Consider the following 456,902-nt stretch of genomic DNA (forward strand, 5'->3'; position numbering starts at 1 on the left):
CCTCAGGGTGCTGCCCGATACTGCCCAAGCGAGGCAAGTGTTCAGACAGCTGGATAGCAAGGCTCGCCAATACCAGCAACATGTGCGCCTCAATCGTGCTTATGAAGGTCTTTATCTGCGCTCGATCGCCAATCCCGAGTCGGACACCCTGGCCCTGCACTCGCTGAAAAATCTGCCTGGCTGGCCGAAAGGTCTGAGGATCGAAATACACGACGGTTCGCCTGGAGCTCAAGTGCTGGATCGTATCGGTCCGCTGGATACACCTGATTGCCGGGTCGTGATCAAGTCGGGCGCACACTACCTATCCAATGACGCTGCAACGACAAATTTTTACGAGGCGGTGGTCGAAGTTCTTTCCACGGATGAGCGTTCGGCGTTGGGGCTGATATCCGGTGACCCGGCCAATGAGTTGAAACTTAAAATCGCCGACCGGACGTTATCCCGCTCAGAGCTGGTCGTCGGGCTGGCCAGAATGGACTCCAGGTTGCCCTTCGATCCGCAGGGATTAAGAGGGGGTGGTTTTCCGGACACCCATCAAGATGGAGCCTTTACGCACGAGGTGAAGAGGTTGCAAATCCGGGAGATCTATCCCGAGCTTTCCAATGAGCACGCCGATGCGATGTTGCAACAACTGGGTAACGGCCTTGAGGCTCATATCGACCGATCAAAGCAGTTGCTGCAGCAGCTGTGTACGGAGCTGGACACCTGGATCGATGAAGTGGGGCTGGATATAGACGACATGGATGTCCCCTTCCTGGAACCAGGTACCCCGCAGGCTCAGGGATTTACATTTGAGCAACTTGCGCTACGTAACGTCCAGATACTTGAGGACACGATCAAGTATGAACGCGACACCAGAGGCGAGTTGGCTGATGAACTGATTGCCATTTGGCAAAAACGGGCGCCACAGCACGATAGCCATTACTCAGGGGATCATGTGGGCGGCTTCACCATGAACATGAGCCACGAAGACTACCATCGATTGCCGATGCTGAATGTCCGGTTCAATGACGTGGTGGGGCTCAATCTCAATAACGTCCATTTATTCGAAAGGCAGACTCTGAATGGCTTTCTGGATTGCTTCCCGAACCTGCGTACCTTGAACCTGCAAGACACAGACTTGCGAGTGCCTAACTTGGCCGGGGAGCTGGAGAGTGTACTGCCGGCAACAATCCCCCAGTTGCAGCACCTCACTACTTTGAATTTGCGCTCCACACGATTGACGTTGCGCGAACAAACGGCAGGGCAACTGAGTCAGCTGGTTAATCTGCAATCACTGGATATGAGCGATAACCCGTTGGGCGTGCCCCCTGTAGTGCTGGGAATGAACCAATTGCGATCACTGAGACTGAACGATACGGGCATCACCACTTGCCCGGTCGGGATAATGGATCAGCCTTACCTGACGGCCCTGGATTTGAGTAATAATCAGATTCGTCGTGTCCCGCAGGCAGTCCTGAATCAGGCCATCGCCAGAGACCGCGTACTGCTGAGGGGCAACCCGTTGACCGATGAGGACACCTTGCAACGGCTGATCAGGCATCGGGAACAAACGGGCATCAACTTGTGGCTGAACAGTCCGGGTGTTAGCTATTCAGATCCGGCTGTGTGGTTGCGCGACATTGCAGCAGATCAGCAAGAAGCCCGGCTGCAGATATGGCATCGATTAGCGCTTAAACGTTCCGGTTTGCGGTTTTTGGGGACCATCAATGCACTAACCCTTACCCCGGATTTCCTGGTCGGTTATCTGGACCTTCAGGCGCGGGTATGGCAACTCTTGAATGCTGCGGATGCATCGGTTGAGCTGTGGGAGCGCTTGGTACAGGTAGTTCCCCGGGCATTGGCGTCAGCTGACAACCCGTTTGTCGTGTTCACGGCAATGGAAGACCGCGCAAGCCTTTACGCCAACTGGGTGGCGGTGGGGCAACCGTTTCCGGTGGGAGAGAATCAACCGCTATAGAAGCGAGCTTGCTCGCGAAGGGGTGTCAGCCACATCAGTGCCGACTGACACACCATCGCGAGCAAGCTCGCTCCTACACAAAAACGGCGATTTTAGCGACGACGGAACAGCGGCAGCGGTTCGTCGGTGGCGGCCTGGTAGGTCACCGAGAAGTCCTTGAGACCTTCCAGGGCTTCGTACGGGTCTTTGTCGGCGCGGATCGCAAATGCATCGAACCCGCAGCGGTGCAGGTAGAACAGTTGGTCGCGCAAAATATCGCCAATCGCCCGCAGTTCGCCTTTGAAACCATAACGGTCACGCAGCAGACGGGCATTGGAGTAGTTGCGGCCATCGGTGAAAGCCGGGAAGTTCAAGGCGATGACCTGGAAATTCGCCACGTCTTCACCGATCTCTTCGGCTTCTTCGTCAGCATCCAGCCACACGCCCAGACCGCCATCGCGGGCCAGGAGCATGCGGCTGTGTTCGCGCCACAGCTGCAGCGGGACGATGTAATCGTCGCAATTGGTGATTTCGTCGATGTTGAAGTCCTTGGGCAACAGGTGCCAGGTTTCGTCGACGACTTCGTTGTTCTTAATGATTCGCTGCATAGACGCGCTCCTTGAAGAGGTCGATGCCAATACGCTGATAGGTGTCGATGAAACGCTCGTCTTCGGTACGTTGTTCAATGTACACGTTGATCAGCTTTTCGATCACGTCAGGCATGGCTTCCTGGGCAAAGGACGGGCCGAGGATCTTGCCCAGGCTGGCGTCGCGACTGGCGCTGCCGCCTAGGGAAACCTGATAGAACTCTTCACCTTTCTTGTCCACCCCCAAAATGCCGATGTGACCGACGTGGTGGTGACCACAGGCGTTCATGCAACCGGAAATGTTCAGGTCCAGTTCGCCGATGTCGAACAGGTAGTCCAGGTCATCGAAACGGCGCTGGATCGATTCGGCGATCGGGATCGACTTGGCGTTGGCCAGGGAGCAGAAGTCGCCACCCGGGCAGCAGATGATGTCGGTCAGCAGGCCGATGTTCGGTGTGGCAAAACCTTTCTCGCGCAACTCGCCCCACAGGGTGAACAGCTTGTCCTGTTCGATGTCGGCCAGGATGATGTTCTGTTCGTGGGAGGTGCGCATTTGACCGAAGCTGTAGCGATCGGCCAGGTCGGCGACGGCGTCGAGCTGCTTGTCGGTGATGTCGCCCGGCGCAACGCCGGTCGGCTTCAGGGACAGGGTCACGGCCACATAGCCTGGCTTCTTGTGCGCCAGGGTGTTGCGGCTGCGCCAGCGGGCGAAACCCGGATGTGCTTTGTCGAGCTCGGCCAGTTGGGCGCTCTGGTTGTCCAGGGCCTTGTAGTCCGGATCGACGAAGTGTTTGGCGACGCGATGCAGTTCGGCTTCGGTCAATGTGGTCTGGCCACCGCGCAGGTGCTCCATTTCCGCATCGACTTTTTGCGCAAAGACTTCAGGCGTCAGCGCTTTTACCAGGATCTTGATACGTGCCTTGTATTTGTTGTCGCGACGGCCATAGCGGTTGTAAACACGCAGGATGGCGTCGAGGTAGCTCAACAGGTCTTGCCATGGCAGGAATTCATTGATGAACGCGCCCACCACCGGTGTACGGCCCAGACCACCACCGACCAGGACACGGAAACCCAGTTCGCCAGCGGCGTTGTGCACCGGCTCAAGGCCGATGTCGTGGACTTCGATGGCAGCGCGGTCGGCGGTCGAACCGTTGACGGCGATCTTGAATTTACGCGGCAGATAGGCGAATTCCGGGTGGAACGTGGTCCACTGACGGACGATCTCGCACCATGGACGCGGGTCGATCAACTCGTCTGCAGCGACACCGGCGAACTGGTCGGTGGTGACGTTGCGCAGGCAGTTGCCGCTGGTCTGGATCGCGTGCATCTGCACGGTGGCCAGTTCAGCCAGGATGTCTGGAATGTCTTCCACGGCCGGCCAGTTGAACTGCACGTTCTGCCGGGTGCTGATGTGGGCATAGCCCTTATCGTAGTCACGGGCAATTTTGGCCATCATTCGCATCTGGCGCGAAGTCAGTTGGCCGTAAGGCACCGCAACACGCAACATCGGCGCGAAACGCTGGATATAAAGCCCGTTCTGCAGGCGCAGGGGGCGGAATTCTTCTTCGCTCAGCTCGCCTGCCAGATAGCGTCGGGTCTGATCACGGAACTGCTTGACGCGGTCCTCGATGATCCGCTGATCGTACTCGTCGTATACGTACATATAAGTCCTGTTCTCAGGCTTGGGTCGCTCGGATACAGCGGCGTTTATTTGCTTGCTGGTTGTCCGATGAAACCTCTGCAATTCTGCGCGCACGGCCGCGCACTCCCTACGGAGCCGGGGCAAGATACCAGTTTGCAGTTATGCGCAAAAGTGATGTTTGAATATATGCAAAGAACCAAATCGCCTAACGAGAATAGTTGTCAGCTAACCCACATTTGTCGTGCGGGCAATCATCGTCTTAACTCTGGTCGAGTCTTTATGCAATCACCGATAAAACCGACAAGAGGCGATGCAATGAGCAACCCAACCAAAGCAAGGAAAAGCGATAGTACGGTCGATGCTTGGGCGATTCTGTTCCTGATCATTCTGGTCGTCAGCACGGCAATATTTTGGGTCAGTCATCAATAACCGACATGTCCGGGTCTCGTTCCGACGATGGTCGGACAAAAACCGTAATAAACGCCGTTTTTCGGGCGTTCGCTGGCTATAATGCGCGGCGAATTTCCGGGGGCTCGGACGACTAATGTTGAAGTTTCTGTGTGGCGTATTGCTGGCGCTGGGTATGGTCGTGGGACCTTGCGCTCAGGCGGCGTCGGTGCTGTTCCTCAACCCGGGAAACACCAAAGAAGCTTTCTGGGTCAGTTACTCGCAATTCATGCAGGCGGCGGCCAAGGACCTCGGCATGGATTTGCGCATCGAGTATTCCGACCGCGACTCCGAGATCGCCATCAAGCAGGCGCGCGAAGCCCTGAAGGGGCCAAAACGGCCTGACTATCTGGTGTTCGTCAACGAGCAGTACATCGCTCCCGAGATCCTGCGCCTGGCCCAGGGCAGCGGAGTGAAGCTGTTTATCGTCAACAACGCCCTGACCCCGGATCAGATGCGACTACTTGGCGCCCGGCCCGACAAATACCCCGATTGGGTGGGTAGCCTTGTGCCCAACGACGAGGAGGGCGGCTACCTGATGCTCAAGGAACTGATCCGCTTGCACCCTCCCGTTGCGCCTGGTCAGTACATTGACCTGCTGGCGTTTTCCGGGCTGAAAATCACGCCTTCTGCGCAGTTGCGTGAAAAGGGTATGCGCCGGGCATTGGCCGAGCACCCTGAAGTGCGCCTGCGCCAGTTGGTATACGGCGGCTGGACCCGGGAACGGGCGTATGAACAGGCCAAGGTGTTGTTCAAACGCTATCCGCAGGCGTCACTGATCTGGTCAGCCAATGACGAAATGGCCTTCGGTGTGATGCGGGCCTTTGAAGAGTCGGGGGGCAAACCGGGCAAGGATGCGTTGTTCGGTACCATCAACAGCTCGCCGGCAGCGTTGAACGCGTTGCTGGACGACCGTTTGAGCGTGTTGTTGGGTGGGCACTTCAGCCTGGGTGGCTGGGCGCTGGTGCAGTTGCATGACTACGACGACGGCGTCGACATCAGCCAGTACGGCGGTCGCGACCGACAGATTGCGCTATTGCAGCTGATTGACCGGGCACAAGCCAGGCGACTGCTGGCGATGGGCGCCGCACAGGATTTCGGTGTGGATTTTCACAAGCTCTCGGCCAAGGGACGACCGACTTCGTATCGTTACCCGTTCAGCCTGCAAACCCTGATGCACTAAACCTTTGCCAGATGCACCACCAGCTGCACGATGCCGTAGAGCGTCAAGGCGAACACCACCGTGAACAGAATTCCCAGCATCACGAAATGACTCGGCTTGCCATGGGTGAAGTCCCGCGCACGGTTCTTCCCGCTCTGCACCCCGAACGCCGCAGCCAAGACGCTGTGCAGCATCTGCCAGAAGGTTGGCGGTTTGTTGTCGACTGGATCGTCCATAAATCCCTCGTCACGAATGTGTGAGAGGTAAGCATAGACAATCCACGGCGTGCCTCTCTGGGGGGAGGAAAAAACTGTAGGAGCGAGGCTTGCCCGCGAAGAAGGCACCACGGTCTCACAGGGAGACCGTGTCATCGTTCTTCGCGGGCAAGCCTGTTGTGGCTCAATGATTTTGGACCATGATGTAGGAGTATCGACCTAAGGAAGCATCATGGGATATCGGGTTGTTAACGCCGAGGAAAAAGCAGAAGCCATTCGCTTGGTTGTCGAGATGAAATGCTCCATACCTCAAGCCTGTGAGCTTACGGGAGTGGGCCCCACAGCTTTACGCCGGTGGGTTCTGCACTGGCGCCGGGAACATGCGGGGCTCATGCAGCTCCCCCGGCCCCAGGATCAGGATCTGATCGAGTCATTGCAGGCAAAGTTGGCGCTGCTCGAGGCCGAGAACCAAGTGTTAAAAAAGCAATTGCCCTCTCATCTGAAGGTTCTGTTCAGTCGAACCAAGTGATTGATGGCGTTAGAGGGGCAATGTCGATTCGACGTATGTGCTCGGTCTTGGGCTTACCTCGCAGTAGCTTTTACGCGAAACGTAAGCCTACGCCGCCTCGTGTTATCGACAAGAATCTTGAGCTGAAAATTCGGGAGCTGCATAAGGAACATCGTGCAGCGCTGGGTGCTCGCGGCTTATCCAAGGAGCTGAGAAAAGATGGTGTTTCTATCGGGCGTTATCGAATGCGCTCCTTGATAAGCGCCCTTGGGCTTACCAGGCGCCGGCCCCGTTATGTCCACTATCGGCGCTCCACTAAACCTGAAGTGACGGCACCGAACATACTTGATCGTCGGTTCAACCCGATTCAGCCGAACACACTCTGGGCAGGCGACATCACCTACATCAAGGTGAAAGAAAGTTGGCTGTATCTGGCAGTAGTGATGGATCTTTTTTCACGCAGAATCGTGGGATGGGCTTGCTCACGAACGGCCGACACGGATCTGTCTATTAAAGCACTGGAGCTGGCAGTTGCGCTGCGTCGCCCAATGCCCCAGCTGTTATTCCACTCAGATCAAGGGTGCCAATACACCTCTAATCGATTTACGACATGCCTGGAGGAAAAACGGATCGTCCATAGTGTGAGTCGGCGGGGTAATTGCTGGGACAATGCTGTAGTTGAGCGTTATTTCAGAACGTTGAAGCATGACTGGATGCCCGAAAACGGGTATCAAAACCATTTCGAGGCGGAGAAGGACGTGATGGATTTTATATCCCATTACAACCATCGCCGTTGTCACACCGCTTCGAATAATCTGCCGCCTGCTTTGTTTGAGCAGCAGGCGGCCTAAAAACTCCTACAGAATGGTCCAAAAAAACTGGACCGCTACAGCCTCGCTCCTACAGGGGCGCGTTATTGCTGATCGCCAGGCTTAGTTGTCATAACCCAGATTCGGCGCCAGCCAACGCTCGGTCACACTCAACTCCTGGCCTTTGCGTGACGTGTAGCTCTGCACCTGGTCCTTGTCGATCTTGCCCACGGCGAAGTATTGCGCCTGCGGGTGAGCGAAGTACCAGCCACTGACCGCCGCTGCCGGGAACATTGCGTAGTGCTCGGTGAGGAACACGCCGCTGCGGCCGGCACGCATTTCGGCGGCCTCGGGGTCGAGCAGGGCAAACAGCGCGGCCTTCTCGGTGTGATCCGGGCACGCCGGGTAACCGGGGGCAGGGCGGATGCCGCTGTACTGCTCCTTTATCAGTGCCTCGTTGTCGAGCGTTTCATCCTTGGCGTAGCCCCAGTGCTCTTTACGCACCTGCTGGTGCAGCCACTCGGCGCACGCCTCGGCCAAACGGTCGGCCAGGGCCTTGACCATGATCGAGTTGTAGTCGTCGCCAGCGTCCTGATAGGCCTTGGCGACTTCTTCGGCGCCGATGCCGGCGGTGGTGATGAAGCCGCCTACGTAGTCGGTGAGTTCGCTGTCCTTCGGTGCAACGAAGTCGGCCAGGGAGAAGTTCGGCTTGCCGTCGGTCTTGATGATCTGCTGACGCAGGTGATGCAACTTGGCCAATGGCTTGCCGTCATCGCCGTAGAGTTCGATGTCATCGTCGCGCACCTGATTGGCCGGCCAGAAACCGAACACCGCGCGGGCGCTGATCAGCTTCTCGTCGATCAACTTGGCGAGCATTTCCTGGGCATCGGCGTACAACGCGGTGGCGGCTTCACCGACCACTTCGTCCTGGAGGATGCGCGGGAACTTGCCGGCCAGGTCCCAGGAGATGAAGAACGGCGTCCAGTCGATGTACTCGGCCAACACCTTCAGGTCGATATTATCCAGCACTCTGGAGCCGGTGAACGTCGGCTTGACCGGCGTGTAGGTGCTCCAGTCGAACTGCGGCTTTTTCGCAATCGACGCGGCGTAGCTCAGGCGTTCGGTACGGGCACTGCGGTTGGCGGTGCGCTCGCGGACGTCGACGTATTCCTCGCGGGTTTTCTCGACGAAACCTGCCTTAAGTTCCTTGGACAGCAACTGCGTAGCTACGCCAACCGCGCGGGAGGCGTCGGTGACGTAAACCACGGCATCGTTGCTGTACTTGGGTTCGATCTTCACCGCCGTGTGCGCCTTGGAGGTGGTAGCGCCACCGATCATCAGCGGCAGATGGAAATCCTGGCGCTGCATCTCGCGAGCCACGTGGACCATTTCATCCAGCGACGGGGTGATCAGGCCGGACAGGCCAATGATGTCGCACTTCTGTTCCTTGGCAACCTGGAGGATTTTCTCCGCCGGCACCATTACGCCGAGGTCGACGATGTCATAACCGTTACAGCCCAGTACCACGCCGACGATGTTCTTGCCAATGTCGTGCACGTCGCCTTTTACCGTGGCCATCAGGATCTTGCCCTTGGCCTGCGGCTTGTCGCCTTTTTCCAGCTCGATGAAAGGAATCAGGTGGGCTACGGCCTGTTTCATCACGCGAGCGGACTTCACCACTTGCGGCAGGAACATTTTGCCGGCACCGAACAGGTCGCCGACGATGTTCATGCCGGACATCAATGGCCCTTCGATCACTTCGATCGGACGGGCGAAGGACTGACGGGACTCTTCGGTGTCTTCGACGATGTGTGTGGTGATCCCTTGACCAGCGCGTGCTCCAGACGCTTGTTGACATCCCAGTTGCGCCATTCTTCGGTCTCGGCTTCCTTGACGCTGCCGTCGCCCTTGTACTTGTCGGCGATGGCAAGGAGGGCGTCGGTGCCTTCCGGGGTACGGTTGAGGATCACGTCTTCAACAGCGTCGCGCAGCTCTTGCGGAATTTGGTCGTAGATTTCCAGCTGACCGGCGTTGACGATGCCCATGCTCAGGCCGTTGCGGATTGCATACAGCAGGAACACCGAGTGAATCGCCTCGCGCACCGGGTTGTTGCCACGGAACGAGAACGACACGTTGGACACGCCACCCGACGTCAGAGCATAGGGCAGTTCATCGCGGATGTAGGCGCAGGCATTGATGAAGTCCACAGCGTAGTTGTTGTGTTCTTCAATGCCGGTGGCCACAGCAAAGATGTTCGGGTCGAAGATGATGTCTTCCGGCGGGAAGCCGACTTCGTTGACCAGAATGTCGTAGGAGCGTTTGCAGATTTCTTTCTTGCGCGCTTCGGTGTCGGCCTGGCCGGATTCGTCGAAGGCCATCACCACCACTGCGGCGCCATAGCGCTTGCACAGTTTGGCGTGATGAATGAACTGCTCGACGCCTTCTTTCATGCTGATCGAGTTGACGATGCCCTTGCCCTGAATGCACTTGAGGCCGGCTTCGATCACTTCCCATTTCGAGGAGTCGATCATGATCGGCACGCGAGAGATATCCGGTTCGCCGGCAATCAGATTGAGAAAGGTCACCATGGCCTTCTTCGAATCGAGCATCCCTTCGTCCATGTTGATGTCGATCACTTGGGCGCCGGCCTCGACCTGCTGCAGGGCGACTTCCAGGGCTTCGGTGTAGTTGTCTTCACGGATCAGGCGGGCGAATTTGGCTGAACCGGTGATGTTGGTGCGCTCGCCGACGTTGACGAACAGCGAGTTGCGATCAATGGTGAACGGCTCCAGGCCCGAGAGACGGCAGGCCTTGGGGATTTCCGGAATTTCCCGTGGCGCATAACCGGCCACGGCTTTGGCGATGGCTTCAATGTGGCCCGGAGTGGTGCCGCAGCAGCCGCCGACGATATTGAGGAAGCCGCTTTGAGCGAATTCTTCGATGACCTTGGCGGTTTCCGATGGCAGTTCGTCGTACTCGCCGAATTCGTTCGGCAGACCGGCGTTCGGGTGCGCCGAAACGTGGGTACTGGCCTTGTTCGACAGTTCTTCCAGGTACGGGCGCAATTCACTGGCGCCGAGGGCGCAGTTCAGGCCGACCGAGATCGGCTTGGCGTGGGCCACGGAATTCCAGAACGCTTCGGTGGTCTGGCCGGAAAGGGTACGACCCGAGGCGTCGGTGATGGTGCCGGAAATCATGATCGGCAGTTCGATGCCCAATTCTTCGAACACCCCTTGCACGGCGAAGATCGCGGCTTTGGCGTTCAGAGTGTCGAAAATGGTTTCGATCAGGATCAGGTCGGCGCCGCCTTCGATCAGGCCTTTGGTGGCTTCGGTGTAGTTTTCCACCAGTTCATCGAAGGTCACGTTGCGGTAGCCGGGGTTGTTCACGTCCGGCGACAGCGAGCAGGTACGGCTGGTAGGGCCAAGCACGCCGGCGACGAAACGCGGCTTGCCCGGGTTCTCGAGGGTTTTCGCATCGGCAACTTTGCGCGCCAGGCGAGCGCCCTCTACGTTCAGTTCGTAGGCCAGTTCTTCCATGCCGTAATCGGCCATGGAGATCCGGGTGGCGTTGAAGGTGTTGGTTTCCAGAATGTCGGCGCCAGCATCCAGGTAGGCTTTCTCGATGCCACCGATCACGTCCGGGCGCGTCAACACCAACAGGTCGTTGTTGCCTTTTACATCGCTCGGCCAGTCGGCGAAGCGTTTGCCGCGGTAATCCTGTTCCTCAAGCTTATAGCTCTGGATCATCGTGCCCATGCCGCCATCGAGAATCAGAATGCGCTCCTTGAGGGCGTGCTTGAGAGCTTGAAGGCGTACGCTGCGATCGGACATTTGGACTACTCGGTAAGGCCATGACGAAGGGCCGAGATAATAGCAAACCTGTGCGCTTTTGGAGCATGTCCGGGTTTTGCATGAATATCGCTCATGTTGGTGTAGCCGCCTGACCAGGGGCCTGCTACGACTCCGCCTGTCAGCTCAACCTGGGCAGTGGCGAAGGCGCGGCACGCGGCGCGAGCAAGACCTCGGTCTACGACGGTGATCTTAGCCAGGCCGCTGTACCAACCCGGTTGTTTTATGACGCCACGGCAAACGTGCCTGGCAGCAAAAGGGCTTCTATTTGGTACTCGACGCCCAGTGCAGTCAGGCTACCTCATGTAGGAGCGAAGCTTGCTCGCGAAGGTGTGTCAGGCGACGTGAATGTAGCTGACACACCTTCGCGAGCAAGCATCGCTCCTACAGAGGGGCGATTGTCGAATCTTTTCCCGACAAAAATACTAGGACTTTGTCCGGCGCGATGATTGGCGTAAACTGCGCCCAAGCCTGCGAGGAGTTTCCATGACCGCTATTACCATCACCGACGCCGCCCACGATTATCTGGCTGATCTGCTCTCCAAGCAGAACACCCGGGCATTGGCATCCGCGTCTTTATTACCCAGCCCGGCACCCAGTACGCCGAAACCTGTATTGCATACTGCAAACCGGGCGAAGAAAAACCCGAAGACACTGCGCTGGGGCTCAAAAGCTTCACCGCTTATATCGATCATTTCAGCGAAGCCTTCCTGGATGATGCGGTCGTCGACTACGCCACCGACCGCATGGGCGGCCAGCTGACCATCAAGGCGCCAAACGCCAAAGTACCGATGGTCAACGCCGACAGTCCGGTCAACGAGCGCATCAACTACTACCTGCAAACCGAGATCAACCCGGGGCTGGCCAGCCACGGCGGTCAGGTCAGCCTGATCGATGTGGTCGAGGACGGCATTGCTGTTCTGCAGTTCGGCGGCGGTTGCCAGGGCTGCGGCCAGGCAGACGTCACCTTGAAGGAAGGCATCGAGCGCACCTTGCTCGAGCGCATCCCCGAGCTCAAGGGTGTCCGTGACGTCACTGACCACACGCAGAAAGAAAACGCCTATTACTAAGGCGTTCGCTGCGAACATAAAAAACGGCGCCCCGTGAGCGCCGTTTTTTTATGCATGAAATTCACTGGCCCCTTCGCGAGCAAGCCCGCTCCCACATTTGAACGCGTTCTCATGTTGAATGCGGTCGAATGTGGGAGCGGGCTTGCTCGCGAAGAGGGCCTATGGGCGATACAAATGCGCATGCCCTGCGCGATACAGCGACGACTCGCTGAAATGATCACTCCCCAACACACGCCCCACCAGTATCAGCGCCGTACGCCGAAACCCTTTGGCCGCAACCTTCCCGGCAATATCCTCAAGCGTTCCCACAACCCAATCCTGATCCGGCCATGTCGCACGATGAATCACCGCAATCGGGCAATCCGCGCCGTAATGCGGCAGCAGTTCGGCAAGGATTTTCTCCAAGTGGCTGACCCCCAAATGGATCGCCATGGTCGCCCCGTGCTGCGCCAGGCTGCCCAGTTCTTCCCCGGCCGGCATGGCGGTTTTATCGGCATAGCGGGTCAGGATCACGCTTTGTGAAACGTCCGGCAACGTCAGTTCCGCGCCCAGAAGTGCAGCGCAGGCGGCGGTGGCGGTCACGCCGGGGATGATTTCAAACGCAATGTCGAGTTCACGCAGGTGGCGTATCTGTTCGCCGATGGCGCCATACAGGCTCGGATCGCCGGAGTGCACGCGAGCCACGTCCTGACCATTGGCATGGGCGGTCTTGATCAGCGCGATAATCTGTTCCAGGTGCAGTTCGGCGCTGTTGACCACCTGTTCGGCGCTGTGGCCTTCCAGTATCGCGGCGGGCACCAGCGAACCGGCATAAATGATTACAGGACAGCTACGAATCAGTCGCTGGCCCTTGACGGTGATCAATTCGGGATCGCCGGGACCGGCACCAATGAAGTAGACGGTCATCGTCGGTTCCTATGGGGAAAAGGAGTCAGGCAAGGCTTCAGATGAAGGCTGCTCATGATCGAATGCGGGGATTATCGGGGATTTCAAGCAGCGCTGGCCAACGCCAAAGTCGCTTGGGCATATTTTTGTCGCCGAATCAGCAGTTTCGCCGGTGCCTTGGCCAATTCTTCGGCCAAGGCCAGGGCGGCACTTTCTGCCACGCCGTAGCAGCCGGTGCGTTCGAACGCGATCTGCGAATGGTGGCTGAGCTGCGCTTGATAAGTAGCCAGCTGCTGGCTGCTGTAATACATCATCTTTAGACCAAGCTGCTCGGCCAATTCGATCAGGGCAGGTTCGTCGCGCTTCAAATCGATGCTGGCCAGGGCCTTGATCTGATGAAGTTCGATCTGATGAGCCTGTAACGCTTGGTCGAGCAGGGCTCGCAACGTGCTGACGGGCAGCCGCGCTGGCAGCCCAGGCCGACCACCAGGGTCGGCGCTGTGCTGGCATCAGTCATGCGTGGTATTGGCCATCGCTTTTGCGGCGGAACAGCCAGGCGCTGATCAGGCCCAGGGCCAGCCAGAACGCGACGTTGGTCAGCTGCGAAGCGATTTTGAACTGAGCTTCCAATGCCTCGGGAGCGAGCATCGAATGCACTTCCGGTTGCGGTGCGCCAATCACATGAGGCACGGCAAGGATCGCCACGCCAAGAACCTTCATCAGCCAGTGGCGACTGAACACAATCAGCGCGATACCGACAGCAGTAGAGGCTGCGGTGCCGATCCACCAGAGCTGCCGTTGCGCCAGATCGGCAGCAGCGGTGCCCGGCAACTCGGGCGGCAGACCGAGGGTCGGTGCCAGTACGAAGGTCGCGTAACCGGCCAGACCCCAGAGCAGGCCCTGGGAAGTCTTGGTCGGCGCGCGCAGGGTGTAGAGACCGGCGAGCATCAGGGCGAAGCCCACGGCCACCACCAGATTGCCGCCAGTGGTCGACAGCACGCGCTGCCAGCCGTCTTCCGGCTCCCAGGCTTGCGCATCGTGGGTGTGAGCGGCGACGCCAGCGGCATGCTCATGAACTTCAACGGCCGCAGGTTCGGCTTTTTCGTAGGTCTCGGCTTGCAAAATCAGTGGGGCGACCCAGAAGCTTGCAAGAGAGTCAACAGCAGGGCGGCCAGCAACCCGGTGAAACCTGCGGTTTGCGCAATACGCTTGATCATGTCGACAGGTCTCAATGGCACGGGAACGCGGAGCTGTGACGGGTGTCGTGAGCGGCGTTGTGCACCGCTTCGATATGCGAGAAACCGGCGAAGTACACAAGGCTGGCGCCGAGGATCGACGCGCAAACGGCGGCGGTGATGCGTTGGGCAAGGGTGGAAGTCGTGCTGGAGGCTGTATGGCTGGTGCTGCTGATGATCGACATGGCGTTTCCCTCTGTTCTGTCAGCGGGGGAATCAAAAGCGCATGCAAGATCCTGCGCACGACCGGGCACGCAAAGATTCGAACAGCGCCCGCCCACCGCGGGTTTGTCATTGAGTGATGTTTTGCTCACTTGGTGTTGCGGGCCGGTCTCCGGGCTCACGAGGGGCGCTGGCTTTCGCCTGCGCCAGCAAGCATCACCTTCCCATGCCGTATGGCACAGTGGATTTGACACTTCGCTCGCTTACCGTTGCGGGGGCAGCACCGGACTGACATGGCTTTAGAGTAAAGCACATGATTCACCGGTTTCCCGTTTCACCCTGTGAAGGGCACCCGTAACAAGATGCGTAGGAGAGCATGGGTGGGGGTTGGGCGTCAATTGGCAGGGGTTCTCAACTCCAGACCGAGGTGATTTCTTCGCGGGCAAGCCTCGCTCCTACAGCGAAGGCGTCCTGTCGGCGGCCACAAGACATTGACCCGCCCCAATACGATGCGTAGCCTTGCGCTTTCGAGGTTCTTCGGCGTTTGTCGAAGCTAAGAAGGGAACGCGGTCGATGCCGCGGCTGCCCCCGCAACTGTGAACGGTGATGTTCGCTGCCACGCCACTGCACGCTCATGTCCTGAGCCCGCGGGAAGGCGCAGCAAACGCCAGTCAAGTGATTGGCACACCGTCAGCCAGGAGACCTGCCTCGATACAGATTCTCACTACAACCGGGCGGGGTGATCCGGTGGCGAACGCTTCCGGCGCGTATGCGCGTTGCCGGTTCTCGTCCCGTATGCCCGCCACCTTGCCAAAGGGCATCCGATGAAAACACTGGCCAAACTCCCCGTCACCATCGTTACCGGCTTCCTCGGCTCGGGCAAAACCACCTTGCTGCGGCACATGCTCGACAACGCCCAGGGCCGCCGCATCGCGGTGATCGTCAACGAGTTCGGCGAGCTGGGCATCGACGGTGAAATCCTCAAACAATGTTCCATCGGATGCACCGAAGAAGAAGCCAACGGTCGCGTCTATGAACTGGCCAATGGTTGCCTGTGCTGCACCGTTCAGGAAGAGTTCTTCCCGGTGATGCGCGAACTGGTCGCCCGTCGCGGCGATCTTGACCACATCCTCATCGAAACTTCGGGCCTGGCCCTGCCCAAGCCGTTGGTGCAAGCCTTCCAGTGGCCGGAAATTCGTAGTGCCTGCACCGTTGATGCGGTCATCACCGTGGTCGATAGCCCGGCCGTCGCCGCCGGCACTTTCGCCGCGTTCCCGGACAAGGTCGACGCCATGCGCAAACTCGACCCGAACCTGGACCACGAATCGCCGCTGCACGAATTGTTCGCCGACCAACTGGCGAGCGCCGACCTGGTGATCCTCAACAAGGCCGACCTGATCAACCCTGAAGACCTGGCCCGTGTGCGCCTGGAAGTCGCCGAAGAATTGCCGCCCGCAGTCAAAGTCATCGAAGCCAGCAACGGTCGTGTACCGTTGGACGTGCTGATCGGCCTGGGTGCCGGTTCCGAAGAACACATCGATGGTCGTCACAGCCATCACGATCACCACCACGAAGGTGACGATCATGATGACCATGACCACGACGCCTTCGATTCCATTTCCATCGAGCTGCCGCAAGCTGACGAAAGCCTGCTGCTGGACGCGCTGACCCAACTGGTGGTCAAGCACGGCATCCTGCGCGTAAAAGGCTTCGCCGCGATCCCGAACAAGCCGATGCGCCTGCTGATCCAGGGCGTGGGCACGCGTTTCGACAAGCACTTCGACCGCCAGTGGGGCGCCGATGAAGCGCGCACCACGCGTCTGGTGTTGATCGGCCAGGAGCTGGACGCCACTGCCCTCGAAGCGCAATTGCGCGCCGCGCTCAGCGTGTAAGCCATGCACCTGCTCAGGACCCAGCCCGGCGGTTTCGTGTCGGATGACAACATTGCCGACCTTGGCCAAACCCCCGCCGAGCTGGTGATCCTGTGCAGCGGCGACTCCAGCCTGGCGCTGCTCGCTGAAGCGGCTCAGCAGCTGCCTGACGACTACCCGAGCGTGCGCCTGGCCAATCCGATGCAGGTGCAGAATCACGCTTCGGTCGACCTGTACGTCGACGAAGTGCTACGCCACGCCAAGGTCATTCTGATTTCGCTGCACGGTGGCATCGCCTATTGGCGCTACGGCGTCGAGCGCCTGGTCGAGCTGTCGCAGCGCGGGGTGCAACTGATCCTGGTGCCGGGGACGACCGTCCGGACCCGGAACTCAGCGACCTGAGCACCGTCCCCCGGAAGACCGCGACCGGCTCTGGCACTTTCTACGTCAGGGTGGCATGGCCAATGCGCTGGACCTGTTTCGCTGTCTGGCCAATCGCTGGCTGGGTCGCGACTACAGTTGGGCTGAGCCACAAACGCTGCCGCGCACGGCGATCTATCACCCGAAAAATAGCCCCGCGACACTGAATGACTGGCAAGCCGAATGGCAGCCCGATCAACCGGTAGCGGCGGTGCTGTTTTACCGCTCGCATTTGCAGGCGGCGAACACTGGTTTCATTGATGTTTTCTGCCAGCGTTTGCAGGCAGCGGGGTTGAACCCGTTGCCGATTGCGCTGGCCAGTTTGAAAGAGCCCGGCTGCCTCTCGGTGGTCGAGGACTGGCTGGATGAAGTCGAAGCTTCGGTGATTCTCAATACCACTGGGTTCGCGCAATCCAGTCCCGAAGCGCCGCATTTGCGGCCGTTTCGCCGCAATATCCCGGTGATTCAGGCGATTTGCGCCCAAGACAACGAACCGGGTTGGCGCGCCAGCGAGCAGGGCCTCGGGCCCGTGACCTGGCGATGCACATCGCACTGCCGGAACTGGACGGGCGGATCATCAGCCGGCCGATCAGCTTCAAGGATCTGGCCTGGCGTAGCGAGCGCAGTCAGTCCGATGTGGTCTGCTACCGACCACAACCCGAGCGCATGGATTTTGTCGCCGAACTGGCGCGGCGCTGGATCGATCTGGCGCGCCTGCCCAACGCTGAAAAACGCGTTGCCTTGATTCTCGCCAACTACCCGACCCGTGATGGTCGCATCGGCAACGGCGTGGGCCTCGACACCCCGGCGGCTGCGTTGAACATCCTGCGTGCGCTTCATCAAGAAGGTTATCCGCTGCCGGCTGAGTTACCAGATACCGGCACTGCACTGATCCAGCAGTTGCTCGGCGGCGTCAGCAACGATCTTGACACCCTCGACCAACGTCCATGCCAGCAAAGCCTGGCAATGAACGATTACCTGACGATGTTCAACGCACTGCCCGAAGCCAACCGCACGGCTGTACTGGAACGTTGGGGCACGCCTGACAGCGACCCGATGTGCCGAGGCGGGCGGATGATGATCGCCGGTTTGCGTTTCGGCCTGACCTTCGTCGGCATTCAACCGGCGCGGGGCTATCAGGTCGATCCGAGCGCGGTCTATCACGACCCGGACCTGGTGCCGCCCCACGCCTATCTCGCGTTTTACTTCTGGTTGCGCAACACCTACGGTGCCCACGGCGTGATCCACGTCGGCAAGCACGGCAACCTCGAGTGGCTGCCGGGCAAAGGCGTCGGCTTGTCGGAGAATTGCTGGCCGGACGCACTGCTCGGGCCGTTGCCGAACATCTACCCGTTCATCGTCAACGATCCGGGCGAGGGCGCCCAGGCCAAACGCCGTACTCAGGCGGTGATCATCGACCACTTGATGCCGCCGCTGACCCGTGCCGAAACCTACGGTCCTCTGCGCAACCTCGAACTGTTGGCCGACGAGTACTACGAAGCGCAACTGCTCGATCCGCGTCGCGCCCGGGAATTGCAGCGCGACATCCTGCAATTGGTGCGTGACACGCACATCGACCGCGAACTGCAACTGGACGAAAAACTCGACAGCGACGCCGATGCGGCGATCTGGCTGCCACGTCTGGACACGTATCTGTGTGACTTGAAAGAGTCGCAAATCCGCGACGGCCTGCATGTGTTCGGCGAGTCACCGGTCGGGCGCTTGCGCATCGATACCTTGCTCGCGCTGTTGCGCATTCCTCGTGGTGACGGGCGTGGGGCGCAGTCGAGTCTGTTGCGGGCGTTGGCCAGGGCGTTCGAACTGGGATTTGATCCACTGGACTGTGCATTGGCCGAGCCCTGGACCGGACCTCGGCCGGACGCATTGCAAGCGATCAGCGATGAACTCTGGCGCACCACAGGCGATACCCGCGAACGTCTCGAGCTGTTCGCCACACAACTGATCTCGCAGGCATTGATTGACCCATCCCAAACCAAACCTGATCCTGTAGGAGCCGGCTTGCTGGCGATGGTGTGTCAGTTGCATTGCTGTCGACTGACACTCCATCGCCAGCAAGCCGGCTCCTACAGGGGAGCGGTTGGTCTGAGGTGCAGGCCATCATCGACAACCTGCGCGAAGTAATCGCGCCAAGGCTCGACGCCTGCGGCCCGGCAGAAATGCGCGGTCTGCTCGATGCCCTCGGCGGTCGTTTTGTCCCGGCCGGCCCCAGCGGCGCCCCAAGTCGCGGACGCCTGGACGTGCTGCCGACCGGGCGCAATTTCTATTCGGTGGACGTGCGCAACCTGCCAACCACCACGGCATGGCGCATCGGTTTCCAGTCGGCCAACCTTATTCTTGAGCGCCACCTGCAAGACCACGGCGACCATTTGCGTCAGCTCGGGCTGTCGGTGTGGGGCACGGCGACCATGCGCACCGGCGGGGATGACATCGCCCAGGCCATGGCGTTGATGGGCGTGCGCCCCGTGTGGGCCACGGGCAGTCAACGGGTCGATGACTTTGAAATTCTGCCGCTGAGCCTGCTGGACCGTCCGCGGGTGGACGTCACGTTACGGGTGTCAGGCTTCTTCCGCGATGCCTTCGCCAATCTGATCCGCCTGTTCGACGCCGCTGTACAGGCAGTCGCTGCGCTGGATGAGCCGGACGATCTCAACCCGCTGGCGGCCAAGGTGCGCGCCGAACGTGAAGCGTTGCTGCGATCGGGGCTCGATGAAGACGCCGCGCGGCGTCAGGCCGGTTGGCGCATTTTCGGCGCCAAACCCGGCGCCTATGGTGCGGGTGTGCAGGGCGCCATCGACGGTCACCTGTGGCAGAGCCGCGAAGATCTGGCCGAGGTTTATCTGAACTGGGGCGGTTACGCCTATGGCGGTTCCGACGAAGGCACCGTCGCCCGTGATCAGTTCGCCCAGCGTCTGAGCCAGGTTCAAGCCGTGCTGCAAAACCAGGACAACCGTGAGCACGACCTGCTCGATTCCAATGACTATTACCAGTTCCAGGGCGGTATGCTGGCCGCCGTCGAAAGCCTCAGTGGCGAAGTGGCAGCCAGTTATCACGGCGATCACAGTCAGCCGGACCTACCGAAAATCCGCACGCTGAAGGAAGAACTGAATCGGGTGATCCGCTCCCGGGCGGCCAATCCGAAGTGGCTCGAAGGCGTCAAACGTCACGGCTATAAAGGTGCGTTCGAAATGGCGGCGACGGTCGACAACCTGTTCGCCTTCGACGCCACCACGCAGTTGATCGACGATCACCAGTACGCGTTGCTGGCCGATGCCTATCTGCTCGACCCAGGCACCCGGGACTTCGTGCGCGAGCACAACCCCCATGCGTTACGCGACATGACCGAGCGCATGCTCGAAGCGCAGCAGCGGGGGATGTGGAAGGAGCCTGGCGAGTATCGCGAGGCGCTGGAAAACCTGTTGCTGGATATAGAAGAAGATACGTAGGCTGGCTCGTTCCCATGCTCTGCGTGGGAATGCCTCAAGGGACGCTCCGCGTTCCGGCCACACCGCCAAGGTAGCGGCTGATATCGAAGGGACGCAGAGCGTCCCGGGCTGCATTCCCACGCAGAGCGTGGAACGATCAATCACAGACACCACCGACCATGACTGAGTAATGAAGATGACCGACACTCCCCATTTCCCCCTCTCCGCCGTGGTCGGCGCCGACGATTTGAAACTCGCGCTGTACTTGACCGCCATTGACCCCAAAATCGGCGGCGTGCTGATCGAAGGACCGCGCGGCATGGCTAAGTCGACCCTGGCCCGAGGCCTGGCAGACCTGCTCGCCAGCGGTCAGTTCGTCACGTTGCCTTTGGGGGCTACCGAAGAACGACTGGTCGGCACCCTCGACCTGGACGCCGCCCTGAGCGAAGGTCGCGCCCAATTTTCCCCCGGCGTGCTGGCCAAGGCTGACGGCGGTGTGCTCTACGTCGATGAAGTCAATCTGCTGCCCGATCACCTGGTCGATCTGCTGCTGGACGTCGCCGCCAGCGGTACCAATCTGGTCGAGCGCGATGGCATTTCCCATCGGCATTCGGCGAAGTTCGTGCTGATCGGAACCATGAACCCGGAAGAGGGCGAGTTGCGTCCGCAACTGCTTGACCGCTTTGGTTTGAACGTCGCGCTCAGCGGTCATACCGCACCCGCCGAGCGCGGGCAGATTATCCGTCGCCGCCTGGATTTCGACAGTGATCCACACGGCTTTTGCACCGAGTGGGAGAGTCAGCAGCAAGCATTGCGCGCGCGTTGCCAAAAGGCACGCAGCGCACTGACGAACATTCCTCTGGATGATGAAGCACTGGCGCAGATCACCGAGCGCTGCTTTGCCGCCGGCGTCGATGGCTTGCGCGCGGATCTGGTCTGGTTGCGCGCGGCTCGCGCCCATGCCGCCTGGCGAGGCGCGGATGCCATTGCCGAGGAAGATATCGACGTGGTCGCAGAGTTTGCCTTGCGACATCGTCGTCGCGAGCAGCCGCCACTGGCGCCACAACAAGGCCAGGCGCCCTCGGTTCAGCATTCCAATCCGAGCGAAGGTCAGGGCCAGTGGGGTGAATTGCCCGCCCAAGCGCTACCGACCGGCACCCGACGTGAAGTGCCGAGCTGGCCAAAAAAGCCCTAGGCATTCGCCCTCGATCTGACGCGGGGGCGAATGCCAGACCTCGCGCCGGACGGCTGGACAACGGCAAGCAGGGCAAACGTCACGCGGTCCGCAACGGATCGATCAATTGGCCTGGCACGTTGCTTAACGGCCGGCCGCGTCGACGCGAAGAACTGTTGTTCCACTTGGGCACCCGTTCGCCCCGTGAGCTGTGGCTGGTAATTGTCGATGCCTCGGCGTCGACCCGTCGCCATCAAGCCTTGAGTGATGCCAAGGGTTTGCTCGCGCAACTGTTCGACGATGCTTACCGTCAACGTGCACGCCTGGCCCTGTTGACCGCCAGCGGTGCCGTGCCGAAGTGGCAGGTGCAAGGATTGAAAGCGTCGAGCGGGTTACGCAACTGGCTCGATGGGCTCGGCGCGGGCGGCGGCACGCCGTTGCTGGCGGCGCTGGGTGAGGCGGGGCAGTGGCTGACTGCACGTCGAAAGCGCTTTCCTGCGGAGCAGCAACGGTTGCTGGTGGTGACCGATGGCCGGTTGAGGGAGTGGTCAGCGTTGCCCGTACTCGAATGTCCGGGGTTGGTTGTAGACATTGAGCGCGGCCCGATTCGTCTTGGGCGCAGCAAAGTTTTGGCTGCGCAGTTGCAGACTGAGTATCGGCATATCGATGAGCTGTTTCCCGGTTAAATTTTCCGTTGCCCTTGCTGGCGCCTTCGCGGGCAAGCCCGCTCCCACAGTGTCATGTGTAGACCACGATATTGAGTACACCCTACATCCCTGTGGGAACGGGCTTGCCCGCGAAAGCGAACTAACAGCTACCAACAATTTTGAGTTACTTACCCATGGGTGATGATGTCATTCAAGCACTAGGGCTGGTGACGGTTGTTGCAGGCCTGTTCGCGCAAGGGACAGGAAGCGGATTGCGCATCAGCGTGCCCACCACCAGCGCAGCCAGCAAGCCTGCCAGTCCCGCGACCCACAGCAACAGACTGAAACCTGCGACAAAGGACTGCCGGGCCAGTGGTTCGACAATCGCCCGTGCCGACTCAGGCAGCAGCCCCATCGCCGCACTCATGTCCCCAGCCACGACCCGCGAAGTGATGCCCTGAGTCTGATCGAGCCATGCGGCGCCGTGGGTCGACAGGTCAGTGTGCAGCTGCTGTTCGGTGTGGCCGGCGAGCAAGGCGCCGTACACACCGATGGCCAGCATCACCGCGCTGAAACGCATGGTAGTGCTCATGCCCGAAGCCATACCGGTACGCTCCCTGGGCACGCAAGCCATGATGTTTTTCTGCGTGTCGCCATTGAGCAATCCGGCGCCGGCACCGGTCACTGCAATCGCCAGGGCGAAGGGCAGATAACCGCCACTGTTGACCGCCCAGGCACTTAGCAGGTTTCCGCTGCCCACCAGTGTCAGTCCGATCGCCATCATGTTCGCCGGGGTCACGCGTCCCGTCAGCCGTGCGCCGATGCGCGGGAAGATCAACATGGTCACGGCAAACGGCAGCATGCCCAACCCGGCAGAAATCGCGGTAAAGCCCAGGCCGTTCTGCAAGTAAAACGGCAGCATTGTCATCATCACCTGGGCGCACGCTGCGTAGGAGAACATGCCGAGCAGGGCGCCGATGAAGCGTGGGTGACGGAACAGTTGCAGGTCGATCATCGGCCGCTGTTGCAGGCGCTCGATCACCACGAACAGCCCCAGCAACAGTGCACCGCCCAGCAGGCGCGCGTAGGTAACGGGATTGTTCCAGCCGATCCGGTTGGCTTCGATCAAGCCCCAGATCAGGCACAACAGGCTGGCGCTGAAAGCGAGGCTGCCCCAGGGATCAAGGCGCGCAGCCTGGGCGTCGCGCGATTCCGGCACTGCACGCCAGACCATGAACATCAGGAACAGACCGACCGGCAGGTTGAGGTAGAAAATCCAGCGCCAACCTACAAATTCGGTGATCAGCCCGCCCAGGGTTGGCGCCGCCGTCATGGCCACGCCCATGCAACCACCCCAGAACGCCCAGGCCTTGGCGCGTTCTACTTCATCGTGAAAGGTGTGGCCGATGGAGGCCAGTGCGGAGGTCAACAGCAGCGCGGCACCAACGCCCTTGATCGCCCGAGCGATATCGAGAAACAGTGCGTTCGGCGCAGCGCCGCAACCCAGCGAGGCCAGGATGAAAATACCCAGCCCCCACATCAGGATTTTCTGCCGGCCAAAGCGGTCGGCCAGGCTTCCGGCAGGCAGCAGCAACGCAGCGAAGGCCAGCATATAGGCACTGACTACCCATTCGATGTCGGCGAAGTTGGCCCCAAGATCGCGGGCGATGCTGGGCAAGGTAACGGCGACGATGTTGGTATCGAGCACGATCAGCGAACATACCGCAGAGGCAGTGAGCAGGGTCTGGCGTGGACTCACCTTGGGTTTGACGGGCATGACAGGCGTTCTCTACTGTGAGGTTGCGTGCAGCTTATCGCTGGCTGACGGTCCCGTTGTTAGGCGCGCACCATCACTTTATTACCTTTGAGCTAACGCCCCGATGGACATTCGCCACTTCCGCTATTTTCTTGCTGTCGCCCGGCATCGCAATTTCACCCGTGCCGCCGAGCAATTGGGTATTGCGCCACCGACATTGACCCGGCAAATCCAGGACATGGAAGCGGAACTGGGCGCGCGCCTGTTTCTGCGCCAGGCGCGGGACGTGAGCCTGACGGAAGCCGGGGCGGCGCTGGTGATCGAGGCCGACGCCACGGTGCGCCAGTTCGAATCGGCCCAGCGCAATGCGCAACGCGCCGGTCGCGGCGATATCGGCCACATCGAACTGGGTTACGTTGCCTCGGCCGTTTATTCCGGGCTGCTGCAAAAACAGGTGCAGGGGTTTGCCGGCGAATACCCGGATATCAGCCTCAACGTGCGGGAAAGCCCAATGGCCAGCCTGCCGAGCATGATCCTCGAGGGGCGCTTCGATCTGGGTTATATCCGCTGCCCCCTGGCCTTGCCCGAAGGCATCGAGGCTGTGCGTCTGATCGATGAAGGCTTTGTCCTGGCGCTGCAGGTGGATTCATGGCTGAACCGTTTGCCAGTGATCACCTCGGTGCATCTGCACAACGAAAACTTCATTCTTCCCGAACAGGTGGTCGGCACTTTGCAAGTCGCCAGTCAGGGTGATTTCGTACCGAAGCTGGGGGCTCAGCCGGGCGGTTTGGTGGCGGTGATTGCCCTGGTATCGCTCGGGCAGGGGTGGCGGTGGTGCCGGAGTCGGTGGTGGGGCATGTGAGTTTGCCGAATGTGGTGTATCGGCAGGTCAAGGATTGCAATGTGTCTTCGTGGTTGGCGCTGGTTCATCGGCGGTTTGAGAAGTCACCGGCGGTGAACAAATACATCGAGCGTGTGAAAAAAAGCTAGAAGCATCCTCCTACAGGGGAATGCATTCCAAGTGTAGGAGTGAGCCTGCTCGCGATGAGGACCTGAAGAACAACCAGATTTTGGACCTGTTACAGATCTTGAAATGATTTCCGGCTGTAGGAATAGTCACTACCACCTGTACGATCCAAGTCCTTTTTTCCTTTCAGGACCTGCATGAACACCCTCACGGAGCCCCCCAGTTATCCTTTCCCCTCGCGCCAACGCGCGGTCTTGATGTACGCGAAACACCCGGTCTTTTGGCTTCCGATACCCCATGACATTGCAGTTTCACGGCCTCTGCGCCGCGCCTTGCCGTGCCCGGCATTCTGAATTCACTGAAGAGATCGAGACGTTTTTATGGAATGGTTAGCCGACCCCACCGCGTGGCTGGGCTTGTTGACGTTGATTGTGCTGGAACTGGTGCTGGGCATCGACAACCTGGTGTTTATCGCCATCCTCGCGGACAAGCTGCCGCCGGAGCAGCGTGACCGTGCGCGAATCATCGGTTTGTCCCTTGCGTTGTTGATGCGCCTTGGCCTGCTGGCGAGTATTTCCTGGCTGGTGACCCTGACCCAACCGCTGTTCGAGGTGTTCGACAAGAGCTTTTCCGGGCGTGATCTGATCATGCTGTTCGGCGGTGTGTTCCTGTTGTTCAAGGCCACCATGGAGTTGCACGAACGGCTTGAAGGGCATGTTGGTGAACGTTCATCCAATACGGCCTACGCGCTGTTCTGGCCCATCGTGGCGCAGATCGTGGTGCTCGATGCGGTGTTCTCCCTCGACGCGGTGATTACCGCCGTGGGCATGGTCGATGAGTTGGCGGTGATGATGATCGCGGTGATCATTTCCATCGGCCTGATGATCGTTGCCAGCAAACCGCTGACCCGATTCGTCAACGCGCACCCTACGGTGATCATGCTGTGTCTGGGCTTCTTGATGATGATCGGCTTTGCGCTGACCGCCGAAGGCCTGGGTTTCCACATTCCGAAGGGCTATCTGTATGCGGCCATCGGTTTCTCGATCCTGATCGAAGTGTTCAACCAGATCGCCCGGGCACGGCGCAAACGCTCGATGCAAGGCCTGCGACCGATGCGCGAGCGTACTGCCCATGCGGTGATGCGCTTGCTCGGCGGGCGCAAACTGGCGGTGGAAGAGGTCGGTGAAGAGATTGCCGACATGCTCGACAACGGCGAAGCGCCGAACGAAGAACTGTTCGATCGTCGTGAACGGGTGATGATCAGCGGCGTGCTGCAACTGGCCGAGCGGCCGATCCGCAGCTTGATGACCGTGCGCGCCGACGTCGATCACATCGACCTGGCTGAAGACGCCGAGGCGATTCGTACGCGGTTGATGCATTCGTCCTACTCGCGTCTGCCGCTGATCCGCGACGGCGCGGTGGATGAACCGTTGGGTTTCGTACACAAGAAGGAGTTGCTTAAGGAATTCCTCGCCGGCAACCAGCCCGATCTTGCCCATCTGGCGCGCCAGACCATCAACCTGCTGGAAAGCTATTCGATCCTCAACGCCCTGGAGCAGATGCGCAAGGCCTCGACGCATATCGCGTTTGTGGTCAATGAATTCGGCGATTTCGTCGGCGTGTTGACGATGACCGACATCCTCGAATCGATTGCCGGCGAGCTGCCCGACGCCAGCGAAATCGAAGGTCCGGACGTGGTCGAGGATAAGGGCGGGTTCGTGGTCAGCGGCGCATTGAACCTGGCGCGGGTGCGTCAGCGCACCGGGTTTGCCGCAGAACCGACTGACGACTATCAAACCCTGGCCGGGTTGGTGGTGAGCCTGCTGGATCGGCTGCCGATGATCGGCGACAGTCATGAATGGGATGGCTGGCGGGTAACGGTGATGTCGGTTGAAGAGCGACGGGTGACGCGGGTGTTCCTGGCGCGAATCGGCGGGTAATTCTTCGCCGAGGCTGATGACCCCATCGCGAGCAGGCTCACTCCCACATTGGAATGCATTTCCCTGTGGGAGCGAGCTCGCTCGCGATGACGGCTTGAAGAACTGATGCCATGTTTCGCCTTAGAAACCAGCCTTGGATCCGCTGTTCCAACATGAATTTTCCTACAGAAATTCGGACAGAACTCACCCGATTGCAGGACATACCCGATAGAAAACACGGAAATTGAGAAGCGAGAGAACTGATACCGCTTGCACGTCTAAAAAGTTCTTGGTCACGACTCCCATGTCAAAAGCGATAATGTCAGATGCGCTTCAGAGTGCTATTTTTAGCACCTCTAAAAGCACTCTAAGGAACAACTTCATGCCACATATCGTGCTTTCGCATGTTGTAGCGAGTATCTCGGAACTTAAAAAAAACCCGATGGGTACAGTTGCTGCGGGTCGAGGGTTGTCCGTTGCGATCCTCAATCGCAACGAGCCCGCGTTCTATTGCGTCCCGGCCAAAGAATATGAAGCGATGATGAGCCGACTGGAAGATTTAGAGTTGCTTGCCCTTTGTAAAGAACGAGAAAACGACCCGACCATAAAGGTTTCGATTGATGACCTATGAGTTGGAGTTTTCTGAAAAGGCCTGGAAGGAATGGGGGAAGCTTGGAGTAAATCCAAGAGAGCAATTCAAAAAGAAACTTCAGGAGCGACTTGTCAATCCACATGTACCGGGAGACCGGCTCAGCGGGCTCGGCAATGCGTACAAGATCAAGTTGCGCAGTGCGGGATATCGATTGGTTTATCGAGTAGTGGATGAGGTGCTGGTCGTGACTGTCATAGCCGTTGGAAAAAGAGAGCGGGGTGATGTTTATAAAGACGCAGGCGCTCGCTAAGTCTTCGTAATGTGACATGTACGTTTGCGGAACACGTACGCCCCATTTGTGAACCAGATACCCGCCATCCGTAGCCAAAGGTAGCGCTTCAAAAGCGTGCCCGTCGTAACACTCTTCGCGCATTTACACGCATCCATCTGATTCAAAACACTTTTCAATCCCCCCTACATTCCCTCCACATCCTGTGGCACACTTTCTGCTGTCTGTTCCGTTGTTACATACTAAGATCCGGTATAGCGGAATAAACATCATCCTGGAGTGCTTGCCATGCATCGCCGACCATCCTTGTTCAAAGCGTGTTTTTTTCTGTTCGCAGCCTCTGCTGCTGTCATGGGTATGGCCCAGGCGGCGGACAGTAAGCTCGATAGCGTTCTGGCCCGCGGTAAACTGATTGTGGGCACCGGCAGCACCAATGCGCCGTGGCACTTCCAGGGCGCTGATGGCAAGTTGCAGGGCTTTGATATCGATATCGGGCACATGATTGCCAAGGGCCTGTTCAACGATCCGGACAAGGTCGAGTACGTGGTTCAGTCGTCCGATGCGCGGATTCCAAACCTGCTGACCGACAAGGTCGACATCAGTTGCCAGTTCATTACCGTGACCGCCAGTCGTGCCCAGCAAGTGGCGTTCACGTTGCCCTACTACCGCGAGGGTGTCGGCCTGCTGTTGCCAACGAACAGCAAGTACAAGGAAATCGATGACATGCAGGCTGCCGGCGACAAGGTTACGGTGGCCGTTCTGCAAAACGTGTATGCCGAAGAACTGGTGCACCAGGCACTCCCCAAAGCCAAGGTTGACCAGTACGACAGCGTTGATTTGATGTATCAGGCGGTGAACTCCGGTCGCGCCGACGCGGCGGCCACCGACCAGTCTTCGGTGAAATACCTGATGGTGCAGAACGCTGGCCGCTACCGTAGCCCGGCCTACGCCTGGAGCCCGCAAACCTACGCCTGCGCAGTCAAGCGCGGCGATCAGGACTGGCTGAACTTCGTCAACACCACCCTGCATGAAGCCATGACCGGCGTTGAGTTCCCGACTTACGCGGCGTCGTTCAAAAAGTGGTTTGGTGTCGATCTGCCGTCGCCCGCGATTGGCTTCCCTGTCGAATTCAAATGATCCCGTGAGAGTGGGGCGGTTATGAATCGCCCACTCAAGGTACTGCCGACCATGAACTATCAGTTGAACTTTGCCGCCGTGTGGCGCGATTTCGACACCTTGCTGGCGGGGCTCGGTCTGGGCCTCGAACTTGCGCTGGTGTCGATCGCCATCGGCTGCGTGATCGGCCTGCTGATGGCGTTTGCTTTGTTGTCGAAGCACCGCGCATTGCGGGTGCTGGCATCGGTGTATGTCACGGTGATCCGTAACACGCCGATTCTGGTGTTGATTCTGTTGATCTACTTTGCTTTGCCGAGCTTAGGGATCCGACTGGACAAGATTCCCTCGTTCATCATCACGCTGTCGCTGTATGCCGGGGCCTATCTGACCGAAGTGTTTCGCGGGGGGCTGCTGAGCATTCCCAAGGGGCAACGTGAGGCCGGTTTGGCGATTGGTTTGGGCGAGTGGCAGGTCAAGGCCTACGTCACCGTGCCGGTGATGCTGCGCAATGTACTGCCGGCCTTGTCGAACAACTTCATCTCGCTGTTCAAGGACACTTCCCTGGCGGCGGCGATCGCCGTACCGGAGCTGACCTATTACGCGCGCAAGATCAATGTCGAGAGCTACCGGGTGATTGAAACCTGGCTGGTGACCACAGCGCTCTATGTTGCGGCCTGTTACCTCATTGCCATGATGCTGCGATACCTCGAGCAGCGTCTGGCGATCCGTCGATAGGAGGCCCCATGTACGAATCCCCCAGTTGGTTGCATGAGTTGTGGGTGGCGCGGGAAGTATTGTGGCAAGGCTTTCTGACCAGTGTTCAGGCCTCGGCCCTGGCGATTCTGTTCGGCACGGTGCTTGGCGTTTTCGCCGGACTGGTGCTGACCTACGGCAAGTTCTGGATGCGCGCGCCGTTTCGTTTTTACGTCGATGTGATTCGCGGCACGCCGGTGTTTGTGCTGGTGCTGGCGTGCTTCTACATGGCGCCGGCGCTGGGCTGGCAGATCAGCGCGTTCCAGGCCGGTGCCTTGGGGCTGACGCTGTTTTGCGGCTCCCACGTTGCCGAGATCGTGCGTGGTGCCTTGCAGGCACTCCCGCGCGGGCAGATGGAAGCGGGCAAGGCCATCGGCCTGACGTTTTACCAGTCCTTGGGCTATGTGCTGTTGCCTCAGGCAATGCGGCAAATTTGCCGACCTGGGTCAACTCGTCCACCGAGATCGTCAAGGCTTCGACGCTGTTGTCGGTGATCGGCGTGGCCGAGCTGCTGCTCAGCACTCAGCAGATCATCGCGCGGACCTTCATGACCCTGGAGTTTTACCTGTTCGCCGGTTTTCTGTTCTTTGTCATCAACTACGGCATCGAATTACTCGGCCGGCACATTGAAAAGCGGGTGGCCTTGCCATGACTCAGTCTCAAATCAATCCACAAAACGGCCAACCCCTGCTGGACATTCGCGGCCTGCACAAACGTTACGACCAGCTCGAAGTGCTCAAGGGTGTCGACCTGAGCATGCAGCGCGGCAACGTCGTGACGCTGATCGGTTCCAGCGGTTCGGGCAAGACCACGCTGCTGCGCTGCGTGAACATGCTTGAAGAGTTTCAGGGCGGGCAGATCCTGCTCGATGGCGAATCCATCGGTTACGACGAGGTCAACGGCAAACGCGTGCGTCACGGGGAAAAAGTCATCGCCCGCCATCGCGCCATGACCGGCATGGCGTTCCAGCAGTTCAACCTGTTCCCGCACCTAACCGCGTTGCAGAACGTCACCCTGGGTTTGCTCAAGGTGAAAAAGCTGCACAAGGATGAGGCGGTGGCCCTGGCAGAAAAATGGTTGGAGCGAGTCGGTCTGCTGGAGCGTCGCGATCACTACCCTGGCCAGTTGTCCGGCGGCCAGCAGCAGCGCGTGGCGATTGCCCGGGCTATTGCGATGAACCCGAGCCTGATGCTGTTCGACGAAGTCACTTCGGCACTGGACCCGGAGCTGGTTAGCGAAGTGCTCAATGTGATCAAGGGCCTGGCTGACGACGGCATGACCATGCTGCTGGTGACCCACGAAATGCGCTTTGCCTTCGAAGTCTCGGACAAGATCGTTTTCATGAATCAGGGCGCATCGAAGAGCAGGGCCACCCAAGGAGCTGTTCGAGCGTCCGCAATCGCCACGACTGGCGGAGTTTCTCAAAAGCACACGTTTTTGATCCTTTAATTTTCATCAGGAGAAATACCCATGAGCATTACTCGTTACGGCACCGGCAGCACCGCCGCTGGCGGCCAACCGCGTCCTTTCGCCCGCGCCGTTGAAGCCGATGGCTGGCTGCACGTCTCCGGCCAGGTGCCGGCGGTGGATGGCGAGATCATTGTGGGCGGTATCGTCGAGCAGACTCACCAGACCATGAAGAATCTGATCGCGATTCTAGAAGAGGCCGGCTATGGCCTCGAAGATGTGGTGCGTGCTGGCGTGTGGCTGGACGATCCGCGGGATTTCTCGAGTTTCAACAAGGTCTTTTCCGAGTACTTCAAACCCGAACACGCCCCGGCGCGGGCCTGCGTGCAGGCGAACATGATGGTCGACTGCAAGGTCGAGATCGACTGCATCGCGTACAAGAAAAAGGCCTGAGATTTGCGGTGAATTCTTCGCGGGCAAGCCTCGCTCCTACAGGATCCCACCGTCTGTGGGAGCGGGCTTGCCCGCGAAGGCGGCCTAACGGTCACCGCAGCACTCTGGGTAAACTCCCCGGCGAATTGAATGGGAACCACTGACATGACCGAAGACACCATCAAGCGCCGGGCCCGCGGTCTGGACCGGGCGTTCGATATCCTCGATTTCCTCAAGGAGATCGGCCAGCCCCTGCGCCCGAACGATATCGCCAGCGGCATCGGCAGCCCCAAATCCACGGTTTATGAACTGGTGGCTTCGCTGCTGGAACGACGGATTCTGGAACCGGTCGGCAAGGACGGCCACGTGTACCTCGGTCGTCAGCTGTACTTTCTCGGCCAGGCGCATTTGCGTCATTTCGACCTGACGCGCGAGGCCGATCACGCCTTGCAGGAGATCGTCAGCCAGACCCATGAAACCGCGCAAATGTGTCTGCTCAACGGGCGCAAATACACCGTAGCGCTGATGAAAGAGGGCGAGCGGCACTTTCGCATTTCCTCGGACATCGGCGAGAACGCGCCGATCCCCTGGACCGCGTCCGGGCGCCTGTTGCTGTCGCACCTGAGCGATCAGGCAATCATCGACCTGATCGACCACGACGACTTTATCCTGCCCAGCGGCGAACGCCTGCCACTGGAGCAGTTCCTGAAGGAAATCCGTCAGGCCGGCATCGACGGCTTTTTCTCGTTCGATAGCGTTGCCGACACCTTTACCCATTGCTTCGCTGCCCCGGTCAAAGACCCGAACGGTGTGGCCATTTGCACCCTATGCATTGTCGCCCCGCGCGCGGATGCCAAGACTCATTACAACGACTACCGCCGTGTACTGATCGACAGTGCGAACAGCCTGGCCCGTCGCATCAACGAATAACAGCGGCTGCCTGCAGCCGCGTATGTGAGGAGTTCGACCATGTCTTCTGCCCCCAATACTGCCGCCGTGGAAAAGGGCTTTGCCCACACCGGTGCCAATCTGGTTCGCGACGTCAGCCTGCCGGCACTGGTTCTCCATCGTCAGGCGCTGGAGCACAACATTCGCTGGATGCAGGACTTCGTCAGCAACAGCGGCGCGCAACTGGCGCCCCACGGCAAAACCAGCATGACCCCGGCACTGTTCCGTCGGCAACTGGACGCCGGTGCCTGGGGCATTACCCTGGCCAGCGCCACGCAAACCCGCGCGGCCTATGCCCACGGTGTGCGCCGGGTGCTGATGGCCAACCAACTGGTCGGCACGCCGAACATGGCATTGATCGCCGACCTGCTGGCTGACTCGACGTTCGACTTCTATTGCATGGTCGATCACCCGGACAACGTGGCGGATCTGGGAGCCTACTTCGCCTCACGCGGCGTGCGCTTGAACGTGATGATCGAATACGGTGTGGTCGGTGGTCGCTGCGGTTGCCGCAGCGAACAGGAAGTCCTTGATTTGGCCAACGCCATCGCCGCGCAACCGGCACTGGCCCTGACCGGCATCGAGGGCTATGAAGGGGTGATCCACGGTGATCACGCCGTCAGCGGTATTCGCGCGTTCGCAGGTTCGCTGGTTCGCCTGGCGGTGCAGTTGCAGAACAGCGGCGCGTTCGCCATCGCGAAACCGATCATCACCGCTTCCGGCTCGGCCTGGTATGACTTGATCGCCGAGGAGTTCGAGGCGCAGAACGCCGCCGGGCGTTTCCTCAGCGTGCTGCGTCCTGGCAGTTATGTTGCCCACGACCATGGCATCTACAAAGAAGCGCAATGCTGCGTACTCGACCGTCGCAGCGATCTGAATGAAGGGTTGCGTCCGGCACTGGAAGTCTGGGCTCACGTACAGTCGTTGCCCGAGCCAGGCTTCGCGGTGATCGCCCTGGGTAAACGCGACGTAGCCTACGACGCCGGCTTGCCAGTGCCGTTGCTGCGTTACAAGGCTGGGGTGGTGCCGGCCAAGGGTGATGATGTCAGTGCCTGCAAGGTAACGGCGGTGATGGACCAGCATGCGTTCATGACCGTGGCGCCTGGGGTTGAATTGCGCGTGGGCGATATCATTTCTTTCGGCACATCGCACCCGTGCCTGACGTTCGACAAGTGGCGTACGGGGTGTCTGGTGGATGAGCAGTTGAACGTCATCGAGAACATGGAAACCTGTTTCTAAGGTTCAAGACCGTAGCGCGGCCTTCGCGGGCAAGCCTCGCTCCTACAGGTTTTGTGTCGTGCCGGACACGCGCATACGACGATGAACCTGTAGGAGCGAGGCTCGCCCGCGAAGGCGTCCGCACAGACAACAAAGAAACACCAGAGACCACAGCATGAACACCATCAACACCTTGGGCCCCAACACCCCACGCATCGCCCTGATCGGCGAATGCATGATCGAGTTGCAGCATCGCGCCGACGGCAGTCTGCAACAGAGCTTCGGCGGCGACACCTTGAACACCGCGGTCTACCTGTCCCGTGAACTGGGCGCTGCCGGCACCGTGGATTACGTCACCGCCCTGGGCGATGACATTTTCAGCGATGCCATGTGCCAGAGCTGGGCCGCCGAGAACATCGGCCTGGACATGGTCCAGCGCTTGCCCGGTCGTTTGCCGGGGCTGTATTGCATTCAGACCGACGCCGCCGGCGAACGACGATTTCTCTACTGGCGCAACGAAGCCGCGGTGCGCGACTGCTTCACCACCCCGGCTGCCGCGCCGATCCTGGCTGCGCTGCCGGATTACGACGTGCTGTATTTCAGCGGCATCACCCTGGCGGTGCTGGGCGTGCAAGGTCGGGAAAAATTGCTGGAAACCCTGATCGAGGCACGGCAGCGCGATGCGCGGATTGTCTTCGACAACAACTACCGGCCACGTCTGTGGGGCTCAGTCGAGGACGCGCGGGCCGCCTATCGCAGCGTGCTGCCCTATGTCGACCTGGCGCTTTTGACCGTCGATGACGAACAGGCATTGTTCCATTTTTCCGATTGCGCAGCGGTGTTTGCCGCTTACGAGCAGATCGGCACGCCTGAAGTGGTGCTCAAGCGCGGCGCCGAGGCCTGTCTGATTCGTTGTGACGGCGAGTCATTCGAAGTGCCGGCGCAGAAGGTCGAGCGGGTGGTGGACACCACGGCGGCGGGGGATTCGTTCAGCGCGGCTTATCTGGCCAGTCGGCTCAAGGGTGGCAGCCCGGTGGAGGCTGCCGAGGCGGGGCATCGGTTGGCGAGTCGGGTGATTCAGGTGCCCGGAGCACTGATTCCCAAAGCTTGAAGTGCAGTCCCTGTAGGAATGCGTGATCAATCCCGGTAGAACACCTGCACCAGGTGATACCCGAACTTGCTCTTGATCGGACCGTGCACCACCCGCAACGGTTTTTTGAAAATCACTGCATCGATCACCCCGACCATCTGCCCCGGCCGCACTTCACCCAGATCGCCGCCACGCTTGCCGGACGGGCAGGTGGAGTACTTCTTGGCCAGCACGTCGAAGGCTTCACCCTTGGCGATGCGTTGTTTGAGCTGCTCGGCTTCTTCCGAGGTTTTCACCAGAATATGGCGGGCTTGAGCTTTCATCGGTAAATACCTTGCAACGGTGGTGGCTATGTAAGTGAGAAAGGGGCGCGCGATTATGCCCTAACTCACTCGGGTTGGCCGATCATCGTACGAATCTTGTTGGCCAACAGATCAATGGAGAACGGCTTGGCCACCATGTCCATGCCTTCTTCAAGGAAGCCCTGGCGTTCGGCGGCCATTTGCGCGTAACCGGTCATGAACAGCACTTTGAGCTGCGGACGGTGCTGACGGGCGATCTCTGCCAACTGTCGGCCATTCATCCCCGGCAGGCCGACATCGGTGACCAGCAGATCGACCCGCAGATCGGATTCGAGCAAGGGCAGGGCGGTTTTCGCGTCTTGCGCTTCGTGGGCTTTGTAACCAAGCTCCTTGAGCAGGTCCATCACCAGCATGCGCACCGCCGGATCGTCCTCCACCAGCACCACGGTTTCCCCGGCATTCGCCGGCGGTGCCTCGCCGATGACCGGCGACAGCACATCTTCCGGCTCCGCCGCGAGCAGACGCGGTAAATATAGGCGCACGCTGGTGCCCTGGCCGGGCATGCTGAACAGGCTCACGTGACCGCCCGACTGCTGGGCAAAACCGTAAATCATCGACAGCCCCAGCCCCGTGCCCTGGCCGATGGGTTTGGTGGTGAAGAACGGATCAAACGCTTGGGCCAGTACCTTCGGCGTCATGCCGGTGCCGTTGTCGCTGACGGCGATCATCAGGTAATCCCCGGCCTTGACCGGTTCCAGAATGTTGACGTCGCTGCTGTCCAGATACACGTTGGCGGTTTCGATGCGCAATTCACCGCCATCGGGCATTGCATCCCGGGCGTTGATCACCAGGTTGAGCAGGGCGTTCTCCAGTTGGCTGACATCCGTGCTGACCGGCCAGATGTCTTCGGCCAGTTGCAGTGTGAGCTCGATGTGGTCGCCCTTGGTGCGGCTGAACAGGTCTTCCAGCGAATGAATCATATCGTTGGCATTGAGCGGCTTGCGGTCCAGAGACTGACGTCTTGAGAAAGCCAGCAAACGATGGGTCAAAGCGGCAGCGCGGTTAGCTGAAGAGACCGCCGCTTCGGTGAAGCGGGCGATTTCCGCCGTGCGGCCGTCGGCGATGTAGCGTTGCATCAGGTCGAGGCTGCCGATGATGCCGGTAAGCATGTTGTTGAAGTCATGGGCGATGCCGCCGGTGAGCTGACCGACTGCTTCCATTTTCTGCGCGTGACGCAAGGCATCTTCGGCGCGTTCGCGTTCGAACATCTCGTTTTGCAGGCGCTGGTTGGTCTCGGCCAATTGTTGGGTGCGGGCGGCGACCCGCTCTTCGAGGGTTTCGTTGAGGTTACGCAGGGCTTCTTCGGTTTTTTTGCGCTCGGTTTCGTCGATCACAAAAATATAGAAACCGTTCACCGCGCCGTCTGCACCGTGGCGCGGCAGGTAGTTCATCAGGGCCTGGCGGATGCTGCCGTCACGGTGCGGGGTGCTGATGCTGAAACTGCAGGGCCTGCCGGACAGTGCCTCGCAGATGTACTCGGCACGCAATGCGTACGCCTCATCGCCCAATACTTCGCGAATAGTCCTGCCGTAGAGTTCCTGGGGCGTCAGGCCATACCAATCCAGATAAGCGGAATTGTTCAGGCGAAAGCGTTCCTCGCGGTCGACGTAGCTGATCAGGATCGGCATGGCGTTGATGATTAGCTGCAACTCGGTCTGGCTCTGGCGCAGGGCCTGCTCGGTATTTTTGCGTTCGGTCAGATCCAGGGCGGCGCCAAGGAATCGGATCGGCCGGCCATGGTGGTCCTTGTAGCAACGCCCGCGGGCAAACACCCAGCGCAGCTGACCGTCGGCTTGCAGCAGGCGATATTCCTCGGCGTATTCGGCACCTTGGGTGATGCACTGCTTGATGCTACGGGCGATCAAGGCGCGGTCTTCCGGGTGGACGCCGTGCAGGTATTCGCTGATCGGTAATTGGCTGGCCATGGCCGGATCGATGCCATGCAATTGAGCGAAATGAGCATCGGCGATGAAACGGTCTTCGCCGATATCCCAATCCCAGGTGCCCACCGTGTCTGTGGCAGCGAGAGCCAGTTGCAGTCGTTCTTCTGTGTCCTGTTGCGCTTTGAGGCTAGCGGCCGAGCGTTGTTCCAGTTCCAGGGCGATGCGTCGGCGTTCGTTGGTTTCGATGGCAGTGACCAAAATTCCGGCGACTTCGGCTTTTTCGTCGCGGATGGGGCTGTAGGTCAGGTCGAGCCAGAAGTCGGAATCCTTGCCGTCGCGCTGCAGGGTGAAGCGTTGTTCGCTGTAACTGCGCACCTGGCCTTGTAGGACGGCGCTGTAAATCGGGTCGGTAAAGTCTTTGAGTTCTGGCCATGTCTGGTGTGTCGGCTGTCCGAAAGCGTGTGGATGCTTGCTCCCGGCCAGCAGGGCGAAGCCGTCGTTGTAGATCTGTGCCAGCTGCGGCCCCCAGAGCAACAGCATCGGCATCGGTGAATGGATCACGATGTCCACGGCGGTCCGCAGGCTCTGCGGCCATGTACTGGCCTCACCCAGCGGGCTGCTCGCCCAGTCCAGTCGGGCAATCAAGGCCTGGGCATCGCTGCCGGTTGGTGATGCGTTCATCAAGGTGTCCTGCAATTCAAGTCGGTGTGGCGGTGTCTACTATGCTTGCTGAGCTTTCACTGCTCTGACCCGGTGCGGGTCATTTTCTGTCAATTGAATGCTTCGCGGGTGCTTTTTGCCATGGAAATCGATGCGTTGTTCAAACGCCTGGCCAGCCAGGATGGCTCTGACCTTTATCTGTCCACCGGAGCGCCGCCGCGATGACTTAACTTTCGCCTGAGACAACGCCTTCGCCAGCAAGCTGGCTCCTACAGAGGGAGAGGTGTTTCAGGTCTTGAGTTCGGGGCGGTTGCGAAACTGCTCCAGCGCCTCGGGGTTGGCCAGTGCATCGGTGTTTTTCACCCTCTGCCCATGCACCACGTTACGCACCGCCAACTCGACGATTTTGCCGCTGATGGTCCGGGGAATATCCGTCACCGCGACAATCTTCGCCGGCACATGGCGCGGCGTGGTGTTGGCGCGAATGACTTGACGGATCTGCTGCTGCAGCGCTTCATCCAGCACCACGCCCTCGAGCAAGCGTACGAACAGCACCACTCGCACGTCGTCCTGCCATTGCTGACCGATGGCCACGCAGTCGAGCACCTGCGGGACTTTTTCCACCTGGCGGTAGATTTCCGCCGTGCCGATGCGCACGCCACCGGGATTGAGCACAGCATCGGAGCGCCCGTGGATCATCATCGCGCCATGGGGTAGTTGTTCGGCGTAATCACCCTGGGCCCAGACACCCGGATACTGACTGAAATACGAAGCACGCAGCTTTTCCCCATCGGGGTCCTGCCACAGGCCGATAGGCATCGCCGGGAAATGCCGGGTGCACACCAACTCGCCTTTTTCGCCAATCACCGGCTGACCCTCGTCGTTCCACACCTCGACGGCCATGCCCAGGCTTTTGCCCTGCATTTCGCCACGGCGCACCGGTTGCAAGGGATTGCCGTTGGCAAAGCACGAGACGATATCGGTGCCACCCGACATCGATGCCAGGCACACATCGGCCTTGAGGTCGCGGTAGACGTAGTCGTAACTTTGCGGCGACAGCGCAGAACCGGTGCAGAGCAGGGTTTTCAGGCTGCTCAGGTCGTGGCTTTGCCTTGGCTTTATGCCACTGGTTTGCAGCGTCGCGAGGTATTTGGGGCTGGTGCCGAAAACGCTGATGCACTCGTCGTCGATCAGATCAATCAAGCGTTCGGGGTCGGGCTGGAACGGCGATCCATCGTATAGCACCACGGCGCTGCCTACTGCCAGGGCCGAGACCAGCCAGTTCCACATCATCCATCCGCAGGTGGTGTAGTAGAACAAGCGCTCGCCGGGGCCGAGATCGCAATGCAGGCCATGTTCCTTGACGTGTTGCAGCAGCACGCCTCCAGTGCTGTGGAGGATGCATTTGGGCACGCCAGTGGTGCCGCTGGAATAGAGGATGTACAGCGGATGGGCGAAGGGCACGGCGACGAAGTCCGGCTCACCGCCGGGAAAGTAGAAATCGTCCCAGAGCGTGACATTGGCCTGAGTGCGGTAATTTTCGATGCGCGCTTGGGGTCGTGCGTAAGGCACGATGACCAACTGCTGCAGCGTGGGCAGACGTTCGAGGATTTCGTTGACTTTGACCGTCTGGTCGATCTCCTTGCCGGCGTAGCGGTAGCCGGCGCAGGTGATCAGCACTTTCGGCTCGATCTGGCCGAAACGGTCGATCACCCCTTGTGTGCCGAAATCCGGCGAAGAGCAGGACCAGATCGCCCCGAGGCTGGTGGTGGCGAGCATGGCCACCAGGGTTTGCCAGGTGTTCGGCATGCACGCGGCAACCCGATCGCCGAGGCCGACCCCCGCCGCGATCAAACCGTTTTGGAAACCGGCGACATGTTCCGCCAGTTCGGCCCAGGTCAAGTGTTCGCGCTGACCGTTTTCACCCACGGCCACCACCGCAATGGCATCGTCGCGACGACGCAGCAAGTGTTCGGCGAAGTTCAGGGTCGCACCGGGAAACCACTGGGCGCTGGGCATTTGCGCGCCTTCCAACAGCACCGCGTCGGGTTGCTGATGGAAGCGGATATCGAAGAAGTCGACAATCGCCTGCCAGAAATCCTGGCGTTGGTCGATGGACCATTGGTGCAGGGCAGGGTAGTCATCGATCTTCAGGTGGTATCGCTGATTGATGGCGCGCCGAAAGGCCTCCATGCGGGTTTTGCTGATGCGTTCGGCGCTGGGTTGCCACAAAACGTCTGACATAAGTGTCCCCTTATCAGATCGTTCCCACGCTCTGCGTGGGAATGCAGCCCGGGACGCTCTGCGTCCCATTGGAACGCGGAGCGTCCCTTGAGGCATTCCCACGCAGAGCGTGGGAACGATCAGTGTGTGCTGGTAGTGGCTTACTGCGCCAACCACCCACCATCAATATTCCACGCTGCGCCCCGCACCTGGCTGCCGGCCTCGCTGCACAGGAACAGCACCAGCTCACCCAGTTGCGGCGGCGTCACGAATTCCAGCGACGGTTGTTTCTCGGCCAGCAGATCATGCTGTGCCTGCTGCGGATCAATGCCGGTCGCAGCGCGATCATCGATCTGCTTCTGCACCAGCGGGGTCAGCACCCAACCCGGGCAAATCGCGTTGCAGGTGACATTGCTGGTGGCGGTTTCCAGGGCGACGACTTTGGTCAGCCCGATCACGCCATGTTTGGCCGCCACATAAGCGGCCTTGCCTGTCGAACCGACGAGGCCATGCACCGAGGCGATGTTGATCACCCGGCCCCAGCCTTTGGCACGCATGCCCGGCAGGCTCAGACGGGTGCTGTGAAACACCGATGACAGGTTGATGGCGATGATCGAATCCCAGCGTTCCACCGGGAACTCGTCCACCGGCGCCACATGCTGAATGCCGGCGTTGTTGACCAGAATGTCAACGCCGCCGAATTCACGTTCGGCGTAGGCAATCATGTCGGCGATCTGCGCCGGATCGCTGACGTCGGCCGGGTGATGGCCGACCTTGCCGCCGAATTGCTTCACTTCGGCGATCACCTTGGACGCATCACCGAAGCCGTTGAGGATCAGATTGGCGCCAGCCTTGGCCAGGCTGAGGGCTATGCCTAAGCCAATGCCGCTGGTGGAGCCGGTGACCAGTGCGGTCTTGCCCGAAAGAGTCGTCATGAATACCTCACACAATGCCAGTGGCGTAGAAAGTACCGATCACCACAAAAACCGCCAGGGTTTTGATCAGCGTAATACAGAAAATGTCTTTGTAGGCCTCGCGATGGGTCAGGCCGGTAACCGCCAGCAAGGTAATCACCGCGCCGTTGTGCGGCAGGGTGTCCATACCGCCACTGGCCATCGCGGCCACGCGGTGCAGCACTTCCAGCGGGATGTTGGCGGCATGGGCGGCATTGATGAACTGCTGGGACATCGCCGCCAGCGCGATACTCATACCGCCCGATGCGGAACCGGTGATGCCGGCCAGCAGGGTCACGGTAATCGCTTCATTGACCAGTGGATTGGGAATGCTCTTGAGCCAGTCGGCCAGCACCAGGAAGCCGGGCAGGGACGCGATGACCGCACCGAAACCGTATTCCGAGGCTGTGTTCATCGCTGCAAGCAGCGCACCGCTGACTGCGCTTCGACTGCCTTCGGCGAGTCTGCCGCGAATCGCCTGGAAGCCGAACGCCAGCACCATGATGATGCCCACCAACAAGGCTGCCTGGACCGCCCAAATCGCGGTCAGTTTGGCGATGTCGGTGGTGACTGGCGTGGCCATGCCCGGCAGCGCAAGGCTATGGGTCTTGCCGTACCACTGAGGAATCCACTGTGTGAACAGCAGGTTCATGATGCCCACGGCCAGCAACGGCGACAGCGCGATCCATGGGTTGGGCAGCTTGATATCGGCGGCGGTTTCCGGCTCGTTGCGCAGGTCGATGCCATAGCCTTCACCGGTGCGCTGAGCCTTGTTGCGCTGGCGCTGGAGAAACAGCATCCCGGCGCAGAACACGAAGATCGCGCCGATCACACCCAGCCAGGGCGCCGCCCAGGCAGTCGTGTTGAAGAAGGTGCTGGGGATGATGTTCTGGATCTGCGGGGTGCCGGGCAAAGCGTCCATGGTGAACGAGAATGCGCCGAGGGCAATGGTCGCGGGGATCAGGCGCTTGGGAATATTGCTCTGGCGGAACATTTCGGCGGCAAACGGATAGACCGCGAACACCACCACGAACAGCGAGACGCCACCGTAAGTCAGCAGGGCGCAGACCAGCACGATCACCAGCATCGCCTGGCGGGTGCCAAGCAAGCGAATGGCCGCGGCGACGATGGAGCGCGAGAAGCCCGACAACTCGATGAGCTTGCCGAACACCGCACCGAGCAGGAACACCGGGAAATACAGTTTGATGAAGCCGACCATTTTCTCCATGAACACGCCGGTGAAGGCAGGCGCAACGGCGGAAGGGTCAGTCAGCAGGACAGCGCCGAGGGCGGCAATCGGGGCAAAAAGGATAACGCTATAGCCACGGTAAGCAGCCAGCATCAGCAGCGCGAGGGCTGCCAAGGCAATGATCACACTCATGGTGTGTCTCCTGGGATTGTTATTTTTGTATGTGAATCTTTGTAGGAGATTTCTTTAGCGAGTTTCGTGCCAGTTGGTTAAGTTATTGAAATATAAGGATATATTTATGGTTGTCGAACCGGGTTCGATGGCTGTGTCTCTGTTTTGAGACTTCTATTGGTTGGACCGGCCCTTTCGCGGACAAGCCCACTCCCACAGTTTCATCGATTGGTCGGGAAGAATGCGGTCACTGTGGGAGCGGGCTTGCCCGCGAAGAGGCCTGTTCTACCAATGGAGATTTATGTCTCTTTATGGAGACTCGGCGATCCCGAGTGCCGCCATCTTCTTGTACAGCGTCGACCGTCCCATCCCCAACCGCGCGGCCGCTTCTATTACCTTGCCCTCGCAAAGCGCCAGGGCGGTTTCAATCAATTGCCGGTCAAAGCGCTCTCGCGCCGCACTGAAAGTCTCATGTCCCACAGGTTCGACGGCTAACGGATTCACACGCTCAACCGGAGTAAACGTCCCGATTGCAGCGCGAATATCCGCTGCCGAAAGCCGCAGGTCATCACTGAGCAACGCTGCCCGTTCCAATACATTGCGCAGTTCGCGAATGTTCCCCGGCCAGGCGTGTTGGCCCAGAAGCGCCAATGCTTCGCTGTTCAGTTCGTGTTGGCTGCGTAGCTCTTCAAGGATCGCTTCACTGAGGGCGGGCAGGTCGTCCAGGCGGTCGCGCAGCGGTGGAACGTGGATCGGCAGCACGTTGAGGCGGTAATACAGATCGGCGCGAAACTCGCCGCGCTTGATCGCGGCTTCCAGGTCGGTCGAGGTCGCGGCAATCACGCGTACATCGCTCTGGATCACGTCGTTGGAGCCGACCGGTTCGAATTCCTTTTCCTGCAGCACCCGCAGCAATTTGCTTTGCAGCGGCAGCGGCATATCGCCGATTTCATCGAGGAATAAAGTGCCGCCCTGGGCGATCTGCAACTTGCCGGCGCGGCCCTTGCGATCGGCCCCGGTAAAGGCGCCGGGCGCGGTGCCGAAGAATTCGGCTTCCAATAGCGATTCGGGGATCGCCGCGCTGTTGATGCTGACAAACGCCTTGTGCGCGCGCGGCGAAGCATTGTGGATCGCCTGCGCCAGCAATTCCTTGCCGGTGCCGGTTTCGCCGAGCAGCAACACCGGCGAGTCCGTGCTGGCACTGCGGCGCGCGCGGCGTTTAACTTCCAGGCTGGCGGCGCTGGTGCCGATGAAGTGGGCGAAGTTGTATTTGGTCTGCCGCGCCCGCAGCAACGAACGCGTGGAAGCAAGCTCTTCCTGCATGCTCATGTAGCGCTTGAGCATCGGCGACAGGCTGTGTAATTCGTCGAACAGGGCAAAACCGATGGCACCGATCACCAAGCCTGCGTCGTCATGAATCGGCAGGCGCATGACCACCAGCGGTTCCTTGGGGTGTCCTGCATGTCGAGCAGAATCGGCCGGCCGGTGCGCACCACTTCACGCAACAGACTGCCAGGGATGACGCTTTCACAGGCCTTGCCGATGGCCCCCTCGGCCGATTGCAGACCAAAACGCCGGGCGTAGCGCTCGTTTATCCAGACGATGTTGGCATCGCGGTCGACGATCACCGTGCCTTCACTCGACTGTTCGATGATCTCGAACAATGAACGGATCGCCAGGAGGCGAACGCGCTGGTAGTCCTTTAGGCTTTCGGTGGTGTTCATGGAGTATAGATCCTGATTGTGTGTTGCCTGTGGCGGCCCCTTCGCGGGCAAGCCTCGCTCCTACAAAGTTTATGGTTGGCGCCGAATTTGGTTCAACTCAAAACCTGTAGGAGCGAGGCTTGCCCGCGAAGGCCGCGATAGGGTCCAACGACGGGCGCAGGATTATGCCTGCCCTAAATGCGCCGCCGCCAACAGCTCTTTGGTGTATGGATGCTGCGGTGAATCGAACACGTCGTGGCTGGCCCCGCTTTCTACCACCTTACCGTCCTTGACCACGATCATATCGTGGGCCAGGGCGCGCACCACCGACAGGTCATGGCTGATAAACAGATAGGTCAGGCCATGTTTTCCTGAAGCTGACGCAGCAGCGCGACCACTTGTTTTTGCACGGTGCGGTCCAGCGCCGAGGTCGGTTCGTCCAGCAGGATCAACGCCGGTTTCAATACCAGCGCCCGGGCGATGGCGATGCGTTGGCGCTGGCCGCCGGAAAACTCGTGGGGATAGCGATGGCGGCTTTGTGGGTCGAGGCCGACTTCCTGCAATGCCCGAATCACCTCGGCGTTGCATTCTTCCTCGCTCAACTGGCTATGCACCTCCAGGCCTTCGCTGATGATCTGCGCCACGGACATCCGCGGGCTGAGGCTGCCAAACGGATCCTGGAACACCACCTGCATTTTCTTGCGCCACGGTTGCAACTGCTTCTGCGTCAGGCGTTCCAGCGCCTCGCCCTGAAAGCGGATGCCACCCTCGGAATCGAGCAGGCGCAGGATCGCCTGGCCGAGCGTGGATTTACCGGAACCGGATTCGCCGACGATGCCCAACGTCTTGCCCCGCTGCACATTCAGGCTGATGCCGTCGACGGCCTTCAAATAAGTCTTGCGCTGAAACAGTCCGCCACTGACGGCAAACTGTACCCGCAGATTGTCCACTTCAAGCACGTTTTCTCGCTCGTCACGGGGCAGCGCCTCACCTTCCGGTTCGGCGTTCAACAGTACGCAGCTATACGGGTGTTTCGGTTCGGTAAACAGGGTCTCGCAGGTGGCCTGTTCGACAATTTCGCCGGCCTTCATCACGCAGACACGCTGGGCAATGCTGCGCACCAGGTTGAGGTCGTGGCTGATCAGCAGCAGCGACATGCCGAGTCGCTGTTGCAACGATTTGAGCAGCAGCAGAATCTTGCGCTGCACGGTGACGTCCAGTGCAGTAGTGGGCTCGTCGGCGATCAGCAGTTCCGGCTCGCACGCCAGGGCCATGGCGATCATCACCCGTTGGCGCTGGCCACCGGATAATTGATGAGGATAGGCCTTGAGGCGTTCCTTGGGTTTCTGGATGCCTACCAGGTGCAGCAGCTCAAGGATCCGCGCCTGTGCCGCTTTGCCCGCCATGCCTTTGTGCACCAGCAGGGTTTCACCGATCTGCTTTTCGATGGTGTGCAATGGATTGAGGGACGTCATCGGCTCCTGGAAAATCATCGCGATGCGGTTACCCCGCAATTGACGCATTCGCTTGGCGTCGGCGCCGACAAGTTCCTGTCCCCGATAACGGACGCTGCCGGTCGTTTCGCTCTCACTCTCGGGCAGCAGTTGCAGGATCGAGTGGGCGGTCACGGATTTGCCCGAACCCGACTCGCCGACCAGCGCCAGGCATTCGCCGGGGCGGATGTCCAGACACAGATTGCGCACCACGGTCTGGCCACTGAAGGCCACGCTGAGGTCACGGATTTCGATCAGGTTAATACTCATGGCAACAGTCCGCGTCGTACTTGGTTTTCAAGATCTAGGATCAAAAGCGTCGCGCAATGCTTCGCCGATAAACACCAGTAAAGAAAGAATCAGCGCCAGGGTGAAAAACGCCGTCAGCCCCAGCCATGGCGCTTGCAGGTTCTGCTTGCCCTGGCCGATCAGCTCGCCCAGGGAAGCGCTGCCGGCAGGCATACCGAAACCGAGGAAGTCCAGCGCCGTCAGGGTCGAAATGGCCCCGGTCAGAATGAACGGCAGGTAACTCAAGGTCGCGTTCATGGCGTTGGGCAGAATGTGCCGCACGATCACTTTGCGATCGGTCAGGCCCAGTGCCCGGGCGGCCTTGACGTATTCCAGATTGCGTCCGCGCAGGAACTCGGCGCGCACCACGTCCACCAGCGCCAACCAGGAAAACAGCGCCATGATCCCCAGCAACCACCAGAAATTCGGCTCGACAAACCCCGACAGGATGATCAGTAAATAAAGAACCGGCAGCCCGGACCAGACCTCCAGCAGCCGCTGTCCGATCAAGTCGATCCAACCACCGTAATAGCCTTGCAGGGCCCCGGCGGCAATGCCGATCAGCGCGCTGACGAAAGTCAGCATCAATGCAAACAGAATCGATACGCGCGCGCCGAAAATAACCCGGGCCAACACGTCCCGCGCCTGGTCGTCGGTGCCTAGCCAGTTCACGTACGACGGCGGGCTGGGTGCGGGTTTGTTCAGGTCGTAGTTCGGCGTGTCGTCGCTGAAGGGGATTGGCGGGAACAGCAGCCAGCCACCGTCCTTCTTGATCAGTTGCTGCACATAGTCGCTGCGGTAATCGGCCTGGAACGGCAACTGCCCGCCGAACTCCTGCTCGGTATGGCGCTTGAGGGCAGGGAAGTACCACTGGCCTTGATAGCTGACAATCAGCGGCTTGTCGTTGGCGATCAGCTCGCCACCCAGAGTCAGCAGGAACAGGCCGACAAACAACCACAGCGACCACCAGCCTCGGCGGTTTTTCTTGAAACGTTCGAAACGACGACGACCCAGCGGAGAAAGCTTGAACATCAGGCATTCCTCGCGGCGAAGTCGATGCGGGGGTCAACCAGGGTGTAGCAAAGATCGCCCACCAGTTTTATCAGGAGGCCGAACAGGGTAAAGATGAACAGCGAGCCGAACACTACCGGATAGTCCCGTGAAACCGCCGCCTCGTAGCTCATGCGGCCCAGGCCATCGAGGGAAAAGATCACTTCGATCAGCAAGGAGCCTGCAAAAAATACGCTGATGAATGCCTGGGGAATCCCCGACACCACCAGCAACATGGCATTGCGAAACACGTGGCCATACAGCACCCGTCGTTCACTCAGGCCTTTGGCGCGGGCGGTGACCACGTACTGTCGGGTGATTTCGTTGAGGAACGAGTTCTTGGTCAGAATCGTCAGGGTTGCAAAGCCACCGATGACCAGCGCCGTGACCGGCAGCACCAGGTGCCAGAAGTAATCGGCGACTTTGCCCAGGGTCGACAGCGACTCGAAATTATCCGAAACCAGTCCGCGAACCGGAAACCAGTTCAGCGAAGTGCCGCCAGCGAACACCACGATCAGGAACATCGCGAAGAGAAACGCCGGCATCGCGTAGCCGATGATGATTGCGGTGCTGCTCCAGATATCGAATTGGCTGCCGTGATGCACGGCTTTGCGGATGCCCAGCGGGATCGACACCAGGTAGGTAATCAGCGTTGCCCAGAGTCCGAGGGAAATGGTCACCGGCATTTTTTGCAGGATCAGGTCGGTGACGGTGGCGCCACGGAAGAAGCTCTTGCCGAAGTCCAGACGCGCATAACTGGTGAGCATCAGCCAGAGCCGCTCATGGGCCGGTTTGTCGAAACCGTACTGTTTTTCGATGTCCTTGATCAGCTGCGGGTCGAGGCCGCGGCTGGCTCGGGAGGTACCGCTCATGGTCTCGCCTGGTCCGCCGCCGACACTGGCTCCGCCTATGCCTTGCAAGTGGGCGATAGCCTGTTCCACCGGGCCACCGGGTGCCGCCTGGACGATGACGAAGTTGACCAGAAGAATGATCACCAGCGTCGGAATGATCAGCAGCAAGCGCCGCAGTATGTATGCCCACATCAATGCGGCCCTCCGGGTTTGCCACGGCGAATGCGCTCAGCGGTCATTTCCTGATTGGTCAGCGGCGTGGTGCTCACCTCCCACCAGCTCTCGATGGCTTCGTCATTGCTGGCCTGCACGTTCGGAATGCCGAAGCGGTTCCACCACACGGTGGACGTTCCCGGCGGGTAATAATTGGGGATCCAGTAGTAGTTCCATTGCAGCACCCGATCCAGCGCATGGGCGTAACGCAACATGTCGGCCTTGGTGCTGGCGCGTACCAGTCCATTGATCAGGGTGTCCACCGCCGGGTTCTTCAGGACCATATAGTTGTTGGCGCCGGGGTCATTAGCCGAGGCCGAGCCGAAATAGTTCAACAGTTCGCCCCCGGAGAAGTGGTGACGGGATAGCCGGTGACGATCATGTCGTAGTCGCGGCTCATCAGGCGGTTGACGTATTGAGACGCATCGATGCGACGAATGTTCATGTCGATGCCGATCTGTTTGAGGGTGCGTTTGTACGGCAGCAGCAAGCGGTCCATGCCGTTCTGGCTGACCAGGAAAGTGAAGCTCAGCGGCTCGCCGTCGGCGTTGACCAGTTGATCGTCGTCGGGTTTCCAGCCTGCCTGTTCGAGCAAGTCCAAGGCTTGCAACTGTTTGTCGCGAATCAGGCCACTGCCATCGGTTTTCGGTGCCTCGAACACTTTGGTGAAGACTTCGTCGGGGATCTGCCCGCGCAACGGTTCGAGTATCGCCAGTTCGCCGGAGTCCGGCAGTTGCCGGGCGGCGAGTTCGGTGTTGGAAAAGAAGCTCTGCTGGCGGATGTACAGGTTGCGCATCATCTGCCGATTGCTCCATTCGAAATCCCAGAGCATGACCAGCGCTTGACGCACCCGGCGATCCTGAAATATCGGATTTTGCAGATTGAATACAAAGCCCTGACTTGGTTGCGGGGCTTCTGTTGCCAGGTGAGCCTTTTGCAGGCGACCGTCGCTCAGGGCCGGGCTTTCATAGCCGATGGAGTAACCGGTGGCGGAGAACTCGCGGTTGTAGTCGTAGGCGCCTCCGCGCAGGACCTGCCGCGCGACGTCGGTATCGCCGAAGTACTCGATGCTGAAATGATCGAAATTATAGAGGCCGCGGCTCACCGGAAGATCCTTGCCCCACCAGTCGGCGTTTCGCTCAAAAGTAATGCTGCGCCCGGAGTCGACCTTGCTCACCTTGTACGGCCCGCTGCCCAGCGGCGCTTCGTAACCACCGCCACCGGCGAAATCGCGGGTCTTCCACCAGTGCTCGGGAAACACCGGCAGGGTGGCGATGTCCAGCGGCAGGGTGCGGTTTTCATTGTTCTTGAAGTCGAAACGCACGGTTAGTGGCGACTCCACTTCGACGCCTTTGACGTCAGCAAATTGTGTGCGATAACGCAGGCTACCCTGGGTCATCAACAGATCGAAGGTGTAGCGCACGTCTTCGGCGGTGATGGGTTTGCCGTCGGCGAAACACGCCTTGGGGTTGAGGTAGAAGCGCAGGGACAGACCGTCATCGGAGCGCTCGATCTTCTGCGCCACCAGGCCATAGACGGTGTAAGGCTCGTCCAGCGAGCGCTGGGCCAGGGGTGAGTAGAGCATGCCGTCGATCTGCGTGACGCCAATGCCCTTGTCGATATACGGCAAAACATGGTCGAAGAGACCGATTTCGACCGCGGAGCGACGCATAGTGCCGCCCTTGGGCGCCTGCGGATTGGAGTAGGCAAAGTGACTGAAGTCGGCAGGGTACTTGGCCGGTTCGCCATATACAGTCAACGCATGTTGCGGTGCAGCATTCACACCGGCGGCGACCAACAAAAGGGCCACGGCAGTGAATAACACAGTAGGGAAAGCCAGTCGCATTGTCAGCCTTAGAGCCGGGTGGTCGTTAACGACAATTTGTACGCTAGCGGCGCGTCCCTCGCCAGCCGAATTACGTGTCTGAAACACGACGGCCCGCCAAAAGGCGGGCCGTTGTGGAGCAAACCGGGCGTCGATCAGTCCTGACGACTGGTCACTTCCAGCAGATGGTAGCCGAACTGGGTCTTGACCGGACCTTGCACGACGTTGATCGGTGCACTGAAGACCACGGTGTCGAATTCCTTGACCATCTGGCCAGGACCGAACGAACCCAGATCACCGCCCTGGCGGCTGGAAGGGCAAGTAGAGTTGGCTTTGGCGATTTCGGCGAAGTCTGCGCCAGCCTCGATTTGGGCCTTGAGTTCGCTGCACTTGGTTTCGCTGGCAACGAGGATGTGGCGAGCAGTGGCTTTAGCCATGGGAAGATACTCCTTTAAACATTCGGTAAAGTGGGGAGCCTACCGGATTCAGTGAGCTATTTCTCCTGTAGGAGCGAGCTTGCTCGCGAAAAATGTTTGGACAACGCGGGTATTCAGACAAGACGCGTTATCGTTGACGTCCATCGTCGGAACGCCGCCCGGAGCAAGCTCGGCTCCTGCAAGTGACCGGCGTTGATTATAGACCGGCTTTTTTCAAGCGTTCGGCATGCTGCACGTACAGGTCAATCGGGTCGATGATTTTCGCAGGTGGAACACCTGACTGGCGCAGGGTGCACAGATGGTCGAGGGGATAGTCGGAACGGATGATGGTGCCAAGATGGGAGCTGTAGCGGCCGACCATGCCATCGTTCTGCTCGACTTCGCTGATGAAATATCGTGAAAAGGCCTTTAAGAATCCCCGCGACGGATCAGGCGAATTGTAGCCTTCGTCCGTAAGGTTTTTCGGCAGGATTCCGCTCCAGGAGTAATAGCGGACACCGTTGACCTGTTCGCAGCCATTGCCTCCCCAGGTTTTCGGCAGCCCTTGTGGGTACTTGTCGTTGAATGCGCGTACACCCTCTGTCGTAAGCGCATTTACTGCAGCGACCGCATCTTGTGGCAGGTTTGAGTTGCCGCTGAGTAACGACAAAAATCTGCAAAGAGGGTCGCCACCGTATCGGCGATGTGCTCCGGCAGCTGTCCAGGTGTGAGGGCCTTGCGCAGGAAGTCGGCCAGCTCCGATCCATGGTTAGGTCCACTGACGGACGTCACCGATGCCGCCGACTGCGGCGCTACTGCTGCTGCGTAACGTGCCGCCAGTGCACCTTGGCTGTGGCCGATCAGGTTGACTTTGCTCGCGCCGGTGCCTTGCCGAACCCGTTCTACCTGCGCCAGCAGTTGCTCGCCTCGTGCTTCGTTGCTGTGGGTGGCCGACAGGTGTGGCACGAATACTCGCGCACCAGCGTTTCTCAGGGCCTGTTTAATGTCATGGAAGAGTTCGAAGGTGCCGATCCGGTCGAAGCCGAAGAGCCCGTGAACCAGCAGGATTGGATAATGAGTGTCTGCATTCCGTTGCATGTGTTTGTCCTATTTCAGCGGTCAGGGAGGTGCCTTGCGCCTCACTCTAGAACACTCTGACGTTGGCAAGATGTATGAAAAAGGCGCGGTTATCTGGCGAAAGCGGTATAGAGAAACGGCGAAAATTCAGCTGTGGATGAGATTCCACTCTGAATGTTTCGTCATTTTTCGGCGAGTATCGAACGCTTTCAATCACGCTCTGCGCGAAGGCGTTCCGCCCCCTGACGCAACAGTTGTTCCGTCCCGCTCCAGCCCAGGCAACCATCGGTGACCGACACACCGTACTTCAGCGTCGGACTCAACGGCTGGCACCCTTCGAACAAATGACTTTCGATCATCATGCCGATCAGCGAGCTATCTCCCTGTAAGCGTTGTTCAAGCACGTCGTTGAACACCGCTGGCTGGCGCAGCGGATCTTTACCACTGTTGGCATGGCTGCAGTCGACCATGATCCGGGCCGGGATCTTCAGTCGGGTCAAGTCGCTGTGTACCTGGGCAACGCTGGCACGATCATAGTTCGGCCCGTTATGACCGCCGCGCAATACAAGATGAGTGTCTGCATTCCCCGGTGTTTGAATGATTGCGGGGTGGCCCTGGCTATCCACGCCGAAGTGGCGATGCGGATGGGCGGCCGAACGCATGGCGTCACTGGCCACCGCGACACCGCCGTCGGTGCCGTTTTTGAAACCGACCGGCATGCTTAGGCCGCTGGCCATCTCACGGTGGATTTGCGACTCAGTGGTGCGGGCGCCAATGGCTACCCAGCTGAGCAGGTCATCGAAGTAACCGGCGGCCATGGGTTGCAGCAGTTCGGTCGCCACCGGCAAACCCAGCAGGAGCATTTCGCGCATCAGTTCGCGCGAAAGGGTCAGGCCACCAGACATGTCATCGCTACCATCCAGGTGCGGATCGTAGGCCAGGCCTTTCCAGCCGACCGTGGTGCGGGTTTTTCGACGTAGGCGCGCATCACCAGCAGCATCTTGTCGCTGACTTCGGTGGCCAGGCGAGCCAGATTACCAGCGTATTCGAGCGCCGATTGAGGGTCGTGAATAGAGCAGGGACCGACAATGACCAGTAGACGGGAGTCTTCACCGTTGAGGATCGCGCGAACCGCTTGGCGGTGGGCCGCGACTTGCTGGGTCAAAGCGTTGGTGAGCGGTAATTGCAGTTTGAGCTGCAACGAGCTGGGCAGACGCAGGGTCAGCGCTTCATTGGCAGGGCTCAGGGTGGACAGTGGCAGAGCAGAGACGGACGAGTTCATATTCGGGTTTCCTGGGCTGGCGACGGGTTTGTTCCCGCGCGCTCGGCCCTACTGGGGTGTTCGACAATTGGCCAAATTGGCTGCGTGTGTATGCTTGCCACCTGTGGGTGACCGATCGGAGGCGGCAGGCTGTCCCGAGCGGAGGGTGGTAAATCGCCAGGCGGTAAAACTGTCGTAACGGTAATAAGTGGCGTAGTTCATTTTCTTGATCCTCTAAATGTCTGGTGTTGCTAAAAATGTTAAGGGTACTTTTTTGTCGAAGCCCAAAAACAAAACCCCCGGTCGGGAGGCCGACCGGGGGTTGAGAATTCTCTGGTGGCGACCCGTTTAAAGTGGGCGCCGTGTGGGTATCAGGCGCGCCAGTGGCTAAACCAATACCCAAAATAAAAGCTGACCGGAGCACAAACGTCGTTCGCCCGGGCAGCCGCAACCGAGCGCAAGGCGCTGGCGGTACGAAGCTGTGAGAGGGCGTTGAACATGGTTTGTCTCCGATGGATGCGCCGAGCTTACTAGAGCCCGGTACGAGGATTCAATCAGAAAATGCTATCGGGCCCGGACGGCGTTTTCTATCGCTTGAGTGACTCGCAGCTTGTGACCACACTTCGTGCTCCTGAAAAGACCAAGTCGTGGAGGCTTGATGGAATTTGAATGGCGTGCGGCAACTGACCGCGATCTCGATTTTGCCCGCGAACTGACCTGCGGCAACATGCTGCGCTATTACATTGAGCACGATCTGCTGTGGCAGGACCAGGCCTTTGATGTGGCTTGGGCAGGGCGCGAGAATCGCATGATCATGCGCGGCGAGAATCAGGTGGGGTACGTCAGCCTGAGTCGAGACGCCAGGGCGCTGTACATCCGTGAGATACAGGTCGCCGAAACATTTCGCAGGCAGGGTGCCGGTTCCTGGGCGATTGATCAGATATTTGCCATGGCATGTGTGGAGCGGCGCCCGGCATTGCGTTTGACAGTTTTGAAAACAACCCGGCGCGGGCGTTGTATGAAAGAAAGGGACTACAGGTGGTGGGGGCGGACGAGTGTTTTCTGAGGATGCAGCGCGACGCCCGGGACGCTGATCGCTGAAACACGTTTGCCACAGGGCTTTCAAGATAACTGGAAACTTTTTATATGGCGCTTTCCGCTAGGTCTGCCAGTTGCTTTTTTGCTAAGGTGTCGGCAACTCAATAAGACCATATCGCGAGGTGTCTGCTTGATTAGGGTGCTAGTGGTCGATGACCATGATCTCGTTCGTACAGGCATTACACGAATGCTGGCTGACATCGATGGCCTTCAAGTGGTCGGCCAGGCTGAGTCGGGGGAAGAGTCCCTGCTCAAGGCGCGTGAGCTGAAACCCGATGTGGTGTTGATGGACGTCAAGATGCCCGGGATCGGTGGTCTTGAGGCCACTCGTAAATTGTTGCGCAGTCATCCGGATATCAAAGTCGTCGCGGTGACTGTGTGTGAGGAAGATCCGTTTCCTACACGGTTGTTGCAGGCCGGCGCTGCGGGATACCTGACCAAGGGCGCGGGTTTGCCGGAAATGGTCCAGGCCATCCGCCTGGTGTTCGCCGGGCAGCGTTACATCAGTCCGCAAATTGCCCAGCAACTGGCGATCAAATCATTCCAGCCGACCAATGATTCGCCTTTCGACGCTTTGTCCGAGCGGGAGATCCAGATTGCGTTGATGATTGTCGGTTGCCAGAAGGTCCAGATCATTTCCGACAAGCTGTGTTTGTCGCCAAAAACCGTGAATACCTACCGTTACCGCATTTTCGAAAAGCTTTCGATCAGCAGTGATGTCGAGTTGACGCTGCTGGCGGTTCGTCACGGCATGGTTGATGCCAGCCTCTGAAAATGACTGAAACCTTTGATCCAAGTGCCTTTCTGTCGACCGTCAGTGGGCGCCCCGGTGTGTATCGCATGTTCGACAGCGAGGCACGCCTGCTGTATGTCGGCAAGGCCAAGAATCTCAAGAATCGCCTGTCGAGTTATTTCCGAAAAACCGGCCTGGCACCCAGACTGCCGCGCTGGTTGCGCGAATCGCTCAGGTCGAAACGACCATCACGGCCAACGAAACCGAGGCTTTACTGCTTGAGCAGACGCTGATCAAGGAGTGGCGCCCGCCGTACAACATCCTGCTGCGCGACGACAAATCCTACCCTTATGTTTTTCTATCCGATGGCCAGTTTCCGCGCTTGAGCATCCATCGCGGTGCGAAAAAGGCCAAGGGCAAGTATTTCGGTCCTTATCCCAGCGCCGGTGCGATTCGCGAAAGCCTGAGCTTGCTGCAAAAGACGTTTTTCGTTCGCCAATGTGAAGACAGCTACTACAAGAACCGAACGCGTCCTTGCCTCCAGTATCAGATCAAGCGCTGCAAAGCGCCTTGTGTCGGTCTGGTCGAGCCCGAGGTGTATGCCGAGGACGTACGGCACTCGGTGATGTTTCTCGAAGGCCGCAGCAATGCGCTGACCGACGAATTGTCGGCCGCCATGGAAGAGGCCGCGATCAACCTGGAGTTCGAGCGTGCCGCCGAGTTGCGGGACCAGATCTCGCTGCTGCGGCGGGTTCAGGATCAGCAGAGCATGGAAGGCGGACCGGGGATGTCGATGTGATTGCAGCGTTCGTCAACCCGGGTGGTGCTTGCGTGCACTTGATCAGCGTGCGCGGTGGGCGAGTACTGGGAAGCAAGAACTTTTTTCCGCAAGTGGGTATTGAAGAGGACGTTTCCGAGGTCATGGCGGCGTTTCTTGGTCAGTACTTCATCAGCAGTCCTGAGCGCGACTTGCCAAGCGAACTGATCGTCAACGTGGTTCACGATGACTTCCCGACGCTGATCGCCGCCATCGACGAGCTGCGTGGTCGCGAACTGACCATCAGTCACCGGGTGCGCGGCACGCGAGCACGCTGGCAGCAACTGGCGGTCACCAACGCCGAGCAGGCATTGGGCGCGCGCTTGGCGAATCGTCAGCACATTACGGCACGCTTCGATGCGCTGGCCGAAGTGCTGAAGCTGGACGAGCCGCCACAGCGCCTCGAGTGCTACGACATCAGTCACTCCAGCGGTGAAGCGACCGTGGCGTCTTGTGTGGTGTTTGGCCCCGAAGGTCCGATCAAGTCCGACTATCGTCGCTACAATATTGAAGGCGTTACGCCCGGGGATGACTACGCTGCGATGCATCAGGCCCTGACCCGGCGTTTTAGCAAATTGAAGGACGGGGAGGGCAAGCTGCCGGATATTCTGCTGGTGGACGGCGGCAAGGGGCAGCTGTCCATGGCCCGCGACGTGCTCAACGAGCTGGCAGTGCCGGATCTGATCCTCCTCGGCGTGGCCAAGGGGGCGACGCGCAAGGCTGGTTTCGAAACTCTATACCTCAATGATGCCGCCCATGAATTCACGCTGCGCGGTGATTCCCCTGCGCTGCATTTGATCCAGCAGATTCGTGACGAAGCTCACCGCTTTGCCATTACCGGGCACCGTGCTCGTCGCGGAAAAACCCGTCGCACGTCTACGCTTGAGGGCGTTGCCGGTGTCGGGCCGACACGTCGTCGCGATTTGCTGAAACATTTTGGTGGATTGCAGGAGCTGTCTCGTGCCAGCATCGAAGAGATCGCCAAAGCACCCGGGATCAGTAAAAAGCTCGCAGAGTTGATTTATGCAAATCTGCACAGCGAGTAGAATGCCACCTCACCTCGTAGCCAGTTGTGCCGATGAATATCCCTAATCTGATTACCGTTCTACGCGTCCTGCTCATACCGATCTTCATTTTGCTGTTTTACCTGCCTTACCAGTGGAGCTACCTGGCGTCAGCCTCGGTGTTCGCATTTGCCGCTGCCACGGACTGGCTGGACGGGTATCTCGCCCGCCGTCTTGAACAAAGCACGCCATTCGGGGCTTTCCTCGATCCCGTAGCGGACAAGTTGATGGTTGCCGTCGCACTGGTTCTGCTGGTGCAGGAGCATGGCAACCTGTGGCTCACGTTGCCGGCTGCTGTCATCATCGGTCGTGAGATCGTTGTCTCCGCCCTTCGCGAATGGATGGCCGAACTCGGCGCCCGCGCTCACGTGGCCGTGTCTAACCTTGGCAAATGGAAAACCGCCGCGCAGATGCTGGCGCTGGTGATCTTGCTGGCCAATCCGTCGGACTTCAGCTTCTGGGTCCTGCTCGGTTATACCTTACTGATGGTGTCCGCCGGCCTGACTTTGTGGTCCATGGTCCAATACTTGCGGGCTGCCTGGCCGCATCTGAAGACCGACGTCGAAAAGAAATAAAACTTTTTTGAATCAAGGGGTTGACGGGGCTTCTGGATTCTATAGAATGCGCCACACCAAGACGCGGGAATAGCTCAGTTGGTAGAGCACGACCTTGCCAAGGTCGGGGTCGCGAGTTCGAGTCTCGTTTCCCGCTCCAAGTTTGTACGCATTTGATGTCGCGCTACTGACAGCAAATGTTTTGAGGCCGAGTAGCAAAATGGTTATGCAGCGGATTGCAAATCCGCCTACGCCGGTTCGATTCCGACCTCGGCCTCCACTATAAACAACCCCGTAGATCGATGGTCTACGGGTTTTTTATTGGCTTCAGGAAAATGAAATTTTCCGCAATTTTCTTAATCTTGACGATCACTGTAGAAACGCTTCGTAGGTCCATGATTTATGAAGTTTTTTTATTTTAGGGTTCTGCAAGATTTAGTCCGGAAAATCGCACTCGTAACCTTGCTTCACCGGGGCTGGATGTATATATTTGCCCCCTCTGATTCACCGCGCTACCGCCCGAATGGCGAAACTGGTAGACGCATGGGACTTAAAATCCCCCGCTCGTAAGGGCGTGCCGGTTCGATTCCGGCTTCGGGCACCATCTAAAATCAAGGGTTTTGCGGGCGAAAGCTAATGCAAACCCTTGTTTGTTTCTGGTCCACTATTTAGGAGTTGGATGACCGTCCAGCTCATCGAGTTGTCTACCCCAAGCAATCAGGAGCGGCGACGTGGTTGTTTGAGCTCTGTCACTCAATGTTAAGGACTGATCTGTGCCGAACTCAGTAGTTATTAAGAGAAAGGTATTGTTCGGCGACTGTGATCCGGAGGGGATTGTCTATACACCCAGGTTTTCGTACTTCGTTGTTGAGGCCGTTCATGATGCACTTACAGTTTGGCTGTCCGGTCCCGGATTAAGAACCCTGCTTGGATTTAATTTACTGCCTCCGGCAAGGGCCTTCTCGCTAGAGTTTCTTCATCCGGTCACTTGGGATGACGAACTCTCCATGAAGGTAAGTGTTTCCAGTGTTGGGCTTCACTCGTTCACATTTCTAGTCGAGGGAAATGTAGCGCCAGATGTTATGGCATTTACTTCTAGCCTTACACACGTTTGCATCTCACCGGTTACCAGGGAAGTTATAGAGGTTCCTGAGCAACTGAGGGCGTTACTCCAGTCTTGAGCGTTGTAGTTGCTCGGACGAGACAAAGCGGGCTTGGCGACGAAATCTTACGCTCTACCTCAGCCAGCCAAGGATCATTGGCTGGCTGAGGTAGATGCGCTTCATGCGGCCACCTGCTGCCGGATACGATGGGGCAGTGTCGGCGCCCGAAGTCTTCGAGGAACACTGTGATCGGATTAAGCCGCGGGGCGCCGGTGATAACCCGCTTCGTCACTGTCGAGCGCTCAACCTTCAGCGGCTCAGCGATTATGTTTTCTGTGGGTATGTGGCGTCCTATGCCGGTCATGCCCGGGCGATGGAGGGTGATGTGTTTGGTGGTCACGACCACACGATTGTTTTGCACGCCTGCCGCAACAAGGCCCTCCTGAGCTGGTGGTGGACTGCATGCATCAAGCGATGCGGTGTATTCCTCGTAGAGCTTTCCCGCGCCAAAGGCGGATGTGTGATGCAGCCTGGTTGAGTAGGCAAGAACCGCGTTTTCCTGCCTGTTGTTCCGCCCAAGCGGATGGTCGTTCTTGTCACGCTCACTTGTCATAAAATGTGAATGCGCTCGACCTTCTTGCCGTAAGCGAAGACGCGATCTACTTGCCGGGTGATGTCTGCAATCACCGCGTCTCGCGGATGCGGCATTAGCTCGGCGAACATCTCGCGCCTCCCTTCCGCCTATCGGACTTTTCCTCGAGTTGGATGGCGAATTCCATCGCTTCTCGGTAGTTGAAACGGAAGGCCCAAGTCTTGCCTGTGTATCGTTCGACGACCTGGTAGATGCCGAGCTTCTTGGTCACCACCTGGAAGCGAACACCGCGGCGCGACTTTAGTCGATCAGTACGCCAGAAAAAATCGATGCGTGCTGCATTGGAGCAGGCGAGCAGGGCGTCGAGTTCATCTAGGCGCTGCAGAAAGGATGAATGCATGTTTGATCCTCGAAGTGTGGAGCATGTATTGGTAAGTGCTCTTAGCGTTAGCTGCTTGCCTGTGGATGCAGAGGTGAGTTCTGACGAATAAAGGTAGTCGTAAAAAAGCCACATCGAAACCTGACTTTCGATTCGTTGCTAACGCCTCCATACGTGACTGGATGCGACAGCAGGGTGGTGGCAATTTGGGAGAGTCGGATTAAGGAGAGTTCAGATGGGTATCAATGATTGCTGCCAAGTGTCCATGCACCTCTTCTTGTCCGGTGGGAGCGAGGCCGACAGGCCGTAATCGCTAAAATCCCACATAGCCGCAGTCCGCAAGGGCCCGGATGACTGTTTCAAAGTCTTGAGGTTATGGGCGCCGCACTGGCGCACGTCTTCAAATTGCTGTGCATGGGGAAATCGATCGGAAAGCACAGCCCGGTTGACCGGGTTGAGTTCAACGTGCCAGGCGCTTCAGGCTTCGGATGCCATTCAAAATCAAGGATTTGCAAGCGAAAGCTAATGCAAAGTCTTGTTCATTTCAGAGTTGCAATTACTTCTGGCGCGCTCGTCATTCACATGCAGTGGTGACTGCCTTTTCGGCCCGCTGGATTTCCTGCTTTACGTCAGTGGTTATCCGCTGCTCCTTGAACTGTTGTCCAAGGAAGGGCTGATCGCCTCGTGACTTCACTTCTGCATCCGTTGCGGCAACCTGTGCCTCGACCGTGGCGGAATGCTTCGTAATGACTGCCTCCACTTCTTCTTTGGTTTGAGCGGTATCCAGAGCGTGGATGAGTTTGCCCACCTCGGCCTTTTCCGCTTCGGCGTATCCTTCGACTGACAAGCCGGCGGCCATGGCTCGCGCCTGGATTTCCACGGTCTTCAGATGTTCCTGAGCAACCTTGCACAGCTCTTCCTGTCGCCGATTCTTACTGGCCTCCCAAGTGTTTAGCCCGTAAGCCAAGGCACCTGCAAATGCCACGATGACCGTAGCGCCAATCAATCTGCCTTTCACGGTTACGTACTCTTGAAAGAGAAGGGAAGAGGAGTGATCGTTCGATTCTGTCTGAGAGTGGAAAGACTAGCTCAGTATGCGGGGGAAGGGTTACTCAGTGGATCGCAGGTATGCAAAAGCCCCCAATGGGAAGCAGACGATAGGGGTCGTGAAAGAGCAGGTCGCGGCCTCAGTAATGCTCAGCCTTCGGAGTCATTACTTTCTTGTTTATCGCCCTCATCACTGGAGTTCGAGGACTCCGCTTCTTTTTTCAGGGTTTGCGAATCAGCACCGGAATTTGAACCGGATGCTTCCTCGCCTTTTTTGTTGGCCTTGTCCTCCTCGGAGTCCGCGCCATGAGCCTGGTTGATCCCGGGAATAGCGCCAGGTAGAAGTGGGGATCCCTGCTGTTTCGTATCGGCGGCAAATGCATACAGCAAGGAACTCGATAACAGGGCTACAACCGTGAGAGCGGCCATTTTTCTGTTCATCATTTGATTCATCCGTGCGAAGAAATGTACTGCTTTGGAAGAACAGCGAAGGAAAAGGTGCCGAGCGTCTGACGAAATGGCTTACTTGCAGGCTTTTCTAAAACAAAAGCAACCGCGAGGCGGCCTGACAGCCGACCTGGTCGCGGGCCTGACTGCGATCCTATTGTAGGAGCGAGCCTGCTCGCGAAAAACCGCCAGACAACGCGATCATCCAGACAGGGCGCGTTATCGTTGATGTCCATCGCGAGCAAGCATCGCTCCTACAAGGTCAACGCATTCGCTTGAAATCAGGTCGGCTGTCAGGCCGCCTCGCTTTGTTTTTGATCCAGGCGCCCCGTTAAACGATGATGCCTGCGTTAAGGCATGCCGAGCCAGCCCACAACCTAAAGTGAACAGCATTACGGCATTGGACCGGGCTTTTTAGCATGAGTAGTTTCTACTTTGACCGATTCAACCGTCATTGCCCGGTTGAGCCTTTCGCCGATCACTGCCCGTAGGGTTGCCGCTGTTTATCAGTCTCCTTTCCAGCAAAATATTTTGCAGCGCCTGGCGGTCTGACGGGGTCAGCTGATGCTCTCGCTCCTTGAGTTCGAGCAGGATCGGGCTGGACCACTGGCGATAGGTTTGTTCGGCACTACGAATGGATGACATCTCTTCCTCCCTGATCAGGCTCCTGCCAAAAAAAGGTGCCGCAGTTCGATACGCAGGAGACCCTAGTCGAGGAAGTAGATTGTCGCCAATGCAGCACGTCGGCGCTGAAGTCTCTTCGCCCCAGACGCCCGTCGCAGCCGTGCGCCGGACATAGTCGGAAAAGTCTCGCACTGGCCGTCCCAGAGCACGCTGCACGCCATCGATAACCGGTGTGTTTCGACCGTCGAGAACAGTGGTGGGTCGAGGATGAGCCAGGGCTTCAAGCCGCTTATTCGGACGTGCATGAACACAACGACTGTATAAACCAGGTCCGATTTTCTGCGTGGGCAACATCCGGCGACCGAATCGACATCGACTCAGCCGCCGATGCGGTCGTTTAAACGAAAGGTTGGCCGGTAAAACCACGGGGCAGTCTTTGCGTGCCGGGCAGGGCAGACAGGCGCTCCGTCCAGGCCTGGCGCCAGTCAGTAACGGTATGGGTGACTCTGGCGTTGCGTACGGCGCGCCGTGCAGCGTTGCGTTGGACTTTGCGCGCATCTTGGTAGGCGTCGGTATTTCGGCAACTTCTGCATTTGACCCGGTTGAGTTCAAGGGTTGAGGTAAGGTTGTTGCCTTTGTGCCCGCAGGCCAAGTGCCCGCTGACTTTGAAGTGAGTGACCATCGTACGTCTCCTTGTGACGTGTGATTGTTTGACCTCACACGCGTGGTGACGTTCGTTGCCTGTCTTGGCAAAAAAAATCCCAGCGCTTGGCTGGGTTGAGTGGAAACGTGAAATTCTCGGGCAGGCATACCCACGGTGACGAGGATGTCGCCGCTCAAGCCTGCGCTTTCAGACCATCTATTTGCATCAGCTGTCCGGATCGACTCATCTGAACCTTGGCAGCGGCCGATCGACAGGTTTCAGCGCCGACAAGGTGTTGCGGATCAGTGGCGTATCCTTCTCGATGTCGTTCAGGCGATCGCGGATTCTGAGGGCGGTCGGATGTCCGCCTTGATGATCGACCCAATCGGCGATTTCCTTGCACGCCGCAGCCAGGCGAACCTGACGGGAATCAAGCAGGGTGAGCAGGGTGGTGATGGACTCTTTTTCGGACATGGGAAACACCTCCGTTTCCGTTGAAGATACCTGTCAGGGCAGATGTAGGAGCGAGCTCGCTCGCGATGGTCGTTAACGATTACGCGTGTCGACTGACGGTACGCGGCGCTCTTTAGTCCATCGCGAGCGAGCTCGCTCTTACAGTGATGAGTTCTTTCCAGTATACACCCGTAAAAAGCACGTCATGGCTCATCAGCCTTGACGGGCCGTCACTTGTGACCTGGCATTCAGCTGCCGGCATATGCGTTTGGCGTCTACTTCAAGTTCGTAGCCGTCACCGATGAAGCCGTTGGTTCGGGTGTCGTTTATGCGGTACCAGAAGGCGGCATCAGGGGGTGGGTGACCGGCTTCTCCGGCCCGTCGGCCATGAATGACGATCTTGTTGCAACGCTTCACGACGAAAATGTCTTCCATGGCTTCACCGCAGCTGATTCGTGTACAGATCAACTATAGAAGTCATTTGTAATCGTGCAAAAAATAGACAGGTCAATTCGTCGGCTCAGACGCCAGTTTCTCCAGCAACATCGCCAGGGCCACTTCTTCGGCACGTAATCCTTTGCGAATCCTGGGTCTGGGCAATTGGGCCAGTGCGCCCAGATGAAATCCCTCGAGTACTCCAGGATGGATATAGCACTTGCGGCAAACTGCGGGCGTATTACCCAGCTGTCTTGCGACATTTTTCACCGTCTCCACCACTTGCCGTTTCGCCTCCGATTCCGGTTGCCACTGTAATTCGCGCAGCACAGCCAGTGCCAGGGCGCTGCCGGCCCAGGTGCGGTAATCCTTGGCAGTAAAATCAGCGCCGGTCAGTGTTTGCAGGTAAGCGTTGATGTCGGCGGACGTGATCGTGTGTCGTTCCCCGTTCTCGTCGAGGTATTGAAAGAGGTTTTGCCCGGGTATCTCCTGGCAACGTTTGACGATTCGCGCCAGTCGCCGATCCTTCACGGTGATTTGATGTTCTACGCCACTTTTGCCACGAAACTGGAACTGGATCGCGCTGCCGTTAATCTCCACATGACGGTCGCGCAAGGTGGTCAGGCCGTAAGAACGATTGTCCCGAGCATACTGGGTGTTGCCAATACGGATGAGCGTGGCATCGAGCAAGGTGATGACCGTGGCCATGACCTTTTCGCGGCTGAAACCCGGCGCTGCCAATATCGCTTCCAGTTGTTTGCGCAATTTCGGCAAAGCCAGGCCGAAATCCCGCAAGCGCGAGTATTTGTCGCTGTCGCGCACTTCGCGCCAGCGCGGGTGATAGCGGTATTGTTTGCGACCGCGCGCGTCCCGGCCGGTGGCTTGCAGATGCCCGCGCGGGTCGGTGCAGATCCACACATCGGTGTAGGCCGGTGGCACCGCTAGTGCGTTGATGCGTTGAATTTCGGCAGGATCATTGATGCGTTGGCCGAGCGGGTCGAAGTAGCAGAACTTGCCTCGCAGTTTTTTGCGGGCAATTCCAGGCAGCGTGTCATCGACGTAATGCAGGTCGGGCGGCAGTGCATCGGGCATGGCGATTGTCCTGGGCGAGGAAATCCGGGGTCGTTACAGCCATTGACCCCACGCCGCCGCGGTCGTGCCAGCGAAGTTATGCCAACACGGCCACGGCTTTGATTTGCGCCCAGAACTGCTGGCCGGGATGCACGTTCAACTGGTCGCGGGAGAAACGCGTAATGCGCGCCAGAAGAGGCGTGCCCGCCGCGTCCAGACGCACCAGCACATGAGCGGCGTTGTCAGCCCCCATTTCACTGACCACGGTGACTGGCAGGCGATTGAGAATGCTGCTGTGTTCGGCGTTGTGCAGGCTCAGGCTGACATCCCGCGCTTGCACTTTGCAGCGCAATGCCTGGCCCGGCGTCATTGGCTTGTGCGTCACACGAATGTTCAGGGCCGTGTCGGGCAGTTGCAGGGTCAGCAACTGGTAATCGCTGTCATAGCGACTCACGCGGCCTTCGATCACCACACCGGCGTCATCGCCCAGCGCCAGCGGCAAGTCGAGGCGCGCGAGGGTCTGGCCGATGGGGCCGCTGGCCAGCGCCTTGCCATTGCTGAGCAGGACGATATGGTCGGCCAGCCGCGCCACTTCATCCTGCGAGTGGCTGACGTACAACACCGGGATATCCAGTTCATCGTGCAACCGTTGCAGGTAAGGCAGGATTTCGCTTTTGCGCTGGGAGTCCAGTGCGGCCAGCGGCTCATCCATCAGCAACAGTTTCGGGCTGGTGAGCAGGGCACGGGCGATGCCGATGCGCTGCCGCTCGCCGCCCGACAGGTTCTGCGGATGGCGATCGAGCAGATGGCCGATTCCTAGCAGCTCGGTCGCGTGGGCCATGTCGACCCGGCGCTGGTGTTTCGGGATTCGTTTCAGGCCGAATTCCAGGTTGGCCAGCACCGACAGATGTGGAAACAGACTGGCTTCCTGAAAAACGTAACCCAGGGCGCGTTTGTGCGGCGCCACGAAAATTTTCCTGTCGCTGTCCTGCCAGACTTCGTCGTTGACCTGGATAAAGCCCTGATCGGCCCGCTCCAGGCCCGCGATGCAACGCAGGCAGGTGGTCTTGCCCGAACCGGAGTGACCGTAAAGCGCAGTGACACCACGGCCGGGCAAATGTAAATCAACATCCAGGGCAAACCCCGAATAACTCAACTTCAGACGCGATTGAATCATTGATCAGCTCCAGCCCGGTTTGGTTTTTCGGCTGGAGTAAAGCGCCAGCAGTACCGCAAAGGAGAACACCAGCATCGCCCCGGCCAGCCAATGGGCCTGGGCGTATTCCATGGCTTCGACGTGATCGTAGATCTGCACCGAGACTACGCGGGTCTTGCCGGGAATGTTGCCGCCGATCATCAGTACCATACCGAACTCACCGACGGTATGGGCGAAGCCGAGGATGGCCGCAGTGATGAAACCGGATTTGGCCAGGGGCAGAGTCACGCTGAAGAAGGTGTCCCAGGGATTGGCGCGCAAGGTCGCGGCCACTTCCAGCGGGCGAGTGCCAATGGCGGAAAAAGCATTTTGCAGCGGCTGAACCACGAACGGCATCGAGTACAACACCGAACCGATGACCAACCCGGCAAAACTGAAAGTGAGGGTGCCAAGCCCCAGTGACTGGGTGAAGTGGCCGACAAACCCGTTAGGACCGAGTGCCAGCAACAGATAAAAACCGATCACCGTGGGTGGCAGCACCAGGGGCAGGGCGACGATCGCCCCGACCGGGCCGCGCACCCAGGATTGGGTGCGCGAGAGCCATAACGCCAGCGGAGTGCCGATCACCAACAGGATCACGGTCGTCAGGGACGCCAGTTTCAGGGTCAGCCAAATGGCGGAAAAATCGGCACTCGTTAGCGTCATTTAGAGTTGGTAACCGTAGGACTTGATGACAGCGGCGGCTTTCGGGCCCTTGAGGTAGTCAACCAGCGCCTTGGCGGCTGGATTGTCCTTGCCCTTGTTGAGAATGACCGCATCCTGTTTGATCGGGTCATGCAGGTTTGCCGGAACGATCCAGGCCGAACCGCTGGTGACTTTGCCGTCTTTGTAGATCTGCGACAAGGCAACGAAGCCCAATTCGGCATTGCCGGTGGACACGAACTGGTAGGCCTGGGTGATGTTCTGGCCTTCAACGATCTTGTCCTTGACCTTGTCGGTCAGGCCTTGCCTGGCCAGTACTTGGGTCGCCGCCTGACCATAAGGCGCGGCTTTCGGGTTGGCGATGGACAGATGCTGATACTGGTTATCGCTCAGCACTTTGCCCTTGGCGTCGACATAGCCCTCTTTGGCCGACCACAGCGCCAGAGTGCCGATGGCGTAGGTAAAGCGCGAGCCCTTGACCGTGTCGCCTTCTTTTTCCAGTTTTTCCGGGGTGGTGTCGTCCGCCGAGAGGAACACTTCGAATGGCGCGCCATTTTTGATCTGAGTGTAGAACTGACCGGTCGCACCGAACGAAGTCACCAGTTTGTGGCCGGTGTCTTTTTCGAAATCGGCCGCGATCGCCTGAATCGGCGCGGTGAAGTTGGCAGCGACCGCCACCTGGACTTCGTCCGCCTGGGCAGAGCCAAAGGCGAACACAGCGATCAGAGTCGCAAGGCTTGTAGGGGCAAAACGTGAGGCACGAATGGGCATGAAACGGCTCCGTTAAAGGCAAATGTTACAAGGGGGTGAATCGCTATGTATTTAAATATATAGCGAAATGCCTGCAAACGGAATGTGTGGTATGCGCGTTATTGAAGACGCGCATCACCCTGTAGCAGCTGGCGAAGCCTGCGTTGGGCTGCGCAGCAGTCGTAAATTCAGCTGCCTCGATTATCCTGAAAGACCGTGTAATCAGGTTTCACGACTGCTGCGCAGCCGAACGCAGCCTTCGGCAGCTGCTACAAGGTTCAGGTCAGGCGCGAGTCAGCTTGGCCAATCCTTCCTCAGCCAGTCGCCGGGTCAGTTGCGCAGTCGTCAGTTCAGCGCCTAACGTGAACGCCTGGCCGGCCCAGAGGTTGCTGAAATCCGCTTCGCCTTTGGCCCGCAACGGCATCAGCGCACCACCGGCCAGCGGGAAGGCCGGCGCCTTGGCGCTTATCGGCCCTAGCTCTCGCATCACCCGATTGAGAATCCCCCGCGCCGGGCGTCCAGTGAAAACGTTGGTGATGGCAGTCTCGCTTTCCCTGGCTGTACGCAACGCCTTGTGATGCGAAGCACTGACCTTGGCTTCCGGCGTGAACAGATACGCGGTCCCCACTTGCACCGCCGAAGCACCCAACATGAACGCTGCCGCAACCCCCCGCGCATCGGCAATGCCGCCAGCGGCAATCACCGGTACTTTCACCGCATCGACGACCTGAGGCACCAATGCAAATGTACCGACCTGGCTGCTCAAGTCATCGCTGAGAAACATTCCACGGTGTCCGCCCGCTTCGTAACCCATGGCGATGATCGCGTCGCAGCCATGCTGTTCAAGCCAGATGGCTTCTTCAACCGTGGTGGCCGAGGACAGCACTTTTGCTCCGGTGGCCTTGACCCGATCCAGTAGGGATTTTTCCGGCAGGCCAAAGTGGAAGCTCACGACTTCAGGGCGAAACTCCTCGATCACTGCGCAACCTGCGGCATCGAATGGAGCGCGATTGGACACTGGCGTCGGCGCATCGAAGTCGACACCCAACTCCCGGTAATAGGGTTCCAGTAGATCCTTCCAGTCGCGTGCGCGTTGCTCGTCGACTGGCGGTGGTTGATGGCAGAAAAAGTTGACGTTGATCGGGCGCTTAGTGTGTTGACGAATGGTCTTCAGCTCTTCGCGCAATTGCTCGATGCTCAGCATCGCTGCCGGCATGGAACCCAGGCCACCGGCGTTGCTCGCCGCGATGACCATGGAAGAATTGGTGGCTCCGGCCATTGGGCCCTGGATGATCGGCAGTTCGATCCCGAGCAGGTCAAGAATGCGGGTGTCTGGCCATTGGCTCATTTGGGTGTTCTCCGACGTTGAAACCGGGCAGGGACGGTAGATGCGGATTTGTAGCAGCAATGGCCGACGCAAGGCCAGTCAAGTTTCACCTGGTCTGCAATGGATCGTCCCGCCGTTGTGTGAATTGGATTAAAGTCGAGTACGGCAATTTTTTGCGATGTGGTATTTAAATCACACCACAACAGGTGAACCCACCAGGAGGCAGTCATGTTCCAAGGCATTTTGATCGATAAAGACGACAGCGGGTACCGGGCCACACTGCAAGAGATCAATGACGATCAACTGCCCGAGGGCGATGTGACGGTGCGTGTGGCATACAGCACGTTGAATTTCAAGGATGGCCTGGCGATCACCGGCAGCAGTCCGGTGGTGCGAAAATTTCCCATGGTGCCGGGTATCGATCTGGCGGGGACCGTCGAAGTCAGTGGGCATCCGGACTACAAGGTCGGTGACAAGGTCCTGCTCAATGGCTGGGGTGTAGGCGAAGGGCATTGGGGCGGTCTGGCGCAGAAAGCGCGCTTGAATGGCGATTGGCTGATCCCTCTGCCCAAGGCGTTTACCGCTGCGCAAGCAATGGCCATCGGCACCGCAGGTTACACCGCGATGCTGTGCATCCTCGCGCTGGAGCATAACGGCGTGACGCCCGAGCAAGGCGAAGTCCTGGTCACTGGCGCCAACGGCGGTGTAGGCAGTTTCGCTATCGCACTGTTAAGCAAACTGGGCTACCGAGTGGTTGCATCCACCGGTCGTACGTCGGAGCACGACTACCTCAAACAGCTGGGCGCCAGCGAAATTATCGATCGCTCCACGCTGTCAGAGCCAGGCAAGCCCCTGGCCAAGGAGCGCTGGGCGGCGGTCATCGATTCGGTCGGTAGCCACACCCTGGCCAACGCGTGTGCCAGCACCAAGGCCAACGGCACTATCGCCGCCTGCGGTCTGGCTCAGGGAATGGAATTCCCTGCATCGGTCGCACCGTTCATTTTGCGCGGCGTGACCCTGGCCGGCATCAACAGCGTGACGCAACCCAAAGCCAAACGCGTAGAGGCGTGGGGTCGCCTGGCGCAGGATCTGGATTTCAACCTGCTGCCACTGATCAGTCATGAAATCGGATTGAGCGAGGCTATTGATGCGGCACCGCGCTTGCTTGCCGGGCAATTGCGCGGGCGGGTTGTGGTCAACGTGAATCGCTGAGTGAGCACTGGGCCCTTGTAGGAGCGAGGCTTGCCCGCGAAGAGGCCAATGAAGCCGCCAAAAGCTTCGCGGGCAAGTCGGATCGCCGCACCGCTCGCTCCTACAGGGGATTGCATCGTTCAGAGGGGGAGGTGGTGCTTTCTCGGTCGAGCAACTGCCGTTTACGCTCCACACCCCAGCGATACCCCGACAGGTTGCCATCGCTGCGCACCACGCGGTGGCAGGGGATCGCGACTGCCAGGCTGTTCGCGCCGCAGGCTTGTGCCACTGCGCGAACGGCTTTCGGTGCGCCGATTCGCTGGGCGATATCGGCGTAGCTGGCGGTACTGCCGACGGGAATTTCCTGCAAGGCTTGCCAGACCCGCTCCTGAAACGCCGTTCCGCGCACATCCAGGGGCAAGTCCAGGCCTAGAGCCGGGGCTTCGATAAAGCCCACGACCCTGGCGATCAACTGTTCGAACGCTTGATCGGCACCGATCAGGTTGGCGCGGCGGAACCTGTCCTGCAGGTCGCAGACCAGTTGCTGCGGATCATCACCCAACAGGATCGCGCACACCCCGCGCTCGCTTTGCGCCACCAGAATCGCCCCGAGGGAACATTGGCCGACGGCAAAACGAATGTCGTTGTTCTGGCCTGCGGCGCGGTAATCAGCGGGTTTCATACCAAGCACTTTATCCGCCGCCTCATAGAATCGACCGTTGGAGTTGAAGCCGGCATCGTACAAGGCGTCAGTGACCGAGCCCCCATCCGCCAGCCGCTCCCGCACCCGACGTGAGCGATGGGCCGTGGCGTAACCTTTGGGCGTCAATCCGGTGACTGCCTTGAATACCCGATGGAAGTGAAAACTGCTCAGCCCTGCGATTCGGGCCAGTTCATTCAATGCAGGAAGTTCCTCGGCGGTTTCGATCTGGCGGCACGCGGCGGCGACGGTGGCGGCATGTTGAGCGGCAATGTCGCTTTGATCCTTGGCCGCGCGTTTGCTCGGCCGATAACCCGCCGCTTGAGCAAGCTCGGCGGTATCAAAGAACTCAACATTCTGCGGTTTCGGCAAGCGTGCCAGACTGCTGGGATTGCAGTAGATCCCGGTGGTTTTCACCGCGTAGACAAACTGTCCGTCCGCCTGTGGGTCGCGGGCGATAACAGCGGCCCAGCGTGGATCGTTTTCGGTGCTGATTTTTGTCGATTGGCTCGTCATGGCTTTACATCCGTTGACCCGTTTCCCGCAGATTAACCACCCGCCAGTACTCCCACACTCCGGCGCTTGCGGTCAAACTCGAGAGCTTCATCCTGCGGTCCGAAAGGTGAAGTTGATGCGCTGCTGACCCAAATGCGGGTGTTGCCCGTCCTTGATGGGCAGGACGCCGTGATAACGCAAGCGATCCACGCCGCCCCAGACCACGATGTCACCATGCAGCAATGGCACCCGCTGGCTTTTGTCGCTGCGGGTGAAGCCGCCGAACAGGAACATGGCCGGCAACCCCAGCGACACCGAAACGATAGGCGCTGCGTAGGACTTTTCGTCTTTGTCCTGGTGCAATGACATTTTCGCTCCCGGGACATAGCGGTTGATCAGGCAGGAATCCGGTACAAACTCCGTAAATCCTGCTTCCCGCGCTGCCGCTTGTGCCAACTGGAAAAACACATCGGGCATTTGTGGCCAGGGCAGGCCGGTCTGCGGATCGTTTCGGGTGTAGCGATAACCACTGCGGTCGGTGGTCCAGCCCCACGTGCCGCAGCTGCTCAGGGCGACCGACATGGTGAAACCGCCAGGCGTGACCATCTGGCGAAACGGCGCAGCCGTCAGCACTGCATCCAGCGCGGGCAGCAAATTGTCCAGCCAGGGCAGGGCAAAGCCTCTCAAGACAAAGGATTGCTCACCGATCTGCTCACGCCGGGGCTGCTGATCGGGCTCCGCATCGGCAAACAAGTCAAAGTTGCTCGGGTTCATGGGGCTCATGACGCATCGTGAAAGATAATGCCAAGGGTATGCCGTTTTCCGCTGTGCAAGCGACTGACGCCATGGCGCAAAGTCACCCGGTAGTAACCGCGCGCACCTATGACGGGGCGCTGGTTGACCGCAAAGATCAAACCGTCACCTTTTTTCAGACCGATGACCTGCGGGCGTGACTGCATTCGCGGGCGCTGCTCTGTCAGTACGAACTCGCCACCGGTGAAATCTTCACCGGGTTCTGACAGCAGAATCGCCACTTGCAGCGGGAAAACGTGCTCGCCGTACACGTCCTGATGCAAGCAGTTGTAGTCCTGCGGCCCATATTGCAGCAACAAGGGGGTCGGGCGTTGCTGGCCGGCGGCATGACAACGTGCAAGGAAAGCTTCGTGGCTTTCAGGAAAACGGCTCGGCAAGCCCATCTGCTCATGCCAGCGATTGGCAATCGGCACCAGTCGCGGGTAGAACGCGTTGCGCAGTCGAGCTACCAGAGTCGGTAGGGGGTAGCTGAAGTATTTGTACTCGCCACGGCCAAAACCGTGACGGGCCATGATCACTTGCGAGCGAAAGGGTTCGGATTGCGCGTACAGGGCGCTGACTTCGTCACAGGCTTTATGGCTCAACAGCGACGGGATGGCCGCGCAGCCATCCTGATCGAGTTGCTGCTCCAGCGTTGTCCAATCAAGATTGTCCAGGTATCGCTCGCTCATCGACGGGCCTCGCGGTTCAGCCGCATCGATGCGCAAAGGATGAAACGAGCGTAAGAGGTGACCATTGCTCTGACTCCTTGACCCAAAGGGGAAGTGGCCAGTCTATGACGCGCCGAAGATGCGAACACTCCGGCGCTTGCGATCGAATTTCAACGTCTGGATCGCCTTACAGCGCCTTGCTGACACTGATTTCGCTGATGACGTCTTCGCTCTGGCCGTGCAGGGCGTCCAGCGCAGCCTTGGCTTCTGCTTCGGTGCCGTTTTCCAGCTGGGCGAATTCGAAGCGGCGTTCGCCATTGAGTTTGTACTTGATGACGTATTTGGTTGTCTGGGCCACGGTCATACCTGCCTGTCTGTCTCTGTGTTTAAGAGCGGGTAGCGTCACTCAGCTCAATTTTGTGCTGGAGCGGCGGATGATCTTGATCGAGTGGGTCAGGGTCGGTTTGCGGGTCACGCTGATCGCCCGGCGGTTGACCGTGTCGATGGTGATGTTCCAGAAACCGGTGCTCGGCGCCGTGATGCGGGCCGGGAAGGTGTCGAACGCGCCGCCGTGGTAGGTGTGGCGGCCGCCATTTTTGAAGCTGCGGAAGTTGGCGTCGTTCATCAAACGGATGTTGCACATCTGCGAGCATTGAATGACGACGATGTCGTCTTCGTTGAGATGCTCGCGCTGGTGAATAAATTTCATGGGCGCCTCCAGAAGGGCTTTTTCTACAAAATCAAAACGATAGCTATGGGCGATGGGCGCAGTTTATCAGCCCGCAAGCGTTATTATCTGGGTGTCGAGATCTGTTTTGGCAATTAAAAGCGGTTATTTGGCGCTGGGTGAGGGTTAAATGCAGTGAGTACCGGAGAAAAATCACCTTGGTGCTGTCGGAGGGTCTTTAACGGGAGGTTTGGTATGAAATGGGGTATGTGGGTCCTGCCATTGGCGTTGGCGACAAGTGGTTGCGCAAGTGTCTCGGAGATCAGCGAGACGCTGCCCACCATGAACGTGATTTCAGGCAAGAAACCCCAAGAGTACGCGCAATGCCTGAGCGAAAAACTCGCCAGCAGCCGCGGCGCGTTGCAAATCGAGCCACAGAAAAACGGCGTGCGGGTGATCGTGCCGCAGAAGTTTTCATCGGGGCCGGCCGCGGTATTCGATATCGAAGAGCGCTCAGGCGGCAGCGGATCAAACTTCATGAGCGCATTTCCAACGTGCCACTGCGCCCCCGGGATGTCCGCGATGCCGCGACTGCGTGCATTTCCGGCTGATAGACTACTGGCATTCAACACACATGCCGTCAAAGCAATGCCTTGACGGCATTGTCATTTCTGGAGTCGGGCATGAAGCGAGAGCGGGTACGGGAGCAGCACGCACAAGGGCATATCTGTGCTACCATGTGATTCAAATCCAGCGAATCTTGGCGAGTGGATTGTGTTTTTCAAGAAGAGCGCCGGACGCAGTTTTTTTCTAGTGGACGATAGCGACGAAGTCGAGTCCTTTGCGCGGCTGGATGACTTGATCGAGACCTTGCGCGGCCTCGGGATCAAATTCGCCGAAATCCACATGTAGGGCAGGGCGCCTTACTTGCAGACCACCACGACATTGCGGTTCTTGTAGTTGCCGACATCAACGCCCAAGGTCTTGTCGCTTTCCTTGGAAGCCGGTGTGCCGTCGGTGCCCACGATGCGGTAACCGGTGCCGGCACAGGAAGCATCGGCCTTTTCATAGCAGGTCGCCCATGAGTTGGCCTCCCCGGAGCAATCGATGGCCAGGCCTTGTTCGCCGTTGTTCAGGTAGGTGGTTTCGGACGTCGCGCAGCCACTCAGGGCCAGTACCGCAATCAGTGGCAAAAATTTCATCATGTTGTGGTCGTCGTCGTCATAGTGATGGTGGGCAAAGGCTGTGACAGCGCCGCGGGCAAAAGGTTATAGCGATAGGCCACTTCCTTTGCGCGATCACAAAAAAGCCCTGCGCAATGGCAGGGCTACGGTCGCTTCGGCTGTCGATCAGTTCTTGTCCTTGCCGCGGCGCTTGGGTTCCGGGTGTTCAAGCTCCAATACCGATGCCACTTCAATCGCCATGGCTTCAGTCGGAAAAGGTCCGGCGACAGTTTCGCCAGCGGCGCTGTCTATCTGCCATTGGCCGTCTTTTGCCTTGTTGATCAGGAACCCGTTGACGCTTTTTGCTTCCGACATCTATCTGCCTCGTTGGCTGGTTCAATGCGCCATGATAGCGCCAAATGCACGCGGGTGCAGATGGGTGTAGGGTGGTGCGATTGTCTGTTCAGTGGCGAAGCGTGCAAACCTGCCGGTCTCTGCTATGACTAACAGGCTTCTGACGGATGAAGACCCCTTGCGGAACTATCCGCAAGAATATTTCTCTATGATGGCATCGGTTAGCCAGCGCGGGGCATTGTAAGGTGCGCGCCGCCTGATTAGACTGCGCCGAACCTCGTACACACAGCCCTTTCAAGGACTTTTATGATCAAGAAATGCTTGTTCCCAGCAGCCGGTTACGGTACTCGCTTCCTGCCAGCGACTAAAGCCATGCCCAAAGAAATGCTGCCGGTGGTAAACAAGCCACTGATCCAGTACGGCGTCGAAGAAGCACTGGAAGCCGGGTTGACCGAAATCTCCATCGTCACCGGCCGTGGCAAGCGCGCCCTGGAAGACCATTTCGACATCAGCTACGAGCTGGAAAACCAGATCAAGGGCACCGACAAGGAAAAGTACCTCGTCGGTATCCGCAAGCTGCTCGATAACTGCTCGTTTTCCTACACCCGCCAGACCGAAATGAAAGGCCTTGGCCACGCGATTTTGACCGGACGTCCGCTGATCGGTGACGAACCTTTCGCCGTGGTGCTGGCGGATGACCTGTGCGTCAACCTCGAAGGCGATGGCGTACTGACCCAGATGGTCAAACTGTACAAGCAGTTCCGCTGCTCGATTGTCGCGATTCAGGAAGTCGATCCGCAAGAAACTCAAAAATATGGCGTGATCGCCGGCGAGATGATCCGCGACGACATCTACCGCGTTCACAGCATGGTCGAAAAACCAAAGCCGGAAGATGCGCCATCGAACCTGGCCATTATCGGTCGCTACATCCTGACCCCGGACATCTTCGACCTGATCGAACAGACCGAACCAGGCAAGGGCGGTGAAATCCAGATCACCGACGCCCTGATGAAACAGGCCCAGAACGGCTGCGTAATGGCGTACAAGTTCAAGGGCAAGCGTTTCGACTGCGGTGGCGCCGAAGGCTACATTGACGCGACCAACTTCTGCTTCGAGAACTTCTACAAGACTGGCAAGGCGTACTGATAGCGCGCCGCACCTGCTTGTATTGAAAAGCCACCTTCGGGTGGCTTTTTCATTTGTCGGCTTTAAATCATTTACAGCGCTTGCCCAACGGATGCCCGCAGGTATGCTGTTCACCTGCCGAGGAGATTGAAAATGGCCTACGATTTTGACCTTTACGTAATTGGCGCCGGTTCCGGCGGTGTGCGCGCTGCGCGGTTTGCTGCCGGTTTCGGTGCGAAAGTTGCCGTGGCCGAGAGTCGCTACCTGGGTGGCACCTGTGTAAACGTCGGCTGTGTGCCGAAGAAATTGCTGGTCTACGGCGCGCATTTCGCCGAGGACTTCGAGCAGGCTTCGGGTTTCGGCTGGAGTCTGGATCAAGCGCAGTTCGACTGGGCGACGCTGATCGCCAACAAGGATCGTGAGATCAATCGCCTGAACGGGATTTATCGCAACCTGCTGGTCAACAGCGGTGTGACCCTGCATGAAGGTCACGCCAAAATCATCGACCCGCATACCGTCGAGATCAATGGTGAGCGCTACAGTGCCAAGAATATCCTGGTCGCGACCGGTGGCTGGCCGCAGATTCCGGAAATTCCGGGGCACGAACATGCGATCAGTTCCAACCAGGCGTTTTTCCTCAAAGAGCTGCCAAAACGCGTGCTGGTGGTGGGTGGCGGTTACATCGCCGTCGAGTTTGCCGGGATTTTCCACGGCCTCGGTGCCCAAACAACGCTTCTCTATCGCGGTGAGTTATTCCTGCGTGGCTTCGACGGTTCCGTGCGCAAGCATTTGCAGGAAGAACTGACAAAGCGCGGTATGAATCTGCAATTCAACGCCGACATTGAGCGAATCGACAAACAGGCCGATGGCAGTCTGAAAGTGACGCTCAAGGACGGCCGCCAGCTGGAAGCCGATTGTGTGTTTTACGCCACGGGTCGGCGTCCGATGCTGGACAATCTCGGACTGGAAAACACCGCGGTCAAACTCGACAAGAAGGGTTTCGTCGAGGTGGACGAGCAGTATCAAACCGCCGAGCCGTCGATCCTGGCATTGGGCGATGTGATCGGTCGCGTTCAGCTAACGCCAGTGGCACTGGCCGAAGGCATGGCGGTTGCTCGACGCTTGTTCAAGCCTGAGCAATACCGCCCCGTGGATTACAAGATGATCCCGACCGCAGTGTTCAGCCTGCCGAACATCGGCACGGTCGGTTTGACCGAAGAAGAAGCGCGCGATGCCGGGCACGAAGTGGTGATCTACGAAAGCCGTTTCCGTCCGATGAAGCTGACCCTGACCGAATGCCAGGAGCGCACGCTGATGAAGCTGGTGGTGGATGCCAAAACCGACAAGGTGCTGGGTTGCCACATGGTTGGGCCGGAAGCTGGCGAAATCGTCCAGGGCCTGGCCATCGCCTTGAAGGCGGGCGCCACCAAGAGCCACTTCGACGAAACCATCGGCGTACACCCGACGGCCGCCGAAGAGTTCGTCACCATGCGTACGCCGGTCGCCTTGTAGGAGCGAGCTCGCTCGCGAAAAACTCAAGGGCGCCGCTGGACATCTGACTACACGCGTTATCGTTTACGACCTTCGCGAGCGAGCTCGCTCCTACAGAGGCTTGGTCGCCAGACGTACGCTTTCCTCAAGGTCCGCCTGGGCCTTGGTCAGTTCGATTTCCAGTGACTTGTTGATGTGCAACTGCTCGTCGACATTCTGCTTGAGCGACTGGCTTTCCAGCAGGGCGACGCGCAAGCGTTCCTGGAGGAGGGTGCGTTCGCCGTCAACACGAGTGGTTTGCTCCAGCAGTTGATCCTGACGGCTGTTGCTCTGCCTGAGCTGTTCTTGCAACGAACTCAGTTCGCGCAGCGTGCCGCGGTTTTCGGTCAGTAAGCGCTCGTTGTCGCGATGCAGCTGAGTGATTTCATCCTGGCGCACCAGAGCGCTTTGCTGCGCCTGACGCAACTCCATCTGCAGTTGCTGCACCTGACCTTCATGACGACTGTGTTCCTGCTCGCGCTGCTCTTTGGCGGCGTTGCGATAGTGCTCGAGCGCGTCGCGCGCATGCAGGTGCTTCTCTTCCAGCGAGCGGATCTGCTCGTCCTTGTCTTGCAAGCGTAGTTCGAAATCGGCCAGTGCCTGGCTCAGCCCGGCATTGCGGGTTTGCTCGGTCTGCAGCATGGCTCGGGTTTCTTGCAGGGCCTGGGACTCCTGGGTAAGTGCCAGGCTCTGAATCTCGTACTGCTGATGCAGTTCGGTGTTGGCTTCCTGCGCTTGTGTCAGTTGCGTTTCCAGCGCTTTGCGTTGCTGCTCGAACTGCTCGCAGGCCTGATCGATCGGCGCTTGTGCCTGCTCCTTCAAGCGTTGCGCCAATCGCGAAACCAGTGCCATCAACTCATCGTCGATGGGCTCGGACGGTTCTGTTTCTACTGGTTGAGGGTCAACACCCAGTTCCTTCATATACCGATGAATCGTGGTTTTCGAGCCGGTATTGCCCATTTCAATCCGTACTGCATCGATGCTTGGGTTCTCCCCGCGTGCAAGGATCGCCAAACGCGCAGCTTGCACTACTGCCTTATTTACACCGCCACGGGCCATGACTTCTCCTATGATTTCGTTGTGTGGTACGTACCACTGAAATACACATTGTACCATCCATGCTAAAAAGTTAAATACGGTTAGTTATTAACACGGGATATACTGGTATTACCCATGTGAAGAGCCGAAATCGGGTTTCGGCCTGTAAAAGCGGTACGCATTCGAGAGTTGACCCCATGACCGAGCTGGATCGTTACCTGCAAGCCGCGACGCGCGACAACACCCGTCGCAGCTATCGCGCGGCCATCGAACACTTCGAGGTAACCTGGGGTGGTTTCCTGCCGGCCACCAGCGATAGCGTTGCGCGCTATCTGGTCGCTCATGCAGGCGTGCTGTCGATCAATACTTTGAAGTTGCGTTTGTCGGCGCTGGCGCAGTGGCATAACAGTCAGGGCTTCGCCGACCCGACCAAGGCGCCGGTGGTGCGCAAGGTGTTCAAGGGCATTCGTGCGTTGCATCCGGCCCAGGAAAAACAGGCCGAGCCTTTGCAGCTTCAGCATTTGGAGCAAGTGATTGACTCGCTGGAGCGGGAGGCGACAACGGCCTTGGCTCAGGGCGACAGGCCGGGATTACTGCGAGCAAAGCGCGATACCGCCCTGATACTGCTGGGCTTCTGGCGCGGTTTTCGTAGCGATGAGTTGTGTCGTGTGCAGGTGGAGCATGTGCTAGCGAGCGCCGGTTCAGGCATCACCTTGTATTTGCCACGAAGCAAAAGTGACCGCGAAAACCTCGGCAAGACCTACCAGACGCCAGCCCTGCAGCGGTTATGCCCGGTGCAGGCATACATCGCGTGGATCAGCGAAGCCGCTTTGGTGCGCGGACCGGTTTTTCGCGGGATTGATCGTTGGGGTCACTTGAGCGAAGAGGGCCTGCACGCCAACAGCGTGATTCCGTTGTTGCGCCAGGCGTTTGGGCGCGCAGGGATTGCGGCCGAGCACTACACCAGCCACTCCTTGCGCCGTGGGTTTGCCACCTGGGCGCATCAGAGCGGCTGGGACTTGAAGTCGCTGATGAGCTACGTGGGCTGGAAAGACATGAAGTCTGCGATGCGTTACATCGAGGCCGGTCCTTTTCTTGGCATGACCCGTCTCGCCGAAAAACTCTGTAGGAGCGAGCCTGCTCGCGATGGACGCTAACGATAACGCGTGCTTTCTGAAAACACGCGTCACCTGCAAGTCCATCGCGAGCAAGCTCGCTCCTACAGAGAGTTCCTGCAGATCGTTTTCTTCTATTAATACTGTTGGCTAATAGCGAAAGCCAATCAGCAGCATCAGGTTTACCAATGGGCCAACCGTCCGTCGAGTGGGTAGAGTTCACTCCATCAACTTCACAACCCCTGACGGAGAGTCAACGATGCCTATCATCAACAGCCAAGTTAAACCGTTCAAAGCGACCGCCTACAAAACGGCGACTTCGTGCAAGTGTCGGACGCTGACCTGAAAGGCAAGTGGTCGGTGGTTTTCTTCTACCCAGCCGACTTCACCTTCGTTTGCCCAACCGAGCTGGAAGACCTGGCCGACAACTACGACGCATTCCAGAAGCTGGGCGTCGAAATTTACAGCGTTTCCACTGACACTCACTTCGCCCACGCTGCCTGGCACAACACTTCGCCGGCCATCGGCAAGATTCAGTACACCATGATCGGCGACCCGACTCACGCCATCTCCCGCAACTTCGACGTGCTGATCGAAGAAGCTGGTCTGGCCGACCGTGGCACCTTCGTGATCAACCCTGAAGGCCAGATCAAAATCGTCGAGCTGAACGACGGCGGTGTGGGTCGTGACGCTTCCGAGCTGCTGCGCAAAATCAAGGCTGCCCAGTACGTTGCTGCTCACCCTGGTCAGGTTTGCCCAGCCAAGTGGAAAGAAGGCGAGGCTACTTTGGCTCCGTCCCTGGACCTGGTCGGCAAGATCTAAGTCTGTGACGCGCAACTCAGGGCGGAACTCCGCACCTTGCAAGTAAGCTGCACCGCCCAATAAAAACGCCCGGGCGAGATTCGCTCGGGCGTTTTTTTTCGAATTCAAAAAAGGAAATCGCCCGTATGTTGGACGCCAATCTCAAAGCCCAGTTGAAATCGTACCTGGAACGGGTCACCCAGCCGATCGAGATCGTTGCTTCTCTCGACGACGGTGCGAAATCCCGGGAAATGCTCGAACTGCTGAAAGACGTTGCCAGTCTTTCCACCCAAATTACCTTGCTCGATAACGGGGATGATTCACGCAAGCCATCGTTTTCGATCAATCGCCCGGGAGCCGATATCAGCCTGCGTTTCGCCGGCATCCCGATGGGCCACGAATTTACTTCGCTGGTGCTGGCCTTGCTGCAAGTCGGCGGCCACCCCTCGAAGGCCAGTGTCGAAGTCATTGAACAAATCCGTTCGCTCAAAGGCGAGTTCAACTTCGAAACCTACTTCTCGCTGTCATGCCAGAACTGCCCGGACGTGGTCCAGGCGCTGAACCTGATGGCCGTGCTCAACCCGAACATCCGTCACGTCGCCATCGACGGCGCGCTGTTCCAGGCGGAAGTCGATGAGCGCCAGATCATGGCCGTGCCAAGCATCTACCTTAATGGTGTGAACTTCGGTCAGGGCCGCATGGGCCTGGAAGAAATCATCGCCAAGATCGATACGAGTGGCATCGAGCGTCAGGCAGAGAAGATCAGCGCCAAGCAAGCGTTTGACGTGTTGGTGGTCGGCGGTGGCCCGGCCGGTGCTTCGGCGGCGATCTACGCTGCCCGTAAAGGCATTCGTACCGGTGTCGCGGCTGAGCGTTTTGGTGGCCAGGTGCTGGACACCATGGCCATCGAAAACTTCATTTCCGTACAGGAAACCGAAGGGCCAAAACTGGCCGTGGCGCTGGAAGAACACGTCAAGCAGTACGACGTGGACATCATGAACCTGCAACGTGCCGACAAGTTGGTGCCGGGCACTAACGGCGAGCTGCATGAAATCCACTTCGCCAGCGGTGCGAAACTCAAAGCCAGGACCGTGATCCTCGCGACCGGCGCGCGGTGGCGTGAAATGAATGTGCCGGGTGAGCAGCAATACCGTAACAAAGGAGTGGCGTACTGCCCGCACTGTGACGGCCCGCTGTTCAAAGGCAAGCGTGTGGCGGTGATTGGCGGCGGTAACTCCGGTGTCGAAGCGGCCATCGACCTGGCCGGTATCGTGTCCCATGTCACGCTGCTGGAATTCGACGTGCAATTGCGCGCCGACGCGGTGTTGCAGCGCAAATTGCACAGCCTGCCGAATGTCACCGTGATCACCAGTGCACAAACCACTGAAGTGACCGGCGATGGACAGAAGGTCAACGGCTTGCGCTACAAGGATCGTCAGACCGACGAACTGCGTACCGTGGAGCTGGAAGGGATCTTCGTGCAAATCGGTTTGTTGCCGAATACCGATTGGCTCAAGGGCACCATCGAGTTGTCGCCGCGCGGCGAGATCATCGTCGATGCCCGTGGTGAAACCTCGACACCTGGCGTGTTCGCCGCCGGAGACGTGACCACCGTGCCGTACAAGCAGATTGTGATCGCGGTGGGCGAGGGCGCCAAGGCTTCCCTGAGCGCATTCGATCACTTGATCCGCACGTCAGCCCCGGCATAAACGCCGACGCTGAAAACACAAAACCTTGTAGGAGCGAGCTTGCTCGCGATGGTCGTCAACGATAACGCTGGTTGGCAGAGATCCCGCGGCGTTCTCAGGTTCATCGCGAGCAAGCTCGCTCCTACAGAGAAAAACCCCATGAGCGATCATGGGGTTTTTTGTGGGTGCGCCAGGCATGGCGCGTTGCGCGCAAGCGCAACCAGCTTGGCTGTGGTGGCCTCGCTGGTGACTTGGAGGTGAAAGTCCTCTACACACCCGGCAAGGGGAAGTGTTAGCCAGAGGCAAGGGTGTCGCGGGTGACCGCGAATCTGAAGGAAGCCCGAGGCAAAATGCTGGCCTGACGAACAGGAAGCGGATAGAGGCGGCGCAGCGGGGTAAGGCGGCCCAAACCGTCAAAGCCCAATACTTGCACGGAACGCTGCGACGTAGATCCGACAGGCATAAGCAGGAAGGTCGCGCGAATCACCCTGGGAGATCTGCACGTTTGCCACTGTGCTACCGCGCGTCGAGAGGCGACGGGATGAGCGTGCAGAAGTCAGCCGAAGCCGTAGTAAGTGACGAATAACCCCGTCGCCAAGGGCCGAACAGGTTATGCCGCCAGTAGGCGTCAAAGTCTCGTTGAATACCGAAATGCAGAAATTTCTCCCAGGGAAGACTGTTACCCCGAGTCCCGGACAGTATCCGAGGATAACGGCTGGCAGCGCAAAGGTATCGGCGGCGTCTGTGACGTGGACGAACGCGGAGTCGGACATGCTTATGGAACGGGTGCTTGCACCGGCTAATCTTAGGCGTGCGTATAAACGCGTGGTCAGCAACAAGGGCGCGCCGGGTGCCGATGGCATGACGGTCGACGACTTGGCGAACTACGTGAAACAGTATTGGCCGATCCTCAAGGCACGGTTGCTGGCCGGCGAGTATCACCCGCAAGGTGTGCGCGCCGTCGACATCCCCAAACCTAAAGGTGGAACACGGCAACTGGGTATTCCCAATGTCGTGGATCGCCTGATCCAGCAGGCACTGCTGCAACAGCTCACGCCGATTTTCGATCCTCTGTTCTCGGATTACAGCTACGGTTTTCGTCCGGGCAGAAGCGCTCATCAAGCCATTGAAACTGCTCGCGGTCATGTGGCGGCAGGGCATCGCTGGTGCGTGGAACTGGATCTTGAGAAGTTCTTTGATCGGGTTAATCACGACATCCTGATGGCTTACGTGGCGCGTCAAATCGAAGATAAGCGCGTGCTCAAGTTGATCCGTCGTTACTTCGAAGCGGGAACGATGTCAGGCGGTATTGCCAGCCGACGGCAGGAGGGGACGCCGCAAGGCGGCCCGCTCTCGCCGTTGCTGTCGAACATCCTGCTCAACGAACTCGACCGCGAGCTGGAACGACGGGGCTATCGATTCGTACGCTATGCCGACGATGCGAACATCTATGTGTGCAGTCGTCGTGCTGGTGAACGAGTGATGAGAAGTGTTGAGCGCTTCCTGAATCAGCGCCTGAAACTGACGCTGAACCGGGAAAAGAGCCGTGTGGCGCGGCCCTGGGTCTGTGATTACTTGGGCTATGGGATGAGCTGGCATCAACAGCCGAGGCTGAGAGTGGCGACGACGAGTCTGGGTCGCTTGCGCGGCCGACTCAGAGATCTGCTGCGCAGAGCACGAGGCCACAAGATGGCGAATATCATCGAGCGGATAAACCCCGTGCTACGCGGATGGGCTGGCTACTTCAAGCTGAGCCAGAGCAAGCGGCCACTTGAGGAACTGGACGGCTGGGTGCGGCACAAGCTTCGTTGTGTCGTCTGGCGTCAATGGAAGCGGCCCTTTACAAGGGCGCGCAACTTGATACGTCTGGGACTCAATGAAGCGCGGGCGTGGAAATCGGCAGTCAATGGCCGAGGCCCATGGTGGAACTCGGGAGCGCCCCATATGAATCAGGCGCTACCGAAGAAGCTGTGGGATCGACTCGGGTTAGTCTCGGTACTGGATACGATAAACCGGCTTAGCCGCATAGCTTGAACCGCCGTATACGGAACCGTATGTACGGTGGTGTGAGAGGACGGCGGCTGTGAGGCCGCCTCCTACTCGATCTCCCTCACTGGGTCTGTGTTGGGGGCTTACAGCGGTGCTGGCTGGATGATCTCGACCCAATACGCATCCGGGTCCTTGATGAACGCCAGGCTCTTCATGCGGCCGTCGTTCAGGCGTTTCTGGAAGTCGCAGCCCAGTGCCTCAAAGCGCTCACACGCAGCGACGATGTCCGGGACCGAGATGCAGATGTGGCCAAAGCCGCGGGGGTCGGTGTTGCCGTTGTGGTAGGCGAAGTCCGGGTCGTTCTCGGTGCCGTGGTTGTGGGTCAGCTCGAGGATGCCGGGGATCGATTTCATCCACTCGGTGCGCGCGCCGGCATCGGCCGGGATCTGGTTTTTATCGACGAGCGCGAGGAAGTACAGGCTGAATTCGGCTTCCGGGAAGTCGCGCTTTTCCACCAGGGAAAAACCGAGGATGCGCGTGTAGAAGTCCAAAGACCTGGTGATGTCTTTAACCCGAAGCATGGTGTGGTTGAAGACAAATTGTTGAGTCGCAGTGTCTGGTTGTGCGGTGACGCCGGGGAAACTGTTCAGGTCGTGCAGGCTCATGGGCCCTCCGGAAAATATGCGGGGCTATCGATGACGGCAATGATACGCAAGGGTTCGGACATCACCAAACCCTAAGCGGCGGCTATTGCCTGACAGCCGGTCAAGGATCAGACTTTACGGCTCAAACTTTGAGTGTTTATGGCAATGATTCGATTTGGTGCATCGGTGTTCGTTCTGGTTGGCATGCTGTCAGGAGTTGCCTTCGCTCACGCCGAGGCGCCAGTCATGACCTGGCCCGCCGGCTGGCAGGTCGAAGAGATTGCGCAAGGCGATGCCTCATCCGGTGTTTCTCGCCAGCGAGCGGTGAAAAACGACGAGGGTGGCACGCCGGTTCTGGTGATGGAACTGACCATGACACAGGTCCAAAGCGGTCATCAGGTGAACCTTGAAGGCGTGTTGCTGGAAATGCGCAAGTCAGTGCAGAAAGACTTTTTCAAGGGCGGCTATCAAAGTGTCTGCACCCGGATTCATCCGACTACCCTGAGCCGATTATCGGCGCTGGAAACCACTTGCACCATCACGCAAAACGGCCGCCATGTGCTTTCTCAAACATTGGTCGCTGCTGTGGACGGCGATAAAGCCTACGTTCTTTCCTACGCGGGGCAGGCTGAAGCTTATAAGGCCAGCAAGGATGAAATAGAGGCGGCGCGAAACGCCTTGAAACTTTAACTGAAGACTTTAGTAGCTGCAGGCTTTGCGCTGGTACCGAAATATTTAGATACCCAAACGGATTAAACACAAAGTTAGTCAGCAAGTAGTGAGTTGATCGGCCAATATCGTTGCATTTAGATGGTGTTCATGAAAAAGCCCTGCATTGGCAGGGCTTTTTTTTTAGCGTGAGTGCTTAGCCACGCAGCCAGGAATCAACGGTGCCAGCGCCGTATTGTTCCTTCCAGGCTTTCAGCCCGCGATGGTTGCCGCCCTTGGTTTCAATCAGTTCACCGGTGTGCGGGTTCTGATAAACCTTGACCACGCGAGCGCGGCGGGTTTTAGGCGCTGCGGCCTGTTGCAGGCCGGATTTTGCCGGGTTCAGATCGAGGATGGCGATGATGTCGCGCAGGCTCTTGCCGTAGGTTTTCATCAACCCCTGGAGCTTTTCTTCGAATTCGATTTCTTTCTTGAGCCCGGCATCATTCTTCAGGGATTCCAGCTGCTTGAGCTGTTCTTGAAGGGCCTTTTCAGCTGCACGAAATTCAGCGAGTCTGGACAATATATTTACTCCAATAGTGTGTTTGGCTGGTACCAACCGCAACCAAAGCTATAAGCCAAGAGCCTTGAAGCGACTCGGTGATAAATGGCTCACCTGCCAATTTACCGCAGGCATGAAAAATTGTAGTAGTTAATTGGCCAAGAGTAAATCATGTCTTTTTTTCATGTAACAAGAGCAGTTTTTTTGATTCAAATTGGTGCGTTGTATCGCTGTCTCGTCGCATAAAACCGTTAGTTAATGGTCACTTAATGCACTAATGAACTCTGCACCAGACATCGGTCGGCCGAACAGATAGCCTTGCAGGAAGTTAACGTTATGGGCGGTCAGGTAATCACTTTGGGCCTGGGTTTCCACACCTTCGGCAACCATGGCCAGATCAAGCTTCACTGCAAGTTCGATGATGGTATCCAGAATGTGGCTGGACAGTGTGTCGATGCCGATCATGGCGACGAAGCTCTGGTCGATTTTGAGAAAATCGACATTGAACTGACGCAAATATCCGAGGCTGGAATGGCCGGTGCCGAAGTCGTCGATGGCGATTTTCACGCCAAGTTCGTGCAACTGCTCGAACAATTGGTGGGTAACGGCAGTGGGTTCGATCAGTTCGCGCTCGGTCAACTCAAGTACCAGGTGAATGGAACCCGGTGCGAAAGCAGCGAGGAACTGGCGGCAATCCTCAACCAACTCCAGATCCAGGCAGTGGCTGGCAGTGATATTGATGCCGATATGAAAGGGCTCATCGAACGACGCAGACAGCGGCGCGAGCAAGGCGCCGGTCTGTTGCATCAATGAGCGGGTCATCGGCACGATCAGGCCGGAGTGTTCGGCAAACGGAATAAACAGATCGGGGCGCACCAGACCTTCTTTCGGGTGGTTCCAGCGCATCAGCACTTCGATGCCCGACACCTTTTTGCTGTCGCCTTGCACAACCGCCTGGAAATACGGCACGAACTCTTCCGCTTCCAGCGCACGTTTCATTTCATGGGTCGGTGACGAGGAGCGCTTCTGCAGAGCGTGTCCGATAAAGCCGGACACTACACCGAAAAAGATCAGCAGGCTGAACAGCGGCGGGTATTCACTACTCATGTAGCGCCAGGTTTCGCCTTCTGGAAAACCGGCCACTACGCCAAAGGCATAACGTGAAGAACCGAGTCTGGTTTGTGCCACCGGAAATTCGGGTACGGCGTCATCGTGGAACTGGCCGTCGGCAGACAACCAACTAGGGCCGACTTGCAGGACCAGCAATGTGTTCCCGCCGATCATGCGCAATGTGTTACTCAGGTGGTAGCCATCCAGATAGCTCATCGCGCCCTGTTTACGTTCGCCGAGCCGATACATCAGCAATGCAGTGTCGGGCGTGACCAGGTTGCCCTTCATCAGCAGCAAGCGGCCTCCAGCGTAGTCTCCGGCGGGAATTTTCTCGTGATAGTCGCCAAACAGGGAACTGCAATAAATGGTGTCGTCCCAAATCAGATTGGTGGAACGCACGAATGGACGCCGGGTGACTTGTTGGCGCAAGGCCAGGTTGACATCGCTGCAACTTTTCCCCGCAAGCGGCAGCAACTCGTGCGCAGCCTCGGCGGTGTTGTCGAACATCAGGTCGAACTGGCGTATGGCATCTTCGGCAGTTTGTTGAACATCTTGCTTGAGTGCCCGTTCAGCCTGCATATAGAGGATGACACCACCCAGCAACACCGGGAGCAATCCACTTGCGAGGGTGACAGCAATCCTGATGCTGCGTTTGCGGGTCTTGGCTTTCAGTGGCATTCGGGAAACCTGTAACGATGAAATAGGGCTCTCAAATGCTGGCGGCGCGAAACGCCCTCCAAAAAGAGTTCAAGTCCGAGCCATGATAGTTGGCCCTTGGTACTTATGCCGCTCATCTGTAATCAAGCCGCTGGGCGAGTTTGATGAAGGCCAATGTCGCCGGCGATGCCTGGCGCTGATCGAGTACCGCCAGGCCGACCTGTCGGGCGATTGCGGGCGACAGGTTTTTTTTCACGTAGCGGCTGTCGTTGTGCTCGGGTAGAGAGCCTTCGGCAACCACGGTCAAGGCATCACCGCGACCAACCGTATCCAGAGTGCTCAGCAACTGCGAGCAGCGAAAACGGATGTTGGGTGTCAGTCGGGCTGCGTTGAACAACCGTGACACAAGCTCTGATGAACCGGCCTCGGTCAATACAAAAGGGTCATGGCACAAGTCGCTCAAACTGACGCTATCGCGAGTCGTCAGCGGATGATTGACCGGTAAAAGCGCGACCATCTGATCTTCCATCAACGCAACCGTGTCGAAACGCTCGTCGGGCAGCACTACAAACCCGATATCGATGCGCCGTTCTTGCAACCACTGGATCACCTGACGATCCGGTCCTTCATCAATGTGAACCTCGATGCCTGGATGAGCAGCGCGGTAGTGCTGGAGGATCAATGGCAACAATTTGATGGATGAAGTGGGACCGAACGAGCCAATGCGCAGGGTGCCGCGCTTCATGCCGCGAGCGTCCGCTGCCTCCTGGCGCAAGGTGTTGGCCAGCCCAAGCATGGCCCGCGCGCGTAGCAGCAACTGTTGGCCGATGTCGCTCAGTTCAACCTGCGACTGATGGCGGCGCAGCAGTTCGACACCCAACTCCTGCTCCAGCGATTTCAATGCATGGGAGACCGCTGATTGGGTAACTCCCAAGCGATTGGCCGCCGCCGTGAAGCCATGGTGCTCGGCAACGGCGGAGAAGATCTCCAGTTGAGTGAGAGTCATGAGTGTTTACTCATTTTACGATGACTGGGTATTAGCTGAATGATACGTCATCCAGCCAATCACGAAATCCGGAGACTTATGTCTACATGTGAGCAGAGCCTGTCCAGACCGTCCGATGTGCCGGTTTATCTGAAACTGGCGACAGTCACCATGATTTGGGGCGGTACCTTTGTGGCAGGGCGATTTCTGGCCGACAGCCTCAGCCCATTGTTTGCCGCCAGCTTACGTTTCCTCCTGGCCAGCGCGGCATTGCTGTTGTTCTTGCTATTGGCCCGCGTACCACTGGCGCGACCCAGCCCCAGGCAATGGCTGCAATTGGCGCTATTGGGATTTTTCGGGATTTGCTTTTACAACATCTGTTTTTTTTATGGATTGCGCTATATCAATGCTTCGCGCGCTTCGTTGATCGTGGCGCTGAATCCGGCCGTGATCGGTTTGGCTTCATGGCTGCTGTTCAAGGAGCGTTTGAGTCGGGCGAAAGTCGTCGGTATCGCGATTTGCATTGCCGGGGCAAGCCTGGTGATCGTCAGCCGTAATCCGCAACTGCTTGCCGCCAACAACGACGCCTGGATCGGTGATTTGCTTATTCTTGGCTGCGTACTCGGCTGGGGCATTTACTCGCTGTTCTCCAAGGAGCTAAATCAAAGCCTGGGGCCGCTGCAAACGGTAACCTGGTCGATTCTGCTGGGCACGTTGATGCTCTGGATGACCAGCGTGATTCGCGGTGAGGTGAGTCTGGCTGCACTTGAAAGTCTCGGTCTGAAACAGTGGCTGGGCCTGATGTATCTGGGCGTATTGGGCTCGGCGTTGGCCTACATCGGCTATTACGACGGCATCCGCAAAATCGGCGCGACGCGTTCCGGTGTGTTTATCGCCTTGAATCCGCTGACCGCCGTCATGCTCGGCGCGCTGCTGTTGGGCGAACAACTGACGCTGGCGATGTATCTGGGGGAGGGCTGATTCTCGCGGGGATTTTCCTGTGCAACAAACCCCTTGCGTCCCCGGGAAAAAGGGGGATTTTATACAGGAGGCGGACAAAATGATTTACGCTGTGTAGAATCAGGTTACGCATACAAGAATAAACGTCTTCTGGCAGCAGAAGCCTCGCCCGCAAGAGCCTTGGGTCGACAATGAAGATATTAGGGTTTCAATTGATCTACGGTGACTTCCTCGCCCGCAGCGTTCGGGGCATCTCCTGTGCGCCACCCACCGGCCTCAGCATTGCTAGCAACTAACGTTCGTTAATTTCAGTTGTTAATTCTAAAAGCATGATGAGCGCCAACCATGGCAGATTTATACGAAAACCCAATGGGCCTGATGGGCTTCGAGTTCATCGAATTCGCATCGCCAACCCCGAACACGCTGGAGCCGATCTTCCAGATCATGGGCTTCACCAAGGTCGCGACCCACCGTTCCAAAGACGTGCACCTGTATCGCCAAGGCGCGATCAACCTGATCCTCAACAACGAACCCAACAGCGTAGCCTCGTACTTCGCCGCCGAGCACGGTCCGTCGGTGTGCGGCATGGCGTTCCGCGTCAAGGATTCGCAAAAGGCCTACAAGCGCGCCCTCGAACTCGGCGCCCAGCCGATTCACATCGAAACCGGCCCGATGGAACTGCACCTGCCGGCGATCAAGGGCATTGGCGGCGCGCCGCTGTACCTGATCGACCGTTTCGGTGAAGGCAGCTCGATCTACGACATCGACTTCGTGTACCTCGAAGGCGTTGATCGCAACCCGGTCGGTGCAGGCCTGAAAATCATCGACCACCTGACCCACAACGTGTATCGCGGCCGCATGGCCTACTGGGCGAATTTCTACGAGAAGCTGTTCAACTTCCGCGAGATCCGTTACTTCGACATCAAGGGCGAATACACCGGCCTGACCTCCAAGGCCATGACCGCACCGGACGGCATGATCCGCATCCCGCTGAACGAGGAATCGTCCAAGGGCGCAGGGCAGATCGAAGAGTTCCTGATGCAGTTCAACGGCGAGGGCATCCAGCACGTTGCGTTCCTGTCCGAAGACCTGGTCAAGACCTGGGATCACCTGAAAAGCATCGGCATGCGCTTCATGACTGCGCCGCCGGAAACCTACTACGAAATGCTCGAAGGCCGTTTGCCGAACCACGGCGAGCCGGTAGGCGAACTGCAAGCGCGGGGCATTCTGCTGGATGGTTCATCCGAGTCGGGCGACAAGCGTCTGCTGCTGCAGATCTTCTCGGAAACCCTGATGGGGCCGGTATTCTTCGAATTCATCCAGCGTAAAGGCGACGATGGCTTCGGCGAAGGTAACTTCAAGGCGCTGTTCGAATCCATCGAGCGCGACCAGGTTCGTCGTGGTGTGTTGTCCACCGAGTAAGTTGCTTCACCGCTAAACCTGTGGGAGCGGGCTTGCTCGCGAAAGCGGTGTGTCAGTCACTATAAAAGTGCCTGGTACGACGCCTTCGCGAGCAAGCCCGCTCCCACATTTGTTTTGCGTGACCGTCAAGGTCTGCGATTGCGCATCAGATGCTTGAACCCTTCAAACACCAACACCAGCACGGCGAACCAGATCGGAATATAGGTCAGCCATTCACCGGGCTTGATGCTTTCCCCCAGCAATAACGCGACGCCGAGCAACAGCACCGGCTCCACATAGCTCAACAATCCAAACAGGCTGAACGGCAGCAAGCGACTGGCGATGATGTAGACCACCAGGGCCGAGGCGCTGATCAGGCCGAGTAGCGGGATCAGCCAGGCCAATGCCGGGTGCTGATCGAAGACGCCAAAACCCTGCTCGCCACCGTGCACGAACCAGTAGGCAATTGGCAGCATCAGGGTCATGTCCACCCAGAGTCCGCCCAGATGGTCAGTCTTCAGCCATTTGCGCACCACGAAATACAGCGGATAGCCCACGACCACCACCAGTGTCGCCCAGGAAAATCCGCCGACCTGATACAACTCATTGACCACGCCGAGGCTTGCGAAAAACACCGCGACTTTTTGCAGGTACGACAGGCGTTCACCGTAGGCAATTCGCCCGGTCAGCACCATGGACAGCGGCAACAGGAAATAACCCAGCGACACATCGAGGCTGTAGCCATTGAGCGGCGCCCACATGAACAGCCAGAGTTGTACACCCAGCAACGCCGCCGAGACGATCAGGACGCCGATCAACTTTGGTTGGGCGCTGAACCGGCGCAGCAGGTCGACCGCGCGCCGCCATTCGCCGGACACCAGCATGAACACGGTCATGCACGGCACGGTCAGCAGCATGCGCCAACCGAAAATCTCCACGCCGCTCAGGGGCTTGAGCAGCGAAGTGTAGTAATACATGACGGCAAACAGCACCGAGGCTGAAACCGATAGAGCAATACCTTTAGACAAACTGTCCTCGCGAAGTTGAACGTAAAACGGGGTGCGGAGGATACGTGGTTTTTGTGCTGAATATTGGCCGGACGATCAGAATTTTCTACACCCTGAGTCTGATCGTTCCCACGCTCTGCGTGGGAATGCAGCCCGGGACGCTCCGCGTCCCTTTCGAGAGCTGGAACGCGGAGCGTCCCTTGAGGCATTCCCACGCAGAGCGTGGGAACGATCATTCAATCGTGTTTCTTCAGTTTTTACGGGGATTACGACCCGACACGAAATGGCTCACGTCATTGAACCCCGGTGTCGATGCATGCCCCGGCGTCACCAGCGAATCGATAAATGCCTCATCCTCAGCCGTGATCTTCACCGCCTGCGCCTTAGTGTAGGCATCCCACTGTTCTTCGGTACGCGGGCCGACGATGGCGGATGTGACGGCGGCGTTGTTCAGCACCCAGGCGATGGCGAATTCGACGATACCGACGCCGCGTTCTTGTGTGTATTGCTGGATCTGCTGAGCAATGCGCAAGGATTCCACGCGCCATTCGGTTTCCAGAATGCGCTTGTCTGCACGCCCGGCACGGCTGTTGGCATCCGGTTTCACGTCCGGTGCGTACTTGCCACTGAGCACGCCCCGCGCCAGCGGGCTGTAAGGCACAACGCCCAGTCCATAGTTCTGCGCGGCGGTGATCTGCTCGGCTTCGGCCTGGCGATTAACGATGTTGTACAGCGGCTGGCTGATGACGGGGCGGTCGACACCCAGTGAGTCGGCCACGCGAATGACCTCGGCAATACGCCAGCCACGATAGTTCGACAAACCCCAGTAGCGGATTTTTCCCTGGCGAATCAGATCGCCAATCGCCGACACCGTGACTTCCAACGGCGTGTTGTGGTCTTCGCGGTGCAGGTAATAGATGTCGAGATAGTCTGTGCCCAGGCGTGTCAGGCTGGCGTCGATGCCGTTGAAGAGATGCTTGCGATTCAGGCCGCTGAGATTCGGCACACCGTCCACCGGGCCGAAACCGACCTTGGTAGCCAGCACCCATGCATGGCGACGACTGGCGATGGCTTCACCGACAATTTCTTCGGAACGGCCGTTGGTATAAACGTCGGCGGTGTCGATGAAATTGATGCCCTGATCCCAGGCCTTTTCGATGATCCGCAGGGAATCTTCGGTGCTGGTCTGTTCGCCAAACATCATGGTGCCCAGGGTCAGGGTGGAAACCTGCAAACCCGAATGACCCAGCGTGCGGTAGCTCATGTTGAAGTCCTTTTGTAGAAGCGAGCTTGCTCGCGATAAGGTGTGTCAGTCGACTCTAATGTAGTTGACTCACCCTCGCGAGCAAGCTCGCTCCTACAAGGGATTTGGGGTCATGCGCGCAACGTACGGGTCATGCGCAACGCCAGCACACTGCCACAGACAATCACACCCGCCAGCAAATACAACGCGGCATCAGTCGAGCCGGTACTGTCCTTGACCCAGCCCACCAGGTACGGGCTGAGGAAGCCGGCCATCTGGCCCATGGAGTTGATTAACGCAAGACCACCGGCAGCGGCACCAGCACTGAGCATCGCGGTCGGTACCGGCCAGAACATCGGCAGGCCGGTGAGGGCGCCCATGGTGGCGATGGACAGGCCGAGGATGGCGATGGCCGGGTTGGCGGCGAAGTTCACGGCGATCAGCAGGCCCAGCGCGCCCATCAACATCGGCACCACCAAATGCCAGCGACGTTCTTTGCGCAGATCCGCCGAGCGGCCGACCATCAACATGAAAACCGCCGCCAGCAGGTACGGAATCGCACTCAACCAGCCGATCACCAGGTTATCGCTGAAGCCCAGGTTCTTGATGATCGACGGCAGCCAGAAGTTGATCGCGTAGACGCCACTCTGGATACAAAAATAGATCAGGCCAAACGCCCAGATCGCCGGGTTTTTAAACACCGCCAGCAAAGAGTCAGTGGTGGTCTTCGGTTTGTTCGCCAAGTCTTCGGCGTGGTCGGCTTCCAGCACAGATCGCTCGAACGGCGTGAGCCATTTGGCTTTGGCAAAACCGTCGCTGAGCAGGAAGTAGGCGAGGGCGCCAAGGATCACGGTCGGGATGCCTTGCAGCAGGAACATCCACTGCCAGCCGGCCAGACCGCCGTGACCCGTGGCGAAGTGGTTGAGAATCCATCCGGAGAATGGGCTGCCGAGCAAACCGGACACCGGGATCGCCGACATGAACAGCGCCATGATGCGGCCACGACGGAAGGTCGGGAACCACTGCGAGAGGTACAGCACCACGCCGGGGAAGAATCCGGCTTCGGCCGCGCCAGTGAACAGACGCAAGGTGTAGAACTCGGTCGGGGTGGTAACAAACAGCAGGCAGATCGACAGCGTGCCCCAGGTGATCATCATCAACGCGATCCAGCGCCGCGGGCCGAATTTGGTCAGGGCCAGGTTGCTCGGTACGCCGCACAGCACGTAGCCGATGAAAAAGATCCCGGCCCCGAGGCCGTACACGGTTTCGCTGAATTTAAGTGCGTCGAGCATCTGCAGTTTGGCAAATCCAACGTTCACCCGGTCGAGGTAGTTGAACAGGTAGCAGATGAAGATGAAGGGAATCAAACGCAGGGTAATACGTTTGTAGACGGCGTTTTTTTCGTCAACGATGGCCTGGGTAGCAGCGGCGCTCTGTGACATGGCGGGCTCTCTCTTTATTATGATTTTTTGCGATGCAAAGGGTAACGTTGATCGCCCTGAGAGTTTCGGCCTCCCTCATGGGCTCTGTCTTTGTGCCTGAGCACAGGCTTTGTCATCCGACCCTGTGCGGGTGAACAACTCGATCCATTACGCTTGCAAGGATTCCCCCTATGTTTGAACTCGATCACGACCTGGCGCAGGACATCGTCGACCGGGCGATGGCCATCCTGCCCTACAACGTCAACGTCATGGACAGTCAGGGGTTGATTCTGGGCAGTGGCGAACCCGAGCGGGTCAACACCCGGCACGAAGGTGCGCAACTGGTGCTGGCCAATGGGCGCGTGGTGGAGATCGACGCGCAAACGGCGATTCATCTCAAAGGCGTGCAGCCGGGCATCAATCTGCCGCTGATGCTCGATCAGCGTTTGATTGGCGTGCTGGGCATCACTGGCGAACCCGAGCAATTGCGCACCTATGCCGAGCTGGTACGCATGACCGCCGAAATGCTGGTCGGTCAGCGCAATCAGCAGGCTGAGCAACAGTGGCGGCGCCAGCGTTGCGATGACCTGCTGGCGCTGTTGCTCAGCGAAGGGGGGGATTCGCCGCGGCTGATCGACGAAGCGCAACAGCTAGGGCTCAAGCCGCAGATGACGCGGGTGCCGTATCTGTTCGAACTGGGCATGGAGCAGGGGCCGGGACAAACTGTCGAGGCGCTCAGTGCCTGGCTGACCTCGCGTTACCCGGACAGTTGGTGCGTGAGTTCGGCGAAGTCGTCGTTACTGTGGTGTCGACCGGCGAGCCAGACCATCGAGAATGATCGATTGCTGGAAAAGCTCGAGGGCCTGGGCTGGAATATCCTGCGCATCGCCGTGGGCGGGCAGGCCGATGGATTGTCGGGCTTGCGTCGTTGCTATCGCCGGGTCGCTGACTTGCTGGCTTACGGACGAGAAGTGTTGCCCCGGTCACGTTTGCTGTACCTCAATCGTTATCGACTGCCGGTAATGCTCTGGCGGCACCGCAACGACGATGCGCTGGACGAACTGCTCAACCCGCTGCGCAAAGTCATCGCCAAGGACAGCAACGGCCAACTGCTGGCGACCTTGCGCAGTTGGTGCGATCACGATGGCCAGAGCCAGGCGTGTGCCGATGCCCTGGGTATTCATCGCAACAGCCTGCGTTATCGCATGGAGCGGATTGCCGAACTCAGCGGCGTCGATCCGCTACGCCTCGATGGCATGCTCGCCCTCTACCTCGGCGTCCAGCTCCTGCCCCAGTCCGACGCTAACATCAGCTCCCACCTGTAGGAGCGAGCCTGCTCGCGAAAAACGTCCGGACAACGCGTTCATTCAGGCAACACGCGTCATCGTTAACCACCATCGCGAGCGAGCTCGCTCCTACAGTGGATTGTGTGAATTTTCCGGATTTGTGGAAATGAACAATAATCCCCACAGCCGCTTGTGCAGCGGACCGGCGTTATTGTGCTTGCCGGCTGGCAGCATGGGCGCATCGGAACTGGAGAATTCCCATGAAAATCGTTATCGCCCCCGACTCGTTCAAAGACAGCCTCAGCGCTCAAGGCGTGGCCGACGCCATCGCGCTGGGACTGATGGAAGTCTGGCCCGATGCGCAATTGGTCAAGTGCCCGATGGCCGATGGCGGGGAGGGCACTGTGGAGTCGATTCTGGCGGCCTGCGGCGGTGAGCTTCAGCGGATCGCGGTTCGCGGTCCCCTGGGTGATCCGGTCGACGCCGCGTGGGGCTGGTTACCCGACAGCCACACCGCAATCATCGAAATGGCCGAAGCCAGCGGTTTGCAATTGGTCCCGGTCGATCAGCGCGATGCCTGCATCAGCAGCACCTTCGGCACCGGCGAACTGATTCGTGCCGCCCTCGACGAAGGCGCACAGCGAGTGATTCTGGCCATTGGCGGCAGCGCCACCAATGATGGTGGCGCGGGGGCGATGCAAGCCTTGGGCGTGAAACTGCTTGATGCTCAAGGCCAGGCGCTGGCACCGGGCGGCCTCGCACTCGCCGAACTGTTCCGCATCGACCTGAGTGACATTGACCCGCGACTGGCCACAGTGCGCTTCGACATCGCTGCCGACGTGAACAATCCGCTGTGCGGCCCCCACGGCGCCTCGGCGATTTTCGGTCCGCAAAAAGGTGCCTCGCCCGAACAGGTTCAGCTACTGGATCACGCCCTTGGACACTTTGCCGACCACTGCGCAAAAGTCCTGAACAATGATGTGCGTGAAGAGTCAGGCAGCGGCGCCGCAGGAGGTCTGGGATTTGCCGCCAAGGCGTTTCTCGGCGCGCAATTCAAGGCTGGGGTTGAAGTGGTCGCCGAACTGGTCGGCCTTGCAGACGCGGTCAAAGACGCCGATCTGGTTATTACCGGAGAAGGGCGATTCGATGCGCAGACCCTGCGCGGCAAAACCCCGTTTGGTGTCGCGCGCATTGCCAAACAGTACCGCGTGCCGGTGATCGTCATCGCCGGTACGTTGGGCGAGGGTTATCAGGCGTTGTACGAACATGGCATCGATGCCGCGTTCGCCCTCGCGAGCGGCCCGATGACATTGCAGCAGGCGTGCGCCGAAGCACCCCGTCTATTGCGCGAGCGGGCAAGCGACATTGCCCGGGTCTGGCGACTGGCCGCCCCCAATACCTGAAACCCCGCAATCTTGTAGGAGCCGGCTTGCTGGCGAAGGCGCCCGTCCAATCACCCATGCGGTGCCTGACGCACCGCCTTCGCCAGCAAGCCGGCTCCTACAGTGATTGCGTATCCTTTTAAAAATAAATTTCCCAAACCCCCGCGAAAATCCTCAACCCCAGCCGATACAGATATCAGGCGCACACAAATCTACAACAACAGTGCCGCCAAACTGAACGGCGCTGCCCGCCCGACAGTGATTACGGCAAGGACGCTCGATGCCTCAATTACCCGAGTATCGTCCTATGTCCCTGCGTCAACTGAACATCGCGCCTCGCGCTTTCCTGGGTTTCGCTTTCATAGCCTTGCTGCTTATTGCGCTGGGCGTGTTTTCGGTTAACCGAATGTCGACCATCCGCCAAGCCTCGATCGACATGGGCACCAATCAATTGCCCAGCGTCGGCTTCCTGGGCAATGTCACCGAAAATATTCTACGCATGCGCATCTTGTCGTTCCGCATTCTGGTCAACCGCGAGCCTGCCAGTTTGCAGGAGGCCGAAACCCGTATCGGCGTGCTGACCGACAAAGTGCGCAAGGCCCAGGCCAGTTATGCCGAGTTGCCGGCGGGCGCGGATGAAGCGGCGCTATATAAGGTGTTCAGCGCGACTCTGGACAGTTACATGCAAGCCCAGCGCGACATGATGGACCTGTCGCGCCAGAACAAAGTTGACGAGATGCGCAGCCTGATCAATACACGGATCAAGGACGGCACTGACCTGATGGGCGAGCAGCTCAACCGATTGGTGGCGTACAACACAGAGGCCGCAAAAGTGGCGGGGGTTATTGCCGAGGACAACTACAACACCGCCGTGAATGGAATCATTGGGGTGTCGGTAGTGGCGGCGATCATGACCGTGCTGCTGGCCTGGTTGCTGACCCGTAGCATCGTCACACCCTTGAACCGCGCGGTGCAGGCAGCAGAAACCATCGCCGGCGGTAATCTGACTAAGGCCATTGAGGCTGATGGCAAGGACGAACCGGCGCGCTTGCTCGCCGCGTTGTCCACCATGCAGGCCAGCCTGCGCAAAACCATCGAGCAGATCGCCGGCTCCGCGACGCAACTGGGCGCTGCCGCCGAAGAACTCAGTACGGTGACTGAAGACGCGTCCCGTGGTCTGCAACAGCAGAACAACGAAATCGAACAGGCCGCCACCGCTGTCAACCAGATGACCGCCGCCGTGGAAGAAGTGGCGCGCAACGCGGTGTCGACCTCCGAAGCCTCGAATCAGTCGACCCAGGCCGCCCGCGAAGGTCGCGACCGTGTGGTTGAAACCGTCGACGCCATCCAGACCATGACCCATGACGTGCAAAACACCTCGTTGATGATCGAAGGCCTGGCGGAGCAGGGGCGCGACATCGGCAAGGTGCTGGATGTGATCCGCGCCATCGCTGAACAGACCAATCTGCTGGCATTGAACGCGGCGATTGAAGCCGCCCGAGCGGGTGAAGCGGGGCGTGGTTTTGCAGTGGTGGCGGACGAGGTTCGGGCGCTGGCGCATCGCACGGCGCAATCGACTCAGGAAATCGAGAAGATGGTCGCCGGTATTCAAAACGGCACCGGCGAGGCGGTGTCGTCGATGCAGCAAAGCAATCAGCGCACCCAGAACACCCTGGAAATGGCCCGTGCCGCCGGTGTCGCGCTGGAGCAGATCACACAGTCGATCCACCTGATCAACGAACGCAATCTGGTGATCGCCAGTGCCTCGGAAGAACAGGCGCAGGTGTCGCGGGAAGTCGACCGCAACCTGGTGAACATCCGCGACCTGGCCACTCAGTCGGCGGCTGGTGCCAATCAGACCACCGCAGCGACCCATGAACTGTCGCGCCTGGCGGCGGACTTGAATGCGATGGTGGCGCGGTTCGTGATTTAAGTTCCTGTAGGAGCGAGCCTGCTCGCGATGGACGTCAACGATGACGTGGGACACCTGACACCCAGCGGCGCCCTCAGGTTTTTCGCGAGCAAGCTCGCTCCTACAGTAATGCGCAAATGCTTTGTGGATTACTCCGGCGGATCAATCTGATCCAGCACCCGGTTCGCCGTGATCTCCGCCAGCATCACGCTGTTGGAAATGCCCAGCAGCGCATTGCGCGATCCGCCGTCCAGATGATCCACCAACTGATGGACCATCACATCGACCGAGGCCAGTGTCTCGACCAGATAAACCATCAGGGTTTCGGTCGTGAGTTCTGGGTCCACGGTAAACATTGTGCTGGGTGAGCGTGGTGCGGCTTTGATGTCGGCAGTCGAGGGGAAGGGGACGTCGAGAGGGCGTTCGGCGGCCTCTTCGAGATTGTTTGAATCGGGTTCGTACGGGGAGGTCGGATCGGTGTCCGGGGGATTGGGTGTGACCTTGAACATAAGCTAAATTCCCTGATTGGGTGCCACCCCTCTTGCTGCTAAACGAAAGGGGAGGCAGCTGTGCGCAGGTTAGCAGACCGGGGAATTTAGCAAAGCCGGCGCGCCCGAAGGCGCCCTGCGCACAGCCACCATCGAGTGCAGGCATGGAAATGCCTGACTGACAGAGCTTGTGCAACTTTCTAAATATCCAACCGGGCTGCTAAACCCGATCACTGATGGGCAGTGACGCGAATCAAGTTACCGAGCGGCCTCAAGGCGCACAAGCCGGCGGATTCTGGCGTAAGCGTAGGCAACGACGCAAGGTCTTGTAGCCTCCAGGAAATAATTTGTAGGTCACTTAAACAAGCGCTCTACAGCGATGTTTAATGATCGGACCTGCGTTGTCTGACGCGGTGTTTCCTGCACCTGTATAGGTAACCACCTGTCAACTCTGACAGTATCGAGAATCGAAATTAACGTGCTTAATTCCGTTCGGGCCTCTTCGGCCGGGCAGAACGACAGGGCGTTATTTTGCAGTGTTAAAGCCATCAATCGAACTGCCAAAAAAGTTTTTGATGGCCATGAGTCTGCTCATGGTTGAACTCAAATAGTTTTGGAGCAATGAACATGGCAGATTCAAATAGACGTCCGTCGGACGAACAGGTACGGATTGACTATCGAAAACAAATCTTCATGCAAAAACAGCTCTCTAAGGCTGATGCAGGGTTGGCACTCAATAAACCCACCATCAGGGATCAAATTCCCGGTGATGAAGATGGCCTGATGCCAAAAGTGGAACTTGATAAGCAAGAATCCATAAAGCTACTAATACCCCTATGGCCGGACCGCCCGGATGCCGGCCTGCCTCCGGTTTTTTTTAATACTTTAACCCTGGAGTGGCGTAACCCGGCCGACGTTAAACCTGAGTACAAGGTTTTTCATACAGAACAGGTCCCTGGCCCGGATACCCTGCCTGACGCGAATTTCCCATTAACCCGGGAGTTGCCTTTTTCCGATTACCACACTATTGAGGGCAAGATTGAGGTCCGCTATCGCGTATCAGGCTGGAATGCACCCGTTGAAACGGAATCTGATCATTCACCTATCACCCTCGACAGAATCGGGCCAATAAGACCCGGTGTGCCAGAAAAAATCATCGTTAATGAGCCTTTGATCACCACGGCCATATTGGAGGCAGTTGGCGGTATTGCTTGCTTGATACCTGATTTTGATGAGGAAAAAAAGGGCTTCGTGACCCTGGCTGTTGCCTTGTTGGACAAACCACCAACCGGAGAACTCGACCCTGATGAACTCGCGTATTTGGGACCACTTCCGTTGACTCGAGCCATACTCATTCCCAAGGCCCTGGTGTACGGAATGGGTTCAATGCTGATGTACATCGTATATTTCCTGTTCGACAAGGCAGGTAATCGCAGCGACATGCCATTCCCGACAGAAGTGCAGGTCGCATTGGGAGATCTGCCCCTCGATCTGAAACCCGCCGAAGTGCCATTGGCCGCCGACGATCTTATTGATCGCGCCGACGCGGCTTTCCCGACGACAGTTCGTATCAGGCAGTTCACGAATCCTCTGGACGCAGATGGCATCCTGATCACTTGGGGTGAGAACAACCTCCCACGAACGCCAGTCAGCGCACATAAGCCATTCCCTTTGGACATTACCGTACCTTGGGAACACCTTAAGGCAGAGTATGATTTTGCGGCGGGTGGCACTCAGGAAATCAATGTGGATTATGCCGTCTTACGGGGTGATTACCCCATAGCTTCGCCGGGCGCCATTCAGGTGAAAGTCAACCTTGAGATAACAGGCCCAGAAAACCCCAATCCAGACCCGGAAAACCCCAAGTTAGGTTTGGTCAGATTCAATAGCTTCTCTAACAGCGACAAACAACTCACCCCGGCCGATATTGGCGAAGCAGCCACCGGTTATATAACCCTCACCGCAGAGATACTCGCCAGTGTGCTCGCAGACGACGTGTTGACGCTGTTCTGGAACGGTAAAGCAGTCACTTCAACGCCTTATAAGATCAAAGGTGATGAGACGGTTGATCAGGAAATTCCGCTGGTTATTCCCTGGGCTGATATCGAAGAAACCCCAGTGATGGACCAACTACCGCTGCGCTACTCCTTGACGCGCCCTGGCTTGTTTAACCCTCAGACATCACTACCAACTTTCATCGATGTCGAAGTTGAGACAGTCGATCTACCTGAACCCGAGTTTCCAGACAAGGACGCAGATCCTTACCCTATAAACTGCAACGCACTTATTGAAAAGGATGGGAAATGGGGGGTTCGAGTGCATATCCCGGCATCGGCACATTTGAAGGAGGGGGTAGAAGTCACAGCCACCTGGCAGACCTACGGCAAGGACAAGGTGACTGAGCTGCCAAATACCAGTACTTCGGACCTTCTGACTGTCAGTAAGCAGGAAGAACAGGATGGTGTCGATTGGTTCATCCCATACGAAAGGTTCCTTAAGCCTACCTATGACACGGGCGATCAGTACGGCTGGGGCAAGGTGATCTACCAAATCAAAGTTCGTGGAACACCCGTTAATTCAGATCTCGTCGAAGTCATGATCGCCGTCTTCGAGCACGGAGACCATTGCGTAATACCAAGACCCTGACTGTGTTCAGGAGCGCGAGATCAGGAGGGACCGAACGCTCTCTCCTGTTCTCGCGCTGTTTGGTTGTGGCTCATTCCTTCGGATAAGTCCTACATATTTCAGGGAGGTTTCTCTTTAGTCTTCGCCGCCTTTGCACGTTCAAGCAGAGATCGCCGGTCATGGCGGGCTCACTCTTTGACATTTATTTCTGCGGTGCCTGATGAAAACTAAACAAGTCTTTGCGTTGCTCCCCTTGTCGGTATCCCTTAAGTGGATGACCTTGATGCCTTTGCTGTTGGTCAGTACTCACTCGCTCGGCAGGATTGTCGACAATGGCGAACCGGCAGTGATCGATGGCAGCACCGCGCTGGACAATTATCTGGTGCGGAACAGTTCCAGCTTGACGGCCAATGGCGCAAGCACCACGCAAATTCGCGCCGAAACCGGATCGTCGCTCACGCTGACTGGCACCACCGTAAGCGCAAGTGCCAGCACGATCGGGGTTGATTTGGTGGACAGTAGCGCGACCATCACCGGTAGCAATGTCACGGGCCGCAGCACCGGGCTCTCAGTGGGCAGCAACATAACTGTCGGGCAGGGTTCCAAGGCAACGGTAACCAGTAGCAATGTCACAGGAGGTGCGGTGGGGGCAGTCGTCAGTGGCTTGAGCCAGCTCGACTTGAATCAAACAACGCTGGTGGGTACGTCCGGTTTCGGTTTGCAATTGGCCAACGGCCAAGTATCGGCAAACGGCAGCACGATTCAAGGGGGCATCAACGGCGTTCTGCTGACCACTGATCAGACGGTATCGCAGCCCGGACGCCTGACACTCAATGGCACTACGGTTCGGGGTCAGTCAGGCGCAGCCATCGTCGTCAATAACTTCAGCTTTGCTGCGACCACCGCTGAAATCCTGGTCGGCAACAAGTCGACCCTGATCGGCGGCAACGGCAAGGCCCTGGAGGTCAAGGGCTCATCCACGGCCAATATGGTGGTCGACAACAGTGACGTGGTGGGCGATGTCTCCGCCGATGCCGGCGCCACCGCCAACATCACCCTGCAAAACCAGGCAACTCTGACCGGACGACTCGAAAACGTTGCCAGTCTGGCGGTCAACAGTCAGGCCCGCTGGAATATGGTGGGCAACGCCAGCATCGGCAATCTGTCCATGAATGGCGGCTCAATCCAGTTTGGCAGCCCGACCGAGTTCTACAAGTTGTCAGTGGCCAACCTCTCAGGCAACGGCACCTTCCTCATGGATGCCGACTTCTCCACCGGCCAGGTCGACACCCTTGAAGTCACTGGTAACGCCACTGGCAACCACAAGGTTGTGATGGGCAGCAGTGGTGCCGACCCGACCGGCTTGAGCTCTATACCAGTCATCCATATCGCCTCGGGTGATGCGCAGTTTTCGCTGTTGAACGGTCCGGTCGATCTGGGTGCCTTTTCCTATGATTTGATCCAGCAGGGCAACAACGACTGGTACCTGAACACTGCGTCGCGGGTCATCAGCCCCGGCACCCAATCGGTACTCGCATTGTTCAATACCGCACCGACTGTCTGGTACGGAGAGCTCAGCACTTTGCGCAGTCGCATGGGCGAAGTGCGGATGGACGAAGGCAAGAGCGGTGGCTGGGTGCGTGCGTATGGCAATAAATACAACGTCAGCGCCAGTTCCGGTGTGGCTTATCAACAAACCCAGCAGGGCCTTTCATTCGGTGCCGATGCGCCGTTGCCCATTGGCGATGGTCGGTGGCTAGCGGGGGTGTTCGGCGGTTACAGCAAATCCGATCTGGACATCGGTCGTGGCACCAATGGCACAGTCGACAGCTACTCCATCGGTGCATACACCACTTGGCTACATGAAGGCGGCTACTACTTCGACGGCGTGCTCAAGTTCAACCACTTCGAGAACGAATCGGATGTTCAGCTCAGTGACGGCAAGAAAACCAAAGGCAATTACGACAACAACGGTATTGGTGCATCGCTGGAGTTTGGCCAGCATATCGCCCTGACGGACAACTACTTCATTGAACCCTTCTCGCAACTGTCGGGCGTGATCATTCAGGGCCAGGATTACGACCTGGACAACGGTTTGTCCGCCGATGGCGACCGCACTCGTTCGCTGTTGGGCAAGGTTGGCGCCACTGCCGGGCGTAACTTCAACGTGGACGGCAAGGTCGTGCAACCCTATGTTCGCGCCGCTTATGTGCATGAGTTCGCCAAGAACAACGAAGTAAAGGTCAACGACAACGCGTTCAACAACGACTTGTCCGGCTCCCGTGGAGAACTGGGGGCTGGGCTTGCCATGTCTCTGGCAGAAAAGTGGCACGCGCACGTCGATCTGGACTACAGCAATGGCGACAAGATCGAACAGCCATGGGGCGTCAATTTTGGCGTTCGCTATAGCTGGTAAATGTTTTTTCGCGGGAGGATCCATCGATTCCTCCCGTACTTGCACGGCATCACTCGCCAGGTGGATTTAGCTCGTAAATTTCAAAGGTCCTGCCGGTCAGGTGTTCAGAGGTAGTCCTACCGGCTCGCTTTAATGAGTGAGGGAATAGACATGTCCAGACATTCAGAGCCCTACCAGGAAACCAAAGTGGATCTCGCGCCGCCCGATATTATCGGAACGCTCCCGCCGATCGACGGTGGCGAAGAGAACTTGCTGCTCAAGGATGCATGGTTGCACCCGCTGCGGATCAAGTTCCCGATTTGGAGCGAGCCTGCCCCGCAATCTGGCTTTTTCGATATCGTCCAATTGTTTTTTGGCCGGGGTTCGGATCCGGTTCACGAACGGCAACTGGAAGGGCCCATCACAGATACGGAGCTCTGGCTTGAGGTTCCTGCCAAGGAGTTGAATGAAGGCGTTCACGTCTTGTATTACCGGCTTCTTCCCTGGAACGGTTCGACACCCCGCGAATGCCGGCATGTGAACGTCACTATCGATAAAAGCCCGCCGATTCTTGCTGCTGACAGCAAACTGATTTTCCCTCCTGAAGTCCTCCCTCCCAACAAGCTCACTGCCCACTACCTCGAAGGGGACGATCTGCTGCGTGCAGGTATTCGCGCTTACAGCGGTCCAAAACCCGGAGATGCCATCACTTGGTATTGGGACAGAAGCTCATCTGGAGCGACTGTCGGCGGCACCAAGGTGCTGACCGTGCAAGACTTTGACAAGCCATTGACTCTTGACATCACAGGCGACTGGATTCGGGAGCAGGGTGATGGCGACCGTTACGCCTGGTACAGGGTAACGGACCGGGCGGGCAATACCAGCGGCCAGTCTGCCGTTCAAAAGCTTGACGTTGCAGCGCAACCCACCCGCGGGTTTTACCGCCTGCAAAAGTTATAGAGGCCACGGGATCTGGCTGGCCGGTCAGGGGAACGCTCAATCCGATTGATGCCACGGACGGGGCTAACGTCATCTTGAATCCGGCATCGGTCATCTACCCCGATGAAGTACCCAAGGTGCAATGGGCGGCGGAAGGTGAGCTTGGGGCTTATCTTGCAGACCCGATCAGTGCCGGCGAGTGGAAGTATAAAATTCCAAAAAAATACATGGCACCGCATTTTGGCAAGGTCATTACCGTCATTTATCTGTTCAACGACAAGCTTGGGGAACCTCACCATTCGGACCCTTTTACGCTGAATGTACTGGGGTATCCAAGGACAGATTACAGGCGCCCCAAAGCGCGGATGGTACTCCTTTGAGCATGGCTTCGGTGCCGCCAGCGGGTGCAAGCATGACCCTTAGCAAATGGCCATTCAGTGCGGAAAAACAGCGCGTCTCGATTTTTGTCGAGGGTATGGAGGCATCAAGCGGTAAGACCATCCAATACGTTGCGCTGGATAAGTATGAGGTAACGCTTGCCCAGGCTGAAGCGGAATCGCGGCCGGTGTGGCGCTGGTCGCCAAGGCGGGCTTCCTGGCCAGAATCACACTCGGCTCGCAGCTCACGGTCAAAGCCTATGTCAGTTTCGATAACGGCCTGACCTGGGATGGGGAGTCCGCGCCTAATCCGGCAGTAGCGCAATTTCCATGGCTCAGGGTGATGTTGGTTGCTTGATGTTGAATTGACGCAAGCCCGCAATGGGGCTTGCACAAGGTTATTGATAGGTGACGGTGAAGCCCAGTGAACCTTTGGCAACGCCGCCTCGAATGCCACTGCTGTCGGCGGTCTGATAGAAGCGTGCGGTGAACGGTAATACGGTGGTGCCCGTTGGGTTGATGACCATCAACGGAACCTCCGTACCCAGCGCAACCGGTGTCAGTCCGTCGTCACGCAGTATTTGAATGCCCATGCCGACAGCGGAAGAACCATCTCCCAGGCTGAATATTCCGTCACTTCCATCACCTATGGGCAGCGAGCCTTTGACCCCATCAAGGCGAATATGCGCTGTGGCGTTGTTGCCCCCCCTGGGGTCCGACTCACAGTCGCTGAGCGTGATGGTGAAGGGCGCCGGTTTGGTGGCAAAACCCTTATGGGTAAAGTCCGATGCCGGCCAAGTCCCCAGTTGTACTGGATCTGCACTGACCGGATTGCCAAGCACGGTGCATTGCGACTGGATGACTGTGCCCGTGACTTCATAATCAAGCACCGTACTGAGGCCGGTTAAGCTGCCATTGAACAGTTTGCTGGCGAAACGGTGGGGCCCCGGTGGAATCGGCCCTGTTTTTACTATCGATACGTAGTTGTACAGGGACGCCAATGGAATAGCGGTAAAAACCCTATGGTTGGCGGTTGCCGTGAATGGAACGACAGGGGGGCCATTTGGAGTAAATGAATTTTCGGGGCCACCTTCAAATGGAAAACCTAATCGGACCCGCGCACCAATACCGTTCACGCTGGTATTGAAGACTTTTCCGTTGATGTCTTCACCGTTAATGGGCGGTAAGGTGCCTGGAAAGATTGGCGCAATGGGGTTGCTTGAAATGCCAGTTGCGCCTGGCCGTCGTTGAAGCAATTGATGGCCAGATTTTCGCCATTGCTCGTGAAGGAAAATTTGTCGAAGGTACCGATCAGACTGCCAGGCCGGGCATCCCTGGGAACATAGATAGTGCCTACATCGACCCGAAATTTCATGAGCCCGGCCGCACCCGCCCAGAAGCAGCCATTGGGTCGCCGGGTGCGGCGTTCGCCGATTGCGCCAAGGCGCCGACAGCCAGTGCTGCCAGCCCTGACAGATGTCGTACCGTCGCTTTCATGTTCTATTTCCTGAATACAAAAAGGAGTTCTTCAGACGCATGTCAATTCCTGCAAGCGGTAACCCTGTGTCGGGTCCAGGGTTTGTGGATCGAGGTGCAATTCACAGCGCTGACTGTCGTCCTCGCCCCAGCGAACATCAATCTTTTGCGGTTCAGTGGTGGTTGCCAGCATGAATTGCCCGGCTTGCCCGACGACGCCGATCGCTTCGCCCTGTGCGTCTATGACCTGCGCTCCAAAAGGCAGTGGTAGACCGTTAGCGGTAAGTCCGGTAATGACCAGTCGACTCACCTTGCGTGCGGCGAATGTGGCTTTAACCACGGCGCCCCGCGTGGGCACTACCTGAGTGGCACCATTGTCGATTTCGATTTCGGGCCCAAGTTGATCGGTCTCCAGCGCGAGCGGATTGACCCGGTAGGGACGTAAATAAGGCACCAACGCATACCCTCGTTCGTTGGTACGAACGCCAGTGGCATTGCTGACACCGATATCTGCGATACCCGGCACTTCGATCAGTCCGGCTGTTTCTCCCAGATGTGGACCCAACTCGATACCGTCGGCATGCAACAACACGGCACCGCTGGCATTGAGCGAAAGACTGCGGTAGTCGCGGCCTTGTGTCAGCCCGGCACCCAGGCTGCCATACGGTGCCTGATAACCGAGCGAAAGAGATGCCGATTGCTGTCGCTGGTCATCGTTGGCCAACGCTGCGCGATAGTTGAGGCGGCTGTCATCGGCATTACCGGACAGGCTGGCGCGCTGACTGAAGGTGTCACCGTTTTTATGAAAATCGAAAGTCGCCGAGTTGGCGAAACCGAAATCGAGTGGTAATGAGATGCTCAAACCCAGTTGTCGATCGCTGTGGTTGGTATTGTCGCTGAGGGATTGGCTGGCAAACAGGTTATAGCTGACACCCCGGTGGTGAGTGTTGAAGTTGAACTGAAACTGGCGACGCTCATAGTCGGTGCGCCAGAAGTCTTCCTGGGAAAGCGTTAAGGCTACGGAACTTTGCTTGCCTATATTTTGGTAAATCGATGCCTCAAGACGGCTGCGGCGACTGCCGTGGAACGTGGAATCACGGCTGCGCTGGCGCACCGCTTCATCGAAGTCACGATAGCCTTCAGTCGAGTAGCGATAACCGGCAAAACGTAAGTTGGTTCGGCTCTGGAAGGATTTTCCGTACTTGATTGCGTAACTCATGCCTTGAGTCGATTGAATGTTTGCCGACTCGATATCGGCGCTTGAATGGGTCACGTCAAATGCAAGCGCTCCGAACTCAGACAGGTCCCTGGCAACCCCAAAATTACCAGCCTTGTAAAATTCGCTCGCCATCAGTCCCCCATACAAGGTGGAACCCCATACAGTTCCCATGGCCAGAGTGCCCTGCCATAGCAGGGGATCTTCAAGATCGTTAGGCGAGTTGTAGCGCCCGGCGCTTGCACTGTAGCGCCAGGTGCCCTCGCGCAACAGATTGCTCAGAGTGGCGTAAGGCTGGGTAAAGCGCCGGACCTGGCCATCGGCCTCAGTCAGAACGATTTCCAGTTCACCACTGCCGCTGGCGGTGCTCAGGTCGTCGATCTCATAGGGACCTGCACTGACATAGGTGGAGTAAATTGGATAGCCGTTCTGTAACACCTCAAGCTTTGCCCGGCTCAGCGCCACGCCACGAATGATCGGGGCATAGGCTTGCATAGCATCAGGCAACATGGCCTCGTCCGATTTGACGACCATGCCCTTGAGCGGAAGGCTTTTGAATACATCACCGGGCGTGGACATTTCGCCCAGGGTCAGGTTGGCATTCATACCAGGAATATCGCGTTGGGCATAGGTATAGGCTCGGCTCCATTGGCGTTGCCCATACTCATCCTGGCGCAGGCTCTGATTGCTGCGCAGGCGCCAAGGGCCAAGATTCAGGCCACTATTCAAGTACAAATCCTGACTGCTGGAACTGCTTTGACCCCTGCTCGTACCTTGCTGTGCCGACGCCTGATAGTTAACAAATGCTGCGTTGATGCCATAGTCCCAGTCTTCGGGGTTCACCTGGCCGATCATGTCGCGACGCATGACGATCTGCGGAATGGAGATATCCAGTCGCAGGGCGCTGCCGTCGAATTCGGTTTCGGCACTCGGGATCAGGGTAGGTAGATTGATGCAGGTTGTTTGCAGCAATGCTGGATCGGCGAGGCTTTGCAGTCGTACACCGAACTCCTCCAACAGCTCGGCCGACAGGCACGGCAACAGACGATCGCCTTGCGGACTGAGTTCAAAAACGATTTCTCGCTGACCCACATACCTCTGGTTGACTTGTATATCGACCCGGTAACGTCCTGGGCCGAGGTCAGGTCCGTTGGCCAGTGCGCTAAGGGCCAGGGCACCTGTATTGCCACCATGTTCGGGGCTTTGTCGCATGAAGCCAGCCTGAAACTCTGGGGCGGGCGTCGCTTGCGCGGGCTCGACTTCCAGAAGGGCCGCGCTGCTGCCGATAACGATCAAATGGAGGAAAGGCAGGCGACCAGCCGCTTGCCGCTGTCCGGATAACAAGGTCATAAACATTTTCCTGGAAACCGTAGGCGCAGCCTCAAGGGCTTGGCTGGACCGGCAAGCGAATCGGCGCGCTGTAACCGCCGTGATCGTTGATCGCCGAGAATTCCACCTGCATGCCAGGGCCGGACTTGACGGCGCCGAGGGCATAGCGTTGGCTGGCAAATGGCTCAACCATGGCGGCATTCGTCAGTTTGTGAGCCTGGCCGCTTGCGTTGACTTCAAGTCGTGAGAAGGACACATGGAACGGGGTAGGGTTGAACACCTGTAATTGCGATTGCCCAGCGACGTGCCGGATCGACCATTGCAGGCTTTTCAGCTCAGCGATCGGATTGCCCTTTAGCTGGGTAGGGCGATAGAACAATTTGATCCGGGTGCGCAGAGCAATATTCAGCACATTGCCCTCGCTGGCTTCGACTTGCGGGATTTCCTGCACATTGAAATAGAACACCGACTCTCGGTCCGTGGGCAGGCTGTTGGGCAGGCCGTTGATCTGCACTTGCTGCTGCTTGCCCGGGTTGAGTCGGAACAACGGCGGCGAGGGAATGAATGGCACTGCGGTCACGCTATCGTCAGCCGCTGTGTTGACCCAGGTCTGGACGGCGAAGGTCTTATCGCTAGGGTTGGCGACAATCACCGAAACGCTGCGTTTGTCGCTGCCGAATACCACGCGGGTACTGCTGATGGTCAGAGCCGCCTGGCTGGCGGGTATGTAAGTCGTCAGCATGAGGAAGGTCATGCAGGCACAGAAAGCTGGCCGGCGAGCGGCAGCCTGTTTGAACAAGCCGAACATGGGGAATACCTTTCGCCCGAACACTGTCGATGCAGGTGGGCAAATTTTGAGGATGCCTCTGCGGCATGCTGTAACGACAGAACGCCGAGAGGTCTGGATGAATATCAGTTCACGGCGACGCTGAACTGGATGTCTGCGGAAGCTACACCGGCGACAACTGTTGCCAGAATGGAGCGATAGGTGGCATCGAAGCGCAGGTCGGTCGGACGGTCGCCGTAAAGCGGGTATTCATCGCTCTCTTTGCCGGAAGAGAGCAGTTTGCCAGCGCCGTCCCGGAGTGCGATCGCCACGCCTTTCGCGCCAGCGGTACCAGGTGTGACCGAGAAATAATCGCCGCTCGGGTCGGTGTTGCCGTTAAAGGTTACTTTGGCGACATTGGGGTTTGCCGGGTCCAGGACACAACCGGCGCCACCTTTGACGCGCAAGACAAACCCTTTGCCTCCGTATTCCTGGCCCACCGCGGTAAAGCGGCTGGCTTCGACGCTGGTCATCTTGACCAGATTGCCGACAGTGCCGTCGCCTGGGTTTACTACATCGATCGGGCAGGTGCTGCTGGTGATCATGCCTTCGAAGTTGATGATGCCCGGATTGGCGAAAGCCGAAGTACCCGCCAGGCCTGTAGCCAGGCCCAGAGATAGAACGAGTAGCGTTTTTTTCATGTCAATAAGTCCTGTAGTGACAGTTCCCGGTCTCTGAGGCACGAGACAGTACCGGGCAGTGCTGGAAGTGAAAAGTTGAGTTGCGGTGTCTCGGCGGGGGCGATTTTATGGAGCAGGGTGGGGTGGGGATATGAGAGAACTCTCAGTTGTTGATTGCCTTGATGACAGACACGTTACCATGTCTGCCGTCAAGGTGATTCGAGATGTGTATCGAGTTACTTGGGGAACACTAGATTAGGAGCGAGCCTTCTTATATTTTTGGTCTTGAATGTACCCGGGACGCTCACCCCTCTCACTCGTGCAATTAAGTGTAAAAGTTCCTCAGGGTCAGGTTCGCCAGGTTTCGGTTTGATTTTAAAGTTTGGAACAGTGGGTGGAGTAGTCGTAACGGAACTATTGATAGTTTCGGCTGTAGTGAAGGCTTGATTAATCTGACGCTCGAAAAGTCTGTCAGTATGCAGTGAGCTTTGTTCCAGAGTCTGAGTGCTAGCGTCGAAAAAAGAAGGTCGTCGCGGATCAGTCCCAACATCCGCAACGGATGCTCGCCGAGATTGTTTACCAACCTCCGCAGCTGTGTTCGCCGATTGGGTACTATTGCTAGTCAGGGATGGAGCGCTGTTCCTTCGTGCAGAACTACCCATCACCGCTGAGGAACTGTTTCTTCGTGCACCACCGCCGCCCAATATTGTCGGGGCGCTGGATCTTCGCACAATTATATTGGTAGTGAAGTTGTCACCTGCTTTGCTGATGTTATTGGTCACATTTTTTGCCCCTTTACCACCACCCATTGATCCGAACATGCCGATAAGTCCCGCAACCGTGCCGATTGTTGCATTGGTTTGTTTCTCAGAGTTGGTTGTTTCGCTACTGCTCACGCCTCCGCCAGCAGCCATCGTCATCGCCCCGGCAGTAAATGCAATGGGATTCAAGGTTATAACTCCGAATATCAGATCAACTGCGCCCCATATCATCAAATCATGGCCAGGGTCACCAAAACTGATAAAGTGCCCTGTCGGGTCCTTAAAGTTAACCGGATCCCCTGCGCAGTACTTGTAGGGGTTGATTCCCCCAGCGCCAAATGGACTAAATGACATCAAGTCTGGGCTTTGAAAGCGCATCAGGTCCGGGTTGTAGGCTCGGTAACCGCGTCCCAACAAGTACCAGCCGGTTTGTTCGCGGATTTCACCGTTGAAGGCCAGCTCGCACAACATTGAGTCATCGCTGCTGCGTTCGCCATAAGCGTTGTAAATCGCGGTACGTAAATCGGTCTGTTGACGCTCGCCGATCACGCTGTGTTTGCTGTCAGTCATTAATAGCAAGGTCTTCCCGGCATCGCCTGACTGCTGTTGCGCCAGAGGCTGGTCCTGGTTGTAAAGATACTGTCTATGCGTATTACCTTTCACTGTATTGCTCAGACGGTCATTCTGATAGAACCGTAAAGTTTCCGCTTCCCCCGCCCGCAAAACACCGAACAAATGATTGTGCCCATCGTATCGATAGGCTGTAACGGTTTTTGCAGTTCGATCGATGACCTTTGACAGGCGCGACTGGCTGTCATAACGCAGTCGATGCCCCTGTTCGTCGTTGATCATATTGCCGTTTTGGTCGTAGTTGAAGGTGATGTTTTGTGGAAAACAGGAAGGATGATCGTGATTGACACTTTGCAGTTGGCATGGATCAGCAGCGGCATAGGTAAAGCGGGCATTGTCCCGAGTCCCGTCTTCGAACCATGTACGACACAAGTTGACGTTGTCCATCACATCAAACGTAAAGAGTTGTTGCGTAATTCTATTGCCGTAGCGATCTACGGGTAACTCATCTCCCGAACAGGTATAGAGTTCAAGGCGATTACGCGAGTCGTAGCTGAACTCTTCCTTGAGCAGGCTTTGGTTATTTGTCTGCCGATGACGTATGTGTAAACGGTCATCGGTACGCCACGTCTGGTTAATGATGAGAGTCGCAGAGCCGCCCATGCTCAAAGTGCGCAAGATCTCCCGGCCTTTATCGTCGTAGCTCAATTCGGTGACCACAGTTGTATTTGCAGCAGTATCCTGGCAAGTAGTACGCAGCAATAAGCCGCACGCATCATATTCGAATTTGGCAAGCACATTGCCCTGAAGCATTTGTTCGAGCACCCCTGTGGTGCTTCCATAGGTATACTCGGAGTTGACATCGCCCACATCCGTACTCGCCAACTGCCGACCGTTCAATGAGTGCTTATAGTTAGTAGTCCAGGTGTTGCCATCAAACACCCGGCGATGTGTTTTCAAATTGGCCGCACTGTCGTACTCGAACTCCTGGCGGCCCTGCCCATTGTCCGAGAAGTTTAGAAGGGCGGTCTGGAAGTCATAGTCGTAAACAGACGATTGATTGCTCTCGGGAGGAATAATCTGGATGGGCTGATCCAGCAGCCCTGGTGTGTAGCGATACTGGATTTCATCACGCGCAGGTGTAATGCGTTTGCTGACCTGCATGTGACTGCCATCGTACTGGTACTGTTCGAGGCGAGGGCCAACGGTGACTTGTGTGACCCGTTCAAGGCCGTCGTACTCCTGCGCTCCGGCGTGTACCGGAGGCTGCCCTGCATCAACCGGTGTGATCAATAGCTTGATTGGCAGATCGCCACTGCTCTGCGGCGCATAACTTCTTTCCATGACATCGTCATTGGGCAATGTCGTCTTGAGCATCCGACCAAAAGCGTCATATACATAGGCCGTCTTGCGCTTCAGCGCATCGAACTCATGGGCGGTGCGTCCCAGTCCGTCGTAGTGGAAGTTGTGTTCACTGTATGGCGTTGCCTGAGGATCGCTTGGGTCGTCACCCAGGTTGAAACGCTTGACGCTATCGGGCTTGTCGAACAGGTTGTTCTGGGTGACGGACTTGGCCAGGCCGTCGATCCAGGTGGTGACCGTCTGTTTGATCGGGTTGGTGACCTCGTGCTCCTCGACCCCGTCGGGGCGGATCAGGCTGCGCTGCTGGCCCCAGTCGTCATAGAAGTACCGGCTGACCAGCACCAGGTCGTCGGCGGCTTTGGCGCTGCACCAGTCGAGTTCGGTTTCTTCTTTCAGTTGCCCCAATCCGTCATAACTGGCCCGGTAGGTATCCCGAAATTCATCGGCCTTGGCGCCACTCTGGTGGTCCTTGTCTTGCCGCTGCTCGCGGATCGGCCGGTTAAGGCCGTCGAACAGGGTTCTGGTTGTGAGCCCCTTGACGTCGGTGGCTTCCTGGCTGGCCTGGCCGCCGACACCGGTACTCAGAGAATAGCGATAGCTGCGGGTCGCCTCGTACTGGGTGTTAGGCGCGACTTTTTCGCTGGTCACCCGCAGCAAAGCATCGTAGGTAGTACGAATTTCCACGTCGTTGTCGTCGCGGGCCAGCAGGGTTTCGCCGTGCAGCAGCGAGTGTTCCTCGATCACCACCTTTTGCGTGTGCGTGCCGTTGACCCCGTGATCGTAGCCGGTCAGGGTTTGGGTGGTTTGCAGGACGGTTTCACCGGTATAGGTGCCGATGAGCGTTTTATAAGCGTAATCGGTGGTGGTGGTCAGGCTATTGAGGGTGATGGCCTGTTGTTGACGTCGACCGTGCAACAGCGGATTGGTCGGGACGTTGAAGGTGGCATAGGCGCTGAGTTGCAGTTGTCTTTCCTGCGTGCCGTTGACCTCGTACAGGGTCTCGTCGGTCAGCACCAGCCAGTCGCTGCTGGCGTCTTGAGGCGTGCCCTTGAGTGGCGGCATCAAGGCAAAGCGATTACGTGTGCGCAGCACCGGAGCACCGGCTTCGCGGCCGGGGGCGGGGGTCACGGTTTTCTGCCGCAGGTTGCGCACAAACCCTTGCGGGTCGGCCGGGCATTCGCCGGGGTGCCGAGTAGCGGGAAATACTCGAACTGCTCCTTGATGCCATTGGCCTGGACCTGCTCGGTCAGGTTGCCATGGGTATCGTGGCTGGTGAGCACCGTTTGTGAGCGTGGCGGTGTCGAGTTGTCGACCAGGCTCCAGCGGGTTTCAACGCTGCGCGGCAACTGGCATTGGGGAGGCTGGCTGGAGAATGATTTGTCGAGGTCGTCATCGGCGTAGTAGTGCGTGAGGACCTGCTGCACGTTATTGCCCTGGGTGGTTTTTTCTTCGCTGATCAGGTGGAAGCGATTGAAGGTGCGTTCGATAAAACGAACCTCCGCGCCAGCAACGAAATGCCGTTCGGTGGTGCCGTACTGGTAGCGAGAAGTGACCTGGTAGAGGTTGTCTAACCCATCATCATTCCAACTGATGGGTGAGTTATTGCCCAGAAGTTGTTATTGCCCGGCAAGTCGCGGGTGTTGTAATCGTAGTGCACCTCCAGCGCGGGCTGGCCGAAGCCCGGATTGCTGATGTGCTTCCAGACCCTGGGCAGCGATGGGCGAGCGTTGCCCGGATAATCATGACCAACGCCGGAATACTCAATGGTTTCGTGGCCGCCCATCGGGGTCCAGGCCTCGGTGATGCACAGCAGGCCGTTGACGGTCTGATAGGTGAACTGCCACTTATCCTTGTCATCGGTGGGCAAAATCACTTCGAAGACTTCATCGCCCGATCCGCTGTTGCGTAGTTTCATCTCGAAGCGCGCCAAGGCGCCGCCCGGCGTGCCGTCAGGGCGCAGCAGGATCTCGACAGCTTGAGCGGGCCGATTGATTTCCAGCAACGTGACGCCCTGGCCATCAGTTACGGTGTGCAGCCGGCGCTGACCGTTATTGAACGGCAGATAGGTGAAGCTGACCTTGAAGCCTTCGGCGCTGTAGAGGGTTTCCGGCAACGCCAGGTTGCCTTCGAGCCGCAGCATCTCGATGACGCCCGAGCTATGCACCACCCGATAGAGGGTCGGTTCATCCTGGTACAGGTGAAAGCTCTGGATTTTTTGCTCGGCCATCTCCAGGCGATTGCCGATGCTGGAAACACCGGTGATCTTGAAAGATTCACCGCTGGCCAGCGCGATGACTTGTTTGTCGGTGTCGAATTGCGACTGCGGCAACTCCCAGCCCCGGCCAAAACCCAGATCGTCTTGATTGAGAGGGTTGAATCTCAGACTCAGGGGGACAACCGGGCCGCTGAGGCCATTGGCCTTGATCTGGGGCATTGACAGGTTGACGGTGTATTGCCCGGTGCGCGGGTCAACACCGGCCTGCATGAAACTAAGAAAGTTGAAAGCATTGGAGTGCACGGCGGTAGAGGCGGCCATGGAAGTACACCTTTTAATTACGTGAATTATTTATAACTACGGCGAATCGTTCGGCGACGGACAGGAGATCAAGTCGGACTAGTCATACTTTATTTTGATACAAGTAAGCTCACGATTTACGTTGTTGGGATCGCTTACCCATCTGGATTTGACCAATACGCCGGGAAGGATGGGAGTTCCGACATGGCCATCAGTTATCTCATCGAGCGCAATGTCAGCGTTACTTGGCATGTTTTTTATAGTTCGCAGTACAAACTTGAAATTGTCGGGGTTGTCATCGCAGCCAATACCATGGCCCCACTTGTCCAGTTCGCTACTCAGTTCTACGCTGACCGCTGAGCGAACCTGATTAAATCTGACGTAGCGAATTTTATGCCCTTTGCAGGGTTGCTCGGGAGTGCCTGTGTCTCCATAGTGAATTTCATGCATGAGGCCGTCTTTTATATGAATTGTGCACTGTCCTGCGTTTTGATCGTAGACAAAGGTAAGGGAACCATCTGCATTGATTGAATCTTCCGCGAGTAGGCTGGATGTATGACTAACCAACACTGCCAGTAGAAGTATGAGGAAGCGGCATGGTGGTGTTTTCATAATGAGCTCTTGAATAGGGAGTGAAGAGGCGATCTATTGTCAGAAATGAACGCAAGTAATAGCGTTATAACCCAATCAACGGATTGACCTGTATGCACGGCTTTAATCAAATCGAATCTCGAGGCATCTGATTTGAAAGTATCCGGTTGAGTTGTTGTTGTAGATGTTTTGTAATATAAGTCCTGGAGCAACGACAGTGCCCGGGCTGGTTTCTATGACTTGGGTCATCGCTATTTCATCGGTTGAAAGGTTGTTTTTTACGACTCTTAGCGTGGCCTTGTATCCGTTATAATTCCTGCAGCCTACTGGGGCAAAGACTGCCCTTTATTTGAACTCATGGTCAGTGTGACGGCCGATCGAACATTGACCAATTTGAAGCTGCTCTGCGAAGATGGCTCGACCTTACATCCCTTATCACCGTCAAAAATATCATATTTTCCTTCTTCTATTCTGATGCTGCATTTGCGCGATCCGTCGCTGTATAAATCTATATATCCTGGCTCTGGGTCTGCTGCTGAAGTCGTTTGCAGAAATCCACACGCTAATGCGAAAAAGGCTGCATATCGCAGGTTTATCTTGTTTGTCATGTCGGCCTCTCAAAAACAAAGATTTAATTAAGCTTTTTTACCTGAAGGCAACCATAACCCTTTTCGAATCTTGACAACCTATCAGTTCTGCTAGGTAGGCAAGCTCGTTAATCGAGCGTAAAACACTTCCATCAGTAAATTAACGGCAGTGCATTACACCTCTGCCTAGCACTAACGATGGAGTCTGGATATGACCGCAGATGCTTTTCCAGCACCGAAAGTCCCGTTGAACGCCGATAACGAGTTGGATCTTGAGAAACTGGGCTCTGCTGATTTGATTACCCATGTCTGGTTTCCCGGCATTGAAACGGCCAAAGGTGGTTTCATTTATCCAAACTGGCGAGGTTGTACGGCACAAGGTGATGCCGGCGATAACGCGAACAATGCCTGGCCTATTAACGAAACCCTGGTACCTGAGGGGTTGCCGATCACGTTTCCCAACGCGCTGCTTGTTAGTCTTAAGCTGGGGTTCGTATTTTTTCTTATTCGGTCAAGAAGCCCGGCGAACCTGCAGCAGGTCCGGAATCAAAACGGTTGTTTTTTTATGTCGGTGTACGCCGGTCGCTGACGTCACACTTGCCCGTACCACAAATCCAGCAATCCCATAATTCGGAGCTGGATCCTGACAGAAACGCGATCCCTGACGTGGGCGTTACGGTTTCAGCGCCACCTTATGCCGCCATGGCAAAGGGCGACAAAGTCACACTTCAGTGGCGCGGATTCGACGATGGTGGCAGGCCCAGACCCTTGAATCCCATCCGGGAGGTACAAGAAGCGGATGTTGGCAAACCACTGACATGGCTCGTTGGCCGAAACGAAGTCTTGCTGATCGAAGACGGTCGGGTCGATTTGACCTACCTCATCAAATACGCAGGGGGCGGCGAGGATAGCGTTTCGGCACAGCAAACCCTGCGTATCGTTGCTCCGAGCCTGCCGCGACTGCCTGCACCGACCATTGATGACCACGGCGGCGGGGCGCTGGATCCTGAACATTTTCGCGGTGGGGCAACGCTGAGATTTGCGTTGCATCCCGACGCTCGGGTCGGTGACATGCTGATGCTGTACACCACTGTCAGCAGTGGCACACCCATGTTTGACGCAATTCAACTCGATCCGTCGTCGCTCGATAGCGGTTCGCTGACGTTGCGCCTGAATTATTCCTGGTTGGTTGCCAATAACGGAAAGAGTGCGGAACTGATCTATCAATTCGCACGTGCAGGCACTGTCTTGTCCGGTGAGCCACTGAGATTGCTGGTACGCAAACCCTTGGTACTGCCACAAGCGGTCATCAGCGATATGTCCGCGGAACCAGGTGATGAGCCGAACGAAGGCACAATGGATGCAGGGGACACCACCACCGGCAGCCAATCCCGAGTGCCCAATGAGGCGGTTGTCGGTGACTCCGACAAAATCAGCTTGCACTGGGGCGAACCGGGCACCCCCGGCAGTAGCGAGATCACGGTGCCAGTCGGTGGTGACTGGCGCGCTTTCCATATTCCGAAGAACGCCATTGCCATGAACATGGGGGCGGGCGTCGATACACGTGACCGACTCAAGGTGTTCTACCGGGTTGTGCCTATCGATGAACCGCCTGAAAACTATCAGGACTCCAAACCCTTTTTCCTGAAAATCGTGCCTTTTCCTCAGAGTCGCTTTCCGACAATTCAATGCATGCAGGCGCAAGGCACTGGCGGTGTTCTTTCACTTGCCTCGGTCACGGACCCAAAAGGGACCGAGTTCAGGTTAGGCAGATGGGCCTACATAGCTGAAGAGCAAATTTTGAACATCAAAGTTTTCGGCAAGGAAGATTATTTGCTCAAGGATCATCGCGTGACTAAAGCCGAAGCAGAAGCACCGCACGTATCGTCGTGGCTGCTCAAGAGCTATCTGCAAACGCAAGTTGGAGTAGGTAATAAGTTGAAGGTGACGGTCACTGTCAGTTTCGATGAAGGACGAACGCATATTGCCTTTGCGAACTCTCCGGAGGTGACGCTGAGTGCGTGAGTTGTTTGATTGATCTGGTAATTGTGTCGTTGTGCGATTGATCGGCCGGGCAGTTGGATTAAAATATTTCTAATGAAAGGAGTTGCATCATGGCAAACTCGAAAAAAGAGATACTTGAATGGTTGGCCCTTAAGCGAAGGACGGCAGGTTGGGGGGCGGTAGTCTCTTATCCTCAAAGCAAGTGTAATGCTTTGTTGTTGGATGACTACATTGCGAAATTCACAACGTCTGATTACCTGCCACCGATTAACGAGGTAGTACGCACGGGCGACACCAGCTGGGAAAGTCTCATGGACTGGATCACCGATAGGCCTCGACTGTCATTTGAAGATAGTTCCACAAGGCCCGGTGGCGAAGTCAATATGACAATGGCGGTAGTGGGCGGAATCCAAGTCTCAATCGACAATACGAGCGGCCACAAGCGCGTGAATGCCTTGAAGTATCTAGATCCCCTCAATCATCCGAAGTTTATTGCGAAAAACGTCGCGCTTTCAAAAACAGTTGGTCTAGTAGGCCAGCACACCGGGGAAGTTGTTCTAGATTTAGGCGGCGAGGAAGCCAAAGCAGCATCGTGGCAACTAACATTTGCCAATACGGAGCACGAGTGCAAAATCGGTGGTGCGTTCTTCAAACAATATTACAGAGAAGCCGACAAAGAAAAAAGGCTGTATCATCTTGGGAAAATTGCCTATATCGACAAACAATACCTTAAGCCAAAATCGTTCAAGTTGCGGACTATTACCGCGAATGGGGTAGCATCGCCAACAGCTAACGATTCCGGAAATGGGGCGGTGCAGCTGTTTGTTTGCATGGACGGTGACGAAGAGGGTGGAACTCCGCCAAGCGACGATTGGAACTCCCTTATTGCGGATAAGGAGGGCGCTGATACGGAGGATGTTACGGTGTTGCTGGACCACTCGCTGGTCATCAAAAATGTTATTATGCAAAATATAATCAAAGCATTTCGAACGGGCATGCATGAGTTAAAGCAAACAGTAGATCCTGTTACTGGATTTATCGCTGTTGATGCATTGCCCGGTAAAGGGGCAATGTCTATACATCAAATTCGGGGTGAAACGGAAAACTATCGTTATATGTTGACCGGGATTGAGATTACTTTGTTGTTAGTGATGATACTCGCCTTGCTATGAGTCACCCTTCAGAAGGTGGATAAAGATAGTGGTTGGAGGGAAGCGCAACGATAGTAAGTTCTCCATGGCCACAGTGATAGATAAAAGGACTGAGAAACAGTCTTTTGGAACTGTCGAAGCGCGCTTTTCCGTAAAAGGGAATTACGTTGCTGGAGTTGATCCGGCTTCTAAAAACTTGATTATCCATTCGACAGGGTTCGAAGTTGAATCCATGTTCTTTGCTTATGATGTGCCAGTGGAGGTTGATCGGGCCCTTGTAGACTCCAGCGGGCACGCTATAGCGGAATTGAAGAAGGGAGTTTCTTTATCGGTTAATCAGCTGTTCAATAATATTCATGAAATTAACCTGCTGTTTTTGCACAGCATTTTATTCATCGACGGAGGCGTTGTTAAAGCAACGACAGCACACTTTCCAGGTGACATTGCTGTGTTCGGGAAAATCTGTGCCCCTTTAACCATTGAACCGAAGGAGTGCCTGATGGGCCACAGCGCCACTTACCAGTTCGAGGTTTCTAAAGACTTCACTGGAAAAGTGGAATGGGGCGTAACAGCCATCCAAGGCAGCACTGGCGGAATCGGGCGCATCAATAAGGAAACTGGCCTGTATACAGCGCCCTCCGACGGCGAAATACATGGCACCTTCACCCGAGTCCGGATAACGGCCACGGACCCTGCATCCAATTACCGCAGTTCAGGCCTGGTGACTATTGTCCGCCGAGACATCACCGCCAATCCGGTGGTGCAGGTTACCTCTGCCACTGGCGACGAGCCCCCTCAAACTCGAACGCTGTCCGCCAATACCCTGGGTCAAGGCGTCCTGGAATGGAAGGTTGTGCGCGGGACGGGAACAATCCCGCTCAAAGGCGGGCCCGATGGTAAAAATATTTATACTCCGGGACCGAAAGACAACAACATTGACGGCACATTTACGATTGATCGCATTGAAGTCAAGAATCTCGCCACCGGCAAAATCCAAAATGCCCATGTCTTAGTCAACCATTTCGCATCTGAGTTGACAGTCACCATGGATATGCCTAATTCGTCGCTCCCCAACGGCAAGGCAAAGTTCAAGGCCGTGGATAACCGTGATAAAGAAGTGACTGCCATATGGAAAGTTGAAGAAGGAAATGGAGCTATTGATAGCGACGGTAATTTTACAGTCGATCCGGCCGGACCAGACCGGTATGCACTGATCACCGCACGTACAGTAGACAGTGGTGGTTACACTGACAAAGACGGCTGGATTATTGCACCGGTACCGCTCGTTGAACTGCCCGACAGGCCGATTGACACTTATTCAGATTAACTGGGAACTGGATGATTAACGTTCAATACGCTACCTCTAATACGCTGCTTTTGGAGAATCATCATGGCTGGCAACTCGCGCGCCTATATTTTAAATGAAATGAAGAAGGGGGCGATTCTTAATGATTGGGCCGCCATCTCAATAATGAATCGCACTCGCCTTAACAGGATATTATTTCAACAGTGGGTAGCCAATAATGACGGCTCCAGATATATGCCGCCCATTAACGGTCGGGCTTACACTACCGAGCAAAAAACAGAGTATGTTGATCTGCAGGATATCGTTTTAGGCCCACCAGTATTGTCATTCGAAACAGCGAGTTTCACTGACTCAGTCGCGACACTTACGCTCCCCATTATTTCGGGTACATGTACGGCTTTCGCTATCGCGAGTGCGCTAACATCGGTTTTGTACAACTATACCATCCGTGAGGAGCACGGTTTTACGGTGACGGTCAAGGTTGATCTTGCAGTAATGACCGGTGAAGTCGATAACCTCGGACGAGTTTTTTTTGATTTGAGTCGGGGTACGAATATCGAATGTAACCTGGCCGGAGCGAAACCAGCTCGCGTGGCACTTGGTAACTACTTCCAGCAACGTTTCGATGAACTGCCACCTCATCGGCGCGTGTTCGTATTGGGGATGTTTAATCGCAACGGCAACAATCCGATGACACCCAAGCGATTCGAAGTCAGGACCCAGGCGGCCCCCGGTGGGAATGATGTGATGTCTTCCACTTATCGTGACGGGGCGGTCGTGATTTTTATCCAGGTCCGAGCCAGTGAGTTTGGCGGTGGTATGCCTGCCTCCATTATTTATCTGCTTCCGGATGATCAGGGCCCCCAGGGTGACAAATATTCGGCAGCATTGTTTATTTCTGAAAAGTACGCAGACGCAACGGATGATCAACTCGCACTAATGCAAAGTTTGTTGTTTCCGGAAGACCGGAGCGTTTTTCAAGAGTTGGATCGGGATAAACCTCTCGAACTGGCGATTTTTGGCAATATCGATCCGTCCCGTACGGCGATGACTATCGAGCCTGCGATGCATAGCCTGCAAGCCGGCAGCAAACCCTTTCAGTATCGGGCCCTCCGGGACGGGAAGGCAGTCAGTGCGTCCTGGAGCGTTCGCAGCCTCAATACCCATGAGTCTGTGGGTGAAATAGGACCGGCCACAGGGTTGTATACGCCAGTGGCCAGTGATCAGGCGGGCAAAGAGACGGTACGTAATGTGGTAACAGCTACATACACCGACCCCTCGACTGGCGTTATTCACAATGTCAGTGCTTCACTGCTGGTGACAGCAGAGCCTATGGCCATTTCCCCTTCGGTCGTGCCGTGTCTGTTGCGCGGTGGGCAGCAGCCGATTACTTTCGTTGCATCGACGTTGGGCAACGCTGAGTTGTCATGGAGCCCGCCGTTACACGGCTCGTTGGTCGCCAATGGCAGCACTGCTATCTATACGCCACCCGAAAAACCATTGGCGCAGGATGTAGTGGTGCAAATAATTGAAGCCAAGAACACTACGACGGGTGAAAGTGTCAACGCCTCAGTCGTGCTGCTCAAGTTCGTCCAGGATTTCAATATCACTCCAGGATTTACGCAAGGCCTCAATCGCTCGGCAACCGTTCAGTTGAAAGAGCACGATAGAAAACCGGAACTCAAGCGTCGCTGGAGTGTTCTGGGTGAAGGGACCGTGTCGCCAAGTGGGCTCTATACGGGGCCATCAGTGTTCCGTGATCCTAATGCGGTTGTCGTATGTGAACTGCTGGATTCGAATGGGGAAGTTGACTCCTACGGCTATAGCATTGTGCAACTAACTAAAGCTATTACCGAACCTACCTGGAAGAACCTGAGCAAATTCAACATCAGTAAAGTGGTCGGTAAGGCATACGCCAACGGCATGCAACAGCAGGTGGTCAGGATTGAAGTCGAGACTGCCGCAGTGAATGGAAAGGTTCACCCCTTGACCGGCGATGAGGAAGCCACCTTGAGATTGGTCGATAGGGCAGATCGAGGCGAAATTCCCTTTATCAACAAAGGGCAGGACGGTATTGAATTCGGCAGTAAAACGCGTTGGGCGACTAATTGGCAGCAGAATCGATTCAGGGTCACGGCGCAGACTCAGGTCATTGCACCCGAGCAGTCCTCACCTGGCAACGATCTGCTCGTGACAGACAAGTTGATCTATGTGCATTGCAGGGGGGCGAACCCTACCGATACACCGTCCATCGCGCGTTATGTCGCAAGTTTTATCGGGGACGGTGACAAAGGCCAGTTTTATTCAGACAAGCATCCGGGCGAGAACAACACGGAAGATCAAGGCTTGATAACGCTGACACCCGTGGCAATTCCGGTCAAGGTGAGGGGCGACTATATCTTCAGTGGCAAGCGTGTTGCAGGCGGTGGAGCGGGCGGAGAGGGCAGGCCGACGGGACCGGGATGGCCACCGCTGCCAGAGGGAGAGGATGATTTTGAATATTTTCTAGATACCATTTGTTATTGGCTGGTGCGCTATGAGCGGGAAAAGGTACCCCGTTGTTGTTTACTCGATGCGATTTTGAAGATCATCAATCTATTTTGAAGTGGGAAAGTACTTACGACAACGAGACTATGTGCACCTTCACCGGTTTCAACTTTGGCGTTTTTGCGCCTGGCGATGAAGGAAAGCCAGAAAATCGAGTTATCCGTTATGACGATATTCTTGAAAAAAGAGCGACACCGGTACTGAAACGGGTTCTGGAAAACGGTCAAAATCCGGTCTCGGGTGAATTGCTTCTTAATTTGTGTCGTATCCAGAATCTACGTCGTTCAACTGCAACTGATCTATATGTATTGACCGATAAATCGATGGTGGCAAATTTGCTGGATCTTGAGGGCAATTTACATCGTCTGTCAGTTAACTTCCGTCCTGACAGTCGAGACAAGCTCGAACTGACCGTCCTTAATTGATCCAGGCCTGGACGTTGTGCGCGGTATTTAAAGTGCCGCGCACACGCACTTGTTTGACCAATAGCTAATTCCCCTCTTGAGGTATATCCCATGGCCGCCAAAACTGCCGTGCATTCCAATGCCTTCAACTTTCTCAGTTTCCAGCAGTCCGGTGTTGACCCGCGCACCGGGCAATATACCGTCAACCTGTCACTGCCCGAGATCAAGGCCAATGGCCTCAGCGGCCCGGTTGTGCCAATGAACCTGAGTTTCAACCCGCTCAATCAAGACGATCTCGGTTTGGCCTGGGCTGGGAGTTGCGGTTGTCTCAATTCGACACCGACAAACAAGTCATCTCACTGTTCAACGGTGAAACCTTCAAGGTCACTGGCAGCACCGGCAGTCGCCTGCAGATGGCCGAGCAAAAAATCCAGAGCTTTCACCTGTACCAAGATGAACCGACCCTCTATCGGTGGTGCATAGCTCGGGCGTCATCGAGATGCTGCGGCTCGAAGGCAACCTGGCGTTGCCGGAAACCCTCTACAGCGCCGAAGGCTTCAAGGTCAGCTTCACCTATCTGCCGTTCAATAACGGTCAGCGCCGGCTGCACACCGTAACTGATGGCCAGGGCGTCACGTTGCTGGAAATCAATCGGCCCGCTCAAGCTGTCGAGATCCTGCTGCGCCCTGACGGCACGCCGGGCGGTGCCTTGGCGCGCTTCGAGATGAAACTACGCAACAGCGGATCGGGCGATGAAGTCTTCGAAGTGATTTTGCCCACCGATGACCAGGATAAGTGGCAGTTCACCTATCAGACCGTCAACGGCCTGCTGTGCATCACCGAGGTCAAGACACCGGTGGGTGGCCACGAAACCATCGAATACGACGGTGACGGTCATGATTATCCGGGCAACGCTCGCCCACCGCTGCCCAGGGTCTGGAAGCACATCATTGACCCGCGCTTCGGCCAACCCAGTCTGGAGGTGCGCTACGACTACAACACCCGCGACTTGCCGGGCAGCAGCAACAACTTTCTGGGCAACAACGCGCCGATCACCTGGGATGATAGAGGGTTAGACAACCTCTACCAGGTCACTTCTCGCTACCAGTACGGCACCACCGAACGGCATTTCGTTGCTGGCGCGGAGGTTCGTTTTATCGAACGCACCTTCAATCGCTTCCACCTGATCAGCGAAGAAAAAACCACCCAGGGCAATAACGTGCAGCAGGTCCTCACGCACTACTACGCCGATGACGACCTCGACAAATCATTCTCCAGCCAGCCTCCCCAATGCCAGTTGCCGCGCAGCGTTGAAACCCGCTGGAGCCTGGTCGACAACTCGACACCGCCACACTCACAAACGGTGCTCACCAGCCACGATACCCATGGCAACCTGACCGAGCAGGTCCAGGCCAATGGCATCAAGGAGCAGTTCGAGTATTTCCCGCTACTCGGCACCCCCGGCGAATGCCCGGCCGACCCGCAAGGGTTTGTGCGCAACCTGCGGCAGAAAACCGTGACCCCGGCCCCCGGCCGTGAAGCCGGCGCCCCGGTACTGCGCACGCGCAACCGCTTTGCCTTGATGCCGCCGCTCAAGGGCACGCCTCAAGACGCCAGCAGCAACTGGCTGGTGCTGACCGACGAGACCCTGTACGAGGTCAAGGGCACGCAGGAAATACAACTGCAACTCAGCGCCTATGCCACCTTCAACGTCCCGACCAATCCGCTGTTGCACGGTCGACGTCAACAACAGGCCATCACCCTCAATAGCCTGACCACCACCACCGACTACGCTTATAAAACGCTCATCGGCACCTATACCGGTGAAACCGTCCTGCAAACCACCCAAACCCTGACTGGCTACGATCACGGGGTCAACGGCACGCACACGCAAAAGGTGGTGATCGAGGAACACTCGCTGCTGCACGGCGAAACCCTGCTGGCCCGCGACGACAACGACGTGGAAATTCGTACTACCTACGATGCTTTGCTGCGGGTGACCAGCGAAACCGTCGCCCCCAACAACATCAATTACGAGGCGACCCGCAGTTATCGCTACTTCCTGAGCAACGGCCCCGATGGCCAGGCCAGCCAGGTGGTAACCGACGTCAAAGGCGTCCAAACCAAAACCCTGTTCGACGGCCTGAACCGGGCAATCCGCGAGCAACGGCAAGACAAGGACCACCAGAGTGGCGCCAAGGCCGATGAATTCGGGATACCTACCGGGCCAGTTATGACGGATTGGGGCAACTGAAAGAAGAAACCGAACTCGACTGGTGCAGCGCCAAAGCCGCCGACGACCTGGTGCTGGTCAGCCGGTACTTCTATGACGACTGGGGCCAGCAGCGCAGCCTGATCCGCCCCGACGGGGTCGAGGAGCACGAGGTCACCAACCCGATCAAACAGACGGTCACCACCTGGATCGACGGCCTGGCCAAGTCCGTCACCCAGAACAACCTGTTCGACAAGCCCGATAGCATCAAGCGTTTCAACCTGGGTGACGACCCAAGCGATCCTCAGGCAACGCCGTACAGTGAACACAACTTCCACTACGACGGACTGGGACGCACCGCCCATGAGTTCGATGCGCTGATGCACAAGACAGCCTATGGATACGACCCCTTTGACAGGATGCTCAAGACCACGTTGCCCGACAACGCAGTAGTAGAGCGCCGTTATGTTTCGCATTCCAGAGAAGAACTACCTGTCTGGATTGGCGTACATGCCAACGGCAATGTGAAGGAGTTGGGGGAACAGATGTTCGATGGCATTGATCGCATGACCCAATCGATCACCGGCGGTCGCGTAACTACCTACAGTTTCAAACAGGGAGAGACTCAGCCATGCAAGGTCATCAGGCCAACAGGGGTAAAAGTTGAATATGTGTACGAGCCGAACTTGAGTGAAGAACCATTGAGTCGCACAACTTCCGCAATTGCCTCAACCTATGAGTACGATAAGAAAAATGCCCGCTTGCAAAGCAGCGAAGAAAGCGGGATCAAGCTATCTCGTGACTATCACACAACGGGGAGATTAAGAGCGAAACACGGGAACATGCCGGTCAGACATTCAAGATGTTCTACGACTACAGCCGGCAGGCACGTCTGTTGACGTACGTCGATGTGCTCAATCAGCCTCAGATTTACAACTACGACAAATCCAGCGGGCAGTTGCAAAGTACGACGCTGGGCACTACCAGCGCCAGGTTTTACTACAACGCCCAGGGTGAAATCGATCGCATCGAAACCACGGATGGTACGCAGACTCTCACAACCAAACTGACCTACGATGATCATGGCCGCGAAATGGTGCGGGAGTTTGATTTTGGCGGTGGGGTGATTCAACAGCTGAACCAGATCTACAACGTAGTCGATGGGATGGTCCAGAGCACCTTGACGGAAGCTGGAACCATCTTGCGCGACCAGACCTATAAATATGACGTCCGTTCACGTCTGGAAGAATATGAGTGCAAGGGAAAACAACCGCCGTTGGATCCCTATGGCAATGAGATAGAGATGCAACTGTTTTTCTTCGATGAGGTGGATAATATTGTGCGGGCCGACACCTATTTCCCTGGTGACCGTAACCGTGCGAACTATACCTACGACAATCCCAACGATCCGGCGCAGTTGACAGCGGTGACCAACAATCATCCTGACTATCCGAGCGTAATCAACCTGACGTACAACGCCGATGGCAACTTGCTGTGCGATGAGGAAGGACGCAGCCTTGGTTATGACGACCTTGGCCGGTTGATCAGTGTTAGCGAGCCGACAGGCGGAGCGGCGACGAAAACCTATGGCTATGATTCGTTGGATGCCCTTGCCAGTCAGAATGCAGGTGGAGGCGATCAACTGCGTTTTTATCAGGACGATAAAATCCATACGCTTCATCAGGGCGCAGAGCGCAGCACATTTGTGCAAGCGAACGGTGTTGTGCTCGCAGAGCGCCAGGCAGGTGTGGGCCCAAAGTCATGATGTTGGCCCCTGACGACAAGAACAGTGTGTTGTCGGAAGTCAGCGAGCAAAAACGCAAAGGGATCGCCTATTCAGCTTACGGATACGATGACGGAGGAGAGTCCCATCTCGGCCACAACGGAGAACTAAGGGATTCGTTACCCGGGCACTATTTTTTAGGCAAGGGTTATCGGATGTTCAATGCTCAGTTGATGCGGTTTCATAGTCCGGATGGTGCGAGTTGGAGTCCGTTTGGGGAGGGGGGCTGAATGCGTATGTGTATGTATTGGGGAATCCAATTAAATGGAAGGATGACACGGGGCATATGGTCAATCCTGCGAAGGTTAAGCCTTTGAGCTTTATCAGGGAGGCCAAGGCGGCAAACAAGGCCGAATTCGCAGCCATGTCAGCGACTCGCGTATCTTCGGGAGCGAATGCTGTTCAGACAACTGCCGGCGAGGTCAGTAAAGCAACAGGTCGTGGGTTGAAGCAGTCTGATGATTTAGTCGGAAGTTTAATTCCTGTTTCCAATGGTTCGTCAAAGACTGGACCAAAGCCACAGCCAGCTACACCGGCTTTTGCGCACAGTAATTCTCCGACAACGGCATGGGCAGAACAAAGCAAAAAATTTCCTAGTCGATACTCTGAGGAACAGGTGAGATTCAATGACCTTGGATCTGACAGCGATAGCTCTAGCTTGGCTGCTGGGGCGGACGTCTTTACGTTTAAAAAATCACCAAGCCCCGCGTCCTCTTCAAGATCTAAACCTACGTCACAACAATTAACGCCAGCTCAAAAAGCGAAAGCAAGAGATGAGAAAATAGCCGCCATTAGAAGCGCCGATAGAAGGTCAGGTAATAGTCGCCGCTAACAGTAGGAGCATTTTAGCGCCTTGGTCGTTCCCGCTCGGCGGGAACTTCTTGACTAATTATCTACATTTCAATGGGTTATGAGTTCAACCCACTAACCCGAGCAAACTCCACCAACCCACCGTCATGGCCAAGTCCCAACTTGTCCATGGCGGTTCTTTTTTGTCTGCTGATGGTTTTTTCACTTCGGTTCAACTGCGCAGCAATCTGCCGGCCAGACAGTCCCTGAACAAACAATCGCACCACCTCCAGCTCCCGCTCTGAAAGACTCACCGAAGGTCCGTCATCGCCGCAGGAATACAGGCTTTGGGCATCCAGAATCCCGGCGAAGGTAGGGCAAAGGTGTCGTCGACCTCTGGTCACACTGTTTACCGCCCGTTTAAGTTCACTCAACGGACTTCGCTTGTCGAACAGGCCGCTGACACCAGCGTTAAGCAGCGCTTGCAGCAAGGAAGGATTGCGCAACATCGTCATCACGATCAGCGGAACATGTGCGAAGTGACGCCTCAAGTACCCCATCAGCGCCAGGCCATCAGGAAATCGACCGTAGGGCATCGAGTAATCGCTGATCACCAGGTCACAAGGTGTGCACTCCAGATGAGCGATGAGTTCATCGGCATTGGTAGCCAGAGCGACAATGGAGAATGCGGATTCGCCAGACGCACGCAAGGCCGTTTCGACCCCCATCAGCACCACAGGGTGGTCGTCGGCCAGGATGATGCGCAGCGGCTGGTTAAGACGATGCCTGTGCGATACGGGTGTATCTTCACAGGCATTGTCGAGGCAGGGTTGAAACCGTATGGATCGAGGCGTGTGTTCCAGCTTCATGAAAAATCTCGACAAGGGTCAATGGCACGCTGACCGCTGAAGAGAGGTTGATTCACGAAGATTGAATCAAGCCTTGTTCCAGCGCCTTGGCCATGGCGGCCCAGCGCGATCTCACGCCAAACTTTCGGCGGATATTGCTAAAGTGGTAATTCACGCCAGCCTCGCTGCAGGCGCAGATCTGTGCGATTTCCCAGGACGACTTTCCGGCTACACCCCATTTCAAAACTTCTTTTTCCCTGGCCGTTAGCAAGATGGCTTCAGGTTGTGGAGGTGGCTGAGGCTGGAAATTGACCGGAGCTGGCGATGATCGAACTGAAGCAGTTGTTGAGCGATACATAAGCGAATCTCCCATTCATCATCATTGACGGCGTGGGCGCGGCAGAATCTTCCTACATCTTGATGGCGTGGTTCGCGCGACCGGCCTTCAGGCACCTGTACAGTGCTGAAAGCACAGTTTTCTTATATCGCGATTCTTGCACCTTGGAACCTGTCACAAATTACAGGTAGCGGACTTTAATCAGATGTCGTTGAAATGGCTGTCAGCGAAAGCGCATCAGTTTGTAGGAGTTGTCTCTGGGTTTCCTGGGCGTAGGACTGAGCGCTAATTTTCTGATTAGGCAGGTTTTTATCCTCGGGGAAGACGAGCAAGACGATAAAAACTGATGACCCGAAAATGCTTGAGGCGCTGGTGTCGATCGTTGGGCAACTTCATGGCCGCCCGTCGATTTGAAATGTCATGCTGGCGCGTTTTACGATTTCAGATAGGGTTGTGACAAGGAACACGCGCGACAGGAGACCTCATGCGCTACTCAGCTTTGACCCAACGCATCGCCGGTGACGGAGCGGCGGCGTGGCAGATTCATGATCGGGCGCTGGAACTGCGCCAACAGGGTGTCGATGTACTGTTGCTGTCGATCGGCGACCCTGACTTCGATACACCCCATCCCATTGTCCTGGCCGCTATCGACAGCCTCATGGCCGGCGACACGCACTATCCCCCTGTACGCGGCACTCAAGGGTTGCGCGACAGCATTGCCCGTCGGCACCGACAGCGCAGTGGTCAGGTAGTGAGCGCCGAGCATGTCATCGTCATGCCCGGCGCCCAGTGTGCGGTGTACTCAGTAGCGCAGTGTCTGCTCGATCCGGGCGATGAAGTGATTGTCGCCGAACCGATGTACGTCACTTATGAAGGCGTGTTCGGTGCCATCGGCGCGAAGGTGTTACCGGTGGCCGTGCGTCCGGAGAACGGTTTTCGAGTCGACCCGCAAGATGTCGCGGCACTGATCAGCCCGAAGACCCGTGCCATTTTGTTGAACAGCCCGAACAATCCGTCCGGCGCCAGCTTACCGTTGGAGGTCTGGCAGGAACTGGCATCGCTGTGTGTCCATCACGACCTGTGGTTGATCAGCGATGAGGTCTACAGCGATCTGTTGTACGAGGGCGAGCACATCAGTCCGGCCAGTCTGCAGGGCATGGCCGAGCGCACGGCAACCATCAATAGCTTGTCCAAGTCCCATGCCATGAGCGGCTGGCGGGTCGGCTGGGTCATCGGTCCCGAAACCCTGGTCGATCATCTGGACCATCTGTCGTTGTGCATGTTGTTTGGCATTCCCGAGTTCATTCAAAACGCCGCGCAACTGGCGCTGGACGAGGATCTGCCGGAAGTGGCACTGATGCGCGAGGAGTATCGTCAGCGGCGCGACCTGGTGTGTTCGAGCTTGAGCCATTGTCCGGGCATCCGGGTCGTTCGCCCGGATGGTGGGATGTTCGTGATGGTTGATGTGCGCAAGACCGGGCTGACTGCTCAGCAATTCGCCGGGCGGTTGCTGGAAGGTTATGGCGTGTCCGTGCTGGCGGGGGAAGCATTCGGGCCGAGTGCGGCGGGGCATATTCGCCTCGGATTGGTGGTTGACCGACCGAAGCTGGCCGATGCCTGCCGGCGCATTGCGCTGTGTGCGATGAATTTGCTGGAGGCGCGGCGGGCCTGAAGATTTGTGTCGATTTTGATGGCCTCTTCGCGGGCAAGCCCGCTCCCACAAGGATTGAGTTCGAACACAGATCCTGTGATCGACGCATGACCCTGTGGGAGCGGGCTTGCCCGCGAAGACTGACTGACAGACGCCGGATCCCTTAAGCCTTCCACGTTTGAGGATTCACCAGATTCCCCGGCCGCTCACCCGCCAGTGCCGCCAGCAGATTGTTTACCGCACACTCGGCCATCGCCTCCCGTGTCTCATTGGTCGCCGAGCCAATGTGCGGCGTCGCCACCACGTTGTTCAACTGCAACAGCGGCGAGTCAGCATTCAGCGGCTCGCGCTCGAACACATCCAGCCCCGCCGCGCGAATCTGCCCGATACGCAACGCCTCGATCAGCGCCGCTTCGTCCACCACTTTACCTCTTGAGATATTGATGAAGATCGTTTCCGCACGCATCAGGGCGAACTGCGCGGCACCGATCAGTCCCTCGGTTTCAGCAGTCAGCGGCAGCGTCAGGCAAACGAAATCGGCCTCCTGCAACAACGCCGGCAAACTGCGGTACTGCGCGTTGAATCGCTGTTCCACTGCCGGTTTCGGCGAGTGGCTGTGATAGATCACTGGCATGCCAAAACCAAAATGCCCACGCTGGGCCAAGGCTTCGCCGATGCGTCCCATGCCGATGATGCCGAGAGTTTTACCGTGCACATCGCTGCCGAAATGCTCGGTGCCGATGTTGCGCTGCCACTGGCCGGCGCGAACCATGGTTGCCAGTTCCACCACGCGCCGGGCCGTCGCCAGGATCAGCGCGAAACCGGTGTCGGCGGTGGTTTCGGTGAGTACGTCCGGGGTGTTGGTCAGCAGGATTCGCCGCTCGGTCAGGTAGTCGATGTCGTAGTTGTCGACACCCACGGAGACGCTGGCAATCGCTTGAAGATTCGGCGCGAGATCGAGCAGCTCGGCATCGAGCTTCAGACTGGCGCCGAGCAGGCCATGGGCGCGGGGCAGGGCCTGGCGCAATTGCGCCAAACCTTCAACGTCGAGCTTGTCGATCAACGTCACTTCAGCCTGCTCTTGCAGGCGAGCCATCAGCAGCGGCGAGAGTTTCTTGTACAGCACAACCTGCTTTTTCATCGTGGTTTTCTCTACGTCAATTCAGGAGTGGGCGGGGCTGGGCGCGGCGACCGAGGGCCGTTCCCGGTCACTGGCGCCGGGCTTGAGGAAAATCGTCAGCACCACCGAGAGCATCAAAGCGCCGCTCATCAACAGGTACGAGGCGCCGGGCGAACCGGTGGAGCTGTTCAGGTAACCGACCAGATAGGAGCCGCCGAAAGAACCGAGGGCGCCCATGCTATTGATCAAAGCCATGGCGCCACCGGCGACGTTGGCCGGGAGGATTTCCGGGATGATCGCGAAAAACGGCCCGTAAGGCGCGTACATGCAGGCGCCGGCAATCACCAGCAAGGTGTAGGACCACCAGAAATGTTCGGCGCCCAACGCGTAGGAACCGTAGAACGCAATGGAGGCGATCAGCAGTGGCGGCCAGACGAAGCGTTTGCGCTTTTGCAGTTTGTCCGAGCCCCAGGACACCAGCAGCATGCCGATCACCGCCGCCAGGTACGGCAGCGCCGACAGCCAGCCGGCTTCGATCATGTCCATCTGCGCGCCCGCCTTAAGGATCGACGGCAGCCACAGCACGAAACCGTAGACGCCGATGCTCCAACAGAAAAACTGCAAGGCCAGGATGATCACTTTCGGCGAGCGAAAGGCTTCGGCGTAGTTCTTCACCGCTTTGATGCCGACCTGTTCGGCGGCGAGGGCGCTTTCCAGGTCCTGCCTTTCCTGATCGCTGAGCCACTTGGCTTGCGCCGGACGATCATCGGCCAGACGCCACCAGATGAACGCCCAGAGCACTGCCGGCAAGCCTTCAACGATGAACATCCAGCGCCAGCTGAAATGCTGCACCAGATACCCCGAGACCACCGACATCCACAGCATGGTTACCGGGTTGCCAAGGATCAGGAAGGTATTTGCTCGCGAGCGTTCGGCACGGGTGAACCAGTGGCACAGGTAAATCAGCATCGCCGGCATCACCGCGGCCTCGACCACACCGAGCATGAAACGAATGACGATTAGCCAATAGGCGTTGGAGACGATCCCGGTCAAGGTCGCCAGACCACCCCAAAGGATCAGGCTGACGAAGATCAGTTTCTTCACACTGTGCTTCTGGGCGTAGATCGCACCCGGCACCTGGAAGAAAAAGTAGCCGAGGAAGAACAGCGCGCCGAGCATCGACGACAGGCCCGGGGTGATCATCAGGTCGGCGGCCATGCCGGAGGCGGCGGCGAAGCCGTAGTTAGCGCGGTCCAGGTACGCCAGGCTGTAGGTGATAAACACGATGGGCATGATGTACCACCAGCGGCGGGCGGCGAGCGTTGCGGTTTTCATGAGTGGTGCTCCTGAGCTTGTTGTTTTTGTCGCAGCAGGTAACGGTTTTAAATCTTCAGTGACTGTGCGGGCCTCATCGCGAGCAAGCCCGCTCCCACAGGGATTTTTGGTGACCCTCGGATTTATGTGCCACACAAAACCCTTGTGGGAGCGGGCTTGCCCGCGAAGGCGGCCTCAAATTCGATGGACATCTCGGACCGGGTCGGCAACCCCTCCATATCTCCCCGGCTCTGCACCGCCCGGCTGCCAATCCAGTTGGCGCGCTTCACGGCGTCGGCAAAGCTGTGGTTTTCCAGCAATGCGCTGATCATGCCGACGGCAAAACCATCACCGGCGCCGACCGTGTCGACCACCGTTTCCACCGGCACGCCCGCCACGAAACCTTCATTTAGATGCGTGCGGTAATACGCGCCGTGCGGCCCAAGCTTGATCGCCACGGCTTCGGCGCCCTGATCGAGGTAGAACGCCGCGATGTCGGCGGGGTCTTCGAAGCCGGTCAGCAAGCGACCTTCGCTCAGCCCCGGCAGCACCCAGTGGGCGAGGGCGGCGAGGCGGTTGATTTCGCTGATCATCTGTTGCTGGCTGGCCCACAGGCTTGGGCGCAGGTTCGGGTCGAAAGAAATGCTGCGCCCGGCTTCGCGCATGCAGGTCATCAATTCGAAGGACATCTGCCGTGCTGTTTCCGACAGTGCCGGGGGAATGCCGGTGGCGTGCAAGTGCCGCGCCTTGAGCAACTGCGGGATGATCGATTGCGGCGACAAATGACTCGCCGCCGAACCGCGCCGAAAGTATTCGACAACCGGATCATCGCCATCATCGGTGCGTGATTTGAATTGAAAACCGGTTGGATGTGCCTCGTCGATAGCGACGTGGCTGCAATCCAGACCTTCCTTTTTCAGGGTATCGACCACGAAACGACCCAGGGAATCGGCGCCGACCCGGCTCAACCATGCCACCTTGAATCCCAGCCGCGACAAACCGATGGCGACGTTGCTGTCAGCCCCGGCAATGCGCTTGTGGAAGTGATCGACGTTGGCCAGGTCGCCGTTCTGATCGGCAACGAGCATCGCCATGGTTTCGCCGAACGACAGAATATCGATCTCAGACATGAGCGTTCTCCAGGCCTGCTTTACCCTGATAACCAAAGTGACCCAGGCTGGCGAGGACCGCGACATGCTCGGTGGTGAGCTGTACCAGGTCGTCGCCTTGCAGCGGATATTCCGCAGCCCGCATCACGTTTTGGGCCATGTGCCGCAGCAGTTGTTCCCATAAATGCAGGTCGCTGTCGGCAGGCGGTATGGCGACAAGCTTGCCATCGGCCCGGCGTGAGACGGCTTTGCAATGCACATAGCCAACGTGGCGTCCGAGCAGCCGCGCCGCGCTATTGGCGGACTGGTCTTGCCAATGCCAGTTGCCGATGTCGAAGGTCATTTTGATTGGCAAATGGTGCTGCTCGACCGCTGCGAAAAAACGCTGGAACGGTTCGATGCGCCCGCCGTGCAGGGTCTGGTCGTTTTCCACCAGCAATTGCACTGTGCTTTTTTCCAATATTCGAGCGAGGGTCTGCAGGTCACTGGTGTCGGTGAAGTAACCCAGGGACACTTTCAGCCATTTGGCGCCGAATGCCTGGGCGCGTTGCAGGGTGTTGATCAGTTCCGGATTTGGTTTCGACTGGCCGGCCGGCCACAGTTCCATTGGTGAGGAATACACGCTCTCCAGACCTTGGGCCTGGGTATTGTTGGCCAGTTTTGCGGGGTCCTCGTCGGTCAGCAATTCTTCGCGCCATTCGATGCGCGTTGCGCCGGCGGCGGCCAGCACATCGATGAAACTGCCCTGTCCGCGTTGGCGCACGAGGTCGGCGCCGTAGCTGGAGAGGCTGATGGAAACGGCTGGTTTGTTCATTGTTTTTCTACCTCTGAAACCGGTTTCATTTTTGTTCAAAAAAATATTGGGGTGGTCTTGCAGACCTCTTCGCGGGCAAGCCTCGCTCCTACAAGGGCATTGCATTCCTCTGTAGGAGCGAGGCTTGCCCGCGAAGGCGGCCTCATGTTGAAACGCGCCTTGTCGTAGACCCCCGCACAATCAACCGCGCTGAAAAATCCATCGTCCGCACGGGCCCGTCATCCCCGCGCAAGCGCTTGAGCAAACATTCAAACGCACTCGCCCCGATCTCGGCAGTCGGCTGGGCGAGGGCGGTAATGCCGCTGCCTACCAGTGGATACCAATCCAGGTCATCGAGGGCGATCAGGCCCACGTCTTCAAACAGATTGCACTTGAGTTCACGCAACGCCTGGGTGCTGCCCAGCGCCGCAATCCCGTTCGCGCAGAACAGCGCTTTCGGGCCGGGGCCGGGAGTTTCGAGAAAGATTTTCAGCTTCGCCGTCAGCTCGCTGCCGGTCTCGATCAACGTTCCACGAAGCGCCGGGCGCTTGGCGATCTGTGCCTTGAAGCTGCCGGCCCGCTCGATCCGCGAACTGGTGCCGTCAAAGGGTTCGGTAACCAGCACCACATCGCGATAGCCACGTTCTTCAAGGTGGGCGAGGGCGATTTCGACGGCTGCCGGGTTGTCCAGCCCGACCATGTCGCTTTCAAGGTACTCGACCTTGCGATCCACCAGCACCAGGGGCATTTCCCGGTGCAGTTCATGCAATTCGTCGCGGTGATGGCCGAGGGTGTTCACGATCAGGCCTTCGATGTTGTAGGAACGCAGCAAGGCCAGGTGCTGGCGCTCCTGCTCGTCATCGCGATCGGTGTTGCACACCACCAGGCTGTAGCCGTGCTGACGGCAGGCGGTTTCCACCCCGTGCATCACGGCAATCGAATAAGGGTTACGGATGTCGGCGACCAGCATGCCAATCAGGCGGGTCCGTCCGCGTTTCAGGCCGCGGGCCATCTGGTTCGGGCGGTAGCCCAGCTCGGCAATCGCCTGTTCGATGCGCAAGGCAATGGCATCGGAGAGCAGGGCGCGGTCTTCGCCGATGAATCGCGACACGCTGGCCTTGGAAACCTTGGCGTGTTCAGCGACATCAAGCATGGTCACGCGGCTGCGCTGGGCGGCGGAGAAATCGTTCACGGGCGAAAACCTTGTTATTGGATTTATAAGGTCTGTGCATTTGCGAAAGCACTGAAACCGGTTTCAGAAGACACCAAAAGCCGATTCGTCGTCAAGCCCCCTGTTATCGATTGTCCGACAATGGCCGATGGATGGAGCTCACGCAAAAACACTCATCCACGCCGAACCCAGCAACAACAGGGCCATGCAGCGATTGAAACGACGCATTGCACGGGGCGAGCTCAACCAGCGGCTCGATCCGGCTCCGAGCAATGCCCAGACGGCCAGACACGGAAGCGAGATCAGAAAAAACGCCAGAGCCAGAAACAACACATGCACCAGCCGATCTTCACCAACCCCTGCAAAAACGCTGACCACGGCCAGCGCCATCATCCAGGTTTTCGGGTTGATCCATTGCAGGCTGGCGGCACCCAATGCGCCGAGGCGCGCTCCGGTTTTCTGCGCGGTGACAGCAATGGCCGGGGCGCGAAAAATCTGCCACGCGAGGTAACTCAGCCACGTCACGCCGGCCCACTGCATGACTGTCCGTATTAGAGGCCATGCAGTCAGCGAAGAACCGGCGCCCGTGCCCACCAACAGCACAAGAATTGCGGCACTGGCACAAGCACCAAAGATGATGGGCACGGCCGCAGCCAGGCCAAACCGCGCACTGTTGCTCATTACCAGAATGTTGGTCGGGCCTGGCGTAATCGAGGCCACAAAGGCAAACAGCAGAAAGGGCAATAACGTCGGGAATGTAGAGAGCATCGTAGGCAAACTCCGGTGAAGATCAGTCAGTTGATCTTCACAACACCGGGGTTACCTGTCTGGAAGATTTGAGCAGCGCTTGCGATACAACGCTGGCGTCAGCCCGTAGGCCCGCACGAACCAGCGGCCCAGATGGCTCTGGTCGGCAAACCCCAATGCCATGGCCACGGTTGCTGGTTGTTCGCCACGGGCCAGCATGCGCCGGGCCGTGGCCAGGCGCAATTGCACCAGATAAGCATGGGGCGCCATACCGTAGGCGGCCTTGAAGGCCCGAGTCAGGCGGAAGCGGTCGACGCCCGTGGCGGCCGCCAATTGGTCTAGGCCGATGTCCTCGTGAGCATGGGCGTGCAGATACTCCCGGGCCTTTTGCGCCACCTGCGGCAGGCGCGGGTCCTCGGCATAGCGTGCGCGCCAGTGCAGGTGGCTGGTGAGGCGTTCGAGCAAACCATCGAGGGCGCTTTGGCGGACGATCTTCAGTTCTCCATGATGCAAGGCTTGAAAGGCCAGGCTGGTGGCATGAGCAAGACGCGTGTCAGTGGCGAGGGTGTTGGCGAAACTCAACTCACTATTGTCTGGGGCAGTGTCGAACACGGCACCGAGTTCGCGCGTAAGCCACAGCGGATCGATATACAGCATGCGGTAGGTAAACCCGTCGTCCGTTGGCGCTTCGCCGTCGTGAATATCACCCGGCTCAAGCAAGAACACCTTGCCCGGCGTGCTCTGATGCTTCGCCCGGCGACAGTTGAATTGCTGGACGCCTTGCTCGGTAACGCCCACCAGATAACTGTCATGCCAGTGCGGGTCATAGGCATGGCCCTGGAAATGCGCGCGCAGCGTCTCAATGCCGGTGTCGGCGTCCTGGGCGAGGTCGATCCAGTTGTGGGAAGTCATGCGGCACCTGTCAGACGGATTGCCAAACTATTAAACGTCCGTATCGAGGGTGATGCCTAGAACGTTTGTGCACAGATCAGTTGAACAGCCCGGCGGCGATGTTGATGGAAAACCCCAGAATCGCCGTATTGAACAGAAAACCGATCAGCGACTGTGCCAGGACAATCTTGCGCAGCTCCTGTGTCGCGACGCCAACGTCCGACGTTTGCACCGCCACACCAATCGTGAACGAGAAATACAGAAAGTCCCAATAGTTGGGTGTCGTCAGGCCTTCAGTGAAACGCAGCGCCGGTTCCTTGCCGCTCCAAGTGTAGAACAGGCGTGCGTAGTGCACGCTGAAAATCACCCCGATCAGCAGCCATGAACCGATGACGGTCAACGCGGTGAAACCGTAATGCAGCAGCTTGGCGGTGGTTTCCAGGTGCTTGCTGCCGGCCAGTTCGAAGGTGATGGTTGCCAGGCTGGCAATCGCGGCGATGCATACCACGAGCAGTACCAACCCGGCATTTTCGTCTTCGATTTCGGCGATGCGTTTCACGTCCGGGGCTTTGGAACGCACGGTGAGCCAGAGCATCAGCACCAGGTAAGTCCAGACCCCGGCGTTCCAGCCGATGAGGATTTTGCTGATGATCGAATCGGCCGGGGCCAGAATGCCCGCCGCGACACCGAGCGTGGCGGCGACAGACAGGCGAGGGTGGGTGTGGGTGAGGTAGGGCATGGAGGCTCGATGCATAGGGCTTTGCAATCACCTTAGCCCAGAGGACGCAAATGTGACCACAATCGCCCCCTGTAGGAGCCGGCTTGCCGGCGAAGGGGGCCTCGAACATTGTGCTGTTCTTTCGGACGCCTTCGCCGGCAAGCCGGCTCCTACAGGGGATGTGGTTGGTCAGGTTTTTTTGTGGCGTTTGCGTACCAGCTTCATCACCACCACAAAAAACACCGGCACGAACACCACCGCCAGGGTCGCGGTGATCATCCCGCCGATCACCCCGGTGCCGATGGCTTGCTGGCTCGCCGAGCTGGCACCGGTGGCGATCGCCAGAGGTACCACGCCGAGGATGAACGCCAGGGAAGTCATGACAATCGGCCGCAACCGCAGGCGTGCGGCTTGCAGCGTGGCGTCGATCAGGTCGTGGCCTTCGTCGTACAGGCTCTTGGCGAATTCGATGATCAGGATTGCGTTCTTCGCCGACAAGCCAATGATGGTGATCAGCCCGACCTTGAAGAACACGTCGTTGGGCATGCCGCGCAACGTCACCGCCAGCACCGCGCCGAGCACGCCGAGGGGCACCACCAGCAGCACTGAGGTCGGAATCGACCAGCTCTCGTACAACGCCGCCAGACACAGGAACACGATCAGCAACGACAACCCGAGCAGGATCGGCGCCTGACTGCCGGACAAACGCTCCTGCAATGACAATCCGGTCCATTCCTGACCCAATCCCGCAGGGCCGAGGGCAACCAGACGTTCGATCTCGGCCATGGCTTCACCGGTGCTGTGTCCGGGCTTCGGCTCGCCGGAAATGCTGATCGCCGGGTAGCCGTTGTAACGGGTCAACTGCGCCGGCCCCTGTACCCATTTGGCCTGGACGAAGGCCGACAGCGGCACCATTTTTCCGTCGTTGTTGCGCACGTGCATTTTCAACAGATCGGCCACTTGGCTGCGCTGATCGCCTTCGGCCTGTACCACTACTCGTTGCATCCGTCCCTGATTGGGGAAGTCGTTGATGTAGGCCGAACCGACGGCGGTGGACAGTACGCCGCCGATATCGGCAAAGGACACACCCAAGGCGTTGGCCTGCTTGCGATCCACGATCAATTGCACCTGCGGCGCTTCGGCCAGCGCACTTTCGCGCACGTTCATCAGGATCGGGCTCTTTTCGGCGGCCGCCAGCAACGCGGTACGTGCTTGCATCAGCGCCGCATGCCCGAGCCCGCCGCGATCCTGCAGGCGGAACTCGAATCCGCTGGACGTACCGAGGCCGTCTACCGGAGGTGGCAGTACGGCAAACGTCACGGCGTCCTTGATTTGACTGAGGGCAATGTTGGCCCGGTCTGCAATCGAACTCGCCGAATCGTCGCTACCGCGTTCCGACCAATCCTTCAGCGTGGTAAATGCCAGCGCCGCATTCTGGCCACTGCCGGAAAAGCTGAAGCCGAGAATCACCGTGCTGTCACCGACGCCGGGTTCAGTGGCGTTGTGTGCTTCGATCTGCTCGACCACCTGCACCGTGCGGTTCTTGCTCGCGCCCGGTGGCAGTTGAACGTCAGTGATGGTGTAGCCCTGATCCTCAACTGGCAGGAACGACGAAGGCAGACGACTGAAGCAAACCCCCAGTCCGACCAGCAGCACGCCGTAGATCAACAGGAACCGACCACTGCGTTTCAGTGCGTAGGCGACCCAGCCCTGATAGCGCGCGGTGAGTTGCTCGAAGCGCCGATTGAACCAGCCGAAGAACCCGGTTTTTTCGTGATGCTCGCCTTTTGCAATCGGCTTGAGCAGCGTCGCGCATAGCGCCGGGGTCAAGGTCAGGGCGAGGAAGGCCGAGAACAGGATCGAGGTCGCCATCGACAACGAAAACTGCTGGTAGATCACCCCGACCGAACCTTGCATGAACGCCATCGGGATGAACACCGCCACCAGTACCAGCGTGATGCCGATGATCGCCCCGGTGATCTGCTGCATCGCCTTACGCGTGGCTTCTTTGGGCGACAGGCCTTCAGTGGCCATGATCCGTTCGACGTTCTCCACCACTACAATGGCGTCGTCCACCAGAATGCCGATGGCCAGCACCATGCCGAACATGGTCAGCACGTTGATCGAGAAACCCAGCGCCAGCATGGTCGCAAAGGTACCCATCAACGCTACCGGTACCACCAGCGTCGGGATCAGCGTGTAGCGGATGTTTTGCAGGAACAGGAACATCACCGCAAACACCAGCACCATTGCCTCAAGCAGGGTGTAAACCACTTTGGTGATCGAGACTTTGACGAAGGGCGAGGTGTCGTAGGGGATCTTGTACTCGACGTTCGCCGGGAAGTAGCGCGACAGGTCATCCATTTTCGCCCGCACCAGCGTTGCAGTGCTCAGCGCATTGGCGCCCGGCGAGAGTTGCACGGCAACTGCCGTGGACGGCTTGCCGTTCAGGCGCGTCGAAAACTGATATTCCTGACTGCCGATTTCGACCCGCGCGACATCGGCGATGCGTACGGTGGAGCCGTCGGAATTGGCCTTGAGCACGATGTCGGCGAATTCTTCCGGGGTCGACAGTTGCCCCTTGACCAGAATGGTGGCGGTGATTTCCTGAGTAGTGCGGGTCGGCAAATCGCCGATGCTGCCGGCAGAAACCTGCGCGTTCTGCGCCACGATCGCGGCGTTGACGTCGGCCGGCGTCAGGTTGAAGCCGAGCAGTTTCTGCGGGTCGATCCAGATCCGCATCGCCCGCTCTGCACCGTACAGCTGGGCTTTGCCGACGCCGTCCAGCCGTTTGATCTCATTCATCACGTTGCGCGCCAGATAATCGCTGAGCGCCACGTCGTCGAGCTTGCCGTCAGTGGACGTCAGGGTGATCAGCAGCAGGAAACCGGCGGAGACTTTCTCCACCTGCAAGCCTTGCTGATTGACGGCTTGCGGCAGGCGCGACTCCACGACTTTCAAGCGGTTCTGCACGTCGACCTGGGCCATTTCCGGGTTGGTGCCCGGCTGGAACGTGGCTTTGATGGTGGCGCTGCCCAAACTGCTCTGGGACTCGAAATACAACAGATGATCGGCGCCGTTGAGCTCTTCCTCGATCAGGCTGACCACGCTCTCGTCGACGGTCTGCGCCGATGCGCCGGGGTACACGGCATAGATTTCGATCTGCGGTGGCGCAACGTCGGGATACTGCGCCACCGGCAATTGTGGAATGGCCAGCGCACCGGCCAGCAGGATGAACAGGGCGACCACCCAGGCGAACACCGGGCGGTCGATAAAGAAGTGCGGCATAAACAAGCGTCCTGCTTACTGACCAGAAACCTGGGCAAGTGGAAGAGGGGTGTCGTCGATCTGCACTTTCTCGCCAGGCTTGGCGTGTTGCAGGCCTTCGATGACGATGCGGTCGCCGGGTTTCAAACCGCTGGTCACGACCCAGCGGTCGTTCTGCACCGGGCCCAGTTCGACCGGTTGCTGGCCGACCCGTTGTTCGGCGTCGAGCAGCAGCACCTGCGCAATGCCGGCGCTGTCACGCTGGATCGCCCGTTGCGGCACGCTGATGCCTTGCTGGTTTACGGCTTGCTCCAGCCGTACGCGCACGAAACTGCCGGGCAGCAGGTCAAGGTCCGGGTTGGGGAACTCGCTGCGAAGGATGATCTGGCCGGTGCCCGGATCGACCGTGATGTCACTGAACAGCAACTTGCCCGGCAAGGGGTAGAGGCTGCCGTCATCCTGAATCAGCGTGGCCTTGACCTGGTCCTGGCCGACCTGCTGCAAGTGGCCGGAACGGAAGGCGCGGCGCAGGTCGTTGAGTTCGCGGGTTGATTGGGTCAGGTCGGCGTGGATCGGGTTCAGTTGCTGAATCAGCGCCAGCGGCGTGGTTTCGTTCTGTCCGACCAGTGCGCCTTCGGTAACCAGTGCGCGACCGATACGCCCGGAAATCGGCGCGGTGACGGTGGCGTAACCGAGGTTGAGTTCGGCCCGCTCCACAGCGGCTTTGCTGGCGGCAACGTCGGCGGCGGTCTGTCGCGCATTGGCCCGGGCGTTGTCGTAATCCTGGCCGCTGATGGCCTTATCGTCGATCAACTGTGCGTAGCGCTGCTCTTGAAGCTTCGCCTGAAACGCGTTGGCCTCGGCTTTGCGCAGCGCGGCTTCGGCGCTATCAAGGTCAGCCTTGAACGGCGCCGGGTCGATGCGCAACAGCACATCGCCTTTTTTCACGTCGCTGCCTTCACGGAAGACGCGTTGCAGCACCACGCCAGCCACCCGGGCCCGCACTTCGGCGACGCGCGGCGCGGCAATGCGCCCGCTCAACTCGCTGCTGATGGTCAGCGGCCGGGCTTCGATGGTCTCGACGCGAACGCTGGCCAGCGGCGCCTGTTCTTCGGCGTTCGAGGATTTGTCGCACGCGCTCAGCGTCAACGCCAGAGCCACAAGGCTGAGCCTGGCAAGCAGATTTTTTGACATGAATCACCCCAATAATGACCCCCGAAATCCTACCGGGCGACGGCGAGGGTAGCGGTGAAGCTTTGTAGGGCTGTGTGAAATTGTGTAAGGGTTTTACTCAGGTGTGTGCGGGGCGTATATCCTTCACATCTTGATTCGTTTTGCGCCTGTTATGCCGCCTTCGCGGGCAAGCCTCGCTCCTACAAGAGCATGCGATGCCTTTGTAGGAGCGAGGCTTGCCCGCGAAGGGGCCGGACCTGTCGCCACAGCACTTTCTGGAAACACCCCCATGCCCAACATCCTCCTGGTCGAAGACGACACCGCCCTCGCCGAACTGATTGCCAGCTACCTGGAACGCAACGGTTATTCCGTCAGCGTGATTGGTCGCGGTGACCAGGTGCGCGAGCGGGCGCGGGTCAATCCGCCGGATCTGGTGATCCTCGACCTGATGCTGCCCGGCCTCGACGGGTTACAGGTCTGCCGCTTGCTGCGCGCTGATTCGGCGACGTTGCCGATCCTCATGCTAACCGCCCGCGACGACAGTCACGATCAGGTGCTGGGCCTGGAAATGGGCGCCGACGACTACGTCACCAAACCCTGCGAACCGCGGGTGCTCCTGGCCCGGGTGCGCACCTTGCTGCGCCGTAGCAGCCTCAGCGAGCCGCAGGCCGCCAACGACCGCATCCTCATGGGCAACCTGTGCATCGACCTGTCCGAGCGCACCGTGACCTGGCGCGAACAACCGGTGGAGTTGTCCAGCGGCGAATACAACCTGCTGGTGGTGCTGGCCCGGCATGCCGGCGAAGTGCTGAGCCGCGACCAGATTCTGCAACGCCTGCGCGGCATCGAATTCAACGGTACCGACCGCTCGGTGGACGTGGCGATCTCCAAGCTGCGGCGCAAGTTCGACGACCATGCCGGTGAGGCGCGCAAGATCAAGACCGTGTGGGGTAAGGGCTACCTGTTCAGCCGTTCCGAGTGGGAATGCTGAGCCGATGTTCAGAATCCTGTTTCGTCTGTATCTAGTGACCATCGTCTCGTTCAGCGCGGCGATTTATTTGGTGCCGGACCTGGTGATCAAGGTCTTCCACGAGCGCTTCCTCACCTACAACCTTGATTATTCCCGTGGCCTGCAAACCCTCATGGTGAAGCAGTTCAAGGCGGTGCCGACTGAGCAATGGCCGGCCCTGGCGGCGGAAATGGACAGGGAGTTTCATCCGCTGCACATCGTGCTCAGCGCCAACGACGACGCCGGTTTTTCACCGGATGAGCAGCAGCGTTTGCAGCGCGGCGAGAACGTCGTGCGGATCGGCGACTGGGGTTGGCGCACGCTGGCGGTGGCGCCGCTGAACGAGCGCACGGTGGTGCAAATGGTGGTGCCTCCGGATCCGACGGACGTCAGCCTGTTGTACTGGAGCATCAACGTGCTGATCGGCGCAACCATGCTCGCCTGCCTGTTGCTGTGGCTGCGCCCGCACTGGCGCGATCTGGAACGCCTGAAAAGCGCGGCTGAGCGCTTCGGCAAGGGCCACTTGAGTGAACGCACGCAGATTGCCCCCAATTCCAACATCGGCAGCCTGGCCAACGTCTTCGACACCATGGCCCGCGACATCGAAAACCTGCTGAATCAGCAGCGTGATCTGCTCAACGCGGTTTCCCATGAACTGCGCACACCACTGACCCGCCTGGACTTCGGCCTGGCCCTGGCCCTGTCCGACGACTTGCCGGCCACCAGCCGCGAACGCCTTCAAGGTCTGGTGGATCACATTCGCGAACTCGATGAATTGGTACTGGAGCTGCTGTCCTACAGCCGCCTGCAAAACCCGGCGCGGGTGCCAGAGCAAGTCGAGGTGTCGCTGGATGAATTCATCGACAGCATTCTGGGCAGCGTCGATGACGAGCAATCATCGGACATCGTCATCGACGTGCTGCTCCACGGCCTGCTCGAACGCTTCACCCTCGATCCGCGCCTGACCGCTCGTGCCCTGCAGAACCTGCTGCGCAACGCCATGCGCTACTGCGAAAAACGCATCCAGATCGGCGTGCAGGTGTGCCCCAAAGGTTGTGAGATCTGCGTGGACGATGACGGCATCGGCATTCCGGATGACGAGCGCGAGCGGATTTTCGAACCGTTCTACAGGCTAGATCGCAGCCGCGATCGCGCCACGGGCGGGTTTGGTCTGGGGCTGGCGATCAGTCGCCGGGCGCTGGAGGCCCAGGGCGGCACCTTGACCGTTGAAGCGTCGCCGCTGGGTGGAGCGCGGTTTCGGTTGTGGTTGCCGACGTCGGCTTGACGTGTGCGATCTGTCATTCCTGACAGTAGTCACCTTTTACATTTAGGCGTTTCATTGTCCCTACGCAGTCAGGCTGTCGCGCCACGCACTGATGACTGGAGGGTAGAGATGGGAGCGCCAACAATAAGAACAATGGGTAAAGGCACGATCAATGCGATCAGGAAAGTCTGGGTCGATGCAACATCGACCAAGTTTGCGATGGTAATGCCTGACGATGGATGTTCAAGGCTGGCGGTAAGGATCGGCGCTAATATCACTGCGGACGGCGAAGACTATTTTTTTGTGGGCGACAAGGTTAGATACACCGTGATCATTGGCCAGGCGGGGGAATTTCCACGGGCACAGGATCTTGTGAAGTCTGGAGCGGGTAGCAGCTCTGTCTGATCGACCGCTGTCCTGTGGCGACTGTTCCGGCCTCTTCGCGGGCAAGCCTCGCTCCTACAAAGGCATCGCGCGCTTCTGTAGGAGCGAGGCTTGCCCGCGAAGACGGCCTGAAGGTCACAGCTGCAATCAAGCCCGAACCTTCGACAGCTCATCACGCGCTCAACCGGGTGCGCAACACCTTGGCCATGCTATCCAGATCCTCCATCGGATTGCGCCCGATCAACATCCACGCATGCTCCATGTCAGCCCAATAGACGATGTTCATCTCGTGCCGGCGTTCCTGGGCAAAATGCCGACTGCCGCTGTTGGATCTAGTAATACACAGCGCTAGTGGACCATGGATCGGATCGAGATAACTGATCTGAGCGATGGGTACGCCGTCGTACTCGAGGATTTGCGCCCGTTTGAATTCGGCGCGGGGCAAGGTCAGTTGCGCGGGCGCGAGGTGCAGACCCAGGCGCGCATCGATGGTGCGCAGTTGCGTACGCTGGGCCGTTTCGTCGTTGGGCAAATGGTCGAGGGTTTGCGGCACGTAAAGCACCATGTAGTCGGCCACCAATGCGCGCCAGTTGCGTTTCTCCTGACTCGTTTGCCAGCCAAGGAACAAACGGTCCGACAGCACGCCGCCCGCCACCAGCCCGGCTGCCGCCGCAAGGAACCAGCGGCGATTGAGGGCCGGGCGGGCCGGCGAGGGCAGGGTGTCGAGCATGGCTTGCAGGCGATCCACCGGAGCCTGGCGCCCCAGTTCGTCATAGGCTGCCTTGAACGGCAGGCTGCTGCGGTTCAGCCATTGCAGGCGTAAACCAAGCATAGGATCTTCGGCGACGGCCGCTTCGATACGCTCGCGCTGTTCGCTGTCGAGTTGATCATCCAGGTAAGCCACCAGTTGCTCATCCGGAATTAACGCGTTCATCGACGTTCTCCGCTGGAAGGGTTGTGTACGGACTGCAATGGCGGGTACTCGGCGAGTTTGCCCCGGGCGGTGGCCAAGCGGCTCATGACGGTACCGATGGGCACTTGCAGCACTTCGGCAACTTCGCGGTAGGACAAGCCTTCGACATAGGCCAGAAACACCGCTTCGCGCTGGGCTTCAGGCAGCGCATCGACGCGGCGGATGACTTGCACCGCCATGACATGGGTTTGTGCCACGTACTCACCGTCGAATGACAACACTTCTTCTCCGTCTATCGTGCCTTGACCGTGACGCACTCGTCGTGCGCGCACTTCGTTGAGCCAGATCGAATGCAGAATGCTCATCAGCCAGCGGTCCATGCGCGTGCCCGATTCGAACTGTCCGGCCCGTTCCAACGCCCGCACGCAGGTGGCTTGCACCAGGTCTTCGGCGACATGCCGTTGCCTGGACAACAGCAGGCCGTAGCGCCACAAACGCGCCAGGTGTTGACCCAGTTCTGCCCGTATTGCCTGATCGCTGGCGATGGGGACCTCCGTCTGCTCGGTGTGTCAGGTTTTCGATGAGCCGTTGATGGCGTCAGCCAGGTCCTGGTATTCCTCGCAAGTAGTGTTGCCGCAGATCGATTTGATCTTCTGCAACTGTTCCTGGGCGAGATCCAGTTGACCCTTGATCACATAGGCTTCGCCGAGGTATTCGCGGACCTTGGCGTATTGCGGGTCGAGTCTGACCGATTGCAGGTAAAAACCGATGCCTTCGTCAGTGCGCCCCAGTTTACGCGTGGCGTAGCCGCGATAGTTCAAAGCCTTGGCGGTGTTGGGCTCTTTGAGCGTGTCGAGCAGTGCCAGCGCTTCTGCGTAACGCCCGTCCTTGGCCAACTGGTAAGCGTAATCGGTGCGGTCGGCGTCCGGCACCAGTTTGCTGGTTTGCGAGACGCATTTTTGCGACTTTTTGTCGAGGACCTGCCCTCTGGGGCACTGGGGGGCGGCGGGAGAGTCATCGTCGCCGTGGGCCCAGGCCTGTGAACCGGACAATACAACAGCAAGTATCAACGGTGCAGTGAATATCGAGTAGCGGCTATTCATGGGCAAGGCTCCATAGGTGTCAGGGTTGGGACATTGAACAGGCCGAAGAAACCGGCGACCAGCAAAACTCAAACACGGCAAGGTGAACAAATATTCATTTTTTTGTGGCGCCTTGCGCAATTAAAGCTGGCAGTTAAATCTGCGGGGCGGCCTTCGTGGGCAAGCCTCGCTCCTACAAAGGCATCGCAGCTTCTGTAGGAGCGAGGCTTGCCCGCGAAGGGGCCGGCATATACACCGCATAAGCAGTCCCGCTTTTGGCTGAACCACTGCCTTACTGCCAGCCTAGATGCCTTGTTATAGTTCCGTGTTACAGCTCCGACCTCTTTTTTGCCCGCAAAAGGATCACAGGCATGGCTCAATACACCGCGTTCACCGTCGAACTGGTCGACAAAATCGCTCACGTGCAGATCAACCGTCCAGAAAAGATCAACTCGATGAACGCCGCGTTCTGGAGCGAGATCGTCGAGATTTTCCAGTGGATCGACGACACCGACGAAGTGCGCGTGGTGGTCCTCAGCGGTGCCGGCAAGCATTTCTCCTCGGGCATCGACCTGATGATGCTGGCCGGCGTGGCCAACGAGCTGGGCAAGGACGTCGGGCGCAATGCGCGCCTGCTGCGACGCAAGATCCTCAACCTGCAAGCCTCCTTCAACGCCGTCGACAACTGCCGCAAACCGGTGCTTGCGGCCATCCAGGGTTATTGCCTGGGCGGCGCCATCGACCTGATCGCCGCGTGCGACATGCGTTACGCCGCCGAAGATGCGCAGTTCTCGATCAAGGAAATCGACATCGGCATGGCCGCCGACGTCGGCACGCTGCAACGCTTGCCGCGAATCATCGGTGACGGCATGCTGCGTGAACTGGCTTACACTGGTCGCACTTTCGGCGCCGATGAAGCGCGTGGCATGGGCCTGGTCAATCGCGTCTACAGTGACACTGCCAGCCTGCTCGATGGCGTCCTGGGCATTGCCCGGGAGATTGCGAGCAAGTCGCCGATTGCCGTCACGGGCACCAAAGAGATGATCAGCTACATGCGCGATCATCGCATCGATGATGGCCTGGAATACGTCGCCACCTGGAACGCCGCCATGCTGCAATCCACCGATTTGCGCGTGGCCATAGCCGCCCATATGAGCAAACAGAAACCCGAATTTCTGGATTGATTGAAAAATGACTTCACGCTGGACCACTGCGGTACTGGACACTGACCAACCCGGCGGCTGGGCCGTGGCGCGTAGCCCGGAAGGCTTCCTCTTCGATGACAATGGCGCATTGTTCCCACGGGAATGGCTCAAGCGCCAGGACTTGCCGATTCTTGCCGAACACGGCATCGGTCACCTCGACGGCGAGCCGGTGTACCTGCTGGAGTTGCGCACTCACAACGAAGTACCGGGCTGCAACTGGAAAGGTCTGCGGGCATTCATGCTTGAGGGCGATCACACGCTCTACAAGGTGCTCGGTTATGCCGCGCAGATCGGCACCTGGGCCCGTGAGCACCGTTTTTGCGGTAACTGCGGTCAGGCCATGACCCAGGTGCCGCGCGAGCGGGCGATGTATTGCCAGCCCTGCGACATGCGCAGCTATCCGCGGATTTCGCCGAGTATGATCGTGCTGGTGACCCGTGGCGATGAAGTGCTGCTGGCTCGCTCGCCACGGTTCGTCACGGGTGTCTACAGCACCTTGGCGGGGTTCGCGGAGCCTGGCGAATCGGCCGAGGATTGCCTGATTCGCGAAGTTCGTGAAGAAGTGCGGATCGAGGTCAAGAACATCCAGTACATGGGCAGCCAGTGCTGGCCGTTCCCGCATTCGATGATGCTCGGCTTCCATGCCGAATACGCCGGCGGCGAAATCGTCTGTCAGGAAGACGAGATCGAAGACGCCCAGTGGTTCAACGTTCACGCGTTGCCGCCGTTGCCGGCGTCACGCTCGATTGCCCGCTACCTGATCGACGTCTACGTGGCGCGGCGCTTAGGCCACGCTGAACCAGTGTTGCCAGGCTAACCGCACGGTCAGCCCCAGCACCACGGTGATGAACACCGGACGAATGAACTTCGCGCCGCCGCTGATGGCGGTGCGAGCGCCGAAGAAAGCCCCGACCATCACCGACAGGCCCATGCTCAGGCCGATGATCCAGTCCACTTGCCCGGAAAACACGAACACCGACAGCGCTGCGATGTTGCTGACGAAGTTCATGCTGCGCGCCACACCGCTGGCCTTCACCAGATCGATCGGATACATCAGCAGGCTGCTGACCGTCCAGAACGCGCCAGTGCCCGGACCGGCCACGCCATCGTAGAAACCGAGGCTGAAGCCTTGGGTCGATTGCCACTTCTTCTTGATCGGCGCATCGCTATCCAGCGGCGCTTTCGGCGTGCCGCCAAACAACAGGTAGACGCCGCAGGCGAACACGATTACCGGGAGCATTTTGTTCAGCCATTCGGCTGGCAGGTAGTGCGCGACCACCGCCCCGGTCAGTGCGCCGACCAGGGTGCCAACGATTGCGTGCATCCACTGCCGGGGATGAAACAGCTTGCGACGGTAGAAGGTGAAACTGGCAGTGGCCGAACCGAAGGTCGAACTGAGCTTGTTGGTGCCCAGCACCAGATGTGGCGGCAGGCCGGCGGTGAGCAGAGCCGGGGTGGTTAACAGGCCGCCACCGCCGGCAATGGCATCGATGAAACCGGCAATGAAAGCGACAATGGCCAGAATGGCCAGGGTAGTGAGGTCAACGCTGAGTTCGAAAGGCATGGAATCGGCTTAATCGGCAGGGTGCAGCGAAGGGGCTGCGGGGAAGGGCCGATATCTTACCCGTAAATTTTCCCCCTTACAGCTGATCGTTCCCACGCTCTGCGTGGCGAGGACACGCCAATGAGTCAGCAAGCCGTCAAATTGGCGGGAGTTGGAGGCCGAGGCTCACTTAAAGCAAGCCGCAGTCGCCTGAACCCCACAAAACCTGTAGGAGCCGGCTTGCTGGCGAAAGCGGTCTTCCAGTCAACGATGATGTCGACTGGAAGGCCGCTTTCGCTGGCAAGCCAGCTCCTACAGAGGATCAGTGTTTGATCGTTCTGACCCTAAATTACAGACCCAGGTCCGACAGGCCCGGGTGATCATCCGGCCGACGACCCAGCGGCCAGTGGTACTTGCGTTCGGTTTCCTTGATTGGCATGTCGTTGATGCTGGCAAACCGGTTGGCCATCAAGCCATTCTCGTCGAACTCCCAGTTCTCGTTGCCGTAGGAGCGGAACCAGTTGCCCGAATCGTCGTGCCATTCATAGGCATAACGCACGGCGATGCGGTTGCCGGTAAATGCCCAGAGTTCCTTGATCAGGCGATAGTCCAGTTCCTTGGCCCATTTACGGGTCAGGAAGCCTTTGGCTTCTTCGCGGTTGTAGGCGAACTCGGCGCGGTTACGCCATTTGGTGTCCAGGGTGTAGGCCAGCGATACACGTTGCGGATCGCGGGAGTTCCAGCCATCTTCGGCCAGGCGGATTTTTTCAATGGCCGATTCACGGGTGAATGGCGGCAATGGCGGACGAACTTCGGCGTTAGACATTTCAAGTCTCCGTATAAGTTAAAGTTCAAGCAAGTTGAAGGGCTTGAACAAGTTATTACAGGTCCAATAACTTTCGCGCCATGCATTGCGCATTATCGGCGGCACTGTGATCACCCATTACAAGCGCCACGGTTATGGCGCCGTCAATCAGGATCAGCAGCTGTTTGGCCAGCATCTGCGGATCTTCGGCGCCATGTTCGGTACACAGTTCGGCACACAGTTCGTGCAAGTAGCCGAGCAGTTTCTGTTTGTGGTCCCTGGCGACCAGGCGGACCGGGTCTTGCGGATCGCCGGTTTCGCCGCTGGTGTTGATGAAAGCGCAGCCGCGAAAGCCTTCGGAAAGGAACCACGACTTGAGCACGGTAAACAGGTTGAGCAGGCGGTCGGCCGGGGTTTTGGCCTGTCCGACTTCGCTTCTGTACCACTGCATCCAGCGTTGGTCCCGGCGTTGCAGGGCCGCGACGGTGAGCTCCTCCTTGTTGGCGAAGTAGCGGTAAATGCTCTTTCTGGAGACACCGGCGGTTTTCACCAGGAGATCCATACCGGTGGCGGCAATCCCACTTTTGTAGATCAACTTTTCGGTGACGTCCAGAATGATGTCGCGTGTGTCGTTGCTGGTTATTTCGTTCATGTAATTAACAGTAGAACGATCGTTCTCCTTGGTCAAGAAGATATTTTTCAGACAGTGTAATTGCCTTCGCGGGCAAGCCTCGCTCCTACAGAGAGCGCTGTGCTTTTGTAGGAGCGAGGCTTGCCCGCGAAGAGGCCACTACAGACACCAACAAGACCCGAACCAACCGATGGTGTAAGCTCTCAAACTCTCTGGATTCGACCCGATTGCGAGCCCTATGCCGTTGCTTTTCAAACGCTCTCTGCTGCCAAAACTGCGCAGTTTTCCGCTGACCGCCGATGCCGTCACCATCCTTTCTGGCGCTGCCGAGTTCCGTCGTTGCCTGCTGGAAAAAATCGCCAGCGCCACTCAGCGCATCTACATCGTTGCGCTGTACCTGCAACAGGATGAGGCCGGCCAGGAAATTCTCGATGCCTTGCACGCGGCCAAACTGGCGCGTCCGAACCTGGATGTGGTGGTGGTCGTAGACTGGCTGCGCGCCCAGCGCGGCTTGATCGGTGCCGGCAAGCAACCGGGCAACTCGGCCTGGTATCAGGAGATGACCCGTACTCACGTAAGCGAAGTACCGGTGTACGGTGTGCCGGTGCAGACCCGCGAGCTGTTCGGCGTGCTGCACTTGAAGGGCTTCATCATCGATGACTGCGTGATCTACAGCGGCGCGAGCCTGAACAACGTCTACCTGCACAAGTTCGACAAGTACCGCTACGACCGTTATCACCTGCTGCACAACCGCGACTTGGCCGATTCGATGCAGCATCTGGTTCAGCATGGACTTGTCGCTTCAAAAGCTGTGCATCGCCTCGATCTGCCGAACCTGCCGACCACCCGCAGCCTGCGCAACGACATCGGCGACCTGCGTAGTCGTCTCAAACATGCAGCGTACGACACCACCCAAGGCACCACGGACAAGAGCAGTCTGTCGGTCAGTCCATTGCTCGGTGTGGGCAAAAACAACCCGCTGAACCGGGCGATCTGCGAACTGATCGCCAGTGCCCAGCAGCAACTGACTATCTGCACGCCGTACTTCAACTTGCCGCTGGCGATTATTCGCGAGGTCAACCGTGCACTGACCCGTGGCGTGAAGATCGACATCGTGGTCGGCGACAAGACTGCCAACGACTTCTACATTCCGCCGAGCGAGCCATTCAAGGTGATCGCGGCGTTGCCGTACCTCTACGAAATCAGCCTGCGCCGTTTCGCCAAGCGTCATCAGCGCAACATCGACAGTGGCCAGTTGAACCTGCACCTGTGGAAAGACGGCGATCACACCTACCACCTCAAGGGCATGTGGGTCGACAAGCGCTACACCTTGCTGACCGGCAACAACCTCAACCCGCGGGCGTTCCGCCTGGATCTGGAAAACGCCTTGCTGATCGATGATCCCAAAGGTGAATTGCTTGAGCCGCGTAGTAAGGAGCTGAAAGAGATCTTCCAGCACACGACGCGTATCGAGCGGTATCAGGATCTGGAAACGCTGCTTGAGTACCCGGCGGGGGTTGCCAAGTTTCTCAAGCGTGTGAGCCGTGTTCGTATCGAGCGGTTGCTGTATCGCATTTTGTAAAGCCTGAAAAAGCTTCGCTGGCAAGCCAGCTCCTACAGGGAAACGCGTTCCAAACTGCAGGAGCTGGCTTGCCAGCGAAGGGGCCCGATCAGACGCTACAAACCTCAGTTCAAACCAAGTTTGCCACGCAACGTCGACAAATCTTCAGCCAGTGTATTTACCGGCCCAACCAACGCCTTGCGGTCGTTTTCCTTCACTTTGTCGTAAGTCTCGAAACCGCCACCCTTGGTTTTGTACTTGGCCAGAACCGTATTCACCGTGGCAAAGTTCTTGTCGACCTTGGCGACAAACGCTGCGTCCTGTTTCTCGATCTGCGGACGGAACAGGTCGACGATTTTCTTCGCGCCGTCGATGTTGCCCTGGAAGTCATAGAGGTCGGTGTGGCTGTAGCGATCTTCTTCGCCGGAGATCTTGGTGGCCGCCACTTCCTCCAGCAGCGCAGCGGCGCCGCCGACGACTTTTTCCGGCGGGAAGGTCAGGCCGGCGACGCGGCTTTGCAGGTCTTTGACGTTTTTGTCCAGACCGTCCGCCAGCTCTCCCAGGCCCTTGGCGCTGTTCTGCGAGAACAGCGAGTATTCGATGCGGTGGAAACCGGTGAAATCCTCGGCTTTCACGCCTTTTTCGTGGTCATCGACCCTGGAGTCGATGGACGCGTCCAGGTCACTGAACAGCTCGGCAATCGGCTCGATCGACTCGTAGTAGACACGGGTCGGCGCGTAGAGCTTTTTCGCGGTGGCCAGGTCACCTTTTTTCACTGCGTCGGTGAACTGCCGGGTGTGGCTGGCCAGTTCATCGAGTTGCTCGGTGACGTAGATCTTGTAGTCGGAAATCGGCTGCACCAACTCCAGCGGCGCCGTCGCCGCGAAAGCTGAAAACGGGCTATTGAGCAAACCTAGGGTCAGCATTAACGCCAGTGGCGACTTTTTCATTGGATAGCTCCTGAGATAGCCCCGCAGAAGGGTCAGGTTGTGGTTTTAGGTTGGGTAGCGTTCAGCAGCGAACGACCGATGAAATCCTGGTCACCGGTCACACCGGGCAAGGTGAAGAAGTACCCACCGCCAACCGGCTTGAGGTATTCCTCCAGCGGTTCGCCGTTGAGCCTGGTTTGCACGGTGATGAAGCCTTTCTGCAGATCGGCCTGGTAACAGATGAAGAGCAGGCCCATGTCCAGCTGACCGTTCTTGTTCACGCCGTTGGAGTAGTTGAACGGCCGACGCAGGATCAGGTTGGCCTGGGTCGCGGCAGTGCGCGGGTTGGCCAGGCGGATGTGCGCGTCGAGCTTGGTCAACTTGCCTTCGGGGTCTTTGTTGTAGTCCGGGACTTCGGTTTCATGGGCGCCGCCCATGGGCGCGCCGCTGCTTTTGACCCGGCCGAGAATGCCTTCCTGTTCCTGCAGCGGCGTGCGGTCCCAGCGCTCGACGAAGTTGCGGATGATCCGCACCGCCTGATAGCTGCCGTTGGCCGTCCAGGCCGGTTCGTCGTTGCCAGGCTGGACCCAGACGACGCGGTCCATGGCTGTGCCATCGTTGGAATCGGGGTTGGCCGAACCGTCGCGAAAGCCCAGGAAATTACGCGCGCTCTGCGCAGGTTTGCCGGGTTTCGCTGGAGCCTGGGGCGGCACGCTGCCTTCCTGTTTCCAGCGCACCAGTAGCAAATCCGGTAGGTTTTTCACGATGTCGCGCAGGGCGTGGATGTTGGTGTCAGCGGTGTTGGCACAGAACTGCAGGCTCAGGTCGCCGTGGCAGCAATCGGCTTCCAGCGCATCGTTGGGGAAGCCGACCATACGGATCAGGCGCTTGGGTTTGGCACTGGCCAGACCGAAGCGCTCGTCGAACAGCGATTCGCCCACCGACACGGTGATGGTCAGGTTATCCGGCGTGACCACCGGGCCGAGAATCCCCGAATCCACCGGTGGCAGTTTCGGATCGATTTGAGCGACCGGGCCGCCCTTCATCAGGAACGCGATACGCTCGTTGAGGGTGCGCAACAGTCGCTCCAGGTCTTCGCGATCGCTGGCCAAAACATCAAACGACACCAGCATGCCCGACGCCGGGCGCGGAGTGACGATGCCGCTCTGGTGCTTGCCGTGGAACTCGTGGCGGTCGTAGGTTTGGTCGCTGCTGGGTGCTTCGGTCACCTGCGCGGGGCTGGCGGCCATGGCCGGGCAGCTCAGCGCCGAACCGGCAAGGGCGACACCGGCGGCGCCCATGCCCATCAATACACGGCGTCGCTGGAGGTTCAATTGCTCTGAATCGTTCATCTGAAAGTCGTCTTCTGCTTAGAGGCCGCAAAGGCCAAGGGCGGGATCGATACCATCGAGTGCAGCGGCCAATGCCTTGGCCTTGTCGGCAATCTGCTTGCGCTGTTCGGCGCTGACGCTGTCGTAGCTGGCATAAGCGTCGTTGACTTTGAAGCCATTGAGTTGTGCATCGAGTGCAGCGAGTGCGCTGTCGATCTTCGGCAGCAGGTCGGCGGCGGATTTGCTCAGCAACGGGCGCAGCAGCTCGACGACTTTGCGCGCGGCATCGAGGTTTGCGGCGAAGCCATTCAGGTCGCTGTGGCTGTAGCGTTCCTCTTCACCGCTGCTGGCGTGTACGTCGCCGATGCTGTTGAGGTTGCGCACCACGATGCTGACCAGTTGCTCCGGCAGCAGCGACTGGGCCAACAGCTGTTGCTTGAGGGTGGTGACATCCGTGAGCAGGCGCTGGGTGAGCGGTGCCAGACCGTCGAGGTCGCGTTGCTGGAACAGCGCATATTCGAGGCGATGGAAGCCGACGAAGGCTGGGTCCTGTTCGCGTTTCTCGAAGTAATCGGCGCGAGCGTTGATGCTGTTGTCCAGTTCGCCCAGGCGCTGGGCGGCGGGCGCAAGCCGTTGATAAGCTGCACGGGCCGGCAGGTACAAGGCTTGGGCCTGGCTCAGGTCACCGGCTTCGATCGATTGTTCAAGCGCCGTAACGGCCTTGATCAGCGCGGTGCTCTGGCTGCTCAGGTACACACGAAATTCCGACAATGGCCCCACAAACGCCACCATCGAAGGTCTGGCCTTGGCCGCCGCGTCGGACGCCGCCGTTGGCGTGACGTGCAAGGTGCCGCGCGGGTTGCTCAGCAAGCCGCAGGTGATCGCGTAATCGCCGGGTAACAGATTGGCATTGATCACCTGGCTCAGGCCGGGGGCAATGTTTTCCCGTTCTTCAATCACCAGCACGCCGTCGAGGATTTCCCATTCAACGGCACGGTCCGAGCGGTTGACGATGCGGAAGCTGGCGCGACCGGCCGGAACGGTCAGGGCATTGGGCTCGCAACTGTGCGAGTGAATGGTCACCAGCACTTCGTCATGGTTGGCCTGGCGCTTGGCCGCGGCCATTTTCGAGGCGTAGTAGAACAGGCCGCCGGCGGCGATCATCACGATCACCGAACCGGCCACCGCCCAGCGCAAGGCACGGGGAGGGGAAGCCTGGGTTGGTGCTTGGTTTGGCATGGTTGCCCTTACTGATTGGAAACTGGAATGGTCTGACCCTGGGTCCTGTAGGAGCGAGCCTGCTCGCGAAAAACCCAAGGGCGCCGCGGGGCATCTGGTTTTACGCGTTATCGTTCACGACCATCGCGAGCAGGCTCGCTCCTACAGGGGTTGGCGTTAGGCATAGAGGCCGGGAGGAAAAACATGAACAGCGCCATCAGCAGATAAAGCAGATAAGCGCCGAGGGTGCTGGCGGTTGGTGCGTCCTGATAACCGAACATCCCGGCCAGCACCGAGCCCAGCGGGCCGTCCATCGGCAACGCCGCGCTGATGTCGAAGAGCACGGTTTGCAGGTGATTCCACACGCCGGCTTCATGCAGCGCCTGTACGGAATTGGCGAGGATCCCGGCGGCCACCACCAGAATGAAAAGACCGGTCCAGCGGAAGAACGCGCCAAGGTTCAGGCGCATGCTGCCGCTGTAGATAAGGAAGCCGACGACGATTGCCAGGATCAGGCCGAGCAGCGCGCCGATCGGAGCCGCCGGGCCTTCGCTTTGCTGGAACACGGCGAGCAGGAAAACACCGTTTCCAGGCCTTCCCGGGCCACGGCGAAAAACACCATGGCGATCAGCGCCGTCACCTGATGTTTGGAACCCGTCAGCGCCTGATCGAGCGAGACGTGCAACGCATGCTTGATCGAACGTGCCACCTTGCGCATCCAGAACACCATGGAGCTCAAGATGCCGACGGCCACCAGCCCGACCACACCTTCAAACAGTTCCTGTTGTTTCTGCGGAAACTCGGCGCTGACCAGTTCCAGTCCACCACCCACCAGCAGGGCGAGCGCGGCGGCGAGGAATACGCCGATCCACACGGCGGGCATCCACTGACCGCGTCCGGTCTGTTTGAGGTAGCTGGCGATGATGCCAACGATCAACGCGGCCTCGATGCCTTCGCGCAGCATGATCAGAAAAGGAACGAGCATTCAGCACCGTGATGGCAATAGGTAGGGGGCTAATTTGTAACATAATGACACTCATTCCCAAATGGCATTGATTGACATTTACCTGAACATAAGCTGAACAACCCTGAAGATCCCGGTCGGCACCTATCCACTGTAGGAGCTGGCTTGCCAGCGAAGGCGGCGCTTCAGTCGATATATACGTCGCCTGACACACCGCCTTCGCTGGCAAGCCAGCTCCTACATTAGGGATCTGCGTTGGGACGATGGCTGCGCTAATATGCCCACCACTCAAACAACAACACGGCTCACCTCGCTCAATGTCGGAAAAAGACACCATTTCCATTCAACTGATGCGTGAAGCGCTGTTGCAGAGTTGCGCGCCGGGCGTCGCCACCATCGAGGTGTTGAACAAAGTCGGCATTGATCCGGACCTCCTGCACGACAGCGCTGCCCGGGTGCCGGCCACCGCCTATGCGCGGCTGTGGCGGCTATTGGCGCGGCGTGGGGACGACGAGTTTTTTGGCATGGACCCGCGCAAGCTCAAATCCGGCAGCCTGGAATTTCTCTGCCGTTGCGCCATGGTCCAGCCGAGCCTGGCGGCGGGGCTCAGCAGTGGCCTGGTTTTTTTGTCGTTGATGCTCGAGCGGATGCCCGCCGAACTGGTGCGCCAGCAAAGTCTGGCGGAAATCGTCCTGCTGGAGGAAGACCACGAGCCGCGCCGCGCTTTTACTTATTTCACCTACTGGATGATCGTGCATGGCGTGGCGTGTTGGCTGGCTGGGCGGCGTATTCCGATTCTGGCCATCGAGTTGCGTTGCCCGCAGCCGGATTTCTGTGATGACTATCAGGTGATGTTTTCCGAGAACCTGCGTTTCGACCGGCCACGCACGCGGATGATTTTCTCCGCCGATTGCCTGGATTTGCCGATCAAGCGCACGGCGGAGGAGCTTAAGCGTTTCCTGGCCCATGCGCCGGCGAACATTCTGGTGAAATATCGCGATCCGCAGAGCCTGGCCAGCCGGATCAAGCACGATCTGCGACTGCTGCCCGCCGAACAGTGGCCGGAAACCGAAGGGTTGGCGCAACGCCTGTGCATGTCAGCCTCCACCCTGCGCCGGCGTCTGGCCGAAGAAGGGCAGACTTACCAGGGGATCAAGGACAGCGTGCGCAAGGAGTTGGCCATTGTCTGGCTGGCCGAACCCGCCATCAGTTTCGTGGAAATCGCCACCCGGCTGGGGTTTGCCGATGCGAGTTCGTTCTACAAGGCGTTTCGCAAGTGGTCGGGGTCTAATCCTGGGCATTACCGCAGTTTGATCCTCAACGAAACCACCTGATCCGGAATTTTTATTGCCGCGGCCGGCCTCTTCGCTGGCAAGCCAGCTCCTACAATTGAAATGCGTTCCTCTGTAGGAGCTGGCTTGCCAGCGATGGCGTCCGTCCGGGCACCGCATCTTCAAACCTTGGCCAAACCAGTCAAGCAGCTTGATAACTTTGACCATTGCCACGCACCTCGCGCGGAGCGAGTATTTCCCTGTTATTTACGGTTCCCCCAACCTAATAAAAAACACAGAGGGATTCTGGCAATGCGCGATTACTTGTCTGCTGTTTCACAGTTCAATTATCAGCACACCATCGATGCCGCACTCGCAGGTGATCTGAGCGCCCTCAATGCCTGTATCGAGTGTTGCGACCGGCATGCGTTGCCGGGCCGGATCGCGCTGTTCTGGGAAGGCCGCGATGGCTCCAGCGCGACGTACACCTTCAGCGACCTGCAGGACAAGGCTGCGCGGTTTGCCAATTTCCTTCTGAGTCAGGGCGTCAAAAAAGGCGACAAGGTCGCAGGTCTGCTGCCCCGTAACATCGAATTACTCATCACCGTGTTCGCCACCTGGCGCATCGGCGCGGTTTACCAGCCGCTGTTCACCGCCTTCGGCCCGAAAGCCATCGAGCATCGTCTCAACTCCTCGGGCGCCAAAGTGGTGGTCACCGACGCGGTCAATCGGTCGAAACTCGCCGAAGTCGCCGATTGCCCGACCATCGTCACCGTCGCCGGCCCCAAGGGGCAGGGCATCGTGCGGGGCGATTACAGTTTCTGGGCCGAACTGGCCAACTATTCCTCCAAGTGTGAACCGGTGCTGCTGACTGGCGAAGACCCGTTCCTGCTGATGTTCACCTCGGGCACTACCGGCCCTTCGAAAGCACTGTCTGTGCCGCTCAAGGCCATCGTCGCCTTCCAGAGCTATACCCGTGACGCCGTGGACCTGCGCCCGGAAGACGCGTTCTGGAACGTCGCCGATCCGGGCTGGGCCTACGGCATCTATTTCGGCGTGACCGGCCCGATGTCGATGGGGCACCCGATCACCTTCTACGATGGCCCGTTCACCCTCGAAAGTACCTGCCGGGTCATCAACAAGTACAGGATCACCAACCTCACCGGCTCGCCGACCGCTTATCGTCTGTTGATTGCCGGCGGCGACGAATTCGCCAAATCGATCAAAGGCAAGTTGCGCATCGTCAGCAGCGCCGGCGAGCCGCTGAACCCGGAAGTGATCCGCTGGTTCGCCGACAACCTTGGCGTAGTGATTCACGACCATTACGGTCAGACCGAACTGGGCATGGTGCTGTGCAATCACCACGGTCTGGAGCACTCGATTCACATGGGCGCCGCCGGTTTTGCCTCGCCCGGCCACCGCATCGTGGTGCTGGACGATGAATACAAGGAACTGGGCATCGGCCAGCCAGGCATTCTCGCCATCGACCGTACTCAGTCGCCGATGTGCTGGTTCGCCGGTTACGAAGGTGCACCGACCAAGGCCTTCGTCGGCAACTATTATTTGAGCGGCGATACCGTCGAGTGGAACCCGGACGGTAGCATCAGCTTCGTCGGCCGCAGCGACGATGTGATTACCACTTCCGGCTACCGCGTCGGCCCGTTCGACGTAGAAAGCGCGTTGATCGAACACCCGGCGGTGGTGGAAGCTGCGGTGGTCGGCAAGCCCGATCCGGAGCGCACCGAGCTGGTCAAGGCGTTCGTGGTGCTCAGCGCGCAGTACCGTGCGGCGCCGGAACTGGCCGAAGAACTGCGCCAGCACGTGCGCAAGCGTCTGGCCGCGCACTCATACCCTCGCGAAATCGAATTTGTCAGCGAGTTGCCGAAAACCCCAAGCGGCAAATTGCAGCGCTTTATCTTGCGCAACCAGGAAATCGCCAAGGCTCAAGAGGCCGCCGCGAAGAACGTTTCAGCTTGAATCCAAGGAAACAATGATGCAGATCGAAAACAAGGTATTTCTCGTCACCGGCGGCGCTTCCGGCCTGGGTGCGGCCACCGCTGAAATGCTGGTCGCGGCCGGCGCCAAAGTGATGCTGGTGGACATGAACGCCGAGGCCGTTGCGGAGCAGGCCCAGCGTCTGGGCGCGCAAAGCGTGGTCGCGGACATCAGTGACGAAGCGGCGGCCGAAGCGGCGGTGCAGGCAACGGTCAAGGCCTTTGGCGGCCTCAATGGCCTGGTCAACTGCGCCGGCATCGTGCGCGGCGAGAAGATCCTCGGCAAGAATGGTCCGCACGCGTTGTCGAGCTTCAGCCAGGTGATCAACGTCAACCTGATCGGTAGCTTCAACATGCTGCGTCTGGCTTCGGCGGCGATTGCCGAGACCGAAGCGGACGCCGATGGTGAGCGTGGCGTGATCATCAATACCGCATCGGCCGCGGCCTATGACGGCCAGATCGGCCAGGCAGCCTACGCGGCCTCCAAGGGCGCCATCGTCAGCCTGACCTTGCCCGCTGCCCGTGAGCTGGCGCGCTTTGGCATCCGCGTGATGACCATCGCCCCGGGCATTTTCGAAACGCCGATGATGGCTGGCATGACCCAGGAAGTCCGCGACTCCCTGGCAGCCGGCGTGCCATTCCCGCCGCGCCTCGGCAAACCTGCCGAGTACGCGACGCTGGTCCGGCATATTATTGAAAACAGCATGCTCAATGGCGAGGTGATCCGTCTCGACGGTGCCTTGCGCATGGCCGCCAAGTAAGGAGTATTTGTCATGACTATTGCCAACGATCCAATCGTTATCGTCAGCGCCGTCCGCACCCCGATGGGCGGCTTCCAGGGCGAACTGAAAAGCCTGACTGCACCGCAACTCGGTGCCGCCGCAATCAAGGCCGCGGTCGAACGCGCCGGCGTTGCTGCGGACTCGGTTGAAGAGGTGTTGTTCGGTTGCGTGCTGCCCGCCGGTCTCGGCCAGGCCCCGGCACGCCAGGCTGCACTGGGTGCCGGGCTGGATAAGTCGACCCGTTGCACCACCCTCAACAAGATGTGCGGTTCGGGCATGGAAGCAGCGATCCTGGCCCACGACATGCTGCTCGCCGGCAGTGCCGACGTGGTGGTAGCCGGTGGCATGGAAAGCATGTCCAACGCACCTTACCTGCTGGACCGCGCCCGCAGCGGCTACCGCATGGGCCATGGTCGGGTACTCGATTCGATGTTCCTCGACGGCCTCGAAGACGCCTACGACAAAGGCCGCCTGATGGGCACCTTTGCCGAAGACTGCGCGCAAACCAACGATTTCAGCCGTGAAGCCCAGGATGCGTTTGCCATCGCTTCGACCACCCGCGCCCAGCAGGCGATCAAGGATGGTAGCTTCAAGGATGAGATCGTGCCGTTGACCGTCACCGTCGGCAAGGAGCAGGTGACCATCAGCAACGATGAACAGCCACCGAAAGCCAGACTGGACAAGATCGCTTCGCTGAAGCCCGCGTTCCGCGACGGCGGCACGGTCACTGCGGCTAACTCCAGTTCGATCTCCGACGGTGCGGCGGCATTGGTGCTGATGCGTCGTTCCGAAGCCGACAAGCGCGGTCTCAAACCGCTGGCGGTGATTCATGGTCATGCGGCATTCGCCGACACGCCGGGGCTGTTCCCGGTGGCACCAATCGGTGCGATCAAGAAGCTGATGAAGAAAACCGGCTGGTCGCTCAATGACGTCGATCTGGTTGAAGTCAACGAAGCCTTCGCCGTGGTCGGTATGGCAGCGATGACCAAACTGGAAATCCCTCACGAGAAACTCAACGTCCACGGCGGCGCTTGCGCCCTCGGTCACCCAATCGGCGCGTCCGGGGCGCGGATTCTGGTGACCTTGCTCTGGGCCCTGCGCCAGAAAGGCCTGAAGCGCGGCGTTGCAGCGATCTGCATCGGCGGCGGTGAAGCCACAGCCATGGCTGTGGAATGCCTGTACTAAGGCAAACGGCATAACCCTTGTAGGAGCGAGCCTGCTCGCGATGGACGTTAACGATGACGAGGGCTGTCTGGATGAACGCGGCGTCCTGACGTTTTTCGCGAGCAAGCTCGCTCCTACAGGTTTTGTGCTTCAACCAATTAAGGACTTGTCATGATTCCCAATGACGAACAACTCCAGATCAGCGACGCCGCCCGGCAATTCGCCCAGGAACGGCTCAAACCCTTCGCCGCCGAATGGGACCGTGAGCACCGTTTCCCCAAGGAAGCCATTGGTGAGATGGCCGAACTGGGCTTCTTCGGCATGCTGGTGCCGGAGCAGTGGGGCGGTTGCGACACCGGTTACCTGGCCTACGCCATGGCCCTGGAAGAAATCGCTGCCGGTGACGGTGCGTGCTCGACCATCATGAGCGTGCACAACTCGGTGGGTTGCGTGCCGATCCTCAATTACGGCAATGACGATCAGAAAGAACGCTTCCTCAAACCTCTGGCCAGCGGCGCAATGCTCGGTGCTTTCGCCTTGACCGAACCCCAGGCCGGTTCCGACGCCAGCGGCCTGAAAACCCGTGCCCGGCTGGAAGGCGATCACTACGTGCTCAACGGCTGCAAACAGTTCATCACCTCCGGGCAGAACGCCGGGGTAGTGATAGTGTTTGCCGTCACTGATCCGAGCGCTGGCAAACGCGGCATCACGGCGCTGATCGTGCCGACCGATTCACCGGGCTATAAAGTCGCACGGGTTGAAGACAAACTCGGCCAGCACGCCTCCGACACGTGCCAGATCTTGTTTGAAGACGTGAAAGTCCCGCTGGCCAACCGTTTGGGCGAAGAGGGCGAAGGCTACAAGATCGCCCTGGCCAACCTTGAAGGCGGCCGTGTCGGTATCGCCTCGCAATCGGTGGGCATGGCCCGCGCTGCGTTCGAAGCGGCGCGAGATTACGCCCGTGAACGCGAGAGTTTCGGCAAACCAATCATTGAGCATCAGGCCGTTGCGTTCCGCCTGGCGGACATGGCGACCCAGATTGCCGTGGCCCGGCAAATGGTGCATTACGCTGCCGCCTTGCGTGACAGCGGCAAACCGGCCCTGGTCGAAGCGTCGATGGCCAAGCTGTTCGCCTCGGAAATGGCCGAAAAGGTCTGTTCCTCGGCATTGCAAACCCTCGGCGGTTACGGTTACCTGAACGACTTCCCGCTGGAGCGGATCTACCGCGACGTGCGGGTCTGCCAGATCTACGAAGGCACCAGCGACATTCAGCGCATGGTCATTTCGCGCAATCTTTGAGAGAAGGAAAAACCTTGTGAGCTACGAAACGATTTTGCTGGAAACCCACGGCCGCGTCGGCCTGATTACACTGAACCGTCCGCAAGCGCTGAACGCGTTGAACGCGCAGATCGTCAGCGAACTGAACCACGCCCTCGATGGCCTGGAAGCCGACTCCAACATTGGCTGCATCGTGCTGACCGGCTCGAAAAAAGCCTTTGCCGCCGGTGCCGACATCAAGGAAATGGCTGAACTGACCTACCCGCAGATCTACCTTGACGATCTGTTCAGCGACAGCGATCGCGTGGCCAACCGCCGCAAGCCGATCATCGCCGCGGTCAACGGTTTCGCCCTGGGTGGCGGCTGCGAGCTGGCACTGATGTGCGACTTTATTCTGGCCGGCGATAACGCCAGATTTGGCCAACCTGAAATCAACCTCGGCGTGCTGCCGGGCATGGGCGGCACCCAGCGCCTGACCCGCGCCGTGGGCAAGGCCAAGGCCATGGAAATGTGCCTGAGCGGGCGTCTGATCGATGCCGTGGAAGCAGAGCGTTGCGGGATTGTCGCGCGGATTGTGCCGAGTGATGAACTGTTGGATGAAGCGCTGAAAGTCGCGGCGTTGATCGCCAAGAAGTCCCTGCCGATCGCGATGATGGTCAAGGAAAGCGTCAACCGCGCCTTTGAAGTGAGCCTGTCGGAAGGTGTACGTTTTGAGCGCCGGGTGTTCCACGCGGCGTTTGCGACGCAGGATCAGAAGGAAGGGATGGCGGCGTTTATTGCCAAGCGTGAGGCCGAATTCAAAGGGAAGTGATGTAGCGTTCTCACAGACGCCTTCGCTGGCAAGCCAGCTCCTATGTATGGACTCGCCCCCACTGTCTACCCGCTTTTGAAAAACCGCCGCCCCGTTGCATCTATGTATTAGGCCTATTCGAGGAAGCCGTCTTCGGCTTCTGGCCAAAATTGGAAGAGCTCGTGGTATGCCGATTACAGTCAGGCCTCGAAGGCCAGTAGGAGCTAAGGCATCAATCCACGCCGGTCTTACCTGGGGTCAATTTTTTTTCAGCAAAGGGCCGGACAGTTAGTACCTCGGTGGCAGAACTCTGTCGCTCAGTGGCTCATCGTCGCTTGCTGGCCATCACCAGCCTGGCGACGATAAGTCTGGTCATTCTGGAGAAGCACCCAGACGATTCGCAGGTTGCGGTTGGCTAGCCTGACCGCAGCCTCCTTACGACCCAGCCGGCTCATCCAGCGCAACAAGCGGCGGTCATCGGGTTGCTGGGAATCAGGTCGTAGTTGTTGCAGCACCGCATGGGCTCCCTGGATCATCAGGCTGCGTAAATACACATCGCCTCGCTTGGTCATGTCCCCCAGCCGGACCGTTTGCCCGCTGCTGTACTGGTCAGGCACCATGCCAAAGTACGCGGCAAACTTGCGGGCATTGGGAAATCGCTCAGGCTTGGTTTCCTTGGCCACCAGTGCCGTGGCAGTGACTGGGCCGATGCCGCGCACAGTCATCAGTCGCTTCGCCGTCATGTCGGCGTTGGCGGCCACTTCCAGGCGCCCCGTCAGCACGCTGATGCGTTCGCCCAAATGGCGCCACTCGGCCAACAGTTCGTCGATCAGTTCACGCAGCAGGCCCGGCACCGGCTGGGTGGCATCTTCCAGTACCCGCGGAATTTTCTGACTGATCGCCACATCGCCCTGCGCCAAGGCCACGCCGTGCTCGAGCAGCAGGCCGCGCATCTGATTACTCACCGCCGTGCGTCGACGCACATAGCCTTGGCGGGCGCGATGCAACGCCTGCATTGCCAGCGCCGCAACGCTTTTGACCGGCACTGCGCAGATCTTTTCATCGCGACCAGCCCGCAGAATCGCCAGCGCATCGTTGCGATCATTCTTAGGCCCGCTGCGATGTGTGGCCACCAAACCGGCTGGAAGAATCCGCGCCAGATTGCCTTGGTCTTGCAGCTGCCGGGCCCAGGCTTGAGCCCCCGGGCCGGTCTCCATCAGCACCACGACATGAGGCGGCAACTGGCGGAGAAACTCATAAAACGCCTCGCGCGACTTGATCCGCTGCTCGTAGTGCACCTGGCCGAGGACGTCTTCACCGGCGACCTGAAAGACCTGCTTGGCCAGATCGACCGCCACGGTTGTGCAGGCCGACAAATCGGAAGAAGACACGGATTGATCAATCGAAGTATGCTTTTTCATGGACTCGCCCTCGCTGTCGTTGGCTGTTTAGACTGCCACCGTGGCGCATTGACGCCTCGGCTTGGGCGAGTCCATCCAATTACAGGGATACGCATTGCCTCTGTAGGAGCTGGCTTGCCAGCGAAGCTCTTAAAGGTCACACCAGATAATTTTTCAACTCGCGGGCAATCACCATTCGCTGTATCTCGCTCGACCCCTCATAAATCTGCGTGATCCGCGCGTCCCGGTAGTAACGCTCCACCGGGTAATCCTCCAGATACCCATACCCGCCATGAATCTGTATCGCTGACGAGCAGACTTTCTCGGCCATTTCCGACGCAAACAGCTTGGCCTGCGACGCCTCTGACAGGCACGGCTTGCCGGCGCTGCGCAACCGCGCGGCATGCAGGATCATCAGCCGTGCGGCGTTGAGTTGCATGTGCATGTCCGCCAGCAGGTTGGCGATGCTCTGGTGCTCGATGATCGGCTTGGCGAACTGCACGCGATCGCGGGCGTAGGCCAGCGCCGCTTCGAACGCCGCGCGGGCGATGCCCAACGCCTGGGCTGCGATGCCGATGCGGCCGCCTTCGAGGTTGGACAGGGCGATGGCCAGGCCTTTGCCGCGTTCACCCAGCAGATTGGCTTCGGGGATTGTGCAGTTGTTCAGCGTCACCGCGCAGGTGTCGGAGGCGCGGATGCCCATCTTGTGTTCGCTGCGGTCCACGGTGAAGCCTTCGGTGCTGGTTGGCACGAGGAACGCCGAGATACCGCGCTTGCCCAGGTCCGGATCGGTCACGGCGAACACGATCGCCAGTTTTGCCCGTTTGCCGTTGCTGACAAATTGCTTGGCGCCGTTGATCACCCACTGGCCGTCGCGCAGTTCTGCGCGGGTGCGCAGGTTATGAGCTTCGGAGCCGGCCTGAGGCTCGGTCAAACAGAAGCAACCGATGGCCTGACCGCTGGCCAGATCCGCCAGCCAGGTCCGTTTCTGTTCTTCAGTGCCATAGTTGAGCACCGGCCCGCAGCCTACGGAGTTGTGGATGCTCATCAACGCGCCGGTGGCGCCGTCGCCGGCAGAGATTTCTTCCACCGCCAGGGCGTAGGCGACGTAATCGACATAGGTGCCGCCCCATTCCTCAGGCACCACCATGCCCAGCAGGCCGAGTTCGCCCATCTTCGCCACCAGCGCGTCGTCGATCCAGCCGGCCTTTTCCCAGGCTTGCGCGTGGGGTGCGATCTCACCACGGGCAAAATCCCGGGCCATGTCGCGGATCATGACTTGCTCTTCGCTCAATTCGATATCGTGCATGGCTCAGCTCCCACTCTGGTCAAACCCGTTGAAGAAACTCGCCACGTGTGCGGCGTCCAGCGCCTGCAGGGTGGGCGGGTTCCAGCGCGGGTTCTTGTCTTTGTCGATCAGCAAGGCGCGCACGCCTTCGATCAGGTCGCCGCGCTCGAACCACTGGCGGTCCAGGTGCAGCTCAAGGGCGAAGCATTGTTCAAGGCTCAGGTGCCGACCGCGCCGCAACATCTCCAGCGTCACGCCCATGGCCAGCGGTGAACGGGTTGCCAGCAGGTCGGCAGTGGTCGTGGCCCACTCATGGCTGTCGGCGACCGTCACTTCCCGCAATTGTTCAACAATACTCGGCACATCGGGCAGGGCGAAGAAGTGATCGATGGCCGGGCGCAGCGCTTTCAAGGGGGCGTCGGGCAGTTGCTGCACGGCGAGTTTCGCCAGCAGGCCCTGAAGGTCTTTGAGTGGTGTGTCGTGCCATTGCAGCTGATCGAGTTTTTCGTCCAGCTCGGCCAGTTTGCTGCTGTCCAGGTACCAGTCGGCAAGACCGCAATACAGCGCATCGGCCGCGCGGACTTGCACGCCGCTGACGCCCAGGTAAATCCCCAGCTCACCGGGAACGCGCGGCAGGAAGTAACTGCCGCCGACGTCCGGGAAGTAACCGATGCCGACTTCGGGCATTGCCAGACGGCTCTTTTCGGTGACTACCCGCAAGTCGGCACCTTGCACCAGACCCATGCCGCCGCCCAGTACAAAGCCGTCCATCAAGGCCAGAACGGGTTTGCGGTAATGGTGAATCGCGAGGTCGAGGGCATATTCCTCGACGAAGAAATCTTCGTGCAGCGTGTCGCCGCTTTTGAAACTGTCGTAGAGCGAGCGAATGTCGCCACCGGCGCAGAAGGCTTTTTCGCCAGCACCGCGCAGGACCACCGCATGCACCTGCGGATCCTCTTCCCAGGCATCGAGTTGGCGTTGCAGATGGCGGACCATGTCCAGCGTCAGGGCATTAAGGCCGGCGGGGCGGTTGAGGGTCAGGTGACCGATGTGGTTGCGAACTTCGGCCAGCACTTCGTTTTGTGTGGCATCCATGGACCGGTTTCCCGGAGAAGTAACCTGAGCAGTCATCACTAACTCCCTGCTTTATTGTTCTTTATAGACAAGCTCGCACGCGAGCGATGCTGGATCGTAGCAGTGCAAATTTGTGATGTACAACGGGGATCTGTGCAGGTGCTTCCTGCATTTTTGCAGTTGATTATTTGTAGGAGCTAGCTTGCTCGCGAAAAACCTAAGGGCGCCGCGCACATCTGGTATTACGCGTTATCGTTCACGACCATCGCGAGCAAGCTCGCTCCTACAGGGGGCAGGGCTTGTTCAGCCGTTACGGCCCAGGACTTCACCAATACTGCGCCGTTTGGCATGCAACTCACTGGCATGAATCAGTTGCTCAAGGTCTTCGGGAGTAACGTCGAAGAAGGCTTCCATGTCCGCCAGTGCCAGTTTCAGGTCTTGGGCAGTGATCGCCTGGCTGTCGGTAGGCGGGTGATCGGCAGGCACCATGGCGACCGGCTCGCTGGCGCGCTTGGGGTAACGGATGCGCGTCAGGTTGTTATAGGCCAGGGCGCTGAGCAGCATGATCGAGGCGCTGAGCATTACCGGGCCGAGGGCTTGCCAGTCCATGGCAATGGTGGCCGGGTCGGCCAGAACCAGGGTCAGTGCCACCGCCCCGGCCGGTGGATGCAGGCAGCGCAGCCAGCACATCAGGATCAGCGCCATGCCCGCCGCCAGGCAAGCGCTGGACAAGGTGCGGCCGAGCACGTGAGCCACCAATAATGCCACCACCGCTGCACAGAGGTAGCCGCCAACAATCGACCACGGCTGCGCCAGGGCTCCGGAAGACACCGCAAACAGCAGCACCGCCGAAGCGCCCAGCGGACCGATCAAATGCTGCGCCACTTCAATGCCGAACACCTGGCCGCACAGCCAGACGCTGAGCAGCGTTCCAAAGGCCATGCCGATGGCGGCACGGCTCCATTCGGAGGGGCGGGTGTTGATGGCGGCGGGCAACCAGCGAGCAAGCATGATGAATACCGTTGCGTTGACAAAAACCTGAGGAAAAAAAAGGCTTGTCTGGGATACCCAGAAAGCCCTTGAAGTTGTTCCAACTATTGGGGGAGGAACGACGACAGTGTGCCGAACCTTTCCGATGCTGACAAATTCATATTAATGAAGCTTCAGTTCATTATTTCTGATGTAACGCCACGCGCCGACCACTCATGAAACACAGGAATCCGCCCATCGCGGTAAGTGCGCTCAAGGCGTAGAACATGGTCGGCGCGGGCGTGTGCATCAGCAGAAAGCCGCAAATCACCGGACTCAGGGCGCCGCCCAGGGCCGCCAGGTTCTGCGCACCGTAGTAACTGCCGCGCAGCTCTTCCGGGGCCAGGGTGTCGACAAAGAGGAATTCGGCCGGGTAAATGATCATTTCCCCAAGCGTGAAAATGAACATCGCTACGCACCAGCTGATCATGCTGTCCGCCAGACTGAAACCGATCATCCCGAGGATGAACAGGCTGGTGCCGCCGGCGATCCAGTAGCGCAGCTTTTCGCGATTGAGGAAACGGCCGATCTGGTACTGCAACAGGATCACGCTGATAGCGTTACAGGCGAGCAGCGCGGCCATGATGTCCAGGGCGCGTTTGGAATCGTGGGTGACCAGCAGGTATTGCGACAGATATAAGGTGTAACGGCCATGCACCACGGTGCTGAGCAGGCAGCCGCAAGTGAACATGATCAGGGTGCGGTCATTTTTCAGAGTCACCAGGGTCTTGAAAAAACTTTGCGGTTGGCCAATGGCCGGTGTCTGTGCGGAATCCTTTGGGATACCGATCATCAGGAAGATGCTGAAAAACGCGATGGCACCGGCAATCAGAAACGGCGCAATCGGGTAGTAACCGGCGATCACCACGCCGAGCATGGGGCCGGTGGCATAGCCGACGTTGGTCAGGGTGTAGCGCAGGGAAAACGCCTTGGCGCGTTGGCCCATGGGCAGGTTTTCGCTGAGGATCGCTTTCGAACCGATGAGAAACAGCGCCGAAGCGGTCTCGGTGATCACCAGGGTGGCGGTGGTCAGGTAGAGGTTTTCGGCGAAGGTCAGCAGCACAAAGCCGATGGCGCTGGAGAGCATGGCCAGGATCAGCAGCCGGCGCTTTTCCAGGCGGTCGATGATGTAGCCGCCATACAGCGCGAGCAGGGTGGCGATGAATACCGCGATGCCCAACAGCAAGCCAACGTCCTGTTGGTTGAGGCCCAGCTTGTTGCTCAAGAACAGCGTGAGCAACGGGCTGGTGATGGCGCGGCTGACGACGATGGTCAGCGATACGATCATCAACCGGCGGATAACGAGGGAGTAAGTGGCCACGGTGAGTGCACGAGTCCTTGTTCTAGAAATGACATTTCAGGGTTTCGATACCCTTGTAGCAGCTGGCGAAGCCTGCGTTCGGCTGCGAAGCAGTCGTGAAATCAAACAGCGCGGTTATTCAGACAAACCGGGGTGTCTGGATACGATCGCTGCGCGCTCGAACGCAGCCTTCGGCAGCTGCTACAGATTCCGTGTTCGCAACAAAAGTGTTTCCCTCCAGGCGGTTCTTCAGCCTGCTCGCTCATGACGGGTAATCCCGATAATGCCGCTCATACACCGACGCCGGATGATCCTCGGTCACTGACGCGGCCGACTCGGCCCACCATTGCGCGACTTGCGCCCCGGTGGCGATCCACACGTCGTCGTGCCGCAAAATCCCTCAAGCAGCTCGCGCAACACGCCAATTCGTCCCGGCGTCGCAATGATTTCCGGGTGCAGGCGCAGTACGTAGCACAGACCAAAGCGATGAAACCCTTCGAAGTCCATTTGCAGGTTGCCCAGAGTGTGGCTGTAGGACGCGATCCGCGATTGCGCCGGTGGCACCGCCGGGCTGAGGTTGAAGGCGAAGTAGGGTTCGTCTTCCAGTTCATAGTGCAACGGCAACTCGATCACCTGCGGCGCCGTTGGATGAGCGAAAGGCAAATCATCGCCGCGCCATGATGACGACCAGCGGATGCCCTGATCCTTCAACGCCTCGATGAAGCCCGGTGCACCGTTGCCAGCGGGGATTCGGAAACCGGTGGGACGCCGACCGGTCAGCGCAGTCAATGCCTCGCAACCCTGGGCGATGTCGGCGCTCTGCGCGGTCAGGTCGAGGGTGTCGTAGTTCTGATGGCGATACCCGGCGCAGGCGATTTCATGGCCGTGGGCCTTGATCGCGCGAATGTGTTCGGGGTTTTCCTCGGCCACGATGCCGGGGACAAACCAGCTGCTGGAAACGCCGAGCTCCTTGAACAAACCGAGTAAGCGCTCGACGCCGCGCTGGGTGCCGTAGCGCCAGACCGACAGGGTCTTGTCGCGCCCGGCAACTTCCGGCGCCTGGGTGAGAATGCCGTGGATGTCGTTGTAATCGACGGTCAGTACCACGGCGCAACGGTAGCCCTTGGGCCAGACGGTGGACTCAGCCATGATGATGCTCCTTGAGCCACCACTGGGCGACGTCGCGGCAAGTGGCGAACCACACGTCGTCGCGTTGGCGCATGTGTTCGAAGAGTTTTTCCAGCAACAGGATGCGCCCCGGCTTGCCGGTGATCTTGGGGTGGAACAGGGTCGTCAGGCACAACCCTTCGTCCATGGCGCCGTCGTATTCGCGGCGCCAGCTGTCCAGGGTCAGCTCGTAACTGGCGGTGCGGTCCAGCCCGGAGGGGAAGTCCGGCGCGCGGGTGTAGGCGATGGAGGCGTAGTCGTCCATTTCCCAGCGGCCGGGGATTTCCACCAGTGGCGTGGCGTGGCCCGGTACGTTCACCAGGTACGGGCGATCGTCACCGCGCATGCTGCTGGAGTAAGTCACGCCGGCCTCAACCAGCATCGCCGGGGTTTCGGCGCGCCAGTCGCCGGAGGGTGTGCGGAAACCTTCGGCGCGGATGTTCAGGTGTTTCCAGAACACCTCGCGGGACAGCTTCATGACGTCCTTCTGCTGGTCCAGCGTCAGGGCGTAAAAGGATTCGTGTTTGTAGCCGTGATAAGCCACCTCATGCCCGCGTTCGACAATCGCCTGGCACTGTTTTGGCCAGTTTTCCACGACCCACGCCGGGACGAAAAATGTTGTCGGGATGCGAAACTCATCGAGCAGATCGAGAATCCGCGGCAATGCCCGATACGGGCCGTATCCGCCAAAACCGAAGTACTCGGGCTTGCGCCAGATCGAGCCGTCGAGCATGGCATCGCCGGTCGGCCCATCGAGGTCAAAGGCCAGGGCCAGGCAGGCTTTGTGCTGGCCGGGCCAGGTGGGTTGGGGTGAGGAGGACATCGGGGTGCTCCAGCTATCTATCAAAAAACACCGGACCCTGTAGGAGCTGGCTTGCCAGCGAAGACGTCGGCACATCCAACGGCGATGTCGTCTGTCATGCTGCCTTCGCTGGCAAGCCAGCTCCTACAGGGGCAAGCATTACTTGCCGGCGTTGATCGTTACGGTCTTGATCGCGCCCAGTTCCAGGTCCCACTTCTTCAGGATCGCCTGGTAGCTGCCGTCGTCGATCATGCTCTGCAACGCGACTTTCACCGCTTCGCTCAATTCAGGTTTTTTCTTGCTCACGCCAAGGCCGGTGAACTGCGAGGAGATCGGCAGGCCCACGGTCTTGTACATGTCCTTTTCCTGGGTTTTCAGGTAAGGCAGGGTTTCGCTGCCCTGCATGGCGGCGTCGATGCGGCTCTGGCGCAGTTGCGCGCGGGCGTCGGCCGAGCCTTCGGTGCCGATCACGTTGATCGCAGGCTTGCCGGCGGCTTCACAGTTGGCCTTGCTCCACTCGGCGATTTCCGCCGGGAAGGTGGTACGGCGACTGGTGCCGACTTTCTTGCCGCACAGATCGACGATCTCGTTGGTGTCCTTGTTTTTCTGCAGGGTGTAGAACTGCGGGCCGCTGGTGAAGTAGTCGACGAAGGTCACGCTGGCCTGGCGTTCGGCGGTGTCGGTCATGCCCGACAGCACCATGTCCACGCGGTCGGTGGTCAGGGCGTTGATCATTTGCTCGAAACCGGTTTCCTGCCATTTGATCTTCACGCCCAGACGTTCGGCCAGGGCATTGCCCAGGTCATAGTCAAGGCCGGTGAGGGTGTTGGTGGCCGGGTCCTTGAAATCCATCGGCGGGTAATTCGGCATGATCGCGACCACGATCTCGCCCTTGGCCTTGATGCTGGCCGGCAACTCGGCGGCGAAGCTGAAGCCGGATGCCATAACGCCTGCGAGTACTGCTGGAATAACGAAGTTCTTCATGGGTCGTTCTCTTATGAGTGTTTTTTTTACGCCAACCGGCGCTTAGGTTCGAACGGCAGAAATGAAGCTTTGGGTGCGTGGGTTTTGCGGACTTATTAGTATTTCTTCGGGGCTTCCTGCCTCCACGATTTGCCCGCCGTCCATGAACACCATGCGGTTGGACACTTCGCGAGCGAAGCCCAGTTCATGGGTGACGACGATCATGGTCATGCCGGTCTGTGCCAGATCGCGCATTACCGACAGCACCTCACCGACCAGTTCCGGGTCGAGTGCCGAAGTGGGTTCATCGAACAGCATCAGCTTGGGCCGCATGGCCAGGGCGCGGGCAATCGCCACCCGTTGCTGCTGACCACCCGAGAGTTCGATCGGATAGCTGTTGCGCTTGTCGGCCAGGCCGACACGGGCCAGCAGTTCCACGGCTTCTTCGTGCGCCTCCTTGGGCGAACGCTTGAGCACCTGGCACGGCCCTTCGATGATGTTTTGCAACACGGTCATGTGTGGGAACAGGTTGAAGCGCTGGAACACCATGCCAGTGGACAGGCGCTGGCGGGCGATCTGCGATTCGTTGAGCTCGTGCAGTTTGTTGCCGACGACCCGGTAACCCACCAGTTCGCCGTCGACCCAGAGGCCGCCCTTGTCGATCTTTTCCAGCTGGTTCACGCAGCGCAACAGGGTGCTTTTGCCGGAGCCGGATGGGCCGATGATGCACAGCACTTCGCCTTGCTCGACTTCGATGTTGATGTCCTTGAGCGCGTGGTAGCTGTCGTAGTACTTGTTCAGGCTCACGGCCTTGACGATGTTTCTCATGTCGGATTCCTCAAGAACGCTTGCCGGCGCCACGAGCGAAACGACGCTCCAGACGGCTTTGACCAAAGGACAGGACGGTGACGGCGACCAGGTACCAGATACCGGCGACGATCAGCAGCTCCATCACGCGGGCGTTGGCGTAGTAGATGTTCTGGGCGTTGTAGAGCAGTTCCGAGTACTGGATCACGCTTGCCAGCGAAGTCATTTTCACCATGCCGATGAACTCGTTGCCCACCGGCGGAATGATGATGCGCATGGCCTGGGGCAGGATGATCCGGCGTAGCGCTTGCAGGCGCGGCATACCGATCGACTTGGCGGCTTCGTATTGCCCGGTGTCCACCGAAAGCAGGCCGGCACGCACCACTTCGGCGGTGTAGGCGCCCTGGTTGATGCTCAAGCCGAGCAGGGCGGCCACGAACGGCGTCATCAGGCTCACGGTATCGACTTCGAACAGGCCGGGAATGCCGATGGTGGGAAAGATCAGCGCCAGGTTGAACCACAACAGCAGTTGCAGAATCAGTGGCGTGCCGCGAAACAGCCAGGTGTAGGTCAGCGCCACGTAGCGCAGGATCGGGTTGGCCGACATGCGCATGATCGCCGTGATCACCCCGAAACAATGCCCAGGGCCATCGCCAGCACCGCCATGACGATGGTATTGAACAAGCCCCACAGGATTGCCTGGGATGTGACGAACTGGCCGATGTACGACCATTCGATCTTGCCTTCGGCGAAGGCGCGCACCAGACCCAGAATCGCGATGACGATCACCGTGGCGAAGAAGATCCGCCCGTAATAGCGCCGTGGCACGTGTTGGTACTGGGTGATGTCGAACTGGTTTTCCGCCAGTTTGCGCTCAGCCTGGAGTCGTTCTGCCTGTGTCTGGCTCATGTTTGTTTCTCCGTACACGTTATCTGTAGGAGCGAGCCTGCTCGCGATGGTCGTCAACGATGACGTTGGCTGTCTGACACCCCGCGGTATCCGTGACGCCATCGCGACGGTGCGACGATTCGACAGGCTCGCTCCTACAGGGGTTTTGCGTTTGATTCAGAGGCGGAAGCCCTGATAGTCCTCGGTCCATTTTTGCTGGGCGGCGAGGGCGGTTTTCAGGCGGCCGATCTGCTCGCGTACCCGTTGCGGCGCGGTGCCACCCAGCCACTGCGGGCGGCGATGGCGGCTTCCAGGGTCAGGCTGTCGCGCACTTCGGGCGTCAGGCGCGGATCGATCTCGGCCAGCAGCGCCGGGGAGGCTTCCCACAGTTCGATGTCATGTTTCTCGCACGCCTGGACCAGCGCGCCGGTGATTTCGTGGGCTTCCTTGAACGGCACGCCGCGCACCGCCAGCCAGTCGGCGACTTCGGTGGCGAGGGTGAAGCCCATGGGCGCCTGGCGACGCAGCTCTTCGACGTTGACCGTCATGGTCGCGACCATCCCGGCCATGGCCGGCAGCACCAGCAGCAGGGTATCGACACTGTCGAGTACGCCGTTCTTGTCTTCGCTCAAGTCGCGGTTGTACGACAGTGGCAGGGACTTGAGGATCGACAGCAGACCGGTCAGGTTGCCGATCAGGCGACCGGCCTTGCCCCGGGCGAGTTCGGCGATGTCCGGGTTCTTTTTCTGCGGCATGATCGAACTGCCGGTGGCATAGGCATCGTCCAACGCGACCCAGCGGAATTGCCGTGACGACCACAGGCAAAACTCTTCGGCGAGGCGGGAAATGTTGATGCCGAGCATGCTGGCGATAAACAGGAACTCGGCGACGTGATCGCGGCTGGCGACGGCGTCGATGGAGTTTTCGCAAACACCGCTGTAACCCATTTCCTTCGCCGATTGCTGCGGCAGCCGCGCGATGGCCGAACCGGCCATGGCCGCCGCACCCAGTGGCGACAACGAGGTGCGCGCATCCCAGTCCACCAGGCGCTGCACATCACGCAACATCGATTGTGCGTGGGCCAGCAAGTGATGGGCGAACACGATCGGCTGCGCCTGCTGCAAGTGGGTGAAGCCGGGGCAGATGCTTTCGACGTGTTGTTCGGCCTGATCCACCAGCGCTTGCTGCAAGGCCAGCACTTCGACGGCCAGGGTGCGTACGTGATCGCGCAAAAATAGCCGCAGGTCGTTAGCGGTCTGGTCATTGCGCGAACGGCCGGCGCGCAGCTTGCCGCCCAGGGCGCCAAGGCGTTCGGTCAGCAGGCGTTCGATGAAGGTGTGGACGTCTTCGTCGTCCAGGGTCGGGGCAACGCTGCCGGCGCGGAAGTCGGCACCGATACGCTCCAGGGCGTCGAGCATGGTTTGGGTTTCCTGCTCACTCAGAAGTCCTGCGCGCTGCAATTCCCGAGCATGGGCCTTGGAACCGGCGAGGTCGTACGGGGTGAGGCGGAAATAGCGCTCGGGGCAGCGGGACAGGGCTGCCAGGGCTTCGGACGGACCGCTTTTGAAGCGAGCACCCCACAGACGGTCGGTGGTTTGAGACATTATTGTTTTCCTCGTCGGTAATGCGAACGAAATCGGTATGCCAGACCTGTTATTCATGCCGAACATCATTCGGCCGACATCAGGTCAGTTGAATATCAAGGGCAGGGGACTAGCGCAGTTGCAAAAGGACGAGAGCTGATTGACGTATCAGCTTTTAATGGTTCGAAATCAGTGATTTGGCACTGAAGTTCGGAATTTGTTAGCGGTTGCCAAGTCTGGATTTCTGTGTTCATTATTATTAGGCCAGCTATGTTTTTGTTGTTGGATACAGATTGTTGAATCGGGCGCCAGAGGTAAATAAGCATTATGGAAACCCCACTTTCCAATTCCGGAAACCCGCCGCCGAAAACGCTGCAACGGGCACCGTTGGCCCTCAGCGGGCTGGACTTCAAACTGCTCAAGGTGTTCAAGGCGGTGGTCGAGGCCGGTGGTTTCAGTGCGGCTCAGAACGAGTTGAATGTGGGGCTGGCAGCCATCAGCAAACAGATCTCCGACCTGGAAATCCGTATTGGCATGCGTCTGTGTACCCGAGGGCGAGAAGGTTTTCACCTGACCGAAGAAGGGCGCCTGGTCTATCAGGCGTCCATTGATTTATTTGCCTCGGTCGACAACTTTCGCGATCGTCTTAGTTCAGCTCGAATGAACTTGTTGGGGATCTTGGAGTGGGGGTTATTGATAATACGATTTCTGATCCGGCGTCGCCATTAGTTGCGGCGCTTAGAGCAATCAATGAACAATCTCCGAAAGTAAGATTTCAACTTCAAGCGACACAACTTGACGAGGTAGAAAGGGGCGTCGTAGAGGGGCGATTAGCGGCGGGGATTGTTCCGGTTTATCAAAAGCGCGAGGAGTTTGATTACTACACGCTCTACGATGAACGCTCGGAAGTTTATTGCGCAGTCGGTCACCCTCTGTTCGCCATGGCGGACGCGGAAATGGGCGGCAGCGTGCTCAAGGATCATGAGTGCATCAACCACCGCTACGCGATTCACCGAGACAAGCTGAATTTCGCCCACTACGACAGTTTTTCCGCCTCTGCCACTCAGGTGGAAGCCGTGGCGCTGTTGATCAAGACCGGTCGTTTCGTGGGTTTCCTGCCCCAGCATTACGCGGCACCATGGGTGGCTCGGGGTGAGTTTCGTGCTGTGCGCCCGGATCTGATCAATATCGTCACACCGTTCAATCTGATTTTGCGCCACAACACGGTTCGCAGCCCGCTGGTGAAGGCATTTGCCCAGGCTTTGGGTGTTGATTTGAAGGCGTCGGTTTGAAGGTTCACCTGTAGCGAACAGTAACTAGCGAATACGACGCTTAAGGTTTCTGCATATGCAGCAGTACGAAATCGTTTTTATCGAAACGGCCAATCAATACCGGCTGTAGTGCTCCGGGAACTGTGCCTTGAATAGCCCGGTAATCGTTCAGATCCATCATCACCCAGGCAGGCGCTGCAACACTTTCCAGTCCCTGGATCGACTCGGTGAAGAGTGGTTGCAAGTCCTGCTCGATATTGACCATGAACTTGATGGCTTTGGCGTCCTTGCCCATGCGGTGCAGCACCAGAGGCGCAGGGTCTTGTTGCACCAGAGCGAATGCGCTGCGGCTGAAAGTCTGGGTGTCGTAAAGTTGGCGTTCGAGCGGCTCGAACAACAGAATGTAAAACGACCAGAGTGCCAACACCGCGCTAAAGGCCAGTGTTTGTGGTCGCCATTGGGGGCGAAACAGTACGGCCACTGCAACGGCTTGTAGAAGTCCGAGCAAGGTCATCAACGAAGCGACATGAGTCACTTCCTCGGCAAATCGTTGTCGCGCAAACAGTACAACAGCCATCAATGCAGCGGGTATCAGCAACCACAATGCTTGCATCAAACGGCGTAGCCAAACAAACCATCGACCCTGAGCCCCCACAAAGGGATACGCAGCAATGATCGCCGCCATGGGTAGCATCGGCAGCAGGTATCGGGCTTTTTTCGCCTGGGGTATGGACAGCCCGAGCATGACGATCAATCCGGCTGCCACGCAGTACTGCAGCACGCGCAATGCCGGCCCGGTCTGGCGTGGCTTGTTCAGCCAGACCGCGATCAACGCCAGCAATGCCAAAGGATAGGCCAGCGCATAGTTGCCAACAGAACCGGTGAAGTAGTACAGCGGACCGCTGGCGCCTTCGCTGCCATCCATGCGTCCGGTGAACTGCATGCGAATCACATCCTGCATAAACTCCGGACCGCCGCTGATTTTGGCCAGCCATAGCAAAAAGCCGACGCACACGGCCAATAGCAGCGCCGCCATCAGGCCGAAACCGATCAGGCGTTGCCAGTCACGATTGAGCAGGTAGTAGCTGCAGAGCATGCCGGTGGGAATCACCAGCCCGATCGGACCGCGCACGCCAAAACCCAATAGCAATAAGGCAAAGATCAACAGCCATCGGCGTGGCGCCGCGAAATGATCGGCAGCATAACCCAGGTAGAACACGGCAAACGCCACTGCCGCGAGCATCAAGTCCAGGGAGATCGCTCGTGTTTCGGTAACGAAGGTATGGGTCAGCAACATCAGGGCGATGCTCAGCAGCGCCCATTGGATAGAATACGAAGCAACCAGTCGGTACATCAACGTGACGATGACCGCCGCGGCGATGGCACTTGGCAACCAGGCACTGAGGCTGTTGACCTGCCCGAATGGCAGGGCCGACAACCAGACAAACAGTGTCGAAAGCGCCGAGTAATCCGCGTAGGGCTGACTATAGGTCGTGGGGAAAAAAGACGGCCCGTGGCGCAGCATCTCTTGTGCGAACAGTACAAAGCGCGAGTCGAAGCCGATAGGCGCCTGCTGATACACGCCTGCACTGAACAGAAGCAGCGCCAACAGTCCGACCACGAGGGACTGTCGGCGAATACCCGGTGTCATGAAAATTAAGCGACCACCGTCGCGGCCGGCCATTGCTGAAGCGGAATCGGCAACTTGCGCGACTCGCCACGACCCATCGGGAAGTACAGGAAACCAGTGCGCGACAGGCGCTCGGCGTCGTACAGATTGCGGCCGTCGAAGATCACCGGTGCATTGAGCCGTTGGCGAATCAGGTCGAAATCCGGGGCCTTGAATTGCTGCCATTCGGTGCAGATGATCAACGCGTCGGCACCGGCCAATACCGATTCCGGTGTGCCCATGAGCATCAGCTTCTCTTCATTGGGGTACAGTTTCTGGGTTTCCTGCATGGCTTCCGGGTCGAACGCCCGCACGTTCGCGCCGGCGGCAAACAACGCTTCGAGCAGCTCCCGGCTCGGCGCATCGCGCATGTCGTCGGTATTGGGTTTGAACGCCAGGCCCCACACGGCAAAGGTCTTACCGCGCAAATCACCCTTGTAGAACGCCTTGACGCGTTCGAACAGCTTGTGTTTCTGCCGCTCGTTGATGGCTTCCACCGCTTGCAGCAGGTCGCTGGAACAATGGGCCTCCTGGGCGCTGTGGATCAGGGCGCGCATGTCCTTGGGAAAGCACGAGCCGCCATAGCCGCAGCCGGGGTAGATGAAGTGGTAGCCGATGCGCGAATCGGCGCCGATGCCCAGGCGTACCGATTCGATGTCGGCCCCCAGGTGTTCGGCCAGTTCGGCGATCTGGTTGATAAAGCTGATCTTGGTCGCCAGCATGCAGTTGGCGGCGTACTTGGTCAGCTCGGCGCTGCGCAGGTCCATGAACATGACACGGTCATGGTTGCGGTTGAACGGCGCGTACAGGTCACGCATCACGTCGCGCACCTCATCGCTTTCGCAGCCGATGATGATGCGGTCCGGACGCCGGCAATCGGACACGGCCGAGCCTTCCTTGAGAAATTCGGGGTTGGAGACGATATCGAATTGCAGCTCGCGTCCGGCCTTGACCAGGCAGCTGTCGATGTGCGCGCGCAATGTATCGCCGGTCCCCACCGGCACCGTGGATTTCTCCACCAGGATCACCGGTGTTTCACGGTGCCGCGCCACGGCGTCACCCACCGACAGCACGTACTGCAAATCCGCAGAGCCATCTTCCCGGGACGGTGTGCCTACCGCGATGAACAATACCTGGCCATGTTGCACGGCAAGTTTTTCGTCGGAGGTGAACTGCAACCGCTTGGCGTCCAGGCTTTCGCGCACCAGGCTGGCCAGCCCCGGTTCGAAAATGCTGACGTGGCCTTGCTGCAGCAGCTCGACTTTTTTCTGGTCAATGTCCATGCAAACCACGTCATGGCCGACTTCAGCCAAAACGGCGGCCTGGACCAGGCCAACATAACCGCTACCAAATACACTTATTTCATGAGGCACTCCTGAGTTCGGGCGCGCGAGCAGGTCGAGAATTAATGGTGATGACGCCGAGGATGATCAAGGCCACCCCGAGCTTTTGGAAAGACTGAAATCTTCGTGGAACAGCGGCAGACTGGCGGCAGCCAGATACACCAGCGCGTAGCTGATGCTCAGCAGCGAGTACGCCCGACCCAAGGGCAGGTCCCGCAGGGCGAGGAGCCAGCTGAGCATCGACAGGGCGTAGGCAAGGATCGCCGCCAGCACCACGGCAATGGGCGCCAGGTCGAAGTCGGCACCGAGCCAGTGTTCGGGTGATGGCAGGCGACTCATGCTCCAGCGCATGCCCAGTTGAGCGGTGCTGACCAACAGCACGCTGCCCAGCGCGAAAGCGATACCGCGACGCTGGTTCATGCGTGTTGCCCCAGCAGTGCAACACCACCGATCACCAAGGCGACACCCAGCCAGTGACGGCGGTCGATGTGTTCGTGGAAAACGAAGCGGGCAGCCAAAGTGATCAATACGAAATTGAGGCTGAGCATGGGGTAGGCGATGCTGACTTCCAGGCGTTGCAACACCAGCAGCCACACCAGCAGGCCCAACCCCAACGCAGCGAGTGCCAGCCAAAGCCATGGGGAGCGAAGTTTCTCGCTCCAGCCCGATGTCTGGCCACGCCAGCTTTCCACGGCGTACTTCTGGGCGATCTGGCCCAGGCAAGTCAGCAGGCAGGCGGCCAGCAACAACAACAGACTCATGGCGCCGCCTGCGGAATGATCAAAATCACAATGTTGCCTTGTTCGTATCGCTTGCCTTCCTTGGGCAGCATTTCCAGCTCTTGCAGCTCGTCGTCACCCTTGACCCGCATGACCACGCCTACCGAGCCTTGCTGACGGGCATCCTGCATCCATTGCTGCACATGGTCGGTATCGACGCGGTGCTTCAGCGAATCGGGATAAGCAAGACCATATTTCAATTCGCCTATCGTGTTGTACAACGCCACTTCCGGGCGTTTCAGGCGCCAGGCCAGGGCAGATGCCGCGCCCAGGTCGTTGCTCAGCAATTGCCGGGTCTGGTCTAGTTCCGCTATGTGCTCGAGGATGAATTGATCGGGCATCTTGTTGGCGACCACTGATTGCGGCAGGCCGGCCGGCAGCAGTCCGATCAGCATCAGGCTGCCGAATCCCGCTGCAGCCCAGCATTGCACGGGACGGAAGGCTTGCAGCAGGTTAGCCATGATCCAGCCGATCAGGCCGATGAACACCAGCACCAGGTTGTGCAATTCGTGGTCGTACAGCGGCTTTTTCAGTTGCAGGTAGACCAGAGCCAGCAGGGTGACCAGGCCCAGGGTCAGGTTCAGCAGGCCGTTGATCCTCAGAGTGCGGCCTTGCTCCAGTTTCAAGCGATCGGCCAATGCATGGCCCAGCAGCAATGCCAAGGGCAACAGGCATGGCAGGATGTAGGCCGGCAGCTTGCCCTTGCTCAGGCTGAAAAAGAACAGCGGCATCAGCAGCCACAACAACAGGAAGGCGATATTGGCCTGGCGCCGGGTTTGCCAGGCTTGCTTCAACGCTGGCGGCAACAGTGCCGCCCACGGCATGCTGAATGCCACCAGCATTGGCAAGTAGTACCACCACGGAGCGTCGTGCTGGGCGTCGTCTCCGGCGAATCGGCGGATGTGTTCGTGCCAGAAGAAGAAGCGCCAGTAATCGGGCTCCTGGGCATGCACCGCCAAGACCCATGGCAGGCTGACGATGATGGCCACGACAATCGCCAACGGGCCGTATGTCAGCAACTCACGCCAGCGTTTTTGCCAGATTATCCAGGGCAGGGCGATCAGTACCGGTAGCAGCCAGGCGAGAAAGCCCTTGGTCATGAAGCCCATGCCGCAGGCGAGCCCCAACATCGCCCAGGCGATCAGTCGCTGACCGCGACCGCTGCTGTCCAGTGCAAACCACAGCGCCACCAGGCTCAGGTTGACCCAGAACGTGAACTGCGGATCGAGGTTGGCATAACCGGCGGCGCCGGCAACGACGGTGAAGCTCATGTACAGCAGCGCGCAGGCGAAGCTCTTGCGCGGCTCGTTCCACAAGCGGCGTGCGATCAGGTAACAGAGCAATACGCTCAGGCCAGTACTCAACGCCGAAGCGAAGCGCACGCCGAACAGATTTTGTCCGAACAGTGCCTGACCGAGGGCGATCATCCAGTAGCCGGCCGCCGGTTTTTCGAAATAGCGCACGTCCAGGAAGTGGGGTGATACCCAATTGCCGCTCAGGAGCATGTTCTGGCTGATCTGGGCGTAGCGAGTTTCGTCAGGAATCCATAAACCGTGGCTGCCCAGCGGCAGCAGGTACGCCAGCGCCATGATGACCAGCAACAACGGCAATGCCCAGCGTCTGCTCATGCGCCTTGCACTCCCAGCCAGCCTTCGCGACCTTCCAGGGTGCCACGCACCACGCGACCGTTCGGCAGGCTGCCGGGTTCTTCGGGCAGCAGGTCGCCCAAGGGTTGAAAACGAATGCCACGCTGGCGCGCATCGGCCAGCAGGTGACGAAAATCATTGGCCATCAGAATCCCTTCTACTTCGGCATGGATCGTGTAGACGTTGAGTTTTTCCGGGGTGAATCGGTCGAGAATGAAAGCGTTGAAATCCTTGGCGGCAACGTTCGGCCCGACCACTTCGTCGAACGTCGGCAAGTCTACCGGAATTTGCGGCGCGCCAGGGCGGCCATCGGCCAGGATCGGTCGGAACAGGCTTTGGCCCCGGCAATCGCTGTTGTAACGAAAGCCGAAAGCCTGCTTGGCTTCGATGACGCGTTCGTCCGCACGCCAACCGGCGGCGGCCGAACATTCGATTTTCTCCCCGAGAATGTCGCTGAGCGTATCCACACCCTGACGAATCTGTTCGATCAATCGAGTGTCATTCCAACGCCCGGCATTGGCCTGCCAGCCATGGTGATCCCAGGCGTGCAGGCCGACTTCGTGCCCGGCATCCCGGGCCTGGCGCATCAGGTGCCCCAGGTCGCGGCCGATCGGTTTGCCGGGCCAGGCAGTGCCGGCCAGCAAAATGTCCCAGCCATAAAGGCCTGCGGCATTGGAACGCAACATTTTCCAGAGAAACTGCGGACGGATGAGGCGCCACAAGTGGCGCCCCATGTTGTCCGGCCCGACGCTGAAAAAGAACGTCGCCTTGACCTGTGCTTCATCAAGGATTTCCAGCAGCCGAGGCACCCCTCACGGGTGCCTCGGTAGGTGTCGACATCGATACGAAGTCCTGCTTGCATCAACGCTTGTCCGCGATTTCGAGCATGGCTTCACGAAGGAAGAAGTCCAGAGTGTTGCCGATGGTTTCACTCATTTCCACGGTCGGCGCCCAGTCCAGCAGGCGCTTGGCGTTGGCGATGCTCGGCTTGCGATGAGACACATCCTGGTAGCCGGTGCCGTAGAACGCCTTGCTTTCGATATCGCGGAAGCCGGCGAACGGTGGGAAGTTAGCACGCAGAGGGTGCGCTTCGAACTGACGCAACAGCTCTTCGCCCAACTGACGGATGCTGGCCTCGTTGTCCGGGTTGCCGATGTTGATGATCTGGCCGTTGCAGGCATCGTTGTCGTTGTCGATGATCCGCGCCAGGGCTTCGACGCCGTCGGCGATGTCGGTGAAGCAGCGTTTCTGCTCGCCGCCGTCGAACAGACGAATCGGCGTGCCTTCCACCAGGTTCAGAATCAGCTGGGTAATGGCGCGGGAGCTGCCGATACGTGCCGAGTCCAGACGGTCCAGGCGCGGTCCCATCCAGTTGAAAGGACGGAACAGGGTGAAGTTCAGGCCTTTCTGGCCGTAGGCCCAGATGACGCGGTCCAGCAACTGCTTGGAAACCGAATAGATCCAGCGCTGCTTGTTGATCGGACCGACGATGAGGTTGGAGTTGTCTTCGTCGAAATTGTTGTCCTGGCACATGCCATAGACTTCCGAGGTCGACGGGAAGATCACGCGCTTGTTGTACTTGACGCAGTAGCGAACCAGTTTCAGGTTCTCTTCGAAGTCCAGTTCGAATACGCGCAACGGGTTGCGGGTGTACTCGATCGGTGTGGCGATCGCCACCAGTGGCAGGACCACGTCGCACTTCTTGATGTGATATTCGATCCACTCGGAGTGAATGCTGATGTCGCCTTCGACGAAGTGGAAATTCGGATGGCTGCGCAGGCGCTCGATGGCGTCCGAGCCGATGTCCAGGCCATAAACTTCGTAGCGGTCATCGCGCAGCAGGCGCTCGGACAGGTGATTGCCGATGAAACCGTTGACGCCGAGGATCAGCACGCGGGTGCGACGTGGCGCGCGACCGGACTCGGCGCCGCGCAGCACGGAGCCGTCAACCAGGCCCAGTTCGTTGGCCAGTTGCGGGCCACTCAGGTACAGGCCGTTTTCGTTGCGCTGGCCGGCGTTGATCACCAGCGAGTCCTGGCCACAGGCGATGCGCAGCGGATCGACGCTGATGACCCGGCCCGGTGCCAGGCCTTCGTTGCCTTGGGCGACTTCGGCGCTCCAGACGATCAGTTTGTGTTCGCCTACCGCGCAGAACGCCCCTGGATACGGCTGGGTTACGGCGCGCACCAGGTTGAACAGTTCTTCTGCTGGTTTGTTCCATACCAGTTTGCCGTCAGCCGGGGTGCGTCGGCCAAATACCGTGGCTTTGGATTCGTCCTGCGGCGTTTCGCTGATTTTGCCCTGACGTAGCGTTGGCAGGGTATCGCGCAGCAGATCGGCGGCGGCCACGCGCAGTTTGCCGTGCAGGCTCAGCGCGGTATCGGTGCGGTCAATCGCCACCCGTTGCTGGGCAACGATAGCGCCGGCATCGGCGCGCTTGACCATGCGATGCAAGGTCACGCCGGTTTCGGTTTCGCCGTTGACCAGCACCCAGTTGGCCGGAGCGCGGCCACGATAGCGTGGCAACAGCGAGCCGTGCAGGTTGAACGCGCCTTTGCGTGCGGTGGCCAGCAACGGCTCGCTCAGCAGGTTGCGATAGTAGAACGAGAACAGGTAGTCGGGATCGAGTTTGGCGATGCGCTCGATCCACAGCGGATGGTTGGCATCTTCCGGGGCATGCACTGCAATGCCATGACGTGCGCACAGTTGTGCCACGGAACCGTAAAAGGCGTTCTCTTTCGGATCATCGGCGTGGGTAAACACAGCCGCGATCTCAAAGCCGGCCTCGAGCAGGGATTCGATACCCGCACAGCCAATATCGTGATAGGCGAAGACAACTGCTTTTGTGCTCATGAAAGAACCTGATCTGAAGAAGTGGAAACAAGACCGTCAACGGTGACAGCGGGATTAGAAGCGGCAGGCTGGCTGCGCAGAACCTTTTCGATAAAGAACCGCGGGCGGGCACGTACATCGCTGTACATGCGGCCCAGGTATTCACCCAACAGGCCCATGCCGATGAACTGGCCACCGGTGAAAACAAACAGCACGGCGAACAACACGAACGTCCCGTGGCCAGCCCAACTGGCACCGAAGACCAAACGCAGGAAGATCAGAGTCATGGCGAACAGCACACCCAAACCGGCCATTGCGAAACCGACGATGCTCAGCAGACGCAGGGGCGTGGTGGTCATGCAGGTGATCAGGTCGAACATCAGGTTGATCAGGCGCATGGGGCTGTACTTGGATTCGCCGTGTTCACGCTCGGCGTGGGTCACAAGGATTTCCGTGGTATGACGGGCGAAGCTGTTGGCCAGGATCGGGATGAACGTGCTGCGTTCGCGGCAGGCGAGCATGGCGTCGACGATGGTGCGCCGGTAAGCGCGCAACATGCAGCCGTAGTCGCTCATGGCCACGCCGGTGGAGCGCTGCACTGCCAGGTTGATCAACTTCGATGGCCAGCGGCGCAAGGCCGAGTCCTGACGGTTGCTACGCACAGTGGCGACCACGTCGTATCCGAGTTCGGCCTGGGCCACCAATCGCGGAATTTCTTCGGGCGGATTCTGCAGATCAGCGTCGAGAGTGATTATCACGTCGCCCTTGCACTGTTCGAAACCGGCCATGATTGCTGCGTGCTGGCCGTAGTTGCGGTTGAGGATGACCGCCACCACCGGGCTGTCCGGGCGGGAGGCGGCCTGCTCCAGAAGGTCCGCGGAATCGTCACGGCTACCGTCGTCTACCAGCACGATTTCGTAGGGCTGGTGCAATTGCTGGCACGCCGCTTCAGTGCGACGCAGCAACTCCGGCAGGCTGGCTTCTTCGTTGTAGACCGGTATCACGATCGACACGAGGTTAATTGGGTAGGGTCTCACAGGCGTGTGTCCAGGCAGTTTTCAATGGCACCGACGACGCGCTCGACGTCATCGGTGGTCATGTCGGGGAACAACGGGATCGAACACAGTCGCGCCGAGTTCCATTCGGTGTTGGGCAGGTGAAGATCGGGGAAGCGCTGGCGGTAGTAAGTATGCATGTGCGTGGCAATGAAGTGAATGCCGGTGCCGATGTTCTGTTCCTGCAAGGCTTTCATGAACGCTTCGCGATCCAGCCCGCAGCGTTCGGCATCGATGCGCAGGATGAACAGATGCCAGGCGTGCTGTTGCGCATAGGTCGGGATAGCCAGTGGTTGAACCGGCAGACCTTCAAGGCGCTGCAGGTAAGTGCTGGCCAGTTGCGTGCGTTTGGCGTTGATCTCGTCCAGTCGCTCCAGTTGCACCAAGGCGATCGCGGCGTTGATGTCGGCCAGGTTGTATTTGAAACCGGGCTCTACCACCTGCGCCTGAGGTTTACGGCCATGGGTCAGGCGGTCGTACGCGTCAACACCCAGGCCATGGAACTTGAGCATGCGCACCCGGGCGGCGAGGGCTTCATCATCGCTGACGAACATCGCACCTTCGGCGCAGGTCATGTTCTTGATCGCATGGAACGAAAATATAGCGGTGCCTTTGGCACCGACGTGGCGACCTTTATACAAGGTACCTGCGGCATGGGCGGCGTCTTCGATCACCGCAATGCCGTGTTTGTCGGCCAGCGCATACAGTGGGTCGAGGTCGAACGCCGCACCGGCGTAATGCACCGGGATAATTGCTTTGGTGCGTGGTGTGATCGCCGCTTCGATGCTCGCCAGGTCACTCATCAGTGTGTCGCGGTCAACATCGACGAACACTGGCGTTGCGCCAAGCAGGCAAATCATGTTGGCGGTCGATACCCAGGTCTGCGACGGAGTGATGACTTCATCGCCGGGGCCGATGCCGAGTGCCAACAGAGTGATGTGCATCCCGCCAGTGGCCGAGGATAGCGCCACCGCATGACGGCAACCGACATAGTTGGCGAAGTGTTCTTCCAGGGCCTGATTTTTGGGGCCGGTGGTGATCCAGCCTGAACGCAGTACTTGCTCTACCGCTGCTATTTCCTCATCACCGATACTGGGGCGGGAGAAGGGAAGAAAAGCCTGACTCATGGGTACCTCTGGGCTGTAAAGGGATAGCCTTTGAGGCTAAAACGTGGATCCAATGTCAGAGTAGACGATAAAAATGAAGCTGCATCAATCAGTTAATAGACACTGGTGAGAATTTGCATCGGTTGACTTTCCCTGCTTTGGACGGCAGGTTGGGAACCCATCGAGGCTGTCCGCATCCGTAAGAGGGTAAGCCCGATTTTGTGAAAGGAACATGAAAAAACGGTGGGCGAATCGTTCATCTGCAAGTTATTAAGCCACTGTTCAGACTTCTACCGTTTATCGCGACTGATGACGGACAAGTCCCACAGAAGTATCACTATCATGTGAACCATGTTGCACTCCTTAGTTGTTTCATTGAGCTGTTTTCACTCAAGGCCGTGTCGTTTTGATTGACTTACCTGTTGCTGATTCATTTACTCCAAAGGCCAACCCGTTGACCGTGTATCTGGCGCGATTGGCGCCGTCCAGCCAACTGACCATGCGGTACGTGTTGCAGGACGCTGCCGACCGCCTGGGCTTCGAAGACGTGAACATCGAAGAGATTCCCTGGCATGAGCTGCAGCCCGAGGATGTGATCGCGCTGGTGGCCACCTTGCGCACCGATGGCTATGCGCCCAATACCTCGTCGCTATACGTCAATGCGGTGCGCGCAGTGATGAACGAAGCGTGGCGCATGAGCCTGATCAGCCAGGAACATTTGTTGAAAATGCGCTCGGTCAAGGGCATTGCCGGCACCCGATTGTCCCAGGGGCGCAATCTTCGCCGCACGCTGATCCAGGAGCTGATGGAAGTCTGCGCCGCCGATCCACGCCCCCAGGGCCTGCGGGATGCGGCGATCATCGGGATTCTGTATGGCTCGGGAATGCGCAAGTCGGAGTCGGTGAACCTGGACCTGAAGCAGGTTGATTTCACCGAGCGCAGCCTGCGGGTCACGGCCAAGGGCAACAAGCAGTTGATCAAGTACGCCCCGGCCTGGGCCTTCGCCAAACTCGATGCCTGGCTGGAGTTTCGTCGTTCACAACTGAAGGAAGGTGAAGTGGACGATACCTTCCTGTTCAACCGCATTCGCCGTGGCAGCCACATCACCCGCGAGCGCATTACCAAACATGCGATTTACTACATTGCGAGGCAGCGCGGTGCGCAGGTGGGGGTGAAAATCATGCCCCATGACTTCCGTCGTTCGTTCATCACCCGGGTGATCGAAGAACACGATCTGTCGATCGCGCAGAAACTGGCCCACCACAGCAACATCCAGACGACCGCCAACTACGACGTGCGCGATGACAACGAACGGCGTCGGGCGGTGGATCGCTTCGATCTTTGATCGTAATGCTGGTCTTGTGCTGGTCTCGTAACCCTTGTAGGAGCGAGCTTGCTCGCGATGGGCCTGAGAGCGCCGCGGTGTACCGGGCTAGCAGCGTCATCGTTGACGTCCATCGCGAGCAAGCTTCGCTCCTACAGGGGAAATGCGTTCGGACTCCCAAACAGGGAGGCGGCGGGCCCACGGGACAGGGTCAGTTTCAGCGCAATACGGGGTTCAAGGCTCGCTCAGCACGTGTGCATGGCCGATGGTCGAGACGTGAACGGCGCTGCCGGCCGGTGGCGCGTACATGCCTGAACTGCGCACCAGCAGTGATCGGCCCGAGTCTTCACCGGATGCCGAAGACTGCAACTCCACCGTAAGTGTGCAGGTGTTGCCGCTGAAATCCCGTTCGGTCACCACGGCGCGGCAACCTGCGACTTCCGCGCTATCGGGCAGGGCGCTGGCCAGTTGCAATTGCTCGGGCCGCAGCATGATCTGCGCCGCGCTGTTGTTGCGGTGGTTGTTGACCGGTATTCGCCCCAGATCGCAATGGGCCCAGCCGGCTTCGATCCGGGCAGGCATGACCACGGCGTCGCCCAGAAACAAAGCGGTTTGTTCATCCTCGGGGTAGCGGTAAAGATCCAACGGATGCCCGGACTGTACCAGCCGGCCGTGGCGCATCACCGCCAGTTGATCGGCGAAGGACAGCGCTTCACTCTGGTCATGGGTGACCAGGATGGTGGTGACGCCGGCCTCCGCCAGCAATCGCGCGACCAGTTTGCGCATGTTGGCGCGCAGGCCGGTATCGAGCGCCGAAAACGGTTCGTCCAGCAACATCAGCCGCGGTTGCTGCGCCAGGGCGCGGGCCAGGGCTACCCGTTGCTGCTGACCACCGGACAGCTCGTGGGGCCAGCGCTGGGCCATGCTCGAGTCCAGGGCGACGCTGTCCATCAGTTCAGCCACGCGTTCCTGTTTTTCGCGGCCCGTGGTCGCCAGGCCGAAGCCGATGTTGGCCGCTACCGTCATGTGCGGGAACAGCGCGCCGTCCTGTGGCACATAGCCGATCAGGCGTTGATGCGCCGGCACCTCATGGGTGCTGTCGACCAGGGTCTGGCCGTTGAGCGACAGGTATCCGGAATCGGGGAACTCGAAGCCGGCGATCATCCGCAGCAAGGTGGTTTTGCCCGACCCGGAGGGGCCGACAATCACCGTGCGACTGCCGGTGGGCACCGAAAGGCTGACATTTTCCAGGGCTTTTTGCGCGCCGTAGGATTTGGAGATCGAATGCAGTTCTAGAGCGTTCATCGGCCAGCCGTCTTTTTGGATTGGTGATAAAGGATTCCGGTCAACGGAAGCGACAGCACAATCATCATCAGGGCATAGGGTGCCGCGGCGGCGTAATCGATTTCGCTGGTCAAGGCCCAGAATCCGGTAGCCAGCGTGCGTGTGCCGTTGGGGGCGAGCAACAGGGTAGCGGTCAGTTCATTGGTGATCGCCAGGAACACCAGCGCGGCGCCCGCAGCAGCCCCAGGAGCAGCCAGACGCAGGGTAATCAGCCACAACGCCCGCGCCGGCGAACGGCCCAGGCTGCGAGCCATGTTTTCCAGTTCCACCGGCGCCTGGGCGATGCCGGCACGCAGACTCACCAGCGCGCGGGGCAGGAACATCAGCAGGTACGCCAGCAGCACGGTGATCGTGGTCTGGTAGATCGGCCGGGCAAAATGGATGGTCACGGTGACCAGGGCCAGGGCCACGACTATCCCCGGCAAGGAGCTGGTGATGTAGTTGCAGCTTTCCAGCAGCCGTTGCAGTCGGCCGGGCGAGCGAATCGACAGCCAGGCAATCGGGATGGCGGCGCAGGTGGTCAGGGCCGCGCCCGCCACACCGAACAGCAGGGTCTGTTCCAGTGCCGGCAACAGTTCGGTCATGTCCCAGACCTGCAAGCCTCCTGCAACCAGCCACTTGCCCAGGGTAATCAGCGGTACACCCAAGGCCAGGGCGCAAGTGACGATCTGCAAGACCAGCGCGAGTACCGTTGCCGGGGTGTTCAGGCCGACAACCCGTTGTTCCCGGGCACTGCCGGAACCGACGCGAGCATAGCGCGCATGACCACGGGCGGCGGATTCGGCGGTCAGCATCGCCAGGCAACACAGTGCCAGCACGCCAGCCAGCAGATTGGCGGCAGGTCCGTTGAAGGTGGATTTGAACTGATCGAAGATCGCCGTGGTGAAGGTGTCGAAGCGGATCATCGCGTACAGGCCGTATTCGGCCAGCAGGTGCAGGCCGACCAGCAAGGCGCCGCCGCAGATGGCCAGGCGCAATTGCGGCAATACCACGCGGAAAAACACCGCCCAGGGTTTTAGCCCCAAGGACTCGGCGACGTCTTCGATGGATGGATCGAGTCGACGCAATGTCGCGGCAACCGGCAGATAAAGAAACGGGAAGTAGGCGATGACCGAGACCAATACGCCGGCAAACAAACCGTGAATCGGCGGCACCAGACTGACCCAGGCATAACTGTGCACAAACGCCGGCACCGCCAGCGGCGCGGTCGCCAGCAACGACCACCAGCGCCGTCCCGGTAAATTGGTGCGTTCAGTCAGCCACGCCAGCGTCACCCCCAGCGCGATACACAAGGGAACGGTAATGACCACCAGCAGCACGGTATTGACCAGCAATTCGCCAACCCGTGGCCGGAACACCAGCGGCGCCAGCGTGGCCCAACCGGTTTGCAGGTACACGCCGATGACGAAGGCGATGGGCAGCAGCGCGAGCAATGAAACCAGCACCGATAAACCGACCACCCACGCGCCACCGCGGCTCGCGAAAATACCCCGTGATCGTCGACGCAGGTTGGCGGGTGTTGTGTCTATAACACCCGCCGGTAAGGATTCAGGCATCAATTAGAGCAGTCCCGCCTGAGTCATCAGCTCCACGGCTTTTTTGCTGTCGAGTTTCGAAGCATCGACAGCGGGTGCGTCGAGCTGCTGCAAAGGCACCAGTTTGGGGTTGGATTGAGCGTTCTTGCCCACGGCGTATTCAAACGATTTGCCATCTTTGAGGATGGCCTGGCCGTCCTTGTCGGTGATCCATTTCAGGAACGCCTGGGCTTGTTCCTTGTGTTTGCTGGACGCCAGAACGCCGCCGCCGGAGATGCTGACAAACGCACCCGGGTCCTTGTGCTTGAAGTAGTGCAGGGCGGTGTTCTTGCTGTTCTCGCCGGTCTTGGACTGATCGACGAGACTGTAATAGTGGTAGATCACGCCGCTGTCGATCTGCCCTGCATTGACCGCCTTGAGCACCGAGCTGTTGCCGCGGTAAGAGGTGTAGTTGGTTTTCATCGCCTTGAGCCAGTCGAGGGTCGCGGCTTCGCCTTTCTGTTGCAGAATCGCGGCAACGATGGCCTGGAAGTCGGCACCGCCCGGCGACGCGCCCCAGCGACCTTTCCACTGCGGCGCGGCAAGGTCCATGATCGATTTGGGCAGCTGGGCTTCAGGCAGTTTGCTCGGGTTGTAGACGAACACCGTGGAACGCGCGGCGATCCCCACCCATTTGCCGTGAGCTGGACGGTAGGCAGAATCGATCTGCTCGAGTGTGGTTTTGTCGACCGGCGCAAACAGACCTGCGTTGTCCACCAGGACCATGGCCGGGGAGTTTTCGGTCAGGAACACATCGGCCGGTGAAGCAGCGCCTTCCTGCACGATTTGGTTGCCCATTTCGGTGTCATCGCCATTACGCAAGGTGACCGGAATACCGGTTTCCTGAGTGAAACCCTCAACCCAGGCCTTGGTCAGGCCTTCGTGCTGCGCGTTATACACCACAATGCCGACGTTATCGGCTGCATACACATGGCCCGCACTCACTAGAGCGGTCGCCAGCAGGGCTTTTTTCAGGAAAGACGGGATACGGGACATCATGCGGTGAAAGCTCCTGTTTTTTTAGAATCGAGCAAGCAGACTCGACGGTAAAGACGTCGATTATTGTAGATCAATAGGAATCATTTGCATGTTTAAGGGCGGCGAATTTAGAGGGCGGAATGTGAAAAAAACGTTAAATAAACGTTTAATCCATGTCAGTCAATGGTTCTGGGAGGGGAAGTGAGCCAAGCGCAGGCACGGCATCGACACATAATTCGGGGAAAAACTCGGACCTGTAGGGGCTGGCTTGCCAGCGAATTCCTGTCAGGCGAAATATCTTTCGACTGACTAACCGTCTTCGCTGGCAAGCCAGCCCCTACAGGGTGGTGACTTATCAGGGTTGGCTTTGCGGGAAAATCAGGACTTGCAGGTTGCCACGCTGATAACGTTTGCCGTCGATGGGCAGCAGTTCCACTTCCTCAATTTCATCGACACTGTTGACCCGCATCACCACACCGACCGAGCCCTTTTTGCGGGCCTCGGTCATCCATTGCCCGACGTTTTCCCTGGTGATTTTGCGCGATGCCATGGCTGGATCGCCGAGGCCGTACTTCAGCTCGCCGATCACATTGTAGAGATCCACTTGCGGACGCTTTGTCAGCCAGGACAACGCCGAGGCAGCACCGAGGTCGTTGCTGAGCAGCGATGTGGTCTGGTTCAGGCTGTCCAGATGCTCGGCTATGAAACGGTCGGGCATTTTACTATCGACGATCTGACGTGGCATTGCTGCGGGTAACAGCGCCACCAGCAGCCAGATGCCAAGGGCCGGCATTGCCCACAACTCCAATGGGCGCAGGACCTGCAAAGCGTTGGCAATGATCCAGCCGAGCAGCACGATGAACGCCAGGGACAGGCTGAACATCTCGGTATTCTCGTAGATCTCTTTGGTGCTTTGCAGATACAGCAACGCAATCAAGGCAAGGGTGGCGACGACAACGTTTAGCCAGCCGTTGACACGAATCGTCCGGCTTCGCGCCTGTTGCAGCAGTTCCATCACCGCATGCCCCATTAACAACGCCAGGGGCAACAGGCAAGGCATGATGTAAGTCGGTAATTTACCGCTGCTCAGGCTGAAAACGATAAACGGCAACAATAGCCAGAGCAACAGAAAGCCAAACACAGGCTGGCGCTTGTTTTTCCAGGACTGGATGAAGGTCGTTGGCAACAACGCAGCCCAGGGCAAGCTCGAGGCGACTAGTAACGGCAGGTAGAACCACCATGGACGAGCGTGTTGCGCATTATCGGCGGCGAACCGGCGTACGTGCTCATTCCAGAAGAAGAAGTTCCAGAAATCCGGCTCCTGATGGTGGATCGCAATTGCCCAAGGCAAGCAGACCACTGCCGCGACAACCACCGCCAGCGGGCCGTATCGTAACAATTCTTTAACGCGACGCTGCCAAACCATATAGGGCAGGGCGATCAGTGCCGGCAACAGCCAGGCGAGAAAACCCTTGGTCATAAAACCCATGCCGCAGGCAATTCCCAATAGAACCCAGGCACTCAGCCGGCTGCGAGTGGTGCGGCCGTCGATGGCAAACCAAAGTGAGACCAGGCTCAAGTTGACCCAGAGGGTGAATTGCGGATCAAGGTTGGAATATCCGGCCTGGCCGGCGATCAAACCGAAACTCATATAAAACAGCGCACAGGCAAAGCTCTTGCGCGGATCATTCCAGAATCGACGGGCTATCAGGTAAGCCAGCCAGACACTCAGTCCGGTGCTCAGTGCTGAGGCGATACGCACCCCGAACAGGTTGTCGCCAAACACGGCCTGGCCAATGGCGATCATCCAGTAACCGGCAATCGGCTTTTCGAAATATCGAATCCCCATAAAGTGCGGAGAGATCCAGTTGCCGCTGAGCAACATTTCCTGACTGATCTGGGCATAACGCGTTTCATCGGGAATCCACAGCCCATGGCTCATCAGCGGCAACAAGTAGAACGCGACGAATGCCGCCATCAAGGCAAGCACGGCCCAGCGCTCTGCAAATACCATTTTGCGCGGATGGCTACGGGTCAGGGGGCTACAGGATCGGGTAGCGGGTGATTTGACGTCATGAGTCGGCCTTGGCTCAGAGTAAGTGATTTGATAGGTAGAGTGCGAAATCGCTCTAGTTGGAGACGAACAACTTCTAGCAGCGCTATGTAGCTGGCTGAGTCACCCAGATCTAGTGCTCAGGCATTGATGATTTGTTAGCAACTATTTCAGGAGTGAGTGTCGAGCTTATTTAAGGCTGAACACTATTTATATGGCAGTGAACTCCAATCCTCGGCTTTAACAATGCCAAGCACTTGAAGCTGACCATTTTTATCAACGTGGACAAACAACGAACTGCCATATTCACTTTTTGGCGCATGGTTGAAACCGTTCATGGCTTCGAAATCGCTGATGCAACCGCTATGGGTCACCAAGACCAGATTTCGATGGGCACGCTTGTGCGCCACAATGTCGTTACGCCAAGTGCTGCCACAGTCGGCCAACCATTCTTGCGTCTGGGCATCTTTGCCAAACATGTAATGCGCGGTTTGTGCAGTGCGGGTGAGTGGGCTGCTCAAGACGTCGGCCTGAGTCATCCCCAGACTCACCAGGCCTTGACCCACTGCCTGCGCGGAGTCACTGCCTGCACGGGTAATACCGTCCGCCGGCCCCAGACACGGATGGGTGGAGCGGTCGCAACGCTCGGCATGGCGAACCAACACGACCATCTCGCCGGCCTCCCATCCTTGAAACATTTGCGCCCTGACTGATGGTTGAGCGTTAACCAGGCTGATGGGTGATCTTGGCCACAAGACAAAGCCTGTCACCAGCGCAGTTATCAGCAGAACGCCGATGACAGCGACCAGTAGCTTTAAATGACCTGCCTTGCCGAGGTTCGGCGGCAATTTGCGCGTTGAGGAGTGGACCAAGTTTTTCACCTGCTGAAGCGCAATCAGAAATTTTGTCACGCAGTCGCATTCAAGTCGCAGTGCAGACTTGAGAACCAAACTAATTTGACAACGGTGTTGGCGGGCACAGTAAAGCTGCGCGGATGTTGGCGGGGTGAAATGATTGTGAAAAAAGTGTGAGGTGCTTTGTGCTTGTTACTGAGTTAGTTGTTGGTAATTGTTATCTTTTACTTGTATTCCGGTGGCATGCAAAAAGTCTGTAGGAGCGAAGCTTGCTCGCGATGGCATCGCCGCGTTTCAACAGATACACCGCGGTGGTCGCATCGCTGTAGGAGCAAAGCTTGCTCGCGATAGCACCGCCGCGTTTTAACAGATACACCGCGGGTGGCAGGCAATCACAGGCTTACGCCAAGTAGATCGCCGTTGAGCAAGGGAGCGACCATCAGTCCGATGGGCAACCCGGCTGTGTTCTTGTGGCGGCCTGGCTGATCAATGCGGCCAGGCGTTTGACGTTGTTCTGCTGTGCCGCCACCAAATCATCGATGGACGGACCCGAAGGCGTCTGTAACGTGCTGCGGCAAGGCAATAGGGCGTTATCGCCGGTGCGCAGGCGCCATTTCACATCGATCAGCCCGTACTGGCCGGGAATCGAATCGAAGCGCTGTACATCCAGTCGCACCGAGACTTTGCGTTGGGGATTGCTGTTGACCATCTGATCGAGCAGGGCACTGCGCAATTCATCCACCAGGCTTGCACCCCACCATTGTGTTTCGAGGATGGCCATGCCCGTATTGCCCTGACGCACGACAATCTGTGGGCGATCGACCTGGGGCGGGACGATAAGGCTCTCGATCTGGATATCGGCAGTGGTCCTTGCATTGCCGCTCATCCGGGCCGGGGTCAAGGTGTGGAACTGTATCGGGTCACTGCGGCAAGCGGCGAGCAATGACAGCACAGCGATCAACGTAACCTTCAGCGGAAAAGCCATGGGTGATGCTCCTGTGGTCATTTGCTCGGTGGCCCTTGCAGATCCATGGGCGCGGCATTTTCCGGACGGCCGCGGATCAGCGATTCGGGATGGCGTCCCAGGTAGTCCGCAAGGTCACGCAAGGATCGCGATGTGCGTCCAAGTTCGTTCAGGGTCTGATTCAGTTTTTCCCGTTGCGGCGAATCGTCGGCAATGGTCGAGTTGGCAGATTGCAGCGTCGTATTGGCCGATTGCAGGGTTTTGCTGACGTCAGTCAGAGTGTTTTGCACGCCAGGCAAAGTCTTGGCGTTGAACTGCCCAGACTTTTGCGCAGTTCCACAAGGTTGCTGTCCAGGTTGCCGGCGATCCGCTCGATGGGCAGCGCATTGATCTTGCTGACCATGGCTTCGAGTTTTTCCTGCAACTGTTCGAGGCTGCCGGGAACGGTCGGAATGCTGGGCGGGCGGGCGTTCGGATCGAAGGCAACCTTCTCCGCTTTGGGGTAAAATCCAGTGCGATGTATAGCTGGCCGGTCAAGAGGTTGCCGGTTCGGGCCTGGGCGCGCAGGCCGTTGTCTATGAACGTTCCGATCAGCCTTACGCCAGCGGCTTCATCGTTAGGGTCATGATTCAACTCCTTGAGCATCTTGGTGTGGGCCTGACCCAGACGCTGCGGATAAATCACGATGCCGACGTTGATCGGGAAACTGCGTTTTTTTGCGTCGAAGTCCAGATTGACCGACACCACTTTGCCGATTTCCACGCCGAGGAACTCCACCGGCGCATCGACCTTGAGCCCGCGCAGTGCCTGATCGAAACGCAAGGCCAGGAACTGCGGCTTGCCATTGGGTGGGGCGAGGGCGCTTTGCTGGTCGTCGAACAGTTCGTAGGCATACTCTTCCGGGGCCGGTTTATCGTTGGGGCTATATTCCGGTGCGCGAAAGGCGATGCCACCGACCAAAATGGCGGACAGGGACTCGGTCTTGACCGCAAAACCGTTGGCGCCGACGTTCACGTCAATCCCGCTGGCATTCCAGAAACGGGTGTTTTCGGTGACGTAGGCGTCGTTGGGCGAATGAATGAACAAATCGATGTTCACCCCTTTGCCGTCGGGGTCCAGGGCGTAGGCCACGACCTGACCCACCGGAATCTTGCGGTAATAAACCGGCGACCCGATATCCAGCGACCCGAGGTCCTGGGTACGCAGGCTGAAGCGCTTGCCTGGTTCGCCGTAAGTAATGGGTGGTGGATTCTCCAGGCCCTTGAAGTTCTTCTTCCGGGCATTGGCCTGGCCGATGTCGGCGCCGATGTAATCGCCGGACAGCAGGGTATCGATGCCCGATACACCACCGGCGCCAATACGCGGACGCACTACCCAGTATTGCGAGTCTTCGCGGGTAAAAGTTTCCGCCTGCTTGGCTAGTTTGATGGTGGCATTGACACTTTTGTGGTCATCGCTCAGTTCCACGTCCGTGACGTGACCGATCACCACGTTGCGGTATTTGACCTCGGTCTTGTTCGCCGTCAGGCCGTCACCGGTCTTGAAGGTGACGGTGATGGTCGGCCCTTCCTGCATGATGCTGTGCACCACCAGTGAAATCCCCACCAGTACTGCGACGATCGGCACGATCCAGACCAGCGACACGCTGAAACGGCGGGTCTTGATGGGCGCCTGGCCAGGGGCTTGCGGCCCGTCAATGGCTTGTTGCTTCATCCTTGACCTCCTCAAAATGTGAACCTTCGCCCGTGGCATCCCAGATCAGACGCGGGTCGAAACTCATCGCTGACAGCATGGTGAATACCACCACCAGGCCAAAGAACAGAATGCCCAGGCGCGGCTCGATATCGGCCAGAGCTTGAAATTTCACCAGCGAGGCCACCAGGGCGACCACGATCACGTCGAGCATCGACCAATAACCGATGACCTCGACGAAGCGGTACATCTTCGAGCGCTCTTCGCGGGCCCACAGGCTGTTGCGCTGAACGGTCACCAGCAGCAGGGTCAGGGCGACGAACTTGATGCCCGGTACGGCAATGCTGGCGATGAAAATGATCAGGGCAATGTCCCAGGCTCCGTGCTCCCAGAAATCCAGCACACCGGCCATAATCGTGCTGTCGGCGCCGTTACCGACCATTTTGGTGTTCATCACCGGCAACAGATTGGCGGGGATGTAAAACACCAGCGAGGTGAGCAAGTACGCCCAGGTCCGGGTCAGCGAGTTGGTCTTGCGCCGGTGCAGCGGGGCGCCACAGCGCTCGCATTCATGGGGTTCATGGGTCATGTCACAGGCCAGTCCGCAGGTGTGACACAGGCACAGGTTCAGATCGCTGGCGACTGGAGGTATTGTCATGGGATGTCCCACAGATCACGCACATCGCGACCGGCAATGCGGATCATCATCAGGCTGAGAATGGCCAGCGCGAACAGACCGATACCGGGCAGCACATCCAGCAACCCGGCGAGTTTGATCACCGCGACCATCGCCCCCAGCAGGCAGACTTCCAGCATGCTCCAGGGCCTGAGGGTTTCCAGCCAGCGCATGCAGAACTTGAATCCCGGCGAGCGCCGATTGCTCAGGGCGAAACTCAGGACCCAGATCAGCAGCAACAGTTGGAAAATCGGCGCGATGATCATGGCAATCGCCGCCACCATCGCGATGAAAGTGATCGGACCCAGACTCAGGGCCAGCACCGAATCCCACAGCGTCGCGCTGTTTTTCAAGCCTTTGAGGCTGATGCTCATGACCGGGTAGAAATTGGCAAAAGTCCACAACATCAGCGCAGTGAAGGTCAATGCGAGCCGCTGCTGCACCGTCAGACCGTTATAGCGCTGGAGCACGCCGCCGCAGCGTGTGCACAGGGTTTTCTGATGTTTGGCGAGCGTGACTTTCTCGTACACGCTGTCGCAGTGCTCGCAGATGATCAGTGGGTCACTCATCGCCATGGGTCAGGCTCGACAGGATTCAGGAATTGATGAGCACCCCCTCAATATAGAAGTGACTTGCAATTGAGCAAATCGAAAGGCTCAAAGGGCTCATCAACCCCGCTACTGATCGTTCCTACGCTCCGCGTGGGAATGCCTCTAGGGACGCTCCGCGTTCCAGCTCTGGAAAGGGACGCGGAGCGTCCCGGGCTGCATTCCCACGCGGAGCGTGGGAACGATCTGCGGGGGCTCAGCCGAGTATTTCGCGCATGCGGTACCAGAGCATGCCGAGGGCCAGCAGTGGCGAGCGCAGGGCGCGGCCGCCGGGGAAGGTCATGTGCGGCACGGCGCTGAATACGTCGAACCCTTGGCTGTGTCCGGCATGAATCGCTTCGCCCAGCAATTTTGCGCACCAGTGCGTCACGTTCAAGCCATGGCCGGAGTAGCCCTGGGCGTAAAACACATTGGGATGCTGGCTCAAGCGTCCGACCTGCGGGAAGCGATTGGCGGTGATGCCGATCTTGCCGCCCCATTGATAGTCGATGCGCGCATTCGCCAGTTGCGGAAAAACCTTGAGCATCTGCGGGCGCATATAAGCGCTGATGTCCCGTGGATCGCGCCCGGAGTAATGGCAAGCGCCGCCGAACAGCAGGCGCCGGTCTGCCGAGAGTCGGTAGTAATCCAGCCCGACTTTCTGGTCGCACAGCGCCAGGTTATGCGGGATCAACTGCGCGGCGAGCCCCGCCGACAGGGGTTCGGTGGCGATGATGTAGCTGCCTGCCGGCAGTACCTTGCCGCTGAGTTTCGGTTCGAGTTCTTCCAGATGCGCATTGCAGCCCAATACCAGACTGCCGGCGCGTACCGTGCCAGCGGCGCAACGCACTTGCACCGTGCTGCCATGGATCAGTTCCAGCACCGGGCTTTGTTCGAAGATCTGCACGCCAAGGGACTTCGCCAGACGCGCTTCGCCGAGCACCAGATTCAACGGATGCAAGTGGCCCGAGCCCATGTCCACCAGACCACCGGCATACACACCGGCGTTAACCACCTGCTCACGGATCTGCCCGGGTTCGACCAGACGGGTTTCATGGGCATAGCCCGACTCAAGCAGCTCTTCGTGCTCGGCCTTCAACCCGGCGAACTGCGCCGGGGTGTTGGCCAGTTCGCAGAAGCCCCAGCGCAAGTCGCAATCGATGCCGTGCTCACGGATACGCCGACCCACCAGTTCCACCGATTCGGTGCCGGCGCGCTCCATATACCGCACGCCTTCGGCGCCGACATATCGGGTAAAACCGCTGACGTCATGGCCAATCCCGCGAATCAGTTGCCCGCCGTTGCGCCCGCTGGCACCCCAGCCAATCCGCCGGGCCTCCAGCAGGATCACCGACAGCCCGCGCTGGGCCAGTTCGATCGCCGTGTTCACGCCGGTAAAACCGCCGCCGATCACACAGACATCCGCCACCAGGTCTTCGGCCAGGGTGGGGAAGGGCGCCATGCCATGGGCAGAAGCGGCGTAGTAAGAGTGCGTATGTTCCTGGGTGTACTGGTTCATTGGTTGGACTTCACTTTGCTCCAGGAGCGGGTCATCAGACGCATGATCGGCTGCGGCGGCGTGGTCGAGATGTAAAGCTTGTCGAGGACTTCCTGGGATGGGTAAACCTCGGGGTTGTTGACCAGTTCAGCATCCATGTACTGCTTGGCGGCCGGATTCGGGTTGGCGTAGCCCACCGAGGCGCTGACCTTGGCGATCACTTGCGGGTCGAGCAGGTTATTGATGAAGGCGTGGGCTTCCTTCGCGTTGCTGGCGTCGGCGGGAATGGCCAGCAGGTCAAACCACAGGTTGCTGCCTTCCTTGGGAATCGCATAGGCGATGTTCACGTTGTTCTTGGCTTCCTTGGCCCGGTTGGCGGCCTGAAACACATCCCCCGAGTAACCGAACGCAACGCAGATGTCACCGTTGGCCAGGTCCGAGACATACTTGGAAGAGTGGAAGTAGGTGATGTACGGGCGGATGCTCAGCAGCTTGGCTTCGGCCTTTTTGAAGTCTTCGGGGTTTTCGCTGCGCGGGTCCATGCCCATGTAGTTGAGTACCGCCGGGAACACTTCATCCGCCGAGTCCATCATCGACACGCCGCACTGGCTGAGCTTCTTGATGTTTTCCGGTTCGAACAGCACTGCCCAGGAATCGATGTGGTCGATGCCCAGTACTTGTTTGACCTTGTCGACGTTGTAGCCGATGCCGTTGGTGCCCCACAGGTACGGCACCGAGTGCTCGTTGCCGGTGTCGTTTTTCTCGAGCAGGGCGAGCATTTTCGGGTCGAGGTTCTTGAAATTCGGCAGTTGTGCGCGGTCCAGTTTCAGGAACGCGCCGGCCTTCACCTGACGGGCCAGGAAGTGGTTGGACGGCACCACCACGTCATACCCGGTGCGCCCGGCGAGCAGTTTGCCTTCCAGGGTTTCGTTGGAATCGAAGACGTCATAGATCACCTTGATCCCGGTTTTGGCCTGGAAGTCGGCGAGGGTGGTCTCGCCGATGTAATCGGTCCAGTTGTAGACGCTGACCTGTGGCTGAGCCTGGGCGACGGCGCTGAACAAGGCTGCGAGCGCGAGCGGGACCACGGATTTCAATAGACGCATATCGACACCTCTTTGAATGATCGTTCCCACGCTCTGCGTGGGAATGCAGCCCGGGACGCTCCGCGTCCCTTTCCAGAGCTGGAACGCGGAGCGTCCCTTGAGGCATTCCCACGCAGAGCATGGGAACGATCGGTAGTTGTTGTTTTTTTGAGGGGTTAGACGCTTAGCAACAGGAACTCGCGCTCCCAGGAGCTGATCACGCGCTTGAAGTTCTCGTGCTCGGCGCGTTTGACCGCGACGTAACCGCGCACGAACTTGTTGCCCAGGTAACGGCTGACGGTGTCGCATTCTTCCATCTGGGTCAGGGCGTCTTCGATGGTGATTGGCAGGCGCAGGTTGCGTCGTTCATAGGCGCGGCCCTGGACTGCGGCGCTCGGCTCGATGCCTTCGACCATGCCGATGTAGCCGCACAACAGGCTGGCGGCGATAGCCAGGTACGGGTTGGCGTCGGCTCCCGGTAAGCGGTTTTCCACGCGCATCGCGTCCGGGCTGGAGGTCGGCACGCGCAGACCGACAGTGCGGTTTTCTTCGCCCCATTCGACGTTGACCGGTGCCGAGGTGTCCGGCAGGAAACGGCGGAACGAGTTGACGTTGGGCGCGAACATCGGCAGCACTTTGGGGATGTACTTCTGCAAACCACCGATGTGGTGCAGGAACAGTTCGCTCATGTGGCCGTTCTGGTCAGCAAAAATCGGTTGGCCGGTGGCGATGTCCACCACGCTCTGGTGAATGTGCATGGCGCTGCCGGGCTCATCGCCAATCGGCTTGGCCATGAAGGTCGCGGTGACGTTGTGCTTGAGCGCGGCTTCACGCAGGGTGCGCTTGAACACGGTGATCTGGTCGGCCAGGTCCAGCGCGTCGCCGTGACGGAAGTTGATTTCCATCTGCGCCGGGCCGTCTTCGTGGATCAGCGTATCGAGGTCCAGGCCTTGCAGTTCGCACCAGTCATAGACGTCTTCGAACAGCGGATCGAATTCGTTGGCGGCGTCGATGGAGAACGACTGACGACCACTTTCCGCGCGACCGGAACGGCCCAGCGGCGCTTTGAGCGGCAAGTCCGGGTCCTCGCAGCGCTGGGTCAGGTAGAACTCCATTTCCGGCGCGACAATGGGCCTCCAGCCTTTGTCGGTATACAGCTGCAGGACTTTTTTCAGTACGTTGCGCGGCGACAGTTCGATGGGGTTGCCGAACTTGTCGAAGGTGTCGTGAATCACGATGGCGGTCGGCTCGATGGCCCAAGGCACCACGTACACGGCGTCGGAAACCGGCTTGCAGACCATGTCGATGTCGGCAGGGTCCAGCAGGTCGTAGTAGATGTCGTCGTCGACAAAGTCCCCGGTTACCGTTTGCAACAACACACTTTCCGGCAGGCGCATGCCTCGCTCATGCAGGAACTTGTTGGTGGGTGCGATTTTGCCGCGTGCAATGCCGGTCAGATCGCTGACGACACACTCGACTTCGGTAATCTTGTGATCTTTCAGCCAAGTGAACAGCTGATCGAAAGGGACATTCATAAAGACCTCGTTATTGGTTTTATTAACGCCAGGAGCAGCCGGTTTCATCCGCCGAGCACTTCCCCTGTAGCGCGTTGACGACTATCTTGGGCGAGCCTTGCGGTTCCATCTATCCACTTTAAGCAGCACTAAGCGCACCAAAAGAGTGCGCGAGATCACCCATGACAGACGCTATGACAGACCTTGTGAAAGTGTGCAATTCACTACAGGTTCAAGCCTTCAACACCGCCGATGTCGCCGAGCAAATCCGCGCCACACCGGGTTGGGTCCAGCATTATCAGCAGATGTCGCCGGGGCATTTCGCAGGCTTGGTGCGCTATCTGGATTTGCAGGGCGTGGAGATTTACGAAGAGTCCATGAACACTCGGGTCGAGCAGAATTTCAGCGCGCCGCAGGGTTCGCTGGCGTTCTGTTTCGATCGCAGTGACAACGCGCTGTACGTGTTGAATGGCGAAAGCCGCAACATCTGGATTACCCCGGAGAACTATCAGGAAATCGCCGTGGTGTTCGGGCCGGAGTTTGTCCAGCGTCATGCACTGGACGTTGCCAGGCTGGAAGGGTTGTTCATGGCGCCGCTCAATTCGCAGCAGAATGCGCTGTTCAGCCGTTGGCTCAGCGGCACGCTGACACGGCTGTCGCAGACGCTCGATCCACCGAGCCGTGAAGCCCTGACCGAGCAATTGCTGGACGATTGCCTGTTCATCCTCGACAACGCTTGCGTCTGTCTCGATCAAGGCGCGTTGCAGCGCCGGGCGGGGGAGCGGGCGATCATGAAGCGGGTAGGGGAATGGGCGGCGGACACCCCGGAAGAACACCTCAATCTACTGGAGTTGTCGCAGGTCGCCGGGGTTTCATTGCGCCAGTTGCAGCATGCGTTCAAGACCTACACCGGTATGGCGCCGACCCAATGGCTGCGCCTGCGCCGACTCAACAGCGCCCGCCGAGAATTGCTCAGCCGCACGCCGACGCAAACCACCGTCGCCGAAGTGGCGATGCACTGGTCGTTCTGGCATTTGGGCCGGTTTTCCAGCAGCTATCGCGCGCTGTTCAAGGAGTTGCCCAGCGACACGCTGAAACGAGTGAGCACAACGCAATCCGGTGGCCGTGGGCGCCGTTAGAAGGTCGGCGGGGTGATCACCCAAATCACCACCGCATCCACATCGCCGGGGTTGCCGTAGCGGTGTGGTTCCTGGCTCGAAAAACTGAAGCTGTCGCCTTCGTTGAGCTGAAAGTAGCGCTCGCCGACCCACAACTCGAAACTGCCCGACAGCAGATAACCGGCTTCTTCGCCTTCGTGGCTGTAGCTTTGCTGGCTGTACGTGCCCGGTGGGAAACGGGAGTGGAGCATTTCCAGTTGCCGGTTGGGTGTCGGAGTCAGCAACTGGTCGACGATGCCGTCCTCGTAATGCACGCTCAGGCGACTGTTCTTGCGCACTACCACACCATCGTCTTCGGGATTGGTGTTGGCTTCGCTGGCGAAGAACCACTGGATCGTCACCCCGAGACTGCGGGCGATATTGAACAGTGCCGGGATCGACGGGTAGGCGAGGTTGCGTTCCAGTTGGCTGATGTAGCCGGCGGTCAGCTCGCTTTGTTGCGCCAGCTCCGCCAGCGTCATGCCCCGGCGCTTGCGCAGGCCGCGAATGCGTGTGCCGAGGAAATGCGGTTCGGCGGTGCCGGTTGCGGGCTGTGTCGCGCTGCTGTTGCTCATGGTCAATTCCGAACCGGGGGGAATGGCGCAAATCCCTGTAGGAGCGAGCCTGCTAGCGATGGTCGCTAACGATAACGCTGAAAGCCTGACACCCAGCGGTGTTCTGGGGTTCATCGCGAGCAGAGCTCGCTCCTACAGGGTTGGTGTTAGCCATTAAGGTCCCGGAGTATAAACAGCCTTAAAGCTCCCACGCGACTTTCAAGCCTTCATAAATCGCTTCTTCAGCGGTTCGCGGGGCCAGGCAGTCACCGATACGGCGGTATTCCACCAACCCTTGCAACTCGGCACCCAGCGTATCCACCGGCTGATGCCCCTGGCACAGCACCAGCGTATCGATGTTTTCCAGCAGCATCGGTTCGCCACTGGCGGTGTGTTGCAGGTAGACGGTGTTGTCGTCGCAGCCGTACAGCCGTGCATAAGGGGTGATGGGAATACCAAGTTTGTGCAGTTCGCCGGCCAGTTGATCACGCACATACAGCGGCAGGTTTTCCCCGCAATGGGTGCCGTTGACCGCCAGTTGCACCTGATGCCCGGCACGGGTCAGGCGCTCGGCGATGCCGGGGCCGATCCAGTCGCAGCGCCAATCAACCACCACCACCGAACGGCCGATCTGCACCTCGTCGCGCAGCACCTGCCAGGCATCCACCACCTGCAATTCGCCGCCGCGCTCGAAGTGCGGCCAATACGGTTCGGCGCCGGTGGCCACGATCACCATGTCCGGTTTTTCCTGCTCCACCAACGCACGGTCGACTCGGGTGTTGCGCACCACGCGCACCCCGGCCAATTCCATTTCCCGTTGCAGATTGGTGCTGGCGCCGCCGAACTCGCTGCGCCGTGGCAGCAACTGCGCGAGTAGCACCTGGCCGCCGAGTTGCGAACTGGCTTCATACAGCGTCACCTCATGCCCGCGTTGGGCGGCAACGGCGGCGGCTTTCATGCCGGCAGGACCGCCGCCGGCAATCATGATGCGTTTGCGGGTTTTCGCCGCCTGTCGTTGCCCAAAAATCAGTTCACGGCCGGTTTCCGGATGCTGGATGCAGGAAATCGGCAGTCCTTTGTGGAAGTGCCCGATGCACGCCTGATTACAGGCAATGCACGCGCGCACGTCTTCGACATGGCCGGTGCCGGTCTTGTTGGGCATTTGCGGGTCGCAGATCAGCGCCCGGGTCATGCCGCAGACATCGGCCTGACCACGGGCGATCATCAGCTCGGCCTCCTGGGGCTGGTTGATACGCCCGGTGACGAACAATGGAATGTTCAGGCTGGCCTTGAACGTCCCTCCCTCCTTGGCCAGATACGCCGCTTCAATCGCCATCGGCGGCACGATATGCACCGCGCCACCCAGTGACGCCGAGGTCCCGGCAACGATGTGCACGTAATCCAGTCGCGCCTGCAGCGACTGCACGGCCGCCAGGGATTCGTCTTCGGTCAGGCCTTCAGGGTCACGCTCGTCGGCGGAAATGCGCAGGCCGATGATGAACTCTTCGTCGGTACTGGCACGCACGGCCGCAATGATTTCACGCAGGAAACGCAGGCGCTGTTCCAATTCACCGTTGTAACCATCGGTGCGGCGGTTGACACGCGGGTTGATGAATTGCGCCGGCAGATAGCCGTGGCTGGCCACCACTTCGACGCCGTCAATTCCTGCCTGATGCAGGCGCCGGGCGGCAGCGGCATAACCGGCGACAATCTCGTCGATCATCGCCTGATCCAGCGCGCGTGGCATCACCCGGAATCGCTCGTTGGGCACCGCCGAAGCGGAGTAGGCCACCGCCAGCAGGCCATCGCTGGACTCCATGATTTCCCGCCCCGGATGGAACACCTGGGACAGCACCACGGTGCCGTGGGCATGGCAGGTTTGCGCGATTTGCCGGTAGCCATCGATGCAGGCGTCGTCGGTGGCCATCAGCACATGGGAGGTGTACCGCGCGCTGTCATGCACGCCGGCCACTTGCAGCACGATCAACCCGGCACCGCCTTCGGCACGCGCCCTGTGATAGGCGATCAGTTGCTCGTTCACCATGTTGTCGGTGGGCATTGAAGTGTCGTGACCGCTGGACATGATACGGTTTTTCAGGCGCTTGCCACGGATCTGCAAGGGTTCGAACAGGTGCGCAAAGGCAGGTGTCGGCGTCGACATGGTGCGGATACTCCAGGCAGGCTGACCTGTAGGAGCGAGCTTGTTCGCGATGGACGTTAACGATAACGCGTGTTGTCTGGATAAACGCGTCGCCCTCAGGTCCATCGCGAGCAAGCTCGCTCCTACAGAGGTAGCAGGTTTTCGGCGTAGTTATTATTGCGCTATAGAAATTTACCGGCAGTAAAAAATCAACTTGTTTTTTTACTATCGCTTGCAGTAGTTTTGTTTCGAGCCCGCTCCTGGGGCCGCACCATAAACAAAAAGCCTCACTAACAATAAAAAAGGGCCAGACGGGCGTGCACCCCCGATGGCACCTGCACGAGGAACCATTGATGAAATCGAATACGCTCAAGCACGGTTTTTATCCCTTGGCATTGTCCCTGGCCATGGGCCTGGGCAGCGCTCAGGCCGCATCGGACATGGTGGTGGTCGGTTACGGCGGCGCCGGCCAAAAAGCCCAGGACGTGGCGTTTTTCCAGCCTTTCAGCGTGGTGGATCAAAGCAAAGTGATCCAGAGCGAGTACAACGGCGAGATGGCCAGGATCAAAGTCATGGTCGACACCGGCAACGTCGACTGGGACGTGGTGCAGATCGAAGGCCCGGACCTGATGCGCGGTTGCGAAGAGGGCATGTATGAGCGGCTGGACTGGAAACGCGTCGGCCACGCCGATCAGCTGATCCCCGAGGCGGCGCAGGAGTGCGGTTCGGCGGCCCTGGTGTGGAGCGTGGCGATCGCCTACGACACCGAAAAACTGGCCCAGGCCCCGACCTCATGGGCAGATTTCTGGGACGTACAGAAAACCCCCGGCAAACGCGGACTGCGCAAACGCGCGGTGTACAACCTGGAATTCGCGTTGCTGGCTGACGGGGTGAAAGTCGAGGACGTGTACAAGGTGCTCAACACGCCCAAAGGCGTAGACCGGGCGTTTGCCAAACTCGATCAAATCAAGCCGTACATCCAGTGGTGGGAGGCTGGCGCGCAACCGCCGCAATGGCTGACTGCCGGCGACGTGGTGATGACCTCGACCTATAGCGGACGTATCGCTTCGGCGGCGCAAAACGGCAGTCATCTGGGGCTGGTATGGCCCGGCAGCCTGTATGGCATGGATTACTGGGCGATCATCAAGGGCTCCAAACATGTCGATCAGGCCCAGCGCTTTATCGCCTTCGCCAATCAGCCGGATGCCCAGGTCAACTACGTGAAGCAGATTCCTTACGGCCCCACTAACACCGAGGCCGCCGCACGACTGGACGACAAACTGGCGCAATGGGTGCCGACCGCGCCGCAGAACCTCAAGGGCGCGCTGTCGATGGACGTGGGTTTCTGGGTTGATCATGGCGAAGAGCTGGAAGAGCGCTTCAACGCCTGGGCCAGTAAATAATAATCGAACGCGGCTGGACGTCTGCGCACGTCCAGCCGTACTGTCTGCCAGCCGATCCACCTAGAGAACTACAACAATGAATGAGATCGTCACCCACCTGACTGTGCGTAGCGCTACTGAGCAGCGCCTGCGTGAAGAACTGGCGGCCTGTTATCGCCTGATTGCGCATTTCCGCATGAGCGATTTGATCTTCACCCACATCTCGGTGCGTTTGCCGGGGCCTGAGCATCACTTTTTGATCAACCCCTACGGGCTGATGTTCGATGAGATCACGGCGTCCAATCTGGTGAAGATTGATCTGGATGGCCGGGCCGTTGAACCGTCGCCTTATCCGGTCAATCCTGCCGGTTTTGTGATTCACAGCGCGATTCACGGGGCCCGTGAAGATGCGCAATGCGTGCTGCATACCCATACCAAATCCGGATGCGCGGTGGCCGCGTTGAAGTGCGGGTTGTTGCCGGTCAATCAGATTTCCATGGAGTTCTACGGGCGCGTTGCTTATCACGACTACGAAGGCGTGGCGCTGGACATGAGCGAGCAGCAGCGACTGGTGCAGGATCTGGGGATAAACCGGTGTTGATGCTACGCAACCATGGTTTGCTGACTGTAGGCGAAACCGTGAGCCAGGCGTTTTTTCGCATGTATTACCTGGAGAAAGCCTGCGAAATCCAGCTGGCGGCGCAGGCTGCCGGGGAGTTGGTATTGCCGCCAGCCGAGGTCTGCGAACACACCGAGCGTCAGTTCAATGATCCTGGCCGACCACTGGATGACGGCGAGCTGAGCGATCCGGATGCGATGCAGTTGGCATGGGCTGCGATGTTTAGATTGCTGGATCGGGTGGCGCCGGGGTATCGGGATTGATCGGGACCCTGTGTTGAATGGGCTGACGCCTTCGCTGTAGGAGCGAGGCTTGCCCGCGAAAGCGGTGTGATAGGTAACAGCGATGTTGAAGCTGCCGGCCTCTTCGCGAGCAAGCTTCGCTCCTACAGGAGCTGGGGTGTACGCAACATTCGCTCTTGCTGTACAGTCGTTCAGCTCGCAGGCTTTACGCGAGCCTCAATGATTGAATCAGGAGCATGTCGCCCATGAATCAGGAAGCCCGTTTTTCCCGCATGGAACCGGAGTTGCGCAAGGCCAATCTGATCGAAGCGACGCTGGTGTGCCTCAAGCGTCATGGCTTTCAGGGCGCTTCGATCCGCAAGATTTCCGCCGAGGCGGGTGTGTCTGTAGGCCTGATCAGCCATCACTATTCCGGCAAGGACGAGCTGGTGGCCGAGGCCTACATGGCGATCACCGGACGGGTCATGACCCTATTGCGCGACGCCATGGAACAGGCGGCACCCAATGCCGCGAGCGGTTGTCGGCGTTTTTCCGTGGTTCGTTCTCCGCCGAATTGCTCGATCCGCAACTGATCGACGCCTGGCTGGCGTTCTGGGGCGCGGTGAAAACCGCCGAGGCGATCAACCAGGCTCACGATCATTCCTATGGCGAGTACCGCGGCATCTTGCGCAAGGTGCTGATGGAACTGGCGCAGGAAGAGGGCTGGGAAAACTTCGACGCCGATCTCGCAGCGATCAGCCTCAGTGCCTTGCTCGATGGCCTGTGGCTGGAGTTGGGTCTGAACCCTGGCACCTTCACCCCGGAGCAGGGCATCCAGATTTGCGAGGCCTGGGTCGACGGTTTGCAGGCCGGCGGTCGCCAGCGCTTTTGCGTAACGACAGGCTGCGTAAAGACAAGCTGCGTGCAGACGAGCAGCTGTTGATCGTCCGTTCAGCAGTGGCTACTCTCTGGCACTAATGCAACAAAACACTCTAATAAGAAATACGCCTTCGGGCCTGTGCAGGACACCCAGCAATGACTCCTCGGGTACTGATCGTCGATGACGATCCGCTGATTCGCGATCTGTTGCATGCCTATCTTTCCCAGGAAGGCTACGACGTTCATTGCGCCGCCACGGCGGAACTGGCCGAAACCTTCCTGGCCAGCCAGACAGTGGACCTGGTCATGCTCGATATCCGCTTGCCCGGCAAGGACGGCCTGACCCTGACCCGCGAACTGCGGGTGCGCTCGGAAGTCGGGATCATCCTGATCACCGGGCGCAACGACGAAATCGACCGCATCGTCGGCCTCGAATGCGGCGCCGATGACTATGTCATCAAACCCCTCAATCCACGGGAACTGGTGTCCCGGGCGAAAAACCTGATTCGCCGGGTTCGGCATGCGCAATCTCCGCCGCCCGTTGTGCCTGTCTCCAAACCGGTCAAACAATTTGCCGATTGGGCGCTGGACACCGATCGCCGGCGCCTGATCGATCCGGCTGGCAGCGAAACCCTGCTGACCCATGGCGAATATCAGTTGCTCAGCGTGTTCCTGCGCAACAGCGGCCACACCCTGAGCCGGGATCAGTTGATGGACCAGATCCGCAACCGCGAATGGGTGCCCAACGACCGATCCATCGATGTGCTGGTGGGCCGCTTGCGCCGCAAGTTGCATGACGACCCCGCCGAACCGCAGCTGATCATCACCATTCACGGCGCCGGCTACCTGTTCACGGCCAGCCTGGCAGCGTGAACGTTGTGAGGCGACTGCTCTGGCTGATGCTCGCGCTGGTGACCGGCCATGCGCTGTCGGCCGAAAAAGTGCGTTATTGCGATTACCCGGTGTACCCGCCGATTTCCTGGAGTGACGGCAAACAGGTCCGTGGCTTGGCGCCTAGCGTGGTGAAAAAGTTGTTTGGTGAATTGGGCTACGAAGTCGAGGTCGTGGTGCTGGGCAACTGGAAGCGCTGCCTGCTTGATGCCGCCGAAGGCCGGGTCGACGTGGTGCTGGCCTACAGCACCGCGCAGCGCGAACAAAGCATGCTGTTTTCCACGGTGCCGGTGCTGCGTGAAGAGGTCGCTTTGTTCATCAATCGCCAACACCCGGTGAAGTTCGAACAGGTGCAGGATCTGGCCAACTACCGTGGCGGTTTGCTGTTCGGTGAAAGCTACGGCGTGGAGTTCGATCGCATGGTTGCGCAAAACAACAACATCGAATGGGTCGCAGGCAGTCGCCAGAATTTCGGCAAGCTCATTCGCGGGCGCATCGACTTCATCACCCAGGAACGTCGTACCGGTCAGCTGTACGTGGAAAACCTGCCCGGCGCGCAAGACATCGTCGCCTTGCCCAAGGCCCTGAGCGTGGATTATTTGCGCTTGGCGGTTTCGCGTCGTTCGCCGCTGGCCAAACGCATGCCGCAGATCGACGCGCAATTGCAACGCATGGTCGATGCCGGCGATATCGAGCGCCTGCTCAATGAAAGCGAAGTCACCTATCGCGACATGATCAACCTGCCGGCCGACGCACAATGATTCGCGCACGCCCCGGTGGACTGTTGCGGCGCCTGCTGCTGTTCATTCTGTTATTCAGTCTGTGCTTCACCGTGCTGGCCAGCAGCGTGCAGCTGTATATCGAGTACCGCCGGGAAATGCGTGAGATCGACTCGCGCATGGAGCTGATCCGTGCCGGCTATCTGGCGAGCCTGGAGCGCAGCCTTTGGGATCTGAACCAGGAACAGTTGAACGTGCAATTGCGCGGTCTGGTGGATTTTTCCGACGTGGCGCGAGTGCACCTGACCAGTCCGGACTATGACTTGCTGCAAGGCAATCGCGACCCGGTCGGACCGCTGCGCATCGAGCGTTTTGCCCTGGACTACCAACCACCATCCGGCCCTTTGCGCCAGCTCGGTGAACTGGAGGTCAGCACCGATCTGGGTGCGGTGTATCAGCGTCTGTACGCCTCCGGGTTGACCAACCTGCTGTGGATGGGCGCGTTTCTTTGCGGTTTGGCGGTGGCGCTTTCTGGTCTGTTTTATCGATTGGTCACCCGCCACCTGCAAGTCATGGCCGAATTCGCCCGGCGCATTGCCGCCGGCCAATGGCACGAGCCGCTGCGTCTGGACAAGCGGCGCAGCGCGCAGGAAGACGAAATCGACACCGTGGCCCACGCTCTGGATGACATGCGTCGGGCGATCCTCAGTGACATCGACCGCCGGGAAACCGATCGCCTGGCCTTGCAGGACAATCGCGATGAATTGCTGCGCAGGGTCGAGCGGCGCACAGCGAGCCTGATGCGCGCCAAGGACGAAGCCGAAGCGGCCAACCAGGCCAAGTCACGGTTTCTGGCGACCATGAGTCACGAATTGCGCACGCCGCTCAACGGCATTCTCGGCATGGCCGAATTGCTGCGCGGTGCCAGCCTGGATCAGCAGGACAGCAAACGTCTGGATGCCTTGCACAAGGCCGGTGAGGGCTTGCTGAGCATCCTCAATGAAGTGCTGTATTTCGCCAAACTGGAGGAGGGCGCGAGCCTGCCCGAGCCGGTGAACTTCTCGATTCGCCAATTGCTGGATGAAGTACTGACCCTGCTGGAACCCAAGGCGCTGAACAACGACACGCTCCTGCATTGCCGGGTCGATCAGCGCGTGGCCGAACATCATCATGGCGCCGAGCAATTCTTGCGGCAGGTGCTTAGCAACCTTCTGGCCAATGCGATCAAGTTCACCGAAGGCGGCGAAGTCAGCGTAGAGGTGGCGTTACTCACTGAGCCTGAAGGGCAGTGCGGGCAGCATCTGCGGGTGAGTGTCACCGACAACGGCATCGGTATTGCCCCGGCGATGCAGGCGAAGATTTTCGAGCGTTTCACCCAGGCCAGCGAAGAAGTGGCGCAACGTTTGGCGGCACCGGGTTGGGCTGGCGATCTGCAAACATCTGGTGGAGCACATGGGTGGCTGCATTGGCGTCAGCAGCGAAGTCGGGCGCGGCAGTTGTTTCTGGTTCGAACTGACCTTGCAGCCGGCCAGCGATGTCATCGACGTAGCGCCGGTTCCAGGGGCGGGCCCGGCGCTGGACATTCTGGTGGTCGAGGACGTGGCGCTCAACCGCGAAGTGGCCGAGGGCCTGCTGCAACGGGACGGGCATCAGGTTTGGCTGGCCATCGATGCTGAACAGGCGTTGGTGCAGTGCGCAGCGCGGACTTTCGATCTGATTTTGCTGGATGTGCATCTACCGGGGATGAGCGGCGTCGAGTTGTGCAAACAGATCCGCAACACCGACGGACCGAATCGCCAGACCCGCATTTTCGCCCTGACCGCCAGCGTACAACCGGCACTGGTCCGCGGTTATCTGGACGCCGGTATGGATGGCATTCTGGCCAAACCGCTGAAGCTGGAAAGCCTGCGGCAAGTGCTGGCGGGACGGGCAACGGTGAAGGAACCCTTGGTGGATGGCGGGACGATGGACTGGCCGTTGCTGCAAACCCATCGCACCTTGCTGGGTGAGCAAAAGGTCCAGGGCCTGCTGGCGGTGTTGCGCCACTCGATCCTTCAGCACCGTGAAGCACTGGACGAAGCGATCGAGGCTGACGATTGCACGGAGGTTGCGCAACTGGCGCACCGCCTGGCCGGCAGTAGCGATTCACTGGGGTTTCGTGGATTGGCGTCGGTATTGCAAAGGCTGGAAACAGCGGCGCTGGACACCGACGAACCGGCGATCCGTGAACTGGCGCCGAGCGTTCAAGCGCAAATACAACGGGCGCTGCAAATCCTGGAAGATCTGTTGCAGCGCTGATGTACAAGGCTGACGAACAAATTTGTTACGACTTTGTACAACTTCGATCTTTACGTTCAACGCGAACTTACATGGCTTTCCAATAATCGACGCAACCGCCACAGCGCGGTCTTCGAAGCTTATTGGAGATAATAATAATGAATTGCCGTAAAGCTGATCCTTCCCCGCGCCATGACAGCCTGTCGTGCGCCGCTCCCCTCACTGACTACTGAGGGGACGACATGAACGAAAACACTGATCGCAAAGGCATCCAACTGACCCGTGCCCTGAAAAGCCGGCACATTTTCATGCTGTCCTGGGTGGCGTGATCGGCACCGGGCTGTTCATGGGCTCCGGTGTGACCATCAACCAGGGCGGCCCGGTGGGGGCGATTCTGGCCTATCTGGTGGCCGGTTTCCTGATGTACCTGGTGATGGTCTGCCTGGGCGAACTGTCGGTGCAGATGCCGGTGTCCGGTTCGTTCCAGACCCACGCCACCAAATTCATCGGCCCGGCCACCGGGTTCATGATCGGCTGGGTGTACTGGATGAGCTGGGCCACTACCGTCGGCCTGGAATTCACCGCTGCAGGGATGCTGATGACCCGCTGGTTCCCGGCGATACCGATCTGGTACTGGTCGGCGCTGTTCGTGGTGGTGCTGTTCGGTATCAACGCCATGGCAACCCGCGCCTTTGGTGAGGCTGAGTACTGGTTCTCCGGGATCAAGGTCGCGGCAATTCTCGGTTTCATCGTCGTCGGTGTACTGGTGATCTTCGGCGCGATACCGCTGACCAGTGGCGCACCCGCGCCGATGATGAGCAATTTGATCGGCGATTCGCTGTTCCCAACGGCATGTCGGCGGTGTTCGCGGTGATGATGACCGTGGTCTACGCCTTCCAGGGCTGCGAGATCATGGGTGTGGCCGCCGGCGAAACCGACCAGCCGGAAAAAAGCATCCCGCGTGCGGTGCGCAACGTGGTCTTCCGCGTGCTGATCTTCTATGTGCTGGCGATTATCGTGCTCTCGGCCATCGTGCCGTGGCAGCAGGCAGGGCTGATGGAAAGTCCGTTCGTGCAGGTGTTCGACATGGTTGGCATTCCGTTTGCCGCTGATCTGATGAACTTTGTGATCCTCACGGCGATTCTGTCGGTGGGCAACTCCGGCCTGTACGCCTCGACCCGCATCCTCTGGGCAATGTCGAAAACCGGCATGGCGCCGAAAAGCCTGTCGGTGTTGAGCAACCGTGGCGTGCCATTGCGTGCCTTGAGCATCACCTTGTGCTTTGCCCTGGTGTCGCTGCTGACCAGTTTCGTTGCGGCGGACACGCTGTTCATGGTGCTGATGGCGGTGAGCGGCATGTCCGGCAGCGTGACCTGGATTGTCATCGCCCTGGCGCAATACAAATTCCGCAAAGCCTACCTGCGCGATGGCGGCAAACTCAGCGACCTGAAATACCGCGCCCCGTGGTTTCCGGTGCTGCCGCTGATGTGCATCACCCTGTGCTGCTCGTTGTTCGTATTCCTGGCACTGGATGAAACCCAGCGGCCGTCGCTGTATTGGGGCTTTGGTTTTATTGCCCTGTGCTATGGCGCGTACTTCCTGTTCCATCGCAAGCGTGAGGCGGTGTTGGCGCCGAGCCTGCCGAGCGCGTAATTCCCTATAAAAGCGCAAACCCTGTGGGAGCGGGCTTGCTCGCGAAGAGGACCTGTCAGTCAACCCTGTTGGTGACTGACACTCCGCTTTCGCGAGCAAGCCCGCTCCCACAGTTGTTTTCGCCGTTCTGTAGGAGCGAGCCTGCTCGCGATGGAGGTTCGGGCGCCACGGGGATTCAGGCAGCCCGCGTTTTCGTTGACGACCATCGCGAGCGTGCTCGCTCCTACAGGGAGGGCAGTTGTTCGAAGTTGTAACAGAGTTATCTGGAAATAAACCCCGCGCAATTAAAAATCCTTTAAAACCAACAACATAACGACGATTTCACTCTGTTACAGCCTATTTCATCACCAATTGCCGCCTTACTGAACACTCGTTTAGTATGGCCTCAAGTCGCATCACCTCAGACCAATCACAATAATTCGAGGACTCGCATGACTACTCATGATTCTCTGCTCAGTCAGGTCGAAGCAGGCGTTGCCTGGATCACCCTCAATCGCACCGCTCAGCGCAATGCGCTGGACATTCCGACGCTGAAAAATCTGCACGCCTTGCTCGACACTTACAACGCCGATCCTGCGGTCCGTGTAGTGGTGCTGACCGGCAGCGGGCGTAGTTTCTGTGCCGGCGCCGACCTTGACGAATGGGCTGCCGCCGAAGCCCGTGGCGCGCTGGAGAGCTACGGCTGGACCGAAACCGCCCATGCCCTGATGACCCGCTTGTACAGCCTGGAAAAACCGACCATCGCCGCCATCAACGGCACCGCCGTCGGCGCGGGGATGGACCTGACCCTGTGCTGCGACCTGCGTATCGCCGGGCAATCGGCGCGGTTCAAGGCCGGCTACACCAGCATGGCCTACTCGCCGGACGCCGGCGCCAGTTGGCACTTGCCACGGCTGATCGGCGCCGAGCAGGCCAAGCGCCTGTTGTTCCTCGACGAATTGTGGGGCGCCGACCGTGCCCTCAACGCCGGTCTGGTCAGCGATGTCTGCGCCGACGATCAACTGCAAACCGTCGCCAGCGAACTCGCCACACGCCTGGCAGCCGGGCCGACCTTTGCCTTCGCCCAGACCAAAAACTCATGCGCGAAGGCGCCGACCGCAGCCTGCCTCAGCAACTGCAAGCGGAACTGGCCGCCGGCCTGTTGTGCGGCCGCAGCGAAGACGGCAGCGAAGCCCTGCGCGCCGCCATGGAAAAACGCCCGCCACGCTTCATCGGTCGATAAACCGAGCCGACCTGTAGGAGCTGGCTTGCCAGCGATCACCTTCAGCTTCGCCAATCATTATTTGTAAACGAACAACAGGTAGCACCATGAATTTCCAATTGACCCAAGAACAAGAAATGTTGGTGGACGCGGTACGCAGTTTCGTCACCAAGGAATTGCTGCCTTATGAAGATGAAGTCGATGCCGCCGACGAAGTGTCCCCGGAGCTGGCAGCGCAGATTCGCGGCAAGGCCATTGCCGCCGGTTTCTACGCCTTCAACATGCCGGAAGAGGTGGGCGGTGGCGGTCTGGATTACCTGTCCAGGCGCTGATCGAGCGTGAGCTGTCCAAGGTCTCCTGGGCACTGCACGTGTTCGTTGCGCGGCCATCGAAGATCCTCATGGCCTGCAAGGGCGAGCAGATCAACGACTACCTGTTGCCTTCCATCCAGGGCGAGAAAATCGACTGCTTCGCCCTGACCGAGCCGGGCGCCGGTTCCGATGCCAACGCAATCAAGACCCGCGCCGTGCGTGACGGTGACGACTTCGTCCTCAACGGCAGCAAGCACTTCATCAGCCACGCCGGCCACGCCGATTTCGCCATCGTCTTCGCCGTGACCGACACCTACGAACACAACGGCCGTCAACGCAACGCCGTGACCTCGTTCCTGGTCGACCGCAACACCCCGGGCATGACCATTCGCCGTGGGCCGAAGTGCGTGAGCAACCGTGGTTATCACACCTTCGAAATGTTCTTCGACGACTGCCGCGTGCCTGCCTCTAAGGTGCTGGGCGAAGTCGGCAAGGGCTGGGAAGTGGCTAACGCCTGGCTGACTGCCGGCCGGGTAATGGTCGCGGCCAACTGCGTCGGTCAGGCGCAACGGGCACTGGACGTGTCGCTGCAATGGGCGGCGGATCGCAAGCAATTCGGCCAGCCGATCGGTACCTATCAAGGCGTGTCGTTCAAGCTGGCGGACATGGCCACGCAAATCCGCGCCGCTGAACTGCTGACCCTGCACACCGCCTGGAAAATGGACCAGGGCACCATGACCGACGGCGAGGCCGGCATGGCCAAGCTGTTCGCCAGTGAAGTGCTGGGTCGCGCGGCCGATGAGGCGGTGCAGATTTTTGGCGGCATGGGCCTGATGAACGAAGGCCCGGTGGAGCGCATCTGGCGTAACGCGCGGATCGAACGGATCTGGGAAGGCACTTCGGAAATCCAGCGCCACATCATTTCCCGCGAACTGCTGCGGCCGTTGCTGCGCTGATCGCCCCGGAGAATTCCCATGTCGCAAACCATTCGTGACAACCTCAAACGCATGCTCGCGCCGCGCCACGTGGCGTTCGTCGGTGGCCGCAGCATGGCTCGTGCGCTCAAGCGCTGCGCCGATGGCGGCTACCCAGGGCAAATGTGGCTGGTCAATCCGCAGCACGACAGCCTCGAAGGCGTGCCCTGTGTGCGCAGCATTGCCGATTTGCCGTGCGGGCCGGACGCGGTGTTCATCGCGACCAACCGTGACTTGACCCTGACCTGTGTCGCCGAACTGGCCGCCATCGGTACCGGCGGCGCGATCTGCTACGCCTCGGGTTTTGCCGAAACCGGCGCCGAAGGCCAGGCCCTGCAACAGCAGTTGCTTGAAGCCGCTGGCGACATGGCGTTGCTCGGCCCCAACTGCTACGGCTTGCTCGACTACCTGCACAGTTCCGCGCTGTGGCCGGTGGCCCACGGCGGCAAAGCAGTGGAGAAGGGCGTGGCGGTGCTGACCCAGAGTGGCAACTTCGCCTACAACCTGTCCATGAGCGACCGCTCGCTGCCGGTAGCCTACATGGCCTCGGTCGGCAATCAGGCGCAATTGGGCGTGGCCGAACTGATGGACGTGTTGCTCGATGAGCCACGGGTCACCGCCATCGGCCTGCATCTGGAAGGCCTGAAAAACGTACCGGGTTTCGCCCGCGCCGCGCACAAGGCACTGGAGAAGGGCATTCCGATCATTGCGCTGAAAACCGGCGTGTCGCAGATCGGCGCCGAACTGGCCCTGAGTCACACCAGTTCGCTGTCCGGTTCCGATGCGCTGTACGACGCACTGTTTGCGCGCCTCGGGGTGATCCGCGTCAGTGGTCCGGTGAGTTTTGTCGAAACCCTGAAAGCCGCGGCCTGCGGCAACATGCCAGCGGGCGACAGCCTGATTGCGCTGGCCTGTTCCGGTGGCGACGCCGGGCTGATTGCCGACTATGCCGAACGCAATCAACTGAGCCTGCCGAAACTCGACGAAGGACAAGTCAGTGAGCTGGCCCAGGTGCTGCCGAGCTACGCCAACCTGGTCAACCCACTGGACTTCACCACGGCGATCTGGGGCGACGGCGAGGCGTTGAACCGCATGCTCGACAGTGCCCTGCGTACCGAAGCGGATGCGGCGATGCTGGTGCTCGACTACCCGGCGGAGTTCACCGGCGAGCGCAAGGAATGCGACCTGCTGCTGGACTTGTACTGCAAGGCGTTGGTGCGTCACGGCAAGACCGGCTTTGTCACCTCGGCCTTCCCTGAACTGTTGCCGGCCCATGCCCGCGAGCGTTTGCATGCGCAAGGCGTGGCGGCATTGCAGGGTGTCGAAGACGGTCTGGCCGCGTGGGGCCGTATCGCTGGCTACCAGCGCAATCGTCAGGCGTTGCTGGCCCTCGGCGAATCGGCACTGGTGCCGCTCTGCCCGCAGGCGCTGGAAGGCGAAGGGCAGTTGCTCAATGAATGGGATTCCAAGCAAGCCTTGCGTGTGTTTGGCCTGCCGACGCCCAACGGTGTGTTGAGTGCGCCGGACAAAGCGCTGAAGGACGCCGAAGCGTTGGGCTATCCGCTGGTACTCAAGGCCGTTAGCGCGCAGTTGCCACACAAGACTGAAGCCGGTGCCGTGGTACTGAATCTCAAGGACGCTGATGCGTTGAACGCTGCGCTGGAAAAGATGCACGCCAGCATCAAAGCGTACGCACCGGGCGTGCCTTTCGATCAGCTGTTGCTGGAGCCAATGGCCAAGCCGCCACTGGCCGAGCTGATCGTCGGCATCAAGCGCGAAAACGATTTTGGCCTGGCATTGGTGATTGGCGCCGGCGGGATTCTGGTGGAGTTGCTCAAGGACAGTCGCAGCCTGTTGCTGCCGACCACCGACGGCGCAATTCGCCAGGCCTTGCTCAGCCTGCGCAGTGCAGCGTTGTTGCAAGGCTTTCGTGGCCGTGAAGCAGCGGATCTGGATTCGCTGGTGGCAGCGATCCGCGCCGTCGCTGATTACGCCTGCGAGAACTCGGGGCAATTGCTCGAACTCGATGTGAACCCATTGTTGGTCGGTGCCGATGGCACGACTGCGGTCGATGCGTTGATTCGCATCGCTCATGCGTGAGGACCTGAACATGCAAAACAAAACCTTGACCGGTGGCCAGGCGCTGGTGCGTCTGCTGGCCAACTACGGCGTCGACACCGTGTTCGGCATTCCCGGCGTACACACCCTGGAGCTGTATCGCGGTTTGCCCGGCAGCGGCATTCGCCACGTGCTGACCCGCCATGAGCAGGGCGCCAGTTTCATGGCCGACGGCTATGCGCGAGTCAGCGGCAAACCCGGCGTGTGCTTCGTCATCACCGGCCCCGGCGTGACTAACGCCGCCACTGGCATCGGCCAGGCCTACGCCGATTCGATTCCGATGCTGGTGATCTCCAGCGTTAACCACACTGCCAGCCTCGGCAAGGGCTGGGGCATCCTGCACGAGTGCCAGGATCAGCGCGCGATGACCGCACCGATCACCGCGTTCTCGGCGGTGGCCCTGACCGCCGAAGACCTGCCGGAACTGATCGCCCGTGCCTATGCGGTGTTCGACAGCGAGCGTCCGCGCCCCGTGCACATTTCGGTGCCGCTGGACGTGCTATCGGCACCGATTGCCCGCGACTGGAGCAACGAGGTTGTGCGTCGTCCGGGTCGCGGCACGCCGGCCGCCACTGTGTTGGACGAAGCAGTGGCCAAGCTGCAAGGCGCGAAACGACCGATGATCATCGCCGGTGGCGGTGCATTGAATGCTGCATCGCAGTTGCAAGAACTCAGCACCCGCCTGGGCGCGCCGCTGTTTACCAGTGTCGCCGGCAAAGGCCTGCTACCACCGCAAGCGCCGCTCAATGCAGGTTCGACCCTGTGCGTCGAGCCGGGCTGGAACCTGATCGCCGAGGCGGACGTGGTACTGGCAGTCGGCACGGAAATGGCCGACACCGATTTCTGGCGCGAACGCCTGCCGCTCAATGCCGAACTGCTGCGGGTGGACCTCGATCCGCGCAAGTTCAACGACTTCTATCCGTGCGCCGTGGCGTTGCAAGGTGACGCGCAGCAAACGCTGGCAGCCTTGCTGGAGCGTCTGTCGCCGGATGTGCGTGATGCCGGCGTCGCCATTGCCAAAGTCGCAGCGCTACGCGAAGCGATACAGGCCGGTCACGGCCCGTTGCAGTCGATCCATCAGGCGATTCTGCAACGCATCGCCGCCGAACTGCCGGCCGACGCTTTCATCAGCACCGACATGACCCAGTTGGCCTACACCGGCAACTACGCCTTCAACTCACTGGCACCACGCAGCTGGTTGCACCCGACCGGCTACGGCACCTTGGGCTACGGCTTGCCCGCCGGAATCGGCGCCAAGTTCGGCGCGCCGCAACGTCCGGGCCTGGTGCTGGTGGGTGATGGCGGTTTCCTCTACACCGCGCAGGAACTGGCGACGGCGGTCGAGGAACTGGACAGCCCGCTGGTGGTGTTGCTGTGGAACAACGATGCCCTGGGGCAGATTCGCGACGACATGATCGGGTTGGACATCGAGCCGATCGGCGTGCTGCCGCGCAACCCGGACTTCGCAGCCCTTGCTCGCGCTTTCGGTTGCACTGTGAGCCAGCCGCAAAGCCTGGCCGAGTTGCAAACCGACCTGCGCCACGGCTTCAAGCGCAACGGCGTGACCCTGATCGAACTCAAGCATGCCTGTGCACACTGATTTTCACTTTTGTATTGAGGGGATAGGCCAATGCGCTTTTCCGATCTGACTCAACGTATCGCCGGTGACGGCGCTGCCGCCTGGGATATTCATTACCGCGCACTGGCCATGATGGAGCAGGGCAAAGACATCCTGCTGTTGTCGGTGGGCGATCCGGATTTCGACACGCCGCAGCCTATCGTGCAAGGCGCCATCGACAGTCTGTTGTCCGGCAACACTCACTACGCCGAGGTGCGCGGCAAGCGTGCCTTGCGTGAAGCCATCGCCAAACGCCACCGGCAACGCAGCGGTCAGCAGGTGACGGCGGACGAAGTGACGGTGCTGGCCGGCGCTCAGTGCGCGCTGTTCAGCGTGGCCCAGTGCGTACTCAATCCGGGTGATGAAGTGATCGTCGCCGAACCGATGTACGTCACCTACGAAGCGGTGTTCGGTGCCTGCGGCGCCGTGGTGGTGCCGGTGCCGGTGCGTTCGGAGAACGGTTTCCGCGTACTGCCGGAAGACGTCGCCGCGCGCATTACCCCGCGTACCCGCGCCCTGGCGCTGAACAGCCCGCACAACCCATCAGGGGCGAGTCTGCCGCGCAGCACCTGGAGTGCCTTGGCCGAACTGTGCATCGCCCATGACCTGTGGCTGATTTCCGATGAGGTTTACAGCGAGCTGCTGTTTGAAGGCGAACACGTCAGCCCGGCGAGTTTGCCGGGCATGGCCGAACGCACCGCGACCCTGAACAGCCTGTCGAAATCCCACGCCATGACCGGTTGGCGCGTCGGCTGGGTGGTGGCGCCGCCCTCGTTGGCCGCGCACCTGGAAAACCTCGCGCTGTGCATGCTCTACGGCTCGCCGGATTTCATTCAGGACGCTGCCGTTGTGGCATTGGAAAGCAATTTGCCGGAACTGGACGCCATGCGCGAAGCCTATCGCCAACGCCGCGATCTGGTCTGCGAAAGCCTCGCCGATTGCCCCGGCGTGCGTGCCTTGAAACCCGATGGCGGGATGTTCGTGATGGTCGATATCCGCGAAACCGGACTCAGCGCCCAGGCGTTTGCTGATCGCTTGCTCGATCGCCATGGCGTCTCGGTGCTGGCCGGTGAAGCCTTCGGTCCGAGCGCGGCCGGACATATCCGCCTCGGGCTGGTGGTGGGGGCCGACCCGTTGCGTGATGCCTGCCAGCGCATTGCCCGTTGCGCCGAGGAACTGATGGAGGCTCAAGTACATGCTTAATCACAAGTCACTATTTATTGATGGCCGCTGGCAAACCCCGTCAGACCAGGGCATCGCCGAGGTGATCAACCCGGCGACCGAGGAAGTCGCCGGCAGCGTACCGCTGGGCGATGAACGCGATGTCGACAACGCCGTAGCGGCAGCACGCAAGGCCTTTGGCCCGTGGTCGCGCACGCCGTCCAGCATTCGCGCCGGTTATATCAAAGCGCTGGCCGAACAACTGCGCGCCCGCGCCGATGAAATGGCGGCGGTGATCACCACTGAACTGGGCATGCCGGTGCAGTGGAGTCGTTCGGTACAGGTCGACGGGCCGATCGCAGGCCTTGAGCAGTACGTCGAACTCGCCGGTTTGATGGATGAAGTGCGCGAAGTGGGCAACTCGCTGGTGATCCGCGAGGCGGTGGGCGTCTGTGCGTTCATCAATCCGTGGAATTACCCACTGCACCAGTTGATCGGAAAGCTCGCTCCGGCACTGGCCGCTGGATGCACGGTGGTGGTCAAACCGAGTCAGGAAACCCCACTGCACGCGTTTTTGCTGGCACAGATGATCGAAGATATCGGCCTACCGGCCGGGGTGTTCAACCTGATCAGCGGGCCGGGTTCGAAGGTCGGCGAAGCGCTGGCCAAGCATCCGGACGTGGACATGGTGTCGTTCACCGGTTCCACCGGCGCTGGCGTGCGTGTCGCTCAGGCAGCGGCGCCGTCGGTGAAACGCGTGTGCCTGGAATTGGGTGGCAAGTCGGCGTTGCTGATTGCTGCAGACGCCGATCTGGATGCCGCCGTGCGCTACGGCGTGCAGGACGTGATGATCAACTCCGGGCAAACCTGCACCGCGCTGACACGCATGCTGCTGCCTGCCAGCCGTTATGCCGAAGCGGTTGAAATTGCGCTGCAGGAAACCCTGAGCCTACGCATGGGCGATCCGCTTGACCCACAAAGCTTCCTCGGCCCGATGTGTTCCGCCGGGCAACGTCGCACCGTGCTCGATTACATCAAGGTCGGCCAGGAAGAGGGCGCACGCCTGCTGTGCGGCGGCGATTCGACGGCGGACTTCGAGCGTGGCTACTACGTCAGCCCGACGCTGTTTGCCGATGTCGACAACAGCATGCGCATCGCTCAGGAAGAAATCTTCGGCCCGGTGTTGTGCCTGATCCCTTATGCCGACGAGACGCAGGCCATCCAGATCGCCAACGACTCGCCGTTCGGCCTGTCCAGCGGCGTGTGGGCCGGCAGCACCGAGCGGGCCTTGCAACTGGGCCGGCAACTGCGCGCGGGCCAGTGTTTTCTCAATGGTGCGGCGTTCAACTATCAGGCGCCGTTCGGTGGCTACAAACAATCGGGTAATGGACGTGAGTGGGGGGAAGAGGGCTCAACGAGTTCGTCGAAGTGAAGGCGATTCAGGTTTGACCGTTGGCCATTTGAACGATTTACGCACCGGGCCATGGCCCGGTGCCTTGCGTGGTTTTGAGCGGGTATTTCATTAGCTTTTATCAGGGGCAATGCAATGAGCGATAACAACAACAAGATTACTCAAGCGAACCATGAATTCAGTCTCCCGCGTAGAGACTTCCTTAAGTACAGCGCGGCGGCAGCTGCGGTGGGCGGGGCGCTCTCCATGGGCCTGCCGTTTGGCGCCTTCGCTGCACAAGCCACGCCCAAGCCCGGTGGCGTCCTGCGTCTGGGCCTGGCGGGGGGCAGCACCACCGACTCCAAAGACCCAGGCTCCTGGGTCGATACCTTCACCTTTGTCGGCTTCTCGGCGGTCTATAACACCCTGACCGAAATTGCCGTCGACGGCTCGGCGATTCCCGAACTGGCCGAAAGCTGGACCTCGACCCCGGACGCGCGCATCTGGACCTTCAAACTGCGCCAGGGCGTGACCTTCCACAACGGCAAGACCCTGACCGCCGATGACGTGGTCGCCTCGATTCAGCATCACCTCGGCGAAAAATCCACCTCGGCAGCCAAGACGGTGTTGGGCGATGTGGCCAAGGTCAGCGCCAATGGCACCGACAGCGTGGTGTTCGAACTGCATTCGGGCAACGCCGATTTCGCTTACGTGGCCGCCGATTATCACCTGGTGATCATGCCGGGCAAGGACGGGGTGGCGGATTGGCAGGCCGGCGTCGGCACCGGCGGCTACCGTCTCAAGGACTTCGAGCCGGGGGTGCGCATGACGCTGGAACGCAGCCCGGATTACTGGAAGCCGGGCCGTGCGCACTTCGCCAGCGCCGAGTTGATTGCAATCGCCGATGGCGCCGCGCGAATCAACGCGCTGGTCACCGGGCAAGTGGACGTGATCAACAAGGTCGACCTGAAAACCGTGGCCCTGCTCAAGCGCAATCCGAATCTGGTCATCGAAGAAACCAAAGGCGCCCAGCACTACACCTTCCCAATGCTCACCGACAGCCAAGTGTTCCTGAACAATGACGTGCGCCTGGCCATGAAGTACGCGATCAACCGCGAAACCCTGCTGGCGTCGGTGCTGTACGGCTATGGCCTGGTGGGCAACGATCACCCGATCCAGCCCGGCAGCCGCTTCATCAACTCTGCCCTGGAGCAGCGCACCTACGATCCGGACAAGGCGCGCTTTCACCTCAAACAGGCCGGCCTGGACTCGCTCAAGGTGCGCCTGCAAGCCTCCGACGCGGCGTACACCGGTGCGGTCGACGCCTCGGTGCTGTTCAAGGAGCAGGCCAAGGCGGCCGGGATCGACATCGACGTGGTGCGCGAACCGGCCGACGGTTTCTTCACCAACGTGTGGATGAAACAGCCGTTCACCACCTCGTTCTGGTACAGCAGCCTGACCGCCGACCGCATGTTCAGCATCGGTTACGCCAAGGGCGCGGCGTGGAACGAAACCCACTGGGACAACCCGCGCTTCAACCAACTGCTCAACGCCGCCCGCGGCGAGATGAACGATCCGCTGCGCCGCGAGATGTACAACGAAATGCAGGCGCTGTGCCGGGATGAGGGCGGGGCGATCGTGCCGTTGTTCGCCAGCTCCGTGGCGGCGCGTTCCAATCGCGTCGCGCACGGCGGCCAGACCGCGCCATATGGCGAGCTGGACGGGCTGCGCGTGATCGAACGCTGGTGGCAGGCGTAAGCATTCGTCAACGATGAAGAACCACTGTAGGAGCGAGCATGCTCGCGAAAAACGCCAAGGCAATGCGGGCATTCAGACAACCCGCGTCATCGTTGGCGCCCATCGCGAGCAGGCTCGCTCCTACAGTTGGAAACTGTGGTCTTCGTAAGGAATTGCGCGGTGAATAGTATTTTTAAGTTGCTACTTCAGCGTTTGGCATTGGGGCTGTTATCGCTGTTTGCGGTGTCAGTGATCATTTTTCTCGCGGTCGGCATGCTCCCGGGCGATATCGCCCAGGCCATGCTCGGCCAGTCCGCTACCCCGGAAACCGTGGCGGCGTTTCGTACGCAACTGGGTTTGGATATGCCGCCGCTTACGCGTTTCGGACACTGGATCTGGCACCTGTTGCAAGGTGACCTCGGCGTGTCGCTGGCCAACCAGCGGCCCATCGCCGAACTGGTCGGCGCACGTCTAGGCAACACCTTCAGCCTGGCGCTGCTCGCGGCGTTGGTGTCGGTGCCGCTTGCACTACTGCTGGGGATGCTCGCTGCGTTGTATCGCAACAGCTGGTTCGATCGCTTGCTCAATACCTCGGCCCTGAGCGCGGTGTCGTTTCCCGAGTTTTTCGTCGCCTACATCCTGATCCTGGTGTTCGCGGTGAAACTCAATTGGTTCCCGAGCCTTTCTAACCTGTCGTCAAACGCTTCGTTTGGCGAGGTACTGGAGCGTTCGGTGCTGCCGGTGGCGACCCTGAGCCTGGTGGTGATCGCGCAGATGATGCGCATGACCCGCGCCTCGCTGATCAACCTGCTGGCCAGCCCGTATATCGAAATGGCCCGGCTCAAGGGCATCAGCCAGTCACGGATCATCTTCCGCCATGCCCTGCCCAACGCGCTGGCGCCGATCGTCAACGTGGTGGCATTGAACCTGGCGTACCTGGTGGTCGGCGTGGTGGTGGTCGAAGTGGTGTTTGTCTATCCGGGCCTCGGCCAGTTACTGGTGGACTCGGTGGCCAAGCGCGATATCCCGGTGGTGCAGGCCTGCAGCCTGATCTTCGCCGCGACCTACATCCTGCTCAATACCAGCGCCGATGTGCTGTCGATTGCCAGCAATCCACGCCTGATGCATCCGAAGGGGTAAGCCATGAGCCTTTTAAACAAACATTGCGAGCGCCGCTGAGCGCCAAATTCGGGCTGCTGGTGATCGTGCTGTACATCCTGGTGGCATTGTTTGCGCCGGTATTGGCGCCGTTCGGCGAAACCCAGGTAGTGGGCGAGGGCTTCGCGCCCTGGGGCGGGCAGTTCCTGTTGGGCACCGATAACCTGGGCCGCGACATGTTCAGTCGTCTGGTCTATGGCGCGCGCAATACCTTGGGCATTGCGTTCCTGACCACAGTGCTGGCGTTCCTGCTCGGTGGCCTCGGCGGCTTGATCGCGGCGATCAAGGGTGGTTGGGTCGATCAGGGGTTGTCACGGGTGGTGGACATCCTGATGGCGATTCCGCAACTGATCTTCGCCTTGCTGATTCTCAGCGTGGTCGGCACCACCGCGACGTCCCTGGTGCTGGTGATCGCGCTGCTGGATGCGACCCGGGTGTTCCGCCTTTCAAGAGCGGTGGCGATGAACGTGGTGGTGCAGGACTTCGTCGAAGCCGCGCGCCTGCGCGGTGAAGGCCTGTGGTGGCTGGTGACCCGCGAAGTGCTGCCCAACGCAGCAGCACCGTTGATTGCCGAATTCGGCCTGCGTTTCTGCTTTGTGTTCCTGTTCATCAGTGCGCTGTCGTTCCTCGGCCTGGGCATTCAACCGCCCACCGCCGACTGGGGCAGCATGGTGCGCGACAACGCCGTACTGATCACTTTTGGCGACGTCAGCCCGTTGCTGCCCGCATTGGCCGTGGCGTTGATCACGGTCAGCGTCAATTTTGTCGTCGACTGGATGCTGCACAAATCCAGCGGCCTGAAGGAATGCTGAACATGACGACTTCCAAACCTTTGCTGGAAATCCGCGATCTGCACATTGAAGGCCATTACGAAGACGCCTGGCATCCGCTGATCAAGGGTATCGACCTGACGCTGCAACGGGGCGAAGTGCTGGGGCTGATCGGTGAATCAGGGGCGGGCAAGTCAACCCTTGGGCTGTCGGCCATGGGCTACACCCGCGATGGCTGCCGGATCACTGGCGGTTCGGTGCACTTCGACGGTATCGACCTGCTCAAGGCCAAGCCCGAAGCCCTGCGCAAGTTGCGTGGCTTGCGCATTGCCTACGTCGCGCAAAGTGCGGCGGCCTCGTTCAACCCGGCCCATCGGTTGATCGACCAGCACGTAGAAACCGCGGTGAAAAACGGCGGCATGAGCCGGGCCCAGGCCATGAGCGAGGCGGTGGAGCTATACCGGGTGCTGCGCCTGCCCAACCCCGAGCAGATCGGCCAGCGTTATCCGCATCAAGTCTCCGGCGGCCAGTTACAGCGAGTCATGACCGCGATGGCCATGGCTTGCCATCCGGACCTGATTGTCTTCGACGAACCGACCACCGCGCTGGACGTCACCACCCAGATCGAAGTGCTGGCGGCGATTCGCGATGCCGTGAAAACCTACGGCAGCGCGGCGATCTACATCAGCCACGACCTGGCGGTGGTGGCGCAGATGGCCGACCGGATCATGGTGCTGCGTCACGGCAAACTGGTCGAAGAGGCCGAGACCCGCAAGATGCTTGGTGACCCGCAAGAGGAGTACACCAAGTCGTTGTGGGCGGTGCGCAGTTTCCGTACCGAACCCAAGGCCTGCCCGCAGCAAGAAAATCCGCTGCTGGAACTGCGCGCCTGTTCCGCAAGCTACGGTCATCAACCGGTGCTGCACGACGTTTCATTGAAACTGCACAAGGGCCAGACACTGGCGGTGATCGGCGAGTCCGGCAGCGGCAAAAGCTCCACCGCACGCTTGATCACGGGTCTGCTGGCACCGACTGCCGGGCAGGTGCTGTATGACGGCGAGCCATTGCCGGCGGACTTCCGCCAGCGCAGCAAGGAGCAATTGCGACGCGTCCAGATGATCTACCAGATCCCGGATACGGCGCTCAATCCACGCCAGCGCATCGTCGACATCATCGGCCGGCCACTGACCTTCTATCTGGGCCTCAAGGGCAAAGCCATGCGTGCGCGGGTGGCCGAGTTGCTGGAAATGATCGAACTGGACCCGGCGACTTTCATGGAGCGTCAGCCCCGTGAACTGTCCGGCGGGCAGAAACAGCGGATCTGCATCGCCCGGGCGCTGGCGGCCGATCCGCAACTGATCATCTGCGACGAAGTCACCTCGGCCCTCGATCAACTGGTGGCTGAAGGCGTGCTCAAATTGCTCAACCGCATTCAGCAACAACTGGGCGTCGCCTATCTGTTCATCACCCACGACGTCGCCACCGTGCGGGCGATTGCCGATGAGGTGCTGGTGATGCAACGGGGCAGGGTGGTGGACCACGGTTCGCGTAGTGCAATATTTACTCCGCCACATCAGGACTACACCGGCCTGCTGTTTTCCTCCGAACCGCAAATGGACCCGGACTGGCTCGATCGCTTGCTGGCCAGCCGCGCAAACAAAAATTCATCCAATACGCTGGAAAAAGTCTAAGGAATCACCATGAAAGTACTGATCGTCCACGCTCATCCCGAGCCACAATCCTTCACCGCGGCCCTGCGTGACCAGGCTGTCGCTACCCTTCAAGCGCAGGGCCATGAAGTGCAGGTCAGCGACCTGTACAAGATGAACTGGAATCCGGTGGCCAGCGCCGACGACTTCTCGTCGCGGGAAAATCCCGAGTATCTGGTGTATGCGCTTGAGCAACGCCTGGGCGTGAAAAGCCAGTCGCTGGCGGCGGATATCCAGAGTGAACTGGACAAACTGCTGTGGGCCGACCTGCTGATCCTCAACTTCCCGATCTTCTGGTTCTCCACCCCGGCCATGCTCAAGGGCTGGATCGACCGGGTGCTGGTGTCGGGTATCTGCTACGGCGGCAAGCGCTTCTACGATCAGGGCGGCCTGAGTGGCAAGAAGGCGCTGGTGACCGTGACTCTGGGCGGGCGTGAGCACATGTTCGGTGACGACGCGATCCACGGTCCATTGCAGGAGATGCTGCGGCCGATCCTGCGCGGCACCCTGGCGTACGTCGGGTTTGATGTGCTGGAGCCTTTCGTTGCCTGGCATGTGCCGTACATCAGCGACGAGGCGCGGCAGCAATTCCTGGTTGATTACACCCAGCGCCTGCAACACCTGAGCGACGAGCAACCGCTGGTGTTTCCCAAGCTGTCGCAGTTCGATGAACAGCTCTATCCACTACAGAAACCGGCGACCGCCAATGCCTGATTAACACCACAACCCTCTGTAGGAGCGAGGCTTGCCCGCGAAGACGGCATATCAGGCAAAAATCATGTTGACTGACTCACCGCTTTCGCGGGCAAGCCTCGCTCCTACAGGGGATCAATGCCCTACCCAAAGTGGGAGCACAGCCCCATCCAATCCGAGATTGTTCTGAATACGCAAACACTGAAGTCGCCGAGAATGGAATTGTTGGCGTAGTGGCTGGCTTGTAGCCTCCATTACGCCGAACACCACGATCCGCCAACGATCGGGTGGAGCCCGGACCAGGGCTCATCAAGACAGACATACCTTGCTTTCGGCCTAATGCCCCTTCCGGGGTTTGGTGCCTAATAAAAATAAGGAAGGCAGGTATGAGTATTCGTGCATGGGGCTGTGCAGCAGTCCTGTTCGCTCCCGTTCTGGGGGCCGGCGTTTTGTTTCCCTCGATGGCTCAGGCGTCGGGCATTCCCTATGCCAGCAACCGGCCCCAAAGCTTCCAGTTCAGTTCGGACTTCACCGAGCCCTATAACTCGGTCGGTCAGGAGTTCGAATATAACGACGACCGCAAACGCTTCGACGATCATGGCAACAAGGTCACCGGCAGTGGAACCGAAACCTACGTTGGCCTGACGTCGCTGCTGCATTACTGGAAGATGGACGGGCTGCCTAATACCGGCTTCATCGCCAGTGTCACCCTCCCGGAGATCGCTGTTCGCGGTAACGGCACGCGGGTCAGCGGGCTCGGCGATCCTTTGGTCGGCGGCCTGGTCTGGTACAACCCGACCCCGCTACGCACCATCGGTGCGCAGGCCTATGTGCAGCTGCCCACCGGCGCAGACTCGGTCAGCAGCGACACCTACGCCTTGTGGCCTTCGCTGTTCTACAACGAATGGCTGGGCAAGGTGAACATCGATCTGTTGGTCGGCGCGATCATTCGCGGCGATGGCCCACACCACACCAAACCGGGTGACACGGGCCACGCCAACTTGCGCGTGGGCTACAACATCGTCGATCGCCCGACCTACCAGATCACGCCCTTCGTCAGCGCTGACTACCAGAAAACCTTCAGCTCCGATGATCGCAACAACAATTCCATCGAGTTCTCTGACTCCAACGAAACTGCGCTCGGTGCCGGCGTGCTGTTCCAGCTCAAGCCCGGCGTGCAGCAGCTGTTCGCCCAGAAAACGTGGGATCAGGTGTCCATCCACTATTCCAAAGGCGTGGAAGGGCGCAACACCACCGTCACGGACGGCCTGTTTGTGCAGTTCTGGCATTACTGGTGAGTCATCGACGCCTGCCTGTGTCCTGTGATTTGCCTTTGTGGCCGCTACTCATTCCGGAGAATAAGAAATGAATGAAGAAAACGAAAAACTTGCACTGTCACGCCGCAGCTTTATCAAGGCCGGCGCCGCCGGAACCGCTGTCGCCGCACTGTCGAGTGTCGCCGGACGGGTGATGGCCAACGACGAACTGCCGTTCGACAAAGAGCACGACATTGTCGTCGTCGGCGGTGGTGGCAGTGGCCTGCCGACGGCCTTGTTCTCCCGTTGGCTGGGCAACGACGTTGTCATCCTGGAAAAGGCCGGCAGCCCTGGCGGCACCGCGGCCAAAGCGGCGTTCTGGTACTGGGTGCCGAACAACAAGCCAATGCGCGACGCCGGCCTGGTTGATGACAAAGCCGACTACATGCGCTATGTCGCCCGCCTGACACGCCCGCAATCCTACGATGCCTCATTGCCCAAACTCGGCCTGTCGGATTGGGAATACGAAATGTGCGAAGCGATTTACGAGAGCGCGTCGCCTGCCGCCGAGCTATTGGCTGAACGCGACGCGTTGCCTTACCGCCACTGCCCGGACGTACCGGATTACTGGTCTGAGTTGCCCGAAGACAAAGCCAAGAAGGGCCGCGTACTGGTGCCCAAGGAAGCTCGACCGAGCATGTCGGACGGCGGTCGGGTGGCGATCCGCACGCTGACCGCCACCGCCAAGCGTGACGGAGTGCAGATCCGCACCGGCGAGCGCGTGGTGAAAGTGATTTTGAACAGCAAGGGCGAAGCGGTCGGTGTCGAAGTCGAAACCGAAGAGGGCACCCGCGAACGGGTCAAGGCACGCAAAGCGGTGATTTTCGCCACGGGTGGTTTTACCCATGATCCGGAACTGCGTCGCAACTTCCTTAACGCCCCGGTATACGGCGGCTGCGCGGCCCTGACCAACGAAGGCGATTTCATCCGCATCTCCAGCGAGCTGGGCGTGCAATTGCGCAACATGAACTACGCATGGTCGTGCCCGATCCTGTTGGAAAAAGCCTTGGCAAAGGACGGGTCGATGTCCGGCATTTTCACCATGACCGGCGATTCGATGCTGATGGTGAACAAGTACGGCAAGCGCGTCGTCAACGAAAAAACCGTCTACAACGAAATGGTCCCGACCTTCTTCCAATGGGATGGCGATAAAGCCGAATACCCGAACCTGGTGATGTTTTCGATCTGGGACCAGCACGCTCAGGACAACTGCGGCAGCGACGAATACGGCTCGCCCATCGTGCCCAAGGGCGGAAACGACCGGCATGTGGTCCGCGGTGAAACCCTTGAGGAGCTGGCGAAAAACATCGCCGAACGGCTCGATAAACATGCCTCCGATATTGGCGGCATGAAGCTCAGCCCGGAGTTCAATCTCAACCTCAAAGCGACGCTCAAGCGTTTTAACGAACTGGCGAAGAAGGGCAAGGATCTGGACTTTCATCGTGGCGAACTGGCAATCCAGGGTGTGTTCAACGGCCCGGTCAAAGCTGACCGCACCGGTAACCTGACGATGTACCCGTTGGCTGAAAAAGGCCCGTACTACGCAGCGTTGATTACCGGCGGCAACCTCGACACCAAGGGCGGCCCGAAAACCAACTCGGTCGGCCAGGTGCTCAATAACGCTAACGCAGCGATCCCGGGGCTTTACGGCGTCGGCAACTGTGTGGCGTCGGCATCCGGAAGAGCCTATTGGGCGGGTGGTTCGACCCTTGGCCCAATCATCGCCTTTGCCTATCGCGCGGCGAACCAGGCACACAAAGAACCGAGCCGCAGCTGAATCAGGTCCGGGCTGCGATCATCCGTGGCTCGTTGATTCCAACACCGTGATTGCATGAGAACCACGACATGAAGCACTTCCTGCTACGCGTTCCGGCACGGCTGATATTGCCGGTCACTCTAGGTCTGGTCGGCCTCGCTCAGGCTGACGATCTGGCGCTTGCACAGAAACTGGCGACCAGCCATTGCGCGGTTTGCCACACCTTCGACAAGGGCGGACCGCCGGGGCAGGGGCCGAACCTGTTCGGTCTCATCGGTCGCAAGGCCGCCAGCGAGTCGAACTTCACCTACAGCGACAACTACAGCAAAACCATGTCCGGCAAGGTCTGGGATGAACAAATGCTCGACGCCTGGTTGACCGATGCCCAAGCCGTCGCGCCGGGCAGTGCCATGGTTTATTCCCAGGACGACCCGGCCAAGCGGCAGAAGATCATCGCGTACATCAAATCGCTGCAATGACAGCTGCACCTTTGCACATTCCAAAAATAACTCCGGAGACAGCCATGATCAGCACCCTGACAATGACCGACGAGCAGCGTAAATCGGTCGCCCTGGAATACCTCAAGGCATTCGACAACGGCGGCATCACTTCTACCGGCGGCAGCATTCTCGATCTGTTCGCCGACGACGCGCAGGTGCTGTTTCCAAAGTGGGGACTGGCCACGGGCCGTGAGCAGATCGGTCAGATGTTCGGTGACCTGGGCAGCCGCTTGAAATCGATCACGCACGACTATGCGCACTTCAACTGGATACTCACCGGCACGGATACGTTGGTCTGCGAGGGCACCAGTTTCGGCGAACACGTCGACGGTCATTGGCGCGCCGGCGTGCCGACGCCGGCCGGCGCCGGTTACTGGGCTGATGTGTTCGAAATTCGCGATTTCAAGATCCAGCGCTGCTTCATCTATCTGGACCCTGATTACGGCAGCAAGGACACCGCACGCTATCCCTGGCTCAATCGCTGAATGCCTGTAAATGCCCCCTCCGGGTTAAACTGATCGTTCCCACGCTCCGCGTGGGAATGCCGCCGGGGACGCTCTGCGTCCCGCCTGCCACGCAAGGCTGGAGTCCAGCGCAAGGGTGACGCGGAGCGTCACGGGATGCATTCCCACGCGGAGCGTGGGAACGATCAAAAGCATGAGGTGCAGGGATGTGGAGTACGAGGTGCCGACAGGCTAATCTCGTTGTTCATATAAGAACAAAACATCCAGAGAGCCCGCCCCATGGATCGTTTACTCAGTGTCGAAGCCTTTGTGCGAGTTGCCGAAACCGGCAACTTCGCCAAGGCGGCCCAGCAATTGGGCGTGACCCGCTCGGTGATCACCCACCGCATTCAACAACTGGAACAGTTCATCAATGCGCCGCTGTTCCATCGCAGTACACGGCATGTGCGGCTTTCAGAGGTAGGCGAGACCTACTACAAGGAATGCGCGGACATGGTCGCCAGCTTCAACTCGCTGACCGAACACATGCGCGAGCTGCGCGCCAAACCCACTGGCAAGTTGCGTGTGCAGATGCTGCCGGGTTTTGCCATCGGTCACTTCGGCCGGATGTTGGCCGAGTTCACAAGGCTGTACCCGGACATTGAGGTGGACGTCATCGTCAACGACCGGGTAGTCGATCCGATCGAAGAAGGCTTCGATGTCGCGTTTCAGATGTTTCCGCCCATGGCGGAAACGCTGATCGAACGCAAGCTGTTCAGTGTTCGCCGTTTGTTCTGCATGTCACCCGACTATGCCGAAAAATTCGGTGTGCCCACGCACCCCCAGGAGTTGCTGCAACACAAGATCGCCCTGTATGAGGGCTATCCGTCGCGCAATCGCTGGCTGTTCAACCACGACAATGAGCAGGTAGAGCTGAGCCTGCCGGGCCAGGTGCGTTCGAACTCGGTGCATTTGCTGCGAGATTACGCGAAGACCGGGGTTTGCATTGTCTGTTTGCCGACGCTGGTGGCCAGTGACGATTTGCTCAGCGGACAGCTGATTCCGGTGCTGCCGGAGTACGCGTTGTCATCCTTCAATTTCTCGGCGGTGTATCCCGCCACCCAGCGCCGCGCCCTGAAAGTGCGCACGTTGATCGACTTCCTGGTGGAAAACTTCGGCGACGAACCGTGCTGGGACAAGCCCTTGCTGGAACGTGGCTGGGTGCGCTGATTTCCCTGTAGGAGCGAGCATGCTCGCGATGGTCGTCAACGATGACGCTGGCGGCCTGACACCCCGCGCTGCATGTGCCTCCATCGCGAGCATGCTCGCTCCTACAGGGGACCTGGGGGCCAGTGTTTGCGTTTCGCGAACACTGTTGTCGCCGGCTCTCTAATTGTTCCCGAAGCGGGTGCGACGTACTGTTTGCTCACTGTTACTACAACAACAAAACGGTGAAAACCATGAGTAGCGCGGCAATCGAAACAGTCTTCGGCTCGCTGGATAACTACCGCAAAGGGTCGGTTGAGCTCATCAGCGGCCAGGCCAGTCATTACGCCTTTTCGAACATATTCGAAGTGGCGCAACAATCCCTTCCTTATGAAAAAGTAGTGGTCGGCCTGAATCTGGGCTACGTCGTTGAAACCCTGCGCGCCGAAGGTCAATCGCCTTGGTACACGGCAGCGCACGACGAGTTCGCCATCGTCATGGACGGTGAAGTACGGGTGGATTTCCTCAAGCTCGATGCACCTTTGACAGAAGGCGAGGGCACGCGGCTGGCCGGTGAAATTCCCGCAGGCAAACCGATGGGCTACGTCCTGCTCAAGCGCGGCCATCAATGCCTGTTGCCGGTCGGTACAGCCTATCGATTCGAGGCTAGCCGTCCGGGCGTGATCCTGCAGCAGACCATCAAGGGACCTTTGTCGGTCGAGAAGTGGGCAGACATCTGCTTCAAGTAACAAGCCCAGCCACCCCAGCCCACAAAAACAAGAGGAATCCCGTCATGGCCATGCTTGAAACCGCTGCCGAATCCGCACTGATTGCCGACGATGAAGTCCAGGCCAGCGCGCCCCATGCCGTTACCGGCTACTGCTCGTTCAAACTCGGCGCTTTCGAACTGTCACGCGACGAGTATTTTGCCCGTATCACCTGGCCTGCCAAAGGCCAGACCCGCTCGCACCTGATCCCCGTCGACGCCTTCCTGCGTGCCCTGATGCGCGATGTGGCCTGGGGCTTTTTCTACGGTTGGGTCAACTTCGACCACGTCATCGGCACCCGCAACTACTACGGTAAAGTCGACCTTTACGCGGGCACCTTCAATGGCACGCTCAAGGCTGCCGGGGTCAACTACACCGAAAATTTCGAAACGCCGCTGATCATGGCGACGTTCAAGGCGATCCTGCGCGACTGGACCAATTCCACCTTCGATCCGTTCGCCGCTCCGGAAGAAACCGGTACGGCATTCGGTCGCAAGAACGGCAACAACATCGAAGCCATCGAACGCTTCCGTATCGCTACCAAACGCATGCCGGGCCTGCCGGATGACTCGCCGCTGCGCGACGATCTGCCGGTCAATCGTCAGTTCATCGATGTTTCCCAGGAAGAACCGCAAGTTCATGCCGCCGAAGGTTTCGAAGGCCAGTTGCATGCCTTCAGCCTGTTCAAGTACCTGTCGCGTTCCGACGTGACCTGGAACCCGTCGGTGACCTCGGTGTGCAAGGCCAGCCTGTTCTGCCCGACCACTGAAGAGTTCATCTTGCCGGTGTTCCACGGCAACGACCGGGTCGAGTGGTTCTTGCAGCTGTCGGACGAAATCATCTGGGATGTCGGCGACAAGGACGACGGCAACCCGCGCGCCCGCATCACCATGCGTGCCGGCGACATCTGCGCCATGCCCGCCGATATTCGCCATCAGGGCTATTCCACCAAGCGCTCGATGCTGATGGTGTGGGAAAACGCCACGCCGAACCTGCCGCAACGCTACGAAAGCGGCGAACTCAAGCCGTATCCGATCGAGTTCTAAGACCTTTGTCTTGCCCGGCATCGCGCTGGGCACAGCACTCACGAATCAAGTCGTCAGACACTGCGCCAGCGGCGCGGTGTGAGGAAAATATTATGCAAAATCAGCTCTATATCGATGGCCAATTCGTTGATGCGGTCGCTGGCGGCACCATCGACGTTGTGTCGCCCCATGACGGCTCGTTGATCACCCGTATCGCCGCCGCCGAAGCCGCTGATATCGACCTGGCGGTTGCCGCCGCCAAACGTGCGTTCCCGGCCTGGTCTGCCCTGGGCGCCGCCGAACGCGGGCGTTTGTTGCTCAAATTGGCCGACAAGATCGAAGAATGTGGCGAAGAACTGGCGCAACTTGAATCGCTGAACACCGGGCATCCGATCCGCGATTCCCGTGGCCTCGATGTACCGCGCACGGCGGCCTGTTTTCGTTATTTTGGCGGCATGGCGGACAAGATCGAAGGTTCGGTGATTCCGGTAGAAGCCGGTTTTCTCAATTACGTGCAGCGCAAGCCGATCGGCGTGGTGGCGCAGATCGTGCCCTGGAACTTCCCGCTGATGTTCACCAGCTGGAAAATGGGCCCGGCGCTGGCGGCGGGCAACACCATCGTCATCAAGCCGTCGGAAATCACCCCGCTGTCGACCTTGCGCATCGTCGAACTGATGACGGAAGTCGGCTTCCCGAAAGGTGTGGTCAACGTAGTGCCGGGTTATGGCCATACCGCAGGCCAGGCACTGGCGGAACACCTCGATGTGGGCAAGATTGCCTTTACCGGATCAACGGCGACCGGTCGCCGGATTGTTGAAGCGTCCAAGAGCAACCTCAAGCGCATCCAGCTGGAGCTGGGCGGCAAGGGCGCCAACATTGTATTTGAAGACGCCAATCTGGAAGCCGCGGTCAATGGTGCGGCCTGGGCGATCTTTCACAATCAGGGTCAAGCCTGCATCGCCGGATCGCGCTTGATTCTGCATAAAGACATCGCTGATCGCTTCCTGGAGCGCTTCATCGCGCTGGCCAAGTCCATTCGCCTGGGCGATCCGATGGACCCCCAGACCGAAATGGGCCCATTGACGTCGGCGCTCCACCGCGACCGCGTGATGGCTTACATCGATATCGCCATCGAGCAGGGCGGCAAGATCCTCGCTGGCGGCAAAGCGCCGGACGACAAAGCCCTCGCCAATGGTTTTTACGTCGAACCCACCATTGTCGAGGCCAAGCCGGGTGATCGTGTCTGCCAGGAAGAAGTCTTTGGCCCATTCGTCACTGTCGTGCGCTTCAGCACCGATGAAGAAGCCCTCGCTATTGCCAACAGCACGGAGTATGGACTGGGTAGCGGTTTGTGGACGCAGAACCTGACCCGAGCGCACAGGATGGCCGACGCGATTCACGCCGGCATGTGCTGGATCAACTGCTACAAGCGTGTTAGCCCAGGCAGTCCGTTTGGCGGTGTCGGAGTATCGGGTTATGGCCGTGAAATGGGTTTTGAGGCGATTCACGATTACACCGAAGCTCGCTCGGTCTGGGTCAACGTCGACGCCAAAATCGCTCCGTACTACACGCGCTGAGGCCAGTCATGAATCCTTTCATTTATCAAAGCCTGCCGACCCGCGTGGTGTTCGGCTGGGGCAAACTCTCGGCGCTGGCTGAAGAGATTGAGCGACTGGGCGCCCAGCGTGCACTGATCCTCACCACGCCTGAACAGCACGGGCTCGGCGAGCAGGTCGCGGCGTTACTCGGTAATCGTGCGGCGGGTGTTTACCCGCATGCGGTGATGCACGTGCCACTGGAGGTGGCGCAAGCGGCGCGGGTTGAAGCGGCGCGGCTGGATGCCGATTGCTGCGTAGCGATTGGCGGTGGTTCGACCATTGGCCTGGGCAAGGCGATTGCCATGGATTCCGGGCTGCCGATTGTGGCGATTCCGACGACTTACGCCGGTTCGGAGATGACCCCGATCTACGGCCTGACCGAAAACCGTTTGAAGAAAACCGGGCGTGATCCCAGGGTATTGCCCAAGACTGTGATCTACGACCCGCAATTGACCCTGACTCTGCCGACGCAGATATCGGCCTGCTCGGGCATGAACGCCATGGCCCACGCGGTTGAAGCGCTTTACGCCCAGGACGCCAACCCGATCATCGGTTTCATGGCCGAAGAATCGATTCGCTCGCTGGCGTTGGCGTTGCCGGGTGTGGTCAAGGACCCGAATGATCCCGAGGCTCGCGGCCAGGCGTTGTATGGCGCCTGGCTGGCGGGCATTTGCCTGGGATCGGTCGGCATGGCCTTGCACCACAAGCTTTGCCACACCCTGGGCGGGACGTTCAATTTGCCCCACGCCCAGGCGCACGCAATCGTTCTGCCGCATGCTGCGCACTACAACCGTGAAGCGGCGGCGGGGCCGTTGCAACGTGCCGCGCGCGCCTTGGGTGGCAGCGAGGCCAGCGAAGTTGGCGCCTTGTTGTACGCGCTGAACCAGAAACTGGGCATTCCACTGGCGCTGGCGGACATCGGCTTGCCTGATAACGGTCCGGCCGAAGCCGCGCAAATTGCCTGTGCCAGCCCTTACTACAATCCTCGGCCGTTTGAACAAGGTCCGATTGAAGCCTTGTTGACCCGCGCCTTGAAAGGCCAGGCGCCGGCCTGATTTCACCCTCATCGGGAATAACAACAATGACCGATCAAGACAAAGCCATCGAATCTCTGATCTCCGAGAAAGCGGTGGACAGCTTCAACGACGCGCCCAACGCGCGTTACAAACAGATCATGCAAAGCCTGGTGCGTCACCTGCACGCGTTTGTCAGTGACGTCGAACTGACCGAACAGGAGTGGTTTGAAGGCATACGCTTTCTGACCGAAACTGGCCACAAATGCGATGGCCTGGTGCGCCAGGAATTCATTCTGCTGTCGGACACACTGGGTGTTTCGATGCTGGTCGACGCGATCAACCATCGGCGCAGTGCCAGCGCCACCGAGACCACCGTGTTCGGTCCGTTCTACATCGAAGGCATGCCTGAACGCGAGTTCGGCGAAAACATGGCGTTCACCCCCGGCGAAACAGCGCTGGTGCGCGGTCGCGTGGTCGACACCCGGGGCAATCCCCTGGCCGGCGCGGTGCTGGACGTCTGGCAGACCGCTGAAAACGGCATGTATTCGGGCCAGGACACCCAACAGCCTTTCGGCAATTTGCGCGGTCGCTATCGCACCGATCCGGACGGCTATTTTGCGATCCGCACGATTGTCCCGGTGTGCTATCCGATTCCTACCGACGGTCCGGTCGGGCGCATGCTCGATGCCGCCAACCGTCACCCGTGGCGGCCTGCGCACCTGCATTTCATGATTGATGTTCCAGGGCATCGCAAACTGGTCACCCACCTGTTCAATCACGATGATCCGTACCTGGAGTCCGACGCGGTGTTCGGCGTCAAACACTCGTTGCAGGTGATCTATGAAGATCGGGTCGCCCACGATGACTTGTCCGCCGACCTAGGTATGGAAGTGCCGTTCAAGCGCGCCTGTTACGAATTCGTCATGGAGGCAGAGTGAAACATGGGCCAGTTTTTTGCGGTATTCGCCACTGATCACCCGGATGCTCTGGCCTTGCGTCAGCGTTTGCGGCCCAGTCACCAAGCCCATTTGCGTGCGAGCGAGACGCACCGGGTGGTCGTGCGGTTGGGCGGTCCGACCCTCGATGAAGCCGGGTTGGCCATGAATGGCACGTTGCTGGTGATCGAGGCGGGCAGCCTGCCGGAGGTGGAAGCGTTCATCCAGGACGACCCTTATGTCAAGGCAGGGCTTTTTGCGAGTATCCAGATTCGCCCCTGGCACTGGAGTCTCGGCAACCCGGAACTGCGCGGCTGATCATGACCCTCATCACGTTGTGCCAACGCGAAGACATCGCTGACGGTGGCGCCCTGGGCCTGCCGCAGCACCGGCAACTGCATCCCGCCGGACTGATTGCGGTGCGCCAGGGGGAGCAAGTGTGGGTCTATATCAATCGATGCCCACATTTTTCGGTGCCGCTGGACTATCGCCCGCAGGAGTTTTGCACCTATCGAGGCAAGGTCCTGATGTGCGCACATCACAGTGCCATGTTTCGTTTCCAGGACGGGCACTGCATCGACGGCCCCTGCAAAGGCGCGCAGTTGGAGGCCGTGCCCGTGCGCTGGGTGGAAAACAGCCTGATCATGGAGGTGGTCGAGGAGGGGTGATCTACAATCTTTTGAAGGGTGAACCACGCCCATCCGGAGGTCATCATGAAAAGGTTGTCACCCATCAGCCTGTGCATTGCATTGTCGGTTTTGAGTGCCCATGGATGGGCCGAAACGGTGGTGCCGATGAAAGGCCAGACTTCGCAACAGACGCAACTGGACATCAACGAATGCAACAGCATCGCCGCCAGTAGCACATCGACGTCGTCGACACCTTCCGGCGGCCGGCTCAAGGGTGCTGCAGTCGGAGCTGCCGCGGGTGCGGCTGGGGCGCAAGTACGCGGACGCCAGCATGACGAGTTCTATGATCGCGTCGATGAAGATACCCAGCAGGATTATCGGCAGAACCGCGGCAAAGAGACCGCGGCAGCAGGTGCCGTGGTCGGTGGTTCGCGTCAGCGTCAGGAACGGCGGGCGCAAGAGAAAACCGCTGCCTCGACCACCTCGACGGCCTATACCAGTTGCTTGCAGGGCAAGGGTTATCAGGTCAATCCCTGACTGATGGCTGACAACGCGTACCTCTGTAGGAGCGAGGCTTGCCCGCGAAGGCGATCTTGAGGACGCCTTCGCGGGCAAGCCTCGCTCCTACACAAATCGGTTTCAAATGCCGGGAATGGTTTTTTGCCGCTGATCAAGCAAATGCACCATCAGGCAGGCATACAGCGTCACCGCGATAAACAACCCCATGCGCACCGCAAACGCGGTGTAGACGTCCTTGCCCGCCGCACTGTCCTGCACCGACTGACCCAACAGGATAATCATCGTGATCAGGGTATTGATCCAGAAACCGGGACTGAACCGGCCTGGATTCAGCCCATAAAGCTTGCGCGCCAGAACCAGGCCAAACAACAGCATCCACAAGAAGAACATCCACAGATGCACAAACAGGCTCAGCGCACACCAAAACAGGATCGCCAGCAGTCCGCCCAGTAAGGTCGAACCGACCAGTTCGCGGCCGGCGTTGCGCGCAGAGGTGGTTTCGCTCTGCTGCCCCAGATTCACCGCTTTCAGCACGATGGGCAGGTAGCTGGCCGGATCGATCAGTGCCAGCAGGAACGCCGGTATCACAATCAAGGTCGCCCGCAACGCCACTCGGTCAACTTCGTCCGCCGCCAATGTCGGGGCAGCGGGTGGTGTCGGGGCATTGTCCTGTTCGGGGAACAGCCAGTGACTCAGTACTCCGACCATGATCGCCAGAAGCAATCCCGCGACCAATGCCTTGATGACCATCAACGCCAAATCAAAATCGGCGACCCCAGCCGAGGAGATCATGGTCAGGCCGATCGTCAGGAAGGTGACGATCAGGTTGTTGCCACCGCGCAGGCCAAAACGAAAGACCACAAACAGACAGATCCCGATCAACAGCACGCCGCTGAGCGCGTAGTAACGCAGCACCGGGATCAGCAACAGGCCGATGCCGGTGGTCAGCATCGCCGTCAATCCGAGCACCACGGCAGCCTTTAGCGAAAGTGGACGATTGATGGAAACGAGCAACAGTGCGCACAACACCGGTGCCAAAAAGGGGATCGGTAATGCCAGGCCATAACTGGCGGCCAGACACAGGGCCGTGCCGGTTGCCAGGCGCGATGCGCGTTGAACCCTTGGCGTGCGCTTAGTAGGCATACGACAGCCAGCTCATCAGCCCAAGGAACATCCGGCCCAACGGGTTCAGCAGGTTGCCTTCGGAAGGAAAGGCCATGACCTCGGCCTGACCACCAGCCCGGATGGCGCGGTTGTCACGCAGCATTGCGAATGAATCGGCGGAAAACTCGATGATCACCGGAAAACGCTGGGCCGGGCGCAGCCAGTCGCGGCTGTTCTGTACCGTGGGCAGGCTGCCGGGGGCGGCTGGCTGGCCCACGCTGACGCCGTAACCGACACTGCGTACGCGGCCTTCGAACACCTCGCCGGGCAACGCGTCCAGTACGATCGACACCGGCGTGTCGGGCTTGACCAGACCGAGGTTGTTCTCGGTCATGTCGGCACTGATCCACACATCGTGGATCGCAATCAGGGTCATGACCGGGGTGCCCGCGGCGGCGAACTGGCCGACGTCGGTGCGTAAATCGGTGATCAGGCCGGCGGAGCGTGCGCGGACCTGGGTGTTCGCCAGATCCAGTTCGGCTTTCGACAGGGCGGTGGCGGCGCTGCGCAACTGGGCGTTGTCTTCTTCGCTGCCACCTTCCTGCTCGCGGGCGCGCTGCACTTCGGCGCGGGCAGCGGCGACCTGGCTGACAGCTGCTTCGCGGTTGGCGCGTGATACTTCCAGCAGGCGCACGGAAATGGTGCCAGGGTCTTCGCGGTACAAACCCTCAAGCCGCTGGTTATCCTGGCGCGCCTTGAGCTCATTGGCCTGCGCCGCTCGCAGGTTAGCCTGCGCCGAGGCGATGCCGGCGGTGCTGGCACCGATCTTCCGGCGGGTGGATTCAAGGTCGGCATGCGCACGGTCGACCGCGATCTGGTAGGGCTGCCGGTCGATCTCGAAGATGACTTCCCCGGCCTTGACGTCCTGATTGTTGCGCACATTGACGCGAATCACCCGGCCCGCGACTTCCGCCGCCACCGGAATCACAAACGCCCCGACCCGTGCCTGTTGCGTGTAGGGCGTGAAGCGATCAGCCAACAGATACCAGGCCAGGCTAAGGACGATCAGCAGCAACACCCACTTGATGCCTTTTTTAGTCGGATCGGCCGCTGGTTCCGCTGGCGGTGGCGTAGCGTCAGTAGAGGGGGGCGGGGCTTCAGTCATGGTCTTTTACCTGATCGGGCAAAGGGTAGGCCGGTTGCACCGGGGGCTCGGCCAGCAGGTCGCCCCAGTCGGTGCGTTGTTCCATTTGCAGGCGCGTGGCGGGATCAACTTTTGCCTGGGCGCTGTACCAGCCGCCGCCCAAGGCCTTGTACAGGGCGATCGCATTGCTCACGGCATCGCCACGACTGAGCAAGTAACTGTCCTGCACATCGAGCAAGGCGCGCTGGGCGTCCAGCACCCGCTGAAAGTCCGAATAACCTTCGCGGTACAGCGCGCTGGCCAACACCAGCGAGCGTTTCGCGGCGCCTTCGGCCTCGCGCAGGATGCGTTCGCGCTGCAATGAACGGGTCAGGCCGCTGGCGGCATCGTCCGCCTCGCGCGCAGCCTGGCGCACCTTGTCGCGGTAGGCCTCGATCAACTGTTGCAAGCGCGCATCCTGCACGCGCACGTTGTTGCTGATGCGACCATAATCGAACACATTCCAGCGCAGGCTGGGGCCGCCGATCAGGTCGAGGCTGCGGGAGGTTCCGCTCAAGGTGTCGGTCGACCAGACGATGCTGCCCAGCAAGCTCAGCGACGGGTAGAAATCGGTTTCGGCCACGCCGATCAGCGCCGACTGTGCGGCGACATTCAGCTCGGCGGCACGTACGTCGGGGCGGCGCAGCAGCAGGCTGGCCGGGACATCCTGCAGCACAGCGCGGTCCACCAGCGGGATCAACCCGGTGTTCTCGACCATCATTGGTAATGCACCGGGGGGCCGGCCAATCAGCACAGCCAGCGCATTGCTGATGCGCACGAGCTGATCTTCCAGGCCGGGAATACTGCTCAGCGTGCCCAGGTACTGGGTCTTGGCTTGTTGCAGGTCGAGTTCGGCGGTCTGGCCGCTGTTGAACAGTTTTTCGGTGATTTCATAATTGCGTTTCTGCTGACGGGCGTTTTCCTCGGCCACGCGTAGGCGCGCCTGGGTGGTGCGCAGGGAAAAGTACGTATCGGCGACCTGCGCCCGCAGCAGGACCAGGGCGTCTTCATAATTGGCCTCAGCCGCGAAATAGCTGGCATCGGAGGCTTCGATGGCGCGGCTGAAGCGTCCCCAGAAATCCAGTTCCCAACCCACATCGAACCCGGCGCTGTGTTGCCAGAAATGGCTGTCCACCGGGTTGGTCCCGCCGGATTGATGACGGTTGACGTACACGCTGTCGGCGCTGACCTGCTGCAGTTGCGGATATCGACCGCTTTGCGCGATGCCCAATTGCGCGCGGGCTTCCATGACGCGCAAACCGGCGATCTTCAGGCTGGAGTTGTGGGCGTCGGATTCGGCGATCAGCTGGTCCAGCGTCGGGTCGGCGAATATCTGCCACCACTGGCGAATGTCCGGTTGCAGTGCTCGTTGGCTGGCTTGATCGAGGTTGGGGGTGTTCCAGTGATCGACCCAGGGTTCGCCGGGCGGCTGAAAGTCCGGTCCCAGACGTACGCATCCGCCGAGGGCTAGCGCGGTTATTAACAGAAACTGGCTGATACCTGAACGCATTGCGCGTTTCCGACCGAGGAATATCACAGCAGCATAGACGCCCGGATGGCGGGTAAGGCTGTTCGCTTCAGGTTGGGGGGCTGCAGGTGTGTATTTGGATTGGGTGAATATCCATTGCTGCGGTAACGGCGGCTGACGGTTTCGCCTTTACGAGTGACTTGGAAGAGCCTGTAGGAGCGAAGCTTGCTCGCGATAAAATCCCGGACAACGCGATCACTCAGACAGGCCGCGTTATCGTTGACGTCCATCGCGAGCAAGCTTGCTCCTACAGAGAACCTGCGCTCGGCCTCTCCAGGGCGCAAGAAGATCAAAAGCCAGATCAAAAGCGAGGCGGCCTGACAGCCGACCTGATTTCGCGGATGTATTCGTACCCCTGTAGGAGCGAGCCTGCTCGCGAAAAACGTCCAGACAATGCGGTCATTCAGACAGGGCGCGTTTTCGTTGACGTCCATCGCGAGCAGGCTCGCTCCCACAGGGGACAGGGGGCACCAACCCGCGTCAGGTCGGCTGTCAGGCCGCCTTGCTGTAGGTTTTGATCCAGGCGCCCCGTTAAACCACGATGGCCGAACGCAGGCATTGCTCCGTGGGTAAACCGGCAGGACGCCGGTTTAGCCGCGCTGGGCCAGGGATGGCCCATCGCGGCGACCCACGGAGCAATGCCGGAGTGAGGGCATGCCGAGCCCAGGCGAGGCACCGAGTGGTGGGGCAAGAGCGTTTGGTTACTTTGCGCTTTTCAAAGTGACCCGCTGTAAAAGCGGAACCAATAGCAGCCGTTACCGCAGCAATGGATATTCACCCAACCCAACCCAACCCAACCCAAATCGTTGACGTTCTTCGCGAGCAAGCTCGCTCCTACAGAGCGCATAAGCCCGACGGTCGGTTTTCATCGCAGATTCGACAGGATTTACTAAAGTTCAACTGTCGGCAGCCAGTCTGCCGCGACCGTGTTTGCCCGGAAAAATCCGGCAAAGCACCGGATCTCCACCTGATCAGGAGTGCACGATGGACCTCAGCCGTCGTCAGTTCTTCAAGGTCGCCGGTATCGGCCTTGCAGGCTCAAGCCTGGGCGCGTTGGGCATGGCCCCGACGCCTGCCTTTGCCGAACAGGTGCGTCATTTCAAGCTCGCCCACACCCATGAAACCCGCAACACCTGTCCGTATTGCTCGGTCGGCTGCGGGTTGATCATGTACAGCCAGGGCGATACGGCGAAGAATGTCGCGCAAAGCATCATCCACATCGAAGGTGACGCCGACCACCCAGTCAACCGCGGCACTCTTTGCCCCAAAGGCGCCGGCCTGCTGGATTTCATTCACAGCCCCGGTCGCCTGCAATACCCGCAGGTACGCAAGCCCGGCAGCGACGAGTGGACGCGCATTGGCTGGGATGAAGCACTGGATCGCGTCGCCGACCTGATGAAGGCCGACCGCGACGCTAACTTCATCGAGAAGAACGCTCAGGGCCAGACAGTGAACCGCTGGCTGACCACCGGTTTCCTCGCGGCATCGGCAGCGTCCAACGAAGCGGGCTACATCACTCACAAAGTCATTCGCAGTCTCGGCATTCTGGGGTTTGATAACCAGGCGCGTGTCTGACACGGCCCGACGGTGGCAAGTCTTGCCCCGACGTACGGCCGTGGTGCCATGACCAATCACTGGACCGATATCGCTAACGCGAATCTGGTTCTGGTGATGGGCGGCAACGCAGCAGAAGCGCACCCCTGCGGGTTCAAATGGGTGACTGAAGCCAAGGCGCACAACAAGGCGCGACTGATTGTGGTCGACCCGCGTTTTACCCGGACCGCCTCGGTGGCCGACTATTACGCGCCGATTCGCACCGGCACTGACATAGCCTTCATGGGCGGGCTGATCAACTACCTGCTGACCGAGGACAAGATTCAGTACGAATACGTGCACAACTACACCGACGTATCGTTCATCGTCAAAGCCGGCTATGGCTTCGAGGATGGGATTTTCAGTGGATACGACGCGGAAAAACGCGCCTACACCGACAAGTCCGGCTGGGGTTACGAGCTCGGCGAGGACGGCTTCGTCAAGGTCGACCCGAGCCTGCAAGACCCGCACTGCGTCTATCAATTGATGAAGCAGCATTACAGCCGCTACAACATCGAACTGGCGAGCCAGATTTGCGGCATGCCGGTCGATGCCATGCGCAAGATCTGGGAAGAAATCGCCACCTGCTCGCAACCGGGCAAGACCATGACGATTCTCTATGCCCTGGGCTGGACCCAACATTCGATCGGCTCGCAGATCATCCGAAGCGCGGCGATGGTGCAACTGTTGTTAGGCAACGTCGGAATGCCAGGCGGCGGCGTGAACGCCTTGCGCGGCCACTCCAATATCCAGGGGCTGACCGATCTGGGCCTGTTGTCCAATTCACTGCCGGGCTACCTCACGCTGCCCGTCGACGCCGAGCAGGATTACAACGCCTTCATCGTCAAACGCACGCAAAAACCGCTGCGTGCGGGGCAGTTGTCCTATTGGCAGAACTACAGCAAGTTCCACGTCAGCCTGATGAAGTCCTGGTATGGCGCCAACGCCACGCCTGAAAACAACTGGTGCTACGAGTACCTGCCGAAACTGGACATCCCACAATACGACATCCTCAAGGTCTTCGACCTGATGGGCCAGGGCAAGGTCAACGGCTACATGTGCCAGGGCTTCAACCCCATCGCCGCGTTGCCCGACAAGAACCGGGTGATGGCAGCGCTGGCCAGACTCAAATGGCTGGTGGTGATGGATCCGCTGTCCACCGAAACTTCGGAGTTCTGGCGCAATGTCGGGCCGTACAACGATGTGAAGAGCGCCGACATCCAGACCGAAGTGATTCGCCTGCCCACCACCTGTTTCGCCGAAGAGGACGGCTCCCTGGTCAACAGCAGCCGCTGGCTGCAATGGCACTGGAAGGGCGCCGATGGCCCCGGCGAGGCGCGCACCGACGTGCGGATCATGAGCGAGTTGTTCCTGCGTCTGCGTCAGCGCTACCAGGCCAATGGTGGTGCTTATGCCGATCCGATCCTCAAATTGTCGTGGGCCTACAAGATTCCCGACGAGCCTTCGCCGGAAGAGCTGGCCAAGGAAATCAATGGCAGCGCGACCACCGACTTCACCGATGCCACGGGGGCGGCGATCAAGGCCAATGCGCAACTGGCCGCGTTCAGTCAGCTCAAGGACGACGGCAGCACGGCTTCCGGCTGCTGGATTTTCTGCGGCAGCTGGACCGAGGCGGGCAACCAGATGGCCCGGCGCGACAACAACGACCCGTACGGCATGCACCAACATCAAGGCTGGGCCTGGGCCTGGCCGGCGAACAGGCGGATTCTCTACAACCGCGCCTCGGCCGACCCGCAAGGCAAGCCATGGGACGAGAAAAAACGCCTGGTGTGGTGGAATGGCAAGTCCTGGGGCGGCACCGATGTGCCGGACTACAAGGCCGACGTGGCACCGGAAGCCGGGATGAGTCCGTTCATCATGAACCCCGAAGGCGTGGCGCGGTTCTTTGCTGTCGACAAGATGAACGAGGGTCCATTCCCCGAGCATTACGAGCCGTTCGAGACGCCGATCGGCATCAATCCGCTGCACCCGCAAAACAAGAAAGCCACCAGCAACCCGGCGGCGCGGATCTTCGATTCGGTGTGGGATACCCTCGGCGTGGCCAAGGATTACCCGTACGCCGCCACCAGTTATCGGTTGACCGAGCATTTCCACTTCTGGAGCAAGCACTGCAAGCTCAATGCGATTGCCCAGCCCGAGCAATTCGTCGAAATCGGCGAGGTGCTGGCCAAGGAGAAAGGCATCGTCGCCGGTGACCGCGTACGGGTCAGTAGCAAGCGCGGGCACATCGAGGCGGTGGCAGTGGTGACGAAGCGGATCCGGCCGTTGCAGGTCAACAATCAAGTGGTGCACCAGATCGGCATTCCGCTGCACTGGGGCTTTACCGGGCTGACGCGCCACGGTTACCTGACCAACACCCTGGTGCCGTTCCTCGGCGATGGCAACACCCAGACCCCGGAATCCAAGTCATTCCTGGTCAACGTGGAGAAAGTCTAAATGGCCAGCCAAGACATTATTGCCCGCTCGGCCACCACCACCGTGCCCTCATCGGTGCGCGACCAGGAAGAAGTCGCCAAGCTGATCGACACCACCAAATGCATCGGCTGCAAAGCCTGTCAGGTCGCCTGCTCGGAATGGAACGAATTGCGCGACGATGTCGGTCACAACCTCGGCACCTACGACAACCCGCAAGACCTCAGCGCAGAAACCTGGACCCTGATGCGCTTCACCGAACACGAAACCGACGCCGGCAACCTGGAATGGCTGATCCGCAAGGACGGTTGCATGCACTGCGCCGAGCCAGGTTGCCTGGCCGCATGCCCCAGCCCCGGGGCGATCATCAAGCACGCCAATGGCATCGTCGATTTCAATCAGGACCATTGCATCGGCTGCGGCTATTGCATCACCGGTTGCCCGTTCAACATTCCGCGCATTTCGCAAAAAGACCATAAAGCCTACAAATGCACGCTGTGTTCTGACCGGGTGGCGGTGGGGCTGGAGCCGGCCTGCGTGAAAACCTGTCCGACCGGGGCCATCGTGTTCGGCACCAAGGAAGACATGAAGGAACATGCCGCCGAACGCATCATCGACCTCAAGAGCCGTGGCTTCGATAACGCCGGTCTATATGACCCGGCAGGCGTCGGCGGCACCCATGTGATGTATGTGCTGCACCACGCCGACACGCCGACACTGTACGCCGGGTTGCCGAGCGATCCGACCATCAGCCCGCTGGTCGGTCTGTGGAAAGGCGTCAGCAAACCCCTGGCGTTGCTGGCGATGGGCGCGGCGGTGCTGGCGGGGTTCTTCCACTACGTACGTATCGGGCCGAACCGGGTCGAGGAAGATGAACACCCGAGTCCGCCAGACACCTCGGTACACGTCGTCGACCCGTCGGTACATATCCATGATCCGCACCTTAATCCACATCAGGATCCACGCGGGGAGGGCAGGCCATGAGCAACAAAACGATCCTGCGCTACACCGCCAACCAGCGCACCAATCACTGGCTGGTGGCGATTCTTTTTTTCATGGCAGGGTTGTCGGGGCTGGCGCTGTTTCATCCGGCGTTGTTCTGGTTGAGCAACCTGTTCGGCGGCGGAACGTGGACGCGCATCCTGCACCCCTTCATGGGCGCGCTGATGTTCCTGTTGTTTCTCGGCCTGGTGTTCAGGTTCTGGCGCGCCAACTATTTCATCGCCAATGATCGGACGTGGCTGCGGCGCATTGACCGGGTGCTGGTCAACGATGAAGAGAGCGTGCCACCGGTTGGCAAATACAACGCCGGGCAGAAGCTGCTGTTCTGGACTTTACTGCTGTGCATGTTGGGCTTGCTGTTCACAGGGCTGGTGATCTGGCGTGCGTATTTCAGCGCGTACTTCGGCATCACGCTCATTCGCTGGGCGATGTTGCTGCACGCACTGGCCGGATTCGTGCTGATCCTGAGCATCATCGTGCATATCTATGCGGGCATCTGGATCAAGGGTTCGGTCAGCGCCATGCTGCACGGCTGGGTCAGCCGGGCATGGGCGCGCAAACACCATGAATTGTGGTATCGGGAAGTCACTCGCGACGAACGTCCCGACCCGCCGTTGAACAAAAAGGGATTGTGATTTGGCGACCATCCTCGAACCCGGACAAATCGAAGCGGCGGCCGGTTCGCCGCCGTTTCTGCACCTGCCCCCGCAGAACTTGTTCAGCCTGCGCGCCGAGCGCCTTGAGTTACTGGCCGAAGGGCACCCGCTGGCCGATTATCTGCTGCTGCTCGCCGGAGTGTGCCGGGCGCAGCAACAGGTGCTGGACGATCCGCCGTCAAGCGAGCCCCTCGACCGGCAACGCGTCGAGTTGTGCCTGCAACACGGACTGCCGCCGTTCGCCGCCGATAGCCTGACCCGAGAGGATGAATGGCAGGCGTTTCTCGATGCGTTTTTGCAAACGTATGTTGTCCCCGATCAACCCGCCGTCACCGAAACCCTCGGCACATTGCGTCAAGCCAGCCCCGGACAACGCCGCGCCTGGGCGGTGGCATTGGTCAGTGGCCAGTATTCGCTGGTGCCGGCAGCCCTGGTGCCGTTCCTCGGCGCAGCCCTGCAAACGGCCTGGAGCCATTGGCTGCTGAGTACAGCGAATCTGCAACTAATCCAAGGCCCCGGCCTCAGCCAATGTCCAGCCTGCGGTTCGCCGGCCATGGCCGGGGTGATTCGAAATCGCGGCAAGCACAACGGCTTGCGTTATCTGGTCTGTTCGTTGTGTGCCTGCGAATGGCACGTGGTGCGGGTCAAGTGCGTGTACTGCGAGCAGAGCAAAGGCCTTGAGTACCTCAGTCTTGAGGATGATCGCCACGCCGCCAATCAGGCGCCGTTGCGGGCCGAGATCTGTCCGGGCTGCAATACTTATCTGAAGCTGCTCTATCTGGAAAACGACGCCCACGCCGAAGCCCTGTCGGCGGATCTGGCCAGCCTGATGCTGGACATGCGCCTGGCCCAGGACGGTTACCAGCGGCTGGCACCGAATCTGTTGCTGGCACCGGGAGACGAGTGAACAGGGTCTACACTCTGGCGCGACGGCCACTGTTTTACGGATGTACTCGTCCCCTGTAGGAGCGAGCTCTGCTCGCGATGGTCGTGAACGATAACGCGCCCTGTCTGAATGATCGCGTCGTCTGGACCTCCATCGCGAGCAGGCTCGCTCCTACAGGGGAACGCATTCAAATGTGGGAGCGAGCTTGCTCGCGATAGGGCCGGGACAGTCACCGCAAATTCCCTGGTATTCCGGAGCGCCTGATGCCCGCAAGCCTTGTCAGCCAAACGCTGCATTTACCTTCCATCGACAGCTTGCTGCGTCACCCGGCGTGTAGCCCCTTGGCCGAGCGCTATGGGCGCGAGGCGTTGCTGGCGGCCCTGCGGCAATTGCTCGAAGAAGTGCGCGAAAGCGTGCAGCAGGGCAAAGTTTCAGATGCTGAAACCAGCCCTGAGGTGCTCGCAGGCCGGGTAGCGGAACGCCTGGCCAATCAGCACCGTAGCCACGTGCGCCGCGTGTTCAACCTCACTGGCACCGTATTGCACACCAATCTGGGCCGCGCCTTGCTGCCGCAGGAAGCCATCGACGCCGTGGAAATGGCCGCGCGCTATCCGCTGAATCTGGAATTCAACCTGCACAGCGGCAAGCGCGGTGACCGCGACGATCTGATCGAAGGCCTGATCCGCGAGCTGACCGGTGCCGAAGCGGTGACCGTGGTCAACAACAACGCCGCCGCAGTACTGCTGACGCTCAACAGCTTGGGCGCGCGCAAGGAAGGCATCATTTCCCGGGGCGAGCTGATCGAAATCGGCGGCGCCTTTCGTATTCCCGACATCATGGCCCGCGCCGGGGTGAAGCTGCACGAAGTCGGCACCACCAACCGCACCCATGCCCATGACTACGAAGCGGCCATCGGCCCGCGCAGTGGCCTGGTGATGCGCGTGCATGCGAGCAATTACAACATTCAGGGTTTCACCACAAGCGTGCCCACGGCGCAGCTGGCGCTACTGGCGCATCAACACGGCTTGCCGCTGCTCGAAGACCTGGGCAGTGGCAGCCTGCTGGACCTCACACGCTGGGGCCTGCCCGCCGAACCGACGGTGCGTCAGGCCTTGCTCGATGGGGCGGACATCGTCACCTTCAGCGGTGACAAATTGCTCGGTGGCCCGCAGGCCGGATTGATTGTCGGGCGCCAGGAGCTGATCTCACGGATCAAGAAAAACCCGCTGAAACGTGCGCTGCGGGTCGACAAGCTGACCCTGGCCGCCCTTGAAGCGGTGTTGGGCCTGTACCGCAATCCGGATCGATTGGCCGAACGGTTGCCGAGCCTGCGCCTGCTGACGCGTCCCCAGACGGACATCCTTGCTCAGGCGCAACGTCTGCAACCGTCGCTGGCGCGTGTGTTAGGCGCTGAGTGGAGCGTCAGCGCTGTGCCGGCGCTGGGCATGATCGGCAGTGGCAGCCAACCGGTGGCGCGTTTGCCGAGTGCCGCGCTGTGCCTGCGTCCACACAGCTCCAAACGTCTGCGCGGGCGATGTCTGCATGGGCTGGAGGAATCTTTTCGGGGCTTGCCGATTCCGGTGCTCGGACGCATTGATGATGACGCCCTGTGGCTCGACTTGCGGCAACTGGACGACGAACCGGCGTGGCTGGCGCAACTCGATCATTTGCACGCTTAATTACAAACAGGAGGGCCGAGCAGGGTGATTGTCGGCACCGCAGGGCACATCGACCACGGCAAGACTGCGTTGCTCCAGGCCTTGACCGGGCAGGCCGGGGATCGGCGCCGGGAAGAGCGCGAGCGCGGCATGACCATCGACCTCGGCTATCTCTATGCCGCGCTGGAACCGGGCGCGGCCCTGACCGGTTTCATCGACGTTCCAGGTCATGAACGCTTTACTCATAACATGCTTGCCGGGGCGCAGGGCATCGATCTGGTGCTGCTGGTGGTGGCCGCCGATGACGGCGTGATGCCGCAGACCCGGGAACATCTGGCCATCGTCGAACTGCTGGGCATCCCTCGGGCGCTGGTGGCCATCAGTAAATGCGACCGGGTCGAACCGTCGCGGGTGCAAGCCGTACGCGGGCAGATCTCAAACCTGTTGGCGCCCGGCCCTTATGCCGGTGCGCCGTTGATTGCGCTGTCGAGCGTGACCGGGGAGGGCATCGAAACCCTGCGTGAGGCCTTGCTGAATGCGCAGCGTGAAGTGCTGCAACGCAGCCTCGACGGTGGATTTCGTCTGTGGATCGATCGGGCGTTCAGCGTGGCTGGCGCGGGTATCGTGGTCACCGGTACGGCGCTGTCGGGCCAGGTGGCCGTGGGCGATACGCTGGTGCTCGGTCCCCCTGGCAAACCGGTACGTGTGCGAGGGCTGCACGCGCAGAATAAAGCTGCGCAAACCGCCATGGCCGGGCAGCGTGTCGCATTGAACCTCAGTGGCGAGCGTCTGGCGCTGGAGCAGATTCATCGTGGTCAGTGGCTGGTGGCCGAGTGGCTGTACGCACCGAGCCAGCGTATCGATATCGACCTGCATTTGTTGGCGAGCGAGCCCCGCGCCGTCGAGCACTTTCAGCCGGTACACGTGCATGTCGGCACTCAGGATGTGACCGGTCGAGTGGCCTTGCTGGAAGGCTCCAGCCTGGCGCCGGGAGAGCGGATGTTCGCGCAAGTCCTGCTGAATGCGCCGGTGCAGGTCGTGAGGGGCGATCCGTTGATCCTGCGCGACCAGAGCGCGCAACGTACCCTTGGCGGCGGACGGGTACTCGACCCGTTCGCACCCACCCGGCAGCGCCGCAGTCTGGAGCGAATCGCACAATTACAGGCACTGACCCACGCCACGAATCTGGAGGAGATCCTGCCGGCGTTACTGGCAAACAGCGACACCGGACTCGATCCGCAACGCCTGGAGCGCCAGTTCAATCATCGGCGCGCAAATTGGATGTTGCCTGAAGAGGTGCGCTTGATCGAGACGCGGCAGGGCCCGGTATTATTCAACGCTACGCGCTGGCAGGCTTTGAAAGTTGAATTGTTGCAGCATCTGGCGCGCTTTCATGAACTGGAGCCGGATCAAATGGGCCCGGACCGTGATCGCCTGCGCCGCTTCGCCGGGACCGCCCTTGACCGCCCGACCTTCATCAGCCTGCTCGACGAACTGCTGGCCAGCGGCGCCGTGGTTGCCAGTGGACCATGGCTGCATTTACCCGACCATCAAGTACGCCTGAGTGAAGAGGACGAAGCACTGTGGCAGCAGTTGCAGCCGCAGTTCGAAGCGGCCGGTTTTGATCCTCCGTGGGTGCGCGAATTGGGGCACGACGAAGTTACCGTGCGATTGTTGCTACGCAAAATGGCCCGGCTGGGGCTGGTGCATCAGGTGGTGCGCGACCTGTTTTACACTGACTCTATGATTCGTCGTCTGGCGGCTATGCTGATGCAACTGGCCGACGCCGACCCGGTGATTCAGGTGGCAGCATTTCGCGATACGGTGGGATTGGGGCGCAAACGCAGTATCCAGATTCTTGAGTACTTCGACCGGCTTGGGCTGACACGGCGCTTTGGCGACAAACGTCATATCCGGCTGGACAATGCACTGGCCCTGCGAACACGACACTGATTTTTCAGGAAGGTAATCGCGCCCGGTGGCGCGGCCGGGCTTCAAACCCGGTTGGGGACGGCATCCGTTCCCGGGCAGGTTCGACTCCGGCTACCTTCCGCCATTTTAAGCGGGCGCGTCTCCCTGTAGGAGCCGGCTTGCTGGCGAAGACGGCCGTCCAGTCGACACTTCAGTACCTGATGCACTGCCATCGCCAGCAAGCCGGCTCCTACAGGTCCGCGGCCACTTTGTGCTTAAAAAGGCCCGAAGTTCAGCGGGTACTGAATGACCACGTAAACCCTGTCGATGTCATCGCCAGCCTGTGCCGTGTTGGCCCGGTGCGACACATGGGACACCTGCAGGGACAAACCCTTGGCCGCTCCGGACTGCACGATGTAGTGCAAGTCAATGTCGCGTTCCCAATGTCGCCCGCCAGCACCCTGCTGCGGCGCAAACTCACCCACTGAAGGATCGAACGGGTTGTAGGCACCGCCCTGGGGGGCGTGGGTACCGTCGATCTGGCTGCCCCTGACATAACGTGTCATGAACTTCAGGCCGGGGATGCCAAACGCGCCAAGATCGAGGTCGTAGCGTGCCTGCCATGAGCGCTCCCCCGCACCATTGAAGTCGGCATACTTGATCGAGTTGGCAAGGTAGATCGAGTCACCGCCGACGAAATCGAACGGTGTGTCGCCATCGATTTTTTGATAAGCCAAGGTGAATGCATGCGCCTCGACGGTGTATTTGCCCGACAGGCTGAACGCGGTGTTATCGAGAGCGCCCGCCAGCGCCTGGCCGGTGTCCCGCGTGTGGTAGAGGTTGGCATCCAGGAACCATCGGGACTGCTTCAAGTGCAGATTTGCGTAGTACTGATGCCAAGTGTCGGTCAGCTCCGAGGCATAGAGGGCACCGCCCAAGGGGCTCTGCGTAAACAGATCGGCGCCCAGAAACGAGATGCCGCCCGCTTCGGTATTGGCCCCGTACCCGAAAAAATTGCCCTTGGCCTACGAGCCGACCTGACTCTCGCGGATGTACCCAATTCAAATGTAGGAGTGAGCCTGCTCGCGATGGCTGCGTGTCAGGCGACGTATTTTTTTGGTGTACATATCCATTCCTGCAGTAACGGCCACTAATGGTTTCGCCCTGACGGCGAGTCACTTGGAAGAGTCTGTAGGAGCGAAGCTTGCTCCGGGCGGCGTTCCGACGAAAAACGCCCAGGCAACGCGGTCATCCAGACAGCACGCGTTATCGTTGACGTCCATCGCGAGCAAGCATCGCTCCTACAGAGAACCTCCACTCGGCCTCTCGATGGGGGCAAGAAGATCAAAAACCAGATCAACAGCCAAAGCGAGGCGGCCTGACAGCCGACCTGATTGTTGCGGATGTACCCGGTTCAAATGTGGGAGCTGGCTTGTCGGAGCGCCGCATCGCAGCGAAAGCGGTGGGTCAGTCAATAAAGATGTTGAATGATAAACCGCCTTCGCTGCGGTGGGCGTTCCGACAAGCCAGCTCCTACCGAATGGTGTCGTGGCCGGGTACGGAGCCATTCCATCCCATCCAAACCCTAATGAGCGTCTATGCTGGGCAAACCAACTCCCTATCTTCGCAATGAACTGCCAGGAGACACCCATGGTGCCCATTCCGCTCACAGAGAAGACCTGGTCCCGCGGGTTGCTCGACGTCCTGATCCGCGCCGGCCTGATTCTGGTGCTGGTGCTGTTCTGCTTTCAAATATTCAGTCCCTTCCGCGACTTGATGCTGTGGTCTGTGATCCTGGCCATCACGCTTTACCCGTTGCAGAAAAGGCTCACGGGGCCGTTGGGACACAAGGAAGGACGGATCGCGACGCTGATCATACTGGTGGCCATCGTGATCCTCATGGTGCCGATCTACCTGTTGGGCACCTCGATTGCCGATTCGGTGCAAAACACCATGGATATCGTCAGGAATGAAGGTATCAATATTCCCCCGCCGGCCGACTCCGTGGCCGGGTGGCCGTTGATAGGCAAGCCGATATCGGCGATCTGGCAGCAGGCGGCCACCGATCTTCCCGGCCTGACCGCCAAATACATTCCGCAAATCAAAGGCGTCAGCCTGACCCTGCTGGGCAAGCTGGCCGGTGTCGGAATGGGTTTTCTCACCTTTATCTTCGCGCTGATCATCGCCGGGATTTTCATGGCCTACGGTGAAGCCGGCAGTCGCGCCTCGGTGCAGATCGCGTCGCGGGTCAGCGGCCCGGAGAGAGGGCCGAAAATCGCCGCGCTGTGCACCGCAACGATCCGCGCTGTGGCTCTCGGGGTGGTCGGCATCGCCTTCATCCAGATGCTGCTGGTGGGCGTGGGATTTGTGTTCAAGGGCATTCCCGGCGCCGGGCTGCTCGCGCTGGCGGTGCTATTGCTGGGCATCATGCAACTGCCGGTAACGGTGATTACGATACCAGTGATTGTCTATGTCTTCGCCACGGAGGGCGCCAGCACGACGACCATCGTATTCGCCGTCTACGTTTTTGTTGCCGGTCTGGTGGACAACGTACTCAAGCCGTTGCTGCTGGGACGCGGCGTCGACGTGCCGATGCCGGTGATACTTATCGGCGCCCTGGGCGGCATGGTCACCGGCGGCATCATCGGCTTGTTCATCGGTCCGGTGGTGCTTGCGCTCGGCTACCAATTGTTCTGGCAATGGGTGGAGGCTCGACCGCAGGAAGACACGCTATAACTCAAGTTCAGGTGGTCATGGATGCATTTTCGAAGCAGGACACCAAAAAAACCATGACCGCCTGAACCGCCGGAATGTGCCGGATGTCGTTGTGCACCAGTAGCCAGACATCGCGCGCCAGTCGCGAACCTTCGGCCTGCACTTCTTGCAGGCCATAGCGTTGGGCAAGGAAGGAGGGCAGCGCTGCGATACCGACCCCGGCCTGCACGAAATTGGCCTGGATATTCAGATCATTACTGCGCAGCAGTATCGGCCGATCTTGCGCCTGCTCCTTGAGCCAGACCTGCTGTGGACTCTGATCGAGACTCTCGTCGTAGGCTACGAACACCCGATCCTGCGGCGCCGTGTTGGCCAAATACTCCTGCGTTCCATACAGCGCGAACGATACCGTCGCGATCTTGCGCACCACCAGGTCGGGCTCCTTGGGCCGGCTCAGACGCACGGCAATATCGGCTTCCCGGCGTGACAGCGAAGCGCTGCCCAGACTGCCAATCAACTGCAAGGACAACAGCGGGTATTTCTCGCGCAATTGCTTGATTCGCGGTGCGATCAACGCGCAAGCCATCGCTGGTGGAGCACTGACGGTGACTTCGCCTGAGTAGCTTTCCTGTCCGGTTTGCGCCGTGCGCTGCACTGCGAAAGACTCGGTTTCCATGCGCTGCCCGGATTGAGCGATACGTTCGCCGTCCACCGTGAGTACATAGGAACGCGGGCGTCGGTCGACCAATTTCACATTCAGCGCGCTCTCCAAAGCACTGATCCGCCGCGCCACGGTGGCGTGATCGACATTGAGCTTGCGCGCCGCCGCCGACAGCGATTGCTCTTGAGCGAAGACGATGAAATAACGCAAATCCTCCCAGTCAAACATGGGCGTTTTCTCACATATGAGGTGAACATATAGGGAATTTTCCCCTATCGCCAAGACTGCAAGAATAGTCCAGTGCCTGATGTGCAGGCGTGAACGATTCGGCAGTCTGTCGACTGATTGATGAGGAAAAGACCATGAGCAAAGCAACCCCGCTGGCCTATGCCGGCATCCTGGGTGCCACGTTTTTCTGGGGCACCAACTTCAACGCCGGGGCCTACATCATCAAGGGCATGGCACCGCTCAGCGCATCCATTGAGCGTTTTTCCATCTCGACCCTGTTACTGCTGGTGATCTTTGGCGTGGTGGGCAAACTGCGTTTGAGCACGCTGAAGAACAATCTTGCGGCCTTCATAGGTCTGGGGCTGCTCGGATTTACCGGGTTCAGCGTAGCGACCTTCTTTGGCCTGCAAACCACAACGCCTATCAACGGTGCGCTGATCCTGGCGACCACGCCGCTGTGGACCATGATCCTGGCCGTGCTTTTGGAAGGTGAACGGATTGATCGCGGCCGCGCCATCGGCCTGGTTTTTGGCTTGCTCGGCGTCGGTCTGGTGATCACCAAGGGGGATATCCAGGTGCTGCTCGGGCTGAGAGTAGTAAGCGGTGACGCGATGATCCTCGCCGGCAGCATGGCCTGGGCGGCGAACATGGTCGGCACCCGACGTTTCGTCAAAGACTCGACGCCACTGGAAACCACCAGTTTCTCAATGTTGTTCGGCGTTATTGGCCTGATCGTGCTGGGGTTCATGTATGAGGACCCGATCGCCAGCATCCGCAACGCTTCGTTGCCGGTGCATGAAGCGGTGATCTATCTGGCAGTCTGCGGCTCGGTGGTCGCGTACCTGCTGTGGTTCAAAGGTATCCACGCCATTGGTGCCGCACGGACCTCGATTTTCTTCAACCTCGCGCCGGTGTTCACCATGCTGGTGTCGTCGGTAATGGGCGTGTTGCCGAATGTCTGGCAGCTGCTCGGTGCCGGTGGCGTGATTCTTGGGGTGCTGTTTGCTTCGGGGATGGTGTTCGCTTCAGCCAAGCCGACAGTGGTCGCAGCCGCTCAGTTAATGAAATGACCAGCCCCTTGTAGGAGCTGGCTTGCCAGCGAAGAATCCAAGAGCGATACGGTTAACCCATCAATACGCGTAATCGTTAGCGACCATCGCTGGCAAGCCAGCTCCTACAGTTGACCGTGTTTGCTTAACTTGCTTGTCTCGACGATTGTTACGTTTGAGGCACCGCCACCCCGTCAGATGCAGCCGGTTTGTTCTGGACGGCCCGATACAGCAGGCTGGATACCACGAACCCGACAATGGCCAACAGGCTCATCAGACTGAAGACGTAGTTGTAGCCCTGCTCACCGGGGAAGTGATCGAGGATCGCGCCATAGATCACGTAAGCGAACATGCCCGGCGCGTAACCAATCAGACAGCCGATACCGAAGGCTGAACCGGTGATGTGCTGGGGAATGCCGACTTCGCCCATGGGTGCCCAGAACACGCCGCGCATCGAGAAAACAATCAGCGCGAAGGAGAGGGTGGCCGCCATGCCCGCGTAGATAAAGCTCGGGCTTTTTGGAATCATCATGATCACGCCCATCAGCGGCAGCAACGCCAGGAAGGCCCATTTCAGGTAACGGCTGGTGCTCTTGAACCGTTTGTCGGCGATGAAGCCTCCGGCAGGTCCGCCGAGGATCTTGAGGAAATACTGATTGATGATGCCGTAGGCGCCCACCAGTGCCACGGGCAGTCCGTACATTTCCTTGAGGTAGGGAATGAAATAGGTCAGTCCGCAATACACGATATAGACCATGAACACGTTGAGGCTGACCAGCCAGATGCCAGGCACCTTGATGGCCTCGAGCAGATTCGACATACCGTTCTTCGGCTTGGCAATTGACTGCGTGCTGCCACCCTTGAGCAAGAACCATGTCAGCGCTCCGGCAAGAATATCGATGACCGAGTAGAACAAGATCGCCGATTTCAGACCGGCCTCGCCAGAACCCATGGCGACAAAAACACCCAGCGCAGAGAAGGCGACCAAGGTATCGATCACGCCACGCCCGCCTTCCAGCAGACCGAACAGCCGGCCTTGTTCCTTGTCGTCGCCAAGATTGCGGATGGCTTTGAGCAGCGACGGCCAAAAGATGCAGTCGGCGCAGACTGCCAACAGACTGAACACTATCAGCAGATTGCTGAAGGGCGGAAAGGTTGCCAGGTAGAGCCCCAGACTGCCGGTGCCGAGCAGACCGACGGGAATCAGTTTGCGCGTATCGAAGCGGTCCGCAAGCATGCCGCCGACGACAAAAAGCGCGGTCGCAATAACGGCGTTGGCGCTGAGCAGCAAACCGATTTGCGTGTGGGTCAACCCCATGAATTCTTGCATGGGCACATAGAAGGCGTCCTTGAGGTTCGCCAGTTTGTAGATGGTGCCACCCCCGAGGATGAGAATCAGGAATCTGAGCCATTTGGCCTTGTCACGCGTTGTCATTTTTGTTCTCCAGGCGAATTGGTAAGCAGTGCTGCGTGTCACGCTCAGGCGTCAGTCGGGATTGGCCAGGGTCAGCTCGGCCAACGTTCGAAACTCGGCCAGCAAACCTCGTACGTAGGCGACCTGGTTGTTCGCCCAGCGGTGTTCGTCGGCCAGCATCCGCTCCAGCGAGTAGCCGGTCGGCAGCGCGGTTTCACTCATTTCCCGGTAGGCGATAAACGGGTCGGCGGCTTCGTCTGTCTGGCGGAAGGCCGGGGCGACGTAGTGGTTTTCCTGCTCGAGGATGAACGCGATCACTTGCGGGGTTGAGTCGCCGAGCATCAGCAGTTCGAACAGCATGCGTGCGTTGGGCAGGTCGTCTTCGTCGCAGCCCTGCAGCACGCCGTAATGGCCGAAGCCGTTTTGCTCGGGGACGATGCGCACGCCCTTGAGGTGGGTCTGGCGGATGTGCGGCGCCAGGGTTCGCAGCGCCTGCATCGGCTGTTCGCAGGCATTGATCATGTTGCCGAAGTCGAACAAGGCATGCAGCCGGGGGTGGTTCAGGCGGCTAAGCAGTTGCGCGATTTCGGCGCTCTTGAGTTCCTCATGCTGCTCGAAGTCAAAGTACAGGTCATGCGCGTCGGCCTGCTGCGCGAGGTAATGCAGGTCAGACTCGATCATGTCCATGACCCGGGACAGCATGCCCTCGTAGCGCGAGTAAACGCGTATGTTGCGGGTCCCCAGTGCCCTGGCAATGGCGATCACCTGATCGACATCTTCTTTGCGTGTGCTACTGATTTCCAGGTGTACATCCAGCCCCAGTGCATTGGCCTTCTCGGCAAAGGCCCGGAGTTGCGCGGGAGACATCTGACTCAGGCTGTTTTCTTCACCGTCAAGCAGGTGCAGGCTCAGCCCTTGAAGTTCATGGCGATAGGCGAAGTCCAGCAGGTCGCCAGGGGTGACACGGCCATGGGTGAGGTTGGTCAGCAGGGGATAGGCATGGGCAAACAGGCGCAGTTGCCCGAGTCGGTCGAGCAGCTGGCGGGCCAGTGCCTGGGTCAGTGTGGGAGGTGTCCCGGCCTCGGCAGCCTTATGGCTGAGCAGGGCATTGAATCGCTCTTGGATCTTATTGTTCATTCGAGTCGTTCCTGGTTCAGACGCCGGGTCTACCGGCGCAGCCTTTATCGCGCCAGTCAGGAACTCTCGATAGATCCATTATTATTTAATTGATAAGACCACTCGGCTCGGCTCGTTTCGTTTCGTCGCCAGCAGGTTCAGCCGATGTACCCCAGTTTGTGCAGGGCTTGGGCAAGCGCTTCGACTCTTTCTTCGGCCATGCTCTCGGGGGTGCCGGCAAACCCGATCAGCAACGCAGGTGGCAGGTAGCGTTGCAGGCAATAATCGCTCAAGGGGTAGGTGTGAATATTGTGCCGGGCCAGGTCTTTGGCGAGGGTGTCGTCATTGACTTCGGGGGGAGCCAGGCAATCACGTGCATGCCGGCTTCCACCGGGGTGATGTTGAAGAAGTCGCCCAAACGTTGCTGGAGCTTTTCGACCAGCGCTGCCTGACGGGCCTGGTAGAGGGCGCGCATGCGGCGGATGTGACCGAGGAAATGGCCTTCACGCATGAAGTCGGCGGTTACCGCCTGGAGCAACGTTGGCGGGCTGCGGTCCATCACCGCGCGTATGGTGCAAAACGGCTCCACCAGCGCTGGCGGGAGTATGACGTAACCCAGCCGTAGTGACGGATAGAGCACTTTGCTGAAGGTCCCGACATAGATCACCCGGTCCCAGCGATCCATGGCATGCAGCGCGGGCAGCGGGCGACTGCCGTAGCGCAACTCACTGTCGCAATCGTCCTCGATGATCCAGCTTTGGTGGTGTGCGGCCCAATCGATGAGCTCCTGTCGCCGCGCATAGCTCATGGTGATTCCCAGTGGATGCTGGCGAGAGGGTGTCGTAAAGACCAGCCGTGCGTCAGGGCACTGCGCGAGACCTTGCTGGATGTCGATCCCTTGTTCGTCGATACGCACCGGCACCACCTGACAACCGTGGGCCTGGAAAGCGATGCGAGCCGCGATATGCCCGGGGTCCTCCATCCATAGGCTGTCCTGGGGATTGAGCAGGAGCATGGCCAGCAGATTGAAGGCTTGCTGGGCGCCGGAAACGATCACCACTTGCGCGGCCGTGCACTCGATGCCACGGGCATCAAAGACGTACTCGGCAATCGCCTCGCGCAGTTCCATCAAGCCTTGCAGTTCGCCGTAGCCGAGCATGGCCTTGGTCGGTTTATGCAAGTGGCGGTTCATCAGACGCTTCCAGACCTGTTGGGGAAAGGCGTCGTACGTGCTGTGACTGGGCAGGAACGAGGTGGGGCTCGCCGGGTCCCAATCGGCATAGGAAACACCACGGAAATGGTTACTGCGCAGCGACAACATGGACTGGCTCAGATCGGACAGGCGGGGAGGCTGGCGCTGCTGGTCATGGTCGGTCTTGCCATTGCTGTCCCACTCGGTGCCGACATAGGTGCCGGCGCCGGTGCGTGAAGCCAGGAAACCTTCGGCAATCAGCTGATCGAACGCGTTGAGTATGGTGATCCGCGACAGGTCCAGGTCCTGGCTCAAGGTCCGGGTCGACGGCAAACGCACGCCACCTTGAAGCCTTCCGCCGAGAATCTGCTTGCGAATCTGCAAGTAAAGTTGACGGTACAGCGGTATGGAACTGGCGCGGTCCAGCTCGATACCCGACAGCAGCAAACCAGCGGGGGATTTCATGACATGCTCGTCTGGAAGGAATGAGGCTTGGCCTGGAACACCGTCAGGCACCATGGTGCGCAAGGGTATCGACAGCGACAGATTAAGTCATCCGTCGCCGGCGTCGATACCGAGATCGATGCTCGGATCAGTGTCATGAAATGAAAAGTCGTTGTCGTCAGATGAGAAGCGATCAGACAGCCTGCGACCTACAGTCCAATCAGCGCAATTCGACGCAGCAAGCCAACATTGCAGATTGGAGAATAAGAAAACATGGCCAAAGCCATTCGCTTCTACGAAACCGGTGGTCCCGAAGTCCTTCGCTATGAAGACGTCGAGGTGGGCGATCCCGGCCCCGGTCAAGTTCGTCTTCGCCAAGTGGCGGTTGGCCTGAACTATGCCGATACCTACTTTCGCAACGGCACGTACCCGATTCCCTTGGGCAATGGAAGTGGCATGGGCGTTGAAGCCGCCGGTGTAGTCCAGGCGGTCGGCGAAGGGGTTACCAATGTGCAAGTGGGCGACCGCGTCACTTACACCGGGTTTCTCAATACCCTGGGTGCTTACAGCACCGAGCGTCTGATCCCGGCCGCGCCGCTGATCAAACTCCCGGAAACCATCGGTTTCGAGACCGCCGCGGCCATGACCATGCGCGGCCTGACGTCGTCGTACCTGATGCGACGCATTTACGATTTCAAGCCTGGCGACAGCATCTTGCTGCACGCCGCCGCCGGTGGTGTCGGTCTCATCGTTTCGCAATGGGCCAAGCTGCTGGGCCTGACGGTCATCGGCACCGTGTCCACCGAGACCAAGGGCGAAATCGCCCGCGCCCATGGCTGCGACCATGTCATCAATTACAGCCACGAAGATGTCGCCCAGCGCGTTCGCGAGCTGACTGACGGTGTCGGCGTCAACGTGGTGTTCGACAGCGTTGGCAAAAACACCTTCATGGGCTCTCTGGATTCGCTCAAGCGTCGAGGCCTGATGGTCTGCGTGGGTACGGCATCCGGCCCGATCCCGGCTTTCGATCCAGTCATGCTGGCCATGAAAGGCTCGCTGTTCCTGACCCGTCCGGCACTGGCCGATTACATTGCCGATCCTGCGGAAAAAGCGGCACTGGCCGGCGAACTGTTCGATCACGTAGGCAGCGGTCGAATCAAGATCGAGATCAACCAGCACTATGCTTTGCAGGACGCCGTGCAGGCCCATCGCGACCTGGAGTCGCGCAAGACCACCGGCTCGTCGATTTTCGTCATTTAAGGGAGCCACCTGCCGTGAAAGTCGAACAATTGACCTGCAACATCGGCGCGGAACTGATTGGCGTCAACCTTGCCGACGCTCTGCATGACGACGGTCTATTTGCCGAGATTCGTGCCCAGTTGCTCACGCATCGTGTGCTGTTCTTGCGCGACCAGGACATCAGTCGCGCCGATCACGTAGCTTTCGCCCGTCGCTTCGGCGAGCTGGAGGATCACCCGGTGGCCGGCAGTGACCCGGATCACCCAGGCCTGGTGCGCATCTACAAACGGCCGGACCAGCCGATGGATCGCTACGAAAACGCCTGGCACACCGACGCCACCTGGCGCGAGGCGCCGCCGATGGGTTGCGTGCTGCGCTGCGTGGAGTGCCCGCCAGTCGGGGGTGACACCATGTGGGCGAACATGGTCGAAGCCTACGAACACTTGCCTGAAGACGTGAAGTTGAAAATCGCCGACCTGCGTGCCCGGCACAGCATCGAAGCGAGTTTCGGCGCGGCCATGCCGATCGAAAAGCGCCTGGCGCTCAAGGCCATGTACCCGGATGCCGAACACCCGGTGGTGCGCACCCACCCGGAAACCGGCGAGAAGGTGCTGTTCGTCAACGCCTTTACCACGCACTTCAGCAACTACCACACCCCCGAGCGTGTGCGTTTTGGCCAGGACGCCAACCCGGGCGCCGGCGAGCTGCTGCGCTACCTGATCAGCCAGGCGTATATCCCCGAGTATCAGGTGCGCTGGCGCTGGAAACCCAACAGCATCGCGATCTGGGACAACCGCAGTACCCAGCACTACGCCGTCATGGATTACCCGCCGTGTCATCGCAAGATGGAACGTGCCGGGATCATCGGCGACAAGACTTACTGATCGACCACCTCTGCATTCGCACTCGTAACTGCGCCCACCGGGCATGAACCCGGCTGGGCGGAAAACCATAAGAACAGGAGTAACTCATGCAATTCTTCGACGATTCCCTGCACCCGGAAAACATGGAAAAGGTGGTCATCACCGTCGCCCCGTACGGCCCTGAATGGATGCCGGAAGACTTCCCTGAAGACATTCCGCTGACCATGGATGAGCAGGTGCAGAAAGCGGTCGATTGCTACGAAGCCGGCGCGACAGTCTTGCACCTGCATGTGCGTGAGCTGGACGGCAAGGGCTCCAAGCGTCTGTCCAAGTTCAACGAGCTGATCGCCGGTGTGCGTGAAGCTGTACCGGACATGATCATTCAGGTCGGTGGTTCGATTTCCTTTGCCCCGGAAAGCGATGGCGAAGCGGCCAAGTGGCTGTCCGACGATACCCGGCACATGCTGGCGGAGCTGACGCCGAAACCGGATCAGGTCACAGTGGCGATCAACACCACCCAAATGAACATCATGGAGCTGCTGTATCCGGAGTACCTGGAAGGCACCTCTCTGGCCAACCCGATGTTCCAGGCTGCCTACAGCGAAATGACCGTTCCGGCCGGCCCGGCATGGGTTGCCGAGCACCTCAAGCGCCTGATGGACAACGGCATCCAGCCGCACTTCCAGCTGACCGGCATACACGCGATGGAAACCCTTGAGCGTCTGGTGCGCAAGGGCATCTACAAGGGCCCGCTGAACCTGACCTGGATCGGCATCGGCGGTGGTTTCGACGGTCCTAATCCGTTCAACTTCTTCAACTTCATTCACCGTGCGCCGGATGGCTGCACCATGACTTCGGAGTCGTTGCTCAAGAACGTGATGCCGTTCAACACCATGGCGATGGCCATGGGCATGCACCCGCGCGTGGGTATTGAAGACACTATCATTGATCACAAGGGCGACCGGTTCAGCTCGGTGCAGCAGATCCAGCAAACCGTGCGCATCGCCCATGAACTGGGTCGCGAAATTGCCACTGGCAAAGAAGCCCGTGAGATCTACCGCATTGGTGTGCAGTACGAGAGCATCGAAGAAACCCTGCTGGCCAACGGCATGTCGCCGAACCGCAAGCCTGGGCAAAAAGGTGTACCGCAGCGCGGCTGACCGGCAGCGAAGGCGGGAGGTCGCTGGCCTCTCGCTCGCTGTATTGCATAACGCTCGATAACAACAAAAACAAAGTTTCGAGGAGGCGCAATGGCCTTTCACCCAATCGCCGCAGACGATGACGACTGTACCGTCACTGTTGCGCGTAAATACGCCTGGATCGTCTTCGCACTGACGTTCGGCCTGTTGATTTCCGATTACATGTCGCGTCAGGTGCTGAACGCGGTATTTCCAATGCTCAAGGGAGAGTGGTCCCTGACCGACGGCCAGCTCGGCCTGCTCAGTGGTGTCGTGGCCTTGATGGTCGGCCTGCTGACCGTTCCTCTGTCGCTGGTGGCCGATCGGTTCGGCCGGGTCAAAAGCCTGGCGTTGATGGCGCTGCTGTGGAGTCTGGCGACCCTGGGTTGTGCGTTGGCGCAGGACTACCAGCAAATGTTCATCGCACGGTTCATGGTGGGTGTCGGCGAAGCAGCCTATGGCAGCGTCGGCATAGCAGTGGTTATTTCGGTATTTCCCAAACATATGCGGGCAACGCTGGCCAGCGCCTTCATGGCGGGAGGCATGTTCGGCTCGGTACTTGGCATGGCGTTGGGCGGCACAATCGCCGCCAAGCTGGGCTGGCGCTGGTCGTTCGCTGGCATGGCGCTGTTCGGCCTGCTGCTGGCGATGCTGTATCCGCTAATCGTCAAGGAAGCACGTATTGCTCCGCAGCGATCTGAAAACAAGACCTTGGCAAAGGTCGAGCGACCATTACGCACGCTGTTTTCCAGCCGCTCGGTGATCGCTACCTATATTGGCAGCGGTTTGCAGTTATTCGTCGGCGGCACGGTGATTGTGTGGATGCCCAGTTACCTCAATCGCTATTACGACATGGCCACGGACAAAGCGGGTGGCATGGCGGCGATCATCGTGTTGTGCAGCGGGGCGGGGATGATTCTTTGCGGCATGCTCAGCGACCGCCTGTGCCGTAAATCTCCTGAGCGCAAAGTCGCCCTGGCCATCGCTTACTGCCTGGGCAGTTGCATGCTGCTGTCAGTGGCATTCGCCTTGCCGGCCGGGCCTGCCCAACTGGGGATGATCTGCCTGGGCATGCTGATCGCTGCCGGCACCACCGGCCCGGCAGGAGCCATGGTTGCCAACTTGACCCATTACTCGGTCCATGGCACAGCCTTTGCCACCTTGACTCTGGTCAACAACTTGCTGGGCCTGGCCCCGGGGCCGTTCATCACTGGCCGCGTGTCCGACGTGATCGGCCTGCACGCCGCTTTCCAGCTAGTGCCCCTGGTCAGTATCGCGGCGGCGGCTGTGTTCTTTTACGCCATGTGTCATTACCACAAAGATATTGCCCGGCTTAAGGGCCAGAGCGTGCCTGACACCGTCAGCGCAGCAGGGTTAGAGGTGAAGTTGTGAGTGTTCGTTTACGTATTGATGTGTTTTTCGATTTCATCTGTCCCTGGTGTCTGATCGGCAAGCGCCAACTGGAGCGTGCGCAGGAGCTGTTGCGCGCCCGGCAACCGGACATCGAGTTCACCACGGTCTGGCACGGGGTGCAGTTGTTGCCACAACTGCCGGTGCAGGGTGAACCCTTCGTCGAGTTCTATCGCAAACGGCTGGGCAACGCCGATGCGGTACGCATGCGCCAGGCCCAGGTGCAGCTTGCCGCAGGGGCGGTCGGGGAGACCATCGATTTCAGCCGTATTACCACGATGCCCAACACCGCCGATGCCCATCGCTTGCTGGATCGGGTCAGCGTATTGGGCAATACCCGCCAGCGTGACGCTTTGCTGGAATGCCTGTTTGCGGCGTACTTTCACCACGGCGAGGATCTGGGAAGCCGTGAAACGTTGATCGCCATCGCTCAGTCGTGCGGCTTCGAGGCCGGTTTCGTCGCTGACTGCCTGTACGGCAACGGCGAGCCTTTCGTTGGCAGCCCCGGGGCTACCGGCGGCGTGCCCTCTTTTCAATTCGACCGGCGAGTGACGGTGGTGGGCGCGCACCCCGCCGAAAACCTGCTTGGCGTCATGGAAGAGGCCTTGCTCGACCGTGCCGGCGAGCGGCAACCCTTATGAGCCTGCGTGTACTTGTGCCTGCCGCAAAATTACCGCAGGCCGGGGGCCGGTCGCTCTTCGAATTCGATGGCAAAAGCATTGCACTGTTCAACGTCGAAGGTGATCTGTTCGCCATCGACGACAGTTGCCCGCACCAGGGCGCTTCGTTGTGTGGCGGCCGCCTCGACGGTCGGGTGATTCAATGCTGCGCCCATGGGTTGCGCTTCGATCTGGCCAGCGGCTACTTGCTCAACTCCAACACACTCAAGGTCGTCAACTACCCGGTCGAGGTGTTCGACGGCCACGCATTCATTGTCATCGTCCCCGAGGAGTCCGCACCATGAGTGCCATCGCTCTGACACGCATCCACAGCCGTACGCGCGAATTGGCGCCGGGTTTTATCGTCAGTCTGATCGTTGCGGCGGCTGCGTCCTTTCTGTCCGAGCACTACGGTGCGCCGGTCATGCTGTTCGCCCTGTTGCTTGGCATGGCGCTGAACTTCCTCGCCGGTGAAGGCACCTGCAAGGCCGGTATTGAATTCACTGCGCGCAGCATATTGCGCATCGGTGTGGCGCTGCTGGGCATGCGCATCACCCTTGAGCAGATTGCCGCACTGGGCTGGAAACCCTTTGCGCTAGTGGTAATTCTGGTGGTGGTGACTATTAGCGTCTCGGTGGTAGCGGCCAAGGCTCTGGGCTTTCAGCGGTTGTTCGGCATGCTCACCGGTGGCGCAACTGCGATCTGTGGTGCTTCGGCGGCCTTGGCGCTGGCGGCGGCGTTGCCTAACCATCCGCAGAAAGAACGCGCCACATTGTTCACCGTGATCGGCGTGTCGGCGCTGTCGACCCTGGCGATGATCGTGTACCCGATGATTGCCAACTGGCTGTCGTTGTCGCCCCAAGTGGCCGGCGTATTCCTGGGGGCCACCATTCATGATGTCGCCCAGGTCGTCGGCGCCGGTTACAGCATGTCGACCGAGACCGGCGACACGGCCACGGTGGTCAAGTTGATGCGGGTCGCCATGCTGCTGCCAGTGATCATCAGCGCCGCCATGATTACCCGCATGCAGGGCGCCGACCCCACCGGCAAGCGGCCGCCGCTGCTGCCGTGGTTCGCGGTTGGTTTTCTGCTGCTGGCCTGCATCAACAGCACCGGATGGGTAGCACCGGTGGTGCAGGGTTCGGTCAATGAACTGTCACGCTGGTGCCTGGTGGTATCCATCAGTGCCCTGGGCATGAAAACCCAACTCAAGGAGTTGGCGGCGGTGGGTATCAAGCCGATTCTGTTGATGGTGGGGGAGACGGTATTCCTGGTGGTGCTGGTATTGCTGTTGTTGCGTTGGGGGATGTAAGCCCGGCACCACGGTGTACCAGATTAAGAGCGGCGCTGCATTGCGTTCCACTCCGACGCAGTGCGGCACTCGACCGGCGTCAAGAGCACCGGTTTTTTTGCGGCGACTGTACCAGCAGTCGCCGTTTTTTTATTGACCGGGTACATATCCATTCCTGCGGTAACGGCCACTACTTGGAGGAGCCTGTAGGAGCGAAGCTTGCTCGCGATGACGTCCTTCCAGCCGACCATTTTCTTGCTGGTGTACATATCCATCCCTGCGGTAACGGCCACTATTGGTTTCGCTTTTACAGCGAGTCACTTGGAAAAGCCCCAAGTAACCAAGGGCTCTTGCCCCTGTCGTTCGGTGCCTCGCTGTGGCTCGGCATACCCTCGCTCCGGTCCTGCTCCGTGGGCCCGCCGCGATCGGCCATCCTTGGCCGTGCGCGGCTAACCCGGCATCCATGCCGGGTTGCCCACTACGCAGAACCTGCGCTCGGCCTCTCGATGGGGCAAGAAGATCAAGATCAAAAACCAGATCAAAGGCGCTCGAGGCGGCCTGACAGCCGACCTGATTTCGGACGCGTCTGCGATCCCATTGTAGGAGCGAGCCTGCTCGCGAAAAACGTCTGGGCAACGCGATCATTCAGGCAGCGCGCGTTATCGTTGACGCCCATCGCGAGCAAGCATCGCTCCTACAGGGAAACGTGTTCACTTGGAATCAGGTCGGCTGTCAGGCCGCCTCGCTTTGTTTTTGATCCAGGCGCCCCGTTAAACCACGATGGCCGAACGCAGGCATTGCTCCGTGGGTAAACCGGCAGGACGCCGGTTTAGCCGCGCTGGGCCAGGGATGGCCCATCGCGGCGACCCACGGAGCAATGCCGGAGTGAGGGCATGCCGAGCCTAAGCGAGGCACCGAGTGGTGGGGCAAGAGCCCTTGGTTACTTGGGGCTTTTCCAAGTGACCCGCTGTAAAAGCGGAACCCATAGCGGCCGTTGCCGCAGAAATGGATATGTACTCGGTCAACAACATTTAAGGTCGGCTGTCAGGCCGCCTTCGCGGGCAAGCCTTGCTCCTACAGATATTAGGTAGGTCCTGCTCCGTGGGCCCGCCGCGATCGGCCATCCTTGGCCGTGCGCGGCTAACCCGGCATCCATGCCGGGTTGCCCACTACGCAGAACCTGCGCTCGGCCTCTCGAGGGGTCAAGAAGATCAAAAACCAGATCAAAAGCGCGCGAGGCGGCCTGACAGCCGACCTGATTTCGGACGCGTCTGCGATCCTTTTGTAGGAGCGAGCCTGCTCGCGAAAAACGTCCGGGCAACGCGATCATCCAGACAGGGCGCGTTTTCGTTGACGTCCATCGCGAGCAAGCATCGCTCCTACAGGGGATCACGGTATCTGCCAGAGTCAGGTCGGCTGTCAGGCCGCCTCGCTTTGTTTTTGATCCAGGCGCCCCGTTAAACCACGATGGCCGAACGCAGGCATTGCTCCGTGGGTAAACCGGCAGGACGCCGGTTTAGCCGCGCTGGGCCATGGATTGCCCAGCGCGGCGACCCACGGAGCAATGCCGGAGTGCGGGCATGCCGAGCCCTAGCGAGGCACCGAGTGGTGGGGCAGGAGCCCTTGGTTACTTGGGGCTCTTCCAAGTGACCCGCCGTCAGGGCGGAACCAATCGTGGCCGTTATCGCAGGAATGGATATGTACACCATCAAAAAATAAGTCGCCTGACACGCCGCCTTCGCGGGCAAGCCTCGCTCCTACAGTTTCAGGGGTCAGGTTTTTCTCTGATCGAAAAGGGCGGTCGTGTCCGTTGGCGCTTTTAACGTGCCGAGCTTTTGCGCGCTGCGCCATGAAGCAGGCGGCATGCCGAACTGGGTGATGAACCAGCGTGTGAACGAGCTCGCCATCGAGTAACCCAGCATGTCGGCGATGCGTCCCAGCGAGTAATTGGGATTTTCCAGATATCGCACCACCAGGTCGCGACGCACGTCGTTGATCAAGTCGTTAAAGGCGCAACCATCCTCTTTCAAACGACGTTGCAGCGTCCGTACATTCATGCCCTGGGTCTGGGCAATCTGCTCGATGGTAGCGCGCCCCATCGGCAACAGGAGGTAGATGGCCTTGCGAACTTCGAACAGCATCGAAGGCCCTTCCTGGCTCTGTAGCGAGTCCAGGTAGCGCTGGGCGTACCGCGCCATGGCGGGGTCGGCGTGGGGATTGGTGATGTCGAGGCTGGCATCGGGACAGACAATGCCATTGAACTCGCTGCCGAACTCCACTTTGCAGCCGAACAGGCGACGATGCAGTTGCAGATTGTCGGGTGGCTGATGCGTGAAGTTGACACTGTAAGGCTGCCAGTGAGCGCCGAGCAGGGCGGCGCACATACGGAACATCACACCGATGGCCAGTTCGTTGGCTTGCCGGCAGGACATGGGTGAATCAGTGACCACTTCCTCGCGAATGATCACCATCTTGCCGGCTTCTTCGATAAAGATGGCCAGTGAATCGTTCATCAGGTGCCGATAATGCACCATCACTTGCAATGCATCACGCAGCGTTCGTTGATGGGTCAGTAGCAGGCTGACGACGCCGAAATCCGAGAGTTGACGGGATTCTGCCATGCTCAGGCCGAAGTTCTGACAACCGCTGACAGCGGCCGAATCTTCCAGCAGGCGAACAGCGGCATCGATCGGAATTCGATGTTCGGGCGTGAGCAGTCGTGCCTTGCTCAAGCCGACGCTCGCCAGCAAATCGTGCGGATTGAACCCCAGGTAATGAGCTACATCCAGGTAGTTGGTCAAGACGGCAGCGCGAACAAGCTTTGTCATGCACAGGCGTTCCTGCAGTGATCCGATGGAAATGAACGTAGGACAAATATAGTCAGCACGTCATCGATTGAACAATTTTCAAGGTCACGTTAGCAGCTTCCGTCGGACCGCCAATCAGGGGCGATGCTCCTGTCATCAAAAGAAAAGTCACTGTCGTCAAATGAAAAGCGCGGCCAGCCCTGGCTCTTTAATGTCAGTCCTACAAGAAAACTTCTGGCCAATGAGTCAGTCGAGACCCGTGAGGTGTTCAAGTGGAAAAACTGCATACAGCCGCAACCGTTCTGATCGTACCAGGCCTGCGCGAGCATGTTGCCGAGCATTGGCAGACGTTGCTTGAGGCCCGCTTGAGTAAAGTACGCAGCGTTGCGCCGCTTGAAACCGACAAGCTCGACTGCGCCGCCCGCGTCCGGGCGATCCAGCATGAGCTGGAGCAAATCGACGGGCCGGTGATTCTGATTGCCCACAGTGCCGGCGTGCTGATGGTCGCGCACTGGGCCGCCCGGTTCAATCGCCCGATCAAGGGTGCCCTGCTGGCCGCGCCGCCAGATCTCGATGCCAACTGGCCGCAGAACTATCCATCCCCTCAATCCTTGAAAGCCAATGGCTGGGATCCTCTGCCTGTCGGCGCGCTGCCTTTTCGCAGCATCGTCGCGGGTAGCACCAATGACCACTTGGCCAGTCTTGAGGCCGTCACCCGCATGGCCCGCGACTGGGGCAGCGAACTGATCAATTGCGGCCGGGTAGGCCACCTTAATCCTGCTTCGGGTTTTGGCCACTGGCCGCAAGCCGAAGAGTTCGTTCTCGAACTGGATCGCTAAAAGGCGCCGGCCTGGTCATCCGCCAGCCGGTAATTTTCCACACTCCTCAAAAGCACAGGCGCTCTCACCAAGGGCCTGTGTGGGGATCCCTGCGCTTAAAACAAATAAAAAAAGGCGGAGTCAACGCAATGCATAACACCAAGAATCACGGCCACACACTTCCTTCACCTCGCAGTCTGCTGGCTCTGGCGATCCTGGCGGCTTCCATGCCAATCGCTCACGCGATGGAGCTGGACACCGGTAATCCAGACTGGAGTGTGCGCGTAGATAACACCGTGAAGTACAACTATGGCGTACGCACCGAAAACGCCGACAAGCGCATGCTGGCAACGCCGAACAACAACGACGGTGACTACAACTTTCGCAAGGCCGGGACCAACATCACCAACCGCGTCGACCTGTTGACCGAGATGGATGTGGTTTACCAGCAACACATGGGCTTTCGCGTCAGTGCCGCGAGCTGGTACGACAAGGCGTATGAAAACACCGGTTCCAATTCCAATCCGTTCGTCAACGGCAATAAAGGTACCTCGGGCCTGGTCGCCAACGACCCACGCCTTGCAGGTGTCACTAACGACAACGTCGGTTTTGGCAGCCCGCACCTGAGCAACTATGCCCAGCGTTACTACACCGGTCCGTCCGGCGAGATTCTCGATGCCTTCGTGTTCTACAGCACCGAAGTGGGCGAGGAGTCGATGTTCAGCATCAAGGCCGGGCAGCACAACGTGTTCTGGGGTGAAACCATCCTCAACCCCGTGCATTCGATCAGCTACGGCCAGTCCGGCCTCGATCTGGCCAAGTTGGCGGCATCGCCGGGTACCGAGGCCAAGGAACTGTTCGTTCCACGCAACCAGGTATCTATGACGTTCACCGTCAACCCCGAGTTGACCGTGGGCGCCCAGTATTTCCTCGATTGGGATGCGGCTCGCTTGCCGGAAGCCGGTACCTACTATGGCGGCTCTGATCTGGTCGGCTTCGGTGCGCAGTCGTTCCTGCTGGGTAACACCAACTCCATCACACCCGGCAGCCCGCTCGGTTGTGGCCTGGCGCCCTGCAACGCACTGACCAACGTGCGTCGCGGCGATGATCTGACACCGCGCAATTCAGGCGATTGGGGCGTCATGGCCAAGTGGTCGCCAGCCTGGCTGGACGGCACCCTCGGTGTCTACTATCGCCAGACTTCAGACATCCTGCCTCAGGCCTGGCTCGACGCTCGGGGGCTGAGTTCGGCCAATCCTAACGGCACGCGACCAGCGGGTCAGGTGCCGGCGGTCGTCAACACGCTGAACTCGTTAAGCACTGCGACCTATCAATTGGCCTATTCCGACAAGATCGACATCTTCGGCCTGAGCCTGTCCAAGGATGTCGGTGGCATCAGCGTCGGCAGCGACCTGAACATCCGCCACAACATGCCGTTGGCCAGCATCCCGGCAATCGTCAGTACCAACAGCCCCCTCGGACTCGGTCAAGGTCTTGGCCTGTTGCCGCCACGCACGGCAGCCACCGGCGTGATCTACGACACCCCGCATGATGGCGACAGCATGAGCGCCACGGGTGACACCTTGCACTGGACACTCAACGGCCTGATGACTTTGCCCAAGACCCCGGTGTTCGATTCGGCGACCCTGCTCGCCGAGCTGTACTACAGCAACTTGCTCAAACTCGATAGCAAGAACGAGGCGCTCTACAAGGGCAAGAGTACTTACCGCGGTATCGATGCGCCGACCCGTGACAACTGGGGCATCGCGGTCAACTTCACCCCGACTTGGTACCAGGTTTTCCCAGGCATCGACATGACTCTGCCGATGTCCGTCAACATGGGCCTGGCTGGCGTTTCCCCGGTCTCGGGCGGCGGTGCGAAAGACACCGGCAACTACGCGTTTGGCGTCGGTGCCGCGGTTTACAACAAGTACTTCGTGGATCTGAAGTACGTGGACTCCTTTGGCAAGGCTGACAAGTGCAACGTCAGCGGTAACAGCACCGGCGCGGCGAACGCCGGAAGCGGCGACGGCTCCACGCCGAACGCCTTCAGCGGTAATGAAAACTATGCGTGCTTCGCCGGTGGCTATTCAGCCTTCTCGGGTGGCGGTGCGACCACAGAAGACCGTGGCGCTGTCTACCTGACGATGAAAACCACCTTCTGATTCATCCAATGCCCGACTCTAAATGCAGAGTCACTAAGCAGGAGAATGACCCCATGAAATTCGTGCAAACTCTGCTGGCCGCGTCCCTGGCCATGGCCATCGGCGCCCAGGCGCAGGCCGCCGTTTCGACGCAAGAGGCCGCCAAACTTGGCAGCAACCTGACGCTGATCGGCGCCGAAAAGGCCGCCAGTGCCGACGGTTCAATTCCAGCCTATGCCGGTGGCCTGACCACCGCTCCGGCCGGCTACAAGTCGGGCGACAGCATGCGTCCTGACCCTTTTGCCAACGAAAAACCGGTGCTGGTGATCGATGGTAAAAACGTTGATAAGTACAAGGGCATGCTCACTGCCACCACAGCAGAACTGGCCAAGCGCTTCCCGACGTTCCGTGTTGATGTCTACCCGACGCACCGTACCGTGGCGCTGCCGCAGGCCGTGCTGGACAACAGCGTGAAAAACGCCACCGGCGCCAAATCCCTTGAAGGCGGCCTGGCCATCGACAACGTATTGCCCGGCGTGCCGTTCCCGATTCCGCAATCGGGCAGCGAGGCGATGTGGAACTTCCTGCTGCGTTATCAGGGCGTCAACATCAACTCCAAGTACGACTCCTGGAACGTCGACTCGGCCGGTGTGCCAAGTCTGGCGATTACCGGGCAGGCATTCATTACTTACCCGATCTACGAAAACATGTCGCAGCCGATCACCAGCTCGGACGTGTACTACCAGATGAAGCTGTATTACACCGGTCCCGCACGCCGGGCCGGCGAGTCCGTCATGCTCAAGGACGCCGCCAATCCGCTGCAGCAGCCGCGTCGCGCATGGCAATACCTGCCGGGCCAGCGTCGCGTCAAACTGGCACCGAACCTGGCTTATGACACGCCAAACCCGGGTACTGCCGGCGCAGGCACCTATGACGACGTGTTCGTGTTCAACGGTGCGCTGGATCGCTACGACTGGAAACTGGTCGGCAAGCAAGAAATGATCGTGCCGTACAACACCTACAAGCTGACCTACGCCCAGGATCCGAAAAGCCTGACCACCGCCAATCACCTGGCACCGGACTTCGTGCGCTGGGAGAAACACCGCGTTTGGGTGGTGGAGGGCAACCTCAAGGCCGGCGCGCGTCACGTCTACCAGAAGCGCCGCTTCTATCTCGATGAAGACAGCTGGGCCGCTCTGGCTTCCGACCAGTACGACGCACGTGGTCAGCTCTATCGTGGCTCCTTTGCCTTCCTCAGCCAGAGCTACGACAAGCAGGTACCGGACTCCACGCCGTTCATGATCTACGACCTGGTCGGCGGTTCCTACAACATCAACGGTGTGGTAGGCCCTTACGGTGGCATCCGCTACATCGACTCGCTGTCCAAGGCGCAGTGGTCGCCGGAGTCCCTGGCGGGCGCTGGCATTCGCTAAGCATGGGGTTTCAACGCCGGGTTGCACATGACGTGCGCCCGGCGCGGGTTTTCCAAGAGGACGCCGTATGTGTTCGTACAAGAAGTGCTTGCAGTTGGCGTTGGGCACGATGCTTGCCCTGCTGCAGGGCCTGACCCAGGCAGCCAGCTACGTCGACGTGCTGGACATGCCCGCCAGGATCAGCCCCCTGGCTGTGCGCAGCCCTTTGCTGGGCGCGACTCGTGCAGGGGAGCGGCTGGTAGCTGTCGGACAGCGTGGCCACATTGTTTACTCCGATGATAGCGGGCAAAACTGGAAGCAGGCCGTAGTGCCGGTCAGTGCCGACCTCAACGCGGTGAACTTTCCTTCAGCAACCCAGGGCTGGGCGGTGGGCAACGACGGTGTGGTGCTGCATAGCAGCGATGCCGGCGTGACCTGGAACAAACAACTGGACGGCCGCCAGATCGGTGCCTTGCTGGTCCAGCATTACGGTGCATTGGCCAGTGCCGAACCTGCCAACGAACAATGGGCGACACTCGCTGCTGATGGCCAGCGGATGATCGAGGAGGGTGCCGACAAGCCGCTGCTCGACGTTTGGTTCGCCAATGAAAAAACCGGTTACGTGGTCGGTGTCTTCAACCTGATTCTGCGTACCGAAGATGGCGGTCTGCACTGGACACCCTTCCAGGACCGCACCGATAACCCGCAAAGTTTGCACCTCAATGCCATCGCCTCCACGGGGGATGCGCTCTACATCGTTGGCGAACAGGGGATGCTGCTTAAGTGGGACGAGCCACGGCAACGTTTCGTGGCGCTCGACACGCCTTATCAAGGCAGTTTTTTCGGCGTGATTGGCAAGCCTGGCGAAGTGCTGGTCTACGGCCTGCGCGGGCACGTGTTTCGCAGTATCGACGGCGGCGCCAGCTGGACTGCGCTCAGTACGGGTGTGCAGGGCAGCATCACGGCTGCCACGGTGGACGACAAGGGTCGTTTCCTGCTGTTTAGCCTGGCAGGACAAATGCTGGTCCAGGCAGACAACAGCACGCAACTGATGCTGGTGCCTCAGCAAAATCTGGCCCCGTCAGCCGGCGCCATCAAGGCACCCGACGGCAACCTGGTATTGGTCGGCAGTCGTGGCGCACGCGCGCTTCACATCAAATAAGAACCGCATCCATTAGAGCGAGTACCCTGACATGGGCCACTTCAAGCAAGACACCATGCCGTGATCCGCCACTTGCGTGACTTCGATCGGCAGTCCGGCAACCGCCTGGAACGCTGGGTGTTCAACCAGCGCCCGCTGTTCATGCTGGTCATGGCGTTGATCACGCTGGTGCTGGGCTTCATGGCAGTTACCCGCCTGGAGCTGCGCCCAAGCTTCGAAAAAATGATTCCGCAGAGCCAGCCCTACATCCAGAACTTCCTGGAGAACCGCAAATCGTTGCGCGGCCTGGGCAGTTCGGTGCGGGTGGTAGTGGAAAACACCCAGGGCGATATCTTCGACCCCGAGTACCTGGCCGTGCTCAAACAGGTCAACGACGACTTGTTCCTCACCGAGGGCGTTGATCGCGCCTGGATGAAGTCATTGTGGAGCCCGGCGGTGCGCTGGAATGAAGTCACCGAGGAGGGTTTCCAGGGTGGCCCGGTGATGCCCGATGCGTACGCAGGTTCGCCCGAAGACATCGAACAGTTGCGTCAGAACATCAACCGCGCCGGCATTGTCGGCAGCCTGGTGGCCAGCGACTTCAAATCGAGCATGTTGATCGTACCGCTGCTGGACAAGACCACTGCGACGGGGCACAGCATCGATTACTACCAGTTCGCGCAGGTTCTTGAACAACAGTTGCGAGATAAAATCGAGTTTGCTGGCGACAGCAAGGCGCGCAAGGCCGGGAAGGAAGGTGAGGGAAAATACAAGGTCCGTGTGATCGGTTTTGCCAAGTTGATCGGCGATCTGATCGACGGCCTGATTCAGGTGATGATGTTTTTCGGCCTGGCCGTGGTCACCTCGTTCGTCATCATTTACCTCTACACCCGATGCGTGCGCAGCACATTGCTGGTGATCTTCTGTTCGCTGACAGCGGTGGTCTGGCAGCTGGGGATTGTGGCTTGGCTGGGTTATGCCATCGACCCTTATTCGGTGCTGGTGCCGTTCCTGATTTTCGCCATTGGCGTGTCCCATGCGGCGCAGAAGATGAACGGCATCATGCAAGACATTGCCCGCGGCACCCATAAACTGGTGGCGGCGCGGTATACCTTTCGGCGCCTGTTCATCGCCGGTGTCACCGCGTTGCTGGCCGACGCGGTGGGCTTCGCGGTGTTGATGCTGATCGATATTCCGGTGATCCAGGATCTGGCGATTACCGCCAGCATCGGCGTCGCCGTGCTGATCTTCACTTCACTGTTGTTGATGCCAGTGTCGCTGTCTTACATCGGTGTTGGCGCCAAGGCTGCCGAGCGCGCACTGAAAATCGACACCCGCGCCGCCCAGAGTCGCGGGTTCGGAAAACTGTGGGATTTTCTTGACCGTTTCACCACGCGCTCGTGGGCCACGGGCATCGTGCTCGGCGCCGTGGCGTTGGGTATCGCAGGCTTCGCGGTCAGCCAGCACCTGCAGATCGGCGACCTGGACAGTGGCGCTCCGGAGCTGCGTGCGGATTCGCGTTACAACCGTGATAACGCTTACATCACCAGTCACTATGCGCTGTCCAGCGACCTGTTCGCGGTAATGATCAAGACCCCGCCCGAAGGCTGCCTGAATTACAAGACGCTGATCCTGGCCGACCGTTTGGCATGGGAACTTCAGCAATACCCAGGCGTGCAGGCGACTTCATCGCTGGTCAACGCGGTGCGCCAGATCACGGCCGGCTCGTTCGAGGGCAACCCAAAGCTCAACAGCATCCAGCGCAACCAGAACGTACTGAACTACGCCGCGCAACAGGCCTCGGTCAACGCTCCGGAACTGTTCAATACCGACTGTTCGGTGATGCCGGTGATCGCCTTCCTCAAGGACCACAAGGCTGAAACGCTGGACGCCGTGGTCGCCATCGCCGACAAGTTCGCCAAGGAAAACAGCACCGAGGATCGTCAGTTCCTGCTGGCCGCCGGCACCGCTGGCATTGAGGCGGCGACCAATATCGTGGTGCGCGAAGCCAACCACACCATGCTGCTTTACGTTTACGCGGCGGTGACGCTGTTCTGTCTGATTACCTTCCGCAGCTGGCGCGCCACGCTGGTGGCATTGCTGCCGCTGGTACTGACGTCGATCCTCTGCGAGGCGTTGATGGTGGTCATGGGTATTGGCGTGAAAGTGGCGACGCTGCCGGTGATTGCGCTGGGGGTCGGGATCGGTGTGGATTACGCACTGTATTTGCTCAGCGTGCAGTTGCAATACCAGCGCCAAGGCATGCCATTGGCACAGGCCTACCGCAACGCGGTGTCGTTCACCGGTCGGGTGGTGGGGTTGGTTGGCATCACCCTGGCGGCCGGCGTGGTGTGCTGGGCCTGGTCGCCGATCAAGTTCCAGGCAGACATGGGCATCCTGCTGACCTTCATGTTCCTCTGGAACATGCTCGGTGCATTGATCCTGATCCCGGCGCTGTCGTTTTTTCTGCTGCGAAACATCACACCCATTCCATCTAAGTCCACCGAACGTGCGACGGAGCTTGTTGGCGCCCACTCATAAGCGTCCTCTCATAAGCGTCTTCTCAAAAGCGTCTTTTCAAAAGCGTCTTCTCAAAAGAGAGCCACTTCCATTGACCAGGGCATGTTTCATGCCCTGACATTGCCTGAGTATTTCAAACATGTCTGATTACAAAGCGCCCTTGCGCGACATTCGGTTCGTACTCAACGAAGTTTTCAACGTTTCCACGCTGTGGGCCGCCATGCCGCCACTGGCCGAGGTGGTGGATCAAGACACTGCCCATGCGGTACTCGAAGAAGCCGGCAAGATCACCGCGCAGCTGATTGCACCGCTCAATCGCAGTGGCGACGAGCAGGGGTGTTCCTGGAGCAACGGAGAAGTCACCACACCACGTGGTTTTGCGGACGCCTATCGCGCCTTTGCCGAGGGTGGCTGGGCTGGCGTGGGCGGTGATCCGGTGTACGGCGGCATGGGCATGCCCAAGGTCATCGGCGCCCAGGTCGAGGAAATGGTCAATGGGGCCAATCTGTCGTTCGGTCTGTACCCGATGCTGACCGCCGGCGCCTGCCTTGCGCTCAACGCCCACGCCAGTGAAGCGTTGAAAGCGGCGTACCTGCCAAACATGTACGCCGGGATCTGGACCGGTTCCATGTGCCTGACCGAGCCGCACGCCGGCACCGACCTGGGGATCATCCGCACCAAGGCCGAGCCTCAGGCCGACGGTTCTTACAAGGTCAGCGGCACCAAGATCTTCATCACCGGCGGCGAACACGACCTGACCGAAAACATCATTCACCTGGTACTGGCCAAGCTGCCAGACGCACCGGCGGGGCCCAAAGGCATTCGCTGTTCCTGGTGCCCAAGTTCATGGTCAATGCCGATGGCAGCCTGGGCGAGCGCAACCCTTTGAGCTGCGGTTCGATCGAACACAAGATGGGCATTCAGGCCTCCGCGACCTGTGTGATGAACTTCGACGAAGCCGTGGGTTATCTGGTCGGCGAGCCAAACAAAGGTTTGGCAGCGATGTTCACCATGATGAACTACGAGCGTCTGGGCGTTGGCATCCAGGGTCTGGCCACCGGCGAACGCTCCTATCAGAACGCCGTCGAATACGCCCGTGACCGTCTGCAAAGCCGTTCGCCGACCGGCGCCCAGAATAAGGACAAGGTGGCCGACCCGATCATCGTCCACCCGGACGTGCGTCGCATGTTGCTGACCATGAAAGCCTCGAACGAAGGTGGCCGTGCCTTTTCCACTTACGTGGCCATGCAATTGGACACCGCCAAGTTCAGCGAAGACGCCACGACGCGTAAACGTGCGGAAGATTTGGTGGCGCTGCTGACACCCGTCGCCAAGGCGTTTCTGACCGACCTCGGCCTGGAAACCACGATCCACGGCCAGCAGGTTTTTGGCGGCCATGGCTACATTCGTGAGTGGGGCCAGGAGCAACTGGTGCGCGATGTGCGCATCACGCAGATCTACGAAGGCACCAATGGTATTCAGGCGCTCGACCTGGTCGGGCGCAAGATAGTCGGCAGCGGCGGGGCGTTCTATAACCTGTTCGCCGACGAGATTCGTCACTTTACCTCGACTGCCAGCGCTGACCTGGCGGAGTTCACCAAACCGCTGAACGATGCCGTGACAACCCTCGATGAACTGACCGCCTGGGTATTGGATCGCTGCAAATCCAATCCAAACGAGATCGGCGCGGCATCGGTCGAGTATCTGCACGCCTTCGGGTACACCGCTTACGCCTACATGTGGGCGCTAATGGCCCAGGCTGCCATGGGCAAGGAAGCGCAGGACGATTTCTACGCGAGCAAACTGGGCACGGCGCGGTTCTATTTCGCCCGCCTGTTGCCGCGGATTCACTCGTTGAGCGCGTCAGTTAAAGCGGGTAGCGAGTCGCTTTTTCTGCTGGACGCTGAGCAGTTCTAAACCCGTGCACCGGAGATGATCTCCAACCAACCGAATCAGGAAGACTCAACGTGGTGACCACAAAAATAATCGAGCCTGCGCAGGGCGCCTACACCTATCCCTTGTTGATCAAGAGCCTTTTGCTCTCGGGCAAGCGCTACGCCCCCGATCAGGAAATCGTCTACGCGGACAAGCTGCGCTACAGCTATCAAACACTGAATGCTCGCATCAAACGATTGGCCAACACGCTGACGAATGCTGGCGTCAAGCCAGGGGATACCGTGGCGTTGCTGGATTGGGACAGTCATCGTTATCTGGAGTGTTTTTTTGCCGTGCCGATGATTGGCGCCGTATTGCACACGGTGAACATTCGTCTGTCTGCGGATCAGGTGCTCTACACCATGAACCATGCCGAGGATGATCTGGTGTTGGTTCACGACGATTTCCTGCCTTTGATCGAGCAGATTCAGGACCAGCTCACGACCGTCAAAGGCTATATCCAGCTCAGTGACGACGACGCGCCAACGTCCAGGCTACCGGTGTTGGGTGAATACGAATGTCTGCTGGCAGACGCTGAACCTGACTTCGACTTCCCGGACTTCGATGAGAACTCGGTCGCCACCTTGTTCTATACCACTGGCACTACCGGCGACCCCAAGGGCGTTTACTTCACCCATCGCCAATTGGTGCTGCATACGCTCAATGCGGTCGGCACTCTGGGTGTGTATCAGGGCGCGCCGTTGTTGCGTTCCGATGACGTATATATGCCCATCACGCCGATGTTTCACGTACATGCCTGGGGCGTGCCATATGTCGCGACCTTGATGGGCATCAAGCAGGTTTATCCGGGTCGTTATGAGCCCAATAGCCTGGTCAGGCTGTACCGTGAAGAGAAGGTCAGCTTTTCCCACTGCGTACCGACGATCCTGCAAATGCTCCTGGGTTGCGACGAAGCAACCCGAACTGATTTCAGCGGCTGGAAAATGCTCCTGGGCGGCAGCGCGTTAACCCATGGGCTTGCGTCTCAGGCGACAGAGCGAGGGATGTCTATCCACGCCGGCTACGGAATGTCCGAGACCTGCCCGTTGCTCTGTGTGACTCACCTGAGTGACGTCGAGCTTGAACAACCGGCGCAAGCGCAGGTCGCGGCCCGCATCAAGACCGGGGTCACGATACCGATGGTGGATTTGCGTATCGTCGACGCCAATGGCAATGAAGCCCCGCAGGACGGTGAGGCGCTGGGCGAGATCGTAGTGCGCGCACCCTGGCTGACTCAGGGTTACTTGAAACAGCCTGAACAAGGCGCGCAACTGTGGGAAAACGGCTGGATGCATACCGGCGACATTGCTTCAATCGATGCGATGGGTGTCGTGGAGATCAAGGACCGGATCAAGGACGTGATCAAGACGGGAGGGGAGTGGATCAGTTCGCTGGAGCTGGAGAGTCTGATCAGTGAGCATCCAGCGGTCGTGGCTGTAGCGGTCGTCGGCATTCCTGATGCGCAGTGGGGCGAGCGGCCAGTGGCCCTTGTCGTTTGCCCTTCAGGAGGCGTCACTTCTGAAATGCTGGTGACCCATTTGCACCAATATGTAGAGAGTGGCCGCATCAACAAGTGGGCGATCCCGAGGGAAATCAGATTCGTTGCTGACATCCCGAAAACCAGTGTCGGGAAAATCAACAAAAAGCTGATTCGTGAGCAGGAACTAAGCCAATAGGCAACGATGACCCCCTGTAGGAGCGAGCCTGCTCGCGATGTTCGTGAACGATAACGCGTAAAACCAGATGCCCGGTGGCGCATTCGGTTTTTTCGCGAGCGAGCTCGCTCCTACAGGTTAATGCGTGTCAGGCGCCGTCGCAGGTTCGGGCCGTATTCGGACGTGCTTTGGCTTTTCTACTCTGGAGGATCAATCCGATCCAGCGCCCGGTTCACCGCCAGCTCCCCCAGCATGATGACCTGCGCGATACCCAGCAGGGTATTGCGACTCGTCCCCTCCGTACGATCCGCCAGATCCATGGTCATGACATTCGCCGAAGCCAGAGACTCGCAGGCGTGAGCCAGCAGGGTTTCGGTATCGAGTTCGGGGTTGACGATGAACGTTGTGCAGAGTTTGCGTGGGGTGGCTTGGATGTCGGCGGAGGAGGGGATGCGTTCGAATGGCTCGTGGGGATTACTTGAATCGATGGATTCGGAGGGGGTAGCCGGATCGGTGTCTGGCGGATTTGGTGTTTGTTTGAACATGAGGACTTTCTCCAGTAGGGCCACTACCACCTCGCGACTAAACGAAAGGGTGGCGGCTGTGCGCAAGTTAGTCGACCGGTAAAGCCATCCCAAAACCCGGCGCGCCCGAAGACGCCATGCGCACAGCCGCCATAAAGCGAGGCAGATACCTGACTGAATGACACTTGTACAACCGAGGATAACTAGCCGGGCGACTAAACCCGATCACTGACAATCAGTGACGCGAATCAAGTTACCGAACGGCCCCAAGGCGCACAAGCCGGCGGATTCTGGCGTAACCGTAGGCAACGACGCAAGGTTCTGTGGCTTTCATCAAGTAACCGGGCGGGCTTTTAAACACGCAGGAACTTGCTCGTAAAAAGCACATTGAATAAAGGCGGTAGAACCCCACTCCCGAACGGTTTAACGCGGTCAGAAGACAGCTTTCGACACAATTGTAAAAATTCTTACAGACCCTACACACCGCAAATCCAGACGTCTCCTACGCACTTTCGCCTTTCAATTCGGCTCAGCTTCTTGAAAGCTTTCAAGCGCTTGAACGAGGGTGGAAATGACACCTCCTCGAATGCCCCAAGGAGGTCCAGACGTGAACACCCAAGTACCCGTTTTCTTCGACCACAGCCGCCACAAACTCCAGGTCGAGGATCTAGACGCCCACCTCGACGTGCTCGCCTTCGACGGTGAAGAACACCTCAGCCAACCCTACGTCTACCACATCGAATTCACCAGCACCGACCAGGACCTGGGCGCCGAACAACTGCTCGGCAAGCAAGCCACATTCAGCCTGCACGCCGTGCCGTCAAACCTGCCGGTATTCTCTTGGGCCCCGCCGACCGAGGTCAAACCGCTGCGCACCCTGCATGGCGTGATCAGCGGTTTGCAACGACTGTCTGGCTCGCGCGACGAAGCCCGCTACAAAGTCACCCTGCAACCGCGACTGGCGCTGCTCGACCGTGGCCGGCAATACCGCATTTACCAGCACCAATCGGTGCCAAAGATCGTCGAGCAGGTCCTGCGCAGCCGCCACGGTTTCGAGTATCAGGACTTCGTCTTCAATCTGAATCGCCAATACCCCCGGCGCGAACAGGTGATGCAGTACGGCGAAAGCGACCTGGCCTTCATCAGCCGCCTGCTGGCCGAAGTCGGCATCTGGTACCGCTTCACCAACCACGAACGCCTGCCGATCGACGTCGTGCATTTCTGTGACGGTCAGCGCGGCTACCAGTTCGACGTCGAACTGCCGTTGCGCCCACCGGCCGGCCTGAGCAGCGGCGAAGATGGCGTGTGGGCCTTGCAAACCCGCCATCAGGTGGTGGAAAAACACGTCAACGTTCGCGCCTACCACCACCGTGACGCCGAAGCCCACCTCGACGCCGACGTCGACCAGACCGGCGGCGCCCGCACCACTCACGGCGAGGCGTACCACTACGCCGAACCGTACCGCGTGCTTGGCGCTCGCTATGGCCATCACGAAGACCTGGAAACCGAAAGCGGCTACTTTTACGCGCGCCTGCGCCACGACCAATACCTCAACAGGCAGACCCGACTCAGCGGCGTGAGCAGCAGCGCCTCCCTCGCACCGGGTCAGGTGCTGACCATCACCGACGGCGCCCCCCAGGCCTTCACGCCACGTTGCACGCTCATCGGCCTGACCACTAGCGCCGCCCGCGACGCCAGCTTCGAAGCGAAGTTCGAGGCCATGCCCTACTCGGAAACCCTGTGCTTTCGCCCGGACATCCCAACCAAACCACAAATCGCCGGCACCGTCCCGGCCCGGGTCACCAGCGGCGAAGCCCACGACAAATACGCCGAGATCGACGTCGAAGGCCGCTACAAGGTCAACTTCCTGTTCGACCGCGACCCCTGGGAACTCGGCGAAGAAAGCCTGTGGCTGCGCCTGGCCCGCCCTTATGCTGGCGACACATACGGCCTGCACCTGCCACTGATCTGCGGCACCGAAGTGGCCATCGCCTTCGAACAAGGCGACCCCGACCGACCCTACATCGCCCACGCCCTGCACGACAGCGAACACCCGGACCACGTGACCCTCGCCAAGCGCGACTACACCCGCAACGTGCTGCGCACCCCTGCCAATAACAAGCTGCGCATGGAAGACAAGCGGGGGGAGGAACACGTCAAGCTCAGCACCGAATATGGCGGTAAGAGCCAGCTCAATCTTGGGCATCTGGTGGATGCCAAGAAGCAGAAGCGCGGGGAAGGGTTTGAGCTGAGGACGGATGAGTGGGGCAGTATCCGTGGCGGCAAGGGGGTGTTCATCAGCGCCGACGGCCAACCCAAAGCTCAAGGCCATGTGCTGGAGATGAGCGCTGCGATTGATCGTCTGCAACAGGCCGGCGAACAACTGCAAAAACTCTCGGTCGATGCGCAAGTCGCCAACGCCGATCCGGCGGATGTGCCTGCGCAACTGCAACTGCTGCGCCAAGAGCTGGAGCAGCTCAAGGCCTCAGTCTTGCTACTCAGCGCTCCGCAGGGCATCGCCCTCACCAGCGGCAAGCACCTGCAACTGGCGGCGCAAAACAACCTGATGCTTAACGCTGGCGGTGAAGCCGATGTCAGCGTGGTCAAGCGCCTGTTCATGGGCGTGGGTCAAGGGCTGAGCCTGTTTGTGCGCATGCTGGGGATCAAGCTGATCGCCAATCAGGGGCCGGTGCAAATTCAGGCACAGAACGACAAGCTTGAACTGTTTGCGCGACATGGCCTGGACATCACCAGCACCGAGGATGAAATCCGCATCACCGCAAAAAAGAAAATCACCCTCAATGGCGGTGGCAGCTACTACACCCTCGATCAGAGCGGTATCGAGTCCGGCACGGCAGGCGACCACAACGTCAAGGCGGGGCACTTCGAGTACAGCGGTCCAGCCAGTATGACCGCCACGCACCCGGACTACCCCGAAAGCCTGTCCAAACAGACGCTGCGGTTCAGTGTGGCACAAGCCCCCAATGCAAATCGCCAAGCCTGGGCAGGCATGCCCTACACGCTCTACGCCGACGGTGCCGAGCTCAAGCAGGGCGTGCTGGACGCTTCTGGACAACTGCTTATCGATCATCAGGTCGTCACGCGGGGTTACCGACTGGTCATGGCCAACGGCGTGACCCACCACATCCCTGTGCCCACCGAATACCGCAACGCCGAACAGGCGCACCTGGCCAATCGCGGCCTGCAAAACCACCCATCGCAAGCCGACGCCGAAATGAGTCAACCCATGTCGCACACCGATCACCGCGCGCTGTACGACGCGGTGCTGAAAGGAATCCATGATCAGGAAGGGAAAACGTCATGAGCCAATATGAATTCGTCTCACCGGTCGCACTCCAGCAGACCCAAGAGGTGACCTGCACGCCGCCTTGGTACGTGCGCAACACTGAATATCCGCCCGCCATGGCGACCTACGAACCTTTGATCAACGGTGAGGAGGCGTTCAGAGCTGTTCACGAGGCTATTTTCAACGCCAAGGAAACGGTCGACATCATCTGTTGGGGCTTTCAACCTTCGATGTATTTCATCCGCGATGGCGAGGCGCTGTGCATCGGCGAGCTACTGAAGGCCAAGGCGAAGAAGGGCATCAAGGTCCGGATACTGGGCTGGGAGATGCCGTTCAATAGCGCTGGGTTCGCAGGCGAGGCCAACTTGCCCGGCAAAGGCACATTCAACATTAACGATCGGGCCTTGCAGAGTTCCACCCAGGCGCAATATGACTATGACCGCCAATGGTTTGCCGAGTGTGCGGTCGCGGATGATCAGGCGGCTGAGCGCGGTGGGCTTGGACTGCCAGTGTTTGTCAGTCGCGGCTTCGATTTTAATGAACGGACGGAAATCGCCCATCAAGTGCGACGCGCACGCCTCGATCCGCAGGTCAGTGCCGCCACGCGCTTTACCTTGGCATCGACCGCGACGCACCATCAAAAAACCGTGCTGGTCGACTTCGAACTGCCGGACCGCGCCGTCGGGTTTGTTATGGGCCACAACATGCTCGACGAGTACTGGGACACCGACGGCCATAGCGCGCTGAACCGGTCCGAGGACCGCAAGCCGGCCCCCAACAAAGGCCCGCGCGGCAAGACCCCGCGCCAGGACATTTCCGGCCGGGTCAGCGGGCCGATCCTGGAAGCTTTGCACAACAATTTCGCCAAAGCCTGGCGCAAGGAAACCGGCGAGAACCTGATTGCCTCGCGCCAGTCGATGCAGATCGGCCCGCAACTGAACTGCACCCCGGATGCCACCCGGCAAATTGCACAGATCGTTCGCACCCAGGCCCAGGAAGGCAAACGCGACATCGAAAAGCTCTACCTGCAAGCCGTCAACAACGCGACCTAATTTATCTACATCGAGAACCAGTACTTTCGCTGGCCACCGCTGGCGGAACTGATCAAGGCCGTCGCCGCCGGCCAGACCAGAGCCGGGCGCGACCCGGGCATTCACGGTCCCTTGCACCTGTTCGTGATCACCAATGCCAGCGAGGACAGCGTAGGGCCCGGCGCGGTCAACACCCAGCGCATGCTCCAGAGCCTGGGGCGTGGCGACATCATTCCCCAAGTCACGAAGTTACAACGCATCGAAGAGGTGAAACAAAACGCGCCGCCCCGGCCGACCTTCGAACCTCGTGACCGCGTCGGTCAACGGGAACTGGTCCGGTGGGAGGCCGACTTGGACAGGCAAACCCGCGCGATCAAGGAAAGTACGGTTCGGCCGCAAGAGCGCGCTGGTCTGAAGGTCCACCTGTGTTCGCTGGTCGCTCCCGACTCACCGGCTGGCGACTGGATGCCGGTGTACATCCACTCCAAGCTGATGATCGTCGATGACGTGTTCACCACCCATGGCTCGGCCAACATCAACACTCGCAGCATGCAGGTTGATAGTGAGCTGAATATTGCGCATGAGTGGGCGAGTGTGACGAAGGCGTTGAGGCGGCGGTTGTGGGATCTGCATACGGCTGGGAAGGGAGCGCAGGATGATCCGGGGGAGGCGTTCGCGGAGTGGCAAAAAATCATCACTGAAAATAGAGATCGGCAGGGTGAAAGCGTTAAAGGGGCTCCATACGCCCCCCTCGTCGAATTTTATTACGACAAAGCCTCCTTGAAGAATATCGATTGATGCGCCGCATTTTCCTGCTGTCAATCCTGCTGCTGGGTGCGTGTGACAACCGCAGTGCCTTTACCTATATGAAGAAGGACCCTCATGTGAAACCACTGAATGAGATCAAGGCCGACCTGGCTTTTAGCTGTGTGCACGAGCAGTTCCCCGCGCCCACAGCCGAGGCTGATGTGCTGTTCCAATACGCGCGTTGGTTACAGAAAAACAATCAGCTCAAAGAAGATAAAAGCGTCGACATTGAGATTGAGCGGCTGTATCGCATTGCTGCTGAAAATGGTCATTACAAGGCCAATATCAATTTGCAGAATGGCGCCATGCGTGGGCACTTTCAGCTTCGTGGCGCCGAGCATCTGCGTTTGAGTGAGCGCCTGATCGGCGATGGTGTGGCGACGGGTTACTACTTTATCGGGATCTTCCTGCAACAGGGATCGGCCGGGCTGAAGGAGGATCAGGAAATGGCCCTGCGCTATTTCCGCAAGGCTGCTGACAAGGGCAATGCTCAAGCCCAGGCGTATGTGGGCAAGAAGCTGGCACCCAGCAATATGGCCCCGGATATCGCCCGGCAGATGCGCCGCTGCGCGGCTGAGCAAGGTAATGGAGAGGCTGCTGTCGCATTAGGGGTAAATCTTAAGAACAAGGCGCAGTATCAAGAAGCGCTCGAAGCCTTCCAGCTTGGAGTGGTGGCTGGTGACGATACCTCAGCAGGGTGGCTGGGAGATGCATTTCGAAACCCGCCCCCTTCGGATGAACTGAATTACCTAGGTCAAAAAGAAGACCTCGAGCGCGCCGAACGCTACAAAAAAATCTGGCGAATCCTCGCCAACTACTCCTACGCCAACCCCAAAGTCCCCGAGATCAACGAAATCCTCCCCTTGCCACCCGCTCCGTTGCCCGTCTGGGACGGCAAACTCCAATGGCTCGAACAACGCCTGGCCAACATCCCGCCAGAAAAACCCAGCAACGCGCTAATCAACCAACTCGCCAAGGCCATGGTCCTCGACCCCGCGACCGGCAAACCCATGCCGGGCTCACCCTCGTTCAGCGAAAACCAGTTTCTGGAGCCGAGTTGCGACAGCGGCAAAGCCTGCCCTGAGAGCGGGTACTGGAAAATCAGGTGGGATGGCCGCGGGCGGTATTACCTGACCGAAGCGAATACACCTCGCTATTTCAAACAAGGAGAGATCATGCCGAAGGCGAAAATGGAGTTCGATCGCGAGCGTATGTGGCCGCTATCGGTAAAGGTCGTAAAGACTGAGTGGGGTGTGACATGGGGATTGCTCGGATGATACGTAGCGCTCTGAAGTCGCGAGTAAACTGGTCAAGTTTGGCGTTAGTTGAAAATATTGCTCGATTTACCACAACACACATTTAATAATTTTGCAAAAAAGGGAAATTTCGTGCGAATACTCACAGCGATCCTACCTCTGATTTTCGCTGGCTTGGCTTCAGCAGAAACATTAAATAAAAGCTTGGAAAAGTTCAATAGTTCGCCGATATGGGAGAACGGTTCGGGTGAAACCAGCGACAATCCAAGTTGACAAAGCCATTCAAGGATAAACAATTTGTCTGTCGCGATGAAGCGGCTTTCACACCTAAAGAAAAAGGTGCGGCGTCCGCCGCATTTAGTAAATTCGTTGAGTATGCTTCTAGCTCCGATCAAAATGAAAATTTTTTCATGGATCCTGCTCACAGAAAGAAGCGTGAAACCTTGTTAGAGGCGGCGATTAAAGCTGGAAGCTGGAAAGCAAAGTACTTCGATAGCGTATGGTCTTATCGGTATACAAAAGTCGGTGATTCGAAGAAACAAGCTTTTGCTCGCCTCGTCGAACTCGGTGGACAAGGGATACCTATCGCGGCTTACAAGATAGGTACTTATTTGGAAGGCAGGATGACGGCATGTATTACTGGTTCGATGCCGCAATCGACCGAGGAAGCGTCGACGCCATGGCGGCGGTAGGATCAACGATAGTAGTACAGTCGAAGGCGCTACGACCTATCGGTAAGCTGATGCTTGAGTGTGCTGTGAGTAAAAATCATGCAAATGCTTATAAAACACTTGGCGTTTTGGCTGATATGGAGGGTCGACGATTGGATGCTTATCGACTTTGGATTAAAGGAGTCAACGAAGGATGTGAACGATGCCTGATGCATGTGGAAAGCATAGCGAGGACTCTTAACTCCAATTCCAGTGACCCAGCAGTAAGCAAAACCATCAACAACCCATCAATGTACAGGGTAGAAGACGACTTAATATCAATAAACACAACACCTGAACTTCAGCGAATAAAGAAATTTTATAAAAACAACTGGAGCTATGAAATAAGTGAGCTTCCGGCTTTCTCCCGTCGCCTGCCTGTAGAAATGGAATTTCGCCCCAGCGACGCCACACTATTACTCACGCTTGAGTTAGAGCGAAGTCAGCGCACTGAAAAGGAGTAAGGCTATTAGCTTTTATGACTGCAAGTGATTACCGAGAGGGATGACACGTGTCTATGCACCAACTTAATTTTGATGGTGTGCCAGCTTTTATTTGTAGCAGTGAAAACCATGAACTAAAGGAGCCAGAACATGAACAACTACGATGATATAACAGTAACGTTCACCCCACTGTCGCCAGGCGACAAAGTAGAGGGTTGCGCCATTGTTCAGTTCGACGACAACGGTAAATTCGTCGAAGCTCACGCCTTTGGCAACTTCGCGGAAAAAATTGAGGGCGGCGTGAGGGTAACCCGTCCGGACGGATCAACGATAACCATGAAAAACGGGGACATCACCATCGAAGATATTCTCGCGAAATCGGTAGGCATTCGGGATTTGTCTGAAGTCAAATCATTTGCAGTGCGTACGGTGGATCAAACGCGAATTTATTGCCTGGATTTTTTCGGCGGTGGTTATCTCGAGGTCGTGTATTCGCAAGACGGTCAGATGCTTGAACTCACCAGTCAAAACCTTAAACAAACACTCACTAACGATAACGAAATTATTGTCCGCCAAGGTGATTAGGCCAATGGCCAGGACGCCCGGCTGAAGCACGCTCCCGCTCAGAGCCTCTGGAAACACGTGAATGCGTAGGAGCAAAGCTTGCTCGCGATAGCGGTGTGTCATTCGACATCAGTGTTGAATGTATCGGCCTCATCGCGGGCAAGCCATGCTCCTACAGGATTGCGTGAAATCTACTCCAGGTGCTCGGGTTTGACCGGGTCGCCGGATTTCATGTTCAGTTGCACCCGCACATCTTCGAACATCGCATCGTAGTGCTTGTGTATCGAGCCAATGCTGCTCAACGCCTTGGGAATACCGTACTTCTCGGCGATTTTCGTCACGTTGCTGGCGAAGTTGTAGGCCTGATCCTTGGGCAGGTAGAACTTCTCTTCAAGCTCCTTGCCCTGAATGCTGCCGTGCATCGTGAACTGCATGCCTTTGCCTTCCTTGGGATCCTGCACGACTTGGTAATCAATACAGATGTTGTAGCTCACATCCTTATCGTTCAGCGCGTGGCGCTCGATGTGCAAATGTCCGGGTTCGAATGTAGCCATTGTCATTTCTCCCTCAAAAAGGCCTTGAAGCAGGGCAGACCCCGGGCCTGCCCCTGACGTTTCTTTCACCTATAGCTGATGCCAGGTGTCTGCGTGCTGATGCGGGTGCCAGCTTTCCCCTGAACAATCGCTTCGATATCCGAGAGTGAGCCGATCACCGCAACTTTTCCAGTGTTGCGGGCAAACTCGCAGGCGGCCTGGACTTTTGGTCCCATGGACCCGGCGGCGAAGCCGAGACGCTCCAGCTCATCGGGGTGAGCCTGGGCGATAGCTTTCTGGGTCGGCTTGCCGAAGTCGATGAAAGCCGCATTGACGTCGGTGGCGATCACCAACAGTTCGGCTTCTAGCTGTTCGGCCAGCAGCGCCGAGCACAAGTCTTTGTCGATAACCGCTTCGACGCCTTCCAGTTTACCGGGGGCCGTGTACATGGTCGGGATGCCGCCGCCACCGGCGCAGATCACGATGCTGCCCTTGTCGAGCAGCCACTTGATCGGGCGGATCTCGAAGATGCGCTTGGGTTTGGGGCTGGCGACCACGCGGCGGTATTTATCTCCATCCGGGGCAATCGCCCAGCCTTTTCAGCGGCGAGTTTTTCCGCTTCGGCCTTGCTGTACACCGGACCGATAGGTTTGGTGGGGTTCTGGAACGCCGGGTCCTGGGCGTCTACTTCAACCTGGGTGAGCAAGGTGGCGAAAGGCACCTCGAAATCCAGCAAATTACCGAGTTCCTGTTCGATGATGTAGCCGATCATGCCTTCGGTTTCAGCGCCGAGCACGTCCAGCGGTAGGGGGAAACCGAGGTGTAGGCGGCGGCTTGCAGCGACAGCAGGCCAACCTGCGGGCCATTACCATGGGCGATCACCAATTGGTTGCCGGGATGGATCTTGGCGATCTGTTCGGTAGCGATCCGGATATTGGCGCGCTGATTGTCCGCCGTCATGGGTTCACCCCGCGGAGCAGGGCGTTACCGCCCAGAGCAACGACGATACGCATAATGCAGTCCTTCCTAAAGGGAGCGGTCACGACGCCGATCGTTCCCACGGTCCCCGTGGGAATGCCGCCCGGGACGCTCCGCGTCCCACGTGACGCAGAGCGTCACTGGATGCATTCCCACGCAGAGCGTGGGAACGATCAGACGAGTCGAGTTAAACCTTTACAGGTCAGCCAGGGTCGACACCAGAATCGCCTTGATGGTGTGCATGCGGTTTTCCGCTTGCTCGAAGGCGATGCAGGCCGGCGACTCGAATACGTCATCGGTCACTTCGATGCCGTTTTTCAAGTGCGGGTACTGTTCGGCAATCTGTTTGCCGACCTTGGTGTCGCTGTTGTGGAACGCCGGCAGGCAGTGCATGAACTTGGTGCGCGGGTTGCCGGAGGCTTTCATCAATTCAGCGTTGACCTGGTAAGGCAGCAGTTGCTGGATGCGTTCGGCCCAGGCTTCGACCGGCTCGCCCATCGACACCCAAACGTCGGTGTGGATGAAGTCCACGCCCTTGACTGCGGCTTTTGGGTCTTCGGTCAGGGTGATGCGGGCGCCGCTTTCCTCCGCGTATTTATTGCAGCGTTCCACCAAATCATCGGCTGGCCAAAGGGCTTTCGGGGCGCAGATGCGCACGTCCATGCCGAGTTTGGCGCCGATCAGCAACAATGAGTTACCCATGTTGTTGCGGGCATCACCGAGGTAGGCGTAGCTGATATCGTGGAGCGGCTTGTCGGCGTGTTCACGCATGGTCAGCACGTCGGCGATCATTTGCGTCGGGTGATATTCATCGGTCAGGCCGTTGAACACCGGCACGCCGGCGAACTTCGCCAGTTCTTCGACGATTTCCTGCTTGAAACCCCGGTATTCGATCGCGTCGTACATGCGCCCCAGCACGCGGGCGGTGTCCTTCATGCTTTCCTTGTGGCCGATCTGCGAAGAGTTCGGGTCAATGTAGGTGACGTTGGCCCCTGGTCATAAGCTGCGACTTCGAATGCACAGCGGGTGCGGGTCGAGGTTTTTTCGAAGATCAGCGCGATGTTGTTGCCTTTGAGGTGCTGTTGCTCGGTGCCGGTGTATTTGGCGCGTTTGAGGTCGCGGGACAGGTCGAGCAGATAGCGCAATTCGCGAGCGGTGTGGTGTTCCAGGCTCAGCAGATTGCGGTTATGAATGTTGAACGCCATTTTGGATCTCCTAAGGTTTGGCCAGGCCGCGCATGCCATGGGGCAGCGCGGCCAAGGGGTCATGGGTTAGTAGTCGATCGGGTCGCGGATGATCGGGCAGGTCATGCAGTGGCCGCCGCCGCGTCCGCGCCCGAGTTCGCCGGCGCTGATGGTGATGACCTCCACGCCGGCCTTGCGCAAAAGGGTGTTGGTGTAGGTGTTGCGGTCATATCCGATGACCACGCCGGGCTCCACAGCCACCACGTTGTTGCCGTCGTCCCACTGCTCGCGCTCGGCGGCGAAGGCGTTACCGCCGGTTTGCACGACGCGCAGCTCTTTGAGGTTGAGGGCCTTGGCCACGACGTCGAGGAAGTGGCCTTCTTCGCGGCGGATATCGATGCCGCCTGTCTTGCTTTCATCCGGGCGCAGGGTGAAGCCGACGATCTGGTTCACCACTTCCGGGAAGATGGTCACCAGATCGCGGTCGCAGAAGCTGAACACGGTGTCCAGGTGCATCGCCGCGCGGGATTTCGGCAGGCCGGCGACGACAACTTTTTCCACGGCCTTGTGCTTGAACAGGTTGAGCGCCAGTTGACCGATTGCCTGACGGGACGAGCGTTCGCCCATGCCGATCAAGACCACGCCGTTGCCGATCGGCATCACGTCACCGCCCTCAAGGGTGGAGCTGCCGTGTTCCTTGTCCGGATCGCCGTACCAGATCTCGAATTCGGCATTGGTGAATTGCGGGTGGAATTTATAGATCGCGGTGGTCAGCAGGGTTTCCTGACGACGCGCCGGCCAGTACATCGGGTTGAGCGTCACGCCGCCGTAGATCCAGCAAGTGGTGTCGCGGGTGAATTGGGTGTTAGGCAGTGGCGGCAGAATAAAGCTGGAGTGGCCGAGGAAGTCGCGGAACATCTGGATGGTCTTGCCGCCGAAGCTGTCCGGCAGGTCATCGGCCGAGACGCCACCAATCAGAAACTCGGCGATCTTGCGGGGTTCGAGGCTGCGCAGCCACGAGCCCGTTTCATTGATCAGGCCCAGACCGACCGAATCGGCGGTGATCTTGCGCTCCAGAATCCAGTCCAGCGCTTCAGGGATGGCGACGATATCGGTCAGCAGATTGTGCATTTCAAGTACGTCGACACCGCGCTCACGCATTTTGGTGACGAAATCGAAATGGTCGCGCTTGGCCTGGGCCACCCACAACACATCATCGAACAGCAGTTCGTCGCAGTTGTTCGGGGTCAGCCGCTGGTGGGCCAGGCCGGGGGAGCAAACCATGACTTTGCGCAATTTGCCGGCTTCGGAATGGACGCCGTACTTAACTTTTTCCGTGGTCATTACAGTGATCCTCCAGATGACAAAATAATCAGGGGTTACAGGGTCAGGAAGCCCTCGTACAGACCGTAGGCCGCCACCAGGGCGCCGACGACTACTGCGGCGAAAATCAGCTTCTCGATGTTGGTGAAAACCGGTTGCTTGAGTTCAAATTTAGCCTTGGCGAACAGAATCGCGCCGGGGGCATAGAGCAGGGCGGACAACAGCAGGTATTTGACCCCGCCGGCATAGATCAACCAGATTGCGTAAATCAGTGCGATAGCGCCGATAATCAGGTCTTTCTGGCGTTCGGCGGCGGCGTTTTCATAACTTTCGCCGCGCACCGCCAGCAGAAACGCATAGGCCGCCGACCACAGGTACGGCACCAGAATCATCGAGGTGGCGAGGTAGATCAGCGACAGGTAAGTACTGGCCGAAAACAGCGTGATGATCAGGAACAGCTGCACCATGGCGTTGGTCAGCCATAGCGCATTGACCGGCACATTGTTGGCGTTTTCCTTGCGCAGGAACGCCGGCATGGTGTGGTCCCTGGCGGCGGCGAACATGATCTCCGCACATAGCAGCACCCACGACAGCAGTGCCCCCAGCAGCGAGATGACCAGCCCGACGCTGATCAACAAAGCGCCCCAATCACCGACTACGTGCTTGAGTACGGCTGCCATCGACGGGTTCTGCAATTTCGCCAGTTCCGGCTGGGTCATGATGCCCAGCGACAGCACGTTCACCAGTACCAGAATCAGCAGCACGCTGATAAAACCAATTACGGTGGCTTTACCGACATCGCTGCGTTTTTCCGCACGCGCCGAGAAAATGCTCGCGCCTTCGATACCGATGAACACCCACACGGTGACCAGCATCATTTTGCGCACCTGGTTCATCACACTGCCCAGGTCCGGGTTTTTCAAGCCCCAGATGTCAGCCGTGAAAATGTCCAGTTTGAAGGCGAAAATCGCAATCAGCACAAACAGCAGCAGCGGTACGATTTTGGCGACCGTGGTGACCAGGTTGATGAACGCCGCTTCCTTGATTCCCCGCAGTACGAGGAAGTGCACGGCCCACAGCAACACCGACGCACCAATTACCGCGGCGAGGGTGTTGCCTTGACCAAAAATCGGGAAGAAGTAGCCCAAGGTACTGAACAACAGTACGAAATACCCCACGTTGCCCAGCCAGGCACTGATCCAGTATCCCCAAGCGGAAGAGAAACCCATGTAGTCGCCGAAACCGGCCTTGGCGTAGGCGTAAACACCGCCGTCCAGATCAGGCTTGCGGTTGGCCAGGGTCTGGAAGACGAAGGCCAGGGTCAGCATCCCAACGGCGGTAATCGCCCAGCCGATCAACACGGCGCCGACATCAGCACTGGCAGCCATGTTTTGCGGCAAGGAAAAGATCCCGCCACCGATCATTGAGCCGACAACCAATGCAACGAGTGCACCCAGTCGCAACTTTCCGGGGGATTCAGACATGGTATGGCTCCATAGTGGGAGAAGAGTGAAAGCAGGTTAGTTTGGTTTGCTGTTCAATCAACTGACTTGGATCAACGGCGGGTGGCATCCGATTATTAATAAGCGACCTAACACTGCTCTGGTCAACAAAATTCATAGTCGTAAAGCCCTTTCTAGAGGCCTTGGTCAGGCAGGAGGAAACTATGTGGATCCATTGAAGTCTAGACGCTAGTTCATTTTTACGCGTTGTAAAGAACTTGATTCTGGCTTTTAAAAGAACTCTCAGGTCACAGACGAAACGGCGATTTGCGACAGGTATTTATAGACTGATTGGATATAAACGATGTTCCCGGGTGGCGTTAGTTGATAAACGTAATTACCCTTCATTCATTCAGTTAAATCGATCTATGTGACGCTCTCACGACAGGGGTCGCAGCAGCCAAGGGAGGCGCAGTAATGTCGCAACCGACGCAAAAGCTCCAATTGAGCGCGCTGATTGCCCTGGTGGTGGGGTCGATGATTGGCGGCGGGATTTTTTCCTTGCCTCAGAACATGGCAGAACGCGCCGATGCCGGTGCGGTGCTGATCGGTTGGGCAATCACAGCCGTGGGCATGCTGACCCTGGCCTTCGTGTTCCAGACACTCGCCAATCGCAAGCCGGAACTCAATTCCGGTGTGTACGCCTACGCCAAGGCCGGGTTTGGCGACTACATGGGTTTCTCATCCGCTTGGGGCTACTGGATCAGCGCCTGGCTGGGCAATGTCGGTTACTTCGTTTTGCTGTTCAGTACCCTCGGTTACTTCTTTCCGGTATTCGGTCACGGCAACACGCCAATTGCCATTGGTTGCGCCTCGGTCCTGCTGTGGGCGGTGCATTTTCTGGTGATGCGCGGGATCAAGGAGGCGGCATTCATCAATCAACTGACTACCGTCGCCAAGATCGTGCCGCTGATCATGTTCATTGTCATTGCTGCCGTGGCCTTCAAGGCCGACATCTTTACCCGCGATATATGGGGGCGCAGCAACCCGAACTTCGGCAGCGTGATGGATCAGGTACGCAACATGATGTTGGTCACCGTGTTCGTGTTCATCGGTATCGAAGGTGCCAGCGTCTATTCGGCACGGGCGCAGAAACGCTCGGACGTCGGCCGGGCAACGGTGATCGGTTTTCTCGGCGTGCTGGTACTGCTGGTGATGGTGAACGTGTTGTCGCTCGGAATCATGAGTCAGCCTGAATTGGCCGGCTTGCAGAACCCGTCGCTGGCAGCGGTGCTGGAACACGTCGTTGGCCCGTGGGGAGCATTGCTGATCAGCATCGGCCTGGCGATTTCGCTGCTCGGCGCCTTGCTGTCCTGGGCGCTTCTGTGCGCCGAGATCCTCTTCGCCACCGCCAAAGACAAGACCATGCCGGCCTTCCTGACCAGGGAAAACGCCAACCATGTGCCGGTCAATGCGCTATGGCTGACCAACGTCATGATCCAGTGTTTCTTGCTGATCACGCTGTTTTCCGCCAGTACTTACACCAGCCTGATCTATCTCGCGTCTTCGATGATTCTGGTCCCCTACCTGTGGTCGGCAGCCTATGCGGTGCTATTGAGCGGGCGCGGTGAAACCTATGAAAACGCATCAGCGGAGCGCACCAAGGATTTGCTGATTGGCGGCATCGCACTGGGTTATGCGACATGGCTGTTGTATGCCGGCGGGGTGAAATATCTACTGCTCTCGGCGCTGCTGTATGCGCCCGGCGTGCTGCTGTTCGCCAAGGCCAAGCATGAGCAAGGCGCACCGTTGTTCACGATGATCGAGAAGGGGATTTTTATCTGCGTCCTCAGCGGTGCAGGGCTGGCCGCCTATGGTTTGTACAGTGGCTTTCTGACGTTGTGAGAGGGTCGCTGGCCGGGCATTTTCGCGAAATCAAACCTGCATCAGATTTCCTCATCTTCCGCGCCGGGATAAAAACCGTGCAGCAGTTGATAGCGGTCACTGCGGATCTGATCGGCCCGGTCCTGCACCTGCTGTTCGGGAAAACCGAGCAGGATCAGTGCATGCGAGGCGAGCATCAGGCTCGATTCCATCAGTTCGGGCACTACCTCGCTCGCACCGGCTGCTTTCAACTCAGGCCCCCGACTGTCATCACGAGTGCGCACCAGTATCGGCACGCTCGCGTTGATCCGGCGTGCCGCCTGCAGGATCAGCAGGGCGGTGTCTGTCTTGTCAACGGCGATGACCAGCAGGCTGGCACGCTCCAGCCCGACTGCGGTCAACAGGTCACCGCGCTGTGAATCACCATAGTGCACGGTGTTTTCAGCGGCCGCTGCTTCCTGGACCCTTACCGGGTCGCTGTCCAGAGCGACATACGGCTGCTGGGCGTTGTGCAGGAATCGCCCGATGGATTGGCCGACGCGACCGTAACCACAAATCACTACGTGACGCTGCACCAGTGCGTTGAGCGCACTGATTTCCTCGAGTCTTGATTCTTCGTTGGGCTTGCGGTGCAAGCGTGCAGCGATGCGAGGCGCCACGCGCAGCAGCGACGGCGTGACCAGCATCGAGCAGAAGGTCGCGGCGAGCAGCAGTCCGCCAAGTTTGGTGGGCATCAGATTGTTCTGCTGCATCTGTGTCATCAATGCAAAGCAGAACTCGCCGCCCTGGGCCAGCGCAAGACCGCTGCGCCAGGCCGTTTCCCTGTCGCTGCCACGCAACTTGACCAGCAGCGCGACCACGCTGCCCTTGATCAGCAACAGCCCCAGGGTCAACCCGAGAATCAGCAGGCCGTGGCTGGCAAACAAGCGCAAGTCGATCAACATGCCGATGCTGACGAAAAACACCCCAAGCAGGATGTCGCGAAACGGGCGAATGTCGGCCTCGATCTGATGCCGGTAATGGCTTTCCCCCAACAGCATGCCGGCGAGAAAGGCGCCAAGGGCGGGGGAGAGTCCAATCAAGTGCGTCAAACCGGCGGTCAGCAGCACGATCACCAGTGCCAGCAGTACGAACAGCTCGGCGGATCGCGACGAGGCCACCTCATGAAACAGGTGTGGCAACACCCATCGACTGACCAGGGACAGCCCGACGAACAACACCATGGTTTTGCCCAGCGTCACGGGAAGTGCCCAATACCAGGCCTGATCGCTGGTGCCGGCGAACACCGGGACAAGGGTCAGTAACAACACCGCCACCACGTCCTGGAACAGCAACACACCGATAGCATTCTGGCCGTGGCTGCTGAAAATCTCGCCGAGGCTGCCCAGTTCTTTGCTGACGATGGCTGTGGAGGAAAGGGCCAGACCGCCACCGAGCAAAAACGCCGCAGCAGTTGGCACACCTGCCAGCATCAGCAAGGCGCCCAGCACTCCCCCCGATACCAATACTTGAAGGGTGCCCAACCCAAACACCACACGACGCAGCGCGATCATTTTCGACAGCGAAAACTCCAGCCCCAGGGAAAAAAGCAAAAACACCACGCCAAGCTCGGCGATCAATGGCAATGCGTCGCTATCGTTCACCCAGTCGAATGCCGTCGGCCCGACAATCAGCCCCACGCACAGGTAGCCCAGCACCGGCGGCAAGCGCAGGCGATGGAACAGGGCAATGACGACCAGGGAGGAGGTGAAGATGATCAACAGGCTGGCGAACATGGGCACTCCTTGGCGGTTCTGGTGTGCGGCTGAGCAATTGTAGTTCGTACCGACGCGCTCACTTGATCGGGAACGCCAGGAAAATTTCTTTCCGTAGCAGCTGTCGAGCAGCGCGAGGCTGTGTCAGCGATGATCCTGAACGATCCAGATGTCAGGTGTTGCGACGGCTTCGCCCTCGGACGCTGCCTCGCGTTGCTCGACAGCTGCTACAAGGGGATGTGTGTACGCTCGCATTTACTCAACTAGTGGATTAACCGATCGATGTGGCGGCAAAACGGTTTGAATCTACACTCAGGTGGGGTTTGAAAAATACCTTCAGAGTCGAATCTGCAAAGGTTGGCCGCATGCAAACAAACGGAAAAGAAAAGTCGGCGCGGGTGCTCGACCCGGTCGATCGGGTTACTGAGGTGATTTCGGCCTGCTGATGGCCATGACCTTCACCGGCACGATCAGCGTGGCAACCGCCGACCAGGCGGCCGAGCGGACAATGATGATCGCCGCGCTCGGCTGTAACCTGGCCTGGGGACTTGCCGATGCGGTGATGTATCTGCTGCGAACCCTGATTGAACGCACGCGCAACCGCACATTGTTTGCCGGCTTGTGCGCGGGGACCGATGCGGCCACCGGCCAGGCTCTGGTTGCCGATGCGCTGCCGCCGCGAATTGCCGCGGCAGCCGGACCCGAAGGCCTGGAAGCGTTGCGCCAGCGCCTGATTGCATCGCCGGCCATGCCAACGCATCCGTTTCTGGGCCTGGATGATTTCAAGGGCGCATTCGGCGTTTTCCTGCTGGTCGTAGTCTCGACATTTCCGCTGGTGGTGCCGTTCCTGTTGCTCGACCAGACAATGCTTGCCGTGCGCCTGTCCAACCTGATCGGGCTCGTGGTGCTGTTCGTGGCCGGCTGGATGCTCGCGCGATACGCCGGTGCAAAACCGTGGCAGGGCGCAGTTGCGCTGGCAGTCACCGGTGCACTACTGATCCTCGCGATCATAGCGCTCGGCGGATGAACACCGCTGCAGATTCAATCCATCGATAGTCAGCCATTTGAATGGGTGAGGTGAGGTCATGGCAAAAGACAAGAAAAAGGGTTCACGCAAAGAAGACTCCGCTGAAAAAACCAAACTGACGAACAAGGACTACCTCGCCGAGCTGCGCCGATTGCATGTCGAATTGGTCAAGCTGCAGGAATGGGTGAAGGAAAAGGGCATCAAGATCTGCGTTGTATTCGAGGGCCGTGACGGTGCCGGCAAGGGTGGGACGATCAAGGCGCTGACAGAGCGGGTAAGCCCGCGAGTCTTTCGCGTGGTGGCATTGCCCGCGCCGACCGATCGCGAGAAGAGCCAGATGTACATGCAGCGCTACCTGCCACATCTCCCCGCGGCCGGTGAAGTGGTGATATTCGATCGCAGTTGGTACAACCGCGCGGGTGTCGAGCGCGTAATGGGCTTTTGTACCGAAGAGCAGGCGGACAAGTTTCTCAAGTCGGTTCCCCTGCTGGAGCGGGCGATAGTCGAGTCAGGCGTTATCCTGCTCAAGTATTGGCTGGACGTCAGTCAGGAGGAGCAGACTCGCCGACTCGAAGACCGCATCGAAGACGGGCGCAAAATCTGGAAACTGTCGCCCATGGACCTCAAGTCGTACGGCCGCTGGTACGACTATTCGCGAGCGCGTGACGAGATGTTCAAGGCGACCGATACCGAATACGGACCGTGGCTGGTGACGAACTCGAACGACAAGCGACGGGCTCGCCTCAACATCATCACTGACCTGCTCAGTCGCATCCCCTACAAGAACGTTCCTCGCGAAAAAGTGACGTTGCCCAAGCGGCAGAAACCAGGCGGCTATCGTGAGCCCGATTATCCGTTCAGGCATATCCCTGAAAATTCTGACGGTGCATTCAAGCGTCTGCGCGTTACCCCGGAGGGCTGAAGTCCCATGAGCGATTCGGATGCTTTGCCCCCCGTCCCTGAACCGGGACGACTTGCGCGCAGGGACATTGGTGATCAAACCGGGTGGAGCCGTTGGCTGCCCGGGCTGCAGACACTACGCAGGTACAAAGCGGCCTGGTTGCAGCACGATATTGTGGCCGGGCTGGTGCTGACCACGATGCTGGTGCCCGTCGGCATTGCCTACGCTGTGGCTTCGGGCGTGCCGGGCATCTATGGCCTCTACGCAACGATCGTTCCGCTGATCGCCTATGCGCTGTTCGGGCCCAGCCGGATTCTGGTGCTCGGGCCGGATTCCTCATTGGCTGCGGTGATCCTCGCCGTGATCCTGCCATTGTCCGGCGGCGACCCACATCGCGCGGTAGTCCTTGCCGGCATGATGGCGATCGTTTCGGGGACGGTGTGCATCCTGGCTGGCGTGGCGCGTCTGGGCTTCGTTACCGAGCTGCTGTCCAAGCCGATCCGCTATGGCTACATGAACGGGATCGCACTGACCGTATTGATCAGCCAGCTGCCCAAGCTTTTCGGCTTTTCGATCGAAAGCGCCGGACCGCTGAGAAACCTCTGGGCCATCGCTAAAGGGGTGATCGACGGCAGATCCAATTGGGTCACGTTTACGGTCGGCGCCGCAACCCTGGCAGTGATCCTTCTGCTCAAGGACAAAAAGCGCGTGCCGGGTATTTTGATTGCAGTGGCCGCCGCCACTATCGTCGTGGGTGTGCTGGATCTTGCGGCGCGCGGTGTGGCGGTCCTCGGCTCACTGCCACAAGGCTTGCCGGCGTTCGCTATCCCCTGGATTACCAGCGACGATATCGTTCCGGTGTTGATCGGCGGTTGCGCCGTTGCCCTTGTCTCGTTCGCTGACACCAGTGTGCTCTCTCGTGTCTATGCGGCGCGGACCCGAACCTATGTCGACCCGAACAAGGAGATGGTGGGACTCGGTGTCGCCAACCTGGCCGCCGGCTTGTTCCAGGGCTTCCCGATCAGCAGCAGTTCGTCACGCACTCCTGTGGCCGAGGCGGCGGGCGCCAGAACCCAACTGACCGGCGTCGTCGGCGCACTGGCTGTCGCCTTGCTGCTGATGGTGGCGCCCAACCTGCTGCAGAACTTGCCCACCAGCGCGCTGGCGGCGGTCGTTATCGCATCGGCTATAGGTCTGATCGAAGTCACCGACCTGCGACGCATCTATCGGATCCAGCGCTGGGAATTCTGGCTGTCGATCGCCTGTACGGTAGGCGTGGCGGTGCTGGGCGCGATCCAGGGCATCGGCCTGGCCATCGTCATCGCTGTCATCGAATTCCTGTGGGATGCATGGCGCCCTTACTCGGCGGTTCTGGGGCGTGCCGAAGGGGTCCAGGGCTATCACGACACCAAGCGTTATCCGCAAGCTCGCCTGATTCCCGGCCTGGTGTTGTTTCGCTGGGATGCGCCGTTGTTTTTCGCCAACGCCGAACTGTTCCAGGATCGAGTGCTGGACGCCGTGGCTGCATCGCCGACGCCCGTGCGCTGGCTGCTCGTCGCAGCGGAACCGGTCACCAGTGTGGACGTGACCGCCGCCGACATGCTGGCCGAGCTGGACGAAACCCTGCACGCGGCGGGTATCGAACTGTGCATGGCCGAGATGAAAGATCCGGTCAAGGACAAACTGAAGCGATTCGGGTTGTTCGCGCAGTTTGGCGAAGAAGCGTTCTTTGCCACCCTGGGCGCCGCCGTCAGCCGCTATCTTGAGATCCATCCGGTGGAATGGAGGGAAGGGGAATACGAGGATCGCGAATAGGCCAGACAACGCGGTCATTCAGATAGGGCGCGTTATCGTTGGCGTCCTTCAAGGAGCCGTGGCCGTCAGCTTGTCAGCCTCGGTCACCCAACCTCCGCCGGTCGCCTTGTACAGATCAATCATGGTCGTGAACACTGAGGCCCGGGTACGGGTGTAATTCAACTCGGCATCAAACAGGCTGCGCTCGGCATCCAGCACTTCGATGTAGTCGGTGTAGCCGTTGTCGTAGCGCAGCCGCGCGAACCGTGCGTAAGTGCTCAGTGCCTCGACCTGCCGACCCTGGTAGGTCATCTGTTCGCGGGATTTACTGGACGCGATCAGGGCATTTTCCACGTCGCTGAAGGCCGATTGAATTGCCTGCTGGTAACTCAGCAGAGTTTGTTGCTGGAACGCTTCTGCTTGTTGCACCTGGCCTGCGATGCCGCCGGCGGTGAAGATCGGCATGCTGGCGGCGACGCCATAGGACCAGGTTTCGGCGGGCCCGGTGAACAGGTTCGATAGCTGATTGCTGACCGAACCCAGTAGCCCGGTCAGGGAAATAGTCGGGAAATACTGGGCCTTGGCGGCACCGATAAGGGCGTTGGCCGAGATCAGATTCAGCTCGGCCTGGCGCAGATCGGGTCGCCGTTCCAGCAAGTCCGAGGGCAGACCTGCAGGCACCGACGGTAGCGTCAACTGGCCCAGGTCACGACCTCGTATGATCGGCCCCGGATTGCGGCCAAGCAGTACGGCCAGCGCGTTTTCCTGTTGCGCGACCAACGGTTCGAATTGCGCTACCGAAGCCAGGGTCCGCTCGTACTCGGACTGGTTTTGGGCCAATTCCATTTCGGAAATGGTGCCGGCGCGATAGCGCAGTTTGAAAATCTCGTAGGAATCGCTTCGCGCCTTGGCGGTCGTACGGGCTATTTCCAGTTCCCGGTCAAGATCGCGCAGCGTCACGTAACTCGACGCCACCGACGACACCAGGCTCAAAATGACGCTACGGCGACCTTCCTCCGAAGCCAGCAGATCTGCGCGGGCCGATTCACTCAGGCGCCGCAACCGGCCCCAGACATCCAGTTCCCAGTTCACACTGAGAATGGCCTGATAGTTGTTGAACACCGGGTCGACGGACGAATCCAGTGGCACCGGACCGTTATTGCGGGGAGAGCGGGCGCGCTGACCTTGCGTGCCTAGCCCGACTTGAGGGAACAACAGGGAATGTGTTTGCCCGTAACGGCCCTGAAATTGCTCCACCCGTGCCGCGGCGATCTTGATGTCTTTGTTCTCCAGTAATGCTGTGCGGATCAGGTCATTCAGAACAGGGTCCTGGAACTGCTCCCACCACAGTGTATTGGATAGATCCTTTGCTTCTTTATCCGCATACCGGTAGGCGGCGGGTGTGTCGATGTCGGGGTGCTGATAGTCCGGACCCACCAGGCAGCCAGCGAGGCTCAGACACAGCAAAAGTGGGAGAGGGGATCTGCGCATTTCAATCCTCCTCATGACGGTTTTGGGCAGCCCCATCGGGAATCTGCCCAGACTGTGCAGATTCACTTGGCTGGACGGCCTTCTGGGTTGTGTCCTTTTCCCCGAACATTCGCTCTATCAGGTAATAGAACAGCGGTATGAAGAAGATCGCAATGACGGTGGCTGCCAGCATCCCACCAATCACGCCGGTACCGATGGAGTGGCGGCTGTTTTCGGATGCGCCGACGGCAATGGCTAGCGGAACGCACCCCAGGATGAACGCCAGCGATGTCATTATGATCGGGCGCAAGCGCTCCTTGGCGGCGGTCATTGCCGCATCGTAGGCCGACATGCCGTTTTCCCGGTTCAATACCGCGAACTCGAAGATAAGAATGGCGTTCTTGGCGGCCAGCGCCACCAGCATGGTCAAGCCGATCTGGAAATAGACATCATTGCTCAACCCGCGGAGCAGAACCGCAAGCAGCGCACCGAACAAGGCAAATGGCACCGCCATCAATACGCCGACGGGCAGGGACCATTTTTCGTACTGGGCGGCCAGGATCAGGAACACCATCACCAGACCGAAAATGAACACCTGAGACGAAGCGCCGCCGCTCTTTTTCTCCTCGAACGCTTCACCACTCAAGGCCAGCGAGTAATCGTTGGTCATGATTTCGGCGCTGATTTCTTCCAGCGCCTTGAGCGCCTGGCCGGAACTGTAGCCGGGGGCAGCGTTGGCGGTGAGTTTGACTGCCGGAAAGTTGTTGAAACGGGTCAGCAGGTCGGGGCCTGTGACGTAGCGGGTGGTCAACACAGACTTGAGCGGCACCATTTCGAGGTTTTTGCTGCGCACGTAAATCTGTTGCAGGTCCTCGGCCTTGAGGCGATAGGACGGCTCGGCTTGCAGGATGACCTGCCACAGGCGGCTGAATTTATTGAATTGCGAGACGTACAGCGAACCGAACATGGTTTGCATGGCGCTGTAGACATCCTCCACCGGTACACCCAGGGTCTCGGCCTTTTCCCGGTCCACGTCGACCATCAGCTGCCGCGAATGCACATTGAAGGTGGAGGTAATCGCGCCGAGTTCCGGGCGCTGCCTGGCCTTCGTCACCAGATTGCCGACCATTTCCGCCAGTTGGTCGACATTAGCGTCGCCCTTGCTCTGCACCCATACTTCCATGCCGCCGGTGGTGCCCAGGCCGGGAATCGAAGGCGGGTTAACGGGCAGAATGATCCCGCCCTGCACCGTGGAAAAAGCACGGGCGGCTTTCTGGATGACCGCAGGGGCGCTTTGTTCCTTGACGGTTTCCGAGTCCTTGTAGCGCCCCCCGAAATCCTTGAAGCCGACGAAGACGGTGGCGGCATTGTTCTTGTTCTGGCCGTCCAGCAGGCTATAGCCATTGACGATGGCGACACCTTCGACAGACGCATCATTCATGAAGAAGTCACTGGCCACTTTGCCGACCTCACCGGTGCGATCAAGACTGGCGGCATCGGGCATGATCACGGCCCCCAGCAGGTAGCCCTGGTCTTCTGGTGGCAGGAAGGCACTGGGTATGCGCTGCCCCATCAACAGGATCAGCACGATCATGCCGGCAAAGAGCAGTAGCGCCAGCACAAAGCGCTTGATCATGAACGCCACTGAGCGCGAATAGCCTTCTGTCATGCGCTCGAAACTGCGTTCGAACCAGCGGAAAAAGGCGTTCTTGTCACCGTGCTGGGGCTTGAGCAGCAGTGCGGCCAGGGCCGGCGACAGGGTCAAGGCGACCAGGCCTGAGATCACCACGGAAATGGCGATGGTGATTGCGAACTGTTTATAGAGCTGGCCGGTGATACCACCCATGAACGCCACCGGGATGAACACCGCGCACAGCACCAGCACGATGGCCACTACCGGGCCTGCCACTTCGTCCATCGCACGCTTGGCCGCGTCCTTGGGTGTCATCTTGTGCACTTGCATGTTGCGTTCGACGTTTTCGATCACCACGATCGCATCGTCCACCACGATACCGATCGCCAGCACCATGCCGAACAGCGTCAGCATGTTCACCGAAAACCCGAGGGCCGACATGCCGATAAAGGTACCGACGATGGACACCGGCACCGCAATCACCGGAATCAGTGTGGCACGCAGGCTCTGCAGGAACAGGAACACCACGATGACCACCAGCACCAGGGCTTCGAAGAAGGTGTGGATCACCTCGGAAATCGAAGCACGGGTAAACGCGGTGGTGTCCATCACGATCTTGTATTGGATGCCCTCGGGAAAGGTCGATTTCATGTCCGCCAGGGTCTTGGTTACCGCAGCGGAGACGTCGAGGGCGTTTGCGCCGGGTTGTTGATAGACGGCAATCAGCGTCGCCGGACGGCCCTGATAGGTGCTGCGCAGCGAGTAGTCTTTTTGCCCCAGCTCTGCACGTCCGACATCCCTGAGGCGAACAATCGCGGCGCCGTTGTTGCTGGCCCGCAAGATGATGTTCTCGAATTCCGCGGGTTCGGTCAGGCGGCCCTTGGTGGTCACGGCAAACGACTGTTCCACGGCCTGTCCCGTGGGGGATTGCCCGACGCGGCCTACCGCGAACTGCTGGTTCTGGTTGGCCACGGCTTTCTGCACATCGGCAGCGGTGATGCCCAATTGGGCCATGCGGTCAGGCTTGAGCCAGATGCGCATGGCGTAGTCCGGCGTGCCGAAAATACTGGCCTGGTTGGCTCCCGGAATGCGTTTGATCGCATCCAGTATGTAGAGGCTGGCGTAGTTCGCGACGTAAGTACTGTCATAACGGTCGCCTTCGGAATACACGGAAAGGATCATCATGAACGCCGACGACTTCTTCTGTACTTGAATGCCCTGGCTCTGCACGGCGGAGGGCAATTGCGGCAAGGCCAGATTGACGCGGTTCTGCACGTCCACCTGGGCCAGAGACGGATCGGTGCCGATTTCGAAGAAAACGTTCAGCGTCATGTTGCCCGTCGCAGAGCTCGACGAGTTCATGTAGATCATGTTGTCGGCGCCGTTGACCTGTTGCTCGATCGGCGCGGCCACGTTATTGGCCACGACCTGCGCATCGGCGCCGGGGTAGGTGGCTGCGACGGTGATTTGCGGCGGCGTGATATCCGGGTACTGGGCCACGGGTAGCTGGAGCATGGCCACTGCGCCGGCCAGGGTGATGATGATGGAAATCACCGAGGCGAAAATGGGTCGGTCAATGCAATAGTGGGAAATGCTCATGGCGTTTTCCCGCTGTCTGCTCCGGTCGCGCCTGCCTTCGCCGGTTGACCGGCCGCGCTACCTGCCGCTGCCGCGCCGGCGCCATCGACGATATTCAGCGGCCCACCGGGTGTGACCCTGATCGCGCCATCGACCACGATGCGCTCACCGGCCCGCAGGCCCTTGCTGATAAACCAGTCATCGCCTTGCCAATCACCCACTTCGACGATGCGTTGTTCGGGCTTACCCTCGGCGTTGAGGACCCAGACAAAATGGCTCTTGGCACCTTCCAGCACGGCCTTTTGCGGTACCAGTATGGCGTTCGGCCGGGACGCCCCCTTGGCCAGCGCCTTCACGAACTGACCGGGACGCAGCAGCCCCTTCGGATTGGCCAGCACCGCGCGGACCAGAAAGGTCCCGGTTTCCTGGCTGAAAGAGGGCGCCAGGAAATTCACCTGGCCGTGCTCAGGCGCCACGGTCCCGTCAGCCAGTACCACCTCGACGACAAAGTCACTGCGCGGCGGGAATTTAAGGCGCCCGGTGGCGATCTCGTCGCGATATTTCAGCGTTTCGTTTTCCGAGAGACTGAAGTTGACGTACATCGGGTCCATCTGCGACACCGAGGTCAGCAATCCCGACTCGCCCGGCGTTACGTAACTGCCATCCTGTTTTTTGGCATAACTGGAAAGGCCGGTGAGGGGAGAGGTGATGGTGGTGTAGCTGAGGTTCAGTTCTGCGTTGCGCACGACCCCCTCTGCGGCCAGTACGGCGGCACGAGTTCCACGCTCTTCGCCGACGGCATTGTCCAGATCCATCTTGCTGACCGCGTTTTGCGCCGCCAGTGGACGGACACGGGCCAGCGCCGCCTTGGCCACTTCCCAGCGCGCCTGTTGCTGGGCCAACTGTCCCTTGGCCGACAGCAGAGTTGCCTCGAAAGGTTTAGGGTCCATCTGGAACAGCGTCTGCCCGGCTTTCACCAGATCGCCTTCGGTGTACAGCCGCCGATCCAGAAAGCCGGCGACGCGTGCACGGATCTCTACTTCGCGGGAACTCTGGGTTTGCGCGACAAATTCGAAAGTGACCGGAGTATCGCGGGCGGTGACCGTCATGACAGTCACATCTGGGGCTTGTCGGGCGGCTGAAGCAGGCTCTTTACCGCAGCCGCCCAGCACAGTCGAGATTGCGATCAGCAAGGCAATCGGCATGCAAACGCGCTGCCTGACAACGTAGTTCAGGTCCATCACCTTGCTCCATGAAGTCACTCGAACAGAGCGTAGACACTATCTCCCCGTTGCGCTAACTCGCGGACACGTACGACAAATCAGCCGATTGGCTCTGCCGTACAGGTCATTTCCCCTGAGCCTGGCTTTTGGAAAAGGACCACTGTGCCGTTTTGCCAGAAACTGTAGTTCCCTTGGTAGTCCTTGCCGGTGTAGCGGCTACCCGAGTCATTCGGCACCTGGCTCAGGGTGATCGAGGCATTCGCCCATTGCAGGTACACGACGCCAGGCAAAGTGGTAAAGAAGGTGACGGCAAGCGGAGCGTTCAATCCTGGGCAACGAAACGCCATGGGGCCCTCGGTGATTCTGTCCGGATCTCTGGTTCTCACAATCGCCGAACCCTTGCGTAGCTGGTACGCGCGCTCGGCATAACTGCGAATCGTACATGCCTTGGGATCGGACTCGGAGGCACACTGATTGCGGTCATGGATCCAGAACTCCTGGTCGACGATGACTTTGTCAGGAGGCGGTACTGAATGTTCATCCGTGAGCGCCAGGCGATAAAGACGCATCAGTTCGACATCCATCTGCGCCAGTTGCGAATCGCGGCAGATGAGCTTTTCGATGGAGGCCGTGGCCCTGGCGCAGTCGAAGCTGGTCGTGAAGGATGCCGCGTTGGCGCAGGTGCTCGTCGCCACGCACACGCTGGCACCGAGCACAGAGGTGAAAAAGGCCGTGACCGTTTTCATATTGATTTCGCCCAGATCATTACGTGATACCCGATTGACGTGGCAAGTATTGATCCGTTGAACAGACATTCGTTCGCATGGGGTGTACGCAGTGTAAGTCAGCGCTCAAACTTGCCACACCGCCTGGCGGCTGGGGCGCAGGAGGGAGATGGCAGCGCAGGGTCCGCTAGTGATTTTTCAGGACGCAAGCCTCTGCGGAGTAACTTATCTTCAATTATGACTGATGTTAAAAAATGTTATTCCGAAAAAATACTTCACATAATCCGTTCATTGGTAGATGATCTGCCTCATCTACAACGCGGCCAACGTCCGTGCCTTGCAGACGTTGAAGCAGTCGCTGCTTTCCTCTGGAGTACCCCATGAATAACAAGAATGTCGGTGTAGTCGGTCTGGGCGCGATGGGGCTGGGCATTGCCCGCTCGTTGTTGCGCAGCGGTTTCAATGTGCATGCCTGTGATGTGCGTGCTGCTGTAACAGAGCAGTTCGCCGGGGAGGGCGGTGTTGCTTGCCCGTCACCGTCGCACATGGCCGGTGAGTGTGATGTGATCATTACCGTGGTGGTCAATGCCGAGCAGACCGAGACCGTATTGTTCGGTGAGGGTGGTGCCGTGGCCGCGCTGCGGCCGGGTAGCCTGGTGATCGGCTGCGCCACAGTCGCTCCGACTTACGCCGTGGATCTTGGCCAGCGCCTGGCCGCGCTGGGCCTGCTGTATCTGGATGCACCGATTTCCGGGGGCGCCGCCAAGGCTGCCGCCGGGGAGATGACCATGATGACTTCAGGCCCGGCCGACGCCTATGCCAAGGCGGAGTCGATCCTGGCTGGCATGGCCGGCAAGGTTTATCGCCTGGGTGACGTCCATGGCCTGGGTTCGAAGGTCAAAATAATCAACCAGCTTCTGGCCGGGGTGCATATTGCCGCTTCCGCCGAAGCCATGGCGCTGGGCCTGCGTGAAGGAGTCGATGCCGATGCGCTGTATGAGGTGATCACCCATAGCGCCGGCAATTCCTGGATGTTCGAAAACCGCGTACCGCACATTCTCAAGGCTGACTACACGCCGTTGTCCGCGGTGGATATTTTCGTCAAGGACCTGGGTCTGGTGCTGGATACCGCCCGGGCCAGCAAATTCCCGCTGCCGCTGTCGGCTACCGCTCACCAAATGTTCATGCAGGCGTCCAGTGCCGGTTTCGGCCGTGAGGACGACTCGGCGGTGATCAAGATTTTCCCAGGCATCGAATTGCCGACTGCCAAGCCCCAGCCCGTTTGAAGCCAGAGCCCGTTTGAGGGAACACCCCATGACTACCTCCACCGCACGCCCGCTGCTGGGCTGCATCGCCGACGATTTCACCGGTGCCACGGACCTTGCCAACATGCTGGTGCGCGGCGGTATGCGCACCGTGCAAAGCATTGGCATCCCGAGCGCGGAAGTTGCTGCCGGGCTTGATGCCGATGCGATCGTTATTGCGCTGAAATCGCGCACCACGCCGGTCGCCGAAGCGGTCGAGCAGTCCCTCGCCGCGCTGGCCTGGCTGCGCGAGCAAGGCTGCGAGCAGATCTTTTTCAAATATTGCTCGACGTTCGACTCCACCGCGGCCGGCAATATCGGCCAGGTCAGCGAAGCGCTGCTGGCCGCACTGGGTAGCGACTTTACCCTTGCGTGCCCGGCGTTCCCGGAAAATGGCCGGACGATCTTTCGCGGTCACTTGTTTGTGCAGGATCAACTGCTAAGCGAATCGGGCATGCAACATCACCCGCTCACGCCGATGACCGATGCCAATCTGGTTCGGGTCTTGCAATCGCAGACCCGCCTGAATGTCGGACTGTTGCGCTACGACACCATTGCCCGCGGCACTGAGCAGGTGAGTGCACGAATCGCAGAACTGAGGGCTCAGGGTGTCGGCATGGCAATCGCTGATGCCTTGTCGGACAGCGATCTGTACACCCTCGGTGCCGCCTGCGCCGATCTGCCGTTGTTGACGGGTGGTTCGGGGCTGGCGCTGGGTTTGCCGGAAAACTTCCGTCGAGCCGGCAAACTGCGTGACCTCGATGCCTCGAAACTCCCGGCGGTGTCAGGCCTGGAAGTGGTGTTGGCCGGTAGTGCTTCGATCGCCACCAATGGACAAGTGGCGGCCTGGCTCGAAGCGGGTCGACCGGCCTTGCGCATTGATCCATTGGCCCTGGCTGCCGGTGAACCGGTGGTGGCGCAAGCCCTGGCCTTTGCTCGCGCGAACGAACACACCGTATTGATCTACGCCACCAGCTCGCCGGAGGAGGTCAAGTTGGTGCAACAGCAACTGGGTGTGGATCAAGCCGGAAGCCTGGTGGAAAACGCCTTTGGCGAAATTGCCCAGGGTCTGCGCCAGAGTGGCGTGCGCCGTTTCGTGATCGCCGGCGGAGAAACATCAGGCGCTGTGGTTCAGGCGCTGGGCGTACAGCTGCTGCAGATCGGCGCGCAGATCGATCCGGGTGTGCCGGCGACTGTCAGCAGTACTGATGAACCTTTGGCGCTTGCGCTCAAATCGGGCAACTTCGGTGGTCGGGATTTCTTCAGTAAAGCCTTGAATCAACTCGCCCAGGCCGGAGGTGCGCAATGAGTCGCGCAGTGAGTAACGAAAACGCCCTGCGCGAAGAAATCTGTGAGGTGGGCCGTAGCCTTTACCAGCGCGGTTACACCGTCGGCAGCGCCGGCAATATCAGCGCGCGCCTGGACGACGGCTGGTTGATCACGCCTACTGATGTCTGCCTCGGACGACTCGATCCGGCAACCATCGCCAAGGTCAACCTGGCGGGCGAATGGGTGTCCGGTGACAAGCCTTCAAAGACCCTGGCGCTGCATCGCCAGGTCTACGACCGCAACCCGAATGTCGGCGGCGTGGTGCATACCCACTCCACCCATTTGGTGGCGTTGACGCTGGCAGGCGTCTGGCAGGCGGACGACATTCTGCCGCCCTTGACGCCGTATCAGATCATGAAAGTCGGGCATATCCCGTTGATCGGCTACCAGCGACCCGGTTCGCCGAAGGTTGCCGAACAGGTCGCCCAGTTGGCCAACAGCGTTCGCGGCGTGATGCTCGAACGGCTGGGCCCGGTGGTTTGGGAGAGTTCGGTATCCAGGGCCAGCTACGCCTTGGAAGAGCTCGAGGAAACCGCGCGACTCTGGCTGATGAGCAATCCCAAGCCAGAGCCGCTCGATCAGGCGGCGCTGGACGAGCTGCGAGAAACTTTTGGTGCGCACTGGTAAAGCGCTGGCTTGACACGACAGATCGATACCGCAGGCCCTGCCCGAGAGACGCACCGCGACTCTCGACGGACGCGGCTTGCCTGAAAAAACAATAACAACAGGAAATCCAAGCATGACTCACCTTCACTGCGGCAGGTTCAGATCCATTGGCAGCACCGTTTCATTGACCCGGCGTGGAGGGTTTTTGAAATGAGCCCTTTAGTCCTGATGATTACCGCAGGGGTGGGCATCGCCCTGTTGTTGTTCCTTGTGCTCAAGTACAAATTCCAACCCTTCGTAGCCTTGATGCTGGTGAGCATTCTGGTGGCGCTGGTGGCCGGGGTGAAACCGGCTGATCTGGTCGCTACCATCGAAGGCGGCATGGGCAAAACCCTGGGCCATATCGCGATCATCATTGCCCTGGGCGCGATGATCGGGCGGATCATCGAGCTCTCCGGTGGTGCCGAGGCGCTGGCCAAGACGCTGATTACCCGTTTCGGCAATCGGCGTACGCCCCTGGCCTTGACGATTGCCGGCTTTATGGTCGGGGTGCCGGTGTTCTTCGAGGTCGGCGTGATCATCCTCATGCCGCTGGCCTATGGTATTGCGCGGCGCGCGCGCAAGCCGCTGTTGGTGTTCGCGCTGCCGATGTGCGCGGCCTTGTTGACCGTACACGCCTTTCTGCCGCCGCATCCGGGCGCAGTCGCCGCTGCCAGTCAATTGGGCGCGGACTTGGGCCGCGTGCTGATGTTCGGGTTGCCAATCACCGCGTTCCTTTGCTATGTCGGCTACCGCGTGGCCGGGCGCATGACCCGTCGGGTGTACCCGATGACCGACGATATTCGTGCCGAGGTCTACGGTCCGCATGTCACCAATGAAGATCTGGCCGCCTGGTCCAATGGCAACGACACGAACACTTCGCAAGCTGCTGTGGCCGTATCGCACATGGGCCTGGAAGAGTCGACCAGCAGCATTGTTTCCAAATTGCCGCCGGCACCTGCACCGGGTTTTGGTCTGATTGTCAGCCTGATCCTGCTGCCCATCATTCTGATTCTGATGGGGACGCTGTCCACTTCGTTGCTGCCTGCCGAATCGACTCTGCGCGGTATCATGACGGTGCTCGGCGCGCCGCTGGTAGCGTTGCTGATCGACACCCTGCTGTGTGCCTGGCTGCTGGGTTCGCGCCGGGGCTGGAGCCGCACTCAAGTATCTGACGTGATCGGTTCGGCCTTGCCCGGTGTGGCCATGGTGATCCTGATTGCCGGCGCCGGCGGAGTTTTTGGCAAGGTACTGGTGGATACCGGTATCGGTGCCGTGGTCTCGGATATGTTGCGCACCACCGGTCTGCCGGTACTGGCGCTGGGCTTCCTGCTGACCATGCTGTTGCGCGCGGTACAAGGCTCGACCACAGTGGCCCTGGTGACCACTGCCGGCATCATCAGTCCGCTGATCGTGACCCTCAATCTCACCCCTAACCACATGGCGTTGCTGTGCCTGGCCATGGGTGGTGGCGGGTTGGCCATGTCCCATATCAATGATGCCGGCTACTGGATTTTCACCAAGCTGGCCGGGTTGAATGTGGCGGACGGCTTGCGCACCTGGACGGTATTGACCACGTTGCTGGGTACGTTGGGTTTCTGTATTACCCTGCTGATCTGGCCCTTTGTCTAACGAACTGTCGACCTGCCCTGTAGGAGCTGAGCTTGCTCGCGATGGCGTCCTTGAGATCGCCATCGCGAGCAAGCTCAGCTCCTACAAAAAAAGCCATGTATAGGAGCTACCATGCCTCGTTTTGCTGCCAACCTCAGCATGCTCTACCCGGAACATGCGTTTCTGGATCGCTTTGCCGCCGCGGCGGCTGATGGTTTCGAAGCGGTGGAGTATCTATTCCCTACGACTACAGCGCTGAAGAACTCAAGCAACGCTTGAGTGACAACGGCCTGATCCAGGCACTGTTCAACGCGCCACCCGGTGATTGGGCAGCGGGCGAGCGGGGCACGGTGTCGCTGCCCGGTCGGGAGAGTGAATTTCGCAGCGGTTTTGATCGCGCCCTGGAATACGCCAGCGTGCTGGGCAATTCACGCATTCACGTCATGGCCGGGCTGTTGCCGTCGGAAAGCGATCGCCCACGGCATCACGGCGTTTATCTGGAAAACCTTGCCTATGCCACCGCTCAGGCAGCCAAGGCAGGCGTCACAGTACTGCTCGAGCCGATCAATACGCGGGACATGCCGGGCTTTTTTCTCAACCGGCAGGATCAGGCCCAGGCCATCTGCAAGGAAGTGGGCGCCAGTAACCTGAAAGTTCAGTTCGACTGCTACCACTGCCAAATCGTCGAGGGTGACCTGGCCACCAAACTGCGCCGGGACTTCGAGGGTATCGGCCATATTCAGATTGCCGGCGTGCCGGACCGGCATGAACCAGACCTGGGGGAAGTCAACTATCCCTATCTGTTCGAGCTGATCGACCAGTTGGGGTATGACGGGTGGGTGGGGTGCGAGTATCGGCCGCGAGGCGACACGTCTGCCGGCCTGCAGTGGTTGCGGGACTGGAAGGCGCGCTAAGCGCAACACCTGAGGGGAAACGGGCTCTACTGGACGCAAGAGCCCGTTGTTTCAAGTCGAAATATTGTCAGACGGCAGCAACAGCTCGACACCCTGCTTGCGGATGCCATCGGCCGCGGCAGGGGTCAATGCATCGTCGCTGAGGATGATGTCGAACTGCTCGAGCCCGGCGATCCTGTACATACTGAATGTGCCGTATTTCGAACTGCTGGCCACGAGCACCACCTGCGAGGCCGATTGCATCGCGGCTTGCTTGACCTCCACCTTCAGCGCCGAAGGCGTAGTGAGGCCGCGACGCAAATCCCATGAGCTGGTCGATATGAAGGCGATATCGGTGACGACCTGACGCAAGGTGGCAACCGCCAGGCTGCCAACGCACGATTGATTGGAGTGATCCAGTTGCCCGCCGGTATGAATCACCGTCACATGGGGCGCTTCGATCAGTGCCTGGACAATACCGAAGTCGTTGGTCACTACAGTCATGCCGGACAGCGCCTTGATGTAGGGGACGATTTCCAGCGTGCTGGTTCCCGCATCCAGGTAAATCGTCATGTCGGCGTGCAGTAGCCGGGCGGCGAGCTTGGCCATGGCCTGCTTCTGCGGCAATTCGACCACCGCCTTGAACTGATGGCTGGGCTCACTGTGGAGCTGGCTGGCGATTCGTACTCCACCCGTTACCGAATAAGCACGACCTTCCTGTTCCAGCAACGCGATATCGCGGCGTACGGTCATGTGCGAACAGTCGAACATTTCCATTAATTGATGAACGCTCAGCACCTGATGCTTGCGCAACTGACGCAGCATCAATTCACGGCGCTGCTCAGGAATCATCGGTGCGCCGTTTTCGGCGGAAATGTCCTTTTGACTAGGCATTCTGGCTCCAAAAAAAGGAAGCTGACGGTTAAGGAAACGGTCAAGCATAGTAGCGAATCTGCGCCCGGATCAGTAGCGCGACGATGTGATGGAATCGGTGCCAGGACGCAAACGCAGACTCTCAAGCGCCCCAGCCCCACCCATCACCTACCAGGTGAACGGCGTTGCAATGCCTGGAAAACGTGTGCGACGCGGCTGCGCCAAGCTGGGTAATTTGGCTAAAGGCTATCGCGCACGGCAAGTGCCAATTGGGTAGTGCTGTTCATGCCTGCGCAAACTTCTTCAACCAACCCTCGCTGACCGGCCAGGCGTTGGGTGATGCGCTGCACTACTTCCACGCGTGCTACGGCTGCGGCCTGGATGTCGGTCATGGCCGTTAATGCGGCTGCGGACGAAGCAAGACTCACCTGGGTTGATTGACCGATATGTTCGACGCCGAGTCGCGCGTCCCTGGCCGAGTTCTGCACCCCACTGGCGATTTGACGGATCTGTTCGCTGGATTCATTCGCACGTCGCGCCAAATTTCGCACTTCATCGGCCACGACGGCAAAGCCGCGCCCTTGTTCACCAGCACGAGCGGCCTCAATGGCGGCGTTGAGTGCCAATAGATTGGTCTGTTTGGCAATGTCCTGAATGCTGCCGACAATCGAGCTGATACGCACTGATTGCTCACCCAGGTCGATAAACACTTCACCGATACGTTCCATGTAGCCTGCCAGCTCAATGATGGAGGTTTGCGAGCTGCGAATGCTGTCGACGCTGGCCACGACTTTATCTGCCGATTGACGCGCAAGGACCGTCGCTTCATGCATTTCCTGCTCACTGCACAGCGCATTTTCCAGCAACAGCTGTAGCTGGTTCTGCAGCTGCTGATGTTGGAGTAATGCATTGTCAAGCAAACCGAGTGAGCGTTCATTGCAGGGGGCATGACTGTCGGGCGACGGCAGAGGTGACACGTCTGGGGTCGCAGGCGTTGGCGAAGACAATGTGGTCCTGGGCGTCGGCACAGTTCGCAGGAGCAGAATCCCGGCCATCGTTTGTGCTGCAAACACGAACAACGCAAGCAGCGATTGAGTAGTCGACCTGCTCAAGTACGCTAATGCAAAGGCCAGACAAATGCACATCACGACCAGCACTCCAACAGTTCTGTAGTTAGTGCAGGGAATAGAGCGCTCTTGCTCTTTTATGAACATCATTAAACTCTCGAATGTCGGACATGATGAAAGACTGGAGCCGACAACAGGTCGGCTCCAGCTGATTGAATCAGAGGGCTATACAAAACATTGGCTTAGAACAAGTCTCGGGTGTAAGTGATGTATACCCGGTTCTCATCGATATCACGTTGATTGGGTACGGTACTGCGTAGCGTTGCATTACGCAGCGACAAGCTTAAACCTTTAAGTACAGGGCTCTGAAACGCATAGTTGAAATGGATGTCGCGTTCCCATTCATGCTGATCGCCAATGTCGGTTTTAACATTATCACCTCGCTGATAAGTCACGACGGTGGTCAGCCCCGGAATACCGATGCTCACAAAGTTGAAGCCGTACTGTGCTACCCAAGTGTCTTCGCCGGCCCGCTGGAAGCGCGCACCGGTTTGTCGGTCAGTGATCAGATAGGTCGATGAACCGTCACCCTGATTGACAAAAGGAAAATCACTGGAGCCAGTGAGCGCCTGATAGCCAAGACCAATAGAGTGGGGGCCCACGGTGTAGGTGAACATACCTGCCAAGGCACGGTTATCGACTTCGCCATTGTTGTGAAAGCCGCTGCTGCGGTATCCCTCTTGTCGACCCGCCTGACTTGCATTGCGGCCATCCGGGCGGCTGTCGAAGAAGCGAAGGTCGCTCTTCAAGTTGCCGACTGGCAATGCAAGGTTGTGGACCATGCCCAGGAAATGTTGTTGGTAGAAGTTCTCGAGGCCGCCGTAGTAGTACTGGAGCAACAGGTCCGGGTTGAGTTTGTAGTCGATACCAGCGAAGTAGAATTTATTGCTGCGCTTGCCGGCTGCTCCGCCTGCACCAGCAATTGCCAGGTTCTCATTGTTGGAGGAAGTGCGGCTTTTGACTTTTTCGACCTTGCCGGCGGTGAGGGTAATGTTGTCGAAATCTTGTGAGGTTATCTGCATGCCTTCGAAGGTTTCCGGGAGCAAACGACCATCGTTCAGCACCAGGACCGGCATTCTTGGACGAAGGGTACCCAGTTTTGCTTCAGTCTTGGCAAAGCGCACTTTGGCTGTCAGCCCAAGGCTACTGAAATCATTCACGGCGCGGCCGTCATTGTCGGTCGGGAAGACGAAACCGGCCTGGTTCGTACTATTGGGGTTGTAGTGGGTGCCTTTGCCGGAGTCCAGGCGAATACCGAGCATTCCCAGTGCGTCAAGGCCAAAGCCAACCGGCCCTTGGGTGAAGCCTGACGTGTAGTTAAGTATGAAACCCTGACCCCATTCCTCTTGTTTGGAGGGGGCAGCCGTACCGCTTCGATAATCCTGGTTGAAGTAGTAGTTACGCAATTCAAGTGTGGCTTTTGAATCTTCAATAAACCCGGCAGCGGAAGCGGCGAGGGGAAGTCCGCAGGATAACGTTAATAGGCCCATCAAACTCAACGGGTGCCAATGCGCCGAACCTGCACCTAAGTGCGTGTGATTGGTTTTCATGTTCTTTCCGCCATATCTTTATTTTTATTGGGACGTACGGGTAAATGACAGGCAAAGCAATAACGGCTGTCTTTATGTAGACAGAGGGGGTAATTCGTTTATGTAGAAGGTTAAAAAATACTTTCGCGAACAGAACTAATCAGATTGCTGGCGTGGTCGCTGTCTCCGGTATTTATAATTATTCGTTGAATTGAAATTAAGCTCGCTACCCAAGTGGCAGTATCCGGTTTCTGCAGATCCTTATCCCTTTTCTGCAATCTCTGGGTGCGATCGAGCGGGGGCGGGGATAAGCGTGTATAAGGCAAACCGCTCCTCGTACCGCCAAGCGTGTAGGGACGGCGGTCGGTGCCGTTGGGCGGTTTGTTCCATGCAGCGCCGCAATGACGCTTGACGTCGTCGGGCCGCAGGTGGAATTTCTTGACTAGCCAAGTCGTGGGTAATGCCGTGTCGTGGCATCACTGATTTACCGAGGCGACGATCAGAGTATTAAGTGATGGAAGAGCTGCTTACCGATCAACAAAGCGCGGTGTTCAACCTGGCCGATCCTTATGCGGTGTCGGGTTATGTCAACGAACACCTGGGCTCCCACAGCATTCACCTTTCTCGATCACAGGCGCTGGTCTCGAGTCTGCTGCACCGCAAGTTTGCCCACCTTGATCTATGCCGCATCAGCTATGGCTCTGATGTGCGTGTTACATCGCCCGCCCTGGAAAACTTCTATCACCTGCAGGTCCTGTTGCGGGGGCATTGTCTGTGGCGCAACTTCAAGCAGGAGCACTACTTGAGCGCCGGTGAAATGCTGATCATCAATCCTGATGACCGCGTGGATCTAACGGGGTCGGCCGATTGCGAAAAATTCATTCTCAAGATCCCTACGACGGTCATGGAGTCGATTTGCCGCGAACAGCACTGGTTAACGCCGGGGCAAGGTTTGCGATTTGTCGAACCGTGCTATCGGTTGAGCGAGCTCAAGGGCTTTTTCGATCTGTTGCGCATGGTGTGCGCCGAAGCCGAGGCATCCGAACATGTGCCGCGGATTCAAGAGCATTACATGCAGATTGTCGCCACCAAAATGCTGGTGTTGATGCGCACAAACCTGACGCGTCCAGAGCTCAACTCATCGCTGGCGACGTTTGAGCAGATTGCCGACTACATCAGGCAAAACCTCAAGGAGGATATTTGCGGTGACGAACTGGCCCGCCAGGCACACATGAGTCCGCGATCGCTGTACGGCCTGTTCGAGCGCAGTGTGGGGCTTACACCTAATCGTTACATCCGGCAGAAGAAGCTGGAGCGGGTCCATGCATGCCTCAGCGATGCCACGTGTGGATACCGCAATGTCACAGAGCTGGCGATGGATTATGGCTTCCTGCACCTGGGGCGATTCTCCGAGATTTATCGCAGACAGTTTGGCGAACTGCCGACGGACACCCTTAAACGCCGCCAGTAAACAGGTGCCGCCCGGCATTTGCCCTGATTCACCTCAAAAATACCTGCCCGTAAAAAACGGATAAAGGACTGCGATCTGCGGATATAGCCCGCGAGATCCCGGACCTACCATCGTGCTGCCTGAACAAAAAAACAATGGAGTCCGCAGCCATGTCACTGCGACTTTCCACAACAACAAAAAGAGCACAATGCCATGCGAAAGATCGACATCAATGAGGTTATCGACCAGGCGCGCTTCAACGCCTTTCATTGGCGAGTGCTGTTTTGGTGTGCGCTGATCATTATCTTCGACGGCTACGATCTGGTGATCTACGGCGTCGTACTCCCGGCCTTGATGAAAGACTGGGGCCTGACGCCATTACAAGCCGGTGCGCTGGGTAGCTATGCGTTGTTTGGGGCCATGTTGGGAGCAATCATTTTCGGCTCGCTTTCCGATCGGGTCGGGCGCAAATGGGTCGTTGCCATTTGCGTGATTCTGTTTAGCGGCTTCACGCTACTCAATGGGTTTGCGCGCGACAGCACTGAGTTTGGTCTATGCCGCTTCCTGGCGGGGCTGGGCATTGGCGGCGTCATGCCCAATGTCGTCGCATTGATGAGTGAATACGCGCCGAAGAAAATCCGCGGGACGCTGGTTGCAATCATGTTCAGCGGGTATTCCGTGGGCGGAATGCTGTCCTCCGGGCTAGGCATCTTTTTACTGCCGAATTTTGGCTGGCAGTCAGTTTTCTACGTTGCTGCTGTCCCCTTGATCCTGTTGCCGCTGATTTTGCGTTATCTGCCCGAATCGGTGGGTTTCATGATCCGCCAGGGCCACGAAGCAAAGGCCAAAGAGATCTTGCATCGAATCGAACCCGCTTTCGTCTCGTTACCGGGCGATGAGTTTGTCGTGCCGGCTCTCAAGGCACCGGGCGCGCCTGTTGTTCAGTTGTTCCACGAAGGACGGGGGCTCAGCACGATCATGTTGTGCCTGGTGTTCTTCTGCTGCCTGCTGATGATTTACGCACTGAACTCCTGGTTGCCGAAACTGATGATCACCGCCGGTTACGGCCTGGGGTCGAGTCTCGGCTTTTTGTTACTGATGAATGTCGGAGCGATTTTCGGTGCCGTCTGTGGCGGCTGGATGGGTGATCGCCTCGGTTTGCGCAGGGTACTGATCGTGTTTTTTCTGCTGGCAGCCGCATCGATCAGCCTCCTTGGCTTCAACAGTCCGACGGCCATTCTCTATGCACTGATCTTCATTGCGGGCGCCACGACCATTGGCACCCAGATTCTCGCGTACTCCTGCGTCGCAGAGTTTTTCCCGATGGGTATCCGTACGACAGGATTGGGCTGGATTTCAGGCATCGGTCGTACTGGAGCCATCAGTGGCCCGGTGCTTGGTGGCGTGCTGGTGAGCATCCAATTGCCGCTGCATCTTAACTTTATTGTTTTTGCCGTACCGGGTTGCGTGGCGGCGTTGGCGATGTGTTTCGTGCGTCAGCGCACTGTCAGGCTCAAGGCGCAGGGTTCGACTCAACCGGTCTGACACCGATGAGCGTCGCGCGTTGATCACAACCTTTAACCGGTGGAGTTCCAGTGGATGACAAACCCGATGAATCATCAAGAAGTAACTTCTGCAGGTGACTTGCCAGATCAGATCTGGCGCTGGGACGCAGTGGATATGGCAGCGCATATTCGCTCGGGGACAATCTCCAGTCGCGAGGCGGTGAAAAGCTGCTTTGAACGTATCGATGCCATCAACCCGAAACTCAATGCCATTGTCTTTGCCGACAGAGAGCGGGCATTGCTGGCGGCCGATGTGGCGGACACCCAGGTTCGCTGTCGAGAAACCCTGGGCGCGCTACACGGCGTGCCAGTGACCATCAAGTTGAATGTCGATGTTGAAGGCGAGGCCACTACCAATGGTGTGCCGGCCTTCGCGCAGCGAATTGCGCCAGGTGATAGCACCGTGGTGAGCAATTTGCGTAAGGCGGGTGCGATCAGTGTTGGCCGCACCAACACACCGCCGTTTTCATTCCGCTGGTTCACCGAGAACCCGTTACACGGGCGCACGCTCAACCCTTGGGATGAAACGGTGACCTCGGGCGGTTCGAGTGGCGGGGCAGGGGTCTCGGTAGCGGCGGGCATGTGTCCGCTGGCCCATGGTACTGATATCGCCGGCTCCATTCGCTATCCAGCCTATGTCAATGGCCTGGCAGGTTTGCGAGCGACGCCGGGGCGGATTCCGGCATTCCATCCCACTACCGGTCTTCGCTATCTGGGATTGCAAACCATGTCATCGCAAGGTCCGCTGGCGCGGCGAATGCGTGATGTGCGCCTGGGGTTGTCGGCCATGGCAGGCGCTGACCGTCGCGATCCCATGTGGGTGCCAGCGCATATGGACTTCCCGGACGATGCAAGCGCTGTACGTGTTGCCTTGGTTGATGACATTCCAGGCAGTTCTCTGGAGCCTGCCATCAAGGCTGCATTGAACAACGCGGCCCGCATTTTGGAAGCTGCCGGTTATGCGGTTGAACGTGCCATGCCACCAGGATTGACGGAGGGAATAGAGATCTGGCAGTCGATTGTCATGACTGAAGCGCGCATGGGGATGTTTGCGGGTGTCAAGGCGATGGGTGATGAGTCTATCCAGCGCTCGGTTGAAAACATGATGGCCGGGGCACCAAAAATCGACCTGGAAGGCTATGCACTGGCGATTGCACGTCGAGATGAACTTCGCCGCAAGTGGAACGAGTTCATGATGCGTTATCCATTGATTCTAATGCCGACGTCTTGCCGATTGCCCATGAAGTGGGGCGAAGATCTGGGCTCAGCCGAAGACATGAAAAGTGTATTGGTTGACCAAAGTCCGCTTATCACCGTTGCAGCACTCTGTTTGCCTGGTTTGAATGTCCCGACGGGCGTGATTGATGGTCTTCCGGTTGGCGTTCAACTCGTTGCCGACAGCTTTCGCGAGCAGCGTCTTTTGGTGGCAGGGTCGATCATCGAGCGTCATGTACAGATGCCGAATTTGCACAATGGGTTTTGAGCCTCACTATCGGTAGAGGCGAGCATTTACAGGTCGATATCTGACACGTCTGGATGATCTCTGGCGCCGACAATCAGGTGAATTGCTGACCGGTACGGAGATCGACGATGGCTATCAGTGTTTTGACTCGTCTGACAGGCAACAATCGCCGGTACTGCGTATTGGTTTCTGGTTGACGCAAGCCTTCAATATGTACGCTTTGGCCAATGCCCTGGAGCCATTGCGCCTGGCCAACCAGTTGGCGGGGCGCAGTGTTTGCCAGTGGCAAATGCTTAGCCTGGATGGACAGCAACTGAACGCCAGCAACGGCATCGCAACAGCCACTGCGCGACTGGATCAGGCACAAACGCTGGATGTGTTGATCCTCTGTGGTGGCGATAATCTGCATCTGCACACGGAACATCCAGACTTGCGCCCGCAGCTGAACCACTGGGCAGCACAACCGATCAGCCTGGGGGCATTGGGCGAGGCAGGCTGGCTGCTGGCGCAGATTGGCGCCCTGGATGGTTTTCGCTGCAGCTTGCCGCAGCCCCCCGCATCATTGACGTTTGCAGCTTTCAGCACGTTGACGCCGGTGGCGGCGCCGTTCTGCGTCGACCGCCAGCGTCTGACCTGCGTTGGGCCGCAGGCCGTTCAAGGGTTGATGAACGAACTTCTCGCCCGCACCCATGGCCGTGGTCTGGTACTGCGCATGGAAAAACACGCAGCACGCCAGGCCCGACCGCTGCTGCCCTTGCAGGACGCCCCGGCAAAACTTCAAGCAACCCTGGCCTTAATGAACGAGCACTTGCACCGAACGCTGGGTATCGACGAACTGGCCGAGACCATGGGCATTTCCCGCCGACATCTGGAGCGGCTGTTCAAAGGCAGCCTGGGTTGTTCGCCGTCCAGGCACTATCTGGATTTGCGGCTGCAACGGGCGCGTCAGTTGTTGCGGGCCGGTGAGCAGTCGCTGTCGGATGTCGCTGTGGCGTGCGGATTCGTGTCGCTGCAGCATTTTTTTCGCTGCTATCGGCAGTACTTCGGGGCGCATCCTCGCGAGCATATGGGGCTCACGAAGGCACAGGATCAGCGAGCATTGATGTTGAATGCACCGGCCTCTTCGCGAGCAAGCCCGCTCCCACATTTGATCTAGGCGAACACAAAGTACGGGGCTACTCAGTTCCCCTGTAGGAGTGAGCCGGCTCCGGGCGGCGTTCCGACGATGAGGCCATGTCCGGCCGACGCCAATGTTAAATTTTTCCTTTGCCAATGCCTCCGCCAATCCGGGGGCATTTGGGTTTCTGGGGGAGTGTTTTCGCAAACAGCGGATCTGACCAACTACAGGTCGGATTCGCGCAAAAAACCTCGGTTTGCATCTGTTCGAATGATCTTCAGCGGCCGCCAGATTGGCGCCATCTGTAGCTCAAACAATGACAAGGATAAATGACATGCAAATGCCGAAAACCATCCAGATCAAGAACGGCGAAAAAACCAGCCCGACGTTCTCGGTCCTGGAATATGCCAATCGCCAGGCCAAATTGCGGGCTTATCTGGCGCAGAACAATATCGACGCAGCCGTCTTCACGTCCTATCACAACATCAACTACTACAGCGATTTCCTGTACTGCTCCTTCGGGCGTCAGTACGCGCTGGTGGTGACCCAGGACAGCGCCGTGACCATCAGTGCCAACATCGATGGCGGCCAGCCATGGCGCCGTACCGTCGGCACTGAAAACATCGTCTACACCGACTGGCAGCGCGACAACTACTTCGTCGCGATCCAGCAGGCCTTGCCCAAGGCCGGGCGCATCGGCATCGAGTTCGACCATCTGAACTTGCTCAATCGCGACAAGCTCGCCAGCCGTTACCCGCAAGCCGAACTGGTGGATATCGCCGCACCGTGCATGCGCATGCGCATGATCAAGTCCGCCGAAGAACACGCAATCATCCGCCATGGCGCACGCGTCGCGGACATCGGCGGTGCCGCCATCGTCGAGGCCTTGCGTGATCAGGTGCCAGAATACGAGGTGGCGCTGCATGCTACTCAGGCCATGGTGCGCGAAATTGCCCGCACCTTCCCCGATTCCGAGCTGATGGACACCTGGACCTGGTTCCAGTCCGGCATCAACACCGACGGTGCGCATAACCCGGTGACGTCGCGCAAAGTCAACAAGGGCGACATCCTCAGCCTCAATTGCTTCCCGATGATTGCCGGCTACTACACAGCCCTGGAGCGTACGTTGTTCCTGGATCACTGCTCCGACGAGCATCTGCGCTTGTGGGAAGTGAACGTCAAAGTGCACGAAGCCGGTCTGAAACTGATCAAGCCGGGCATGCGCTGCTGCGATATCGCGCTGCAATTGAACGAGATCTTCCTGGAACACGATCTGCTGCAATACCGCACCTTCGGCTATGGCCACTCCTTCGGTACGCTGAGCCATTACTACGGCCGCGAAGCCGGACTGGAACTGCGCGAAGACATCGATACCGTGCTGGAGCCAGGGATGGTGGTGTCGATTGAACCGATGATCATGCTGCCCGAAGGCCTTCCAGGTGCCGGCGGGTATCGTGAGCACGACATCCTGATCGTCAACGAGCAGGGCGGGGAAAACATCACCAAATTCCCGTATGGCCCGGAACACAACATCATCAAAAAGTAAGACCTTGCGCCGCACAGTAACCCTGTGCGGCGTTTTATTTTGATGAGCCTTAACCCTGCCAAGTAAAACAACAGAGGGTTTTGTCATGCACTACGTCCCGATCTATCATTTCGACAACCGCACCTCTCACACCGGAGGTGCCCAATGAGCACCCAAAGCGCAAGCCTGAGCCCAACCATGGCGCAGAAACTTGAACAGACGGCCGAGCGCAAGGCCCTGCGGCGCGCAGCCAGTGCCAGCTTCATGGGCAACTTCGTCGAGTGGTTCGACTATGCGGCCTACGGCTATCTGGCGACCGTCATCGCGCTGACGTTTTTTCCGCAAACTGACAAAGCAACCGCGCTGCTGGCGACTTTTGCAGTGTTCGCGCTATCGTTTATCGTGCGCCCGCTAGGTGGACTGGTCTGGGGGCATTTCGGTGACAAATACGGGCGGCGCAGTGCCTTGTCCTGGTCGATTTTGATCATGTCGGTCTCGACCTTTTGCATCGGTATCCTGCCGACCTACAACCATATCGGCCTGTGGGCACCGGCCTTGTTGTTGCTGATTCGCTTGTTCCAGGGTTTCTCTGCTTCAGGTGAGTACGCCGGGGCATCGGCCTTTCTCGCCGAGTATGCGCCCGAGGGTAAACGCGGTTTGTACACCAGCATTGTCCCGGCGAGTACGGCGGCTGGCTTGCTGTTCGGCGCGGTGTTTGTCGCCGGCCTGCATTCATGGATGAGTGTCGAGGATCTTCACAGTTGGGGCTGGCGTTTGCCCTTTCTGCTGGCGGCGCCATTCGGGCTGGTGGGGCGCTATATCCGCATGAGTCTGCAAGACACGCCCAAATTCCTGGAGATGGAAAAACGCCTTGAGGCGAAGGAGTGCGCCACCCACGCTCCGGTTCGCGAATTGCTGACCGTGCACCGACGCAGCGTGTTGATCGGGATCGGCGTGACCTGCCTGAACGCCGTGGCGTTTTACCTGTTGCTCAGCTACATGCCGACTTACCTGTCCACCGAAATGGGCATGAGCGAGAGTGATTCGTTCCTGGCGTCGACGGTGTCGCTGGCGACCTATATCGGGCTGATTTTCCTGATGGGCAAATTGTCGGATCGGTTCGGGCGCAAGACCATGTTGGTGATCGCTTCGGTATTGTTCCTGGCACTGACATTTCCGCTGTTCGGGATGCTGGAGAATCAGCCGCTGATGGTGATTCTGATGATCCAGATCGCGTTCGGCGCAATCCTGGCGATGAACGACGGCACCTTGCCGTGCTTCCTCGCCGAGATCTTCCCCACCCGCGTACGCTTCAGTGGTTTTGCTTTCAGCTTCAACATCGCCAATGCGGTGTTCGGTGGCACTGCGCCGTTTATCGCGACCTGGCTGATTCAACTGACCGGCAACAAAATGGCCCCGGCCTGGTATCTGCTGGCGGCAGCGGCTGTGGCATTGATTGCCATGCTGGCGAGCCGGGAGACTGCGCATAAGGCTTTGCAGGACTGATAGCCTGTGGTGTTCTTGAGTAAGCCTTCGCGAGCAGGCTCACTCCTACAGTTGACCGAGTTGTCCAGACGAACGCGGTTTACTGTAGGAGTGAGCCTGCTCGCGATGAGGCCCGTCAGGCCAACCATCAAATCAATGTACGGCCGCCACCTGCTTGCGCTCACCAATGGGCGATACGCCGAAGAAGCGGCTGTAGCACTTGGAGAAATGCGCCGGCGAAACGAAGCCGCAGGCGAGGGCGATATCGCGGACCTGCGATTCGCTGCGTAGCAACAACTGTCGCGCCCGTGCAAGGCGCAGTTCCAGGTAGTACTGACTCGGCGTGCGTTGCAGGTGCTTGTGAAACAGGCGCTCGAGTTGGCGCACCGACACCTCGTTCAACCGCGCAAGCTCCTCAAGGCCCACCGGCTCCTCAAGATTGGCTTCCATGATCGCCACCATCTGGCTGAGCTTGGGTTGCGAGGTGCCGAGCTTTTGCCGCAACGGCACACGCTGTTGCTCCTGCGCACCCCGTACCCGATCACACAACAGCAACTCGGCGGCATGGGCTGCAATGTCCCGACCACCAGGTTCGCGGGCAATCAACTGCAAGGTCATGTCCATGGAGGCCACGCCACCGGAGCAGGTGTAGCGATCACGGTCCAGCTCGAACAGCTGGTTGGAAATGATGATCCCGGGGAACCGCTCCTTCAGTGCTTCGATGTCTTCCCAGTGAATCGTGCAGCGATAGCCCTTGAGCAAATCGGCGCGAGCCAACAAGTGGCTGCCGGTGCAAATCCCGCCCAGGGGCACCTGATCATGCGCCAGCTTGCGCAGCCAGTTGAGCAGTGGTCGGCTGCTGTGATTGGAGACGATCGGGTTTGATCCGACAACGAACAGTATGTCGAGCTTGGGTGCATCGTTAATGCTGTGGTCGGGCAGGATGCGCATGCCGTTGCTGGCCATGACCGGGTCCAGGCTGGCGGCGATGATGACTGTGCGGAACATCTGTTTGCGCGCGGCCAGGTTGGCCATGCGCAGTGTTTCCACGGCGGAGGCGAAGCCGATTGTGGTGAAGTTGGGGATGATCAGAAAGCCCACGGTTTTCACTGGTCTTTGTTCATTTGCCGAACGTCCTGCGGCGGGCTTCGCCACCTGGAGTTTCGCCATTGTTACCGCTCCTCGACTGCATTCTTGTGATTGGAAGCCGTGTTAGGGACTTCGGAATTTTACACCCTGTATCCGGGTGGCATTAACAAAAAAACCGGCCAGCTCCGTGGTGGAGAGTGGCCGGAAAGAGGTGATCGGAAATAGAAATCCCCTGTAGGAGCTGGCTTGCCAGCGAAGACGTCATCACATCCGATAAAGATGTCGCCTGACCCACCGCTTTCGCTGGCAAGCCAGCTCCTACAGGGGGATTAGGCGTTTTTGGCTTGAGCGATATGCACGGGCTGCTTCCTGGAGTTGAAAATTGCGCCGATACAGACGATGGACAGCGTCAGCGCACCCGTGGCAACGACCTCCATGCGATGCTGGGGCAAGATCAGCATGACTATCAGAATGCTCACGATGCAGACAATCACCAGGTAGCTGAGCCAGGGGAAAAACCACATTTTGAAAGCGATCGGTTGCCCCGAAGCGTTCATCTTTTTGCGCAGTACCAGTTGCGAAACAGCGATGACCAGATAGACCAGCAGCGCAACGGCACCGGAGCTGGCCAGCAGGAAAGAGAACACTTCATTGGGCGCAAAGTAATTGAGTGCCGTGGTCAGAAAGCCCACCGCGGTGCTGGCCAGCACCGCAACGTAGGGCACTCCTGAGGACGATGTCTTCTGCAGTACACGAGGGCCATCCCCGCGTTTGCTCAGGGAGTAGACCATGCGTGACGCGGTGTAGATGGCCGAGTTAAGGCAACTGGCGACAGCAATCAGCACGACGATATCCACGATCATTTTCGCGTGCGGGATGTTCATCAACTCAAGGGCGCGCTGATAAGAGCCGACTTCCATGAGCATGGGGTCGTTCCAGGGCACGATCGAGATGATGAGGAACACCGAGACGATGTAGAAAATCCCCATGCGCCAGACCACGGAGTTTGTGGCGCGGGTGATCTGTTTGGAGGGGTTTTGCGATTCGGCGGCGGCAATGGTGACGATTTCCGTGCCCATGAAGCTGAACACGGTGGTGAGCATCGCACCGATCACGGCGGTCATGCCATTGGGCATGAAGCCACCAAATTCATGGCTTAATTGAACGACCCCGCTCACCGCCGTATCCGGTAATGCGCCCGCCAGGGCCAGCGCGCCAAGTGCGATAAAGCCCAGTACCGCGATGACTTTGAGCATGGCGAACCAGAATTCGAACTCGCCGTAACGGGCGACACTGAACAAGTTGGTCAATGTCAGCAGGCCGGTGACCGCTATCGCGAACTCCCAGGTTTGAATGGAAGGAAACCAGGCGTGCAGGATAGCGGCAGCGGCGATGGCTTCTATCGGAATGACCAACACCCAGAACCACCAGTACAGCCAGCCGATGGTGAAGCCGGCGCTGCGTCCCATCGCCCGCTCGGCGTAGGTCGAAAATGATCCGGTATCGGGCGATGCTACCGCCATCTCTCCGAGCATGCGCATCACCAGCACCACCAGCGTGCCGGAAAAAATGTACGCCAGGATAGCGGCCGGTCCCGCCGAGGCGATGGCGTGTCCTGAACCGATGAACAGGCCGGCGCCAATGGCTCCGGCAATGGACAACATGGTGACGTGACGCTGCTTCAGGCCTGGGGCCAAGGTTGAGCTGCTGGACATGAGACTTACCCTTTTTATTTTACTTGGGGAGGGTGAAGCGTTAACCGTGGATGCATGTTTGGGCACGTCCGTGTGTTGCTTATGACTCCAATTCAAAGGCCTCGCGCACCGCGGCGCTGATGCCCGAGACACACACTTCAAGAATCAGCTCGCCTTTCTCGCGACTGGAACCTTTAGGCGATGACAGTGTTCCGCAGGCCGGTGTGCGCTCCGGGATGATGGGGAACACGTCGTAGGGCGGGAAGGTGGCGGGAGGGTGATCAACCGCGCGACTCAGATCGACCTTGTCGGGGTGCAGGGCCAGCATCAGCGACGTTTCGAAAATGCCGCCATGTTCTATATCCCAGCCGAGGAAACCGTCGGGGTATAGCTTTGCGATGACGGCGGGATCGTTGACGAAGTCCCAATAGGACAGCACGACCACCTTGAAATCATTGATGCCACCGTAGCGAAGCTCTCGCAGGGCAAGGTCGATGCCCTCGACAATGAACATCGAGTTCTCAAAGTGACCGTTCATCATCACCAGTTTGCGCGCGCCGTGGCGTGCAAGTTCGCGGATGATGTCCTGCACGGTACTGGTCAGCGTGGCACCATCGAGGCTGGTGGTGCCAGGGAAGTGGTTGCCGCCGCCTGATTTCTGCTGGGATTTGTAGCCATAGGCCAGGGCAGGCAACACCAGGCCGCTGACATTTTGCGCGACCGCCTTGCAGATAGCGGTAGGCAGCAGGACATCGACCTCCATGCACATGTGATGTCCATGCTGCTCCAGTGCACCAACCGGCAGAAAGATAGAGCAGCCGGAGGCGACCTTCTCTGCATATTCCGGCCAGGTGAGTTCTCCAATTACGACGCTGTTGTTCATTTACACACCCTTGGAAAGTGATTGACCGCTTGCTGGTTTTTAACCGGTGGTTGGGGGCGTTTGCCTGCCGTTTAGCCGTCCCTTTGGATTGCTGGAATCGAAGGCGGCGCATAGAGCAATTCGATCAGAGGGACAGGGTGGCGATTTGTCTAAATCCGACCCGTAAATGACAAATCACCCTCTGATTTGTCATTTCTGTCCGGTTATCGGATAGAGGTGTGCCGCTTTTGATGGGGAATGAGGTCGGTTCTGACAAAGTGCAGGTCGGGCGCGCACAAAAAAGGGTGATGGCGAACTGCTGCAATGTATCCAGACAGCGATCCTTTCCATCACCCAGGCGAGACAATAATGAAAAATCGCACCGACCTTTCACGCCGTACATTCCTCAAGACCACCAGCATCCTGGCAGGCACCGCAGCGCTGTCCGGTGTGCTGCCCTTGAGAAGCTTTGCCGCAGCGGAAAAAGAGCTGGTCATCCTCGCTTGGGCCGGACACGCAGAGCCGGACATCGTCGCCGATTTCGAGCGCAAGTACGGGGTCAAGGTCCGGGCCAAGTACTACACCGGCGGCGACAACATGCTGGGGCTGATCTCGCAATCGCCGCCCGGCACCTTCGATCTGATCCTGTCCGACGCCGAATATGTGCAGCAACTCAATGCCGCCGAGTACATCGAGCAACTCGACCCCGCGGACTACCCCTTTGATGACTTCTACCCGGAGTTCCAGCATTTCCCTGGCCACTGGCAGGGCGACAAGCTCTATTCGGTGCTGATCCGCTTTGGTTTCCTCGGCATCGCCTACAACACCCAACTGGTTCCCGAAGCCAAGGTGCAAAGCTATGACGTGTTCTGGGACGACAGCCTCAAGGGCAAGGTCGGGCACTTCGACTGGCATTTGCCGAACCTGGGGCAGATCAGTTTGATGAACGGCAATGCGCGGCCCTACGACATCGATGTCGCGCACTGGCAAACGGTGCAGCAGAAGATGATGAGTCTGCGTCCGCAAATTGGTGGCTTCTTCGATTACGGCGGAACCTTTTCGTCGCTGAAAAACGGGCAGATCCATGCCATGTGCGGCATCGGCGACTGGATCACCGGTGTCTTGCAACGCGCCGGCGCACCGGTGAAGACCGTGTTGCCGAAGGAGGGCGGGTTGCAATGGACGGAGTCTTACTGCATCGCCCGCAAAGCCCACAGCCCGGATCTGGCGAAAAAGTTCATCCAATACATCACCTCACCGGAAGGCCAGGTCAAGTCGGCGAAGATGGCCGCCTATCCCGCGCTCATCCCGAGCAAGAAAGGTTGGGAACTGCTGAACCGCACCGATCCCGCTGAAGCCACGCGCCAAGGCATGCTGCTCGGTCAACGCAATGTCATGGATGACATCCGCGATGGTCGCATCAAGTACCGCGAACTCCCGGTCCAGCAGAGCCTGGATGAGTGGAACGACTTCTGGTCGCAATACAAGGGTGCTTGATAAGACGCGCGGAGGTGGTCGCCATGATTTCAGACAAGTTGAAGACGTCGCCGTCGGTGCTTTCCGATAACGCAGGTGGCGAAACGCGGCGCGGTATCAAGAGGGTGTGGCGCTTGCCCATGTTTGGCCTCTGTGTCTCGATGCCGATCCTGATTTGGCAATTGATTTTCTTCGTATTGCCGCTGGTGTTTCTGGTGGCCATCAGTTTTTGGCTGGTACGCAACTTCCGGATGGTGCCGGCGTTCGAGTGGCAGAACTGGAGCTACATGCTCAGCCGCGGATTTTTTTGGGATGCGTACGTCCATACGCTCGTAATGGCGGCGGGCGCCACGGTGCTGGTCAGCCTGGTGGCCTTTCCCTGCGCTTATACGATCGCCTTCAAGTTCCGCGAGTCGGCAAAGCAGTTGCTGGTGTTGCTGCTGGTCACACCGTTCTTCACCAGCTACCTGGTGCGCACCTATTCATGGCAGGTATTCCTCAGCGACAACGGCATCTTCAATGCCGCGCTGGGTCTGCTCGGACTGGAGCCGTTTGCCATGCTGAACACAGCGTTCGGTACCTATGTCGGCTATTTCACGCTGTGCCTGCCATTGGTGGTTTTGCTGCAACTGTTCAGCCTGATGTACATCGATCGCTCGTTGATTGAGGCCGCGCACAACCTCGGTTGCGGACGAATGCGAACGGTGTTGCTGGTGGTGGTGCCGTCGGCGCGGATCGGCATCGTCGTCGCGGCGCTGTTCTGCTTCATCCTGACGTTCGGCGACTTTGTCAGCCCGCTCTACCTGGGCGGTGGTCAGCCGCCGACCTTGAGTACGCTGATCACTGACACCACCAAGTCCGGCCAACAATGGCCACGCGCGGCGGTGATCGCAACAATGATGATTGTGACCTTGCTCATCACCGCCTTTGGCGCGGTTCGCTTCGCTTACCGGAGGCGCGCATGAACGAGCATCGGCTGATCAATTTCCTGCTGCGCAGCTTTGTCGTGCTGGTGTTCATCTTCATCTTCATGCCCATAGCCGGCAGCTTCGTGTTCTCGTTCAACATCGACCGTTTTCCTTCGTTGCCACTGGGCGGTTTCAGCCTGCACTGGTACGAGACGATCGCCGCCGACCCGGCGGTTTGGCAGGCCTTCAGGAACAGCCTCACGGTAGGCGTGGTGGTGTCGCTGGTCTCGACCCTGCTCGGGTTTACCGCGGCTTACACGGACTTCCGTTACCAGTTCTTCGGCAAGTCGATCTACATGGCGCTTGCGCTGCTGCCACCGACCATTCCGGTGGTGATCATGGGGCTGGCGATGCTGGCTTTCCTGTCGCGGGTCGGGCTTTCCGGTGAGATTTACGCCGTGATGATCAGCCACATCGTGATGTGTGCACCGTTCGCCATGGCAGTCATCCGGATGCGCCTGGCGCAGATGGACCCGAACATCGAGGCAGCGGCCTGGAACCTGGGGGCCAATCAGTGGAAAGCCATGCGTTTTGTGATTCTGCCCTTCACGGCGCCGAGCATTTTCGCCGCGTTGTTCGTGACCATGGCCGTTTCCTTCGATGAGTTCGCGGTCGCCTGGTTCGTGTCTGGACTTAACGAGACCGTACCGGTGCGCATCCTCAACACCTTGCAAGGGCAGGTGAGCCCGACCATCAACGCGATCGGCACGATCGTCTTTATCACGACCATGACCCTGGTGATCCTCGCGCAGCTTCTGCTTATGCGGCGGCGCAAACCCGCGAGCGCCTGATACCACCCTGACAATTATCCGCACACGAAGGATTCAGCCATGACCCAACCGCTGGTGGTATTCGACAACGTGGTTAAACACTTCGGCAGCTACCAGGCTGTCGAGCGCATGAACCTGGAGATCTACAAAGGTGAGTTCGTCGCGATCATGGGGTCGAGCGGATGCGGCAAGACCACCACGCTGCGCATGCTCGCGGGGCTGGACAAACCCAGCGAAGGGGAAATTCGTCTTAACGGTGAGCGCATCAATGACCTCTACTCCTGGGAACGGGAGACGCCGCTGGTCTGGCAAAACCTGGCACTGTTCCCGTTTCTCAACGTGCTGGAGAATGTCGAATTCGGTCTGCGCATGAGAGGGATGGCTAAGGCCGAACGACGCAAGAAGGCGCTTGAGTGGCTTGAGCGACTGGGATTGGAGGAGTTTGCCAGCCGCGATATCAGCCTGCTCTCCGGCGGCCAGCGCCAACGTGTGGCGCTGGCACGCTCGCTGGTCACCGAACCGCCGATCCTGTTGCTCGACGAGCCCCTGAGCGCGCTCGATGCGCATCTCAGCGTGCGCATGCAAGGCGTGTTGACCGGACTTCAGAAGGACCTGGGCATCACCTTTGTCTACGTCACCCACAGTCAATCCGAAGCGTTTGCCATGGCCGATCGTGTGGTGATCATGAGTCGGGGCCGGGTCGAGCAGATCGGCTCGCCCCAGGAGGTTTACTTGGAGCCTCACAACCGCTTCGTCGCCGAGTTCGTGGGTGGCAAGAATATCCTTGGCGGCACTGTCGTCGGTTTCGAAGATAGCGCACTGGTGCGCCTCGATTCCGAGCACGGTGGATTCCTGGCGCGGTTGCCGGAGGGTAAGACGGTTGTGCCTGCCGAGCGAGTGACGGTCTGCGTCAGCGCCGAGCATATTGACCTGACCGCGCAACCCATGCGACGCAACCGGTTGAGCTGTACTGTCGTCGGTGAAGAGTTCATCGGTTCGATGGTTAACATTTATCTCGAAGCCAGCGGTGGGCTCGAACTGCAAGTGCAGAAGCTGCAAGCCGATTACAACAGGATGGGCTTGCGCTGCGGGCAAAAAATCTTCGCCGAGTGGGACGCAGCGCATGCGTTGATTTTGCGCGGGGACTGACTTTGTTGTGAGAGGTCGGTAATCGGAAGGGGGAGAGCTATGGGATGAATTCAAGCGGTTGCGCTGGCAGTGATGCACCCCCCTTTTTTTGAGCATCCATCACGGAAGCAAATCGGTAATATTTTGAAACATAAGCACAGGGGTGGGGGTCGATAGATTACAGCCCTTTAAGTATTCCCTATGAAACCTCCTCAACCCCGCGCACGCCTAGAGTCGCTCTCTCAACTCAAAAATCTCAAGATGGCGAGATCCGCGTACGCTTATGTTCGGGGCAGCACAGTTCAGTTTTACGAGTGGTTACACAGCCAATCAGGAAGGCGTCTTCCAAGCGGGCCCGCCGTTTGGATTTGCGGCGACTGTCATGCGGGAAACCTTGGGCCCACAGGCGATTTAAAGGGCCGAATCGACATACACATTCGAGATCTTGATCAGACCGTTATAGGTAATCCGGTGCATGACTTGGTCAGGCTGGCTCTATCATTAGCGACCGCAGCCAGAGGGTCGGATCTGCCAGGCGTTACGACGGCGCGGATACTTCAAGAAATGATGCGGGGCTATGAAAAAGCATTTGAAGACGACGTTGATCAAGAGCCGCCCCGGCCTGCCCAAGTCAAAGCCAGTATGCGAAGCGCAGTGCAGCGCACATGGAAAAACCTGGCGCGCGAGCGCATCGAGAACACTAAGCCCACCATCCCTCTTGGAAAGCATTTCTGGTCGCTCTCTCGGCCAGAGCGTGGCGCTCTGAAGATGCTTTGCTCCAAGCCTGAAATCCATACGCTGGTGACGTCACTCAAAGGCAGGTCTACGGATGCCCACGTCGAAATGCTGGACTCAGCCTACTGGGTTAAAGGCTGCAGCTCGCTTGGGTTGAAACGTTACGCGGTGCTTTTGGGTGTGGGTGATGGCGATGATCAGGAATATTGCCTGCTCGATATAAAGGAAGCCGTCGCGGCTGCCGCACCGCGTGCAGCGAGGGCGTCCATGCCTCGTGAAAACGGTAAGCGGGTAGTTGAAGGCGCACGGTATCTCTCACCAGCTCTAGGAAACCGTATGATCGCAGCGCGGATACTCGACCACGGTTTCTTTATTCGTGAACTGCTTCCTCAAGACATGAAACTTGAGCTGGATCAGCTCAGCCAGCCTGATGCATTGCTTGCAGCCGAGTATCTGGCCAGGGTCGTAGGGCTTGCACACGCAAGGCAGATGGACGGAGCGACACGAGCTGCCTGGATCAGCGATTTAGAGGCCTGCCGATCAAAAACACTGGATGCACCTTCCTGGCTTTGGTCGAGTGTCGTTCAGTTAGTAGCTAGCCATGAAAAAGGGTATCTGGAGCACTGTCGTCGGTATGCGCTGCAGCATTAACGGGCGGTGTGTTATTGGGTATAGCTATTTTGTGATCGCCCGGCGTCAGAATGACTTTCCTGCAATCCTCTTCCTTCTTGTTGAATATCTTGTAGCCCTCGGCGGCCTGTTCCAACCCCAGGCGATGGCTGATGATGACCTTTATTGGCACTGACTTCCTTTGAACGTTTAGAAGTCGGCACGCCTCCAAGTAGGTACGAGCTGGATTGCTCGTGTGAGTGACCTCACTCGCCCGCAAGGAGTGCGGGCTCTTTTTTTGACAAAGAAAGGCCCGGCATGAACCCCTTTCGTTCGGTGCCTCGAGGGGGCAAGAAGATCAAAAGCAGAAGCAAAACGAGGCGGCCTGACAGCCGAACTGATTAAGGGCCTTGTATGCAATTCCAATGTGCGAGCCTGCTTGCGACAAACGTCTGGACAACGCGATCATTCAGACAGGGCGCGTTGTCGTTGACGTCCATCGCGAGCAAGCTTTGCTCCTACAGGAGTTCGCGTTTACTTGAGGTCAGGTCGGCTGTCAGGCCGCCTCGCATGGCTTTTGCGGTGTACGCCCACTCGGAAGGCTTCGCTCCGACGCAGTGGCTCGCGTTTACGGATGCCGACTCTGGGCGTTTCACTGCATCGGCACCCAAAGGCTCCAGGTGAACCTCAGCTGTACTGACTTGTCGATCCAGCAGCGGGTTTGGGCTTCCAGGTGTGGGTCAGCTGATAGGCAATTGCCAACCATATGAACCACCCCGGCATGACCATTAAGGCAATACGGGTGTCAGGTCTTAATGCCAGCAAACAGAGAACAAAGCCCAGGAACGCCAAAGAGAACCAGGCCATCGGCACGCCGCCAGGCATCTTGTAGGTCGATTGCGCATGCAGGTCGGGCCGGCTTCTGCGATAGGCAATATACGACGCGAGGATGGTCGACCAAGTGAAAATCACCAGGATCGCCGACACGGTAGAGACGATGGTGAACGCTGTCATGACTTGCGGAACGATGAACAGCAACAGTACTCCCACCAGCATCAAGAGTGTGGTGAACGCCAGGCTCAGCAGAGGCACGCTATTGCCCGACAAACGCCGAAAAATCCCTGGAGCATTGTCGTGACTGGCCAGCCCAAACAGCATGCGGCTGGATGAAAATACGCCACTGTTGGCCGATGAGGCGGCAGACGTCAGCACCACAAAGTTGACGATACCTGCTGCTGCGGGAAACCCTGCAACCAGAAACAGTTCGACGAAGGGGCTCTTGTTGGGCGAAACCTGTTGCCAGGAAGTCACTGCAATAATGCAGACCAGTGCCAGCACATAAAACAGGATGATTCTCAGAGGAATCGAGTTGATGGCTTTAGGCAGGGTCTTTTCGGGGGAGCGGGTTTCGGCGGCTGCAGTGCCGATCAGCTCGGTGCCGGCAAAGGAAAAGATTGCCATCTGGAAACCGGCAAAGAAACCGAACAGGCCGTTGGGGAAGGCTGCCTGTTTATCCAGCAGGTGGTTCAGGGATGCAGTAACGCCATTGGGTGAGACGAAGGAGCTGGCAATCATCACCATGCTGACGCCAATCAAGGTGAGGACGGCAATGATCTTGATGATCGCGAACCAGAACTCCACTTCACCGAAAAGCCTGACCGTCAGCACGTTTAAGGCGAACAGCGTCATTAACATACCGATGGCCGGGATCCAGGCGGGTACATCGGGGAACCAGTATTGAAAGAAGCCGCCGACCACCACGGCATCGCCCACCACCGCGACGCTCCAGCTCAGCCAGTACGACCAGCCGAGGAAGAATGCCGCTCGCGGGCCGAGGTAGGCACCAGCAAAATCCGCGAAGGTTTTGAAGTTCAAGTTGGAGAGCAATAGTTCGCCCATGGCGCGCATGACGAAGTAGACGAACAGACCGATGATCATGTAGATGAGGATGATCGACGTGCCGGAGAGGGCGATGATCTTCCCGGAGCCCATGAACAGACCGGTACCGATGGCTCCTCCCATGGCCATTAACTGAATGTGACGATTGCTGAGCGTACGCTGCAGCGCGGGCTGTTCAACCCGCTCGGACGGAGTCGATTTCATTACAAAACCTCTTGATTTTATGTTTTTGAGTTTTGGCAGGAAAGTGGCTGTCTAGCGTTCTTGTTAGAGATGCAACGGCTACTGACGGTGTTGGTTTGCGGGTGGCAGGGTTTCGCGTTCACTACAGGGTGAGTGGCCCCTTGCCACTTTGCTCAGGGGCATCACCTATGGCTATCAGCTGGCCGTGCGCAGGCGCGAGGGGACGATTGCTGGCTGCTGATCAAGCAGTTGGTAGAGATTTTTTATGTTGGCTGGCACAGGCACCAGATGGATGCGCTCACCGATGGCATGCTCACGCGCCAGGTCGTGCACGTAGCGCAGTGACGAAAAGTCTTCGAGGGCAAAACCCACCGAATCGAACACGGTGACCTGTGCATCGTTCTCGCGCCCCGGTACTTCGCCCAGAACAATCCGGAAGAACTCGACGACGGGAAAGTCGGGCTCCAGTTGTTGAATATCGCCTTCAATCCGGGTTTGAGGTTCAAACTCAACGATGACCCGGGCATGGCGCAGGATCTCGGCGTGCAGTTCGGTTTTCCCCGGGCAGTCACCGCCGACGGCATTGATATGCATGCCGGGCTCGATCATCTCGGGCGTCAGAATCGTTGCATAGGCCTTGTCTGCGGTGACTGTGGTGACGATGTGCGCGCCCTTGACCGCTTCCCGTACCGAGTTGGCCAGAGTCACCTCAATATCCGGGAATGCGGCTAGGTTGTGCTTCAACTTAAGTGAAGCGTCGCGATCGATATCGAAAATGCGTATTTGCTTGATGGACAGCATTTCGTGGAAGGCGAGGGCCTGAAATTCGCTCTGGGCGCCGTTGCCGATGATCGCCATGATGCTTGCACCAGGACGCGCCAGGGACTGCGCGACCAGGGCGGAGGTCGCGGCAGTGCGCACGGCTGTGGTCAGCGTCAGTTCGCTGAGCAAGGTTGGATAGCCACTGTGGACATCGGCCAGGACACCGAAGGCCATGACTGTCAGCAGGTCCCTTTGACCGTTGTCCGGGTGACCATTCACGTATTTGAACGAGTACTGTTGGCCGTCGTCGGTCGGCATCAACTCGATCACACCGTCGGCCGAATGATTGGCGGTGCGCGGCGACTTATCAAACTGCGCCCAGCGTGAATAGTCAGCTTCGATGTAAGCCGCCATTTCGCGGATTGCGCGGCGGATTCCCACCTTGGCGAACAGGCGTGCGGCATGATCGACATCGATAAAAAGAGTCATTTTTTTATTCTCCGATTCAATAAGTGAAACGCTGCGATTCAGGGGACGACTCAGGCGCGTTTGCTCTCGTAACCATGCAGTACGTTGACCGCATTGATCCCGATTTCATCGACCATGTAGCCGCCTTCCATTACGAACAGGGAGGGGCAGCCCACACCTGCTATCAGCTCGCCGATGCCGATGAAGTCTTCGCTTTCCAGCAGGAAGTGGCTGATGGGATCGTCCTTGAACGTGTCGACGCCCAGTGAAATAACCAGAACTTCAGGGGCAAATTGCTGGAGTTTCTTGCAGGCGTGGAGCAGGGCGTTGCGGTAGCTTTCCCAGGTGGTGTTCTTCGGCAACGGGTAGTTCAGGTTGTAACCTTCGCCGTGGCCGGCGCCGACTTCGTGGCTGTAACCTGAGTAGTACGGATAGGACACCGCCGGTTCGCCGTGCAGCGAGACAAACATGACGTCACTGCGCCCGTAGAAAATGTTCTGGGTACCGTTGCCGTGATGAAAGTCGACGTCCAGTACGGCGACACGTTTGGCGCCTTGGGTAATGGCCTGCTGTGCGGCAATGGCGGCGTTGTTCAGATAGCAGTAGCCGCCCATGTATTCGCGCGCTGCGTGATGGCCGGGCGGGCGGCACAGGGCAAAGGCACTGTCGTGGCCTTCATCGATCAACGCCAGTCCGGTCAGCGCGATATCGGCGCTGGTTTTTACTGCTTGCCATGTGGTGGCGGTAATGGGGGAGCCGGCGTCCATGGCGTAGAAACCCAGCTTGCCGTCGATGAAAGCCGGCACTTGCTCGTTGGCCAGGTCGCGCACCGGCCATACCAGCGGCAAGGCATCGTGGGTACGTCCGGTTGCGCACCATTCAGACCAGGCGGATTCCAGAAAGGTTATGTAGCGCTCGCTGTGCGCGTTGACATAGCACGACCGGTCAAATGCTCGTGGTTCTATGATCTGACCAAGCCCTACCTGCTTGACCCGATGATGGACGGTATCGGCCCGACTGGGCTGTTCGAAGGACGGCTTGAGCACGCCGTCTTTCAATTCGGTGCCGTGGTGCAAACGGTGGGAATCACTGAAAACTGTAAACATTGTGCGCATCCGTTGATGTGAACCAGTGCAAATATTTTGTTCTGGTACGGATGCGATTTCTTTGCTTTGTTTTCGTGGTTTGGTAGATATTACGGGATGTTTTACTCAGGAATAGCGTAATGCAGAAAAAAACATCCAAACGCATCAGTCTCGACGACACCGACCTGGCGATTCTCGCGTTGCTGCAGGAAGATGCGAGTATCTCCAACGCCGAGCTCAGTGAGCGCCTGTCGTTAAGCCTTACGCCTTGCTGGCGGCGGCGTAAGAGAATGGAGGAGGCGGGCGTGATCAAGGGCTATCAGGCAAATCTTGATCGACGAATGCTGGGGCTGGACATCATGGCGTTCGTGCACATCCGTTTTTCCACCCACGCCGATCACGCTCCCGACGCCTTCGAGGCGGTGATTGCGCAATTGCCCGAAGTGTTGTCCTGTCACAAGATCACCGGGGATGCCGATTACGTTCTGCAAGTGTTGGCAGAGGATCTTGATAGCTACAGTGACTTTATCGAGCAGGTGCTCAGGCGTCAGGTGGGGATTGCCTCCATTCAGTCCAGTCTGGCTTTACGCGAGGTCAAGACCAGTAGCCGTATTGCGATACCCAAATCGAGCAAGGACTGAATGGGCAGGGGTTGGATCACCCGTGTAGGAGCCGGCTTGCTGGCGAGAGCGGTCTTCCAGTCAACAGGTATGTTGTATGTGATGCCGCCTTCGCCAGCAAGCCGGCTCCTAAAGTTGTTTAGCGAGCACATCTTTGCAGCTGCCGCCCGGGCAGCAGCGGTCAGTTTAATGGCAGTACGGTTGCCATAGTGGCTGAGGTGAAGGCTCGTGACGAATGTAAGGGTGGGGGAATAAGTAACTCGATGCACGACTCATATACGAGGCATATTTAGCAGATAAGCCTCATATATAGGTCATTGTCGGCGTTTCGACTACACTGTGACTATCTCTCTTGCTAACCATGAAAGGGCGGGGCCATGGCTAACCGGACATATTCACCTATGACGTTGAGCGCGCTGCAAATTTTCAGCCAGCTCATTCAGATCAAGCGTAAAGAACGGGGGCTGACTCAGCAGGCTTTGGCTGAACGAGTAGGTGTTTCCCGTAGCTTGGTGCAGCGTGTCGAATCCGCAGACCCACGATGCGAGATCGGAGTCGTATTCGAGATGGCATCGCTTCTGGGAATCCAATTATTCCAGGCCTCAGATAGCCATTCGACTTTGCTTGCGAGCCTGCAAGACAAGCTGGCGCTACTCCCAGCGCATATCCTGGTACCTAAACAAGAGGTGAGCAATGACTTCTGAGCACGTTGCAAAGAACTGCTTCGTCTGGATCTGGCTTCCAGGCAGCTCAGAGCCGGTGGTTGCCGGTCGCCTGGTACGGCAGCGGCAAAACGACCGGTTCGCCTTCATCTACGGTCAGAGCTACTTGGCTAATCCGCAAGCTATCGCAGTGAATTCATTAGAGCTGCCGCTAGGCACCGAGGTCATCGCCCCACCCGAAGGAATGAAACTGGCCAGTGGGCTACGCGATGCATCACCCGATGCATGGGGCCGGCGCGTGATCATTAACAGGCTGTTTGGTAAAGCCGGGCTTGAAGCGTACAACCAGGACCTCGATGAGCAGACCTACATGCTCGAGTCAGGCTCGGATCGCATTGGTGCCCTCGATTTTCAGCAGTCGGCGACGCAGTACGTTGCGCGCAGCAATGACAATGCCACATTGGCCGAGTTGCTCGACGCGGCTCGACTTGTAGAGGAGGGCATCCCCTTGACGCCCGAGCTCGAACAGGCCCTTCGTCATGGCACCTCTATAGGCGGGGCCCGTCCAAAAGCGTTGATTGAGGCGAACGACCGAAAGTATGTAGCGAAATTCTCAGCCTCCAACGATACCGTCAGCGTGGTGAAATCCGAGTTCATCATGATGCGCTTGGCGAGTCTGGCGGACTGAACGTCGCGACGGTGCAGCTACAGAGCGTGCTGAACAAGGATGTTTTGTTGATCGAGCGGTTTGATCGCTATAGGGCCGCTACCAGCGGATGGGCGAGAAAATTGATGGTTTCAGCACTTACTCTGCTGGGACTGGATGAAATGATGGCTCGCTATACGAGCTATGAAGCGTTGAGTCATATCATCCGCCGCGATTTCGACGACCCCAAGACAGATTTGCGAGAGTTGTTCGGCAGGTTGGTTTTCAACATCCTCTGCGGCAACACTGACGACCACGCCCGCAACCATGCTGCCTTCTTCGACGGCAAAGGCTATGCGCTAACGCCGGCGTATGACATATGCCCCCAGGTGCGCACAGGAAATGTGGCAAGCCAAGGCATGTTGATAATGGGACAGGCAAACCAAAGTCAGATAGCGCTCTGCCTGGATGCGGCGCACCTGTTTTTGCTCGACCGGCGTGCCGCTCGATCCATTGTGCTCGCGCAGCTTGAAACTGTGCAGCAACATTGGTCGGCTGTGTGCAACGAGGCGGGTATCAGCATCGTCGACAGGAACGTTCTGGCGACTCGGCAGATGTTGAATCCGTTTATATTCGAGCAGTTGCGGGAGGAGGATATGGATATTGGGCGAATAGCGGAGGGGATCAGGCCAGGTTTGGTGGTTGAGTCGCTGGTGTAGTGGCTGGACGTGGAACCAGCAATTGCCCGTTTCCCGACGCAAATCGCCCATTGTTGGCCGCCAGTTGTTACGACCGATGAGACCGAAAAGCTGTGTGGATTTTATTCAGAGTCAGTCTTTACCTGGTGACTGAGAAGTTCAGCCAAAATTCGTACCGGCTCGGTAAAACTCTGCCGTGACCGATGTACGAGCCCGATATCACGGTGGAAGGTGTGCGGTCCGAGGTCGAGTGCTCTTACACCCGTTGGCCATTCCTGTTGGGTTGCTGTCTGCGGCACTAGAGCTACACCGACACCATTTTCAACTAGTTTGATGATGGCCTCCAGTTCATCCAGCTCGCAAACTTCACGCAAGTTGAAATGCATCTGCCGAAGGAAGCGATCCACCTGTCTGCCCCCGAATGATGATCGGTCATACCGAATGAACGGTTGGCTAGAAAGTAGTTCTGACCAATCTTCTCCCGGCAGTTCACGCGGCACAATCAGACGGTAGGGCTCAAGCGCCAGGTTCGTCCAGCGTAAATCGCTTTGAAGCGAGAAGGGCGGACGAATAATTACGGCCATGTCGATTTCGCCGGCGTCTACGAGGTTGACTAACTCCATTGATAGGCCTGGGATTACTCGTGTGCGGCACTGTGGGCATTGTTGGTGAAACCTGGCTAATGCGTCCGGTAAAAAGGATCGCTGCACGGAAGCGATAGCACCGATGTTCACCAAGACGCTTACGGGAAGTCCGACCGTGGTGGAGCCCAAATTGTCGTAAAGGCGAAGCAGCTCTTGCGCTTGCAGGAGTATTTGGTGGCCCATCCTGTTGAGGTGGGCCGAGCGTCCCTTCCTGTCGAATATCTCAAAGCCGAGCTCGGCCTCAAGACGTTGAATCTGGGCGCTCACCGCTGCTTGGGTTAGGCCGATTTTATTCCCGGCAGCGGCAAACGTACCTTCCCGTGCAACGGCGATGAGTGTTTTGAGTTCTTTGATCATTCACAAATATTAATTGTGTTTCTAAGAAATATATATTGATTTTTTTGTTTGTTTGGCCGCCCTACGATGTACCTGTCCCCCGGCTCCTGCCCGAACCTAGAAGCCGATGTCGGCGGGATGGCGGAACTTGAACCCCCGCGAAAAACCAACGGCCAGCATTCATACGCTCCGTCCTTCACCAACAATAAACTGTATTGGAGTTCTGATGAGCCTCTCGCCTTTCCACCTAGCAATCCCCGTTTACAACCTCGCTGGCGCACGCACATTTTACGGCGAAGTGTTCGGCCTGGAAGAAGGTCGTTCCAGCAACCAGTGGGTTGACTTTAATTTTTATGGCCACCAACTGGTTATTCATGAACACCCAAAAACCGCTTCTCAGGAAAGCGTCCATAGCAACCCAGTAGACGGCCACGACGTACCTGTTCCGCACTTCGGCATCATCCTGGGCTGGGAAGAGTGGGAAGCGCTGGCTGAACGCTTGAAGTCTTTCGGCACGGAGTTTGTGATTGAACCCTACATTCGTTTCAAAGGGCAGGTTGGCGAGCAAGCCACCATGTTTTTGTTTGACCCTTGTGGCAATGCCCTGGAATTCAAGGCGTTCAAGGATATGAGCCAGCTCTTCGCAAAATAAGAAAAGTATTGGCACAACGGCGTTGTGCCATTTGAATTCAAGTGAGCTGGAAGCTCATGACTCTAGCAACTGCCCGTTAACGCAGTCCTTTCATTCCAACAAGAAGGCTAGACATGAAACGTATTCCCTTGGTGTGGCAAATAATTGCCGGGCTGTTGCTTGGCGTGCTCGTCGGTTGGTATTTCAATACTCATCCGCAGTATCAAATGTGGGTTAGTGCAGAAATCCTTAAACCGCTTGGCGATATCTTCATAAAGATGATGAAGATGGTCGTTGTACCAATCGTGTTCTGTTGCATGATCCTCGGCATCGCCGGCGGCGGCGATAACAAGTCGTTTGGCCGTATGGGCATAAAATCGCTAGGGTATTTTTTTGCGATTACCGGCCTGGCCATCGTGATTGGGTTGTGTTTCGCAAACATTTTCGAGCCTGGTACAGGCACTGATATTTCCGGCATTACCCATAGCGCTGCGTCCATCACGATGGAACCTTCCAAGGGCGCGCTGGTAATTGTGCAGAACATCGTGCCTGACAATGTCTTTGTGGCGATGTCGGAAGCGAAGCTGCTTTCGGTTCTGTTCTTCGCCGTGTTGTTTGGCATGGCCTTGAACTCGCTACCTAGAGAGAAAAGCGCGCCAGTGGTCGCGCTGGTTCAGAGTATTTCCGATGCGATGTTCAAAGTCGTCTCAATTGTTATGGCGTACGCACCGGTAGGTGTCTTTGGCATGATCGGCGCTACCGTTGCGACCTTTGGCTTTGCCTCGCTATTGCCCTTGCTCAAACTGATTGGTGGGTTTACCTGGCACTGATTGTCTTCGCATTGCTGGTGCTCGGGGGGATTTGCTATTTGATCGGCGAGAACATCTTCAAACTGATTAGGTACTTTCGGAATGAGCTGATTCTCGCGTTCTCCAGTGCCGCGTCGGCAGCGGTAATGCCGCAGCTAATGAGCAAGCTGGAGTCCTATGGCGTTCCGCGTCGGATCGTCAGTTTTGTGGTGCCGGTGGGGTATGCGTTCAATCTGGATGGTGCGTCGATTTTCCTCGGCGTGGCTACGATTTTTGTCGCACAACTTTATGGTATCGACCTGTCGCTTTCTCAGCAGATTCTGCTGGTGGTCACGATGGTGCTGACCTCCAAAGGTGCTGCCGGGGTACCTGGATTTGCCATCATTATTCTGTCTGCGACGTTGGCTTCTGCCGGTCTTCCATTAGAAGGGGTGGCGCTTATCGCGGGGATCTTCAGGATTATCGATAGCGGAACCACCACGCTGAACGTGCTGGGTAATGCCATCGCACCTTTGGTAATCGCCAAATGGGAGAGGGCGGCACTCGAGCCTTCCCGAGTCAATCCGATAGCGCAAAAGTCTAGTAATTCACGAGTTGTGGTTTGACAGGAAACGCTTACGAGTCAGTTCATCAGGTGAGCGAGAGTTACTAGGCGCCCTGTCTAATATTTGAGGTTTCAGCATGATTGATAACAGTCGTAACACCGACCTTTTTTCGCCCGTGCAGATGGGTGCCTTGCAACTGGCCAACCGTATTGTCATGGCTCCCGTGACACGCAGCCGAATGACGGAAGACGGCGTGCCCAATGAGCTGCACGCCACTTACTACGCCCAGCGTGCCGGCGCAGGGCTAATCATCGCCGAGGCCACGAACATTTCCGCTCAAGGGCGCGGTTATGCGATGACGCCGGGGATCTGGACGGAAGAACAGGTGGCAGGCTGGAAAAAAGTCACCGACGCGGTGCACGCGGCAGGCGGAAAAATAGTCAGCCAGCTATGGCACGTGGGCCGTTTTTCAAGCGTCGAGTTACAGCCAAACGGCGAGGCGCCGGTGGGTCCCTCGGCAATCAAGGCCGAAGGCACCACTTACACCAACAATGGCATGGTCGAAGTGTCCATGCCCCGGGCGCTTGAGACTTCAGAGATACCGGGGATCATCGAGCAGTACAGGCATGCGGCGCAGAATGCCAAGCGAGCCGGTTTTGATGGTGTGGAAGTCCATTCTGCCAACAGCTATCTGCTCGACCAGTTCCTGCGTGATTCCACTAACCAGCGCACTGACCTGTACGGCGGCACCATCGAGAACCGGGCACGGTTGACGCTCGACGTCACCGAAGCTGTGGTTGCGATCTGGGGCAGTGATCGGGTCGGTATCCGCCTTTCACCGGTGACGCCTGACGCAGGCAATACACCACCTGACAGCAACGTCATGGCGACCTACGGCTACCTCATTCAGCAACTGAACAGATTCAACCTGGCCTATCTGCACTTCGTCGAAGGCGCAACCGCCACTTCTCGCACCGTTCCTGAAGGAGTGGATCTGGACGCGCTAAGTGCCCAGTTTGAAGGGCCGTTCATTGGTAACAACAACTATGACCTGGATATGGCGCTGGAACGCCGGGCGCAAGACCGGATTGACGCGGTAGCGTTTGGTCGCTTGTTCATCGCCAATCCAGACCTTGTAGAGCGCCTGCGTCGTGGTGCCGAACTGATCACCGCGCCACGTGAGAGTTACTACGGCGGAGGCGCCAAGGGCTACACCGATTGGCCAGCCGCCAACTTCAACTAATCGTCAACGGTCCAATCCTCTCGCCTACTCGCCAGGAACAATCATGATCAATCCAACTTACGTCCAGGAATACAACGCAATCGTCCACGTGCTTAGCCAGTACAATGAAGGTGGCGCCAAGGCTGAAAGCTCCTTGATGAAACCCGCGTTCAACGAGCAGGCCACAATGTTTGGGGTCGACGGTGACAAGCTCGTCGGCGGCGCGATCCAGAATCTCTACGACGTCATCGACAACTCTTTCCGTCCATCCCCAGAAGCCCAAGCCGCAATCGTTCGCATCGACATCGTGGGCACTGCCGCCAGTGCTCGGGTCGACACCGACAACGTTTCGGGATTTCGCTTCACCGATTTCTTCAACCTGCTGAAGGTGGAAGGCAAGTGGACGATCGTCAGCAAGATTTACCACACCCATCCGAGCGTTTGAGTACTCGAGCGCCTCCCATTATCCGGATTTGAATCGGTAGCTACCGGGCGCAGAGGGCAGTTTTGCCATCGTTGCCCTTTGCGCCTGCGATCGGCGACGCCATCGTGTAAAAAGCCTGGCTTCGTCTTGAAGAGTAACCTCGGTTTTGGAGGCCTGTTAGCCAGAAACCCGGTTAGAGTGTTCATCAATATCTTTTCATAAGGGCCTCCACTCGATTCGCGTTGTCCCGCCAGCAGTTCCAGCGAACAAACCGGGCAAAAAACCGTATATCAATCGTATTTGAAGAAGGAATCGACCGCTGTTTATATCTCTAGATGGGCCCAAAGGAGCCGGCAAAACCACACTGTTGGAGGCCGTTACGAAAGTGCTGAGGGCAGACAACAAAAAGGTGATCCGACTTTGCGAGAAAAAAAGTGATCCCTGTAGGGGCGAAACAATGGCCCTCGTTAACAAGCTCGTCAGAAATCCCACCCGGGATTTGGAGTTGGAAGTCTGTGAGCGCTTAGCTGATAGCCGTAAATGGATTTCCCAGCAAAGGCTGACTAAACAGCCACCAGGCAGCATCATCTTGATCGATCGCTGGTATCCGTCTGATGCCGCGTTTCGCCGGCTAGTACCGTTTGCAGAGATTCTACAGTTGAACATTGATCGAAAGGTGCGAGTACCAGACCTGCATGTCGGGGTTGTCACCGCCCCTGAAATTTCATGGGCGAGGGCAGCGACACGACGGCGTGGGCTGAGCAGTACCGTGATCCATACGCTGGAAGAACATGTGGCTTGTACTCAGGCATTCGAGCGAGCGATTGCAGATCACGGCTGGGTTTTATGCCGTAATGAGGGAACGATCGAAGATGCAACGATGCAGGTGATTTCAGAGATTTATAGAGTCCTTCGATGCCTGTAGGGTCCATTTCCTCGGCGGTGGCGAAGGGTACGCGGGCCAGAACTTCCTGAGTGGCCGGGTTGACTACGTCGCGCCACTGAGTGGTGCACGATTCAACGAATTCGCCGTTGATGAGGAGCTTGACGGTTGGAATGCTGGATGAGGTCATTTTCGGGTCCTGCCTACTTTTTTTGAGTCGAGTGAGACCCCTCGGCCTGATTGGCCGAGCGGTCGCGTTTGAATTCAGAAGGGCCGGCGTACCGGCCCGGGTTCAGCCCTTGAGGTGCGGGAAGTCTTCTTCGAAGTATTCCTGCGGGCCTCGTGCGTCGCCCTGGCGACGCTGCACTTCCATTTGCCGCAATTCCACCCGGCGAATCTTGCCGGAGATGGTCTTGGGCAGTTCGCTGACGAATTCGATACGTCGCACCCGCTTGTAGGGCGCCAGGTGCTCGCGGGCGAAGGCGAGGATGTTGGCGGCGAGTTCGTAGCTGCCCGGTGCGTCATGGGCCAGGATCAGATAGGCCTTGGGCACTGCCAGGCGCACCGGGTCAGGGCTCGGCACCACGGCCACTTCCATCAATCCGAATGGGTGCCTGAAGAAGGCTATCGCTCGGAATACGAGGCCCGAGTTGATATCAACCGATACGTGGCGCGCTACAACAACGTAAGGCGCCACAGCTACAACGGTTACCACTCGCCGGTAGCAGCAGAAAAGATGGCAGCGTGAGAACCGAAAATAATGTCCAAAACTACTGGACCAGTTCACGATAGGAACAGATTGCTTGGCTGTCCAAGTTCTACCTGAGGTGAAGTCTTCCCAATACAGCTCTTTCTCTGCCACGGTATCTCCTGAATTTTGCAGCGCTAAGCTCGCGGACTTATTACAGCCAGTTAACGCTGCTCTATGATAGGAGTTCGATAGCAATCGCGGTCGCCTCACCACCACCAATGCACACAGAAGCGATGCCACGCTTCAGCTTGTTCTGCCTTAAGGCATTTACTAACGTAACAACAACACGTGCGCCTGACGCGCCGATCGGGTGCCCCAAAGCGCATGCCCCACCGTGAATATTTAATTGCTCATGTCCGACGTTCAAGTCTCGGATAACAACCATGGGCACCACGGCAAAGGCCTCATTGATCTCAAAGAGGTCAACATCTTTTATTGACCAGTTGGTTCGCTCGAGCAAGCGTTTAATCGCACCGACCGGAGCGGTGGCAAAGAGGCCGGGAGCGTGCGCGTAGGATGCATGACCTGCGACCCGGGCCAGCGGCGTGAGGCCTCTACGCTCAGCTTCAGACGACCGCATCAACACAAGTGCAGCCGAGCCGTCCGAAATAGAACTGGAGTTCGCTGCAGTCACCGTCCCGCCTTCGCGAAAAGCAGGTTTCAACGATGAAATTTTGTCGATCCGAGCCTTCCCTGGTTGTTCATCGCTCTCAATCAAAACCGTCTCTCGGCCAGACGGAGCCAGCACAGGGACAATCTCGTCTTGGAAACGCCCTTCTGTGATTGCCCTCTGAGCTCGCGTCAACGAGCTGATCGCGAACTCATCCTGCTGGCTTCGAGTGAAGCCATAACTTTGAGCACAGTCTTCAGCATATGTGCCCATGAGTCGGCCTTTCTCGTAGGCATCTTCTAATCCATCAAGAAACATATGATCGATAATTTTGCTGTGCCCCATGCGATAGCCTGATCGCGCTCGCTCCAACAGATAGGGAGCCTTTGACATGCTTTCCATACCTCCGGCAACCACCACATCCGCGCTCCCGGCATGGAGAAGGTCATGGCCAAACATCAGCGCTTTCATACCGGAGCCGCACATCTTGTTGATTGTTGAGCACACTACTTGCTCCGGAAGATTAGCCATGAGGGCTGCCTGGCGAGCCGGAGCCTGGCCTTGCCCGGCTTGTAGCACGCATCCCATGATGACCTCGTCAATGTCACCGGGCTGAAGGCTGGCTCGTTCCAGGGCAGCACGAATAGCTACCGCACCTAGCTGCGCAGCGGTGACCTCCTTGAAATTTCCAAGAAAGCCACCTAGGGGGGTTCGGGCAGCACTGACGATTACAATAGGGTCGGTATGGCTCATAACTGAATCCTCTGTTTCTTGTTTGGGGGCTAGTGACCGGTCACAGACGTTAACTCGATCTATTTCGCGGCCATTCTCAAAGCACCATCCAAACGGATCACCTCACCATTGAGCATGGAGTTTTCGATGATGTGCGCTGCCAGCGCCGCGTATTCAGAAGGTCGTCCCAGGCGGGGAGGGAACGGCACATTGGCTGCCAATGATGCCTGTACGTCCTGAGGCATACCCGCCATCATCGGGGTTTCAAATATTCCGGGTGCGATGCACATCACACGGATGCCTGAACGCGCCAGGTCGCGTGCCAAAGGCAGTGTCATGGCAGCGACGCCACCTTTGGATGCGGCGTAAGCGGCTTGGCCTGTCTGACCGTCATACGCTGCGACGGACGCCGTATTCACGACTATGCCGCGCTCTCCCTCGACATTGGGTTCTCCTCCCGCCATAGCCTCGGCGGCAAGACGAACCATGTTGAAGCTTCCGATCAAATTGATCTCCACGGTTCGACGAAAACTCTCAAGCCCATGGGGGCCATTACGACCTAAAACCCGTTCGGCTGGTGCAACACCCGCGCAGTTGATCACACCATGCAACGCACCAAAGGTGCTAACTGCAGCGGCGATTGCCGTTCGGCAATCAATTTCACTGGTGATATCGGCTCTAACGAAGATTGCACGTTCTCCTAGCTCGTCAGCGCGAGCTGCACCAGCGGCTTCGTTCACGTCAACCAGCACCACGTTTGCACCCCGGCCCACCAATTCACGCGCCGATGCCAGTCCGAGTCCAGAACCTGCGCCAGTGATCAGAAAGACTGAGTTTTCGATGCGCATGATGTTTCCTCAAAAATGGGCAGTACCGCACTAGCGGTTACTTGACAGATAAAAGGCCCAAAGGCCGGATCGGTTCACTTCAGGTGTCAGCCACGCCGAAGATTGTTGAACCGATAGTGTCGGCGGTCAGTGATCCCGACAATGCTCAAACGCCTCAGCGTGTTTGAATGCTTTGGACAATCGAGGCCAGGCATCAAGAAGAGGAGGGGGCACATGCGCTTGACATGCGATACAGGGAAGCTGGAACGTAGACAGTGAATTCAGGCTCGTCAGGTAGCTCGAAGCAGAATTGCCGAAGAGACTGAAGATCAGCATCAAGTCAGAAATCATCTGCGCAGAGGAATAAGCGTGCTCATCCAGGACAAGGGAACGACTTCAATTGGATTGGTGCTTGAAGCTCTCGATGGCGCATCGCGACGCCATCTGGACACATCCATCGCATTGCAGCAAGCGCGTATAGACCCGGAACTCCTCACTTCTCCCCAAGCCAGGGTTTCGGCTGCTGCATTCTCTCGCCTGTGGGTCGCTCTTTCAGATCAGCTTGACGATGAGTTTTTCGGAATCGATAGCCATCCAATGCGACGAGGCAGCTTCCAATTGATGTGCCAGTCTTCAATTGACTGCGAGTCGTTAGAGCAAGCGTTGCGACGGATTCTGAAATTTCTACGCCTCGTATTGGACGATATTCACGGTGAGCTGAGGCTTGAAGATGACTCCGCCGTCATTGTTATCCATGACAACGGAATTGAGCGCCGCCTCTTCAGTTACGGAACATGGCTGATTTTGGTTCATGGACTGCTCTGCTGGCTGGGGAACAGGCGCATTCCGATAAAGGAACTTTGCTTTAAACCGAATCGACCACTGGACGATAGCGACTATCGGATGCGCTTCTGTGAAGAAATCCAGTTTAGTGCTCCAGTTACGATGATTCGTTTTGACCGCACTTTTCTGAGCCTAAAGGTCGCGCAAAACAAAGCCAGCCTATCGGTATTTTTGAAAGAGTCGCCTGCCAGTCTGCTGGTGAAATATCGTAACGAGGACAGCATTAGCGCCCAGATCCGGATGAAATTGAGAGGCCTGAATCCGGAGGAATGGCCAGAGCTGGATAAGGTAGCAAACACGCTCCGCATGTCCTATTCGACGCTCCAGCGAAGGCTACAATCCGAGGGGGTTAGCTATCAGCGTTTGAAAGACAATCTGCGCCGTGACATGGCGATCAATCTGCTGTGCCAGCCGAACATGACAGTAACCGAAGTGGCTGCTCTCACGGGCTTCCAGGAAAGCAGTGCATTTCATCGTGCCTTCAAGAAATGGACTGGAGTGAGCCCTGGTGCTTATCGCCGCTCCAATGCTGACGAACCGGGCGAAATCTAAAAGCCTTTCTTTCGGAACAAGGAACTACTTCCCCGCCAGATTACGTACTGAGATCTGCAACGCGTTTCACGCGCCACATGCCGATGGACATCTACTCCCCAAAATCATCCTGTTCGTTTGTGGCCAGCTATGGGTGTCCAAATCGGTCAAGCAGAACGATGTCGTCGGGCATAGGCCGCAGCAAAGGCAACTCCTACGATGCGACGCAGGTAACCCTGGCGTCGCATATCAAGCAAACCACCGAGCCTTCAACCGGTGCGTCCTCAACCTCGATATGACTCCAAAGACCAGGTGCCTGACGACGCAGATACAAGTGCACTTCACAAAAAAAACAAGATCGAAGGAGACGCGATATGCAGCCGGTAAACGTTTATACACTCGCGGTTGAGTCGAAGTTCAACCGCTTCCATGGGCTCATTCTATTTTGGTGTGTCCTCATTCTGATAATCGATGGCTATGACCTCGCTGTAGTCGGTGCAGCCCTTCCGGCGATTATGAAGGACATGAACATTGATCCAACCAGCGCCGGCATCATGGCTGGTTCTGCGCTCTTCGGAACGATGCTCGGAGCGATATTTCTTGGAACGCTAGCTGACCGTATTGGGCGTCCCAAGATGATCGCAATCTGTGTGGCCTTGTTCAGTATTTTCACTGCTGGGGCTGGTCTCACCAGTGACCCGATCAGCTTCAGCATTTCTCGCTTCATCGCGGGCCTTGGCATCGGAGGAGTACTGCCAATTTGCACCGCTCAGATGGGTGAGTTTTCTCCACTGAAACTCCGTACTCGCCTGGTGACCCTCGTTTTCGCGGGATACTCCGTGGGCGGTATTTTGGTTGCACTAACTGGCAAGCAACTCATTGAGAGTCATGGATGGCAGTGGGTGTTTTATGTGGCGCTGCTGCCAGCGCTTCTAATTCCTATTATCCTGAAGACCATGCCTGAATCCATGGGCTACCTGCTTAAAACCGGACGTCAGGATGAGCTGCGGGCAATTGCTCATAAGCTAGACCCTACTCTCAATATTGACGAAAACACGGTGATGACCGGGAACGCCACCGTATTGGATAAACAGGAAGCGCCAGTTCGTAATTTGTTCAAGAATGGTCGAGGTTTTAGCACCGTCATGATCTGGGCTGCGTTCATGACCGGCCTGTTCATGGTCTACGCCCTTAACTCCTGGCTAACCAAGCTTATGGCGATGGCGGGATTCAGTCTTGGCTCTGCGTTGAACTTTGTGATTGTTTTCAATGTGGGGGCCATCGCCGGTGCAATTGGCGGAGGATGGTTGAGCGACAAGCTAAACATCAAACATGTACTGGTCTGCTTTTATATCGTAGGAGCAATTGCTCTAACAATTTTGGGCTATACACGATCAACAACTTTGCTCTTTCCAGTGGTGTTCATTGTCGGGGCATCGACTCTTGGTACCCAGCTGTTGGCATATGCGTACGCTGGGGATTTCTACCCGTCATCGATTCGTTCAACCGGCGTGGGTTTCGCGTCTGGTGTGGGAAGAATTGGCGCTATCGTCGCACCTGTTCTCATCGGCTGGTTGGTGTCATTAAACCTTCCGCTTGAGAAAAACTTCATGGCCATCAGCCTTGCTGGCCTTATTGGCGCTGTCGCAGTCACCATGATTAATCAGTCCCGCGCAGACTCGATTCAAGTCAGAAAGGCCTCAGCCCTGTCTAGTTAATACCATGATGCATCCGCCTGCAGCTGAATCCGTGGACTCGAAGGCATGAAAATGAATCGCTTATCCAAACCGCCAATATCGTCTGAACTTCTTAGCCAAACGGTTGATTGGGCGATAGCTTCACGACGCAGCATTCGGGCTTTTTTGCCCACTCCTGTACCACGCGAAGAAATTGAATCGATACTTGATATCGCTCGATTCTGCGCAACGGGAGTGAACATGCAGCCTTGGCGCGTCCATGTTGTTACTGGAGAAGCAAAGGCTCAGCTTTCATGTGCCATTGCGGAAATTGACAACAATCCGTCGCTTAGCAACAACCTTGAAGACGCATACGAATATTACCCACGCGAATGGACTTCACCCTACGTGGATCGGAGAAGGAAAGTAGGCTGGGAACTCTATGGACTGCTGGGAATTACAAAGGGAGACAAGCAGCGGATGCATGCGCAACACGGTCGCAATTACCATTTCTTTGATGCACCGGTCGGCTTGATCTTCACTATTGATCGAGTGCTAAAGGAAGGGAGTCTCCTTGACTACGGAATGTTTCTGCAGGCCGTGATGGTGGCAGCGCGAGGGAGGAAGTTGCACACCTGCCCACAAGCAGCCTTTTTGAAATATCACCACGTGATTTCGCAAGCCCTTGCAATCCCCGCTGATCAAATGCTGGTTTGCGGAATGAGTCTTGGATACGCCGACGAGACCAGTATTGAGAACACCTTGGTTACTGATCGGGAACCGGTTAGCGCATTTTCTACTTTTCATCACAATAATAAGGAGACAACACCATGAAGCCTGGTACTTATGGGAATGGGCTTGATCACTGCAAGGCAAACTATTTGCCGCTGACTCCACTTGGTTTTCTAGATCGCGCAGCACTTGTGCACCCGGATCGTATAGCTGTAGTTCATGGAGAACTTCGCAGAACCTGGAGTGAGACTCGCGAACGGTGCTATCGACTAGCCTCAGCACTTTCCGAAAAAGGCATGGGTGCGGGAGACACCATTTCAATTCTGTCTCCCAATACCCCTGCCATGCTCGAAGCGCATTTTGGAATTCCCCTCTGTGGCGCGGTACTGAATACAGTTAACTACCGCCTGGATGCTGAAGGCGTGGCATTCATACTTCGTCATGGGGAATGCAAGCTCCTCTTGGTGGACCGAGAGTTTGCAGCACTGGCTGATGCCGCGCTGGAGCTCCTCGAGCACCGTCCGTTGGTCATCGACATCAATGACCACCTGGCGCCCATTTGCAAAAGCATTGGAGACATCGATTATGAAACCTTCATTGGCAGCGGTAGTCCAGATTTCGAAGGAGTGTGGCCTAGCGATGAGTGGCAGCCGATAGCGCTAAACTACACCTCAGGTACAACCGGCGATCCAAAGGGTGTTGTCGCTAGCCATCGCGGCACTTACCTCATGAGTATGCTGCAGATGACTAACTGGCCGCTTTCTCGGGCTCCTCGTTACCTGTGGACACTTCCTATGTTCCACGCTAACGGATGGTGTTTTACCTGGGCTATCACTGCGGCGGCCGGCACGCACGTGTGCCTGCGAAAAGTTTCCGCAGAGACGGTGTTTGAGTCGATAGATAACTATGGTGTCGACCACTTCTGTGCGGCGCCTATTGTTATGGCCATGATTGCGAACGCCGCAGACCGTCCTCGGCTTAAAACTCCGGTTAGAGTGCTGACTGCTGGTTCCCCACCTCCGGCCACCGTACTCAACGCCGTAGTCTCACGAGGCTTCGACGTTGACCACGTTTATGGAATTACTGAAGTTTCCGGCACCCCGATTAGCTGCGTATGGCAAGACGGTTGGGACGATTTAACACCGAGTGAGCAAGGCGCTTTCCGTGTACGCCAAGGGGCTCGAGCAGCAGCCTTCGAAGGCTTGATGGTCGCGGACTCCGAAACCATGCAGCCAGTACCAAAAGACGGCCAGACAACTGGTGAGCTACTGCTCAAGGGCAACACCGTGATGATGGGTTATCTGAAGAATGAAAGCGCAACCAGAAAAGCCTTTGAAGGGGGCTGGTTCCATACTGGTGACGTAGCCGTTGTGCACCCCAACGGTTACGTACAAATTACCGACCGTTGTAAGGACGTCATTATTTCCGGAGGCGAGAATATATCGTCCGTAGAGATCGAAGAAACCATCCACGGTCATCCAGCTATTTTACATGTCGCTGTTGTCGCTCAGCCTGATGACAAATGGGGGGAGGTGCCATGCGCGTTCGTCGAATTGAAAGCTGGTATTGAGCCTCCTACCGAGGCAGAAATAATTGTGTTCTGCCAGGCTCGTCTTGCTCGGTTCAAATGTCCTCGCAGAGTGGTTTTTACGGAGTTGCCGAAAACCGCAACTGGGAAAATCCAGAAGTTTTTACTTCGAGAGCAAGCAGGCAGTCGCGATGCAATTGTCCGTTTAGCTTCAAATTGCTAGGGCGTGTTCAGCTCACCCTAGAGATAGCTGAATTGTTTGGTATGGATGAACATATAGAACTTAATTTGCACCCATAATCCTGTAAAAACCACCGATTGCATCGCCGATATACATTTGGTTCACAGATATAACTTGCGCGGTGCTACTCATTAGGCAGTGACTAATTATGCATGCTGCAAAAAACACGTAGTGCCTGCAGTGTCGAGCAGTAATAAAAGGTACTTTTGGTTCTGGTGAATGTCCCATGCGCAATTTTCAAATACGGATTTTGTAAATGGCGCAAGGGAAAGTTTGCCTGGATGTAAATCCCCCCAAATTATTCGGAGCCAGAAAGCTGGCTTGCACCTGCAGATGAGATGAGATGAGATGAAGGGCATTCCCATCGCGCTTATTAAATTGTTTCATTTGTGTTGGCGACTTTGCGTGGGGTGCGTGTGTGTTGCGTTAGTTGGAAGATCTTCTTGTTGCTTCTATTAGTTACAATAATAAAAATCGGAGCGTTATAAGTGAGCCTAAAGAAAATATCTGCAACTTTAGTGATTGGCAGCTTTGCCATAAGTGGGCAGGCGTTTGCTGACTTCCTAAGTGATAGCAAAGCTACCTTGGGAATGAGGAACTTCTACTTCAATAACGACAACCGTGATGGCACAGCTGCCCCCTCGAAAACCGAAGAGTGGGCGCAGGGTTTCATGTTGGACTTCAAGTCGGGATACACCGATGGTACCGTTGGTTTTGGTGTTGATACCTTGGGGTTGCTGGGCATTACCCTGGACACTGGCAAGGGACGACACGTCGGGAGCTCTATGATTCCCTCGGACAGTGACAACCGCGCCGTCGACGAATGGAGCCGGCTGGGGCTGACCGGAAAAGTCAAAATGTCGAAGACCGAACTACGCTACGGCACCTTGATTCCGAAACTTCCGATTCTGGTCGCCAACGATGGACGGGTGCTTCCACAAACCTTCGAGGGCGGCCAAATCACCTCGAGCGAGTTCAAGGATCTGACCCTGACGGGTGGGCGAATTGAACATGCAACAGGTCGCGGTTCAACTGATCAAACGGGGCTGGCCGCTATGGGCGGTACGCGTGAAAGCAACCAGTTCGACTTCGCCGGCGGCGACTGGAAAGTCACCAAGGATCTGACGGCTCAGTACTACTATGCCCATCTCGAGAACTACTATAACCAGCAGTTTTTTGGACTGATTCACACGCTTGCGTTCTCGGACAACCAATCCCTGAAAACCGACCTGCGCTACTTCAAAACTGACTCGTCAGGTGCAAACAGCTCCGGTACATCGGGTTACAGAATCAGTGGCTACACCAAAAACGGTGATGGCGTGATCGACAACCGTATCTGGAGTGCTGCATTGATTTACAGCCTTGGCGCTCATGCGATAACTGCGGGCTACCAGAGCGTTTCGGACGGTAGCAGCTTTACCCAGCTCAACCAAGGTAGCTTGGTAGATAAAGGCGCTGGAGGCAGCAGCTTGTACCTGTATACAGACCGTCTGATCCAGAGCTTCACCCGTGCAGGGGAGCGTACGTCATTCGGTCAGTACGCCTATGACTTTGCCGCCCTAGGTGTCCCTGGCCTGAAAGCCTCGGTCATGTACCTCTCCGGGGACAATATCAAGACGAGATCCGGCGACAATCAGAAAGAATGGGAAAGGGATATTTTTCTGGATTACGTCCTTCAGTCGGGAGCGCTCAAAGGTGTTGGCTTCGGCTGGCGTAACGGTAAATCCAATAGCGAAGCCGCCCGTGATCAAGACCAGAACCGGGTGTTTGTAAGCTACAGCATTCCGCTTCTCTAAGGGTGCAGCATAAACGTATCGCGCTCATTTCGAGAGTTCCAAGCTGGTCTACGCGTGAAGGGCTATCTCGGTGTGCCTGCGGGGCAGCGACACTCAATGCTCACGGGCATGTGAGTGGATCGTCAGGGCACTAGGTACCTTGGTGCGTTCGACCCCCCCACTTTCCAGCCACCGGAGGGTCTTCTCATAGGCACGCTGCAGCAAAGACTCGGTCTGGGCGAAGTTGAACACCGATACATCCACAGGGCAAAAGGGCGGGACGATGTGCAGGCTGGTGAGAGTGCGGAGGTGTAAGATATCGCTCACCAGTTGGCGCATGCTCATCAGATTGACGGTGTGCAGGGCTCCAAGTCGTTACCCCACTAGCGTCAAATCAGCTGTAGCCGGTGACTCAACATCAGTTCGTGCAGCTGAAATACGGACGAAACATTCCAGCCATATGATTCGCGTCACTGAAATCTAGGGGGTGGAGATGAATCGGCCATCAAGAAGCATGCGCAAACTGCTCGACTCCGTCGCTGCCAACAATGAGCACGCGGCGTTGGATGTTATGCGTGCAACTGAACAGCTCACGGACGAGGTGTTGCGGCAACGGTTGCTCAACCTGGTTCACCGGCTCAATCAGGACGCCGATGACCTGCGATTGGCGCGCGACGACATCCAAGGCGGTGCCATCAAATTCGCGTGACTGACCGCCAGCGACTTGGCGGACAGGTTGAACTAATCGTGTGTCTGGCATCGGTACGCATGGCAGCTCCGTCAACGTCGAGTCCTGGCTGGTCAAGTGATCTTGGTTTGAGTACAAAAGGGCCCGGGATAGACTGTGTGAAAACACACTAGCGGTGGCTCCAACAAACGCCCCGACATGTTCGGGGCGTTTGTTTTTGTGCTGGAAAAAAGCCTTTCAGCCAATTAATACCATCAACTGGCGGGCTCCGAGCACGCTAATCGCTCGCTTAACCGAGTTAGCATATGAGGAAACTGTCGGCCACATATCACAGATATCAAGAGTAGCTCTTTGCTGCGCCTTGATTGGTTCGATTCCGCGAGTTCACATAGAACTGTAGGTAGTGCAAAAACGGAAGGGTAGGCTTGGAGTGCGGGAATACAGCACACTTTGGGCCATAAGTGGTCGGTGACGGGCTAGTGGCAAATCGAAAGCAAGCGGGCGCGCTATCACCGAATTAACTAAATCTTATAGCGACGCCCTAACCACCAATGGACAATCAACTGGCCGGGCTCCCGATACGTCGAGGGTCTCGATCAGGTGCCGGGCAGCCTTGCGACCGATCTCGTAGTACGGCAGTTGCACCGTGGTCAGCGGCGGGATGAACAGTTCAGCAATACCGATCATGTTGTCGTAGCCGAGCACGGCGACATCGTCGGGAATTTTCAGGCCACGGCCCAACAACAGCTGATAGGCACAAAAGGCAATGCGGTCGTTGCCACAGATCAGAATATCAAATTGGGGACGACCATCAATGACGTGCCGGTCGAGGATGGCTGCTGTTTCACCATAGGCATCATGATCGGAAAGGTCGTATTGCAGGAGCGCGTCAGGCGCCAGTCCGAATGCCTGACAGGCGCGCTGCATGCCTTTTTGTCGCAGACCCCAGGCCAGACTCTGTTTTGGTAGATTGATACACAGAGGGCGCTTATAGCCGAGGTTCAACGCGTGGTGTACGGCCCGATACTGCCCCATTTCGTCGTCTGGCACATAACTGACCAGTCGACTGTCATCCGCCAGGCAATTGGCGAGTACCAGTGGTTTGCTCTTTAATCGCTCGGGAATGCACACCTGGCGCAACCCCATGGCGCTGAAGATCAACCCGTCGGGACGGTGCGATAGCATCAGGTCGATATTCTGGTCGGTGGGCGGGTTGCTTAACAGGTTGAGGATAAATACATTCCAGCCTGCTTGCTGCGCGGTCTGTTCGATGGACAGCAACAGCTCGACGGCGAACGGTGTGGTCGCGGTGTCCAGCGCGAACACACCGATGGTTCGCGACTGGAGGTTGTCGCCGCGCATCTTGCGCGCCGACAGGCTCGGTACGAATTGCAGTTCATCAATGGCACGACGCACCCGCAGAAGGGTTTCGGGGCTCAGTTTTTCCGGAGTGTTGAGCGCTCGAGAAACCGTCATCAGGGACACGCCGGCCAGCTGTGCAACGTCTTTCACTGAAGTCATGCGAAGTGGGGCCGGTCAGGTTGACGCAGAATCATGACACATGGCCCGGACTTCTCGCGACCCGAATGACGCCGCTCATAGCCATCCCGATTCGAGAGGCCATGCTTTGGGAATCGAGACACGCCCGCCACTCCCGCTTGCCAGAAGCTTCACGCCCAGACTATCGGGCCGCGGATAGAGGCGGCTGCTGAGGCTGAAGCGCCCGTTTTCGTCGAACACCTCGATGGACGAGCGATCGAGAAACACGCGCAGTTCCAGTCGCTGTTGTGTCGGGTCTATCGACACGCTGCGCTGACCTGTGACTTGCGCACCAGAGCGGCTGCGGTCAAGCACTAGACGCTGCAACGCCGCATCGTAGTAGAGCAGGGTTTGTTCATGACCATCGTCGCTGCAGCGCAACGCGATTCCCAGATGGCCGTCGGTGCAGCCGAGTAAATCCAAGTGCACATGGATTTCGAGCATATCGCCGTTCACTTGCGGCACCCACCGGGTTCCCGACTCCTCCCACCACGGCGTGCTCGGCAATGGCGCCTTGCGCAGAGCGGTAAGCTCCCGTGCCGGATACACGCAAAGGCGATCGGCGCACAGTTCAAGTTCGCGTGGCAATCCGAGCATGCCGCTCCAGTGATGGGCCTGGCTCGGCATCGGGCTTTCCCACATGTCGAGCCACCCCCACACAAGGCGCCGACCATCGGCGGCCAATAGCGTCTGCGCTGCATAGAAATCGTGGCCGTTATCCAACTCGATAAAAGGCCCGCCAGTGAAGTTCCACTCGTTGTCGAGTCGGCCCACTCGGTAACCAGTCTGGTACTTGTTAAGTCGTTCGTAACCTTTGGGTTGCATGCCTTGGGGGGAGTACAGCAGCACATCGCATCCGTTCAGTCGAAACAGATCCGGGCACTCCCACATATAGCCATCACCCTCCCTGCCGCCGGACACATAGTTAAGGAACTCCCAGACGTGCAGATCCGTGGAACGGTACAGCGGGAGCAGCGGCATATCGCCCAGACGTGCGCCGGCAATCAGGTACCAGCCGTCATCCTCCTGCCATACCTTGGGGTCACGAAAGTGCATGATCGTGTCTTGCGGCGCGGTCTCGATGACTGCGCCATGCTTGACGAACCGGATGCCGTCGATGCTGGTGGCCAGGCACTGGACTTGTCGGATCAAGCGTTCGTCACCCACTTCCCCCAGCCAGGTGTGTCCGGTGTAGATCAGTGCCAAGGTATCTCCACACACCACTGCGCTACCGGAAAAACATCCGTCACGGTCGAAGTCATCGCCGGGTGCCAGCGCAATGGGCAGGTGCTGCCAATGAACCAGATCGGCACTCTTGGCGTGGCCCCAATACATCGGGCCCCATTTCGCGTCGAAGGGGTAATGCTGATAGAAAACGTGATATTCGCCACGAAAGTACACTACCCCGTTAGGGTCGTTCATCCAGCCTGCCGGCGGGGAAATATGATAACCGGGTCGATAATCCTGGATGACGCGAGACAGGCTGTCACCCAGCGCGCGCTGCGCAAGGTCAAGGGAAGAAGACATTGGATCGCTCATGGTATTCAAAGATAAGGTCATAGGGCGCGTGCTCGGACTGAGCGTAAAGAGACGTCATCCGGCAGGGTTTCAATGGCTTGTGGGTGGCGCCTCAAGGCCGCACCGTCGGCGTCGAACAGGTGCAGGTTGTCGATGTCCAGCTGCAGTTCGACCCGATCGCCTGCCTGCCATCCGGCGTTGACTTCACAACGACAGATCAGTGGTTCGTCCTGACCTGTTTCGAGGTGCACATACGTTTCGCTGCCTAGGTATTCGACCTCGGTCACGACGATGCCTACGGCTCCCTCAGCCGCTTTGAGCGTAATGTGCTCCGGGCGAATCCCCATGCTCAGCAGCGTGCCTGCCGCCAGGTTCGAGCTGTCGAAGGGCAGGGAGGTCATACCCAAAACGGGAGTATCGACCAGGCTGGTTTCGCCCGGGGCATGCAGGCGCGCCGTCAGAAAGTTCATTCTGGGCGAACCGAGAAAGCCGGCGACAAAGCGGCTCGCTGGGCGCTCATAGAGTTCGCGCGGTGAGCCGACCTGCTCTACGCGACCGCCATTGAGCACAACAATTTTGTCGGCCAGGGTCATCGCTTCCACTTGATCGTGAGTGACGTAGATCATCGTCGAGCCCAGTCGATCATGCAGCCGGGCGATTTCGTTGCGCATCTGCACCCGCAAGGATGCATCCAGATTGGAGAGCGGCTCATCGAACAACAAAATGTCCGGCTCCCGTGCCATGGCTCTGCCCATGGCTACACGCTGACGCTGTCCTCCAGACAGTTCCTTTGGTTTGCGTTGCAGCAATTTGTCCAATTGAAGGATTTGCGCTGTTTTCAGCACGCGCTCACGCAGGCTGCTCTTTTCAGTCTTGGCCAGTTTGAGACCAAAGCTGATGTTGTCGTAGACGCTCATGTGCGGGTACAGCGCATAAGACTGAAACACCATGCCGACGCCACGCTCGCGCGGCTCCAGGTCGTTGACCCGTCGCCCGTCGATCAGCAGATCGCCGCCGCAGATCGAATCCAGTCCGGCGATCAGTCGCAGCAGGGTCGACTTTCCGCAGCCTGAAGGGCCAACAAACACCACGAATTCACCCGCAGCGATCTGCAGGCTAACGTCGCGAAGAATCCGCACGCCGCCCAATTGTTTGTTCACATTGTCTAGCTTCAATTTGATCACGATACTGTTCCTTGTACTTTTTGGGCATCAACCCTTTAACGCGCCGGCAGTGAGACCGGAAACGATTCGGCGCTGGAAGATCAGCACCAGAATCACCAGTGGGACGGTGACCAGCACCGATGCGGCCATCAACAACCCCCAAGGCAGCTCATGGGGGCTACCGCCGGAAATCAAGGCGATGGCGACCGGCACCGTGCGTTGCGTGTCTGTGAGGGTGAAGGTCAAGGCAAACAGGAACTCGTTCCACGCTGCGATAAAGGCCAACAGGCCAGTGGTGACCAGTGCGGGCCATAGCAGTGGCAACAGCACCCGGGTAAGCGTGACCCAGGGTGAAGCGCCATCCATGATTGCCGCTTCTTCCAGTTCATGTGGCAGTTGCCCCATAAACGTGGTCAGCACCCAGACGGTGAAGGGCAGGGTGAAAATCGTGTAACTCAGGATTAACGCCCAAGACGTGTTGTACAGACCCAGGGCGCGGATCACCTCGAACAGCCCCGACAGCACAGCGACCTGGGGAAACATCGACACGCCTAGAATCATCATCAATACCGTGCCACGCCCACGGAATTTCACCCTTCCCAAGGCATAGGCGGCGGTCACACTGAGGAACAGCGCCAGCGTTACCACGCAAAGCGCAACCACCAACGAGTTACCGATAGCCCGCAGGAATGAGGCTTGGTGGAGTACCGCCGCGTAATTGGAGAAGTCGGGGCTTTCGATCCAGTAGCTCACCTCGAATAAGGCACTGGATGGCTTCAGCGAAGTCACGATGGCGTAGTAGAAAGGGAAGACCGCATACAGCAGCAAAACCCCGATCAGACACCAGAACCCGAGGCGCAACAGCGCTTTTTTGAGTAGGCGCGGGCTCATGACCGAACCTCCATTTGACGGCGTCCTATGTAGAGATAAAGCATGGCGATTACCGCAACGACCAGAAACAGCAGAGTCGAGGCCGCGCTGCCATAGCCAACATCCTGGAACTCCACCAGGTGTTGGCGGGCATAAACCGACATGCTCATGGTGCTCGAAGAATTCGAGGTCAGCACATAGATCACGTCGAATACCCGCAGGGAATCGAGGATGCGGAAGATCGCCGCCACCAACAATGCAGGCATCAACAGTGGAAGCGTGACGCGCCAGAACACTTTCAGCGGATGAATGCCATCGACCCTGGCGGCTTCGTAACAATCGCTCGGCAACATCTGCAAGGCAGCCAGCATCAGTAGCGTGACAAAAGGTACGGTCTTCCAGACGTCGACGATGATGACCGCCCACATCGACAGATCCGCATCTGCCGTCCAGGCCAGGGGGGCATCAATCAGGCCGACGCTCAGCATCATGTGATTGATGATGCCGAACTGGTCGTTGAGCATCCATGACCAGATCTTCGCCGAGACAATCGTAGGAATCGCCCAAGGAATCAGAATCAGCGCACGCACCAAGGGGCGGCCGGTGAACTTGATGTTCAACAGCAACGCCACCAGTAGCCCCAGGACGACTTCCAGTCCCACCGACACCACGGTGAAATGCAACGTGTTGCGCACAGCGTTCCACCATTGAGGATCGACCAGAACACCCGACCAGTTGGAACCGTTGTGGAACAGATAATTGCTCAACCCTACGAAGGATCCACCACGAGTGTCCGCCAGGTTGGCGTCGGTCAGGCTGAACCAGAATGTCCGCAGTAGCGGCCAGGCGGCCACCAGGGCCAGACATAGCAACATCGGAGTGAGAAACAGCCAGGCGGCGCGTACTCGACGACGCTGTACAGGCGTTTCCCTGGTGAGCAGGAGCTCGTCACAGGGGGCATGGGTAGTAGAGACAGACATGGTGATTTCCTTCCTTGTGGCTTACCAGTTCCGGCGTTTGATGCGCGTGAGTTCGCTTTCCAGTTCGGCCAGCGCTTGATCGACAGGCAACTCGCCTGCCAGCACGCCATGCACTCGATCGAAGAACGCATTGGAGACCCGTGGATAGCGATCGGCGGTTATTGAGGCGGGGCGCATGACCCCATCGTTGAGAATGCTATGGAGCTGACTGTAATAAGGCATTGCCGCGAGCAGTTCGGGATCCTGATACAGCGACTCGATCACCGGGTTATAGGCGGCAGCCAGAGCACGATGTTTTTGCTGTTGGGCACTGGTCAGGTAGCTCACCAGTTCTGCGGCAAGTTTTGGATGGGCGCTGTAACGCGATACCGCCAGACCCCAGCCACCGAGGGTGGATGCATGGGTGCCGGACATGCTGCCTCGGGCAGGGGAGCGACACCGACCTTATCTTTTACGGCACTGTCCTGGCTTTGTACCAGGGCCCAGACATAAGGCCAGTTACGCATGAACAGCGCATTTCCCGACTGGAATACGCCACGTCCTTCTTCCTCGGTGTAATTGAGTACGCCACGCGGGGAGATGTCACCCACCCAGCTTTTCGCCATGGTCAAAGCAGCTCTTGAGGCCTGACTGTTGACCACGATATCTCCTCGTGGGTTGACCAGTCCGCCTTCCGGTTGGCTGCTGATCCACTCCAGCGCATTACACGTCAGCCCCTCGTAAGCGCGCCCCTGAAAGATGTAACCCCATGCATTGGGGTTCCCGGCAGTGCGCTCTGCCTGTTGAACATCCCTGGCGGTAGCGGTCATTTCCTCCCAGGTCTGGGGAACCTGCTTGTCGTACTTAGCGAGCAAGTCCTTGCGGTAATACAGCAGGCCTGAGTCGGTGAACCACGGCATCGTCACCAGCCGTCCGTTCACCGTGGCGTTATCGACCTGTGCCTGGAAGTAGCCTTGGGTAGCGTTAGCGGGCAGCACCTCGCGCAGATCCATCAGATGTTTGGCCAGCATCCCCGGCCACACCATATCGATTTGAATGATGTCGATGTCAGTGGACTGAGCACTGAGGATCTGCTGGTAGAACGACAACCTCTCGGTCGCCGAGTTAGGCGTGGAAACCACCTCAACGTTGTTGCCCGTCTGTTTCGACCATGCCTCAACAGCCTCCTTGCACAGTTGTAACTCCGCACCCACCGCACCGCACGAGATCGTCAAATCCGCTGCGCTCGAGACGGATGGAACTCCGGCGCAGAGGGTGATTAGTGCTGCTGGCAGGAGAGATTTCAGATGTTTCATTGAGTACCCTTTATTTTTGTTTTAAGAAAAGTTAACGTTAACATCGCCAAATGTAGCAGCGTATTTGCGATGAGGCATCCTTTTTTTCGTCGTTTGCGACAATTCGCACCTCACGTAAAAAGGGCCGGTCGCGGGAACTAAACAATAAAAACAAAACAGGGAATCCACATGCAGAAAGGATCAAGGTGGCTACTTGCAGGTGTGCTCGGCACATCGGCGGCGACCTCTCAGGCCGCGACTCTGGAAGAACGCATGGCCGCGTTTGAAGCCCGTGCCAGCGCAGCGGAAAAGCGTGCAGCCGCAGCCGAACAGCAGACCCAGGCACTTGCCAGGGAATTGCAGCAGATCAAACTCGCCACTCCCGCCTTGCAGCCAGCGGCGTCCACTGCGACAGCCACTGCGACAGCCATTGCGGCGCCATCGGTGGACACCCGGCTGGCAAAACTCGAAGCCCGCCAGGAAAGCATGGAAAAACAGGCCAGCACTTCAAACCTCGCTGATGGGTTCAGCTTCAATGGCTATGCCCGCTCTGGATTGCTGATCGACGAGGGGCTTGGTGGTGGTCGTGGCGGCCCTTATACAACTCCGGCCGGCTCGGTTGGTGGTGCAGTCGGGCGACTCGGTAACGAAGACGACACCTACATGCGTATAGACCTGTCGAAAGAAATCTATGCGCAAAACGGCACCCGTTCCAAATTCACGGTCTCCATCGCCGACGGTGTGGAAAGTTCCAATGACTGGACGGCCGACGAAAGCAAACTGAACGTGCGCCAGGTATTCACAGCGCTCGACCATGTCGCTGCATTCAAGGGCAATTCAGTGTTCGAGAACGCCACCCTGTGGGCAGGTAAGCGATTCGATAGAGATAATTTCGATATCCACTGGCTGGACTCGGACGTCGTCTACCTGGCCGGCACCGGCGGTGGAATCTACGATATGCAGATGAACAAGAATTGGCGCTCGAATTACTCCTTGATTGGGCGTAGCTACGGGGATTTCAGTCAAGGAGGTATCAATGCCGATGTGGCAAGCTACATCCTGACCTCCAACCAGTTCTTCGACGATGGTCAGTGGCAGTGGATGTTCAATGGCATCGGCGCAAAGAAAAACGATTTCGGTACCCGCACCAATAAAGCGGGTTTGACGCCTGCGGATTCCGGCTTGCACACCATGCTGGCCAATCACCAGAAAAATTTTTTCGGCAGAGAAGGCTTCTTCAAAACGGCGCTGCTCTATGGGCAAGGTCTGGGGGCAGAGGTCAAGAACGTCGGCTCGGATGGTGAACTGATTGAGGATGCCCGCGCTCTGCGTCTGGCACTTTACGGTGAAACATCCCTTGCGCCTGACTGGCGCATCGGGCCCAGCTTGCTGGCCGAACAGAGCAAGGATAGATACGTCAAGGGTGACGACTACCGCTGGCTGACCCTGAACGTGCGTTTGGCCAATAAAATCAACAGCAATTTCGAGATGGCCTACGAAATGAGCTGGCAAACCATGAACCTCGACCCGAAGGGCTATCTACAACGTAATGCGGTCGACGGTAACTTCTGGAAATTCACGATCGCCCCGACATTCAAACCTGACGTTGGAGACCTGCTCACTCGTCCCGAACTGCGAGTGTTCGCAAGCTTCATGAACTGGTCTTCGGATCTGGACAGATTCAGTACCACAGACTCCTTTGGCATGACGGACTTCAACGCCGGAGGTGTATGGCAATACGGAATACAAATGGAAACCTGGTTTTAATGTTTGAACGCGTCGGCCAACACGCCTTCAGCTCATCGATTCCTGCTTTTCACCAAGCGTATTGAGTAATTGATTACCGGTCAAAGCTGATCAACCAGCGGTTATCCCTACGACAAAAAATTGAGGAAATGACGATGGTATTGCCTCGCGCAGTAGTATTTGGCGAAGCCCTGACCGACCTTGTCCAAGGCACTCCTGGACAGTGGAAGGGCTACCCAGGTGGTGCTCCCTGGAACGTTGCACGAGCGCTAAGTCGCTTGGGTGTTAGCAGCGCTTTTGCTGGGGCTGTGAGCATAGATTCACTGGGTGACGAGATAGTTTCGCAGTCGGAAGCGGCAGCATTAGATATGAGGTTTATCCAACGGGTAGACCGAGATCCTTTGGTCGCCATCGTTCCATCGAGCCGTCCTCCAAGATACTTTTTTGCTGGAGATGCCGATCTGTTTTTTGATCCAGATCTGATGCCAGAAGGATGGATCAACCAAGCAGAGCTGTGTCATTTCAGCTGCATCAGTTTGGCTCGACAGCCACTCGCAGACAGGCTGGTTAAAATTGCTCAGCAGGCCAAAGAAGCCGGTAAACGGATTAGCTATGATCCGAACTGGCGCAATTTAATGGATAGCCATTATCGGGAGCAGACCTTCCCTACGATGACCACCCTTGCTGACATGATTAAGCTTTCCGACGAAGACCTTCGGCAAATTTATCCAGGGCTGACAGAACGCCAGGCAATGGATGAGCTTCGCGCTCTTAATTCTCAAGCGCAGATCCTTTTTACCCGAGGGAACACGGGATGATTCTCCACACCCCGGACAGCCAACTCGATCAGCCGGCTATTGCCGTGAAGGTGGAAGACACGGTTGGAGCCGGAGACGCTTGTATGGCTGGTTGGCTGGCTGCGGAGTTGCTGGGGATCGCAGACTTGAGAGAACGCCTGCGATTTTCAGCAGCTTGTGCATCCATATCGTGCCGCCATGCCGGAGCCCATGCTCCAGCGCTAGCTGATGTGGAAGGTTTACTGAAGCTGCTAATACATACCTGACTGTGGTTGCCGGCGCTGCAAGCTGGAAGCCAAATTCAAGATAAATAAACTGCGCCGGCTGCTCGACGAAGTGGCACCAGACTCCGACCGGAGGTACATCGATACGCCTCCGCAATGAATTTCTATGCGTTCAATGCACTGATCGCGGCGGATGCGGTTTTGATTCTATTCGATTGCGATACCTTGGCTCGCCATGCTCTTAACCAGGTGCGGACACAAGTGGCAGATCTCAAGACCGACCAGAACGAGTCGCTAGTCGACGAAGGGATTGTCATCAATCACTATTCGAGCGCCACTGGCTTCCACCAGAAACTGGTCGAGGAGCTTATCGCGGAAGGGCTGCCGGTACTTCGTCTCTTTGCGCACAGACAGCAATCGACCCATACCGGCCTGTAGCCGTCAGATGTTCACCCAGCGAACAGCTAAGGGAGATTTGGGGTAATCATGACGTAGCATGGCTACATGCTAATCAGCTTCCGATTTTATCGGGAATGGCAGTCGGGCCACTGAAGGAGATAATGTTTGGCTACCACATCACCTGCTCACACTCTGCGTGCACTGTCCGATCTTGATTACTATGACAGTAGGTCGGTTCCGCTCCCTGTTGAAATAACCACTCTTGACGCTTGGAACATCATGACGGCCGAACCGGGACTGTTCATGCGGCTAGCTTTCCGAACGAGGGACGCGATTTCCTCGTTATTTGGAGTGAAGCGGATCGGCGGGTTCTCCGGCGCTAGGCGAGAGACAGTACACGCTGGCGAACAGCTGGATTTCTTTCTGGTGGAGCATAGTGCCCCCGACATACTGGTTCTGACCGAACGTGACCGGCATCTGGATGTCATGATTTGCCTTTCGATAACAGATCGAGTGTTCACGATCACATCATCTGTCGTAACGCATAACGTCTTTGGGCGCATCTACATGTTGCCGGTAGGTCTAGCCCATAAGTTGATCGTCAATAGTGATCTCGGGCGACTGAAACGAAAGCTTGAAGGGAAGTAGATTTTGGTTGTTTCAGCTTTATCCCAGCGACCGCCCCTGGCCGATTTCTGCCTGTCTTCCAGGGTAACAATCGACTGTGTATTCAACCTGTCGAGCTTCTGCTACGCGTCATGTGTATGAGGGCCGAACGGCCGTTTCCCAAAGAAGGTCGCTCCTCAATGGCATAAGGCACAAACCCAAGCTTGGGGTAAAGCAGCAGCCCTGCCGTGTTTTCGTTGAAACAGGAAATCTGCACCTCGTTGGCTCCGTAACGCTCGAATGCCAAGCCGGTCATCGTCTCTACGATAAACGTGGCCACTCCTTCGCCCCGAGCGCTCGGCGAGACGATGACATTGCCGATACAGCAAACGCCATTGCGTTCAGCTCGATAGAAATTGGCGAACCCAACGACAGTCCCATTGATCTCCACGACGGTAGAGTCGAAGCGTTGGGAGATCGCGGTAATCAACTGCGTTTCCGTTAGCGGGAAGTGCGCCTTCGGAAACATGAAAAACAACTCTTGAGCGTTCTGAGGAAAGCCGCAGATCATTTTTACGTCGTTAGCCTTCACCGGCCTGTGGTTCAGTTTCATTGCTCGTCTCTAAGCTCCATGAATCAGTACTTTAGCTGAGTCCCAAGGCTAGCGCAGGGTGATGGAAAGCAATGGCATGTCCACAGCCGATTGTTGCCAGTCGCGAGAGTCTGCATCCGACCCGAAGCAGTCAAATAGACTTAGGCCAGTGATCCTGAATTTCATACTAAGGTGCTCGGACGCCACTCGATCCACAGCTGCCGGTAGCGTTAGTTCTGAATCAGGTTCGCAAGTCACCCGCTTTGATGAATTCGATGAGCGCTTTCAAGGCCGGTGGCACATGGCGCCGACTGGAGTAATAAAGAAAGAATCGGCTTGGCGGTGCTTTCCATTCCTGGAGTATTTCTCTGAGATGCCCGCTTCGGATTTCATCGCGCGCCAGCTCCTCGTAGACATAGGCAATACCGGCGCCATCTTTCGCCGCCTGGATCATCAGCGCATCGTCTTCCAGAATGAGCGGGCCTGTGACGGACAAACGTATCGGTTGACCGTCTGCTTGATACTCCCAGGCGTAAAGTTTGCCACTGGGAAAACGTCTGGCAATGCACGCATGGTCGAGCAAGTCGCGGGGGGCGTGCGCGATCCCCTTCGCGGCCAGATATACATCCGCAGCTACGGTCACGAACGATTGAGGTGTGCCAACTGGGACTGCGATCATGTCGCCGGCCAGGCTTTCACCAAAGCGGACTCCAGCGTCAAACCCGCCGTTCACGATATCGGTTAAACCATCATCGGTGATCAGGTCCAACTGAATACGTGGATACCTGGCCACGAAGGGCGCGAGCATTTGCGCAAACACGATGCGAGCCGCCGGACGTGCCACGTTGAGGCGAAGTTTGCCAACGGGCACTTCCTGCATCGAGGTCAATTGCGCCAATGTATCGGCAACCTGGTGCAGGCTCGGGACCAGCGTCGACAATAGCTGCTGGCCGGCCTCGGTCGGGGTCACGCTACGAGTGGTTCGGTTCAGCAGTCTGATGCCCAGGCGTGCCTCCAGCGCTCGCATCGCATGACTCAACGCGGAAGCCGAAACGCCACGCTCGTCGGCGGCCTTGCGAAAGCTGCGATGGCGAGCGACGGCGGCAAAGGCAGCGAGTTCAGAGAGATCGGGGTGATTACTCATGAGTGTCTTTCAGTAGTTCAAATCCGATTACCTATCTTATCGTCATGAGATCCCTCCCGGATACTTCTCACATCATTGGTGGAGAGGTCGCTATGCAAAAGAATCGTCTTGGATCATCGGATCTTCTGATTTCGCCTATAGGCCTTGGGACATGGGCAATCGCCGGCACCGGTTGGGAGTACAGTTGGGGAGCGCAGGATGACAAGGACAGCCTGGGCGCACTTGAATATGCGGTCGAACGCGGTGTGAACTGGATTGATACCGCTGCGGTTTATGGCTTGGGCCATGCGGAGCATTTAGTGGGGCAATTGCTGCGGCGGGTGCCGGCCTCGCGGCGTCCTTTGGTGTTCACCAAAGGTAGCCTGGTCTGGGACCCGGTCACGAAGGCGATTTCGCACTCACTGGCCCCGCAATCCTTGCTCGCCGAGATCGACGCAAGCTTGCGCCGGCTTCAAGTCGAGACTATCGATCTTTATCAGATCCACTGGCCTGCTTTCCCTGCCGGCGCAAGCAGTGAAGGTATTGAAATGGCGCTTTCGGCTTTGGCAGCCGCGCGTGATCAAGGAAAAATTCGCGCTATCGGTGTATCGAATTTCGATGTCGCTCAACTCAAGCGGGCGCAGGTGGTGACAGAGATCGTTTCGCTCCAGCCGCCGTACTCCGCCTTGATGCGGGACATCGAGAAGGACGTCCTGCCATTTTGTGAGCAGGCCGGGATGGGTGTCCTTGCCTATTCCACGCTTCAATCGGGGCTACTGTCCGGCAGCATGACGCGCGAACGCATCTCGCAACTGCCCGAAGACGATTGGCGCAAGGCCCGAAGTGCTGACTTCCAGGAGCCCCGTTTGAGTGCGAACCTGGCATTGGTTGACGTCATGGCACGCATTGGAGAAAGGCACGGGGTGGGTGCTGCTGCGGTCGCGATCGCCTGGGTTCTTCGCAAACCGGTAGTGACGGGCGCCATTGTTGGTGCCCGCCGTCCGGCACAGGTAGACGGCCTGATTGCAGCCTCTGAGTTGCGTCTTAGCAGCGCAGAAATCGATGAAATTCGACCGTTCCTGCCGTCGGGCATGGGAACAAATGTCCCTGGCGTTGCCTGACACCACTGAGCAGAGGGTGAGCGTTCAGCTCTGATTTTGAATGCAGGCGCTCAATGGGTAGCAGAGCGGTCGATCAACCACTCAAGAGCTCGACTGGATCAGTCCCATAGCGTTGCCAAGTTTCAAGAGATCCGAATCGTCGGTCAGGCGACATGCATTGCTGCAGTAAATCAGGGTGTCGCAGTCTTTGAAAACTTGAGATACCACCCATCAATCTCAACGGGCACGATGCGTGATAGGACTCACTCCATGACTGGCTGGCGGCTCTTTTTCATTACACGTGTGCCGCCAGCATTTCTGTAGCGACGATACCGAGTCACCGATACCTAGCGTGGTGGGATACTACTGTACGGGTGTGCAGAGTTCTACCAGCGTCCCGTCAGGGCATCGAACGTAGGATACGGTTTGCCCCCAGGGCTTGGTGCTGGGAGTTGCGATTTCGGTGGCGCCCGCTTTCAACGCTCTGGCATGAGCCGCTGAAACGTCCTCTGTCACCAGGCCGACTTCAATGCCTAGCGGTTTTGGGGAAGAGTGCGCTGGGACATGGCCAGTGTTGAAGTTCATCGCGGCCAGTTCATCGGCGGCGAAGGCCAGTGCCGTTTCTCCTGTTTCGAGCTCGCCATAGGTTGCGGATTCATGGAGGAATCGAATGTTGAGCCCGAAGGCTGATGAAAAAAACTGGAGTGAGGCTGCAACGTCCGGGACGTAGATAATCATGTAGCCAAATTTCATGAGCGAACATTCCTTGTCATACCAATTGAGCGGCGAATCTAGCATATTGAAGTTGGATGGTTCATCAGGCTCTCGTCCATTCGAATGCCTGGCTTCGACCATAGTCAGTCATTGAATCGAGCAGCGAACGCAGCTACTCAATTGGCATCACGATGTCGTCGTGCCCACTCATCGACGACATCCCCCATGGTTTTAGTGACTCCATTACGTACCCAGGCCATAAAATCCCTGTCAAATTTAAAGCCCGCGCCGCAGTGCTCCATCATGAATCTGCGTACATTCTGCGTATTTTTATAACTCTCACAGACGTTGGTATTTCGTTTGAGCTGGTCACTGTGCCAGTTAAAGGTCATGGATGTGGACTCCATACGCCGTGTTTTGATTAATCGATTTATAGCAGGTGTCTATCCGATGATTCGGATGGCTAACGGCAGGCAAGCGGTATCCATACATCCACGTAACCCTTCCCCTGTGATGGATCGAAATCAGAACTGTATTGCTCGAACTCAGGGGCATCGGCAAGCTCGTAGTCAGACTCAGGCAGCCATTGATTGAAGATGGTGAAGAACGTCTGATGGATCGTCGAGATATGGCCCTGATGCCGAAACACGACATGGTTTTGCTGAGGAATCCTGAAGTGTCGAAAAGCAGGAGGAAGCGCGTCGACGTGGGACACCTCGGTGCCGGCAATGTACTCAAAGCTACCATCCTCCGCAGGATTGCAGCACAGCCCATAGTTCCAGTTGTTTATCTGGCCAGGCACTCGCCCTATGTAAGGAACGAAGGCTTGCCACAAACCAACGATGCCTTCGTTTCTATCGAAGGTAAAACGTTCGCCCATACCCGCAACGACGAACTCGGCTCTGGTTTCAAAGCGGGGCTCAGACAGTGTTACGAGCTTCCTTTCTTTCATACGTAAAGGCTCTACCAGTGGCAGGTTCTCATCCTCTTGCTCGCGAACCTGTTTCGGGGTGACCCCGAACTGATCGGAGAAGGCACGCGTAAAAGCTTCATGGGATCCGTAGCCAGCATCCAGCGCCACTTGCAGGATATCCGGTGCCCCCCGACGCAAGGCCAGCGCCGCCTGGCTCAAACGCCGCGCGCGGATGTAACGCATCACCGGCCAGCCCGTCGACAGCGCGAACAAACGGGCTAGCGCAAAGGGAGACATGTTGCAATGGCGCGCAATACGTCCAAGATCCAGGTCGGATCCCAACTCCACCTCGATGTACCACAGGGCTTTTTCAATGTTCAGCATGACGACACTCCTTGAAAGTTGGAGCAACGTTAGCAAATGAACATGGCGGGCATTTGATCGTTCTTGCGATTTTCGCTTGCGGTTCAGAATGTGTAAAAACGCCTTCGCGGAAGGTCATAGTCGAGAGGCTGAGGGAATACGCAAAGCGGAGCAACAGCGCCCTTAAAATCAGACAGCCTAGAATATACCGAAGCTCAAGGAAGAGCTTTCAGGGCAGGTTGAGGAGATCTGAGATCTTGAGATCTGAACGCCATGCGCCTTCGCTCTGATGATTGAATTGGCGCAGTTTTGGGACTGCATCACATTGGCAGGGCTGAGTGCATGCCTTCATAATGACTGCTTCCAATACCACGTAAACGGAGACGGCGATGAGGGCGGAGCCCGAAGTCAGCCAGGTAAAAAGGCTGTGTCAATTCATTACCTATGCCCGGTTGGCTGCCTCCATTGTGATGATAGTCGGCATGGATGCCAAGGATGAGCAGTCGGTTGAGCTGCTCGCTCGCTGCTTCGGGCGGGAGACCGGTAAACGTTACGAATTCGATGCGGGGTAATGAGCCTTGGATTAACAGCGCAAGGAGCGCCGGCATCGTTTTCGGGCTGACGCCTGCTTCCGAAAGTCTCCAGTTTACTCTGTAGGCATGAGTGACGGACTCACGAAGCTGGTGACGACTCAGTGCGTTAGTCATGTAGTCCGCTTCTTCATTGCAGACATCAAGCATGAAGTCGATGAAAGCTAGCTGCCCACCGCCTATGCGCTTTTGAGCACCCTCAAGCCCATCTGTCTTCATGAGATCATTCATGCCTGTAGCAGATTGATATTCGTTGAGCCTTCGAACCAGGCCTCGCGAAAGCGACCACAGGTGTGGCTGAAGTCCAAGCAGTGCGAAATGCTCGAATGTAATCGCCCGCGCAAAAGCTTGGATGCCATCACGGTGTGTTGGCCTATGGAGAAGCTGATAGTGCTGACACAAGACCGCAACGATACGTCGACGAAGCTCCGGGATTTCACCAAAGGCGCTCTGATGATGCTCAAGTATGAACGCCCGATTCAAAACCTCTGGCTCAGAAGGCTCCCCATCAACCCCGCTCGAGTAATGAGCGTTGGTGATTTTAATATGCTCGCTCAAGCATGCAGCTGTCTCCGGGGCGACAAGGCCAGCGAGGAAGGCAGAACTTCTTTCAAGCTCATCTGCTCGCGCCAGTGTCGATGCAGGAATCGAATCGGGAAGGGTGGGGAGGAGCCAGCGCTCAGTCATCTGCGTGAAAATCGTAAACAAGCATCGCTTCACTCATCATCCGCTGAAAGCGGGGAATTGATGTCAACCTCAATACCGCCGACCAAGGAATCGAGGCGAGACAGGAGTGTTGAGTCGAGGGCGATCAGTTTTTCAGGGTGATTCCGGATGTCGTCATCCTGCAACGACAGAAACTCGAACATCACCTGATCATTTTCCGAGGCGTCGGTGCGCTCCGACTCGTTGCCAGAGTGGATCGTCGGAATGGATGAGGTAGGATCTGAGTCGTTCATACCCCTGACAATATCCGTGGGGGAAGTGCTTGTCATGCGCTGCTTTCGCAAGTCGCAAAGTGGTGCCCGCCGCCGAGATGGTATATCGCTGATTCGGGCCCTTGGCCCGGCTAGCCTGAGGTCTATCAAAAGGAGATGAAAGTGCTGTCATCGATCAAGGAATACCAGCCAGGAGCCCAGATCCCACATAGCGTTTGGATGACCTTCGGACTGCCATCACGCGACACCGTGCTTTATGACCTGGTTCACGAAGGACTGCCATTCCAATACCTTGAACGAATAGCGAGCCTCCTGCAGGTGCAACGAGGCGTTATCTCCAAGGCTTATCTGCATAGCGCCCTCGACGTTGGCGCGTAGAGCGAAAGCAGGGCGGTTCAACACCTTAGAAAGCGACCGCCTGGTTGCATTGGTAGCTGTCTTCGAGAAAACACTTCCCCTTTTCGAAAACAATGTCGCCGCTGCAACGGAGTGGATGAGCAAACCGGTTCGTGGGCTAGGTTCAAAGCGTCCTCTAGATATGATGAGGACGAGGGTGGAAACGAAAGCTGTCTTCGATCTAATCGGCCAACTGGAGAAGGGCGTTCTTGTGTGAGATCCGTAAGGCGGACTTTTGATAGGCTGTATCCCCCAGGCACCCTCTGACCATAGTCGTAAAAAACGCCGCCAATCACTCGCATAACAGCCTTGCCGCAATCGATTAGAGCCGGTACTTGCCTCTTCGAAACGCGTCTTCCAGGGTTCTGGGATTTGCTCATCACGCACGATTACAGAGTAGGATCCGCTGACTCCCACGATTTCTGTTTCAGGAACATATTCACGTAGTTTATCGACAGACCTGGCGGCTGCATCGCCAACAGGCTGCCGGGATTGGGGGGTAGTGTGGTGAACAGGTGGGGGCTTCTGGATTATGCCAGGGCGATCAGCTTCCCCTGCGTAGCGAGAGCCAGGTATCCCAGAACTTATTATGCGGCCCATGGTTGGTGAGCAGTAGAGAGAAGAAGAGGGTGGCGGAGCGCCCGACACCTCTGGTGTCGTTAACGCCGGCGGCTCATGAAATAGAATCGAGAACGTAGCGTTAGTAGAGGAGGGCTTTGGCGCGGAATCGATTGCACGCTCCGACTGGGAGGGTGGTGAGTGGTATGCCTTAAGCGAATGGTGCAGGCCGGTGGCGAAGGATCGTTGGATGTCGTAACTGAGGCTAAGGAGTACATCTGTACTCCTTAGATTTAGCCGCCATAAACACTAACCTCTATCCCGCGCCCCCAATCGCTTCACGGACAGTGCCCGTTCTTGATCATGCGAGTGAATAAGTGTTCTGAGTCGTTGCCAGGTTCGAGTGGCGCAGGTCGTACTGGAAATCCTTGGCGTTTCTGAACGGCGCGTCGAACGTCGCCGAGGTATGGCGGAGCCAATGAGACGATGCCACCCGCAGACTATCCATTTCGTAGGGCTCGCGTCCTTCATCGCGCATGCGTACCAGCGCGTTGTCGAACACAGCTTGGAGAAGTGCGCGCACCTGCCGGTCAGAGAGGCCTGCGCGGCCACTCAGCGTTTTCAGAAGCGGCGTCTTCTCCTGGTAGCTCGGCAAAGGGCTCAACCCAGTCGTATTTCTGCATCATGAGCGCCCAGCTGGGACTTCGGAAAGTGTCCACGTTATTGTCGGATCCGCGCAAAAAAACTCTATGGCTAGCTGAATACTACAACACCGAAATGGGGGCCTGCAGGCCAGGCTGGCTTGCAGGCCCCGGTGAATCTGCCCTTGAGGTCATCAACCAACACTCAGTTCGCGTTGTCGGAGGTAGCGTTGCTGATGCCGAAAACGCGCGAAATCCCGGAAAGTGTCCACATTATGCGATTCGACTCACGACTCGGAAAATGTCCATATTATGTGCAAAAAGCGCTGGGAGCCTCGGATTTCGTGGCCTGTAGGGACGGAGTCACCCTCGCTGAACTTGTCACAAGTGTCCAGATAGCGGAAGAATTAAGAGCAACGGTTCGAACGATCGTTTCATCCTGACGCCTAGAGAAATCAATGGGTTAGGGAAAACGCACAGGAGCAAAAGTGTCCGTATTTCGAAGGATTGAAGGCCTATTTGAGCAACGCCGAAGCGCTGGAGGCCATGTAAATAGAGGGCTCCAGGTTTTGAGGGGGTGAAAGTGTCCGCAAAACGCGACGGTGACAGATGCAACGATGCAGGTGATTTCAGAGATTTATAGAGTCCTTCGATGCCCGTAGGAGAAGCTGGCTGCAAACCGGTTGTGTTCATGAGCTTCGTTTTTCATGAATACAAGAGTGGGTCTTGGAGGAAGTTCCGCTCAGACACATCATTTAACATAATATACATTATGCGAACCTTCGTATTCTTGCGTGGGGGCCAGTAGCTGTCGTGTCGCTTTAAAAACGATAAATTTGCGGATAAAAACAATAATGGTGAAATTACATACTGTTGTGAGCAGTATCAGAGAGTCTTGATTAAGCAATTATCGTTTTTTCAAGCAGTCGTAGGTTGGAGTTCCTAGAACGCCACAGATACTGGCACCGCCTTTGCCGACGTGTAATGCCCGATTTACATCATGTACAATGAATCCAAAACATTGCCCTCGATTTGCTTGGTTTGGGTCACAGCTTACTCGTTTATTGCATTTCTTACGCTACAGGATCCCTGCAAGCACTTCGCTGTGTGAAATCTGCGGCGTTTAGCTTTGAGCTCGTGCGCTGATTTCAAGGGCTGCCACGTCTGTAAAGACAAACGCCGGCTGATTTACATGTGGATGCTGCAGATTAACGGTGCCACCTTTCGATTGAAGCTTGTGGAGCTTTTCTGCCACCAAATGCTCGTCCTGCATTACTGAATCGGCGTGTTATCCTTGATTCTCCTAGCGCCCAGGACTTTAAAGCTCCGTAATGCTGTTCGAACTCCGGGGTTTGCCATTCGAAATGTTGGCCCCTTTTATTACTTTCGTTTCACTGTCGATAGCGACCGTAATCATTGGGTTCGGCAGGAGTTTCTTCGCCTCATCTACCAAAATAACGTCGAGCTCAAACGTGCAAATTTCCACGGGCGTCTCCATTTTTAGCACCTGCTAGATTAGGTTGGAGCTCATCTAAGCGTCATGTCTGACGATTGATTTGTGCTATTAAGGATAGTCTATGCATCAGCACCCGCCAAAGGCACCTTAACAGTCTGTATACAGAGAACACTAATCAACTCAACTAAACGACTATTTAGTTGATTTAACTTTGGGATCCATATTTTTCTCAAAATCTCCTTGGCTCATCCCAGCCCCGCCGATTTTCTTGTGATCCTCGTGTCGGTTCCCGCAACGCGCCAATCCCAAGCGCGTTCACGCGACTTGGGATTGGTACCGGCGCACAACAGGTTCGGGTTTGCCCCTGCAAATTCCGGTTTTATCGGGCCACGCTGCGATGAGTTGCCCGCCGCCCCCCCCGCGTCCCACCACCAGCCAAATTTATCCTTCCTTGTGCCACGAAGATCCGCTGAGCCACGGAACCTGCGGTCAATAGATTTTCAGGTATCAATGGCTTTCAGGTCTTTCTGCACTTGAGCTAGAAACGCTTTGAGATCCGTGATGTTTTCCTTTCGTATGTAACACGCCGCTACCAGGCTGACAGGATGAACCCCCAAAACGCTGCACAACTCCTCGAGCTTTACAAGCGTCGGGCTGGTACCTCCACGCTCAAGCAAACTGACATTGGTGCGGCTGCTTACCAACGAAAAATGCTCCTGAGTCAGGCCTTTCCGAAGGCGAGCCTGTCGGAGCGTCGCCCCAAATGCTACTTTCAGTTCCATTTTGCTGTCTCACAAAAGGAACGATAAGGCGACATTGCGCAATATATGACTACAACATATATTGTTCATTCGAGATGCTGAGGTACCAGCGATGAACACGGATTATGAAGGGCCGACTATAATTTCCAGCCTTTTCAATGCTGATTTTCTGGGGCGTCCGTACATGCGGCAGACGGTAATGATCCCCTGGTTTTATCTCGAAGCACACGTTCGATACGGTAAGGAATTCGTTGGGGAAATGCTCATGGTGTCCTCATTTGAGGCACTGAAAGACATTCTCAAGGTCCAACATGAGTCATTTCGGGTGCGATCCATTCAGTACGTCACTCCTGGTTTCGTAAATGAAACCGGTCATTGGAAAATGGAGCCGCTCCTTGAGGCAAGTGAGGCGATTAATCCACAGGGGGAGCGGGTTCCGCTTTTCAAGGTTTCTGATCGCACTTACACGCACTTGGGGGTGAACACCGAGGTGAACCTAAAAAGCGTTAGGGTTCTATTTCCAGTAGTACAAAAAAAGCGCGACTGACATCGACCACAAGGCTGCTAAGCCTAAATCGTTGCAGCACCGCTTCAAACGCTCAAAACTGGTGCGTCATGTCTGTTACCGCCACTATCGTCAAACGCCTCAAGTGCACCCCGAAAGCGCAGCCTTTCAGTATCAATCGCTTTGCTAATCTAGGTTCGCAAGGAGCTGTGGCGAAAGCCTTATCTCGCCTTGCTGCATCAGGTGAGCTGGAGCGATTGAGTCGTGGTATTTACATGCGATCAAAGCTGAGTCACTTCACTGGTTATGTGCGACCAAGTACTAAGTCAGTCCTCCAAGCAATCGCTAGACATAATGGTGAGATTATTCAGGTACATGGTGCAGAGGCTGTCAGGTATTCGGATTGAGCACTCAGATGCAGATCAGACCGGTTTATTATACGAGTGGCGCTAGCCGCGAGGTGACAGTTGGGGCGAAGCGCATACGCTTGCTCCACGTTGCCCCCCAAAACTACAGCATGCTGGCACGATCGTCGGATTAGCGCTTTGCGCCCTCCTCTACTTAGGCAAAAAAGGCGTGAGTGGCACGGTCATAGCCAGTATCAAAGCTAAAATGGCTCCGTGTGAATTCAAGCAACTCGCGGACTGTGAGATTCCTACCTGGATGCAGGCCGCACTCCGTCATGCTATTTCATGGCCAACGCAGCAGGCTGTAGCGGAGCGACGCATCCGTCCTTATGGAGATGAATAATGACGATGCCAGACGAGCGTTCCCGCGCGGTGGTGCAGACCCGCGAATTTCTAGTTGAGTTAAGCCGTGATAACTCCCTACCAGATCGAGTCAGGCGTGATGCTAAGTTTTTGTTACGGCACTTTCCAACGCGAGATGACGTGGCCTTGGCAGGACGAATAGAGGAACATAGCGACACTTTGCCTTTCGGAGCTTCGGGGCCTGTATTCAGCTCTACAATTGCACGTTGAAAGCAGGCCTAAATTCGCACACGATTTGTTCTGAATGGTTTTTGATGACGGGCCCCATTCCCGGAAGGCTCTATCCAAGATTCCCGTTGCTTATCCATACTGAACCAATGAATACCCCAACGACCGCTCGGCGTCAGCTAAACAAGAAAGGCGAAATGCGTGATGCCGCTATCGCCGCATTCTGGGATTTCAGCGCCAATCGCGTTTTGCTTAAGGAATCCGAGCGATTGCTCCAGATCAAATCAGGGTTTTCTGCTCAGCTTTTCCAGGTGGTTCGCATAGCTTTTGACCTTCAGGGGCGTAGCTTGGAGACGCTCCTCAACGCGTCAATCTCCACGTTCAAGCGACGCAGCCGTGAACAAAAGCCCCTTAGCTCCGTCGCATCAGAACGGCTAGATCGAGTTGCCGTGGTCTGCCATTTGGCTGAACAGGTGTTCCAAAATAGAAACATGGCCGCATGCTGGATGTCCAAATCAAACAAAGCCCTCGGCGGAGATACGCCAGTACTGCTCTGTGGGACTGAGATTGGAGGCAAGCAGGTTCGTCGGGTACTTCAAGCGCTGGAATGGGGAGGTCCTGCCTAAATTTGGATTCAAAACGTAAGCGAACCTCTAATTGACGCCTGGGTTTTCGGAAATTCATTCGAGAGGTTTCCGGTCGGGCGCTTGCGAACTGTGTGCAGTTTGATCGGTCAAGTAAAAGCGATACCAGTTGCTCGAATAAGTTGGGCAGCGAGTTGGTTGGGGATTAAGTGAAAATAAGATCCCACTCACGCGCCAGCAAAACGCGGCACGCTTCCACGGAACCACCGAAACAGCGTTGCGATACCGTTTGCATATTGGCTTCAGTAGCGTATGTGATTACTTCGCCTCGCTCATCAAATAAAACGCCGCCCGCTCCTCTCAAGAGTGCGTGGCCCGCGACAACGTCATGTGCAGAAACCGGATAAAGAGAAACGCCACAGACCCCCTCCCCGACGGAGACTTTGGCGAGTCTGTAGGCAATTGATGGCATTGCTACAAAAGTGCTAGGTTGGCAGAGCTTGCTATTAAGTTCAGGCTTATAGATTGCAGCGGCACTGACCATCACGAACTCGTCGCTCGACAACGTTTTGGTAGTAAGCCGTGACGTGACCGACTGTCCATTGCGGCTCACCTCGGCCATCCCTTCTGCCCAAGCAATGCAATCAGGCGTTCCCTCAACGGTGACGGGGGCATACACCACACCTAATACCGGCGACTGTTTGTGCAATAGACCGATGGAAAGGGATGAGCCTTTGAGCCCCTTGAGAAAATCTGCCGTCCCGTCGTTCGGGTCAACGACCCAGCACCATGGGTGGCCCGTCAGAAGATGTCCGGTCTCTTCTCCCCAGAAGTCGCAAGGAAGCAGCTTCAGTAGGTGATGATGTAAGAACTGTTCGATTTCTTCGTCTACGGCGGCCTTTTCACCTTGACCCCGAGGTCCGTCCACTCTCGCCCACTCGGCAATCAGTAGCTCGCCGGCGCGAATAACGACCTCAATGGTCTGAGTGAGCAATCGTTCAAGGTTGGGGTTTGCACGAAATGGGAGGCCCTAGGGTTCGGTGAGGTAATGCAATTGACCTCGACCTTAAGGCAACGCGAATTGCCCCTTAGTCGTCTAATAAACTGTTAGCCAAACTGGCAACATCGCCTTTCAAAATCTGATTACTCTTCTCCCTCTTTCCGCAAGATTCGATGGACTTCGCACTCAATCTACGCCCGCAATGACTGTTGATGCTTGATAAACCTACTCGCAGTGAGGGGATTTCGCTGCCATTAAGACTCTGTCCGTTTTTGGGTTAGGGGTCGTAGAGTCAGGCTTTTCAAACTGTGCGCCCTGTTTTTTCATCCTGTACTAGCAGGCAAGCCGCTTTCCCTTTCTGGGTGATGACGAACGCGTCTGCCATTGCGCAACCAATACCAGCAGACGGCGGCGAGCCTGGCTTTTACTATAAGTGGTGCGCATGGCTAATACCCCTGACCAGATCTCGGATAGTGTAGCCTTTTATTCCATTCTGCTACCTCAGCGCACCGACGGCACCACCCAACAGATGAGGGTGGGCACAGCGCTCGCAGGCCGGTAACACTTGGAATTCCAAGCGTTATCAAGAGAAATCTGTAGTCGCGCCTAGAATCCTAGGAACTCTCTCAATGAAGTGTTTGGTGGCAAGCGGGTTGCCGGCCAAGACCTACAACACCAAGGCCGTTGCCAAGCTTTATCAGGAGCGCTGGGAGATCGAGTCGGGTTTCAGGGACATCAAGAGTTCGATGCAGCAGAACGCAATGACCTTGCGCAGTAAAAAAGTCGAGCTGAAGGTGCCCATACCAAGTGGTTTACTCATTCGACTCTGATGAGCTGATAAAGGCCCGCGCAGAATGGGCAGCGGAACTCGACAGGGATCGGAGTGGGTATGCCGAGCTATTCCAGCAGGTTTATGGGAGTGACCGGTGAGCCCTGCCTAGGATGTTAAGCGGCTGGGCGCCACCTGCGCCCCGTTCCTCGCGGTTGTAATCCGCGATCACCATTGACTTGTTTCCCACTCACTATCCATAGCCGCCCAGACGCATAAAAACCCCGGCCATGGCCGGGTTTTTGCGGTGGATAGCCTGAATTGGGTTTCACATAGCTGCTCGCAGCCTTGCGATTGACTGCAGCATTTGTCATCCCCCTCCATGCATGCGTAGGAAATTCAGCAACTGCTCGTGCCGTAGGTCCGCCTCCAACGCTGGCGCAGCGGTTCGGATGGCTTCCAGACACTTGGAAAGATCGGTGGGTGGCCACTGGGTTTGCTCACCAATCAACAGGCTCAAAAAATCCAAGGCGTGTTCAGGGAAAATCCTGCAAAGGTCCGCTTTATGAAGCATACGCACCGCGGTGTCTGGATGACCCAATGGCTGTAACCACGCACGAAGCATCTCCATAGCCGCAGGGAATGCACCGCCTGCCGCTACGCACAAACGAGACAGGGTTTCGGCAATTACCGGTGTCATAACGTCCTGGCCTTTCGGCCAGAGGTTGTTGATAAAGGGGGTCACCCGGTTCGCCCAATAGACCGCACGTTGATCGCCCGCTCCTTCCAGAGCATTAACCAACGCATTTGCGGCGTACCGCAATCCTTCTGGAGGAAGTGCGCGGACAGCGCCAGCAAGCTCGGAGGACGTGAATGTATCGCCCGGATCCAGTGCGGCATAGGTCAAAAGTGAGGCGTATTGCACACGATGTTTGCCCAACGCTTCATAGTGACGAGAGGAATCCAGAAACGAGCCCTTCAGCACCTCCATCAGAGGGCGGTATAGGCGGGGCGACCACAAAAACCCCTCCCAAGCTGCGCGAGCTTCATGCTCAGAGAGCTGCCATTCAAAGTGAGGCAGCAAGTGTTCCGTGGCCCAGTCACGGTCAACCCGGAACAATGCAATAACATGGGCCGCAAGCAAGACACGCCCATGCCGATATTTTTCAATCCTGCCATCGCAGAGTTCCGTAAAGGTGGGCTTAAGCTCGACAGACAACCCCTGCCCGTCCTCCAGTGACTGCCGGTACCACCATTGGAGCAGCGCCTCAGTGACTTGCCCCACGGGATGATTGATGGCTCGTCCAACGGGGTCGTCCGTCTCACTGCCGTCGCGGTTGTGCAATTCCAGGACGCGATGCCCGAGCGTGAAGAATTCCTCCTCGTGCCCAACAAAGGTTTTAGCGATGGTTCTCAGCCAGGAGCTCACACCTGAGTTAGTGACGCCATGGCCTCATCCGGTGCCCCAGCCAATACGGGTGCCATATAACGCCAGGCGCGTGAGACGTGCTTGCCCTCAGACCATGCCTGCAGCGCCTCGCGCCAGCGGCTTGCCGGCCAAAAATTCTCTTGCGCCAGGGCCCACAGGGCGCAGGCAGTAGTTGCAAAGTTGTCGCGGCAACGCTCCCGCCAATCATCCTGCTGGAAGTAATCTGCGTCTGGATGTTGCTTTAGCCATTGGATCAATTCACCGCGTCGGCGTGGTGTGGCAGTGAACTTTCGCCAGTCATCGTCGCTTCCGCTCCAGTATGGAAACTCATCGCTTTGATCTTGCGGCAACTCCCACTCCGGGTACTGCCGGCCGAGCGCATCCAGGCGCTCCTGCGCAACCGCGCTCAACGTGGCGCCGGCGCCGGCGACCTTAGCCAGCCGCTGCCATACCTCCCTATCCAGAACACGAGCCAGCCGGTCGGGATCGGCACCGTCATTAAACATCGTGAGAGACGGGCCGGCAAGAATGGCGCGTTCAAGCTCCAGGACCATCCCAGGATCGCCCTTCTCCGCCAGGGCAACGAGCAAGCGTGTGGATTCACGCTCAGTCTCCAACGACCAAAGCCACCAGTGGTCATCCGCTAATAGCCAGTCAAGGGCACGGCGACTGCCTATGACATCACCTTTCGTTGCAGCAAAAAAAGCCAAGCGCTTGAAAAGAGGATATTGGATGGTCCACCAGAGCTCCGCCTCGAGGGCTGCGCGCTCTGGCGAAACCGCAGCCGTGGCCAGCCAGGCATCCCGCGCCAGCTCGATGAGCGCTGTCCAGTCGTTGTAGTCGTTGTTCTGTGGGTGCACATCGATCGATGGCTGCTGCGTGTACGAGTTGTCACGCCTGTCATCAGCGCCCCCCAGTTCCCTCATCAGGTCAAGCGCGTCCCGCAACAGGCCCGTGAAATCGGTGAGAAGGCCGGGCAGTGCTCCTTGCCAGCGCTCGATACTGGAAAGATCCTTCAGGTTGGAATGGACGTCATCCGCCATCAGGACGATCTCCCATTCAACCAAATCCTTGAGTTGTTGTTGCTCTTGGCCTTCTCCATCCTCGGCGGAGGAGCCGTACGGCGCACGCAACGAAATACGTGGTGACAGTAATTCCCTGAACTCCAGACGCAGGGACGATGTAAGCCCATCACGATTGAATCGGTTTCGCCAACGGTATAAATCGAGTGCCCGCGGACTGACTTTGACGCGGCCACCGAGCAGCAGCCGCCAAAGCGTACGCATCAGAGGCCCGGGTACCGCATTGGGAGCACCGGCTCGCATGCGGGCCAGTTCGTCGGTTTTACCTTCGCGCTCGAGGGTGGCCAGCTGTTCTAAGCTGTGCTCAATCCCTGAGGCAAAATTGACGTGCAAACGGCCGCCCCAATTGATGAGCCAAAGCAACAATGCCGGGTCATCCAGGTGGCGAGTCAGCCACCGCGCCAAATGCCCCATCACCGGATCCCACAGACCGATGACACCATCGCTTTCTACCACGCTCATGAATGGGGCCAGCGGGTAAGGCAAGGGCCTGCGTATCAAGCTGAAAGCCAACTTTTTATCCAAGCGGGTATTCGGAGGAACGCCATACCGGGCAAGGTCGATATGGCCGAAGCGAGCCTCACTCAACGGCGTTAGCCAATCCAGCGAAGGCACCGGCTCCAAATCGGCAAAGCGCTTGGCAGGCAGGCCGTGACGGTCACTCAACGCCCAAAGCATGCGACCCACGAAATCGTCCTCCCTGGTACTTGCCAGAGGGCGAGCAATCGCGCTTTCAACGACGATGCGCTCCTTGCCGCGCACGCCGTCGCGGTAGGTTTCCGCCCATGCCTGCAGGGTCTTGTGCAGGTACGCATGACGGCGGTGTTCCTTGTAGAGGATCGGTGTGACGTTCTTGGCCTCCCACTCGTTGGCGCGATCTTCCTCCTCGCCTTGAGAGTAACTGCCAAACGCGAACATCTCCGGGGACGATTCGCCAAGCAGGCGGTCGGCAGCCAGAGCATCCATCATGTAACGAAGAACGGGGTCGGTGATGCTATAACCCACGAAACAAACGGTGTAATTGCGGAACAGCTCGCTCACGAATCCCGCGGCCCATCGCTCAGTGAGGTACGCCAGGCCAAAATCACCGCTGGAAATCACTAGGCGATCCAGTTCACTCGCTGTGGGGGCCTCGCTCAGTAGGCCGTGAAGATACACCACCCCGTCCCAACGATTTTTTGGTACGGGTAACAGGGGCGCTTGGAAGACGTGGACCGGAAACGTCGCCGCGGGAGTCACCTCTTCGAACAAACGGTCGAAGTTTGTAGTGATCAACCGCGTGCGCCCATCGCGAGTCCTGCCCAGGTTCAACAGGGCCTTGTGGGTTGCGGTTGCCTTGGGCGAGCTCAGGTCTGGCGTGAGAATGCTCGCCATAGTCCGCCGAACTCTCTCACGCCCGACTACAGCCTCCAGCAGTCCGACGGCGGTGTCGTATTGCTTGGACTTGATTGCCAGTTTCTGCACCCCACTCGCATTCGGCTCAAGGCGCCGATACAACTCCTCCACGAGGCCGCGGAACCCTGGCAAGCGTGCGGGGTAGGAGATGCCTGCCCCACAGAAGAACACCACTCGCCCCTCTTCATGCGCCTGCAGCAAACGTTCGGGAATGTAGGGGCCATTTTGGACGAATTGCGGCATTCAGCGGGTCTCGATAAGGGACGGGGAATGGTTGAGGTCAGGCGGAGAGGGCCAACAAGTCAAATGACTAGAAGCTGCTTGATGTCGTCATCGTTCAACATGAAAACCGGCGATCCATCTTCAGACCCTGGTGCTCCCATTAGGGCGAGGCCAGCATACATATCCCTCGATAAGGCAAAGCCTTGCTGAGCGGTCGGCGGTGTGAATTCGCCCTTGAACTCCAAGCCAGCACGCTCGTAGAACGGAACCAAATCGTGTCTGCAAAGCAGGCAAGTGCCTTGCGAATAGTTCACTACGCCATTCAGCAATTGACTACCAAGGCCATGCCCCCTGTAGGGCTCGAACACAAAGATTTTGTGGCAGTAACGTGGCATGGAGGGAACCTGGTGCACGAAGAACATGGCATAGCCATAGAGTCGGGTGTCTTCATGGCTCACTACAATCTTGAGGTGGCCTGCGCGGTAGCACTCTTCAAGGATCCCGACCACGTGACGAATCGCCCGCACTGTCTGGGCTTCTGAGAACCCCATGAAGTGCATAGCGAGCCCGGGTTGCCCCAATAAATCAGACAAAATCCCTTTCGCATCATTCTCAAGAATCGTCGGAAGAAAGGTCTCAATGATGTCTTGTGGGGCCTCTTGTAGCTGGGTCATAGTCGTTCCCTGTCAGTTTTCTCGGACGTAAACATGGACGTCCTTCTCGCTGATGAGATTATTCGATTCTGCTCAAAAATGCCGAGTAAACCGTACGCCCATACCAAAATGCCCCTTGCCCACAGCGGCGCCCACAAAGAGAAACGAAATGTCCCACGCTCAGGACCCGCTTCAAAGCCTGCTCGGCTTCCAGGAGGCTCTAACTGCTGGTTTGATCCAGCCACGCCTCAGCTCTCTGTTCCCTGACCTGATCGTTTTACACGACGATGCAGACGGCACCCCCCGATCCACCTACGCCCTGATGGAAGGGAAGGTAGTCAAGGCCGTCGCTGTGTACTTCCTAGAGAAGTCCGTGGGCAACACTCCCTATTTTGACATCGGCTATGCAGTTGCCGAGCCCTATCGACAGAAAGGCAACGCGCACGCAGTAGTCGAAAAGAGCCTGACCCAGCTCCAGCACGAAACACGGGGCAAAGTTCTCAAGCTGTACGTCGAGGCCATTGTGCCGAACTCGAACATTGCATCCCAGAAGGTCGCAGCCCGAGCCCTCTCTACCTCCCCCACCGAAATTGTGGACGGCGTTTCGGGTCTGCCTTCCCAGCAATATCTTCGGATTTTCGAGGTTTGAGGGTAGTTTTAGCCAAAGGCACCTTCCTCGTTCAGAGCTCAGGTGCCGATAATCCAACCCGGATTTAGTTGAAGGATTCGTCGCGCTCGAGGCAAGCCGTATCCAGGGACGAGTCCGCGACCGATCTGGCCAGCTTTTCGTTCCGCTAGTGGCCGGGACTTCTGCGGTGAGCGCCAGCGTATTGTTGTCGGAATGGGTGAGGATTGCCCTAGGATCTGACTGCGGCTCAGCATCAGGATCAGGATCAAAGTTTAGCCTTATGTTACGCAGGGCTTTGAATCGATTGAGCAACTCAATAAGCGTCTCGGCAAATACTAAGTAGGGATCGGCATCGCCCAGGATTCTGCTTGACACCATATACCCATCAAAATAGTCGCCAGACTCCTTCTCGTTCGCTTCTGACACCATCTGCACAATTCCAGCCTCGCCGTCATACCCTTTGCAATACGGGTAGAAATGCAGAAACCCTTTCATATTTCTGCTGAAAAGCAGTGCCGCCATTGGAGACTTTTTAGCAGAGCCTGATGGTAACAGTGCGTATTGGAGTCGATCTTCGAGCAGTTTGATGGCATCGTCGATAAGAGGAAGAACGACGCTGTCTTTGCGCGCTGTCAATGGAGTGCGCTTGGTTCGCGAGTGAAAACCGATCGACAACACGATGAGGTAGGCATCAGCCATGGTCACCAGCGGTAATAGCGCGTCACTGACGAATCGCCGAGGGGTCCGGTCAAACCGGTAGGGATTGAAAGATGACAGCGCACTCTCGAAAGCATGCTTGAATTGGGGGGTTGCTACCGTGCACATTTGCTGTGTATGCCCCAACGTATCATCTTGCTCGTGGTCGACGTACGTTTGAAAGCTGTCGATGATCGCCTGGTAGCTAAACTTGAGGTCCAGCAGGCGATTGTCTTCCAGCATTCCCTTTATTGCCCCGATGATTCGCTCTTCATCACACGTTTTTACCACCGTTATCTGATAACAATTCAGCGCTGGTACCAGGTCTCCGACGACACCGAGTTTTTTACCGTATTGGCCACCACTTTTGCGCGGGTAAATTTCATCCGCTGGGCTGACCTGGTTACCGTTGCGTAAAGCGATTGGGTTATCTGTCATGGGAATACCTCCGGAGCATTCGTTCAGCCTGGCCGTTCGGGTTCAAAGCTTATTCTACTCGATCGCTGAAATTGCGCAGGGGGCACCTGCCCGCGAATTTTGAGTGGACGCCATCGCTACCTATACGGCGAATTTGCCTCTCACATTTGTCAGCATTGGGTCGTTCGTTAGCGGCCATGGCCACGAGGTCTGCGGTCATATCCGATGCAAATGACTGGTCAGACGGAATGCTGGGCGGGCGAGTCGGTGCAATTACCCACGACGCTTTGATGATGACTAGTTAAGGTTGTAACCATGCGACCTGGTCAACAGGATTTCCTTCCAATGGCTCTCGCGGGCATCAATTTCCCCCGGCATCGCGTGCAGGTCTGCGATCTCCAGCAATGAGAATCGCAGATCTTTTTCGCGTTCGGGTGGAGCATCAATACCAAACTCCCGCTTCAGCGCCACGTTGTGGCCATGGCTGGTCGTCGAATACGTACACCAGCGCCCCCAGATACCTGTCTCCCCGTCGGCCTTGCCCACGTAGAGCTTGCCGGTATGGGTATCGGTGATGAGGTAGATACCCTTGACGCTCGAAAGGGCTGAGCGCCAGGAATCAACGTTCTGCTGGACCACCACATCGAGTTGGCTTTTGGTCAGGTTGACCTTTTTGAAGCCAGGGAAATGGCCAATGCTGAGGCGTTCGGCCAGCAGTTCAGTCACTGCCAAGTCCTCTGCCAGGGTTTGACCATACGGGTAGGAGTTACGTTTGGTGTAGCTGCTGCTCAGATACAGCCGCCCTACCCACTCTTCGGCCGCCGGCACACGCTCCAGGGTGTAGATGTAGTCAGGCTTCGGGCCGTCTCTTTCGACACAATCCATTGTCCGAAACAGACCCGCAAACAACCAGCGGGTTGGACTGCCCGCTTGAATCAGCGAAACCACGTAGGGCAGCTTAAAATTGCGGTTGCTTTGCCGACTCTGCCATACGTCGAAGCCTCCCTGTATGAACACGTCGAGCGGATGATCCTCGCCGTTGTACCTGGCCAGGTGGACCTTGGCCCGTTCCGGAGAAAACGTCGGCTCCCACAGTTTCAATAGATCGAACAGCTTCAATGCAACGCTCCCCAGGTAGTCAGGATCGCGAGTGTATTCGTTGTAGGTGAGGTGTGCATCGACGGCTTGCGCTCTGCCCGGAGCTGGTAATATAAGCGTGATAATGGCGAGTTGCCCACAGGCTTTGGCGGCGGCTTTTACGGTCAAGCTGATTTCTTGAGGCGCTCCGGACCCTTTACTAACTGACCATGGGAATCCGCTGGATCATCTGCCCGCCATTGACGCGCGGGCTCGGCGGTAATGGGGCGCAGTTTTCGCGTCCGTGAAAATGAGGGGGCAATTACGATGGACCGCGAAAAGCCAGATTATCAAGAGGTCTTCGCCCGCGTACTCCAACCGACCGTTTGGAAGGATCGCGCGACGACCATGTTTAGCGGCTTTCAGGATCGACTGCCCAAGTTTGGTCAGTACGTGCTGACGGGGCCAGGACCGGCGCCGCTGATCAATCAGATCGGCTACGTCGTGCAGATCCGACGCCGCCAAGGCATCTTCGGGTCTGATATCTACCTGTTGCGCCACTGCAGCGGTGAATTGGTGCAGCACTCCAATAATATGTACCTGCCACTGACGCCCGAAGAGAGCGACGCGGTGTTGCCGTGTTTTGGCGAAGTGAAGCCGAGCGCTGAAGGAGAAAACCCAGTCTATGGCCTCGGCGATGCCAGCACCCGCACTGCCGGGTTCTTGATCGATCCACCCGAGGGCTTTGAGACGCGAGGTGGCGATGCGGATGACCACCACCAGTGCTGATGGTAGCAAGACCCTCACTGACACCGTATTTCTGTAGAAAATTCGCACCCGGAACACTCAAGCCCTGCCGTAAAACGTGGGGCTTTGGCAGTAGCGGAATTCTACTTTTGGAGCTCCGCTGTTCAACCTTCATGACATAAGGGCACCGCATGAGCAATAAGCAGATCACCGTCCCATCTGAATATGCCTGAGTCCGTGTTGGGTCTGATCGAGCATAGCATTCGCGAGATCGGCAAGACCTACCAGGGAGCCAAGAGCAACCAAGACGATGAAGAGATCACTGCGTTCCGAGCTATGGCTCGGCAGCTCGGGAACGATTTCGAGGTTCTGTCAGTCGATGATGGTTTCGCGATTACTCGGCATGTGTACAAGCCGGTCGAGTAATTTAGACGAGGTCGCTCCGGCTCGCCGGAGCTTCTAGGACAAGGAAAGAACAGTGAACATCTGCACAGGCTGGCTACATGGAACACCTTCTACCATCAATCAGTGGACCTTGACTGGCCGTGGCGTTCTAAAGGGGCGCTCACCGCTCCACAAAGGCTTATTTTTCACGAGAAATCGTGAGTTCGCTGTGGGGAGCGCTGGAGGGCCCGATGCTAGTCCCAACGTGTATCAGGCAACTCTTAAACCGGGGGCGCATGTGCTTGATATCTCTGACCCAGGAGTGACGTGTACACCGCAGGAGTCGGAGCGTCTGCGTCAGCTTGTTGTAAGCCGCCGTCCGGGCAAGGGCAATATCCAAGCAGAGTACCAGCCCTACTGGGAAGGTGGCTGGAGGACAGGCGAGATCATGAAGTATGCAGTTAGGCCCGGAGATCTGCAGATGGCACAGATGGCGCATCTCGCTCTTTATCAGCGTGAAACCGCTGCTGGCCTGCTTGCCTGGAATCTACTTCAGCAGACGACGCGGGACTGCATCGAAGATATCGTCGATGCTTCAATTGCAGCTGGCTATCAAGCTGTTGCTGGCAACGAACGGCAGTACGGGGTGACTTATCCGATCTTGATCGTGCTCGATCCGAACATTCTGTCATCCCCAGTGAAGGTCTGACCCTACCCAGGTACACACCAGGCCCGACCGTCAAACGTTGGGCCAAAATTGTAGGTGAGCATCAAGGCGGCATTGCGGGCCGTTGAAAACCGATAGGATTTGTGTTCAAGGAGGTAGGAGCAACGTGACATCCGTATTGTTCATCCAATCAGTGATATGGGCTCTGTGCGCAACAGCACTTGGGATTTCGTACTGGAACTATTCACGCTACGTTGAGGCGAAGCGGGACCCTGAAAAATCCAGGCGCAATCTCCAAATCGCTTTGTACGCGAGAAGCGATGCAGGCATCGGAGAAGCCGAGTTTTCGAAGATTGAAAGCGCCCACTATCGTCCTTACCAGATGCGCTCCAAAGTTGCGCTGCTCGTAGGCCTGAGCTTTACGGTTGCAGCTCTGGCTCACCTGCTCACATAGCCGCGAGTACCCTCCGACTGGACCTCAAACCGATCCAGTGAACGAGACTTCGGCGGCGCATTTTTCAACGCATCTCTAGCCGATGCGCGGGGCCAGTGGAAGCGGCAAACTCGAGCGCGGTTGCCTGTCGTGGCAGATCTCGGACGTGTAGATGGATGGGTTGTTGCATCGGTGACCGGATAAATCTGAAGCTGATGAATCAAGCTGCCCCCAAGCCATCGTGGCTAAGGGGGCTACCGAAGTGTTCGCCTTATCCGGGGGTATGCCAAAACAGCCGACCCCCAGGTCGAAAGCCCGACGCCTTTACCCCACCGCTGCGAACGTTCCCAGTCCATGCTCTCAGGCGGCGGGTCGCTCGAAGCTACCGAGGTAACGCTGCGTATTACCTGTGACGTACTCGCCCATCGTGCGGTTTATCAGGTTTTCAACATTAAGGATCTTGGCCGCATCCTCCGTGATGAATCCGAATGGGATAGGCACCGGAGACAACGTCGGCAAAACCAAATGGTAAATCACGACCGCGCATTTTCCCTGAATGACCATCGCCTCAAGCGGCGCCAGTTGCTCTGACTCTACAAAGCCGCACAGAAGCAGTCTGGCATTGTTGCAGTCGCCTTTTGCGCGCTTGATCGCCGGCCAATCATCGCTGGCAGAAACAGGGATCAAAATCTTAGCGTCGAAAACAGGTTTTCCATCATTCCCGCCTCCCTTGCTTTTTGTTTTTGAGAGATCAGAAAATGCACTGCAAATCTGGGCATGCCTGGCCGAGCGGCCCCAGAGCTCGTGAGAGGCCGGAGCCAGCCAGGACAGGCTAATCGGGGCGGCTTGCGGTTCACCCTGAAGCGCTTTCTGATGTTTGCGCAGCACCGAAGAAACTCTATGCCAGTTTTGCTGTAATTGAAGCGATCCAAAAAGTCGCAGCCCGGAAGACTCTCTAACCTGTGCAACGGCACTTGCGCTGTTGTACAGAGCAGAAAGGTCCAGCCCATTTGAAGACATAAAGTCATAGGCGTCCGAATCTCCCAAGATGTCGGCGAGCTGAAGAACCTGATTGAGGTTTCCTCTACCCAGCATGCGGCCCAGCTGCTCCGTACGCTGACGCATATAGATCTCGTTTTCGCGCAGGCCTTCCTTCGCGACAAAGCGTATCTGCCGAGAGTCGGCATCAATGCTTACACGCTCTTCTATCTTTTCCCAGCCATCCCTTACTTTTTGAACGCCTGCGACCTTGTAGAGCTCCGGCGGCCCCCCATCCTGCGCCTGCCCGCCCAGGTGACCAGCGCGATAAATGTCGTAAATTTGACGCATGAACGCACCGACGGCCTTAGCACCGGACTCGGAAAGCGTATCGCTTGGCGCCTGCAATTCCAGGCAACGTTTGGAGTCGGCATCTCCAAGGCTTTTTCCAAGGCAAGTAAACGACAGGAGCTCAAACACGAACATCTGCTCGCGCTCTTCCTTGCGCTTCACAATCGGTGACTCATGGTTGCTGGCAAACAAGCCACGGCCTTTATCGGTCAGCTCTATTCGCCCATCAGGACGCGTTTTAAGCTCCCCCGTTTGTAGAAACGGTGTGATTGCAAAACTGAGCTCTTGAGCCGTAAACCCGAAATAATTGGCGATTTCAGCTGGCAGCAGCGCCGAAATTTTTAGCAGCCGCAGAAGAAATTCCGGTACGACTGGCAGGCCCCCTTTGTCCACAAGGGTGTACTCAATACGGAACTGTTGCGCGGGCACCACGACGTCCAGCTCGAATAGAACAACTGGGTTAAGCTCCATCAGACAACCCTCCTGGCCGGCGTCACTGGTTTGATGCAGTAGTTGATCGTGTCCTGTTTCGTCTGGATAAAGCTGGCTACCTGACCCAATGGAAGCCTCGCGTTCCTGCCGCTCCACATTTCAAACTGCCTACGATGACCAACCGCTCCATCGCGCGTGACATCGCGACGTTGATACGATTCGGGGTCGCCAAAAAGCCAGGTGATTGATCCGCTTTGGCCCGAGTCAGGGAGACTATGATGATGTTGTTTTCTTTACCCTGATAACTATCGACGGTCTCAATTTTTACCAGCTTGCGGAACTCCTCCGACCAGATTTTCTCGGCAAATCTCTTTCTCACTAGTTTTCGCTGATCGAGATACATGCAGATGACCCCGATTGGAGGTTCTTGCGACTCGGCCATCTCCATAGCCATGCCCGCGCAAAATTCGGTGTCCTCTGCGATTTCTTCTAGCAGCCGTATGATCGCATCCGCTTCAGCATTGTTAGACAGGCTCAGCGTGCCGCTGTCGTAGGCTTTCTTGCCTAACTCGCTGGTGTCGATCCAGGTCACCACATGGGACAGGCACTCAGGAACCTTTTGTGAAAAATAGGTAGGACTTGGTCTGTAACCGTTCTCAAGGTCGATGTCATAAAAGATCTCGTTAACCAGATCGCCAATCGCTGGAAGCATTCGATATTGCGTATTGAGCGTCGCTCGAGTGGCACGCCCATACTGGGAATGGAACACTCGCTCAAAGTCGCTGCGCATGACCTGCTGGAATTCAGCTGAGCTGGTGGTAATGCCCAGGGAACGGGCAATAGCTACCTTATGTTCTTCCTCATACGTAGGACGCAGCTGGTTGTGGTCGCCGACTAGCAGGACCCGAGAGCCCACCTGCATGGCGATCGCCAATTCACTCGGCGCCGATCGAGCAGCCTCGTCGATGATGACCCAATCAAAATGGGTTTCTGCAAGCTTGAGATGTTGCAGTCCGATACCCACGCAGGTGCCGCAAACCAATGTCCTGGACCGCATGAGGAACTCATCATAATTGGCCCTGTTGCTCGACAGGCGCTCAACGTACTCATGAGAAAGTTGGATCAGGTCAAGGCAGTGTTTAAATTCCGGAGGCCGCACGCCATGAACCGTTTGGACGTGATCATAGATGCGCTCCAGCAATTCTTGGGGTGAGCTTTCGCCCTCACCCAGCTCGCCAAGAAACAAGCTGGCATTAAGATTCAGCTCGCCCATCAGAGAGGACTTCAGCGCTTGCAAAGCCATTCGATCTGCTCCGTTTCCCTGAGCGCGCAAAATTTCCTCGTCCAGCTTTTTCAACGATCGGACCAAGTGAAACACTCGCTGATTCACATCGACCATCGTCTGGGCAAAAGCCTTACTTAAACCTAACGACGAAGCCATGAAGCCCACGCGCTCCTTAAGTTCAGCGCTAAACCCATTTCTCTGGCGGTCGACGATATTGCGAGAATAAACGTCCAGTAGCTCCTCAGAGACAACCTGGTCACGGTTACTGAAACGCACAACGTTCAGCTCGGTGTCCAGTCGACGGCAGTGCGCGCGGATCCGTTCTGCTGCAGTATTGACAGCTTCATGAGATTGGCTGACAAGGAGGATATTTCGCACCCCGACCTTGCTGATCAGATAATGGATGAAGGCCGCGATGAACTCTGTCTTACCTGTTCCCGGAGGCCCCTGCAAAAGGCCCACTGGGCCTGTAGTGATAAGCTGCGTAAATGCGGCACGCTGGGCCTCATTCAGTCCGATGACCGTGCCACTTGCAGTAGTGCGTTCGTACACTGCAAAGTCTGCATCGCTGGGCTCTTCTGCATACCCCCTTGGTGCCAGTTTGCATTTTTCGTCGAAGTAATCCATCAAATCTGGCAGCACTGACTGCCGGTTCAAAATCCGCTCCATCGCACCACGACGACGCGTCATTGATGTCTTATTTTGCCGGCTTTGGAGGAACAATTGAGAGTCAGCCTGTACGCGTTTCGAACGACTGGAGGCAAGCACGTAGACTGCATCACGCACGCTCATGCCCAGGTTGATCTCACCGATATCAATATCCTTCTCCCCGTCTCTGAGGATCAGTCGGATGTTGTCACCCGCCTCAAAACTCTCAAGGGCCTTCGCATCCATGGCGTAGGGAATCAAAAGTCCTACGCCATCCTTGTGGAAGTGTGGTTCCTCGGAAACACGGAAAGAGGGCTGGGCCTCAAGTTCAGTAGAGGTGATGGTTTTCCATATCTGACTGACAGGGAAACTGCGAACTTTCACAGCTTCTAGCTGCGCCTCATCTATGGCCAGTCCGTTGTCCTCGTCCTCACCAGTAATCGAGTCCGCTACGCTTTCACCGTCCTGAATCGCCGCTTGCTTACGCACTTCAGCGTCATGCACCTGCGCGGCGAGATTTAAAAACGCCTCGTCTTTTGCCAGAAGCTTGGTCAGCTCATAGACATTGACGCTGGTACCGCCCGAAATGCTGAACCGTGCCTCTATGTGGTGGTTTGCCTGACGCGCCAGATAGGCGGGAACCCGCATCTCCTGATTGGCCCTGAACGCATTTACAAACTGCTTGGAAGCAGGATTGAACTCGGTCAGTAACTGCCCGCCGATACCTGCGAACGTCACCTCCAAGGCTTTGGTGGGGGCTTTTTGGTCGGGTTTCACGACAACGAATACTTTCCCGTTGTCAGGTAGGATCTCAAATGCATCGCCACTTCTGTTTCTAAGGACGACAGAGACGATTTCAATGGTTTTTGCAGGCGTGAAAGCAGCTTCCAGAGCATCCTTGAAACGCTCCAGGGAAAGAAAGCCGGATTCAGTATCCATCTCGTGGGCGACGGCCGCCCTCAGGGCGGGAATGTCCTTTTGCGACGGCACGTCCCAGTCCATGTCCAGGAGCTCAAACACCATTCTCATCACAGCAAAGTTGTCTCGCTCTGCTGGGGTGCAGTTTTCCAATACGGGGCTGTAGCGGGTGTTGACCGGTGACGCGCCTGAAGCCGAGAAATCCGGACAGTCGAGCAGGTAGACTTGGGTATTTTCGGGAGCGGAATCGACATTGACTTTGACGTTGTGTGGATGCAGATCGCCGTGGCTCAATTGCTGGCCGTGCAACCCGTCAACTGCCTCGATTAGCCCGTGGGCGACGACGATACGGGTCTCAACTGACAACCCCTTCAGCTCATCCCAGTGCTCACCGTCGATATGCTCCTGGGCCAGGAATGGGTTACCGCTGCGGTCGTAACCAAAGTGTTCAATTTTTGGCAGAAAGGCGAAACCGCTTCCTTTCAGCTGTTCTAGGACTTCAAAGAAAGCCATCAACATCGGCCCTTGGCCGTCCTTGGGATCCCGGGCATTGATCGACGGCCACGATTTCACGACCAGGGCGCCGGATCGATAAATCAATTTCTCTGCCGTGTCGGCGATAGGGTCATCGTCCTCCCGGTAAGCGGAACTCAGCCGTAGATCGGTAGAGAAAACGTCCAGCTGCCGGTCATCAAACTCAAAACTGGCAGAGTTGTCCGGTGTAGACTCGCTCAATGCCTGTTGAAATGCACCGGCATGAGCGAACCGCTCCTTTGGATCATTCTGCAATGCTTGCACGAGGACGTTTGCAGGCCACTCTTCTGATGACTCAACCTGAGCTTGAATACTTGCAACGTAGGCGACATCGAGCTTCAGAGGCATTGGCCGGGCCTGAAGCAGATGCCAACCCATCAGCCCGAGCGCGAAGACATCACGACAAAATGGCGTACTGCCTTCCATCGCAGTGTCCAGGTCTTCAGGGAGCGCAATAGCACCGATGCTTAGCAGTGTACGCAAATCGCCGAGAGTACCGACAGGCTGGTAATAGGCGCTGATGAAATTGGAAAGAGCGAGCGATGACGATGGAGAGAACCACACGCTGTGGTCACCCAGATCACGATGAGCAATGTTGAATCCATGCAGCCCGGCAAATTGGGCCAGAAGAATTTTGAAAAGCTGGACACGCTCAAGCGCAGTCATCCGCTCCACAAAACGGTTGATGAACTCGTTCAGGCGGTAATGCCCGTCCGGCATTTCAAGCAATTCGGCATATTGCTCGGTGATACTGTCGGGGCTGGCATTACGCTTAGGGCGAGCACAGCGATTCATCAATTCCTGATCGCGCAGACGGAGGTAGACCATGACATCCCTCTCGCGCGACAGGATTCGGTATCGTCCTTCAGTCGTTCGAGCACGGGTGTCATCGAGCTTCGAAAAGTCCCAGAGCCGGACCATGGCACGGTCATCCTTGTTATGGATATTGACCGCGTCGTACTCTCGGTAGACTTCTGTGGGGTGTGTGAACACCGCTTGAGACTGCGCACGATAGTCATCGACAACAAGCTCTTTGGGCTTGACCGTGCCTTCATTAATGATGCCATCGAAGAAGCCGAAATGCTCGTTCAAGCCGATATTCGAGCGCGCGTTGAATCGGTCCTTAAACCGCTTAGGGTCGGCCGTTTCCAGGAAGTCGTCCAGCAGCATGACATGCTGCATCTCGACCTCAGGTAGATTCAGGGTGCATTTTCCGGTGAGCACAATGCAGAAGTCGATCCAGGGCTCTTTCCCGTTAGGCAGCCGAGACTTTAGGCCCTTGATTCGTTTCCTCAGCTCAAAGGTTTTCCGACGGGTTTTGTCTACCGGCGAGACTTCTGTTTCCTTCCCGTCTTGGTGCCATTTACCGCCGTGGTTTGTGATCTCGCCGCGCCAATGCTTAAGCTCGACAACAAGAACGAGGCTATGGGTGACGATGACAAGGTCAAACTCCCCATCAGAGCCCCGCGAGTTCGCAAAACGAAAGCCTGCGTAGCCGCGCCAAGGCCATACACCGTGGTCTGCCTCGGGTTTCTTCAGTTGTTTTAGAACGTCAAACGACTTCCCTTTCGTGGAGCCTGCCCCCGGCTCCGGGGGCAGCTCTTTGGGCCCAAATGCTTTGGCCATCTTGTCGATAGCGTCGATCTCAAAAGAAAGGAGACCTCCTTCCCAATAGCGTACGTCCATGTAATCCCCGAACTTTTTTATAATGGAGTCAATCTGCCATACGTTAAGGGAAATGGTGGCGCATTGAAATGTAAGATCGGGTAATTTAGCGATTTTGGATCCGGTTTTTTTGAGATCCGCCCAACCCACAGTTTTCGCTTTCTAGGACTTACATCGACTCGACCCGCGCTCAAAGCTCGGCGTCGTGCCGATGTCGAAGGCTAACTGCGCCAAGATCCCTTCACTCCCCAGTGACGGGCTAAGTGATCGCTAAATCCGGCAGCTGTCGGCCAAAAGCGGACCGTAAAAAAGGCAATTATCAGCTTCAATTTCAGTGTAAACCCCTGCAAGCCCTCGCGACAGGCAGCAGTCAACCCATACCAGCCGAATGACAACGCCGTTCGCCACGGAACAAGAAGCTTGAGGCAGACGCGCGTCATGTACATTGATAACACGCCGTACCGGCTTGGCCCTGAGCATCGTCCTGCGTCATCGGCTTTTCGCATTGTGGAAGCTGCTTCTCCCATTGCCGAAATTGAATCTAGGCTACGCGTGTTCGAATCAATATTGAGATTGGCTCATGACCCGAAAAATAGCTCTTCTAGTTAAGGTGTTTGATAAGGAGGAATACGCTGATGCATTCATTCAAACAGGAGAGATGTTCTGTAAAACGATTGGGCAGTTCAAACGGATAGAGGGTGATGTCGCACGAGGCGACCAATTTGAGGCGCCTTCGGATTGGCATCAACCTGACCGCATATCTCTGACGATTTCATTTAGAACGCCGGACGGGGAGGAGAAATCCTTTCCAATAGAAGGGCTGGCCGGCCCGCTAGTGATGCAGAGCACAGCGCACGATCGTCTGAATGCTTTCTGTATGTACGCTGTTACCGTACCGGACTTCGAGGAATCGTATGAAACAGAAGAGGAGCGACTGTGCGTGGTCGAGAAAATCAATTCAATGTTGAAGATACACGCAACGCTAGGCGAGGAAATGCTTTCGCTTGGAGAGCATGCCGTTCTAATCATCAAGGTCGCGGATTTCATCGATAAAGTAAGCAAAGCCGCCAAGTCGGAGGGCTATTCGTCTTGGCGAGGCCTTGTCGATTATTTTGATCCCGAGACCTTTCACGGCAGTTTCGGAGTGGTTGAGTCCGTTTTTAAAAAGCGAAACATCTACTCCTATCAAAAAGAGTTCAGATTTGTTTTCGACTCAAGCAAACCCGAGGGAGAGAAAACTCTTCATGTCGGTCCTCTGGATGGAATTGCTTTCAAGCTCAAAACCAGCGAAATCAACAGCAAGTTTGATATGAAGCTCGCCGAGGATCAACACGCCAACGGGGACTCAATTGAGTAGCAGTTTGCTGCTTTGCAGCGGGTGCTGAGACATGCCTAAAACAAGGCCAGCGAGTTGCATGGAAGAAGTCGTTTCTTCGGCGACAGCTTCTGGCCGTCTTCAGCCCTTTACGACAGGCAACAATCGGCCATAAGCGGCCTCTGAAGATCGTCCGCAATTATCGTGCACTGAAGATTGAGGCTCCTCGCCGCGATTGGTGGTGCCAGGTGTCATTCGGAAGTGAATCGCCCCCCAACACTCGTTGGCGCCCCCGCGCTGCAAGTCGTCCTTTACCCGCGTTATTCCCGTAGCATACCCATGAAAAAATAGGTACAGCCTGCAACGCGTATGGAATGTGAATGCAGGCGACAGGCGATCTGCTACTGTCGAACTTTGCGACTCATTTGCCAAGGACCGCACGCATGCACCTTTCTAAGGTTTCCCTCGTTAATTACAGGAATTTCGAATTCGCGAAATTCGTGTTTAAACCGGGTGTTAACACGATTATCGGGGAAAACGGTTCTGGAAAGAGCAATCTGTTCAGAGCTATTAGACTGCTCCTTGACTCCAATATCTACAGGGCGGCACACGAGCTCTCTGAGGGCGACTTCTTCAGAAAGAAGACCTCATGGAAAGGACATTGGATAGTCATCAGCCTCGAGTTTGATGACATTAGCACCGACGAATCCCTTCAATCGTTGTTTGTCCATCACGGTGCAATTGTCTCCGGAAACGCGATTAAAAAGGCCACGTACAACCTGATTTTCCGTCCGAACTCGTACATCAGAACTAAACTGTCAGCACTCTCAGCGGGTGACAAAGCCGGACTCGCTACTTTGCAAGAATCAATGACCATTAACGACTATGAAGTTTGGTTTACAGGACGAAGCGACGTCGATTTCACTGACCCAGCGCGTTATCGGGAGATCGTCGGTGACTTCGACGCCGTCTGGTTTCCCGCTCTCGACTCGAAGCTGATCGGTAGCAAGATTCCTCACCAGCTTTCGGTTGCCAAGGAGGTTTCGTTCACTTTCGTCAAAGCGTTGAGGGATGTGGTGTCCGACTTCAACGGTAACCGTCAAAACCCGCTTCTTAACTTGCTGACACGCAAAAGCCAAGAAATTGACAAAACCAAATATGAGACCATAACCAATACCGTAAAAACATTAAACTTAGATATTGAGGCACTCCAAGATGTTCAAGATGTCAGGGGTGATATTAGGGCGACAATAAGCGAAACCGCCGGTGACGCATACGCTCCGGCGAGTCTCCATATCAGATCGGATTTACCAAGCGAAGCAGAGAAACTACTTCAATCATTGAAACTTTTTGTCGGCGAAACAGATGAGAATTACGCTGGGGACATTTCAGAGCTGAGCTTGGGCGGCGCCAACCTCATCTATCTGACTCTGAAACTTCTGGAGTTCAAGTATCAAAAACAACGTGAAACCGCCGCCAACTTTCTATTGGTAGAAGAGCCAGAAGCCCATATTCATACACACATTCAGAAAACCTTGTTTGACAATATAAACTACAGCAACACCCAGATCATTTATTCGACTCACTCGACCCAAATAGCAGAAGTCAGTAACATCGAAAGCGTGAATATCCTTGCCCGTAAGGGTGTCCGTTGCGAATCCTACCAACCTTCAGTTTCACTCACACATCCAGAAATTGTCCATCTTCAACGCTACCTTGATGCGACACGTAGCAGCCTCTTATTCGCACGCGGAGTTATATTGATTGAGGGCGATGCCGAGGAGTTTATGATTCCGGCTTTAGTGAAGAAGGTGATCGGCGTGAGCCTCGACGAGCTGGGCATAAGCTTGATTAATATCCGTAGTACAGGCTTTGAAAACATTGCCTGCGTATTCCACCCCTCTCGGATCCGTCGCAGGTGCAGTATCGTTACTGATCTGGACATGGCTATCACTGGGACTGACATACTTGAGACTGACAGTAGCTTCGTTAGGGCATATAAGTTGAAAGTAGCGGGATCAGCAGAATCAGGCCGTACGAGAAGGACACGTCTGGAAAATTTCGGCCGAGACAACCCCTACCTGAATACGTACTACGCACAACATACCTTTGAAGTCGATTTCCTGATGGCTGACAACACCCATGAGGTTAAAAGCGTTGTCGACCGTGTTTATACTGACCTGCCTACGCGTAACACCGCGAAAATCGAACTAGAGGATGCTGAGATTGGGGTGGCTGGAAAAAGAATCCTGACGATGGCCAATCACCTCGGCAAAGGTTGGTTCGCCATATTGTTAGCGGACAGTATTACCCGGGCGACGAATATTCCTGAGTACATTCTCGAGTCTGTCTTAGGCGCATGTGAAGAACTGCCGCACAAGACAAAAATCAAGATATTGAAGTATCGAATCGTTACCCTGACCACAGAAGATTACTATGAGGAATTTTATAACTACGCCCTTCAAGCTAAGGAGTTATTAGTCCAGTATGAGGCAGGCAGCCTGTCGTTTTCCACTTTGACGGACTCACTTGGCGATCTGCTAAGTGAGGACTCAGTCTTAGCAACTTTCTTGGGCATTTAAAATGATGGACCTTTCAAGTGCGGGCCTTGACGACAAACAGCTTGCGGCCATCAACCATCCGGGCAGCGTGTTTTTAACGGCATGCCCGGGAAGCGGAAAAACAAAAACGCTTACCTATAAAGTTGCCACAGAGCTCTGGAAAATTGATGACCACCGCAAATTCGTCGTAGCCATCACCTATACTCATCGGGCTGCAGATGAAATCCTTGAACGCGTGGAGCGTCTGGGCCTAGTAACTGCACAACTCTGGATAGGTACAATACACTCGTTTTGCCTGGAATGGATTATCCGGCCTTACGCGATCTATGAGCCCCGCTTGGAGAGCGGATTCACAATCATCAATCAGCCGGATGCAGAGGCATTACTGGAGGAGCTTTGCAAGTCTACAAACTATCCAAAAATAAAAACGTATGACTGTGGCTATCACTTTATTGACGGAAAAATAGCGCTTTTATGCTCTGATATCAAAAAGCACGCAAACGTGCGCGATGTTTTAAGGCGCTACTTTGCAATTTTGAAGCAAGAAAGGAAAATTGATTTTGAGCTGATTCTGTTTTTTGCGCACAAATTAATTTCCAGTTTTCCTCTGATCGCCAAGAATCTTAGCAACTTGTTTAGTATCGTATTGCTCGATGAGTATCAAGACACTAAAGAAATACAATATCTCATTTTGTTCTGTATATTTTCTTCCCGCCCTGACCAGACACGAGCATTTATTGTGGGCGATCAAGATCAAGCCATTTTTAATAGCCTCGGTGGATATGCCATCGCGTTCGATGATTTTAAACAAAAATCGCTCCTTTCAATTGAGAGCCTCTCGCTTTCCTACAATTACCGCTCATCGACAAAAATCGTTAAGTATTTTACCAACTATAGATTGCACCCCGGGCCGATAACCGCCTGTTCCGAGCATAAGGAGTATCACAGTGTGGTTTGCTATGACCGCACGATCTCTGCGAACCATCTGGAGGACGAGGTTGAGCGGTTGATTCGCCATAGCCTGTATGAGCAAAGGATTCGCCCGGAGGAAATTTGCATTATCGGTCCGCAGTGGCAGTCATTGGCAGCCATGACCCGGCGGTTAATGAGCAGGCTTCCTGAATGTAGTTTCGATGGTCCAGGCATGATTCCATTTGGAAGGGAACTTGACAATTTTTGGTATAAAGTAAGCCGTATATGTTTATCAGATCCTGCACCGGACATGTATCTGAGAAGGGTTCGTTGGGCTACAGAGGTGGTAGATGCGCTCGCTGACGAGGGAATCAAGTGCGGTCACACTCCGAAAAGCCTGTTGAAGGAGCTTAACGCTATTCAACTCACCGAACAGAACGGGATGCAATATCTCGAACAGTACTTCCAGAAATTTCTTGAGCTGATTCGAATACCTTTACTTGATACTTATCCAAGTCTACACAATCATTATCTATCGTTTTTTGAGACTGCCCATAAAAAGATAGCGCGCGCCAAAAGTGACGGTTTAGAGTTGATCGAGGGTATTGATAACTTTAAGCGAGCTTTTCGGCCTAGGTCGGGCATTACAATTTCAACAATTCATGGCATCAAAGGCGCTGAGTTTGACAATGTGATCGCTTTTTCCCTGCTCGAGGGCTTGGTTCCGCACTGGGCAGATCCCAAGCCGCTCGACAGCGCAAAAAAGCTACTTTATGTAATTTGTTCTAGGGCTCGGAAGAATCTTTTTTTGATATCTGAGACAGCGCGAGGAAAAGCGGGCACTAGCGAACTGGTAAAGACTAATTACTTATATGACACCGTGCCATAAGATTGAGCTGATCGATTGCTGCCCCACGCTAGGGTAGCGAAGAAAAAGTGGCGGAATTCCCGCGCAGCCTGTTGAGAGGGGCTGCTTTTGGCCGACAGCTGCCTGCCATGATAGGCGGCAGATGGACAGACGCTGACGTTCGCGGGTATCTGCTCTGCCGGCCCTTTGTCACTTCAGTGTCAGACCCAACGACGCTTTACTACAGAGTCCGGCCATCCTGATAGAATCGATCAGGTTATAGATAACACCCTTCTGAGAAATGGTATGAATACGGAATTGATGGAAGATGAGATGCGCCGGGCGCTATTCGGTGATTCGGAGCCCTCTGCGCCGGCAATTAACTCAGGCGTGCAGGACACAGTCCCGGATGTTGTGATCGTGCAACCGGTGAAGGCAGCGAGGAAACAAGCAGTCTCAAAAGGCTTCACACCTAGGTTGAGAGTTACGCTCCGTGTGGGAAACGAATTTGAAGGCGAGATGCACGAGCTGGTGCATGAGGCCGATACGCTGAGCTCCCTAGTTGCAGAACAAGAAGCTACTAAGACGGCCAGAAAAAAATTCAGGTTTGTGGAAGCGGTCTCGGTCAAATCGATGTAGGTGGGTACAGTGGCAGCGCTGTGCAGCGGGGGAGGATACGTCCTGGTATGCAACTTAAAACAATTCCTAGAAATTCACAGCAGCGTTTCTTTACCCTTATACGCATCAAGGCTCGCCCCTGCTCATTTTGGGCGCCACCCTCTTCGCCTGAGACTTGATTCGCCCGGCACGCTTCAGTGGCCTCGAACAATCGTCCGAGGAAACCATCTGATTCAGGCGCTCATGCGCATATTTCAGGTCAGAAGTTCTCGTAACAGAACCGCTACGCACCGCGTCAAATTTGATCAATCTAACTCTCCTCTGCCCTTATCTAGTGGAGCTTTCTTTGTCCGTGCCTGGATGATCCTTGGATTGCCGTAGCTGAGTGAGCTCCGCAGAATATCGCTCTGACAATCTCTTGGCTTCGGCCAATTGCGCGCTTGCCTGTACCAGGTCCTCCTCTAGTCGCTTGGATTCGGCGCGCGACGTACCGAGCTGCTCTTGAAACGCTTCCTTCGCTCCGTCTGCCTTGGCAACAGCTGTCTTCATTGCAGTAATCTCACCGGTCAATCGAAGCGCCGCGTCTTGCTGCGTCGCGACCACTTTACTCTGCTGGCGAGCCTCACTCAGTAGGCGCTCGTTATCTCTATTCAGTCGAGTCAGCTCATCCTGCTTAAGCATCAAAGTCTGCTGGAGCTGTCGTAGCTCAACCTGAACTTGCTGCACTTGCCCTTCGTGTCGCTGTTGTTCTTGATCCCGCTGTTCCTTGACCGCGTTGCGGTAATGTTCCAGCGCATCACGTGAATGCAGGTGCTTATCTTCCAGAGAGCGGATCTGCTCATCCTTTTCCTGCACGCGAATTTCCAAGTCACTGCAATTTTGGCTCAGGCGGGCATTGCGGGTGAGTTCGGCTTGCAGGCTTGCCTGACAAGTCTGTAACTCATCCGCTTGAAGCCCTAACGCCCCTTTCTGACTATCCACTTCACGCTGCAAAGAGGCGAGTTCGGCATTCAAGCCGTCGAGCTTTTGCTCCAGCTCGATGCGCTGCTCGTCGAAACGCGCCTGTGCATGCGCGAGAGCTTCGCCTCCCTCCTCCGTCATTCGCTCTAAAAGGCCGGCCACAAGCTCGGTCAATTCATCGCTCAATCGCTCTCTAGAGGCGCGCGGCCTCGGGTCAAAATCTTCAATTTCCTTCAAATATCGGTGAATAGTCGTCTTCGAGCCGGTATTGCCCAGCTCGATGCGCACGGCGTCGATGCTTGGGTTCTCGCCGCGGGCGAGCAGCGCCTTCCTAGCCTCCAGGACTATCGCCTTGTTGATTCCGCCGCGCGCCATTTTCCTCTCCTACGATTTCGTACTGTTTTACATACTATGTATATACATAGCACGTTACTGCTATAAAAAGAACAATATAAGGGTGATTCTTTGATAAAATAATCGAGCGTTATCGCATCATAGAGCCGATTTTCGCCTTTTCCAGCGTCGGAAAAGGTACGTTTGGCGTAGAAGGGTTGAGATGAACAAGGCGGATCGTTACCTGCAGGCCGGCACCCGGGAGAACACTCGGCGTAGCTACCGTGCGGCGGTGGAACACTTCGAAGTGACCTGGGGCGGCTTTCTCCCCACGACCGGCGATGGCATCGTGCGTTACCTCGCTGAGTACGCCGACCAGCACACCATCAGCACGCTGAAGCAGCGCCTGGCCGCCCTGGCTCAGTGGCACATCACCCAGGGATTTCCCGATCCCACCAAAACGCCGACCGTTAAGCAAATGATCAAGGGCATTCGGACATTGCATCCTGCCCAAGAGAAACAGGCCGCCCCCCTCCTTCTACATCATCTGGAACAAGCGGTGAGGTGGCTTGAGCGAGAGGCGGCTCTCGCGGCTGAGCGCGGCGAATTTGGAAGTGTGATCAGGCATCGGCGAGACATCGCTCTGGTGCTGATTGGGTTCTGGCGGGGGTTCCGGGGTGACGAACTGGCTCGTTTGCAGGTCGAGCACACCCAAGCGGAGTCAGGGATAGGCATCACTTTCTATCTGCCGCACACAAAGGGTGATCGACAACACATGGGGACGACATTCCACACCCCTGCCTTAAAAAAACTATGCCCAGTTCAAGCCTATATCAACTGGATCACCGCGGCCGGCATTGCGCGTGGGCCGGTGTTCAGGAAGTTGGATCGCTGGGGCAATCTCGCCGAGGCAGGCATCAATTCGAACAGCTTGATACCCCTACTTCGCCGCATCTTCGAGCAGACAGGAGTTTCGGCTGATCTTTATAGCAGTCACTCCATGCGGCGTGGGTTTGCCACCTGGGCGGCGGCGAATGGCTGGGACATTAAAGCGCTGATGACCTACGTCGGCTGGAAGGACATGAAGTCAGCCATGCGCTACATCGATACGGCAGATTCCTTTGGGGACTTGGCGGCAGGTCGGCCGCTCACTTCATCAGCTATTCTTCAAGCGCATGCGTTGACAGTGGCTGAAAATCCCTAAGGTCGGATGAGGTCACATGGGTAGGGGCACGGACCTGGGTGCGACCGATTTTCGTAGACCATTGTGCCCTCGGCAGATACCGCCATAGCACTTGCGACCCAGCTCTTTTGTCGCGATGCTCAAGCCGACTTCGGCATGGTGCAAGCGTTACTCTATCGCTGACCCCTTAGGTGGATTAATACATTTCATAGAGCCATATGCCCGTGCCCCAACCAAGGCTTCTCCTATATTGGTCAAAACATGCATAAAAAACGATTGTTTGGGATGTGGCCAGAACACTGGCAAAGCTACGAGAGCTGGTGGAGCCTGGTGTCATTGGTTTCTATCGCAGCGTCGAGGTTACCGAGGTTCTCGGGGTTCAAGGTTCTACGCTTACGAATATTCTGACACACGCAGTTGCAGAGCCGCTTGATGCGCCTTCGGAAATTGATTGGAAGTCGGTTCTTCTAAACGGGAAGGAACGACATAGGGTCCCTGGAACTGAATGGAACGTTGGCATAGCGCAGTATCGTCTCTCGCTTGAGGTCTTCCTGGAGAAGCTGGCCGAGTTTGGAGAGACCGGCCAATGGAAGCCCGCGCCGATTGAAGTCCGGACGGGCACCCTGGCAGCAGTTCCTCCTCAGTTCGTCCCCGCCGACGGGCGCGACCATCACCCGTGGAACGGCGTTCTCAAGAACAACTTCTTCGAAGGTTCCCACGTACTGGAGTTGTTCGATACCACCAAGCAGCACTTACAGTTCCTGCTTGATGATTCGCGCAGGCTGACCACCCTTGCGAAGATTGTTGGCAAGTATCTGCCGATAGAGGTAGATGGGATGTCGGACCGTCTGGGCAACGTCATCATTCAATTGCCCGTGACAGTGATGTCCACCGAGGTACGCGGATCCCCGAAGGCGACCACTCTGTAGCCGTCGCTTGGCACCCGGACGTGCCCCCTCGCAACGTTCGGATTGCTGCTGAAATTTGGCAAGACTCGACAGTGACGAGCTTCGATTCGGCTGTCATTTCCACTGGCGAGGCGAAACTTCAGCTCAACTCTCCGGGTGGTGGGGCACTCACGAATGTCTGGGACGAAGAGAAGCGCATCTTACTGAGTGCCACCCCTCCAGTGAACCTCTTCACGAGCATGTCCCTTTCGATGTCGGTCGACCATCACGGGAATGAGCCGCTAAATCGCGAGTTCCTCCTGACAGACTCCGCAGGCAAGCAGAATATCCAGTCGCTGCGACTTATAAAGCCCGTCGAGCCGGGTCGACTCATTGGAAGCAGCCCCGAGTCCCCCAGGGAACCATGGGTTTCACAACGTGTCTTCAGCGAATCAGTAACCAGCCTCAAAGCACGGAAGGAATTTGTTCAGTACGGCATCGACGAGGGGCTGAACGCCTATGGGGGGATGGCCGGGAAGCTGAGGCGAAAGCTCTCCTCGATGCCTTGGACGCATTAAACCGGTCACTTGATCGGATCAGGATTGGAGAGAGTCGTAGGATTCTCCATTAAGGATACAAATCGGCTGGCGGGTTATGCGGATGAGGTAAAAGCAGGAAGGATTGTGCGGGGCAAAGCTGAGTCGAGTGCTGCCGGACTGGAATGCGCGCAAGATATAGCCATCTGGCGTGATAACCAGTTACAGGAGATCACCATGCCATTCACCCAGCTAAATCAAGAACTCAGGCACGATCTCAAGCAAGCAGCTGATCTGCTCAACTGGTGTGGCGTAGACCTGTCAAAGCTATCGGTCAGACTAAGCGAGGCCGGGCGCGAGGAGGATGCTCAGGAGGCGCTTCGGATTGCCCAGGCGCTTCAGGAGACCGAGGACAAGCTGACTGAGTATGCAGATGAGGTGAGAGTGGGACGGATTGTACGGGGGAAGGCAGAGTGATCTGACGGAGCTCGAGCGTGTAAGACCAAGTGCCCTGGGCACTACCTGTCATGCCTTCGTCACACCTGCCGAGCACAATGAGCTCAGCCAAAAGGATTTGGCCCCATCTACAAAGCCTGGCCGAATGCTAGGCTTTTCGTATCCGCCTTGCACCCTACTCCGCTTGACCTACACTGCTTCTTGCTGAAGGATATCCCTCTCCTTCAGTACAAAGAGCCAGCTCCGCGCTGGCTTTTTGCTGCCTCTGTGATAGATCCCTATTGCGCAAGAGTTCTGATAAAACCGATACGCTGTGCCTCACATGCCGTCATTCGCACCATTCATGCCTAATTTTAACTCTGAAAAAAATTGTGACAGATCGAGCTGCTTAGGCTTCATAACCTAAAATGCAGTGTGAAAGTCTTCGATCGTGCCTAGCCGGCGAAGGCGTGGGGCAGAGCCATGAAAGTGAGAGCAACCGTAATTTGCAAGCGAGACGATCAAATCCTCTACGTTCGCAAACAAAAATCAAGATGGGCTCTCCCGGGTGGAAAAGTCGAGGAAGGCGAAACACCTGAGCAAGCGGCCATTCGCGAATTGTGTGAGGAAACCGGGCTCATAGCCCAGGATTTGGTTTTTTTAGCCGAATTCGAAAAAGACAAAATTCTGCATCACGTGTTCAAGACTGTCGTCGCAGCTTCGGACAAGCCATCTCCACAGAACGAGATTGCGGCTTGCAAATGGAAGCCCTTGAAAAACCTCAGCGACCTTAAATCCAGTCCGACAACCAAGTCGATAGTGAAGTCGTTCGCCTAGCTCTCTGCTCGGCAATAGATCCCTGCTCCCCTTTGCAAAGAGCCCGCTCCACGCGCAATGCTGTTCACTTAAGCGGAGCAGCCCTGCGGTTAACTGGATACCGGGTTTTTGACATCTTCACCGCCCTGGGCCTCGCCGGTCTGGGGCGTTTTGTTATGAAGAGCACACCGACGCTGCCACGAAGCTCTTCCAGGCGTCTGGGGGTATGTGACGGCGACACGGCCCCGGCCATGACCACCAGATGACTGGCGATGTGCTGACAGGCAAACTTGAAACTCACTTCGCTGGGCGCGCTTGTGAGCAACAGCAGCCTGACTGGCTTCCCGACGCACTACGTTATAAGCCAGCAACAGCCCCCACAACTCTTGATACACCAGCTCTACGGTCTTGCTGTGGTAACGTCTAGGCATTAAAGGACTACTCTCTACTTTTCCACGGAGGAATCGCGATGTCCAACACAGACCTGCTCCCTTCCCTGCTTTTCAAAATGAACGAAAACCAACTCGCACTTGAGGCGGCCATTATGGAACTCACGCTTTGGGTCGAGCAGCGTGCATCAGACGACGTAGCCGAGAACGTTCGGGGGGCACTGGAGGCCATCGACAGGAACGAAGAGTTCATCAAATTGACCCTCGCGGTGCTTATGGCGCCAGAGTAACCAGGCTCGGCCTAAGTAACCTAAAAGCGTACTTAGCGTTACTCCGGGTAAGTCGACAATCCGACCTGGCTTTTGGGTCGCTTGTAAGTAAAAAGCTAGCCGCGACATCCGTCGCAAAGAAGCGATTTCTCCTGCCCCGCCCTCATTGCCTGCGTTCCAACCGACAATGGATTCACCCAAGGCATGCACCCGATTTGACACTTTCACCGTGTAGGAAGAAATTGATCAAACGCTCCCGCTCGACCTGCCCCCCAGTGGCCGCACTTGCAGCCCATATTCCGACATGTCGATTTCATTTTCACTAGCCGGCCACTTGCTTAGTCGATTGCTGGCGGATGGTATTTCTATAGGACTTAAAAATTGCTAACTCGCCCAGATAAAGACGCGCTTCGCGCGATGCTCGAAGCTCAAATTCAAGAAAAACTACAGCACGACCCCGATGCGGTAACTACATATGCAGCGCAGCCTAAACCGGAACGAAAGCCCTACACGAGCAAGCCAACGGTTCAGGATAAGGCGTTCCACAAAGAGCTCGATCAGATGCGTGCGGATGTTGAAGCCGGAGTGATACACACGCCTAAGCACGAGCCGGAGGAAGAGGCTGCTCTTAGCCTTAGACTTGATGATTACCCGGGTCTGTAAAATGTTCTACCGAGAACCTACAAGCGGGAACGGCTTGCCGACCGAGAGCAACCGAGACCACACGTGAGAAAGCCACCTATGAAAATCATCATCGAAGAATGGGATGGTGATGGTGATGGTGATGGTGATGGTGATGGTGATGGTGCGATTCGAATTCCGGATGAGGCGTTGCAGGAATTGGAACTAGATGTCGGCGACGCTGTGTACCTGATAGAAGAATTTGTCGGCAACACGCGCTGCCTTGTCCTATTAAAAAACCCTCAAATCGCGGATCGAATAGGCGAGCTCACTGAAGCCTGGGATAGCGGACAGCCTGGCAACGCCCAGGAGAAATGGGGAAGCCATAAAATGCTTCGCTAAACCAGTACATCAGGCTGAACGTAAGCGTCTGCCCAACACACCTTGCGTAAGTTAGGCGGGCACCCACTGATGCGGCAGCAACTGGCCGATCTCACTCGCCCGCTGCGCCGGCAACCGAGTTAGCACATCTTTGAGATAGGCATACGGATCATGCCCATTCATACGCGCCGATTGGATCAGGCTCATGATTGCAGCCGCTCGTTTACCGCTGCGCAGCGACCCGGCAAACAACCAGTTCGAACGTCCTAGCGACCATGGCCGTATCTGATTGTCGGGTAGTCAGACGCGGTTGCCCGCGTCCAACCCCCTGAGAACCGTGCATGCGAGTTTCCCAGCACACGGCTCAAGCCTCTACTAAGGCGCCATTGGGCACCCGGTTATACATCGTCGACATTGGCAAATTGCACATCCCTTGGGCAACGCAGGTGGTAGATCTCAAGATTAGCGGCCGCATCCGTCCCACCATGACTCAGCTTCACAACATGGCGGCTGTGCCATGGTGTGTCTTTGGTGACCGGTTTAAGGCATACGCAGCAGCGGCCACCTTGCTGTAGCCACACCCGATACAGCTTGGCTCGACCCTTTGGAGAGATAAGCATTTTTTTGCCCCATCGCGACTCGAAGTACTTATCCCATGCACGGTCGTGAGGGTTGGCAGTGGCCTTGATCTTGATATGTCGCACAATCGGCGTGTCCGAGGCGTCTACTAGCGTGTACTGACGCTTCCGACCATCGGCAGATTTTTCAGTACTCGAGAACACCCAACGACGCGTCCCTTGTACTTTGAAATACCGATCTTTCACCCATCGGCGTGTCTTGCGAGGGTGGCGACGTACCGCCCATCGCCAGAGCATTTCCCACACTGCGCTGTCTACCTGGTTGAAGACCTTCTTGGCGACGACATGACTGTGATAGTTCGCCAGCCCCGTAAAACCGGGTTCAGCAAACCTATCAAGTTAGCCTGTCGTATCGTTTTGTTGGTCTTGATCAACTCTCGCAGCTTGGCAAGGAGAGCCCCGATGTTCGCCTTGGACGGCTTGATCAGGAGCTTGCCGTTGTACTTGCGCAGGTTCCATCCGAGGAAGTCGAACCCGTCCCCTATGTGCGTTATCTTGGTTTTTTCTGGCGAGAGGACAAGTCCACGCTCTGCCAGAAACTTAACCACGGCGGGCCTGACTTCATTCTCCAGCCATTCTTTCGAACAGCCAGTGATGATGAAGTCATCTGCATAACGCACCACCTGCATTTTCCGGGCTGTCCACTTTGCATTGGGAAACCTCTTCGCCAGCATCGCTTCCAACCCATCCAACGTCATGTTCGCCAACACCGGGGATATGATGCCTCCCTGCGGGGTTCCTGCGTGGCTGGGGAATAGCTGATTTTGGTAGACATAACCGGCCTGGAGCCATTTCTGCAAAATCACCTTATCCATGGGGATGTTGGCGATCAACCAGTCATGACTGATATTGTCGAAACAGGCTTGAATGTCGCCCTCTAACACCCATTCCGCATTTGCTTTTCGTGACAGCACACCAAAGCACTGCGCGGCGGCATCAGCAGTTGAGCGTTCCGGCCTGAATCCATAAGAGTTCGGGTCGGCGGTGGTTTCCGCTATCGGTTCCAGAGTTAGCAAATGAAGCGCCTGCATAGCCCGGCATTTCATCGCGGGAATTCCGAGAGGCCTCGTCTTACCATTTTTCTTCGGAATGAGGACTCTCCGAAGCGGAAGCGGCGAGTAGCCTCGCCGCTTCAACGAGTCTATCGCACCGATCTTGGCCCTAGGCGTATTCCAAGTGACCTTGTCCACACCGGGGGTATTTTTGCCTTTGTTTTCAGACACACGTTTCACGGCCAATGCCTTGCCGCTGAACGAGTGAGTCAGCAGCCATTGCAGGGCTTTCACCTTGTTATGTCTGCCATCTTGTACGGCCTTCACAATACGCGCTTGCAGCCCTCTGACACGACGTTGTACGGCGATCCAATCGATGCCGTCCCACGACCTGCCGGAAGGTGCACACGCCAATGCTGCTGCGTTCATTTGCTCTCCTTCCGTTGAAAGGGTTCTACCTACTCTCGTGTGAAGAGAGACCATGAGGACGTCTGCCCGCTTTCGCGTGAAGTGATATTTCAACCTCTATCCAACCCATTACAGGACGGCGTTCGCTTTTTCCTCGTTCCTTCGCCCGCACCGCCATGGGCAGTTTTTGCAAACTGCTTTCCCAATGGGAGCGATACGGGATTTCCACGTTCCGCTTACTGAAGTACGTCGGGTTAGGTGCCTGCTATCGACCGGGAGGCATGTGGGTCACGAACGCGTAGTCGAAAGACGCTATTCCCACCTCCGTTACCTTTTGGTTCGAGCGTATAAGCCATTTCCGCTCGCTCAACTTAACGATCGTTGCGCAGATTCACATGCGTTCACCATACCGACTATCTAGCCCTTGTCCGGCTATGGCTGCCAGAAGGGTACGTCTCTCACGATTGGTACCCCGCACCTTGCGGTGCCTCGTTCCATTGTCGAAGGCGCTCTTGATTCAGCCTTCTAGATTCACCCGGTGACACGGGTGGTTCCCTCCAAGGGGAACAACTTCTGTAAGCGACTTCGTGTCGCACTTCAACTTGGTTGTTGTCGATGGGCACAGCCCTATCGTCCAGGTAGCGCGTCAGCGCTACCCAGCGTTTCAGGCTGTAATCGAGGGCTTTGGCCGTGGCTGATCCGTTCGGCACCAGGTCGAAGCTGTTCCGGCGTTATCTGGTCGAGGTTGGGCGAGAAAGTCATGCCGCCGATTGTGCCAGAGCAGCCGCGGGACGACGACAAGTAGACCGGCCAAATGGCCGGCGGTTACAGCATGCTGATCACACCGCCTGCGCCGACGCGTTGCCACGACAGGCCCAGTACCAACGCCTGGAGTTGTTCGCTGTCGAGTTCGACCTCGCAGCCTTGGCGGATGCTGGGCCAGTGGAACTTGCCTTGATTCAGTCGCCGTGCGGCGAGCCAGACTCCCACGCCGTCGTGCACTAGCACTTTCATTCGGTTAGCCCGGCGATTGGCGAACAGGTAAGCACAGTGCGGCTTCGCCGCACCAAACACCGCGATCACCCGGGCCAATGCCGTCTCGGTGCCAGCGCGCATGTCCATCGGTTCGGTGGCCAGCCAGATCGCATCGATGCGGATCATTGAGCGACAGCCCGAATAAATTGTGCGCAGCCCTCAGGATCCGAGGTTGGCCATTTCACCGTGATCAATTGCCCGGCCATGAGTAACTCAATGATCGCTGACGCTTCGGATGGTCGTTTAGGTGCGGTTTTCAGCGGAACAAATGCCGGCAGTGAGGTCGTTGCAAGCTGGTCTCGATAGAGCGGCATCCATTTGCGGATGACGTTGGCATTGATGCCGTGGCTGATGGCGACACTGGACACGGTTGCTCCAGGTTGCAGGCATTCCTGAACGACCTGGGCTTTGAATGATGTCGGATAAGAGCTTCGTTTGCGCATGGAAATCCTGGCGATAAAGGGTGATCGCGTCCGCTTAAAAATACGCGGACACCATCGCCCTTAAAGCTGGAGTTCGGAAGGTGAATTCTCCGGACGCTTACGAATGAACGCGAATCGAATCACCATATCCTGTGGCGCTATGTGATTGCAGCAAGAGTCCGAACGCCAGTTTCAGTTCACTCGGTTTCGCCCGCTGCGCTTGGCTCGATAGAGCGCATCATCGGCCCGAGTCAGAAGGCTTTCCAGATCGTCACCCGCTTTGGCGAGGGCGATACCAAAGGACGCAGTGACAGTGTCTAGCACTTCATCCGTGCCACGCACCTTGATCGTAAGCGTCTGCCCAACACACCTTGCATAAGTCAGGCGGGCACCCACTGATGCGGCAGCAACTGGCCGATCTCACTCGCCCGCTGCGCCGGCAACCGAGTTAGCACATCTTTGAGATAGGCATACGGATCATGCCCATTCATGCGCGCCGACTGGATCAAACTCATGATTGCCGCCGCCCGCTTACCGCTGCGTAGTGATCCGGCGAACAACCAATTCGAGCGTCCGAGAGCCCACGGCCGTATCTGGTTTTCGACCGCGTTATTATCTATGGGCACTGCGCCGTCCTCGATATATCGAGCCAGTGCACCCCAGCGCTTTAGGCTGTAATCCAGTGCTTTGGCGATAGCCGATCCTTCGGGCACAAGATCGCGCTGGGCCAGCATCCAGGTATGTAGTGCATTGAGTATTGGCGCCGCTTTTTCCTGACGTATTCTCCAGCGATTTTCATCGGTCATGTCCCGCGCTTGCCGTTCGATTTCGTACAACCCGCCAATCGAGTGAAGCGCTTGTTCGGCCAGTTGGCTTTTGTTGGTCGCATGCAGATCGAAGAACTTGCGGCGCGCATGCGCCATGCATCCGATTTCAGTGATGCCTTGCTGGAAGCTTGCTTTGTAGCCAGCGAAATCGTCGCACACCAACTTGCCATTCCATTGGCCAAGGAAGTTGCGCGCATGTTCGCCCGCACGGCTCGGGCTGAAGTCATAAACCACTGCCTTGAGCGGCGAAAAAGGCGTAGTGCAGTAAGCCCAAACGTAGGCACGATGGGTCTTCTTCTGGCCCGGCGCGAGCATCTGCACCGGCGTTTCGTCAGCGTGGATCACGCTTTGGGCAAGTACCGTTTCGCGTAACGCATCGACAAGCGGCTGGAGCTGCACGCCGGTTTGGCCGACCCATTGCGCCAGTGTCGAGCGAGCAATTGCCAGGCCGGCACGGCCAAAGATTTTCTCTTGCCGATACAGCGGCAAATGGTCAGCGAACTTGGCCACCATCACATGAGCCAACAGGCCTGCGGTCGGGATGCCTTTGTCGATCACTTGCGCCGGTACCGGTGCCTGGATAAGCGTTTCACACTCGCGGCAGGCCCATTTTCCACGTACGTGTTGCTCGACCGTGAACACGCCCGGCGTGTAATCCAGCTTCTCGCTGACGTCTTCGCCGACGCGCTGAAGCTGGCAGCCGCACACGCACTGGGTGTTCTTTGGTTCGTGACGGATCACAGTTCGTGGAAACTGCGGCGGCAACGGCGCACGCTTGGGCTGCTGACGCGGTTCGGCTGGTGCGGCAGGCGGATTGACCGCCTTTAACTCAGCCTCGATTGCTGCGATATCAGTATCAAGCAGGTCGTCGAGCAGACTGCCCTGATCAGGGCTAAGTTGCTCGCTGCGCTTGGCGAACTTGTGCCGTTTGAGCAGTGCGATTTCGTGGGTGAGCTGTTCGTTGACCGTTTCGATCCGCTGGATCTTCTTGCCCATCGTGTCGACCTGCGACAGCAACTGCGCAGCGAAGGCACGCAGTTGATCGGGGTCATATGATCGAGATTGGGCGAGGAAGTCATGCCGTGGATTTTACCAAAGCAGGTCGCTTTCGGCAGTAGGTCAAGGCGCGAATTACAGCCTTTTAAAGCAGTGTGATTGCACCGCCAGCTCCAACCCTTTGCCAAGGTAAACCGAGCACCAAGGCCTGAAGTTGCTCGGCATCCAGCTCCATTTCACAGCCTTGTCGAATGCCAGGCCAATGAAATTTGCCTTGGTTCAACCGACGTGCAGCCAGCCAAACGCCAATCCCGTCATGCACCAGAACTTTCATGCGGGTAGCGCGGCGATTGGCGAACAAATAAGCGCAGTGCGGCTTCGCCGCACCGAACACCGTAATCACTCTGGCCAGCGCTGTTTCAGTGCCGGCACGCATGTCCATGGGTTCGGTGGCGAGCCAGATGGCATCGATGCGAATCATTGCGTGAGCCCACGGACAAAGCGGGCGCATCCTTCAGGATCAGAAGTTGGCCATTTCACTGTGATCGATTGATCGCCAAACGGTAGATCGATGACCGCCGACGTTTCAGTCGGCCGTTTTGGCGTAGATTTCACTGGAATAAAAGCAGGTAGCATCGCTGGCGGCTGATCTCGGTACAGCGGCATCCACTTTCGAATTACGTTAGCGTTGATGCCATGGCTGATGGCGACGCCGGAGATGGTCGCGCCTGGTTGCAGGCATTCCTGAACAACCTGGGCTTTGAACGATTTGGGATAAGAGCTTCGTTGGCGCATGGAATTCCTGGCGTTAAGGGCTATAGCGTCCGCTTAAAAATACGCGGACACCATCGTCCTTAATGCTGGGGTTCGGAAGGTGTGTTCCCGGAACGCTTACCCTTGATCCGCAACGCCTGAATTTTTAGGCGCAGCTGCTCAGCAAAAGTATGAGCACTGGGGAGATCAAAACACTCTTGCAGGACTACACAGAACTCTTCACCACCATAGCGTGCCGCCAGGGCCTGAGGCGGGATTGAGTTCCGTAACACCTGACCAACATGCTCAAGTACGCGGTCGCCCAAAGGATGGCCATACCGGTCATTGAACTGCTTGAAATGATCGATATCCAACATGACCAATGCCACCCATGAGGAGCGTTGATCAATGCATGCTCCAGCAAGCGAGTGAAGGTAGCTCGGTTCAATACCTTAGTCAGACCATCCAAAGATGCAGCCAGTTGGGCTCGCTCGAGCTTGCCTCTCAGACTCTTAATTTCATTTTGCGCTGAGTGCAGCTTGGAGAGGAAAAGCTCTTGCTGATCCTGCATGACCTGGGTGCTCTGTTGCAGCTCGCTCAGAATGGCGGGCAACCTCTGGTCGACCGGCTCCGCGAGCATTTCCATGCAATGCCCAAGACTGGCTTGAAAGGTGACACTGCCATTCACGCAACGCGAGACATCACGCTCCATGTCGTCAACCAAATTGACCGCTTGTTGTTGCCCTGCGCGCGCCTCCTCCAATTCCTCACGAATGATGTAGTCGCGAAAAAGCTTCGTAGCGGATTCAGGAGGGAAACAGTCGAAGTCTTTGACCACCCTGTCCAGATGGCGATTGAGCTCTGGCTCCTGACCTTTGCTGTAGGTGTACCAGAGAGCATAGTGCACGGGATTTGGTGGAATGTTGTGACGCACCATCAGTGGTACGGCCTGTTTCAGCAGAGCCGCCGCCTCGCGGGAGTCCTCTGGATACAACGCTAGGGCAGTTGCACGCGTCTCTGATTGGCTCATAACGTCACTGTGGTTGGTTTTTATTGGCATATATGAAGTCGGGGGCAGCATATCCTTACGCACACCAAGAGGCCATACATAATGTATGCCTACTCCCTGCTGGACTAGCTATAGACCGAACATCACATTGCCATTCTTATGCATTCAAGCCGTTCCAGCCAGGGATACCAACGTAGAGGCCAACACTAATGATCAGCACGCTGGAAATCGAAAAGGGATCATAGCTTGTACTCTCTCACTGCCTGCGTTCCTGTTGATTTCGGAATCATCCCAAGCATGTACCCAATTTGACACGATCGCAGTGTTGGAGAAATCGATGATCAGCCTCTTCTCTTCGACTTGAAATCATGTGGCTGTATCTTCAGCCCAAAATTTTCGAAACGATCGATTGAATGTCCCCAACCGGCCACTGGCCCAGTTGATTACTGGGTGCCTGGTCTCCCTGAAGGCCTGCCAGCAGCGCATTTTCAGCTACGATTCCTGAGAGAAGAAATGAGGCGCCGCCCCCCGATGACTTCCGAAGGAGCCCAACTGCCCAAGGCCTGATCTTATGAAGATCAGCCATCAGCTCCTCCTACCAATCGGCTCAGCGATGTTGTCTATCGGAGGGTTGCTGGTTGGCATCACCTTGTAACAATTGAACCTGTGCGGTGACGTTTCTGACCCGAACCGGCCTGCCAATGCCACAGAGCAGGTTGAGCCAATAAAAATAAAAACAGATCAGCAAAAGGATATTGCAATGAAAGACACGCGAATTCCCATCAACCCATGGCCTGTCTCAACTTGGCTCTTGAACGTAACAACCAGCTTTTCAGCGAAGCACAAAGCTTGCGCTGCGCCGCCCTGAATATTCTTGATCGGCCGTACCTAGATACTGCAGCTTTCAGCCAGTACCAAGAAAAACGAAGACATGCCGATCTTAAATATGATGATGCCATCGAGCACCTGCGATTGCTCATGACGCAATACCACCCTCCCCGGCTCACTCAACATTTCCGATAACATAAGGCCGTTGATTTCGCATGAGCGGCCAGGGATGCCTGATTCAACAGGGAGATGGGATCGTCATGTATAAAATGAGTGCAAGCCATGCCAGCGTGCTGGTGAACATACTTTCGGCGCAAGGATTGGATGTCGACGGTCTGTGTCAGGAGGCTGGGCTTGATGTAAAACTCGCATCTATTCCGAGTTCATTCTGCGAACGAAGCACTATCTACCGCCTATGGGATCTGGCGGCTCAGGCCTCCGGCGATCCAGACATTGGTTTGAAGTCCACCGAGAGCTTCCATCCGGGCATTTTCCGGATTGTCGCCTATACCATGATGTCCAGTTCGAACCTGAAAAAGGCATTCGACCGACTGGTTCATTTTAGCCCGTTGATCGGCACGGGTTTCACTTTGTTCGTCGTCCAGGAACAACAGCATTACCGCCTGGTCACGATCGATCATCATCAGCGCGGCTCGATCAAACCCCGGCAGTACACCGATGCCAGCCTCGGAACGCTGTTAGGTGTCTATCGCTGGCTGAGCGGTGACAAATCGCTAAGACCGCTGAGTGTGGAATTTAGCTATCCCCAACCGAGAGACATCCTCGAGCATCAACAGCTGTTTGGCTGCGAACTGCGTTTCGGGGCGGCCTATGACAGCATCCTGTTCAATGGTGAGGAGCTGCTGCGTCCTTGAGCATGGCCAACGAGGGGCTGGCCAAGCTCCATGATAGTTATGCCAACGCTCAGCTTGACCTGTTAAATGACTCCACCATGGTGTGCAGGATTCGTGCGCTGATCACCGAACGCTTGAGTCAGGAGCAAAGACAGTACCAATGTGATATGGAATCGATTGCCGCCGCACTGAATATCAGCAAGCGAACTTTGCAACGGGCACTGGAGAAGGCGGGCACGCAGTTCACGGATATCCTGAACTATGTGCGCCAGCAGCTGGCCGATTTCTACCTGCGTCATTCCCATTTCAATATGCAGCACGTGACTTTCCTGCTCGGGTTTCACGACCACAGCAGTTTCCACAAGGCCTGCCTGCGTTGGTTCGGCATGACGCCCGGTCAGTATCGAGTCAGCCAATCATCGTTAGAGGCCAAATGAACACCTACATAAGATTTCTATTTGTGATGCCATAAATGCCCTTTGGCAACCTATCGTTCCCTAATGCTCAGACACAAATCTATGCCCTCTATCGCTGTCTGTAGCTTCTGCCGAAGCAGCGGGAGTTACCGTGGCTCCGACAACTAGCGGTGATGAACCAACAATTGAATTCATACTCACGGCCATTGACGATTTGATAAAGGAAATCGATCTTGCGCTAAGGTAACAGTAAGTTTGTCAGCCGGAGGGATTGTCCAAACAGACGGCAATAGCCGATATCGGCATGTGTATGTCGAGATCCGGAGGATGAGCTGTCAGGCCCGGAGTGAAGGATACGTGGTTGCCGAGTAGAAAAAACAAAGCCCCGGAGGTTCGCGTCTCCAGGGCTTCTATTTTCGTCTCCATCTCTTAATGGTTAACGAACGTGGGTAGGACACTACCAGCGTCGTTTTGATATTTCACTACGATTTTTGATAAACGTGTTCGAGAAACGTGCGTCCTTTAGCCGCAGCAGGGTTTAGGCTTGCAAGCGATCAGCTGGCCACAGAGTTGAAGAACTATTAGCAGAAAAGACGTGACTCGCAGGCGAAGCGAGCCGGACTCGTCGATTTATGGTGAGACGCGACCAGCCTCATCTGGCCTAGCTTCCTGCAGCAGAAAACAAGGTTTTAGCCCGGCCTCGTTGGCCCGAAGGAGCGACGAATAAAAGCCTCCCATACGATCACGCGAGCTTTATGGCTCCGCCCTGGATATCGTCACGCGCCGATCGTAAGTCAATAGCGTCCTGGTTGAGCCGGTGAATCATGTTGAGCAACCGTTGACGAAGCACCTCGTCTTGAAGCTGCTCTGCTGCGCGCATCACATCAAGCGCTGCTACCTCATTATTTGCTGCAACGGAGTCGAGCAGCTTGCGCATGCTTCTTGATGGCCGATTCATCGCCAATCCCTTAGGTTTCGATGGCGCGAATTATATGGCTGGAATGTTGCGTCAGTGTTTCAGCAGCAAAAACGGATGTTTAGTCGCTCGTTCTGGCTCATTTGGCGCGATCCGAGGGACGGCCTTAAGAGCGGATCCGTAGCTAAGCGGCCCGTTCCAAAGCATCCAGCAATCCAAAAATCCCGTGATAGCGTATGCCGAGGAACCAAATGGACGATAGGGACTGAAGCCTCGTGAGATCCGCGCATCTTGACGTAACTGCTTAAGTAAACCGGAAGCAGAGGCAAACTTTCGGCCACTCGCGACGCCTCACTTAGCCATATTAAATGCTCCCTGATTAATACCTGCTCTACGAGCATCACATTTGAGAACTTCATGTGCCCGTGAGTCCTACATCCGCAGCAATCTCGGTCGCTTAATGTCCGCGAATATAGTGTTCCAGTTGTCGGATCAGGTCGGCCTGTTCGACGATGGCTTCTTTCACCAGATCCCCAATCGACAAGAGGCCAATCAGTTGATCACCTTCCACAACCGGTAAATGACGCAGATGACTGTCGGTCATGACCATCATGCAACGCTCTATGCTTTGCTGACTGTCTGCCGTCACGACGGGAGCGCTCATGATGGCCCGGACTGGCGTACCGACCGAAGATCGCCCCTGTAGAACGACCTTGCGGGCATAGTCGCGTTCGCTGACAACGCCAACCACTTGCCCATCCTCTATCACAGGTAGAGCCCCACATTCTTTTCAGCCATAATCTTCAGCGCTTCATACACCATCTGATCTGGCGAGATGCTATGTACCTGTTGGTTTTGCAAGACCTTCAGTTTCAGCAATTGTGCGGCTGTTTTCATGAACGGCTCCGATGCTAATTTCGAATAAAAAAAGCAAAAAAACGCCTGAAACCATTCGGTTCCAAGCGCCTTTGCCTGTTTTTCTGCAGTGTTAAAGCCAGAGTTCTCTGTCTGAGGCACGAATGCTATTCATGGCCTGTTCGGCCCATCGATCATCATTGACCGAGTGAGGTGCCCAGAGGAATACGCGGTAGGTAAACCTGATATGGATCTTGCAGCCTTTGTGCCAGCCGGGAGCAGAGACACTCCATCCCATGTGGAAGTCAAAGCTCCTGAGCTATAGATGGTTATGACGGTGGCATCGATCCAACCGAGGTTCAGCGGGTCGAGCAGACGTCCCGCTAAAGCGAATCGCCGAGGTCAACAAACGGATGAGGTTGAGCTATGGGAGGCGAAAGTCCATCGCGCTGCTTTCGACTGGTGCACGTTCTTATGCACGGAGCTTTACAACAGTGCATGTCCTAGTTGACGCCTTGGTTTTAATGACGGGCAAACGAAGAGTTGAACATGCAGCCCACACTCATATACAAATCCCCCTTCGACAATCACCAAATCGTGAGCCAGGCCTTGCCTGAAGGGTCGAGCCCAAATGACGGCTGCTTCCTTTATCAACCTCGTAACTGAGCTATGAGCATGCCAGTGACTTGAACCGATTTGGACACAATCTCCCTCTCACCGCTGATGATATCTACCAGGTACTGAAGGACGTCGTGCTTGGGCAGGCTCCTCCTCATTCGGGCGGACGCATCGATGGCTCATTTGGTTGCAACTGAAAACCATAGCAATCCTCTACCACCATAGGACTAAAATTCCGAAACGTTCCCCGCAAAATGACAGGAGTTGTCTAGTCTGGAGTCAGACCATAAACCGGTTCCGAGCAGGAGTTTTTCAAATGCCTATTAAAGGGTTCGACGCACTCACTCAAAGACTTAAACAATTGGCTGAAGACGCAGAGGCTTTTGACGGAACGCACTCCGTGCCTCTCTCGGAAGCCCTTACGCATAGCTTTCTCTCGGAGCACAGTCGTTTTACCAGCGCCGATGATTTTCTCGCAGCCGGTGGTTTTGAACTCGAATCGGTCGATGACTTTAAAGCTATGCCCGAGGAAATGCTGGACGCTTATGTCCAATCGGAAACCTCTTTTTCTTCTTGGAAGGAGATGTTGGGTGCTGCAATGCAGCTTTGGACGAAGAAACGACTTGGGCTTTTGTAGCGATCGCGCTGTCCCCTTCTAAAACGAACTCACTTAAGCTTGGGAAAGTGGACAGTCTGGCAACACCGAGAAGAAATGAGATAGCCGCAATGCGCTTCCTTGAAGCAGTCACGGAAGGCAAAACTGTGGAGCGCCTCGCCCAAAGGTACATCACGTAAAAACGTGAGCTCGAGCCGGGGCCCTTGAAATTCGGTAGCGCTACGGCCAAAACAATCCGAGCGTTAGTGAGCTAGAAACATATCTCGGTATTATTTTCTCATAGAGGCTATAGGCCTCTACGGATGAGCTACCATAGCGTGACGGTGTTTTTTTTCAGGAGGAGATTATGCATCGATTGGTGAAGCCATCGGATTATGTTCTTCAGACTGTAATGGACAAAGCGGTTTACATCCTTCCTTGGGAACGGCGACATTGTTCCGGAAATCCTACGGATGAACCCGAGAAAGGCGCCCTGCTCTATAACAAATACATCCGGAATTTCATACATGGTGTAACACAGCGAACACCAAGTGAACGAATAACTGAAATTGCGCAATCGTGTCTGGCGTTAGCCGGAGAGCCTGCTAGGCGTTGGCAGATGATTTGTCTGCGGCCTACCTGGGCCGATACAGCTTTGCGATCGCTGACATTTCAAAATACGATGCTGAATCGAAAGAATTTCGAGGCGACCTAGCGATCTGCTCTGACGAAATTAAAAAGCTGCCAGCGAATCTCGTGATGGCTTTGCGAGCACGAGCTGCAGGACTCTTGTTACGCTGACGTCTGGGATATCTTACATCGGGGACAGGACTACCATTAGTTAGGTCTTGACCTGCTCCCCCTCATGCGCCGACCCTTGTTGACCTGTTAGCTCTGATGCTCCGAGTCCATCATTTGCCATGGCACTTACGCACAGCTCGTTTTGCGCGCCGCCATTTCAATCCTGAGTCTGCCGATCAAATTTGAAATTGCCCGACTAGACGTGAGATCCGATGCCAACACGTCGGGGACAAACAGTTCTACACGGCCAGAAACAGGCTCAACCATCTTGATCAAAATTGACCCTTTGGGGTTCACGGAGCACGTGCAGGAGCGAGGTAATAACGCGCTCTCAATAATATGTCGGAGCTCAAGAGCGGAAATCATAAGGTTCGTCCGAATGAGAAATTTCTTCTCATTCTTGACTATGAAACCAAGTAGTCAAGAAACGCACCGAAGCTGATTCACGACCAATTGTTTCCCCTACCCCTGGCATCGAGCTGTCGCAGTAGATCCTCTTGCTTTGTGTACTGCATCTCCCCAGTTTGATGGTGTGGGTGCAATGGTGCAGGACATCGGTCGTGAAGAAGTGCGAGCAATCTTAGTAGATACAGTCCCCTGCGTGTTTATTGATCGCGTCGCTCAGAGTTGCTCGACGAGGCTCGAAAGACATTCGCCTCATTCGGCCTCGGTGAACGCTACATCATTGAGTCGGGCGGCAAGTGTTATCTGATCAGCTGGATAGGTGATCATGACAACGATCACTGCGCCTGTTGCTCACCGGGTGGGGGGATGGAAGTCACGACGCGCTGTCATAAATTGTCGCAGCTCAGCCCTGCATAATTGTTGAAATCATGAAGTCATACCGGTACTCCTAGGACACTAATTTTTTGCAGGGAATGCACCATGCACGCAAGATTCAGGGTCATCGAGACCACCAGACGGGACGATGGCATTAAGCAATATCGGGTTGTAGATCTCGTTGAGGGTGGCTCAGCTAGCAAGCATGGTGTGTTCAAGGTCAGGGTGGAGGCAGACGATGTTTGTTCGCTCCTGAACGCTGAACATCCACGTCAGATTGGCGTAGGTCGTGCGCTGGGCCTACGATCCACTGGTTCAGCAATGCCAGGCGCCGGATAACTTTGTAAGACTGCTGAATGCCTATAGCGCAGTCATGGACTACTGCTCCGAAGTACGTTTTGAAGGCGCTACAGGTTAAGCCGCTGACACTCAGCCTCGGCTTCTTCTCTGTTTTGATAGGTAGTCTTAAGGCGATGCTTTTCCTCATTATCGTAGAGGTTGAAGCCTATCGGAGCGGTCTGAGAGTAGAAGCGCGATCCGTCACGCATGGATCCTGTTTCTGTAGGGATTGCAGGCACAATTACAAATCTCGAAATCATCTTCATGCCCTCTCCTGAAACCTTACTATTCGCGGCTACACGGCATCGCAGTAAGCGATCTTCATTTTTCCGATAACCAACACGAGCCCTAGGAACGGTTCGCATCTTTTGTAGAAGCGCAGCTGAAAAAAGCGCGGATCAGCTAACGTTGCACAGAACGTTCGTGGTGCATTAGTGACCATCAGCAGGAACGAAGAGTTCATCAATTTGACTCTCGCGGTGCTTATGGCGGCGGGATAAGCCGCATTCAAGGATATGGGCAACTCGAGTGTCAAACTTTTGGTGGGACATCCGAAGGGCAAGTGCTCATTCAGTCTCGCCATTAAATAATACTCGTCAAGGAGCGTGCTGAAGCATTCACAACCAGTTCTTTCTAACCCAAAGCAAGCCCGCTTCGTAACAGGCACCGGTGGAGGGTGGCGGATCTTTCACTTTCTAGCTAAGCGTCAGATGTGCTTGGAGACAATCGACGATGATGTCGTGGCATGGCAAGTCTTGATCGAGACAGCGTCGCGCTATTCGCACAGCCCTACCCTGGCAGGTACGTTGCACGTGACGACCCGCGCTGTGGGACTCGACCTCCGTTTTTTTACGAGCTATGAGATGCCAACGCCTGCGCTTGCCATAACGTCTTGAACGGCCCATCGCGCTTGAGTAAATCTTCAGGAATACCGTCCTCGACGATCTGCCCTTCGTGAAGAACGATGATGCGGTCAAAACTCACCACGGTTGAAAGACGGTGAGCAATCGCGACCACCGTCCGCCCGCGCATCAATGCCGTCAATGCAGTCCGGATGACCGACTCTGTTTGGGAATCCAGCGCTGACGTCGCTTCGTCCAACACCAGAATCGGTGCGTTTTTAAGAAAGGCCCGAGCCAGGCCGAGACGTTGACGCTGACCACCGGAAAGCCGCGCGCCACGCTCACCAATCAATGTTCCGTATCCATGGGGCAAGGCACGAATAAACACATCGCAATAGGCTTGCCGGGCTGCGCCGAAGACATCGTGGTCAGCGGCTTGTGGTTGACCATAGGCGATGTTCTCGAAAATGCTGCGATTGAACAGCGCCGCTTCCTGCGGAACGACGGCAATTTGCCGTCGGAGGCTGTCCTGGCTGACCGAGCGAATGTCGCGGTCGTCAATCAGGATGATTCCACTGCGCACATCATCCAGGCGTTGCAGCAAATGGATCAATGTCGATTTGCCTGCGCCGGATGCTCCGACCACCCCAACGGTTTGGCCCGCCGGGATGTCCAGAAACAAGTGCTTGAACACGTCGCGGCCATCGGAATAGCTGTAACTGACATCGATGAATTTGATACTCCCGCGCGGGGCCTGCATTTCTTCCGGCGTGTCGGACAAGGCATGAGGCTGAACGATGATGCGTAATGTCTCGGCGATATCCCCTAGTTGCTGCGAGGTGTCGACCAGCGCCAGTGCCAGATCCCGAGAGCCATGCAAAATGCGGAAAGTAAGTGCGCTGATCATCACCACATCACCGGCGGTGATGCCTGTGTCGCGCCAGAGGCTAATCGCCCAGATGAGCATGCCGCCAGCCATGAATGATAGAAAATATCGTGCAACAGACGGGCTTTTCCAGATAGATCCAGCTGCGACGCTGGGCTCTAGCTTCGACGCCGATGGCGCGCTCAAGCCTCTGACGCTCCCGGTTACGAGCGGAGAATGCCTTGATCGTCCAGACGTTGGAGACCAAATCGACAATCTCTCCCCGACCCGCGCCGATTGCGAAGCAAAGTCGATATGCCGCGCGCGCCCACGGATACCAAAAAAGGTAATCATCAGGCCTACAACAATCACGCATGCGATCAACGCGCCAGCCATGCCGATGCTTACCGTACACAGCACGATCACTGCACCGAGGAAATCGACACATGGCGGGATAATCTTCCACGCCAACCCACCGTAGATCGAACCTGCCGCCGCACCCGCCGATGAGATTCTATTAGCCAGTGCGCCGGCGAAATGCTGGGAAAAATAGCGCATGGGGTGGCCCGTGAGATGGCTGAATAGATCTACACGCAGATCAGCGCAACTAGCGACCACTGTACGACATCCCAGCCAGCCGCCTAGCCGCCAGAAGATGTTTTCCAGGACAATCAAACCGATGAATAGACTGAAAGGCCACCAGAGATGAGCGCTGGCCCGGTCACCCAGAGTCATCACATCCACCAGCAATTTCATGCCGTATTGCACGGCCACTGCGCAGCTGGCTGCACCAACCACCAGAAACAGCATCACGGAGAAATGCCAGGGACGCCGACGAACATAGCGCCAGAGAAACGCAACTGGCTGATCGGCTAGCGGCTCCTCTTCGATCACGTCTTCACGTTCCATGGGAATCCGTACCAAATGCAGTTTGCGCTCCGGGTCTACTGAAGCGTTGCGTCAGCACATGCATGGCCACACGCAGCGGATGGCACGGCGCACGTAGCCCTTCGCCGTCGGAATAGCCGAATAGTCCGGCGGGACAATAGCGGTCATCATCCCAACCCGGATAGTCGAGTATGGGATACCAACAGATACCCTCGATCGGCACGCCACGCCGCATCGCCTGCTCGACCTGGTCGCTGATATAAGCAAGCCACGGTACGCGTTCATCAGCTTCGGCACCGGTTTCCGACAGGAGCATCGGCCGCTCGTAACGCTGGTAAACCTCGCTGAGCATGCCCGCCAACGGGCGGTAGTCACGGGCGCCCCGAGGTATTTTCGGGCCGTTGTGAAACCATTGGTTATGCGGGTAGAAATTAACGCCGACAATGTCCAGGTAGGTTTCTTGTCCGCCCAGCCCCGGCCACTGTCTGCCGGTCAGCAGATCCCATGCGTCGAACTGGGACTGTCGGTAATTTTCGGCGGCATTGACCTGGTCGACACGGTGAGAACCGGCGATGACGTTAATCAATGGTTCGCCCTGAATAAACCGTGCTGACGGTACCTGTTCACGGATGGCCTCTATCGCCGCAATGCTCGCGCGTACCAACTGATGCTTGAGTTCGAGTCCACGTCCCTTGACTGATGGATTGAAATACCCGACCGCCCCACCCGCCCAGCTCCAAAACGAAATTTCATTGAGGGCGAATAAAATGGATGTTCAATCCCCTCCTCTCGGATCAGCCTGGCAACGGCAGCGCAGAACTTTGCGAAACGCTCGACGAACGCCGGCCTCCATATATCAAGATCGTCAGGGTAACCGTAATGGCAAAGATCCCAGATCACTTGCAGATCACAGGCCTGCGCGGCGCGCAGCATGGGCAGGAAACTGCTCCAGTCATAATGACCCGGACGCGTCTCGATCAAATGCCAACGTAGTCCATCTCTGATGCTGCGGATGCCCATTGCCGACATCTGCTGATAATCACGGGTCACCCAGCGCTCATGGCCTGTGGCATTTAACAAGTCGAGGCGCCGGCCATCATTGCGTCGGTGCGACGAACATTCGAAACCGGCTAGCAAAAAACTTTCGAAAATATCCTGCCTTTTCATGGCGCCGAAACCGGGCCTGCAGTTTTCACCCTGCTGCCATTGTTCGGCTCGGCTTCCCAGCCCGATACGTGTGCGTCGCTGGCAGCCTCGGCAATACGTTGGTAAAGGGCCAGTGCCTGGCCCACTACCTGATCCATGTTGTAATACTTGTACGTCCCTAACCGGCCAACAAATGTGACATCCGATGTGCTTTCGGCCAGTGTCCGGTAGCGTTTGTACAACTCGGCGTTTTCCGGGCGAGGAACAGGGTAATAGGGATCGCCATCCGAACAGGGAAATTCATAGCTGATGCTGGACAGTGGATGTGTCTGTCCGGTGAGATGCTTGTATTCGGTGATGCGCGTATACGGCACTGCTTCGTCGGGATAATTGACCACCGCCACGGGCTGAAACTGCGGCTGGTTAATTGTCTCGTGCTGAAATCGTAAAGACCGATAAGGAAGTTTGCCAAAGCAGTAATCGAAATACTCATCGATCGGCCCGCTGTAGACCAGGTGACCATAACGCACACAATGACGCACAGCCTTGAAATCGGTCACTAGCAGAATGTCGATGCGTGGGTGATCTAGCATGCGCTCGAACATGCGTGTATAGCCATCGCGCGGCATCATCTGAAAAGTATCGCTAAAGTAGCGGTCGTCACTGTTGGTTCGGGTCGGCACACGAGAGGTGACGGATTTATCGAGCTCTGACGGATCGAGTCCCCACTGTTTTCTGGTGTAGCCTCGAAAAAACATTTCGTAGAGTTCACGACCCACCTGGCTGACAACAACGTCTTCCGACGTGCGGACAGTGGCCACCGGCTGCGCACGGCTGGCCAGGAAGTCAGCTGCTTGCGGTTCCGTCATGGTCAATCCATACAACGTGTTCAGCGTAGTCAGGTTGATAGGAATGGGTACGCAATGCTCATCGACTTGCGCCAGTACCCGATGCTCGTACGCACGCCACTCAGTGAATCGCGAAAGGTATTGAACAATGCGCTCGGCGTTGGTGTGAAAGATATGTGGGCCATAACGATGAACCCACACACCCGCTTCATCCATATGATCAAAGGCGTTGCCGCCGATATGCTCGCGACGGTCGATCAGCAGCACGCGCTTGTCTAACCCTGCGCTTAGTCGTTCGGCCAACACGCTGCCGGCAAACCCGGCACCGACAATCAGGTAGTCGTAGAAAGGCGAAGCGCTGTCGCTATCCTGGGATGAACCGCCAGTGGCAGTCTCCAATGTTATCTGAGGCATTCGATCTGCTCCTTCATAACGGCGCAGGTTTTGTCCCATGACATCCCGTCAAGCACGGCATCGACACGCCGGGTAAAGGCAGCAGAGTCATGACTGCGATCGAGATTGCCTTGAATGGCGGCAATAAACTCATCGATCGATGAAGCGATCGCCACCACACCTGCGTGGCCATATACCCGAACCACATCAACGATGGGCGAAGAAACCACGGGGCACCCGCCCGCCAAATATTCGGGAGTCTTAGTGGGACTGATGAAGCGCGTCGATTCGTTGAGGGCGAAGGGCATCAAGGCGACGTCCCAACCTGCGAGATAAGCAGGCAGCTGTGAATAGTCCTTACAACCCAAGTAGTGGATGTTGGGATAGCGTGGCAGAGCTGCCGGATCGATTTTGACCACAGGGCCGATCAGAACAATTTGCCATTCAGGGCGCTGGCGCGCCACCTCGCTGACCAGCGCTACGTCAAAACGCTCATCGATTACGCCGAAAAATCCAAGACGGGGGTGCGCAATCGCAACCTGATCCAACGGCTGCGGCAGTGGTTGCCGCGCGGCAGCAAAATGGTTGAGGTCAACGCTGCTGGGAACTGCATGCGCGTTGTCATGGAGCTTGCTCTTGGCCTCCCAGAGGCTGAAGCCCCCGTAAAGACGACGTCAGCCCGATGCATCAATTGTTGCTCCTTCTCCACCAACTCCTTGGGTGCCCCCTTGAACGCGGACAGTTCATCCATGCAATCAAAGATGGTGACTTGTCCTTCAAGGTGCGAGGTGAAGTCCAGACTCATAGGGGTGAAATACCAGAGCAATAATTGCGAGGGCGCATGCATCGCCAGGTATGCATCCAGCAGCTCTCGCTGAGCAGCGATGGTTTGGGTTTGTTCGAGGCCTGCCGGAAGACGAGGCACCAGCACCGTCACACCCTCCGTGGGTTGGATCTGCTCCAGCCAAGGGTAGTCAATGTCGTCGTGCAATGGCTCCTCAAAAAAAAGCACATCATAGTCTTTGGCCAAGCGCGACATCACTTGCTGCGGTCTTTGATAAACGAAACCCCAGCGCAAATGCGACAGGCATAACAGCGTAGGACGAACGGATTGAGCGGCTTTTTTGTTAGCGTTCAGAAAGGCGGGGGTCAACTGCGAGTCGGGTTGCTCTACAAGGTTCATGTGCTTTCCCTCGGTCATTATCGGTAAGAAATCCGAAGCGCAGTAACAACCTGGCTTCAACACCAACTCATGCTTTCGAAGAGCGACCCGGTGATCCGATACCACGTTCTGCGCGCTTCTAGGGTGTTGGAGGAGCTGTTGCTCAAATCCGTTCAAAGACGTTTGATCCCAAGTCGATGAAGTGCATTACCGGTCGTGCAAATTCCCTGAACTACTCATCGCCTGTGACCCTATAAAAAGGAAGCGGCGCAATTTTGCTCGGCTTGGGATGAGGGCGCATCATGATCTTGGTGACCGGAGGTGCGGGGTATATCGGGGCGCATATCTGCGTCGAACTGCTGCGCGATGGCAGCGACGTTTTAATACTGGACAATCTCTGCAACAGCTCGCGCACAACCATCGAGCGGATTACCGTACTGGGAGGTATTCGCCCAGGCTTCATCACAGGAGATATGCGCAATCGCGCGCTCCTGGAACGTATATTCGATGATTACCCGATTGATGCTGTCGTCCACTGCGCCGGGCTGAAAGCCGTTGGCGAAAGTGTGCGCGAGCCATTGCGATACTTTGAGACAAACGTCAGCGGCAGCGTGAACTTATGCCAAGCGATGGCCGATGCCGGCGTCAACACCTTGTTATTCAGCTCTTCGGCCACCGTTTATGGTGAATGCGTACAGATGCCAATAGACGAATCTTGCGCCTACGGGCAACCCACCAATCCGTACGGCCATTCCAAACTAATGGCGGAAAATGTCATGACCAGCATCGCCCGATCAGACCCGCGCTGGTCGGTGGGCTTGTTGCGCTATTTCAATCCGATCGGCGCGCATCCTTCGGGGCGGCTAGGTGAAGCGCCCACTACGGCGCCGAACAATCTACTGCCTTATTTGTTGCAAGTGGCTAATAAGGAGCGTGAGGATTTAAATGTTTTCGGTACCGATTATCCGACACCCGACGGCACCGGTGTGCGGGATTACATTCACGTAATGGATCTGGCCGAAGGGCATCTGAAGGCACTGGATTACCTGCAGCGCAAATCGGGCGTGCACATTTGGAACCTGGGGACAGGTCGTGGTTACTCTGTGCTTGAAGTGGTTAGTGCATTCGAGCGTATTTCAGGAGTACCTATAGCGCTAAAAAACAGTCCACGTCGTAGCGGCGACATCGCTCAATGCTGGGCCGATCCGAGTAAGGCAGAGCGTGAGTTAGGTTGGCGCGCAGACAGAAATCTGGACGATATGCTGAGAGATGCATGGCGTTGGCAATGCCAGAATCCCCACGGTTATGAAACGGATAAGCTGGACAGTTGATCGACTGATGGTTTCTCGCCGCATTCTTGAGCGACTTGGTCAATGTCGATCAATGACCGATAGATATCTGGATCATCTGTTGGGCTGTAAGTGATACCGCTGACGGTACGCCCGGTTTCTATCAGTTCGAAATGCTGCCCATCAGGCAGTTTCAGCGTTAGCCCTACGCTTCTGTCGATGACTCCAGGTGGACTTAAGACGAGGTTCGCTCCGTCTGCGTCCCGATAAACCTTACCGTCGTAGGAAGTTTCGTACCCCCCATCCAATGTGTTGTGTAGTGGAAAATGGATCGCCCGATTGTCCTCCACAAATCCAAGGCGCCACATTTCACGACGTTGTAGGCTGACGCATCCACTTGCTGCCCGAGAGAATTAACCTGAGACAACAACTGCGCCGCGACAGGTAATCGACAAGGGCTCTTCAGCCCGAGGATCGTTTCGCACGCCGCTTTTTCTTCCCGTTGATGGAGGACACTCTGCTACGGATGGCTCAAAAATTTTGAACGACAACCGCACTCTTTTATCTCAATAGTGAGCATGTCACGGCCATTGGCATGCTGTAGCGGTAATCTTTTGCAAATTTTTGCTCGTCAACTTGCTTCAGATAGTCAACTCATCGTACGCCTGCCGGCGTGCAATTTTCTTCCCATTTTAAAGTGAGGAATTGCCATGATTTCGATTCGAAGAAATTTCAGCGCTGAGTACCCCTCGGACTTCTCACGTTTGTTCATGGTCACGGCGGATTCGTTCGAGCGGGACGCTCAGCGTCTGTCGAAACACGTGCTGCTCGCCTTACTAAAATTCCCGACTCCGCGCATATAGATAACGGCTCTTGACCATTCAAATAGCGGGGTGACCAGTGTACCCACTTCAGAAATCCGAAAAAAAGCCCGCGCATGGCGCGGGCAACGGGAGGTTTGCATGAGCGGCTCGTCCGGCGACGACGGCCTATTATTGAGAGCCAGTGTGGACAGCTGTAGTTCGATTTTTTTACAAAAGCCCTGTCGGAAGTGCGCTTCCGACAATTAAGGTTTTCCGGCGCTAGGTGCCCTCGCCTACACCCGCAACAGATTGCGCGTATAAAACCGTTGCCTTCTCGATGAGCGCTCTTCGTTCTTCAGGGCTGATAATTCCGTCTTCTTCAAAATCATCCGCGAGCCGCAGCAGCGCCTCATACTGCTCTTCGGCGTCCATCCGAATTTCGGCTTGGTTGAACAATCTTTCCCACGCCATCAATGCTTGGCTTTTACGATGGTCGTTCATGACAAAGGCCATTGAGGTGTATGCCTCGATAGATACCTGCGGATTCTGTGAAGTCCGAAGAAGAGGATAATCGGTAAAGGAGGTGTTTAGGAGGTGACTACTTTTCATCTATGCCTTTGTTTAGTGCCGCCTCGGTTGCCACACGACGAGCGCGCCCAACTCCCCAAGCGAGGGCCCGAGTCATTGATTCGCCAGGGCGGCAATCACAGATTTCTTCAAAAATGTGCATGCCGCTGGTTGCGTAAACTCCGATGAACATTTGAGTGCTACCCGCGCTGGAAAGCCTTACTTGCACATCTATGGTCGTTCCATCTTCGAGCATTTCATCATGCGTTCTGCAGTGCAGCGCCGGATCTGCCCATGCCCGATATCGTTCGCCCCGTTGTCTCATGCGCGCCTCTACATTTTTGTTCGTCGTTTGAATATAGCCGCGCGAACACTCTTTTGTCGGGCGCCCATTGTTCGCTACGACAGTTACCGACGAAGCGTGAGCATCACGAAGCCCATCCAATAGATTCTCTCGTGGGGATGCCATGTCACTGTCCTCATGGGTGAAGGTAATTAATAGAAATTCGACTTTGCAGCGGGTTCAGTCAATTTGACCAAGGCCTTTAATCCGAGCGCGCAGGGATGTGAGCGTTCAGCAGCTCAAATTTCAGCCCATTCCAATATTGCGGATTTGCGCCGCCTCACCTCGCTGAGCCCATACCGTTCGGCTTGAGACTGGGACACCACTTTCAGAGGCTCCCGTCCGAGACAAGCCTTCATGCTATGTACTTTAGAAATTCGTCCCTTAGGAGAACAAAGTTTTCAGCCCACTCGTTGCGAATGCACAGTCGATCCGGGATCCGCTCTGACGGTACGATTTTTCCACGACACGTCGAATAGTCAGTGATCCAGTTCCCAGGTTGAACGATCAGCGACATGAGGTTGACGGCCACTTAAACCGACGCCAAATGCTACGCTTGATTTATCCGAAATGAGATGAAGCGCCTTCCATCGAAACCTCACTACTCAGACATTTGAGAGTCGCCATGAAGCGGATCCTGATCGGCGTTATCACCCTTGCGACAATCGGTACGACGACCTATGGACTACTCCAATGGAGAGCTGTCGAAAAGCAAAATCAAGACGTTTTGTGTGGTGACGCTAAGCACACATTAGAAGAAGTGGAAATTCGCGCGCGCGCGTTGGCTGCCGGGATGACCGTAGATGCATACGCTAAAGCTGAAGAAGAGGAAGTGGCAAAACTAATCCGTGCTCTCGAAGGTGCGTCAAGCGACGCGGATGTTGATTCGGTCATGGAGAGTCACGCTTACTCCATAAAAACGGAGAACGCCGCTGTTGAGGCACAGGTGGACGCTAAAGGCGATCAATCATTCCTCGAACAACGATTAATCAAACAACGGATACCTGTCGAGGTTAAACAACAACTCAAACGCGCCGCGAAGGCAGTCAGTCTCATTTGTAGCTAGCTCTCAGCGATAACAAGCCCTTCGCTGAAAGGTGTCCAACTCAGATTTCCCATCTTAGCCAAATCGGCATAGGGGACGACCTTAAAGGCCGCTCCTTCCACACCACTCGGCATGTAAGTCCGAACCGGGCGGTTCGAGAGAATGAGGTTATTGAGAAACGCACTAATCCCAGCCTGTCGAACCACGCAATATAAGCACGCGATTCAGCGAAGTTCACGACGGCCCTTCCGCCGTCTGCTAATGCCCCGCACCTTACATGCATAGGCTCGGAGGTATTGTTCCTCCAGTTGACAGTTAAACCGGTTTCACCCTCTTTTTCTCGTTTGTCGCTCCAATACTCGACCAACTCACCCGTACGATCAGGGATTCGTGTTGTCTCACTGAGCACAATACAACGAGTGGTACCAACGTATTCTTCAATTAGCTAGAGCGTGTCTCCGAGTAACCGGGCAACCTCCAGAACCAAAGTCTTCGCAGCCATTGCCTGACCGAGAAACACATCGTCCCATTCAGCCCTCACGAAGTCTGAAGCCTACCAGCTATGCGCTAACGTGGATCGCACAACAGGCATGATCTTCCTTCTGTTCGCAGCTCGGTTGGCTCTCCGCAAGCGGTGAATGAGTCATTCCCTGTTTTCAAGTCAGCTTCCCCATAAATGGGGTATTTAACCCATGTCCTCGATCAACCGATTACCAGCGAATTAGCCACAGAATCAGACTGCACCGCCTCAAGCGCGACGCAATCTCAATTTCGGTCATCGCAACCAGGAATAGGAAGCTCCAAATTCTGGCATAAAGAATGCTGTGCTCCGCTCTACGCACCACTGAGCGGTTGACGCTGCTACAACAGCATTTAGCAGCACACGCACGGGGCATTTGCTATGCTCATAACCGCTGCATTGTTCAAGCGCCTGCGCCGGAGAACGGCTGATTCGATTGCGCCCACCAAGCAATTCAACCTACTACGATGGTTTTCAATCGTCAGTTTCCTTCTCATTAGCGTGATTGCTTTTGGGCTCGGCTCTTTGTCAACACGGTTCCTGGCAACGGAAAGTCTTGAGCGCGATGCCCTGATGTCAGCGCAATTCATCCAGACCATCGCGAAAGGTGAGATTCGTCACCATGGACTGACCGGAATGCAGCCCGCCGATACTGCGGCACTCACTGAAAACGGGACGGTGTCGGAGGAAATGTCGAAAAACAGGCAACGTTTGACTTCCGAGTTTCTGGATTACCTTTCGCGCCTGCCCGACTCGCTCCTGGTCAACATCTTTTCCCCACTTCGGACGGTGGTCTGGTCTACCAACCCGCAGCTAATCGGAAAGAAAATTCTGAATGATGAGCTTGAGGAGGCATTCAGCGCCAAAGACCGGGTCTCCACCAAGTACAACGAAGTGGATGCTGACCGGATAGAACAGAAATTTTTTCGCTCTCCCAAAATATTTTTCATCGAGAGCTACATCCCTCTCGTGGATGACCAGGGGAACATCCTGGCGGTGTTGACATATAGGGAGCCGCTCGACCTGATTGCACGCCTTAATCGCGGACACTGGATCATCTGGTTGTCCACAATGGGCGGTCTAGCTCTTTATTTCGGGGTCTACTGGATTGCACGACGAGCATCGATCTCGCTGGCATCACAAGAGGCCCAGCTCGTTGCCAACAAGACGTATGTTGGCTTAGGCGAAATGTCCACTGCGGTCGCTCATTGCATGCGCAACCCGCTCGCCTGCATCCGCTCAAGTGCAGAACTGGCGAAAGACATGGATGGCCAACCCGCGAAGAAAAACATCGATGATATTGTCACTCAAGTAGATCGGATGTCGCGGTGGGTGAATGAATTGCTCCTGTGTTTGAGTCCGATCCGAGGAGTGGCAGAACTGGTCGAGCCGACGGAAATTATACTGGCCACACTTAACAGCTTCAGTGCACAACTGAGCCAGTCAAAAATCCAGATCGAGTTCAAGAATGTACCCATCCACGGATAATCAGTAATTCGCTTTTGCTTTCTCAGATTCTGAATAGCATCGTTTCCAATGCCATGGAGGCGATGCCGGCAGGAGGAAAACTGACCATTCAGGCTAGCGTAGATGAAGACCAGCAGTGGCTTGATCTGATCATTGGCGACACCGGGAGGGCAGCGTTACGGCAGCAAGAAATGATGGCTTTCAAATCCTTCTACACCAATAGGCATGGCAGGTTAGGCATCGGATTGATCATGGTGAAGCAGATCATGGAAAGTTTTGGTGGAGAAGCCAGCCTCACCAGCAACGAGCAGCAGGGAACATCAGTGCACTTGCGTTTCAGGTGTTTGAGCAAACCTTGGTGAGGCTAGAATGCCGGATGCATAGACCTCATGGACGCGCGATGATATCGCAACACAGGCTAGTGAAGGCTGATGACATCAAATCTATCTGTAGCTTTCCCCTGAACGCTCAGGAACTGTTCTATATGTTCCCGAAAGCTCAATACCCTCTGACTGAAACTCAGCTGTCCAACGCTATCGCTCAACGATTCGACTCGACGGTTGTCGAGACGGGGAATAGCGTCGTCGGCTTTGCTAACTTTTATCGGGCTGAAACGGGTGGAGTTTGCTGTATCGGCAATGTCATCGCTGCCCAAGAGGCACGAGGTAAAGGTGTGGCGACCTTCATCGTGGAGACGAAGACAGCTCTGGCGTTCGACCGCTATGACGCCACAGAGGTGCGGATCTCCTGCTTCAATGAAAATACAGCAGGCCTGCTGCTTTACCCAAAACTAGGTTTCTTGCCCTTCGCTGTCGAAGAGAGAATTTCTCAGGATAGTCGTAGATCAGCACTCATCCATATGACCCGCAGCAGAGTGGGCCGACCATAATACTCACCTTGAGACCAGGAACGGACGGTAAAGTCAGTGCGGTAAGAAGGGACACTATTGGATTTTCTTCCATCGAAAGCGCTCCCCTCCTATGTCGCGCTTCGTCATGCGGTAGTCTAGCTATTCTTGTTTTGATCGAGGTGCCAGTTCAGCCTTTGTAAAATACGGCGATCTTGTTTCCCACCGGATCGCGAAGGTACGCGACATAGAAGTCATCGGTGTAGGCCTCTCTGATACCCGGGTTACCCTCCTCCTGCCCACCATGGGCAAGGCCAGCCGCATGTACCTCTTCTACCTTACTCCGAGACCTTGCCTGAAAAGCCGGCATGACGCCGTTGCCAGCAGACGCGGGTTGGCCATTGAAGGGCTTGGCGATGTGGATGCTTCCAGGCCCATTGGACTTGTCTACCGCATCGGGTAGCGAGAAGCAGCAATGCCCTTCGGAGCGCTCCTTTGCATATCCGAGTGGCGAAAGAATAGCGTCGTAGAAACGAGCGGATTCTTCCACATCATTGGCACCTATGAATAAATAGCTGAGCATGATTTCGTCCTCGAAGTGGTATTCCAATACACAGTGAGCTCCATTCCCCAGCCTGTGTCAGTTCTCGCTTTGGCGCACCAGTCGGCCTCCCGTCTGCACATACGCGCACTTACCAAATCACTGCTGTAGCTATGCCGGAGAAGGCGGTAACCCACGCACATGCGCGGAGTTAGCTAAGGATGGCTGGAGGTCAGGATGTTTCTCGATCGAATGAGGGGATGATGGGCACGTTCTGCCGTGTACGGACTCATCGACTAGGCAGGTGCACAATGCAAGGCTTCCCGGAAATCTATTCCAGCGAATCCGCAGGAACCTTAGCGCCGTTGTCTGCCAGCTTTTTCATGACTGCGGAATAGAGCCAGACGTTCATCGCTGCAGAATCCTCAGTGGAACCTGTGTAGTGCAATTCAGCAGCAAGCTTTTTTCGAGCGGACAAACTACTGTCGATGTTCAAGAGTTTGAGTAAATCTACAATCGACATACGCCAATTCAATTGCTCTCCCTCCTGGCAGGCCAACGTTTCCAGTTTTGAGGCTACATCTACTTCGCTAATCGCAGCTGTAGAAGTGGAAGGTGCCGTCTGGGGTGAGCCGGGGTGCGCCATTGACGGGAGCAGACGGAGCAGCCTCAGCTGACGGGGCTGCGTGATTAGCTAACCCAAGTTTTCCAATATCGTGCGGAACAAGCTCATGAGAGTACTCCTAGGATTTAGCTGCCAACGCCCTGATGGGCATTGGATACCTATGGATGACCCTCGGCCTTCCGATAAAGTTTTATCGCTCTTCCCAGCTGCGCGATTGCACGGACTTGCCCACCCATTTGCATTCGACCTAACCAGTCATTTGCATCGGATTTGACCAGCAAAATTCGTGGTAATGACCGGCAGAGAACGACCGATACTGTTGAAAAAGTCCGGCTTGGTTTCCACGGCAGAAAAGTACGCCCTACAATGAAACCACCTATTTGAATGCCTTGAGGAAGCGTGGTTCACCGCTCCTCAAGAACCTCGATTTAGGTTGACTGACTTCCTCAGGGCGTGAAGCTGGCTGTCGCTTGGACGAAACCTGAGCGCCTTGGCATTCCTAATAGGAATGCAGTGCATAAAATTAATGAATTTTTATTATCGCTCTTTATGACCTAACTTGATTCAAGGACATGGAGAACCGCCTTGAAATCACCACTTAACTCAGCTGAAAAGTTTGATAATGCTCGGGCCAGTGAATACGGACGACAGAGCCGTATTGCACTGGCAGGTTATGACGCCTGTCAGGACTTGGTGGCGTGCATGCTCGCGGCAAGCCTTGGAAATATGCGCTCGGCAAAAATACTGGTAGTCGGCGCTGGCGGTACGGCGCAGGAGATCATAGCGATGGCCAAGCTTGAGCCGGGCTGGCGCTTCATCGCCGTTGATCCATCTGAACCGATGCTGGAAACCGCGAAACAGCAGTTAGCCGTAAATAACGTGCTTGAAAGAACGGACGTGCACCTTGGGCACGTTGAAGACTTGGCCGCAGATGAGTCCTACGACGCAGCCACTTTGATCGGTGTACTCCATCATCTCGATGGGGATGATGCCAAGGGAGAAATTCTGCGATCCATTCGGGCTCGTCTGAAACCGGGGGCTCCGCTGATTGTCGCCGGCAATCAATATGCCTATGCCAGCCAGCCGTTGCTCCTCGCCGCCTGGGGGCAACGTTGGCGGCAGCACGGAGCCACTCCGGATGAAGTGAAAGTCAAACTTGGGAAAATTCTTCAAGGCGCTGACCCTCCACATTCTGAGGCGGCTGTTCAGAGGCTTTTGCATGATGCGGGTTTTGGGGACGCTACCCGTTTTTCAGCAGCCTGTTCTGGGGCGCCTGGTTAACGTGTAAAACGGTCTGAACGGCGATCTGAGTGTCAGCTCCTGGCCGATTCTGTTGAAAAAGTCGACCATGGTTTCCGCAGCAGAAAAGCATGCGTCCGAGAATGAAATCTTTACTTTCGGCAGAGGCTCGACTCAGATTTCACGTAGCAGTGTGCAAAAAAGGCGTTTTAACCAATCAATGACCAGGCCGTTTGTGCGAACAGACTTTTTCAACAGAATCGGCCGATTTCGGTCTGTCCCGACTGACCGAAATCGAGCCATTGCGGCCAGTCTTCCAGACTACTTCCCGGACTTCACAACATCTCTGAAATTGACCCGCGCGGTCACGCCGGCGTTGCAGGAGAACGAATTGTTAAGGTCGTCTTTTGTGGCGATTACATGTCTCTCAAGCAACCTCACGCTGCTTGTGCCGCCTGGGCATGACTCACCACTGCTGCCAGCCGCTTGAGACCTTCGTCCAGCCGTGCAGGGTCGATGTGGCTGAAGTTCAGGCGCACATACCCCAGATTATTGTCCGGTTCGGGGAAGAACGGTTCACCTGGCATGAACGCTACATCCGCCGCCAGCGCAGCATTCAGCAGTGTGCGGGTATCCAGCGGCTGCTTCAGCTTCAGCCAGAAAAACAGCCCGCCCTGCGGCACGCTCCAATCCGCCAGATCGGAAAAGTGCGCTTCCAATGCAGTTTGAAATGCGTCTCGACGAACCCGGTAAAAGTCCCGCAACTCGCTCAGGTGGTGCTGGAATTTGTCGGTGCCTATCCATTGCAGCGCCTGCCACTGACCAGCCCGATTGGTGTGCAGGTCGGCCGATTGTTTGAGTTTCAGCAAGTGCGGGAACAAGTCCGCACTGGCAATCAGGAAGCCGACTCGCAGTCCCGGCAGCAGTGTTTTTGACACGGTGCCGGTGTAGATCCAACTAGCCCTCTTCAACCGGCTGACGATTGGCGTTGCGTTGTCGCTATCGAAGGTCAACTCGCGATATGGCTCATCCTCGATCAACGTCACTTCAAACTCATCAAGTAACGCTGCCACGGCATCGCGCTTGGCTTCGCTGTAACGCACGGCCGAAGGGTTCTGGAAAGTGGGGATCAAATAGATGAACGCGGGTTTGTGTTTTTCCAGCCGCACACGCAGTTGCGTCAGGTCAGGGCCGTCTACCTCCTGCGGAACTGTTATGCAGTCAGCGCCGAACAATTGAAAGATCTGCAATGCCGCCAGGTAGGTTGGCGCTTCCAATAGTATCTCCGTGCCTTTGTCGATGTACAGCTTGGCCGCCAGGTCTAGGGTTTGCTGAGAACCGCTCACCACCAGCACCTGATTCGCCTCGCAGGGCACACTTAACGCGCGCGCCTCTGCAGCCAACGCCTCACGGAGCGCCGGCTCACCTTCGCTCATGCCGTATTGGCCCATGGACACTGGCATGTCCGCCCACTCTACTTTGGGCAGCATGGCTTCGGCCGGCAATCCGCCAGCGAACGACATCACTTCCGGGCGTTGGGCGGCGGCGAGAATTTCACGGATCAAAGAACTTTTAAGACGCGAGACGCGTTCGGAAAATGCCATGGGGGTCACCAGTAGCGAGTCTGAGGGAGAATGAGTCAAACTACTTGACCGAAATTACGATAATCGCTGTGGAAACGTCAACATGCTTGACCTTAAAAATACCGGCACACAGCAACAGGCCATGGAAGCGTTCTTCTTCGGCTACCAGGCCTTTACCGCCAAGGCGGACGAGATGCTTGAACGCCGAGGCTTGAGCCGTGTACATCAACGGATCGTGTTTTTCGTCGCCCGTTACCCACGCCTGAGCGTTAAGGAATTGCTGGCGCTGCTCGGCGTGAGCAAGCAGGCGCTGAACATTCCCCTACGTCAGTTGCTGGAAATGCACCTGGTGAATAGCGTCGCGTCGGAGACTGACAGGCGCAAACGGCTGCTGGAACTGACGGATGATGGCGCGCGCTTCGAACAGTCATTGCGGCGCGAGCAGGTTAAATTGCTGGAGCGGGTGTTTGCCGAGGCTGGGGAGGCAGCGGTGAATGGGTGGCTGGAAGTAAATCTGGCACTGGGGAAAAACCGAGTGCCAGCCGAGTAACGCTAGTTCCAAGGCTAAGCGTCACTACGACTGCGCAATACCTATAACTTGACCGGCTCAACGGCAGCTTCTGGCCGATTCTGTTGAAAAAGTCCGGCTTGGTTTCCACGGCAGAAAAGTACGCGTCTGAGATTGAAATCCTTGCTTTCAGCAGAGGCTTTCCGGACTCAGATTTTACGTAGCAGCGTGCAAAAGAGGTGTTTTCACCCACCAGTATTCGAGCATTTTGGGGAAACCGACTTTTTAAACAGAATCGGCCGATTTCTGCCTGTCACCAAGGGGCGCACCCGACCCAATACGGTCTGTCGCCGCCAGCAACTCATGCCCATCGCCGCCGCTAAGATGTGCCGTTCGCTTATGCCCGCTTGAAGATTCGGCGGAGCGCGCGGGCTCGACTCAGGGCGTAGCTGAGTCGCTCGACTTCGGCGTCAGGACTATCGCGCCGTCGATCACTTCAATCGTCAATACGTCACCGATGCTCAGTCCTAAACTAGCGAGTAGCTCAGGCGGCAAATCAATGATGACGTCGCCACTTCCATCCGCAGGATCTTGGCATTTCACTGTCCAGCGTTGGGCTTCGGTCATGATGTTACTCACACTTTGGTCTTGGCGGAGACGATTCATTATGCTCGCAATGTCTTCGCAAAGTTGAAGCGTGATGCTGACCGCTGACCGCTGAGGGCTTCTTCTGGCCGACTGCATCTGTTGCGAAGGGCAGAAAACGGCCCAGAGTGTGTAAAAACGCTTCACCAAAATTGAAGTGTGCGCGTCTCGTTAAATCTGAAAATTATCGGCACGTCAGCAGATGTGGATTTCGCGTAGAAGCGCGATTTTCAGTCCGGTTTTGAGTGGCCGAAAGAGGCGCCCCTTTTCTTTGATTAAATCTGCTCTTTGAGATATTGCGACATTTCCTCGAAACCACTCACCAGGTTGCAATCCAGAAACCTGCCCAACCCAATTCGCTTGTCGGACAAGAGGGTTGCAAATTTCCTTTCTGTAAAAAGCGCATGGGCAACTGGGAGGGCGGATACCGCAACCATGAAATCGTTTGGATCTCCATTCTTATAACGCCGGTTTTGATCAAATCGTATCAAGCCGTACACCGAGCTAAGAATGCGCAATGTCGGCAGTGGTTGCGAAGCAGATTTATGCTTGGTTTATCGCGTTCAGTGCATCCAAAGTGATTTGCTGATAATTGAAGGGCTTGTCTTCATTGAAGAACCAACATCGATGCCCCCTTTAAGTTCAAGGAAGATGCCCGTGTTGAGATTCGCAACTTCGGATTGATGTTGAACCTTGCCGGGTCCGTTATCGTTTAAGCGCAGCGTCCATAAGCACCGCTGCCGAGTGCCTATACTCCTGAGCCCGATCCTTGAAAATAGCTTCGGCGGCGGTTCTTCCAGCCTGAAGCGCGTCATGCGCCATCTTTTCCATAAGAACGGCCCGTTCTACGATGACCCGCAGGGCTATGCGAAAGGCCTCGTCAATAGAACCTTCATGCTCGTGAGCTAAGGCCTCAGCAGTATAGCCATGTCCCACCTGACAGCGAAAGCGCAGCGGCGAGCGTCTGATCTGCGACAATGTCCCTCCGCAGCCAGGACAATTAACGGCACCGGGTCTGCTATTTCGGCGATGGTGGCGCTGTCCGAGGGCCGTCCCATTGCGATTGCCACTTCAAGCGCGACGCTTGCAGGCGGAGTTAGAATCGGGCCTGGCTCTTCTCGCACGAGGCGGCTCAGCAGAGCGCCGAGATCATTGGCAGGCGCACGATAATCAATGTCGACTGCAAGCAGGGCCGTTTGGGGCATCTCGCTTTCGATGGCATCGAGTGGGTTCTGAACGACCGTTACTCCTCCGCAACGCTTAAGATCGGCCAACCCCGAAGCTCCATCATTGAGCATCCCCGAAAGCAAAACGCCAATCGCCATGGGTCCAGCGCTGATCCCGACCGACCGAAATAAAGGATCAATCGCAGGCCGCGCCATGTTCTCCCGCGGCCCCCGACCCAATCGGACAACTTGTCCATCGACCAAAAGGTGATGATCTGCGGGGGCCACATAGATACGCGATTTCTGGAGCGGTTCTCCATCGACCGCAGTGCTTGCTGGGAGCGGTCCATTGGTGTCCAAAATGCCAGCGAGGAGATTTTGGTCACCGGCTCCAACATGAACCGCAACAAGGACAGAAACATGCAGGTCCGCTGGCAACGTGCGGCAGATGTGCCGGATCACCGCGATCGAGCCGCCGAACCTCCGATTGCTATGATCTCGCGCCGGGCCATATGACCTCCACCAGTAGAGTGCGAACGCAAGTTGGTTGGGGCACACACACCGTTCGCCCGTGTCTGTCCTATCAGTTAGACAGCGCGCCCAACAATTTACTCACCTGATCCTCAAGCTCTTTCAAGCTGTAAGGCTTCATTAAACGCGGGCGGTCGCGATGCCGCTCTTCGAGCGCCCAGTCGTTATATCCGCTGCAGAAAATGAATGGAATTCCCGCTTGGCCAGAATGTCCGCGACGGGGTAGGAGTTCCCGCCTCGGATGTTGACGTCCAAGATCGCGGCATCAAGGGACGCTTCGCTGGCCAGCCGCAAGGCTGCGTCCAGGCGGGACTCAGGACCAATGACCTCGGCTCCGAGGTCAAGCAGCATCTCTTCAACCATCAGCGCTATGGTCATCTCGTCTTCAACGACAAGCACCCGGCGGCCTTCTGCGATTCGTTGAGTAGCCATTATTTTTCCCCTTGTCTTGTCGAGCGAAGCTCTCCGAGTTCCGAGGTGAAGGGAACCACGATGGTGCAGACCACACCGCTCGATGCAAAGCTACGGTCCACCTCGGCGTC

Annotated in this window: 342 protein-coding genes, 4 tRNA genes, 70 pseudogenes and 2 riboswitches (1 of these 418 only partly in view); of the genes and pseudogenes, 212 read left to right on the forward strand and 204 right to left on the reverse strand. The window is 57.7% G+C overall.

All coding sequences use genetic code 11. The features are described from left to right. A pseudogene (locus CES87_RS03855) lies at nt 1–1,960 on the forward strand (dermonecrotic toxin domain-containing protein) (it extends 1,941 nt beyond the left edge of the window). Nucleotides 1,961–2,052: 92 nt separating this feature from the next. Here the strand turns inward: CES87_RS03855 and CES87_RS03860 are convergent. Together CES87_RS03860 and CES87_RS03865 are read right to left on the reverse strand one after the other, a co-directional pair. Continuing rightward, nucleotides 2,053–2,547: a DUF934 domain-containing protein gene (locus CES87_RS03860; protein WP_128605040.1), complete on the reverse strand. Its 495-nt coding sequence runs from the start codon at nt 2,545–2,547 to the stop codon at nt 2,053–2,055. Then, nucleotides 2,531–4,189 carry a nitrite/sulfite reductase gene (locus tag CES87_RS03865; RefSeq protein ID WP_128605041.1) on the reverse strand — a complete coding sequence of 553 codons (1,659 nt, stop codon included), beginning with the start codon at nt 4,187–4,189 and terminating at the stop codon, nt 2,531–2,533. The genes CES87_RS03860 and CES87_RS03865 overlap by 17 nt, the downstream gene beginning before the upstream one ends. 523 nt (nt 4,190–4,712) lie before the next feature. Here CES87_RS03865 and CES87_RS03870 point away from each other — a divergent pair. Continuing rightward, entirely contained in the window at nt 4,713–5,798 is a 1,086-nt protein-coding gene (locus CES87_RS03870; protein ID WP_128605042.1) for an ABC transporter substrate-binding protein, read from the forward strand. On the opposite strand, the gene CES87_RS03875 is transcribed toward CES87_RS03870, so the two are convergent. Beyond that, entirely contained in the window at nt 5,795–6,013 is a 219-nt protein-coding gene (locus CES87_RS03875) for a DUF2970 domain-containing protein (RefSeq protein ID WP_128605043.1), read from the reverse strand. The genes CES87_RS03870 and CES87_RS03875 overlap by 4 nt on opposite strands. Before the next feature lie 211 nt (nt 6,014–6,224). Between CES87_RS03875 and CES87_RS03885 the strand changes: the two genes are divergently transcribed. Continuing rightward, the gene (locus CES87_RS03885; RefSeq protein ID WP_128605044.1) at nt 6,225–6,521 is read left to right on the forward strand and encodes a transposase; all 297 of its coding nucleotides are present in this window, start codon (nt 6,225–6,227) and stop codon (nt 6,519–6,521) included. Nucleotides 6,522–6,541: 20 nt separating this feature from the next. Then, complete coding sequence (locus tag CES87_RS03890; RefSeq protein ID WP_128605045.1) at nt 6,542–7,351, forward strand: IS3 family transposase; 810 nt, start codon at nt 6,542–6,544, stop codon at nt 7,349–7,351. Between the two features lie 81 nt (nt 7,352–7,432). On the opposite strand, the pseudogene metH reads toward CES87_RS03890, so the two are convergent. After that, nucleotides 7,433–11,142: pseudogene (gene metH, locus CES87_RS03895) on the reverse strand (methionine synthase). Between the two features lie 119 nt (nt 11,143–11,261). Between metH and CES87_RS03900 the strand changes: the two are divergent. Together CES87_RS03900 and nfuA are read left to right on the forward strand one after the other, a co-directional pair. Next, a pseudogene (locus CES87_RS03900) lies at nt 11,262–11,458 on the forward strand (hypothetical protein); the annotation flags it as partial. Between the two features lie 188 nt (nt 11,459–11,646). Then, a pseudogene (nfuA, locus tag CES87_RS03905) lies at nt 11,647–12,230 on the forward strand (Fe-S biogenesis protein NfuA). Nucleotides 12,231–12,389: 159 nt separating this feature from the next. On the opposite strand, the gene cobM reads toward nfuA, so the two are convergent. From cobM to CES87_RS03925, 4 genes and pseudogenes are all read right to left on the reverse strand, one after another. After that, nucleotides 12,390–13,136, reverse strand: coding sequence for a precorrin-4 C(11)-methyltransferase (cobM, locus tag CES87_RS03910; RefSeq protein ID WP_128605046.1), 747 nt, complete (start codon nt 13,134–13,136; stop codon nt 12,390–12,392). 83 nt (nt 13,137–13,219) lie between these two features. Then, nucleotides 13,220–13,632 (reverse strand): annotated as a pseudogene (locus CES87_RS03915) (cobalamin biosynthesis protein). After that, a pseudogene (locus tag CES87_RS03920) lies at nt 13,629–14,332 on the reverse strand (CbtA family protein). The pseudogenes CES87_RS03915 and CES87_RS03920 overlap by 4 nt, the downstream one beginning before the upstream one ends. A gap of 11 nt (nt 14,333–14,343) precedes the next feature. After that, complete coding sequence (locus tag CES87_RS03925) at nt 14,344–14,535, reverse strand: CbtB-domain containing protein (protein ID WP_128605047.1); 192 nt, start codon at nt 14,533–14,535, stop codon at nt 14,344–14,346. A 122-nt stretch (nt 14,536–14,657) separates the two neighbouring features. After that, a riboswitch (cobalamin riboswitch) is annotated at nt 14,658–14,883 on the reverse strand. 142 nt (nt 14,884–15,025) lie between these two features. Next, a riboswitch (cobalamin riboswitch) is annotated at nt 15,026–15,238 on the forward strand. A gap of 98 nt (nt 15,239–15,336) precedes the next feature. On the opposite strand from CES87_RS03925, the gene cobW reads away from it, so the two are divergent. The 6 genes and pseudogenes from cobW to CES87_RS03945 all read left to right on the forward strand — a co-directional run bounded on the left by cobW (nt 15,337) and on the right by CES87_RS03945 (nt 22,106). Next, the gene (cobW, locus tag CES87_RS03930) at nt 15,337–16,404 is read left to right on the forward strand and encodes a cobalamin biosynthesis protein CobW (protein WP_128605048.1); all 1,068 of its coding nucleotides are present in this window, start codon (nt 15,337–15,339) and stop codon (nt 16,402–16,404) included. 3 nt (nt 16,405–16,407) lie between these two features. Beyond that, on the forward strand, nt 16,408–16,785 hold the full coding sequence (locus CES87_RS32835; RefSeq protein WP_371858173.1) for a hypothetical protein: 378 nt from the start codon (nt 16,408–16,410) through the stop codon (nt 16,783–16,785). A gap of 55 nt (nt 16,786–16,840) precedes the next feature. Further along, nucleotides 16,841–18,945, forward strand: a pseudogene (locus tag CES87_RS32840) (cobaltochelatase subunit CobN). Continuing rightward, nucleotides 18,939–20,267 (forward strand): annotated as a pseudogene (locus tag CES87_RS32845) (cobaltochelatase subunit CobN); the annotation flags it as partial. The pseudogenes CES87_RS32840 and CES87_RS32845, both read left to right, overlap by 7 nt. 175 nt (nt 20,268–20,442) lie before the next feature. Continuing rightward, nucleotides 20,443–21,441 (forward strand): ATP-binding protein, encoded by a 999-nt coding sequence (locus CES87_RS03940; protein WP_128605049.1) that lies wholly within the window; start codon nt 20,443–20,445, stop codon nt 21,439–21,441. A gap of 53 nt (nt 21,442–21,494) precedes the next feature. Continuing rightward, nucleotides 21,495–22,106 (forward strand): VWA domain-containing protein, encoded by a 612-nt coding sequence (locus CES87_RS03945; protein WP_371858177.1) that lies wholly within the window; start codon nt 21,495–21,497, stop codon nt 22,104–22,106. 172 nt (nt 22,107–22,278) lie between these two features. Here the strand turns inward: CES87_RS03945 and CES87_RS03950 are convergent, their stop codons facing one another. Further along, complete coding sequence (locus CES87_RS03950) at nt 22,279–23,844, reverse strand: MFS transporter (protein ID WP_128605051.1); 1,566 nt, start codon at nt 23,842–23,844, stop codon at nt 22,279–22,281. Nucleotides 23,845–23,947: 103 nt separating this feature from the next. Between CES87_RS03950 and CES87_RS03955 the strand changes: the two are divergent. The 12 genes and pseudogenes from CES87_RS03955 to CES87_RS04010 all read left to right on the forward strand — a co-directional run bounded on the left by CES87_RS03955 (nt 23,948) and on the right by CES87_RS04010 (nt 34,575). After that, nucleotides 23,948–24,813: pseudogene (locus CES87_RS03955) on the forward strand (LysR family transcriptional regulator). A gap of 357 nt (nt 24,814–25,170) precedes the next feature. Next, nucleotides 25,171–26,730: a TerC family protein gene (locus CES87_RS03960; RefSeq protein ID WP_128605052.1), complete on the forward strand. Its 1,560-nt coding sequence runs from the start codon at nt 25,171–25,173 to the stop codon at nt 26,728–26,730. Nucleotides 26,731–27,091: 361 nt separating this feature from the next. Continuing rightward, nucleotides 27,092–27,340 carry a type II toxin-antitoxin system Phd/YefM family antitoxin gene (locus CES87_RS03965; protein ID WP_128605053.1) on the forward strand — a complete coding sequence of 83 codons (249 nt, stop codon included), beginning with the start codon at nt 27,092–27,094 and terminating at the stop codon, nt 27,338–27,340. Further along, nucleotides 27,330–27,611: a type II toxin-antitoxin system RelE/ParE family toxin gene (locus CES87_RS03970; RefSeq protein WP_128605054.1), complete on the forward strand. Its 282-nt coding sequence runs from the start codon at nt 27,330–27,332 to the stop codon at nt 27,609–27,611. Before CES87_RS03965 ends, CES87_RS03970 begins: the two co-directional genes overlap by 11 nt. A 267-nt stretch (nt 27,612–27,878) precedes the next feature. Continuing rightward, nucleotides 27,879–28,727 (forward strand): transporter substrate-binding domain-containing protein, encoded by an 849-nt coding sequence (locus CES87_RS03975; protein ID WP_128605055.1) that lies wholly within the window; start codon nt 27,879–27,881, stop codon nt 28,725–28,727. A 51-nt stretch (nt 28,728–28,778) separates the two neighbouring features. After that, nucleotides 28,779–29,441 carry an amino acid ABC transporter permease gene (locus CES87_RS03980; protein ID WP_007941741.1) on the forward strand — a complete coding sequence of 221 codons (663 nt, stop codon included), beginning with the start codon at nt 28,779–28,781 and terminating at the stop codon, nt 29,439–29,441. Between the two features lie 8 nt (nt 29,442–29,449). Continuing rightward, nucleotides 29,450–30,111 (forward strand): annotated as a pseudogene (locus CES87_RS03985) (amino acid ABC transporter permease). After that, nucleotides 30,108–30,900: pseudogene (locus CES87_RS03990) on the forward strand (amino acid ABC transporter ATP-binding protein). The pseudogenes CES87_RS03985 and CES87_RS03990 overlap by 4 nt, the downstream one beginning before the upstream one ends. A 29-nt stretch (nt 30,901–30,929) precedes the next feature. After that, a complete protein-coding gene (locus tag CES87_RS03995) occupies nt 30,930–31,319 on the forward strand; it encodes a RidA family protein (protein WP_128605057.1) in 390 nt (129 codons plus the stop codon). 144 nt (nt 31,320–31,463) lie between these two features. Further along, nucleotides 31,464–32,228 carry an IclR family transcriptional regulator gene (locus tag CES87_RS04000; protein WP_128605359.1) on the forward strand — a complete coding sequence of 255 codons (765 nt, stop codon included), beginning with the start codon at nt 31,464–31,466 and terminating at the stop codon, nt 32,226–32,228. Between the two features lie 39 nt (nt 32,229–32,267). After that, nucleotides 32,268–33,485, forward strand: a complete 1,218-nt coding sequence (locus CES87_RS04005; RefSeq protein ID WP_128605058.1) for an amino acid deaminase — start codon at nt 32,268–32,270, stop codon at nt 33,483–33,485. Between the two features lie 154 nt (nt 33,486–33,639). Then, nucleotides 33,640–34,575 carry a sugar kinase gene (locus CES87_RS04010; RefSeq protein ID WP_128605059.1) on the forward strand — a complete coding sequence of 312 codons (936 nt, stop codon included), beginning with the start codon at nt 33,640–33,642 and terminating at the stop codon, nt 34,573–34,575. A 26-nt stretch (nt 34,576–34,601) separates the two neighbouring features. Here CES87_RS04010 and CES87_RS04015 read toward each other — a convergent pair whose 3' ends face one another. From CES87_RS04015 to CES87_RS04075, 14 genes and pseudogenes are all read right to left on the reverse strand, one after another. Further along, the gene (locus CES87_RS04015; protein ID WP_007898282.1) at nt 34,602–34,877 is read right to left on the reverse strand and encodes a peptidylprolyl isomerase; all 276 of its coding nucleotides are present in this window, start codon (nt 34,875–34,877) and stop codon (nt 34,602–34,604) included. Between the two features lie 65 nt (nt 34,878–34,942). Continuing rightward, on the reverse strand, nt 34,943–37,480 hold the full coding sequence (locus CES87_RS04020) for a PAS domain-containing sensor histidine kinase (RefSeq protein WP_128605060.1): 2,538 nt from the start codon (nt 37,478–37,480) through the stop codon (nt 34,943–34,945). 39 nt (nt 37,481–37,519) lie between these two features. Then, complete coding sequence (locus tag CES87_RS32580; RefSeq protein ID WP_218196236.1) at nt 37,520–37,720, reverse strand: hypothetical protein; 201 nt, start codon at nt 37,718–37,720, stop codon at nt 37,520–37,522. A gap of 27 nt (nt 37,721–37,747) precedes the next feature. Next, a complete protein-coding gene (locus CES87_RS04025) occupies nt 37,748–39,703 on the reverse strand; it encodes an acetoacetate--CoA ligase (protein WP_128605061.1) in 1,956 nt (651 codons plus the stop codon). A 140-nt stretch (nt 39,704–39,843) separates the two neighbouring features. After that, complete coding sequence (hbdH, locus tag CES87_RS04030; protein WP_128605062.1) at nt 39,844–40,617, reverse strand: 3-hydroxybutyrate dehydrogenase; 774 nt, start codon at nt 40,615–40,617, stop codon at nt 39,844–39,846. A gap of 7 nt (nt 40,618–40,624) precedes the next feature. Beyond that, on the reverse strand, nt 40,625–42,016 hold the full coding sequence (locus CES87_RS04035; RefSeq protein WP_128605063.1) for a GntP family permease: 1,392 nt from the start codon (nt 42,014–42,016) through the stop codon (nt 40,625–40,627). Nucleotides 42,017–42,304: 288 nt separating this feature from the next. Continuing rightward, nucleotides 42,305–43,719 (reverse strand): annotated as a pseudogene (locus CES87_RS04040) (sigma-54 interaction domain-containing protein). Between the two features lie 162 nt (nt 43,720–43,881). Next, a pseudogene (locus CES87_RS04045) lies at nt 43,882–45,461 on the reverse strand (ABC transporter ATP-binding protein). Nucleotides 45,462–45,488: 27 nt separating this feature from the next. Beyond that, nucleotides 45,489–46,511, reverse strand: coding sequence for an ABC transporter permease (locus tag CES87_RS04050; protein WP_128605064.1), 1,023 nt, complete (start codon nt 46,509–46,511; stop codon nt 45,489–45,491). Continuing rightward, nucleotides 46,511–47,572 (reverse strand): microcin C ABC transporter permease YejB, encoded by a 1,062-nt coding sequence (locus CES87_RS04055; RefSeq protein WP_128605065.1) that lies wholly within the window; start codon nt 47,570–47,572, stop codon nt 46,511–46,513. The genes CES87_RS04050 and CES87_RS04055 overlap by 1 nt, the downstream gene beginning before the upstream one ends. Then, a pseudogene (locus tag CES87_RS04060) lies at nt 47,572–49,439 on the reverse strand (extracellular solute-binding protein). Before CES87_RS04060 ends, CES87_RS04055 begins: the two are co-directional and overlap by 1 nt. A gap of 134 nt (nt 49,440–49,573) precedes the next feature. Then, entirely contained in the window at nt 49,574–49,855 is a 282-nt protein-coding gene (locus CES87_RS04065; protein ID WP_128605066.1) for a peptidylprolyl isomerase, read from the reverse strand. 196 nt (nt 49,856–50,051) lie between these two features. Further along, a pseudogene (locus CES87_RS04070) lies at nt 50,052–50,932 on the reverse strand (lipase family alpha/beta hydrolase). 188 nt (nt 50,933–51,120) lie between these two features. Then, nucleotides 51,121–52,193, reverse strand: a pseudogene (locus CES87_RS04075) (3-deoxy-7-phosphoheptulonate synthase). 637 nt (nt 52,194–52,830) lie between these two features. On the opposite strand from CES87_RS04075, the pseudogene CES87_RS04080 reads away from it, so the two are divergent. The 8 genes and pseudogenes from CES87_RS04080 (at nt 52,831) to CES87_RS04115 (ending at nt 57,619) form a co-directional block, all read left to right on the forward strand. Beyond that, nucleotides 52,831–53,273 (forward strand): annotated as a pseudogene (locus CES87_RS04080) (GNAT family N-acetyltransferase). Between the two features lie 127 nt (nt 53,274–53,400). Beyond that, the gene (gene uvrY / locus CES87_RS04085) at nt 53,401–54,042 is read left to right on the forward strand and encodes a UvrY/SirA/GacA family response regulator transcription factor (protein WP_008015884.1); all 642 of its coding nucleotides are present in this window, start codon (nt 53,401–53,403) and stop codon (nt 54,040–54,042) included. A gap of 2 nt (nt 54,043–54,044) precedes the next feature. Beyond that, a pseudogene (uvrC, locus tag CES87_RS04090) lies at nt 54,045–55,866 on the forward strand (excinuclease ABC subunit UvrC). Nucleotides 55,867–55,898: 32 nt separating this feature from the next. Beyond that, nucleotides 55,899–56,459, forward strand: a complete 561-nt coding sequence (gene pgsA, locus CES87_RS04095) for a CDP-diacylglycerol--glycerol-3-phosphate 3-phosphatidyltransferase (RefSeq protein WP_060540641.1) — start codon at nt 55,899–55,901, stop codon at nt 56,457–56,459. A gap of 63 nt (nt 56,460–56,522) precedes the next feature. Then, nucleotides 56,523–56,598: transfer RNA gene (locus tag CES87_RS04100), tRNA-Gly, on the forward strand. A 46-nt stretch (nt 56,599–56,644) separates the two neighbouring features. Further along, nucleotides 56,645–56,718, forward strand: a tRNA-Cys gene (locus CES87_RS04105). Nucleotides 56,719–56,955: 237 nt separating this feature from the next. Beyond that, a tRNA-Leu gene (locus tag CES87_RS04110) sits at nt 56,956–57,042 on the forward strand. A 169-nt stretch (nt 57,043–57,211) separates the two neighbouring features. Next, entirely contained in the window at nt 57,212–57,619 is a 408-nt protein-coding gene (locus tag CES87_RS04115; RefSeq protein WP_128605067.1) for a thioesterase family protein, read from the forward strand. Between the two features lie 629 nt (nt 57,620–58,248). Here the strand turns inward: CES87_RS04115 and CES87_RS04125 are convergent. The 12 genes from CES87_RS04125 to CES87_RS04190 form a co-directional block, all read right to left on the reverse strand. Continuing rightward, nucleotides 58,249–58,533 carry a hypothetical protein gene (locus CES87_RS04125; RefSeq protein WP_128605069.1) on the reverse strand — a complete coding sequence of 95 codons (285 nt, stop codon included), beginning with the start codon at nt 58,531–58,533 and terminating at the stop codon, nt 58,249–58,251. A gap of 553 nt (nt 58,534–59,086) precedes the next feature. Then, nucleotides 59,087–59,530 (reverse strand): hypothetical protein, encoded by a 444-nt coding sequence (locus CES87_RS32305; protein WP_178081371.1) that lies wholly within the window; start codon nt 59,528–59,530, stop codon nt 59,087–59,089. Between the two features lie 179 nt (nt 59,531–59,709). Beyond that, nucleotides 59,710–60,003, reverse strand: a complete 294-nt coding sequence (locus CES87_RS04140; protein WP_256590822.1) for a hypothetical protein — start codon at nt 60,001–60,003, stop codon at nt 59,710–59,712. Nucleotides 60,004–60,450: 447 nt separating this feature from the next. Continuing rightward, entirely contained in the window at nt 60,451–60,651 is a 201-nt protein-coding gene (locus CES87_RS04150) for a hypothetical protein (RefSeq protein WP_128605364.1), read from the reverse strand. 376 nt (nt 60,652–61,027) lie between these two features. Then, the gene (locus CES87_RS04155; RefSeq protein ID WP_128605071.1) at nt 61,028–61,312 is read right to left on the reverse strand and encodes a hypothetical protein; all 285 of its coding nucleotides are present in this window, start codon (nt 61,310–61,312) and stop codon (nt 61,028–61,030) included. Nucleotides 61,313–61,516: 204 nt separating this feature from the next. Next, on the reverse strand, nt 61,517–61,747 hold the full coding sequence (locus CES87_RS04160; protein WP_034147138.1) for a hypothetical protein: 231 nt from the start codon (nt 61,745–61,747) through the stop codon (nt 61,517–61,519). A gap of 192 nt (nt 61,748–61,939) precedes the next feature. Further along, nucleotides 61,940–62,161, reverse strand: a complete 222-nt coding sequence (locus CES87_RS04165; RefSeq protein WP_128605072.1) for a hypothetical protein — start codon at nt 62,159–62,161, stop codon at nt 61,940–61,942. A 72-nt stretch (nt 62,162–62,233) separates the two neighbouring features. Continuing rightward, a complete protein-coding gene (locus CES87_RS04170; RefSeq protein WP_128605073.1) occupies nt 62,234–63,253 on the reverse strand; it encodes a DNA topoisomerase IB in 1,020 nt (339 codons plus the stop codon). A gap of 76 nt (nt 63,254–63,329) precedes the next feature. Beyond that, nucleotides 63,330–64,409 carry a molybdenum ABC transporter ATP-binding protein gene (gene modC, locus CES87_RS04175; RefSeq protein ID WP_128605074.1) on the reverse strand — a complete coding sequence of 360 codons (1,080 nt, stop codon included), beginning with the start codon at nt 64,407–64,409 and terminating at the stop codon, nt 63,330–63,332. Nucleotides 64,410–64,412: 3 nt separating this feature from the next. Next, nucleotides 64,413–65,093 (reverse strand): molybdate ABC transporter permease subunit, encoded by a 681-nt coding sequence (gene modB / locus CES87_RS04180; RefSeq protein WP_128605075.1) that lies wholly within the window; start codon nt 65,091–65,093, stop codon nt 64,413–64,415. Further along, a complete protein-coding gene (modA, locus tag CES87_RS04185; protein WP_128605076.1) occupies nt 65,094–65,861 on the reverse strand; it encodes a molybdate ABC transporter substrate-binding protein in 768 nt (255 codons plus the stop codon). A gap of 262 nt (nt 65,862–66,123) precedes the next feature. After that, a complete protein-coding gene (locus CES87_RS04190) occupies nt 66,124–67,188 on the reverse strand; it encodes a nitronate monooxygenase family protein (protein ID WP_128605077.1) in 1,065 nt (354 codons plus the stop codon). 207 nt (nt 67,189–67,395) lie between these two features. On the opposite strand from CES87_RS04190, the gene CES87_RS04195 reads away from it, so the two are divergent. After that, nucleotides 67,396–68,379 carry an MDR family oxidoreductase gene (locus tag CES87_RS04195; protein WP_128605078.1) on the forward strand — a complete coding sequence of 328 codons (984 nt, stop codon included), beginning with the start codon at nt 67,396–67,398 and terminating at the stop codon, nt 68,377–68,379. A 100-nt stretch (nt 68,380–68,479) separates the two neighbouring features. Here the strand turns inward: CES87_RS04195 and ada are convergent, their stop codons facing one another. The 5 genes from ada to CES87_RS04215 all read right to left on the reverse strand — a co-directional run bounded on the left by ada (nt 68,480) and on the right by CES87_RS04215 (nt 71,725). Further along, a complete protein-coding gene (ada, locus tag CES87_RS04200) occupies nt 68,480–69,574 on the reverse strand; it encodes a bifunctional DNA-binding transcriptional regulator/O6-methylguanine-DNA methyltransferase Ada (protein ID WP_128605079.1) in 1,095 nt (364 codons plus the stop codon). A gap of 87 nt (nt 69,575–69,661) precedes the next feature. Beyond that, a complete protein-coding gene (gene alkB / locus CES87_RS04205; RefSeq protein ID WP_128605366.1) occupies nt 69,662–70,327 on the reverse strand; it encodes a DNA oxidative demethylase AlkB in 666 nt (221 codons plus the stop codon). 5 nt (nt 70,328–70,332) lie between these two features. Continuing rightward, nucleotides 70,333–71,037 (reverse strand): 2OG-Fe(II) oxygenase, encoded by a 705-nt coding sequence (locus CES87_RS04210; protein ID WP_128605080.1) that lies wholly within the window; start codon nt 71,035–71,037, stop codon nt 70,333–70,335. A gap of 166 nt (nt 71,038–71,203) precedes the next feature. Next, entirely contained in the window at nt 71,204–71,374 is a 171-nt protein-coding gene (locus CES87_RS32310; RefSeq protein WP_172668643.1) for a hypothetical protein, read from the reverse strand. 48 nt (nt 71,375–71,422) lie between these two features. After that, nucleotides 71,423–71,725 carry a DUF1883 domain-containing protein gene (locus tag CES87_RS04215; RefSeq protein WP_007912251.1) on the reverse strand — a complete coding sequence of 101 codons (303 nt, stop codon included), beginning with the start codon at nt 71,723–71,725 and terminating at the stop codon, nt 71,423–71,425. A gap of 213 nt (nt 71,726–71,938) precedes the next feature. Between CES87_RS04215 and CES87_RS04220 the strand changes: the two are divergent. Both CES87_RS04220 and CES87_RS04225 read left to right on the forward strand, forming a co-directional pair. After that, nucleotides 71,939–72,294, forward strand: a pseudogene (locus tag CES87_RS04220) (hypothetical protein). Nucleotides 72,295–72,366: 72 nt separating this feature from the next. Further along, nucleotides 72,367–72,595: pseudogene (locus CES87_RS04225) on the forward strand (hypothetical protein). 11 nt (nt 72,596–72,606) lie between these two features. On the opposite strand, the gene CES87_RS04230 reads toward CES87_RS04225, so the two are convergent. Together CES87_RS04230 and CES87_RS04235 are read right to left on the reverse strand one after the other, a co-directional pair. Further along, nucleotides 72,607–72,888: a hypothetical protein gene (locus CES87_RS04230; RefSeq protein WP_128605081.1), complete on the reverse strand. Its 282-nt coding sequence runs from the start codon at nt 72,886–72,888 to the stop codon at nt 72,607–72,609. 144 nt (nt 72,889–73,032) lie between these two features. Next, nucleotides 73,033–73,221 carry a hypothetical protein gene (locus CES87_RS04235; RefSeq protein WP_128605082.1) on the reverse strand — a complete coding sequence of 63 codons (189 nt, stop codon included), beginning with the start codon at nt 73,219–73,221 and terminating at the stop codon, nt 73,033–73,035. 285 nt (nt 73,222–73,506) lie between these two features. Here CES87_RS04235 and galU point away from each other — a divergent pair, with 285 nt between their 5' ends. Both galU and gorA read left to right on the forward strand, forming a co-directional pair. Further along, nucleotides 73,507–74,346 (forward strand): UTP--glucose-1-phosphate uridylyltransferase GalU, encoded by an 840-nt coding sequence (gene galU / locus CES87_RS04240; RefSeq protein ID WP_128605083.1) that lies wholly within the window; start codon nt 73,507–73,509, stop codon nt 74,344–74,346. Between the two features lie 132 nt (nt 74,347–74,478). Beyond that, nucleotides 74,479–75,837 carry a glutathione-disulfide reductase gene (gorA, locus tag CES87_RS04245; RefSeq protein WP_128605084.1) on the forward strand — a complete coding sequence of 453 codons (1,359 nt, stop codon included), beginning with the start codon at nt 74,479–74,481 and terminating at the stop codon, nt 75,835–75,837. Nucleotides 75,838–75,927: 90 nt separating this feature from the next. Here the strand turns inward: gorA and CES87_RS04250 are convergent, their stop codons facing one another. Further along, entirely contained in the window at nt 75,928–76,914 is a 987-nt protein-coding gene (locus CES87_RS04250; protein WP_128605085.1) for a DNA-binding protein, read from the reverse strand. A 176-nt stretch (nt 76,915–77,090) separates the two neighbouring features. Between CES87_RS04250 and CES87_RS04255 the strand changes: the two genes are divergently transcribed. The 4 genes and pseudogenes from CES87_RS04255 (at nt 77,091) to ltrA (CES87_RS04275) (ending at nt 82,531) form a co-directional block, all read left to right on the forward strand. Beyond that, nucleotides 77,091–78,050 (forward strand): site-specific integrase, encoded by a 960-nt coding sequence (locus CES87_RS04255; RefSeq protein WP_128605086.1) that lies wholly within the window; start codon nt 77,091–77,093, stop codon nt 78,048–78,050. A 217-nt stretch (nt 78,051–78,267) separates the two neighbouring features. After that, a pseudogene (gene ahpC, locus CES87_RS04260) lies at nt 78,268–78,830 on the forward strand (alkyl hydroperoxide reductase subunit C). Between the two features lie 125 nt (nt 78,831–78,955). Beyond that, nucleotides 78,956–80,518, forward strand: coding sequence for an alkyl hydroperoxide reductase subunit F (gene ahpF / locus CES87_RS04265; RefSeq protein ID WP_128605087.1), 1,563 nt, complete (start codon nt 78,956–78,958; stop codon nt 80,516–80,518). 591 nt (nt 80,519–81,109) lie between these two features. Continuing rightward, the gene (ltrA, locus tag CES87_RS04275) at nt 81,110–82,531 is read left to right on the forward strand and encodes a group II intron reverse transcriptase/maturase (protein ID WP_128605089.1); all 1,422 of its coding nucleotides are present in this window, start codon (nt 81,110–81,112) and stop codon (nt 82,529–82,531) included. Between the two features lie 98 nt (nt 82,532–82,629). Here the strand turns inward: ltrA (CES87_RS04275) and gloA are convergent, their stop codons facing one another. Next, a complete protein-coding gene (gloA, locus tag CES87_RS04285; protein ID WP_128605091.1) occupies nt 82,630–83,151 on the reverse strand; it encodes a lactoylglutathione lyase in 522 nt (173 codons plus the stop codon). A gap of 144 nt (nt 83,152–83,295) precedes the next feature. Between gloA and CES87_RS04290 the strand changes: the two genes are divergently transcribed. Then, entirely contained in the window at nt 83,296–83,820 is a 525-nt protein-coding gene (locus CES87_RS04290) for a DUF4946 domain-containing protein (RefSeq protein WP_128605367.1), read from the forward strand. A 175-nt stretch (nt 83,821–83,995) separates the two neighbouring features. Here CES87_RS04290 and CES87_RS04295 read toward each other — a convergent pair whose 3' ends face one another. The 3 genes from CES87_RS04295 to CES87_RS04305 all read right to left on the reverse strand — a co-directional run bounded on the left by CES87_RS04295 (nt 83,996) and on the right by CES87_RS04305 (nt 87,113). Continuing rightward, the gene (locus CES87_RS04295; RefSeq protein WP_128605092.1) at nt 83,996–84,361 is read right to left on the reverse strand and encodes a histone-like nucleoid-structuring protein, MvaT/MvaU family; all 366 of its coding nucleotides are present in this window, start codon (nt 84,359–84,361) and stop codon (nt 83,996–83,998) included. Nucleotides 84,362–84,595: 234 nt separating this feature from the next. After that, the gene (locus CES87_RS04300; RefSeq protein ID WP_128605093.1) at nt 84,596–86,128 is read right to left on the reverse strand and encodes an EAL domain-containing protein; all 1,533 of its coding nucleotides are present in this window, start codon (nt 86,126–86,128) and stop codon (nt 84,596–84,598) included. A 112-nt stretch (nt 86,129–86,240) separates the two neighbouring features. Further along, nucleotides 86,241–87,113, reverse strand: a complete 873-nt coding sequence (locus CES87_RS04305; RefSeq protein WP_128605094.1) for a LysR family transcriptional regulator — start codon at nt 87,111–87,113, stop codon at nt 86,241–86,243. A gap of 78 nt (nt 87,114–87,191) precedes the next feature. Between CES87_RS04305 and CES87_RS04310 the strand changes: the two are divergent. Beyond that, nucleotides 87,192–88,156 (forward strand): annotated as a pseudogene (locus tag CES87_RS04310) (DMT family transporter). Between the two features lie 241 nt (nt 88,157–88,397). After that, nucleotides 88,398–89,474, forward strand: a complete 1,077-nt coding sequence (hppD, locus tag CES87_RS04315) for a 4-hydroxyphenylpyruvate dioxygenase (RefSeq protein WP_128605095.1) — start codon at nt 88,398–88,400, stop codon at nt 89,472–89,474. 125 nt (nt 89,475–89,599) lie between these two features. On the opposite strand, the gene rarD is transcribed toward hppD, so the two are convergent. The 3 genes from rarD to CES87_RS04335 form a co-directional block, all read right to left on the reverse strand. Beyond that, entirely contained in the window at nt 89,600–90,481 is an 882-nt protein-coding gene (gene rarD / locus CES87_RS04320; protein WP_128605096.1) for an EamA family transporter RarD, read from the reverse strand. Nucleotides 90,482–90,710: 229 nt separating this feature from the next. Next, on the reverse strand, nt 90,711–91,724 hold the full coding sequence (locus CES87_RS04330) for an aldo/keto reductase (protein ID WP_128605098.1): 1,014 nt from the start codon (nt 91,722–91,724) through the stop codon (nt 90,711–90,713). 110 nt (nt 91,725–91,834) lie between these two features. Then, nucleotides 91,835–93,145 carry an MFS transporter gene (locus tag CES87_RS04335; protein WP_128605099.1) on the reverse strand — a complete coding sequence of 437 codons (1,311 nt, stop codon included), beginning with the start codon at nt 93,143–93,145 and terminating at the stop codon, nt 91,835–91,837. A gap of 170 nt (nt 93,146–93,315) precedes the next feature. On the opposite strand from CES87_RS04335, the gene CES87_RS04340 reads away from it, so the two are divergent. The 3 genes from CES87_RS04340 (at nt 93,316) to CES87_RS04350 (ending at nt 97,725) form a co-directional block, all read left to right on the forward strand. Then, entirely contained in the window at nt 93,316–94,449 is a 1,134-nt protein-coding gene (locus CES87_RS04340; RefSeq protein ID WP_128605100.1) for a sugar diacid recognition domain-containing protein, read from the forward strand. 221 nt (nt 94,450–94,670) lie between these two features. Beyond that, a complete protein-coding gene (locus tag CES87_RS04345) occupies nt 94,671–95,813 on the forward strand; it encodes a glycerate kinase (protein ID WP_128605101.1) in 1,143 nt (380 codons plus the stop codon). 286 nt (nt 95,814–96,099) lie between these two features. Further along, entirely contained in the window at nt 96,100–97,725 is a 1,626-nt protein-coding gene (locus tag CES87_RS04350; RefSeq protein WP_128605369.1) for a methyl-accepting chemotaxis protein, read from the forward strand. A 128-nt stretch (nt 97,726–97,853) separates the two neighbouring features. Here the strand turns inward: CES87_RS04350 and CES87_RS04355 are convergent, their stop codons facing one another. Then, entirely contained in the window at nt 97,854–98,213 is a 360-nt protein-coding gene (locus CES87_RS04355; RefSeq protein ID WP_128605102.1) for a DUF6124 family protein, read from the reverse strand. 606 nt (nt 98,214–98,819) lie between these two features. On the opposite strand from CES87_RS04355, the gene CES87_RS04360 reads away from it, so the two are divergent. From CES87_RS04360 to CES87_RS32315, 5 genes are all read left to right on the forward strand, one after another. Next, complete coding sequence (locus CES87_RS04360; protein WP_128605103.1) at nt 98,820–100,838, forward strand: hypothetical protein; 2,019 nt, start codon at nt 98,820–98,822, stop codon at nt 100,836–100,838. 199 nt (nt 100,839–101,037) lie between these two features. Then, a complete protein-coding gene (locus CES87_RS04365; protein ID WP_128605104.1) occupies nt 101,038–103,233 on the forward strand; it encodes an autotransporter outer membrane beta-barrel domain-containing protein in 2,196 nt (731 codons plus the stop codon). Nucleotides 103,234–103,383: 150 nt separating this feature from the next. Beyond that, complete coding sequence (locus tag CES87_RS04370) at nt 103,384–104,172, forward strand: hypothetical protein (RefSeq protein ID WP_128605105.1); 789 nt, start codon at nt 103,384–103,386, stop codon at nt 104,170–104,172. A 74-nt stretch (nt 104,173–104,246) separates the two neighbouring features. Continuing rightward, a complete protein-coding gene (locus tag CES87_RS04375) occupies nt 104,247–104,531 on the forward strand; it encodes a hypothetical protein (protein WP_128605106.1) in 285 nt (94 codons plus the stop codon). A 187-nt stretch (nt 104,532–104,718) separates the two neighbouring features. Further along, on the forward strand, nt 104,719–104,886 hold the full coding sequence (locus CES87_RS32315; RefSeq protein ID WP_178081372.1) for a hypothetical protein: 168 nt from the start codon (nt 104,719–104,721) through the stop codon (nt 104,884–104,886). A 40-nt stretch (nt 104,887–104,926) separates the two neighbouring features. Here the strand turns inward: CES87_RS32315 and CES87_RS04380 are convergent, their stop codons facing one another. The 6 genes from CES87_RS04380 to CES87_RS04405 form a co-directional block, all read right to left on the reverse strand. Further along, complete coding sequence (locus CES87_RS04380) at nt 104,927–105,784, reverse strand: fimbrial protein (protein ID WP_178081373.1); 858 nt, start codon at nt 105,782–105,784, stop codon at nt 104,927–104,929. A 272-nt stretch (nt 105,785–106,056) separates the two neighbouring features. Continuing rightward, nucleotides 106,057–108,570, reverse strand: a complete 2,514-nt coding sequence (locus CES87_RS04385; RefSeq protein ID WP_128605108.1) for a fimbria/pilus outer membrane usher protein — start codon at nt 108,568–108,570, stop codon at nt 106,057–106,059. A gap of 31 nt (nt 108,571–108,601) precedes the next feature. Next, entirely contained in the window at nt 108,602–109,357 is a 756-nt protein-coding gene (locus CES87_RS04390; RefSeq protein WP_128605109.1) for a molecular chaperone, read from the reverse strand. Between the two features lie 104 nt (nt 109,358–109,461). Beyond that, nucleotides 109,462–110,016, reverse strand: a complete 555-nt coding sequence (locus CES87_RS04395; protein ID WP_128605110.1) for a fimbrial protein — start codon at nt 110,014–110,016, stop codon at nt 109,462–109,464. Between the two features lie 215 nt (nt 110,017–110,231). Further along, nucleotides 110,232–113,840 (reverse strand): RHS repeat-associated core domain-containing protein, encoded by a 3,609-nt coding sequence (locus CES87_RS04400; RefSeq protein WP_178081374.1) that lies wholly within the window; start codon nt 113,838–113,840, stop codon nt 110,232–110,234. Next, nucleotides 113,813–114,112 carry a hypothetical protein gene (locus tag CES87_RS04405; protein ID WP_128605112.1) on the reverse strand — a complete coding sequence of 100 codons (300 nt, stop codon included), beginning with the start codon at nt 114,110–114,112 and terminating at the stop codon, nt 113,813–113,815. The genes CES87_RS04400 and CES87_RS04405 overlap by 28 nt, the downstream gene beginning before the upstream one ends. Between CES87_RS04405 and CES87_RS32320 the strand changes: the two genes are divergently transcribed. Next, complete coding sequence (locus CES87_RS32320) at nt 114,092–114,259, forward strand: hypothetical protein (RefSeq protein WP_178081375.1); 168 nt, start codon at nt 114,092–114,094, stop codon at nt 114,257–114,259. The genes CES87_RS04405 and CES87_RS32320 overlap by 21 nt on opposite strands. Here the strand turns inward: CES87_RS32320 and CES87_RS04410 are convergent. Further along, nucleotides 114,256–115,224 carry a hypothetical protein gene (locus CES87_RS04410; RefSeq protein ID WP_128605113.1) on the reverse strand — a complete coding sequence of 323 codons (969 nt, stop codon included), beginning with the start codon at nt 115,222–115,224 and terminating at the stop codon, nt 114,256–114,258. The genes CES87_RS32320 and CES87_RS04410 overlap by 4 nt on opposite strands. A gap of 78 nt (nt 115,225–115,302) precedes the next feature. Beyond that, the gene (locus CES87_RS04415) at nt 115,303–115,815 is read right to left on the reverse strand and encodes a hypothetical protein (protein WP_128605114.1); all 513 of its coding nucleotides are present in this window, start codon (nt 115,813–115,815) and stop codon (nt 115,303–115,305) included. A 777-nt stretch (nt 115,816–116,592) separates the two neighbouring features. Between CES87_RS04415 and CES87_RS04420 the strand changes: the two genes are divergently transcribed. The 11 genes from CES87_RS04420 to CES87_RS04470 all read left to right on the forward strand — a co-directional run bounded on the left by CES87_RS04420 (nt 116,593) and on the right by CES87_RS04470 (nt 128,620). After that, the gene (locus CES87_RS04420) at nt 116,593–116,970 is read left to right on the forward strand and encodes a hypothetical protein (RefSeq protein WP_128605115.1); all 378 of its coding nucleotides are present in this window, start codon (nt 116,593–116,595) and stop codon (nt 116,968–116,970) included. Between the two features lie 8 nt (nt 116,971–116,978). Then, nucleotides 116,979–118,406, forward strand: a complete 1,428-nt coding sequence (locus tag CES87_RS04425) for a hypothetical protein (protein WP_128605116.1) — start codon at nt 116,979–116,981, stop codon at nt 118,404–118,406. Nucleotides 118,407–118,495: 89 nt separating this feature from the next. Further along, nucleotides 118,496–119,557 (forward strand): hypothetical protein, encoded by a 1,062-nt coding sequence (locus tag CES87_RS04430; RefSeq protein WP_128605117.1) that lies wholly within the window; start codon nt 118,496–118,498, stop codon nt 119,555–119,557. Nucleotides 119,558–119,621: 64 nt separating this feature from the next. Next, a complete protein-coding gene (locus CES87_RS04435; protein ID WP_128605118.1) occupies nt 119,622–120,863 on the forward strand; it encodes a hypothetical protein in 1,242 nt (413 codons plus the stop codon). A 63-nt stretch (nt 120,864–120,926) separates the two neighbouring features. Further along, nucleotides 120,927–123,446 (forward strand): hypothetical protein, encoded by a 2,520-nt coding sequence (locus CES87_RS04440; RefSeq protein WP_128605119.1) that lies wholly within the window; start codon nt 120,927–120,929, stop codon nt 123,444–123,446. A gap of 29 nt (nt 123,447–123,475) precedes the next feature. Beyond that, the gene (locus tag CES87_RS04445; protein ID WP_128605120.1) at nt 123,476–123,814 is read left to right on the forward strand and encodes a hypothetical protein; all 339 of its coding nucleotides are present in this window, start codon (nt 123,476–123,478) and stop codon (nt 123,812–123,814) included. A gap of 90 nt (nt 123,815–123,904) precedes the next feature. Continuing rightward, entirely contained in the window at nt 123,905–124,276 is a 372-nt protein-coding gene (locus CES87_RS04450) for a hypothetical protein (RefSeq protein ID WP_128605121.1), read from the forward strand. A 16-nt stretch (nt 124,277–124,292) separates the two neighbouring features. Next, nucleotides 124,293–126,047, forward strand: a complete 1,755-nt coding sequence (locus CES87_RS04455; RefSeq protein WP_128605122.1) for a hypothetical protein — start codon at nt 124,293–124,295, stop codon at nt 126,045–126,047. Next, a complete protein-coding gene (locus CES87_RS04460) occupies nt 126,035–126,904 on the forward strand; it encodes an RHS repeat domain-containing protein (RefSeq protein WP_178081376.1) in 870 nt (289 codons plus the stop codon). Before CES87_RS04455 ends, CES87_RS04460 begins: the two co-directional genes overlap by 13 nt. Then, nucleotides 126,868–127,770, forward strand: coding sequence for a hypothetical protein (locus CES87_RS04465; RefSeq protein WP_128605124.1), 903 nt, complete (start codon nt 126,868–126,870; stop codon nt 127,768–127,770). Before CES87_RS04460 ends, CES87_RS04465 begins: the two co-directional genes overlap by 37 nt. A 304-nt stretch (nt 127,771–128,074) precedes the next feature. Beyond that, entirely contained in the window at nt 128,075–128,620 is a 546-nt protein-coding gene (locus CES87_RS04470; RefSeq protein WP_128605125.1) for a hypothetical protein, read from the forward strand. Between the two features lie 76 nt (nt 128,621–128,696). Here CES87_RS04470 and CES87_RS04475 read toward each other — a convergent pair whose 3' ends face one another. After that, the gene (locus CES87_RS04475; RefSeq protein WP_128605126.1) at nt 128,697–129,446 is read right to left on the reverse strand and encodes a response regulator transcription factor; all 750 of its coding nucleotides are present in this window, start codon (nt 129,444–129,446) and stop codon (nt 128,697–128,699) included. A gap of 52 nt (nt 129,447–129,498) precedes the next feature. After that, the gene (locus tag CES87_RS04480) at nt 129,499–129,783 is read right to left on the reverse strand and encodes a response regulator transcription factor (protein WP_128605127.1); all 285 of its coding nucleotides are present in this window, start codon (nt 129,781–129,783) and stop codon (nt 129,499–129,501) included. 463 nt (nt 129,784–130,246) lie between these two features. Between CES87_RS04480 and CES87_RS04485 the strand changes: the two genes are divergently transcribed. Further along, nucleotides 130,247–131,434 carry a pyridoxal phosphate-dependent aminotransferase gene (locus CES87_RS04485; RefSeq protein WP_128605128.1) on the forward strand — a complete coding sequence of 396 codons (1,188 nt, stop codon included), beginning with the start codon at nt 130,247–130,249 and terminating at the stop codon, nt 131,432–131,434. 142 nt (nt 131,435–131,576) lie between these two features. On the opposite strand, the gene CES87_RS04490 is transcribed toward CES87_RS04485, so the two are convergent. The 10 genes from CES87_RS04490 to CES87_RS04540 form a co-directional block, all read right to left on the reverse strand. Then, the gene (locus CES87_RS04490; protein WP_128605129.1) at nt 131,577–132,554 is read right to left on the reverse strand and encodes an NAD(P)-dependent oxidoreductase; all 978 of its coding nucleotides are present in this window, start codon (nt 132,552–132,554) and stop codon (nt 131,577–131,579) included. A 21-nt stretch (nt 132,555–132,575) separates the two neighbouring features. Next, nucleotides 132,576–133,868 carry an MFS transporter gene (locus tag CES87_RS04495; protein WP_128605130.1) on the reverse strand — a complete coding sequence of 431 codons (1,293 nt, stop codon included), beginning with the start codon at nt 133,866–133,868 and terminating at the stop codon, nt 132,576–132,578. 122 nt (nt 133,869–133,990) lie between these two features. Further along, the gene (locus CES87_RS04500) at nt 133,991–134,977 is read right to left on the reverse strand and encodes a sugar kinase (protein WP_128605131.1); all 987 of its coding nucleotides are present in this window, start codon (nt 134,975–134,977) and stop codon (nt 133,991–133,993) included. After that, nucleotides 134,970–135,770 carry a sugar phosphate isomerase/epimerase gene (locus tag CES87_RS04505; protein WP_128605132.1) on the reverse strand — a complete coding sequence of 267 codons (801 nt, stop codon included), beginning with the start codon at nt 135,768–135,770 and terminating at the stop codon, nt 134,970–134,972. The genes CES87_RS04500 and CES87_RS04505 overlap by 8 nt, the downstream gene beginning before the upstream one ends. A gap of 142 nt (nt 135,771–135,912) precedes the next feature. Further along, on the reverse strand, nt 135,913–136,941 hold the full coding sequence (locus tag CES87_RS04510; protein WP_128605133.1) for a LacI family DNA-binding transcriptional regulator: 1,029 nt from the start codon (nt 136,939–136,941) through the stop codon (nt 135,913–135,915). Nucleotides 136,942–137,079: 138 nt separating this feature from the next. After that, nucleotides 137,080–137,688 (reverse strand): LysE family translocator, encoded by a 609-nt coding sequence (locus tag CES87_RS04515; protein ID WP_128605134.1) that lies wholly within the window; start codon nt 137,686–137,688, stop codon nt 137,080–137,082. Nucleotides 137,689–137,739: 51 nt separating this feature from the next. After that, nucleotides 137,740–138,579: an AraC family transcriptional regulator gene (locus CES87_RS04520; RefSeq protein WP_128605135.1), complete on the reverse strand. Its 840-nt coding sequence runs from the start codon at nt 138,577–138,579 to the stop codon at nt 137,740–137,742. Between the two features lie 76 nt (nt 138,580–138,655). Next, entirely contained in the window at nt 138,656–139,297 is a 642-nt protein-coding gene (locus tag CES87_RS04525) for a DUF1345 domain-containing protein (protein ID WP_128605136.1), read from the reverse strand. A gap of 168 nt (nt 139,298–139,465) precedes the next feature. After that, nucleotides 139,466–142,564 (reverse strand): efflux RND transporter permease subunit, encoded by a 3,099-nt coding sequence (locus tag CES87_RS04535; protein ID WP_128605137.1) that lies wholly within the window; start codon nt 142,562–142,564, stop codon nt 139,466–139,468. A gap of 15 nt (nt 142,565–142,579) precedes the next feature. Then, nucleotides 142,580–143,737, reverse strand: a complete 1,158-nt coding sequence (locus tag CES87_RS04540; RefSeq protein ID WP_128605138.1) for an efflux RND transporter periplasmic adaptor subunit — start codon at nt 143,735–143,737, stop codon at nt 142,580–142,582. 268 nt (nt 143,738–144,005) lie between these two features. On the opposite strand from CES87_RS04540, the gene CES87_RS04545 reads away from it, so the two are divergent. The 3 genes from CES87_RS04545 (at nt 144,006) to CES87_RS04555 (ending at nt 146,394) form a co-directional block, all read left to right on the forward strand. Beyond that, nucleotides 144,006–144,707: a response regulator transcription factor gene (locus CES87_RS04545; RefSeq protein ID WP_128605139.1), complete on the forward strand. Its 702-nt coding sequence runs from the start codon at nt 144,006–144,008 to the stop codon at nt 144,705–144,707. Between the two features lie 4 nt (nt 144,708–144,711). Next, nucleotides 144,712–146,010 (forward strand): ATP-binding protein, encoded by a 1,299-nt coding sequence (locus tag CES87_RS04550; RefSeq protein WP_128605140.1) that lies wholly within the window; start codon nt 144,712–144,714, stop codon nt 146,008–146,010. 108 nt (nt 146,011–146,118) lie between these two features. After that, on the forward strand, nt 146,119–146,394 hold the full coding sequence (locus CES87_RS04555) for a hypothetical protein (RefSeq protein ID WP_128605141.1): 276 nt from the start codon (nt 146,119–146,121) through the stop codon (nt 146,392–146,394). A gap of 151 nt (nt 146,395–146,545) precedes the next feature. Here the strand turns inward: CES87_RS04555 and CES87_RS04560 are convergent, their stop codons facing one another. The 3 genes from CES87_RS04560 to CES87_RS04570 all read right to left on the reverse strand — a co-directional run bounded on the left by CES87_RS04560 (nt 146,546) and on the right by CES87_RS04570 (nt 148,389). Then, nucleotides 146,546–147,307 carry an anti-sigma factor gene (locus tag CES87_RS04560; RefSeq protein ID WP_128605142.1) on the reverse strand — a complete coding sequence of 254 codons (762 nt, stop codon included), beginning with the start codon at nt 147,305–147,307 and terminating at the stop codon, nt 146,546–146,548. Further along, nucleotides 147,304–147,789: a sigma-70 family RNA polymerase sigma factor gene (locus tag CES87_RS04565; protein WP_128605143.1), complete on the reverse strand. Its 486-nt coding sequence runs from the start codon at nt 147,787–147,789 to the stop codon at nt 147,304–147,306. Before CES87_RS04565 ends, CES87_RS04560 begins: the two co-directional genes overlap by 4 nt. A gap of 66 nt (nt 147,790–147,855) precedes the next feature. After that, nucleotides 147,856–148,389, reverse strand: a complete 534-nt coding sequence (locus CES87_RS04570) for a M48 family metallopeptidase (protein WP_128605144.1) — start codon at nt 148,387–148,389, stop codon at nt 147,856–147,858. Between the two features lie 350 nt (nt 148,390–148,739). On the opposite strand from CES87_RS04570, the gene CES87_RS04575 reads away from it, so the two are divergent. Together CES87_RS04575 and nudC are read left to right on the forward strand one after the other, a co-directional pair. Next, nucleotides 148,740–149,552, forward strand: coding sequence for a crotonase/enoyl-CoA hydratase family protein (locus CES87_RS04575; protein WP_128605145.1), 813 nt, complete (start codon nt 148,740–148,742; stop codon nt 149,550–149,552). A 7-nt stretch (nt 149,553–149,559) separates the two neighbouring features. Beyond that, a complete protein-coding gene (gene nudC, locus CES87_RS04580) occupies nt 149,560–150,390 on the forward strand; it encodes an NAD(+) diphosphatase (RefSeq protein ID WP_128605146.1) in 831 nt (276 codons plus the stop codon). Here the strand turns inward: nudC and CES87_RS04585 are convergent. The 3 genes from CES87_RS04585 to CES87_RS04595 all read right to left on the reverse strand — a co-directional run bounded on the left by CES87_RS04585 (nt 150,358) and on the right by CES87_RS04595 (nt 152,573). Beyond that, nucleotides 150,358–151,137, reverse strand: a complete 780-nt coding sequence (locus CES87_RS04585; protein WP_128605147.1) for a TSUP family transporter — start codon at nt 151,135–151,137, stop codon at nt 150,358–150,360. The two genes, nudC and CES87_RS04585, sit on opposite strands and share 33 nt — an antisense overlap. Nucleotides 151,138–151,465: 328 nt before the next feature. Then, nucleotides 151,466–151,942 carry a nuclear transport factor 2 family protein gene (locus CES87_RS04590; protein ID WP_128605148.1) on the reverse strand — a complete coding sequence of 159 codons (477 nt, stop codon included), beginning with the start codon at nt 151,940–151,942 and terminating at the stop codon, nt 151,466–151,468. A gap of 55 nt (nt 151,943–151,997) precedes the next feature. Then, the gene (locus tag CES87_RS04595) at nt 151,998–152,573 is read right to left on the reverse strand and encodes a TetR/AcrR family transcriptional regulator (RefSeq protein ID WP_128605149.1); all 576 of its coding nucleotides are present in this window, start codon (nt 152,571–152,573) and stop codon (nt 151,998–152,000) included. A 217-nt stretch (nt 152,574–152,790) separates the two neighbouring features. Between CES87_RS04595 and pssA the strand changes: the two genes are divergently transcribed. Then, the gene (pssA, locus tag CES87_RS04600; RefSeq protein ID WP_128605150.1) at nt 152,791–154,134 is read left to right on the forward strand and encodes a CDP-diacylglycerol--serine O-phosphatidyltransferase; all 1,344 of its coding nucleotides are present in this window, start codon (nt 152,791–152,793) and stop codon (nt 154,132–154,134) included. Between the two features lie 104 nt (nt 154,135–154,238). Here the strand turns inward: pssA and efeO (CES87_RS04605) are convergent, their stop codons facing one another. The 4 genes and pseudogenes from efeO (CES87_RS04605) to efeU form a co-directional block, all read right to left on the reverse strand. Further along, complete coding sequence (gene efeO, locus CES87_RS04605) at nt 154,239–155,063, reverse strand: iron uptake system protein EfeO (protein WP_128605151.1); 825 nt, start codon at nt 155,061–155,063, stop codon at nt 154,239–154,241. A 32-nt stretch (nt 155,064–155,095) separates the two neighbouring features. Continuing rightward, the gene (gene efeB / locus CES87_RS04610) at nt 155,096–156,394 is read right to left on the reverse strand and encodes an iron uptake transporter deferrochelatase/peroxidase subunit (protein WP_128605152.1); all 1,299 of its coding nucleotides are present in this window, start codon (nt 156,392–156,394) and stop codon (nt 155,096–155,098) included. An 18-nt stretch (nt 156,395–156,412) separates the two neighbouring features. Continuing rightward, nucleotides 156,413–157,612 carry an iron uptake system protein EfeO gene (gene efeO, locus CES87_RS04615; protein WP_128605153.1) on the reverse strand — a complete coding sequence of 400 codons (1,200 nt, stop codon included), beginning with the start codon at nt 157,610–157,612 and terminating at the stop codon, nt 156,413–156,415. A 230-nt stretch (nt 157,613–157,842) separates the two neighbouring features. Continuing rightward, nucleotides 157,843–158,576, reverse strand: a pseudogene (gene efeU / locus CES87_RS04625) (iron uptake transporter permease EfeU); the annotation flags it as partial. 296 nt (nt 158,577–158,872) lie between these two features. Between efeU and CES87_RS04630 the strand changes: the two are divergent. From CES87_RS04630 to CES87_RS04655, 6 genes are all read left to right on the forward strand, one after another. Beyond that, nucleotides 158,873–159,889 carry an AraC family transcriptional regulator gene (locus tag CES87_RS04630; protein ID WP_128605154.1) on the forward strand — a complete coding sequence of 339 codons (1,017 nt, stop codon included), beginning with the start codon at nt 158,873–158,875 and terminating at the stop codon, nt 159,887–159,889. A gap of 249 nt (nt 159,890–160,138) precedes the next feature. Then, nucleotides 160,139–161,803, forward strand: a complete 1,665-nt coding sequence (locus CES87_RS04635) for an AMP-binding protein (RefSeq protein ID WP_128605155.1) — start codon at nt 160,139–160,141, stop codon at nt 161,801–161,803. A 16-nt stretch (nt 161,804–161,819) separates the two neighbouring features. Continuing rightward, nucleotides 161,820–162,581 (forward strand): SDR family NAD(P)-dependent oxidoreductase, encoded by a 762-nt coding sequence (locus CES87_RS04640; protein ID WP_128605156.1) that lies wholly within the window; start codon nt 161,820–161,822, stop codon nt 162,579–162,581. A 12-nt stretch (nt 162,582–162,593) separates the two neighbouring features. Next, nucleotides 162,594–163,787: an acetyl-CoA C-acyltransferase gene (locus tag CES87_RS04645; RefSeq protein ID WP_128605157.1), complete on the forward strand. Its 1,194-nt coding sequence runs from the start codon at nt 162,594–162,596 to the stop codon at nt 163,785–163,787. Between the two features lie 150 nt (nt 163,788–163,937). After that, nucleotides 163,938–165,065, forward strand: coding sequence for an acyl-CoA dehydrogenase (locus CES87_RS04650; protein WP_128605158.1), 1,128 nt, complete (start codon nt 163,938–163,940; stop codon nt 165,063–165,065). Between the two features lie 16 nt (nt 165,066–165,081). Then, a complete protein-coding gene (locus CES87_RS04655) occupies nt 165,082–165,855 on the forward strand; it encodes an enoyl-CoA hydratase (RefSeq protein WP_128605159.1) in 774 nt (257 codons plus the stop codon). 296 nt (nt 165,856–166,151) lie between these two features. Here the strand turns inward: CES87_RS04655 and CES87_RS04660 are convergent, their stop codons facing one another. From CES87_RS04660 to argH, 11 genes and pseudogenes are all read right to left on the reverse strand, one after another. Further along, complete coding sequence (locus tag CES87_RS04660) at nt 166,152–167,210, reverse strand: IS110 family transposase (protein WP_128605370.1); 1,059 nt, start codon at nt 167,208–167,210, stop codon at nt 166,152–166,154. Nucleotides 167,211–167,391: 181 nt separating this feature from the next. Beyond that, nucleotides 167,392–168,543, reverse strand: a complete 1,152-nt coding sequence (locus CES87_RS04665; protein ID WP_128605160.1) for an acyl-CoA dehydrogenase family protein — start codon at nt 168,541–168,543, stop codon at nt 167,392–167,394. A 3-nt stretch (nt 168,544–168,546) separates the two neighbouring features. Next, nucleotides 168,547–169,653: an enoyl-CoA hydratase/isomerase family protein gene (locus CES87_RS04670; RefSeq protein ID WP_128605161.1), complete on the reverse strand. Its 1,107-nt coding sequence runs from the start codon at nt 169,651–169,653 to the stop codon at nt 168,547–168,549. Nucleotides 169,654–169,899: 246 nt separating this feature from the next. Beyond that, nucleotides 169,900–170,607 (reverse strand): HPP family protein, encoded by a 708-nt coding sequence (locus tag CES87_RS04675; RefSeq protein WP_128605162.1) that lies wholly within the window; start codon nt 170,605–170,607, stop codon nt 169,900–169,902. Between the two features lie 160 nt (nt 170,608–170,767). Beyond that, complete coding sequence (locus CES87_RS04680) at nt 170,768–171,946, reverse strand: MFS transporter (protein WP_128605163.1); 1,179 nt, start codon at nt 171,944–171,946, stop codon at nt 170,768–170,770. A gap of 241 nt (nt 171,947–172,187) precedes the next feature. Further along, nucleotides 172,188–173,074 (reverse strand): annotated as a pseudogene (locus CES87_RS04685) (polysaccharide deacetylase). Then, entirely contained in the window at nt 173,067–173,915 is an 849-nt protein-coding gene (locus CES87_RS04690) for a polysaccharide deacetylase (protein ID WP_128605164.1), read from the reverse strand. The pseudogene CES87_RS04685 and the gene CES87_RS04690 overlap by 8 nt, the downstream one beginning before the upstream one ends. A gap of 138 nt (nt 173,916–174,053) precedes the next feature. After that, nucleotides 174,054–174,878, reverse strand: coding sequence for an ABC transporter substrate-binding protein (locus tag CES87_RS04695; RefSeq protein ID WP_128605165.1), 825 nt, complete (start codon nt 174,876–174,878; stop codon nt 174,054–174,056). A 42-nt stretch (nt 174,879–174,920) separates the two neighbouring features. Next, nucleotides 174,921–175,685 (reverse strand): amino acid ABC transporter ATP-binding protein, encoded by a 765-nt coding sequence (locus CES87_RS04700; protein WP_128605166.1) that lies wholly within the window; start codon nt 175,683–175,685, stop codon nt 174,921–174,923. 10 nt (nt 175,686–175,695) lie between these two features. After that, nucleotides 175,696–176,573: pseudogene (locus CES87_RS04705) on the reverse strand (amino acid ABC transporter permease). 156 nt (nt 176,574–176,729) lie between these two features. Continuing rightward, a pseudogene (gene argH / locus CES87_RS04710) lies at nt 176,730–178,156 on the reverse strand (argininosuccinate lyase). Between the two features lie 306 nt (nt 178,157–178,462). Here argH and CES87_RS04715 point away from each other — a divergent pair. After that, a pseudogene (locus CES87_RS04715) lies at nt 178,463–179,427 on the forward strand (LysR family transcriptional regulator). Between the two features lie 40 nt (nt 179,428–179,467). Here the strand turns inward: CES87_RS04715 and CES87_RS04720 are convergent. The 9 genes and pseudogenes from CES87_RS04720 to arnB all read right to left on the reverse strand — a co-directional run bounded on the left by CES87_RS04720 (nt 179,468) and on the right by arnB (nt 189,857). Continuing rightward, a complete protein-coding gene (locus CES87_RS04720; protein ID WP_128605167.1) occupies nt 179,468–181,057 on the reverse strand; it encodes a glycosyltransferase family 39 protein in 1,590 nt (529 codons plus the stop codon). 3 nt (nt 181,058–181,060) lie between these two features. Beyond that, nucleotides 181,061–182,448, reverse strand: a pseudogene (locus tag CES87_RS04725) (UDP-glucose/GDP-mannose dehydrogenase family protein); the annotation flags it as partial. Then, a pseudogene (gene arnF / locus CES87_RS04730) lies at nt 182,438–182,838 on the reverse strand (4-amino-4-deoxy-L-arabinose-phosphoundecaprenol flippase subunit ArnF). The pseudogenes arnF and CES87_RS04725, both read right to left, overlap by 11 nt. After that, nucleotides 182,835–183,179, reverse strand: coding sequence for a 4-amino-4-deoxy-L-arabinose-phosphoundecaprenol flippase subunit ArnE (gene arnE, locus CES87_RS04735; RefSeq protein ID WP_128605169.1), 345 nt, complete (start codon nt 183,177–183,179; stop codon nt 182,835–182,837). The pseudogene arnF and the gene arnE overlap by 4 nt, the downstream one beginning before the upstream one ends. Beyond that, nucleotides 183,176–184,825 (reverse strand): lipid IV(A) 4-amino-4-deoxy-L-arabinosyltransferase, encoded by a 1,650-nt coding sequence (gene arnT / locus CES87_RS04740; protein WP_128605170.1) that lies wholly within the window; start codon nt 184,823–184,825, stop codon nt 183,176–183,178. The genes arnE and arnT (CES87_RS04740) overlap by 4 nt, the downstream gene beginning before the upstream one ends. Beyond that, nucleotides 184,822–185,705: pseudogene (gene arnD / locus CES87_RS04745) on the reverse strand (4-deoxy-4-formamido-L-arabinose-phosphoundecaprenol deformylase). The gene arnT (CES87_RS04740) and the pseudogene arnD overlap by 4 nt, the downstream one beginning before the upstream one ends. Continuing rightward, nucleotides 185,705–187,696, reverse strand: coding sequence for a bifunctional UDP-4-amino-4-deoxy-L-arabinose formyltransferase/UDP-glucuronic acid oxidase ArnA (gene arnA, locus CES87_RS04750; RefSeq protein WP_128605171.1), 1,992 nt, complete (start codon nt 187,694–187,696; stop codon nt 185,705–185,707). The pseudogene arnD and the gene arnA overlap by 1 nt, the downstream one beginning before the upstream one ends. After that, nucleotides 187,693–188,712 (reverse strand): undecaprenyl-phosphate 4-deoxy-4-formamido-L-arabinose transferase, encoded by a 1,020-nt coding sequence (gene arnC, locus CES87_RS04755; protein WP_128605172.1) that lies wholly within the window; start codon nt 188,710–188,712, stop codon nt 187,693–187,695. Before arnC ends, arnA begins: the two co-directional genes overlap by 4 nt. After that, nucleotides 188,709–189,857, reverse strand: a complete 1,149-nt coding sequence (gene arnB / locus CES87_RS04760; protein ID WP_128605173.1) for a UDP-4-amino-4-deoxy-L-arabinose aminotransferase — start codon at nt 189,855–189,857, stop codon at nt 188,709–188,711. Before arnB ends, arnC begins: the two co-directional genes overlap by 4 nt. Nucleotides 189,858–190,242: 385 nt before the next feature. On the opposite strand from arnB, the gene xerC reads away from it, so the two are divergent. Then, nucleotides 190,243–191,181 carry a tyrosine recombinase XerC gene (gene xerC, locus CES87_RS04765; RefSeq protein WP_128605174.1) on the forward strand — a complete coding sequence of 313 codons (939 nt, stop codon included), beginning with the start codon at nt 190,243–190,245 and terminating at the stop codon, nt 191,179–191,181. A gap of 213 nt (nt 191,182–191,394) precedes the next feature. On the opposite strand, the gene CES87_RS04775 is transcribed toward xerC, so the two are convergent. The 12 genes and pseudogenes from CES87_RS04775 to CES87_RS04835 all read right to left on the reverse strand — a co-directional run bounded on the left by CES87_RS04775 (nt 191,395) and on the right by CES87_RS04835 (nt 206,000). Then, complete coding sequence (locus CES87_RS04775; protein ID WP_128605176.1) at nt 191,395–192,465, reverse strand: ABC transporter ATP-binding protein; 1,071 nt, start codon at nt 192,463–192,465, stop codon at nt 191,395–191,397. Beyond that, nucleotides 192,462–194,060 (reverse strand): iron ABC transporter permease, encoded by a 1,599-nt coding sequence (locus CES87_RS04780; RefSeq protein ID WP_128605177.1) that lies wholly within the window; start codon nt 194,058–194,060, stop codon nt 192,462–192,464. Before CES87_RS04780 ends, CES87_RS04775 begins: the two co-directional genes overlap by 4 nt. Nucleotides 194,061–194,063: 3 nt before the next feature. Further along, nucleotides 194,064–195,077 carry an iron ABC transporter substrate-binding protein gene (locus CES87_RS04785; protein WP_128605178.1) on the reverse strand — a complete coding sequence of 338 codons (1,014 nt, stop codon included), beginning with the start codon at nt 195,075–195,077 and terminating at the stop codon, nt 194,064–194,066. 334 nt (nt 195,078–195,411) lie between these two features. Next, nucleotides 195,412–197,070, reverse strand: a complete 1,659-nt coding sequence (gene arnT, locus CES87_RS04790) for a lipid IV(A) 4-amino-4-deoxy-L-arabinosyltransferase (protein ID WP_128605179.1) — start codon at nt 197,068–197,070, stop codon at nt 195,412–195,414. Between the two features lie 245 nt (nt 197,071–197,315). Continuing rightward, nucleotides 197,316–197,981: a histidine phosphatase family protein gene (locus tag CES87_RS04795; RefSeq protein ID WP_371858178.1), complete on the reverse strand. Its 666-nt coding sequence runs from the start codon at nt 197,979–197,981 to the stop codon at nt 197,316–197,318. A 421-nt stretch (nt 197,982–198,402) separates the two neighbouring features. Next, a complete protein-coding gene (locus tag CES87_RS04800; RefSeq protein WP_128605180.1) occupies nt 198,403–198,948 on the reverse strand; it encodes a membrane integrity-associated transporter subunit PqiC in 546 nt (181 codons plus the stop codon). 17 nt (nt 198,949–198,965) lie between these two features. After that, a pseudogene (locus CES87_RS04805) lies at nt 198,966–200,640 on the reverse strand (intermembrane transport protein PqiB). After that, nucleotides 200,621–201,277 (reverse strand): paraquat-inducible protein A, encoded by a 657-nt coding sequence (locus CES87_RS04810; protein ID WP_128605181.1) that lies wholly within the window; start codon nt 201,275–201,277, stop codon nt 200,621–200,623. The pseudogene CES87_RS04805 and the gene CES87_RS04810 overlap by 20 nt, the downstream one beginning before the upstream one ends. Beyond that, entirely contained in the window at nt 201,274–201,870 is a 597-nt protein-coding gene (locus CES87_RS04815; RefSeq protein ID WP_128605182.1) for a paraquat-inducible protein A, read from the reverse strand. The genes CES87_RS04810 and CES87_RS04815 overlap by 4 nt, the downstream gene beginning before the upstream one ends. Nucleotides 201,871–202,099: 229 nt before the next feature. Continuing rightward, complete coding sequence (locus CES87_RS04825) at nt 202,100–203,500, reverse strand: NAD(P)/FAD-dependent oxidoreductase (protein ID WP_371858179.1); 1,401 nt, start codon at nt 203,498–203,500, stop codon at nt 202,100–202,102. After that, nucleotides 203,398–204,486 carry a polyamine ABC transporter substrate-binding protein gene (locus tag CES87_RS04830; RefSeq protein ID WP_128605185.1) on the reverse strand — a complete coding sequence of 363 codons (1,089 nt, stop codon included), beginning with the start codon at nt 204,484–204,486 and terminating at the stop codon, nt 203,398–203,400. The genes CES87_RS04825 and CES87_RS04830 overlap by 103 nt, the downstream gene beginning before the upstream one ends. 155 nt (nt 204,487–204,641) lie before the next feature. Next, nucleotides 204,642–206,000, reverse strand: a complete 1,359-nt coding sequence (locus CES87_RS04835) for a glutamine synthetase family protein (RefSeq protein WP_128605186.1) — start codon at nt 205,998–206,000, stop codon at nt 204,642–204,644. 185 nt (nt 206,001–206,185) lie between these two features. Here CES87_RS04835 and CES87_RS04840 point away from each other — a divergent pair, with 185 nt between their 5' ends. Continuing rightward, nucleotides 206,186–207,118, forward strand: coding sequence for a helix-turn-helix domain-containing protein (locus CES87_RS04840; RefSeq protein ID WP_128605373.1), 933 nt, complete (start codon nt 206,186–206,188; stop codon nt 207,116–207,118). On the opposite strand, the gene CES87_RS04845 is transcribed toward CES87_RS04840, so the two are convergent. After that, nucleotides 207,115–207,711 carry a cupin domain-containing protein gene (locus tag CES87_RS04845; protein WP_128605187.1) on the reverse strand — a complete coding sequence of 199 codons (597 nt, stop codon included), beginning with the start codon at nt 207,709–207,711 and terminating at the stop codon, nt 207,115–207,117. The two genes, CES87_RS04840 and CES87_RS04845, sit on opposite strands and share 4 nt — an antisense overlap. 178 nt (nt 207,712–207,889) lie before the next feature. Beyond that, nucleotides 207,890–209,851: an FAD-dependent oxidoreductase gene (locus CES87_RS04850; protein WP_128605188.1), complete on the reverse strand. Its 1,962-nt coding sequence runs from the start codon at nt 209,849–209,851 to the stop codon at nt 207,890–207,892. A gap of 332 nt (nt 209,852–210,183) precedes the next feature. On the opposite strand from CES87_RS04850, the gene CES87_RS04855 reads away from it, so the two are divergent. From CES87_RS04855 to CES87_RS05010, 31 genes and pseudogenes are all read left to right on the forward strand, one after another. Further along, entirely contained in the window at nt 210,184–211,233 is a 1,050-nt protein-coding gene (locus CES87_RS04855; RefSeq protein WP_128605189.1) for an ABC transporter substrate-binding protein, read from the forward strand. A gap of 76 nt (nt 211,234–211,309) precedes the next feature. Then, nucleotides 211,310–212,094, forward strand: a pseudogene (locus tag CES87_RS04860) (class II aldolase/adducin family protein). Between the two features lie 224 nt (nt 212,095–212,318). Further along, nucleotides 212,319–212,995 (forward strand): annotated as a pseudogene (locus tag CES87_RS04870) (TetR family transcriptional regulator C-terminal domain-containing protein). A gap of 92 nt (nt 212,996–213,087) precedes the next feature. Continuing rightward, complete coding sequence (locus tag CES87_RS04875) at nt 213,088–213,804, forward strand: response regulator (protein WP_128605190.1); 717 nt, start codon at nt 213,088–213,090, stop codon at nt 213,802–213,804. A gap of 26 nt (nt 213,805–213,830) precedes the next feature. Continuing rightward, nucleotides 213,831–214,583 carry a substrate-binding periplasmic protein gene (locus CES87_RS04880; RefSeq protein ID WP_371858180.1) on the forward strand — a complete coding sequence of 251 codons (753 nt, stop codon included), beginning with the start codon at nt 213,831–213,833 and terminating at the stop codon, nt 214,581–214,583. Next, nucleotides 214,580–216,839: pseudogene (locus CES87_RS04885) on the forward strand (ATP-binding protein). Before CES87_RS04880 ends, CES87_RS04885 begins: the two are co-directional and overlap by 4 nt. Nucleotides 216,840–217,060: 221 nt before the next feature. Beyond that, nucleotides 217,061–218,471: pseudogene (locus tag CES87_RS04890) on the forward strand (amino acid permease). A 431-nt stretch (nt 218,472–218,902) separates the two neighbouring features. Further along, a pseudogene (locus tag CES87_RS04895) lies at nt 218,903–219,693 on the forward strand (enoyl-CoA hydratase/isomerase family protein). Nucleotides 219,694–219,779: 86 nt separating this feature from the next. After that, nucleotides 219,780–220,939: pseudogene (locus CES87_RS04900) on the forward strand (acyl-CoA dehydrogenase family protein). An 18-nt stretch (nt 220,940–220,957) separates the two neighbouring features. Beyond that, on the forward strand, nt 220,958–223,057 hold the full coding sequence (locus tag CES87_RS04905) for an acetate--CoA ligase family protein (protein WP_128605192.1): 2,100 nt from the start codon (nt 220,958–220,960) through the stop codon (nt 223,055–223,057). Between the two features lie 10 nt (nt 223,058–223,067). Beyond that, nucleotides 223,068–224,675, forward strand: a complete 1,608-nt coding sequence (locus CES87_RS04910) for a 5-guanidino-2-oxopentanoate decarboxylase (RefSeq protein WP_128605193.1) — start codon at nt 223,068–223,070, stop codon at nt 224,673–224,675. 30 nt (nt 224,676–224,705) lie between these two features. Further along, nucleotides 224,706–225,896: a pyridoxal phosphate-dependent aminotransferase gene (locus CES87_RS04915; RefSeq protein ID WP_128605194.1), complete on the forward strand. Its 1,191-nt coding sequence runs from the start codon at nt 224,706–224,708 to the stop codon at nt 225,894–225,896. After that, a pseudogene (locus CES87_RS04920) lies at nt 225,889–227,303 on the forward strand (aldehyde dehydrogenase family protein). Before CES87_RS04915 ends, CES87_RS04920 begins: the two are co-directional and overlap by 8 nt. 97 nt (nt 227,304–227,400) lie before the next feature. Then, a complete protein-coding gene (locus CES87_RS04925; RefSeq protein ID WP_128605195.1) occupies nt 227,401–229,002 on the forward strand; it encodes an ABC transporter substrate-binding protein in 1,602 nt (533 codons plus the stop codon). A gap of 159 nt (nt 229,003–229,161) precedes the next feature. Then, a complete protein-coding gene (locus tag CES87_RS04930; RefSeq protein WP_128605196.1) occupies nt 229,162–230,121 on the forward strand; it encodes an ABC transporter permease in 960 nt (319 codons plus the stop codon). A 23-nt stretch (nt 230,122–230,144) separates the two neighbouring features. Further along, nucleotides 230,145–230,951, forward strand: coding sequence for an ABC transporter permease (locus CES87_RS04935; RefSeq protein ID WP_128605197.1), 807 nt, complete (start codon nt 230,145–230,147; stop codon nt 230,949–230,951). 2 nt (nt 230,952–230,953) lie between these two features. Continuing rightward, complete coding sequence (locus CES87_RS04940; RefSeq protein WP_128605198.1) at nt 230,954–232,600, forward strand: ABC transporter ATP-binding protein; 1,647 nt, start codon at nt 230,954–230,956, stop codon at nt 232,598–232,600. 9 nt (nt 232,601–232,609) lie between these two features. Beyond that, nucleotides 232,610–233,332, forward strand: coding sequence for an NAD(P)H-dependent oxidoreductase (locus CES87_RS04945; RefSeq protein WP_128605199.1), 723 nt, complete (start codon nt 232,610–232,612; stop codon nt 233,330–233,332). Between the two features lie 365 nt (nt 233,333–233,697). Continuing rightward, complete coding sequence (locus CES87_RS04950; protein ID WP_128605200.1) at nt 233,698–234,609, forward strand: transporter; 912 nt, start codon at nt 233,698–233,700, stop codon at nt 234,607–234,609. Nucleotides 234,610–234,676: 67 nt separating this feature from the next. Further along, nucleotides 234,677–236,404, forward strand: coding sequence for an FAD-dependent oxidoreductase (locus tag CES87_RS04955; protein WP_128605201.1), 1,728 nt, complete (start codon nt 234,677–234,679; stop codon nt 236,402–236,404). Between the two features lie 68 nt (nt 236,405–236,472). Continuing rightward, a complete protein-coding gene (locus CES87_RS04960) occupies nt 236,473–236,862 on the forward strand; it encodes a cytochrome c family protein (protein ID WP_128605202.1) in 390 nt (129 codons plus the stop codon). Between the two features lie 44 nt (nt 236,863–236,906). Further along, complete coding sequence (locus CES87_RS04965; RefSeq protein ID WP_128605203.1) at nt 236,907–237,368, forward strand: nuclear transport factor 2 family protein; 462 nt, start codon at nt 236,907–236,909, stop codon at nt 237,366–237,368. Between the two features lie 258 nt (nt 237,369–237,626). Then, nucleotides 237,627–238,556 (forward strand): LysR family transcriptional regulator, encoded by a 930-nt coding sequence (locus tag CES87_RS04970; RefSeq protein WP_128605204.1) that lies wholly within the window; start codon nt 237,627–237,629, stop codon nt 238,554–238,556. Between the two features lie 230 nt (nt 238,557–238,786). Then, nucleotides 238,787–239,281, forward strand: coding sequence for a hydroxyquinol 1,2-dioxygenase (locus tag CES87_RS04975; protein ID WP_128605205.1), 495 nt, complete (start codon nt 238,787–238,789; stop codon nt 239,279–239,281). A 44-nt stretch (nt 239,282–239,325) separates the two neighbouring features. Further along, the gene (locus tag CES87_RS04980; protein ID WP_128605206.1) at nt 239,326–240,345 is read left to right on the forward strand and encodes a hydroxyquinol 1,2-dioxygenase; all 1,020 of its coding nucleotides are present in this window, start codon (nt 239,326–239,328) and stop codon (nt 240,343–240,345) included. A gap of 92 nt (nt 240,346–240,437) precedes the next feature. After that, nucleotides 240,438–241,901 carry an aldehyde dehydrogenase family protein gene (locus CES87_RS04985; RefSeq protein WP_128605207.1) on the forward strand — a complete coding sequence of 488 codons (1,464 nt, stop codon included), beginning with the start codon at nt 240,438–240,440 and terminating at the stop codon, nt 241,899–241,901. An 8-nt stretch (nt 241,902–241,909) separates the two neighbouring features. Beyond that, nucleotides 241,910–242,977 carry a maleylacetate reductase gene (locus CES87_RS04990; RefSeq protein WP_128605208.1) on the forward strand — a complete coding sequence of 356 codons (1,068 nt, stop codon included), beginning with the start codon at nt 241,910–241,912 and terminating at the stop codon, nt 242,975–242,977. A 26-nt stretch (nt 242,978–243,003) separates the two neighbouring features. Further along, complete coding sequence (locus CES87_RS04995) at nt 243,004–243,876, forward strand: dioxygenase (protein WP_128605209.1); 873 nt, start codon at nt 243,004–243,006, stop codon at nt 243,874–243,876. A gap of 3 nt (nt 243,877–243,879) precedes the next feature. Beyond that, on the forward strand, nt 243,880–244,191 hold the full coding sequence (locus CES87_RS05000; protein ID WP_128605210.1) for a YciI family protein: 312 nt from the start codon (nt 243,880–243,882) through the stop codon (nt 244,189–244,191). A gap of 2 nt (nt 244,192–244,193) precedes the next feature. Then, nucleotides 244,194–244,541: a Rieske (2Fe-2S) protein gene (locus tag CES87_RS05005; protein ID WP_128605211.1), complete on the forward strand. Its 348-nt coding sequence runs from the start codon at nt 244,194–244,196 to the stop codon at nt 244,539–244,541. A gap of 45 nt (nt 244,542–244,586) precedes the next feature. Further along, the gene (locus CES87_RS05010; protein WP_128605212.1) at nt 244,587–245,039 is read left to right on the forward strand and encodes a YMGG-like glycine zipper-containing protein; all 453 of its coding nucleotides are present in this window, start codon (nt 244,587–244,589) and stop codon (nt 245,037–245,039) included. 102 nt (nt 245,040–245,141) lie between these two features. On the opposite strand, the gene CES87_RS05015 is transcribed toward CES87_RS05010, so the two are convergent. The 4 genes from CES87_RS05015 to CES87_RS32325 are packed head-to-tail and all read right to left on the reverse strand — an operon-like array spanning nt 245,142 to nt 249,270. Further along, nucleotides 245,142–246,164, reverse strand: a complete 1,023-nt coding sequence (locus tag CES87_RS05015) for a DUF2955 domain-containing protein (RefSeq protein WP_128605213.1) — start codon at nt 246,162–246,164, stop codon at nt 245,142–245,144. Beyond that, a complete protein-coding gene (locus CES87_RS05020) occupies nt 246,154–247,290 on the reverse strand; it encodes an HlyD family secretion protein (protein ID WP_128605214.1) in 1,137 nt (378 codons plus the stop codon). Before CES87_RS05020 ends, CES87_RS05015 begins: the two co-directional genes overlap by 11 nt. Then, nucleotides 247,283–248,818 (reverse strand): efflux transporter outer membrane subunit, encoded by a 1,536-nt coding sequence (locus CES87_RS05025; protein WP_128605215.1) that lies wholly within the window; start codon nt 248,816–248,818, stop codon nt 247,283–247,285. The genes CES87_RS05020 and CES87_RS05025 overlap by 8 nt, the downstream gene beginning before the upstream one ends. A 23-nt stretch (nt 248,819–248,841) precedes the next feature. Beyond that, on the reverse strand, nt 248,842–249,270 hold the full coding sequence (locus CES87_RS32325; protein WP_178081369.1) for a hypothetical protein: 429 nt from the start codon (nt 249,268–249,270) through the stop codon (nt 248,842–248,844). Nucleotides 249,271–249,820: 550 nt separating this feature from the next. Between CES87_RS32325 and fdnG the strand changes: the two genes are divergently transcribed. From fdnG to CES87_RS05075, 7 genes are all read left to right on the forward strand, one after another. Then, nucleotides 249,821–252,886 (forward strand): formate dehydrogenase-N subunit alpha, encoded by a 3,066-nt coding sequence (fdnG, locus tag CES87_RS05045; RefSeq protein ID WP_141239463.1) that lies wholly within the window; start codon nt 249,821–249,823, stop codon nt 252,884–252,886. Beyond that, on the forward strand, nt 252,887–253,846 hold the full coding sequence (gene fdxH, locus CES87_RS05050; RefSeq protein WP_128605218.1) for a formate dehydrogenase subunit beta: 960 nt from the start codon (nt 252,887–252,889) through the stop codon (nt 253,844–253,846). Further along, on the forward strand, nt 253,843–254,499 hold the full coding sequence (locus CES87_RS05055) for a formate dehydrogenase subunit gamma (RefSeq protein WP_128605219.1): 657 nt from the start codon (nt 253,843–253,845) through the stop codon (nt 254,497–254,499). Before fdxH ends, CES87_RS05055 begins: the two co-directional genes overlap by 4 nt. 1 nt (nt 254,500) lies before the next feature. After that, nucleotides 254,501–255,427 carry a formate dehydrogenase accessory protein FdhE gene (fdhE, locus tag CES87_RS05060; RefSeq protein ID WP_128605220.1) on the forward strand — a complete coding sequence of 309 codons (927 nt, stop codon included), beginning with the start codon at nt 254,501–254,503 and terminating at the stop codon, nt 255,425–255,427. Between the two features lie 242 nt (nt 255,428–255,669). Further along, a complete protein-coding gene (gene selA, locus CES87_RS05065) occupies nt 255,670–257,085 on the forward strand; it encodes an L-seryl-tRNA(Sec) selenium transferase (protein ID WP_128605221.1) in 1,416 nt (471 codons plus the stop codon). Nucleotides 257,086–257,109: 24 nt separating this feature from the next. Next, on the forward strand, nt 257,110–259,017 hold the full coding sequence (gene selB, locus CES87_RS05070; RefSeq protein ID WP_128605222.1) for a selenocysteine-specific translation elongation factor: 1,908 nt from the start codon (nt 257,110–257,112) through the stop codon (nt 259,015–259,017). A 7-nt stretch (nt 259,018–259,024) separates the two neighbouring features. Continuing rightward, nucleotides 259,025–259,120: transfer RNA gene (locus CES87_RS05075), tRNA-Sec, on the forward strand. 130 nt (nt 259,121–259,250) lie between these two features. Here the strand turns inward: CES87_RS05075 and CES87_RS05080 are convergent. After that, nucleotides 259,251–259,997, reverse strand: a pseudogene (locus CES87_RS05080) (OprD family outer membrane porin); the annotation flags it as partial. 628 nt (nt 259,998–260,625) lie between these two features. Between CES87_RS05080 and CES87_RS05085 the strand changes: the two are divergent. Continuing rightward, nucleotides 260,626–261,711 carry an AI-2E family transporter gene (locus CES87_RS05085; protein WP_128605223.1) on the forward strand — a complete coding sequence of 362 codons (1,086 nt, stop codon included), beginning with the start codon at nt 260,626–260,628 and terminating at the stop codon, nt 261,709–261,711. A 7-nt stretch (nt 261,712–261,718) separates the two neighbouring features. On the opposite strand, the gene CES87_RS05090 is transcribed toward CES87_RS05085, so the two are convergent. Continuing rightward, entirely contained in the window at nt 261,719–262,579 is an 861-nt protein-coding gene (locus CES87_RS05090; RefSeq protein ID WP_128605224.1) for a LysR family transcriptional regulator, read from the reverse strand. A 134-nt stretch (nt 262,580–262,713) separates the two neighbouring features. Between CES87_RS05090 and CES87_RS05095 the strand changes: the two genes are divergently transcribed. Beyond that, nucleotides 262,714–263,649: a DMT family transporter gene (locus tag CES87_RS05095; protein ID WP_128605225.1), complete on the forward strand. Its 936-nt coding sequence runs from the start codon at nt 262,714–262,716 to the stop codon at nt 263,647–263,649. Nucleotides 263,650–263,797: 148 nt separating this feature from the next. Here CES87_RS05095 and CES87_RS05100 read toward each other — a convergent pair whose 3' ends face one another. The 3 genes and pseudogenes from CES87_RS05100 to CES87_RS05110 form a co-directional block, all read right to left on the reverse strand. Continuing rightward, nucleotides 263,798–265,063, reverse strand: a complete 1,266-nt coding sequence (locus CES87_RS05100) for a nitrate/nitrite transporter (protein ID WP_128605226.1) — start codon at nt 265,061–265,063, stop codon at nt 263,798–263,800. 51 nt (nt 265,064–265,114) lie between these two features. After that, entirely contained in the window at nt 265,115–266,179 is a 1,065-nt protein-coding gene (locus CES87_RS05105) for a sugar phosphate isomerase/epimerase (protein WP_128605227.1), read from the reverse strand. Nucleotides 266,180–266,316: 137 nt separating this feature from the next. Further along, nucleotides 266,317–267,815: pseudogene (locus CES87_RS05110) on the reverse strand (PLP-dependent aminotransferase family protein). 252 nt (nt 267,816–268,067) lie between these two features. On the opposite strand from CES87_RS05110, the gene CES87_RS05115 reads away from it, so the two are divergent. The 7 genes from CES87_RS05115 (at nt 268,068) to CES87_RS05145 (ending at nt 274,455) form a co-directional block, all read left to right on the forward strand. Then, nucleotides 268,068–269,054, forward strand: a complete 987-nt coding sequence (locus CES87_RS05115; RefSeq protein ID WP_128605228.1) for a quinone oxidoreductase — start codon at nt 268,068–268,070, stop codon at nt 269,052–269,054. A gap of 14 nt (nt 269,055–269,068) precedes the next feature. Continuing rightward, entirely contained in the window at nt 269,069–269,917 is an 849-nt protein-coding gene (locus CES87_RS05120) for a TauD/TfdA family dioxygenase (RefSeq protein WP_128605229.1), read from the forward strand. Nucleotides 269,918–270,003: 86 nt separating this feature from the next. Beyond that, on the forward strand, nt 270,004–271,056 hold the full coding sequence (locus CES87_RS05125) for a 3-keto-5-aminohexanoate cleavage protein (RefSeq protein WP_128605230.1): 1,053 nt from the start codon (nt 270,004–270,006) through the stop codon (nt 271,054–271,056). Nucleotides 271,057–271,146: 90 nt separating this feature from the next. After that, nucleotides 271,147–272,466: an MFS transporter gene (locus CES87_RS05130; protein WP_128605231.1), complete on the forward strand. Its 1,320-nt coding sequence runs from the start codon at nt 271,147–271,149 to the stop codon at nt 272,464–272,466. After that, nucleotides 272,463–273,125, forward strand: a complete 663-nt coding sequence (locus CES87_RS05135; RefSeq protein ID WP_128605232.1) for a DsbA family oxidoreductase — start codon at nt 272,463–272,465, stop codon at nt 273,123–273,125. Before CES87_RS05130 ends, CES87_RS05135 begins: the two co-directional genes overlap by 4 nt. Then, entirely contained in the window at nt 273,122–273,448 is a 327-nt protein-coding gene (locus tag CES87_RS05140; RefSeq protein WP_128605233.1) for a Rieske 2Fe-2S domain-containing protein, read from the forward strand. Before CES87_RS05135 ends, CES87_RS05140 begins: the two co-directional genes overlap by 4 nt. Beyond that, nucleotides 273,445–274,455, forward strand: coding sequence for a YeiH family protein (locus tag CES87_RS05145; protein ID WP_128605234.1), 1,011 nt, complete (start codon nt 273,445–273,447; stop codon nt 274,453–274,455). The genes CES87_RS05140 and CES87_RS05145 overlap by 4 nt, the downstream gene beginning before the upstream one ends. Nucleotides 274,456–274,478: 23 nt before the next feature. Here the strand turns inward: CES87_RS05145 and CES87_RS05150 are convergent, their stop codons facing one another. After that, nucleotides 274,479–274,703 (reverse strand): hypothetical protein, encoded by a 225-nt coding sequence (locus CES87_RS05150; RefSeq protein WP_128605235.1) that lies wholly within the window; start codon nt 274,701–274,703, stop codon nt 274,479–274,481. A gap of 1,503 nt (nt 274,704–276,206) precedes the next feature. Then, the gene (locus CES87_RS05170) at nt 276,207–277,262 is read right to left on the reverse strand and encodes an AraC family transcriptional regulator (RefSeq protein ID WP_128605237.1); all 1,056 of its coding nucleotides are present in this window, start codon (nt 277,260–277,262) and stop codon (nt 276,207–276,209) included. Nucleotides 277,263–277,513: 251 nt separating this feature from the next. Here CES87_RS05170 and CES87_RS05175 point away from each other — a divergent pair, with 251 nt between their 5' ends. The 7 genes and pseudogenes from CES87_RS05175 to CES87_RS05205 all read left to right on the forward strand — a co-directional run bounded on the left by CES87_RS05175 (nt 277,514) and on the right by CES87_RS05205 (nt 288,887). After that, the gene (locus CES87_RS05175) at nt 277,514–278,080 is read left to right on the forward strand and encodes an alpha/beta hydrolase (protein ID WP_128605238.1); all 567 of its coding nucleotides are present in this window, start codon (nt 277,514–277,516) and stop codon (nt 278,078–278,080) included. A 128-nt stretch (nt 278,081–278,208) separates the two neighbouring features. Beyond that, nucleotides 278,209–280,224 (forward strand): DUF1302 domain-containing protein, encoded by a 2,016-nt coding sequence (locus CES87_RS05180; protein WP_128605239.1) that lies wholly within the window; start codon nt 278,209–278,211, stop codon nt 280,222–280,224. Nucleotides 280,225–280,277: 53 nt separating this feature from the next. Next, nucleotides 280,278–281,636: a DUF1329 domain-containing protein gene (locus tag CES87_RS05185; protein WP_128605240.1), complete on the forward strand. Its 1,359-nt coding sequence runs from the start codon at nt 280,278–280,280 to the stop codon at nt 281,634–281,636. Between the two features lie 67 nt (nt 281,637–281,703). After that, nucleotides 281,704–282,777 carry a YCF48-related protein gene (locus tag CES87_RS05190; RefSeq protein WP_128605241.1) on the forward strand — a complete coding sequence of 358 codons (1,074 nt, stop codon included), beginning with the start codon at nt 281,704–281,706 and terminating at the stop codon, nt 282,775–282,777. Nucleotides 282,778–282,808: 31 nt separating this feature from the next. After that, a pseudogene (locus CES87_RS05195) lies at nt 282,809–285,297 on the forward strand (RND family transporter). 118 nt (nt 285,298–285,415) lie between these two features. Further along, nucleotides 285,416–287,193 (forward strand): annotated as a pseudogene (locus CES87_RS05200) (acyl-CoA dehydrogenase C-terminal domain-containing protein). Between the two features lie 50 nt (nt 287,194–287,243). After that, a complete protein-coding gene (locus CES87_RS05205) occupies nt 287,244–288,887 on the forward strand; it encodes a fatty acid--CoA ligase (RefSeq protein WP_128605243.1) in 1,644 nt (547 codons plus the stop codon). 176 nt (nt 288,888–289,063) lie between these two features. Here the strand turns inward: CES87_RS05205 and CES87_RS05210 are convergent, their stop codons facing one another. Further along, nucleotides 289,064–289,411 carry a DUF6124 family protein gene (locus tag CES87_RS05210; RefSeq protein ID WP_128605244.1) on the reverse strand — a complete coding sequence of 116 codons (348 nt, stop codon included), beginning with the start codon at nt 289,409–289,411 and terminating at the stop codon, nt 289,064–289,066. A 586-nt stretch (nt 289,412–289,997) separates the two neighbouring features. Here CES87_RS05210 and CES87_RS05215 point away from each other — a divergent pair. The 6 genes and pseudogenes from CES87_RS05215 (at nt 289,998) to CES87_RS05240 (ending at nt 297,529) form a co-directional block, all read left to right on the forward strand. Next, nucleotides 289,998–292,715 (forward strand): type VI secretion system Vgr family protein, encoded by a 2,718-nt coding sequence (locus CES87_RS05215; RefSeq protein ID WP_256590823.1) that lies wholly within the window; start codon nt 289,998–290,000, stop codon nt 292,713–292,715. Continuing rightward, a pseudogene (locus tag CES87_RS05220) lies at nt 292,712–294,526 on the forward strand (phosphatidylserine/phosphatidylglycerophosphate/cardiolipin synthase family protein). Before CES87_RS05215 ends, CES87_RS05220 begins: the two are co-directional and overlap by 4 nt. Continuing rightward, nucleotides 294,526–295,812 (forward strand): DUF6396 domain-containing protein, encoded by a 1,287-nt coding sequence (locus tag CES87_RS05225; protein WP_128605245.1) that lies wholly within the window; start codon nt 294,526–294,528, stop codon nt 295,810–295,812. Before CES87_RS05220 ends, CES87_RS05225 begins: the two are co-directional and overlap by 1 nt. A 248-nt stretch (nt 295,813–296,060) precedes the next feature. After that, nucleotides 296,061–296,483 (forward strand): hypothetical protein, encoded by a 423-nt coding sequence (locus CES87_RS05230; RefSeq protein WP_128605246.1) that lies wholly within the window; start codon nt 296,061–296,063, stop codon nt 296,481–296,483. After that, a complete protein-coding gene (locus CES87_RS05235) occupies nt 296,423–296,965 on the forward strand; it encodes a hypothetical protein (protein WP_128605247.1) in 543 nt (180 codons plus the stop codon). The genes CES87_RS05230 and CES87_RS05235 overlap by 61 nt, the downstream gene beginning before the upstream one ends. Nucleotides 296,966–297,094: 129 nt before the next feature. Beyond that, entirely contained in the window at nt 297,095–297,529 is a 435-nt protein-coding gene (locus CES87_RS05240) for a hypothetical protein (protein ID WP_128605248.1), read from the forward strand. Between the two features lie 170 nt (nt 297,530–297,699). Here CES87_RS05240 and CES87_RS05245 read toward each other — a convergent pair whose 3' ends face one another. The 5 genes and pseudogenes from CES87_RS05245 to arcD (CES87_RS05265) all read right to left on the reverse strand — a co-directional run bounded on the left by CES87_RS05245 (nt 297,700) and on the right by arcD (CES87_RS05265) (nt 303,010). Continuing rightward, on the reverse strand, nt 297,700–298,062 hold the full coding sequence (locus tag CES87_RS05245) for a DUF5064 family protein (RefSeq protein ID WP_128605249.1): 363 nt from the start codon (nt 298,060–298,062) through the stop codon (nt 297,700–297,702). A 65-nt stretch (nt 298,063–298,127) separates the two neighbouring features. Continuing rightward, nucleotides 298,128–299,054: pseudogene (gene arcC, locus CES87_RS05250) on the reverse strand (carbamate kinase). A 160-nt stretch (nt 299,055–299,214) separates the two neighbouring features. Next, a pseudogene (locus CES87_RS05255) lies at nt 299,215–300,287 on the reverse strand (ornithine carbamoyltransferase). 3 nt (nt 300,288–300,290) lie between these two features. Continuing rightward, nucleotides 300,291–301,547 (reverse strand): arginine deiminase, encoded by a 1,257-nt coding sequence (gene arcA / locus CES87_RS05260; protein WP_128605250.1) that lies wholly within the window; start codon nt 301,545–301,547, stop codon nt 300,291–300,293. 35 nt (nt 301,548–301,582) lie between these two features. Continuing rightward, complete coding sequence (arcD, locus tag CES87_RS05265) at nt 301,583–303,010, reverse strand: arginine-ornithine antiporter (RefSeq protein WP_128605251.1); 1,428 nt, start codon at nt 303,008–303,010, stop codon at nt 301,583–301,585. Between the two features lie 435 nt (nt 303,011–303,445). On the opposite strand from arcD (CES87_RS05265), the gene arcD (CES87_RS05270) reads away from it, so the two are divergent. Beyond that, nucleotides 303,446–304,873: an arginine-ornithine antiporter gene (gene arcD, locus CES87_RS05270; protein WP_128605252.1), complete on the forward strand. Its 1,428-nt coding sequence runs from the start codon at nt 303,446–303,448 to the stop codon at nt 304,871–304,873. 41 nt (nt 304,874–304,914) lie between these two features. Here arcD (CES87_RS05270) and CES87_RS05275 read toward each other — a convergent pair whose 3' ends face one another. Beyond that, on the reverse strand, nt 304,915–306,627 hold the full coding sequence (locus CES87_RS05275) for a monovalent cation:proton antiporter-2 (CPA2) family protein (protein ID WP_128605253.1): 1,713 nt from the start codon (nt 306,625–306,627) through the stop codon (nt 304,915–304,917). A gap of 344 nt (nt 306,628–306,971) precedes the next feature. On the opposite strand from CES87_RS05275, the pseudogene CES87_RS05280 reads away from it, so the two are divergent. The 3 genes and pseudogenes from CES87_RS05280 (at nt 306,972) to CES87_RS05290 (ending at nt 310,349) form a co-directional block, all read left to right on the forward strand. Beyond that, a pseudogene (locus CES87_RS05280) lies at nt 306,972–307,633 on the forward strand (hypothetical protein). A gap of 58 nt (nt 307,634–307,691) precedes the next feature. Further along, nucleotides 307,692–308,555, forward strand: coding sequence for a polyphosphate kinase 2 (gene ppk2, locus CES87_RS05285; protein ID WP_128605254.1), 864 nt, complete (start codon nt 307,692–307,694; stop codon nt 308,553–308,555). Between the two features lie 6 nt (nt 308,556–308,561). Beyond that, a complete protein-coding gene (locus CES87_RS05290) occupies nt 308,562–310,349 on the forward strand; it encodes a SulP family inorganic anion transporter (RefSeq protein WP_128605255.1) in 1,788 nt (595 codons plus the stop codon). 48 nt (nt 310,350–310,397) lie between these two features. Here CES87_RS05290 and CES87_RS05295 read toward each other — a convergent pair whose 3' ends face one another. The 4 genes from CES87_RS05295 to CES87_RS05310 form a co-directional block, all read right to left on the reverse strand. Continuing rightward, nucleotides 310,398–311,819, reverse strand: a complete 1,422-nt coding sequence (locus CES87_RS05295) for an efflux transporter outer membrane subunit (RefSeq protein WP_128605256.1) — start codon at nt 311,817–311,819, stop codon at nt 310,398–310,400. Nucleotide 311,820: 1 nt separating this feature from the next. Further along, entirely contained in the window at nt 311,821–315,030 is a 3,210-nt protein-coding gene (locus CES87_RS05300; protein WP_128605257.1) for an efflux RND transporter permease subunit, read from the reverse strand. Beyond that, nucleotides 315,027–316,118, reverse strand: a complete 1,092-nt coding sequence (locus CES87_RS05305; protein WP_178081389.1) for an efflux RND transporter periplasmic adaptor subunit — start codon at nt 316,116–316,118, stop codon at nt 315,027–315,029. Before CES87_RS05305 ends, CES87_RS05300 begins: the two co-directional genes overlap by 4 nt. Before the next feature lie 212 nt (nt 316,119–316,330). Further along, nucleotides 316,331–316,978 carry an MliC family protein gene (locus CES87_RS05310; RefSeq protein ID WP_128605377.1) on the reverse strand — a complete coding sequence of 216 codons (648 nt, stop codon included), beginning with the start codon at nt 316,976–316,978 and terminating at the stop codon, nt 316,331–316,333. A 359-nt stretch (nt 316,979–317,337) separates the two neighbouring features. Between CES87_RS05310 and ltnD the strand changes: the two genes are divergently transcribed. From ltnD to otnI, 5 genes and pseudogenes are all read left to right on the forward strand, one after another. Continuing rightward, nucleotides 317,338–318,243: an L-threonate dehydrogenase gene (gene ltnD / locus CES87_RS05315; protein ID WP_128605259.1), complete on the forward strand. Its 906-nt coding sequence runs from the start codon at nt 317,338–317,340 to the stop codon at nt 318,241–318,243. Between the two features lie 28 nt (nt 318,244–318,271). After that, nucleotides 318,272–319,570, forward strand: coding sequence for a 3-oxo-tetronate kinase (otnK, locus tag CES87_RS05320; RefSeq protein ID WP_128605260.1), 1,299 nt, complete (start codon nt 318,272–318,274; stop codon nt 319,568–319,570). An 8-nt stretch (nt 319,571–319,578) separates the two neighbouring features. Next, nucleotides 319,579–320,217: an aldolase gene (locus CES87_RS05325; protein WP_178081390.1), complete on the forward strand. Its 639-nt coding sequence runs from the start codon at nt 319,579–319,581 to the stop codon at nt 320,215–320,217. A 189-nt stretch (nt 320,218–320,406) separates the two neighbouring features. After that, a complete protein-coding gene (locus tag CES87_RS05330) occupies nt 320,407–321,867 on the forward strand; it encodes an SLC13 family permease (protein ID WP_128605262.1) in 1,461 nt (486 codons plus the stop codon). A 111-nt stretch (nt 321,868–321,978) separates the two neighbouring features. Continuing rightward, nucleotides 321,979–322,760, forward strand: a pseudogene (gene otnI, locus CES87_RS05335) (2-oxo-tetronate isomerase). A 51-nt stretch (nt 322,761–322,811) separates the two neighbouring features. Here otnI and CES87_RS05340 read toward each other — a convergent pair. The 3 genes from CES87_RS05340 to CES87_RS05350 all read right to left on the reverse strand — a co-directional run bounded on the left by CES87_RS05340 (nt 322,812) and on the right by CES87_RS05350 (nt 326,289). Further along, on the reverse strand, nt 322,812–323,633 hold the full coding sequence (locus tag CES87_RS05340) for a DeoR/GlpR family DNA-binding transcription regulator (RefSeq protein ID WP_128605263.1): 822 nt from the start codon (nt 323,631–323,633) through the stop codon (nt 322,812–322,814). Between the two features lie 218 nt (nt 323,634–323,851). After that, nucleotides 323,852–324,829 carry a methyl-accepting chemotaxis protein gene (locus CES87_RS32855; RefSeq protein WP_141239464.1) on the reverse strand — a complete coding sequence of 326 codons (978 nt, stop codon included), beginning with the start codon at nt 324,827–324,829 and terminating at the stop codon, nt 323,852–323,854. A 92-nt stretch (nt 324,830–324,921) separates the two neighbouring features. Then, nucleotides 324,922–326,289: an OprD family porin gene (locus tag CES87_RS05350; RefSeq protein ID WP_371858175.1), complete on the reverse strand. Its 1,368-nt coding sequence runs from the start codon at nt 326,287–326,289 to the stop codon at nt 324,922–324,924. 493 nt (nt 326,290–326,782) lie between these two features. On the opposite strand from CES87_RS05350, the gene CES87_RS05355 reads away from it, so the two are divergent. From CES87_RS05355 to CES87_RS05380, 6 genes are all read left to right on the forward strand, one after another. Then, a complete protein-coding gene (locus tag CES87_RS05355; RefSeq protein WP_128605264.1) occupies nt 326,783–327,739 on the forward strand; it encodes an AraC family transcriptional regulator in 957 nt (318 codons plus the stop codon). Nucleotides 327,740–327,931: 192 nt separating this feature from the next. After that, nucleotides 327,932–329,263: an MFS transporter gene (locus CES87_RS05360; protein WP_128605265.1), complete on the forward strand. Its 1,332-nt coding sequence runs from the start codon at nt 327,932–327,934 to the stop codon at nt 329,261–329,263. A gap of 66 nt (nt 329,264–329,329) precedes the next feature. Next, nucleotides 329,330–330,766, forward strand: coding sequence for an amidase (locus CES87_RS05365; RefSeq protein WP_128605382.1), 1,437 nt, complete (start codon nt 329,330–329,332; stop codon nt 330,764–330,766). Between the two features lie 82 nt (nt 330,767–330,848). Continuing rightward, the gene (locus tag CES87_RS05370) at nt 330,849–331,901 is read left to right on the forward strand and encodes a GlxA family transcriptional regulator (protein WP_256590824.1); all 1,053 of its coding nucleotides are present in this window, start codon (nt 330,849–330,851) and stop codon (nt 331,899–331,901) included. 295 nt (nt 331,902–332,196) lie between these two features. Beyond that, nucleotides 332,197–333,408 carry a M24 family metallopeptidase gene (locus CES87_RS05375; protein ID WP_128605266.1) on the forward strand — a complete coding sequence of 404 codons (1,212 nt, stop codon included), beginning with the start codon at nt 332,197–332,199 and terminating at the stop codon, nt 333,406–333,408. A gap of 144 nt (nt 333,409–333,552) precedes the next feature. Beyond that, on the forward strand, nt 333,553–334,893 hold the full coding sequence (locus CES87_RS05380; RefSeq protein ID WP_128605267.1) for an MFS transporter: 1,341 nt from the start codon (nt 333,553–333,555) through the stop codon (nt 334,891–334,893). A gap of 132 nt (nt 334,894–335,025) precedes the next feature. Here CES87_RS05380 and CES87_RS05385 read toward each other — a convergent pair whose 3' ends face one another. The 3 genes from CES87_RS05385 to CES87_RS05395 form a co-directional block, all read right to left on the reverse strand. Beyond that, nucleotides 335,026–336,042 carry a GlxA family transcriptional regulator gene (locus CES87_RS05385; RefSeq protein ID WP_128605268.1) on the reverse strand — a complete coding sequence of 339 codons (1,017 nt, stop codon included), beginning with the start codon at nt 336,040–336,042 and terminating at the stop codon, nt 335,026–335,028. Nucleotides 336,043–336,290: 248 nt separating this feature from the next. Beyond that, a complete protein-coding gene (gabP, locus tag CES87_RS05390; protein WP_128605269.1) occupies nt 336,291–337,676 on the reverse strand; it encodes a GABA permease in 1,386 nt (461 codons plus the stop codon). Nucleotides 337,677–337,755: 79 nt separating this feature from the next. Continuing rightward, nucleotides 337,756–338,538, reverse strand: coding sequence for a creatininase (locus tag CES87_RS05395; protein ID WP_128605270.1), 783 nt, complete (start codon nt 338,536–338,538; stop codon nt 337,756–337,758). A 348-nt stretch (nt 338,539–338,886) separates the two neighbouring features. Between CES87_RS05395 and CES87_RS05400 the strand changes: the two genes are divergently transcribed. The 5 genes from CES87_RS05400 to CES87_RS05420 all read left to right on the forward strand — a co-directional run bounded on the left by CES87_RS05400 (nt 338,887) and on the right by CES87_RS05420 (nt 344,245). Next, nucleotides 338,887–340,014, forward strand: a complete 1,128-nt coding sequence (locus CES87_RS05400; protein WP_128605271.1) for an extracellular solute-binding protein — start codon at nt 338,887–338,889, stop codon at nt 340,012–340,014. Nucleotides 340,015–340,037: 23 nt separating this feature from the next. Beyond that, the gene (locus tag CES87_RS05405; RefSeq protein ID WP_178081378.1) at nt 340,038–340,958 is read left to right on the forward strand and encodes an ABC transporter permease; all 921 of its coding nucleotides are present in this window, start codon (nt 340,038–340,040) and stop codon (nt 340,956–340,958) included. Then, entirely contained in the window at nt 340,955–341,752 is a 798-nt protein-coding gene (locus tag CES87_RS05410; protein WP_128605272.1) for an ABC transporter permease, read from the forward strand. Before CES87_RS05405 ends, CES87_RS05410 begins: the two co-directional genes overlap by 4 nt. 39 nt (nt 341,753–341,791) lie before the next feature. Next, entirely contained in the window at nt 341,792–342,880 is a 1,089-nt protein-coding gene (locus tag CES87_RS05415) for an ABC transporter ATP-binding protein (RefSeq protein ID WP_128605273.1), read from the forward strand. Between the two features lie 180 nt (nt 342,881–343,060). Then, complete coding sequence (locus tag CES87_RS05420; RefSeq protein WP_128605274.1) at nt 343,061–344,245, forward strand: DUF2252 family protein; 1,185 nt, start codon at nt 343,061–343,063, stop codon at nt 344,243–344,245. Here the strand turns inward: CES87_RS05420 and CES87_RS32860 are convergent. From CES87_RS32860 to CES87_RS05440, 4 genes and pseudogenes are all read right to left on the reverse strand, one after another. Continuing rightward, nucleotides 344,190–344,387: pseudogene (locus CES87_RS32860) on the reverse strand (hypothetical protein); the annotation flags it as partial. The gene CES87_RS05420 and the pseudogene CES87_RS32860 overlap by 56 nt on opposite strands. Before the next feature lie 503 nt (nt 344,388–344,890). Then, nucleotides 344,891–346,306: an amino acid permease gene (locus CES87_RS05430; RefSeq protein WP_128605275.1), complete on the reverse strand. Its 1,416-nt coding sequence runs from the start codon at nt 346,304–346,306 to the stop codon at nt 344,891–344,893. A 174-nt stretch (nt 346,307–346,480) separates the two neighbouring features. Further along, nucleotides 346,481–347,536 (reverse strand): ornithine cyclodeaminase, encoded by a 1,056-nt coding sequence (locus CES87_RS05435; protein ID WP_128605276.1) that lies wholly within the window; start codon nt 347,534–347,536, stop codon nt 346,481–346,483. Nucleotides 347,537–347,586: 50 nt separating this feature from the next. Continuing rightward, complete coding sequence (locus tag CES87_RS05440; protein ID WP_128605277.1) at nt 347,587–348,621, reverse strand: histone deacetylase family protein; 1,035 nt, start codon at nt 348,619–348,621, stop codon at nt 347,587–347,589. A gap of 119 nt (nt 348,622–348,740) precedes the next feature. Between CES87_RS05440 and CES87_RS05445 the strand changes: the two genes are divergently transcribed. The 4 genes from CES87_RS05445 (at nt 348,741) to CES87_RS32590 (ending at nt 351,247) form a co-directional block, all read left to right on the forward strand. Further along, the gene (locus tag CES87_RS05445; RefSeq protein WP_128605278.1) at nt 348,741–349,241 is read left to right on the forward strand and encodes an Lrp/AsnC family transcriptional regulator; all 501 of its coding nucleotides are present in this window, start codon (nt 348,741–348,743) and stop codon (nt 349,239–349,241) included. A gap of 356 nt (nt 349,242–349,597) precedes the next feature. Continuing rightward, nucleotides 349,598–349,924: a helix-turn-helix transcriptional regulator gene (locus CES87_RS05450; RefSeq protein ID WP_128605279.1), complete on the forward strand. Its 327-nt coding sequence runs from the start codon at nt 349,598–349,600 to the stop codon at nt 349,922–349,924. Then, complete coding sequence (locus CES87_RS32585; protein ID WP_218196237.1) at nt 349,914–350,570, forward strand: HipA domain-containing protein; 657 nt, start codon at nt 349,914–349,916, stop codon at nt 350,568–350,570. The genes CES87_RS05450 and CES87_RS32585 overlap by 11 nt, the downstream gene beginning before the upstream one ends. A gap of 26 nt (nt 350,571–350,596) precedes the next feature. Next, nucleotides 350,597–351,247 (forward strand): type II toxin-antitoxin system HipA family toxin, encoded by a 651-nt coding sequence (locus tag CES87_RS32590; protein WP_218196239.1) that lies wholly within the window; start codon nt 350,597–350,599, stop codon nt 351,245–351,247. A gap of 101 nt (nt 351,248–351,348) precedes the next feature. On the opposite strand, the gene CES87_RS05460 is transcribed toward CES87_RS32590, so the two are convergent. Then, a complete protein-coding gene (locus CES87_RS05460; RefSeq protein ID WP_128605280.1) occupies nt 351,349–352,227 on the reverse strand; it encodes a LysR substrate-binding domain-containing protein in 879 nt (292 codons plus the stop codon). Between the two features lie 205 nt (nt 352,228–352,432). Here CES87_RS05460 and CES87_RS05465 point away from each other — a divergent pair, with 205 nt between their 5' ends. The 5 genes and pseudogenes from CES87_RS05465 (at nt 352,433) to CES87_RS05485 (ending at nt 356,762) form a co-directional block, all read left to right on the forward strand. After that, complete coding sequence (locus CES87_RS05465) at nt 352,433–352,858, forward strand: VOC family protein (RefSeq protein WP_046054868.1); 426 nt, start codon at nt 352,433–352,435, stop codon at nt 352,856–352,858. A gap of 113 nt (nt 352,859–352,971) precedes the next feature. Next, a pseudogene (locus tag CES87_RS05470) lies at nt 352,972–354,251 on the forward strand (cation:dicarboxylate symporter family transporter). A 76-nt stretch (nt 354,252–354,327) separates the two neighbouring features. Then, complete coding sequence (locus CES87_RS05475) at nt 354,328–355,434, forward strand: alkene reductase (protein WP_128605281.1); 1,107 nt, start codon at nt 354,328–354,330, stop codon at nt 355,432–355,434. Between the two features lie 43 nt (nt 355,435–355,477). Then, complete coding sequence (locus CES87_RS05480; protein ID WP_128605282.1) at nt 355,478–355,858, forward strand: nuclear transport factor 2 family protein; 381 nt, start codon at nt 355,478–355,480, stop codon at nt 355,856–355,858. Between the two features lie 298 nt (nt 355,859–356,156). Beyond that, nucleotides 356,157–356,762 (forward strand): dTMP kinase, encoded by a 606-nt coding sequence (locus tag CES87_RS05485; RefSeq protein ID WP_128605386.1) that lies wholly within the window; start codon nt 356,157–356,159, stop codon nt 356,760–356,762. Nucleotides 356,763–357,012: 250 nt separating this feature from the next. Here the strand turns inward: CES87_RS05485 and CES87_RS05490 are convergent. The 3 genes and pseudogenes from CES87_RS05490 to CES87_RS05505 all read right to left on the reverse strand — a co-directional run. Beyond that, a pseudogene (locus CES87_RS05490) lies at nt 357,013–357,324 on the reverse strand (AMP-dependent synthetase); the annotation flags it as partial. A gap of 319 nt (nt 357,325–357,643) precedes the next feature. After that, nucleotides 357,644–358,834: an acetyl-CoA C-acyltransferase gene (locus tag CES87_RS05500; RefSeq protein WP_128605283.1), complete on the reverse strand. Its 1,191-nt coding sequence runs from the start codon at nt 358,832–358,834 to the stop codon at nt 357,644–357,646. 59 nt (nt 358,835–358,893) lie between these two features. Beyond that, on the reverse strand, nt 358,894–359,661 hold the full coding sequence (locus tag CES87_RS05505) for a 3-hydroxyacyl-CoA dehydrogenase (protein ID WP_128605284.1): 768 nt from the start codon (nt 359,659–359,661) through the stop codon (nt 358,894–358,896). Between the two features lie 348 nt (nt 359,662–360,009). On the opposite strand from CES87_RS05505, the gene CES87_RS05510 reads away from it, so the two are divergent. From CES87_RS05510 to CES87_RS05530, 5 genes are all read left to right on the forward strand, one after another. Beyond that, nucleotides 360,010–361,035: an AraC family transcriptional regulator gene (locus CES87_RS05510; RefSeq protein WP_218196240.1), complete on the forward strand. Its 1,026-nt coding sequence runs from the start codon at nt 360,010–360,012 to the stop codon at nt 361,033–361,035. Between the two features lie 353 nt (nt 361,036–361,388). After that, nucleotides 361,389–362,732 carry an MFS transporter gene (locus tag CES87_RS05515; RefSeq protein WP_128605286.1) on the forward strand — a complete coding sequence of 448 codons (1,344 nt, stop codon included), beginning with the start codon at nt 361,389–361,391 and terminating at the stop codon, nt 362,730–362,732. A 45-nt stretch (nt 362,733–362,777) separates the two neighbouring features. Further along, the gene (locus CES87_RS05520; RefSeq protein ID WP_178081379.1) at nt 362,778–363,524 is read left to right on the forward strand and encodes a nitroreductase; all 747 of its coding nucleotides are present in this window, start codon (nt 362,778–362,780) and stop codon (nt 363,522–363,524) included. Next, nucleotides 363,521–365,173: an AMP-binding protein gene (locus CES87_RS05525; RefSeq protein ID WP_128605287.1), complete on the forward strand. Its 1,653-nt coding sequence runs from the start codon at nt 363,521–363,523 to the stop codon at nt 365,171–365,173. Before CES87_RS05520 ends, CES87_RS05525 begins: the two co-directional genes overlap by 4 nt. A gap of 506 nt (nt 365,174–365,679) precedes the next feature. Further along, the gene (locus tag CES87_RS05530; RefSeq protein WP_128605288.1) at nt 365,680–366,987 is read left to right on the forward strand and encodes an OprD family porin; all 1,308 of its coding nucleotides are present in this window, start codon (nt 365,680–365,682) and stop codon (nt 366,985–366,987) included. A 93-nt stretch (nt 366,988–367,080) separates the two neighbouring features. Here CES87_RS05530 and CES87_RS34125 read toward each other — a convergent pair. Next, nucleotides 367,081–367,332 (reverse strand): annotated as a pseudogene (locus CES87_RS34125) (patatin-like phospholipase family protein); the annotation flags it as partial. A 127-nt stretch (nt 367,333–367,459) separates the two neighbouring features. Here CES87_RS34125 and CES87_RS05540 point away from each other — a divergent pair. Continuing rightward, a complete protein-coding gene (locus CES87_RS05540; RefSeq protein ID WP_128605289.1) occupies nt 367,460–367,675 on the forward strand; it encodes a hypothetical protein in 216 nt (71 codons plus the stop codon). Nucleotides 367,676–368,182: 507 nt separating this feature from the next. Here CES87_RS05540 and CES87_RS05545 read toward each other — a convergent pair. The 6 genes and pseudogenes from CES87_RS05545 to CES87_RS05570 all read right to left on the reverse strand — a co-directional run bounded on the left by CES87_RS05545 (nt 368,183) and on the right by CES87_RS05570 (nt 375,019). Further along, nucleotides 368,183–369,175: a LacI family DNA-binding transcriptional regulator gene (locus tag CES87_RS05545; RefSeq protein ID WP_128605290.1), complete on the reverse strand. Its 993-nt coding sequence runs from the start codon at nt 369,173–369,175 to the stop codon at nt 368,183–368,185. A 75-nt stretch (nt 369,176–369,250) separates the two neighbouring features. Next, the gene (locus tag CES87_RS05550; RefSeq protein ID WP_178081380.1) at nt 369,251–370,753 is read right to left on the reverse strand and encodes a sucrose-6-phosphate hydrolase; all 1,503 of its coding nucleotides are present in this window, start codon (nt 370,751–370,753) and stop codon (nt 369,251–369,253) included. Further along, a complete protein-coding gene (locus CES87_RS05555; RefSeq protein WP_128605292.1) occupies nt 370,750–371,895 on the reverse strand; it encodes an ABC transporter ATP-binding protein in 1,146 nt (381 codons plus the stop codon). Before CES87_RS05555 ends, CES87_RS05550 begins: the two co-directional genes overlap by 4 nt. Nucleotides 371,896–371,922: 27 nt before the next feature. Next, entirely contained in the window at nt 371,923–372,765 is an 843-nt protein-coding gene (locus CES87_RS05560; RefSeq protein ID WP_128605293.1) for a carbohydrate ABC transporter permease, read from the reverse strand. After that, nucleotides 372,762–373,724, reverse strand: coding sequence for a carbohydrate ABC transporter permease (locus CES87_RS05565; protein ID WP_128605294.1), 963 nt, complete (start codon nt 373,722–373,724; stop codon nt 372,762–372,764). The genes CES87_RS05560 and CES87_RS05565 overlap by 4 nt, the downstream gene beginning before the upstream one ends. A 21-nt stretch (nt 373,725–373,745) precedes the next feature. Next, nucleotides 373,746–375,019: pseudogene (locus CES87_RS05570) on the reverse strand (ABC transporter substrate-binding protein). Nucleotides 375,020–375,187: 168 nt separating this feature from the next. Between CES87_RS05570 and CES87_RS05575 the strand changes: the two are divergent. The 4 genes and pseudogenes from CES87_RS05575 (at nt 375,188) to CES87_RS05590 (ending at nt 378,812) form a co-directional block, all read left to right on the forward strand. Further along, nucleotides 375,188–376,765 carry a carbohydrate porin gene (locus CES87_RS05575; RefSeq protein WP_128605295.1) on the forward strand — a complete coding sequence of 526 codons (1,578 nt, stop codon included), beginning with the start codon at nt 375,188–375,190 and terminating at the stop codon, nt 376,763–376,765. Nucleotides 376,766–376,899: 134 nt separating this feature from the next. After that, nucleotides 376,900–377,807: pseudogene (locus tag CES87_RS05580) on the forward strand (carbohydrate kinase). A gap of 114 nt (nt 377,808–377,921) precedes the next feature. Continuing rightward, nucleotides 377,922–378,203 carry a ParA family protein gene (locus CES87_RS05585; protein ID WP_128605296.1) on the forward strand — a complete coding sequence of 94 codons (282 nt, stop codon included), beginning with the start codon at nt 377,922–377,924 and terminating at the stop codon, nt 378,201–378,203. A 126-nt stretch (nt 378,204–378,329) separates the two neighbouring features. Then, nucleotides 378,330–378,812: a DUF2867 domain-containing protein gene (locus tag CES87_RS05590; RefSeq protein ID WP_128605297.1), complete on the forward strand. Its 483-nt coding sequence runs from the start codon at nt 378,330–378,332 to the stop codon at nt 378,810–378,812. A gap of 82 nt (nt 378,813–378,894) precedes the next feature. Here CES87_RS05590 and CES87_RS05595 read toward each other — a convergent pair whose 3' ends face one another. After that, on the reverse strand, nt 378,895–379,383 hold the full coding sequence (locus CES87_RS05595) for a GNAT family N-acetyltransferase (RefSeq protein ID WP_128605298.1): 489 nt from the start codon (nt 379,381–379,383) through the stop codon (nt 378,895–378,897). Between the two features lie 220 nt (nt 379,384–379,603). Further along, the gene (locus tag CES87_RS05600) at nt 379,604–380,506 is read right to left on the reverse strand and encodes a LysR family transcriptional regulator (protein WP_128605299.1); all 903 of its coding nucleotides are present in this window, start codon (nt 380,504–380,506) and stop codon (nt 379,604–379,606) included. 92 nt (nt 380,507–380,598) lie between these two features. Here CES87_RS05600 and CES87_RS05605 point away from each other — a divergent pair, with 92 nt between their 5' ends. Next, nucleotides 380,599–381,606 (forward strand): aldo/keto reductase, encoded by a 1,008-nt coding sequence (locus tag CES87_RS05605; RefSeq protein WP_128605300.1) that lies wholly within the window; start codon nt 380,599–380,601, stop codon nt 381,604–381,606. Between the two features lie 342 nt (nt 381,607–381,948). Here the strand turns inward: CES87_RS05605 and CES87_RS05610 are convergent, their stop codons facing one another. From CES87_RS05610 to CES87_RS05630, 5 genes are all read right to left on the reverse strand, one after another. Continuing rightward, nucleotides 381,949–382,338, reverse strand: coding sequence for a VOC family protein (locus tag CES87_RS05610; RefSeq protein WP_128605301.1), 390 nt, complete (start codon nt 382,336–382,338; stop codon nt 381,949–381,951). A gap of 137 nt (nt 382,339–382,475) precedes the next feature. After that, nucleotides 382,476–382,691, reverse strand: a complete 216-nt coding sequence (locus CES87_RS05615) for a DUF6434 domain-containing protein (RefSeq protein WP_128605302.1) — start codon at nt 382,689–382,691, stop codon at nt 382,476–382,478. A 71-nt stretch (nt 382,692–382,762) separates the two neighbouring features. After that, nucleotides 382,763–383,596, reverse strand: a complete 834-nt coding sequence (locus CES87_RS05620) for an AraC family transcriptional regulator (protein WP_128605303.1) — start codon at nt 383,594–383,596, stop codon at nt 382,763–382,765. 299 nt (nt 383,597–383,895) lie between these two features. Then, complete coding sequence (locus tag CES87_RS05625; RefSeq protein ID WP_128605304.1) at nt 383,896–384,873, reverse strand: hypothetical protein; 978 nt, start codon at nt 384,871–384,873, stop codon at nt 383,896–383,898. Between the two features lie 8 nt (nt 384,874–384,881). Continuing rightward, nucleotides 384,882–385,124 (reverse strand): type II toxin-antitoxin system PrlF family antitoxin, encoded by a 243-nt coding sequence (locus tag CES87_RS05630; RefSeq protein WP_178081381.1) that lies wholly within the window; start codon nt 385,122–385,124, stop codon nt 384,882–384,884. 141 nt (nt 385,125–385,265) lie between these two features. Here CES87_RS05630 and CES87_RS32865 point away from each other — a divergent pair, with 141 nt between their 5' ends. Together CES87_RS32865 and CES87_RS32870 are read left to right on the forward strand one after the other, a co-directional pair. After that, nucleotides 385,266–385,481, forward strand: a complete 216-nt coding sequence (locus CES87_RS32865; protein WP_256590843.1) for a hypothetical protein — start codon at nt 385,266–385,268, stop codon at nt 385,479–385,481. Further along, nucleotides 385,471–385,716, forward strand: a complete 246-nt coding sequence (locus tag CES87_RS32870) for an antitoxin Xre/MbcA/ParS toxin-binding domain-containing protein (RefSeq protein WP_256590825.1) — start codon at nt 385,471–385,473, stop codon at nt 385,714–385,716. The genes CES87_RS32865 and CES87_RS32870 overlap by 11 nt, the downstream gene beginning before the upstream one ends. A 650-nt stretch (nt 385,717–386,366) precedes the next feature. Here CES87_RS32870 and CES87_RS05640 read toward each other — a convergent pair. Continuing rightward, nucleotides 386,367–386,736, reverse strand: a pseudogene (locus tag CES87_RS05640) (site-specific integrase); the annotation flags it as partial. Between the two features lie 1,918 nt (nt 386,737–388,654). Continuing rightward, nucleotides 388,655–388,936 (reverse strand): helix-turn-helix domain-containing protein, encoded by a 282-nt coding sequence (locus tag CES87_RS05645; protein WP_128605306.1) that lies wholly within the window; start codon nt 388,934–388,936, stop codon nt 388,655–388,657. Nucleotides 388,937–389,027: 91 nt separating this feature from the next. Here CES87_RS05645 and CES87_RS05650 point away from each other — a divergent pair, with 91 nt between their 5' ends. From CES87_RS05650 to CES87_RS05665, 4 genes and pseudogenes are all read left to right on the forward strand, one after another. Beyond that, nucleotides 389,028–389,462 carry a hypothetical protein gene (locus CES87_RS05650; RefSeq protein ID WP_128605307.1) on the forward strand — a complete coding sequence of 145 codons (435 nt, stop codon included), beginning with the start codon at nt 389,028–389,030 and terminating at the stop codon, nt 389,460–389,462. Between the two features lie 68 nt (nt 389,463–389,530). Beyond that, nucleotides 389,531–389,961, forward strand: a pseudogene (locus CES87_RS32875) (DUF6088 family protein). 214 nt (nt 389,962–390,175) lie between these two features. Beyond that, nucleotides 390,176–390,400 (forward strand): BPSL0761 family protein, encoded by a 225-nt coding sequence (locus CES87_RS32880; RefSeq protein WP_305880252.1) that lies wholly within the window; start codon nt 390,176–390,178, stop codon nt 390,398–390,400. 155 nt (nt 390,401–390,555) lie between these two features. Next, complete coding sequence (locus CES87_RS05665; RefSeq protein WP_256590826.1) at nt 390,556–390,984, forward strand: antitoxin Xre/MbcA/ParS toxin-binding domain-containing protein; 429 nt, start codon at nt 390,556–390,558, stop codon at nt 390,982–390,984. Nucleotides 390,985–391,147: 163 nt separating this feature from the next. On the opposite strand, the gene CES87_RS05670 is transcribed toward CES87_RS05665, so the two are convergent. After that, on the reverse strand, nt 391,148–391,936 hold the full coding sequence (locus CES87_RS05670; RefSeq protein ID WP_128605309.1) for an inositol monophosphatase family protein: 789 nt from the start codon (nt 391,934–391,936) through the stop codon (nt 391,148–391,150). Nucleotides 391,937–392,589: 653 nt separating this feature from the next. On the opposite strand from CES87_RS05670, the pseudogene CES87_RS05675 reads away from it, so the two are divergent. Then, nucleotides 392,590–392,763 (forward strand): annotated as a pseudogene (locus tag CES87_RS05675) (transposase); the annotation flags it as partial. A gap of 318 nt (nt 392,764–393,081) precedes the next feature. Here CES87_RS05675 and CES87_RS32885 read toward each other — a convergent pair. The 5 genes from CES87_RS32885 to CES87_RS05695 all read right to left on the reverse strand — a co-directional run bounded on the left by CES87_RS32885 (nt 393,082) and on the right by CES87_RS05695 (nt 400,499). After that, nucleotides 393,082–394,140, reverse strand: coding sequence for a hypothetical protein (locus CES87_RS32885; RefSeq protein WP_256590827.1), 1,059 nt, complete (start codon nt 394,138–394,140; stop codon nt 393,082–393,084). Continuing rightward, nucleotides 394,137–396,860: an SIR2 family protein gene (locus CES87_RS05680; protein ID WP_256590828.1), complete on the reverse strand. Its 2,724-nt coding sequence runs from the start codon at nt 396,858–396,860 to the stop codon at nt 394,137–394,139. The genes CES87_RS32885 and CES87_RS05680 overlap by 4 nt, the downstream gene beginning before the upstream one ends. Nucleotides 396,861–396,919: 59 nt before the next feature. Further along, the gene (locus tag CES87_RS05685; RefSeq protein ID WP_128605310.1) at nt 396,920–397,513 is read right to left on the reverse strand and encodes a GNAT family N-acetyltransferase; all 594 of its coding nucleotides are present in this window, start codon (nt 397,511–397,513) and stop codon (nt 396,920–396,922) included. A gap of 340 nt (nt 397,514–397,853) precedes the next feature. Beyond that, nucleotides 397,854–399,254, reverse strand: coding sequence for a hypothetical protein (locus CES87_RS05690; protein ID WP_128605311.1), 1,401 nt, complete (start codon nt 399,252–399,254; stop codon nt 397,854–397,856). Nucleotides 399,255–399,530: 276 nt separating this feature from the next. After that, nucleotides 399,531–400,499: a GIY-YIG nuclease family protein gene (locus CES87_RS05695; protein WP_256590829.1), complete on the reverse strand. Its 969-nt coding sequence runs from the start codon at nt 400,497–400,499 to the stop codon at nt 399,531–399,533. A 138-nt stretch (nt 400,500–400,637) separates the two neighbouring features. Between CES87_RS05695 and CES87_RS05700 the strand changes: the two genes are divergently transcribed. From CES87_RS05700 to CES87_RS05710, 3 genes are all read left to right on the forward strand, one after another. After that, the gene (locus tag CES87_RS05700; RefSeq protein ID WP_128605312.1) at nt 400,638–401,099 is read left to right on the forward strand and encodes a hypothetical protein; all 462 of its coding nucleotides are present in this window, start codon (nt 400,638–400,640) and stop codon (nt 401,097–401,099) included. A gap of 198 nt (nt 401,100–401,297) precedes the next feature. Next, on the forward strand, nt 401,298–401,483 hold the full coding sequence (locus CES87_RS05705; RefSeq protein WP_128605313.1) for a hypothetical protein: 186 nt from the start codon (nt 401,298–401,300) through the stop codon (nt 401,481–401,483). 52 nt (nt 401,484–401,535) lie between these two features. Further along, nucleotides 401,536–402,150 (forward strand): hypothetical protein, encoded by a 615-nt coding sequence (locus CES87_RS05710; protein WP_128605314.1) that lies wholly within the window; start codon nt 401,536–401,538, stop codon nt 402,148–402,150. Nucleotides 402,151–402,901: 751 nt separating this feature from the next. On the opposite strand, the gene CES87_RS05715 is transcribed toward CES87_RS05710, so the two are convergent. Together CES87_RS05715 and CES87_RS05720 are read right to left on the reverse strand one after the other, a co-directional pair. Continuing rightward, nucleotides 402,902–404,341: a hypothetical protein gene (locus tag CES87_RS05715; protein ID WP_128605315.1), complete on the reverse strand. Its 1,440-nt coding sequence runs from the start codon at nt 404,339–404,341 to the stop codon at nt 402,902–402,904. A gap of 76 nt (nt 404,342–404,417) precedes the next feature. Further along, entirely contained in the window at nt 404,418–409,373 is a 4,956-nt protein-coding gene (locus tag CES87_RS05720; protein WP_256590830.1) for an AAA domain-containing protein, read from the reverse strand. 559 nt (nt 409,374–409,932) lie between these two features. On the opposite strand from CES87_RS05720, the gene CES87_RS05725 reads away from it, so the two are divergent. The 4 genes from CES87_RS05725 to CES87_RS05740 all read left to right on the forward strand — a co-directional run bounded on the left by CES87_RS05725 (nt 409,933) and on the right by CES87_RS05740 (nt 415,626). Further along, nucleotides 409,933–410,709 carry a hypothetical protein gene (locus CES87_RS05725; RefSeq protein WP_128605316.1) on the forward strand — a complete coding sequence of 259 codons (777 nt, stop codon included), beginning with the start codon at nt 409,933–409,935 and terminating at the stop codon, nt 410,707–410,709. Between the two features lie 401 nt (nt 410,710–411,110). Continuing rightward, complete coding sequence (locus CES87_RS05730) at nt 411,111–413,249, forward strand: ATP-dependent endonuclease (RefSeq protein ID WP_256590831.1); 2,139 nt, start codon at nt 411,111–411,113, stop codon at nt 413,247–413,249. A gap of 1 nt (nt 413,250) precedes the next feature. Continuing rightward, nucleotides 413,251–415,029: a UvrD-helicase domain-containing protein gene (locus tag CES87_RS05735; protein WP_128605318.1), complete on the forward strand. Its 1,779-nt coding sequence runs from the start codon at nt 413,251–413,253 to the stop codon at nt 415,027–415,029. Nucleotides 415,030–415,293: 264 nt separating this feature from the next. Beyond that, nucleotides 415,294–415,626: a hypothetical protein gene (locus tag CES87_RS05740; RefSeq protein ID WP_128605319.1), complete on the forward strand. Its 333-nt coding sequence runs from the start codon at nt 415,294–415,296 to the stop codon at nt 415,624–415,626. Between the two features lie 306 nt (nt 415,627–415,932). Here CES87_RS05740 and CES87_RS05745 read toward each other — a convergent pair whose 3' ends face one another. Continuing rightward, complete coding sequence (locus CES87_RS05745; protein ID WP_128605320.1) at nt 415,933–416,940, reverse strand: DNA-binding protein; 1,008 nt, start codon at nt 416,938–416,940, stop codon at nt 415,933–415,935. A 181-nt stretch (nt 416,941–417,121) separates the two neighbouring features. Here CES87_RS05745 and CES87_RS05750 point away from each other — a divergent pair, with 181 nt between their 5' ends. From CES87_RS05750 to CES87_RS05770, 5 genes are all read left to right on the forward strand, one after another. After that, nucleotides 417,122–418,102, forward strand: coding sequence for a site-specific integrase (locus tag CES87_RS05750; RefSeq protein ID WP_128605321.1), 981 nt, complete (start codon nt 417,122–417,124; stop codon nt 418,100–418,102). 266 nt (nt 418,103–418,368) lie between these two features. Further along, nucleotides 418,369–419,010: a hypothetical protein gene (locus CES87_RS05755; protein WP_128605322.1), complete on the forward strand. Its 642-nt coding sequence runs from the start codon at nt 418,369–418,371 to the stop codon at nt 419,008–419,010. A 71-nt stretch (nt 419,011–419,081) separates the two neighbouring features. Beyond that, nucleotides 419,082–419,546 carry a hypothetical protein gene (locus tag CES87_RS34130; protein ID WP_178081382.1) on the forward strand — a complete coding sequence of 155 codons (465 nt, stop codon included), beginning with the start codon at nt 419,082–419,084 and terminating at the stop codon, nt 419,544–419,546. A 24-nt stretch (nt 419,547–419,570) separates the two neighbouring features. Further along, nucleotides 419,571–419,981, forward strand: a complete 411-nt coding sequence (locus CES87_RS34135) for a hypothetical protein (RefSeq protein WP_322784175.1) — start codon at nt 419,571–419,573, stop codon at nt 419,979–419,981. 441 nt (nt 419,982–420,422) lie between these two features. Then, complete coding sequence (locus CES87_RS05770) at nt 420,423–420,776, forward strand: NUDIX hydrolase (RefSeq protein WP_128605325.1); 354 nt, start codon at nt 420,423–420,425, stop codon at nt 420,774–420,776. A gap of 64 nt (nt 420,777–420,840) precedes the next feature. Here the strand turns inward: CES87_RS05770 and CES87_RS05775 are convergent. Continuing rightward, a pseudogene (locus CES87_RS05775) lies at nt 420,841–421,168 on the reverse strand (IS4 family transposase); the annotation flags it as partial. 56 nt (nt 421,169–421,224) lie between these two features. Between CES87_RS05775 and CES87_RS05780 the strand changes: the two are divergent. The 3 genes from CES87_RS05780 (at nt 421,225) to CES87_RS05790 (ending at nt 422,436) form a co-directional block, all read left to right on the forward strand. After that, nucleotides 421,225–421,434, forward strand: coding sequence for a hypothetical protein (locus tag CES87_RS05780; protein ID WP_128605327.1), 210 nt, complete (start codon nt 421,225–421,227; stop codon nt 421,432–421,434). 360 nt (nt 421,435–421,794) lie between these two features. After that, the gene (locus CES87_RS05785; RefSeq protein ID WP_128605328.1) at nt 421,795–422,076 is read left to right on the forward strand and encodes a hypothetical protein; all 282 of its coding nucleotides are present in this window, start codon (nt 421,795–421,797) and stop codon (nt 422,074–422,076) included. A 78-nt stretch (nt 422,077–422,154) separates the two neighbouring features. Further along, entirely contained in the window at nt 422,155–422,436 is a 282-nt protein-coding gene (locus CES87_RS05790; RefSeq protein ID WP_128605330.1) for an AbrB/MazE/SpoVT family DNA-binding domain-containing protein, read from the forward strand. A gap of 51 nt (nt 422,437–422,487) precedes the next feature. Here the strand turns inward: CES87_RS05790 and CES87_RS05795 are convergent. From CES87_RS05795 to CES87_RS05845, 10 genes and pseudogenes are all read right to left on the reverse strand, one after another. Next, nucleotides 422,488–422,709 (reverse strand): annotated as a pseudogene (locus CES87_RS05795) (transposase domain-containing protein); the annotation flags it as partial. A 104-nt stretch (nt 422,710–422,813) separates the two neighbouring features. Beyond that, a pseudogene (gene ltrA, locus CES87_RS05800) lies at nt 422,814–424,474 on the reverse strand (group II intron reverse transcriptase/maturase). 575 nt (nt 424,475–425,049) lie between these two features. Then, a pseudogene (locus tag CES87_RS34140) lies at nt 425,050–425,166 on the reverse strand (transposase); the annotation flags it as partial. Between the two features lie 112 nt (nt 425,167–425,278). Then, complete coding sequence (gene tnpB / locus CES87_RS32900) at nt 425,279–425,614, reverse strand: IS66 family insertion sequence element accessory protein TnpB (protein ID WP_141239465.1); 336 nt, start codon at nt 425,612–425,614, stop codon at nt 425,279–425,281. Next, nucleotides 425,611–425,931 (reverse strand): transposase, encoded by a 321-nt coding sequence (locus tag CES87_RS05820; protein ID WP_128605331.1) that lies wholly within the window; start codon nt 425,929–425,931, stop codon nt 425,611–425,613. The genes tnpB (CES87_RS32900) and CES87_RS05820 overlap by 4 nt, the downstream gene beginning before the upstream one ends. 171 nt (nt 425,932–426,102) lie before the next feature. Beyond that, nucleotides 426,103–426,270 (reverse strand): annotated as a pseudogene (locus tag CES87_RS05825) (diguanylate cyclase domain-containing protein); the annotation flags it as partial. A 20-nt stretch (nt 426,271–426,290) separates the two neighbouring features. Continuing rightward, nucleotides 426,291–427,816 (reverse strand): annotated as a pseudogene (locus tag CES87_RS05830) (IS66 family transposase). A gap of 62 nt (nt 427,817–427,878) precedes the next feature. After that, a complete protein-coding gene (gene tnpB, locus CES87_RS32905) occupies nt 427,879–428,214 on the reverse strand; it encodes an IS66 family insertion sequence element accessory protein TnpB (RefSeq protein ID WP_178081383.1) in 336 nt (111 codons plus the stop codon). Beyond that, entirely contained in the window at nt 428,211–428,528 is a 318-nt protein-coding gene (locus CES87_RS05840; protein WP_081744473.1) for a transposase, read from the reverse strand. Before CES87_RS05840 ends, tnpB (CES87_RS32905) begins: the two co-directional genes overlap by 4 nt. Nucleotides 428,529–428,623: 95 nt before the next feature. Then, nucleotides 428,624–429,516, reverse strand: a pseudogene (locus CES87_RS05845) (diguanylate cyclase domain-containing protein); the annotation flags it as partial. 1,022 nt (nt 429,517–430,538) lie between these two features. Here CES87_RS05845 and CES87_RS32910 point away from each other — a divergent pair. Both CES87_RS32910 and CES87_RS32915 read left to right on the forward strand, forming a co-directional pair. After that, nucleotides 430,539–431,198, forward strand: coding sequence for an AraC family transcriptional regulator (locus CES87_RS32910; RefSeq protein ID WP_256590833.1), 660 nt, complete (start codon nt 430,539–430,541; stop codon nt 431,196–431,198). A gap of 2 nt (nt 431,199–431,200) precedes the next feature. Next, entirely contained in the window at nt 431,201–431,614 is a 414-nt protein-coding gene (locus CES87_RS32915; protein ID WP_256590842.1) for a helix-turn-helix transcriptional regulator, read from the forward strand. A 721-nt stretch (nt 431,615–432,335) separates the two neighbouring features. Here CES87_RS32915 and CES87_RS05855 read toward each other — a convergent pair. The 3 genes and pseudogenes from CES87_RS05855 to CES87_RS05865 form a co-directional block, all read right to left on the reverse strand. Next, a complete protein-coding gene (locus tag CES87_RS05855) occupies nt 432,336–432,551 on the reverse strand; it encodes a hypothetical protein (RefSeq protein ID WP_128605334.1) in 216 nt (71 codons plus the stop codon). 142 nt (nt 432,552–432,693) lie between these two features. Beyond that, nucleotides 432,694–432,850, reverse strand: a pseudogene (locus tag CES87_RS32920) (ParA family protein); the annotation flags it as partial. 116 nt (nt 432,851–432,966) lie between these two features. Continuing rightward, a pseudogene (locus CES87_RS05865) lies at nt 432,967–433,406 on the reverse strand (CBS domain-containing protein). Nucleotides 433,407–434,298: 892 nt separating this feature from the next. On the opposite strand from CES87_RS05865, the gene CES87_RS05870 reads away from it, so the two are divergent. Then, on the forward strand, nt 434,299–434,619 hold the full coding sequence (locus tag CES87_RS05870) for a hypothetical protein (RefSeq protein ID WP_128605335.1): 321 nt from the start codon (nt 434,299–434,301) through the stop codon (nt 434,617–434,619). Between the two features lie 885 nt (nt 434,620–435,504). On the opposite strand, the gene CES87_RS05880 is transcribed toward CES87_RS05870, so the two are convergent. The 6 genes and pseudogenes from CES87_RS05880 to CES87_RS05915 all read right to left on the reverse strand — a co-directional run bounded on the left by CES87_RS05880 (nt 435,505) and on the right by CES87_RS05915 (nt 442,662). After that, entirely contained in the window at nt 435,505–435,744 is a 240-nt protein-coding gene (locus CES87_RS05880; protein ID WP_128605337.1) for a DUF1652 domain-containing protein, read from the reverse strand. Between the two features lie 821 nt (nt 435,745–436,565). Then, the gene (locus tag CES87_RS05895) at nt 436,566–436,763 is read right to left on the reverse strand and encodes a hypothetical protein (RefSeq protein ID WP_322784173.1); all 198 of its coding nucleotides are present in this window, start codon (nt 436,761–436,763) and stop codon (nt 436,566–436,568) included. A gap of 583 nt (nt 436,764–437,346) precedes the next feature. Continuing rightward, a pseudogene (locus CES87_RS05900) lies at nt 437,347–439,113 on the reverse strand (ABC transporter ATP-binding protein). Further along, nucleotides 439,103–440,259: pseudogene (locus CES87_RS05905) on the reverse strand (beta-glucosidase). The pseudogenes CES87_RS05900 and CES87_RS05905 overlap by 11 nt, the downstream one beginning before the upstream one ends. Further along, on the reverse strand, nt 440,256–441,500 hold the full coding sequence (glf, locus tag CES87_RS05910) for a UDP-galactopyranose mutase (protein WP_128605391.1): 1,245 nt from the start codon (nt 441,498–441,500) through the stop codon (nt 440,256–440,258). The pseudogene CES87_RS05905 and the gene glf overlap by 4 nt, the downstream one beginning before the upstream one ends. After that, nucleotides 441,488–442,662 (reverse strand): annotated as a pseudogene (locus tag CES87_RS05915) (glycosyltransferase family 1 protein). Before CES87_RS05915 ends, glf begins: the two are co-directional and overlap by 13 nt. 281 nt (nt 442,663–442,943) lie before the next feature. Between CES87_RS05915 and galE the strand changes: the two are divergent. Next, the gene (gene galE, locus CES87_RS05920; protein WP_128605340.1) at nt 442,944–443,972 is read left to right on the forward strand and encodes a UDP-glucose 4-epimerase GalE; all 1,029 of its coding nucleotides are present in this window, start codon (nt 442,944–442,946) and stop codon (nt 443,970–443,972) included. Between the two features lie 1,040 nt (nt 443,973–445,012). Here the strand turns inward: galE and CES87_RS05925 are convergent. Both CES87_RS05925 and CES87_RS32925 read right to left on the reverse strand, forming a co-directional pair. Then, nucleotides 445,013–445,234, reverse strand: coding sequence for a hypothetical protein (locus CES87_RS05925; RefSeq protein ID WP_128605341.1), 222 nt, complete (start codon nt 445,232–445,234; stop codon nt 445,013–445,015). Between the two features lie 97 nt (nt 445,235–445,331). Then, nucleotides 445,332–445,625, reverse strand: coding sequence for a hypothetical protein (locus tag CES87_RS32925; RefSeq protein ID WP_128605392.1), 294 nt, complete (start codon nt 445,623–445,625; stop codon nt 445,332–445,334). A gap of 375 nt (nt 445,626–446,000) precedes the next feature. Between CES87_RS32925 and CES87_RS34145 the strand changes: the two genes are divergently transcribed. The 4 genes and pseudogenes from CES87_RS34145 (at nt 446,001) to CES87_RS05950 (ending at nt 449,564) form a co-directional block, all read left to right on the forward strand. Then, nucleotides 446,001–446,129: a DUF1652 domain-containing protein gene (locus CES87_RS34145; RefSeq protein WP_128605342.1), complete on the forward strand. Its 129-nt coding sequence runs from the start codon at nt 446,001–446,003 to the stop codon at nt 446,127–446,129. 139 nt (nt 446,130–446,268) lie between these two features. Continuing rightward, nucleotides 446,269–446,709 (forward strand): hypothetical protein, encoded by a 441-nt coding sequence (locus CES87_RS05940; RefSeq protein ID WP_128605344.1) that lies wholly within the window; start codon nt 446,269–446,271, stop codon nt 446,707–446,709. A gap of 880 nt (nt 446,710–447,589) precedes the next feature. Then, nucleotides 447,590–449,037: pseudogene (locus tag CES87_RS05945) on the forward strand (sensor histidine kinase). A 38-nt stretch (nt 449,038–449,075) separates the two neighbouring features. Continuing rightward, a complete protein-coding gene (locus tag CES87_RS05950) occupies nt 449,076–449,564 on the forward strand; it encodes an N-acetyltransferase (RefSeq protein WP_128605346.1) in 489 nt (162 codons plus the stop codon). Between the two features lie 148 nt (nt 449,565–449,712). Here the strand turns inward: CES87_RS05950 and CES87_RS05955 are convergent, their stop codons facing one another. After that, entirely contained in the window at nt 449,713–450,132 is a 420-nt protein-coding gene (locus CES87_RS05955) for a VOC family protein (protein ID WP_256590836.1), read from the reverse strand. Nucleotides 450,133–450,394: 262 nt separating this feature from the next. Beyond that, nucleotides 450,395–450,709 (reverse strand): DUF3597 domain-containing protein, encoded by a 315-nt coding sequence (locus CES87_RS05960; protein WP_128605347.1) that lies wholly within the window; start codon nt 450,707–450,709, stop codon nt 450,395–450,397. A 681-nt stretch (nt 450,710–451,390) separates the two neighbouring features. Between CES87_RS05960 and CES87_RS05965 the strand changes: the two are divergent. Then, nucleotides 451,391–451,986 (forward strand): annotated as a pseudogene (locus tag CES87_RS05965) (class I SAM-dependent methyltransferase). Between the two features lie 378 nt (nt 451,987–452,364). Here CES87_RS05965 and CES87_RS05975 read toward each other — a convergent pair. Next, nucleotides 452,365–453,531 carry a PLP-dependent aminotransferase family protein gene (locus CES87_RS05975; RefSeq protein ID WP_128605350.1) on the reverse strand — a complete coding sequence of 389 codons (1,167 nt, stop codon included), beginning with the start codon at nt 453,529–453,531 and terminating at the stop codon, nt 452,365–452,367. Between the two features lie 82 nt (nt 453,532–453,613). Between CES87_RS05975 and CES87_RS05980 the strand changes: the two genes are divergently transcribed. Next, nucleotides 453,614–454,060: a MarR family winged helix-turn-helix transcriptional regulator gene (locus CES87_RS05980; RefSeq protein ID WP_128605351.1), complete on the forward strand. Its 447-nt coding sequence runs from the start codon at nt 453,614–453,616 to the stop codon at nt 454,058–454,060. Nucleotides 454,061–454,456: 396 nt separating this feature from the next. On the opposite strand, the gene CES87_RS05985 is transcribed toward CES87_RS05980, so the two are convergent. The 3 genes from CES87_RS05985 to CES87_RS05995 all read right to left on the reverse strand — a co-directional run bounded on the left by CES87_RS05985 (nt 454,457) and on the right by CES87_RS05995 (nt 456,792). After that, nucleotides 454,457–454,645 carry an AbrB/MazE/SpoVT family DNA-binding domain-containing protein gene (locus CES87_RS05985; RefSeq protein WP_128605353.1) on the reverse strand — a complete coding sequence of 63 codons (189 nt, stop codon included), beginning with the start codon at nt 454,643–454,645 and terminating at the stop codon, nt 454,457–454,459. A gap of 923 nt (nt 454,646–455,568) precedes the next feature. After that, nucleotides 455,569–456,387: a chemotaxis protein CheB gene (locus CES87_RS34150; RefSeq protein ID WP_371858176.1), complete on the reverse strand. Its 819-nt coding sequence runs from the start codon at nt 456,385–456,387 to the stop codon at nt 455,569–455,571. A gap of 93 nt (nt 456,388–456,480) precedes the next feature. After that, nucleotides 456,481–456,792, reverse strand: a complete 312-nt coding sequence (locus tag CES87_RS05995; RefSeq protein WP_218196245.1) for a response regulator — start codon at nt 456,790–456,792, stop codon at nt 456,481–456,483. Nucleotides 456,793–456,902: the final 110 nt, after the last annotated feature.

Origin of the sequence: Pseudomonas sp. ERMR1:02, assembly GCF_002277815.1 — a bacterium.
Classification (GTDB): domain Bacteria; phylum Pseudomonadota; class Gammaproteobacteria; order Pseudomonadales; family Pseudomonadaceae; genus Aquipseudomonas.

Coding starts and splice junctions, on each gene's coding strand:
- nudC (WP_128605146.1), top strand. CDS start 149,560: ATGACTTCACGCTGGACCACTGCGGTACTGGACACTGACCAACCCGGC.
- CES87_RS05100 (WP_128605226.1), bottom strand. CDS start 265,063: ATGACAACGCGTGACAAGGCCAAATGGCTCAGATTCCTGATTCTCATC.
- CES87_RS05105 (WP_128605227.1), bottom strand. CDS start 266,179: ATGAACAATAAGATCCAAGAGCGATTCAATGCCCTGCTCAGCCATAAG.
- CES87_RS05690 (WP_128605311.1), bottom strand. CDS start 399,254: ATGACAGATAACCCAATCGCTTTACGCAACGGTAACCAGGTCAGCCCA.
- CES87_RS04525 (WP_128605136.1), bottom strand. CDS start 139,297: ATGCCCTACCTCACCCACACCCACCCTCGCCTGTCTGTCGCCGCCACG.
- CES87_RS05620 (WP_128605303.1), bottom strand. CDS start 383,596: ATGCTGAACATTGAAAAAGCCCTGTGGTACATCGAGGTGGAGTTGGGA.
- CES87_RS04235 (WP_128605082.1), bottom strand. CDS start 73,221: ATGTCGGAAGCAAAAAGCGTCAACGGGTTCCTGATCAACAAGGCAAAA.
- efeB (WP_128605152.1), bottom strand. CDS start 156,394: ATGAACGATTCAGAGCAATTGAACCTCCAGCGACGCCGTGTATTGATG.
- efeO (WP_128605151.1), bottom strand. CDS start 155,063: ATGAAAAAGTCGCCACTGGCGTTAATGCTGACCCTAGGTTTGCTCAAT.
- CES87_RS04955 (WP_128605201.1), top strand. CDS start 234,677: ATGAATGAAGAAAACGAAAAACTTGCACTGTCACGCCGCAGCTTTATC.
- CES87_RS04300 (WP_128605093.1), bottom strand. CDS start 86,128: ATGCCACTGAAAGCCAAGACCCGCAAACGCAGCATCAGGATTGCTGTC.
- CES87_RS04515 (WP_128605134.1), bottom strand. CDS start 137,688: ATGCTCTCTACATTCCCGACGTTATTGCCCTTTCTGCTGTTTGCCTTT.
- CES87_RS04230 (WP_128605081.1), bottom strand. CDS start 72,888: ATGATGAAATTTTTGCCACTGATTGCGGTACTGGCCCTGAGTGGCTGC.
- CES87_RS04125 (WP_128605069.1), bottom strand. CDS start 58,533: ATGCATTCATCCTTTCTGCAGCGCCTAGATGAACTCGACGCCCTGCTC.
- CES87_RS05025 (WP_128605215.1), bottom strand. CDS start 248,818: ATGCGTTCAGGTATCAGCCAGTTTCTGTTAATAACCGCGCTAGCCCTC.
- CES87_RS05855 (WP_128605334.1), bottom strand. CDS start 432,551: ATGAATCGGCCATCAAGAAGCATGCGCAAGCTGCTCGACTCCGTTGCA.
- CES87_RS05300 (WP_128605257.1), bottom strand. CDS start 315,030: ATGAGCATTTCCCACTATTGCATTGACCGACCCATTTTCGCCTCGGTG.
- CES87_RS04485 (WP_128605128.1), top strand. CDS start 130,247: ATGCGCTACTCAGCTTTGACCCAACGCATCGCCGGTGACGGAGCGGCG.
- CES87_RS05480 (WP_128605282.1), top strand. CDS start 355,478: ATGATCAATCCAACTTACGTCCAGGAATACAACGCAATCGTCCACGTG.
- CES87_RS05545 (WP_128605290.1), bottom strand. CDS start 369,175: ATGACTTCAGTGAAAGACGTTGCACAGCTGGCCGGCGTGTCCCTGATG.
- CES87_RS05340 (WP_128605263.1), bottom strand. CDS start 323,633: ATGCCTAGTCAAAAGGACATTTCCGCCGAAAACGGCGCACCGATGATT.
- CES87_RS04835 (WP_128605186.1), bottom strand. CDS start 206,000: ATGAATGTCCCTTTCGATCAGCTGTTCACTTGGCTGAAAGATCACAAG.
- CES87_RS05430 (WP_128605275.1), bottom strand. CDS start 346,306: ATGAAATCGACTCCGTCCGAGCGGGTTGAACAGCCCGCGCTGCAGCGT.
- CES87_RS05235 (WP_128605247.1), top strand. CDS start 296,423: ATGTATTACTGGTTCGATGCCGCAATCGACCGAGGAAGCGTCGACGCC.
- CES87_RS04945 (WP_128605199.1), top strand. CDS start 232,610: ATGAAAGTACTGATCGTCCACGCTCATCCCGAGCCACAATCCTTCACC.
- CES87_RS32880 (WP_305880252.1), top strand. CDS start 390,176: ATGCCAGACGAGCGTTCCCGCGCGGTGGTGCAGACCCGCGAATTTCTA.
- CES87_RS05295 (WP_128605256.1), bottom strand. CDS start 311,819: ATGCGCAGATCCCCTCTCCCACTTTTGCTGTGTCTGAGCCTCGCTGGC.
- CES87_RS04915 (WP_128605194.1), top strand. CDS start 224,706: ATGCGCTTTTCCGATCTGACTCAACGTATCGCCGGTGACGGCGCTGCC.
- CES87_RS05895 (WP_322784173.1), bottom strand. CDS start 436,763: ATGAAGATGATTTCGAGATTTGTAATTGTGCCTGCAATCCCTACAGAA.
- CES87_RS04815 (WP_128605182.1), bottom strand. CDS start 201,870: ATGGCGATGAGTGACCCACTGATCATCTGCGAGCACTGCGACAGCGTG.
- CES87_RS05565 (WP_128605294.1), bottom strand. CDS start 373,724: ATGTCTGTCTCTACTACCCATGCCCCCTGTGACGAGCTCCTGCTCACC.
- arcA (WP_128605250.1), bottom strand. CDS start 301,547: ATGACCACGGAAAAAGTTAAGTACGGCGTCCATTCCGAAGCCGGCAAA.
- CES87_RS05365 (WP_128605382.1), top strand. CDS start 329,330: ATGAATCATCAAGAAGTAACTTCTGCAGGTGACTTGCCAGATCAGATC.
- CES87_RS05210 (WP_128605244.1), bottom strand. CDS start 289,411: ATGTTCAAACAAACACCAAATCCGCCAGACACCGATCCGGCTACCCCC.
- CES87_RS05085 (WP_128605223.1), top strand. CDS start 260,626: ATGGTGCCCATTCCGCTCACAGAGAAGACCTGGTCCCGCGGGTTGCTC.
- CES87_RS04250 (WP_128605085.1), bottom strand. CDS start 76,914: ATGGCCCGTGGCGGTGTAAATAAGGCAGTAGTGCAAGCTGCGCGTTTG.
- CES87_RS04695 (WP_128605165.1), bottom strand. CDS start 174,878: ATGAAGAACTTCGTTATTCCAGCAGTACTCGCAGGCGTTATGGCATCC.
- fdxH (WP_128605218.1), top strand. CDS start 252,887: ATGGCCAGCCAAGACATTATTGCCCGCTCGGCCACCACCACCGTGCCC.
- CES87_RS04970 (WP_128605204.1), top strand. CDS start 237,627: ATGGATCGTTTACTCAGTGTCGAAGCCTTTGTGCGAGTTGCCGAAACC.
- CES87_RS04650 (WP_128605158.1), top strand. CDS start 163,938: ATGATTCCCAATGACGAACAACTCCAGATCAGCGACGCCGCCCGGCAA.
- CES87_RS04720 (WP_128605167.1), bottom strand. CDS start 181,057: ATGACACCGGGTATTCGCCGACAGTCCCTCGTGGTCGGACTGTTGGCG.
- CES87_RS04035 (WP_128605063.1), bottom strand. CDS start 42,016: ATGAGTGTGATCATTGCCTTGGCAGCCCTCGCGCTGCTGATGCTGGCT.
- CES87_RS04435 (WP_128605118.1), top strand. CDS start 119,622: ATGGCCACAGTGATAGATAAAAGGACTGAGAAACAGTCTTTTGGAACT.
- arcD (WP_128605251.1), bottom strand. CDS start 303,010: ATGTCTGAATCCCCCGGAAAGTTGCGACTGGGTGCACTCGTTGCATTG.
- CES87_RS05310 (WP_128605377.1), bottom strand. CDS start 316,978: ATGAAAACGGTCACGGCCTTTTTCACCTCTGTGCTCGGTGCCAGCGTG.
- pgsA (WP_060540641.1), top strand. CDS start 55,899: ATGAATATCCCTAATCTGATTACCGTTCTACGCGTCCTGCTCATACCG.
- cobW (WP_128605048.1), top strand. CDS start 15,337: ATGAAAACACTGGCCAAACTCCCCGTCACCATCGTTACCGGCTTCCTC.
- CES87_RS04960 (WP_128605202.1), top strand. CDS start 236,473: ATGAAGCACTTCCTGCTACGCGTTCCGGCACGGCTGATATTGCCGGTC.
- ltrA (WP_128605089.1), top strand. CDS start 81,110: ATGCCGCCAGTAGGCGTCAAAGTCTCGTTGAATACCGAAATGCAGAAA.
- arnT (WP_128605170.1), bottom strand. CDS start 184,825: ATGAGCAGACGCTGGGCATTGCCGTTGTTGCTGGTCATCATGGCGCTG.
- CES87_RS05720 (WP_256590830.1), bottom strand. CDS start 409,373: ATGGACGTACGCTATTGGGAAGGAGGTCTCCTTTCTTTTGAGATCGAC.
- CES87_RS04345 (WP_128605101.1), top strand. CDS start 94,671: ATGAAAATCGTTATCGCCCCCGACTCGTTCAAAGACAGCCTCAGCGCT.
- CES87_RS05190 (WP_128605241.1), top strand. CDS start 281,704: ATGTGTTCGTACAAGAAGTGCTTGCAGTTGGCGTTGGGCACGATGCTT.
- CES87_RS32925 (WP_128605392.1), bottom strand. CDS start 445,625: ATGAGACAACGGGGCGAACGATATCGGGCATGGGCAGATCCGGCGCTG.
- CES87_RS04155 (WP_128605071.1), bottom strand. CDS start 61,312: ATGGTCACTCACTTCAAAGTCAGCGGGCACTTGGCCTGCGGGCACAAA.
- CES87_RS04430 (WP_128605117.1), top strand. CDS start 118,496: ATGGCAAACTCGAAAAAAGAGATACTTGAATGGTTGGCCCTTAAGCGA.
- CES87_RS04585 (WP_128605147.1), bottom strand. CDS start 151,137: ATGCCTTTCGAACTCAGCGTTGACCTCACTACCCTGGCCATTCTGGCC.
- CES87_RS04505 (WP_128605132.1), bottom strand. CDS start 135,770: ATGAACAAACCAGCCGTTTCCATCAGCCTCTCCAGCTACGGCGCCGAC.
- selA (WP_128605221.1), top strand. CDS start 255,670: ATGCCCGCAAGCCTTGTCAGCCAAACGCTGCATTTACCTTCCATCGAC.
- CES87_RS04540 (WP_128605138.1), bottom strand. CDS start 143,737: ATGTCAAAAAATCTGCTTGCCAGGCTCAGCCTTGTGGCTCTGGCGTTG.
- CES87_RS05730 (WP_256590831.1), top strand. CDS start 411,111: ATGCACCTTTCTAAGGTTTCCCTCGTTAATTACAGGAATTTCGAATTC.
- CES87_RS04390 (WP_128605109.1), bottom strand. CDS start 109,357: ATGTTCGGCTTGTTCAAACAGGCTGCCGCTCGCCGGCCAGCTTTCTGT.
- galE (WP_128605340.1), top strand. CDS start 442,944: ATGATCTTGGTGACCGGAGGTGCGGGGTATATCGGGGCGCATATCTGC.
- CES87_RS05750 (WP_128605321.1), top strand. CDS start 417,122: ATGAACAAGGCGGATCGTTACCTGCAGGCCGGCACCCGGGAGAACACT.
- CES87_RS04440 (WP_128605119.1), top strand. CDS start 120,927: ATGGCTGGCAACTCGCGCGCCTATATTTTAAATGAAATGAAGAAGGGG.
- CES87_RS04645 (WP_128605157.1), top strand. CDS start 162,594: ATGACTATTGCCAACGATCCAATCGTTATCGTCAGCGCCGTCCGCACC.
- CES87_RS03975 (WP_128605055.1), top strand. CDS start 27,879: ATGCATCGCCGACCATCCTTGTTCAAAGCGTGTTTTTTTCTGTTCGCA.
- CES87_RS05385 (WP_128605268.1), bottom strand. CDS start 336,042: ATGGCGAAACTCCAGGTGGCGAAGCCCGCCGCAGGACGTTCGGCAAAT.
- CES87_RS04190 (WP_128605077.1), bottom strand. CDS start 67,188: ATGAGCCAATGGCCAGACACCCGCATTCTTGACCTGCTCGGGATCGAA.
- CES87_RS05405 (WP_178081378.1), top strand. CDS start 340,038: ATGATTTCAGACAAGTTGAAGACGTCGCCGTCGGTGCTTTCCGATAAC.
- ltnD (WP_128605259.1), top strand. CDS start 317,338: ATGAATAACAAGAATGTCGGTGTAGTCGGTCTGGGCGCGATGGGGCTG.
- ppk2 (WP_128605254.1), top strand. CDS start 307,692: ATGGCAAAAGACAAGAAAAAGGGTTCACGCAAAGAAGACTCCGCTGAA.
- arnA (WP_128605171.1), bottom strand. CDS start 187,696: ATGAGCACAAAAGCAGTTGTCTTCGCCTATCACGATATTGGCTGTGCG.
- CES87_RS05560 (WP_128605293.1), bottom strand. CDS start 372,765: ATGAGCCCGCGCCTACTCAAAAAAGCGCTGTTGCGCCTCGGGTTCTGG.
- CES87_RS04535 (WP_128605137.1), bottom strand. CDS start 142,564: ATGCCGCACTTCTTTATCGACCGCCCGGTGTTCGCCTGGGTGGTCGCC.
- CES87_RS05020 (WP_128605214.1), bottom strand. CDS start 247,290: ATGACTGAAGCCCCGCCCCCCTCTACTGACGCTACGCCACCGCCAGCG.
- CES87_RS05095 (WP_128605225.1), top strand. CDS start 262,714: ATGAGCAAAGCAACCCCGCTGGCCTATGCCGGCATCCTGGGTGCCACG.
- CES87_RS05145 (WP_128605234.1), top strand. CDS start 273,445: ATGAGTGCCATCGCTCTGACACGCATCCACAGCCGTACGCGCGAATTG.
- CES87_RS05610 (WP_128605301.1), bottom strand. CDS start 382,338: ATGAAATTTGGCTACATGATTATCTACGTCCCGGACGTTGCAGCCTCA.
- CES87_RS05410 (WP_128605272.1), top strand. CDS start 340,955: ATGAACGAGCATCGGCTGATCAATTTCCTGCTGCGCAGCTTTGTCGTG.
- CES87_RS04910 (WP_128605193.1), top strand. CDS start 223,068: ATGCAAAACAAAACCTTGACCGGTGGCCAGGCGCTGGTGCGTCTGCTG.
- CES87_RS04635 (WP_128605155.1), top strand. CDS start 160,139: ATGCGCGATTACTTGTCTGCTGTTTCACAGTTCAATTATCAGCACACC.
- glf (WP_128605391.1), bottom strand. CDS start 441,500: ATGCCTCAGATAACATTGGAGACTGCCACTGGCGGTTCATCCCAGGAT.
- CES87_RS05585 (WP_128605296.1), top strand. CDS start 377,922: ATGAATTTCTATGCGTTCAATGCACTGATCGCGGCGGATGCGGTTTTG.
- CES87_RS05745 (WP_128605320.1), bottom strand. CDS start 416,940: ATGGCGCGCGGCGGAATCAACAAGGCGATAGTCCTGGAGGCTAGGAAG.
- CES87_RS05700 (WP_128605312.1), top strand. CDS start 400,638: ATGGACCGCGAAAAGCCAGATTATCAAGAGGTCTTCGCCCGCGTACTC.
- CES87_RS05125 (WP_128605230.1), top strand. CDS start 270,004: ATGCAATTCTTCGACGATTCCCTGCACCCGGAAAACATGGAAAAGGTG.
- CES87_RS05715 (WP_128605315.1), bottom strand. CDS start 404,341: ATGGAGCTTAACCCAGTTGTTCTATTCGAGCTGGACGTCGTGGTGCCC.
- CES87_RS05790 (WP_128605330.1), top strand. CDS start 422,155: ATGAAAATCATCATCGAAGAATGGGATGGTGATGGTGATGGTGATGGT.
- CES87_RS05445 (WP_128605278.1), top strand. CDS start 348,741: ATGCAGAAAAAAACATCCAAACGCATCAGTCTCGACGACACCGACCTG.
- CES87_RS32915 (WP_256590842.1), top strand. CDS start 431,201: ATGGCCAACGAGGGGCTGGCCAAGCTCCATGATAGTTATGCCAACGCT.
- CES87_RS04965 (WP_128605203.1), top strand. CDS start 236,907: ATGATCAGCACCCTGACAATGACCGACGAGCAGCGTAAATCGGTCGCC.
- CES87_RS05140 (WP_128605233.1), top strand. CDS start 273,122: ATGAGCCTGCGTGTACTTGTGCCTGCCGCAAAATTACCGCAGGCCGGG.
- efeO (WP_128605153.1), bottom strand. CDS start 157,612: ATGCCAAACCAAGCACCAACCCAGGCTTCCCCTCCCCGTGCCTTGCGC.
- CES87_RS04640 (WP_128605156.1), top strand. CDS start 161,820: ATGCAGATCGAAAACAAGGTATTTCTCGTCACCGGCGGCGCTTCCGGC.
- CES87_RS03950 (WP_128605051.1), bottom strand. CDS start 23,844: ATGCCCGTCAAACCCAAGGTGAGTCCACGCCAGACCCTGCTCACTGCC.
- CES87_RS04020 (WP_128605060.1), bottom strand. CDS start 37,480: ATGAACGCATCACCAACCGGCAGCGATGCCCAGGCCTTGATTGCCCGA.
- CES87_RS04370 (WP_128605105.1), top strand. CDS start 103,384: ATGTCCAGACATTCAGAGCCCTACCAGGAAACCAAAGTGGATCTCGCG.
- CES87_RS04990 (WP_128605208.1), top strand. CDS start 241,910: ATGAATCCTTTCATTTATCAAAGCCTGCCGACCCGCGTGGTGTTCGGC.
- CES87_RS05515 (WP_128605286.1), top strand. CDS start 361,389: ATGCAGCCGGTAAACGTTTATACACTCGCGGTTGAGTCGAAGTTCAAC.
- CES87_RS04340 (WP_128605100.1), top strand. CDS start 93,316: ATGTTTGAACTCGATCACGACCTGGCGCAGGACATCGTCGACCGGGCG.
- CES87_RS04475 (WP_128605126.1), bottom strand. CDS start 129,446: ATGAAGCTGGAACACACGCCTCGATCCATACGGTTTCAACCCTGCCTC.
- CES87_RS04465 (WP_128605124.1), top strand. CDS start 126,868: ATGTTCTACGACTACAGCCGGCAGGCACGTCTGTTGACGTACGTCGAT.
- CES87_RS04065 (WP_128605066.1), bottom strand. CDS start 49,855: ATGGCTAAAGCCACTGCTCGCCACATCCTCGTTGCCAGCGAAACCAAG.
- hppD (WP_128605095.1), top strand. CDS start 88,398: ATGGCAGATTTATACGAAAACCCAATGGGCCTGATGGGCTTCGAGTTC.
- CES87_RS04785 (WP_128605178.1), bottom strand. CDS start 195,077: ATGATGTCCCGTATCCCGTCTTTCCTGAAAAAAGCCCTGCTGGCGACC.
- CES87_RS05550 (WP_178081380.1), bottom strand. CDS start 370,753: ATGACCTTATCTTTGAATACCATGAGCGATCCAATGTCTTCTTCCCTT.
- CES87_RS05520 (WP_178081379.1), top strand. CDS start 362,778: ATGAAAATGAATCGCTTATCCAAACCGCCAATATCGTCTGAACTTCTT.
- CES87_RS05225 (WP_128605245.1), top strand. CDS start 294,526: ATGCGCCGCATTTTCCTGCTGTCAATCCTGCTGCTGGGTGCGTGTGAC.
- CES87_RS04350 (WP_128605369.1), top strand. CDS start 96,100: ATGTCCCTGCGTCAACTGAACATCGCGCCTCGCGCTTTCCTGGGTTTC.
- CES87_RS04545 (WP_128605139.1), top strand. CDS start 144,006: ATGCCCAACATCCTCCTGGTCGAAGACGACACCGCCCTCGCCGAACTG.
- CES87_RS04010 (WP_128605059.1), top strand. CDS start 33,640: ATGAACACCATCAACACCTTGGGCCCCAACACCCCACGCATCGCCCTG.
- CES87_RS05375 (WP_128605266.1), top strand. CDS start 332,197: ATGCAAATGCCGAAAACCATCCAGATCAAGAACGGCGAAAAAACCAGC.
- CES87_RS03885 (WP_128605044.1), top strand. CDS start 6,225: ATGGGATATCGGGTTGTTAACGCCGAGGAAAAAGCAGAAGCCATTCGC.
- CES87_RS04215 (WP_007912251.1), bottom strand. CDS start 71,725: ATGAAATTTATTCACCAGCGCGAGCATCTCAACGAAGACGACATCGTC.
- CES87_RS05000 (WP_128605210.1), top strand. CDS start 243,880: ATGGGCCAGTTTTTTGCGGTATTCGCCACTGATCACCCGGATGCTCTG.
- CES87_RS03995 (WP_128605057.1), top strand. CDS start 30,930: ATGAGCATTACTCGTTACGGCACCGGCAGCACCGCCGCTGGCGGCCAA.
- CES87_RS05665 (WP_256590826.1), top strand. CDS start 390,556: ATGCGTGATGCCGCTATCGCCGCATTCTGGGATTTCAGCGCCAATCGC.
- alkB (WP_128605366.1), bottom strand. CDS start 70,327: ATGAACCCGAGCAACTTTGACTTGTTTGCCGATGCGGAGCCCGATCAG.
- CES87_RS04560 (WP_128605142.1), bottom strand. CDS start 147,307: ATGAACGCGTTAATTCCGGATGAGCAACTGGTGGCTTACCTGGATGAT.
- CES87_RS05870 (WP_128605335.1), top strand. CDS start 434,299: ATGCCTATTAAAGGGTTCGACGCACTCACTCAAAGACTTAAACAATTG.
- CES87_RS03865 (WP_128605041.1), bottom strand. CDS start 4,189: ATGTACGTATACGACGAGTACGATCAGCGGATCATCGAGGACCGCGTC.
- CES87_RS04675 (WP_128605162.1), bottom strand. CDS start 170,607: ATGCTTGCTCGCTGGTTGCCCGCCGCCATCAACACCCGCCCCTCCGAA.
- CES87_RS32835 (WP_371858173.1), top strand. CDS start 16,408: ATGCACCTGCTCAGGACCCAGCCCGGCGGTTTCGTGTCGGATGACAAC.
- CES87_RS05770 (WP_128605325.1), top strand. CDS start 420,423: ATGAAAGTGAGAGCAACCGTAATTTGCAAGCGAGACGATCAAATCCTC.
- CES87_RS04385 (WP_128605108.1), bottom strand. CDS start 108,570: ATGACCTTGTTATCCGGACAGCGGCAAGCGGCTGGTCGCCTGCCTTTC.
- CES87_RS05240 (WP_128605248.1), top strand. CDS start 297,095: ATGAACAACTACGATGATATAACAGTAACGTTCACCCCACTGTCGCCA.
- CES87_RS04810 (WP_128605181.1), bottom strand. CDS start 201,277: ATGACAATACCTCCAGTCGCCAGCGATCTGAACCTGTGCCTGTGTCAC.
- CES87_RS04980 (WP_128605206.1), top strand. CDS start 239,326: ATGGCCATGCTTGAAACCGCTGCCGAATCCGCACTGATTGCCGACGAT.
- CES87_RS05395 (WP_128605270.1), bottom strand. CDS start 338,538: ATGAACAACAGCGTCGTAATTGGAGAACTCACCTGGCCGGAATATGCA.
- arnT (WP_128605179.1), bottom strand. CDS start 197,070: ATGGTATTTGCAGAGCGCTGGGCCGTGCTTGCCTTGATGGCGGCATTC.
- CES87_RS04415 (WP_128605114.1), bottom strand. CDS start 115,815: ATGAAAACACCACCATGCCGCTTCCTCATACTTCTACTGGCAGTGTTG.
- CES87_RS04975 (WP_128605205.1), top strand. CDS start 238,787: ATGAGTAGCGCGGCAATCGAAACAGTCTTCGGCTCGCTGGATAACTAC.
- CES87_RS05180 (WP_128605239.1), top strand. CDS start 278,209: ATGCATAACACCAAGAATCACGGCCACACACTTCCTTCACCTCGCAGT.
- CES87_RS04290 (WP_128605367.1), top strand. CDS start 83,296: ATGATTCGATTTGGTGCATCGGTGTTCGTTCTGGTTGGCATGCTGTCA.
- CES87_RS05985 (WP_128605353.1), bottom strand. CDS start 454,645: ATGACCGAAGCCCAACGCTGGACAGTGAAATGCCAAGATCCTGCGGAT.
- CES87_RS04165 (WP_128605072.1), bottom strand. CDS start 62,161: ATGGAAGACATTTTCGTCGTGAAGCGTTGCAACAAGATCGTCATTCAT.
- CES87_RS05500 (WP_128605283.1), bottom strand. CDS start 358,834: ATGAGCCATACCGACCCTATTGTAATCGTCAGTGCTGCCCGAACCCCC.
- CES87_RS04395 (WP_128605110.1), bottom strand. CDS start 110,016: ATGAAAAAAACGCTACTCGTTCTATCTCTGGGCCTGGCTACAGGCCTG.
- CES87_RS05465 (WP_046054868.1), top strand. CDS start 352,433: ATGAGCCTCTCGCCTTTCCACCTAGCAATCCCCGTTTACAACCTCGCT.
- CES87_RS05880 (WP_128605337.1), bottom strand. CDS start 435,744: ATGATTTCCGCTCTTGAGCTCCGACATATTATTGAGAGCGCGTTATTA.
- CES87_RS05650 (WP_128605307.1), top strand. CDS start 389,028: ATGAACACGGATTATGAAGGGCCGACTATAATTTCCAGCCTTTTCAAT.
- CES87_RS04305 (WP_128605094.1), bottom strand. CDS start 87,113: ATGACTCTCACTCAACTGGAGATCTTCTCCGCCGTTGCCGAGCACCAT.
- CES87_RS05150 (WP_128605235.1), bottom strand. CDS start 274,703: ATGTACACCAGCAAGAAAATGGTCGGCTGGAAGGACGTCATCGCGAGC.
- CES87_RS04670 (WP_128605161.1), bottom strand. CDS start 169,653: ATGACTGCTCAGGTTACTTCTCCGGGAAACCGGTCCATGGATGCCACA.
- CES87_RS03980 (WP_007941741.1), top strand. CDS start 28,779: ATGAACTATCAGTTGAACTTTGCCGCCGTGTGGCGCGATTTCGACACC.
- arcD (WP_128605252.1), top strand. CDS start 303,446: ATGTCGCAACCGACGCAAAAGCTCCAATTGAGCGCGCTGATTGCCCTG.
- CES87_RS04665 (WP_128605160.1), bottom strand. CDS start 168,543: ATGCACGATATCGAATTGAGCGAAGAGCAAGTCATGATCCGCGACATG.
- CES87_RS04555 (WP_128605141.1), top strand. CDS start 146,119: ATGGGAGCGCCAACAATAAGAACAATGGGTAAAGGCACGATCAATGCG.
- CES87_RS04170 (WP_128605073.1), bottom strand. CDS start 63,253: ATGCCCGATGCACTGCCGCCCGACCTGCATTACGTCGATGACACGCTG.
- CES87_RS05305 (WP_178081389.1), bottom strand. CDS start 316,118: ATGACGGTCACCGCCCGCGATACTCCGGTCACTTTCGAATTTGTCGCG.
- CES87_RS05290 (WP_128605255.1), top strand. CDS start 308,562: ATGAGCGATTCGGATGCTTTGCCCCCCGTCCCTGAACCGGGACGACTT.
- CES87_RS04875 (WP_128605190.1), top strand. CDS start 213,088: ATGACTCCTCGGGTACTGATCGTCGATGACGATCCGCTGATTCGCGAT.
- CES87_RS04490 (WP_128605129.1), bottom strand. CDS start 132,554: ATGAAAAAGCAGGTTGTGCTGTACAAGAAACTCTCGCCGCTGCTGATG.
- CES87_RS04335 (WP_128605099.1), bottom strand. CDS start 93,145: ATGTCACAGAGCGCCGCTGCTACCCAGGCCATCGTTGACGAAAAAAAC.
- hbdH (WP_128605062.1), bottom strand. CDS start 40,617: ATGACGACTCTTTCGGGCAAGACCGCACTGGTCACCGGCTCCACCAGC.
- CES87_RS05350 (WP_371858175.1), bottom strand. CDS start 326,289: ATGAAAACCAATCACACGCACTTAGGTGCAGGTTCGGCGCATTGGCAC.
- CES87_RS05380 (WP_128605267.1), top strand. CDS start 333,553: ATGAGCACCCAAAGCGCAAGCCTGAGCCCAACCATGGCGCAGAAACTT.
- CES87_RS05615 (WP_128605302.1), bottom strand. CDS start 382,691: ATGACCTTTAACTGGCACAGTGACCAGCTCAAACGAAATACCAACGTC.
- CES87_RS04420 (WP_128605115.1), top strand. CDS start 116,593: ATGACCGCAGATGCTTTTCCAGCACCGAAAGTCCCGTTGAACGCCGAT.
- CES87_RS04470 (WP_128605125.1), top strand. CDS start 128,075: ATGGTCAATCCTGCGAAGGTTAAGCCTTTGAGCTTTATCAGGGAGGCC.
- otnK (WP_128605260.1), top strand. CDS start 318,272: ATGACTACCTCCACCGCACGCCCGCTGCTGGGCTGCATCGCCGACGAT.
- gloA (WP_128605091.1), bottom strand. CDS start 83,151: ATGAGCCTGCACGACCTGAACAGTTTCCCCGGCGTCACCGCACAACCA.
- CES87_RS04005 (WP_128605058.1), top strand. CDS start 32,268: ATGTCTTCTGCCCCCAATACTGCCGCCGTGGAAAAGGGCTTTGCCCAC.
- CES87_RS05735 (WP_128605318.1), top strand. CDS start 413,251: ATGATGGACCTTTCAAGTGCGGGCCTTGACGACAAACAGCTTGCGGCC.
- CES87_RS03870 (WP_128605042.1), top strand. CDS start 4,713: ATGTTGAAGTTTCTGTGTGGCGTATTGCTGGCGCTGGGTATGGTCGTG.
- CES87_RS05170 (WP_128605237.1), bottom strand. CDS start 277,262: ATGACAAAGCTTGTTCGCGCTGCCGTCTTGACCAACTACCTGGATGTA.
- CES87_RS05505 (WP_128605284.1), bottom strand. CDS start 359,661: ATGCGCATCGAAAACTCAGTCTTTCTGATCACTGGCGCAGGTTCTGGA.
- CES87_RS04855 (WP_128605189.1), top strand. CDS start 210,184: ATGAAATCGAATACGCTCAAGCACGGTTTTTATCCCTTGGCATTGTCC.
- CES87_RS03940 (WP_128605049.1), top strand. CDS start 20,443: ATGACCGACACTCCCCATTTCCCCCTCTCCGCCGTGGTCGGCGCCGAC.
- CES87_RS05015 (WP_128605213.1), bottom strand. CDS start 246,164: ATGCCTACTAAGCGCACGCCAAGGGTTCAACGCGCATCGCGCCTGGCA.
- CES87_RS05185 (WP_128605240.1), top strand. CDS start 280,278: ATGAAATTCGTGCAAACTCTGCTGGCCGCGTCCCTGGCCATGGCCATC.
- CES87_RS05685 (WP_128605310.1), bottom strand. CDS start 397,513: ATGACCCAGCTACAAGAGGCCCCACAAGACATCATTGAGACCTTTCTT.
- CES87_RS05940 (WP_128605344.1), top strand. CDS start 446,269: ATGAAGCGGATCCTGATCGGCGTTATCACCCTTGCGACAATCGGTACG.
- CES87_RS05995 (WP_218196245.1), bottom strand. CDS start 456,792: ATGGCTACTCAACGAATCGCAGAAGGCCGCCGGGTGCTTGTCGTTGAA.
- CES87_RS03875 (WP_128605043.1), bottom strand. CDS start 6,013: ATGGACGATCCAGTCGACAACAAACCGCCAACCTTCTGGCAGATGCTG.
- CES87_RS34145 (WP_128605342.1), top strand. CDS start 446,001: ATGCTATGTACTTTAGAAATTCGTCCCTTAGGAGAACAAAGTTTTCAG.
- pssA (WP_128605150.1), top strand. CDS start 152,791: ATGCCGTTGCTTTTCAAACGCTCTCTGCTGCCAAAACTGCGCAGTTTT.
- CES87_RS05115 (WP_128605228.1), top strand. CDS start 268,068: ATGGCCAAAGCCATTCGCTTCTACGAAACCGGTGGTCCCGAAGTCCTT.
- CES87_RS04160 (WP_034147138.1), bottom strand. CDS start 61,747: ATGTCCGAAAAAGAGTCCATCACCACCCTGCTCACCCTGCTTGATTCC.
- CES87_RS05840 (WP_081744473.1), bottom strand. CDS start 428,528: ATGCGCCAACGAAGCTCTTATCCCAAATCGTTCAAAGCCCAGGTTGTT.
- CES87_RS32910 (WP_256590833.1), top strand. CDS start 430,539: ATGAGCGGCCAGGGATGCCTGATTCAACAGGGAGATGGGATCGTCATG.
- CES87_RS04355 (WP_128605102.1), bottom strand. CDS start 98,213: ATGTTCAAGGTCACACCCAATCCCCCGGACACCGATCCGACCTCCCCG.
- CES87_RS03960 (WP_128605052.1), top strand. CDS start 25,171: ATGGAATGGTTAGCCGACCCCACCGCGTGGCTGGGCTTGTTGACGTTG.
- CES87_RS04150 (WP_128605364.1), bottom strand. CDS start 60,651: ATGTCATCCATTCGTAGTGCCGAACAAACCTATCGCCAGTGGTCCAGC.
- CES87_RS04830 (WP_128605185.1), bottom strand. CDS start 204,486: ATGCGTCTATTGAAATCCGTGGTCCCGCTCGCGCTCGCAGCCTTGTTC.
- CES87_RS05600 (WP_128605299.1), bottom strand. CDS start 380,506: ATGAGTAATCACCCCGATCTCTCTGAACTCGCTGCCTTTGCCGCCGTC.
- CES87_RS04360 (WP_128605103.1), top strand. CDS start 98,820: ATGGCAGATTCAAATAGACGTCCGTCGGACGAACAGGTACGGATTGAC.
- CES87_RS05130 (WP_128605231.1), top strand. CDS start 271,147: ATGGCCTTTCACCCAATCGCCGCAGACGATGACGACTGTACCGTCACT.
- CES87_RS04050 (WP_128605064.1), bottom strand. CDS start 46,511: ATGTTCAAGCTTTCTCCGCTGGGTCGTCGTCGTTTCGAACGTTTCAAG.
- CES87_RS03965 (WP_128605053.1), top strand. CDS start 27,092: ATGCCACATATCGTGCTTTCGCATGTTGTAGCGAGTATCTCGGAACTT.
- CES87_RS04850 (WP_128605188.1), bottom strand. CDS start 209,851: ATGTCGACGCCGACACCTGCCTTTGCGCACCTGTTCGAACCCTTGCAG.
- CES87_RS04495 (WP_128605130.1), bottom strand. CDS start 133,868: ATGAAAACCGCAACGCTCGCCGCCCGCCGCTGGTGGTACATCATGCCC.
- ahpF (WP_128605087.1), top strand. CDS start 78,956: ATGTTGGACGCCAATCTCAAAGCCCAGTTGAAATCGTACCTGGAACGG.
- modB (WP_128605075.1), bottom strand. CDS start 65,093: ATGACGCTAACGAGTGCCGATTTTTCCGCCATTTGGCTGACCCTGAAA.
- CES87_RS04700 (WP_128605166.1), bottom strand. CDS start 175,685: ATGAGAAACATCGTCAAGGCCGTGAGCCTGAACAAGTACTACGACAGC.
- arnE (WP_128605169.1), bottom strand. CDS start 183,179: ATGAGTCTGTTGTTGTTGCTGGCCGCCTGCCTGCTGACTTGCCTGGGC.
- CES87_RS04630 (WP_128605154.1), top strand. CDS start 158,873: ATGTCGGAAAAAGACACCATTTCCATTCAACTGATGCGTGAAGCGCTG.
- CES87_RS05645 (WP_128605306.1), bottom strand. CDS start 388,936: ATGGAACTGAAAGTAGCATTTGGGGCGACGCTCCGACAGGCTCGCCTT.
- CES87_RS05740 (WP_128605319.1), top strand. CDS start 415,294: ATGAATACGGAATTGATGGAAGATGAGATGCGCCGGGCGCTATTCGGT.
- CES87_RS05595 (WP_128605298.1), bottom strand. CDS start 379,383: ATGAAACTGAACCACAGGCCGGTGAAGGCTAACGACGTAAAAATGATC.
- CES87_RS04780 (WP_128605177.1), bottom strand. CDS start 194,060: ATGCCTGAATCCTTACCGGCGGGTGTTATAGACACAACACCCGCCAAC.
- CES87_RS04000 (WP_128605359.1), top strand. CDS start 31,464: ATGACCGAAGACACCATCAAGCGCCGGGCCCGCGGTCTGGACCGGGCG.
- gabP (WP_128605269.1), bottom strand. CDS start 337,676: ATGTCCAGCAGCTCAACCTTGGCCCCAGGCCTGAAGCAGCGTCACGTC.
- CES87_RS04845 (WP_128605187.1), bottom strand. CDS start 207,711: ATGAGCAACAGCAGCGCGACACAGCCCGCAACCGGCACCGCCGAACCG.
- CES87_RS04575 (WP_128605145.1), top strand. CDS start 148,740: ATGGCTCAATACACCGCGTTCACCGTCGAACTGGTCGACAAAATCGCT.
- tnpB (WP_178081383.1), bottom strand. CDS start 428,214: ATGATTCGCATCGATGCCATCTGGCTCGCCACCGAACCCATGGACATG.
- CES87_RS05525 (WP_128605287.1), top strand. CDS start 363,521: ATGAAGCCTGGTACTTATGGGAATGGGCTTGATCACTGCAAGGCAAAC.
- modA (WP_128605076.1), bottom strand. CDS start 65,861: ATGCCCATTCGTGCCTCACGTTTTGCCCCTACAAGCCTTGCGACTCTG.
- CES87_RS04445 (WP_128605120.1), top strand. CDS start 123,476: ATGTGCACCTTCACCGGTTTCAACTTTGGCGTTTTTGCGCCTGGCGAT.
- CES87_RS05355 (WP_128605264.1), top strand. CDS start 326,783: ATGGAAGAGCTGCTTACCGATCAACAAAGCGCGGTGTTCAACCTGGCC.
- CES87_RS05980 (WP_128605351.1), top strand. CDS start 453,614: ATGCTTGACCTTAAAAATACCGGCACACAGCAACAGGCCATGGAAGCG.
- CES87_RS03890 (WP_128605045.1), top strand. CDS start 6,542: ATGTCGATTCGACGTATGTGCTCGGTCTTGGGCTTACCTCGCAGTAGC.
- CES87_RS05630 (WP_178081381.1), bottom strand. CDS start 385,124: ATGAACGACTCAGATCCTACCTCATCCATTCCGACGATCCACTCTGGC.
- CES87_RS04450 (WP_128605121.1), top strand. CDS start 123,905: ATGGCCGCCAAAACTGCCGTGCATTCCAATGCCTTCAACTTTCTCAGT.
- CES87_RS05540 (WP_128605289.1), top strand. CDS start 367,460: ATGAATCGGCCATCAAGAAGCATGCGCAAACTGCTCGACTCCGTCGCT.
- CES87_RS05960 (WP_128605347.1), bottom strand. CDS start 450,709: ATGGCGCACCCCGGCTCACCCCAGACGGCACCTTCCACTTCTACAGCT.
- CES87_RS32855 (WP_141239464.1), bottom strand. CDS start 324,829: ATGATGTTCATAAAAGAGCAAGAGCGCTCTATTCCCTGCACTAACTAC.
- CES87_RS04520 (WP_128605135.1), bottom strand. CDS start 138,579: ATGACTTCCCACAACTGGATCGACCTCGCCCAGGACGCCGACACCGGC.
- CES87_RS04140 (WP_256590822.1), bottom strand. CDS start 60,003: ATGATGAACAGAAAAATGGCCGCTCTCACGGTTGTAGCCCTGTTATCG.
- CES87_RS03860 (WP_128605040.1), bottom strand. CDS start 2,547: ATGCAGCGAATCATTAAGAACAACGAAGTCGTCGACGAAACCTGGCAC.
- CES87_RS05975 (WP_128605350.1), bottom strand. CDS start 453,531: ATGGCATTTTCCGAACGCGTCTCGCGTCTTAAAAGTTCTTTGATCCGT.
- CES87_RS04195 (WP_128605078.1), top strand. CDS start 67,396: ATGTTCCAAGGCATTTTGATCGATAAAGACGACAGCGGGTACCGGGCC.
- CES87_RS05780 (WP_128605327.1), top strand. CDS start 421,225: ATGTCCAACACAGACCTGCTCCCTTCCCTGCTTTTCAAAATGAACGAA.
- CES87_RS04985 (WP_128605207.1), top strand. CDS start 240,438: ATGCAAAATCAGCTCTATATCGATGGCCAATTCGTTGATGCGGTCGCT.
- CES87_RS05820 (WP_128605331.1), bottom strand. CDS start 425,931: ATGCGCAAACGAAGCTCTTATCCGACATCATTCAAAGCCCAGGTCGTT.
- CES87_RS05925 (WP_128605341.1), bottom strand. CDS start 445,234: ATGAACGACCATCGTAAAAGCCAAGCATTGATGGCGTGGGAAAGATTG.
- CES87_RS05360 (WP_128605265.1), top strand. CDS start 327,932: ATGCGAAAGATCGACATCAATGAGGTTATCGACCAGGCGCGCTTCAAC.
- CES87_RS05275 (WP_128605253.1), bottom strand. CDS start 306,627: ATGTTCGCCAGCCTGTTGATCATCTTCACCTCCTCCCTGGTCGTCATT.
- CES87_RS04330 (WP_128605098.1), bottom strand. CDS start 91,724: ATGAGCTACCGCACGCTGGGTCATTCGGGTTTGCAGGTTTCCACCCTG.
- CES87_RS04925 (WP_128605195.1), top strand. CDS start 227,401: ATGAGCGATAACAACAACAAGATTACTCAAGCGAACCATGAATTCAGT.
- CES87_RS05680 (WP_256590828.1), bottom strand. CDS start 396,860: ATGCCGCAATTCGTCCAAAATGGCCCCTACATTCCCGAACGTTTGCTG.
- arnB (WP_128605173.1), bottom strand. CDS start 189,857: ATGAGTCAGGCTTTTCTTCCCTTCTCCCGCCCCAGTATCGGTGATGAG.
- CES87_RS04365 (WP_128605104.1), top strand. CDS start 101,038: ATGAAAACTAAACAAGTCTTTGCGTTGCTCCCCTTGTCGGTATCCCTT.
- CES87_RS32325 (WP_178081369.1), bottom strand. CDS start 249,270: ATGGACGTCAACGAAAACGCGCCCTGTCTGAATGACCGCATTGTCTGG.
- CES87_RS04025 (WP_128605061.1), bottom strand. CDS start 39,703: ATGTCAGACGTTTTGTGGCAACCCAGCGCCGAACGCATCAGCAAAACC.
- CES87_RS05010 (WP_128605212.1), top strand. CDS start 244,587: ATGAAAAGGTTGTCACCCATCAGCCTGTGCATTGCATTGTCGGTTTTG.
- CES87_RS04595 (WP_128605149.1), bottom strand. CDS start 152,573: ATGAACGAAATAACCAGCAACGACACACGCGACATCATTCTGGACGTC.
- cobM (WP_128605046.1), bottom strand. CDS start 13,136: ATGACCGTCTACTTCATTGGTGCCGGTCCCGGCGATCCCGAATTGATC.
- CES87_RS04410 (WP_128605113.1), bottom strand. CDS start 115,224: ATGGCCGCCTCTACCGCCGTGCACTCCAATGCTTTCAACTTTCTTAGT.
- CES87_RS04550 (WP_128605140.1), top strand. CDS start 144,712: ATGTTCAGAATCCTGTTTCGTCTGTATCTAGTGACCATCGTCTCGTTC.
- CES87_RS04055 (WP_128605065.1), bottom strand. CDS start 47,572: ATGTGGGCATACATACTGCGGCGCTTGCTGCTGATCATTCCGACGCTG.
- CES87_RS04455 (WP_128605122.1), top strand. CDS start 124,293: ATGCTGCGGCTCGAAGGCAACCTGGCGTTGCCGGAAACCCTCTACAGC.
- CES87_RS04570 (WP_128605144.1), bottom strand. CDS start 148,389: ATGAATAGCCGCTACTCGATATTCACTGCACCGTTGATACTTGCTGTT.
- CES87_RS05440 (WP_128605277.1), bottom strand. CDS start 348,621: ATGTTTACAGTTTTCAGTGATTCCCACCGTTTGCACCACGGCACCGAA.
- CES87_RS05575 (WP_128605295.1), top strand. CDS start 375,188: ATGCAGAAAGGATCAAGGTGGCTACTTGCAGGTGTGCTCGGCACATCG.
- CES87_RS04775 (WP_128605176.1), bottom strand. CDS start 192,465: ATGAACGCTCTAGAACTGCATTCGATCTCCAAATCCTACGGCGCGCAA.
- CES87_RS05435 (WP_128605276.1), bottom strand. CDS start 347,536: ATGACTCTTTTTATCGATGTCGATCATGCCGCACGCCTGTTCGCCAAG.
- CES87_RS05330 (WP_128605262.1), top strand. CDS start 320,407: ATGAGCCCTTTAGTCCTGATGATTACCGCAGGGGTGGGCATCGCCCTG.
- CES87_RS05005 (WP_128605211.1), top strand. CDS start 244,194: ATGACCCTCATCACGTTGTGCCAACGCGAAGACATCGCTGACGGTGGC.
- gorA (WP_128605084.1), top strand. CDS start 74,479: ATGGCCTACGATTTTGACCTTTACGTAATTGGCGCCGGTTCCGGCGGT.
- CES87_RS04015 (WP_007898282.1), bottom strand. CDS start 34,877: ATGAAAGCTCAAGCCCGCCATATTCTGGTGAAAACCTCGGAAGAAGCC.
- CES87_RS04500 (WP_128605131.1), bottom strand. CDS start 134,977: ATGTCTGAGATCGATATTCTGTCGTTCGGCGAAACCATGGCGATGCTC.
- modC (WP_128605074.1), bottom strand. CDS start 64,409: ATGATTCAATCGCGTCTGAAGTTGAGTTATTCGGGGTTTGCCCTGGAT.
- CES87_RS05950 (WP_128605346.1), top strand. CDS start 449,076: ATGATATCGCAACACAGGCTAGTGAAGGCTGATGACATCAAATCTATC.
- CES87_RS05245 (WP_128605249.1), bottom strand. CDS start 298,062: ATGGCTACATTCGAACCCGGACATTTGCACATCGAGCGCCACGCGCTG.
- CES87_RS04995 (WP_128605209.1), top strand. CDS start 243,004: ATGACCGATCAAGACAAAGCCATCGAATCTCTGATCTCCGAGAAAGCG.
- CES87_RS32585 (WP_218196237.1), top strand. CDS start 349,914: ATGACTTCTGAGCACGTTGCAAAGAACTGCTTCGTCTGGATCTGGCTT.
- CES87_RS04940 (WP_128605198.1), top strand. CDS start 230,954: ATGACGACTTCCAAACCTTTGCTGGAAATCCGCGATCTGCACATTGAA.
- CES87_RS05090 (WP_128605224.1), bottom strand. CDS start 262,579: ATGTTTGACTGGGAGGATTTGCGTTATTTCATCGTCTTCGCTCAAGAG.
- CES87_RS03925 (WP_128605047.1), bottom strand. CDS start 14,535: ATGTCGATCATCAGCAGCACCAGCCATACAGCCTCCAGCACGACTTCC.
- CES87_RS04210 (WP_128605080.1), bottom strand. CDS start 71,037: ATGAGCGAGCGATACCTGGACAATCTTGATTGGACAACGCTGGAGCAG.
- galU (WP_128605083.1), top strand. CDS start 73,507: ATGATCAAGAAATGCTTGTTCCCAGCAGCCGGTTACGGTACTCGCTTC.
- CES87_RS05055 (WP_128605219.1), top strand. CDS start 253,843: ATGAGCAACAAAACGATCCTGCGCTACACCGCCAACCAGCGCACCAAT.
- CES87_RS05460 (WP_128605280.1), bottom strand. CDS start 352,227: ATGATCAAAGAACTCAAAACACTCATCGCCGTTGCACGGGAAGGTACG.
- CES87_RS04690 (WP_128605164.1), bottom strand. CDS start 173,915: ATGTCCTCCTCACCCCAACCCACCTGGCCCGGCCAGCACAAAGCCTGC.
- CES87_RS04800 (WP_128605180.1), bottom strand. CDS start 198,948: ATGGCTTTTCCGCTGAAGGTTACGTTGATCGCTGTGCTGTCATTGCTC.
- ada (WP_128605079.1), bottom strand. CDS start 69,574: ATGACGAGCCAATCGACAAAAATCAGCACCGAAAACGATCCACGCTGG.
- CES87_RS04590 (WP_128605148.1), bottom strand. CDS start 151,942: ATGTCTAACGCCGAAGTTCGTCCGCCATTGCCGCCATTCACCCGTGAA.
- CES87_RS04950 (WP_128605200.1), top strand. CDS start 233,698: ATGAGTATTCGTGCATGGGGCTGTGCAGCAGTCCTGTTCGCTCCCGTT.
- CES87_RS04905 (WP_128605192.1), top strand. CDS start 220,958: ATGTCGCAAACCATTCGTGACAACCTCAAACGCATGCTCGCGCCGCGC.
- CES87_RS04480 (WP_128605127.1), bottom strand. CDS start 129,783: ATGTATCGCTCAACAACTGCTTCAGTTCGATCATCGCCAGCTCCGGTC.
- CES87_RS05725 (WP_128605316.1), top strand. CDS start 409,933: ATGACCCGAAAAATAGCTCTTCTAGTTAAGGTGTTTGATAAGGAGGAA.
- CES87_RS05415 (WP_128605273.1), top strand. CDS start 341,792: ATGACCCAACCGCTGGTGGTATTCGACAACGTGGTTAAACACTTCGGC.
- CES87_RS05605 (WP_128605300.1), top strand. CDS start 380,599: ATGCAAAAGAATCGTCTTGGATCATCGGATCTTCTGATTTCGCCTATA.
- CES87_RS04880 (WP_371858180.1), top strand. CDS start 213,831: ATGCTCGCGCTGGTGACCGGCCATGCGCTGTCGGCCGAAAAAGTGCGT.
- CES87_RS05420 (WP_128605274.1), top strand. CDS start 343,061: ATGAAACCTCCTCAACCCCGCGCACGCCTAGAGTCGCTCTCTCAACTC.
- CES87_RS05400 (WP_128605271.1), top strand. CDS start 338,887: ATGAAAAATCGCACCGACCTTTCACGCCGTACATTCCTCAAGACCACC.
- CES87_RS03970 (WP_128605054.1), top strand. CDS start 27,330: ATGACCTATGAGTTGGAGTTTTCTGAAAAGGCCTGGAAGGAATGGGGG.
- CES87_RS04255 (WP_128605086.1), top strand. CDS start 77,091: ATGACCGAGCTGGATCGTTACCTGCAAGCCGCGACGCGCGACAACACC.
- tnpB (WP_141239465.1), bottom strand. CDS start 425,614: ATGATCCGCATCGATGCGATCTGGCTGGCCACCGAACCGATGGACATG.
- CES87_RS05450 (WP_128605279.1), top strand. CDS start 349,598: ATGGCTAACCGGACATATTCACCTATGACGTTGAGCGCGCTGCAAATT.
- CES87_RS05475 (WP_128605281.1), top strand. CDS start 354,328: ATGATTGATAACAGTCGTAACACCGACCTTTTTTCGCCCGTGCAGATG.